Here is a 341,238-nt window from a genome sequence, read left to right on the forward strand (position 1 = left end):
AACCAGGACAACATCAGGGTCGACGGCACCCTCCGCCTGTCCCTCAGGAGCGCCTACACCCTGGGCACCATCAGCGGCTCGGGCCTGATCACACAGCCCAGGTTCCTGTGGGGCACGTGGGACCTGCCGGGCACCCACCCCTTCTCCGGGGTGATCGACAACGGCACGCAGGCGAACGCCGGGCGCCCCGAGTACGCGACCTCGCTGCCACGCGTCCGCAAGATCCTCAACCAGGGCACCTGGACGGTGGACACCCCGCTGGGCCGGACCGTCACGCTGGGCATGGACTTCTACCAGCGCGAGTACGGCAGCGACATCAACGTCCAGTCCCGGCCGGGCGGCGAGGTGGTCCTGACCGGCCAGTACAGCTGGTCGGACCGGGGCGGCGACACCGACCCCTCGCTCAGCGACCCAGCCCTCAACTGGACGCCCGCCCGCAAGAACGTCAACAAGCGCGGCACCAACATCAAGGGCGCCAACGTCCGGTGGGGCGACGGCACGACCGACCGGATCTTCATGCCGGGAACGGCAGAGACCGTTTACATCAACCTGCTGGCGGCCCGCGAGCGTTCCCGGCTGACGTTCGACTACAACGGCCCGGTGACGCTCGGCGCCCCCATCGGCGGCGGCAGATTCCACGACACCCTGTCCGCCCCCGGCGCCGGCGACATCGTCATCGCGGGCACACCCGGCAACGACGTGACCTTCGCCGCCGTCCAGTACTACGACGGCTCCACGACGGTGGAGAAGGGCGCGGTCCTGCGCCTCGGCAGCGGCAAGCGGGGCGGCGACGGCGGCCTGTACTCGGGCGGCAGCCACTACCGGCTCGTCAACGACGGCGCCCTCGTCCTGCGCAACACCGGCAGGCCCGTCACCCTCTCGCGCGTCTCCGGCAGCGGCTCCCTCACCCAGTCGGGCACCGCCACCGCGACCCTGACGGGCGGGGCGGTGACGTACACCGGACCGACCACGGTCTCCACGGGCACGCTGGCGCTGCGCGGCGGAGCCACCCTCACCCACAGCAGGACGATCCGGCTCACTTCGGCCGGCGCGAGACTGGACGCGGGCCGGACGGGGCTGCGGGTGGCGACGACGCTGACCGGCAAGGGCACGGTGAGCGGCGCGGTCACCAACGACGGCACGGTCACGACGGGCCTCACCGTCAACGGCCCCTACACGCAGAGCCCGAAGGGCTCACTGGTCCTGCGGAGCAAGCCGCTGACCGTGACGGGCCGGGTCCGGCTGGCCGGGGACCTCGACGTGTCGTCCGCGCCTCAGGGCACCACCGAGATCACCGTGCTGGACCACAGGGGCAAGGCCCGAACGTCGGGAACCTTCACCGGTCTGAAGGAGGGCGCCCGCCTGAAACTGGCCGGTACCGCCTACCGCCTCACTTACCGGGGCGGCGACGGCAACGACGTCGCCTTGACGGCCGACCGCGCTCCCCGCCCGTCCCCGACCCCCTCCGCGCCCTCCGCCGTGCCCCCCCGCAGCACCGGCGCCGCGCAGCACCTCGACTTCGGCTGGTGGCCCTACGCCCTCGGCTCGGCCTTGGTCATCAGCCTCGCGGTACCGGTGGCGACGCGTCGGGGCCGGGGCAGGCGGCGGGGCGGGCGGCATGCGGGCCGCGCGCGGCGGTGACCCGGCCGGTCCTCACAGCTCGGAGTCGCCCCACAACGTGACCTCCACCTCGTCCCCCACCGCCACCTTGCCGGGCCGGAGTACCGCGTACTTCGTGCCGAAGGCGACGCCGCCCTGGGTGGCGCGGCGGTAGCCGGCGAGGGTGCGCAGGGGCTCCGGGCCCGCCCGGGTGCCGGTGTGCTGGTCGACCAGGGTGACCGCGCAGCGGATGGCGAGCTTGGCGTAGCCCAGTTCCGTGGTGCCGATGCGCAGGCGGTGCGCGCGGTCCTCCGTGTGGGGGTCGTCCCAGCCCTCGACGACGAGGTTGGGGCGGAAGCGGTCGACGGGGATGGGCTGTGCGCCCCGGGCGGTCATCCTGGTGTTGAGGAGGTCGAGGGCGGAGCGGGAGAGGACGTGCAGGGCGCAACTGTCGGCGTAGCCGGATGTGCCGGGTGTCAGGCCGTCGGTCACCCGGTCGTGTTCCGGCGGGGTTCGTACCAGCCGGCTCGGGGCCCCGAGCACGTCCGAGAGCCAGCCCGCCGCGTCGTCCCCCTGGTCGATGCCCTGGTAAGCGGTTCCGAACAGATCCACTTTCCGCCGGGTGCCCGACGTGTCCACCCGAAGGTGGAGGGACTCGGTCCCGGGTGCGGCGAGCGTGAGATGGTCGCCGTCGGGTGTGATACGGGGGCGGACGACGGCCAGCAGCGGGTCCCGGCGCTGCGTGCGGTACACGCCCTCCTCGCTGACGACCATGAAGCTGCGGTCGTGCGCAAACCCGGCCGGCGTCAGCAACGCCTCGCGTACCGGCGTACCGGCGCAGCCCTTGACGGGGTAGTACGACAGCTCGGCGACTCGGGCCATGACCTCTCGTTCCGTTCCGCGGTTCAACGGCCGCTGGGAGCTTCGGGAAAACCGAGCAGGGGAGCCAGCGTTCGCGCCTCGGCCGCCCACTCGGCCAGGAAAGCCAGGGTCAGGCCCCTTTCCCTGTAACGGAGTTCGGCCGGGACCGTACCCTCACCGCCGTAGGCCACCGGCTCCTGGTCCGCCCGCGCCAGCATCAGCGCGGTGAGCCAGTCGTACTTCACCGCGGACGCGCACACGCCGAGCCGGACGAGGCGCTCGTCGCCCCGCCAGCCGCTCTCGCGCAGTCCGTGCAGGTAGGCGTCGTAGGCCGCCTTGGCCAGGCCCGGCAGGTCGGCGGCGGGGACGAACAGGTCGAAGACGCAGTCCGGCAGGAAGTTGCCGAGGTCCTCGCCGAGGGCGCCGTCGCCGGTGAACGCCCAGTCGAGCAGGACGCCGGCGCCCGAGCGGTCGGAGACGACGTTCGCCGGCCACTGGTCGAGGTGGCTGAGCGCGCGGGGCAGCGATTCCATGACCGTGAGGAACCACTCGCGGTCGTGGTGGAGGCGGACCATGCCCTCGCGCAGGCCGGGCGGGAAGTGCCGCCGGACCAGGGGGTGCCGCCACGCCGCGTCGTCGTCGAGCAGGGCCCGGCCCGTCGTCTGTGCCGACGTGTAGTCCCGCAGGAAGCCCTGCGACAGCCACGGGATGTCCTCCCCCGCGCCGACCGCACCCTGCGCGACGCCCAGGCGGTGGGCGTGGTCGACGTGGCGGGCCTGGGGCCAGGCGGTGGCCGGTCCGCCCGGCACGTCCTCCAGCCACAACGCCACGTCCCCGTCCGGGCGTTCGGCGCACTCCAGCAGCCGGGGTGCGCGAATGCCGTGCCGCTGCCAGACCTGGGCGAGGCCGGATTGGTAGACGTACGCCTCGCGGCGCCAGAAGTTCCAGTGGCGCGGATCGTTGGACGCCGACCAGTAGACGGCGGTCTCCTTCGTCCGCGTCAGGACCTTCAGGACGGCCGAGCGGTCGCCGCCGGTGACCCGCCACACCCCGGCCGTGACGCCGTTCCACGGGTTGTGGGTGAGCGGCTCGAACACCGCCCTGTCCGCAGGGACTCCCAGGACCTCACGTACTTCGGCATGCGCTGCAGCGACCTCGGGCATCCCCCGATGCTATGCCTCCGTCTCGGCCCTGTCCTTGCGTCCCCGCAGCCACACGTACACCGGGATCCCGGCGAAGAGGAACAGCACGCCCTGGTAGACGGCCGCGTACCCGGCGCCGGCGATCAGCCAGAACGAGAAGCCGAAGGACAGGACCGCGACGGTCAGGTCGCGGGCGAGGCCGGCGGGGCGGACGCGGTCGCGGGTGCCGCGGGCCAGCCAGTACAGCTGGGCCGCCGCCGACAGCAGGTACGGCACGCAACCGGTGAAGGTGGTGATCAGGACGAGGACGCGGAACGTGGTGTCCGGGCCGGCCGTGTAGTTGAGGGCGATGAGGAGGCTGCCGAGGACCGCGCAGGCCCACACCCCGAAGCCGGGGACGCCGCCCTTGCCGAGGCGGGCGAAGGGCGAGGGGAAGAGGCCGTCGCGGGCGGCGGCGTACGGCATCTGCGCGGCCATGAGGATCCAGCCGTTGAGGCAGCCGGTGATCGAGGCGACGGCGACCAGCGCGATGGCGGTGCCGCCCCAGGAGCTGCCGGTGAGGGTGTTGACGGCGTCGGCGAAGGGGGCGCCCGAGTCGACGAGCCGGTCGTGCGGGACCAGACCGAAGACGGCGATGGTGCCGAGTACGTAGACGAGGGCGGAGGCCAGGGTGCCGAGGACGCTCGCCCGGCCGACCGTGCGCTCGGGGTCGCGGACCTCTCCCGCGCTGACGGCGGCGGACTCGACCCCGAGGAAGCTGTACAGCAGCAGCGCGGCGGAGGCGGCCAGCGCGCCGGAGACACTCTGGCCGGAGGCGTTGAACGGGCCGAAGTTGTCCGCGTCGACGAAGAACAGGCCGATCGTGGCGAGCAGGAGCAGCGGTACGAACTTCAGGATCGTGGAGACGACCTGCACCGCGCCGACCCAGCGCGTGCCCGCGAAGTTCGCCGCGGCCGGCAGCCAGAGGGCGGCCATCGCGACCAGGGCCTGGAGGGCGTGGTTGCCGTGCAGGGGTATGAGGACCTCGACATAGCCGACGACCGCGACGGCCAGGGCGGCGATGCTGACCCAGCACATCGTCCAGTACGACCAGGCCGACAGGAACCCGGCGAACTCGCCGAAGGCGTCCCGGGGGTAGACGTACAGGCCGCCGGTGACGGGGCTGCGCCGTGCGAGCTTGCCGAAGAGCAGGGCGAGCAGTACGGCTCCGACGGAGAGCACGAGGAAGGCGAGCAGGCTGATCGTGCCGTAGGGGGCGACGGTGGCGGGCAGGGCGAAGATGCCGCCGCCGATGATGTTGCCCATGACGAGGGCCGTGGCGGCGGCGAGGCCGAAGGTGCGGCGGGGAGCGGGCGCCGCGTCGGTTCCGGTCGCGGCCCGGTCGGCGGGTTCCGCGGCCTCGGTGGGGCTGGGGACGGTCATGAGGGTTCCTGTACAAGCGGAGGAGGAGGGTCCTGATCGTAACCGCGATCCCACATGCTGGTCGACCTGTTCATCTGATGGACACAAGCGGCTGGGGCCCGCCGCGGAACGTCGACTACCGTCGTCGGCATGACCAGCACCCTCTCCCTCGCAGAAGCCCTCGCCGCCGGGACGGTCGTCCTCGACGGAGGCATGTCCAACCAGCTCGAATCGGCCGGGCACGACCTGAGCGACGAGCTGTGGTCCGCCCGTCTGCTCGCCGAACAGCCTCAGGCGGTGACCGAGGCGCACCTCGCCTACTTCCGGGCGGGGGCGGACGTGGCGATCACGGCCAGCTACCAGGCCACGTTCGAGGGCTTCGCCAAGCGTGGGATCGACCACGACCGGGCGGCCGAACTCATGACGCTGAGCGTGGAGTCGGCCCGGGAGGCGGCCCGGCGGGCGGGGGTCTCCCGGCCCCTGTGGGTGGCGGCCTCGGCCGGTCCGTACGGGGCGATGCTCGCGGACGGCTCGGAGTACCGGGGGCGCTACGGGCTGAGCGTCGACGAGCTGGAGCGTTTCCACCGGCCACGCCTGGAGGTACTGGCCGCGGGCCGGCCCGACGTCCTCGCCCTGGAGACGGTCCCGGACGCCGACGAGGCCGCGGCCCTGCTGCGGGCGGTGCGCGGGCTCGGAGTGCCGGCCTGGCTGACGTACTCCGTCGCCGGTGACCGCACCCGTGCCGGACAGCCGCTGGAGGAGGCCTTCGCCCTGGCCGCCGAGGCGGACGAGGTGATCGCGGTCGGGGTGAACTGCTGCGCGCCGCAGGACGTGGACGCCGCGGTGGCGACGGCGGCGCGGGTCACCGGCAAGCCCGTCGTCGTCTACCCCAACAGCGGCGAGACCTGGGACGCCGAGGCGCGCGCCTGGACCGGCCGCTCCAGCTTCACCGCCGGCCAGGTGAAGGGCTGGCAGCAGGCGGGAGCCCGGCTGATCGGCGGCTGCTGCCGGGTGGGGCCGGACGCCGTCTCGGGCATCGCCGAGACACTGCGGACGGCGTAGCGCCCGGCGGCCCGGGCGCGCCCCCTCCCGGCGAGGCGCCCGCCGACCCGGCGCAGCGCCCCGACTGTCCCGGCGCAGCGCCCCGACTGTCCCGGCATAGCGCCCCGACTGTCCCGGCATAGCGCCCCGTCCCGGCATAGCGCGCCGCTGTCCGGGCCGTGTGCGCACGGCACTCCTCCCCCTCGTCCCGCGCTGCTAGCCTCCGTCGTGGGAACCGGTTGCTACGGCGTTGCCGCAGTTCCCCAGGGGGTGGGCGCCGACCGGCGCCCGGGAGAGACGAGGCGGGGCATGACGAGGAAGAGCGGGGTCGCGAGCCGTAGCACCATCCGGGACGTGGCGGCGCGCGCGGGGGTCTCCGCGTCGACGGTGTCCCGGGTGCTGGGCGGGGTGTATCCGGTGAGCGCGGCGACGCGCGGAAGCGTGATGCGGGCGGTCCGCGAGCTGGACTACGTGGCCGACGCCCGGGCGAAGGCGATCGCCGGCGCCGGCACGCCCACCCTCGCCTTCGTGCTGGAGGACATCACCGGCCCGTCGTTCGCGCACATGGCCCACGGCGTGGAGCGTGAGGCGACCCGGCTCGGCCATCTCTGCCTGGTGTGCAGCACAGAGGGCGATGTCCACAACGAGCTGGAGTTCGTCGAGATGATGCGCTCCCAGCGGGCCGCCGCCGTGATCCTGGTCGGCGGCACGGCCGACACCCCCGCGTACCGCGAACGCACCCACCGCATGGCCGACTCCCTCGCCTCGGTCGGTTCCCGCCTGGTCCTGTGCGGCCGGCCGCCGCTGGACCCGGGCGCCCCGGTGACGGTCATCGAGTACGACAACGAGGGCGGCGCCCACACCCTGGTCGCCCACGTGCTCGCGCAGGGCCACCGCCGGGTGCTGTTCCTCGGCGGCCGGGCGGACCACACGACGGCCCTGGGCCGCGAACGCGGCTACCTCGCGGCGCACCGGGCCCGCGGCCTCACCCCCGATCCGTCCCTCGTCCTGCACGGCGACTTCACGCGGGACGCCGGCCACCGTCTGATGCACCAGGCCCTCGCGGACGGGCTGGAGTTCAGCGCGGTGGTGGCGGCCACGGACATGGTCGCGGCGGGTGCCCTCACCGCACTGCACGAAGCGGGCCTGAAGGTGCCGGACGACGTCTCGCTCGCCGGTTACGACGACATTCCGTTCGCCCGCGATCTGCACCCGGCCCTGACGACGGTCCACGTCCCCTACGAGGAACTGGGCCGTCTCGCCGTCCGGACGGCCCTGGAGCACACCCCGGGTGCCCCGGACGAACATCTGCTGCTGGGCACGCACGTGGTGGTACGGGACTCGGTGGGTCCTGGTGCTGTGACGGCATAGGTTCCGGCGTCCACGGACCCCTCTAACCGACCCGCTGCATCGCCTTCCGGTGCCGTTCCGCCATCGCGGCCCCGGACTCGCGGCGGGCCATCCTGCGCAGGACGGATGGTGCGAGGAGCAGTCCGGCGACGGCCCAGGCACACAGCACTCCCACCGTCTCCAGATGCCGCCAGGATGCGCCGATCTCGGCAGCGACCGCATCGGCCGGCAGCAGCGCCGAGCGGAGACCGAGGCCGAGCCAGTAGACGGGGAAGACCTGCCCGACGGTCCGCAGCCACTCGGGCAGCTCCGACAGCGGAAAGTAGATCCCGGAGATCACGACGAGTCCCATCACCGGAAGCATCAGCAACCCGACGGTGCGGGGACTGCTGACGAGTGAGCCGACGACTGCGCCCATCGGCAGGGTGGCCAGGAGACCCAGCGGCACCACCCACACCAGCGTCAGCAACGCTCCGCCGCCCTGCCGGGCCACGCCGTCCACCAGGAACACGCCCACGGCGAAGGGGAGCGCCATGGAGGCGAGTGCCGTACCCGACACCATGACGATCTTGCCGACCAGGTGGCCGACCATGCCGTGGGGCACCGCCTTGGCCCGCAGCAGGGTGCCGTCCTCGCGCTCGATCGCGAGGAGCTGCGCCGTGGTCGTCATCCCGGTGAACGCGAGCGTCATCCCCAGCATGCTCGGCAGCATGAACGCGCCGGTCGAGATGCCGGCGCCCTCCAGCGGATCGTCCCTGACCAAGTACAGCGGCACGATGAGCAGAACGGTCCACAGCACGTAGCCGAACACGTCCTGGCCGGTGGTGAAGCTCTGCCGAAGTTCCGTCCAGCCGCGCCGTACTCCCAGCAGCGCCGCGTACCACACCGCACTCACGGCGATCCCTCCCCGAAGGCCGGTACGGCCCGCTCATCGGCACCATGGCCCGACTCGAACTCCCGCACCATCGTCAGGTAGGTGTCCTCCAGGCTTGCCCGGCGCACCTCCAGCCCGCCGATCGCCTCGCCGTGTTCCTCGAACAGCCGACGGACGAACCGGGTGGACTCGGCCGTGGCCTCCTCGAACGACCGCCCGTCCCGCGTCCAGCGCACCGTGGCCTCGGCCGATGCCCGCCGCGACAGCTCCTTTGCGGAACCGTCGGCCACGATCCGGCCGCCGGCCAGAATGAGGATCCGGTCGGCGAGCTTCTCCGCCTCGGCCAGGTCGTGCGTGGTCAGCACAACGGTGGTGTTCTCGTCCGCGAGCCCGCGTACCAGGCCGTGGAACTCGTTCCTCGCCTCCGGGTCCAGGCCGGCCGTCGGCTCGTCCAGAAACAGCACCTCGGGCCTGCCCACGATGCCGACGGCCACGTCGAAACGCCGGCGCTGCCCGCCGGACAGGGTCCCGACCCGTTTGTCCGCCTGCTCGGTCAGCCCCACTGCGGCGAGGAGCTCGTCGACGTTCCAGGGGCGCCGCACCAGAGCGGTCGAGTACGGCACGTAGTAGGAGCCGAGATGGGCCAGCAGTTCCCGCACCCGCCACTTGCCGTGGTCGCGCCAGGACTGCAGCACGATGCCCAGGCGCGCACGCCACCGCTCGTCCCCGTCGGCCGGATCGGTACCGAGGACGGTCACGTCCCCGGCCGAGCGCATCCGGAAGCCTTCCAGGACCTCGATCGTGGTCGTCTTGCCCGCGCCGTTCGGGCCGAGCAGCAGGACGACTTCGCCCCGCCGGGCCGTGAAGCCGACACCCTTCAACACGTCCTGGCTGCGGTAGCGCATCCGCAGGTCCCGTACGTCGATGACCGTGTCGCTCTCCGGCGGTGGGCTGCTCCCCACCCCGGACAAGGCGTGAGCCGTCGTCATCGGTGTTCCCCCGTCCCTCTCGTGGTCCGTCCTGGCGGGCAGGGGCCGGAGGCCGTGCCGATGTCCGTGCCGGCGTCCGTGGTCAGGGGACGTGGTGTACGGCTGAGGCTGCCATGGCCTCCTGGCAGCAGCCGTTCGGGCCCTCCCGGGCGAACACATTACCGAACGCTGCAGTTCTCTCATCGCGATCCGGCGATCCGGCGATCCGGCGATCCGGCGATCCGGGGCGAACGTTCCGGTCAGCGCACCGGCCGCGCGGCCGGCCCGGCGGTGCGGCGCCGTCAGCGGCGTCGGAGAGCCCCCGAGCGCCGCAGGCGCCGTACGGCTGACCGCAGTTCCGTGACGCGGCCGTGCGGGTCGTCGACGGGGACCGAGGCCGGTGTGGATTCCGCGGGCCTGAGGGCGTCGGCCTTCCAGAGGGCGAGTTCACGGTCACGGAGGCCGTGGGCCGTGTACGCCAGGCCGTTCCCGGCGTCCGGCGCCCGGTCCCCGAAGACGCGCACCGGGTGGGTCGCGTCCCAGCGCTCCCAGCCGGGGTCGCCGTCGGTGGCGAAGCGGACCCACGCCCCGTGGATCGCGTCGGCCAGTTCCTGCGGGGCGCCCTCGCCGGCGAGTTTCCGCGACTCGGGGACGTCCCCGGTGTCGAAGACGAAGCCCAGCTCCAGCGCGTGGCAGGCGCCGAGGCCGGGCAGGTTCGAGGGCCAGGCGAACTCGTAGACGTACGACGGTTCCGTGCGGGCGTCGGCCAGGTGGTGCAGGGGTATGCGGAGCAGATGGTCGGTGACGAGCTGGCCGACGGTCTCCGCCGTGCCGGCCTCGGGGTGCAGGGTGCGGTAGCCGCGCGGGACCTCGCTGCCGCAGTGGCAGCGGGCCATGGCGCCCGCGAAGGCGACGGCCCCGAGGCGGTCGACGCGGTCCAGGAGGCCGCCCGGCACCAGCCACAGCCTGTGTTCGTCGCGGGTCCAGCCCAGCAGCAGCTCGACCCCGGGGGCCGCGCCACCGTCCGTGAGGGCCTGGAGGGGATCGCGCGGGACGACGTCGCCGTCGACGACGAGACCGAAGGCGGGCCCGCCGACCACCGGGCTGCTCAGCCTGCCCACCTCGGCCTGGGTGCGCAGCAGCAGATCGCGGTCGACGGCGGCGAAGGCCTCGGCGGTGGCGGGGATCTTCAGCCGGGAGGCCATCCGGCGGACCATCCGCCGGACCTTGGCCCGCTCGGACACCTCGGGCGGCCCGCTCTGCAGGACGGCCCGCCGCACCAGCCCCTGGGTCTGCGGGGCGGCGATGAGGGCGCCGATGCTGATCGCCCCGGCGGACTGGCCGAAGAGGGTGATGCGGCCGGGGTCGCCGCCGAAGGCCTCGACGGCCTCGTGCACCCAGGTCAGGGCGGCGATCTGGTCGCGCAGGCCGAGGTTCGGGGGCGTGTCCGGGAACAGTCCGTAGCCCTCGACGCCCAGCCGGTAGTTGATGGACACACAGACCACGCCGTCGCGGGCGAAGGCATGCCCGTCGTAGACGGGTACGGCAGAAGAACCCCTGGTCAGGGCGCCGCCGTGCAGCCAGACGAGGACGGGGAGGCGGGCTTTCGGGTCGGGCTGCGGGGTCCAGACGTTGAGGTTGAGGCAGTCGTCGCCGGGCACGACCGGGTCGGACAGGTAGTGGGCGAAGGCGTCGGAGTACGGCGGTTTCGGCGGGGTGGGGCCGAAGGCACCGGCGTCGCGGACACCGTCCCAGGGCGGCAGCGGCACGGGCGGCCGGAAGCGGCGGGGACCGAAGGGAGGGGCCGCGTACGGGATGCCGCGGAAGACCGCGACACCGCGCTCGTACCGGCCCCGCAGCGCGCCGAAGGGCGTGCTCACCACGGGGTCCGCCTGCGGGGCCGCCTGGTCTGCCGTCATTCGTCCACCAGCCTCCTCACCGCGCTCGTGCACCGTGAAGATCAGAGCACCTCATTGTGGCCCGGTATTCCGGTGCACGAGCGGGTGGGAAGGCTGTTCGGGTTACTTGGCGTACATCAGCGTGCCGAAGCCGAGCTGGTCGAACCCGCCGCTGGTGGTGCCGTAGTCACCTCCCCCGCCCTCGGGGGCGACGGAGGAGCACATCTGGGCGATGTACTTGTCGTCGAGGAGCAGGCGCCGCCCGTAGTGGTAGTGGAGCATCGCCCAGACCGGGCGGACCTGACCGCGGGAGTCCGAGCTGATCACCGTCTGTGACTGCTGGGAGCAGGTCTGGCCGGTGCCCCAGGTGTAGGTGGTGAACGGCACGTCCATGTTCAGGTTGTACTTGGCGACGTACTGGGCGGCCTTCATGAAGCGGCGGCCGTCGTACGAGTAGAGGTCGTCGCCCTGGTTCCAGGCCATCTCGCAGAGCGCGCCCATCTGGCCCATGCCCATCATGGTGTGGCCCTGGTCGCGGCCCGACTCCTGCCACTGGCCGAGGTCGTAGCCCCCGACGTCTGCGTACAGGAACGGGACGGCGTGCTGGAGGGAACCGTTTCCGGCGCCGGACTTGAAGTAACCAACAGCCTGGTCGTACTTGGCGGCGTTGTCGGTGAGGATCCCGATGGCCATGATCGAGGCCATGTTGCACAGGTCCCAGTTGGCCCAGTAGTTGGTGATGCAGGCGTCGTTGTGGCCGGTCAGGAACTGGTTGTTGAGCGGGTGGAAGACCCTGACCATCATCTCCTGGGCGGCGGCGAGGTCGAACGCCGGATAGTCACGCATGAGTTCGCAGGCGTTCGCGAACTGCCAGCCGTAGATGCCGGCGGCGAGGAACCGGTCGGCGTTGCCGGTGACCGTGGTCAGGGTGTGTGACCAGGCGTTGAGGATGGCGGCGGCGCACTGGGCGTTGGCCTCGGTGCCGCCGACCTTCCAGCGCAGCGCGTTCTGGTAGGCGGCCGCGATGTCGTTGTAGAGCTGCGGGTAGTTCTCTCCGGTGCCGCCGCGGATGATCGTCGCCGTGGCCCGGTTCGTCCAGGTGGACTGGGCGTGGGAGTTGGCGGTCAGCCTGTTCCAGCCGGACAGCCAGGGGTCGTCGCCCGCGGCGACTCTGACCTTGGCGCGGTTGATGTCGCCGGCGTTGTGGAGCATGCCGGGGTGGGCGAAGGTGGCGGGTGCGGCGCCGGCCGTGGTGGCCGTGGCCGTGGTGGCCGTGGCCGTGGTGCCGAGGGCGAGGGCCGCGGTGAGGCCGCCGGCGGTCTTGAGCAGACCGCGGCGGCTCACCCGGCCGCCCTCGTGGTGGGTGTGGGGGGAAGTGCGGCTCATGTGGGGCTCTCCGATCCGTGGAGTACTACATGGGGGTGATGCTCACCTCGTCGAACTCGGTGGTGCTGCGGGCCAGGGGGTCGCGGGAGCAGACCACGAGGCCCACGTAGTAGGGGGCGTCACCGAAGCCGGGGATGTCTCCGTCGGCGAGGGGGGTGAAGGTGGCGCCGTCGGTCGAGGCGGATGCGGTGAAGTGCGTCCCGGTGCGCTTCAGCCGCAGCAGGCAGGGGGCGGTGACCGCCGCGTTGCCCGTGAAGGCGGACTTTCCGGCGACGGTCGGGCGCAGCATCAGCTGGGCGCTCGTGCCGCCGGTGACGATCGCCCCGGCCGCCAGGTCGAACGGCGACAGGGACTTGGCCATGAGCAGGCCGACCCGGTCGCCGGTGGCTCCGGCGCGGGAGACCAGGCGGACGGTGACCTCGCAGTCACCGCTGACGGGCCGTCGTACGAACTGGCCCGTCATGCCCTGGTTGTTGACGGCGAGGTCGGTTCCGGCGCCCCGCACCACGAAGGTGCCGGCCTCGTGGGAGGTGCTGCCGGGGGTCTGGACGGCGACCACGCCGAGGGTGCCGTAGGCGCGGTCGTCGAGGATGACGTCGCCCAGGTCGCCATGGGTCCAGGGCCCGGGCGGCGGATCGCCGACCGTGAGGGTGAGCGTGCCGGTGGCCTCTCCGGTCGCATTGCCGGCGGTGGTGGTGACGGTGAACTCGCCGATCCGGGTGGGGGTTCCGGAGATCAGGCCGGTGCGCCGGTCGAGGCGCAGACCGTCGGGCAGTCCCTTCGCGGTGAAGCGGGTGGGCTCGTGCGTGGCTCGCAGGAGGTGCTGGAAGGGGGCGCCCCGGTTCGTGAAGGCCTCGGTGGACGAGGTGAGTCGGGGCGTGGCGGGGGTCGGCATGGTCGCCTGCGCCGGAGCCGACAGCGGGCCGTGTCCGGCGCGGTTCGTCTTCGCCACCGCGTAGTGGTACGTCGTGCCGGGCGTGCCGGTCGCGTCGGCGTGCCGGATGCGGGTGCCGAAGCCCACGGGGCCGAGGTCCCTCGCGACCGTCTCGAACGGGCCCTTCGCGGAGGTCGAGCGCAGCACCGTGTAGCGGGCCGAGAGGTCCGGGTCGGTCCAGGCCAGCTCGACCGCGTCGGCACCCGGTGCGGCCCGCAGGTCGCCCGCGGCCCGGGCGGGGCGTGGCACGGACCAGACCTCACCGCCCGTGCGGGAGGTGACGCTGACGTTGTCGAAGGCGCCGGTGCCGGTCTCGGCGTAGTCCTCGTCGACGCCCAGGCAGGAGGTGAGGGTGAGACCGACGTAGGCCGTTGTGCCCAACTGGACGTCACTGGTGCCGACTTCGGTCCAGTGGACACCGTCCGGGGAGATGGCGCCGGTGCAGCGGCCGCCCCGGCGGATCACCCGGACCCAGTAGGGCATGCGCAGCCGGTAGCCGTCGCCGGCGCCCTCGACGTACGGGGCTTCGAGGGGGGTCGCCGACTCGGGGAGGTCACCGAGGGAGGAGATCGGGAAAGCGGCGCCGGTCGTGATGGCCGGCTGCTGTGAGGGGGGCACGGGTGTGCTTCCCGTGCCTGTGACCACTCCCTGGGCCTTCGCCCGCACGCTCCACACACCGCTCCAGGTGTGCAGCGGCAGGCCCTGGATCAGCATGGCCGCGTGCGCGGCGTCCGTGTCCAGGGCGGCCCGGACGGTGACGCCGATCTTGGAGTACTGGGAGCTGAGCGGCCACACGATCCGGGCCGTGACCGTACCGTCGCCGCGCAGCGGCAGGTACGCCAGGCGGTGGGTGCCGGCGGTGCCGGACGCCTCCAGCACGAACCGCTCCCCGTCGAACAGCGCAGAGCCGGGGATCCTGACGTTTGTGACGTCACGGGTCCGCCAGGGACCGGGGAGCCCGGGGACCGCTGCCGCCCAGGCCGAACGGCCGCTCTCGCCTTGCGAGTTGGCTGCGACGACCTGGTAGTAGGAGGTACGTCCCCGGCGGGCCCGGCGGTCGGTGTACCACGGGTCGGTGATCCCGGTCGCGAGCTTCTCGTACGGCCCGTCGGCGGCGGCTGCGCGCAGGACGGTGTACGACTCGGCCCACGCCGACGGCAGCCAGGCCAGCGTGACGGATCCCTCGCCGCCGACCGCCGTGACACCGGCCGGAGCCGTGGGCGCGGACGGCGAGGGGGCCTTCGTGCCGGCGAAGGTGAGGGTGCCCCAGCTGGGCAGGTCGTCGTTGCTTCCCTCGACGACGCGGGCACCGCCGCCACCGCGGAAGACGGCCGCCTCGGTGAAGGGCGTGTCGAGGCCGCGGACGCCCGCGTAGTGGGCGTACGCCATCTCGTAGATCGGGGGCAGGGTGCCGCGCCCGATCGCCGAGACGGACGTCTTGACGTACTTGCCGGTGCGGTCCAGGTCGGGGACGAAGGGCACGTCGCCGCCGAGGTTGTAGCGGGCGGCGTACTCGACGTTCTTCAGCAGCCGGTTTCCGTCGAAGGCGTACAGGTCGACGCCCTGGTTCCAGGCGACCTGCGCGGCGTCCGCGAGCAGGCCGACGGCGAGTTGTTCGTGCCCCTGGTCCCGTCCGGACTCCTGGCCCTGTCCGGCGTCCGTGACGATGCGGTGCGGGACACTGCCGTTGCCCGCCCCGGCGGCGGCGAACCTGAGCGCGTCCTCGAAGAGGGTGGGCTCCTCGCAGAAGACGCCGATGGCCAGGATCGACTGGATGGACGTCAGGTCCCAGTTGCCGTTGGCGTAGAGCATGTAGCCGGAGATGGCGGGATACCAGACGCGCAGGAACGATTCCTTGCAGCGTTCGACGTCCTCCTCGGCCCAGCCGTCATAACCGGTGTGGCGGAGCAGCTCGGCGGCGTTGACGAACTTGAAGGCCTGGAGCCCCGCGCCGAGGGGCCCGTCCGCGCCGGTGACGGCGGTGAGGGACGCCGACCAGGCGTTGAGGATGTCCCGGGACTTGTCCGCGTAGGCGCGCTCGCCGGTGATGCACCACATCAGCGCGGTCTGGTAGGCGGCGGCGGAGTCGGCGACGGCCTGGTTCTGGAAGTTGGTCGGGCCACGGCCCCAGGTGGTGATCTGGCCGGTGTTCTGGACGGCGTACGTCGACTTCGAGCGCGCGTGGGCGGCGAAGGCGAGGTAACCGTCGTGGACCGGGGACTCCTTGGCGGCGACCGCGGCCTTCATCCGGGCCAGGTCGTCGGCGCTGTGCAGCAGACCGGGGTGGGTGAAGGTGCGCGGTGCGCTGCTGCCCCGGCCTGCGGCCCGGGCCGTGCCGGGGGCGAGCAGTCCGCTCGCGCCCGACGCCAGCAGCAGGGCGGCGGCCGCACCGCCGAGGAAGCCCCGGCGGCTCGGTGCGAGGGGTGCCGGGTGCCTGCCGGTGATAAGGCTGACGCTCACGGGGTCGGTGCTCGTGAGGTCGGTGCTCGTGAGGGCGGTGCTCGTGAGGGCGGTGCTCACGGGGTCGGTGCTCATGGGATCGGTGCTCATGACGCGGCGGCCGCCTCGGCGGTGGTGAGGAACTTCAGGTTCAGGACGTGCTCGTTGGCGTGCATCGGGATGGTGTCGGTGGTGAGGTACCAGGTCGGCTTCTTCATCGAGTCGGCGATGACCGTGCCGTTGACCATGAGGTTCTCGAACGTGACGTCCTTGATGGCGTGCTTGGCGTCGTAACCGAGCAGCAGACAGGTGGCGAGCGGATTGCCCGTGTAGGAAAGGTCCTTGACGTAGACGTCCTGGATGCCGCGGCCGACCGAGGTGTTGTACTTCGTGTTGTACATGACCCGCATGTGGATGAGCTGGCCCCAGCGGAAGTCCTCGACGCGTACGCCGTCGACCTTGACGTTCTTGATGAGGTTGCTGTCGCCCGGGTTGAGGGCGATGCAGCCCTGGTAACCCATCTGGGGTTCGCGGTGGTCCAGGATGTCGAGGTTTTTGAAGGTGAGGTTCTTCAGGACCTCGGGGTTGTCGGAGTTGCCGTGCGTGCCCACGTTGATGGGGTGGGCGACGTCCGCCCACAGGGTGGAGTTGCGGACGGTGACGTTGCTCGTGTCGCCGTAGTACTCCCAGCGGTGGGTGTAGAGGGCGATGCAGTCGTCGGAGTTGCGCATGAAGACGCCGTCGATGACGACGTTGCTGGAGCAGAAGACGTCGATGCCGTCGCCCCAGCCCTTGGAACTGAAGGAGCCCAGGCCCTTGATGGTGACTCCGGTGGCCTCGCCGAGCTGGACGGCGTAGCCGTTCGGGTTGAGGACGGTGACGGCGCCGATGGAGATGTTCCGCGAGTTCTCGACGAGGGCGCCGCCGCCGGCCGTTCCGGCGAGCACGCCCCGGCCGGCGATCCCGGCGTGCTCAACGTTCCGGAAGATCACGGTCGCCTTGAGGACGGCGCCACCGTCGAGGTACACGGTCTTGCCGGAGGGGACGAGCAGCGTGCCGTCGGCGGTGGTGTGGACGCCGGGGCCGTAGTAGAGGACGTTCGGGTCGTCCTGCGCGGGCTTCTTCTCGACCGCGCGGGCGAACAGATGGAGACAGTCGAAGATGTCGTCGTTGATCTGCACGACGACGTTGCGCGGCTGGTCGAGCGTGAAGCGCAGGGTGTCACCCCCCACTTCGGGCTTGATGCCGTAGGAGTCGGGTCTCACGCGCACCTTGGTGGTGCCGCCCTTGAGACAGGTGACCTCCACCTCGACGGATCCCTGGAAGTCGAAGTACGCCAGCGACGAGTTGTAGGTCTTGCTGGACCCGGTGGTCGGGTTGATCTCCCCCAGCTGGGGGCGCCAGATGTCCAGGGTCTGCCACTCGCCGTCGGGGGCGGTGCGCACCCGCACCTTGAAGCTGGTGTTCGTCGGCATGGCGGACGGGCGGGGGTAGGTCACCAGCTTCGGCGCGACGACGGCGGCTTCGTCCGCCCGGGCGGCGGTCGCCGACAGCTGGGTGAACCCGGCGGCGAGAACGGTGGCGCCGGCCGCCTGGAGAGCGCTGCGGCGGGACAGGGACGGGGACATCTGTGACTCCTTGCAAACGAGGAACAGGGCTGCGGGCAGGGTTACTTGAGGCCGGAGGTGGACATTCCGGCGACGAACCCGCGCTGGGCGACCAGAAAGATCAGCAGGATCGGCACGACGTACATCACGGAGCCCGCGGCCTGGAGGTTGGCCACGGGGGTGCCGGCCGAGGTGACGTAGGTGGACATGACCGCCACCGCGAGGGTGGAGCGGTCGGTGGAGAGCAGCAGCTGGGGGGCGATGTAGTCGCCCCAGGACCAGGTGAAGGCGATCACGAAGCTCGCGGAGAGCACCGGCCAGGACTGCGGCAGGAAGATGCGCCAGAAGATCGTGCCGTATCCGCAGCCGTCGACGATCGCCGCCTCCTCCAGCTCGCGGGGCAGTCCGGCGAAGAACTGGCGGAAGAGGAAGACCAGATAGGGGGCGGCGGCCAGGCCCCAGAGCACCCACGGCCAGTACGTGTCGACCATGCCGAGCTTCGCGAAGATCAGATAGGTCGGCAGCAGCGTGATCATCTGCGGCAGCATCATCGAGCCGATGAGGATGCCGAACAGCGTCTTCTTCCCGGGGGCCTCCAGCCGGGCGAAACCGAAGCCCACCCAGGCGGAGCTGAGGGTGACGAGGGTGGCGTAGAGGGTCGCGATGATCAGGGAGTTGCGGGCGTAGCCGAGGAAGTCGATCAGGTTGAAGGCGTCCGCGAAGTTGTGCCACTGGACGTGGGTGGGCAGCCAGTGCACGGGCGAGGCGGCCAGCTCCGCCGGGGTCTTCAGACCGCTGAGGACCAGCCAGCCGAACGGGCCGACGAACAGCCCGGTGGCCACGACGAGGACCGTGTAGAGGACCAGGCGGCCGGCACGTACCCGCACCCGGGGCGCGGAGCCGGGAGGAAGACTGGTGGCGGTCACTTCTTCGCCTCCGGGTCGACGTTGTAGAACACCACGCCGGACGTGAACCTGAAGATGAGTCCGGTGGCGATGAGGATCAGGACGAAGAGCACCCACAGCAGCGCCGAGGCGTAGCCGTAGCGGCCGAGCGCGAAGTACTGCGAGAACACGTGCATCATGTAGAGGTAGTTGGACTGCGGCAGCGCGGTGACGCCCGCCGTCGTGCCGTCCGGGGTGAGCAGCAGCGGCATGATGGTCTGCACGGACGCGATCACACCGGTGACGGTCTGGAAGAGCAGCACCGGCGACAGCAGGGGCACGGTGATGCTGCGGAAGGTGCGCCAGGCGCCGGCTCCGTCGATCCGGGCGGCCTCGTGCAGTTCGCGGGGCACGTCCTGGAGCCCGGCCAGCGAGATGATCATGACGTTTCCGGCGGCCCACAGCACACTCATCAGCAGCACGTAGCGGGCGTAGGGGTCGGCGAGCCAGCCGAGCGCGTCGAACCCGAAGAGGGTGAGGACACCGTTCGCCGCACCGGAGTTCTGGTCGAAGAGCGCCTTGAAGGTGAGACCGGCACCGACCGGTGGCACCACGGCCGGCAGATAGAGCAGGGTGCGGAACAGTCCGCGTGCCCTGATGGGCCGGTTGACCAGGACGGCCAGGCCGAGTCCCGCGACGATCGACAGCGGCACCGACGTGATCGCGAACAGGCCCGTGCGGCCGAGGGAGTTCCAGGTCTGCGGATCGGAGAACAGCTCGGTGTAGTTGCCGAGGCCGACATAGCGCCAGTGCGGCGAGATGCCGTCGTACGTGGTGAAGCTCAGCCACAGCGCGTACGCCATCGGCACGACGGTCAGCAGCAGGAAACCGATGATCCAGGGGGCGGTGAACAGGTAGAAAGCGCGATGCCTGCGGCCGGTCATGGAGATCCGGGGCCGGCCGGCCGGGGCCCTGCGGGCGATGCTGTCGGGCGCGCCGGTCCGCCCGGTGACGGATATCTGGTCGACCGTCATCCCACCTGCTCCTTTCCGCGCTTGAGCTGCTCGTTCATGACGGAGTTCAGGCGGCCCGCGAGGGTGTCGACGGACATGTGGCCGTTCATCGCGGCCGGCGCCTCCTGGTTGAACAGGGCGTAGAGCGAGTCCGCCGAGGCGTAGGGCGTGAAAGCGATCACCGAGAAGTGCCTCAGCTCGGCGTTCTGCACCTTCAGCACCCGCTTCTGGTAGTCCTCCCGGGCGGGCATCAGCGGGCGCAGGGACTTCAGGGTGGGGATGCCCCAGCCGCCGGACGCGCGGGCCCTGGCCGGCCCCTCGCCGAAGAACCACTCGAAGACCCGCCAGGCGGCGTCCTTGTTCTTCGCCTTCTTCGGCATCCAGAATCCGGTCCCGGCCTGGCAGGGGCTGACCCGCCGGCCGCCCGCGAAGAGCGGGGCCGGGGCGAGCCGCGACAGGGGCGCCAGCTTCTTGTCGGTGTTGATCAGACCGCCGAGCCAGTAGCCCGAGTTGGACATGGCCATCCGGCCCGCCTGGTAGGTCGGACCGTCCCAGGCGTTGGGGTCGGGCTGGACGATGCTGGGCCCGACCCGGCTCCGGCCGTACTCGACGTACCAGGCCAGGGCCTTGCGGGCCTCGGGGGTGGTGAAGTCGATCCGGGAGAAGTCGTCGGTGAAGAGGTTGCCTCCGGCGGACGCCGTCAGGCTCGCCAGCAGGTTGGGAGTGAGCACGCCCTGGTAGCTGCCGCCGAAGACGGTCGTCTGGCCGTTCCTGCGCCGGGTGAGCCGCCTGGCGTCCTCCAGCCACTCCTCGTAGGTGACCGGCTCGGTCTCCGGCGGGTGGCCGACCCCCGCCTCGTCGAAGAGGGCGGTGTTGTACCAGAACATGGAGTCCTGCGAGAAGTCCTTCGCCATGCCGTAGCGGGGGCCCTTGCCCTGGGTGCGGCCGTCGTAGCGCCACAGGTCGTTGACCGGGTCGAGGTCGCCCGCCCTGAGGACGTCGCTCCGTGCGAAGTAGGGGTCCAGGTCCTCCATCACGTCGCGTGCCGCGAAGTAGGGCGCGTCCGTGGCGCCGACGCCGCGCACCAGGTCGGGCGGGGCGCCGTTGGTCATCATGCCGATGAGCTTGGTGATGTCGTAGCGCACCGTGACGATCTTGACGCCGAGGTCCTTGCGGGCCTGCCGGATCAGCTCCGGGGAGAAGTCGTCGGCCTTCGCCATCACCGTGACGGTCTCGCCGACACCGCTGACACCGCTGGAGACGCGCATCGCACAGCCGCTCAGCGCTGCCGCGCCGGTCGCGCCACCGGCTGCCGAAAGGGCGAGGAACCGGCGGCGGCTCAGGGATGCACCGGCACGTGGGTGCATGGACGCACCACCTCCTGCTTTTGCTGTTCGACATGCCGGTCGCATGCCGGAACACTCGGGACGCCGACCGGAGGAATCACTATGGCAACCGGTTGCTGCGCGTCGGGCAGAGCTTCTTCCGGGCAGGATGGCGCGTCAAGAGCCTGAGCGATTTTTCGAGAACACCATGGGTGGGGAACCGGTTGCGGTGCAGCCCTTTGCCGCTGCTCAGAGCCTCCGGCGCCCCATTCCGGTCTGACCTTCCGCCACCGAAACCGTAGTAATCGATTTCCGAAAGTGGTCGCACCGAGGAGCTACGGCATGCGTGCCGCCCCGCACCGGCACCTCCCGAGGTCGCCCCCGACAGGCGATTGACCCCCGCTTCCTGACAGATCTACGGTAGAAGCCGCTTTCTGAAACTGTTTCCATCCCCCTGCTCCAGGAGAGTCATGCCCAGCCCTCAGCTGCCGCGGGCCGTGTTCGCGATGGACCCGGTTCACCTCCCGCTGCTCTTCCCTCCGCCGCTGATGGAGCGGCTGAGGCGCACGGCCGACATCGATCCCGGGCTGGTGGTACGGGACTTCGCCGATCCGGCCGGCGCCGCCGCCCTCGCCTCCGCCGAGGTGCTGATCACCGGCTGGGGCTGCCCGCACCTGGACGCCGGCGTCCTCACGGCGGCTCCGCGGCTCGGCGCCGTGCTGCACGCGGCCGGCTCGGTCCGCTCCCTGGTCGGCGAGGCCCTGTGGGAACGCGGGGTCACGGTGTCCAGCGCGGTGACGGGCAACGCCCTGCCGGTCGCGGAGTACACGCTCGCGATGATCCTGCTGCTGGGCAAGGACGCCTTCGACCACCGCGAGCGCTTCCGCCGGACCCACGCCTACCCGGGCCCCGCCGAGACCGCGGCGACCGGCAACCTCGGCCGTCGCGTCGGCGTCATCGGCGCCTCGCGCGTGGGCCGTCGGCTGCTGGAACTGCTGCGGCCGTTCGACCTCACCGTCCTGCTGCACGACCCGTACGTGAGCCCCGCCGAGGCCGCCGCCCTCGGTGCCGAGTCGCTGTCGTTGGAGGATCTGCTCCGGCGCAGCGACATCGTGAGCCTGCACGCCCCCGACATCCCGGCGACCCATCACATGCTCGACCGCGACCGGCTCGCCCTGGTGCGGGACGGTGGTGTGCTCGTCAACACCGCCCGCGGCGCCTTGGTCGACCACGAGGCGCTCACCGACGAGCTCGTGTCCGGCCGGCTGCGCGCCGTGCTGGACGTGACCGACCCGGAGCCGCTGCCCCCCGGATCGCCGCTGTACCACCTGCCCAACGTGTTCCTCACCCCGCACATCGCCGGATCCCTCGGCAACGAGCTGGAGCGGCTCGGACGCATCGTCGTCGAGGAACTGGAGCGCCTGGCGGCGGGCGTACCGCCGGTCCACGAGGTGCGGCACGCGGATCTGGTGCGGGTGGCGTGAGGCGGATCCGGCGCGGGTGCGGGTGGTGCGAGGCGGATCCCGCGCGGGTGCGTGGCAGCGCGGCGGCGGACCGCGGCGCCCGTTGTCCACAGGCCCCCGGAGCGCGGCGGCGGACCGCGGCGCCCATTGTCCACAGGCCCCCCGGGCCTGGAGGAATGATGGGATACGGTTTCCGCACCGATGGCCCCGGGGCAGTCGCAACCGGCTCCGCGGCCCAGCGGGCCAGGCGACAGCGGGCTCGGGGACGGCGGGCTGAAGCACGGCGGCCGGGACACCACGGCCCGGCGCACCGGGACCGGGGACGCCACGGCCCCGACCTGCGGCCGCAGCACAGCAGGCGCACCGCCCCGGTCCGCCACCGCCCGGACCGCGACGACCGGACCACGACGGGCCGGACCACTACCGTGAAGGAGCCGCAAGGGTGAGTCAGCGCAAGGCGACGAGCGACGCCGGCCGGGCGACCATCCGTGATGTCGCGGAGCGCGCGGGCGTCTCCGTGGCCAGCGTCTCGCGGGTGCTCTCCGGCAACTACCCGGTGTCGGAGGAGCTGCGCCGCCGGGTGATGAAGGTGGTCCGGGACCTGGATTACGTCACCAACGCCCATGCCCGTTCACTCGCCGGCGGCGGCACCCCGACGGTGGCGATCCTCATCAACAACATCACCGGCGCCGCCTTCGCCCACGTGGCGAAGGGCGTCGAGGGCGCCGCCACGCTGCGCGGCTGGCTCTCCCTGGTCGGCACCACCGGCGACGACCCCGAGCGGGAGCTCGCGCTGGTGAACCTCATGCGCCAGCAGGGCGTCGCCGCGGTGATCCTGCTCGGCGGCGCCTACGACTACGACGAGTACCAGCTGCGCATGGCCCGCTTCGCCCGTTCCCTGGACGCGGCCGGCTCGCATCTGGTCCTGGTGGGCCGGCCCCCGCTGGAGGGTGACGTCCCTGCGACGACCGTCGACTACGACAACGAGGGCGGCGCCTACGCGATGGCCAGCCACCTGCTCTCGGCGGGGCACCGCCGCGTCCTCGTCCTGCCGGGGCACGCCGAACTGACCACCGCCCAGGGCAGGTTGCGGGGCGCTCAGCGGGCCTTCGAGGCGTACGGGGTGCCGTTCGACCCGGGGCTGGTCCGGCACGGCCCGTACGACTACGACCACGGGTACGAGGCCGTCGAGGCGGCTCTGCACGAGACGCCGGACTTCACCGCGGTGCTCGCCGGTACGGACGTGGTCGCCGCGGGTGCCATGCAGGCCCTGCGCGCGGCCGGGCTGCGGGTACCGGAGGACGTCTCGGTCGTCGGCTACGACGACATCCCACTGGCCTCGCAGCTCACACCCCAACTGACCACCGTGCACGTGCCGTACGAGGAGATGGGCCGGGTCGCGCTGCGGGCGGTGGCCGACCGGCGTGAGGGCGGCGCGGGCCGCCGCAAGGGCGCCGACGGCGACCACCTGATCCTGGGCACCCATGTCGTGGTCCGCAACTCGGTCCAGCCGCCCGGGCGCCGCGGGTAGCGCCCGGGCCCCGGGGCAACCGGCGCGTCCTCCCGGGCGCCCGGGCTCCGGGGCAACTCCCGCGCGCCCTCGCGGGCGCCCGGGACTTGGAGCAACCGGCGCGGGTGCTCGCGGAGAGTGTTACGTAACCGGTTACTCGAATTCCAAGGCTCACCTCGAGTCTCCTCACGGTGCCCGCCGCACGGCGACGCACCCCCTGATCGCACGGCTTTGACCTGCGCATACATCCCATACGGCAGAGGCGCGACCCGTACGGCCGACCGGGGCCACCCCGGGCCGCCCGCCGTAAACAAAACTGCCGCGCACCTCTTGCTATGAGCGGACACATCCGCTTAACGTCCCAGCAACCGCTTACTACAGCTTCCGCTTGGTCGCCCCACCCCCCCCCCGCGAGCCGATGTGTTTCCGGCCGCCGTTCCCGTCGGCACCCCGAGCCGCCGCCGTCCTCTCGTTCCGAGAACGCCCTATTCCGAAGGATCACGGTCAGATGAACTTCACCAGCCCCCGGAGAAGGTTCGCCTCCGCCGCTGTCGCGGGTATCGCGCTGACAGGTCTGCTCTCCGCCTGCGGCGGTTCCGACTCGAGTGACGACGCGGCGTCGAAGTCCGGCCCGGTCACCCTCCCCTTCTGGGGCTGGGCCAACGGCCAGGAGGCGGTCGTCAAGGCGTTCAACGCCTCGCACAAGGACGTCCAGCTGAAGTACACGAAGGTCACCGACCAGCTGACCATGCAGAAGCAGCTGACCAACGCGGTGAAGGCCGGCAACGCCCCCTGTCTGGTGCAGAACACCGCCGAGTACGTGACCAGCTGGGTGTCGCAGGGCGCACTCGCCGACATCACGCAGTACGTCGAGGGCGAGAAGGACAAGTTCAACACCGGCGCCTGGGCGAGCGCGCAGGTGCAGGGCAAGTTCTACGGCGTTCCCACCAGCTCGGCGCCCCAGTTCACGATCTACCGCACGGACATCTTCAAGAAGTACGGGCTCAAGCCCCCGGCGACCTGGGACGACGTCATCGCCGCCGGCAAGGTCCTGAAGAAGCACAACATCAAGATCACCAACTACGCCGGTGAGGACCCCAGCACCCTCGAGGTACTCGCGATGCAGGCCGGGGCGCACTGGTACGCGATCGACGGCAACGCCTGGAAGGTGGACTTCCAGGACGAGGGCACCCTGAAGGCCGCCAAGGTGATCCAGGAGATAATCGACAACGACCTGAACGCCAAGCTGTCCTTCGCCGACTACGCGGCCGTGCAGCGCAGTTACGACAGCGGTGCCACCGCGACCCGGCAGATCTCCACCTGGCAGATGGCCGGCATGGTGCAGAACTTCACCAAGTCCTTCGGCGACTGGGCGCTCGCGCCCTGGCCGGCGTACCAGGGCGAGGCGGCGAAGACACCGGCCGGCACGAACCTGACCGGCAGCGTGACCCTGGTGACCAAGCAGTGCAAGGACCAGGAGCGGGCGGCCCAGGCGGCCCTGTGGATGTCGACGAACCAGGACGCGGTCAAGACGATGGCGAGCCCGGAGACCGGCAACGGCGTGATGCCGGCGCTGAAGGACGGCGGTTCCTACGTCGGTGAGTCGATCTCGCAGAAGCTGCTCGGCAAGAACTACGAGCCGGCGCAGAAGGTCGTGACGGACAGCCTGGGAACCGTCACCACCGACTGGACCTTCGGGCCCAACTGGACGGCGATGTTCACCGAGCTCCAGGCGGGCTGGGCCAAGGTCGTCAACAAGCAGGAGAAGGTCACCGACCTGCTCGCGCACATGCAGGAGTGGACGGTGAAGGACCTGAAGTCCCGCGGTATCAGCGTCAAGGGCTGAGGCACTCGATGATTCGCTCCATGCGCTGGAAAGGCGCCGCCTTCACGGTGCCTTTCCAGCTCGGCTTCCTGTTTCTGTATCTGATCCCGATCGGCTACGCGGTCTACGAGTCGCTGTTCACGGAGAAGCAGTCGGGGCTCGGCCTCGGCGGTGCGACGACGGAGTTCGTCGGGCTCGACAACTACACCCAGGGGCTGACGGACTCGGCGTTCGTGAACTCCATCCTGCGGGTGGTTCTCTTCGCCTGCGTCCAGATCCCGTTGATGCTGCTGATCAGCCTGTTGCTGGCGCTGTTCCTGGACGCGCTGACGTCCCGGGTGGCGAGCAGGTTCCGGATCGTGCTGCTGGTGCCGTACATGATCCCGGGCGTGGTCGCGGCGATCGTGTGGGTCAACCTCTACAGCCCGGACGTCGGCCCGCTCACCGCGATCGGCAGGTCCCTCGGCCTCGACTGGAACTTCTTCGCACCGTCGATGGTGTGGCCGTCCATCGGCAACCTGCTGACCTGGCACGGCATCGGCTACAACATGGTGATCATCTACTCGGCCCTGCAGGGCGTGCCCCGGGAGCTGTTCGAGGCGGCCCGGCTGGACGGCGCCTCCGAGCTGCGGATCGCACGCAGTATCAAGATCCCGTTCGTGCGCGGGGCGCTGGTCCTGACGGGTCTGCTGTCGATCATCCAGATGCTGCAGATCTTCAACGAGCCGGCGCTGTTCCGGAACATCACCCCGCAGACGGTCAGCGACAGCTTCACCCCGATCATGATCATCTACAACCAGGCGTTCAACGCGGGCAACTACAACTACGCGGCCGCCCTGTCGGTGCTCCTGGCCCTGATCCTGGGCATCGCCTCCTTCCTCTTCTACCGGCTCACCTCGAAGGAGGCCGACTGATGACGCTGACCGAGCGGAGATCCGAGCGGCCGCAAGTCCGCGGCGTGCGGCGGCTGTCCGAGCCCGACCCGGCCTCTCGCGGACGGGGCGGCCAGCGCTTCCTCCTCGTCGGGCTGGCCCTGGCCGGTGTCTACAGCCTGTTCCCGGTGTGGTGGCTGATGGTCGCCGCGACCAAGGACCGCACGGCGCTCTACCAGAGCAACGGCCTGTGGTTCTCGGGCTGGCACCTGTGGGACAACCTGCATCAGGTGTTCACCTACCAGGACGGGATCTTCCTGCGGTGGACGGCCAACTCGTTCCTGTACGCGGGCGTCGGCTCGCTCGGCGGCACGCTGATCGCGCTCGCAACCGGTTACGGACTGGCCCGCTTCGACTTCCCCGGGCGCAACGCGATCTTCGCGTGTGTCGTGGGCTCGTTCCTGATCCCGATCGCGCTGCTGACACTGCCGCTGTATCTGCTGTTTTCCGCGATCGGCATGGTGGACACGCCGTGGGCGATGCTGATCCCCTGCCTGATCAACCCGTTCAGCGTGTACCTGGCCAAGGTGTACACCGAGGCGACGATTCCCTACGAGCTGTTGGAGGCGGCCCGGATCGACGGCGCCGGGGAGCTGCGGATCTTCTTCAGCATCGTGCTGCGGATGATGACGACGGGCGGCGCGACGGTGTTCCTGTTGGCCTTCGTCAACACCTGGAACGCCTTCTTCCTGCCGCTGACAGTGCTGCGCGGCAAGGAGAACTGGACACTCAACCTCGGCCTCTACAACTGGTCCGGCACCCGCCTGGAGTCAGGCATCGACCTGACCGGCCTGGTGCTGACCGGCGCGCTGCTGTCCATCGTCCCGATGGCGGTCATGATGGTCGCCATGCGCCGCTACTGGCGGACCGGTGTGACGCTCGGCGCCCTCAAGTGACCCCCTTCGCCGTATCCCCAGACTCCTGGGGGCCGCAGGTGACCCTGACTCCCCGCGGCCTCCAGGGCGACCGACGCTCCGGGAGTTCTCGCGTGACCGTCCTGCACAACCCCGTCCTCCGCGGCTTCGCCCCCGATCCGTCGCTGGTGCGGGTCGGCGACTGGTACTACGTGGCGACCAGTTCCTTCGAGTGGTTCCCGACGATCCCGCTGCACCGTTCCCGGGACCTGGCCCACTGGGAGTACGCGGGCCATGTGCAGGGGGCTGTCCCCGGCGACTCGCTGGCCGGGGTGCCCGACTCGGGCGGCGTCTGGGCCCCGTCGCTGAGCTGGGACGGGGAACGGTTCTGGGTCACGTACACCGTCGTGCGCTCGGTCGGCACCCCCTACTTCGACCTCGACACGTACATCTCGACGGCCTCCCGCATCGACGGCGAGTGGAGCGCACCGCGCCGGGTCGCGAGCCACGGTTTCGACCCGGCGCTGTTCCACGAGGACGGCCGGCTGTGGCTGCTGAACCTGCAGAACGACCACCGGCCCGGGGGTGAGCGGTTCGCGGGGATCGTCGTGACGGAGCTGGACCGGGACACGCTGGAACCCGTCGGCGGCACGCGGCTGCTGCTCCAGCACGACCGGCTGATCGAGGGGCCGAAGCTGCTGCGGCGCGACGGCTGGTACTACCTGGTGCTCGCCGAGGGCGGCACGGGCTGGGAACACGGGGTGCGGGTGGCTCGTGGCAAGGAGCTGACGGGGCCGTACGAGCTGGACGAACTTCCGTTGCTGACCACCCGGGACGATCCGGGGGTGCCGTTGCAGAAGGCCGGGCACGGCGAGCTGGTCGAGACGGCGGACGGGCAGTGGCTGCTCAGCCATCTGACGGCCCGTCCGCTGCACACTCCGCAGGGCCGCCGCTGCACCCTCGGCCGGGAGACCGCGATCCAGGCGGTGACCTGGGACGCGGAGGGCTGGCCCCGGCTGCGGCAGGGCGGGTGGCGCCCGGCGGCCGAGGTCGACGTGCAGACGCGACCGCACCCGCTGCCACCGGCCGCATCACCGGAGGACCTGTCCTGGCCCTGGAGCACCCTGCGCGAGCGGCCGGACCCGTCCTGGGCCGACACGACGGCCCGCCGCGGGTGGATCCGACTGCGCGGCCGGCACGGGCCGGAGTCCCGGTGGGCGGCCTCCCTGCTGGCCCAGCGTGTCACCGAGCACCACGCGGAGGCCGAAGTCACCGTGGAGGCACGGCCGGTGACCTTCACGCAGGCGGCCGGGCTGGTGCTCTGGTACAACCCCGAGGCGTATCTCGCCCTGGACCTGACGTGGGCGGAGCCGGAGGGCGAACCGCAGCGCGGACAGCAGTGGAGCGGGACACCAGGCCGCGGTCGCACGGTGCTCAGTCTCGTCGAGCGTGACGAGGACGGCCTACGGCAGGTCACCGTCGTCGACGTGCCGGTGGACGGCCGGATCGACGGGCCGGTGGGCCGTCGGGTGGACGGACGGGTGGACCGTCGGGTGGACGGACGGGTGGACGGACGGGTGGACCGTCGGGTGGACGGACGGGTGGACCGGCAGCCGGTGACGCTGGGGGTGACGGTCGACGGGGCCGACGCCCGTTTCTGGTACGTCCGCGACGGGGTACGCACGGCGGTCGGGCCGGCGCTGGACTTCGGCCGGCTGTCCGACGACCACGGCTCCCGGCTGCGGTTCACCGGCGCGATGGCGGGGATCCACGCCCGGGACCTCGTGGACGCGGCGTTCACGGCGGACTTCACCGGGTTTCGGCTGACCTGCACACCCGGCTGAGGCGCTGTTCGGGGTTTCGAAAGTTTTGACCGGCGCGAAGCAGTGAATCCGACCGTCTTCCCGCCGTCCTGCGCCCCACCTACGATAGGAAGCGCTTTCTGCCCGGCCGGACCCCGTGACCGCCGTGTGCAGCGCTGGTCGAAACTTTCCACGGCCCTCGGGCGGGCCGGAGAGGTGGGTTCTTGATGGTCCGTACGGCGAGTGCGAGCGTGGCGGCCGGTCCGACGCTGGCGGTCGTGGCACGCGAGGCGGGGGTGTCGGTGCCGACCGCGTCGAAGGTGGTCAACGGCCGCGAGGACGTGGCACCCGAGACCCGTCGCCGCGTGACCGAGGCACTCGACCGGCTCGGGTACGTGCGCAGACCCCGCTTCGACGCCGCGAAGGCACCCCGGCTCGTCGACCTGGTCGTGCACTCACTGGAGAGTTCCTGGTCGGGCGCGGTGCTGCACGGCGTGGAGGAGGCAGCCCACGACGCGGGCCTGGAGGTCGTGGTGTCGACGGCGCTGATCCGCTCCCGGGTCGGCCGCCCGGAACGCGGCTGGCTGGACAAGCTGGTCGCCCGGGGCTCTTCGGGAGTGGTGTTCAACCTGGCCGAGCTGAGCGACCCGCAGTACGCCTGGCTGGAGCAGCACCGCATCCCGTTCGTGATGATCGACCCCGTGCAGGAGCCGCCGGAGGGCGTGGTCTCGGTGGGGGCGGCGAACTGGCAGGGCGGCCTGACCGCCACGGAGCACCTGCTGTCCCTGGGCCACGAGCGGGTCGCCGTCATCGCCGGCCCCCGGCGCACCATGTGCAGCAGTGCCCGGGTCGCCGGATACCGTTCGGCGCTCACGTCGGCAGGAATCCGGCACCGCGCCGAGTACGTCCGGCACGCCGCTTTCGACGAGAGCGTCGCCCACCGTCGCATGCTGGAACTCCTCGACCTGCCCGAGCCGCCGACCGCCGTCTTCGTGTGCTCGGACCGGATGGCTCTGGGCGCCTACGAGGCCTTGGCCGAAAGGGGGTTGAGGGTCCCGGACGACATCAGCGTGGTCGGCTTCGACGACCTGCCCGAGGCGCGCTGGGCCTCCCCCGCCCTGACCACCGTGCGCCAGCCGCTGTCCGAGATGGCCGCCACGGCCCTGCGGTCGCTGCTGCGCATGATGGACGGCCATCGTCCGGAGAGCACGCGCACGGAGTTGTCGACGCGGCTGGTGGAACGGGCGAGCACGGCGGCGCCGCGCGCATAGGTGCGCCGCGCGCATAGGTGCGCCGCGCGCATAGGTGCGACGTGGGCCGCCGGGAGTGCGTCGTGCGCGTAGGTGCGAGGTGAGCCGCCGGGAGTGCGTCGTGCGCGTAGGTGCGAGGTGAGCCGCCGGGAGTGCGTCGTGGGCCTGCGCGACAGGCAGGCGTCGGCCCGGCCGGGCGGGAATGCGCTTGTGTGCGACCGGAGTTGGCGGAAGTGCCAGGTCCGTCGTCGGTGTGGCGGCGGACGTTCTCAGCGAAGGGGCCACCTCCCATGACGCGCGACCCGCGCACCATCACCAACCCCGCCACGCTCCACGACCCCACACCCTTCGGCTACAGCCACGCCGTGTCGGCGTCCGGTGAAACCGTCTTCATCGGCGGCCAGTACGCCTCGGACGCCACCGGCGCCCCGGTGCCGGGCGACTTCGCCGCGCAGGTGGAGCTGGCCTTCGACCGGCTGCGCTCGGCCTTGGAGAAGGTCGGTCTCGGCTACGAGCACGTCGTACGGCTCGGCACGTTCATCGTGGACCACGACCTGGGCAAGCTGGAGACCCTGGGCAAGGCCCTGCACGCCCGCTTCGGGGAGCGGCTCCCTGCGCAGACGCTGAGCGGGGTCGCCTCGCTGGCGCTGCCCGGGATGCTGTTCGAGGTCGACGCGGTCGCGGTACGGCCCGCCGGGTCCGACCAGGCGGCCTGACGGACACGTCCCCGCCATGACGGAAGCGTCGCCGCCCTGACCGATACGTTCCCGTCCTGAGGGAGGCGTCCCTCGCGGGGCACGCCGAGAGGTGTCCCGGCGGGGGCGCAGACCACCGGCCCGTGGTCGTGCGTGGGCCCGCCGCACACCCCTCGTGCGCGTCGCGCGCCCGCCGCCCGGGGGAACTGGCCGGGACAGCCCGGCGTCGAACGATGCGGTGGGCAGGGGCCGGTGTCCGGGGGCGGGGCGGCGGCGAGCAGTGGGGGGACGACCATGACACGCTGGCGGCCGCTTCCGGACGCACTGCCGAGGGAGGCGCGCCACCTGGTCGAGCAGCTGCGGGCCCTGAAGGACCGCACGGGTCTGAGCCTCGCGGAGCTGGCCCGCCGGACCGCTTACAGCAAGTCGTCGTGGCAGCGGTACCTCAGCGGGGCCAAGCAACCGCCGCGGGGAGCGGTGCAGGCGCTGTGCCGGGTGGCGGGGGCGGAGCAGGCGCGGGTGCTGGCGCTGTGGGATCTGGCCGACCGGACGTGGCCGCACGGGGTGGCGGTGGCGGCGGGGGCTGCGGAGCCGGCGGCCGACGCGCCGCCGGCCGGTGCCGAGTACCGGCGCTGGCGGGCGGCGGCCCTGGTGTCGTTCGCGGTCATCGTCGTCCTGCTGGCCGGGCTGTTGTGGGTGCTGCCGGTGGGGAGCGGGTGAGCGTCGCGGCCCTCCGCTCCCCGGCGACGGTGTCGCTCAGCCGAGCGTGCGGTAGTAGGCGTACTTCCACGGGCCGACGTTCTTCAGCTTCACCTGGTACTTGCCACCCACGCGCTTGAAGTTGACGTTCCGCACGAGGCCCTTGTACTGGACGATGTTGCCCGGCAGGCTCTGCAGCCGGGTCTGGGCGAAGTCCCAGCTCTCGCTGTCGACGGTGCCGTCGGTCTCGGGGAGGTTGTGCCGGCTCTGCCACCACTGCGTGGCCGACTCGGTCTCCGGTCCGAACGAGCCGTCGATCCGGCTCTTCCGGAAGGGCTGCCACTCGCCCTCGTCGTCCTCCCACTCGGCGCCGTCGGCCCACAGCACGGTCTCCCACAGGGCGATGGCATTGCCCCTGGCGTAGGCGTCGACGCCGAGGTTCTCCTCGTCCTCCCAGTCGTTGGTGACGGCACCCTTGCCGTCGATGCCGAAGTAGGCGGGCGCGGCGTTCGCCGCCGGTGCCAGGGCGATGCCGGTCCCCCCGGCCCCCAGCATCACGGCCGTCGCCACCATCGCCACGGCCCGATTGCGCATGCTCATGCGGTTGTCCTTTCCGAACCGCCGTCCCCCGACGGGTTTCCCCTGGGGCGGCTCGTCTCGTCTGGCACGGCACAGCGTCACGGTTCCGCGGCGCCCACGGCGAGCCCTGGCGGCGTCCCCGGGCCGCCCAGGGACGGTCCACCCGCGAGGCTGCGGGCTTCCCGCGCCGGGGTCGGGTCGCCGGGGGCCCGCCCGGGTCGGCGGACCGACGGCGGTGGGCGCGGCAGGGGTGTGCGCGTGGCTCAGGGCAGGGGAAGCCGGGCCGCCCAGGCTGTTGCGGCGACCGAAAATTTCGGATCCGGGCTCCGGGGCGGGGGCCCCGGATCGAGGTGTCCGTTTTCTTCAAGACCGGGTCTCCTGTGCCTGCCTACGGTGGCTCCATGACTGCACGATTCGATGCCATCGGCCTGGTCGTCTCCGACATGGCCGCCTCCGTCGCGTTCTACCGCCGGCTCGGGTTCGCCTTCCCGGACGGCGCCGGGGACCGGCCGCACGCCGAGGCCGGACTGCCCGGCGGGCTGCGGCTGATGCTGGACACCGAGGAGACGGTCCGCTCCTTCCTGCCCGGATGGCGGCCGCCCGCGGGCGGGGGCCGGGCCTCGCTCGCCCTGCGCTGCGACGGGCCGGCGGAGGTGGACGCGCTGTACGACGAGCTGGTCGGCTCCGGGTACCACGGCGAGCTCAAGCCGTGGGACGCGTTCTGGGGGCAGCGGTACGCCGTCGTGCACGACCCGGACGGCAACGGGGTGGACCTGTTCGCCCCGCTAGCCGCCGAGTAGCTCACCCAACGGCACGCCCGACAACTCCCGCACGTCCCGGGCCAGATGGGCCTGGTCGGCATAACCGGCCCGGGTGGCCGTCGCCGCGAACGGCACACCGGCCCGGGCCAGTGCGAGGGCGCGGTGCAGCCGCAGGATGCGGGCCAGGGTCTTGGGGCCGTAGCCGAAGGCGGACAGCGAGCGCCGGTGCAACTGGCGTGGCCCGAGCCCGAGTGCGTCGGCGGTCTCGGCGACGGGGCGGCCCGCGTCGAGGGCGGTGACGACCTGCCGGAGCAGCGGGTCAGGGGGTTCGGAACCGGCCGCCTGCCGCAGCGCCAGCTCCTCCAGGCCGCTCGCCGGGTCGGCGGCGGCGTTCACACCGTCGGTCAGACGCCGCACCCGCGCGGCCGGCCACAGGTCGGCGAGGTCGACGCGCCGGTCGCGCAGCTCGTGCGCCGGCACGCCGAGGAGACCCGGTGCCGTGCCCGGGTAGAAGCGGACTCCGGCCCAGGGGCCGGTCCCACCGTCCGGGAGGTGGGCGCGGGTGTCGGGCCCGGCGACCATCAGCCGCCCGTCGTGCCACAGCAGATCCATGCACCCGTCGGGCAGCACCCGTCCCGCCCCCGGCCGGGACGGGCTGTTGGTCCACACGACGGCCCCGGGCAGCCGCGACGCCCGCTCCACGTACATGGAAGCCACGCTACGCCGCGACCCGGCGGCGGACCCGGCCCCGCTGCCGCTACGCCGCCCTCCCCCGGTACTCCACCGGGCTCACTCCGTACACCCGCTTGAACGCCGTCGACAGGGCGAACGCGCTGCCGTATCCCACCTTGCGGGCCACCGCGTCCAGAGTGTCGGCGGAGTCGCGCAGGCGGTCGGCGGCGAGGGCGAGGCGCCAGCCGGTGAGGTAGGTCATCGGCGGTTCGCCCACCAGGGCGGTGAAGCGGCGGGCCAGCGCGGCGCGGGACACCCCGGCCTTCGCGGCGAGCGCGGCGACGGTCCAGGGGTGGGCCGGGTCGTCCTGGAGGAGGCGCAGGACACCGCCGACGACCGGGTCGGCCATGGCCCGGTACCACGCCGGTGCCTCCGCCTCGGGGCGTGCGAACCAGGCCCGTAGCGCGGCGATGACCAGCAGGTCCAGCAGCCGGTCCAGGACGACCTCCTGCCCCGGCTCGTCCCGGACGATTTCCTCGGTGAGGTACGGCGTCAGGGGGCAGTCCCACACGTCGGAGGTGAGGGTGAGCAGCGCGGGCAGGGCGTCCAGCAGCCGCCCGCCGACCTCGCCCCGCATCGGGTACGTGCCGATCAGCATCACGGTGTCCCCGTCGAGCCGGTCGCCCCAGGTGCGGACGCCCAGGTCCATGGAGCCGTTGAGGGGCCGTCCGTCGGGGTAGCGGCACTCCTGGTGCGGAAGGATCACCGCCTGCGGTGCCGTGCCGGGGGCGTCGGCGCAGGTGTAGGGATCCGGGCCGCGGGCGATGGCGAGGTCCCCGGCCCGCAGCCGCGTGCTCTCGCCCCCGTCGGGCACGACCCAGGCCTCGCCGCGGACGACGAGCATCACCGTGAGCGGGGCCCGGTCCTCCACACGCACCGCCCAGGGCGGGTCGAAGCAGGCCCTGATCATGAACGCGCCCCGCGCGCGGGGGCCTTCCAGCAGACCTGCGAGGGCGTCCATGCGGCCAGCGTAGACGCGGTCGTATGGGAATGAGCCGTTCAGCGATGGTTCCGTGCGGCGCACGGCAGTTGACTCGACGGCATGACGAACACGGCGCAGGACGCGGCAGAAAACACGACAGAAAGCACCACAGAAAACGTTGCTCGGGGCACGCGGAGCATGACGGTGGTGGTGACGGGCGCATCGGGGCGTACCGGAAGCCGGGTGGCGCGGGCCGCGGAGGCGGCCGGGCTCACCGTACGGGCGGCGTCGCGGGCGACGGGCTTCGACTGGTGGGACGGCTCGACCTGGGCGGAGACCCTGCGCGGCGCGGACGCGGCCTACCTCGCCCTGCCCTCGGACGTCGGCGCTCCGGGCGCCGCGGAGGCGGTCGGCGCGCTCGGGCGCGAGGCGGCCGGGCTCGGGGTGCGGCGCCTGGTGCTGCTGTCCGCGCGCGGCGAGGACCAGGCCCTGCCGACCGAGGAGGCGCTGCACGCCTCGGGGGCGGACTGGACGGTCGTACGGGCCGCGTGGTTCGCGCAGAACTTCAGTGAGGGGCCGCTGGTGGCGGAGCTGCGGGAGCGCGGGGAGCTGGTGTTCCCGGCCGGCGAGGTGGCCGAGCCGTTCCTCGACGTGCGGGACATCGCCGACGTGGTGGTGACCGCGCTGACGTCCGGCGACCGGTACGCGGGGCGAACCCTCACGCTCTCGGGGACGCGGCTGCTGACCTTCGGGGAGGCCGTCGCGGAGATCGCCGGGGCGACGGGGCGGCCGCTGACGTACCGGGCCGTCTCGACGCGGGACTACCAAGAGGCACTGGCCGGTTTCGGTGTGCCGCCTGAGGAGGTGGCGGGCATGACGGCGATCTTCGACACCCTCCTCGACGGCCGCAACGCGCACGTCTCGGACGGGGTGCGTCAGGTGCTGGGCCGTGCGCCCCGGGACTTCGGCGACTTCGTGCGCGAGGAGGCCGCGGCGGGGACCTGGAAGCCCTGAGGGCCTCGCCCGTCACGTGTCCTCGGGCGGCTGCCTCTCGCCGTTGACCTGGGTGTCCTTCACCTGGGTGCTCTTGGTGTGGGTGTTCTTCACGTGGGTGCTCTTCACATGGGTGCGCAGGCGGGCCGAGACGTCCTCGGGGGGCAGGAAGCGGGACCAGCGTTCCGGGAACTCGGAGGGCATGTCGGGGTCGGCCTCGCCCGTGGCGGTGGCGCGGGCGACGTACTCGGCGACCTGGGCCTGCCGCAGCCGCTCGTTGGCCTCGCGGGCCGCGGCCGTCGCGGCGGCCGGCCAGACCCGGTCGATGGCGGCGTTGACGGCGGCCCCGACGAGCACGGCGAACGCGGACACACCGATCCACAGCAGCACGGCGACGGGCGCGGCGAGGGAGCCGTAGATCGTGGGGCCCTCGACCGTGCTGGTCAGGTAGATCCGCAGCAGGAAGCTGCCGAGCACCCACATGCCGAGGGCGACCAGCGCGCCGGGCACATCCTCGATCCAGGGGGAACGGACCGGGACGGACACGTGGTACAGCGTCGTCAGGAAGGCGATCGACAGGAGTATGACCACCGGCCAGTACAGGACCTGCACGAGCGTCGTCGACCACGGCACGATCCGCACCACCGCGTCCGGCCCGGCCACCATCAGCGGCAGCGCGACCGAGCCGATCAGCAGGGCCACGATGAACAGCAGGAAGGCCATCAGACGGGTCTTGACGATGCCCCGGACACCGTCCAGGCCGTACATCACGGTGATGGTGTCTATGAAGACGTTCACCGCGCGGGAGCCCGACCACAGGGCGAACAGGAAGCCGACGGAGATGACGTCGGGCCGGCCGCCCTTCATCACGTCGTGCAGGATCGGCTGGGCGATCTCGCGGACCCCCTGGTCGGACAGGACCGTGCGGGAGGCCTCCAGGAGGTTGGTCTGGAGGCTCTCGATGGTGTCGGCGCCGGTCCAGGCGTCGACGTAGCCGAGCAGTCCGATCATGCTCAGCAGCAGCGGCGGCACCGACAGGAGTGTGAAGAACGCGGCCTCGGCCGCGAGGCCCAGGATGCGGTACTCGACGCAGGAGTTGACGGTGTCCTTGACCAACAGCCAGGCGGTCCTGCGTTTGGATACGTTCCGGTAGAGGGCCCGCGCCCGGTGGAGGCGCCCGGAGGGCGTGTCGGCGGTTTCACTTGCTGGCTGCACCCCCTAACGGTATCCGCCGTGCCCTGCCCCACTCACCCACAGGCCGGGTCTTCGCGGACCGGTCCGGGCTCACCGGGTGCCAAGGTGCTACCGCGGGGTACGTTCGCACCATGGCAGGCAGCACGCACACCGTGACGAACCAGGTCCCGCCGCTGGTCGGGTACGACGTCTTCTCCGCCGACCGGGCCCTGGCCGAGGCGGTCGACCGGCATGTCGATCCGGACCTGCGCGAGGAGGTCCTCGGCGAGCTGACCGCGCTCGGCCGGGCCTCCGGCTCGGCCCAGGTGCAGGAGTGGGGGCGGCTGGCCAACGAGAACCCGCCGCGGCTGCTCACGCACGACCGGTACGGCAACCGGGTCGACGAGGTCGAGTTCCACCCCTCCTGGCACCGGCTGCTCGGCAAGGGCGTCTCGGCCGGTCTGACGGCCGCCTGGGACCGGCCGGCCGGGCATCTGCGGCGGGCCGCCGCCTTCCAGGTGTGGACGCAGGTCGAGGCGGGCAACGGCTGCCCGCTGTCGATGACGCACGCGGCGGTGCCCGCCCTGCGCGCCGACCCGGACCTGGCGGCCGAGTGGGAGCCGCGGCTGACGTCCATGGTCTACGACCGTGAGCTGCGGCCCGCGCACCTCAAGGCCGGGGCGCTGTTCGGGATGGGCATGACGGAGAAGCAGGGCGGCAGCGACGTCCGGGCGAACACCACGGCGGCACGGCCCCTCGCCGAGGACGGGACCTATGAGCTGACCGGGCACAAGTGGTTCTGCTCGGCGCCCATGTCCGACGGCTTCCTGGTCCTGGCGCAGGCTCCGGGCGGGCTGACCTGCTTCCTGGTGCCGCGGGTGCTCCGGGACGGCTCGCGCAACGTGTTCCGGATCCAGCGGCTCAAGGACAAGCTGGGCAACCGGTCGAACGCCTCCGCCGAGGTCGAGTTCGACGGGACCTGGGCGCGCCGGGTCGGCGAGGAGGGGCGCGGGGTGCGCACCATCATCGAGATGGTCGCGGCGACCCGGCTGGACTGCGTGCTCGGCTCGGCCGGGCTGATGCGCCAGGCCGTGGCGCAGGCGGTGCACCACTGCACCTACCGCGAGGCGTTCGGCGGGAAGCTCGCCGACAAGCCGCTCATGCGCAACGTCCTCGCCGACCTGGCGCTGGAGTCGGAGGCGGCGACGACCCTGGCGCTGCGGCTCGCCGCCGCCTATGACGACGGCGGCGAGCAGGAGCGGGCCCTGCTGCGGATCGCGGTGCCGGCCGCCAAGTACTGGGTGACCAAGCGGTGCCCGCCCGTTGCCGTGGAGGCCGCGGAGTGCCTCGGCGGCAACGGCTACGTCGAGGAGTCCCAGATGCCGCGGCTGGTGCGCGAGTCGCCGCTGAACTCCGTCTGGGAGGGCGCGGGCAACGTCCAGGCGCTGGACGTGCTGCGGGCGTTGCAGCGGGAGCCGGGGGCTCTGGACGCGTATCTGCGGGAGGTCGGGCAGGCACGCGGCGCCGATCATCGTCTCGACGCGGCCATCAAGAACCTGCTGACCGAACTCGCCGATCTGGAGGGCGTGGAGGGGCGGGCGCGGCGACTGACGGAGCGGCTCGCGCTGGTGCTCCAGGGTTCCCTGCTGGTCCGTTTCGCGCCGCCGCAGGTCGCCGACGCGTTCTGCGCGGGGCGGCTCGGCGGTGACGGGGGCGCGGCCTTCGGGACGCTGCCGCACACGCTGGACCTGGCGTCGGTGGTGGAGCGGGCCCGGCCGGTGTCCTGATCCGGTCCGCTGATCCGCGTCATCCGCGTCATCCGCGTCATCCGCGTCATCCGCGTACGCCAAGGCTCCTTGTCCGCGAAGGTTCCTCGTCCGCGAGAGTTCCTCGTCGGCGTAGGTTCCGCGACCGCGAGAGTTCCTCGTCGGCGAAGGTTCCGCGACCGCGAGAGTTCCTCGTCGGCGAAGGTTCCGCGACCGCGAGAGTTCCTCGTCGGCGAAGGTTCCGCGACCGCGAGAGTTCCTCGTCGGCGAAGGTTCCGCGACCGCGAGAGTTCCTCGTCGGCGAAGGTTCCGCGACCGCGAGAGTTCCTCGTCGGCGAAGGTTCCGCGACCGCGAGAGTTCCTCGTCGGCGAAGGTTCCGCGACCGCGAGAGTTCCTCGTCGGCGAAGGTTCCGCGACCGCGAGAGTTCCTCGTCGGCGAAGGTTCCGCGACCGCGAGAGTTCCTCGTCGGCGAAGGTTCCGCGACCGCGAGAGTTCCTCGTCGGCGAAGGTTCCGCGACCGCGAGAGTTCCTCGTCGGCGAAGGTTCCGCGACCGCGAGAGTTCCTCGTCGGCGAAGGTTCCGCGACCGCGAGAGTTCCTCGTCGGCGAAGGTTCCGCGACCGCGAGAGTTCCTCGTCGGCGAAGGTTCCGCGACCGCGAGAGTTCCTCGTCGGCGAAGGTTCCGCGACCGCGAGAGTTCCTCGTCGGCGAAGGTTCCGCGACCGCGAGAGTTCCTCGTCGGCGAAGGTTCCGCGACCGCGAGAGTTCCTCGTCGGCGAAGGTTCCGCGACCGCGAGAGTTCCTCGTCGGCGAAGGTTCCGCGACCGCGAGAGTTCCTCGTCGGCGAAGGTTCCGCGACCGCGAGAGTTCCTCGTCGGCGAAGGTTCCGCGACCGCGAGAGTTCCTCGTCGGCGAAGGTTCCGCGACCGCGAGAGTTCCTCGTCGGCGAAGGTTCCGCGACCGTGAGGGCTCCTCATCGGCGAAGGTTCCGCGACCGCGAAGAGCGAGGGTGGTGCTGCGCCGACACGGCACCACCCCCGCCGTACTGGCCCGTTCGAGCCGCTGAACGCCGCTCGGGACGGCGCGGATCAAGTTTCGGACACGGCCGGGCCCGTCCACCAGGGTTGCAGGGGGTTGCAACTTGCTGCTGACTGTGTGCGGACTGTGCGCGCCCGACCGGGGCAGGCGGCACTATGAGACGGACAGTCAAAAGCGACTCCGGGGGGCGCACGCGCATGGACGTCACGCACTTGGCCGCCGTCGACAGCACACGGGCGGCCCGGGTCCTCAGCGAGGTCCGCGCGGCGCGGCTGGCCGGGCGGCCCGCTCCGGTGGCACCGCGTCCGGTGATCGAGCGGTCCTGGGAGCGGATGCTGCGCGGCGGCATCGACCCGGACCACGACGTGCGGGCGGACCCGCTGTCCCGCGAGGAGGTGCAGCGGCGGCGCGAGACGTCGGTATTGCGCCATGTGCTGCCGGTGCTGCGGGAGGGCCTGCTGGCGGCCGCGGACGTCGCCCACCACATCATGGTGGTGGCCGACGAGGACGGCCGGGTGCTGTGGCGCGAGGGCAGCCCGCCGGTGCTGCGCAAGGCGGACGGGCTCGGCTTCGAGCTGGGTGCGGACTGGCGAGAGGACGTCGTCGGCACGAACGGCGTGGGCACCCCGGCTGTGGTGCGCCGGCCCGTGCAGGTCTTCGCCTCCGAGCACTTCGTGCGCTCCCAGGCCGGCTGGACCTGCGCGGGCGCTCCTCTGACGGATCCGCGGGACGGCCGGCTGCTCGGCGTGGTGGATGTGAGCGGGCCGCTGGAGACGATGCATCCGGCCACGCTCGCCTGGGTCGGTTCGGTGGCCAGACTGGCCGAGGCCCGGCTGCGGGAGATGCACACGGAGTCGCTGGAGCGGCTGCGCGCGGTGGCGGCGCCGGTACTGGCCCGGCTCGGCGGCCGTGCCCTGGTCGTCGACCCGGACGGCTGGACCGCCGCGGTCAGCGGGATGCCGTACGTGCGGCGCGTGGCCCTGCCGAAGTCGCTGTCGGCGGGCCCGATACGGCTGCCGGCGCTCGGGCCGTGCTCGGTGGAGCCGCTGGCCGGAGGCTGGCTGGTGCGGGCGGCAGCCGACCAGCCGGTGCCGCACGGTCCGGCCAGGATCGTGCTGGACCTCAGGCAGGCGCGGCGCTGGTCGGTGGAGGTGCACGGCGGGGCCGGCTCCTGGGTCCGGGAACTGAGTCCCCGGCACGCGGAGTTGCTGTACCTCCTCGCCGTCCACCGCTCCGGCCGCAGCGCCTCGGGCCTGGCCGGGGACGTGTTCGGCGACCCGGCCCGCACGGTGACGGTGCGTGCCGAGATGTCGCGGGTGCGGCGCTACCTGGGGGCGTTCCTGGAGCACCGGCCGTACCGGTTCGCCGAGGAGGCCGAGGTCGAGGTGCTGCTTCCCGCCGATCCCCGGGATCTGCTGCCGCACTCGACCGCACCGGCGGTGAGCAGGCGGCGCGGGGCCGCAGCGGCGCCCTGAGGTTCACTGCGCGTGCCGTACAAGCCGCTCCGGGGGGTGCATCTTTCGCATATTTGCGGGGTCTTCGTCCGCGACACCGCTCACCTGCCGTAGCATCCCTCTACGGACCACCCCACCTGCTCCTCCGTCAACGTGCGGATCACCAGGCGCAGTTGGTCCGTCTGGGAGGACGTTATGAAGCATCGCGGCAGACACCGGCGGCGCAGGCGGGGCAGGGCGCTGCGCGCGACCCTGGCCGGGACGGCTCTCGCGCTCACCGCCGCCGCCACCCTGATCAGCGCCTCGCAGGCCACCGTCGCCGACGCTCCGGGGGCCCTCAAGCCGGTCGCCGCGTCCGACGGGGCCGGGCAGCCGGCCCTGGCCGAGCACCGGGTGCCCGGGCGGTGGCTGGACCGGCTGGCGTCGAAGATGGGCCGCCCGGTCGGAGTCGGCACGGTCCTGGAGAGCGCGGACCTCCCGCTGCGGGACGCGGCCGGCTGCTCCACTGCCGAGAAGCGCAGCCTGCCGGTGGAACCGGCGGCCACCCGCGCGTACTGCTTCGGCGGCTCCGACACCCGTGGATGGCGGGCAGGCGCGGTCACGACCTCGGGCGACGCGGACGACGACGGCCGCTGGGGCGGCAACCGCGTGATCCTCTCCGGCTGGACCCGCGGCGCCGAGGGCGGCTCCATGCAGGGCCCGGCCCCCGGGCAGGGCCTGGCCAAGGTCGCCTTCGTCGACGCGAACGACCCCGGCGCGCCGCGCTACACCTGGGCCCTGCTGGCCGTACCGGTGGACGGCGGGCGGGACTACCGGGGGCTGGTCTCCCCCCTGTCCGGCATGGTCTGGTACCAGGACAAGCTGCTGGTGACGACCCGCGAGGGCAGCCGGGACGCGCTGTACGTGTACGACATGGACCGCATCCAGCGCGCCACCGTCGAGTCCGACGCGGTCGGCCGGGTCCGGGGCGGCTGGGCCGCGCACGGCTACCGGTTCGTGCTGCCGGCCGTCGGCTCGTACACCCTGCCCCGCGGGGACGACTCCTCCCGCCCGGCCACCGTCTCCCTGGACCGCAGCACCTCCCCCGACAGTCTGGTCGCGAGCGAGTGGGTGCCCGCGGACGGCGACCGGCGCACCCGGCTGTGGCGCTACGCGCTGAGCCGGGATCCGGCCCGCTCCGGCCTGCTCACCACCGGCTCCTCGGGGCAGGCGACCCCTACCGAGACGTACGAGACGAAGACGACCGAGGTGCGCGGCGTGCTGGCGTACCGCTCGCGCTGGTATCTCGACCGCGCGGCGGGAAGTGCGGGCGGGCACGGGACGCTGTGGCGCCAGGACACCGAGGGCGCCCGGGCGGCGGGGTGCGGCACGGACGAGACGCGGAACTGCTGGAGCGGCGGTTCGGGCTCCCTGTCCTACTGGCAGGAGACCGGCGAGGTCTGGTCCCAGTCGGGGCGGATGCTGTTCGCGCTGCCGCTGACGTCGGTCGAGCGCGCCCTCGGCTAGGACGCCTTTCCCCCGGTGCCGCAGGCGGCGACGGGCACCTCGGCGAGCGTGGGTGCGGGATGGCCCGGGGTCAGGGTGGCCCGCCAGCAGCCCGTGGTCCCGGCGCGGGCCGTGGAGCTGCCGTAGGACGCGTGGGTGGAGAAGGTCACTACCGTGGACGCGCCGCGCGTCGTGACGGTCGCCGTTCCGATGGCGAGACCGGCCGGGGTCGCCAGGGTGCGCAGTCTTTCCTGGGTGAGGGGGGCGTCACGGCCCGCCACGGCGAGGGCGTCGGCGTAGTGCACCGCGTCCTGCCGCATGTGTGCGCGCGCCTGTGCCCGGGTGGTGGTCCCCGCGGGCGGGGGCTGCGGCCAGGTCGCCATGGCCCAGAAGAGCGCGATGACCGCGACCACGACGAGGAACGTGCCGCCGACGGCCACGGCCCCGTACACGGTTCGCCGGGGCGGCGGGACAGCACCGGAATTCATGAGCGTTTCTCCGTGCCGGGGAGGACTGGAGCGGCCCGGAGGGCCACGGGGGCGGGTGGCCGCCGCGTAGGGCGGCCACCCGTTCAGGGGTCAGTAGTTCGCCGCCGCCATGGCGTTCTGGAAGGCCAGGGCGTATCGGGAGGTGCCGGTGGGAGTGGGATGGTAGCTCTCCATCCCGGGGCAGATGGGATTGCCGGGGCAGGAGAAGTCGGCCGGGTTGTCGGCGGCGGGGCCCGCCACCAGGTCGTTGATGCCGGACGGCGAGTCGCACATGCGGTAGCCGGAGAACTCGCTGTCGGGTGAGTAGAACGTCACGGGGACGCCGGCGGCCTTCGCCTGGTCCGCCGCTGCCTGCTCCTTGTCTCTCATGTCGTCCGCCCACACGTTCAGCTGTGCCTGCGCGCCCGCCGTCATGACGCTGGCGCAGGTGAGGCTGTCGGTGTCGAACAGCTCCGGATAGCCGAGCAGGATGATCTTGGCATGGGGTGCCTTGGCGTGGATGTGCTGCAGCAGCGGGGGGATCTTCCCGGTGGCGTAGGTGAGGTTCTGCTGCACCGTGGAGTCGGAGGGGCACCCCTGGGCGAGGTTCCCGCAGGCGCCCACGGTGCCGCCGAAGTTGGCGTCGTTTCCGCCCACGGTGAGGGCGACGAGCGTGGTGTCGTCGTTGAGGAAGCCCGAGTCCAGCTGGGACACCTCGCCGTACTGGCCGAGCGTTCCCGGGCCTCCGTTGCCGTTGGTGTCGAGGGAGGTGTCGAGGTCGTAGGAGAAGGCCCCGCTGCAGGCCACCGAGTGGAAGTCGAGCGTCTTGTCGAGGGCGTCCGCGCGCGACCCGACCGATGTGCTCGTGCCGGGCAGATCGGCCCTGCGCGCCCAGGAGTTGGAGCTGCGCAGGCAGGCGTTCCAGTTGTGCCCGGGAGAGGACTGGGTGGGGATGGAGGCGTAGGGACCGGTGGCCGTGCCGTAGTCGTACGAGCCCGCGCCGGTGCCGGAGGAGTAGGAGTCGCCCATCTGGACCACGATGTCCTTGGGCTTGGACGGCAGGGGCTGGAAGGCGACGCTGTCCCAGGCGATGTCCTCGTCGGCCGTGCCGTCGGGGGCGAAGTTGCTGAGGGAGACTCCTTGGTAGGCGCCGGATGACGGGGAGAAGGCGAAGACGCCCAGGCTGACCCAGGAGTTGGTCTGCGTGTGCACGTTCAGGATGCGGTTCTGGGCCGACCCTGCTCCCGGGTGCACGGAGTAGACGGCGTCCTGCGTCTGGGAGCCGGTGTCGGGCAGATGGACCAGGACTCGGGTCCAGCCGCTGAGCTGCGAGTTCAGCTTCCAGGTGCCCGTGACGGCCATGACGCCGGAGACGTCGGGCGTCTGTGAGAGGTCGTAGCTGTACTGGTTGTTCGCACCGGTGTCCAGGTTCCTGGTGTGGGCGTACCAGAAGTGGTCGCCGAACCCGCCGCCGATCTGGTGCAGGTCGCCCTTGGCCTCGTAGTGGTTCTGGGCGTCGGCCTGGAAGGGGCTGAAGGTGAACGTGCCGCCGTTGCTCCAGCCGGATTTGGAGCAGCCGTCGGTCATGGCGGGCACCGAGGCCGGTACGTCGTCCACGACGACGGCACCGGACGGCACCGCGTTGTCGCACATGTGGCCCGACCCGTTGTTGCCGTTGCCCAGTTCGGTCTTGAGGGTCTGGTAGGTCAGGTACTCGTGGCCGCAGCTGGTGCCGCAGGCCACCTTCCACGTGGTCTGGGGGGCGTGGTACCAGTGCGGCGGGTCACAGCTGGACCCGAGGTGGTCCACCTCGCAGCGCGGCGGGGCGGACGGATCGCAGTCGTTGACGTCCGGGGAGCAGAAGGTGTCGAGGTCGGGTTTGACGGAGGACCGGTCGCGGTCGTTGTCCCACCAGGCCGGCGAGTAGCCGGCGGTGTTGCTGTTGTTCGCGGTGCCGCTGTCGGCGTAGGCGCGGCCGGTGTCGATGGGCCAGGCGCCCCAGCCGAGCACCTTCTCCTCGTAAGGCCAGTCCTGCGGGTGGCCGGCGTCGGCGTAGGTGTTCTGGTCGAGGAAGGCGTGCCGGTCGGGCGGGTAGAGCGGGTTGGACGGGTTGTTCAGCCAGCCCAGGCCCCAGGGTGCGGTGGGGTTGGCCGGGACGTAGTAGTTGAGGCCGGAGTTGTAGTCCCACAGGGCGGCGAACCAGTTCTCCAGGCCGGCGGGGTCGTCGGTGTTGAGCTTGATGCCGCCGGGCGAGACGGCCGTGTCGTGGAGCTCGTTCCACTTCTTCTCGAGCGTCTGCGCGGCGACCGCGATGTTGGAGGTGTAGTCGAGGGCGATGGCCTTCTGCTGGGCGGCCGGGAGTTCGTCGGCGTCGCCGGTCTTCATGCCGTCGGTCTGCTGGCCGATGCCGTAGCCGCAGTCGGCCTTGGACCAGTCGATCAGCCAGTGGTCCTCGGGGGTCGCCGGGTCGTTCGGGTGGCCGTAGAAGCCGTTGGTGCTCGCCAGGGTGGAGCTGGTCTGGCCGGGCAGGGCGCCGCCCTCGGCCTGCCAGAGGTTGGACTCCTGGGCCAGTACGCCGAGCAGGACCTGGGCGGGGATGCGTCCGCCCGAGGTGCCGGTGAGTCCGGGCAGCGGGAACATGGCCTGGGGGTTGACCGTGCCGAGTCCGTCGGCGGTGCGCCAGCCGCCCTGGCGGACCCAGGAGCTGGTCAGGTCACCGCGTACGGCCATGTCGACGGCCCACTCGACCTGGTTGGGCGTCGGCTGGTAGGCCTGCTGCGCCGGGTCGTTGCGGGGCTGGGAGCAGGCGCGGTCGGTGTCGACGGTGGAGTCGGGATCGCCCGCCGCCGCCGTGGTGACCGTCGCCGCGGACATCGTCGCCGCCGACAGTGTCGCCGGTGTCGCGGTGGTGGGTTTGCCGCCGGTCGCCGTGGCGGGCCTGGCGGCGGTCGCCGTGGCGGGCTTGGCGGCGGTCGCCGTGGCGGGCTTGGCCGTGGTGGGCTTCGCCGCGGCCGTGGTGCGGTCGGCCGTCAGGGCCGGCGAGGCCTTTCTGCCGGCGGCCCCGGGGGTGACGGGGGCCGCGCCCACGGTGAAGGCGACCTTCTTCCCGGTCGCGGGTATCTCCGTCTTGATCTGGAGCGGTGCGGGGGTGTTCCAGGCGGTCGCCGCCAGCGGGTTGCTGACGTGGCTGCGCAGGCTCGCGGACACCGCCTGGTCCACGGCGAGCGCGCCGGTGGAGGACACCGTGGCGTGGGCCGCCGCCTTCAGCCGCCGCACGGGGGCGGGCGGATGGGCGGTGGTGGGCTTGCCGGTGAGGAAGACCCGCCCGGAGGTTCCGGCCGCGAGGCCCAGCGAGCCCGTGGCGCCTTCGGCGAAGGTGGAGGTCGTGCCGCCGGCGGTGCGGCGGGCGCGGGCCTTGCCGCCCGCGCCGTCCAGGAAGTCGATGCCGCCACCGCTGTCGGCCCGCAGGTCGTAGGCGGGGCCCGAGGTGGTGGCGAGCTGGGTGGCGTGGTTCTTGCGGTCGAAGCGGATCAGCCGTCCGGCCGCCGCGCCGACGACGGTGGTGCCGGTGGGGACGGCCGAGGTGACGCGGACCTTCGCCGTCTGCCGATGGGTGACGGCACCGGTGACGGTGTCCACCGTCAGCAGCCGGGTCTGGTCGGTCCGGTCGTCACCGACCTGCGTGAGCACGGCGGTCTCCCCCGTGCCGCAGCCCGGGTCGAAGTACGCCAGGGTCACCGTGTCGGCGAGCTTGGTCACCTTGCCGCTGGTCAGGTCGACGACGGCCGCGAAACCGCCTCGCTCCATCAGGTCCGGCCGGTTGGTGAAGTCCCTGGGCGCGTAGACCACGACCGCTCGCTTGCCGGAGCCGGTCACACATGCGTTGCCGATCCACAGGTCGGTGCCGAAGCCGGGTTCCGAGAGCGTGGCGAGCGTGCGCCACTGGTAGGCGTCGCGGCTCTTGGCGGCGAGCACGTGCAGACCGGACCCGTCGCCGGCCACGGTCACGGCTGTGTCGGCGGAGGACTTCCAGGTCTTCGGCAGCACGGTGCCCGGTGAGAGCACCTTGGAGGACTGGTCCTGCGGTGGCGGTTTCGGATCGCTGTCCGCGGCGCCGGGGGTCGTGGCGGCGGACGTCTTCGGTGCGGCCGGTGGGGCCGCCCAGGCCGGCCCGGTCTGGGTCAGGCCCGTGACCGCGAGTGCGGCGGCCAGCAGCGCGAAGGGTGTACGGGGTCTGCGTCTCGGCCTCAAGGGTTCTCCTAGGTCGGAAGAACATCGGAAGGACAGGGGGTCCGAAGGGGCGGGGCTGCTCGGGAACGGAGTCGGGCGGGGCTGCCAGGGAACGGAGTCGGGTCGAGGGCCGGTGGCTCACCGGCGCAGCGCCGTGAGGGGCTCGGTCCGGGCGGCCCGCAGCGCGGGATACAGCCCCGCGAGCAGTCCGGTGACGGTGCCGACGAGCGGGGCGGGCAGGACGGCTGCGGGCTGGAGCACGGCCGTCCAGTCCCGGGCCAGGGCGGTGCCGAGCACCGTGCCGACGCCGAGGCAGGTGCCGATCAGACCGCCGAGGGTGCCCAGTGCCGTGGACTCGGTCAGGAACTGGGCGGTGATGTGGCGTGGGCGTGCGCCCAGGGCGCGCCGCAGGCCGATCTCGGCTCTCCGTTCCAGGACGGCGACCAGCGTGGTGTTGGCGATGCCGAACGCCCCGACGACCAGGCAGATCACGGCCAGCACCAGGAACAGCCCGGACAGGTCGGTGTTCACCTGGTCCCGCAGACCGTGCGGATCGGGCGGCGGTGTCGCCTTCATCAGGTCCGGCTGGTCCGGGCGCAGCGCCAACGGTGCCTGCCGCGCGACCAGTTGGGCCGCACCGGGGCGGGTTTGGATCAGTGCCTGGGCGGGCGCGTCGGTGGGGGCGCCGTATGCGCGCAGCGCGGTGGTCGTGGGGATGACCACGCCCAGCAGGGTCTGGGGCAGCCGTTCGGTGTCGGCGACGATGCCCACGACGCTGTAGGAGGTTCCGTCGACGAAGACGGCGGGGCTGCCGTCGAGCCGGCTGATGCCCAGCAGCCGGGCCGCCGAGATGCCCAGCAGGCACACCCGCTCGCCCCGGGACTGGTGGAAGGTGCCGTAGAGCGTGCCGGTGGAGAGGGTGGGCCGCATGGCGCGCAGGGCGCCGGGCGAGGCCGCGTACACACCGATGCCGGACCCCTGGGCTTCCGCGTCGGCGGACGTGACGTCCGGCCGTGGCGAGATGATCCGGTCGCGTACCGGCACGGTCCACCAAAGGCCGCCGGACACCACACCGTTGAGCCGCTTCAGCCGGGCGTCGGTGTCGGCCGGGAAGCTGGTGGCCGATGTGCTGCCGGGGCTCGCGTCCGTCACGGTGACCGTGGTCTCCTCCAGGAGGCTGAAGGACTTGGTGATCTGGCCGGTCGCGGTGGAGGTCAGGCCGAGTACCGCCACGAAGGCCCAGACGCCGAGGACGGTGCCCAGCATGGTCAGGGTCGAGCGGCCCGGGCGCTGGACCAGTCCGGTCAGTGCCTCGGCCAGCAGGTCACGGGCGTGCAGCCGGGTCGGGGCGGTGGTGAGGGCACGGGTGCCGGCCCGCCGGGGCAGGAGGGCGCTCACGGGGCACCCACCTTCCCGACAGCGGCACGGGTGCCGGCCCGCCGAGGCAGGAGGGCGCTCACGGGGCACCCACCTTCCCGACAGCGGGGCGGGTGCCGGCCCGCCAGGGCAGGAGGGCGCTCACGGGGCACCGGCCTTCCCGACAGCAGGGCGGGTGCCGGCCCGCCAGGGCAGGAGGGCGCTCACGGGGCACCGGCCTTTCCGGCGGTCGGCGGCCCGGCCGCCCTCACCCCTCGGTGCTCGTCGGGTACCAGGATCCGGCCGTCGAGGATGGTGACGCGGCGGCGGGCGCGGGCGGCCACGGCCGGGTCGTGTGTGATGACGACGACGGTGACTCCCGCCGCGTTGAGGCGCCCGAGCAGGTCCATGACCGTGGTGGCAGTGCCGGAGTCGAGGTTGCCGGTCGGCTCGTCGCACAGCAGCAGGTCCGGCTCGTTGACCAGGGCGCGGGCGATGGCCACCCGTTGCCTCTCGCCGCCGGAGAGGGTGGTGGGCAGGGCGTGCAGACGGTGTCCCAGGCCCACCCGCTCCAGCGCGTCGGTGGCCGCGCGGTCCCGGTCGGCGGCGCGGCCGGTGACGTAGAGCTGGGCCAGCGCCACGTTCTCCCGTGCGGTGCGGTACGGCAGCAGGTGGAACTCCTGGAAGACGAAACCGATGCGGCGTCCGCGCAGGGCGGTGCGCTCGCGTTCCGGCAGGCCCGCCACGTCCACCCCGGCGAGGGTGAAGGTGCCCGCCGTGGGCCGGTCCAGCAGCCCGAGCAGGTTCAGCAGCGTGGACTTCCCCGAGCCGGACGGTCCGACCACCGTCAGGTAGTCACCGGCCCGCACGGTCAGGTCGGCCGAGCGCAGTGCGTGCACGGGTGGCGAACCCGGATAGGTCTTCGAGCAGCCCGCCAGCCGCAGGACCACGGGCGGTTCGGCGCAGGAGGCCGGGTCCGCGGGGGCCGCCGTCATGTCCCGACCACGACCCGTGCGCCCGGTCCCAGTCGCGCGCCGACCGGCGTGATCTGCACCAGGCCGTCCGCGGACACCCCGGTCGTCACCCGCACGGTCCGCCGGACACCGGTGTCCGTGACCACCGTGACCGCCGTACGGGTGTCGGCGCCGGCGGTGATCGCGGCCTCCGGGACCGCGAGGACATCCTTCGCGGTCGCCGCGGCGGTCACCGTGATCCGTACGTCCTGGCCGGCGAAGGCCGCACTCCACGCCTTGTCCGGCTTCACGACCAGCGGCCGGTACGCCCCGCCGCCCACCGCGCCGCCGGAGTCCGGTGAACCCCCGGGAGCGTCCTTGCCGTCGCCGGGGGTGACGAGGGCGCCGACCGACTCGACGGTGCCCCGCGCCTGCGCACCGGTCGCCTCGGCGAGGACGGACACCTTCATGCCCGGGGTGACGAGGCCGGCCTGGGCCGGGTCCAGCTGCCCGGTGAGGGTCAGGCCGCCGCGGGCGAGGGTGATGACCGGCCCTTTGACCGGGTCCCCGACCTGGACCGGGACGGACACCACCCGGGCCGGGAGCGACGGCACGAAGACCACTTCCGACGCCGGCACCATGGCGTGCTCGGCGGGTCGAGCCCGGTCCTGCGCCGTCGCCGCACCGGTTTCGTCCGGCGCGTCCGGCGCGCCGGCGGCCACGTCGCCCCGGCCGCCGCTCTCGTCGTCGCCGGTGGTGCCGTCGTCCCGCGACTCGGGGACGGGGCGGCCGAGATGCCGGTAGAGGGCGCGCACCGCCTGCTCGGTGCCGCGGCCGAAGACGCCCCGGGCGTCGCCGCCGGTGCCGTAGCCGAGCGAGGTCAGCGCCTTCTGCAGTTGACCGACGTCACCGCCCTGCTCGCCGAAGACCAGATCGCGGTAGGCCGGCACCGCTCCGGGCAGCGCGAACACCGGCCGCCCGGAGTACTCCACCAGCGTCCTGGCCGCCTCCACCCGGTGGCCGGCACGGGTGAACACGCCGGTCACGACGAGCTGTGCGGGCCGGGACGGAGCGGCGGTGCCGGCCACGGACGTCGGCTGCGCGGAGACCGTCCGTCCGTTGGCGAAGGTGCCGCGGAGCACCACGGTGGAGCGCAGGACCTGCCGCACCACCGGCGCGGTGATCACGCTCGGCGGCGGCGGGCGGGTGTCGGCCGCCGCCTGCGAGGGCGACCGCACGAGTCCCGACCCGGCCAGCCCGCCGACCGACAGGAGCCCGGCGGCGGTGGCCACGCCCACGACGGTGCGCCGCCGCCGGACTGTTCGCGATCCCATGGAAAAGGGAATTCCTTTCGAGGACACAGCGATTTCGAAAATTTCGAGGTTTGCGGTTCAGGAATTCCGGCCGAGTACCGCCATGGCCGATTTGACTTCTGCCGCGATGCGGTCTTTCAGCTGCTGCAGCTGAAACTGGTTCTGTTCGATCTGTTGTCGCTGGATCGCGGATTCGACGGTGTACCAGGTCTTGACCAGCCCGGTCCGGCGTTTGCAGTCGATGTCGGTCAGGGCCGTGGTGATGTCGGCCTGGTCGGCCTGTCCGTGGTGGGTGTCGGGGGTGAGCTTCGCGGCGTCGAGCGGGCTGTCGACGGTGTAGCCCTTCGCCTTCATGCAGCGCGACCATGCGCCGACGACGGCCAGGACGCGGGGGTCGCTCTGCGACCGGCGCAGGCTCTCGTAGTCGAGCGTGCTGGCCGGCGACTCGTCGATGCGCGGACCGACCCGGCGGATCGACTCCCCCAGACACCCGTCCTCGGGGATGCGCCGGCCGTCGATTCGCGCCGGGGCCCGCTTCGCCCCGGGGGCGACGGCCAGGCGCCCGGTGAGTACGGCCGTCTCGGCGGCCGTGAGCCTCGGCGCCGGCGGTGGTGTGCGGCCCGAGTCGCCGAGGAAGTAGCCGTACCGGGCTGCCTGGTCCCGGTCGGTGATGCCGTAGCGCCGCGGCATGTTGGAGTCGTCGCTGCTGGGCGGTGGGGTCATACCGCGGGCCGGGGCGGTGTAGGCGTAGCCGTACCGCTGCATGCACCGGGTGGTGAGCCGGTCGACCGCCTGCTGGACGGCCACGGTGTCCGCGTACGGCTCCATGTAGGCCTCCAGCGGGAGGACCAGGCCCTTGGCGAGCCCCGACCGGGGCGTCGCCGCGGGCCAGGCGGGGGTGCCGGTCCGCGAGGGACGGGCACCTCCCGCCGCGGGATCGCCGGTTGCGCCGAAGGGGGAACATCCGGCCAGGGCGAGCAGCGCGCCCGCCACCACGGCCACCAGGGGCCGTGCGGCCCTCGACCTGCGCATCATCTCTCCCCTGCCGCGACGGGTCGCCCGGTCACGAACGCCGTCAGGACCAGTGCTCGGAGGCGTCCTCGTTCTTCAGCGTGGAGTCGAAGTTGAAGTCCGCGCCGCAGAACTGGTCGGAGCCGAAGTACTGGGAGTGGCCGGTGTAGCCGGAGTTGTAGTAGATCCGGTAGCTGTTCACGCCGCAGGGGTCGGCGGCGGCGGCGTTGTTCTTGATCTTCTGTCCCGCGCCCGGGAGGCCACCTCCGGTGCTGAAGACGAAGACGTAGATGCCGTTGCCGTCCAGGCCGCCGGAGAAGTCGTAGACGTCCCCGTACATGGAGGCCGCCGCGCCGGGGGCCGGCTTGACCCCGCTCTGGGGCGAGGAGTTGTAGTTGATGAAGAGGTCGGCCTCGCAGTCCGGGTCGTATCCCCTGGAGTCACGGGAGATGCAGGGCGAGGAGGTGTAGATCGGGGTGGTCGCGTGGGCTTGGCCGCCGGTGGCGACCGTGGTGGCACCCGCACAGGAGAGGACGGCGAGGGCGAGGGCCACCGCCCGTCTGTCGATATTTCGAACCACGGTTAGAGCACTGGCCATGACGACACTTCTTCCGATTCATCCGAATGCCCGGAGGCAGGGGTGGAAAGGGCGTGGGGGGAGGCCGTGCAATTTCTTGTCGAGCGGCCCGAGATTCGCATGATCGCGACTCGCCGGTCAACGCTTTTCCGGGACCCCGGTGCAGTCTTGATCCCGTCTTTAGTTTTGCAATTCGAGCTTTGCGATGACGTGACCGACGACCCTCTTCCACCGGCTTCGGCACGCCCGTCCGTCGGACCGGGCGTTCGACAGGTCGTCACCGCTGGTGGTTTGCTGACCCTCATGCCGACCATCGCCGTGACCACCTGGTCCCTGGAGCAGACCGCCCCGACCGACCTGCTGCCGGCCGTCGCGCCGGACGGGGACGTCCGGGTCGTCCGCTCCGAGGTGCCCTCGCCCGAGTTCAGCCGGTACCTGTACGCGTCGGTGGGCGGCGACATCCGCTGGACGGACCGGCTCGGCTGGTCGTACGCGCGGTGGGTGGAGCACCTGGAGCGGCCCGGCGTGGAGACGTGGGTCGCGTACGACCGGGGCACGCCCGCGGGGTACGTGGAGCTGGAGGCGCAGGACGACGCGGTCGTGGAGATCGTCTACTTCGGACTGCTCCCGGCGTTCCGGGGCCGGCGCATCGGCGGGCACCTGCTGTCGTACGGCGTGGCCCGGGCCTGGGACCTCGCGGACCGGTGGGCGGGACTGACGCCGACCAAGCGGGTCTGGCTGCACACCTGCAGCAAGGACGGCGAGCACGCGATGGACAACTACCAGCGGCGCGGCTTCAAGCTGTTCGACACCAAGGTCGAGGAGGAGGCGGAGGTCGCCGCTCCGGGACCGTGGCCTGGGGCGTTCCCTGCCTGACCTGGACGGACACCTCAGGACCGCCCAAGTGTGACCAACACCACCCTTGTCTTGCTCTGCGAGACAAGGGTGTCCGCATCTTGGACAAAGCTGGACTGTGTCCAGATCGCCGTGACACGCTTCCGTCATGTCTGGAACTGGAATTGCCTTGGTGAGTCGGCGGCACGTCGACCTCGGCCGCATGTCCAGCGCCATCTGTCCGGCGCACTGAGCGTACTCAGCCCACGCCCGACATCTTTCGTTCCAGCCTCACTCCTGCGCAATGACGCGCCCTCTGCCCATGCGTCCACGCGCGCAGGTCAGAGCCTCCCTCCCGCCACCCGACCGCCACCCCTCAGCGACGGCGCTACGCGCCGACCCCTGCCCATTGCTGTCCCGAAGGACGTATCAACCATGGCCGCCACCCCGCAGAAGCCTGCCGCCGCGACTCCCCGCCGCAAGGTGAGCCGTCACCGCGGTGAGGGTCAGTGGGCCGTGGGGCACCACACCCCACTGAACGGCAACGAGCAGTTCAAGAAGGACGACGACGGTCTCAATGTGCGGACACGCATTGAGACGATCTACTCCAAGCGGGGCTTCGACTCGATCGACCCCAATGACCTGCGCGGCCGTATGCGCTGGTGGGGTCTGTACACCCAGCGCAGGCCCGGCATCGACGGCGGCAAGACGGCCGTCCTGGAGCCGGAGGAGCTGGACGACGAGTACTTCATGCTCCGCGTCCGGATCGACGGCGGGGCGCTGACCACCCGTCAGCTGAGGGTCATCGGCGAGATCTCGCAGGAGTTCGCGCGCGGCACCGCCGACATCACGGACCGGCAGAACGTCCAGTACCACTGGATCCGGATCGAGGACGTGCCCGAGATCTGGAACCGGCTGGAGGGCGTCGGCCTGTCGACGGTCACCGCCTGCGGTGACACCCCGCGTGTGATGATCGGCTCGCCGGTGGCGGGCATCGCCGAGGACGAGATCATCGACGCCACCCCGGCGCTGGAGGAGATGAAGCGCCGCGTCCTGAACAACCCGGCGTACTCGAACCTCCCCCGCAAGTTCAAGACGGCCATCTCGGGTTCGCCGCTGCTGGACGTGGTGCACGAGATCAACGACGTCGCGTTCGTCGGCGTCGAGCACCCCGAGCACGGCCCGGGCTTCGACGTGTGGGTCGGCGGCGGCCTGTCCACCAACCCCAAGCTGGGCGTGCGCCTCGGCACCTGGGTCTCGATCGACGACGTGCCGGACGTGTACGAAGGCGTCATCTCGATCTTCCGCGACTACGGCTACCGCCGGCTGCGCACCCGCGCCCGCCTGAAGTTCCTCGTCGCCGACTGGGGCGCGGAGAAGTTCCGGCAGGTCCTGGAGGACGAGTACCTGAAGCGCAAGCTGGTGGACGGGCCGGCCCCCGAGCAGCCGTCGCAGCAGTGGCGTGACCACATCGGTGTGCACCGGCAGAAGGACGGCCGGTTCTACGTCGGCTTCGCCCCGCGCGTGGGGCGCGTCGACGGCGCGACGATCACGAAGATCGCCGACCTCGCCGAGGCCCACGGCTCGGGCCGGGTGCGTACCACCGTCGAGCAGAAGATGATCGTCCTCGACGTCGAGGAGAACCAGGTCGCCTCGCTCGTCGAGGCCCTGGAGGCGCTCGACCTGACCGCCCGGCCCTCCACGTTCCGGCGCGGCACCATGGCCTGCACCGGCATCGAGTTCTGCAAGCTGGCCATCGTCGAGACCAAGCAGCGCGGTGCGCAGCTGATCGACGAACTGGAGCGCCGCCTGCCGGACTTCGACGAGCCGCTCACCATCAACCTCAACGGCTGCCCGAACGCCTGCGCCCGTATCCAGGTCGCGGACATCGGTCTCAAGGGCCAGCTCATGCTCAACGACCAGGGCGAGCAGGTCGAGGGCTACCAGGTGCACCTGGGCGGCGCCCTGGGCCTGGAGGCCGGCTTCGGCCGCAAGGTGCGCGGTCTGAAGGTCACCTCCGAGGAACTGCCGGACTACATCGAGCGCGTCCTGAAGCGGTTCCAGGCCGAGCGCGAGGACGGCGAGCGGTTCGCCACCTGGGCGGCGCGGGCCGGCGAGGAGGCCCTGTCGTGAGCGAGCGCGCGGCACCGTTCTACTGCCCTTACTGCGGCGACGAGGACCTGCGTCCGAGCGAGGCCGCGGAGGGCGGGCACGGCGCGTGGGAATGCGCGGCGTGCAGCCGAGCCTTCTCGCTGAAGTTCCTCGGGCTGCTGGCCCAGGGACTGAAGCGATCCGATTCCGGAGGGGCACAGATATGACGACCGCTCAGGAAGAGCGCACCACCGAGGACCTGAAGCAGCTCGCCGAGCAGGCGGGCCGCGACCTTGAAGACGCCTCCGCGCTGGAGATCCTCCAGTGGGCGGCGAAGACGTTCGGCAAGCGTTTTTGCGTGACCTCCTCGATGGAGGACGCGGTGGTCGCCCACCTCGCCTCCCGCGCCATGCCCGGCGTCGACGTGGTCTTCCTCGACACCGGCTACCACTTCGAGGAGACCATCGGCACCCGCGACGCGGTCGAGGCCGTGATGGACGTCAACCTCATCACGCTCACCCCGCGCCAGAGCGTCGCCGAGCAGGACGCGGAGTACGGCCCGAAGCTCCACGACCGCAACCCCGACCTGTGCTGCAAGCTGCGCAAGGTGCAGCCGCTGGAAGAGGGCCTGAAGGACTACCAGGCCTGGGCGACCGGCCTGCGCCGCGACGAGTCCCCGACCCGGGCGAACACTCCGGTGGTCGGCTGGGACGAGAAGCGGCAGAAGGTCAAGATCTCGCCGATCGCCCGCTGGACCCAGGACGACGTGGACGCCTACGTCACCGAGCACGGCGTCCTGACGAACCCGCTGCTGATGGACGGCTACGCGTCCGTCGGCTGCGCCCCCTGCACCCGCCGGGTCCTGGAGGGCGAGGACGCCCGTGCCGGCCGCTGGGCCGGCCGCAGCAAGACCGAGTGCGGACTGCACGGATGACGACGACGATTCAGGAGAGTGACGTGACGACCGGAGCCACCGTCTGGCTCACGGGTCTGCCGAGCGCCGGCAAGACCACGATCGCCTACGAACTGGCCGGCCGCCTGCGCGAGGAGGGCCACCGGGTCGAGGTGCTCGACGGCGACGAGATCCGCGAGTTCATCTCGGCGGGCCTCGGCTTCAGCCGCGAGGACCGGCACACCAACGTGCAGCGCATCGGCTTCGTCGCCGAACTGCTCGCCCGCAACGGCGTGCTCGCCCTCGTCCCGGTCATCGCGCCGTACCAGGACAGCCGCGAGGCGGTGCGTAAGCGCCACCAGGCGAACGGCACCGGGTACGTCGAGGTCCATGTCGCGACGCCCGTCGAGGTGTGCAGCGAGCGGGACGTGAAGGGCCTGTACGCCAAGCAGGCCGCGGGCGAGCTCACGGGGCTCACCGGGGTCGACGACCCGTACGAGGCGCCCGAGTCGCCCGACCTGCGCATCGAGTCGCAGAACCAGACCGTGCAGGAGTCCGCGGCGTCCGTGCACGCCCTGCTCAGCGAAAGGGGACTGGCATGACGACGACCGTCGCCACCGTTTCCGAGGGAACCGAAAGCCCGTACGCGCTCTCCCACCTCGACGCCCTCGAGTCCGAGGCGGTGCACATCTTCCGCGAGGTGGCGGGCGAGTTCGAGCGGCCGGTGATCCTCTTCTCCGGCGGCAAGGACTCCATCGTCATGCTGCACCTGGCGCTGAAGGCGTTCCGGCCGGCGTCGGTGCCGTTCTCGCTGCTGCACGTGGACACCGGGCACAACTTCCCCGAGGTCCTCGACTACCGCGACCGCACGGTCGACAAGCACGGGCTGCGGCTGCACGTCGCCTCCGTGCAGGACTACATCGACCGCGGTGTCCTCAAGGAGCGCCCGGACGGCACCCGCAACCCGCTGCAGACGCTGCCGCTGACCGAGAAGATCCAGGCGGAGAAGTTCGACGCCGTCTTCGGCGGCGGCCGCCGCGACGAGGAGAAGGCCCGGGCCAAGGAGCGGGTGTTCTCCCTGCGCGACGAGTTCTCCCAGTGGGACCCGCGCCGGCAGCGCCCGGAGCTGTGGAACCTGTACAACGGCCGGCACGCGCCCGGCGAGCACGTCCGCGTGTTCCCGCTGTCCAACTGGACCGAGCTGGACGTGTGGCAGTACATCGCCCGCGAGGGCATCGAGCTGCCGCAGATCTACTACGCGCACGAGCGCGAGGTGTTCGCCCGCAGCGGCATGTGGCTGACCGCCGGCGAGTGGGGCGGGCCGAAGGACGGCGAGAGTGTCGAGAAGCGGCTCGTGCGCTACCGGACCGTGGGTGACATGTCCTGCACCGGCGCGGTGGACTCCGACGCCGACACCATCGAGAAGGTGATCGTGGAGATCGCCGCCTCCCGGCTCACCGAGCGCGGCGCCACCCGCGCCGACGACAAGATGTCCGAGGCCGCGATGGAAGACCGCAAGCGCGAGGGGTACTTCTAGAGATGAGCACGATCACCACCGAGGAACTCGCGGAGACCACCCTGCTGCGGTTCGCCACCGCGGGCTCCGTCGACGACGGCAAGTCCACCCTGGTCGGGCGGCTGCTGCACGACTCCAAGTCGGTCCTCACCGACCAGCTGGAGGCCGTGGAGCGCGTCTCCGCGAGCCGCGGCCAGGAGGCCCCGGACCTCGCCCTGCTGACGGACGGACTGCGGGCCGAGCGGGAGCAGGGCATCACGATCGACGTGGCCTACCGCTACTTCGCCACGCCCCGGCGGCGGTTCATCCTCGCCGACACCCCCGGCCATGTGCAGTACACCCGCAACATGGTGACCGGCGCCTCCACCGCCGAGCTGACGGTGATCCTGATCGACGCCCGCAACGGTGTCGTCGAGCAGACCCGCCGGCACGCCGCCCTCGCCGCGCTGCTGCGCGTGCCGCACGTGGTCCTCGCCGTCAACAAGATGGACCTCGTCGGCTACGAGGAGAAGGTGTTCGCCGCCATCGCCGAGGAGTTCACGGCGTACGCGACGGAGCTGGGCGTCCCCGAGGTCACCGCGATCCCGATCTCGGCGCTCGTAGGCGACAACGTGGTGGAGCCCTCCGCCAACATGGACTGGTACGGCGGCCCGACGGTGCTGGAGCACCTGGAGACGGTCCCGGTCGCGCACGACCTGAGCCACTGCCACGCCCGGCTGCCCGTGCAGTACGTGATCCGCCCGCAGAACCCGGACCACCCGGACTACCGGGGCTACGCCGGTCAGATCGCGGCCGGTTCCTTCCACGTCGGCGAGTCCGTCACGGTGCTGCCGTCGGGCCGGGCCTCGAAGATCTCCGGCATCGACCTGCTGGGCGAGCCGGTGGACGTGGCCTGGACGACGCAGTCGGTGACCCTCCTGCTGGAGGACGACATCGACATCTCGCGCGGCGACCTGATCGTGCCGAGCAAGGACGCGCCCGCGACCACGCAGGACATCGAGGCGACCGTCTGCCATGTGGCCGACGCCCCGCTGACGGTCGGGCACCGGGTGCTGCTCAAGCACGGCACCCGCACGGTCAAGGCGATCGTCAAGGACATCCCGTCCCGACTCACGCTCGACGACCTGTCCCTGCACCCGCATCCGGGACAGCTCGTCGCCAACGACATCGGCCGGGTGAAGATCCGCACCGCCGAGCCGCTGCCGGTCGACTCCTACGCCGACTCGCGGCGCACCGGCTCGTTCATCCTGATCGACCCGAACGACGGCCAGACCCTCACCGCCGGCATGGTCGGCGAGTCCTTCGCGGCCCCGGAGCCGGTCAAGGACGAGTCCGACGACGACGGGTGGGACTTCTGACATGAACTCCCCCGACTTCTACTCCACGTTCGCGAAGGAGGGCGGCCGCGTCGGCAGCGGTGCTCTCGGCAGCGGGCAGGGCGGAGTGGCGCGATGTGTGCGCTGACGTACGCGCACTGCCTGCGCGCCCTCACCCCCCACCGCCGTAGACGAAAACCTGCCGACCTCCCGGCCACGACCTGAGAGACCGTGACCGCCGGGCCTCCGAGAGGACCACCTCCCGTGCCTGCTTCATCTGCTCTTCGCCGCGGTTTCGCGGTCATCGCCGCACTTCCCCTGCTCACGCTGGCCGCCTGCGGCTACGGGTCCGAGGCCAAGGACGACGGCGCCGCCAAGGTCGCCGCCGGTGCCAAGAAGATCGACGGTCTCGACACCGTCAAGATCGGCTACTTCGGCAACCTGACCCACGGCACCGCGTTGGTGGGCATGCAGAAGGGCATCTTCCAGAAGGCCCTCGGCGCCACCAAGGTCGAGCCGGCCATCTTCAACGCCGGCCCCTCGGAGATCGAGGCGCTCAACTCCAAGTCCATCGACATCGGCTGGATCGGCCCCTCCCCCGCGATCAACGGCTACACCAAGTCCGCGGGCAAGAACCTGCGCATCATCGGCGGTTCGGCGTCCGGCGGTGTGAAGCTGGTCGTCAACCCGGACAAGCTCAAGTCGCTGAAGGACGTCAAGGGCAAGCGGATCGCCACCCCGCAGCTCGGCAACACGCAGGACGTGGCGTTCCTCAACTGGGCCGCGGAGCAGGGCTGGAAGGTCGACCCGCAGAGCGGCAAGGGTGACGTCACGGTCGTCCGCAGCGACAACAAGGTCACCCCGGACGCCTTCAAGTCCGGTTCCATCGACGGCGCGTGGGTGCCGGAGCCGACCGCGTCGAAGCTGATCGCCGAGGGCGGCAAGGAACTGCTCGACGAGTCGACGCTGTGGCCGGACAAGAAGTTCGTGATCACGAACATCATCGTGCGGCAGGACTTCCTCAAGGAGCACCCGAAGGTCGTCGAGGCCGTGCTCAAGGGCTCGGTCGACACGAACAAGTGGATCAACGCCAACCCGGACGCGGCGAAGGCGGCGGCGAACAAGCTGCTGGAGGCGGAGACCGGCAAGGCGCTGCCGGCCGATGTGCTGGACCCGGCGTGGAAGTCGATCCGGTTCACCGACGACCCGCTGGCCTCCACCCTCAACACCGAGGCGGAGCACGCGGTGAAGGCGGGGCTGCTGGAGAAGCCGGACCTGAAGGGCATCTACGACCTCGCACCGCTGAACAAGGTCCTGAAGGCCGAAGGCGAGCCCGCGGTCGACGACGCCGGTCTCGGCGCGAAGTAAGCCCGATCCGAAGCCGCATTGTGAAGAGTTCCCAGGAGGTGACGACCATGGCCACGACCCTCACCAAGGCCGCCGACGGCACCGAGTCGGCCACGCACGCCGCCCGGATCGAGCACGTGTCGAAGTCGTATCCGGGCCCCGCCGGACAGCAGCTCGTCCTGGACGACATCACCCTCGATGTCGCGCCCGGAGAGTTCGTCACCCTCCTGGGGGCCTCGGGCTGCGGCAAGTCCACCCTGCTCAACCTGGTGGCGGGCCTGGACCGCCCCAGCGCCGGCGAGATCGCCACGGACGGGCGTCCGGCGCTGATGTTCCAGGAGCACGCGCTGTTCCCGTGGCTGACCGCGGGCAAGAACATCGAACTCGCCCTGAAGCTGCGGGGCGTGCCGAAGGCCGAGCGCCGGGAGCGGGCCGAGGAACTGCTCGAGCTCGTCCGGCTGAAGGGCGCGCACGGCAAGCGGGTGCACGAGCTGTCGGGCGGTATGCGCCAGCGTGTCGCGCTGGCGCGTGCGCTCGCGCAGGAGAGCAAGCTGCTGCTGATGGACGAGCCGTTCGCGGCGCTGGACGCCATCACCCGGGACGTGCTGCACGACGAGCTGACCCGCATCTGGCGCGAGACGCAGGTGTCCGTCCTGTTCGTCACGCACAACGTGCGCGAGGCGGTGCGGCTCGCGCAGCGGGTGGTGCTGCTGTCGTCGCGCCCCGGGCGGATCGCGCGGGAGTGGACGGTCGGCATCCCGCATCCGCGCCGCATCGAGGACACCGCCGTGGCGGAGCTGTCCGTCGAGATCACCGAAGAACTGCGTGGGGAGATCCGCCGTCATGGCCAGCACTGATTCGACGGCCGTCGCCAAGGACGGCAACGATCTCGCCGGACTGGAGGCGGGCCTCGACGCGCTGGAGACGCGGCAGACCTCCCGGACCCCGTTCCGGCAGACCTTCACCCAGAAGATCCTGCCGCCCGTCCTCGCCGTGGCACTGGTGCTGGCGGTCTGGCAGGCGCTCGTCTCGTTCAAGGTCGTCGACGACCCGACCAAGCTGCCCGCGCCGTCCGCGGTGTGGGACGTCGTCCAGACTGCGTGGCTCCAGGGCGAGCTGCTCGGCTACATCTGGACCAGCGTCTCGCGCGGTCTGCTCGGCTTCCTCTTCGCGCTGGTGATCGGCACGCCGCTGGGCCTGATCGTGGCCCGGGTGAAGTTCATCCGCGCGGCGATCGGCCCGATCCTGTCGGGTCTGCAGTCCCTGCCGTCCGTCGCCTGGGTGCCGCCGGCAGTGATCTGGCTGGGCCTGAACAACTCGATGATGTACGCGGTGATCCTGCTCGGCGCGGTCCCCTCGATCGCCAACGGCCTGGTCTCCGGCGTCGACCAGGTGCCCCCGCTGTTCCTGCGCGCGGGCCGCACGCTCGGCGCCACGGGCCTGAAGGGCACCTGGCACATCGTCCTGCCCGCCGCCCTGCCCGGTTACGTGGCGGGTCTGAAGCAGGGCTGGGCCTTCTCCTGGCGCTCCCTGATGGCCGCCGAGATCATCGCGTCCTTCCCCGACCTCGGCGTGGGCCTCGGCCAGTTGCTGGAGAACGGCCGCAACGCCAGCGACATGGCCATGGTGTTCGAGGCGATCCTGCTCATCCTGATCGTCGGCATCGCCATCGACCTGCTGATCTTCAGCCCGCTGGAGCGGTGGGTGCTGCGCAGCCGCGGCCTGCTGGTGAAGAACTGAAGTCCCATGACGAACAAGCCCGTCCTCCTCGTCATCGCCCACGGCAGCCGCGACCCGCGGCATGCCGCGACGGTGCACGCCCTGGTACGCCGGGTGCGCGCGACGCGCCCCGACGTACGGGTGGAAACGGGCTTCCTGGACTTCAACGTCCCCTCGGTACAAGGGGTCCTGGAGTCACTGGCGGTACAGGGCGTCCGCGACGTCGTCGCCCTGCCCCTCCTGCTCACCCGCGCGTTCCACGCGAAGGCGGACATCCCCGCGGTCCTCGCGGACGCGCCGCCGCAGCTGCGCATCCACCAGGCGGACGTCCTCGGTCCCTCCCCCCTGCTCCTGGCGGCGCTGGAACGGCGTCTGTACGAGGCGGGCCTGACTCCCGCCGACAAGTCCTCGACCGGGGTCGTCCTGGCCTCGGCGGGGTCCACCGACCCGGAGGCGATCGCAGTGATCGCAGAAATCGCGCGGGAGTGGCGGCACACCGGCTGGTGCGCCGTGCGGCCTGCGTTCGCCTCCGCATCCCTTCCGCGCACCGAGGACGCGGTCCGCGAACTCCGCGCTCTGGGCTGCTCCCGGGTCGCCGTCGCCCCGTACGTGCTGGCCCCCGGCTTCCTCCCGGACCGCATCGCCCGGGGTGCTGCACAGGCGGACGTCCTGGCGGACGTCCTGGGCCCGGCGCCGGAGGTGGCACGGGTCGTGCTGGAGCGGTACGAGGCGGCACGGATGCCGCTGCCCGCGGCTGCGAGCGCCTGACGACCTCCCCGACCGGCCCGCGGACCCCGGTCTTCGGCGCCGCCGTCCCGGGCGTCACGATCGGCCTTGTGCCCGGCGGGTGTTCGGGTAGCGTCGGAGAGCGACGCTGACCACTCGGCCCGGCGCCGTTCCGAACCAGGCGCCCGGGAGGCCAGTTGGAGAGCGAGACTCGGCAGCCCTCAGCTCCCGACGTCACCGTGCTGTCGATCGGTGTGGGGAGCTTCGACGACGGCTCCGACATGGAGGAACTCGGCTTCGTCGCGGCGCGGATGAGCGAGGTCGAGCAGGCCTTCGACCGGCTCGGCGCCAAGGTGGGCACCTCGCTGGATCCGACGGAGATCGAGGTGGAGGCGCTCCTGCGCGGGCAGCTCGTCGACAGTCCCCCGCCCTCCAGTGTCGTGGTCGTCCATCTCATCGGGCACGGCAGGATCGACCGAGGTCACCGGCTGTCCTTCGTCGCCCGGGACAACCGCGAGGTGGACGTCGACCGGTGGATCGAGAAGGCGCAGCAGGAAGTCGAGCGCGGTGGTATGGGGCACCGTGTCGTCTTCCTCGTGGACACCTGCTCGGCCGGCGTCGCGACAGGCAGGCAGCCGTTCACCGAGATCGACGCGGACCGGGGCGTCTGGGCCCTGGGCGCCGCCGTCAGCGACTCCCCCACGGAACGCGGCCAGTTCAGCAGCCGGATCGCTGCGGCACTGCACCGGCTCGCGGACCTGGACCTCCACATCGACGAGCAGTCGATCACGTTCAGCCGGTTCGTCCGCGAACTGATCCGGGTGATCCGGAGCGACCCCGCCGATCAGCGTCTGTCCCTCGGTTTCAGCGTCGAACTGGGAGACGCGGACTGGCCGTTCCTGCCGAATCCCCGCCTGGTCTCCCTCACGCCGGAACAGCTTCAGGCCCGGCGGCGCTCACTGGGCCACGTCCCCGGTGAGGGCGATCCCGGCCGGCGGACCGACGACACCGCCTACTTCGCCGACCGCGCCTCGGGCCGCGGCCTCGTCCCCGTCGACACCGGCATCGGCTTCTTCTCCGGCCGCACGGCGGAACTCACCCGCTACATGGAGTGGCTGTCCGGAACAGGTCCACTGCTGACCGTCACGGGTGCGGCCGGTGCGGGCAAGTCCGGGCTCCTGGGGGTCATCGTCTGTGCCGCGGACCCCGGACTGCGCCGGCGCTTCCGCGAGTTGTGGGAGTCGTCCGGGCTCGACCTGCCCGAGGTACCGGACATCGTCGCGGTGCACGCACGCCAGCGGTCGGCTCGGCAGGTGATCGAAGCCATCTCTTGCGTGGTGGGGGCGCGGCGGCCCAGGCACACGGACGACCAGGAAGCGGGCAGCGGGGAGTGGAGCGCGCCGCCTCAGACGGCCGAGGCGCTGCGCTTCTTGCTGGCTCGGGAACAGAAGGACCGTCTCATCGTGCTCGATGCCGTGGACGAGAGCACCGAGCCACAAGCGGTGCTCCGTCTCGTGGCCGAGCTTCTGGCACCTCGGCCACTGGGTGAGCAGACCCTCCCCGCGCCGTGCAGAATGCTGCTGGGCGGCCGCCGGGAAGTGGTCACCGCGCTGTCGGCTCTGGAAGAGGCGGCCGACATCGACGGCGTCCACATCGACCTCGACTCGGCCGCACCCGACGCGGTCGAACAGGACGTCCGGCGTTACATCCGGCGGCTCCTCGCCACCCGGGAGCCCTACGCCACGGGCGAGTCCTCCCCGTTCACCGCACTGTTGGCCAGGAAGGGCGCGGCCCACATCGTGCGCGGCGCGCGACCGGACGAACCGTGGGGTCCGTTCCTGCTCGCCGGCCTGTACGTCCATTTCCTGCTGACCCTGAAGTACCCGCCCCGCGACGAGGTGGGTGCCGACATGTACGCCAAGGCGGCGTCGCCCCACCTGCCGGCGCTGCTCGAATCGATCCTGAAGACACGGCGCGACGACTATCCCCACATGCGGGCGGTGCTCGCCGTGCTGGCCCGCTCTCGCGGTGACGGCATGCCACGCACGACCCTGAAGCGCTGCTTGCGGGCCATGGGCGTCGACTCCCTCGACGAACGGCACGTCCAGGACACCCTGTGGGAGGCCTCCCCCTTCCTGCGGTACGGGAGCGACCCGCAGAGCGGCGAGACCCTGTACCGGCTCTTCCACCAGGGTCTGGTCGACTACCTGCACGACCATCCGACGAGTGAGGAGCCGCTGGACGAGGCGGCGAGCCTCGATCTCGAAGAAGGGCTGTTGTCGGAGCTCGTCGGGCCGTACGTGCCGGACGAGCCGGGACACGGCGACTCGTGGGAGGCCGCCGAGGGCGAACCGTACGTGCTGCGTCATGCGTTGGGGCATGCCGCGCGGGCACGCTCGGTGGCGCATGCCGAGTCTCTGCTCACCGATCCGTACTTCCTCATCCGGTTCGATCTCCGGGACGACCACCGCGCTCTCGACCTCGTCCGCTCGGAGCAGGCTGCGGACTTTCTGCGGCTGCTCAGTGCTTCGTGGGCCACCCACGCCCGGTTGCGCGGTGCCGCCGAACGCGCGTCGGTGTTCGCTTTCGACGCCGACCGGCTGGGGCTTTCGGACGTCAGAAGGCAGTTCAGCCGTATCGCACAGGAGGCCGCCGTCCGGCCGGAGGCCGCGCGGTACGCGTTCCTGTGGTCGCGCGGCGGCCACATGAACTCCAACAACCGCTCCGTCGCGACCGCGGGCAGCTCGGTGTACGACATCGCGATCTCGCCGGACGGCTCTCTGCTCGCCGCGGCGACCAACCGCGGTGTGCAGGTGCTGGAGACGGAGACCTGGCAGCCGGTCGCACCCCTCTTCGGCAGGACGTCGTTCGTCGGGGTCGACAAGGTGGCCTTCTCCCCCGACGGCCGCCTGCTCGCGTTCTCGCGCAACTCCTTCACGCGGAGCGTACAGCTGTGGGACGTGGAGAACCGCGTCCTGGCCGGACCGCCCTGGGAGTGCAGAACCGGCACGGTGAGGGCACTGGCCTTCTCGTCGGACGGCCGCCTGCTCGCTGTGGCCAGCGAGGAACTCGGCGTCTCCGTCTGGGGCGTCACCGGTGACTGCCCGTCGGAGGAGGCGCGGTGGGATCCAGGGGAGACGGAGGATTTCACCAGAGTCCGTACGGTGGCCTTCAGCCCCGTGGGGCATCTGCTGGCGGTGTCTTCCGCCCAGGGGACGACGCTCTGGGACGTGGCGGGCGGCGACCGGGCACTGCTGGACGGTGGGCCGCACGCCCGGGCGACCTGCTTCTCCCCCGACGGCGGCCTGGTCGCCGTGGCGGCGGAGGGCCGAGTGGCCCTGTACTCGGTGGCCACGCGCACCCGGGTCGGCAGCGTGGACGTGCCGAGCGGGAACGATCTGGCCTTCACCTGCGACGGGAGCCGACTGGTCGTGGGCGGCAGGAGGGAGTTCCATGTCCTCGACACGACGTCGATGCAGGTCGTCAACCGGCTGCCGGTCGCCGGCCTGTCGGCCTCCATCGCCGTGAATCCCGACACGTCGGTCCTGGTCAGTGGTGATGAGGACGGGCATCTTCGGCTGTGGAAAAGCCTCGCCGACGAGGCGCGTCAGCCGCAGCTGCAGCGCTTCGACGAGGGCGGCGTCGTCGGATCACCCGACGGGCGTTTCATCGCCGTCCACGATGCCGACAACGGGCTGCTGAGTCTGCGGAACCCGGTCACCGGTGCAGAGATCACGAGCTTCCCCTGGACATGGCCGCTTTCGGGCCTCAGGAGCTCGCCCGACGGCTCCCTCCTGGCCGCGATGTCGTTCCAGCAGCTGTGCGTCTTCCCGACCGACCCGGCGCTCCCGAGGGACTTCAGAAGCGTCTCCCTGTCGGACAAGCCGTCCTCCTTGATGCCGCTCGTCTTCTCTCCTGACAGCAGGCTCGTCGGCGTGGCCCTCGGGCAGCGAGGGGACATTCAGGTCGTCGAGGTCTGGGAAGCCCGGACGCTGCACCTGTGTGCCCGGATCGCCATCGCCGGACGGTTGTCCTCGTTCGGGTTCGCCGGCGCACAGCTCGTCTACGTCGTCGCCGACGGCGCCTTGGGCACCTACAGCTGCACTCCCCCGGAACCGGAGGCCTCGCTGCCATGACCCGCCTCCTCGGCATCCACGGCGTCCGCAACTACAAAGCCGCCGACACCACCCCCGACCTCGGCTCCAAGCGCCTGCGCGCGGACTGGCTGGAAGCGCTCGGCGACAGGATCCCCGGGCTTGAGCTCGAAACGGCGTACTACGCCGACCTTCTGCGCAGTGACCGGCAGAGTGACGAGCTGGACGACGCCGACGTGGTGCTGGTCGAGCAGTGGGCGCGGGCGTGGGGGGTCGACCCGAGCGGTGTGCAGGGGCGGGCGACCGGCTGGGTCCGGTGGGTGTGCGGGCAGGTCGCTCAGCGATCCGGGCAGCGCCCGGCCGTCGTCGAGAAGACGGTCCGGATGTTCTTTCCCGAGGTGGGACGCTACTTCGCCGGCCGGCGTGCGGCGGTGCGCGAGCGGGTGCGGGAAGTACTGCTCCGGCACCGGCCCGACGTCGTCGTCGCGCACTCGCTGGGCAGCGTCGTCGCCTACGAGTCCCTGCACGAACTGGCGGAGGAACTGGACGTGAGGCTGCTGCTCACCCTCGGCTCGCCGCTGGCGCTCCCCCACGCGGTGTTCCACCGCCTCGACCCGGTCCCGTGCGACGGGAAGGGCACGAAGCCCGCGGCCGTGCGGCGGTGGGTGAACGTCGCCGATGCCGGGGACTTCGTGGCCGTCCCCAAGGGGGGAGTGGCCCGGGTGTTCCCGGGAGTCGAGGAACTGCCGGAGATCAGCATCGCGCCGGCCTGGCCGCACGGCGTGCGCGACTACCTGCGCCACCGCACGGTGACGGAAGCCATCACGGCAGGCCTGCGGACGGAGTGACCGTCACGCGGCCGGTTCCTCGTGTGGTTCCGGCTGGAGGGCGAAGGAGTACGGGGCCCAGGGGCCGCTGATCTCCACGCGGAGGCCGGGGACGCCCTCGGCGGTCGCGAGGATGCCCGTGCGGAAGGCGTGGACGCGGTCGGCCGGGACGAGATAGGCGTCGTTGCCGATGTTGGTGCCGGGGGCCGAGCCCGCGAGGCTGCCGCGTTCGGGGGTGTGGGCGACGCGGTCGACGGCGAGGGTGGCGGCCGTGTCGGTGAGGCGGGCGGCGGCCTGGGTGACCGTGTGCCAGGCCTCGTCGTTCCGGCGTTGTCTGCGGCGGCGGATGACCTGGTAGGCGCGGCCGACCCCGAGGCCCGTGACCGGGTCCGGTGCGGATTCGGCGTCGGTTCCGGGTGGGGTGATGTCCGGGGCGGCGTAGGTCTTGACCCCGAGTTCGACGTGGCCCGTGAGGCGGTCGAGCAGGGAGAGGAAGTAGCCGCGCCGGGTGTCCAGGGCCTGCCGGGCGGCCTCCTCGTCGCGGTAGACGGTGGCGAGGCGCAGGGGCAGTACGGCGGCGCCGGAGGCGACCAGGGCGGCCACCACGGCGTGGTGGGAGCGGACCGTGGCCTCCAGCCAGTCCACGTCGTGGAGGTGGGCCTGGAGCGGGATGTCGTCGTAGTCGGCGGGCGGGACGTGGCCGACGGCGAAGGCGAGCTGGGGGCCGGTGACCGCCGGGGTGATCAGATGGATCGGTTCTCCGGCGACACCGCGCAGACGGGGCGTGGCCGCCGCGGCCTCGGGGGTGCGGCGCAGGACCGCGTAGGCGTAGACGAGGTTCGTGTCGCTCATGACTGCGGGCTCCTGTCGGTGGCCGTGCGATTCCTCTCGCGAGACTCCGTTCTCGTGCCGTCCCTCCCTAGGTACGCAGGGGGTGGCGGCGGTGTTCAGGTGAACGGCTGGCGGGTTGACCGAACATCCACCGGTGTCCTGCGCGACCTGGCCGTGCTGAACGGTGTGGAGCTGCTCCCCTGGGACGGCTGGGAGCCGGGGCACCGCAAGGGCGCGCCTGCCACCCAGGACGATCTGGCGGCGGCCGACGCGGCCCGCTCCGAGGACGACCGGCCTCGGCTCTTCGCGGACCCGCGGCCGGCCGTGCCGCCCGGGATCACCTCGTACGCGCCCTGTCCGGGAGAGCGCGCCGGATCACGTTGGCCGTTCGCTGAACGGGGTCGCCTGGTGGAAGTAGAGCAGCCAGCGGCCCTCCGTGCGCCGCCACAGTGAACTGCGGTGTGCGCGGCTGCCGTCGTACTCCGTGTCGTACGTGAGGTGGACGAGGTCCGGGGCGAGCTGGACCCCGCGCAGGGCGGAGACGGCGACGGGGCGGGCTCCCGGCTCGGTGGTCGCGGCCAGTGAGGCGATGATGGCGGCCCGGCTCCAGTGCCGGCCGGAGGCGCCGAACTCGTGGAAGTCGGGGTGGAGCAGCGCCGCGACCCGCTCGGGGGAGCGGCGGACCTTCGGGGTGAGCAGGGCGAGTTCGCCCTCCATCGCGGACTCGACGGCGGGGTTGTGCTCAGGCACCCGTCATCTCCACCAGCTTGACGACGGTGTTCCAGTTGCGGGTCGTGGCGATCACGCCCCTGTTGATGCGCGGCTTCGACAGGTGCTCGGCCAGCTTGGAGCGGCCCAGGCCGTTCGGGGCGTACAGGTACAGGGCCCGGTCGCCGAGGCGGAACTCCTCGGGGAGGTAGGCGTCCTGGTCGATCTCCGCGAAGCGGTCGGGGGTGACGGGCGCGGAGAAGTAGGTGACGTGCAGCTGCTTGGGCTCCAGGTCGGCGGCCGGGAACGGGCAGGCGTCGGCGATCGCCCGGAGATAGGCGTGGTCGCGCACGATCACGTCGACGCCGAACCCGAAGCGCTTCTCCATGGCCCGCGCGATCTCGGCTGCCAGCGCCTCCTCGCCGCCGTGTCCGCAGGAGAACACGGCCTGGCCGCTCTGCAGGTAGGTGCGGACGTCGTCGTGGCCGAGGTCCGTCAGGAGCGTGCGCAGGTCGGCCATGGGGACCTTCCTGCTGCCGCCCACGTTGATGCCGCGCAGCAGAGCCGCGTATGTCGTCGTCATCCGCTCACGATAAAGCGGCCGTCGTGCCCCGTGGGGGTGGGCACGACGGCCGCGGCGGGCACCTGCCCGGCCCCGTAAATTACTCATCGGTCTTCGCGGGGCACAACCGTCTGCTCAGGATCCACACACCCGAGGAGCCCGATTTGTCTGTCGATAGGTGTAAGGGACCACAGTCTCCGGGAGTCCTCCCCAGTGGGGAGGGAGCTCGCTCCGTGGGGATGAGTTCGGACCCCGCCACTTCACCGGGCAGTACGACGAGATGGCTTTATCCAGCCCATACCTTCGAAGCGAAAGGGGGCGGCAGGGGGCCGCCACCGCATTACGAGGGGGCAAACCGGTCATGGGGAACGGAGACATACGGGTGCGGGGCTTCGCCGCCCGGGCCGGTGGCTGGAGCGCCCGGCACCGATGGGCTGCCGTCGGCATCTGGGTGCTGTTCGTCGTCCTGGCGATGGGGCTCGGTTCGGCGATGGGCACGGTCGACGTCAAGGAGAGCGACCAGCTGTCGGGCGAGACCCACACCGCCGCCAAGATCATCGAGGACGCCGGCATCGAGGAGCCGGCCAATGAGACCGTCCTCGTCCAGGCGAAGGACGGCTCCCTCAAGGCCACCGACACGGAGTTCAGGAACGCCGTCGCCTCGGTCGTCGAGGCCGTCGAGGGGACCGGCAAGGTCACCGACGTGACGTCGCCGTATGACACGAAGACGATCTCGAAGGACGGGCGCAGCGCGCTCGTGCAGTTCGACATGCGCGGGGACTCCGACACGGCGGGCGACCGGGTCGAGCCCGTGCTCGACGCCGTCGCGGGCGTGCAGAAGGAACACTCCTCGCTGCGGATCGAGGAGATCGGCGGCGCCAGCATGATGAAGACGTTCTCCGACGCGTTCGGCGACGACTTCCAGAAGGCCGAGTACTCCGCTGTGCCGGTGGCCCTGGGCATTCTGCTGATCGCGTTCGGCGCGCTGGTCGCCGCGCTGCTCCCGGTGGCGCTCGCGCTCACCGCGATCATGGCGACGATGGGTCTGATGAGCATTGTCAGCCACTGGCAGCCGATGGACGACACCGCGAGCTCCGTGATGCTGCTGGTCGGCCTGGCCGTGGGGGTCGACTACTGCCTGTTCTACCTGCGCCGTGAGCGGGAGGAGCGGGCGGCGGGCCGGGACGCGGAGACCGCGCTGCGGATCGCCGCGGCGACCAGTGGCCGTGCCGTGATCGTCTCCGGTGTCACCGTGTGCGTGGCGATGGCGGGCATGCTGTTCACCGGGCTCGCCACGTTCGAGGCGATGGGCCTGGCCTCCCTGATGGTGGTCGCGGTCGCCATGGTCGGTTCGGTGACCGTGCTGCCCGCGCTGCTCTCGCTGCTCGGCGAGCGCGTGGAGAAGGGCCGGATCCCCTTCCTGCACCCCGACAAGCGCCGCAGGAACGGCACCGGCAGCCGGACCTCCGAGGGGAGCCGGTTCTGGAGCGCCGTCCTGAAGGTCGTGCTCGCCAGGCCCGCCGTCTCGCTGGTCGTCGCGACCGGTGCGCTGCTCGCGGTCGCGGCGCCCGCGCTCGGCATGAAGATGCAGCAGCTCACCCTGGACCAGGAGTTCGGCGACTCCCTGCCCATCGTGCAGACCTACAACCGGCTCAACGACGCCTTCCCCGGCGGCTCCGAGCCGGCCGAGGTGGTCGTCAAGGCGAAGGACATCAACGCACCCGAGGTGAAGTCCGCGCTCGCCGACTTCCGCGCGCGGGCGATCAGTTCGGGCGCCTCGCGGGGTCCGGTCGAGATCAAGCTGCACGACGCGCAGAACCTGGCCTACGTGTACGTCCCGCTGGTCGGCGGCTCCGACCTGGACAAGGCCGGCGAAAGCCTGGACACGCTGCGCGACGAGGTGCGGCCCGCCACGCTCGGCAAGGTCGACGGCGTCGAGGCGCCCATCACCGGGCAGGTCGCCGGGTCGAAGGACTTCAACGACCAGCTGGGCGGAGCGGTCGTCCCGGTGTTCGCGTTCGTCGTGGTCTTCGCCTTCGCGCTGATGCTGCTGTCGTTCCGGTCGCTGACCATCGCGGTCACGTCTATCGTGCTGAACCTGCTGTCGGTGGGCGCCGCGTACGGCATTCTCGTCGCCGTCTTCCAGCACGGCTGGGGCGCGTCGCTGGTGGGCGCGGAGGGCGTCGGCGCGATCATCACCTGGCTGCCGCTGTTCCTCTTCGTGATCCTGTTCGGCCTGTCGATGGACTACCACGTGTTCGTGGTCTCCCGGATCCGTGAGGCGCGGCTGCGGGGTCTGGCGACGAAGGACGCGATCCGGCACGGCGTGGTCACCACGGCCGGGGTGGTCACCAGTGCCGCGGTCATCATGGTCGCCGTGTTCGCGATCTTCGGGACGCTGTCCATGCAGTCCATGAAGCAGATGGGCGTCGGCCTCGCGGCCGCGGTGCTGATCGACGCGACGATCATCCGGGGCGTGCTGCTGCCGGCCGTGATGGCGCTGCTCGGCGAGCGCAACTGGTACCTGCCCAAGTGGCTGCACCGGCTGCCGGACCTCACGCACGACGAGACGCCGCAGGCGGTCGCCGGGCCGGCGGCGCGGGACGGCGAGGGCGAACCCCTCAAGGTCTGATCGCCTTGGTGGCGTGGAAGGGCCCGTCGGTCGCCGGGGTGACCGACGGGCCCTTCCACGCCTGTCGCCGCGCAGGGGTTCCGGAGCACCCGACCGGCGTTGTTCGCGCGGCAGGTGCTCACCACTCGCCGCTGCCCACCAGGTAGGCGATGCCCGCGAGGACGGCCAGGATCAGCGCCGGGATCGCCAGACCCTTCGCGACCGAGGTCAGTGTGTGCGTGCCGCTGGCCGCCCGCCTCGTGTAATGCTCCCGCCGTGCGTCCAGGTCGTGCCGGGCGAACGCGCCGACGACCAGCGCCACCGCGCCGGTGATCAGACACACGATGAGCGGGGTGAGTGCCCCCTGCTCGCGGATGTCGTCCTCGACGTTGCCGTACACCCCTGCGTCGGCCCGCGCCACGACGGCGACCACCCCCCTCTGGATGGTCATGACGAGCATGGCGAGCGCCGTGACGGCGAGGGCGAGGGCGGCACCGGCGAGGGCGGGAGCGCGCCGGGACGGAGTCTTCCGGTCCGTTCGCTCCTGCTCTTCAGTGGTCCTGGGCGGCTCCTTGGGCTTGGACGGGATGCGCGGGGGCTCCATGACCACCGTGCGCCGCTTGTCCTGCGCTCGGGGCTTCGGCGGTGGGGGGTCGTTCGGGACGTCCGGTTCGGGCTTCGTGGGACCGTCCTCGGCCGCCGGGGTCACCTCCGCCTCGACGTGGATCACCGACTCGTCGGCCACGCCCCTCAGCACGAGGTCCCCGAAGAGGGGCCCCGTGGCAGCCGTGTCGACGTGGACCTCCAGACCGCTGCGGGCCGGATCGACCCGCAGCCACGGCTGTCGGGGCTGCACCACGCAGTGACGGGCCAGCGGTGGGCCCTGCAGGGTCACGGACCGCTTGGGAGGGTTCGAGCCCCTCGGTACCCGGCCGAAGTCCAGATGGTCCGGGGACGGTGCCAGGCGGATCCTGCTCAAGGCGTCGGCCGCCAGATCGGCGAGCGGCTGAACTTCGTTGTGGGCGACCTCCGCCAGGTGCTGACGCGCCCCTTCCGCCACGGGCAACTCCGGGCGCTGCAGCCGATTGCACAACTCCGTGACGGCGCCCTGCCGGGTGAGGAAGTCGTCGCTGTTCAGGGCCGCCTGCAAGGAGGTCGGCGAGGGAATGGCGACGATCTTGATGCCGCCGCGCCGGCTGTGTGCCAGATGCAGCTCCCCTTGCAGCTCCGCCGCCTTCTTCGGTGTCTGATGGGGGTTCTGCTCCCGTACGTGCCGGTAGACGTACTCGTACAGGTCGTCGAGGGAGACATGGCCGTCCGCGTCGAGGTCGGCCTCGCCGGTCTCCAGGCCTTCGACCACCGCGTGCGTGAACACCGAAGGCCGCGGAGCGGAGTTCTCGGCGAGTTCGCTGCCCTCGAAGGAGTACTCCATGGAGTCGGACGCGGTGATGACGGCCCAGCCCCGCCCGCTGACCGGCTCGTCCTTCGCGAACGACTCGAGGACGTTGACCTCTCCCGCGGCGCGCACGGAGGCCGAGCCCCGGGAGAAGGCGCCGCCGTAACAGCAGTCGAGGAACAGGACACTGCGGCCCGCCCGGGTGCCGGACATGCAACCGCGGACGAACTGGGAGGCGACGGCGGTCGCGGCCAGCAGCGGGGGCTCGGTATCGCTCGCGGCGAAGTACAGCTCGCCGGACTCGCTCTTGAGGCCGTGGCAGGAGAAGTGCAGCAGGAGCGTGTCGGCGCGGCGGCGGTCGTTGAAGAAGCCCTGGATGCGCCTGCGCATGAGGTCGGCCGAGGCGTTGTGCACGACCTCCACCTCGAAGTCGCCGATCTGCGGGTCGTGCAGCACCCGCTCGAGGGCCGCGGCGTCCTGGGCGGGCGCCCTGAGCTTCTTGAGGCCCTGGTCGGCGTACCGGTCGTTGGCGATGATCAGCGCGTGTCTGGAATCCGTCATGGCTCGGCTCCGGCCCTGGAATGGCGCTCGACGAAGATCTTGAACGCCTCGGCGACCTGATCGTCGGTCGCCTCGGACACCTCCAGCACGTCGTCGCCCATCCGCAGCTGCAGGGACGGGTGGGTGTCATGGCGACGGCCCACCCACGACCGGATCACGGTCATCACCTGGTTCAGGGCGGTCGCCGAGCTGCCCAGGGTCACCAGCAGGGCACCGATCTGGGTGACGTCCACGGCCCGCGCACCGGGCGGGACCTCCCCGCCGGGGAGCGTGGTGACGTCGTCCACGTCGAGGTCGAGCAGCTCCTCGCGCAGATAGCCGGTCAGCTCCGCGACGCGTTCGGCTTCCGCGTCCTGTTCGGTGAGGAGGATGTGCAGTTCGTTCTCCACCGGGTCACCCCTTTGTTCGTGCTCATCGGGGCGGCGCAGAGTCGGAGTGTCGGTGGGCTCCACGTCATCGTTTCCAGTTTCCGCCGCTCTGAGCAGGGTGACAAGTAGTGCAGGATGAAATGCAATTGACGGCTCAACCGTGCGGTTACTCGTTCAACTGCGAGGGACACAGATTCGCGGGCAGGCCCTACGCCAGCCGGCGCACATGCAGCACCTGCTCGTCGCAGCGCACGATCTCCAGCTCCCGGTCCGGGCGGGCGCCCTCGAAGGTGAGCGCGAGGTGACGGTCCGACACGAGCCGCCAGTGGCCGGGTACGGCGCCGGGGGCGTCGCCGCGGCCCAGCGGGTGGTCGACAAGGGTGCCGTCGGAGGCGAATTCCATGCCGCGGCGGCCACGCGCGGGCGGGAAGGGGAAGCCGTCCGGCCGGTAGACCCGCACGTCGTCGTGGTCCTCCTCGTAGGAGTGGAACCACGGGCGGAAAAGGCCCGGCGGGGGCTCTCGCATGACCCGGCCACCTCACTCGTCCGATGTCGTCCGCGTCGTCAGCCTTAAGTCGAAATTGTCACTCTTATGCCAAAGTGACTAGAATTATCAGTGTATGGGTTCGGAGGGAACGGGCAACCGACCGCTCCGCTGGACGTCGCCCGGCCCTCGCGACGCGTTCGATGCGCGCAGTCCCGCAGCCGCGTGCGCGGCACCCCCCTCCCCTCGAAGGGCACGCCATGTCCGATGCGCAGGCATTCCTTCGCGCCACCTCCCCCGACTACAGCCGCTGGTGCGGCGCCATGGAGGTCCACCGCAGACTCCTCACCCTGAACCCGGAGTACGCCGAGAACCGGGCCCTGATCGAGAACACCGCGTTCGCCTACGAGTCGATGGATCAGGTCACCGCCCGGCAGGGCCTGATCGACATCCCGATCGTCGTGCACGTCGTGCACAGCCACCCCGAGCAGAACGTGAGCGACGCCCAGATCCACAGTCAGATCGACGTGCTCAACCAGGATTACCGCGCGAGCAATCCGGACGTGAGCAAGGTGCCCGCGGTCTGGCAGGACCTGGTGGCCGACGCCCGCCTGCAGTTCCACCTCGCCCGGACCGATCCACTGGGACGCCCCACGGACGGCATCACGCGCACCGAGAGCGCGGTCGACGACTGGGACACCGACGACCTGGTCAAGTTCAGCCTGAGCGGGGGCCAGGACGCCTGGCCCGCGGACATCTACCTGAACCTCTGGGTCTGCCAACTGCGCCGCGGGCTGCTGGGCTACGCCCAGTTCCCGGGCGGCGCCGCCTCCACGGACGGCGTGGTCATCACCCACACCGCCCTCGGTACCACCGGCACCGCGACGGCCCCCTTCGACGGCGGCCGCACCGCCGTGCACGAGATCGGGCACTGGCTGAACCTGCGGCACATCTGGGGCGACGACGACGAGGGATGCAGCGGCAGCGACTTCGTGGCGGACACCCCCAACCAGGCCGGAGCGAACGCCGGTTCCCCCACCTTCCCCCATGTGACGTGCGGCAACGGACCGGACGGCGACATGTTCATGAACTACATGGACTACACCGACGACGCCGCGATGTTCATGTTCACCAAGGGCCAGTCGGCACGCATGGACGCCACCCTCGACAACGCCCGGCTGACCCTCAGCCGTCAGGCCGTCGCGGTGTGACGCGCCGCTTGAGGATCGCCGACTGCGGCACCCAGGTGCGCACCTCGACGTTGTCCGGGACGTCCGCGAACCCGGCGGGTCGACGTGCTCGCCGACCGAGAGCACCAGATGCCGGCCCGGCAGGGCCAGGAGAACGGCACGTTCCCGTTGACCGAGAAGGGCGTGCGCGGGGGCTGCGCCGTCCGCCGGTCATACGCCGTCGCGAGTACGCCGCGGGGACACATGACGGTTGTCGATGTGCAGGACCTCGGGCTCGTGCCCGGGCGGTCGTTGCGGCATGCCCGCCTTTCGGTTCCCGGGCAGCAGCGCCGCGGGGACCAGGCCGAGGGCCGTGATCGCGGCCAGGACGAGCAGGGTGGGGCCGGCGGAGGCGGCGGCGCCCACGCTCGTCGTGACGGCGATGCCGAGGGTCGGGCCGATGTTCGTCGCCGTCTGCTTGAGCCCACCGACGGCTCCGGCGTACTCGGGCGGCGCGTCGCCGACGACCGTCCCGGTGGCGGTGACCATGACGGCGGCGAACCCGGCACCGATCAGGGCGAAGAAGGCACCCGTCGGCCCCACCGCGTCGCTCGCGGACAACCGTGCGAGGCCCGCGACACCGAACACGACCAGGAGCGTTCCGGTGACGGCGGTCGGTCGCGGGCCCCAACGGCCCAGGGCGGCGCTCGCCAGGGGCGACCCGAGCACCATCAGCACCGTGAGCGGCAGGACCCGGAGCCCGGTGGCGAGAGGGTCCAGGCCCAGGACACCCTGGAGGAGGAAGGTGGCGGTGAACAGGCTGCCGAACAGACCCGCGGTGGCGAGCAGGAGCAGCACCATCGAGGCCGTCACCGGTACCGACCGTGTCACTGCCGACGGCACGATCGGGTGGGCGGCCCGGCGCTGGCTCACGGCGAGTGCCACCGCCAGGGCCGCCACGGCGGACAATTCGAGCAGTGCGGGCGCGGCGGTCCAGCCGTGCGCCGGGACGCCTGCCAGGGCGTGGACGAGGAGCGCGAGGGTGCCCGCCAGCAGCACCGCACCGGTGAGGTCGAGCGGCTGCGGGGCCGGTCGATCGGGGGCGGGAAGGCGGACCGCGAGAGCGAGCAGCACCGCGGCGAGCACGACCGGGACGTTGAGCCAGAACACGGCCCGCCATCCGAAGTGCGCCACGAGGACTCCCCCGAGCACCGGGCCGCTCCCGGCTGCCACCGCGATCGCTCCGGTCCGCACGGCGACGGCCCGGCGGAGCTCCCGTTCTGGATACGCCGACCGCAGCACCGCGAGTGTCGCCGGCTGGAGCAGGGCGCCGAACAGGCCCTGGACCACGCGCAGGGCGATCACCCAGCCGACCGAGGGCGCGAGGGCGATCCCGGCGGAGGCGGCGCCGAAGCCGAGCAGACCGGTACACAGCAGCCGCAGGTGCCCGTACCGGTCCCCCAGCCGACCCGCGAGGACGAGCAGGGCGGCCACCGCCACGAGGTAGCCGGTGCTGGTCCACTGGACCTGTGCGGGGCCGGCGGCGAGTGCGCGCTGCAGGCTGGGCTGCGCCACCAGCAGGACGGTGCCGTCCAGCGCGACGATCATCGCCCCGGCCGCGCTGACGAGGAGCGGGGCGGAACGCACCAGCCGCCCGGTCATGAGGCGGCCGGGCCGAGGTGGGCGTCCAGCGCCGCCTCGACGATCCGGTCGGGGCCGTCGGCGGGCTCCTTGCCCGGGTCGCCGTCGAGGGCGAGTTGCAGACTGCCCCAGGACCACAGTTCGGCGATGCCGTGCAGATTCGACCACAGGGCGGCCGCGGTGAGGGCCGCCGAGGACTCCGTGGCCTCGCCCCGGCACCGGGCGACGAGCGCGACGAACCGCTCGAACATCGGCAGCGTCGCCTCCCGCAGCCGGGGTCCGGCCGGAACCTCGCTCTGCCCGTCGCTGTCGAGGAGGTCATGACGGAACATCAACTCGAACATGCCACGCCGCTCCCGGGCATAGGCGACGTACACCCGCGCCAGCGCCGCCACTTGGGCACGCGGCGGGGCGGTTTCGGACGTGGCCGCGACGGAGCGCGCGCCCAGTTCCTCGAAGCCCCGGCGGGCGACGGCCGACAGCAGCGCCCGGTGCGTCGGGAAGTACCGCCGGGGCGCGCCGTGCGACACACCCGCCCGGCGGGCGATCTCCCGCAGCCCGACCGAGCCGCTGCCCTCGGTCAGCACCAGTTCCACCCCGACATCGACCAGCCGCTCCCGCAGCGTCCCCTCGGCATCCATGTGACCGTGTCTACCAGGAGGCCGTAGACACTGTCTACGTCCTTGATCGCGGCGGTGACCGGGGGCGGTGCTCAGCGCTGGTAGCGGGCCAGCACCAGGTTGCCGTCCTCCTCCAGGCGAACGCGCAGTTCACGCAGGCCGATCGCTCCGCTGTAGTACTCCTGGAACGCGGGTGTGGCGACCTTGTCCTTCCACTCGGGGTAGCCGCGGACGGACTGGGCCGGTGCGGGTCTCAGGTGCTCGGCGAGGGCGGTGCCGGTGGCCCAGCCGTCCTTCGTCCGGTGCAGGGCGGGATCCTTCAGGGCCTGCCTGCCGGTGGGCAGCATCCAGTCGCCGAGGGCGAGGCGAACCATGTTCCGTGGCCCGAGGAAGAAGTCGAGGAACTCCGCGGCCTCCTCCTTGTGGAGGCAGTCCTCGGCGATGGAGAGCGTCTGCGGGCTGACTCCCTGGGTGAGGCCGCCGGCCCCCGCCGGAGCGGGCAGCACCTGCCAGTCGAAGCCCTTGGGTGCCTGCTGGGCGATCTGCTGGCGATAGGAGAACCCGAGCGGGACCATCGCGTACCGGCCCGCGAAGAAGCCGGGCAGCGTGTCGGAGCCGCCGCTGCCCAGGGTCGTCGGCGAGGCGCTGCGGTCGGTGTTCGCCTGGGCGTGCACCGTGCGCGGCACCACCTGGTCGGCCGTCCCGAACCGCACCGTCATCTTGCCGTCCGGCCTGCGGTGGAAGAGCTGTCCGCCCGCCGACAGGGAGAGGTTGAGCGTGGCGGAGACGGGTTCCTTCAGCGGCCAGGCGACGCCGTACTTCCCCCCGCCGCTGAGCCGTTCGGTGATCCGGCGGAACTCGGCCCAGCTCCAGGGCTTCTCGGGGGTCGGGATCCGTACGCCGGACTCCCGCAGCCACGTCGCGTTGGCGATGAGCACGCGCGGTTCCTGGAGGAACGGCACGCCATAGACGCCGTCGCCGAAGGTCGTGGTCTCCCAACTGCGCTGCGGAATGTCCGACTTCAGCCTCGCGGGCAGCAGGCCGGTCAGATCGGCGAGGTAACCGCCGTAGGCGAAGTCCGCGAGGTCGTCGGAGGCGTCGTGGATGATGTCGGGTGCCTCGCCGCCCTCGAAGGCGGTGAGAAGCTGGTCGTGGACGCTGTCCCAGGTGCCTTGGACGTACTCGACACGGACGTCCGGGTGGGTGGCGTTCCACTCCTTCACCAGCTGCTTGTTGGCCTCGACGGACTCCTCCTGCCAGGCCAGGGACTGCAAGCGCAGGGTGATCCGGGCGTCGTCGTGGGTGCCGCCGGAGGAACAGCCGGCGAGGAGCAGCAGCAGGACCAGGGCCAGCAGGCGTGTGCGCATCAGCTCTTCACCGCCCCGGTGAGCATGCCGCCCGTGATCCGCCGCTGGATGAGGGCGAAGACGACCAGGGAGGGCAGGGTCGCGAGGAACGCGGCGGCCGCGAGCGGGCCGAGATCGGCGACGCCTTCGGCACCGATGAAGTGGGTGAGGACCACGGGGAGGGTCTGTTTCTCCGGAGTCTTGAGGAGTACGAGCGCGAAGAAGAACTCGTTCCACGCGGTGATGAACGCGAACAGTCCGGTCGCCACGATGCCCGGCGCGAGCAGCGGCGCGGTCACCGACACCAGCGTGCGGATCCGGCCCGCCCCGTCGACCGCCGCGGCCTCCTCCAGCTCGGGCGGCACGGCCCGTACGTACCCGGCGAGCATCCACAGCGCGAAGGGCAGCGCCCACACCACGTACACCAGCACCAGCCCCGGCACCGAGTTGATCAGTCGGAGGTTCTTCAGCACCAGGAACAGCGGGATGATCAGCAGGACGAACGGGAACGCCTGGCTGACCACCACCCAGCCCGTCACCGCCTTCGCGAGCCGGGTGCGGCGCCGGGCGACGACGTACGCCATCGGCGTCGCGACGAGCACGGCCACGACGGCCGCCGCGAGCGCGGCGAGCAGGGAGTTGAGGGCGGCGTGCAGCAGCGGCTGTTCGTCGAACGCCTGCCGGAAGTTGTCGAGGGTGGGGTCCTTGGGGATCCATGTGGGGTGCAGACTGCCCAGCTCGCGCGGCGGCTTGAACGCGGTGGAGACCAGCCAGAGGAACGGGAAGGCCAGGAAGACGAGGTAGGCGAGCAGCGCGGCGTACTGGCCGACGCGGGCCGGGCGGCCGGTCTTCACGTGTCGTCACCTCCCCTGAGGCGGCCGGCGAGGAAGACGGCCAGGGCGATCGAGATCACGGCCACCATCACGCAGCCCATCGCCGCCGCGTAGCCGAACTGGCCGTAGCGGAAGGCCTCTTCGTAGGCGAAGAGCATGGGCAGGCGGGTCCTGCCGCCGGGACCGCCGTTGGTCAGCACGTAGACCAGGGCGAAGGAGTTGAAGTTCCAGATCAGGTTGAGCGCGGTGATGGCCAGGGCGATGGGCTTGAGGGCGGGCCAGGTGACCGTGCGGAAGCGGCGCCAGGCGCCCGCGCCGTCGACCGCCGCCGCCTCGTGCAGTTCACGCGGGGTGTTCTGCAGCCCGGCGAGCAGCGCGACCGTCGTCTGGGGCATGCCCGCCCAGACGCCGACGACGATCACGGCGGGCAGCGCGGTCGCCAGTCCGCTGAGCCAGTCCCGGCCGCCGCCGAGCCCGAGGTCGCGCAGGGTCTCGTTGAGGATGCCCGCGTCCGGGTTGTAGACGAGCCGCCACATGATGCCGACGACGACCTCGGGCATGGCCCAGGGGATGATCGCCAGAGCCCTCGCCAGCCAGCGCAGCCGCAGGTTTTGGTCGAGCAGCAGGGCGAGGCCCAGCGCGAGCAGGAACTGAGGCACGGTCACGCCGACCGCCCACACCAGCCCGACCCGGAACGACTCCCAGAACAGCGTGTCGTGCAGCAGGTCCCGGAAGTTGAGGCCGCCGATCCACTGGGTGGGTGCGGTGCGGCCGGATTGGGCGTCGGTGAAGGCCAGCAGGATGCCGTACAGCAGCGGACCGGCGCTGAGGACGAGGATCGGGATCAGGGCGGGCAGTACCAGGAACCAGGCGCCGTGGCCGCCGACGGCGCCCCGTGGCCGGTCCTCGCCGGGTCTGCGGCCGGCCCGCCACCTCGATGACGAAGGCGGCGAGGGCGGCGGAAGGGGCGAGGGGGACGCTGCCTCGGTCACCGGTGTCACGGAATCAGCCCCTTCGCGCGGCTCGGCCGGCCTGGTCATGCTCGTGGAGGCCATATGCCTCGTCAAGGCACCGCGTACGCCGTCCGACCTGTGCCGATGCGACACTGACCGGTGGATGGCCGGAACCCGACGGTCGAGGCGTGGACGACGGAGGCGGACGATGGACGAGGCACGGGCGCGGGACGTACTGGACGCGGCAGGGGTGCTGCCCGGTGCGGCCGGGGCGGCGCGGCTGCTCGCTCTGGGCGAGAACGCGGTGTTCGCCGCCGGTGACCTGGTCGTCAAAGTCGGCCGGGACGCCGAACTCCTCGACCGGGCGCGCCGCGAACTGGACGTCGCGGTATGGCTCGCCGAGGCGGGTGTGCCGGCCGTGCGGGCGGCCGAGCCGAAGGCGCTGCTGGTCGACGGGCACCCGGTGACGGTGTGGCACCGGCTGCCGGACGCGGTGCGGCCCGCCGAGCCGCGGGACTTGGCCGAACTGCTACGGGTCGTGCACGCCGTGCCTCTTCCTCCCTTCGACCTCCCGCCCCGCGATCTGCTGGGCGGTGTGGAGCGGTGGCTGCGGCTCGCCGGGGATGCGATCGATCCCGCGGACGCGGCGTATCTGCGCGAGCGGCGCGACGGGTTCGCCGATCGGGCCGCCGCGCTCACACCGCATCTGCCGCCGGGGCCGATCCACGGGGACGCGCTGCCGCGCAATGTGCACGTCGGACCCGACGGGCCCGTGCTGGTGGACCTGGAGACGGTGTCCGCGGACCTGCGGGAGCACGATCTCGTGGTGATGGCGCTGTCGCACGACCGGTACGGGCTGCCGGACGAGGCGTACGCCTCGTTCACGCGGACCTACGGCTGGGACGTACGCGGCTGGGAGGGCTGTGGTGTGCTGCGCGGCGCCCGGGAGACGGCCAGTTGTGCGTGGGTCGCGCAGCACGCGCCGAGCAACCCCAAGGCGCTGGCCGAGTTCGAGCGGCGGGTGAGGTCCCTCAGGGACGGGGACGAGACGGTGCGGTGGTATCCGTTCTGACCGCTGGTACCCGGCCGCCCGGCGCCTGCCCCCCTTGACCGCCTGCCCGCCGCCTCAGACCGGCTCGTCCGCCCACTCGCGCAGGGGCCATGTCCCGTCGACCGAGGCGGTGGGGTCTCCCTTGCCGCGCAGGAAGCTCTGGAAGTCCGCCGCCCACTCGGCGTACCACTCGATCTGGCGGTGGTGCAGCGCCGCCGGGCCGAGCATGGCGATCTTGGGGTGGCGGTCGGCTATCGCCCCGGCGAGGCGGGCCGCCGCCAAGGCGTCGGCCATGGCGTCGTGGGCGGTGTCGAGGACGACGCCGTACTCGGCGCAGACCGCTTCGAGGTTGCGTTTGCCGCGGCGGTAGCGGTCGACCCAGCGGTCGATGGTGTACGGGTCGATGACCGGGGCCGGGTCCACGCCGCCCAGGCGGTCCCGCAGGGACGGCAGCCCGTGGCGCCGCAACTCCGCGGAGAGCAGGGTGAGGTCGAAGGCCGCGTTGTACGCGACGACCGGTACGCCCGTCCTCCAGTAGGAGGTGAGGACGTCGGCGAGGGCGTCCGCCACCTGGTCGGCCGGTCTGCCCTCGGCCGCCGCCCGCTCGTTGCTGATGCCGTGCACCGCCACCGCGTCCTCGGGGATCGGCACTCCCGGGTCGGCCAGCCACTCGCGGCGCCCGATCGGCTCTGTGCCCCTGACCTCGATCACGGCCCCCGTGACGATGCGCGCCTCGCGCGGATCCGTACCCGTCGTCTCCAGGTCGAAGCCGACCAGCAGCTCCCGGTGCCAGCCCATGGGCGGTCCCCCTTCATGTGGTGCGTTCCCCCAGTGGTCCCCACCTTCGCATGCACCACTGACAATCAGAGGATCGCGTTCCGCTCATGCCCGGCGGCGGGCCGGGGAATCACCCCGCACCCGGGAGCAGTTCATGACACCGGCCGCGAATCCGCCCACATCACCTCGAACTCCTCGCGATACGTGGGGAAGAGGCCACTTTCGTCCATCTCGCCCGACTTGACCACCTTGCTGCCGTTGCGCAGCACGAACACCGGCGCCTCCATGCCCCGGGTGCGGCGCAGATAGTTCTGCACGACCGCGATGCCGTCGGCGCCGTCGCCGTCCACCAGGTACGCCGTGAAGCGGGGCGTCTCGTCGAACACCTGGATCTCGAAGGCCCCGGGGTCGCGCAGCCGGGCACGCACGCGGCGCATGTGCAGGATGTTCATCTCGACGGCCCGGCTGAGTTCGCCCCGCTTGATGCCCAGTTCGCGCTCGCGGCGCTTGACCGCGCTGGAGGCCGGGTTGAGGAACAGCAGCCTGACCCGGCAGCCGGACTCCGCCAGCCGCACCAGACGCCGGCCGGAGAAGTTCTGCACGAGCAGGTTGAGGCCGATGCCGATGGCGTCGAGGCGGCGGGCCCCGCCGAAGATGTCCTCGGCCGGGAACTGCCGCATCAGCCGCACCCGGTCCGGGTGGACGGCGACGACGTCGGCGTACCGGTCACCGACCAGGTCCTCGACCGCGTCGATCGGCAGCCGGCGCGCCGAGGGCACGTCACCGCCCGCGCCGAGCATCTCCAGCAGCCGCGCCGAGGCCCGCTCGGCCTGGTTGAGCACGGCCTCGGACAGGGCCCGGTTGCGGGAGACGACGTTGCGGGTGACCTCCAGCTCGTCCAGGGCGAGTTCGACGTCCCGGCGGTCGTCGAAGTACGGCTCGAAGCAGGGCCAGTGCTGCACCATCAGCTCGCGCAGCTGGGGCAGGGTGAGGAAGGACAGGACGTTGTCGTCGGCCGGGTCGAGCAGATAGCCCTTGCGGCGGCTGACCTCGCGGACCGCCACCGCGCGCTGCACCCACTCCTGGCCGGCCGGTCCGGCGGCGGCCACCACCCAGTCCTCGCCGTGCACGGGTTCGTACACGGGCCGCAGCACGGCGGCGACGACCGCGCGCAGCCGCTGCTCGACGAGGTTCAGCCAGATGTAGGCCCGGCCGGCCCGCTGGGCGCGGGTGCGCACCTCGCGCCAGGCGTCGGCGTCCCAGTCCAGTTCCGGGCCGATCGAGCCCGTGGCGTCCATCGGCCGCGCCAGGGACACGGCACCGGTCGGGACGTCTGTGGAGTTCCCCTCGTGACCCTCGTCACCAGGGGGCAGCTCCAGCCCTCCCGAGCCCACCCACGCACCGCCTTCCGCTCCCCCGCACACTGCCCTTGTCAACGATCAAGGAAGGGTACTCCGGGAGCGGTCGGCGGTGCAGCCGGATGGGCAGGGTAGTTCTCAACCCCGGGGCCTCCAGTGCCCGTTCTGCCAGGCGAGCTCGGCCGGAGTGAGCGGATTCATGGCGGTGACGTCACGCGGGGCGATCGAGAAGCCCTGCCAGTGGACGGGCATCGGCTGCTGGTCCTCGTCCCGGGCTATGTGGTGGAAGCCGACGTTCATCCAGACCACCGGGTGGGTCAGGGCCTGTCCGTTCACCCACTTGTCGACGGACTTCCCGGCCCCGGCCCCGCAGTTGCCGGGGTTGTTGCTGGCGAACAGTTCGCACTTGTTGTACTGCGTGACGTACAGGTCGTGCTTGGTGTAGCTGCGACCCGGGTACTTGGTCGTGACCCCGGGGACGATCTCGTAGGAGCGCGCGTGTCCGTCCTTGTTCTTTCCGGTCGCGCTGACCATGCGCCACCAGCGGTAGGCCTTGCTGTCCCCGGCCAGTTCCTTGGTCACCTTGGTGCGGGTGGTCTTGGTGGTGGGGGCGCGCTGGCCGCGGCCGGGCGCGGTGACGGTGGAGTCGTACTGCTCGACGCGGTTCTTGGTGGAGCCGTCCAGGGCGAAGTCGAGTCGCCAGAAGGCGTTGTGGCTGTGGCTGGTGGCCTTGGCCGCGCTCGCGCCCTTGCCGATGGGCCAGCCGCGGCCGTCACCGGCGTCGTAGTCGTCGAAGGACAGGCTGCCGGTGGCGCCGACGTTCATGGTGATCGTGCCGTCGTCCTGGAAGCGCCACTCGGTCATGTACTCGTACCAGCCGACCTGGTTCACCGTGTAGACGAGGAGGTCCTTGCCCTCGGCCTGGTAGACCTTGTTCGCGGTGTCGCCCTGCATGCGGTAGGCGTGGCCGCGGGAGCGGGTGGTGGTGCACAGACCCTTGACGTTCGGGTCCTCGTTCCAGGAGTCGGGGACCTTGACGGTCTTGATGGCCCCGCCGGGGCACTCGCCCGGCGCCAGGTTCATCAGGCCCTGGGCGAAGTCGAAGCCGGTCAGGTCGTCGTACTCGACCGAGCCGTCGTCGTAGGGGACGTGGATCTGGCCGAGCCGGGCGCTGTTGAGGACTTTGATCGGTTTGGCCTCCCCCTTCGGCTGGTACGAGATGTTCTCCAGGACGAGGCCGGCCTTGCCGTCGTAGCGCCAGCACATCCGCCAGGTGGTGCCGGAGGAGAGCTTCTGCTCGACGCGGTAGGCGGCGCTGCAGTCGGCGGCGGGCGGCGCGGCGGGGGCGGCCTTCGGCTGGGCGGTGGCCGGTCCCGCGCCGGCCGTGGCGCCCGCGGCCAGCGCGGCCACGGTCAGGCCCACGGCCGCGCGGATGCGGGCCTTGGTGTTGCTGTTCACGCGCATGACGAGATGACTCCCTGACGAGGAGGAGCGAGGTGGACGGTGAGTGAAGCGGGCGGGTCAGTGGCCGAGCCGGGCGACCTTGCGGGCGCTCAGGTCGATCACCAGCGACCTGGCGTCGACCCACGGTCCGTTCTTGACCTTCGGGAACAGCCGGACGCAGCGGTGCTCCCCGCACGTGTCGAGCACGGCGGGCTGGGCGCCCGGCGCGGCCCGGTAGACGGCTCCGCTGAGCTGGAGCTGGTCCGGGGAGGTGAGCGCCTTGCCGGTGGCGTCCTTGTAGTCGGCCTTCAGGCCCGAGCCGAGCGGGTCGGCGATCAGGAGGCCGGCCGCCTCGGCCTTCTCGGCGCGGCTGAGCGGCGGCTGGACGCCGTGCTGGGTGTCGGTGTGCACCACCTTGCCGGTGCCGAGATCCACGGTCCGGGTGACGAGTGTGTCGTCCCGGTAGTCGTAGAACGTCACGTCGGCGCGCCGGGGCGCGTCCGGCCTGCCGGCCTCGTCGGCCTCCGGTTCGGCGAGGTCGACGGTGAGGCGCTCGGGACCGCGTTCCCCGTCGACGCTCTCGCTGCTGCGGAACAGTTCCCGGCTGAGGGCGATCTTCTCGACCCGCCGCAGCTCGTCGTCGGTCAGCGGGTCACGGCCCTCGCCCTGCTGTCCTTCGGCAGGGGCCGCCTCGACGACACCCGGCGCCACGGCCCGGCCGCCCGCCCCCGCGGCGCCCGCCCCCGCGGCATCCGTCCCCGCGGCTCCCGCCTCCTGCGGGACGGACCGCCCCGCCCGGGTGCCGTTGTCGTCCGCCCCCGCCGTGCCCGGCAGGGTCACCGCCACCATCACGGCGGTCCCGGCCACCGCGATGGCGGTACCGGCCACCATCTTGCCCAGGTGGCGGTGCACTATGTTGCGCACGTCTTCCCCCTACTCCCCCAAGCCCCGGGAGTATGTGATTGCCCCATCGGTTTGGCATACCGCGTATGCACTGGTCACTCGGTAAGAGGGAGATAAGTCATAGGAGGTTCCCTCACTTTCGGGGAGACTCGGGACCAAGGCGTCCCCACCGGCGCCGCACACCTGAAAGAGTCGTATCCATGCAGGTCTGGCCTGGCGAGGCGTATCCACTCGGTGCCACGTACGACGGCGCCGGTACCAACTTCGCGGTCTTCACGGAGGCCGCGGACCGAGTAGAGCTGTGTCTGCTGCACGACGACGGCTCGGAGACGGCGATCGAGCTCCGGGAGAGCGACGCCTTCGTGCGGCACGCGTACGTGCCCGGCATCATGCCGGGGCAGCGGTACGGGTTCCGGGTGCACGGCCCGTACGCCCCGGAGCGCGGGCTGCGCTGCAACTCCGCGAAACTGCTGCTCGACCCGTACGCGCGTGCGATCAGCGGTTCGATCGACTGGGGCGAGGAGGTCTACGGCTACCACTTCGACGATCCCGACCGGCGCAACGATCTCGACTCGGCTCCGCACACGATGACGTCGGTCGTGGTCAACCCCTACTTCGACTGGGGCGACGACCGGCGCCCGCGCACCGAGTACCACCACACGGTGATCTACGAGGCCCACGTCAAGGGCCTCACCATGCGCCACCCCGGCCTCCCGGAGGAGCTGCGCGGCACCTACGCGGCCCTCGCGCACCCGGCGATCATCGAGCACCTCACCGAGCTCGGGGTCACGGCCCTGGAGCTGATGCCCGTACACCAGTTCGTGAACGATCACCGCCTGGTCGACATGGGCCTGAACAACTACTGGGGCTACAACACCATCGGCTTCTTCGCCCCGCACAACGCCTACGCCTCCTGGGGGGACCGGGGCCAGCAGGTGCTGGAGTTCAAGTCGGCGGTCAAGGCGCTGCACGAGGCCGGGATCGAGGTGATCCTCGACGTGGTCTACAACCACACCGCCGAGGGCAACCACCTGGGCCCGACCCTGTCCTTCAAGGGCCTGGACAACTCGCGTTACTACCGGCTGACCGACGACCCCCGCTACTACATGGACACGACAGGGACGGGAAACTCCCTGCTCATGCGGTCCCCGCACGTGCTCCAGCTGATCATGGACTCCCTGCGGTACTGGGTCACCGACATGCACGTCGACGGGTTCCGCTTCGACCTGGCGGCGACGCTGGCCCGCCAGTTCCACGAGGTGGACCGGCTGTCGTCGTTCTTCGACCTGGTGCAGCAGGACCCGGTGGTCTCGCAGGTGAAGCTGATCGCCGAGCCGTGGGACGTGGGCGAGGGCGGCTACCAGGTGGGGAACTTCCCGCCGCTGTGGACCGAGTGGAACGGCAAGTACCGGGACACCGTGCGCGACCTGTGGCGGGGCGAGCAGCGCACGCTCGCGGAGTTCGCCTCACGGCTGACCGGCTCGTCCGACCTGTACCAGGACGACGGGCGCCGCCCGCTGGCCTCGATCAACTTCGTGACCTGCCACGACGGCTTCCCCCTGCACGACCTGGTGGCCTACAACGACAAGCACAACGAGGCCAACGGCGAGGACAACCGGGACGGCGAGAGCCACAACCGGTCCTGGAACTGCGGGGCCGAGGGCGAGACCGACGACCCGGACGTGCTGCGGCTGCGGGCGCGGCAGATGCGGAACTTCATCGCGACGCTGATGCTGTCCCAGGGCGTGCCCATGATCAGCCACGGCGACGAGTTCGCCCGCACCCAGGGCGGCAACAACAACGCCTACTGCCAGGACAACGAGATCTCCTGGGTCGAATGGCCCCGGAGCGGCGAGGACGGCGAGGGCGGCGAGGACGGCGAGGACGGCGCGAGCACCGAGCTGCTGGCCTTCACCCGCGCGATGGTGTGGCTGCGCCGCAACCACCCGGTCTTGCGCCGCCGGCGCTTCTTCCACGGACGGCCCGTGGAGGGCACGCACGACGACCTGTCCGACATCGCCTGGTTCACCCCGGACGGCCGGGAGATGACCCAGCGGGACTGGGACTCGGCGCAGGCGTCGGCGCTGACGGTGTTCCTGAACGGCAACGCGATCTCCGAGCCCGGGGCGCGCGGGGAGCGCATCACCGACGACTCGTTCCTGCTGATGTTCAACGCCTCGCCGAAGCCGCTGGAGTTCGTGGTTCCGGTCAACCACGGGCGGCAGTGGGAGGTCGTGGTCGACACCGCCCTCACGGCCGGTGTGCCCTCGGACACCGGCGCCAAGGTGCAGGCCGGGGACCGGCTGACCCTGACGGACCGGAGCATGACGGTGCTCCAGCGGCCCGTGTGACCGTCCGGCGCCCGCGTCGTCCGGAAAGCCACTCGTCCGGGCGACGCGCGGCGCACCTGGCGCGGGGGATGACACGAACGGCGGCAGGGCGGGTACGTACGTCTCCATGACACCTGAGCGACTTGACCCGGTGGTGCCCACGGCCACGTACCGGCTGCAGCTGCAGCCCGAGTTCCCCTTCGGAGCAGCCGCGGCCGTCGTGCCGTACCTGGCCTCGCTCGGCGTCTCGCACCTGCACCTGTCCCCCGTCCTGGAGGCGGTGCCGGGCTCGACGCACGGCTACGACGTCGTCGACCACGCGCGCGTGCGCGAGGAACTGGGCGGCGAGGAGGGGCTGCGGGCGCTGGCGCGCACCGCGCGCGAGCACGGGCTCGGCCTGGTGGTGGACATCGTGCCCAACCACATGGCCATGGCCCCGCGTCACAACCGGGCCCTGTGGGAGGTGCTGCGCGAGGGCCCGAAGTCGCCGTACGCGCGCTGGTTCGACATCGACTGGGAGGCGCAGGACGGGCAGGTGCTGCTGCCGGTCCTGGGCGGGCCGCTGGGCGAGGTGCTCGACGAGCTGCGCGTCGACGGTGACGTGCTGCGCTACTACGACCACGTCCTGCCGCTGCGCGAGGGCACCGAGGACCTGCCGCTGCCGCATCTGCTGGACGCGCAGTGGTACCGGCCGGTGTGGTGGCGGCTGGCCCGGACCGAGCTCAACTACCGGCGGTTCTTCAGCATCTCGGAGCTCATCGGGGTGCGGGTGGAGGACCCGGAGGTGTTCGAGGCCACCCACGACAAGATCCTCCGGCTGCTGCACGAGGGCGTGATCGACGGGCTGCGCATCGACCACCCCGACGGGCTCGCCGACCCCGACGGCTACCTCCGGCGGTTGCACGAGGCGACCGGGGGCCGCTGGACGGTCGTGGAGAAGATCCTCGCCGACGGCGAACGGCTGCCGGCGTCCTGGCCCGTCGCGGGGACCACCGGCTACGACGCCCTGCGGCACGTGGACGGGGTGTTCACGGACCCGGCCGGGTTCGGGGACCTGCTGGGGCGGTACCGGCGCTTCGCGGCCCCGCAGACGGACCGGGGCGGGCAGTGGGAGGCGACGGTGCGCCGGGCGGCGTACAAGGTCCTCACGCACGAGCTGGCGACCGAGACCGACCGGCTCACCCGGGTGGCGAGCCGGCTGTGCGCGACCTCCCCGGAGCCGGCGCTGCGCGACCGCGCCCCCTGGGCGCTGCGCACCGCGCTCCAGGAGCTCCTGGTCCGCATGGAGGTCTACCGGCCCTACGAGTCCTCCGACGCGGCGTCCGTGGTCACCGAGGAGGCCGCCGCCGAGGCCCGGCACGCCTTCGCCGTGCCCGAGGAGGCCGGTGCGGTGGACGTGGTGCGGGACCTGGTGCTGGGACGGTACGGCGACGAACCCGCCCACCTGGAGTTCCGGACACGGTTCGCGCAGACCTCCTCGGCGCTGCGGGCCAAGTCCGTGGAGGACACGGCGTTCTACCGGTACGTGCCGCTGCTGTCGGCGACCGAGGTGGGCGGGAACCCGGGCGCCCCCGCCCTGTCGCCGGAGGAGTTCCACGCGTACTGCGCGCGCGTGCAGCGCGACTGGCCCCTCACCGGGACGGTGGCCACGACGCACGACACCAAGCGCAGCGCGGATGTCCGCGCGGCGCTGCACGTGCTCACCGAGTGCCCGGACCGCTTCGCGGACGTGCTCGCGGAGGTGACCCGCACCGGGGAGGGCGTGCCGGACGCGCAGCTGGCGTGGGCCGCCTGGCAGACCGTGTTCGGGCTCGGGCCGGCCTCCGGGGTGCGGGAGCGGGTGCAGGGGGCGCTGCTGAAGCACGTGCGGGAGGCCGGCCTGTACACGAGCTGGACCGAGCAGGAGCCGCCGTACGAGAAGGCGGTGGAGCGGTTCGTGGCGGCCGGGCCCTGCGGGGCGCCGGGCGAGCGGATCGCCGCGTTCCGGGAGTCGCTGGCGCCGTACGTCCGGGCCAACGTGCTGGGCACGGCCCTGGTGCAGCTGACGATGCCGGGTGTCCCGGACGTCTACCAGGGCACGGAGGCCGAGTACCGGGCGCTGGTCGACCCGGACAACCGGCGGGCGGTGGACTTCCCGCCCGCGGAGTCCGGCGGCACCTCCGGGGAGAAGGCGGCGGTGACGAAGGCGGCCCTGGGGCTGCGGGCCCGGCGGCCCGGTGCCTTCGGTGACACGGCGACGTACATGGCGTTGCCGGCGGAGGGACCGGCGGCCGCGCACTGCCTGGCCTTCGTCCGCTCCGGTGAGGTGCTGACGGCCGTGACCCGCCTGTCCCTGCGGCTCGCGGAGGCCGGCGGCTGGCGGGACACACGGCTGCCGCTGCCGCCGGGCCGCTGGGCGGACGTGCTGGAGCCGGGGCGCGAGTTCTCGGGGCACGCGCGCTTGGAGGAGCTGTTCGAGGGGCTGCCGGTGGCGTTGCTGGAGAGGGTGGGCGACTGAGTTCAGGCGAGCGCGGACGACCGGGCCGAGCCGTCCTTCGGGCAGTCCTCGAACGCCGGCAGAGGGGCACGCGGGCGCGGCCAGGACGTCCGCAGCAGGTCGACGAACCTCTCCGCCGCGCCGGTCGGCGGCAGGCGCGAGAAGACCGTCAGGGTGCGCCTCCAGGCGGGGTCGGGGGTGAGGACGACGCAGCCTTCGCCGACCGCCTCGCGGGCGAGGTGGGCGGGCGCGGCGCAGACGCCGACCCCGGCAGCGGCCATCCGCACCGCAGTGGAGGTGTGCTCGGTGAACACGGCGGTGCGCGGGGTGAAGCCCGCGCGGCCGCACGCCCAGTCGAGGAAACGCTCTCCGTGGACGACGGGCTCCATCGCGCAGCGCACCCAGGGACGGTCGGCCAGTTCCGGCAGCGTGACCGTCGTCCGTCCCGCGAAGCGGTCGTCGAAGGGCACCACGAGAACGATCTCCTCCTGGCCGACCGGTACGACGGGGCCCGGCGGGTCGGCCGGCGCCGGGCCGACGGCGAGATCCACGGTGCCGCGCAGGATCTGCTCCTCCAGTGCCCCGGAGGTGGCGTACTCGTGGAGGTGCAGCAGCACGCGGGGGTGAGCGGCGCGCCAGCGGGCGAAGACGTCCGGGAGGACGCCGACGGCCACGGAGTGGACGGCGGCGATGTGGAGCTCGCCGCCCTCGGCACCGGCCGTGGCGCGGGCCGCGCGGCGGGCCTGGGCCGCGCTGCGCACGGCGAGCTCGGCGTGCGGCCGGAAGGCGCGCCCCATCGGTGTCAGGCGCACTCCCCGCGGCAGGCGCTCCAGGAGGGCTCCGCCCACGGACCGTTCGAGAGCTTTGACCTGGTGGGAGAGCGCGGGCTGCGAGACGTGCAGGAGCTCCGCCGCGCGCGTGAAGGACGCCTCCTCGACGACCGTCAGGAAGTACTCCATCTGGCGCAGGCTCACGGCCCCTCCCCCATAAACGCCCTGCATCGGTTCCACAAGAACATTGCCTTGGACGCATGGCAAGGGCCGGGCGGAGGCTGGGGCCATGGACTCACCGGACGTCATCGTCATCGGCGGCGGCACGGGCGGCTACAGCACCGCCCTGCGCGCCGCGGCCCTCGGCCTCGAGGTCGTGCTCGTCGAGCGGGACAAGGTCGGCGGGACGTGCCTGCACCGCGGCTGCATCCCCAGCAAGGCGATGCTGCACGCGGCCGAACTCGTCGACGGCATCGCCGAGGCCCGCGAACGCTGGGGTGTGAAGGCGACCGTGGACGCGGTCGACTGGTCCGCCCTGGTGGCCACCCGCGACGACATCGTGGCCCGCAACCATCGGGGTGTTCAGGCCCACCTGACGCGTGCGGGGGTGCGGGTGCTCGCGGGGAACGCGCGGCTCACAGGGCCGCGCTCGGTGCGGGTGACGGGCCCGGGCGCGGCGGGCGGCCACGCGGGGGTCCGCGGCGAACCCGGCGACCGTGAACTCACCGCGCGCCGCGGGCTGGTTCTGGCCACCGGCTCACGGCCACGCACGCTCCCGGGGCTCGAGCCGGACGGGCGGCGCGTGGTGACGAGCGACGACGCCCTCTTCGCCCCCGGGCTCCCGGCGTCCGTGCTGGTGCTCGGGGGCGGCGCGATCGGCGTGGAGTACGCCTCGCTCCACCGCTCCCTGGGCGCCGAGGTCACCCTGGTCGAGGCGGCCGACAGGATCGTGCCGCTGGAGGACGCGGAGGTGAGCCGGCATCTGACCCGGGGTCTGAAGAAGCGTGGCATCGACGTACGGGCCGGAGCCCGCCTGCTGGATGCCGAGGTCCTCGCCGACGGGGTGCGGGCCCGCGTGCGCACCGCCCGGGGCGAGACCTTCACGGTGGAGGCCGAGCGGCTGCTGGTGGCGGTCGGGCGGGCCCCGGTCACCGACGGTCTGGACGTGGCCGCCGCGGGGCTCGCCACGGACGCGCGCGGGTTCGTCGTACCGGCCGACTGGGACCGGCTGGAGACGGCTGTGCCCGGCATCCACGTGGTGGGCGACCTGTTGCCGCCGCCGTCGCCCGGCCTGGCCCACGCGTCGTTCGCGGAAGGGCTGCTGGCGGCCGAGACGCTGGCGGGCCTGCCGTCCGCGCCCGTGGACTACGCGGCCGTGCCCCGGGTCACGTACTCGTCGCCGCAGACGGCGGCCGTCGGCCTGAGCGAGGCCGAGGCACGCGCGCGGGGCTACGAGGTGGAGGCCAACACCATGCCGCTGACGGCCGTGGCGAAGGGCATGGTGCACGGGCAGGGCGGGATGGTGAAGGTCGTGACCGAGGCCGGCGGGCGGGTGCTCGGCGTGCACCTGGTGGGTCCGCACGTGTCGGAGATGATCGCCGAGAGCCAGCTGGTCGTCGGCTGGGACGCCGAGCCGTCCGACGTGGCCCGGCACGTCCACCCGCACCCGACCCTGTCCGAGGCGGTCGGCGAGGTGTTCCTCACCCTGGCGGGGCGAGGGCTGCACCAGCAGGAGGCGGCGAGCCACGCTTCCGGGCGCCCCCTGGAGACCACCCCGTCGCGCCCTTGACACCGCACCATGGCCGTGGGGTACTGCGATGGCGAACTCGGGCGGATGTGACGGGGGTGAGTGTCCTGCCGGAGCTGCGCTACCCGACGGTGACCGAACAGGTCTCAGCTGCCCGGGCGTTGACCGCTCAGCGCCCCGGTGTGTGCACCCTGCGGCAGGTGGGTGCCTCACGCGCGGGCAGGCCCCTGCACCTGCTGTCCGTGGGCCGTGCCCGCCGTGCCGTACTGGTGGTCGCCGGCGCCCACGCCAACGAGCCGACCGGCTCCTGCACCCTGCTCGCGGTCGCCCGGCGGGTCCTGGAGCAGCGGGAGTTGCGCGACGGCGTCTCCTGGCACTTCCTGTTGTGCGCGGACCCCGACGGGGCGAGCCTGCACGTGACGCCGGCGCCGCGCAGCCTCTTCGACTACCACCTGGGGTTCTTCCGGCCCGCCGGCCCGGAGCAGCCCGAGTGGGCGCCGTCCCTGCTGCCGCCGGACCGGCTGCCACCCGAGACCCGGGCCCTGACGGGTGTGATCGACGAGCTGCGCCCCTACCTTCAGGTCACCCTGCACGGCACGGACCTGGGCGGCAGCTGGGTGCAGTTGACGAGGGACGTGCCCGGCCTGGCGGAGCCGTTCGCGAAGTCGGCGGCCGAGCTGCACATCCCGGTGGAGACCGGCGCCTCCGACGCCGCCGGCTGGCCCGCGTCCGGGCCGGGCGTCCACGTCATGCCGGCGCCGGGGATCGGGCCGGCGTACCCGAGCCTGCCGGACGACGCGCGGCACAGCACCTGGTACCACGCCCACCGGTACGGGGGGCTGACCGCGGTGGTCGAAGTGCCGATGTGGGCGAGCGACCTGGTGGACGACCCGGCTCCGCATCCGGCTCCGGCGGCGGCGATCGCCCTGCTGGCCCGCCGACTGCAGCGGGACGCCCTGGAGGTCACGCGGGTGCTCGACCATGCGCTGCCCCGGCTGGCGGACCTGGACGGCCCGCTGCTGCGGGCCGCCCGGTGGGGTCTCGAACTGGTGCCGGGGCTGGCCTCCGACCTGCTGCACACCCCGCCCGCCGACCTCACCCGGGCGTACGTCGGCAGCGTGGACGCGTTCGCGCGCCGCGTGCCGCTGCGGGCGGCGGCGATGCTGCTGCGCGTGCTGCGCGGGGCCGACGACGAGGCGGCGAAGCAGCTCGAGGGGCTCGTCTCGTCCTGGAGCGACGCCTTCGCGGAACGCTTCCGCGCCCGCTGGGTGCCCTTGGAGCATCAGGTGGAGCACCAGTCCCGCACGGTCGTCGCGGCGGCGCTGCACGCGCGCGCGAGGGCGTCGTAGCGTCGTAGGGGCGGCCGTGCGGGGCGGCGACGTCCCGGTCACTCGGTCACCCGGGCACCGGGCGCCGGGCGCCTGTCATCGGGCACTCGACGCCGGGATCTTGGCGCCCTGGGCACTTGGCCCTCGGCCACGCGGGCACTCGGGCACTCGGGCACTCGGGCACTCGGGCACTCGGGCACTCGGGCACGGTCGAACGGCTACCGGCTCAGTCCTGCTGCACCGGCACCGGCTCGCCCGGGCCCGGGCACGCGCGGGCGTGCCGCCCGGCCAGTTCGAACGTGGCGAGCACCACGCGGGCCTGGTACTCCGCTTGCCGGGCCACCGGTATCCAGCGCGCCCCGCAGCCGTCGCGGTACTCGGCGCACCACTGGTCGATCAGCAGGTCCAGCTCCGGCAGCACCCCGGCCGGGTCACGGTCGGCGGCCCGTACGAGCTGGTGCAGCAGTCCCGCGGTGCGCAGCGCGAGCCGTCGCCCGGAGATGCGCAGGGCGACCAGATGGGCGGTGCTCAGGGGCGGGAGGGGATGGGCCGGACCGTCGCCGGTGTCGGGGTCCCAGGCGTCGGCGAGGCCGGGGCAGACCAGGAGGTAGTCGTCGACCGGGGCGAGCAGGCGGGCCGCGTCGGGCACGGTGGCGAGGTGCGGCCGGATCCGGGCAAGGAGCTGCCGCAGGAGACCCGTGTCGTGGCGCAGGGTGCGGCTGACGGCCCGGAGCACGGCGTCCCGGTCCGTGGCCGGGGAGCCGTCCGCCACGGCCGTCACGCCCCACATGGGCGCCTCGACGACCGCGGTGACGGTGCCGTGCCGGTAGGGGTGGTACCACGTGGACTCGACGGCGGCCTCCGTCATGGCCGCGACCAGATCGGCCCGGCGCGGCGGCGGGATCCGGTAGACGGCGGGCCCGAGGCCGGGCCAGTACAGGGCGTCGTACGCGCCGAGTTCGCGCGGTATGCCGAGCCGGGCGGCGACGTGGGCCTGGCGCCGGTCGAGGCCGGGCAGGTCGTGGGTGAGCTCGACGAAGCCGCCGCCGATGTCGACGCCGTGCAGGGAGCACTGCAGGAAGGGGCGCAGTTCGTCCTGGAGGTCGAGCAGGGCCCGGGTCTCCGGCAGGGCGGCGCCGGCCGCGCCGTCGGGCAGCCACTCGGGCTGCTCAAGGAAGCCGGGCCGGAAGAAGTTCCGGATGTAGTGGCCGAGCGTGTAGGGGCCGGGCAGCCAGCCCTCGTTGCGGCGCGACCCGTCCGGGTCGAGGCACAGCAGCAGGTTCCAGGTGGCGTCGGCGCCCTCGGTGAGCCGCGGGTCGGCCAGGGCCCGCTCGGCCAGTCGCAGCACCGTGGCGCCGCCCACCGGTTCGTTGGCGTGGGGGCCGGCCACGACCAGCGCCTGACGGTTGCCGTGCCCCACGGAGAGCAGCCACAGGGGGGTGCCCGCGCGGGAGGTGCCGACCCGGCGCAGCCGGGCGTCACGGGGGTGGCGGGCGACGAGGGCGGCGGCCCGGCCACCCAGTTCGTCGACGGTCGGGTAGCGCAGCAGGGGCGGCAGGGCACACCTCCCCAATGCGGTGCCGTCGGTTCACCAGGTGTAGATGGTGTACGCACAGTCAGTCACGACTCGAGGGGTACGTCAACACCGTCAACACCGCGGACCGCGATGGGATTTCGGCCACCTTCCCCGGACGCGCTTTCGGTAAGGCCCAGGCCAGAGCTGAGGCGTGGTTCCGTTTCCGGTCAGCCGGCCGACAGCCGGAAGGTCGGTCGACCGACGGCCGGAACATCATCCGGCCCACAGCCGGAAGGTCAGCCGGCCGACAGCCGGAACATCATCCGGCCCACAGCCGGAAGGTCAGCCGGCCGACAGCCGGAAGGTCATCCGCCCGAAGCCCACCTGGTCGCCCTCGCGGACGACGGCCGCGCCGACCACGCGCCTGCCGTTCACCGTCGTGCCGTTGGTGGACCCGAGGTCGCGCAGGACCCACAGGCCGCCCTGGTGACGGAGTTCGGCGTGCACGCGGGAGACCGTCTCGTGGTTGAGGCGCAGTCCGCTGGCCGGGTCGCGCCCTATGCGCAGCGGATGGCCGTGCGAGGGGTGGGGCAGCTGCAGCTTGGGCAGCCGCTCGGCCTGCCAGGCCCTGCGCAGCCGCAGGGAGAAGCCGGAGACGGCCTCGACGGTGCCGAACACCAGGCGCGAGAGGCGGCTCTCGGTGCGCAGGTCGGCGGTGAGCGCGGCGAGTTCGTCCGGGCGGCGGGCGGCGAGCGCCAGTTCCATGCGGTGGACGAACGTGTCGTGGGACAGACGGCCCACGGCGACGCCGTCGCGGAGCACCTTCAGCACCCGGTCGCGCTCCGCGTCGGAGAGCCGCGCGGGGGACGTGTTGAACTCGAAGGACGACGTCACGCTGGTGATTGTCGGACAGTGCGGCCGGGCTGTCCAGAAAACGGGAAATCGGCCGCCACGCGCGCGTACCCGGGTAGACCCGCCGCAAATGGGTGGATGCACCAGCGGATTGATCTCTTTTGACGCACCATGGACGGGCTACATCACGGTGAACAGACGAAGGGGAACCGTCCGTGCAGTTCGAGGTGTGGGCACCACAGGCCCGTCGTGTGACGCTCCGGTGCGACGACGTCACACGCGTGCTGGAGCGCGATCCGGAACGGGCGGGGTGGTGGTGGGGAGAGGCCGACGCGCGCGAGGGGTCCCGCTACGGCTTCGCGCTGGATGACGGGCGCGTGCTGCCCGATCCGCGTTCGCGGCGGCAGCCGGACGGCCCGGACGGGCTGAGCGCGGTCGTCGATCACGAGCGGTACCCGTGGCGCGCGCAGTGGCGGGGGCGCCCCCTGCCCGGCGCGGTGCTGTACGAGCTGCACGTGGGGACGTACACCCCCGAGGGCACCCTGGACGCGGCCGCCGAGCGGCTCGGGCATCTCGTCGAACTGGGCATCACGCATGTGCAGCTGATGCCGCTGTGCCCCTTCCCGGGCACGCACGGCTGGGGCTACGAGGGTGTCTCGCTGTGGGCGGTGCACGAGCCGTACGGCGGACCCGAGGCGCTGAAACGCTTCGTCGACCGGGCTCACGAACTCGGCCTGGGCGTGGTGCTCGACGTGGTGCACAACCACTTCGGGCCCTCCGGCAACTACCTGCCCGTCTTCGGCCCGTACCTCACGGACACCCACCACACGCCCTGGGGCGCCGCGGTCAACCTGGACGCGCCCGGCTCGGACGAGGTGCGCGCGTACCTGATCGGCAGCGCGCTGGCGTGGCTGCGCGACTACCGGATCGACGGTCTGCGCCTGGACGCGGTGCACGCGCTGGTGGACACGCGCGCGTGCCACTTCCTGGAGGAGCTGTCGACGGCCGTGGACGCCCTGGCCGCCGAGACGGACCGGCCGCTGTTCCTGGTCGCCGAGTCGGACCTGAACGACCCGCGGCTCATCACCTCCCGCACCGAGGGCGGCCTCGGGCTGCACGCGCAGTGGAACGACGACTTCCACCACACCCTGCACACCACCCTGACCGGCGAGTCGCAGGGCTACTACGCCGACTTCGCGCGCGCTGGGCTCGGCGGGCTCGCCAAGACCCTGACCGGCGGTTACTTCCACGACGGGTCGTACTCGAGTTTCCGCGAGCGGCACCACGGGCGCCCGCTGGACCGCACGCGGGTGGCCGGGCACCGGCTGCTCGGCTACGGCCAGACCCACGACCAGATCGGCAACCGCGCTCAGGGGGACCGGCTTTCGGCCCTTCTCTCCCCCGGACTGCTGGCGTGCGCGGCCACACTGATCCTGACGGCGCCCTTCACCCCGATGCTCTTCATGGGCGAGGAGTGGGCGGCGGGCACACCCTGGCAGTTCTTCACCGACCACACCGACCCGGAGCTCGCGGACGCCGTACGGCGGGGCAGGCGGCGGGAGTTCGCCGCGCACGGCTGGAAGGAGGAGGACGTGCCCAACCCGCAGGATCCGGCGACCCGGGACCGTTCCTGCCTCGACTGGTCCGAGCCGGAACGCGAGCCCCACGCACGCATGCTGGCCTGGTACCGGCAGCTCCTGGCCCTGCGCCACGAGCAGCCGGACCTGACCGACCCGGACCTCGCCGACACCAAGGTGGCCTACGACGAGGAGCGCCGCTGGATCGCCTTCCGGCGCGGGGACGTCCTCGTGGCCGTGAACCTGGCCTCCGAGGAGGCGGCCTTGCCGCTCGGCGTGCCCCACGCGCGCGTGCTGGCCGCGTGGGAGCCGGTGGACCGGCCCGGGGCGGACGGGGCGGTGCGGCTGCCCGGGGAGGCGGCCGTGGTGCTGCTGCAGGAGTGAACGCGCGGCGCGTCAGGGGAGTTTGGCGTCCTGCGCCTCGACGACGGGCGCGAGGAGCCCCGGCCTCGCGATGCGGGCCCCGCCGACCGCGGTGCAGACGGCGATGACGTCCCCGTGACGTACGACGGTGGTGCGGAGCGGCCGGGGTGTGCCGCCGTCGGGTGTGACGACGCCGCGGTAGGCGAGGGCCTCGTCGCCGACCGCGGGGGTGTCCTCGGGCTCGAACGGGTCGTACAGCTCGCTCCTGCCGTGCGCCTGGACGGTGAAGCCGAGGGAGCAGCCCTGCACGGCGTCGGCGAGGAGGCTGTCCATCGCCGTCACCGCCCCGCCCTTGTCGTAGGTGGCGAGCGTGACGTGGATGCGGGTGCCGGGGGCCTCCCGGGTCGTCACGAGGCGGCTCAGGGCGGCCTGCGGCCTGCCGAGGGGCAACTGGTGCGTCATGGCGGCCAGCGGGGTGCAGGCGTTGCCGGTGATCTCTCGCGCGGACCGGGCGAAGACGGGCTTCTCCTCGACCGGGTCGAAGGGCCGCACGGAGTAGCCGGTGCCGAGGTCGGCCGCCGTGACCACGAGCGCGGTGAGGCGCTGCTGCGGTGTCTGCTGCCGGGCCGGGGACGCCGTGGTGCCCGGCGCGGTGGGCGCAGTGCCGGAGCAGCCGGCCAGGCACGTGAGGGCGGCTGCGGTCAGCAGGGACACGGCCGCGACGCTGGGCTTCATGCGCGGAGGATAGCCGTACGGCATCGCGGCGCCGGGCCCGCTACGGGACGTCGTCGGCGTCCCCCAGGTCCGTCACCCGTTCCAGCAGGATCGGCTCCCAGGCGCGGCGCAGCCGGGTCCGCAGCAGGGTGGCGTCCTCGCCGGTGAGGTCGCCGGCGAGATGGACCACGGCGTCGCAGCGGGCGAGCCACAGGCCGCGCAGGCAGGGGCGGGCGCCGTAGCCGGCGAGGGTGGCGGCGCGTACGGCGGCGGGTGAGCCGACGGCGAGGGCGAGACCCGCGATGTCCTCGGCCGGGTCACCGACGGCCGTGCCCGCCCAGCCGAGCACGCCGCGCACCCTGCCGTCGGCGCTGACCACGAGGTGACCGCCCGTGAGGGCGTGGTGGGTGAGGACCGCCGAGCCGGGCTGCGCGGCGAGCTGGGACGCGGCGGGCGGGGTGAGCTGGTTCAGGCGGGTGGGGTCGAACTCGTCGGCGGCGGCGAGACGTTCGGCGGCGCGTACGGCGGCCCGGCGCAGCGCCTCCAGGGAGCGCGGCGCGGCGCGCGGCACGCCGAGCGTCTCGGCCTGCCGGACCGGCACCTCGCGCAGGCCCGTGAGGAGGCCGGCGAGGTCGGCCTCACCGACGGCGGACACGTCGTGCTCCTCCCCCGAGCCGCCGGGCACCTTGGTGTCCAGCGTGTAGCCGAGGCCGGGTGCCCACTCGCCGTGCGCGACGCTGACCGGCACCGCCACCGGGACGTGCGGGCGGACGAGGTCGCGCAGGCGCAGTTCGCGGCGCTGTTGGAGGGTGGCCTCCCGGTCGGGGGCCAGGCGCAGGACGTGGCGGGTGCCGACCCACCAGGTGACGGGTTCGGCATCCGGGGTGGCGGGCCGGACGTCGGGGCCGGGGCCGCTTCCGCCCTGCCGGTTCTCCTTGCCGCCCCTGCCGCTCCTGCCGCTCGTGGCGTCCTTGGCGTTCTTGCCTTCCTTGGCGTCGTCGAGGAGGGACTGGACCAGCCGGCGGACGGTGTCCGCGGTGGGTGTGGGTGCCTGGGTCATGGTCGCGCCGTTGCCGTTCGGGAGGCGTGCTGGGGACATCGGGGCCTCACTCCACTATGACCAGCTCGCGTGGGGTGGTGTTCAGGCGTCGCCCGCCGTCCTCGGTGACGGTCACGATGTCCTCGATGCGGACCCCGAACCGGCCGGGCAGGTAGATGCCCGGTTCCACGGAGAAGCACATGCCGGGCACGAGGGGCCGCTCCTCGCCCTCGATCATGTAGGGCGGCTCGTGGGTGGTGACGCCGATCCCGTGTCCGGTGCGGTGGATGAAGTACTCGCCGTAGCCGGCGTCGGCGATGACCCGGCGGGCGGCCCGGTCCACGTCCTGGCAGGCCGCTCCGGGCCGCACCGCGCGGAAGCCGGCCTCCTGCGCATCGCGTACGACGGCGTGCACGCGGCGCTCCTCGTCGGTGGGTTCGCCGACGTGGACGGTGCGGGAGGTGTCGGAGCCGTAGCCGTCCCGCAGGCCGCCGAAGTCGAGGACGACCATGTCACCCCGGGCGATGACGCGCTCGCCCGCCTCGTGGTGCGGGTTGGCGCCGTTCGGGCCCGAGGCGACGATGGTGAAGTCGACCTGTTGGTGTCCGTGCCGGCGCAGCAGCCGGTCGAGGTCCGCGGCGACTTCTGCTTCCCGGCGTCCGGTGAAGGGGACGTTGCGGATCTCCTCGAACGTCGCGTCGGCGGCGGCTCCCGCGGCCGTCATGAGGTCCAGCTCCGCCGCGTCCTTGACGGCGCGCAGCATGGGCAGGGCCTCGGTGAGCGAGGCGTAGGAGCTGCCGGGCAGGGCCCGCTGGAGGGCCAGCAGGTGCAGGGCCCAGGCGTTGTCGCTGATGCCGAACCGGCCCGAGGTGTCCAGGAGGGCGGCGGTGGCGGCGTAGGGGTCCTTGCCGTCGATCCAGTCGCGCAGGGTCAGCGCGGCCGCACCGGCCGCCCGGCGCGCGTCCGGGGCCTCCAGGGCGGGGACGACCAGGACGGGTTCCTGCCCCGCGGCGAGGACCAGCAGGGTGAGCCGCTCGGTGACCGCCGGGGGCGTGTAGCCGGTGAGCCACACCAGGTCCGGTCCCGGGGCGACCAGCAGGCCCGCGAGACCGGCCTCGGCGGCCGTGCGCGCGGCTCGCTCCATGCGGGCCCGGTAGTCGTCGGCGGTGAAGGACGCTGCCGTGCTTCCGGTCATCCGGGCCTCCCAGGCGGACGAAGGGGCTACGGGCAGCATCCTGCCCGGCCGAAGGGGGCGGCGCGAGCGGTCTGCGGGCATTCACCCGGCGACCTGCCTAACGGCAGTGGATTGCCCTGGCATTAGACCTAATGCTTAGATGCAGATCTTCCATTAGCGTTCGATCGAGGGGGCGTACGACGGTGCTGGTACTGGCACACATCAGCGATCTGCATCTGGACGGGAGCGCACGGGCCACGGAACGCGCCGAGCGGGTGCGCGACCGTCTGCGGGAGCTGCCGGGCCCCGTGGACGCGCTGCTGGTGACGGGGGACATCGCGGAGCACGGCACGGAACCCGAGTACGAGGAGGCCGCCCGCATCCTGGGGCTGCGCGGCGGTGACGCCCCGTTCCCGGTGCTGACCTGCCCCGGCAACCACGACAGCCGTACGCCCTACCGCAAGGCGCTGCTGGACCGGCCCGGGGGCGAGGGGCCGGTCAACAGCGTGCAGGTCTGCGACGACGGCGCCGTGCTGATGTGCGACTCCAGCATCCCGGGCCGAGACGACGGGGAGCTGGACGAGGAGACGTACGACTGGATCGAGACGACCCTCGACGAACTCGACGACGGGCTTTCGGCCCTGCTCGTCCTCCATCACCCGCCGGTGGCGCTGCACCACCCCCTGCCCGACTCCTACCCGCTGCGGCACCCCGGCCGGCTGGCCGGTCTGCTGGGCCGCCAGCCCGAGATCGCCGGGCTGATCACCGGCCACGCCCACACCCCCGCCGCCACCACGTTCGCCGGGCGGCCGTTGGTCGTCGGGCCCGGCGTGACATGGACGCTGCGGCTGCCCTGGGAGGGCGAGCGGATCGCGGACCGGGAGGCCCCGCCCGGGTTCGCCCTCCACGTCCTGGACGACTCGGGCCGGCTCACGAGCCACTTCCGCGTCGTGCCGTGAGGGCGCGGTTCACGCGGCGACGGCCGGTACGAGTGTCAGCTGCTCGTAGCCGCCGCTGCGGTGGCGGACCGTCAGCCTGACCTCGGAACCCGGGCGGGCGCGGGCGACGGCCCGGGCCAGATCGGCGGCCGTGTCGATCCGGGTCGTGCCGAAGGCGAGGAGGACGTCGCCGCGCACCAGACCGGCGGCCTGGGCCGGTCCGGGGACGTGCAGTCCCACGACCACGGCCCCCGGCTTGCGGGCGTCCATGACCTGCACGCCGAGGGAGGCGGCGGCGGGCGGCGAGGCGGCAAAGACAGGTGAGGGAACGGGAGGTGACGGAGTGTGCCATCCGCGTGGGTCGAGGCGCCCGCCCTTGCCGAGCACCGTGGTCCCCATCGCCCCGAGGCCGATCCCGGACAGCACCAGGACCACGCCGGCGAACCCGGCGAGCAGCACGTTGAGGAGGCGCCTCCCCCGGCGCCGGGCGGCGTGCGGGCGCGTCCGTGACGGGCCGGGCCCCGCCGCCGGCGCGGCGCGGCCGGGGTCCTGCCCCGGCATCGGCTTGGGTCGCAGCGCGGTCTGTTCCATGGCTCGCCTCCGGATGGTGCCGATCGGCTCCGGCGGACAGCGGAGCGATCTCGGCAGGTGCTCTACCCGGCGCACCGGCGGCCGACGAGCCACGAACGAGTGAGACTGACCGAGGGCCGGGACGGCCAGGGGGCGCGCCGAAACGGGGGCACGGCTCGTACCGCCCCCGGGCCGCCGGGTGCGGTACGAGCCGTGGAGCAGGCGGAGCGCCCGGCCGGCGTGGCCCTCCGGCCGGGCGGTCGCCGCCCTCAACGAAGGAGTACGGCCGGCGTGGCAGTCCGGTCGGGCGGTCGCCGCCCTCAGCGAAGAGCGGGGACGGGTAGGGCGGGTGGCCGGTCCGGGAGGAAGCCGTGGGCGCGCCGGGACAGCCACGCGTCCTTGTAGCGGTCCACCTCCCGATGCCAGTGGAGGATGCCGGACAGCCAGTTCCGCAGGTCCGTCACGTACTCCCCCATCGCCGCTCGCGCTTTCGCAGAGAGCCGGAAGTCGTCGTACAGGACGGGCAGTTCGTGTGCGACCACGTGCTCGAACTGGCGCATGCGCTGGCTCATCAGATCGTGCACGATGCCGAGCCCGGTCGGGTAGTCACAGCCGAAGAAGGTCTGCACCACGAGGATCGCGTTGTGGATCTCGCCCTCGTACTCGATCTCCTTCTGGTACGAGAAGACGTCGTTGAGGAGGCACGCGAAGTCCATCGCGGCGTTCTCCAGGGAGCGGACCGGACCGCTGCGGTAGACCTCGGGCGGGACGGCCGGGCCGTGTCCCCTCCGGCACAGGCTCAGGGTGAGCTCGGAGCCGAAGGTCGCCCTGCGCATCTCCAGGTAGTCCACCGGGTCGGGCACGCGGTTGTGGAGTTGGTTGGACAGCTCCCACACCCAGCTCTCGGTCATCGCGTCGACCGCGTCCTTGAACGAGCGCCGCTCCTCGGGCGTCATCTCGGCGGTGGTGCGCGCCCACAGGTCGACCAGCCCGCGTTCCATGGCGTTGGCCGGGGGCGGGGGCTCCTCGCCGTCGACCGGCATGCAGTCGGACAGGCGGGCCGTGGTCAGCCGGGCGGCGGCCAGGTCGCGGCGGTGGCCGTAGACCAGCGGGTAGTAGTCGTCGCCGTAGGTGCCCCAGGCGAGCCACTGCGCGCTCAGGTCGAGGGCCTCGGACGTGGCGTCCGGGTCGAGGCCGGCCGAGCAGAGCGCGAGGTCGTAGGCGCGGAGCTTGTCCTCGTCCCAGACGCCCTCGGCGAGGATGCCCATGCGCTGAACCCAGTCGCGCAGGCTCCGGCGGGCGTTGTCGAGGTGCGGGCTGAGCTCCAGCGGGAACGGCATACGGATGTCGGGGATCCGCGACGGCCCGACCTTCTGGTACGGCACGTGCGTGAAGGAGCGCACCCTCGCCCACTGCCCGGAAGGCGTGGGCGGTGGTCCCATCGCTCCGGCCGTGGCGAGCAGCGTGCGGACATCGGCCGCCGACGTGCCGAAGCCGGTGCACCCGGGCCAGGGACTGCCGCCGCGCACCGCGTTCTCGTTCATGTAGCGGCTGGAGCGCAGATGCCACTCGTGGCCGCCGGACTGCCAGTCCTGCAGGCCTTTCGTGTACGCCGCCACGGCCGCGAGTTCGTCCGGCCGCAGACCCTTCTCCAGGGCCACGGCGGGCACTTCCGTGAACGCCGTGTGCTCGAACTGGTGGAGGCGGGAGGTGAGGATGTCGTTGACGGTGTCGGCGGCCTCCTGGGTCGTGCAGCCGAAGAAGGTCTCCAGGACGAGCACGCCGTTGCTGTTCTCGCCCTCGTCCTCGACCTCGCGCTGGTAGGAGAACAGGTCGTTGCGCAGGTGCACGGCGTCGGAGAACGTCTCCATCAGCACCCTCAGCGGCCTGGTCCCGGCGACCGAGTCGGGTACCTCGGCGGTCGCGTACTCCACGAGCCCCGCCGACCAGGGGGCGCCGCCGACCTTGCGGCGCATCTCGATGTACTCGACGGGGTTGGCGATCCGCCCCTCGTTGATGTTGGACAGCTCCCACATCGACTCGTTGAGCAGGTGCTCGGTGGCCACGGCGAAGCGGCGGCGCCACCCCTCGGACATCCTCGGCACCGTGCGCGCCCACAGGTCGGCGAGGCCCGCCTCGACCGGGTTCTCGGGTGCGGGTACGGGGGCCGACAGGTCCAGCGGCATGAACAGGGGCAGCCGGTCCAGGTGGGCCTTGCCGGCGGCGCGGTCCGGGCTGCGCTTGTACATCTCCAGGAAGTGGTCGTCGAAGAAGAAGACCCACACGTACCAGTCGGTGATGAGGGAGAGGTCGGGGCCGTCGCAGTCGGGGTGGGTGTACGCGCAGAGCAGGCCGTAGTCGTGCGCGTCGAGGTCGGCCTGTTCCCAGACGCCGGATCCCTCCAGCATGCCCATCTCGCGCGCCCACTCGGTCGAATGGGCCCGGGCCTCGTCGACGTGCGGGTTCAGCCGCGCGGGGTGCGGCAGGTAGAAGTGCGGGAGTTCGAACGGCTGCGTCATGGCCGGGCCCTACCCGGGGGCCCGCGGTGGCATCCGCCGGACCGGACATGATCACACTATCGCGTGAATCGGGGCCAACAGGGAGTCAGGGAAGGCACTTGTGGCGTTGTGGCGTTCCTCCCCCGACCGCAGTTTTCCCCTCACCCCTGACCGGGGTCCCGTACCTGGATCAGCGCGTGCGTGCCGCTGGTGCGCCAGCGCCGGCCTTCCGCCGCGACCAGAGCGGCCTCGGTGGGCGCGTCGAGGCCGGTGATCACATCGGACTTCAGGGTGCGCAGGGCGGCCACCGGGCCGGGGAAGTACGCGGTGACGTCGGCGAAGGGAGTCGTCGGGGCCCACAGCCGGTCGCCCACCAGGCGGCGGTAGTTGAGGTCGCCCTTGACGATCGTGAGCGTGGCCGAGGCGAACTCGGCACGCAGGTCGCCGGGCATCTCCTCGTACGGCAGCGGAGCGCTGGAGAAGGGGTGGGCGCGCAGGGTGAGGCGGCCGTCGGCCAGGGCGGACCACAGCCGCCGCCCGTACGCCGCGGCCGCTCCCCCGGCGCCGGTCAGCCGGCGCAGCGCGTCGACGACGTCGGCGGTGGTGGCGTCGGAGACGTAGTAGGGGTAGGGCTTGACGTGCAGGACGGCCTGCCCGATGCGGCCGGCCCCAAGGAGGTGGGCGACGAGGAGGAGGTCGGGGACGAGTTCGCGGCCCGCGTTGTCGGCGACCAGGCACAGCGTGCCCCCGTCGGCGCTGTCCAGCAGCGACCAGAGCCGGTCGCTGTCGTCGGCGACCAGGCCGGGCGCGGCGTCCGCGGCCCGCGCGCCTTCGGCGGAGAGGCGGAAGCCGAGGTCGGCACGGTTGCCCCACAGGGAGCCGTGCAGCAGTGCCTGTGCCTGTTCGGCGGCGGGGCGGTCGGCGAGGTCGTCGAGGGCGGCGAGCTCCTGGTCGGTCTCGGCGGAGTCGAGTTCGGCGAGCTTGAACGGGCGGAAGGGGTCGATGCCCTGCCAGGAGCCGGGGCCGAAAAAGCCGACAGCCTGGAGCAGCCGGCGGTAGAACCAGCTCTCGGACCACAGCCACGGCACGTCGAACCAGGAGTGTCCGGTGTGTTCGCGAAGCCCCCAGGTCTCCCAGTGGTCCCGGTCGTGCGCGTCGGCGGGGAGCGGTTCGATCGCGCCCTCGGTGCAGTTGGCCAGCAGTTCGTCGAGGGCGCGGTGCTGCGCGGGTTCGTACGGGAAGGCCTCACGGACCTGCTGGATGATCGCGGGGTGCCGCTCGGCCAGCACGCTGTGGGGGAAGGAGCCCGGCCGGTTGCCGAGGAGCAGGGGTGCGGAGGGGATGTGGGGCATGGGCATCACCTTGACGTGCTGCCTGGCCTGAGTCCAGAAATTCCGGCCCGGGTCGTCCGAGGTGGAGCTCGTCCGCCCCCCAGCACACACGCCAGTCCCGTTGTCGCGCGAGCCGCCACCGGCGGCCGACCCGACGCTGCGGCTCGCTCACACCGGCGCGATCTCCCGCTCCAGGCGCGCCGCCAGGCTCAGATAGCGGGCTCGGCGGGTGACCGGGACCAGGCCGCGGATCAGTATGTTCCACATCTCGGCCGTCCGGCGGGGCTGGCGCGCGACCGGCTCGCGGGAGCGCCCCACGACGCGGGTGCCGACGAAGAAGCAGACCAACGAGTGGGCCACGACGTCGATATCGATGTCGGGGTGGACGTCGGACTCCTTGACCGCGCCGACGAGCCGGGCCGTGACGATGTCCAGCCATTCGGTGAACGGGTGGCTGAGCGGCGGCCGGGGCCGGATCCCGCCCGTGGCGAGCCGCAGGCCGGCCCGCAGCACCGGGTCCTCGACGGACTGGCGGGTGATGCCGAACGTGAGGCGCATCAGCGCCTCCAGAGAGGTGTGGCCGCGGGTGTCGGTCTCCGTCGCCAGCCGGCGGGCGGTGTGCGACTGAAGTTCGAGGATGGCGTGCGCGAGATCCTCCTTCGCCGCGAAGTGGAAGTACAGGGCGCCCTTGGTGACGTGAGCGTGCTCCACGATGTCGCTGAGACTGGTCGATTCGTAGCCGCGACGGTCGAACAGGTCAGCGGCGGCCGTGATGATCGTCGAGCGGGTCTGCTCGGCTCGCAACTGCCTCACCATCGACTGAACTCTCCCGGGACGGAAATGAACGGGTCATGCCGTTTGTTTTTACCCCCCGTACACGATAACTCACCCTGAGACGGCGCTCATCACACCAGTGTGCCGGAGTGCGGGTGCACATCCGGCAAAACAAGCGCAACTGGTGAAAGAAAACAGCGCGTTCGGTATCTGACTGTGCGGGATGCGGGGCCATACGTAAAGGCGGGCCGGCCGGTGCCCCATCCGCACCGGCCGGCCCGCCCGCTCTGCGGCCCGCCTCGTTCAGAGTTCTGGAAGAAGGATCACAGGGATCAGAAGGTCAGCTTCCAGCCGTTGAGGGTGCCCGTGTCCTGCGCCGCGGTGTCCTGGACGCGCAGCTTCCAGGTGCCGTTGGCCACCTCGCCGGCGGCGTTCACCGTGTAGGTGGTGTTCACGTTGTCGGCGGAGTCCGACGCGGCGGACTTCAGGCGGTACGCCGAACCGTCCGGCGCCACCAGGTCGATGACGAGGTCGCCGCGGTAGGTGTGGGTGATGTCCACGCCGACCTGGAGGGCGGAGGGGGCGTTGCCGCTGCGGCCGGTGACGCTGATCGGCGACTCGATCGCGGCGCCGTTGTCCGGGATGGCGACGGCGGTGGTGCTGGAGAAGGTCGTGCCGGTGGACGTGCCACCCTTCACGGCCTGGACCGTCTTGGCGGCGTCCGCGAGGCCCGCTCCGCAGCCGCCGGAGCAGGTGCCGGGCAGGGGGCGGGCGTTGGCCTTGACGGCCGACTCGATCTGCGCCGGGGTGAGGGCGGAGTTGGCCGACTTCATCAGGGCGACGAGGCCCGCGACGTGCGGGGTGGCCATGCTGGTGCCCTGGTAGGAGGCGTAGTTCTCGCTCGAGGGCGTCTTCGTGCCGGAGTTCAGCGTGGAGAGGATGCCGTTGGCGGTGGAGGTGCGGGTCTCACCGCCGGGGGCGGCGATGTCGACGAGCGAGCCGTAGTTGGAGTACGAGGCCCGGCTGCCGGCGCGGTTGGTCGCGGCCACCGCGATGACGTTGTTGCAGTTCGCCGGGGAGGCGTTCGAGACGTTCTGGTTCTCGTTGCCGGCCGCGACGACGACCGTGGTGCCACGGTTCACGGCTCCGGTGATGGCGCTCTGGGTCGCGGTGGAGCAGGCGCCGCCTCCGCCGAGGCTCATGTTGATGACCTTGGCGACGTTGGTGTTGGCCGGGACGCCCGAGACGGTGCCGCCGGACGCCCAGGTGATGGCGTCGATGATGTCGGAGTCGTAGCCGCCGCACTTGCCGAGGACGCGGACCGGGGAGATCTTCGCGCCGTAGGCGATGCCGGCGACGCCCTTGCCGTTGTTGGTGGCGGCGGCGATGGTGCCGGCCACGTGGGTGCCGTGCCAGGAGGAGGTGGAGGCCGCGATGCCCTGGCCGCACTCGTTGTCGTTGTACCAGTCGCCCGGGTCGGCCGGGTTGCTGTCACGGCCGTCGCCGTCGACGGAGACGGCGGTGTCGGAGATGAAGTCGTAGCCGCCGACGATGTTCGCGGCCAGGTCGGAGTGGGCCACGTAGCCGGTGTCGATGACGGCGACGGTGACGCCGCTGCCGGTGGTGGTGTCCCAGGCGCCGGGGACGTTCATGCCGGCGGTGGACTCGAACAGGTCCCACTGCTTGCCGTACTCGGTGTCGTTCGGCGTGACGGCCGTCGGCTTGTTCAGCCGGTCCGGGACGACGTAGGCGACCTGCGGGTCGGCCTTGTACTGGGCGACGACGTCGGCGACGGAGGCACGGGTGGGGTTGGCGCCCAGCTCGACGAGGGCGGCGCCGGTGCCGAGGCGGCGCTGGAAGTCGACGTCCTCGCCGGTCTTCTCGGCCTTCGCGGCGGCGTCGGCGGCGGCGGCCTTGTTGGACTCGGCCTCGGTGGCGCCGGACTTGTAGCCGACGATGAGGCGCTCGGCCTGGATGCCGGGGGCGGCTTCGGTCTGGGCGGCCGGCACCGCGGCCGGGCGGGGGGCGGCCTCCTGGGCGACGGCGACCGAGGCGGGGACGGTCAGCAGGGCGGCGGAGACTGCGGCGACGGATATCAGCTTCCGTCTGAGCTCTGGGGAGGTACGCACGGTCGTTGCCTTTCGTGGCCGGACTCCGGGCTCGGCGGAGCGGCGGTGGACTCGCTTCGTCCTCGAAGCGCAGGGGGGTGGTTCGAAAAGCGAAGAGCGACGCGATGGCCGGCCAGGCGTGAGGCGAAAGCGGACCCGTCCGGGGTTACCTGTGGGTCAGCTGTGGTCGAACGATAGGCAAAGGGAAGGTCACCGGGATACGGGGGAAACCCTCGATCAGGCCGGAACACCACCCTCTATGGCGGGCAGTTGGGCGCCCGATGGGCCCTTTTCGAGCAGGTCGTGGCGTGATGAACGCGTCGGGTCTTTTTCCCGTACTGCACTACCGAACGTCGCCGCCGGGCCGAGGAGAAGCAGACGGATGCCTCGTACGACCGCACACCGCACCGCACTCGCGGCCGCCCTCGTGACCCCGCTGCTGCTGCCGCTGTGGGCGGCGGGGCCCGCCCGGGCGCACGGTGCTCCGACGGACCCGGTGAGCCGGGTGGTGGCCTGTTCGCCGGAGGGTGGTGCCCGCAAGGGCACGGCGGCGTGCCGTGCGGCCGTCGCGGCCAACGGCGGGCCCTTCACGGCGTGGGACAACCTGCGGGTGGCGAACGTGAACGGCCGGGACCGGGAGGTCGTCCCGGACGGGAAGCTGTGCAGCGGCGGCCTGCCCGCCTACCGGGGCCTCGATCTCGCCCGCGCCGACTGGCCGTCGACCCGGATGACGCCCGGCGCGACCCTGCGGATGCGGTACGTCTCGACGATCCCGCACACCGGCACGTTCCGTATGTATCTGACGAAGCCCGGCTACGACCCGGCCGGTCCGCTGTCCTGGTCCGACCTGCCCGTCAAGCCGTTCGCCCAGGTGACGGACCCGGCGCTGACGGACGGCGCGTACCGCTTCGAGGCGACGCTGCCGTCGGACCGCACCGGGCGCCATGTGCTGTACACGGTCTGGCAGAACAGCAGCACGCCGGACACCTACTACTCGTGCTCGGACGTGGTGTTCCCGGAGACGAAGAAGGAGCCGCGGACGCAGGAGAAGGAGCAGGAGAAGGAGGAGCCGCAGACGGGGGAGGCCGGGAAGAGCGAGCCGGAGAAGGTGAGCGGGAAGCAGAAGCCGTCGGCGAGTCCTGCCGCGCCCTCCTCCGGGCCGGCGCCTCAGGGCGACCACACGCCGCTGGCCACCACCTCCGCCCCGGCCTCCGGCCCGTCCGCGCCCATGCTGGCGGGCGGCGCCGCTGCGGTGCTGTTGCTCACCGGCGGCGCCGCCCTGGCGGTACGACTGCGGCGGCGCTGAATCAGCGCCCGGCAGCCACCTAGTTGACGTTGACGGCGACGCCGCCCTTGGTCACCGGGGCGTACTTGGCGGTGAAGAAGGCGTTGGCGAAGCACAGCGACGAGCCGGACACCTTGGTGAACTGCTGGTTGGTGAAGGAGATGCTGTTGTCGGCGTTGCTCGCCGTACCGGTCAGGCCGGGGGCCTGGTAGACGCAGGTGACACTGCCGAGCAGGGTGCGCAGCTTGACCGTGGACTGGACGGTGGAGCCCGCGGCCGGGGTCACGGAGACGGCGCCGCCGGAGGACACGCTGGTGGTGTAGGGCAGGTTGTCGACGGTGATGCCGTTGACGCCGAGCACCCCGATGACGTTGGTGGTGCAGCCGCTGGTGTCGAAGCTGTGCGAGGTCAGGGACTCGGTGGCGGTGCCGGGGGCGGCCGGGTTGTCGGTGACGGTGGCGGAGAACGCCGACTTGGTGCAGGAGATGCCGCTGGTGCCGGTCGCGCTGGAGTAGAAGGTGGCGGCGGTGCCGCTCGCCAGGGACGCGTCGAGGACGTCGCCGACCGCGACGGCCGAGCCGTCGGTGGTCGTCAGGACGGGGGTGTCGGCCGCGGAGGCGGGAGCGGCGAGGCCCAGGGCGGCGACGGCGGCGGTGAGGGCGAGGAGGGTGCGTGTACGCATGCGGGTGTGCCTCTTTCCATTTTTCATAGCGGGGGGTGAGGGGGTGGCGCCGGGCGTCCGCCGTTGCCGGCCCGTCACGCCTTCTCCGTACGTGACGGGCCGGCAACGGCAGGCCGGACACCGGCCGGAGGCTCACACGGGAGGGGACCTCCGGCCGGGCCGGGCGGGGGGTGGCTGATGGCACGGCGCCAGGGAAGCGGCCATGCCGTGGCGTGGGCTCGGGCGAAGGAAAGCCCGTGCGGACGCGCCGGGCTACGAGATGCCCGTACGGGGACGGGCGGGTCCGGGACACGGGGACGTGCCGCGTGACGGATCCGGCGCCACGGATCCGGTGGGACGAGGAGAGTTGTAGACCTGCGTCTCCATCAACGTCAAGGCTTTGCAGGGGAGTTGTACGTGGGTTGAGTCCTGCGGGGCAGGGGCGGCTCATCCCTGGCGCACAATCGACACCCTTTGTTCACAACTCCCTTGACCCCTCATGTAACCCCCGGTAACTTCCTCGACGGCTACTGCGGCGTAACGAGAAAGCCCTTGCAACCGCCGGGAGTTGCGGGAGACGTGCGCACGCGGTCGATGTCCGCGCCAGGGCAACGTGCCACCGAAGTCCGATCCGCACCGACATGCACCTGGAGCAGACATGACCTCCGCCGAGCACACCCCCGAAAGACCGGACGGCGCCACCGCCCCCGACGCCAAGGACGCTCCCGCACGACGCGGGCGGGTCCGGGCGCGCCGCGCCGCGGTGATGGCGGTCCCGGCCACCCTGGCCGCCGCCGGTCTCGCGATCCTCACCGCCGAGGGAGCACTGGGCGTGCAGTTCGCCATCTCCGGCATGCCGTTCACCGTCACCGCGACCGAGCTGAACGGCACCGGCTTCGCGCAGTTCGGCGGCCTGGACGAGATGGCCGAAGGCAGCCCCAACGCGGGCGACACCGGCGGCCAGGTGCTGGTCGTCACGTCCGTGATCAAGAACGCCACGCTCTCCAAGCTGTGCCAGAGCGTGGACCTGGGCGGCACGAACCTGATCATCAGGGCGGGTGAGGGCGCGCAGAAGGTCTCCGCCAGCGATCTGACGACCGACTCCACAGAGCTGACCGGTGACGCCGCGTTCAACAACATCGAGATCGGCAACGACGCCAGCACCCTGAACAAGGCCGGCCCCAAGGGCCGCGGGCCGAAGGGTGTGTTCAGCCAGCAGTCCGACACGGTGCACATCGGCAACCTGCGGCAGACCAACTACGCCACGACGGCGGGCGTGTTCAAGCTGCCCGGTCTGAAGCTGGGCTTCAGCGGATCGGGTTGCTGATGTCGCGCGGTCCGCGCGAGGGAGTCCGGCCCGCCTTCCGGCAGTGGCGGGCCGGACGCCCGTTCTGGGGTGGGCTGCTGCTCACCCTGGGCGGGGTGGAGGTGCTGCTCACACTGAAGGCGTCTTTGGACGTCATCCTGCACGTCGGCATGCAGGGCCTGGCCGGCTACCTGCTCCCGGTCGTGATGCTGCTGTGCGGCGTGCTGATCCTCTTCAACCCCGCTCAGCGCCTGTTCTACTCGGTCATCGGGGTCCTGGCTTCCCTCGGCACCTGGCTGACCTCCAACCTCGGCGGCTTCTTCGTCGGACTGCTCCTGGGCATGGTGGGCAGCTGCCTCGCCTTCGGCTGGCTCCCGGACCAGGAACCCCGCGTCGGCCGCAGGCAGCGCCGCAGGGAGGCCAGGGCCGCGCAGGCCGTGACACAGCGGCTGGAGCACAAGACCGGCCAGACCGCCTGAATCAGGTCAGTGAGCCTCCGTCCCCTGGCGCCGCCCGGCCGCGGCCACTTGGCTGGACGCATCGCGCGCTCGCCCACCGGCGTGTGTGCACCCCGCGACCAGCCGTCAGCCCAGGGAGAGTCCGATGGAGTTCAACCACCCGATGGTGATCGACCCGACCGGCCGCGACATCCACGGCGAGGCCGCCCGGATCCGTGAGCACGGACCCGTCACACCCGTCGAACTCCCCCATGGTGTCCCGGCCTGGGCGGTCAGCAGCGCGCCGCTTCTGAAGCGGCTGCTCACCGACCCGCGGGTGTCGAAGGACCCACGCCGGCACTGGCAGCGCTGGATCGACGGCGAGGTCTCACCCGACTGGCCGCTGTACACCTGGGTCGCGGTGCGGAACATGTTCACGGCCTACGGCACCGAGCACAAACGGCTGCGCACCCTCGTCTCCAAGGCGTTCACCGCCCGCCGCACCGCCGCGCTGCGGCCGCGGATCGAGGAGATCACCGCGGCGCTCCTCGACCGTGTCGCCAAGGCGGGGGCCGACGGGCTCGCGGTCGACCTGCGGGAGGAGTTCTGCTATCCGCTGCCCATCCAGGTCATCGGCGAACTGCTCGGACTACCCGAGGAGTTGGGTGCCGAACTGCGGGTCGTGGTGGACGGCGTCTTCCACACCTCGGCCGACGCGGCCGAGGTGGCCGACATCTACGCCCGGTTCTACGCCGTCCTCGGTGACCTGGTCGCCGCGAAACGGGCCGCGCCCGGCGACGACCTGACCTCGGCGCTGATCTCGGCCCACGAGGAGGAGAGCGGCACGCGGCTCAGCGAGCAGGAGCTGCTCGACACGCTGATGCTGATGATCAGCGCCGGTCACGAGACGACGGTCAATCTGCTCGACAACGCCGTCCACGCCCTGCTCGGCCACCCCACCCAGCTCGGGCACGTCCGCGAGGGGCGGGCCTCCTGGGACGACGTGATCGAGGAGACGTTGCGGGCCGAGGCGCCGGTGGCCAGCCTGCCGCTGCGGTACGCCGTCGAGGACCTCCCCCTCGGCGAACTGGGCGGCCCGGACGGCGCGGTGATCCGCAAGGGAGAGGCGATCCTCGCCGCGTACGCCGCCGCCGGACGCGATCCGCAGCAGCACGGCCCGGACGCCGCCGTCTTCGACGTCACCCGGGCCTCGAAGGATCATCTGGCCTTCGGGTACGGGGTGCACCACTGCCTGGGCGCCCCGCTGGGCCGGCTGGAGGCGCGCGTGGCCCTGCCGGCGCTGTTCGAGAGGTTCCCCGGCCTCACTCTCGCCGTACCGGCGGACGGGTTGGCGCCGGTGGACTCCTTCATCTCGCACGGCCATCGGTCGCTGCCGGTTCTGACCGGCTGACGGGCGGTGCGGCGGGCGCCGCGTCCGGGGGCGGCTCCGCGGCGCCCTCCTCCTTCAGGGCCTTGGCCTCGCTCTTGAGGATCCGCATCGAGCGGCCCAGCGATCGTGCCGTGTCGGGCAGTTTCTTCGATCCGAACAGGACGATCACGACGATCGCCACGATCAGCAGGTGCCAGGGCTCCAGTCCGTTGCGCAGCACGTCCTGCCCTCCCTCTCGTCGACAGTTGCTACATTGCGCAACTGTACAACCCACGGGCGAGAGGCAAACAGACGCCGATGACGGTCACCAGCAATCGGACGACGGACCCGCCGCGGCACCGGAGCGGGGGCACCGGCCGCGGCAACCGGGGCACGCCCCGGGACCACAAACGCCGGCGCGGCCGCCGCCGCGGAGGGGGCATACGCACCGCCCTCCTGGTCACCCTGGCGCTGCTCGTCCTGGCCGCCGGCGGCGCCGGCTGGCTGTATCTGAAGCTGGACGGCGACATCAGCACGTTCGACTCCGGGGGAGTCTCCGACAACCGCCCCGACGCCGGTTCGTCGAAGGGCCAGAACGTCCTGGTCATCGGTTCCGACAGCCGCACCGGCGGCAACAACGCGCTGGGCGGCGGCGAGAAGGACGACGTGGGCCGCTCCGACACCGCCTTCCTGCTGCACGTCTACGCCGACCACCGGCACGCCATCGCCGTCTCCATCCCCCGTGACACGCTGGTCACGATCCCGCCCTGCAAACTGCCCGACGGCACCTGGACCAAGGCCCGGCCGAACACCATGTTCAACGCCGCGTACTCGGTCGGCCAAACCCCCGAAGGCAACCCGGCCTGCACGCAGAACACGGTGGAACAGCTCACCGGGCTGCGCGTCGACCACACCGTCGTCGTCGACTTCAAGGGCTTCGCGGAGCTGACGGAGGTGGTGGGCGGGGTGCGCGTGTGTCTGCCGCAGAACGTCTACGAGAACGATCTCAACCCGCACCTGACCGCCCCGGGCAAGCTGCTCTTCCCCAAGGGCGAGCAGACCGTGTCGGGGCAGAAGGCGCTCGACTACGTGCGGATCCGGCACGGCATCGGCGACGGCTCCGACATCGGCCGGATCAAACGCCAGCAGGCGTTCGTGGCGAGCCTGCTGAAAGAGGTCAAGAGCAAGGGCCTCACGCCCACGAAGCTGTTGCCGCTGGCCGACGCCGCCACGAAGTCGCTCACCGTCGACCCCGGCCTGGGCTCCGCCGACAAGCTGATCTCCTTCGCGATGTCACTCAAGGACATCGACCTGCACAACACCAAGTTCGTCACCCTGCCCTGGCGTTACGAGGGATCCCGGGTGGCGATCGTGCAGCCGGACGCGGACGCCCTGTGGGCCGCGCTCAGGTCCGATCGCACGATCGACGGCAAGAACGCCGGCGGGAAGAAGAGCGGAGCTTCCGGCTCCGGAGCGTCTTCCGCCTCCCCCGCGCCGGTCTCCGGAGAGGGCGTCGACGTCGCGGTCTACAACGGCACCGCCGTCCCCGGCCTGGCCGCCCGCGCCGCCGCCGCCCTGACCGGGGACGGCTTCACCGTGACGGGCACGGCGACGGCGGCCGAGCAGGACCACACGACCACGCTGGTCGAGTACGGGCCGGGCCTGGAGGACCGGGCCCGGATCGTGGCCCGGGCCTTCCCCGGGGCCGAGCTCCGGTCCACGACCGGCAGCGGGGTCAGCCTCGTCCTCGGGCAGTCCTACGCGGACAACCCGGCGGCGGGCGCCTCCGCCTCCCCGGCGCCGACCGCCGTGCCGTCCGAGGTCGCCGACGGGGCCAGGTCCGCGGACGACAACCCCTGCTCGAACCTCACCTACGGCTGACGCCGCCGGTGCCGGGTGCGGGCCGCCGCCAGGGCCAGGGCGTACAGGCCGAGGACGGCGGCCGGCAGCAGGTAGTACGCGGCGGGCAGGGCCGTCATGCCGAGGGCCGCCCCCAGGGGGCTCGGAGGGAGGAGCAGGCCGACGGCGGCGAGGCCGCCCGCCGCCAGGCCGACCGGGCCCGGCGCGCGGACGGCCGCGTCGCGCCTGCCGGTGCGCAGGAGCAGCATCACCGCGGCCTGGGTGAGCAGGTTCTCGGTGAACCAGGCGGAATGGAACACGGCCTCGTCGTTCACCGCGTCGGGGCCGTTCAGCGCGAGCGCGAGGACGGCGAAGGTCGCGAGGTCGGCGAGCGCGTTGAGCATCCCGAAGCCGAGGGCGAACCGGAGGAAGGCGCGCGGCCTCAGCACCGCCGGGCCACGCAGGGCCGCAGCGCCGGGACGGTCGTGGGCGAAGGCGAGCTGGGCCGCGTCGAAGCACAGGTTCTGGGCGAGCACCTGGGCCGGGAGCATCGGCAGGAAGGGCAGGAGCAGACCGGCGGCGAGCATGGCGACGACGTTGCCCAGGTTCGAGGAGAGCGTGACGCGCAGGTAGGAGGCGATGTTGCCGCTGGCGTGCCGGCCTGCCGTGATCGCGTGGCCGATCGCCGTGAGGTCCTTGTCGGCGAGCACGACGTCGGCGCTCTCCCGTGCCACGCCGACGGCCGAGCGGGGTGCCACGCCGACGTCGGCGGCGCGCAGGGCGGCCACGTCGTTCACGCCGTCGCCGAGGAAGCCCACGGTGTGCCCGGCGGCGCGCAGCGCGGTGACGACGCGGGCCTTGTCCTCGGGGGTGCAGCGGGCGACAACCGCCGAGCCACCGGGGCCGCCGGGGTCGTCGGCGACCTGTGCGGCGGTCCGTACCTCGCCCGGGTCCAGGCCCAGGTCCCGGCAGGCCCGGGCCGCCGTGGCCGGGTGGTCGCCGGTGAGGACCTTCACGGCGACACCGCGGTCGGCCAGGGCGCGCAGCGCCTCGGCGGCGGTGGGGGCGAGGGCGTCCCGGAAGGTCACCAGGCCCCGGAAGGCCAGGCCCCGGGCGTCGGCCGTGCGGGCGCCGGCGGGGCGGTCGGCCGTGGCGACGGCCAGGACCCGCAGCCCGGCGTCCGCCTCCCGGGCGGCGAGGGCGAGCAGCCGCTCGCATTCGCCGGGCGCTGTCGCGCAGCGTTCCAGGACGGCTTCCGCGGCGCCCGCGAGGACGACGGTGTGCTGTCCGAGGCCGCCTCGTACCACCGCCGTCGAGGTGCGCCGCACGGGGTCGAACGGCACGGCCTCCACCCCGTCGTACTCCTCGCCCACCGGCCCGGCCGCCTCCAGCAAGGCCTCGTCGAGGGCGTCGGGGGCCGGCAGTTCGGCGAGCTGGAGGGTCCACCAGGCGCCGACGGCGGCCCAGCGCAGCACCTCGGGGTCGTCCCGCCCGGCCGGGTCGAGGGCGCGCTCGACGACCGGGCGGTCCTGGGTGAGGGTGCCGGTCTTGTCGACGCACAACACGTCGACCGCGCCCAGGTCGTGCAGGGCGGGCAGCCGTTTGACGATCACGGCGTGCGCGCGGGCGAGCTGGGCGGCGCCCCGGGCCAGGCAGGTCGTGACGATCACCGGCAGCATCTCGGGCGTCAGCCCGACGGCGACCGCGACGGCGAAGGGCAGCGTCTCCAGGCCGCGGTCGCGCAGGGTCGCGTTCGCCATCAGCACCAGCGGCGGTGTCAGCAGCATGAACCGGATCAGCACCCAGGAGATGCCGTGCACGGACCGGTCGAAGGCACCGCCCCGCCGGGGCGCGTCCGGCACCCGGTGAGCGGCTGCGAACCGCGTCGCGGCCCCGGTCGCGGTCACGACGGCGGTGGCGCTGCCGGAGGCGATCGTGCTGCCCTGGAAGCACAGCCGGGACTCGTCGGGGTCGGCGTCGTCGGCCGCCCGCTTCGCCACCGGCGCCGACTCCCCGGTCAGCGCCCCCTGTTGCACCATGAGCCCGCGGGCCCGCAGCAGCCGTACGTCCGCCGGGACCAGATCGCCGGGGCCGAGCCGGAGCACGTCGCCGGGGACCAGCTCGGCGACCGGCACCTCCCGGGGGTCCGGCTGCTCGACGGGGTCGGTGCGGCGCAGCACCGTGGCGGTACCCGCGACCAGTTCGCGCAGGGCGGCCAGGGACCGGTCGGCCCGGTGCTCCCCGCTCGCCCGCAGCACACAGCTGACCGCGACCAGGGCGAGGATCACCACGGCGGTGCCCCAGGAGGCGACGGCGGCGGACACCAGGCCCAGGCAGAGGAGGACGGCGGTGAAGGGGTCGCGCAGGGCGCGTGCGCACCGGCGGGGCCAGGAGGGGGTGCGGCGGTCCGGCAGCGTGTTCTCGCCGCACGCGTCCAGCCGGGAGGCGGCCTCCGTGTCGGTCAGCCCGCGGGGCCCCGACTCCAGCCGCCGCAGCACCTCCAGTGTGGTGCCCTCGGCGGGCTCAGAGGCCATGGAGGCGGCGGCGCGCCGGTGCTGCGCGGTCGGTGAGCCGGTCCACCAGGAGCCGTACCACCTCGACGACGTCGGGGTCGTCGACGTAGTACACCTGCCGGCGGCCCTCACGACGGGAGCGGACCAGTCCGGCCAGCTTCAGTTTGGTGAGGTGCTGGCTGACCGCGGGGAGCGCGCCGCCGACCCGCTCGGCGAGCCCGGTCACATCGCTCTCGCCCTGCGCCAGCGCCCAGACGATGTGCAGCCGGGCGGGCGAGGCGAGCAGAGCGAAGGACGCGGCCGCCCGGGCGAGTACGTCCTCGGAAGGGTCCTCGAAGCCACCGCCGGCTGACGCCACCGTCACCGCCCCTTCCGTCGCCTGCCTCGCCCTGTGCGCCGCCCCAGTCTAGGTGGCCCGAGGGACCCATCTCTGCGAGCCTTCCGCACGTCGTCAGGCCGGTCCGCACGGGCGTCCGCACGGGCGTCCGCACGGGCGTCCGCACGGGCGTCCGAACCGCACGGACGGTATGGAAAAGCCGAGGTGGGAGCAGCCGCGACCCCTCCTTGTTCGACCGGCCGGACAGATCATCACGATGCGGCAGCATCAATTCACGGCATGTGGCCGCTCACTTGACGACCGGTGGTCACACACGGTTGGCTCCGGGCCAGCGAGAGTGATCCGGTCGGTGCAACCCTGCGGCCCGGTCTGCACTCTCACCCTGCTCTTGCTCGGCCGCACAGCGAGGTCCGCCCCCCATGAACAGTCCTTGCCCGCCTCACACCTCCGGCAGAGGCATCCGTGTCGCGGCTCTGCTGTCCGCCCTGTGTCTGCTGGTGTCGGGCTGCTCCGTTCTGGGCGCGGCCGACGACGGAGCGGGCGGGGACGCCGCGGGCGGGCCGGGCGGCGCGATGAAGGTCGCCCTGATCACCCACGGCGGCAAGGGGGACGCCTTCTGGGACCTGGTGCGCAAGGGCGCCGAGACGGCTGCGGCCAAGGACGGCGTCGACCTGACGTACGCCGGCGACGCCGACCCGGCCGCGCAGGCCGGGCTGGTGCGGGACGCGGTCCGCGACAAGGTCGACGGCATCGCGGTGACGCTGGCCAAGCCGGCGGCGATGCGGGGCCCGATCGCCCGGGCCAGGGCGGCCGGCATCCCCGTCGTCGGACTCAACTCCGGCATCGACGCCTGGCGGCCCGCGGGCCTGCTGGAGTACTTCGGCCAGGACGAGTCCGTCGCGGGCCGGGCCGTCGGCGACAAGCTCGACGATGTCAGGGCCCGGCACGCCCTGTGCGTGGTGCACGAGCGGGGCAACGTGGCGCTCGAGGCGCGCTGCGCCGGGATGCGGAAGACGTTCCGCGGCGACACCGACAACCTGTACGTGGACGGCAGCGACATGAACGCGGTGACCGCCGCGATCGCCTCGCGGCTGCGGCAGGACACGAGCATCGACGAGGTCGTCACCCTGGGCGCCCAGTACGGGCTCAGCGCCGTCGAGGCCGTAAGGCAGTCCGGCAGCCGGGCGAAGGTCGCCACATTCGACCTGAACAAGGATCTGGTCAAGGCGGTGAAGAGCGGTGAGGTGCAGTTCGCCGTGGACCAGCAGCCCTACCTGCAGGGCTACCTGGCGGTGGACGCCCTGTGGCTGTACCGGACCAACGGCAACGTCAGCGGCGGCGGGACGGCACCCGTTCTCACCGGTCCCGCGTTCGTGACCAGGTCGAACGTGTCCGCCGTGGCGCGGTTCGCGGCCGCCGGGACCCGGTGACCGGACGCTTCCTGTGACGGTGTCGCCAAAGATTCGGTCAGGCCCGGCCCGCAGGTCCACTTGTACGGATAACATCCTGCGCATCCCATGTGCCGTGCCCGGGACGGCACCACCCCCTCGCCCGTCCCCCGCCCGCTCCCCCTCCTCCCCGTTCCTCACCGCCCGCTGATCGCCCTAGGACGACGATGCCTCGACGGACAGGTGCCCGGCGCCGCCTCGGTTCCATACGCCTCTCCCTGGTGCTCCTGGCCCTCGTGCCCAGCGTCACCCTCGCCGCGATGTGGGGCGTGACGACGATCCAGATGTTCTCGGAGGGCCTCAGGCTGCGCGACCAGACGGAGCTCAGCCGGTCGACCGGCGCCATGGGCACCGAAGCGACGCTCGCCCTGCAGCGGGAGCGCAGTCTGTCGGCCGCCTGGCTGGCCTCCGTGAAGGGCTCGCGGGCTGCGCTCGACGCCCAGCGCGCGGAGACCGACAAGGCGGTGGCCAAGCTGGTCGGGCAGGCGGGCGCGATCGAGAAGGCACCCGCGCGCATATCCGACCGGTTGTACTCGGTGCTGGGCTCGGTGGGCAGCCTGGAGTACTACCGGGACCAGGTGGACCATCCGACGGACATCACCGCGCAGCAGGCGCTGGACCAGTACTCGTCGATCATCGACGACCAGATCCACGCCTTCCAGGAGCTGTCCCAGGTCGACGACGGTGACCTCACCTCGCAGGCCGGCCCGCTGATCGGTCTGGAGCACGCGGCGGAGCTGGTCTCCCGGGAGGACGCGCAGCTGACCCTGGCCTGGCCGACCGGGCACCTGGACGACAAGACGTGGACGCAGTTCACGGAGGTGGTGAACACCCGGCGCTGGCTGGTCCAGGACCAGGTCGTGCCGCAGCTGACGGGCGGCGCCAAGACGCAGACCGAGCGGATCCTGGCGAGCCGGGACTGGCAGACGCTGCAGTCCGTCGAGGACCGGGTGCTGGCGTCGCGCAACGCGAGCGGCAGCGCCGACCGGATCGCCCTGCCGGACGCGCAGAAGCAGTGGTCCGCCGCCATGGACAAGCTGTCCGACCAGTACACGACCCTCATCGAGCAGCAGACGGCGAGCCTGCTGCAGCGCAGCGCCGAAAAGGCGGACGCTTTGCTGCTCAAGGCGGCCCTGCTGAGCGCCGGCGGGCTGCTCGCACTGCTGCTGTGCGTCGGCATGTCGTGGCGGATCACCCGCTCGCTGTCCCGGCGGCTGCGCGGCCTGCGCCGGGCCGCCGTCAGCCTCGCGCAGGAGCGGCTGCCCGACGTGGTGGCGCGGCTGGAGCGGGGCGAGACGGTCGACCCGGAGTCGGCGACCACCCCCCTGGACTACGGACACGACGAACTGGGCGAGGTGGCTCGGGCGTTCAACGCCGCCCAGCGCACGGCCGTGCACACCGCCGTCGAACTCGCCGACACCCGGCGCGGCTTCCAGAAGATCATCCTGGGCATCGCCCGGCAGAGCCAGAACCTGGTCAACCTCCAGCTGAGCAAGCTCGACACGCTGGAGCGCGAGCACACCGACCCCGACATCCTCAAAGGCCTGTACGAACTGGACTCCACGGCCAGCCAGTTGCGCCGCTACGAGGAGAACCTGGTCATCGTCAGCGGTGAACGGCCCGGCCGCAGCTGGAGCGAGCCGGTGGCGCTGATGGACATCCTGCGCAGCGCGGTCGGGGAGGTCGCCGAGTACCAGCGGGTGGAGGTGCTCACCGAGGAGGAGGTGTGCCTCGCACCGCCCGCGGTCGCCGACGTCATCCATCTCCTGGCCGAACTCATCGACAACGCGACCGCGTACTCCCCCGCCCCGAGTGCCGTCACCGTACGGGCCCAGATGGTGGCCAAGGGCCTGGCCGTCGAGATCGAGGACCGGGGCCTCGGCATGTCGGAGGAGGACTACGCGTCCTTCAACGAACAGCTCGCGGTGCCCCCGCAGTTCGACGTGGTGGCACTCGCCGACGACCTGCGCCTCGGCATGTTCGTGATCGCCCAGCTGGCGCACCGGCACGGCATCGCCGTCACCCTGCGCGCGTCGCCCTACGGCGGGACCACGGCGATCGTGCTGATCCCGCACGAGATCGTGGTACGGGAGCCGACGGGCGGCGCGGCGCCGCAGCCGCGGGCCGCCGGGGCCAAAACCGGTCCGGACGGACTCGCGTCCCCGGCCGGCCCGCGAGGACCGGGCGGCGGCGCGAAGGACGGCGACGTCCAGGAGGACGGGCTGCCGGCGGTGGACGGACGGGATGCGAAGGACACCCAGCCGAGCGGGGCACCGCAGCGCGCCGGGGCATCGAGGGGAACCGGGGCACCGGGGGGAACCGGGAGCGCCGCCGGGTCCGTTCGCGAGCTCAGAGCCCTCGTCACGGCCCGCACCGCCTCCGCCGTCCCGTCCGCCGACCGCGAGGTCGTCCCCCGCCGGGACGGACTCGCCCCGCTGCCCCGCAGGGTGCCGCAGACCAGCCTGGTGGACGAGCTGCGCGAGGAGGCCGCACCGGCCGTCGACGACGGCTCGCTCGACGACTTCACCGCGGAGGCCGCCGCGTCCTCCCTGGCCGGCTTCCAGCGCGGCACGCTCCGGGCCCGTGACGACGACGCCGAGCCGCCCCACCCCGACGAGACGGCCGTGGTGCCCCGGCAGGCCGCCGCCGATCCCGTCGCCCCGACTCCGCCCGCCGACCGCTGACGAAGGACACCGCAATGACACGCCCCATCCCCGCCACGCACACCCAGCTCGACCAGCTGCTGACCGGACTCGTGGAGCGGGTCGCCGACGTGAACCAGGCCGTGGTGCTCTCCGAGGACGGCCTGGTGGTCAGCAAGTCCACCGGATTCCTGCGCGACGACGCCGAGCGGCTCGCGGCGACCGCGTCGGGGCTGATGAGCCTCAGCAAGGGCGTCAGCATGGACTTCCGGGGCGGTCCGGTGCGCCAGGCGCTCATCGAGATGGCCAACAGCTACCTGATCCTGACCTCCGCCGGCCCCGGCGCGCATCTGGTCGTGCTGACCGGCCCGGGCGCGGACGTCGGGGTGGTGGCGTATCAGATGAACATGCTGGTGAAGAAGATCGGCGAGCACCTCAGCGCGGCACCCCGGGGCATGGCAGGCCCCGTCGTCGATCCCGGCGTGTGAGGTGGACGTAGGTGATCCGGCGGGCCGGCTCGTCAGGCCGTTCGCTCTGACCGGTGGCCGGACCCGCCCCAGCCGGGCCGACTTCACGCTCATCTCGACGGTCACGGCGGTCGATCCGCCGCCCGCCACGGCGGTCCGGTGCCAGCCCGAGCACACCCGGATCCTGCGGCTGTGCGCCGAGCCGGTCGCCGTGGCGGAGCTGGCCGCCCGGCTCGACCTGCCGGTGAGCGTGGTCGCCATCATGCTGTGCGACCTGCTGGAGGCGGGCCGGATCACCGTCCGCCCGCCGCGCCTCGTCTCCCGTACCTCCCCGGACCTGGACCTGCTGCAGAAAGTGAGGGACGGCCTTGGCCGGCTCTGACCTTGCCACTGACGCGTCTTCGGCACCCGACACGGTCAAGATACTCATCGCCGGGGGCTTCGGCGTCGGCAAGACCACCATGGTCGGGTCGGTCAGCGAGATCGTCCCGCTGCGCACCGAGGAACCCCTGACCATGGCCGGTCTGGGCATCGACGACCTCGACGGCATCGAGGAGAAGCGGGCCACCACCGTGGCCCTGGACTTCGGCCGGATCACCATCAGCCGGGAACTGGTGCTGTACCTGTTCGGTACGCCGGGGCAGCAGCGGTTCTGGTTCATGTGGAACGACCTGGCGCTCGGCGCGCTCGGGGCCGTGGTCCTGGTCGACGTGCGCAGACCCCGGTCCAGCTTCGCGGCGATCGACTTCTTCGAGCGCCGGGGCATTCCGTTCGTCGTCGGTGTCAACGGCTTCCACGGCGAACACCCTTATCCGCCGGAGGACATCAGGGAGGCGCTGGCGGTGCCGGACCACGTCCGGGTGCTGCTGTGCGACGCCCGGGACCGGGAGTCGTGCCGGGACGTGCTGATCGCCCTGATCGACCAGTTGATCGCGTCGGCGGTGCAGACGTAGGGCGGCTGCCGTACGGGGCCGGCCCGGGCGGTTGCGGTCGCCCGGGCCGGTCCCCCTCAGGCCCTCAGGCCGTCAGGCCGTCAGGCCGTCAGGCCGTCAGGCCCTCAGGCCCTCAGACCGTCAGCCCCTCAGGCCGTCAGACCCTCAGGCCGTCAGACCCTCAAGCCCTCAAGCCCGGGGCCCTCAGGACGTCAGTTCAGGCCCGCCGACTTCAGCCACGCCGTCGCGACCTCCAGCGGGTCCTTCTTCTCGAGCTGCACCTGCGCGTCCAGTTTCAGGAGCGTCTTGGTGTCCAGCTCGGCGGAGACGGCGTCGAGTGCGTCGACGCCCTTCTGGTTGAGACCGCTCTTGTTGACCAGCGGGGTGACGTTGGCGAACCCGAAGAGGTTCTCCGGGTCCTTCAGGACGACGAACTTCTCCTTCACGATGGTCGGGTCCGTGGTGAAGACGTCCGCGGCCTGGATGGTGTTCTTGGCCAGGGCCGCCTGGGTGAGCGGGCCGCCCGCGTCGAGCGCCTTGAAGGACTTGAACTCCAGGCCGTACACCGACTTCAGGCCCTTCAGGCCCTGCTGCCGGGTCTGGAACTCGGGGGAACCCCCGATCACCAGGTCCGGGGCGGCGTCCTTGAGGTCCGCGAGGGTGGAGGAGGCGGTGAGCTTGTACTTCTCGGCCGTCTCGGCGTTGAGGGTGACCGAGTCCTTGTTCTCGGCGGGCGACGACTGAAGCAGCGTCAGCCTCTTGTCCAGCTTGGTCTTGACGGCCTCGTTCACCGCGTCGGGGGACTTCTGCTCGGCCTTGGGGTCCAGGTAGGCCAGCAGTGAGCCGTTGTACTCCGGCAGCACGGTGACGGAGCCGTTCTTCATCAGCCCGTACGACGTCTCACGGCTGCCGATGTTGTGCTTGTAGGTGACCTCGATGCCCTTGGCCTTGAGGGCCTCGCCGTAGATGTCGGCGAGCAGGGTGCTCTCGGCGAAGTTGTTGGAGCCGACGACCACGGTGCCGGCCTTCGCCTTCTCGCCCGCGAGGGGGTTGTCGGAGGAGTCTTTGGACGAACACCCCGCGAGCAGCGCCGCAGCGGCGGTGAGCGCGACGGCCGCCACGCTGGTGTGCCTCGTTCTGAACCTGCTGCTCTTCGCGGTGAAAGTCATCCACCGATCCAATCCAGCCGCTTTGTGATCAGTCAAGAGCGTCCTGGTCACGGTTTGTTACAGACCCGACCGTCAACGCCGGCGCACGCCCGGGGACACGGCCACCCGGCCCGCCACCCAGAACAGCGCCAGCGTGACGAGGGCCAGGACGGCCACCAGGGTGGCGCCGCCGACGACCTTCTCGTAGTCGCGCTGGTAGAGCCCGTCGACGATGTACCGGCCGAGGCCGCCCAGGCTGACGTAGGCGGCGATGGTGGCCGTCGACACGATCTGGATGGCCGCCGAGCGCAGACCGCTCAGGATCAGCGGCAGCGCGACCGGCAGTTCGACCTGGAACAGGATCCGCGACTCGTGCATGCCCATGCCGCGGGCGGCGTCGACCGGAGAGGGGTCGACGGTGCGCACCGCCTCGTAGGTGGTCACCAGGATCGGCGGCACGGCGAGGACGACCAGGGGGATCATCACGGGCAGCAGGCCGAAGCCCATCACGATGACGATCAGCACCAGCAGGCCGAAACTGGGCAGTGCGCGGGCGGCGGTGGCGATGAAGGCGAGCGCGTTGCCGCCCCGCCCGGTGTGCCCGGTCAGCAGGCCGACGGGCAGGCCGATCGCGGCGGCGAGGGCCAGGGCGAGCAGGGAGTACTGGACGTGTTCGAGCAGGCGTTGCGGGATGCCGTCGTAGCCGTGCCAGTGGGCGCTGTCGCTGAAGAAGGCGTTGACGAAGTTCAGTACGTTCACCGGGTCACGTCCTGGGGAGCGGGCAGGGGCTGCCGCACGCTGGTCTTCGGGCGCCTGCGGGTGCCGTTCGGCATCCACGGGGTGAGCGCGACGCGCAGCAGCACCAGCAGGGCGTCGCACGCGATGGCCAGGACGGCCGTGGTGATCACGGAGTTCACGGCCAGTTCGGGTCGGTCGTACTTCTGCGCGTCGGCGAGGAGGTTGCCGAGCGCGCCCTGGTTGCCGATGAGGGTGCCGACGCTGACCAGGGAGATGCTGGAGACGGTGGCGACCCTGAGCCCGGCGATGATGGCGGGCACGGCGATCGGCAACTGCACCTGCACGTAACGCCGTACGGGTCCGAAGCCCATGGCGGTGGCCGCGGCCAGCGTCTCCTGGGGCACGGACCGCACCCCGTCGACGATGGCCGGGAGCAGCACCACGAGGCTGTACACGGCCAGCGGGATCATCACGGTCAGCTCGGTCTGGCCGGTGTAGTCGATGAGGACGACGAAGAAGGCCAGCGACGGGACGGCGTAGAGGATGGTGGTGGCGCCGAGCACCGGCGGGTACAGCCAGCGGAAGCGGACGCAGAGCTGGGCGAGCGGCAACGCGAGCAGCAGGCCGGCCAGAACGGGCAGCAGGGCCTCGCGCAGATGCAGTCCGATCAGGCCTGCGTAGCTGTGCTGGAGGTCGCTCGGGATGTCGAAGAAGCCGTTCACGACGCGACCTCGGCCACGTCGGCGTGGCCTGCGGCGTGGGCGCTGCGGATCGCCTCGCCGATGGCCGCCTGCGAGACCACGCCGGTCACCCGCCCGGCGTCGTCCACGGCGACGGCCCAGCCGGCCGGGGAGAGCACGGCGCAGTCGAGGGCGGCCCGCAGGGAGTCGGTGCCGGGGACGAACGGCCGTCCGTGCGGCAGGAGGCGGCCGGGGTCGATGTCGCCGGCCGTCAGGTCCGCCGGCTCGGCCCAGCCGAGGGGCTTCCCCTCGGCGTCGGTGACCAGCAGCCAGGGGGCGTCGGCGGCGGCGATCCGCTCGGCGGTGGCGTCGGCCGGGATCACCGGGCCGGTGGTCAGCGGGAGTTCGGCGGAGGGGAAGAACGACAGCCGCCGGATGCCGCGGTCGGCTCCGAGGAAGTCTTCGACGAAGGCGTCGGCGGGGCTGGACAGCAGCTCGGCCGGGGGCGCGTACTGGGCGAGGTGACCGCCCTCGCGCATCACGGCGACCATCGTGCCGAGTTTGATCGCCTCGTCGATGTCGTGGGTGACGAAGACGATGGTCTTGCCCAGCTCGTCCTGGATGCGCAGCAGTTCGTCCTGGAGCCCCTTGCGCACGACCGGGTCGACCGCGGAGAACGGCTCGTCCATGAGCAGCACGGGCGGGTCGGCGGCGAGCGCCCGGGCCACGCCGACGCGCTGCTGCTGGCCGCCGGAGAGCTGGTACGGGTACCGCTTGGCGAGTGCGGCGTCGAGGCCCACGCGTTCCATCAGTTCCGCCGCCCGGGCCCGGGCCTTCTGCTTGCCCCAGCCGAGCACGCGGGGCACGGTGGCGATGTTGTCGAGGATCGTGCGGTGCTGGAAGAGGCCGGCGTTCTGGATGACGTACCCCATGGACCGGCGCAGGGTCGTGACGGGGCGGCGCTGGATGTCCTCGCCGTCGAGGAGGATCGTTCCCTCGCTCGGTTCGACCATCCTGTTGATCATGCGCAGGGTGGTCGTCTTGCCGCAGCCCGAGGGCCCGACGAGGACGGTGATCGAGCGGTCGGGTATCTCCAGGGAGAGCCGGTCGACAGCCACCGTGCCGTCCGGATACCGCTTGGTGACTGATTCGATCCGTATCAAGGCGCCGGAGCCCTTCGGGTTGGCGGAAGCGTTGGCCAGGGTCGTACGGGCTGTTTCCGGACGAGTCTAGAGGGCGCCTGTCACCGGTCCGCAGGGCGTACGTCCCTCACGGGCAGGCGCACGGTGAACACCGTCGCTCCCGGTGCGCTGTTCAGCTCGATGCGGCCGCGGTGGGCGCGGACCAGGGACTGGGCGACCGCAAGGCCCAGGCCGCTGCCGCCGCGGTCGCGGCTGCGGGCCTTGTCGACGCGGTAGAAGCGGTCGAAGACCCGGGCCCGGTCGTCGGGCGGGATGCCCGGACCGGTGTCGGCGACCCGCACCTCGGCCGCGCCGGGCACGAGGGCGACCTCCACCGACACCTTCGTCCCGGCGGGGGTGTGCACGGCGGCGTTGGTCAGCAGGTTGTCGACGACCTGCCGGATGCGCAGCGGGTCCATCGCCAGCGGCACCGGGCCGGGCCCCGCCAGGACGGTCAGCGGATGGTCGGGGCGACCGGCGCGGAAGGCGTCCGCGGCCTGGCCCACCAGCTCCACCAGGTCGGCGTCCTGCAACCGCAGCGGTGTCTCCACCTCCGCCGCGTCCAGCCGGGCGAGCAGCAGCAGGTCGTCCAGGAGGATGCCCATCCGGGCGGCCTCGGCGCGCAGCCGGGCCAGGTGCCGGTCGCGTTCCTCGGGGGCGTTGGCGGCGGCGTACTGGAAGAGGTCGGCGTAACCGCGCACCGACATCAGCGGGGTGCGCAGTTCGTGCGAGGCGTCGGCGACGAAGCGGCGCAACCGCTGCTCGGCCTCGGCGCGCACGGCGAGGGAGTCGTCGATGTGCTCCAGCATCGTGTTGAAGGCGGTGCGCAGTTCGTCCACCTCGGGGCCGCCGTCCCGGCCGTCGGCGCGCAGCGGCAGCCGGGCCGCCGACTCGGTCAGGTCGTGCGAGGCGATGCCGTGCGCGGTGGACGCCATGTCGCTGAGCGGTTTCAGACCGCGGCGCAGCATCCGGCGGCCGAAGACGACCAGCGCGAGCAGGGCGAGGGCGAAGGTGACGACCTGGATCGTGATCAGCTGCCCGACCGTGTCCTCGATGTCCTCCATGGGCGCGGCGCTGACCAGGACCACCCCGGGCTCGACCTGGCAGGCGCGCAGCCGGTAGGAGCCCGCGCCCCTGAGGTGCTCGGTGCGCAGGATCTCCTTGTGCGCGGCGGTCTGGGCCCGGGCGAGGGAGGTGAAGTCGTCGACGTCCTCCGGCAGGTCGGCGGGGTCCTCGGGCCTGCGCAGCGCGGGTGTACCGTCCGACACGTCGTACACGGCGTAGAACCAGCTGTAGTACTTCTTGCCCGAGAGGGTGCCGTAGTCCGCGATGGACTTGGACTGGGCGATCTGGGCCTGTGCGAGCTGGGTGTCGAGCTGGGCCGACAGGTAGTCCCGCATGTACGTGGTCAGGGCGGTGCCGACGACGGCGAACACCACCAGGGACAGGGCGCCGAGACCCAGGGCCAGCCGGGTGCCCAGCCGCATCCTGCGGTAGGTCCGCCGCAGCCGGGCGATCACTCGGCGGCCTGCCGCAGCACGTACCCGAAGCCGCGCACGGTGTGGATGAGCGGCGAGCCGCCCTCGTCGGTCTCGTCGAGCTTGCGGCGCAGCCGGCTGACGACCAGCTCGACGACGTTGGAGCGGCCACCGAAGCCGTACTCCCACACGTGGTCGAGGATCTGCGCCTTGGTCAGCACGGTGGGCGACTTGCGCATGAGGTAGCGCAGCACCTCGTACTCGGTCGGGGTGAGCGACAGCAGCCTCGCGCCGCGCCGGACCTCACGGGTGTCCTCGTCCATCGTCAGGTCGCCGACCCGGAGCACGGACCGCTGGAAGGCGGGTCCGGCGCAGCGCCGCAGCACGGTCCGCAGCCGGGCCATCAGCTCCTCCACGGCGAACGGCTTGACCAGGTAGTCGTCCCCGCCCCGGGTGAGGCCCGCTACCCGGTCGGCGACACCGTCGCGGGCGGTGAGGAAGACCACCGGCACCATCGTGCCAAAGGCGCGCAGCCGGTCCAGGACGCCGAAGCCGTCCACGCCGGGCAGCATCAGGTCGAGCACCACGATGTCCGGGTGGAACTCGGCGGCCCGCCGCAGCGCGTCCTCGCCGGTGTACGCCGTGACCGCCTCCCAGCCCTCGTAGCGGGCGACGGTCGCGACGAGGTCGGCGATGGGCGGGTCGTCGTCGACGACGAGAAGTCGTACTTTCTCCACGCGCTCATAGTGCTGCACGCGTCCCGTGCCGCCATAGCCGCGTGCCCCCTCGCCGCGGGATCGATAACCACTTGAAAGTCCGGCGACAGCTTCCCGACAGCTCCCCCGCGCCAAGCTCGGTGTTCCAGGAGCCGATCAAGGAGCTGCCGATCGTGACGACCCTCCATCAACGTCCTGTGGCGCCCCGCCCGGGGGTGCGCCCCAAAGTGGTGGGCCGCACCGGCCTGACCGCGGTGCTGCTGGCGAACGCGGTCGTGGTGGCCGTGTTCTTCGCGCAGGCCGGTTTCGCGTCGAACGCGCTGATCGTGCTGGGCCGGCTGGCCGGTCTGTACGCGGCGCTGCTCATGGCGTTCCAGTTGCTGCTGGTGGCCCGGCTGCCGTGGTTCGACCGGCGGATCGGCATGGACCGGCTGACGTCCTGGCACCGCTGGACGGGCTTTTCGGTGCTGTGGCTGCTGCTCGCGCACGCCGTGTTCATCGTCTTCGGCTACGCCGCGTCCTCGTCCCTGGACCCGGTGAACCAGCTGGTGGACCTCGCCGAGACGGTCGAGGGCGTGCTGCGGGCGATCGTCGCGCTGGCGATCATCCTGGTGGTGGGTGCGGTCTCGGCCCGGTACGCCCGGCGCCGGCTGGCGTACGAGACCTGGCACTTCATCCATCTGTACACCTACGTGGCGGTGGTGCTGGCGTTCACGCACCAGGTCGCGGCGGGGACGACGTTCGCCTCGTCGCCGGTCGCGACGGCGTACTGGTACGCCCTGTGGGGCGGGGCCCTCGCCGCGGTGTTCGCCGGGCGGCTGGTGCTTCCGTTGTGGCGCAACCTCCGCCACCGGCTCCGGGTGAGCGCCGTCGTCCCGGAGAACGACCACGTGGTCTCGGTCTACGTCACGGGCCGCGACCTGGACCGGCTGCCCGCCCGGGCGGGGCAGTTCTTCCTGTGGCGGTTCCTGACCCGGGACCGCTGGTGGCAGGCGAACCCGTTCTCCCTGTCGGCCGCCCCGGACGGCCGTACGCTGCGCCTGACCGTCAAGCGGGCCGGTGCCGGCAGCGCGGCCCTGCGGCATCTGAAGGTCGGCACGCGCGTGTTCGCCGAGGGCCCCTACGGCGCCTTCACCACCCTGCACCGCACCCGCCCCGACGCCGTGCTCATCGCCGGTGGCGTCGGTGTCACGCCGATCCGGGCCCTGCTGGAGGAACTGCGCGGCCACGCGGTCGTGATCTACCGGGTGGCCACGGACCGGGACGCCGTCCTCTACGACGAACTGCGCGACCTCGCGCTCGCCAGGGGCGCCGAGCTGCACCTGGTCACCGGCCCGCCCGTGCCCGACCGGCTGGCTCCGCCGGAGCTCGCCCGGCTGGTGCCGGACCTCGCGGAGCGGGACGTCTACCTGTGCGGTCCGCCGCCGATGATGAACGCGGTGCTCGGCAGCCTGCGCGAGCTGGGTGTGCCGGGGTCGCAGATCCACTTCGAACGCTTCAGCCTGGCCGGATGACGAGGAGAGATTCGTGAAGCGAGCCCTGCCCGTCCTCGTCCTCAGTGTCGCGGGCCTGATCCCCCTCTGGCGCTACGCGCCCTCTCAGGACACCGGTTCGTCGTCGGCCCCCGCCGAGGCGGCGGCGCCGGCGTCCACCCCCTCGGCCTCCTCGTCGGGCGGCGCCACGACCACCGTCGTGTCGGGGTCCCTCGTCGACACCGAGAAGGGCCCGGTGCGGGTCGAGGTCACCTTCGACGGCGACAGGATCGCCTCGGTGCGGATGCTCCGGCAGCCGGACCACCCGCAGACCACGGCCGCGGTTCCGCGGCTGATCGAGGAGACGCTCCGGGCGCAGAGCGCCGACATCGACACGGTGTCGGGCGCGACGATCACCAGCGACGGCTACAGGGAGTCGCTCCAGGCCGCCATCGACGCGAGGGGCTGAGCGGGATGAGGGGGTTGCGGCGCGTCGAGCACGTCATGGGGTTCCCGGTGTCGGTGCGGATCGACGACGAGGACGTCCCCGAGGCGGCGGTGGACGGCCTGTTCGCCTGGCTGCGCGAGGTCGACGCACGGTTCAGCCCATTCCGCCCGGACAGCGAGGTGTCACGGCTGGACCGGGGCGAGGTGTCCGAGCCCGGCCCGGAGCTGCGTGAGGTCCTGGACCTGTGCGAGGAGTACCGGATCGCCACCCAGGGCGCTTTCGACGTGCGCCTGCCCGGCCGCGGCCTGGACCCCTGCGCCGTGGTGAAGGGCTGGTCGGTGCAGCGGGGAGCGGAACTGCTGTCGGCGGCGGGGGCGCGCCGCTTCTGCCTCAACGCCGGCGGCGACGTGATCGCCTCCGGCGGCCCCTGGCGCGTCGGCGTGCGCCATCCCGAGCACGCCGACCGGCTCTGCACGGTCCTGGACGTCACGGACCGGGCCGTGGCGACCTCCGCCCGTTACGAACGCGGTGACCACATCCTCGACGGCCGCACCGGCCGCCCCGCGACCGGCCTGCTCAGCGTGACCGTGGTGGCCCCGACCCTGACGGAGGCGGACACGGTCGCGACGGCGGCCTTCGCACTCGGCAGGGAGGGCGTCGGATGGGCGGCCGCCCGCGAGAGGTGCGAGGTGTTCGCGGTGGACGCGGACCGGCGGGTGCTGCGCAGTGCCGGATTCCCGGCGGCGGGCGCGGAGGGGGTCGCGGCGGCGTGAGCCGGGTGACCCCGCTCAGCCGCTGCCCGGCAGGTCCTCCAGGAAGCCCGCCGGCGGTAAGAGGAACAGGCTGCCGGCGTGCGGGCGGCCCTGATGTGGAGGAACAGGTCGCCCGAGGTGGACGGCGCGTGGTGCCGGGGTCCGCCCGCTCCCCCTCCGGGACGGCACGGCCCACGCCCCTGACACGATGCCCAGCGGACAGGCGGTCGGAACTCCCCGGGCACGACGGGCGGTTGCCGGGTCTACTCCTCCCGCAGCACCTTGACGTCCCACGGCCCGAGCGGCACCGCGTCGGCGTACCGGGCGTCCGACAGCACCTCCCGCAGGGACGTCGGCACAGGCACGGACATCTCGTCCCACGACCAGCTGTGCAGGAAGCGCACCCGGCGGCCGTCGCGGGCGGTCGCGGAGGTCGCCGTGACGCTCGGGTGGTCGGGGCGCCAGGCGCCGTCCGGGGCGTACCGGTCGAACAGGGCCTGAGCGAAAGCCGGGTCGGGCACGGTGCCGGCGTAGGTGATGCCTCCGGCCCCGCGACGGTGGGTGGTGACGGCGGTCCAGCGGCCGAAGTGCGGTGCTCATAGGCGCCAAGGTCTCGGCGCCCTGCGGCGACAGCCCGTCCGCCCAGTACAGGGCGTGCGCGCCGGGCGGGAGGGGGAGGGCCTGCGTGCAAGGGAAAGGGCTTGCTCGACTACGTAGTCACGCCAGTGTGAGAGCCGCGGCGGCCGACGTCAGCGGCCGGGACAGAACCGGCCTCCCCACGCCCCATTGATTGATCCATTCAGCATCTCTAGCATCACTCGGTGGCTCCATTCACCTCTTCCTCTCCGGCCCGGGACGTGCGCCCGCGGCACCCGAAGGAGCATCCGTGTTCCCAGCCACTCGCGTCAGCCCGCCCGCCGCCTTGCTGCTGGCGCTGAGCCTCCTCCTCGCGACTGCACCGGCCGCCGACGCCACACCATCGCGGCCCCCGACGGGCGCCCCACCCCAAGTCTGGCCGCAGCCCCGCCACATGGATGCCGGGACCGGCCGGTTCCCGGTGCCCGACCGGGTGGTGGCGGTCGTCGGGCGGGGCACCGACCCGTCGGCGCGGCGGGTCGTCGAGACCGTCCTGCGCCACGCCGGGGCCGAGCGGATCGACACCGTCACCGAGCCGCCCCCGCGGGCCCCCTTCACCGTCTTCCTCGGCGGCCCGAAGGAGAACGCCGCCACGGCCCCGGCCCTGCGCCGCCTGCACGCCCCCTCCCCCGCCGGGCTGCCCTCCGGCGGGTACGTCCTCGCCTCGGGTCGCAGCGCCGGCCGCACCGTCCTCGCCCTGTCCGGCGCCGACCCCACGGGCACCTTCTACGCCGCCCAGACGCTGCGCCAACTGGTCACCCGGACGGTGCCGCAGGTGACCGTCCGGGACTGGCCCACCGCCGCCCTGCGCGGAGTGATCGAGGGTTTCTACGGCACCCCCTGGTCGCAGTCCGAGCGGCTCAGCCAGCTCGACTTCTACGGCCGCACCAAGCAGAACGTCTACGTCTACTCGCCCAAGGACGACCCGTATCTGCGCGAGCGCTGGCGGGACGAGTACCCGCCCGCGGAACTGGCCCAGTTGAGGGAGCTGGTCGACCGGGCCGGCGCCAACCACGTCCGCTTCACCTACGCCCTCTCCCCCGGACTGTCCGTCTGCTACTCCTCCGGCGCCGACCTCGCGGCCCTCACCCGCAAGCTGGACTCGCTGTACGCCGTCGGTGTGCGGTCCTTCGCGATCCCGCTGGACGACATCAGCTACACGAAGTGGAACTGCGATGCCGACGAGCGGGAGTTCGGCACGGGAGGCGGCGCCGCCGGGGCGGCGCAGGCGCATCTGCTGAACCGGGCGTGGCAGGACTTCTCCGCCGGGCACCCGGGCCTCGAGCCGCTGGAGATGGTCCCCACCGAGTACTCCGACCTCGCCGACTCCCCCTACAAGAAGGCGCTGCGGGAGAAGCTGGCCCCGTCCGTCGTCGTGGAGTGGACCGGTGTCGGGGTGATCGCCCCGACCGTCACCGCCGAGCAGGTCGCGCAGGCGCGTGAGGTCTACGGCCATCCGATCCTGCTCTGGGACAACTACCCGGTCAACGACTACGTCACCAGCCGCCTGCTGCTCGGCCCCTACACCGGCCGTGAGCCCGGCGTGGCGAAGGCGGTGACCGGGGTGACGGCCAACCCGATGGTGCAGGGCGAGGCGAGCCGGATCGCCCTGTTCACCTCCGCCGCCTACCTGTGGAACCCGGACGCCTACGACCCACGGGCGGCGTTCCTCACCTCCGTGCGCGACTTCGCCGGACCCGGCGCCGCCCCGTGGCTGCGGATCTTCGCCGAGAACAACCACTCGTCCCAGCTCGACGCCACCGAGTCCCCCACCCTGAGCGCCCTGATCGCCAGGTTCCGCACGGCGTACGAGGAGGACTCCGGCCTCGGCCGGGCCGCCGACGCACTCCGCTCGTACTTCGCCCGCATGGCGGCCACGCCCGCCGAACTCCGCTCCCGCCTGCACAATCCGGGCTTCCTGAAGGAGACCGCGGCCTGGCTGGACAAGCTCGGCCGCTACGGCACCGCCGGGCAGACGGCCGTGGACCTGCTGCTGGCGGGCAAGAGGGGCGACACCGAGGCGGTCACCACGTACTGGAACCGGCTCAGGGCCCAGCGCAAGGAACTCGACGCGACACCCCAGCAGGTGGCGCCGGGGGTGATGGATCCGTTCCTCTACTCGGCGATGACCGCGAACGCGCCCGACCCGGGGGTGGACGCCCGGTTCACGCCCGGGTCCGTCAGCCTGGAGCCGGGTGGTTCCGCGAAGGTGACCCTCTCCTTCTCCGACGCCTCGGCGAGGACGGTCGCGTGGAAGCTGAGCGTCCCCGACGGGGTCACCGTCTCGCCCGACTCCGGCACCGCGACCGTCCCGGCCGGGGGCAGCGCCTCGGCGACCGTGACCGTCACGGCCCGGGCGGGCGCCTCCGACGGGGTGCGGTCCGTCGTGGTGACGGGCGAGGGCCTCCTCAGCCGTGCGATTCCGGTGCGGGTCACCGGCGGCACCGGTTCGCCGAGGGCGCTGACCGCCAACTTCAGCGGGGCGTCCGTCAGTTCGATCGACCTGGCCTCCAAGAAGACGACGAACATCCCGGTGGGCGCCAACCCCGGGGAGATCGTGACCAGTTCGGACGGACGCACGGCCTACGCGGCAGCCCAGGGCGCGAACACGGTCAGCGTGATCGACGTGGCGCAGGGGAAGGTCACCGCCACGGTCCCGGTCGGCAAGGTCCCCGCCGGGCTCGCGCTCACCCCGGACGGCCGCACCCTCTGGGTCGCCAACTACGGGGACGGCACGGTCCAGCCCGTCGACACGGCCTCCCTCACCCCGGGCGCTCCCGTGCGGGTCGGAAACGGGCCGGAGAACCTGGCCGTCACGCCCGACGGACGGACGCTCTACGTGCCCGACATCAAGGACAACACCGTCACGCCGGTCGACCTCGCCACCCGCGAGGCCCAGGCCCCCGTCCCCGTGGGCCCGAGCCCCTTCAACGTCGTGGCCGCGCCGGACGGGAAGACGGTGTACGTGTCCAACTCCGGTGGTTCGACGATCACTCCGATCGACACGGCCACGAACGACACCGAACCGACGCTCCTGGTCACCGGCCAGGCCTACGGACTCGCCCTGTCGCCGGACGGCCGAACCCTGTGGGTCAGTCCCAGTACCGGCGACACCGTCACACCCCTCGACACGGTCACCGGCGCCCCGGGGAAGACGGTGAGGCCCGGCAGGTCCGCCTTCGACGTCGCCCTGGACTGGAACGGCGCCACCGCGTACGTCACCACGGCCGACGCGGGCGCCCTGGTCCCGTTCGACCCGGCGTCCGGGGCCGTCGGGACACCGCTGACGACGGGCGCCTATCCGCTGGCCGTGGCGCTGACACCGGTACCGGTGCGGTGACGCGGGACGGCCGGGGCCCGGCTAGGGGCCCCGGCCGTCGGGACCGGAGGGTCGGGCTCAGCTCGCCGTGCGGCGTATGCGGCCCTCGTACTTCTTCTCCAGCTCCAGGTTGCCCTCGAAACCGCCGGGCACGTTGGCGGAGACGTAGACCGGGGGCCGTTCGCCGGCGGCGAGGAGGCGGCCGGCCGCTTCGGCGACCGTCATCTGGACCAGCATCGCGCCGGTGAGCGTGGACAGGGCGCAGACCGCGCCACCGCCGGGCAGTTCGAGCAGGGAATCGCCGGGCGGGGCCGCGTTGTCGAGGACGACGTCGGCGATGTCGGCGAGCTTGCGGCCGCTGGGGTGGGCGGCGGGGACGGCCCGGGTGTGGGCGAGGGAGGTGAGGGCCAGGACGCGGTGGCCGCGCTCCGAGGCCCGCAGGGCCATCTCCACGATCACGTTGTTGACACCGGAGTTGGAGATGACGACGAAGAGGTCCTGGGGGCGCGGGGCAGCGAGGTCGTAGAGCCGCTCGGCCACCCCCGCCCGGCGTTCGAGGAGCGGGTCGTCGAGGACGGACGGGTCCTCGCCGCCGTAGAGGACGAGGTCGGTGATGCTGAGCCGGTTGGTGGGGACCAGTCCGCCGGCGCGGCCCGCGAGTTCCAGGACGAGGGCCTGCGAGTGGCCGGTGCCGAAGGCCTGGACGACTCCGTCCGCGCGCACGCACTCGGCGACCAGGTCCGCCGCGGCGGCCACGGCGGCGCGGGAGGACTCGACGACGCGCTCCAGGACGGTGCGGCTCTCGCGCGCGAACCCCTGGGCGCTCACAGACTCGACGGACATCGCGACACTCCCCACTGAAGAACTCCCAGCCGAAGGCATACCCAGCTGATGGATTGAATCACCCTACACTTCCCCATCGGTGAATCAATGAATCACACCGGGTATCGGCCGGACAATGGGTCCTGGTATTCAATCCGCACGCGGAAAGGTGGCTGGTACCTTCTTGCCCATGCCTCCCACGGACGTCACGACACTGATCCGTACCGAGCTGCCCCGGCTGGCCGGCTCCCTGCGGAAGGTCGGCGAGCTGATCCTGGAGGATCCCGCCGCCGTCACCCACTGCTCGGCCGCCGAACTGGGCCGCCGCACCGGCACCTCCCAGGCCACGGTGACCCGTTTCTGCCGCGCCATCGGGCTCGACTCCTACCAGCACCTGCTGATCGAACTGGCCCAGGAGCGCGGCCGCGGCGAGGTCTCCGACTGGGGCACCGCCGAGATCGGCCCCGACATCTCGCCCGACGACAGCCTGGAGCGGGTCGTGCAGGTCGTGGGCACCGCGGACCTGCGGGCCATCCAGCAGACCATCGACCGGATCGACCTCGACGCCCTGGAGCGCGCCGCCCAGGCCCTGGCCAGGGCCCGCCGTATAGACGTGTACGGCGTCGGCGGCAGCGGGGCGGTGGCGCACGAGACGGAGACCCGGCTGTTCCGCATCGGCTGCGCGGTGCGCGGCTGGACCGAGGTGCATGCCGCCGCCACCTCCGCCGCCCTGCTGACGCCGGCCGACGTGGCCATCGGCATCTCCCACTCCGGGGCGACCCGGGAGACCCTCGAACCGTTCGAGATGGCCAAGGAGCGCGGCGCCACCACCGTCGCCCTGACCACCGATCCGCGCTCACCACTGTCCCGGGCCGCCGACATCCGGCTCATCTCCTCGTCGTCGGAGACCAGCTTCCGCGCCGAGAGCATCAGCAGCCGGCACTCGGTCCTGATGCTCATCGACTGCCTCTACGTCCGGGTGGCCCAGCTCTCCTACCAGCGGGCGAGCGCCTCGCTGGCGCTGACCGACCACATCGCCGGGCAGCACACGGCGAAGTCCCGGCGGGCCAGGTGAGCCTGGCAGTGGCCGCGGCGGACGGTGGTCGGGCTTGGCCAGGTGTGCATGGATGAACCACCAAGTTGACGTGAAGATGGTTGTTTGAATCACTCCTGCCGTGCAGGATGGGGCTCCCCCCAGCGCACCTCGTAGGAGCCCCATGCGCGTCACCTCTGTCGAGTCGACCGAGCTCTTCACCGGGACCACCGAACACCCGCTCCAGGTCGTGGCCGTCGAGCTGAGCCACACCCCGGGCCGGGCCGTCCGGCTCACCGTGGAGGGCCCCGGCCTCAGCGGTACCGCCGAGACCACCGTGGGTGAGGACGGCACCGTACGCGCCGAGATACCCGTCACCGGCGAGGACCTGGTCCCCGGCGACCGCCGCGAGATCACGGTCAGCGCCGCGGACGGGGACGACGTCACCACCCGCACGGGCGAGTTCACCGCGGCCCAGCCCGGCTGGACGATGTTCATGGTCAGCCACTTCCACTACGACCCCGTCTGGTGGAACACCCAGGGCGCCTACACCGAGACCTGGGACGTCGCCGACGACCCGGCGTCGAGCGGCCTGCCCGCCCGCACCTTCGACTCGCGCGGCCAGTCCGGCATGAGCCTGGTGCGGGCCCACTGCGACCTGGCCCGCCGCGACCCGGCGTACACCTTCGTCCTCGCGGAGGTCGACTACCTGAAGCCCTACTGGGACGCCTACCCGGAGGAGCGGGCCTTCCTGCGGCAGCTGATCCGCACCGGCCGCGTGGAGATCATGGGCGGCACCTACAACGAGCCCAACACCAACCTCACCGGCGCCGAGGCGACGATCCGCAACGCCCTGTACGGCGACGGCTTCCAGCGCGGGATCCTCGGGGCCCGCCCCGAAACCGCCTGGCAGCTGGACGCGTTCGGGCACGATCCGCAGTTCCCGGGGCTGATGGCGGACGCGGGACTCGGTTCCAGCTCCTGGGCGCGCGGGCCGTTCCACCAGTGGGGGCCGACCCTGTCGGTGTTCGGCGAGGAGCCGAGGGACCCGGGCCGGATGCAGTTCCCGGCCGAGTTCGACTGGATCGCCCCCTCGGGACGCGGGCTGCTGACGGCGTACATGGTCAACCACTACGGCGCCGGCTGGGCGATCGACAACGCCCCCACCCTGCCCGAGGCGGAAGCCGCCGCGTACACGCTCTTCCGGCGGCTCAAGCAGGTCGCGCTCACCCGCAACGTGCTGCTCCCGGTCGGCGGGGACTACGCGCCGCCGTGCCGCTGGGTGATGGACATCCACCGCGACTGGAACGCCCGCTACGTCTGGCCCCGCTTCATCAGCGCGATCCCCCGGGACTTCTTCGCCGCCGTACGGGCGGAGCTGGAGGCGGAGGGCCGCAAGGCCTCCCCGCAGACCCGCGACATGAACCCGGTGTACACCGGCAAGGACGTCTCCTACATCGACACCAAGCAGGCCCAGCGGTACGGGGAGACCCTCCTCGCCGACGCCGAGGCCTGGGCGACGCTCGCCTCGCTCGTCACCGGCCGGCCGTATCCGGACGCGGCCCTGGACAAGGCCTGGCGGCAACTCGTCTACGGCGCCCACCACGACGCCATCACCGGCTCCGAGTCGGACCAGGTGTACATCGACCTGATGACCGGCTGGCGCGAACTGCACGACCTGGCCGTGCGCGTGCACGCGGACGCCACCCAGGCCCTGGCCGACCAGGTCACTCCCGGCGACGCCTCCGACCTGGTCGTCTTCAACTCCGCGACCTGGCCCCGGCGGGATGTACTGACGGTCGACGACCCGGGCCTCGTGCCGCGGGATCTCCCCGCGGTCCGCGAGGACGGCCGGCTCCACGTCGTCGTCCCGGAGGTGCCCGGCATGGGCCTGAAGGCGCTGCCGCTCGCCGAGGGCACCGTCCCCGGCTGGGAGCCCGCCGACGGCCTCACCATCCGCAACGAGTTCTACGAGGTGACGGTCGACCCGGCGCGCGGCGGCGGGGTGAGCGGTCTGCGCGCCCTGACCGAGGGCGGGCGGGAGCTGCTGCGCCCCGGGGACATCGGCAACGAGATCGTCGTCCAGGAGGAGTATCCGAGGCACCCGCGCTTCGGCGAGGGCCCCTGGCACCTCACCCCGACCGGCACGACCGCCGCCCGCGGCCGGGACGTGACCGCCGAGGTGCGCACCGAGCGCTCCGCGGCCGGCTCCCGCATCACCGTGACCGCCGACCTCGGCCTCTTCCGGTACACCCAGCGGCTGACGCTGTGGCGGGGCGTGGACCGGCTCGACCTCACGACGACCGTCGACGGGTACGACGGCGAGGACCGGCTGATCCGGGTGCGCTGGCCGTCGGACGTGCGGGGCGGGCTGCCGGTGCACGAGGTGGCGGACGCGGTGATCGGGCGCGGCTTCGGGTTCGTGGAGGTGGACAGCGAACGGTTCCCCTGGACGCTGGACAACCCGGCGAACACCTGGTTCGGCCTCGGCTCCACCGCCCGGGTCGCCGTCCACGACGACTCCGGCACCCTCCTCGGCCACCGGTCCATCGGCGTCGCCGAACTCGTCTACCCGGACTGGGACATCGCGGGCGAGCTCGGCGCCCCGCTCGCGGCGGCCCTGGTCCGCGCCGGGGTCACGGCGACCTCGACCATCGCGGGCGGCCCCCGCTACGGCGACCTGGAGGTCGACTCCAACCTCCCCGACATCCGGATCACCGTCGGCGGCCCCGAGCGCAACGCCGTGACCGCCGAGGCGCTCGGCTGGGACCCGGCGGCCGGACGGGAACTCAGGCGGCAACTCGCCGAGCGGGGCGTGGCGGCCGTCTGGGTCGCGCCGCGCGCCTGTCTGCGCGAGGAGTGGATCCCCGGGGCGGACCTGCGCGACCTGGAGCGCCTGCCGCTGCTGGTGGTGGCGGGTGCCCGCGCCGAGGACGACGCCAAGGCGGTCGACGCGCTGATCGCCGACCTGGACGACTTCACGGTGATGGCGACGGCGGCCGGCGGTGGCGAGGCCCTGCCTCCCGGTGACGCCTGGGACGGCCGCAGCTTCGCCGTCCTCAACCGGGGCACACCCGGCTGCGTGATCACCTCCGCCGGCGACCTCTACATGTCCCTGATGCGTTCCTGCACCGGCTGGCCCTCCGGGATCTGGATCGACCCGCCGCGCCGGACCGCCCCCGACGGCTCGGGGTTCCAGCTCCAGCGCTGGTCCCACACGTTCGAGTACGCCGTCGTCGCGGGCACCGGCGACTGGCGGGACCTGCGGCTGCCGCGGGCGGGCCACGCGTACAACCGCCCGCTCACGGCACGGCTGCGGCGGTCCCCCGGCGGCTCCCTGCCCCGCGACTCGGTCCTGCTGGGGCTGGAGCCGGCCGGCGAGGTGCTCCTCGACGCGCTCAAGCCGGCCGGCTCCCCGCTGGCCCGGGGCAGCGAGGCGCGCGTGGATCCGGGGCGGGGCGTCGTCGTCCGCGTGCACGAGGTCGACGGACGCCCGGTGCGGGCACGGGTGACCGGGCCGGTCGCCTGGGCGTCGGGCGCCCGCGCCGATGTCCTGGAGACACCCGGGACACCCCTTGCCCCGGACGGTGAGGGCGTTCTCGAAGCCGACCTGACCGGCTTCGAGGTCGCCACGCTCCTGGCCGCACCGGCGACCGGCACGACACCGTCACCGGGCCCCGGCGTCGATGCCCACGAGCCCGCGCAGCCCGTCGCCACCCGCTACTGGCTGCACAACTCCGGCCCGGCGCCCCGCGGCAACATGCCGGTGGCCGTCTGCCTCTCCCCCGCCACCCTCACCGCCGGCGGGCCCGTCACCGCGACGGTGCGGGTCTCCTCGGAGCTGACCGACGCCTCGGCGTCCGGCACGGTGACCTTCGAGGTACCGCCGGGCTGGACCACCGAACCCGCCGAACTGCCCTACGCCCTCGGCCCGTCCGGCTTCACCCTCACGGACGTCACGGTCACACCGCCCCCGGAGCCCGAGCCCGGCCGCCACTGGCTGGCCGCCCGGCTGTCGTACGGCGGCCAGACGTACGAGGACGTCGTCGCCCTGGACGTCCCGGGCGGGCACACCGGCCCGACCCTGGTGGCGGACCTGGCGGTCGACCGGGTGACCGTCCGCCGGGGCGAACGGGCCAGGGTCCCCGTGACCCTGCGCAATCCCACCCGCGGCCCCGTCAACGGCACGCTCTGGGCTGTCTCCTCGTGGGGCACCTGGCCCGGCGTCACCCCGGGCTGCCAGGGCTTCACGGTGCCGGGCGGGGAGCAGACCGAGTCCGTGATCGAGGTCGACGGCGACGCGGTGCCCCCGGGTTCGTACTGGCTGATGGCGAAGGCGGCCTGGCACGGCTGCGTGGCGTACACGGAGGCGGTGGAGCTGGTGGTGACGCCATGACCGGGGACTACGCGGCCAGCGTTCAGGGCGACCCGATCCCGAAGGACCGCGTGGCGGCCTTCTTGAACGCCGGCCCGACCTCGCCCTTCAGGGACGCGGGGCTGCATCGCTCGGCGACTCCGCCGCGGGGCGCGAGCAGCCCCCACGGCTCCGCACAGGCAAGAAGACACCGCCAGCAACGGCGCTGGGCGACCCAGGTGGTCCTCACGGACGAACTCGCCCGCCGGGCCTGCGCGGAACGCGGCCTCCCCCCACCGGACGGCCTCGAACCGATGCACCTCCTCCCCGTCCCGGAAACCGACGTGGCCGATCTCGGCAGCATCGTCGCCGCAGTCCTCGCCCACTCCCCGGCCGCCCGGGCCCTCCTCGCCGACCTGGAACGGGAACAGCACATCCCCGAACCGGCCGTTCGCGACTACTACGACCGCAACCGGGACCGCTTCCTCACCCCCGACGCCCTGCGCCGCGGCGTCGACCCCTACGACGATCCGGCGCCCACGGACCTTCGGCCGTACCGGCAGGTCCGCGACGGCATCGCGCAGGAGTTGCTCCGGGCAGCGGCCCGGCGCGCGTTCTTCACCTGGCTCGACGAGGCCCGGGCCGGCGTCGCGTACGCCGAGGGCCACGAGCACCCCGGCGACCCCTCGCACCCGGACCACGAACACCGGCACTGATCGCCGCAAGCAACCGAACAGCAACACGGCAAACCATTGACCTCCGATGAATTCTGGTCCACATTTTCATCAACCGAAGTCCAACTTGGTGATTTGAGCCAGCACCGACTGGCCCCAGGAGGGCAGCAATGCGCACAAGAAGACTCACCGGATCCCTGACCTGTCTGGTCGTCCTGACGCTGACGGCGGCCGGCTGCGGCCTGGCCGGCGGTGGTTCCGGCGACGGCGACACCACCGCCGGCGGCTGCAAGGTCGACAAGGGCAACGTCGGTTCCGGCAAGCTCTCCGGCGAGGTCAAGGGAAAGATCACCTTCCAGACCACCAACCTGAAGAAGGACTTCGGGAAGTACTTCAACGGAGTCATCGACGCCTTCGAGCAGGCCCACCCCGGCACGAAGATCAACTGGATCGACGACCCGGGCGACGCCACCTTCACCCAGCGCCTGGTCGCCGACGCGCAGGGCTGCACCCTGCCGGACGTGGTGAACATCAACGTCAACACGGCGGTGGCGCTGACGAAGAACGGTTACCTGCTGAACCTGGACGACAAGGCTCCGGACGCGGGCAAGCCGTTCTCCGCCGCCATGTGGAAGTCGAGCATGTACGCCGACGCGGACGGCAAGAACGTGCACAGCGTGCTGCCCTGGTACTCCGGCGGCATCGTGCAGACCTTCAACACCGCCCTGATGAAGAAGGCGGGCCTGGACCCGGCGAAACCTCCGACGACCGTCCTCGGGCTGTTCGACGACGCGGAGAAGGTCGCCAAGGCGTCCGGCGGCAAGTACTACGCGTTCCTCGCCAACCCGCAGCTGCGCATCCCGGCCGACTGGCAGCAGATGGGCATCGAGGTCCTGTCCGAGGACGGCAAGAAGTTCACCTTCGCCGACGACCCGAAGACGGCGCAGTGGGTCGAGGCCATGACCAAGCTCTACAAGGCCGGCGGCATGCCCCGGGACTCGCTGTCCTCCACCCAGGACCCGGCCAACGTCTACGGCCAGGGCAAGCTGGTCTACGGACCCACCAACCCGAACTTCCTGCGGTTCATCCAGCAGAACAACCCGAGCGTCTACAAGAAGACCGGCGTGGCCCGCTTCATGCTGGACGCCCTCGGCCACACCGTCGGCGCCCCGCAGTACATCGGTGTCGCCTCCACCAGCAAGAACGCCTCCACGGCGCTGGCCTTCGCGCAGTTTTTGACCAACGCGAAGAACCAGCTGGAATGGGCCAAGGACCCGAACGTCGTCATCTTCCCCTCCACCACGGCCTCCCTCGACGACCCGTTCTTCCAGTCGGTCAAGGGCGACGACCCGTTCGCCGAGGCCCGCAAGATCGTCGCCGGTGACCGCAAGACCGCCACGGCCGACGAGATCGCCCTGACACCCGGTGAACTGAACGCCATATCGGCCCAGATCCAGCTGGCCATGCAGGGCAAGAAGAGTGCCGAGGACGCGCTCAAGGAGGCGCAGTCCAAGGCGAACCAGCTGATCGAGCAGGGCAGTTGAGGATGACGCAACCGACCGTGCACCAGGTGCCCGTGACCGCTCCCCCGGGCGCGGGCGCCCGGGGCCCCGGCGCCTCCTCCCCGGCCTCGCCGGGGCCGCTGCGCCGCGCCCTCCGCTCCGTGACGCCCGGCCCGAGCGCGGACGCGGGGGGCGCGGCGCTCTACCGCCGCTGGTGGCTGCCGTGGCTGTGGATGACCCCGGCGATCGTCGGCGCGACCGTGTTCGGGGTCTTCCCGTTCCTCAACACGGTCGTCGTCTCCTTCACCGACGCCAAGCCGCTGGGCGGGGCGTACGACGTCGTCGGCCTGGCCAACTACCGCCGGATGCTGGGCGATCCGGACTTCTGGCTGGCCACCCGCAACAGCCTGCTGTACGCGCTGATCGTCGTCCCGCTGATGGTGCTGCTGCCGCTGCTGCTCGCGATCCTCGTGGAGAAGAACCTGCCGGGCATCGGCTTCTTCCGCTCCGCGTTCTACACGCCCGTCCTCGCCTCCAGCGTGGTCGTGGGCCTGAGCTGGCAGTGGCTGCTGAGCGACCAGGGGCTGGTCAACACCTGGCTGCTCAAGGCCCACATCATCCGCGAGGCCATCCCGTTCCTGTCGGACTCGTGGCTGATCCTGCTGTCCGCGATGGGCCTGACGCTGTGGAAGGGCCTCGGCTGGTACATGATCTTCTACCTGGCGGCCCTCGGGAACGTGCCCCGGGAGCTGCACGAGGCGGCGGCCGTGGACGGGGCGGGTGCCGTGCGCCGGTTCTGGAACGTCACGGTGCCCGGCGTGCGCCAGTCGATGATGCTGGTCGGCACCCTGACCGGCATCGGCTCCCTGCGGGTCTTCACCGAGATCTACATGCTCGGCGGCTCGACCGGCGGCCCCGGCGGCGCCGACCGCACCCTCCCCTTCTACATCCGCGACGTCGGCCTCGATCCGCTCACCGGCAACGCCGGCTACGGCGCGGCCGTCAGCGTCGCCCTGTTCGCCCTGACCCTTGGCCTCACGCTGCTCGCCCAGCGCCTGACGAAGGAGGACGAGTCATGACGACCGCCGTCGACAAGCGCCGACGTCCGATGCCCCGCTGGCGGGACTACGGCCGCCCCCGCGAACTGGTCCTGCGCTACCTGCTGCTGCTGTTCGCCCTGTTCATCACCGTGGGCCCGCTGCTGTGGCAGCTGCTGTCGTCCCTCAAGGGCGCGGGCGAGGACGTCTTCGGCTCGGGTGCGTCCCTGTTCCCGCACCACCCCTCGCTGCGGGCGTACCGCGAGGTCTTCGCCCAGGTGCCGGTGTGGACGTACATCCGCAACAGCGTCATCGTGGCCCTGCTGTCCATCACCAGCCAGCTCGTCTTCTCCACCATGGCCGGCTACATGCTGTCCAAGCCCGGCTGGAAGGGCCGCAAGCTGGTCTGGATCGTGCTGCTGGCGTCCATGATGTTCCCCTTCGAGTCGATCATGGTGTCGCTGTTCCTGAGCATCCGGGACATGGGTCTGGTCGACAACCTGGCCGGCGTCTGGCTGCCCGGCTTCGTGGCCGCGATCAACGTCCTCATCATGCGGGCCGCGTTCCTCGCCGTGCCGCGCGAGATCGAGGACGCGGCCATGCTGGACGGGGCGGGCGAGTGGAAACGCTTCCGCCACCTGTATCTGCCCTCCGCCTACGGCGCGATCCTCGTCGTCACCATCAACACCTTCATCAGCGCCTGGGACGACTTCCTGTGGCCGCTGATCGTGCTGCGCACCGAGGGCCACTTCACGCTGACGCTGGGTCTGGCGAGGCTGCAGTCGTCGTCGTTCGGCTACGACCAGCGGATGGTGATGGCCGGCTCGGTGATCTCCGTGATCCCGGTGCTGGTGCTGTTCGTCATCACCCAGCGGTGGTTCTACAAGGGCGTCTCGTCCGGTGCCGTGAAGCTCTGATCGACCCGGAGCCCGACCGGTACGGCGGTCAGGGCCCGGCACGCCGACTCCGCGACACGGATCTCGACGGTGCCGGGCAGGACCGCCGTCTCCAGGTCCGTCCCGACCTGGGCGAGTTGCTCCGGCCCGAGCACGAAGGCGACGGTGCGGCACTCCCCCGGCTCCAGGTCGACGGCCCTGAAGCCCCTCAGCTCGAGCGTGCGCGGCCAGACGGGGGTGACGAGCCTGCGCAGGTACAGCTGGGCGACGGTGCGCCCGTGCCGCTGCCCGGTGTTGGTGATGTCGACCTCGACCGTGCGCCCCGACAGCCGGGGCGGGCCGTAGGCGAAGCGGGTGTACGACAGTCCGTGGCCGAATCCGAACAGCGGCTCGGCGCTGTCGTCGACGTAGCCGCCGTACTCGGTGTCCTTGTGGTTGTAGTGGACGGGCAGGTGCCCGGCCGAGCGGGGCACGGAGACCGGCAGCCGGCCCACCGGATCGGCCCGGCCGAGCAGCACGTCCGCGATCGCCTCACCGCCCCAGGGGCCCGGGTACCAGGCGGTGAGCAGCGCGGCGGCCCGCTCGGCCGCCTCGGGGACGGCGTGCGGGCGGCCCTGGACCAGGACGACGACCGTCGGTGTGCCCGTCGCGATGACGGCGTCGAGCAGGGTGTGCTGGGCGGCGCCGAGCCGGATGCCCGCGAGGTCGGCTCCCTCGCCGCAGGTCATCTCGGACACGGCGGTGCGCGCGGCCCCGTTGGCGTCGAACTCGGTGTCCGGCGTCCGGGCGCTGCTGCCGCCCAGTACCAGCACGGCCAGGTCGGCCGCGGCTGCCTCGGTGATCGCGGCGGGGATGCCGGACAGGTCTCCGCCGGTCAGGGCGCACCCCCGGGTGTGGCGGATGTCGATGCCGGTGCGTCGCAGGGCGTCGAGGACGCTGGTGCCGGTGCCCGGGCGCTGGGGCGCGGTGTAGTCGCCCAGTTGGTGGGCGACGGTGTCGGCGTGCGGCCCCAGGACCGCGACGCTGGAGGCGGCCGTCAGGGGCAGTACGCCCTGGTCGTCGTGGAGCAGGGTGACGGCGGCACGGGCGAGCGCGGTGCTCAGCTCGCGCCCGGCGGCGGGGTCCGGGAAGGGGCAGGGGCCATAGGGCTGTTCGAACAGCCCGAGGCGGAACTTGAGGCGCAGCACCCGCGCGACGGCCCGGTCCAGGTCCTCCTCGCTCACCAGCCCGCGCGCGACCGCCTCCTCGAGATGCGTGAAGCCCTCGTCCCACAGACTCAGGTCGACCCCGGCCCGCAGCGCGAGGGCGCCCGCGGAGACCGTGTCACCGGTGATGCGGGCCAGCCGGTCCACGGCCAGTCCGTCCGCCATGACGAGTCCCTCGAAGCCCCAGCGTTCGCGCAGCAGCCCGGTGAGCAGGGCGCGGTTGCCGGAGCAGGGCATCCCGTCGACCTCGTTGTAGGCGGCCATGACGGCGGCGGCTCCGGCCCGGACACCGGCGCGGGCGGCGGGGAGATGGATCTCGTGCAGTTCCCGGGGCCCGAGTTCGGACTCGGCGGAGTTGCGGCCGCCGACGGTGGCGCCCTGCCCGGCGAAGTGCTTGAGGACGACGGGTGCCTTGTCGGGGGCGAAGAGCCCGCCCGGCTCCTGCTCCCCCTGCATGCCACGGACGAGCGCCTCGGTGAGCCGGGCGGCCAGGTAGGGGTCCTCGCCGAAACACTCCTCGGTCCGGCCCCAGCGCGGGTCCCGGGCGATGTCGAGGGCGGAGACCAGGGCGACATGCCCGCCGCGGGCGCGGAGTTCGGCCGCGGCATGGGCCGCGGCCCGCTCGTACAGGCCGGGGTCCCAGGTGGCGCCGACGGCCAGGTTGACGGGCAGGACGGTGCCGTCGAGGGCCATGTGGCCGTGCGGCACCTCCTCGACGAACAGGGCCGGGATGCCGAGCCGGCTGCGTTCGACGACATGGCGCTGGACGAGGTGGGCCAGTTCGGCTCCGTCCTCGGCGCCGGAGCCGGTGGTGTGGTCGACGCCGGACCAGGCGTCGGCGCGCAGCAGCCCGTACAGGGCGCCGAGTCCGGCGAAGCGCTCGGTCTCGGCGAGGAGGGCCTCGGTGAGTTCGAAACCGCCAGTGGGGGTGCGGCGGTAGGCGTCCCAGCCGTACATCCGCTGGTTGAGCTGGCCGGCCTTCTCACGCAGGGTCATCCGCGCAAGCAGGTCGCCGACGCGGGCCTCGAGAGGGGCGGTGGGGTCGCGGTAGAGGAGCGTGGTGACGGTCATGTGCGGCCCTCGTGGGCGAGGCGGGCCAGGGCGACGGCGCCCCGGCAGCCGTCGGGCACCCAGTCGAGGGTGAGGCGGAGGGCGTGCAGACGGGCTTCGAGGCGGGTGGTGAGGGGGCCGTCGGGCCCGAGCAGTCCGCCGGTGGCGACGATCCGCTCCCCGGGGCCGGGCTCCAGGGCCCGTACGGTCTCGGTGAGCCGGTCGGCCGCCTCGTCCAGGATGGCCAGGGCGACGGCGTCCCCGGCGGCCCGGGCCCCTTCGGCGACCAGGGGGGCGAGCCGTGCCAGCCGGATGGGCGGCTCGGCCATGACGGCGGGGAGCAGATGCCGGCGGTAGGCCTCGCGGTCCGGGCGGGACCAGGGCGTCTCGTCGTGGGGCGGGAGCGCGTGCCCGGCGGCGCCCGGGGCGTCGGCGGCGTCACCGGCCTCGTACGGGGCGTCCTCCCCGAGCGGCCGGACCACGACACCGCCGGCCGGGGCGAGCGAGGGCCCGCCGGGCAGCACCTCCTCCGGCACGCCCAGCTCCCTGCCCACCGTCCCGGCCAGTACCGTCGGCGCGCCCCTGCCGTCGGCCATCCGCAGCGCGGCCCGTACCGCGGCCCTGCCGATCCAGAAGCCGCTGCCGTCGTCGCCGAGGAGCCAGCCGTCTCCGTCGACGGTGGCGACCCCGCGGCGGCCGGTGATCCGCAGGGCGACCGCGCCCGTGCCGGCCACCAGCGCGAGCCCGTCGGCGGGGGTTCCCGGGGCGGAGGCGAAGGCCGCCTCGATGTCGCTGCCGATGACGGGCGGACCGGCGTCGATGCCCAGCAGGCGCAGGGCGGCGGTGAGGGCGGCCAGGGCGTTGCGCCGCCCCGGCTCGTCCTCGGCGGCGCCGGTCGCGCCGGCGAAGCCGCCGGCCACGACCACGACCCTGCCCCGGTCCGGCTCCGGCACGGCTCGCCCGACGGCTTCGGCGAGATGCTCGGTGAGCTGCGGCACGGGAACGGTCAGGGCGTTGCCCGGCCCGGCGGCGCCCTCGCCGAGCGGACGTCCGTCGGCGGCGTCCGCGAGGACCGCCCGGGTCCGGGTGCCGCCCGCGTCGAGACCGATCACCAGGGTGGAGGCGCTCCGGCATTCCTGGTTCAATTCATTACCCATCGCCGACTATGGTGATTGATGCATTCACCCAGGGCAAGACCCGACCCGAGGAGGATCCCATCCCTACGCTCCGCTTCGGCGTCAACTACACGCCCCGCCGCGGCTGGTTCCACGCCTGGCACGACTTCGACCCGGCGCACGCCCGCGAGGACCTGGAACAGATCGCCGCGCTGGGCCTGGACCACGTCCGGGTCTTCCACCTGTGGCCGCTCCTGCAGCCCAACCGCACCCTCATCCGCCCCGCGGCCGTGGACCAGCTGGCGCGCCTGGTGGACCTCGCGGCCGAGGCCGGTCTCGACGTCCTGGTGGACGGCGTGCAGGGCCATCTGTCCAGTTTCGACTTCTACCCGGAGTGGACCCGCAGCTGGCACCACCGGAACGTGTTCACCGACCCGGAGGCCGTCGCCGCCCAGGCCGAGCTGATGCGGACCCTCGGCCGTGCCCTGGCCGGCCGCCCCAACCTCATCGGTCTCCAGCTGGGCAACGAGCTCAACAACCTGGTCGAGCACAACCCGGTGACCGCGGACGAGGTGGACCACTACCTCGACACGCTGCTGGCCGCGGCCCGCGAGCACCTGCCCCCGGGGCGGCTCGCGACCCACTCCGCCTACGACGCCGCCTGGTACGGCGACGACCACCCCTTCACCCCCGAGGCCTCGGCCCGCAAGGGCGACGTCACCACCGTCCACCCCTGGGTGTTCTCCGGCGACTGCGCCCGCCGCTACGGCCCCCGCTCCCCGCAGGTGCTGCACCTCGCCGAGTACGGCACGGAACTCGCCAAGGCCTACGCCGAGGACCCGGACCGCCCGGTCTGGGTCCAGGAGACGGGGGCCCCGGAGCCGCACATCCCGGCGGCGGACGCCCCGGACTTCGCGCGGGCGACCGTGCGCAACGCGGCCGGGTGCGAGGGGCTGTGGGGTGTCACCTGGTGGTGCTCCCACGACGTGGACCGCGCCCTCGCCGACTACCCGGAACTGGAGTACACGCTGGGTCTGTTCGACTCCCGGGGCCGCGCCAAGCCGATCGCGACCGCCCTGGCCGAGACCGTCGCCGAGGTCCGCGCGGGGCATCACCCGGCCCGCCCCCGCGAGACGGCCCTGGTCCTGGACTGCACGCCGTCCACCCGCTCCGTCTCCGGCCCGGGCGGCGCGTTCTTCGAGGCGTGGACGGACCTGCGGGCGGCGGGCGACCACCCCGCGGTGGTCCTGGCCGGGCGGGCGGACGACGCCGCGTACCTGGCGGCCCGCGGCATCAAGGAGGTCGTACGGGTGCCGTGAGGCGTACAGGTGCCGCGCCGTGAGGTCGCACGGGCGCCGTGAAGCGTACAAGCGCCGCGCCGTGAGGCCGCACGGGCGCCGTGAAGCGTACAAGCGCCGCGCCGTGAAGCAGTCGTACGCGTGCCGTGAGGCGGTACGGGGCCCGTGAGCGCTCAGCCGGCCGCCAGCACCTCGGCGACGGCCCGCAGGTTCACCCGCCCCCGTCCGTAGGAGCAGAGCGCGCCGCCCTCCGGCAGCCCGGTGTCGACCGCCGTGGCATCGGGCCGCCGGGCCAGCAGGGCGGCGCGCAGCCGCTGCTGCCAGGGGTGCAGTCCGGCATCGCAGGTGGCGACGACGAGGGGTGCGTCACCGCAGGCGCGCAGGATCTCCTCCAGGACGGCGGCCGGGTCCGCCGGCTCTCCGGGGACCGCCGTGCCCGTCGCCGTGGGGTCCACGGCGCGCACCTCGGTCAGCAGGTCCTCGCCACCCCAGTTGAGCGCGGGGTGCGGCGGCGGGAACAGGTCGGCGACGTGGGCGCCCCGTACGGCCGGCGGCACCGGCCGGCCGCGGACGGCCCGGCGGGCGGCCTCGAGACCGGCCTCCGCGTCCCAGCCGCCGACCGACCCGGCCGGGGCGGCGTACCGTTCGGCCAGCCGCCGCACCCGCCCGGCGGCTTCGCGTACCCGCTGCTCGGGCAGCACTTCGGAGGCCAGCGCGCCGAGCACCGCGTCCCGGCAGTCCAGGGTGACCTCCAGCTCCGGCACGGCCACGACGACCTGGTCGGCACCGGCCGCCAGGGCGATCCGCGCCCCGGCGGCCTCGCCGTAGCGGTCGGAGATCGCCTTCATCTCCAGCGCGTCGCTGACCAGGACCCCGTCGAAGTCCAGCTCGTGGCGGAGCAGATCACCCAGGATGCGGCGGCTCAGGGTGGCGGGCCGCTCCGGGTCCAGCTCCGGGAAGACGACGTGCGCGCTCATGATCATCGGCACGCCCGCGGCGACGGCCGCGCTGAACGGTTCGAGATCGGCCCGCAGTTCCTCGCGCGACCGCGGGTCGACGGCGATGCCGTGGTGGCTGTCGGTCTCGGTGCCGCCGTGGCCGGGGAAGTGCTTGGCGCAGGAGGCGACGCCGCGCCGCTCGGTGGCGGTGATCCACGCCCGCAGATGCCGCGCGGCGAGCGCGGGCTCAGCACCGAAGGCCCGGGTGCGCACGATCGGGTTGCGGGGGTGGTGCTGGAGGTCGGCGACCGGGGCGTAGGAGGCGGTGATGCCGAGGGCGGCCAGATGCCCGGCGAGCGCGTCGGCGCAGCGGGCGGTGAGGGCCGGATCGTCGACGACACCGAGGGCGTAGGAGCCGGGGACGTCCGGTGCGCCCGCACTCACCAGGTGGCCGATGCCACCGCCCTCGTTGTCGATGCCCACCAGCAGGTCGGGCCGCAGGGACCGCAGCGCGTCGGTGAGCCCGCGGACCTGCTCCGCGTCGCGGACGTTCCGCGTGAAGAGGATGACCCCGCCGAGGCCCCGGTCGATGAGCCGCTTGAGCGGATCGGGCACGGTCGTGGTGCCGGCGAAACCGGCGACGAGACAACGATGGGCGGCCTCGTCGAGGCCGTGGGGCAAGGGCGCGGAGTGGGTCACCCCGGGAATACTCTGGCTCGGTCAACCAAATGTCAACATCTTGATGGATCGTCCATTCAAGGGCCCGCCGTCACGGAGAAGCGGAAACGTTCATGAAGTTCGTTCGTCACCCACTCGCACCCCATCGGCAGCGGTTAATCTCATAGGTCACCGAAGGTTAACGGGGGGTTGCCCATGGTGAAGGACCATCGCACGCCGCCGGACTGCCCTGGGGGCCACGACGGCATGCCGGGGAGCGACGCCGGGCGCCACCTGCAGAACCAGCTCGAGATCCTCATCCAGGACTTCCGCAGGAGCACCGAACCGCCGATGCCGGTGTTCGTGGTGCACGCCCAGGAGGGCCGGGACGACGACGCGGTGGCCGGGCTGGTCCGGCAGCTGCACGCGGGCCAGGAAGCGCACGGCACCCGCTGCGCGCTGACGCAGGACGCCTACGAGGGCGCCACCGAGGTGCGCCGGGCCGCGGCCCTGGTGCGGGCGTTGAGCGACCCGCGGAAGTGGGGCGGCCCGAAGGCGCTCTACCGGCGCTACGCGTTCCCGCGGCTGCGGCTGGTGCACGCCATCGACGACGCGGTCGCGGCACTCGGCGACAGCTGGCCGGCGCCCGCCCCGGGCAGCCCCGAGGCGGGGCAGGACCAGCGGCTGCGGCTGCTGAACGAGCTGGCACAGCAGCGCTGGCGGCCGAAGAACACGGCCCGCTGGCGTTCCGGCCTGCCGCTGTTCGACATGGCCCACATCCTCCCGGCGAGCCTCGTGACCGTCCTGGCCGCGCTCCTCGCCCGCAGCGAGTGGTACGTCGCGGTCGGCGCCGGCCTCGTCTTCCTGCTGCTGCTGACCGTCCTCAACTACGTCCTGCCGGGCCGGGCCCCGATCTTCCTGTGGCTGCGCCGGGAGAGCCGCTGGTTCATGACGACGACGTTCCTGAGGGCGGCGGACCAGGAGGAGTCCACCGAGGTGTCGCTGCTGCGGCCGGTCCGCTCCTGGAAGGCGATCGCGGCCCGGGCCTACGACGTCGCCGAGGCGCTCACGGCGGGCGGCGACTTCCATCTCCAGCTGTGTGTCCTCGCGCTGCGCGAGGACCTGCGGGACAACCACCGCCGCTGGAGCTGGGACCTGCGCGGCTTCAAACGGCCGCGGCCGCCGATGCTCTTCCTGCCCCACGCGGACGACCGCAACGGCGGCATCGAGCTGATCCGGGCCATCAGCGACGTCCGCAGCCGGCGCAGCGAGCTCGACCCGCTGCTCGTGGTGGCCGCGGTGCGCAACGACGACGTGCCGCGCCTGGAGCGCAGTGTCGTCCAAGCCCCGCCCGCCCCGGAAGCGACGCCGCCGACGTTCGGCGTCCGGCTGCGCACCTGGTACCAGGAGTGGGGCCGCAACCTGCGCGCCGAGCAGTCACCCAGCCGGGAGCGGTCCGTCCTGCCGTGGGTGATGAAGATTCCGCTGCCGCACGACCAGCTGGGCCCGCTCGAGGAGGGCCGCCACCATCTGCGGGCCTCCTCCCGGCCGACGCTCGCCCGGCTGGTGTGGGCCCTGCACACGCTGGTCCTGGTCGTCGCCCTGCTCACCGCCGCCACCGTCATGCGGGCCGACGCCCTGCACGACCGGTACTGCTCGGCGTCCGTGCTGACCGCCAATCGGGACACCCGGCGCGAGGCGGCGCCCGACGGCAGCACGGAGTGCATCGGCATAGCGACGCACGACGTCCGCTTCGCCGACTGGCTGCCCGCACCCGAGCCCGGCGACGACGTCAAGGCGCTCGACGCCGACGAAGGGGCGCCCTGGACGGTGGCCGACCTGGAGGACCGCATCGCCCGGCAGAACGCAGGCGTCCTCGCGGACCACCCCGGCAAGTACGTCACCGTCGTCTACGCCGGGCCGCTCAGCGCCGACGCCTCGGCCGGCTCCTCCCTCGTGAAGGGCGCCGAGGAGCTGGCGGGCGTGTATCTGGCGCAGGCCGTCATCAACGAGAACTCCAGTGTGAAGCTGCGGGTCCTGATCGCCAACGGCGGCGTCGACCTGGGCCACCAGGAGGAGATGGCCGAGGCGATCGCCGCGTACGCCGCCCACGACCCGACCGTGGTGGGCGTCGTCGGCACCGGCCGCGACCTGAAGTCGAGCCGGGCGACGATCCGCACCCTGATGCGGGCCGGCCTGCCGGTCGTCTCCGGCACGAACTCCGCGACCTATCTGCCCCGCGAGTTCGCCAACTGGTTCAGCCTGGCCGCCACCGACGAGTGGCAGACCCGGCAACTCGGCCTGATCGCCGCCCAGTTGCGCACGCCCGGCCGGCGGCAGTACGCCCTCGTCCTGGCCCGTGACACGGCGAGGACCGACGACCTCTACACCGACGAACAGGCGCGCTACGGCCAGGAGATGCTGCGACGGCAGGGCTTCACCCCGCTCGATCAGCGCCGCTACACCCTCAGCGGCGGCAAGCCCGAGCTCCGCTCGCACGCCCAGGAGATCTGCCGGGGCGGCCGGGTCCCGTCCGTCATCTACTTCGCGGGCCGGGTGGAGGACATCGACCCCCTGATGACCCAGCTGGGCACCGAGCCGGGCTGCGCCGGCAAGCCGCTGGCCATCCTCACCGGCGACGACCTGTCCAAGGCCGACTTCGCCGGCGGCGGCCAGTCCGTCGCGCCGAAGGTCACGCTGTACCACGCGGCCCTCGCGGAGCTGCGGACGGCCGCCAAGGGGACGGCCTTCTACCTGGACGCCGCCAAGCACCTGCCCGGACTGCGCGGCCACCGCCTGCGCTACGACAGCCCCGCCCTGGCAAGCGGCCAGACCGCCCTCTCCCATGACGCGACCCGCGCCCTGTTCTGGGCGGCCACCCGCGGCGACCGGCCGCAGAGCCGCGCCTCGACCTGGGTGAACCTGCGCAGCGTCAAGATCGAGGGCATGGCCACCGGCACCATCGACTTCACCGGCGCCCCGCTCTACGGCGACCGCACCGGACACAGCATCGTCCTGAAGGAGGTCCGCCGCGACGACGACGGCACCTCCGACACCCACGTGCTGTGCAGTCGCATCGCGGGCGACACGAAGCGCCTCACCCAGAAGGAGTGCCGGATCCGCTGAGCGCCGCCTCAGCCCTCCTCGGGAGCCAGCCGCAGCGCGATCGAGTTGATGCAGTACCGCTGGTCGGTGGGCGTGGGATACCCCTCGCCCTCGAAGACGTGCCCGAGGTGCGAGCCACAGCGTGCGCAGCGCACCTCGGTCCGCACCATGCCGTGCGAACGGTCCTCGATCAGCTCCACCGCGTCGGTGTCCTTCGGGTCGAAGAAGGACGGCCAGCCGCAGTGCGACTCGAACTTGGTGTCCGAGGTGAACAGATCCGCTCCGCAGGCGCGGCAGGAGTAGACGCCCCGGGTCTTGGTGTCGGTGTACTCACCGGTGAAGGCGGGCTCCGTGGCCGCCTGGCGCAGCACCGCGTACTCGCCCGGGCTCAGCTCCACGCGCCACTGCTCGTCCGGCTTCTCGACGTCGTACGGCATGAGCCTCCAGCCCCTCAGTTCGACAGACGGTCCAGGATGTGCGGGCCGAGGTCGGTGACGTCGCCCGCTCCCATGGTGAGAACGAGATCCCCGGGCTTCGCCATTCCCGCGACGACCGACGGGACGTCGGCCTTGTCGTGCACCGGTGTCACGTCGGCGCCCGCGGCCCGGGCCGCCTCGATGATCAGCTCGCTCGTGATACCCGGGATCGGGTCCTCGCGCGCCGGGTAGATGTCCAGCACCACGGAGGCGTCCGCGAGGGCGAGGGACTGGCCCATCTCCTTGCCGAGCTCCTGGGTCCGCGAGAAGAGGTGCGGCTGGAAGACGACCAGGATCCGGGCGTCACCGGCCGCCGCGCGCATGGCCTCCAGGTCGGCGGTCATCTCGGTGGGGTGGTGCGCGTAGGAGTCGATGACCTGCACGCCCGCGGCCTCGCCCTTCAGCTGGAGCCGCCGCTTCACGCCCGTGTACGCGGCGATCGCCGGGGCCAGCTCGGCCGCCGGGACGCCGAGGGCCGCGCCGGCCGCCAGCGCGGCGACCGCGTTGTGCGCGTAGTGCCGGCCGGGGACGGAGACCGTGAAGGTCAGCTCCTCGCCCTCCAGCACCACGGTGACCTCGCTCTTCAGCCCCTGCGGCACGACCGACAGGATGCGCACACCGGCGTCCTCGGACTCGCCGTAGGTCACCACGCGCACGCCGCGCCCGGCGACCCGGCGCGTCAGCTCCCGCGCGCCCTCGTGGTCGGCGGCGATCACCAGCGTGCCGCCCTCGGTGATCCGGTCCACGAACGTCTCGAACGACTCGTAGATCTCGTCCATCGACGCGTAGTTGGCGTGGTGGTCGAGTTCCACGTTGAGGACGATCGCGACCTCGGGAGCGTACTTGTGGAAGCTGCGGTCCGACTCGTCCGCCTCGGCGACGAAGATCTCGCCCTCGCCGTGCAGCGCGTTGGAGCCGGGCGCGTCCAGGTCGCCGCCGATCGCGTACGAGGGCTTCAGGCCCAGCTCGCTCAGCGAGACGGCCAGCATCGACGTCGTGGTCGTCTTGCCGTGCGTACCGGCGACGGCGATCGGCCGCAGCCCGTCCATCAGCGCCGCGAGCGCGTCGGACCGGTGCACGACGGGGATGCCGAGCTCGGCCGCGCGGGCCAGCTCGGGGTTGTCCTGCCGGATCGCCGACGAGACGACCACACAGCTGGCGTCGTCGGCGAGATGCCCCGCGGCGTGGCCGATGTGCACGGTCGCGCCCAGCGCCCGCAGCGCCTGTGCCGTCGCCGACTCCTTGGCGTCACTGCCCGCGACCACGGCCCCGCGCTGCGCGAGGATCTTCGCGATCCCCGACATCCCGGCCCCACCGATCCCGATGAAGTGCGGTCGGTCCATGGCGGGAGGAAGGCCGGCTGCCATGCGTGTCTCCAAGTTCGGCTGACGAGGGTTGGCGGGGCCAAGCCTATTGCGTGCGCAGGGCCGGCCTGCCCATCAGGGGCGTGGGGCGGTATCGATATGCGGCTGCGCCGCGTGGGCGCGAGCAATCCCGCACCACCCGCACCCGGCGGGCATCTGGAAGCACCCCCCTAGCCGTCCCCTAGGCCTTGCTGTGCGAGAACAGCTTCAGCACCGGAACCCCCACCTTGTGCCGGGCCCGCGACGCCCAGTCCCGGTGGAAGAACTCCTCCACGTAGTGGGGGTCGGTCAGCACGATGACCTCGTCCGCCCCGACCTCCTCCACCAGGGACTTCAGCGCGTCCAGCGGATGATCCTCGATCAGCCGCCCCTGGGCCGGACCGCCCGAGGCGCGCAGCGCGGCGAGCGACACCTCCAGCGCCCGCTGCCCCACGCTGAGCGCCTCCTCACCCTCGGGCGTCTCCCCCTCGCGGACGGCCTCGTCCAGTTCGCCGAGCGCCACGTCGTCGATGGCCCGCAGCAGGCGGTCCGCCTGCTCGCCGCGCGGCTGCAACAGCACCTCGAAGGAGACCTGCTCCTCGCCGTGCAAGGTGGTGACGAACTCCACGTCGGCCGACGTCAGCGCCTTCTCGATCATCAATACGCTGGTGAACACCAGGCGCTCCTTCTGCTCCGGGGGCCCAGGGCCCCACTTCGCCGCGGGCCGGCCGGGCCGGGCCCTGCGGAAACCATCCTGCCCGTCTTCACACGGGTACCGCCGGATCCAGTGTGCCCTCCGAAAACCAAACAGAACGGCATATTCCGCCGATGAACGGACCCACGGCGGGTTCACCCCGCTGCCGCGGCGTACCGACCCGATTTCCCGTCCGCCCTTGTACCCCGGGCCCGGCGTTTCAGTACGCGGCTCAGGCGCGTCCGTACCGGGTGAACAGGAAGCCGTCCTCCTCCAGCATCGACACCAGCCCGAAGCGGTGCGGGACGGTCACGGCCGGCCCTCCGGCGATGCGCTGCGCCTCCCCCGCCGTGAGCATCGGGGAGACGGTCAGGCACAGCTCGTCGAGCACGCCGGCGGCGACCATCTGGCCGAGCAGTCGCGGGCCGCCCTCGGTGAGCAGCCGGGTGTGGCCGAGGTCGGCGAGGGCCCGGACGGCGAGGGCCGGGTCCACGCCGATGCCGTCCCCGGCGGTCACGACCCGGGCGCCCGCCTTCTCTGCGGCGGCGACGCGGTCCGGGGCGGCCGCGGCGCCCGTGAGGATCAGGGTGGGGACGAGGGGCGAGGTGAACAGCGGGAGCGAGAAGTCCAGGTCGAGACTGGCGGTGACCACCGCGATCGCGGGTGCGGGCCGCTGCCCGGCCGCCTCCCGCATCGCCGCGAAGTCCTCCCGCGCGCGTGCGGGCCGGTAGCCCTCCTGCCGCACCGTCTCCGCGCCGACGACCACGACGTCGGCCAGGGCCCGCAGGGTGCCGAAGATCCGCATGTCGGTGGCGCTGGAGATGGGCTGCGAACGGCCGTCGTGCTGGGCGGCCCCGTCCAGCGTGGACACCATGTTGGCGCGCAGCCACGGAACCGGTCCCTCCGGCCCGGGCTCCGGATAGGCGTACGCGGCGGCCAGCTCCTGAAGGCTCCACTCCCGCCCGGTGCCCTCACCGGACGCGCCGCCCGGCGCCGGAACTGCTGTTTCATCGGTCACAGGGAACAGACGTCGCATGCCGTGCAGTGTTCCACGCGCCGTAGCATGGTGAACCGTGTCTTCTCCCCTGGCCCCCTCCGGAAGCGGCCCCATAACCGAACCGGCCCCGCTGTCCCTGTGCGCCCGTGAGCCGCACGTACCCGCGGACCGGCTGGTCGCCGAGATGGTGCCGCCACCGCGGTTCGACTCCGTCCGCTTCAGCACGTACATCCCCGACCCGAACCAGCCCAGCCAGACGGAGGCCGTCCGGGTCCTGGAGGGTTTCGCGGCGGGCCTCGACTCGGGAGGGCCCTCGGGATCCGGCAAGCGGCGGCTGTTCGGTTTCGGCAGGGCGCCGAAGAAGGCCCCCGCCGGCCCGCGCGGCGTCTACCTCGACGGCGGCTACGGCGTCGGCAAGACCCACCTGCTGGCGTCCCTGTGGCACGCCACTGCGGCCGAGCCCGCGCTCAAGGCGTTCGGCACCTTCGTGGAGCTGACCAACCTGGTCGGTGCCCTCGGGTTCCAGCAGACCGTCCGGACGCTGTCCGGGCACCGCCTGCTGTGCATCGACGAGTTCGAGCTCGACGACCCGGGCGACACGGTCCTGGTCTCCACTCTGCTCGGCAAGCTCGTCGACGCGGGTGTGGCGCTCGCCGCCACGTCCAACACACTGCCCGGCAAGCTCGGCGAGGGCCGGTTCGCCGCGGCCGACTTCCTGCGTGAGATCCAGGGCCTGTCGGCCCACTTCCGCGCCCTGCGCATCGACGGCGAGGACTATCGCCACCGCGGTCTGCCCGAGGCGCCGCCGCCGTACTCCGACGAACAGGTGACCGGCGCGGCGCACGCCACCGAGGGCGCTTCCCTCGACGCATTCTCGCCCCTCCTGGACCATCTGGCCCGGGTACACCCCAGCCGGTACGGCGCTCTGACCGACGGGATCAAGGCCGTGTGCCTCACCGGTGTGCACCCGGTTCCCGACCAGTCGACGGCCCTCAGGCTGGTCGTTCTCGCGGACCGGCTCTACGACCGCGAGGTGCCGGTGCTCGCCTCGGGCCTGCCCTTCGACCAGCTGTTCAGCGACGAGATGCTGAACGGCGGTTACCGCAAGAAGTACTTCCGGGCCATCTCCCGGCTCACCGCTCTCGCCCGCGACGCGGGTTCACTGGCGGACCCCCGGTAAGCACAGCTCCCATACCGCGCCGACTGCCCGGCGGGAAGGGCCTGTTCAAGCCATCCCACCTGCGGTTTTCAGGCTCTCTTCAGCTTGAAACGTTAAGTTAACCCTGCAAACGACTTTGCAGGGTTAACGTGTTTCTTGACCGGCCGTTGACCAAGTGTTGGTCCGCACTAGACGTGCGAAGCACCGGAAGGGGGGCGCATGTACCGAGGTACGACGGCACGGACCGTGGTTTCGATCCTCGCCGCCGCCCTGCTCGCCCTTCAGTTCTTCGCACCGACCGCGTCCTTCGCATCCGCGCATACGCACAGCCAAGTCGAGGCCAAAGCTCAGCCCGGAACGAAACCCTCCGGCACGTCCTCGCGCCCCGGCCACAAGTCCCTGGGGAAGGCGCTGCGCGACGAGACCGCGACCTGTCGCGCTGGGCACCACGGGGACCCGACCGGTCCCCTGCGGACCCGCGACCGGTCCCACACCGCGGACCTCGCGCCCACGGGCCCCGAGCGGCCGCTGCAACGGCACATCCGGCCGACAGCGCCCGAACCGGTCAGACCCGGCGCCGCGCACGACCACACGTCGAGATCCTCGACATCGCACACTCCGGCGGCACTTCAGGTCTTTCGCTGCTGAGTGGCAGAGCAGTTCCCCCCACCCCTTGTCATGCCCGTCCGACGCGCCCCCACTGCGCGCCAGGAGGATCACCACACTCATGCAACCCCTCATCGACAACGCCCGCATCTTCGGACAGCGCCCTGAGGAGTTCGCCCACCTCGCCGAGGGCCAGTCCCCCGAGGTCCTGTTCATCACCTGCTCCGACTCCAGGGTCGTACCGGCGCTGATCACGGGCGCCCGTCCCGGCGAGCTCTTCGAGCTGCGCACCGCCGGCAACGTCGTTCCCCCGCACTCCATCGCGCACCCCACCTCGGAGGCGGCCACGATCGAGTACGCCGTGGAGGTCCTCGGCGTCAAGGAGATCGTGGTCTGCGGCCACTCGCACTGCGGCGCCGTGGGCGCGGTGGTACGCGGCGACGACCTCTCCGGCGTGCCCGCCGTGCGCGACTGGCTCGCGCACGCCTGTGACGAGCCCAAGTGCGCGGACCCGACCGACAAGACGGTCACCGAAGCCGTGCAGAACCATGTCCTGACCCAGGTGGAGCGGCTGCGCTCCTACCCCTGCGTGGAGAGCCGCCTGACGGACGGCCGGCTCCGGCTGCACGCCTGGTTCTACGAAGTACACACGGGCACCGTGCGCGAACACCGCGCGGACACCGACTCCTTCGAGAAGCTGTGAGGGCGACCATGACCAAGTTCCCTTACCTGAAGCAGGATTTCCTCGCCTCGATCGTCGTCTTCCTGGTCGCGGTCCCGCTGTGCGTCGGCGTGGCGGTCGCCTCCGGCGTTCCCGCGGAGCTGGGCCTCATCACCGGCATCGTGGGCGGGCTCGTCACCGGGCTGATGCGCGGCAGCAGCCTTCAGGTGTCCGGCCCCGCCGCCGGACTCACCGTGCTGGTCTTCGAGGCCGTCAGCGAGTTCGGCGTGGCCACGCTCGGCGTGATCGTGCTGCTCGCCGGCCTGCTCCAGCTCGCCATGGGCTTCCTGGGGATAGGCCGCTGGTTCCGGGCGATATCCGTCTCCGTCGTCGAGGGCATGCTCTGCGGCATCGGACTGGTGATCATCGCCGGGCAGATCTACGCTGCGGCGGGCCTGAAGGCCCCGGAGTCCGGACTCGGCAAGATCGCCGGTCTGCCCGGGATGTTCGCCGACACGCTCGGCAGCACCGAGGCCCTGACCTCCCTCGCGATCGGCGCGGGCACCATCGCCGTCATCGTGTTCTGGAAGAAGCTGCCGAAGGCGGTCCAAACCGTACCCGGCGCCCTCGCAGCAGTCGTCCTGGCCACGGTCGCCACTCTCGCCTTCAGCCTGCCGGTCGCCACCGTCCAGGTGGAGGGCCTGCTGGGCGTCATCCAGCCGCCCGGGGCCGAGGCCTTCGGCGAACTGGCGAACCCGGCGATCTGGGGCACCATCATCGCCTTCGCACTGATCGCCTCCGCCGAGAGCCTGTTCAGCGCCGCCGCCGTGGACCGGCTGCACAACGGTCCGCGCACCGAGTACAACAAGGAGATGATCGCCCAGGGCGCGGGCAACACCCTGTGCGGTCTGCTCGGCGCGCTGCCGATGACCGCCGTCATCGTGCGCAGCTCCGCCAACGTCAACGCGGGCGCCAAGACCAAGGCCTCCCGGGTGCTGCACGGCGTGTGGCTGCTGCTGTTCGCCGCCGCGATGCCGTGGGCCCTGGCGCTGATCCCGATCCCCGCCCTCGCCGGCATCCTCGTGCACGCCGGCTGGAAGCTGATCCCGTTCCACCAGATCACGACTCTGTGGCGGGCCCACAAGGGTGAGGCGCTCATCCTGATCGTCACCGCCGTGTCGATCGTCGCGGTCAACATGTTCGAGGGTGTGCTCATCGGTCTGGCCCTGTCGGTCGTCAAGACCGCCTGGGAGGCCTCGCACGTCAAGATGGAGATCATCGACAAGGGCGCCGGCCCGATCCAGGCGTACCTGTCCGGTAACGCGACCTTCCTGCGGCTGCCGAAGATCCTCGACAGCCTGGAGAGCCTGCCGCAGGACCGCCCGGTCGAGCTGGACCTCTCGGGCCTGCACCACCTCGACCACGCCTGCCGCACGGCCCTGGAGAGCTGGGCCGCACGCCACAGCGCGACGGGCACCGAACCGGTGAAGGTCACGGAGCCCGAGGAGGCCCCGGCGGAGAAGGTCCCCGCCGCCTAGCCGGAGGACCGGATCACCCACCCCTTGGTCCGGGGCGCGCCGGCTGCGCGCCCCGGACCAAGCGCGTCCGCCCCGTTTCGGCCCGATCCCCGGCCATGGCCCCACGCCCCGGTTCGGGCATATCGTTACAGAAACGGACGGATTCGGACCTCTGAACCGGGAGGCCGGCATGGTCGAAGAGCTGGTCGGCGTGGTGGCCGCGGTCGGGGCCGGTGCGCTGGTGTACGTGGCCTCCGCGGCACGGGTCGTCAAGCAGTACGAGCGCGGGGTCGTCTTCCGGCTCGGGCGTCTGCACGGGGACGTGCGGCGGCCCGGGTTCAACCTCGTGATCCCCGCGGTGGACCGGATGCGCAAGGTCAACCTGCAGATCGTGACCATGCCCATCCCGGCCCAGGAGGGCATCACCCGCGACAATGTGACCGTGCGGGTCGACGCCGTCGTCTACTTCAACGTCGTGGACCCGTCGGCCGCGATCGTCAACGTCGAGGACTACCGCTTCGCCGTCTCGCAGATGGCGCAGACGTCACTGCGCTCGATCATCGGCAAGAGCGAGCTGGACGACCTGCTGTCCAACCGCGAGAAGCTCAACCAGGGCCTGGAGCTGATGATCGACAGTCCGGCCGTGGAGTGGGGCGTGAGCATCGACCGCGTGGAGATCAAGGACGTCTCCCTGCCGGACACCATGAAGCGCTCCATGGCCCGCCAGGCGGAGGCCGACCGGGAGCGGCGGGCCCGGCTCATCAACGCCGACGCCGAGTACCAGGCCTCCAAGAAGCTGGCCCAGGCCGCCCGCCAGATGGCCGACACGCCTTCGGCGCTCCAGCTCCGGCTGCTGCAGACCGTCATGGCGGTGGCGGCGGAGAAGAACTCCACGCTCGTCCTGCCCATTCCGGTGGAACTGCTGCGGTTCCTGGAGCGGGGTGCGCAGCCCGCCGCGGAGAGCGCGGGACAGCCGCGGGACGCGGCACAGCCGCAGGACGCGGGAGGAGCGGAGGACGCGAGCCGCGCGCAGCCCACGGACCCCGCGGAGCCCACGGAGCCCACGGATCGCGCGGCGATCGAGGAGCGCGCCGCCGACCTCACGGAGCAGCGCGCCGCCGACCTCACGGAGCAGCGCGCCGCCGACCTCACGGAGCAGCGCGCCGTCGACCTCACGGAGCAGCGCGCCGTCGACCTGACGGAGCAGGCCGGGGAGGCCATGGAACGGCTGCGGCGGGCCGTGGAGCAGTGACGCGCGCTACGCGCGTGGTTCCCGCGGCCCGCACCAGGTGATAGACACAGCGGGATCACAGTTCCTGTCCGCCAGCAGGAAGGTTTCCCCATGACCGAATCCGGTCGCTTCGCCACCCGACGTCGGATGCTCGCCGGAACGGGCGCCCTGGGCGTCGGGATTGCGTTCTCCGGCGCCCTCTCCGAACTCTTCGCCGGCACCGCCGCCGCACAGGGCCTCGGCCACACCGGCTACGGCCCACTCGTCCCCGACCCGAAGGGCGTCCTCGACCTGCCGGAAGGGTTCCGCTACCGGATCCTCTCCCGCGAAGGGGACGAACTGCGCTCCGGCGAGGGCAAGGTCCCCTCCAACCACGACGGCATGTCGGCCTTCGGCGGCAGAGGCGGCCGGGTCCACCTGGTCCGCAACCACGAGAACCGCGTGAGCGGCAAGGTCCCGGTGCCGACCGTCGAGGGCCTCACCTACGACCCGGCAGGCAAGGGCGGCTGTACGGCGCTGACGCTGGACTCCCGGGGCAGGGTCCAGTCGGAGCGAGTCGCGATCGCCGGCACGGCCGTGAACTGCGCCGGCGGCCCCACCCCTTGGGACACCTGGCTGACCTGCGAGGAGACCGAGGACCGGGCCGGCACCAACGGCTACACCAAGGACCACGGCTTCATCTTCGAGGTCGACCCGGTCGATCCGCACCGCACCGGGGCCGTGCCGCTGACCGCGATGGGCCGCTTCGCGCACGAGGCGATCGCCGTGGACCCCCGGCGAGGCGTGGTGTACGAGACCGAGGACGCCTTCGAGAAGCCCTTCGGCCTCTTCTACCGCTTCCTGCCGAACCGGCCGCTGGGCGGCAGGGGTTCGCTGCGCGCGGGCGGCCGGCTCCAGGCCATGCGGGTGCCCGGTGTGCCGGACCTGTCCTCCGTCCAGGACGTCGGCGCCGAGTTCGACCACATCGAGTGGGTGGACGTGCCGGACCCGCAGGCCGCGCAGACGCCGATCCGGTTCCAGGACTTCGGCCGCGGGGGAATCACGCACGCGCAGAAGCTGGAGGGCTGCTACTGGGGCGGCCGTTCGGTGTACTTCGTGTCCTCGTTCGCGCGCCGTTCGGACGGTTCGGCCGCCGACCACTTCGGGCAGGTCTGGCGCTACGACCCCGAGCGCCGCCGGCTCACCCTGGTGATCGTCTTCGGCCCGGACACCGATGTGCAGCTGCCGGGCGAGTCGCCGGACAACATCTGCCTGGCGCCCAGCGGCGGCCTCATGGTCTGTGAGGACGGCAACGGCGCCCAGCACGTCTTCGGCGTGACCCGGCGCGGCGAGGTCTACGCGATGGCCCGCAACCGGCAGAACATCGGCACCGAGCAGGAGCCCGAATGGGGTGAGTTCGCCGGGGTGACGTTCTCCCCGGACGGCGACACGATGTACGTCAACTGCTACACGCCCGGCACCACCTTCGCGGTGACGGGCCCCTGGCGCCGGTGACCGGTGCTCCGCCTCTCCGGGGCGCCGGGTGCGCAGCCCGGCGCCCCGCCGGATCATCGAGGCACAGGACCGCGAAGGGGGCCCGGTGGCACACAAGGACAGCACCTCGCTTCGGCAGCGGTTGCGCCTGCCCGCCGGTGAGCCGGTCGACCTGAGCCGGTACGACGCCGCCGCCACCCCCGCCGGGCCGCACGGCAAGGCGGCGGGCAGGGCGGCCACGGCCCGGATCGGCGAGCGGCTCGCCGTCCTCCAGGAGCGGCTGTGGGCGGCGAGCACCGGGGGCGACCGGCGCCGCGTGCTGCTGGTTCTGCAGGGCATGGACACCAGCGGCAAGGGCGGTACGGTCAAGCACGTCATCGGTCTGCTCAACCCGTCCGGCTGCCGGATCACCGCGTTCAAGGCACCCACCGCCGAGGAGCGCGCGCACCCCTTCCTGTGGCGCGTGGAGCAGGCGCTCCCGATCCGCGGCGAGCTGGGCATCTTCGACCGCTCGCACTACGAGGACGTCCTGGTCGCCCGCGTCCGGGAGCTCGCGCCGGCCCCCGAGATCGCCCGGCGCTACGAGCAGATCAACCGCTTCGAGCGGTCCCTCACCGGCGACGGGGTGACCCTGGTCAAGTGCTTCCTGCACATCTCCTACGAGGAGCAGCGCCGCCGGCTGCTCAAGCGCCTCGACAAGCCGGAGAAGCGCTGGAAGTTCGCCGCTTCCGACATCGACGACCGGGCCCTGTGGCCCGCCTTCCAGGAGGCCTACGAGATCGCCCTGGAGCGTTGCGGCACCTCGAACGCGCCCTGGTACCTGATCCCGGCGGACCACAAGTGGTACCGCAACTGGGCGGTCAGCACCCTGCTCCTGGAGCACTTCGAGGAGCTGGATCCGCGGTATCCGCAGCCGGACTTCGACGTGGCCGCGTGCCGGAAACGGCTGCTGGAGCAGCCCTGACCCGACCGGTTCAGGCGGCCAGCAGGGCGTCGATCTGGCCGACGGCCTCCTTCAGTCCCTCCTCCATGCCCATGGCGACCAGCTGCTCCATCTGCTCGCGGGTGTCGAACAGGGAGCGCAGCTCCATCCGGGTGCCGCCGCCGTGCTCGCTGAGCCGCACCGTCACGGACATGGTCGGCATGTCCTCCTTGGGCTTGCCGTCGTCGTCGGCGAAGCCGTCGGTGAACTGAAGGGCCGTCGGCGCGCTGACCGAGGTGATCCGCCACCAGCCGCGGTGCCGGTCGCCCTCGGGGCCGGTCATGAAGTAGGTGACCTCTCCGCCGGGGGTGAGGTCGTGCTGCTCCACGGTCGCCGGGTAGGTCGGCGGGCCCCACCAGCGCTCCAGCTGCCGGGGGTCGGCCCACAGCCGCCACACCCGCTCGACCGGGGCGGCGAAGTCGGCGATCAGGGTGAGGGTGAGGTGGTCGAGGTCCTTGTCGACACTGGTGACACTCATCGCTCGGGTCCTTCCGTCGTGTCGTTCTCTTCGGTTTCCGGGTTCTCGGCGAGCAGCCGGGCCATCCGGTCCACACGCCCGCGCCACGCCGACTCCAGTTCGTCCAGGGCCTGGTGAGCGCGGCCCACCGCGTCGGGGTCGGTGCGCACGAGCTGCTCCCGTCCGCTGCGCTGCTTGGTGACGAGCCCCGCCCGCTCCAGCACCGCGACGTGCTTCTGCACCGCGGCGAAGCTCATCGGGTAGGCCTCGGCCAGCCGGGAGACCGACAGCTCCGCACGCACGCAACGGCGCAGTATGTCCCGGCGCGTGGTGTCGGCCAGGGCGTGGAACAACCGGTCGACCGTCTCGTCACTCCACTCATCTACAACCATTTGGTTGTACGTTAGCCCCGGTCCGCCCCGGCTGTAAAGCGGAGCCGCCCGACACTGAAGCGGACGGACGGGGGTACTCGGCGGCTCATGAGCGAGAAGCAGCAGGTCAGCAGCTCGTACTGGCTCCAGACGGCACCGGACGGCCACCACCCGGCTCTGACGGAGGACCTGGACGTCGACGTGGCGGTGATCGGCGCCGGGATCGCCGGGCTGAGCACGGCGTGGGAACTGACCCGGGCCGGGCGGCGCGTGGCGGTCCTGGAGGCCGGCCGGGTCGCGGCCGGCGTCACCGGACACACCACCGCCAAGGTCACCGCGTTGCACACGCTCGTCTACGACAAGCTGCGGCGCACCCGCGGCCCCGAGGGAGCACGGCTGTACGCGCGCTCCCAATCGGAGGCGATCGACCACGCGGCCCGGATCGCCGAAGAGCTGGGCGTCGACTGCAAGTGGGAGACGAGGAGCGCCTACACCTACGCCGTCGACGCGAGCCGCGTGGAGGAGCTGCGCGCAGAGGCCCGGGCCGCGGCCGAGGCCGGGCTGCCCGCGTCGTTCGTGACGGAGACCGGGCTGCCCTTCCCCGTGGCGGGGGCGGTCCAGGTCACCGGACAGGCCCAGTTCCACCCGCGCAAGTACCTGCTGGCGCTCGCCGCCGACCTGGTCGAGCGCGGCGGGCGGATCTTCGAGGACACCACCGTCCTCGGCCTGGACGAGGGCGAGCCGTGCAGGCTGTCGACCACGACCGGGGCGACGGTCCGGGCCCGGGACGTCGTCGTCGCGACGCACTACCCGATCTTCGACCGTGCCCTGCTGTTCGCTCGTCTCTCCACCCGCCGCGAACTGGTCGTCGCCGGGACGATCCCCGCGGACCAGGACCCGGACGGCATGTTCATCACGCCCGACGAGGAGACCCGCTCGGTGCGCACCGCGCCCCACGAGGGCGACCGGCGGCTGCTCATCGTCACCGGTGAGCACTTCACGCCGGGCACGGGCGACCCGCGGGCCCGTTTCGAACGCCTCACCGCCTGGGCCACCGGCCACTTCCCGGACCTGGAGGTCACCCACCGGTGGGCCACCCAGGACACCGAACCCACGGACACGGTGCCGATGATCGGCCCCCTGCACCCGGGCGCCCGCCACACGTACGTGGCCACCGGCTTCGGCGGCTGGGGCATGACCGGCGGCATCATGGCGGGCCGGCTGCTGACCGCGCAGATCACCGGTGAGGAGTGCGAGTGGAGCGGGCTGTACGACCCGCGCCGGGTCAAGCCCGCGCTGCGTGAGGCGCCGGCGTTCCTCAAGACGCAGGCCAAGGTCGCCGGGCACTTCGTGGGGGACCGGCTGCGGCCTTCCCCGCCGGTGGAGGCCCTGCCGCCCGGCGAGGGCGCCGTGGTCCGCGCGGACGGTCAACGCCTCGCGGTGTACCGGGGCGACGACGGCGGGCTGCACGCCGTCTCCGCCCGCTGCACCCACCTGGGCTGCCTGGTCGACTTCAACGCGGCCGAGCGCGCCTGGGAGTGCCCCTGCCACGGCTCCCGTTTCGACACGGACGGCAAGGTGATCCAGGGCCCGGCGACCAAGCCGCTGGAGCAGCGGGACCTCTGACGGTTCGCCCCCGGCCTACGCTGGACGTATGAGCGAGGACGACTACTGCCTGATCGACGCGACCAGGCCGCCCCGGGCGGACGGACCGCCCTATGCGATGGGGGTCCCCCCGCTCGAGCGGAGCCGAGAGTGGGGGAGTGTGTTGTGCCGGGAGCCGACGGAATACCCCGAGTCGTACAAGGGCATCACGCTCTGCCCCGCCTGCGAGTGGCAGGAGGCGCAGCGCACGGCCTGTTCAGGGTGATCTGCCTGCTCAGGGTGACCTGCCTGCTCATGGTGACCGCCTGCTCACGGTGACCTGCGGGCGGCCAGAGCACCGGCCAGGGCCAGCGCCCCGGCCGTGACCAGGGCCGCCGCGCCCAGGGGCAGCAGCGGCAGGGGGACGGTGCCCCGCTGCGATCCGGTGACCAGGCCCTGCACGGCCGCCTGGGCGGGTGAGCCGGTGACCACCAGCGACAGCAGCGCCGCGAGCAGCAGGGCGAGGACGGCCCGGCCCGGCGACCGCAGCAAGGGCCGGCTGGTGAGCGCTCCGACGGCGGTGCCGAACAGGGCGCAGGCCAGTGCGGCGAGCAGCCCGGCACCGCCGGCGGCGGCGAGCGGCACCCGGGTGCGGTGGTCGGAGGCGACCGGGTCGCTGAGCAGCGTGACGACGAGGGTCGCGAGCGTGCCCAGCGCCGCGGCACCGGCCAGGGCCACCAGCAGGCAGGCCACATGAGCCCGCGCGGGTCCGGCGACCGCCGCGACACAGCCGCGTGCGGCGTCGGGTTCGCCCGTGACACAGATCCGCGCCAGCCATGCGGCGACGGGCAGCAGGGCTGCGGCCGTGTATCCGAGCGAGTCGAGCACCGGCTGCCCGGCCTGGATGCCGATCGCGAGGAAGGCCGCGTACAGCAGAAACGGCGGCAGCCAGCGCTGCGAGCGCAGCAGCAGGGCGGCGTGGTAGCGCATCAGGGCGGTCATCGGCGGCTCCTGTAGGCGGCCCGCGGGTCGGCCCACCGGGCGGCCCTGACCCTGACGACGGTGGGGAGCGGCTCTCGGAGGCAGTCTCCCGGTGCCGTACCGCGGGCTGTCACCCCTGCCTCCCCGGGCCGGTCTCCTGGGGGGCCACGCTCACCACGTGCCAGGGCGGGCGGGCCGCCAGCAGGGTGCGGAGCAGGACGTCGGAGTGCGGGGCGGGGACGGACAGGCGGTAGGTGCCGGGGCCGGTCTCCTCGGCCGAGGAGACCGTCCGGCGCACGTCCTCGGGCAGCAGACCGTCCGGCGGGCCCTGGGCCTCGACCAGCACCTGCGGACCGGACGCGGACGGAGCCCGCGCGGGCTCCTGCAGGACGACGCCCGCGTCGCGCACGGCGTACGTCGCGTCGGGCAGGCCGGCGAGGCGGCGCGGGTCGTGGTCGACGAAGACCACGGAGCCGCCGGCCGCCGTGCGTTCGGCGACCGCGCGCTCCAACTCGGCGCGCGCAGCGGTGTCCAGGCCGGTCCACGCCTCGTCCAGCACCAGCAGCTCCGGCTCCGCCAGCAGGGCCTGGGCGACCGCGACCTTCTGACTGCTGCCCTTCGACAGCCGCGCCATCGGCGTCTCGGCGTACGCGGCCGCCCCGAGGCGCTCCAGCCACTCCCCGGCCGCCCGAGCGGCCCCCTTCCGGGTCAGGCCGTGCACGGTGCCGAGGTGGGTGAGGTAGCCGGCGGCGGTGAAGGGCAGGGCGGGCGGGAACCGCTCGGGGACGTACGCCGTGCGCGGCCGGCCGGTGATCCGGCCCTCGCTCGGCGCGTCGATGCCGGCGAGCAGCCGCAGCAGCGTGGACTTGCCGCTGCCGTTGGCGCCCTCGACGCGGACGAGCCGGCCCGGGGCCACCGTCAGGTCGATCCCGCGCAGCACCCAGGGGCCTCTCAGACCGTAGCGGCGGCCCGCGTCGCGCAGGCACAGGTCGGGTCGCATGCGGCCATCCTGCACGATCTTCCGGCTGGCACACTGGGGTTCGTGAGCGAAAACCCGACGCCCGTGAGCGAGAGCGACAGTCCCTTCCGGTCCGAGCCCTCGGCGCGCGACGAGGCACCGCAGTTCGTGCTGCCGCTCGTCGTGCGGATCGAGCGGGCGGACCCGCCCGCGCGCACGGACGCACTGGAGACGGCCGCGCGGGCGGTGCTGACGATCCTGGCCGACGAGCGGTCGGCCGGCGAGGGCGAGTGGGCCGAGGCGATGCGGGACTGGCAGGACGCCAGGATCCGCAAGGTCGTGCGGCGGGCACGCGGAGCCGAGTGGCGGCGGGCCGAGGCGCTGCCCGGCATCACGGTCACCGGCAAGGCCGCCGAGGTGCGGGTCTTCCCGCCCGTCCCGCTGGACGGCTGGCCCAAGGACCTGGCCAGGCTCCAGGTCTCCGGCACCGACCTGGACGACCCCCGGCCGCCGGTGGACCCGGACCCGTCCGCCCCCGTGCTCTGGCTGAACCCGGACCTCGGCATGTCGGCCGGCAAGGCCATGGCGCAGGCCGGCCACGCCGCGCAGCTGGCCTGGTGGGAGCTGTCCGACGAGGAGCGGGCCGCCTGGCACGACGCGGGTTTCCCGCTCGCCGTGCGGACGGCCGACCCGGCCCACTGGCCCGGACTCACCGGCAGTGGACTGCCGTTGGTGCGCGACGCGGGGTTCACGGAGATCGCGCCCGGTTCGTGCACGGTGGTAGCGGACCACCCGGCGCTGCGCCGCGAGCCGCACGGGACAGGCCGCGCGGTGTCCACCCGTTCGGAGTAGCCGCGGGCGCGGCGGCCCGGGGCGGGTGCTCCAGTGGGGTTACCAGCCGGCCCGACTCCAGGAGGCAGCCATGTCCAGCGCCGCGCCCCCTCCCCCCGCTCCGCCCGCCTCCGACGACCGGACACCCGGCGGCCCCGGCCCGGGCGACTCCGGTGACCCGTGGGCGGCCGGGGGTCTCGCTCTCGGCGGCATCCTGATGGTCGTCTACGGCCTCTTCGCGGTGCTCCAGGGCATCGCGGCGATCGCCGGGGACGAGGTGTACACGAGCTTCGGCCAGTACTCCTTCGAGTTCGACCTGACCGCGTGGGGCTGGATCCACGTGATCGTCGGGGTGCTCGTGGTCGCCGCCGGGCTCGGCCTGTTCGCCGGGGCCGCCTGGGCCCGGGTCGTGAGCGCGGTCGTGGTCGGCCTGGCGCTCATCGCGAACTTCCTCTGGCTGCCCTACCAGCCGTTCTGGTCGATCATCATGATCGTGACCGGTCTGTTCGTCCTCTGGTCGGTGTTCAACTACCGCTCCTCCCGCCCGGTGTAGGGCCGCCACGTCAGGGCGGCGGTGGGCGCCGCTCGCGCTCCGCGACCACCGCGTGCATCCGGCGCGTCAGCGCGGTGGCCGCCGCCGTGAGGAAGACGAAGGTGTAGACGATCTGTACGACGGTCACCATGCGGGCCTCCTGCCCGCGCGGGGTGATGTCGCCGTAGCCGACGGTCGCGAGCGTGACGACGGTGAAGTACAGCGCGTCGACCCGGGTGCTCAGGCCGGTGAACTGACCCGGCTGCTGCGCGAGGGCGTAGTACCCGGACGAGAAGACCAGCACGGCCAGGCACATCAGCAGCGAGATCATGATGCCCGACCGGGCCTGCGGCTTCTCCAGCACGACGTCGCGCACATGGCGCAGCAGCAGCACGGCGACGAGCGTCAGGCACAGCACGAACAGCGGCCAACCCAGCCAGGGGCGGTCGGCTCCCAGGCCCTCCAGCGGCAGCAGGAAGTAGGCCGTGCCGCCCGCCACGAGCACGGCTCCGGCCCCGATCCGCAGCCGGCGGACGGCGGCCGCCCCGAACTCCTTCTCCCGCTTCCGCACGGGGCGGTGGGGCTGCTCGCGGCCTTCGGGCATAGGTCCGGTCTACGGCGGATCGGGGCGGGACGCGACCCTTGCGCCTCCGTCAGTGGGGACGGCGGCCGGACCCCCGAACCTCAAATTTGGCTCTGAAGCCGGGCCGTGCGGGGTTCGGGGGCGAGCGGCTGGGCCATACCCCCCTCACGTTCGAGGAACGGGCCGGGTGGAGGAGGGGACGATGGAGCGACTGGGGACGGGCATCGGGTGGCGACCGGAGATCGCGGACGCCGTGGAGCGCATGCCGGGCATCGACTGGGTCGAGACGGTGGCCGAGAACGTCTGCCCCGGGCACCTGCCCGACTCCCTGCGGCGGCTGCGTGAGCGCGGCGTCACCGTGGTGCCGCACGGCGTCTCGCTCGGCCTCGGCGGCGCGGACCGGCCCGACGCCGGACGGCTGACCGCACTGGCCGAACGCGCGCAGGCGCTGGGCTCCCCGCTGGTCACCGAGCACATCGCGTTCGTACGGGCGGGCGGGTCGCTGACGGCCTCCCCGCACCTGGAGGCGGGTCATCTGCTGCCCGTGCCCCGGACCCGGGACGCCCTGGACGTCCTGTGCGAGAACGTCCGCATCGCGCAGGACGCGCTTCCGGTGCCGCTGGCCGTCGAGAACATCGCCGCGCTGGTCTGCTGGCCGGGCGAGGAGATGACGGAGGGCCAGTTCCTGTACGAGCTCGCCGACCGCACGGGCGTCCGCCTCCTCATCGACGTGGCCAACCTGCACACCAACCACGTCAACCGCGGCGAGGACCCGTCCAAGGCCCTCGCCGAGCTGCCTCTGGAGGCCATCGCCTACGTCCATGTCGCCGGCGGCTTCGAACGCGACGGCGTCTGGCACGACAGCCACGCCCACCCCGTTCCCCGGCCGGTCCTCGACATCCTCACGGACCTCGCCTCCCGCGTCTCCCCTCCGGGTGTCCTCCTGGAACGGGACGAGAACTTCCCCGAACCGGCGGAGCTGGAAGCCGAGTTGACCACGATCCGCGGGGCGCTGGAGGCGGGGGCGGTCGAACGCGTGAAGACGGAACTCCGCTCGGCCGCCGTCGCCGCTGCGCGGCACAGGGGGACCGGGGCGGTCGACGACGAACTGCTGCTCACGGCAACCGCCGCCGGACGGCGGGAAGCCGCCGGACGGCGGGAAGCCGCCGCGGGCGGAAACAGCGTGGAGCGGCAGGGCCATGAGACCGGGGCGGCCGGGGCGACACGGGGCGCCTCCGGCCTGCCCCATCAAGAAGGGGTCGGCGAGGCCCGGCAGCGGCTCGGGCTGGCGCAGGCCGCGTTGCTGTCGGCGCTGGTCGCGGGCACGCCTGTGCCCGAGGGGTTCGACCGGGTGCGGATCGGTGTCCAGGCGCGGGCGCTCGCCGCGAAGCGGGCGGACGTCGTGGCGAAGGTCGCTCCCGAGTTGCCGGTGATCCTCGGGGGCGGGTACCGCGCGGCGTTCCTCGGCTACGCCCAGACCCGCCCGATGACCGCCGGGTACCGGCGCGACGCCCTCACCTTCGCCGAGCACCTGCTGTCCGCCGGGCTCCCCGGGGACACGCGGGCGCGGCGGGAGCTGCGGGAGTGGTGGCTGGAGCGGTCGGGCCCTGCGCCGCGATCCGGGAGGCCCGTTCACCGGCTCGCCCGCGCCACGCGCCGGGTGCTCTCACGGCGTTGACGGGTGAGGGGCCCGGCTCGTGCCCCTCACCCCTCGTCTCACCCCTGCCCGGGAGGAGTTCCCCCGGACAACGCACCGGCCTTGTCCGGCACGGCGTCGCCCGCAGGGGCGTCGCCACGGCCGTAGTGGTGCGTGGTGAACATGTAGAGCAGGCCCGTCCCCAGCACCACGCCGCCGCACAGCAGGACGATCCAGTTCTCCCACCAGGACTTCTCCGGGGAGCGGGCCCAGCAGATGTTGATGATGGCGAGGATGCCGTAGACCAGCGCCGCGACGTTCACCGTGAGGCCCCAGCGGCCCAGGGTGAACTCCCCCGCCGGACGCCAGCCCTTGAGCCGGGCGCGCAGCGCGGCCAGGACCACCATCTGGAACGAGCCGTAGATGCCGAGGATCGCGAACGAGACGATGTTGGTGAGGGCGTCCTCGGAGAGCAGCGACGCGAAGGCGATGACCAGCGGCACCGCCGCGGACACGAACAGCGCCCAGCTCGGCACCGCACGGGCGTGGACGAACCGCCGCAGCAGCCGGTGCCCGACGATCATCTCGTCCCGGGCGTAGGAGTAGATCAGCCGCCCGGCCGCGGCCTGAAGGCTGATCGTGCAGGACAGGAAGGAGATCAGCACCACGGCCATCACCATCCGCGCCCCGGTCTCGCCCATGGCGTCGTACAGCACGTCGACCACCGGGTCGGCCTGCTCGCCCGAGATGATCGCGTTGAAGTCCGTGACCGACAGCAGCAGCGACATGCAGGTGAACGTGGCCGCCGCGCCGCCGATGTAGATGGTGCGGCGCATCGCGCGGGGGATGACCCGGCCCGGGTGGGCGACCTCCTCCGCGGTGTCGCCGCATGCCTCGAAGCCGTAGTACTGGTAGAGGCCGATGATGCCGGCTGCCAGGAACGCCGGCAGGTAGGAGCCGCCTCCCTCGACTCCGTAGGTGTCGAAGATGACACCGAGGCCGTGGTGCCGGTGGGTGGCCAACAGGTAGATCCCGACGACGAGGGCGCCGATGAGCTCGCCGGTGAAACCGATGAGCGCCGCCGTCGACAGTGCCTTGGTGCCCATGTAGTTGATGAGGATGGCGACGACGATGAGCACGGCGGTGCACAGCACGGTGGTGTGCACGGTGGCCCGGAAGCCGAAGAGAATGGCGATGTAGGGGCCGGCGCCGTAGGCGACGGAGGTGATGGTCACCAGCAGCGCCCACATGTACACCCAGCCGGTCATCCACGCCCAGCGCTTGCCCCACAGCCGCCGGGCCCAGGGGTAGACACCGCCCGCGATCGGGTACTGGGCGACGATCTCGCCGAAGATCAGCGCGACGAGGAACTGGCCGCAGCCGGCTACCAGGAACGCCCAGATCATCGGCGGTCCGCCGTCGCCGATCGCGATGCCGAAGAGGGTGTAGGTGCCCACCACCGGGGAGAGGTAGGTGAAGCCGAGGGCGAAGTTGGCCCAGGGGCTCATGTCCTTGCGGAACTCGGAGCCCGGCTCCCCCGAGGGGACCCCGGACGCCGGTGCGGGAGGTGGTGTGCCGGTCACGGCCGTGTCCTCCGTCCCGCGGTGATCAGGTCGGCGGCCCGTTCGGCGGCGAGCAGCACGGTCACCATCGGGTTGATGGTGGGCATCGTCGGGAACACCGACGCGTCGACGATCCGCACCCCGTCGAAGCCCCGGAGTCTCAACTCGGGGTCGCAGACGGCCAAGGGGTCGTCCGCGGCGCCCATGCGGCAGGTGCCGGCCGGGTGGTAGACGGTGTGGGCCGCGCGGCGGCCGTACTCCGACAGGTCGGCGTCGGAGACGACGTCCGGGCCGGGTGCGACCTCGCGGACGAGCCAGTCCCGCAGCGGATCGGTCGCGGCGACCTCGCGCGCCACCTTCAGACCGTCCACGATGGTGCGCTCGTCGTGGCCCTCTGGGTCGGTGAAGTACCGGAAGTCCAGGGCGGGGTGCTCGGCGGGGTTGTTGCTGCGCAGCCACATGCGGCCGGTGGAGCGGGCCCGCGGCACGTTCGGCGTCATGCAGACCCCGTGCCGCGGTACCGGGTAGCCGAGGCGTTCGGTGTTGACGGTGAACGGCACCTGGTAGAAGTGGAACATCAGGTCGGGGCGCGGCTGGCTCTTGTCGCGGCGCAGGAACAGGCCGGCGTCGGAGTCCATCGCGGAGTTGGGCGGCAACGGTCCCGCGGTCTCCCAGACGATCACGGACTCGGGGTGGTCCAGCAGGTTCTCCCCGACGCCGGGCAGGTCGGCCCGTACCTCGATGCCCAGGGCGCGCAGGTCGTCGGCCGGTCCGATGCCGGAGAGCATCAGCAGGCGCGGGGTGTCGATGGCGCCCGCGCACAGCAGGAGTTCGCGCTCGGCGCGCACGGTGGCGGGTTCGCCGTCGGCGCCCCGGACGGCGACCCGGGTGAGCCGGCCCGACGCGTCGGGGATCAGCCGGTGGGCCCAGGTCTGGAGTCTCAGCGTGAGGTTGGGCCGGCCCAGCACCGGGTGGAGGTACGCGACGGACGCGGAGGAGCGCAGGTTGCCCTCCGGCTGGTAGGCCAGCGAGAAGAAGCCGGTGCCGTCGGCGAAGGGTTCGGCGTTGAAGTCGTCGACGACGGGCACGCCGAGGGCACGGGAGGCCGCGGTGACGAAGTCCGCGGCGATGGGATTGCGGTCGGCCTCGGCCACCGGGACGATCTGCGTGAGCAGCCGGTCGCGGTAGGGCAGGATCGTCGCCGGGTCCCAGCCGGAGCAGCCGTGGCTCACCCAGTCGTCGAGGTCCTGCGGCAGCGGCAGGAAGCTGATCAGGGTGTTGTGCGAGGAGCAGCCGCCGAGCACGCGCGCCCGGGAGTGCAGGATGTGCGAGTTGCCGCGCGGCTGCTCGACGGTGGTGTAGCCGTAGTCGAACTCCGAGTCGAGCAGGTTGATCCAGTTGCGCAGGCGCAGGATGCGCTCGTCGCCGACGTCACTGGGGCCGCCCTCGATGACGCAGACGCGGCAGTCGGGGTCCTCGCTCAGCCGGGCGGCGAGCACGCAGCCGGCGGTGCCGCCGCCGACGATGACGTAGTCGTAGGCGGACTCGTCGCCGTGCGCGGGAGTGGTGGCCATGCGGTGCCTTTCTTCGGTGGCCGGTGCGCCGCGGGCGGACGGCCCTGCTTCGATGGCCGGTGGGCCGCGGGCGTTCGGCCCTTCTGCGGTGGCTTGTGCGCCGCGGGACGACTTCGCGGGCGGAAGGGCCCCTCTTCGGTGCACGTCGTGGATCGGTCCGGCCGTGGCGGTGGTGCTGGTGGGCCGGCGCTGGTCAGCCCTTGAACCAGCCGGAGGGGGCGGGGGCGAGGTTCTGGTAGATGTGCTTGGCCTCCTGGTACTCGCGCAGTCCCGTGGGGCCGAGCTCGCGTCCGACGCCCGAGCGGCCGAAGCCGCCCCACTCGGCCTGCGGCACGTAGGGGTGGAAGTCGTTGATCCACACGGTTCCGTGCCGCAGCCGCTGGGCGACGCGCTGGGCGCGGCTCGCATCCGAGGTCCACACGCCGCCGGCCAGGCCGTATCGGGTGTCGTTGGCCAGTTCCACCGCCTCGTCCTCGCCGCGGAAGCGCTCGACGGTGACCACCGGGCCGAAGACCTCCTCCTGCACGATGCGCATGGACCGGTCGCAGTCGGCGAAGATCGTCGGCAGCAGGAAGAACCCGCGGGCGAGGGCCGGGTCGTCGGGGCGGGTGCCGCCGGTGACGAGCCGGGCACCCTCCTCCTTGGCGACGGCGATGTAACCCTCGACCTTCTCGCGGTGCTCGGCGGAGCTGAGCGGGCCGCTCTCGGTGCCCTCCTCCAGGCCGTTGCCGAGCCGGATCGCCCGGGCGCGTTCGGCGTACGCCTCGACGAACCGGTCGTGCAGCGCGTCCTCGACGAGCAGGCGTGATCCGGCCGAGCAGACCTGCCCGGAGTGCAGGAAGGCGGCGTCGAGGGCGTAGTCGACGGCGGCGTCGAAGTCGGCGTCGGCGAAGACGATGTTGGGGTTCTTGCCGCCCAGTTCGAGGGCGATGTTCCGGGGCCCCTCGGCGGCGGCGGCCATGATGGCCCGGCCGGTGTGCAGGCCGCCGGTGAAGGAGACCAGATCGACGTCGGGGTGGCTGGTCAGGGCCGCACCGACGGTCGCCCCGGAGCCCAGCACGAGGTTGGCGACGCCGGGCGGGGCGCCGGCCTCCTCGATGAGCCGGATCATGGCGATCGTGGTGAGGGGTGTGGTCTCGCTGGGCTTCAGGACGAAGGTGTTGCCGGCGGCCAGGGCCGGGGCGACCTTCCAGGAGGCCTGCAAGAGCGGGTAGTTCCAGGGGGCGATGAGCGCACACACGCCGACCGGCTGGTAGACGACGCGGCTGAGGACGTCCGGGCCGACGTCGACGACCCGGCCGCCGTCCTTGCCCGCGAGTTCGGCGAAGTAACGGAAGGCGTTCGCCACGTCCTCCACGTCGATGCGGGCCTCGGTGAGGGTCTTGCCGGTGTCAAGCGTCTCGGTGCGGGCGATGTCCTCCCGGTCGCGCAGCAGGAGGTCGTGGACGCGCAGCAGGAGGTCGGCCCGGCGGCGGGAGGGGGCGTTCGCCCAGTCCTCCTCGGCGAAGGCGCGCCGGGCGGCGCGCACGGCGCGGTCGACGTCGGTTGCGTCGGCCTCGTCGACGGTGGTGACGACCGAGGCGTCGTAGGGGTTGACCACCTCACGCCGGCCACCGGCCGCCGCCCGCGTCCACTCGCCGTCGATGTACAGCTCACCCACCGCGGGGCCTCCTTCGCGTCCGGCCGGAGCCCGATCGGCTCGACGATCAGCAACATGGCCCATCGGGCGGGCGGCGGCCACGGGGCACACCGCCGCGACGGCGTCCGGGCGGCCCAGAGGACCCGGGTGGGCTAGTCACCCGGCTCCGGGTCTGCGCGCCCGAGTGTGCCGGGGCCAACACCCGGATCGCACGCACGGAACACGCTGGATGCTTCATGCCCATACATCCCGGTATGCCACCCCCTTCATGTCCCACATTTGTCCCTGACCACCCCCGAAACAACCATTCATCCACGTACGGCAGTTGACGTAGACCCAGAAGTAACATGTCAACTCCGCACCCGAAGCGCACTGGCGTGCGGTGCCGTATCAGGAGGCACCACCATGCGACCGCGACCCCCCGTCAAGGGCCGAGGCATCTTCAGCGGCACGGGACTCATCGTCACGTGCCTGGCGGCGACGCTCGCCGCGCTGGTCTTCCCGATCTGGACCTACACGGACCGGCCGGGACCGGCACCGAACGTGCTGAGCGCCCAGACCCTGCGGACCGACTACGGCCCGCTGTCCGCACTCGACCAGGACTTCCTCACGAAGGTCCGGCTGGCCGGGCTGTGGGAGCTGCCCGCGGGGCGGCAGGCGCGGTCGAAGGGGACCACGCCGGCCGTGCGGACGGCGGGCCGGCACCTCGTCGAGGGGCACCGGTTCCTGGACGAGCGGGTCCGCGACGTCGCCGCGCGCCTGAACCTCGCACTGCCGGACGAGCCCGGCGAGCAGCAGAAGCAGTGGCTGGACCGGCTCGACCGGGCGCGAGGAGTCGACTACGACCGCGAGTTCGCCACGCTCCTGCGACTGGCGCACGGCAAGGTGTTCCCGGTCGTCGCCCAGGTCCGAGCGAGTACCCGCAACTCCCTGGTGCGCGAGCTCGCCGACGACGCCAACACGACCGTCCTCGACCACATCAAGGTCCTGGAGGCGACGGGCTACGTCGACTTCGACGCCGTGGCCCGCGACCTGGCCGACGCCGGCACTCCCCCGGCCACCGGCCCGGGACCGGCCATCCCGCCACCCACGCTGCCCTCGTCGCCCTCGTCACCCTCGCCGGAATACACACTTCCGCCGCCCGCCTACAGCCCGCCACCGAGCTGAAGCGGAACGTCACATACTGACAACACTCCGTCCGGATTGTGAACGAGGCATGGTGTTCTCGGGACCGTGTCACATACAAACAACATATGCTTTGGGTTCTTTTCCTGCTGGCGGCCTGGGCCGTGGCCGGCACGGCGTGTACGCGTCTGTGCCTGGCCGCCATGCGCGCCGCAGCCGTGGACGCGGACACCGGCCCGGGTCGTGAACTCACGCTGTACGAGGCAGCGTTCCTCTCCGGCGGGCCCCGCCGGGTCGCCGACGTCACGCTGGTCGCGATGGCCCGTCAGCGCCGGCTGCTCCTGGCGCACACCGGCTGGGCGACAGTCGTCGACCCGCGCGGGCGGGACGAGATGGAGCGGTCGGTGATAGGGGCCATCGGTCCCGAGGGGCAGTCCCGGATCGCGCCGGTGCGGTCCACGGCCGCCGCGGCCGACGCGGTGCGCGGGATCGCCGAGGGGCTGGTACGCGCGGGGCTCGCGGTGCCGGACAGTGCCCGTACGACGGTCGCGACGGCCGTCCGGCAGGTCCGCGTGGCCGCCGTCGCCGTCCTCGGACTGGGCGTGGCCGCGCTGCTGACGCCCGCTCCGCCGGACATGCCGCGGCACCTGGTCGCCCTGTGGTTCGCGCTGCCGCTCGCCCTGACCCTGAGCTGCCTGGCCGTCGCGCGGGTCGAGATCCACCCCTACTCGCGCTGGGCCTCGCCGGCCGGGCGGCAGTTGCTCGGCACCCTGACCCGGACCGCGGACGGCACCGCCGACGACCGTACGTACCTCACCTCGGTGGCCGTGCGCGGCGTCAGCGCGATCGGCGAACCGGACCTGCGCGCGGCGTTCACGCACCGCGGGTCGCACGACTGACCGACCGGGGCGGGCGCACAAGGGGCATGCAGCCCGACACCGGCGGACGGTGCTTGCCTTCCCCCCTCGCCGAACGAAACATCCCTTTGGTCGCCACCGTGCACCGAAGGGATACGCATGAGAGCCGCCCTCCTCTACTCGGCCGCCGGGTCCTTGCTGCTGAGCACCCTCACCGCTGCCCCCGGCACCGAGGACCCGACCGGGGCGGCGGAGCGGCGCGGCACCGCCGTGGCGGCCGCGCGGGCCGAAGCGGCCGGTGTCGACTTCGGCCCCTGCCCCGACGCGCAGGACCTGCCCGGCAGCATGCGGTGCGCAACGGTGCGCGTCCCACTGGACTACGCCCGCCCGGACGGCGAGCAGATCGAACTCTCCGTCAGCAGGGCCCGGGCCACGCGGAAGGACCCGCACCACGGGGAGCAGACGGTCGGGCGGCAGGGCGCCCTCGTCTACAACCCGGGCGGGCCGGGCGCCACCGGCCTGTACTTCCCGCTCATCGGCCTGCTCCCCGAGTGGAAGCGGATCGCGGCCGCGTACGACCTCGTCGGCTACGCCCCGCGCGGGGTCGGCCGTTCGGGACCGCTGTCGTGCACGGACCCGAAGCAGTTCTTCGAGGGGCCCTCGCAGGCACCGGCCCACCCCTCGGAGTCATTCAAGAAGGAACGCATCGCGCGGGCGAAGGCGTACGCGCGCGGCTGCGCCGAGCGCGTGGGCGGCGCCCTGCGCCACTACCACTCCCTCAACAACGCCCGCGACCTGGACGTGTTGCGCGCCGCGCTCGGCGAGGAGCGGCTGACCTTCATGGGCTCGTCGTACGGAACGTACTTCGGTGCCCTGTACGCGACGATGTTCCCCGCGCACGTGCGGCGGATGGTGTTCGACTCGGTGGTCCACCCCGGCCCCCACCGGATCTGGTACCGCAACAACCTCGCCCAGTCGGCGGCGTTCGAGCGCCGCTGGGCGGACTTCCGGGCCTGGGCCGCCCGGCACCACGACGTGTACGGGCTGGGCGCGACCGCGCGAGAGGTGCTGCGCAGCTACGAGCGCGCGAGCGCGCGGCTGGCCGCCGAGCCGGCGGGCGGGAAGGTCGGACCGGGCGAGTTGCAGGGGGCGTTCCTGCAGGCCGGGTACTACGACGACCAGTGGCCGCACCGCGCGCACGCGCTGTCGGCGTACCTCAAGGGTGACCCGAAGCCCCTGATCGAGCAGGCGGAACAGCAACCGGAGGCGGCAGCCGAGGCGGAGAACTCACGGGCGGTGTACCTGGCCGTCGAGTGCAACGACGCCCCCTGGCCCACGGACTGGACGGTGTGGGACCGGGACAACACCCGGCTCGCGCGGCTGGCGCCCTTCGAGACCTGGGACAACGTGTGGACGAACCTGCCGTGCGCCTACTGGCGGGCGCCCCGGCAGCGGCCGCTCGACGTCGGTGCCGGGCCGGGCGAGCTGCCGCCGACGCTGATTCTGGCCGCCGAGCGGGACGCCGCCACTCCGTACGACGGCGCCCTCGACCTCCACGACCGTCTCGCGGGCTCGGTTCTGGTGACGGAGCGGGACGCAGGCGCCCACGGGCTGGCGGGCGGCCCCAGCGCCTGCGTCAACGGCCACATGGAGGCGTACCTGCTGGAGGGGCGGCTGCCGGGACGACGCACGGACTGCGCCCCGCACGCCGAGCCGAAACCGGCGGCTACGCACGCCGAGCCGAAACCGACGGCCCCGGACAAGGTGAGGGCCGGGGCTCGCAGAGGCGTCCGCTGAGTCAGGCCAGCGAGGCGACCAGCTCGGCGATGTCCTTGCGGCGGCCCGTGTAGAACGGCACCTCCTCGCGGACGTGCATACGGGCCTCCGAGGCGCGCAGGTGACGCATGAGGTCGACGATGCGGTACAGCTCGTCGGCCTCGAAGGCGAGGATCCACTCGTAGTCGCCGAGGGAGAACGAGGCGACGGTGTTGGCGCGCACGTCCGGGTAGCCGCGGGCCATCTTGCCGTGGTCGGCGAGCATGCGGCGGCGGTCCTCGTCGGGCAGCAGGTACCAGTCGTAGGAGCGCACGAAGGGGTAGACGCTGACGTAGTTGCGGGGCGTCTCGTCGGCGAGGAACGCCGGGATGTGCGCGCGGTTGAACTCGGCGGGGCGGTGCAGCGCCATGTTCGACCAGACGGGCTCCAGGGCGCGGCCCAGCTTGGTCCGGCGGAAGAGGTTGTACGCCTCCTGCAGCGCGTCGCTGGTCTCCGCGTGCCACCAGATCATGAGGTCGGCGTCGGCGCGCAGGCCCGAGACGTCGTAGGTGCCGCGGATCGTCACGTCCTTGGCGGCGAGCTGGTCGAACAGCTCCTGGACCTCGTCGGCGTACCCGGCGCGGTCCTCGGGCAGGACGTCCTTCAGCTTGAAGACGGACCAGAGCGTGTAGCGGATGACCTCGTTGAGGTCCTTGGCCAGCTTGCCCTTGTTCGGGATCCTGCCGGACTCGGGGGTAGGGGCGTCGTTGCTCATGGCCTCATTCTCCCGCTCCGCCGTGCAGGCTCTGCACCGGGTGGGCGGTGAGCTCCTGCACAGCGACCGGGTCACCGTGGATCCGGTCGACGGCGGCGTACGCGCTCGCGATGCAGGCGGGGATGCCGACGCCGTCGTACGCGGCGCCGCAGACGGCGAGGCCGGGGAGGCGGGCGATGTGCTCGCGGATGCGGGCCACGCGCGCGTGGTGGCCGACGGGGTACTGGGGCAGGCCGTCGTCCCAGCGGGTGACGTGGGTGGCGACGGGTGTGGCGTCGAGGCCGGTCGCGGCCTTCAGGTCCTGCCGGGAGACGTCGGCCAGCTCGCTGTCGTCGCGCTCGAGGATCTCCGTCTCGCCGTACCGCCCGACGGAGGTGCGCAGGACGACCAGGTCGGGGTTCTCGTCGGCGATCCAGCCCCATTTCTGCGAGGCGAAGGTGGACGCCTTGATGGTCCGTCCGTCGACCGGCGGCACGAGGAAGCCGCTGCCGTCGGGCAGGGCCGTCTCCGCACGGCGGTAGGCGAGGGTGACCAGGGCCATGGAGGCGTATTCGACGGCGTCGAGCTCGGCGGCGGCCCCGGGGGTCTCGGCGCGCAGCAGCCGGGCGGCGACGGGGGCGGGGGCGGCGACGACCACGGCGTCCGCGAGCCACTCGCGCTCACCGGAGACGACGTGCCAGCCGCCCTCGGGGGTGCGGCGCAGCCCGGTCACCGGCGTGCCCGTGAGGATCTCGCCCCCGCGGGTGCGGACGGAGTCCGCCACCGCGAGGGGCAGGGTGCCGATGCCGCCCTTGATTCCCATGAACACCGGGCCGGTCTGCCGGGCCGCGGCCGCCTTGGCCTGGAGCTCGCGGACCCCTTCCGTCAGGGAGGTGTGGGTCCGGGCCACCTGGAAGAGCTGCGGAACGGCCGAACGCATGGAGATGCGGTACGCGTCGCCCGCGTACACCCCGCCCAGCATGGGCTCCAGCAGGCGGTCTACGACCTCGCGGCCGAGGCGCTGCGTCACGTACTCCCCGACCGCCACGTCGTCGCCGACCTCGGTACGGGGCAGCTCGGCGTCCTGCTCGATGCGGGCGAGGCCCTCCTCGGACAGCACGCCGGCCAGGGCGGACGCGGTGCCGGGCACGCCCATCACATGCCCCTTGGGGAAGGGGCGCAGGGCGCCGCGGGTCCACAGCGAGGCCGTCGCCGTGGCCGGGGGCCGGAGGCGGTCGGCGAGGCCCACCTCGCGGGCGAGCGCCACGGCCTCGGGGCGGCGGGCCAGCAGCGACTCGGCGCCGAGGTCCACCCGCGCGCCCGCGACCTCTCCGGGCAGCAGCTTGCCGCCGACCCGGCCGGAGGCCTCCAGCACGGTCACCCGCGCCCCGCGGTCCAGCAGCCGGTGCGCGGCCGCCAGGCCCGCGATACCCGCCCCGATGACGACGACCCGCCCTTGCACTTCGCGCATGCCCCCAGCTTCTCAGACCCCTCTGACAGCGCCGCGGCGCCCCGGTGTCCTGTACGAGTCCCGACCGTGACCGCATCGGAACCGTCCCGGGCCAAACGATCGGCCCCGCCCCGGCGTCGAAGAAGCGTCAGCAGAATCGACCCCCGGGGGATGCCCGCATGCGCACACGACGATCCGTACGACACCCCGTCCCGGCCCTGGCCGCGCTCCTGCTCGCGGCCGCCCTGGCCCTCACGGGGTGCAGCGCCGGGGACGACGCCTCGGGCGGCAGCAGCTCCGCCGACCGCGGGGCGGACGGCAAGGGCGTCTCGGGCGAGGCCGCCCCCGGCGGGACCGGAAGCGGCGCCAAGGCCACGGCGCCGCCGAAGCTCGCCACGAGCCACATCATCCGCACGGCCTCCCTGACCGTGCGGGTCAAGGACGTCCCCAAGGCCCTGGACCAGGCCCGCACCGGCGTGGAGAACGCGGGCGGCTACGTCGGCAACGAGACGACCACCCGGGACGCCGGGGGCCACGAGCGCACCCGGGTCGTGCTGCGCGTGCCCGTCGAGAAGTACGAGGAGGTCCTCGCCGACCTGGAGGGCTCCGGCAAGCTCCTCGACCGCAGCGCGAAGGCCGAGGACGTCACCGACCAGGTCGTGGACGTGGAGAGCCGGATCAAGACGCAGCGCGCCAGCGTGGCCCGGATCCGCGAGCTGATGGACCAGGCCACCAAGCTCAGTGACGTGGTGACCCTGGAGGGCGAGCTGAGCACCCGCCAGGCCGACCTGGAGGCGCTGCTCGCCCGGCAGACGTCGCTGAAGGACCGCACCAGCCTGGCCACCATCACCCTGTCGCTGTCCGAGACCCCGGTGAAGAAGGAGGCGAAGGACGACGATCCCGGGTTCGTGGACGCGCTCGCGGGCGGCTGGAGCGCCTTCGTGACGATGCTGCGCTGGCTCGCCGTGGCGTTCGGGGCGGTCCTGCCGTTCGCGGCGGTGGCCGCGCTGGTCGTCTGGCTGTGGCTGCGCGTCGTACGTCCCCGTCTGCCGCGCCGCCCCGCGCCCGCGGCGACCGCGCTGGGCCCGCTGCCGACGGCCCGGCCGGCGCCGGAGTCCGCGCAGCCGGGAACGCCGGGTGAGCGGGACTGAAATGCCCTGCTCCCGTAGCGTGTTCGCATGAACCTGAGCCGTGCACGGGAGCGACTGGTCGTCATCGGCGGTGACGCCGCGGGCATGTCCGCGGCGTCACAGGCGCGCCGCCTGAAGGGCCCCGGCGAGCTGGAGATCGTGGCGTTCGAACGGGGCCACTTCACGTCGTACTCGGCGTGCGGCATCCCCTACTGGGTGGGTGGCGACGTCACCGAACGGGACGAGCTCGTCGCCCGCACCCCCGAGGAGCACCGCGCCCGGGACATCGACCTGCGCCTGCGTACCGAGGTGACGGAGCTCGACCTCGACCGGCAGCGGGTACGCGCGCGTGACGTCGACTCCGGCGAGGAGGCCTGGACGTCTTACGACAAGCTGGTGCTCGCGACCGGGGCCCGGCCGATCCGGCCGGACATGCCCGGGGCGGACGCCGCCGGGGTGCACGGTGTGCAGACGCTGGACGACGGCCAGGCGCTCCTCGACACGCTGGAGCACACGCGTGGCCGTCGCGCGGTGGTGGTCGGGGCCGGCTACATCGGCGTGGAGATGGCCGAGGCGCTCATCAAGCGCGGCTACGAGGTGACGGTCGTCAACCGCGGCAGCGAGCCCATGTCGACCCTCGACCCCGACATGGGCTGCCTGGTGCACGAGGCCATGGAGGGCCTGGGCATCACGATGGTGAACGACGCCGAGGTCACGAAGATCCTGACCGGCGAGGGGGGCACCTCCCCGCTCGAGCGAAGCCGAGAGCTCGGGGGAGGCCGGGTGCGGGCGGTGGTCACCCAGGACCGCGAGTTCCTGGCGGACGTCGTCGTGCTCGGTATCGGCGTCCGCCCCGAGACGACCCTCGCGCGCGCCGCCGGCCTCCCCCTCGGCCCGCACGGCGGTCTGCTCACGGACCGCTCGATGCGGGTGCGCGGCCAGGAGAACATCTGGGCCGGCGGCGACTGCGTCGAGGTCCTCGACCTGGTCTCGGGCCAGGAGCGGCACATCCCGCTCGGCACGCACGCCAACAAACACGGCCAGGTCATCGGCACCAACGCCGGCGGCGGCTACGCCACCTTCCCGGGTGTGGTCGGCACGGCGGTCAGCAAGGTCTGCGACCTGGAGATCGCCCGCACGGGCCTGCGCGAGAAGGACGCCCACCGCGTCGGGCTGCGCTTCGAGTCGGTCACCATCGAGTCGACCAGCCGCGCGGGTTACTACCCGAACGCCTCCCCCATGACGGTCAAGATGCTCGCCGAGCACCGCACGGGCCGTCTCCTCGGCGTCCAGATCGTCGGCCGGGAGGGCGCGGGCAAGCGGGTCGACATCGCGGCCGTCGCCCTCACGGCAGGCATGACGGTGGAACAGATGACCGCCCTGGACCTCGGCTACGCGCCCCCGTTCTCCCCGGTCTGGGACCCGATCCTGGTGGCGGCCCGCAAGGCGTCGGCGAAGATCCGCGGCACCTCGTAACGGGGCGGGGTCTTCAGGGGCGCGGGGAACCGCGCGACAAGCCACAGAGGTCGCGCACCCGGCGACGACCCCGCACCCCCACGGCGAAGCCCTTACGCAGTCCCCGCCGTACCGTTGATCCGGTCGATCGCCTGCCTCGCCTGCTCCGCCGGCGGCCGCGACGGCAACGAGGACACCGACGCCGAAGCGGCCGTCACCGCCGGCGGCTGCTCCCCCGCCGGCTTCGCGTGCGACGCCACGCGGGTCGACCGCAACCGGTGGCTCACCGCCTCCTCCAGCGTCACGGGCCGCCGCAACTGGGTCGCCAGCCGCCCCGCCTCCTGGCCCAGGCGGGCCACGTCCTCCCAGGGCAGCCGCACCACCAGCGTCAGCTCCGCCTCGCCGTCGGGCAGTGCGTGCATCGCGGGAGTACCTCGGTCGTTCATCGCCTGTTCCTCACGTCGGCCCCGCGACCCGCCTTCCCCGCGCCGCGGGCGGTTGCCGACACATACGCACCCCCCGGCGGCTGCGTTCAGCACCGCACCCTTTTGTCCACCGGCACCACAGTGCGGGCTCATGGGCCCTGCGGGGAGCCGTCCGTGGGCAGCAGCAGGACGTAACGGAGTTCCTGCCGGTAGGCGGGGAGCATGACCTGCGAGGTGACGGTGATCGTCCACGCGCCGATCTTTCCCACGGGGCTGCCGTGGCTGTCCCGGGCGGTGCCGCGGGCGCGACGGGCCGGAGCCTATGTGATCGCCGCCTCGATGATCGGCGGGGTGGCCGCCGGGCCGGTGCTGGGCAAGGGCATCGAACTGGCCGGTGTCGACGCCGTACCGATGCTGCTGGCCCTGCCCGCGGCCGGCTGTCTCGCGGCCACCTGGTGGCTGATCCGGGCCACCGGGGACCGCCCGCCGTCCTGAACCGCGAACGCGCTCACGCGAGGGGCTGTCCTCTGTACGAGAACGCCGGGCGGGCCCGGGCCGCCTCAGCGCGCGGTCAGCGTGTGCACGTGCTCCACGAGCCGCGTCAGCGCGTCCGGGTCCGTGGACGGCATGACGCCGTGGCCGAGGTTGAAGACGTGGCCGTCCAGGTCCTTCGCCGAGTCCAGGACCTCGCGGGTCTTGGCCTCGACGGCCTCCGTCGGGGCGAACAGCACCGTCGGGTCGAGGTTGCCCTGGAGTGCCTTGCCGGGACCGACCCGGCGGGCGGCCTCGTCCATCGGGACACGCCAGTCGACGCCCACGACGTCCGCGCCGGCCTCGCCCATGAGGCCCAGCAGCTCGCCGGTGCCGACACCGAAGTGGATGCGCGGCACGCCGTAGCCGGCCACGGCCTCGAAGACCTTCGCCGAGGCCGGCAGCACCGAGCGGCGGTAGTCGACGGGGGCGAGCGCACCGGCCCAGGAGTCGAACAGCTGGACCGCCGAGGCACCCGCCTCGATCTGCACCTTGAGGAACGCGGCGGTGATGTCCGCGAGGCGGTCGAGCAGGTCGGTCCACAGCTCGGGGTCGCCGTACATCATCGCCTTGGCGTTCTCGTACGTGCGGGACGGGCCGCCCTCGACGAGGTAGCTGGCGAGGGTGAAGGGCGCGCCGGCGAAGCCGATGAGGGGCGTGGCGCCGAGCTCGCGGGTGAGCAGACCGATGGCCTCGGTGACGTAGGAGACGTCCTCGGGGGTCAGGTCGCGCAGCTGCGCGAGGTCCTCCCGGGTGCGGATCGGGCGCTCGACGACCGGGCCGACGCCGGGCTTGATGTCGAGGTCGATGCCGATGGCCTTGAGCGGGACGACGATGTCGCTGAAGTAGATCGCCGCATCCACGCCGTGCCGGCGCACCGGCTGGAGCGTGATCTCGGTGACCAGGTCGGGCCGCATGCAGGACTCGAGCATCGGGATGCCCTCGCGCACCTTGCGGTACTCCGGCAGTGAGCGCCCGGCCTGCCGCATGAACCACACCGGCGTGTGCGGCACGGGCTCGCGCCGGCAGGCCTTGAGGAAGGCGGAGTCGTATGCGGCGGACGGCTGCTGGGCCCGAGGGGCGTCGTTGGCACTCACGGGCCCAAGTTTCGCACGCCGCAGAACGGCGTGATTCAGCCCCTGGGCAGGCGCGGGGTGTCTAGCCCCACACCCGGGCTCCGGTCCCCGTAATCTTCCCGCATGGCTGCGGCTCAGGGACGACTGTCGGACGGCGCTGGCGGAATGGACGAAGCGAAGGACACCGAGAACGACCGGCGGGAGGCGGACTCCGCCCCGCTGCCCTTCCGGGCCGCCGTCGACGCGCTCAAGGCGGCGCGGCTGCGGCCTCAGATCGAGGTCGAGCCGACGCCCCCGCCGAGGCGGCTCGCTCCTCACAGCTACGCGCTGGAGGCGGCGGTCGTCGACGGCGACCAGGACCTGGCCGACGGCCGGCTGGTGCTGCTGCACGACCCGGCCGGGCACGACGCCTGGCGGGGCACCTTCCGGCTGGTGACGCTGGTGCGTGCGGAGCTGGAGCCGGAGATGGCGGCGGACCCGCTGCTGCCGGAGGTGTGCTGGTCCTGGCTGACCGGCGCGCTCCAGGCACGCGGGCTGACCTACGGGGAGCCGAGCGGCACGGTCACGCGCGCGAGCTCCCACTACTTCGGTGGGCTCTCGGCGCGCCCGGCGGCCTCGCAGATCGAGATCCGCGCGTCGTGGACGCCGCGCGAGGGCCTGGGCGGGGTCCCGGACACGGCCGCGCACCTGGCCGCCTGGTGCGATCTGCTCGCCCAGATCGCGGGGCTGCCCCCGGCCGTTCCCGGAGACGCGTCGGTGGTGACGCTGCCCCAGCGGCGAGGACCGCAGTCCCGCTGACCGGCCCCTGACCTCCCCGAACGCCCCCTGACCGCCCCGCACTGATCGACCTTGTGCGGGGCGGTCAACCATGTCCGGTCGACGATCACACCTGAGTACCCCTCTTGGCCGAATCACTTTGTCGATACGGCCACTTTCGACCGCGTATCGACGCAGACCGAAACCGTTCGACCTTCGAATGATCGACCGCGTGTCCGAATTGCACGGATTGTTATCACCGATTCGTGATCATTCTCTAAAGGCGGACGGGTTCGGTGCCGAAGACGACTGTGACCTTGAAAGCACGGTTCGTCCCGGCTTCACCCCCACGAGCCGGCCCCGTCCCGCACCCCAGGAGGCCTGGTGTCCGTTCTCCTCGAGCAGCCCGCAAGCCTGGTCGCCTACCGCCCGAACAAGCCCACCGCCATGGTGGTCGTGGCCGACCCGCGCGTCCGCTCCACCGTCACCCGCCACCTGTGGGCGCTCGGTGTGCGCGACGTCATCGAGGCCTCGTCCATCGCGGAGGCTCGTCCCCGCATCGGCAACCCCCGCGACATCTGTGTCGCAGACGTCCACCTGCCGGATGGCTCCGGCCTCACGCTGCTGTCGGAGACCCGCGCGGCGGGCTGGCCCAACGGGCTCGCCCTCTCCGCCGCCGACGACATCGGTGCCGTGCGCAACGCACTCGCCGGCGGCGTGAAGGGTTACGTCGTCACCGGCACCCGTACCAACGTCGGGCTCCCCACCCGGCCGGGCGCCGCCCCCATCGGCGCCGCCGCCGCGCGACTGCACCGCCGCCCCCCGGGTGCCCCGAGCCACCCGGGCGGCTACCGCGAACTGTCCGGCCGCGAGGTCGAGGTGCTGCGGCTGGTCGCGGAGGGCCAGTCGAACAAGGCGATCGGCGTCTCGATGGGCCTGTCCGCCCTGACCGTCAAGAGCCACCTCGCCCGCATCGCCCGCAAGCTCGGCACGGGCGACCGCGCCGGCATGGTCGCGGTGGCACTGCGGACCGGGATCATCCACTGACCCGCTCCGCCGTGACCCCTCGTGATCATCCCCTCACGTGAGGCGGGACCGGCCGCCGGCCCCGTGCACGTCACTCACGGTTCGTGAACCCGCCGCTTCCCCGACATGACTGGTTTGCGACCCTCGAGCGCCCGCCGACGGAACGTTCCGTCGGCGGGCGCTGTCCATACATGGATACCCTTGACAGGTGACCGACGCCCACGACACCGCAGCAGACAGCTCACTGCGAACCACCGGAGGCGCCCCTCCGGACGACGGCGGATCTTCTGCTACGGAGGCGCCGATCCCTCTGCTCGAGCCGCGTGAGGGCATTCCGCCCGTCATCGCGGACGAGACCGCCCTGGCCCGGGTGATCGCCGCCTTCGAGGCGGGGTCCGGCCCCGTCGCCGTCGACGCCGAGCGCGCGTCCGGCTACCGCTACGGGCAGCGCGCCTACCTCGTGCAGCTGCGCCGCGAGGGCGCCGGAACGGCCCTGATCGACCCCGTGGCCTGCCCCGACCTGTCCGCCCTCGGCGACGCCCTGTCCGGCGTCGAGTGGGTGCTGCACGCCGCCACCCAGGACCTGCCCTGCCTGCGCGAGATAGGCATGGTGCCGACGCGGCTGTTCGACACGGAGCTGGCCGGGCGGCTCGCCGGGTTCCCCCGGGTCGGCCTCGGCGCGATGGTCGAGAGCGTCCTGGGCTTCGTCCTGGAGAAGGGACACTCCGCCGTCGACTGGTCGACCCGGCCCCTGCCCGAGCCCTGGCTGCGCTACGCGGCGCTGGACGTGGAACTGCTCGTCGACCTGCGCGACGCGCTGGAGAAGGAGCTGGACCGGCAGGGCAAGCTGGAGTGGGCCCGCCAGGAGTTCGACGCGATCGCCTCGGCTCCGCCGCCCGAGCCCCGCAAGGACCCGTGGCGGCGTACGTCCGGCATGCACAAGGTGCGCCGGCGGCGGCAGCTGGCCGTCGTACGGGAGCTGTGGCAGACCCGGGACCGGATCGCGCAGCGGCGGGACGTGTCGCCGGGCAAGGTGCTCGGGGACGCGGCGATCGTCGAGGCGGCGCTGGCGGTTCCGGCCAATGTGCACGCGCTGGCCGCGTTGAACGGTTTCGGCCACCGCGTGGGCAAGCGGCAGCTGGAGCAGTGGCAGGCGGCCGTCGACCGGGCGAAGGCGCTGAGCGAGGCGCAGCTGCCGCAGCCGGGGCAGTCGGTGACCGGCCCTCCGCCGCCGCGCGCCTGGGCCGACAAGGACCCCGCGGCCGCGGCGCGGTTGTCCGCGGCCCGGGCCGGGGTGTCGGCGCTGGCCGAGCAGCTGAGCATGCCGCAGGAGAACCTGATCACACCGGACACGGTGCGGCGGGTGTGCTGGGAGCCTCCGGCGGTGGTGGATGCGGAGTCCGTCGCGGCGGCGCTGGCCGGGCACGGGGCGCGGCCGTGGCAGGTGGAGCAGGTGACGCCCGTGCTTGTGGAGGCGCTGTCCGTCAAGGAGGCGTAGCCGCCGTCGGCTTCCTCGTCGCACGGCGGCTGCGGGTGGTCTTCGGCTTGTCGCGCCCACGCGGCGGAGCCGCACATCGGCATGGTCCCGCGCCCCTAGGAAGGGCGCCTACTTCGTGGCCCCTTGCGTGAAACCGTTGTAGATGAACCTCTGCAGGAACAGGAAGACGGCCAGCGTGGGGACGATCACCAGGATCGCGCCTGCCGAGATCGTCTCCCAGTGGGCGCCGAAGGGGCCCTTGAAGCGGAACAGCGACGTCGAGATCACGCCAAGATCCTCGGATGGCATGTAGAGGAAGGGGATGTAGAAGTCGTTGTAGACGGTGATCCCCTTCACGATCACGACCGTCGCGATCGCCGGTTTCAGCAGCGGGAAGATGATCTTGCGATAGACCGTGAAGGCGTTGGCGCCGTCCAGGCGGGCGGACTCGTCCAGTGAGACCGGGATGGACCGGACGAACTGCAGGAAGATGTAGATCGAGACGATGTCCGTGCCCGTATAGAGGGCGATCGGGGCCCACAGGCTGTCGAACATGCCGAAGCTGTTGACGATCTGGAAGGTGGCCACCTGAGTGGTCACACCCGGTACCAGCGCCGCGACCAGGAACAGGGCCAGGACCGCCTTGCGGAAGCGGAAACGGAAGCGGTCGATGGCGTAGGCCGTCATCGAGCCGATGAGGACCGTGCCGCCGATGGCGACGACCAGGATGATCGCCGTGTTGCCGAAGGCCGAGAGCATCCGGCCGTCCTGGAACGCCGTCACGTAGTTGTGGAAGTTGAACGGGTCCTCGGGCAGCGCGAGCGCTCCGCTGCCGTCGGCCATCTCCCGCTCGGACTTCAGGGAGGTCAGGAACACCGCGGCGAGCGGGAGCAGGACCACCGCGGTCGCGGCGATCAGCGACAGGTACACGAGGACGCGGGTCACCGCGCGGCGGGTCATACGAGGTCCACCTTGTCGTCGGGGGCGAGGCGCCGCTGCACCCAGGTCACCGCGAGGACGATCAGCAGCAGCACGAGCGCGGCCGCCGAGGCGAGGCCCGTCTTGTTGAACTGGAAGGCCAGCTTCACGGTCTGGATCACGAACGTCTCGGTGCCGGTCGCGCCGCCCGTCATGATGTACGGGATCTCGAAGACCGACAGGGAGCCCGATATCGAGAGGATCACGGTGAGGGACAGCACCGGCTTGATGCCCGGCGCGATGATGTACCGGAACTGGTGCCAGCGGTTCGCGCCGTCCAGTTCGGCCGCCTCGTACAGCTCCCCCGGGATCGACTGGATCGCGCCGAGGAACAGTACGAAGTTCAGGCCCAGGTAGCGCCAGACGGAGACGCCGGCCAGGGAGGTGTTCGCGGACTCCGGGGTGCCGAGCCAGGCCCGGTCCGTCTCCACGCCGAGCAGGCTCAGGACCGAGTCGAGGGTGCCGCCGTCCTGGAAGAAGTAGAGGAAGACGAACCCGATCGCCACGCCGTTGATCAGGTACGGGAAGAACAGCACGCCCTTGAAGAGGTTCCGGAAGCGGACGTCGAAGCTGAGGATCGTGGCGAAGTAGAGCGCGGCGACGATCTGGACGACGGAGGCCGCCAGGTAGTAGCCGCTGACCCAGAAGACCTCGAACAGCTCGGGGCGGGTGAAGAGTTCGCTGTAGTTCTCGGCGCCCGTGAAGTTCAGTTCGGGGCTTACTCCGTCCCAGTCGGTGAAGCTGTACGCGACCATGTTGGCGATCGGCGCGTAGGTGAAGACGATCAGGAGAGTGAGCGGGGCGAGCAGGAAGAGCCAGGGGGTGGCCCCGCGCCACAGGCGTGCCGGGCGCGGGGCGGGGGCCGGGGCGGGGACGGCCGCCCCCGCGGCGGCCTTGACGGCCGCCGTCTCGGTCGTGCCCGTCATCAGGACCCCAGCGATTTCTGGGTCTCGGTCCACTTCTCACCGAGGCCGTCCAGGTAGTCGTCCGGGTCGCCCTTCCTGGCGCCGCGAGCCATGTCGACGAGTTCCTTGCGGTAGTCGGGCTTGTTGATGCCCACCTCGGACTGGTTCTCGATGGTCTTCAGCTCGGCGCCCTTGCTGTCGTCGAGGTCGAGGAGCTTGACGCCCGCCTCCTCGTACGGCTTCAGGATGTCGGGCAGGGGGGCGTCCTTGAGCGGGGACAGCGCGAGGTTGTCCTCGGCGTAGCCCGACTTGTCGGTGAACCAGTCGATCCAGGCGCGGGCGGCGCCCTTGTGCGAGGAGTGGACGTTGACGGCCTGGTTGTAGTCGGGCGACGTCACCGCGCAGAACGTGCCGTCCTTCTGGGCGGGGAAGGGCATGAACCCGATGTCGTCCGGGTCGGCGCCGGCCTGCTTCGCCGCGCCCTGCATCTGGATGACCGCCCAGGAGCCGAGCCACATGGTGGCGATCTCGCCCTTGGCCAGCTTGGGCTTGGACGCCTCCCAGTTGGTGGTGGTCGGGTCCTTCTCGACGAGCCCCTCGTGCACGATGTCGTACAGCAGGCTGTCCGCCACCCGCAGTTCGCCGCCCTCGGCCCAGGGGTTGCCCTCGGCCCACCTGGTGGTGGCCTGCTCGTCGCAGCTGACCGAGCCCCTGACGCCCGTCCACTGGCTGAGCGGCCATCCGTCCTTGAAGTTGGTGTAGTAGGGGACCGCGTCGGTCTTCGACTTGATCGCCTTGAGGCCGGCGAGGAACTCGGCCGGTGTCGTGGGCCATTGGGTGACCCCGGCCTCTCTCCACACCTTCTTGTTGTAGATGAACCCCGGAAGGGCGCCGAGCGGGCTCTGGCCGTAGACCTTGCCGCCGACGGCCGTGTAGTCGGTGAAGCGGTACTTCTTGCTCCGCTCCGCCTGGCCGCCCAGCGAGGCGAAGAACTTGGGGTAGTCCTTCTTCTCGATCACCGCCGGGATCATGAGGACGTCCCCGTAGTTCTCCGTGTTCATACGGATCTTGACTTCGCCCTCGTAGTCGGTGATGCCGTCGAACTCGACCTTCACCTTCGGATACGTCTTGTTGAACTCGGCGGCGTACTTCTTCATCGTCCCGTCCTGCACGAGGTCGGTCCGGTGGGTGAGGACGGTGATGGTCCCGTCGACCTTGGCAGGGTCGTCGGGCGCCTCGGCGTCGGCGCCCTTGGCGGAGCCTTTGGAGCCGGTGCAGCCGGAGGCCAGCAGGGCTGCGCCCACGGCGAGGGCGAGGAGGGTACGGCGGTTCATGTGCGTCAGCTCCGTTCGCTGAGGGGAACTCGGGACGGACGAGCACGTGCGGTATGGCTGGTTCGGCACTCTGACAGCGCTTTCTCAACCGGTAAAGTCCCATTCCCGCCAAGGATGCGAAAAACAGGACCCCGCCTCTTACTGGACCGGTTAAGGGAGTGCGCATGCTGGAGGCCACACCGCTTTGCGACGGATGGATCCTGCGGCACGACTCGGGCGGACTGCCGGCCACCGTGCCGGGGTGCGTGCACACCGACCTGATGGCCGCCGGGGTGATCCCGGACCCGTTCCTCGGGCGCAACGAGACCGAGGTGGCCTGGGTCGGGCGCCGCGACTGGACCTACGAGCGGGAGCTCGGGGGCTCGTCCGCGCAGGAGCAGACCGACCTGGTCTTCGACGGGCTCGACACCGTCGCCGAGATCTCCCTGGACGGGCGGCTACTGGGGAAGGTCCGCAACATGCACCGCTCGTACCGGTTCGACGTGACGGGCCTGTCCGGGCGGCTGTCCGTACGGTTCGTCTCGGCGTACGCGGAGGCGGAGGCGGTGCGGGGCCGGGTCGGCGAGCGCCCCGCCGCCTACGCCGAGCCCTACCAGTACCTGCGCAAGATGGCCTGCTCCTTCGGCTGGGACTGGGGACCCACCCTGGTGACGGCCGGGATCTGGCGGCCGGTGCGCCTGGAGCACTGGTCGACGGCACGGATCGCCCGGGTGCGTCCGCTGGTCACCGTCGAGGAGGGCACGGGCGTCGTCGAGCTGGTCGTGGACGTCGAACGGACCCGGGTCGAGGCACCGCTCGCCGTGGAGGCGACCGTCGCGGGAGTGCGGGCGCGGGTCGAGATCGAGGGGGCGGGCGGGGTCGTACGGCTGCGGGTGCCGGACGCTCGGCTGTGGTGGCCGCGCGGGTACGGCGAACAGCCGCTCTACGACGTGGAGCTGACGCTGCTGCACGGCGAGGAGGCGCTGGACGTGTGGCGGCGGCGGGTGGGCTTCCGGACCGTCGAGCTGGACCGGCGGCCCGACGCGCACGGCACCGGCTTCACCCTCGTCGTCAACGGCGAGCGGCTCTTCGCGCGGGGCGTCAACTGGATCCCCGACGACGTCTTCCCGTCCCGGATCACCCGCGAGCGCTACCGGGAACGCCTTGAGCAGGCGGCCGGCGCGGGCGTGGATCTCGTACGGATCTGGGGCGGCGGCATCTACGAGAGCGAGGACTTCTACGACGCCTGCGACGACCTCGGGCTGCTGGTCTGGCAGGACTTCCCGTTCGCCTGCGCGGCCTACCCGGAGGAGCAGCCGCTGCGCGGCGAGGTGGAGGCCGAGGCGCGGGAGAACGTCGTACGGCTGATGCCGCATCCGTCGCTCGTGCTGTGGAACGGCAACAACGAGAACCTGTGGGGCTTCAGGGACTGGGAGTGGGAGCCGCGGCTGGCCGGGGACTCCTGGGGCGAGGGGTACTACCTGGGCGTGCTGCCGCGCGTGGTGGCCGAGCTGGACCCGACCCGGCCGTACGCGGCGGGCAGCCCCTGGTCCGGGTCGTGGGAGCACCACCCGAACGACCCGGCGCACGGCACCCACCACTCGTGGGAGGTGTGGAACCGGGAGGACTACGCGGACTACCGGCTGAGCGTGCCGCGCTTCGTCGCCGAGTTCGGCTGGCAGGCACCGCCCGCGTACACCACGCTGCGCCGGGCCCTGCCCGGGGAGGAGCTCGCGCCGGACTCCCCCGGCATGCTGCACCACCAGAAGGCCGACGACGGCAACGGCAAGCTGGAGCGGGGGCTCCAGCGGCATTTCGCCGTGCCGGAGGGCGACTTCGACCGGTGGCACTACCTGATGCAGCTCAACCAGGCACGGGCGATCGCTGCCGGGATCGAGCACTGGCGGGCGCACTGGCCGATGTGCGCGGGCACGATCGTCTGGCAGCTCAACGACTGCTGGCCGGTGACGTCCTGGGCGGCGATCGACGGGGACGGCCGGGAGAAACCGCTGTACCACGAGCTGAGGCGGCTGTACTCGGACCGGCTGCTGACGATCCTGGCGGGGGACGGCGGCTTGCAGCTGGCCGCCGTGAACCAGGCGGCCGGGGACTGGGCGGGGGCCCTCATCCTGCGCCGGATGTCCGTGGCGGGCGGGACTCTGGGGCAGACGGGTGTGAAGTTCACGGCCGGGGCACGGGCCGTGGCCCGGGTCGAGGTGCCGCCCGAGCTGACGCCCGTCGGGCCGGAGGAGTTCCTGGTCGCCGACGTGGACGGGCTGCGGGCGGTGCACTTCCCGCTGCCGGACCGTGAAGTCGCCTACCCGCAGCCCGGGTTCGATGTCGCGCTCGCCCCGGGCGGCATCACCGTGACCGCCCGCACCCTGGTCCGGGACCTGCTGCTCCAGGCCGACCGGCTGGAGCCGGGGGCAAGGGCCGACCGGGGGCTGGTCACCCTGCTGCCGGGCGAAGAGGTGACCATCGGGGTGCGCGGCTGGAAGACTCCGGACGCGGAGACCGCCCGTTCGGCCCTGTACTGCGTGGAGCCCACCCGATGACGGCAACGCCGACCCCTCGCGTCACCATCAAGGACGTCGCCGCGCGCGCCGGCGTCTCGAAGGGTGCCGTGTCCCTCGCCTTCAACCACAAGCCCGGGCTCTCGGATGCCACCCGGGACCGGATCTTCCGGGCGGCGCACGAACTGGGCTGGGCGCCGAGTCTCACGGCGCGGACCCTGGCCGGATCGCGGGTGGACGTGGTGGGCCTGGCGGTGTGCCGGCCGGCGCGGGTCCTGGGGCTCGAACCCTGGTACATGGAGTTCGTCTCCGGCGTGCAGAGCGTCCTGGCCGAACACTCCAGCTCGCTGCTGCTGAGGCTGGTGCGGAACATGGACGAGGAGGTGGGCGTCCAGGAGGCGTGGTGGCGGGCGCGGCAGATCGGCGGGTCGATCCTCGTCGACTTCCGCGCGGACGATCCGCGGGCGGCCATGACCCAGCGCCTCGGGATGCCGGCGGTCGCCGTCGGGCATCCCTCGCTGACCGGGGGGCTCACGTCGGTGTGGACGGACGACGCCACGGCCGTGACGGAGGCGGTGCGGTATCTGGCCGCCCTCGGGCACCGTCGGATCGCCCGGGTGGGCGGGGCGGCGGACCTCGGGCACACGGCGATCCGGACGGCGGCGTTCGACCAGGCGGCGGGGACGCTGGCGCTGGCCGGGGCGTGGCAGGTCGGGACGGACTTCTCGGGGGACGCGGGGGCGCGGGCGACGCGCTCGCTGCTGACCGCGGCGCGGGCCGACCGGCCGACCGCGATCCTCTACGACAACGACATCATGGCGGTGGCGGGCCTGTCGGTGGCGGCGGAGATGGGTCTGCGGGTGCCGGAGGACGTGTCGCTGCTGGCCTGGGACGACTCGCAGCTGTGCCGGCTGACGCATCCGACGCTTTCGGCCATGAGCCATGACGTGCATGGTTTTGGAGCAGACGTGGCTCGGACGTTGTTCTCGGTGATCGCCGGGGGTGAGGGTGGGTCGCATCCTGTGCCGACTCCTGTGCTGATGCCTCGGGGGTCCACAGCGCCGCCTCGGTGAGCGCCGTACCGGAGTGCGGGTGCGTTGTGGCTGGTCGCGCCCACGCGGCGGAGCCGCATATCGGAACGGTCCCGCGCCCCCGAAGGCACCGCACGACCCGGAGACGAGATGTGACCTTCACCGCTCCGCCTGCCAGGACTGTGCAGCTACGTTACTCATAAGTAGCATGGGGCCTGAGCGCGCGCTCAGCGCATCGCAGCAGCAATGCAGATCCTGACCCTGGAGGAGAGCCATCGTGCCTCGTACCGTCAGGGACGTCGTCTTCGTCGACGGCGTCCGCACCCCGTTCGGCAAGGCGGGCCCGAAGGGCATCTACCACGAGACCCGTGCCGACGACCTCGTCGTGAAGGCGATCCGGGAGCTGCTGCGCCGCAACCCCGGACTCGACCCGAAGAAGATCGACGAGGTCGCCATCGCCGCGACCACGCAGATCGGTGACCAGGGCCTGACCATCGGCCGCACCGCCGGGATCCTCGCCGGTCTCCCGCAGTCCGTGCCGGGCTACTCCATCGACCGCATGTGCGCCGGCGCCCTGACCGCCGTCACCTCGGTCGCCGGTTCCGTCGCCTTCGGCGCCTACGACATCGCCATCGCGGGCGGCGTCGAGCACATGGGCCGCCACCCCATGGGCGAGGGCGTGGACCCGAACCCGCGGTTCGTCTCCGAGAAGCTGGTCGACGAGTCGGCCCTTTTCATGGGCATGACCGCGGAGAACCTCCACGACCGCTACCCGCAGATCACCAAGCAGCGCGCCGACGAGTACGCCGTGCGCTCCCAGGAGAAGGCCGCCAAGGCGTACGCCAACGGCAAGATCCAGGCCGACCTGGTGCCGGTCTCGGTACGCCGCACCTCCCCCGAGGCCGGTGAGACGGGCTGGGGCCTGGTCACGGCCGACGAGCCGATGCGCCCGGGCACCACCCTGGAGAACCTCTCCGGCCTGAAGACCCCGTTCCGTGTGCACGGCCGGGTCACCGCCGGTAACGCGGCCGGTCTGAACGACGGCGCCACCGCCTCGCTCATCGCCTCCGAGGACTTCGCGCGGGAGCACGACCTCCCCGTGAAGATGCGCCTGGTCTCCTACTCCTTCGCGGGCGTGGAGCCGGAGGTCATGGGCTACGGCCCGATCCCGGCGACGGAGAAGGCGCTGGCCCAGGCCGGCCTGTCGATCTCCGACATCGGCCTGTTCGAGATCAACGAGGCCTTCGCCGTCCAGGTCCTGGCCTTCCTGGACCACTACGGCATCGCCGACGACGACGAGCGCGTCAACCAGTACGGCGGCGCCATCGCGTTCGGCCACCCGCTGGCCTCCTCCGGCGTCCGTCTGATGACGCAGCTGGCCCGCCAGTTCGAGGAGCAGCCGCACGTCCGCTACGGCCTGACCACCATGTGCGTCGGCTTCGGCATGGGCGCGACGGTCATCTGGGAGAACCCGCACTTCGAGGGGGACAAGTGAGCACCACCGCCGAGCTTCTCAAGCAGGCTTCCGAGCTGTTCCCGGACGAGGTCGTCACGAGTGCGCACGTACGCCACTTCGACCTCCCCCTGGGTGCCGGGCGCTTCGCCCTGATCACCCTGGACAACGGCCACGACCACACCAAGCCGACCACCTTCGGCCCGGCCTCGCTGGCGAACCTGAACACCGCCATCGACCAGGTCGAGAAGGAGGCGGCGGACGGCGAGATCATCGGCGTCGGTATCACCGGCAAGCCGTTCATCTTCGCGGTCGGCGCCGACCTCAAGGGCGTGGAGATCCTCAAGGAGTACGAGCACGCGCTCGCCATCGGCAAGGGCGGCCACGAGGTCTTCAAGCGGCTGTCCCAGCTGGCCGTGCCGACCTTCGCGTACTACAACGGCGCCGCGATGGGCGGCGGTGTCGAGGTGGGTCTGCACTGCACCTACCGCACCGTCTCCGCGGCCCTGCCGGCGTTCTCGCTCCCCGAGGTCTTCCTCGGCCTGGTGCCCGGCTGGGGCGGCTGCACGCTGCTGCCGAACCTGATCGGCCCCGAGAAGGCCGTCTCGGTGATCATCGAGAACAGCCTCAACCAGAACAAGCAGCTGGGGGGCAAGCAGGTCTACGAGCTCGGGATCGCCGACGCGATCTTCGAGGGCGCGGACTTCCTGGAGCAGTCGCTGATCTGGACCGCGGCCGTCCTCAAGGGCGAGCTGGAGATCGAGCGCCCGGTGATCGACCGCGGCGAGGGCTGGGACCAGGCCGTCGCCAAGGGCCGTTTCGTCGCGGACTCCAAGGTGCACGGCGCGGCCCCGGCCGCCTACCGCGCCCTGGACATCATCGCCGCAGCCAAGAACGGCGACCTCCAGCAGGGCTACGACGCCGAGGACAAGGCCCTCGCCGACCTGATCATGGGCGGTGAACTGCGCTCCGGCATCTACGCCTTCAACCTGGTGCAGAAGCGCGGCAAGCGCCCGGCCGGTGCCCCGGACAAGTCCCTGGCCCGCCCGGTCACCAAGGTCGGTGTCGTCGGCGCCGGTCTGATGGCCAGCCAGCTCGCGCTGCTGTTCCTGCGCCGCCTGGAGGTGCCGGTCGTGCTGACCGACATCGACCAGGAGCGCGTCGACAAGGGTGTGGGCTACGTCCACGCCGAGATCGACAAGCTGCTCGGCAAGGGCCGCATCAACCAGGACAAGGCCAACCGCCTCAAGGCGCTGGTGTCCGGTGTGCTGGACAAGGCCGAGGGCTTCTCGGACGCCGACTTCATCATCGAGGCGGTCTTCGAGGAGATCGGCGTCAAGCAGCAGGTGTTCGCGGAGGTCGAGGCGGTCGCCCCGGCGCACGCGATCCTCGCCACCAACACCTCCTCGCTGTCGGTGTCGGAGATGGCCTCGAAGCTGAAGCACCCCGAGCGCGTCGTGGGCTTCCACTTCTTCAACCCGGTCGCGGTCCTGCCGCTGCTGGAGATCGTCCGCGGTGAGAAGACCGACGACGCCTCCCTCGCCACGGCGTTCGGTGTCGCCAAGAAGCTGAAGAAGACCGCGGTCCTCACCAAGGACGCCCCGGCGTTCGTCGTGAACCGCATCCTGACCCGCTTCATGGGCGAGATCCAGAACATCATCGACGAGGGCACCCCCGTCGAGGTCGCCGAGAAGGGCGTCGAGCCGCTCGGTCTGCCGATGTCGCCGCTGGTCCTGCTGGAGCTGGTCGGCCCGGCGATCGGTCTGCACGTCTCGGAGACCCTCAACCGGGCCTTCCCGGACCGCTTCACGGTCTCCCCGAACCTCGCGGCCGTCGTCAAGGCGGGCAAGCGCGGCTTCTACGTCTACGACTCCGGCAAGCCGGAGCTGGACCCGGAGGTCGCCGCGCTGCTGAAGCAGGGCGACAGCGTCCTGACGGAGGAGCAGGTCCGCGACCGCGTGCTCGACGCGGTGGCGCAGGAGATCGGCATCATGCTCGACGAGGGCGTCGTCGCCGAGGCGCAGGACATCGACCTGTGCCTCATCACGGGCGCCGGCTGGCCCTTCCACCTGGGCGGCATCACGCCGTACCTGGACCGCGAGGGTGTCTCCGAGCGCGTGAACGGCAAGCCGTTCCTGGCGCAGGGCGTCGCGAGCGTCCCGGCGTAACGCGTAACCCCTGAGGGGGGTGGGGCGTACGGTAACAATCCGTGCACCCGCCCCCCTTTCTGCATGCCGCCACAGATAGGATCCTCACACAATCCGACCATTGTTTACCCAACTCTGACGGTCTCCACCCCGGACCGCCGGGTGTCCTCGAAGGAGTCGTGCGTGGCGTCCCCTCGTCGCCGAACACCCCGACGCCGGGTCTGGCCCAAGATCAGGCTCCTGCTCCTCGTGGCGGTGGTCGCCGCCGGCGGCACGGCGCTGTATCCCGTGTGGAAGGCGGCGAACCCGGATCCGCCCGAGCTGAAGGTCCGCTACCGGACCGACACCCCCGCGACGGCCGCGGCGGCCAAGCCGTCGTTCGAGGTCTTCAACGACACGGACAAGGCAGTGCCGTTGAGCGATGTGACGCTCCGGTACTGGTTCACCGCCGACAACGGCGCTTCGTACGCCTTCAACTGCGTCAACGCCGTCTTCGGCTGCTCGAACGTGGCCGGCCGGATCGTGGCGATGGGCAAGGCCGCCGACGCCGCCGACCACTACCTCGAGGTCCGGTTCACGGCCGCCGCGGGCAGCCTGAAGCCCGGCGCCAACAGCAAGGGCATCGACCTCCAGCTCTTCCGCACCGACCACAAGAAGCTCAAGCAGTCGGACGACCGCTCCTTCGACGCGGAGATGACCAGCTACAAGGCGGCGGAGAAGGTCACCGCCTACAAGCGCGGTGTCCTCGTCTGGGGTGAGGAGCCGGACGGCACCGAGGCGAGCGACGACAAGAAGGCGGCGGCGAAGGCTTCTGCACCCGCCCCCGTTCCGGCCCCTCCGGCCGGCGTGCTGTTCGACGACTTCACCTACCAGGGCCCCAAGGACCCCGCCCTGTTCAAGCACGGCTGGCTCGTCCGCACCAGCAAGGGCGGCCCGGGCGTCGAGAACACCTGGTCGGCGAGCGGCGTCAGCTTCCCCACCGCCGAGGGCTCACACGCCGACGGCCAGGTGCTCAACCTGCGGGCGAGCACGGACGGCACCGAAGCCGGGACGAAACAGGCGAGCCTCGGCACCGCCGCGAGCAAGTTCCGCGACGGCACCTACGCGGCCCGGATCCACTTCAGCGACGAGCCGTCCACCGGGGATTCCGGCGACCACGTCAACCAGACTTTCTACACCATCGGCGGCAAGGGCTCGAAGTACAGCGAGCTGGACAACGAGTACATGCCGAACGGCGGCTGGGGCCGGCCCGGCCCCAAGCTCGACACCGTGACCTGGTTCGACCACAAGACGAACGACCGGGTCTACAAGACCACCAACAAGAGCCTCGACACCTGGCACACCGTGCTGATCCGGGTGAAGGACGGCGTCGTCGCCTACTGGCTCGACGGCAAGAAGCTCTTCCTCAGCAACGGCAAGTACGCCCCGCGTGCGGACATGTCCGTGAACTTCAACCACTGGTTCATCGATCTGCCGTTCAAGGGCGAGCGCGCCTGGGACATGAAGGTGGACTGGCTCTACTACAACGCGAACGAAACCCTGTCGGCGAAGCAGGTGCAGTCCGCTGTCGACGGCTTCACCGACGAGGGCATGAACTACTTCGACACGGTTCGGGAGTCCCGGTGAGGAAAAGGCGGTCCGGCGCCCACAGGCACGCTGCCGAGGCAATGGAGGACAAGCCGGTGGTGAGCAGGCGCTCCGCGCTGCTGATGGGCGGTACGGGAGGCGTCGCCATGGCCGGTGGCGGCGCGTGGCTGGGCAAGGTGGTGGCGCAGCCCGCCGCGGCCCCGGTCGCCGCGGGAGGCATCGGAGGCCTCACCACGCCTCCCCTCTACGCCCCCTCCGGCCGCCGCCCCAAGTACCGCCGGGCCACGTGGTCCCAGCAGTTCCAGTCCGGCCACGGCTGGACGCCGGGAGGTGCGGGCACCGCGTCGGCCGAGGCGAACGACACGTCCGTCTTCGTGCGCGGCACCCAGTCGGTGCGGGTGACCACGGGCGGCACCGGCAAGCAGAGTTACGTCCGCAGGACGGGCCTGCCGGCGATGAGCCTGACGGGCAAGATGATCCGGCTGGTCTTCCGCGTCGACGACGTGACGAACCTGGCCAAGCTCGTCTTCTACGTGGGCAGCGGCTCCCTCGCGAACCACTTCGCCTGGACGCACCACGTCCACTCCAAGACGTCCGCCAACTACGTGCAGTCCGGGGAGTGGGTGACCGTCCACCTCCAGTGGGCGGACGTGGGCGCGGCGGCCGGCACGTACTCGATCGGCGCCGACGGCAAGCCGTCCACGAAGACCGGCTTCACCGACATGTCGTTCGCCGTGTACGACGACGCGGGCGGTCCGGTGACCTACCGGCTGCAGGCCGTGGAGCTGATACCGGACACCGTCTCGGTCTTCCCCAAGGGCGTCGTCTCCGTCACCTTCGACGACTCCCACAAGTCGATCCACGACCTGGCCCGGCCGGTCATGGACCGCTTCGGCTTCCCGGGCACGGTCTACAACATCGCCGACGCCATCGGAACGGGCAGCTTCCTGACGCTGAACCAGATGCGGTCGATGCAGGACTTCTCCGGCTGGGAGATGGGCGGCCACTCGTACGCCAACGCCGTCCACACGGCCAGCTACCCCAAGCTCACCGCCGAACAGGCCGACGACGACTTCCGCAAGCTGCGCGAGTGGCTGGTGTCCAACGGCTTCACCAGCGAGCACTTCGCCTATCCGCACGGCGCGTTCCAGAAGACGTCCGACGGGGTCCCGGTCGACCAGATCGCGAGCCGGCACTTCACCACGGCCCGGTCGATCATCTCGGAGACGATCGAGTCGTTCGCGCCGGCGATGCCGTATCGCCTCAAGGCGCTGACGGGCATCAACGACGGCACGGGGATCGGTGGTACGGCCCTGTCCAAGCTGACGGGCGCGGGCGGGCGGCTCGACCGGTGCGTGAACAGCGGCGACTGGCTGATCCTGTGCCTGCACAAGGTCGTCGACGGTGCCCCGGCCACGAGCACCGAGATCGGCAAGGCGGGCCTGGAGTCGCTGATGAAGGCGATCGACGACCGGGACATCCCGGTGCTGACGGTCGAAGAGGCCATGGCCTCCTACACCTGAGGCCCGAGGCCCGCACGCACAACGCCCGTACGCACAAGAGAGGGGCGGCCCCCCGGCCGCCCCTCTCCTCGTTCTCCTACGGCTCTACCAGCCGCCCTGCCCGTAGCCCTGGCCGTGGCCCTGCTGCCACGACGGGTCCTGGTGCGGATAGCCGCCCTGCTGCGGGACGTGGCCGCCCTGGCCGGGGTACTGCTGCTGGTACGGGTCGTGGTGCCCGGGGTGGCCGCCCTGCCACTGCTGTTGGCCGGACGGCTCCGGTGCCCCCCAGCTCACGCGCTGCTGCGGGACGGCCGCGTGCTGCTCCTCGTCGTACCCGGGGATCGGCTGCGGCTGGGAGGGGATGCCGCCCGTCGGACGGGGCCGGGTGCGCACTGCCACGCCCTCCAGACGCATCAGCTGGAGCGTCTCGGTGACCTTCTTGTCGGAGTACGGGTCCTCTTCCTCGAAGATCTCCGTCACATCGCTCTCGTGGTCCCCGGCCACGGACACCTCGACACCGCCCTGGCGGGTGCCCCAACTGCCCTTGTGGAGCGTGAACAGGGCGTAGAAGCGCAGCGGGGTCAGCAGCGTCAGCTGGATCACGCCGTAGATCGGCGCGAGCAGGAACATGCCGAAGCGCTTGATGAAGCCCATGCCGCGCCGCGGGAAGTCGAGGTAGCGCACATTGCGCAGGTAGCCCATCAGCACCATGAAGACGAGGTAGTCGCCGATGTGGTCGACGAACTGGGCGGGCTTCATGATGGGCAGGATGACCATCGAGTAGAACATCGCCGAGCCGAAGACCAGCCACAGGGCGAGTTCCATGCAGGTCAGCCAGAAGGCCGGCCGGTACTTCTTCTGGTGGCGGAAGGCCCACAGCGACTCGCGGAAGAAGGACTTGTTCCAGCGCACCTGCTGGCGCAGGAAGTGCGGCAGCTTCTCGGGGACGGCCGTGTAGCCGACGGCGGTCTCCTGGAAGACGACCTGGCCCTCCATCAGGCAGTAGTTGGTCATGCGGCGGTCGTCACCGAAGACGGCCGGCTTGCCCAGGAACTGCTGGTTGAGGAAGTCCGGCAGGTACTTGCGCACGAGCGTGCCGCGGTAGGCGGAGAGCGCGCCGCAGCAGCACAGCACCGACTTCAGCCGGGAGTAGGCGGCCCGTTCGAACAGGAACGAGTTGCCGTAGCGCAGGTCCTGGAGGCGGGTGAAGATGTTGCTGTCGTGGTTGAGCGCCAGCACCATGCCGGTGGAGGCCATGATCTTCTCGTCGGCCAGCGGCAGCAGCAGCTCACGCACGGTGTCGCGGGACAGCACGGTGTCCGAGTCGACGCACAGGAAGATGTCGGAGTACGGCGCGGCCTCGAAGCCCAGGGCCAGCGCCTCGCGCTTGCCCTTGTTCTCGGGCTGGACGCTGACGGTGTACTTGACGCCCTTGGCCTCGAACTCACGGCGCATCTTCTTCGCGGCCCTGATGCCGGAGTCGTTGGCACTGGCGTCGTCGATGATGTGGATCTCGTTCGGCAGGCGGCTCTGCGCGAGAAGGCTGCGCATGCCCTGCTCGAACATCACCGGGTCCTCGTTGTAGATCGGGATGACCGCGGTGACCCAGGCGTTCTCCAGGTACTCCAGCTCCTCCCGCCCGGCCTTGGCAGGACGGTAGAAGAGGGCGCCGAACATCTTCAGGGCGAGCAGGCCCATGGCACCCATGGAGTACAGGTGCAGGGAACCGGCGTCGAGCCGGGTGGCGATCAGCGCGGCCAGCCCCAGGAAGACGAAGTACGAGACCTTCAGGTGCCGCCGCTTGCGGTGCGCTCGACGCCCACCGGAGTCGACGGCCCCGGGTATGTACGTATCGTCGGCAGTCACAGCTTGACCACCCGCGGGTGGTCGGCGGACTTGCCCCGGGTGTCGAACAGCGCCCGGGCGCGGTCGGCGAGCTCGTCGAGGTCGATCTCGCGGTGCGGCTGGAGCAGGACGGTGAGGTCCGCGGTCTCGGCGGCGGCGAGGTAGTCCTCGGCCCGCTCGACGGGCGCTCCGGCAACCCGCCAGTTTTCGACCCGCGGGTCGAAGTAGACGAGCTCGGCACCGCGCGCGAGGAGGTTCTCGGCGACGGCCAGGGCCGGGCTCTCCCGCTGGTCGGAGATGTCCGGCTTGTAGGTCACGCCGAGCAGCAGGACCCGGGAGCCGCGCACGGCCTTGCCCTGGTCGTTGAGCAGATCCGCCGCCCGGTTCACGACGTGCACGGGCATCCGCTGGTTGATCTCCTGCGCCAGCTCCACGAACCGGAACGGGATGCCCAGCGAACGCACCTTGTACGACAGGTAGTTGGGGTCGATCGGGATGCAGTGCCCGCCGACGCCGGGTCCGGGGAAGAAAGGCGCGAACCCGAACGGCTTGGTGGAGGCGCACCGGATGGCGTCCCAGAGGTCGACGCCGATCTCCCGGCAGAACATCGACATCTCGTTGACGAGCGCGATGTTGACGTGCCGGTACGTGTTCTCCAGCAGCTTGGCCATCTCGGCCTCGCGGGTGCCCTTGGCCTCGACGACCCGGTGCACGAACCGCTCGTAGAGGGCGCGGGCGGCCTTGGTGCAGTCGGCCGTGATGCCGCCGACGACCTTGGGCGTGTTCTCCAGGCCGAAGGAGGCGTTGCCCGGGTCGATGCGCTCCGGGGAGAAGGCGAGGTGGAAGTCGATGCCGACGCGCAGGCCACCGGCCTCCAGACGCGGCCGGACGACCTCGTCGGTCGTCCCCGGGTACGTCGTGGACTCCAGCACCACGAGCGTGCCGGCCGTGAGATGCGCGGCGATGTCGTCGACGGCGGCGTGCACCGCGCCGAGGTCCGGGGCGCCGTGATCGGTGAGCGGCGTGGGAACGCACACCACGACGGCGGCGGCGCCGGCGATCACGTCGGCCCGGTCGACGGCCTCGAAGCCCTGCTCCAGCATGGCGCGCACTTCGGTGTCGGTGATGTCGTCGACGTGTGAACGGCCGGCGTTCAGTCCGTCGACCACGCGTCTGCTGCGGTCGAGACCGACCACCTTCAGGCCCGCGGCTGCGGCGGACCGCGCCAACGGCAGCCCCACGTAACCGAGTCCGACAACGACAAGATCCACCGTGGAGGATCTGCTCACGACATCATCCCAACCCCGTTGCCACGGCGTCAGCCAGACGCAGCAGCAACCGGCCCCCCCGAGCAAAAATCGAACAAGTCCGAGGAGGTTAACAACACCTTCACTTTTTGACCATGTTCTCCCAAGGTGCGCCTTGTCACGCACACATCTGTACAACCCTTAACACGCTTCAGGTGTCTGGTGCGACAAGAGCCTCAAGAGGAAGGGGCTGGTTCCACTTCTTGCACGTGGTCAGATCTCCCGCCAGGCCTCCAGCGCCAGCCCCGGTTCGTCCTTGCGGCGGGTGAGCAGCACGGTCCCCGTCGAGGGCGACAGGGAGGCCGCGACGACCTCCTCGTGCTCGTCGAGCGCCACCGACACGACGGCGTCGGCGGGCAGCCGGGGGCCGGACTCGGTCCACCAGGCACCGGCCGACTCCTGCTCGGTCGGATACGCGGCGAAGGCGACCCGGCCGCTCGCCGACCGCTGGGCGAGCACGGTGCAGTCGTACCCCTCTATGACACACCGGACGGCTGAGACGGGCCCCGGGCCGGCGACGGCCAGCAGGGTCACCGGCTTCTCACCGGGTCGCCAGGCGCACAGATCGCCGGAGCCGTCGGTGAAGAAGACAGTGGTGTGCTCGGCGGACGTGGCGAGCGCGCACAGGGTGCCAGGACGCACGGGAGCCTCGACGCCCTCGGTCCGCACCGGCTTCTTGCCGTCCGACTCCTGCCGCCAGCGCAGAATCCCGCCGGGTACGGAGGCGTACAGCTCGACCAGGCCCGACTCACCGGTGACGGCTGCCAACTGCCCCTCGACGTCATGCCCTTCGAGGTCCAGCCAGCCTCCCCAGCCGCCCTTCACCTTCTGGTTGCGCAGGCTGACTCCGCCGTTCCCGTTACGGACGAAGACATAACCGCGCCCCGCCCCGTCCACGGTCACGGCCGGCGGCCCCGTGCGGTCGCCCTTCTTGTCCGGGTGGCCGATGGGGGTCCAGTCCAGGGGCGCGAGGTGGGGGCGGAAGTGCGTGGAGTGCACGAGCCCGGACTCGCCCGGGGCGGTGGGCCGCCAGGCCGCCAGATGTGCGTAGCCGTCGGTGCCCTGTCCGACCGCCGCCTCCGGGTGCAGCTTCTGGGCACCGCCGACGGTTCGCGGGTCGTCCTCCCAAGGACCTCCGGGGCCGAGCTCCGCCCGGCACAGGACGGCGTCGCCGGAGGGCAGATACACGGTGAGGCGGCCGTCGCGGCCGCGGATGAGCCAGTCGCCGTTCACGTGTTCACTTTATGCGGCCGCCCGGGCCCGGCGCGCCCGCCCGCCCCCGCCCCGGCCCATCTCCCGTGCGACCCTGGCCACATGAACGCCAACGTGCCTGTTTTGGTTGTCGTCGACGCCGCGAACGTCGTCGGTTCGGTGCCGGACGGTTGGTGGCGGGACCGCCGGGGCGCGGCGGAACGGCTGCGGGACCGCTTGGCATCGGAAGGGGTTCCTGCCATCGCCGGCCCGGCGGACATCGTCCTGGTCGTGGAGGGGGCGGCGCGCGGGGTCGAATCCGTGCCCGGGGTACGGGTGTCGTCCGCCCCGGGCAGCGGAGACGACCACATCGTCGAGGTCGTGGCCTCGGCCGGTGAGCGTCCCGTCCTGGTGATCACAGCGGACAGAGAGCTGCGCAGGAGGGTCGGGGAGCTGGGGGCGGAGGTGGCGGGACCGCGCACGGTCCGCCCCTGACAGCTCAGCGGATCCCCGCGGCGCGGGCCCCGGCCCACCCCCGAGCAGTCGCCTACGGCGTTCCCCCACCCACGCTCGGCTGTTCCTCCCCCGCCTCCCGGCGGGCGAGGCGGCTGTGGGTGCGGCCGTACAGGAAGTAGACGAGGAAGCCGACGGCCATCCAGATGGCGAAGCGGACCCACGTCTCGGCCGGCAGGTTGATCATCAGCCACAGCGAGGCGCACACCGACAGGATCGGAAGGACCGGCACCCACGGGGTGCGGAACGCCCGGGGCAGGTCGGGGCGGGACTTGCGGAGGATGATCACACCGATCGCGACGACGACGAAGGCGAACAGCGTGCCGATGTTCACCAGCGCGGCGAGCTCCGTCAGCGGCGTGAACCCGGCGAGGACCGCGATGAGCACGCCGAGCAGGATCGTCGGCCGGTGCGGCGTCTTGAACCGCGGGTGGACGTGCGAGAAGAACCGCGGCAGCAGCCCGTCCCGGCTCATCGCGAAGAACACCCGGGTCTGCCCGAGCAGCAGGATCATGCACACCGTCGTCAGGCCGACCGCGGCGCCGAAGCTGATGAAGCCCGCGAACCACGGATGCCCGGTGGCCTTGAAGGCTTCGGCGAGCGGCGCGTCCACGTCCAGTTTCGTGTAGTGCTGCATACCGGTGACGACGATCGACACGAGGACGTACAGCGTCGTGCAGATGATGAGGGAGCCGATGATGCCGCGCGGCATGTCCCGCTGCGGGTTCTTCGTCTCCTCGGCCGCCGTGGCCACGACGTCGAATCCGATGAAGGCGAAGAACACGACCGAGGCCGCGGTGAAGATGCCCATCACGCCGAAGTTGGAGGGCGCCCAGCCGAACATCAGCTGGATCAGCGGCGAGTCCAGACTGGAACCGGCCTCCACGGGCTTCGCCTTCGGGATGAACGGGTCGTAGTTCTTCCCCTCGATGAGGAACGCACCCGCGACGATCACCACGAGCACGACCGTCACCTTGATGGCGACGACGATCGACGTGATCCGCGCGGACAGCTTCATGCCGACCACGAGGATTGCGGTGAGGACGAGGACCAGCGCGGCGGCGAGGATGTCGAAGCCGAAGACGTCGGAGCCCTCCCGGCTGCCCAGGGCCGCGGGCATCGTCCAGCCCGCGTTCTCCAGGAGCGACTGGATGTAGCCCGACCAGCCGACGGCCACCACCGCCGTCCCCAGCGCGAACTCCAGGACCAGGTCCCAGCCGATGATCCAGGCGGGCAGCTCTCCGAGGGAGGCGTACGAGAACGTGTAGGCGGACCCGGCGACCGGGACCGTGGACGCGAACTCGGCGTAGCAGAGTGCGGCCAGGGCGCACGCGACGCCGGCCGCGACGAACGCCAGGGCCGTCGCGGGCCCGGCGTTGTCCTTGGCGACAGTGCCGGTGAGTACGAAGATGCCGGTGCCGATGATCACACCGACGCCGAAGACGGTCAGATCCAGCGCGGACAAGGACTTCTTGAGCGCGTGTTCTGGTTCCTCGGTGTCGAGGAGGGACTGCTCGACCTTCTTCGTCCGGAAGAGGGTACTGCTCACGGGGTACCTCCCACGCTTGTCGTCCTCGACATGATCGAGAGGTGGCACCATCCGTATGCCCCGGCACGGGCCAATTCACGCCAATGGGCCGGTTCCGCCACCCTCACGGTGGGAAACCGGCCCATCTCGAACCCGTTCGGCCGTGTCAGCCGAGTCGGCCGCGTCAGCCGTCTCGGCGTCTCGGCCGTGTCAGCCGAGTCGGCCGCGTCAGCCGTCTCGGCCGCGTCAGTCGCGCGCGGCGTCCACGGCGTCCGCCTCGCTGCGCTCGGTGGGGGTCCCCCCGCTCGAGCGGAGCCGAGAGTGGGGGAGCCCGTCCAGCTTGGCGACCAGACCTGTCACCTGACGGGCGATATCCGGCGCGGTGAGCCCGATCTCGGCGAGGACCTCGGCCCGCGAGGCGTGGTCGAGGAAGCGCGGCGGGATGCCGAAGTCCCGCAGCGGCACGTCGACCCCCGCGTCGCGCAGGGCCTGCGCGACAGCCGAGCCGACCCCGCCGACGCGGCTGTTGTCCTCCACGGTGACCACCACGCGGTGCTGCTCGGCGAGCGGGGCCATGGCCTCGTCGACGGGCTTGACCCAGCGCGGGTCGACGACGGTCGTGGAGATGCCCTGCTTGTCGAGCAGGCCGGCGATCTCCAAGCACATCGGCGCGAGGGCGCCGACGGAGACCAGCAGGACATCCGGCCGGTCGGTGCCGGGCTCGCGCAGGACGTCCATGCCGCCGACGCGCCGCACGGCGGGCACGGCGGGGCCGACTGCGCCCTTGGAGAAGCGGACCACGGTCGGCGCGTCGTCGACGGCGACCGCCTCGCGCAGCTGGGCGCGCACCTGGTCGGCGTCACGCGGTGCGGCCAGCCGCAGTCCGGGCACGACCTGGAGGATCGACATGTCCCACATGCCGTTGTGGGAGGCACCGTCGGTGCCGGTGACCCCGGCCCGGTCGAGCACGAAGGTGACGCCGCACTTGTGCAGGGCCACGTCCATCAGCACCTGGTCGAAGGCGCGGTTGAGGAAGGTGGCGTAGACGGCGAACACCGGGTGCACGCCGCCCGTGGCCAGTCCGGCCGCGGAGACGGCTCCGTGCTGCTCGGCGATGCCGACGTCGTAGACCCGCTTGGGGAAGCGCTTGGCGAACTTGTCCAGGCCGACCGGCTGGAGCATCGCGGCCGTGATGGCGACGATGTCCTCGCGCTCCTCGCCGAGCTTGACCATCTCCTCGCCGAAGACGGAGGTCCAGTCGGCGCCGGAGCTGGCGATCGGCAGGCCCGTGTCGGGGTGGATCTTGCCGACGGCGTGGAAGCGGTCCGCCTCGTCCTGGAGGGCGGGCTGGTAGCCGCGGCCCTTCTCGGTGAGGCAGTGCACGATGACCGGCCCGCCGAACCGCTTGGCCTTGGCGAGCGCGGACTCCAGCGCCTCCAGGTCGTGCCCGTCGATCGGGCCGACGTACTTCAGGCCGAGGTCCTCGAACATGCCCTGCGGGGCGATGAAGTCCTTCAGGCCCTTCTTGGCGCCGTGCAGGGTGTCGTAGAGCGGCCGTCCGACGACGGGCGTGCGCTCCAGGACCTCCTTGGTGCGGGCGAGGAAGCGCTCGTAGCCGTCGGTGGTGCGCAGGGTCGCCAGGTGGTTGGCGAGACCGCCGATGGTCGGCGCGTAGGAGCGCTCGTTGTCGTTGACGACGATGACGAGCGGGCGGTCCTTGGCGTCGGCGATGTTGTTGAGCGCCTCCCAGGCCATGCCGCCGGTCAGGGCGCCGTCACCGATCACGGCCACGACGTGGTCGTCGCGCTCCATGATCTGGTTGGCCTTGGCGATGCCGTCGGCCCAGCCGAGGACGGTCGAGGCGTGCGAGTTCTCGATGACGTCGTGCTCGGACTCTCCTTGCGAGGGGTAGCCGGACAGGCCGCCCTTCATCTTCAGCTTCGAGAAGTCCTGGCGGCCGGTGAGCAGCTTGTGGACGTAGGACTGGTGGCCGGTGTCCCAGAGCACCTTGTCCCGGGGCGAGTCGAAGACCCGGTGCAGGGCGATGGTGAGCTCCACCACGCCGAGGTTGGGGCCGAGGTGACCGCCGGTCTTGGAGACCGCTTCGACGAGGAAGCTCCGGATCTCCTCCGCCAGCTGGTTCAGCTCCTCCGGGTTGAGCCGGTCCAGATCGCGCGGTCCCCTGATACGGGTCAGCAGCGGCACCCGTGCCTCCTTGCAGTAGAGCTGTTGCCGGGCTTGTCGAGTCTAATGTTCCGCCTGTGCGGGCGGCGCCGAGGCTGTGCGTCGTGCGTCACGCGTTCGGCTCTACCCATGGTGCGCCACCTCTACGACACAGCTGTGCCCGGTACCTGGGAGGTACCGGGCACAGGGGGGTCCTCAGCGCTATGCGCGCCCTGCGGTCTTCTGCGTCTTACGGGTGACGGCGTCGATCACGACCGTGGCCAACAGCACACCACCGGTGATCATGTACTGCACCGGGGAGGCGATGCCCTCCAGGGCGAGGCCGTACTGGATCGACACGATCACCAGGACACCGAGCAGCGCGTTCCAGGTGCGGCCACGGCCGCCGAAGAGTGACGTGCCGCCGATGACCGCCGCGGCGATCGCGTTCATCAGCAGGTCACCGCCGCCGGCGCCCTGGTTGGCCGCGGCGATCTTGGAGGCGATGAACAGGCCGCCCACCGCGGCGAAGGTGCCGGAGATCGCGAACACCGAGATCCGGACCATCTCCACGTTGATGCCGGCGCGGCGGGACGCCTCGACGCTGCCGCCGAGCGCGAACACCTTGCGGCCGTAGGCCGTGCGGCGCAGCACGAAGTCCGTGACCAGCAGCACCACGATGAAGATCACCACGGCGAGCGGCAGGCCCTTGTACTGGTTGAACACGATCGCGACGGCGAAGGCGAGCACCGCCAGCAGCGCGGTCCGCACGATGGTCTCGCTCAGGGGCCGCGACGGCACGCCCGCGGCCTCGCGGCGCCGGTTGCCGAGGAAGGAACTCAGGAAGAACCCGACGGTCACCACCGCGGCCAGGCTGTACGCGGCGGCCACATCGGAGAAGTAGTAGCTGGTCAGCTGGGCCACGACCCCGTCCGGGTCGAGGTTGATCGTGCCGTTGGAGCCGAGGATCTGGAGCATGAGGCCGTTCCAGAACAGCAGACCGGCCAGGGTGACGGCGAAGGCGGGGACGCCGATCTTCGCGAAGAAGAAGCCGTGCAGCACACCGGCGACGGTGCCGGTGAGGATGGCCAGCACGAAGGCGAGCCACTCGTTCATTCCGTTGGTGACGTTCAGCACCGCGAACGACGCACCCGCCACACCGGACACCGAGCCGACCGACAGGTCGATCTCGCCGAGCAGCAGCACGAACACGATGCCTACGGCGATCATGCCGGTGCCGACCATGGCGACGGACATGTCGGACAGGTTGCCCGCGGTGAGGAAGTTGGAGTTCAGGCTCGTGAAGATGAGCCAGATGATGACCAGGCCGATGACGACCGGGATGGAGCCCAGGTCACCGGACTTCATCTTCCGCTTGAACTCGGTGACGTAGCCCTTGAGGCCCTGCTCGCGCACGAGCAGCCGGGGGTCGACCACCGTGACGGCGGCCTTGGCCGCCTCGGGGTTCGCCACGACGTGCTCGTCCTGTGCCGCGGAGGTCTTGTCGATGCTCACTTGGAAACCTCCCCGTTCGTGCGCGCCGCACGGCGGGTCACGGCGTTGTCGGTGGCGCCGGTGATGGCGGAGATGATCTCTTCCTGCGAGGTCGACTTGACCTCGAAGACGCCGTTGTTGCGGCCGAGGCGCAGCACGGCGACCTTGTCCGCGACGGCCTTCACATCGGCCATGTTGTGGCTGATGAGGATCACGGCGTGGCCGCGCTCGCGCAGCCGCTCGACCAGGTCGAGGACCTGTGCGGTCTGCTCGACGCCGAGGGCGGCGGTGGGCTCGTCGAGGATGACCAGCTTGGGCTCGCCGAGCATGGAACGGGCGATGGCCACGGTCTGGCGCTGACCGCCGGAGAGCGAGGCGATCGGAATGCGCACGCTGGGGATGCGGATCGACAGCGTGTCGAGCAGCTCGCGGGAGCGGCGCTCCATCTCCACCTCGTCCAGGACACCGCGCTTGCGGATCTCCCGGCCCAGGTAGAGGTTGCCGACGACGTCGATGTTGTCGCAGAGCGCGAGGTCCTGGTAGACGGTCGCGATGCCCAGGTTCTGGGCGTCGTGCGGCTTGTTGATCTGGACGGACCTGCCGTCCCATTCGATGACGCCCTCATCGATGGGGTGCACGCCGGCGATCGTCTTGACCAGCGTGGACTTTCCGGCGCCGTTGTCGCCCACCAGGGCGACCACTTCACCGGCGTGGACCTCAAGCTCTACGTCGGTGAGCGCCTGAACGGCACCGAACCGCTTGGAGACCCCGCGCAACGCCAGCACGGGCGTAGCGGACACGTGAACCATCTCCTTCGCCGCCTGACCCGGCGGGAGGTTGTGCAGAAGGGTGGGAGGAGTGATCACTCCGGCGCCCCGCATAGCTTGCGGGGCTGATGTGGCGGGGCGCCGGAGGAACTCGGGGGGGCGAACCGATCCCCACATGGAGTCACGGGAGTCCGGCTCGGACTCCCGTGCTCCGCGGGGGACTTGGCGGTTGCCTACTTGAGGCCGATCTTGTCGCAGGCGGCCTTGTACTTGCCCGCGCAGATCTCGTTCACGGTGTAGATGCCGTCCTTGATGACGGTGTCGTTGATGTTGTCCTTCGTCAGCGAGACGACCGGGACGAGGACGGAGGGGACGGCCTTGGTGGTCGGGCTGTCGACCTTGTCCTTGGCGATCGAGTCGAGCGACTTGCCCTGGGCGAGGGCGACGGCCATCTCGGCAGCGACGTCCGCCTCCTGCGGGTAGGGCTTGTAGACACTCATGTACTGCTCACCGGTGACGATGCGCTGCACACCCGCGAGCTCGGCGTCCTGGCCGGTGACGGGGATGTCGGCGATGCCGGCGGCCTTCAGGGCGGTGATGATGCCGCCCGCCATGCCGTCGTTGGCGGAGTAGACGCCGACGATCTTGTCCTTGCCGAGGGCGGAGATGGCGCCCTCCATGTTGGAGTTGGCGTTCTCCGGCTTCCACTCCTTGGTGTCGTACTCGCGGCCGATCTTCACCTTGCCGTCGAGCACGGAGTGCGCGCCCTGCTTGAACTGGGCGGCGTTCGGGTCGGTGGACGACCCGTTCATCATGACGATCTGGCCGTCCTTGGCCTTGCCGCCGAGGGCCTTCAGCAGGGCCTCGCCCTGCGTCTTGCCGACGGTGACGTTGTCGAACGAGGTGTAGGCGTCGATCGGGCCCTCGGCCAGGCGGTCGTAGGCGACGACGGGGATGCCGGCGTCCTTGGCCTTCTTCACCGAACCGGCGATGGCCTTGGAGTCCACGGCGTCCACGATCAGCACGTCGACCTTGTTCGACACCATCGCGTCGACCTGCTGGTTCTGCGTGCTGGCGTCCTGCTTGGCGTTGGCGTAGACGACCTCGCCCTTGTTGTCGGTGAGCTCCTTGACCTTTTTCTCGATGAGAACCCGGTCGAACTTCTCGTAACGGGCGGTCGCGTTCTCGGGAAGGAGCAGGCCGACCTTGATGTCGTCGCCCTTCTTGGCGGACCCGGAGGACTCGGCCTTGTCGCCCGACTCCTTGGCGCTGCCACAGGCAGCAAGCGAAACGGCCATCGCACCGGCGGCAACAGCAACAGCAGCGCGACGCATACGCGTGTTCACTTCAGAAACCTCCCTGACGAGGCCGCGACATTGCGGCCGAGGTGGCTGGAAGTCAACTCGGCCACGCGTGCGACGTCAAGAAGTAAATCCTTAACGAGATGGCAACGGTGCCATCCGTTCTCTAAGTGAAGGCAGGGGTGGCCGCCTTCAGGGTGCCGGGGGCAGTTCCGTCCAGAAGGGTCGAATCACCCATCTCGCTGAGAGCGAGAGCGAGCGCTCCGAGCACCTCCGCACGGCCGCCGAGGGCACCGGGGAGAACGGACAACTGGCGTGCCGCACTGGGGATCGCGTAGCGGCCGACGGACTCCCGGATCGGCCCGAGCACCAGCTCACCGGCCTCGGCGAGATCACCGCCGAGGACCACACGGCTCGGGTTCAGCAGGTTGCAGAGATTGGCCACTCCACTGCCGATGTGGCGGCCGACGTCGGCGATCACCCGACGGCAGCCCGGGTCTCCGTCCCGCGCGAGCCGTACGACGCCTTCCATGGTCAGGTCGGTGCCGTGACTGGACTGGAGGAGCGGGAGCACGTAGCGCGCGGCCGCGAAGGTCTCCAGGCAGCCGCGGTTTCCGCAACGGCAGACCGGGCCGGATTCATCGAGTGTAATATGTCCGATTTCTCCGGCGGTGCCACCGGGGCCCCGGTAGATCCTGCCGTCGATCACCAGGCCGGCGCCGACACCGCTGGCGACCTTGATGTAGGCCAGGTCGCGGACGCCTCGGCCGCTGCCCCAGACCATCTCGCCGAGGGCGCCGAGGTTGGCGTCGTTGTCCACGTGCACGGGGACGCCGAGGCGGCCGCGGAGCTCCTCGGCGGGCTTGGTGCCGGTCCAGCCGGGGAGGATGGCGGTCGAGCCGAGGGTGCCGGACTCGACGTCGATGGGGCCCGGGACGCCGAGACCGACGCCGGCGACCTTGGAGCGGTCGACGCCGGTGGCTTCGATCAGGCGGGTGACCAGTTGTTCCGCGCGGTCGAAGCCCTGGGTGGACGAGGCGTCCACGTCCAGGGGCTCGGACTCCTCGGCCAGGACCTGGTGGGCGAGGTTGCCGATGGCGACGCGGAGATGGGTGTGGCCGAAGTCGACGCCGATGACGATGCCGGCGTCGCCGCTCAGCGACACGCTGCGGGCGCGGCGGCCGCCGGCGGAGGTCGGTGTGACCTCGACGGTGCCGCCGTCCTTCAACTCCCGGACGATGTTGGAGACCGTCGCCGCGGACAGGCCTGTCGTCCGCGCGATCTCGGCCTGGGTGAGGGAGCCCGCGAGACGCACGGCTCTTACGACCCGCTCGAGGTTGGCTCGGTGCAGCGATGACTGCGACCCCGGAGTCTCCACGACGACCTCCTGCGCGCGGGGCCGCTTCGATGAGACCCCGTCCATGTCCAACTAGTGAACTCTAAGCTGAGCCGTTCGGGTCGCCTCCCGTCAAGAGGTTGAACTGATTCCGGGGTGTGCGCGGACCGTCGCGGAGCGCTATGTGGGGGTACGCGCTTTCTGCCTCCGGCGGGCCGGTGCGGCTGGTCGGGGGTGCGCGACTCGGCCCAGCCCCCACCGGCCCGGGCTACTTCAGGGCCCCCGCCGTAAGCCCCTGCACCACCTGCCGCTGGAAGATGATGTACGCGGCCAGCACCGGCAGCATCGCCATCACCAGGCCCGCGAACAGGCCCGACCAGTCGCCCTTGTAGCCCTGGCTGACCGCCAGCTGGACCAGGCCCTGGGTGAGGACGCGTTTGTCGGGGTCGGTGTTGAGGACCGTGGGGAGCATGTACTGATTCCACTGGCCCAGGAAGTTGAAGATGCCGACGCTGATCAGGCCCGGCTTGGCCATGGGCAGCATGATCTGGAAGAACGTGCGGCTGTGGGACGCGCCGTCCACGAAGGCCGCTTCGGCGATCGACGTCGGCAGGGTACGGAAGAACGCCGTGAGGAAGAACACCGTGAACGGCAGCGAGTAGGCGATGTAGACCAGGATCAGGCCGTGGATGGTGTTCAGCAGGCCCATGTTGTTCACGACGTAGAACAGCGGGACCAGCGCGAGCATGATCGGGAAGCTCATGCCGCCGATGAACAGGAAGTAGATGAAGCGGTTGCCCGGGAAGTCGAAGCGGGCCAGGACGTAGGCCGCCATGGAGCCCAGCACCAGCGTGCCGACGAGCGAACCGCCCACCACCAGGACCGTGTTGAGGAAGTAGTCGCTCATGTTGGCCTGGGTCCACGCCCGCGACCAGTTGTCGAAGTGCAGGGAGTCCGGGAGCGACCAGGGCGAGCTGAAGATGGAGCGGTCGTCCTTGAAGGACGTCATGACCGCCCAGAGCAGCGGCAGGACCACCATGAACGCCCAGATGACCAGGACGCCGTGGGAGAAGACGTTGAGGACCGTGCCCTCCTTCTTCTCCTTCCCGGGAGGGGGCGGCCCGATGTCGGTCTTGGTGATCGGGGCTCCGGACTCGGCCGGGAGCGGCGCGGGGGTTTCGGTCGTCTTCATCGGTCAGTACTCCAGCCGCTCGCGACGGCCCAGCCGCATCACCACGGCGGCGAAGGCCAGCGTGACGACGAGCAGGGCGACACCGATGGTGGTGGCGTAGGCGGCCTGCCCGTCACGGAACGCCTTCTGGTACACGTACAGGACCATGACGGTGGTCGAGTAGTCGGGACCGCCCGGCCCGGTCGTCATGATCTGCACGACCGCGAACGACTCGGCGCCCAGGGCGAGGATGCCCATGTAGACCCAGCCGGACTGCACCGTGTCCCAGAGGAGGGGCAGGGTGATCCGGAAGAACGTGGTGACGCGGTTCGCGCCGTCCAGCAGGGCAGCCTCGTACATGTCCGAGGGGATGGAGGCCATGCCGGCGGAGAAGAGGACCACGAAGAAGCCGACCGTGGACCAGACCAGGACCCCCATCACCGCCCACAGGGCCAGATCGGGGTCGCCCAGCCACAGGGGCTGGACGTCGTCCAGGCCGATACCGCGCAGGAGCGAGTTGATCGCACCGCTGTCCGGGTTGTACGCGAACGCGAACATCAGCGCGACGATGGCGATCGAGAGGACCTGCGGGAAGAAATAGACGATTTTGTAGAACGAGGAGCCCCGGACACCGGTGACCACCGGGCCGTTCTTCCTCTTTCTGCCGCCCACGTTGATCATGAAGGCGAAGAACAGCGCGAGGCCGATCGTCACCACCGGCAGCAGGAGGGCGAACAGCAGGCTGTGCTGCAACGACTTCCAGAAGATCTCGTCGTCGAGCATGCGGCTGTAGTTGTCGAAACCGACCATCTTGAATTCGGGGCTCAGGCCGGTCCAGTCCGTGAACGAGTAATAGATGGACTGGATGAACGGCCAGACCACGAAGAGCGCGTACAGTCCCAGGGGCAACGCGAGGAAGCCCACGATGAACCGGTACTTGCCGTGCTGCATCGCCACTCCGGTGCCGTGTGCGGAATTTGGGTTTTCCGGTGCCGTTACTGGTGCTTGTAGTGCTTGATGGAGTCGTCCTTGGCGGTCTCGTCGGCGAAGGCCTGGATCTTCTTGATGGCCTCGGCGGGAGTCAGGCGGCCGGCCATCATCTCGCCCAGGCCCGAGACGCCGATCTTCTCCTTCTGCAACTGCACGTACCAGTCCTGCATACGGGGATTCACCACGTTCTCGCCGGCCTTGTCCAGGGCCGCGACACCGGATTTCAGACCGGGGGTGAGGGCGATGCCGTCGGTGCCGCCGTTGTACGCGGTCAGCGACTTCACCTTGCCGGTGAAGTTCTTCGAGGAGGCCTCGCTGAGCATGATGCGCAGTTGCTCCATGCCGCCGGCGGCGTTCTTCGCCTTGGCCGGGACGATGAAGGGCTCGCCGCCGGAGGCCCAGATCGTTCCGAACGGCATCTTGTCGGAGGAGTCGATGCCGGTGGGCGCGGAGACGGCCAGGTCGAAGTCCTTCGGGATGACGTTCGCCGACTCGTTCTCCACCCAGGAGCCGTTCGGGATGAACAGTGCCTTGCCCTCGGCCCAGGCCGTCTGCGACTGGATGTGGTCCAGGCCCGGGGTGCCCTTGAGGACGTAGCCCTTCTTGTAGAGCTCGTAGTACGCCTCGAAGCAGGCCTTGACGGCCGGGTGCTTCCAGGCGTTCGGCTCCAGGTTGTCGATCGCGTCGAGGACCTCGCGGCCGCCGACCTTGCCGATCATCGGGTAGAGCGCGAAGGGGAGGTAGTACGGGTATTTGCCCGCATACGTCCAGCCGGCCATGCCCTTCTTCTTGGCCTTCGCGCAGACCGCGAGCATCTGGTCCCAGGTCTCGGGGTACTGCTCGTCGAGCGAGTCCAGGGCCTTCTGCGAGTACCAGACGCCGTACACCGTGTAGGCGTAGTACAGGATCCAGACCTTCTCGCCGTCGAACTGGCCCATCTCCACGATGCCGGGGCGCAGCGTGTCACGGACCTTCTTGTCCGGGTCGTCGTAGGAGGGCGCGTCCAGCAGCGGGGTGAGGTCGGTGAGCTGGTCCTTGCCGACCAGGACGCCCATGTCCATCTGCTCGGCGCCGGAGTTGTCGATGAGGTCCGGCGGGGTGCCCTGGTTGAAGCGGGGCTGGAGCGTGGACTGGATCTTCTGGGTGGCGGAGAACTTCACCTTCACCTTGGGGAAGTTCTTCTCGTAGATCTTCACGGCGTCCTCGGCGTACTCCTTGCCGAAACCGCCGTCGAACAGGACGAATTCCATACCGGCCGTGTCGTTGACGGCGAGCGGGTTCTTCGCGGTCTTCTTGCCGGCCTTCGCCTTGTCACCGCTGTCGTCGCCGCCGCTGCTCGCGCAGGCGGACAGGAAGCTCATGGTGGGGACGGAGATCAGCCCGAGTGCGGCAGACCTCTTGATCAGATCACGGCGGCCGACACCCTCGGTGCCGTGGTTCTCGGCGGAAGTGGATCCCATGCTCAAGTCCTCGCCTTCTCCAGGACTCAGGCGGTGAACCGGATCCTCCCCGGCACCGCGATCGGGTCAAGCTGGGTCGTGCAGGAACGTGCGGGTGGTGATGTGCAGATCGGGTGAAGCGTGCGACAGGTATAGTCCACTTCCCGCCAGCGGATCAACATCGAACACAGAGTTGGCCGTGGGTCTTATCCGAGTTGAGACCTCGCGGAAGCATGGGCGGCCTGCGGGTGCTCCGCCGGAAATATCCCGGTCGTCGCGCCCGAATGCCACAGGCAACACCCTTGACACTCCCCGTCACTTGGGCGACTACTGGTCCTTGCGCATCGAAGGTGACAACGTTGTCCACTGCGCAGGGAGGGTACCCGTTGATGCAGCGGAAAGCTCGGCACAGATGGGGTTCGGCGGTCGTGTCGGCGACCGCCTTCGCTTTGGCCCTGGGTTCGCAGGGCGTTGCGGTCGCACTGTCGCAGGCCCCCGGAAAACCGGATCGGAAATTCGCGTCCTCCTTCGAGGCGGACAACCCGGTTCCGGACTGGGTGAACACCGTCGACACCGGCCCCGACGGCGCCGAGCGGGCCTCAGGAGTCGACGGCGGCTACAGCAGCGGCATACCGGGCAATGTGACCGACCAGGTCACCGACGTCCGGGCGAGTGCCGAGAACGCGGGCGGCGGCGAGGTGAAGGAGAACCTCGTCGACGGTGAACCGAGTACCAAGTGGCTCACCTTCGAGCCTTCCGGCTGGGCCGAGTTCGACCTGGACAAGCCGGTCAAACTGGCGCAATACGCACTGACGTCGGCCAACGACCACGACGAGCGCGACCCGAAGGACTGGGCTCTGAAGGGGTCCGCCGACGGCAAGGACTGGAAAACCCTGGACACCCGCTCCGGCGAGACCTTCTCCGAGCGGTTCCGGACGAAGACGTACGACCTCGCCGAACCGGGTGAGTACCGGCACTTCCGGCTGGACGTCACCGGGAACAACGGTGGCGACATCCTCCAGCTCGCCGACCTCCAGCTGTCCACGGGCGGCACCGACGGGCCCGTCCCGCAGGACATGCTCTCCCTGGTCGACCGCGGCCCCAGCGGCTCCCCCACCGCCAAGGCGGGCGCCGGGTTCACCGGAAAGCGGGCTCTGCGGTACGCCGGCCGGCACACCACCGGGGGGCGGGCGTACTCGTACAACAAGATCTTCGACGTGAACGTGGCCGTCGGCCGGAACACGCGGCTGGCCTACCGCGTCTTCCCGTCGATGGCGGACGGCGACCTCGACTACGACGCCACGAACGTCTCCGTCGACCTCGCCTTCACCGACGGCACCCACCTGAGCGAGCTGCGCGCCACCGACCAGCACGGCTTCCCGCTGACCCCGCAGGGGCAGGGCGCGGCGAAGATCCTCTACGTCAACCAGTGGAACGACGTGGCCTCGCGGATCGGGTCGGTCGCGGCCGGGAAGACCGTGGACCGGATCCTGGTGGCGTACGACTCCGCCAAGGGCCCGGCGAGGTTCCGGGGCTGGCTGGACGACATCAGCATCGAGTCCGTCGCGCCCGAGCGGCCGAAGGCACATCGGTCGGACTACGCGGTGACCACCCGCGGGACGAACTCCAGCGGCGGGTTCTCGCGGGGCAACAACTTTCCGGCGACGGCGGTGCCGCACGGCTTCAACTTCTGGACGCCGGTGACCAACGCGGGTTCGCTCAGCTGGCTGTACGACTACGCGCGGGCGAACAACGCGGACAACCTGCCGACGATCCAGGCGTTCAGCGCCAGCCACGAGCCGAGCCCTTGGATGGGTGACCGGCAGACGTTCCAGGTGATGCCGTCCGTGGCCACCGGGACCCCGGAGTACGGGCGGGAGGCCCGGGAGCTGGCCTTCCGGCACGAGAACGAGACGGCGCGGCCGTACTACTACGGGGTGCGGTTCGAGAACGGGCTGAAGGCCGAGATGGCACCGACCGACCACGCGGCGGTGCTGCGCTTCACCTACCCGGGCGACGACGCGAGCGTTCTCTTCGACAACGTGACGGACCAGGCAGGGCTGACGCTCGACAAGGACAACGGCATCGTCACCGGCTACTCGGACGTCAAGTCCGGGCTGTCGGCGGGCGCGACCCGGCTGTTCGTCCACGGCGAGTTCGACCAGCCGGTGACCGGGGGCGACTCCAGCGGCGTCAAGGGCCACCTGCGCTTCAAGGCCGACGACCGGACCGTCACCCTGCGCCTGGCGACCTCGCTCATCAGTCTCGACCAGGCCGAGGACAACCTCCGCCGGGAGATCCCGGAGGGCCGGTCCTTCGAGGCGGTGAAGAAGAGCGCCCAGCGGCAGTGGGACCGGCTGCTGGGCAGGGTCGAGGTGGAGGGCGCGACCCCCGACCAGCTGACGACCCTCTACTCCAGCCTGTACCGGCTCTACCTGTACCCGAACTCCGGGTTCGAGAAGGTCGGCGGCAGGCACAAGTACGCCTCGCCCTTCTCCCCCATGCCGACCCCGGACACCCCGACGCACACCGGCGCGAAGATCGTCGACGGCGAGGTGTACGTCAACAACGGCTTCTGGGACACCTACCGGACGACCTGGCCCGCGTACTCGCTCCTGACCCCGTCCCGGGCGAGCGAGCTGGTCGACGGATTCGTGCAGCAGTACAAGGACGGCGGCTGGACCTCACGCTGGTCCTCCCCCGGCTACGCGGACCTCATGACGGGCACGTCCTCGGACGTGGCGTTCGCGGACGCGTACGTCAAGGGCGTCGACTTCGACGCCGAGGCGGCGTACGACGCGGCGGTGAAGAACGCCACGGTCGTACCGCCGAACCCGGGCGTCGGCCGCAAGGGCATGGCCACCTCCCCCTTCCTCGGCTACACGAGCACCGAGACACACGAGGGCCTGTCCTGGGCGCTGGAGGGCTACCTCAACGACTACGGCATCTCCCGCATGGGCCGCAGGCTCTACGAGGAGACCGGCGAGCGGCGCTACCAGGAGGAGTCGGAGTACTTCCTGAACCGCGCCCGGGGCTATGTGAACCTCTTCGACTCGAAGGCCGGGTTCTTCCAGGGCCGGGACGCGAAGGGCGACTGGCGGGTGGAGTCCTCGAAGTACGACCCGCGCGTCTGGGGCCACGACTACACCGAGACCAACGGGTACGGCTACGCCTTCACCGCCCCGCAGGACAGCCGGGGTCTGGCGAACCTGTACGGCGGCCGGAAGGGTCTGGCGGACAAGCTCGACGACTACTTCTCCACCCCGGAGACGGCCTCCCCCGAGTTCGTCGGCTCCTACGGCGGTGTCATCCACGAGATGACCGAGGCGCGGGACGTCCGGATGGGCATGTACGGGCACTCCAACCAGGTGGCCCACCACGCGATCTACATGTACGACGCGGCCGGGCAGCCCTGGAAGGCGCAGGAGAAGGTCCGCGAGGTGCTGTCCCGGCTGTACACGGGCAGCGCGATCGGGCAGGGCTACCACGGTGACGAGGACAACGGCGAGCAGTCGGCCTGGTTCCTGTTCTCCGCGCTCGGCTTCTACCCGCTGGTGATGGGCAGCGGCGAGTACGCGATCGGATCGCCCCTGTTCACCAAGGCGACCGTGCGTCTGGACAGCGGGCGCGAGCTGGTGGTGAAGGCGCCGCGCAACAGCGCGAGGAACGTGTACGTGCAGGGGCTGAAGGTCAACGGCCGCGCGTGGACGAAGACGTCGCTGCCGCACGCGCTGGTCGCCGAGGGCGGTGTCCTGGAGTTCGACATGGGCGCGCGGCCGTCGTCCTGGGGCACGGGCGAGCACGCGGCGCCCGTGTCGATCACCCGGGACGACGAGGTGCCGGCGCCGCGCCGGGACGTGCTGGAAGGTGACGGCGCCCTGTTCGACGACACGTCGGCGACGGACGCGACGACGACCTCCGTGGATCTGCCGGTCCCCGCGGGCGCCGAGGCGGTCCAGTACACGCTGACCTCGTCGGCCGACCGGGCGAAGGCACCGGCCGGATGGACGCTCCAGGGCTCCTCCGACGGCACCACGTGGCGGACGCTGGACCGGCGCTCCGCGGAGTCCTTCGCCTGGGACAGGCAGACCCGCGCGTTCTCCGTGAGGTCGCCGGGTACGTACGAGAAGTACCGCCTGGTCCTCGACGGCGAGGCCACCCTGGCGGAGGTGGAACTGCTCTCCTGAGCAACCGAGTTGGGGGTCCGATGCCGCTTCCCGTGCCCGTCCTGCCCGAGGGCGTCGACCCGGCCTGGCTGCCGCCCGCCGCCTTCCGGTCGGTCGGAGGCCGGCGGACGCTGATCCGTGGATCGGGTCCGCTGGTGGAGACGGTGCACGGGGAGGTGGCGGACGCCTGCCGACGGTTCGGGGGCCGGGTCGTGCGCGGTGCCGAGCCGGGGGACGGCGCGTACGACCTGGTCCTCGACCTCGGCGTCCATGACCTCGGTGACGAGGACTACACGGTCGCCCGGGAGGGCGGCACCACGACCGTCACCGCCTTCGGCGGACGCGGGCTGCTGTACGGCCTGTTCCATCTCGTACGGCTCGGTGAAGCGGCGTTCTCCGGCGCGTGGACGCCAAAGACCCATCGCCCCGCTCTCACGCTGCGCATGCTCGACCACTGGGACAACGTCGCCGTGCACCCGGTGATGGGCCAGGTGGAGCGCGGGTACGCGGGCGGCTCGCTGTTCTGGGAGGACGGCAGGGCACGGGACGAACTCGACCGGGTGCGGGCGTACGGCAGGCTGCTCGCCGCGTGCGGGATCAACGCGCTGTCGGTGAACAACGTCAACGTGCACGCGACCGAGGCGCGTCTGCTGACCGATCGCCTCGATGAGGTGGCCGCCATCGCGGGGGCGTTGCGTCCCTACGGCGTCCGCACCCATCTGTCGGTCTCCTTCGCGTCCCCGGTCATGCTGGGCGGGCTGCCCACGGCCGATCCGCTGGACGAGGCCGTGCGCGGCTGGTGGGCCGAGGCGACGCGGCGGGTGTACGAGGCGATACCAGACTTCGGCGGGTACGTGGTGAAGGCCGACTCGGAGGGGCAGCCGGGTCCGTTCGCGTACGGCCGCAGTCACGCCGAGGGCGCGAACCTGCTGGCGGCGGCGCTGGAGCCGTTCGGCGGCACGGTGCACTGGCGGGCGTTCGTCTACGACCACCGCCAGGACTGGCGGGACCGCACGACGGACCGGGCGCGGGCGGCGTACGACCATTTCGTGCCGCTGGACGGGGAGTTCGCGGACCATGCCGTGCTGCAGGTGAAGCACGGGCCGATGGACTTCCAGGTGCGGGAGCCGGTCTCGCCGCTGATCGGGGCCATGCCGCGGACCCGGCTGGCGGTGGAGCTGCAGGTCACCCAGGAGTACACCGGGCAGCAGCGGCACACGTGCTGGCTGGGCCCGATGTGGAGCGAAGTGCTGCGGTTCCGGATCCAACAGGGTTCGACCGTGGGCGAGTCGGCGCGGGGCGGGCTCGTCGCGGTGTCGAACGTCGGTGACGACCCGTTCTGGACGGGGCATCCGCTGGCGCAGGCCAATCTGTACACGTTCGGCCGGCTGGCCTGGCAGCCGGACGCCGAGCCGGGCGCGGTGCTCGACGAGTGGATCGCGCTCACCTTCCCGGACGCCCCGGCACGGCTGGCCGACGGGCTGCACGCCGTGCTCGACGGCTCGTGGCGGACGTACGAGAAGTACACCGCTCCCCTGGGCGTCGGGTTCATGGTGCAGCCGGGGCACCACTACGGGCCGAGTGTGGAGGGGTACGAGTACAGCCCCTGGGGGACCTATCACTTCGCCGACCGGGACGGCATCGGGGTCGAGCGCGGTGTGACGGGCGGTACGGGGTTCGCCGGGCAGTACGGCACACCGTGGGCCGAGCTGTACGAGTCGCCGAAGACCTGCCCGGACGAGCTGCTGCTGTTCTTCCACCATGTGCCGTACGGGCATGTGCTCAAGAGCGGGAAGACGGTGGTCCAGCACATCTACGACACCCACTTCGAGGGGGTCGAGGAGGTCGAGGAGGCCCGGGCGGTGTGGGCCTCGCTGGCCGGGCTGGTGGACCCGGCGCGCCATGCCCGGGTGACGGAGCGCTACGAGGAGCAGCTGCGCAGTGCCCGTGAATGGCGGGACCAGGTCAACAGTTACTTCTTCCGCGCATCCGGGGTGCCGGACGAGCGAGGGCGGCGGATCCACTGAAGGATCGCCACGCCCAGCGGGTCGAGTATCAGGGGTTCGCCCTCGTCCACCCGCTTGCCGGTGAGGAGGTCGGTGGCCGTGCCGAGCGCTGTCAGGTGGGCCGGTTCGGTGGCGTGGTTGAGGAGGAAGAGCAGGCGGGTCCCGTCGGGGGCGACCCGGCTCGCGGCCTCCACCGCCGGCTGGTCGGCATAGGGGCCGAGCAGGTCGTGGCGGGTCAGGATCCGCCGGACGACCTGGGCGGTGCCCGGCTGGTCGAGGGCGGTGGCGACGTACCAGGCCTCGCCGTCGCCGAAGGGGTGGCGGGTGACGGCGGGGGTGCCCGCGTAGAAGTCGGTGCCGTAGCCGGCGACGGGTTCGGCGCCGCGCGGGAGCACGATCTCGAAGACCAGCCGGGCCCGGGCCCCCAGCTCGGGGACGGTCTGGGTGAACTCCGGCGGGCGGGCGTCCCATTCGTCGACGCGGATGCCCATGAGGGGCGCGAGCGGGCCGGGCACGTCGGTGAGGAAGGCGCGGTCGTGCTCGTCGACGCGGCCGGAGAGGAACGTGGTCAGGACCGTGCCGCCGCGGGCGGCCACGGCTTCGAGGCGCCGGGCGAGGTCCCCCTTGACCATGTGCAGGACGGGGGCGAGGACCACGTCGTAGGGCGTGAGGTCGGCGGTCTGCGGGATCACGTCCACGTCGGCGCCGGCCTCGCGGGCCGCCCGGTAATACGCGTGGACCACGTCCGGGTACTTCACCAGCCGGGACGGGCCGTCGGAGATCTCCAGGGCCCACCAGCTGTCCCAGTCGAACAGGAGCGCGGTGCGGGCGGGGGTCCGCGCACCGAGGGTCCGCTCCCCCAGGGCCTCCAGCTCCCTGCCCAGGGAGGCGACTTCCCGGAAGACCCGGGTGTCGTCGCGGCCCGAGTGGCCGATGACGGCCCCGTGGTACTTCTCGCAGGCGCCTCGTGAGGCGCGCAGCTGGAAGTACAGGGTGGCGTCGGCGCCGTGGGCGATGGCCTGGAAGGTGGCGAGGCGGAGCTCGCCGGGGCGCCGCAGCGGGTTGACGTCACGGCAGGCCGTCGTCGACGGGGTCTGCTCCATCAGCCAGAACGGGGCGCCGTCCTTGAGGCCGCGCATCAGGTCGTGGGCGAGGGCGGGCCGGGTCGGCGGGGCGTCCAGGGCCGGGTAGTTGTCCCAGGACGCGAAGTCGAGGTGGGGCGCCCAGCGGTGGTAGTCGAGGGGGCGAAAGAGGCCCATGAAGTTGGTGGTGACAGGGGTGTCGGGGTCGTGGGCGCGGATCACCTCCTTCTCGGCCAGGAAGCAGCCGAGGAGGGCGTCGGTGGTGAAGCGGAGGTAGTCCAGGGTGATGCCCTGGAAAGCGGTGTGGTCGGGGCCGCGCCAGTGCTCGGTGAGGGCGTTCGGCGGTTCTGCCTGGTCCCAGGAGGTGTAGCGGTGGGACCAGAAGGTGGTGCACCAGGCGTCGTTGAGGGCGTCGAGGGTGCCGTGCCGGTCCCGGAGCCACTCCCGGAAAGCCCCGGCGCACAGCTCGCAGTAACAGGAGCCGCCGTACTCGTTGTTGATGTGCCAGGCGAGCAGGGCCGGGTGGTGCGCGTACCGTTCGGCCAGACGGGAGGCCATGGCGGTGGCGTGCTCGCGGTACGCCGGTGAGGTGGGGCAGAAGGCGTGGCGCTGGCCGTGGCGGTGGCGGCGGCCCTCGAAGTCGGTGCGGTTGACCTCGGGGTGCCGTTGGGCGAGCCAGGGCGGGACGGCGGCGGTGCCGGTGGCCAGGCACACCCGGCGTCCCTCGTCGGCGGCCAGGTCCAGGATGCGGTCCAGGGTCGTGAAGTCGTAGGTGCCCGGGGCGGGTTGGGTGAGGGACCAGGTGAAGACGCCGACGGTGAGGGTGTCGATGCCGGCCCGTGTGAACAGGCGGTGGTCCTCGTCCCAGACCTCCCGCGGCCACTGCTCGGGGTTGTAGTCGCCGCCGTAGCGGATCTTGTGCGTCATGCGGTGAAGTCCTTCCGCGTCTCGGCGATCACCGAGCGGCTGCCGTGCAGCAGGGACAGCAGCAGCGGAGCGGCCAGCAGAGCGGGCAGGGCCTCGGTCAGCAGGGTCGCCGACGCGGCCGTCAGGATCAGCAGGGAGGCGGCGGCGAGGGTGGCGCGGCCGTGCCGGAACAGGAAGTACGCGGCGAGGCGGGCGGTGTCGCGGGCGCGGAAGGCGAACAGGGACGTGAGGACGAGGGCGTGCGCGCCCCAGAGGAGGGAGCCGGTGCCGATCACCGCGAGCAGCAGCGCCCACCAGCCGGGCAGACCGGTGGCGGAGAAGTGCGTGAGGGTGAAGGCGATGACCGTCAGCCATGTCAGCAGGGGTGTCCACAGCTTCAGCGCCGGTACGGCGTTGAGCCGCCAGCCGCGCAGGTAGGCCCGGGCCGGGTGCAGCTCGGTGAGGTCGCGGCTGCGGTGGTGGAGGGCGTAGAGCGCGGCGGTCAGGGCCGGTCCGAGGGGCAGCAGGCACAGGGCGGCGAGGGGGAGGTTGGCGGGGTCGGGTCGGAGCAGGAGCAGTGCGGCCAGGCCCGGGGAGGCGGTGAGGAGGAGCAGCGCCTCGACGGTCAGGAGGGTGTGGATCAGGGCGCAGGCGCGGGAGAGGGTGCCGGTGCCGAAGTCGGAGGTGCGCGCGGTGCTCATGCGGCGGCTGCCCGGCCGGGCAGCCGCCGCACGTGCCGGACGCCCCGCCACGCCCGGGGCCGCACCGCCGTGCCACAGGTGAGCCGGCCGCGGGGCGGGTCGGCGACGCGGATCACCCGTTCTCCTTCTTGAACCGCTCGTAGGCCTTGTTGTGCAGGTCGACGAGCTGCTGCATGTTCTTCGACTTCAGCTCGGCGAGGTAGGAGTTCCACTGGGACAGCGGGCGCTTGCCGAGGACGAACTGGAGGGTGTTCTGGATGACGTGGTCCTTGAGCGGGGTCTCCCAGAGGGTGGCCTGCTCCTGCTCGAAGGACTGCAGGGGGTGGGCCGGGTCGATGGGCAGTTGCCGGCGCTTGGCCATGGCGTCCTGGAACTTCTTCTCGTCCGGGCTGAACATCGAGGAGACGAGCTCCCAGCTGCCGCCGTAGGCGAAGACGCCGTTGTAGAAGCCGAAGTCCTTCTGCATGTCCTTCGGGGCGTCCGGGTCGGAGCCCATGAGGCTGATGCCGGGCTTCGGCCGGTACCGGCCGACGGAGCGCGTGTGGGTGACGCCCTCGACGCCCCAGCGGGCCAGCCGCTGGCCCTCGTCGGAGTACCAGAGCCAGTCCACGAACTGCATCATGGCGACGAAGTCGTCGCTCTTCAGCGCCTTGCTGGAGATCATGACACCGTTCTCCAGCCGGCTGCCGCCCAGCACGACGGGACCGGCGGGCCCGAGCGGCACCGGCACCATCTCGATCCTCGCGCCCTTGACCTGCTTCTCCAGGTTGTACCGGTAGTCCTGCACCAGCACCTGCGGGTTGGCGCTCATCGCGTAGGACTTCTCGGCGAGCAGCTTCTGCAGCGCCTGGTCGTCGGTCTGGCTGAAGCTCTCGGGGTCCATGAGCTTCTCGGCGACGAGTCGGCGCAGGTACTCGATCATCTGGCGGTAGGCGTCCTGTGCGCCGGTGAAGACGTACTTCTGCGCCTTGTGGTCGAAGCTGATGTTGTCGTACGACCAGCCCGCCTTCACCCCGTACGCCTGGCCGAGGTACATGAACAACGCCCCGCACGGGAACGGGGTGTTGGTGCTCCAGCGGTCGGTGAAGGGGTACTTTCCGGGGTGCTCCTCCTTGAGCGCCTTGAGGACGTCGTACACCTCGTCCCAGGTGGTGGGCAGGCTCAGGCCGTGCTGGTCGAGGACGTCCGTGCGCAAGGACAGCGAGTAGCCGGCCTTGGGCTTCTCGTGCAGTCCGGGCAGCAGGTAGTAGCTGCCGTCGGACTGGCGGATCGAGTCGAGCTCGGGCTCCAGCTTCCACTTGCGCACCTTCTCGCGGAAGTTGGGCATCAGCTTCACGTAGTCGCTGACCGGGAGGATCGCGCCCGAGGAGACGAAGGCGACCTCGGAGGGGTGGTACGTCTTCGGGATCAGCAAGGGTGCGTCGCCCGCGCCGATGAGGACGCTGCGCTTCTTCTCGTAGTCGGCCAGCGGGACGTCGACCGGCTTGAGGGTCACGCCGGTGCGCTTGGTGACCTCCTTCCAGAACAGCCAGTTGTTCTTCATCGGGTAGACCGGGTTGTTGTTGTGCAGCACCGAGAAGGACAGCGGCCGGGACGCCTTGAACTGCTGCCCGGCCCGGTAGCTCTTCATGGCCCCGTTCTGTTTCTTCGACAAGTCCTTGCCGTCACCGCCGTCGTCCCCGCCGCCGCAGCCGGTGACCGTGGCGAGGCCGATGAAGCCGGCCGCGGCGAGTATCCGGCGCCGCGACAGCTGTCCTTCGTTGTTCACGGGAACCCCCTTGTTCCGTATGTCAGTCGAGGAGAGGTGCGGCGGTCAGCCCTTGACCGCGCCGAGCATCACGCCCGAGACGAAGTAGCGCTGGACGAACGGGTACACGCAGAGGATCGGCAGGGCGGTGAGGACGATGGTCACCGACTGGATGTTCGCGCCGACCTGGCTGAGCTGCTCGGTTCCGGCACCGGCGTTGCCGCCGCCGGTGGCGCCCTGGATGAGGTTGCGCAGATAGACCGTGACCGGCATCAGCTCGGTCCGGTCCATGTAGAGGAACGCGCTGAACCAGGAGTTCCAGAAGGACACCGAGTAGAAGAGCACCATGGTCGCCACGACCGCCTTGGACAGCGGCAGCACGATCCTCAGCAGGGTGCCGTAGGTGCTCAGGCCGTCGATCTGCGCGGCCTCCTCCAGTTCCGTCGGCAGGTTCTCGAAGAAGGCCTTCATCACCAGCAGGTTGAAGACGCTGATCGCGTTCGGCAGGGCGATCGCCCACACGCTGTTCTTCAGGCCGAGGCTGGTGACCAGGATGTAGTTCGGGATCAGGCCGCCGGTGAAGAACATGGTGAACACGGCGATGCCGACGAGCACGCCCCGGCCCCTGAGGTGCTTCTTCGACAGGACGTAGGCGTAACAGGTCGTCAGCACCATGGCGACCGCCGTCGCCACCACCGTGTAGAGCACGGTGTTGCCGTAGTTCCGCCAGAACATCGAGTCCTGGAACACGATCTCGTACGTGGTGAGGTTGAACCCCTTGGGCAGCAGGGTCACCTCACCGGCACGGATCTGCCGCTCCCCGCTGAAGGACCGCGCGATGATGTTGACGAACGGGTAGAGGGTCACCAGCACGACGAGCGTGAGGATCACCCCGTTGACGCCCTGGAAGGCCCGCTGGGAGCGGCTCGGCCTCACCACAGGCTCGTCCCCACCGTGCGGCGCGAGAGCGTGTTGGCGGACGTGATCAGGACCAGGCCGATGATCGCCTCGAACAGGCCGATGGCGGCGGCGTAGCTGAAGCTGTTGGACTCCACGCCGGCGCGGTAGACGTACGTCGAGATCACATCCGCGGTGGGATAGGTCAGCGGGTTGTACAGCAGCAGCACCTTCTCGAAGCCGACCGCCATGAACGTGCCGACGTTGAGGATCAGCAGCGTGATCATGGTGGGGCGGATGCCGGGCAGGGTGACGTGCCAGATCTGCTGCCAGCGGCCCGCGCCGTCGATGCGGGCGGCTTCGTACAGGTCCTCGTCGATCGTGGTGAGCGCGGCGAGGTAGAGGATCGTGCCCCAGCCGGCGGTCTGCCAGATCTCGGAACCGACGTAGACGGTGCGGAACCATCCGGGTTCCTGGATGAAGCGGACCGGGTCGTGGCCGAGCAGGCCGAGGACGTGGTTGACGGGGCCGTCGCTCGCCAGCATCTGCATCGTGATGCCCGCGACGATCACGATCGACAGGAAGTGCGGGAGGTACGACACCGACTGCACGAACCGCTTCAGGGAGCGCCGGCGCACCTCGTTCAGCAGCAGCGCGAGCACGATCGGGATCGGGAAACAGAAGACGAGCGTGAGCCCGCCCAGCCACAGGGTGTTGCGGAACACCTGCCAGAAGGTGGGGTCGCTGAGGAACATCCGCACATAGCGCAGCCCCACCCAGTCCTCGCCGAAGATCGAACCGCCGGGCTCGAAGCGCCGGAAGGCGATCACGTTGCCGATCATCGGCAGATAGCGGAAGACCAGGAAGAACAGCAGCGGCAGGATCGCCAGCGAGTACAACTGCCAGTCGCGGCGCAGTGCCCGCCGCCGACCGGTCCGGGCGGGCGCCCGCTTGCCGCGCCGGGGAGCGGCCCGGGCCGACGGCTGGTCCTGGGCCCCCGGCGGGGCCGATGTGGTGGACGTGCTCATTGCTCGGGCCTCCCGTGGACATGGGACGCGGAACCGAAACTTTCGAGCTCCTACCGGTAACTTGCGGCAACTTATGGGGCTTAGAAAGCGCTGTCAATGGGTGCTGCGACACTCGGACGGGGCGCCTGTGGCGCGTTGGAATCCCACCGTCGCTGGGTAGGACCCCGGAGTCAACCGCCCTTGCCCGGCCGCAAGTTTCTGGATGACCACCGACTCCTGCGAGGTGCCGCCGTGCCCGCGTTCGACCTGCCGCTGTCCCAACTGGAGCGCCACCGCCCGGACATCGAGGAGCCCGCCGACTTCGACGCCTTCTGGCAGGACACCCTGAAGGCGGCCGGGGAGGCGGACCCGGTGGTGTCGGTGCGGCCGGTGGAGACGGGCCTTCGGCTGACGCGGACCTGGGACGTGACGTTCCGCGGTTTCGCGGGTGACCCGGTGCGGGCGTGGTTCAGCCGGCCGGCCGGGGTGGGCGAACCGCTGCCCGCCGTGGTCGAGTTCGCCGGCTACGGGCGCGGACGCGGCCTTCCGCACGAGCGCCTGACGTGGGTCAACGCCGGGTACGCGCATCTGCTCATGGACAACCGCGGCCAGGGCGACCAGTACGGGTGCGGCGGCGACACACCCGATCCGCACGCCGTCGCGCCGGGCGGGCCCGGGCCGGCGGTGCGCGGGCTGCTCGCCGCCGAGGACTACCACTACCGGCGCCTGATCACGGACGCGGTACGCGCCGTCGCGGCCGTAGGGGAGCTGCCGGGTGTCGATCCCGGGCGGATCGCCGCCGTGGGCAACAGCCAGGGGGGCGGGGTGGCCCTGGCGGTCGCGGGGCTCGTGCCCGGCCTGGCGGCACTGCTGACCACGGCGCCGCTGCTGTGCGGGATCCGGCGCGCCCTGGACCTCACGGACGCCGGGCCCTACGGCGAGATCGCCGCCTACCTCTCCGTCCACCGGGGCACCGAGTACGCCGCCTTTCGCACCCTCTCCTATGTCGAGGGCGTCTCCTTCGCCCGCCGCGCACAGGCCCCGGCCCACTTCGGGGTGGGACTGCGGGACACGGTGTGCCCGCCGAGCGGGGCGTACGCCGCCTTCAACCGCTACGCCGAACTGACCGGCACGGACCCCCGCAGGGAGATCCACGCCTATCCGTTCAACGGGCACGAGGGCGGCGAAGCGGTGCAGGTGCGGCGCCAACTGGCCTGGCTGCGAGAGGTGCTGGACTGACAGCGGGGCGGCGCGAGGCCGACGGGCCTGCCGATGGCGCGGCCCGGAGGCTGCGCCATCCTGCCGTCCCCTCCCAAGGTCACCCCGCGACCGGGGACTCCGCGGTGCAGCCGCCGGCGCTCACCAGGCCCTTCGCGCTCTGCTCCTCGATCACCTTGCCCTTGTGGATGATCTTGCAGGTGATCTGGGAGCCCTCGGGGTCCGCGGCCACGGGCATGACCGCCGCGGGCATGATGCCGCGCAGCGTGACCGTCTTCTTCCAGGGCAGTTCGGGCTTCGACACCGACTCGATCTTCGGCTCCATGGCCTTGCCCCCGCCGCCGTGGAATTCGATCGAGTCGATGTTCTTCCCTGTCACCTCGTAGGTGACCTCGTACGTCTCGTCCACCGCCTTGTCGACCTGGTCGACCGCCTCGGAGCATGCGGTGAGGCCGAGCGCGAGGCCGGCGACGGCGACGGAACAGACGGCTGCGCGAAGGGTGCGCTTCAAAGGGATCCCCCCCGGATCATGATGGTCGAGCCCCGCAGCCAACCGCAAAGGGAAAGTAAAGTCAACTCCCGCCGTGCGCAGGCCTGTCGGGCCCTCGCGGGTGACGGCCGCCCGTCACTCGCCCCGCCTCCGGCGGAGGTGTTCGGCACATCAGCAGGGGTCCGGGCCCGGACCTTGCCCCCTTAGCCGTTTACATCTGTGCCGCCGGGCGCTAACTTCCGCAAGAGGCGGGGTGGGAGCGCTCCCATCACGGTGGACCGGAACCCGCCATCGAGTCGCTCCCATCCCGCGCATCCGTGCACACGCATCCGCAGGCCCGTACCCCCACGAACGGATGATGCTGTCATGATCCTGACAAGAAGGCCCGGAGGATCCACGACGCCCGGCCCGGCGCTCCCCTCCCGGGCCAAAGCCCTCTTCCTCGTGCTGCTCTCCCTCCTCGTCACCGTCCCGGCCATCGGCCTGGTCATGACGACCGGTGGCGAGGCGGAGGCGCACGGCACCCCCATGAAGCCCGGCAGCCGTACCTTCCTGTGCTGGCAGGACGGTCTGACGGACACCGGCGAGATCAAGCCCGTCAATCCCGCCTGCCGGGGCGCGCAGCAGGTCAGCGGCACCACGCCGTTCTACAACTGGTTCTCGGTGCTGCGCTCGGACGGCGCCGGCCGCACCCGGGGCTTCGTGCCGGACGGGGAGCTGTGCAGCGGCGGCAACCCCAACTTCACCGGGTTCAACACGCCCAGCAAGGACTGGCCGCTGACCCACCTCACCTCGGGCGCGACGGTCGACTTCTCGTACAACGCCTGGGCGGCGCACCCGGGTTGGTTCTACGTCTACATCACCAAGGACGGCTTCGACCCGACCAGGACGCTCACCTGGAACGACATGGAGGCCCAGCCGTTCCTGAGCGTCGACCACCCGCCGCTGAAGGGCTCCCCGGGCACGGTCGAGGCCAACTACTCCTGGACGGGCAAGCTGCCCGCCGGCAAGTCGGGCCGCCACATCATCTACATGGTCTGGCAGCGCTCCGACAGCCAGGAGACCTTCTACTCCTGCTCCGATGTCGTCTTCGACGGCGGCAACGGCGAGGTGACCGGCATCAAGGAGCCGGGCAACCCGTCCGAGCCGGTCCCCGGCACCTGCACGGCCACCCGCAGGACGACCGGCACCTGGAACGGCGGCTACCAGTCCGAGGTGACCGTCACCAACACCGGCACGGTCCCGATGCTCGGCTGGATGGTCGACTGGACCCTCCCGGCGGGCCAGAAGGTCGACAGCCTGTGGAGCGGCAGCGCGACCTACAACGGCCAGGCGGTGATGGTTCACAACGCCAACTGGAACGGCTCCCTCGCACCAGGCAAGAGCACGACGTTCGGATACGTCGTCTCGGGGTCGGGGGGTGACGGTACGAGCAGTCTGCCCTGCCGGGTGGGCTGAACCACCGCACGAGGCGGGCCCGGTGACCGGGGCGACGGTGACCGGGCCCGTCGGCACGAGGACGCGGGCCGGGGGGCGGGCGGAGCGCGCCCACCGGTTGGCTCCTCGGATTCCGGGCCGCGTAGGTTGGCGCCATGGCGGAGGGGGCGAGGGCCGCGACCGAGTCGGCGGCCACGAACGAACAGACCGGTACACACCGGCCGGCGCGGAGCGGCAAGAGGAACCAGGGCGGGCCGGGCCGCTCGTCCCTCTGGATGGCACTGGGCACGATGGTGTCCCGGGCGACGGGGCTGATCCGGCAGGTGCTCCAGGCGGCGGCGCTGGGCACGGGGCTGCTGGCGAGCACGTACAACACCGCGAACACCGTGCCGACGAGTCTGTACACCCTGGTGATCGGCGGTGCGCTCAACGCCGTGCTGGTGCCGCAGCTGGTCCGGGCGCGGGCCACCGAGGCCGACGGTGGAAGGGCCTACGAGCAGCGGCTGGTGACGCTCGTCCTGTGCGTCCTGGCCGCCGGGACGGCGCTGGCCGTGTGGGCCGCGCCGCAGATCGTGGGCCTGTACATGCGCGACACCGCCGGCAGCCACGAGGCCTTCGAACTGACCGTGGTCTTCGCCCGGTTCCTGCTGCCGCAGATCTTCTTCTACGGCCTGTTCGGCATCCTGGGACAGGTGCTGAACGCCCGGGAGAAGTTCGGCGCGATGATGTGGACGCCGGTGCTGAACAACGTCGTGCTGATCGGCATGTTCGCCGCGTACCTGGGGCTGATGACGGTCCCGGACCGGGTGGAGGACATCACCGCGACGCAGGTGCGGCTGCTGGGGCTGGGCACGACGGCCGGCATCGCCGCGCAGGCCCTCGCGCTGATCCCCTTCCTGCGCTCCGCGGGCTTCCGCTTCCGGCCCCGCTTCGACTGGCGGGGCACCGGCCTGGGCAAGAGCGTCCATGCCGCCAAGTGGACGTTGCTGTTCGTCCTGGTCAACCAGGTCGCGCTGACCGTGGTGACGAACTTCGCCAACGCGGCGGACCAGGCACTGCCGGATGCCGGTGCCGGCTACACGGCCTACATGTACGCGCAGACCATCTGGATGCTGCCGCAGTCGATCGTGACCGTCTCCCTGGTGACCGCGCTGTTGCCGCGGATGAGCGGGGCCGCCGCCGAGGGCCGGGTCGCCGAGCTGCGTGCCGATCTCTCGTGGGCGCTGCGGGTCAGCGGAGTCGTCATCGTGCCGGCCGGGTTCCTCTTCGTGGCGCTGGGCCCTCAGATCTCTGCGGTGCTGTTCGCCCACGGGGCGGCCGACGCGGCATCCGCCCAGCCGCTCGGGCAGATGCTCCAGGCGTTCGGGCCGGGGCTGATCCCGTTCTCGGCGCAGTACCTCCTCCTGCGTGGCTTCTACGCCTTCGGGGACACCCGCACGCCGTTCTTCATGGCGACGTGGATCGCCGCGGTGAACATCGCGCTGGTCACCCTCTGCCACCTGCTGCTGCCCGCGCGCTGGGCGGTGACCGGCATGGCCGGTGCCTACACCGTGTCGTACCTGGCCGGGCTGGCCGTCACGGCATGGCGGTTGCGCGGCAGGCTCGGCGGCCGGCTCGACGAAGGGGAGCTGCGCCGCACGTACACGAAACTGGTGGGCGCCGCCGCCCTCGCCGCGGGGCTGGGCTGGGGAGCCGCCCGGGCCTGTGCCGCGTCACTGGGCACCGGCACCTGGTCCACCGCGCTGAGCCTCGCCGCCGGAACGGTCGTGATGGCGTCGGGCTACCTCGCCCTGACCCGCCTGATGAGGGTCCGCGAACTGCGCGGCTTCACCGGCCGGCGGTGACGGCGCCCTGTCGGCTCGCCCGGGCGGCGTCCGGCTCGAGGAACAGGGGCAGATGGCCCCATATGTCGTGGTTGTCCAGGTGTGCGATTCTGTTGTGTGGGTGCCCTGCCGCTCGTGTGCGGCGTGGATCCGCCATGGGAGGCGCGACCCCGCGCCGCCGCTCCCGTGCCCGCGTCGTCGTCGCCTGAGTTCCGGGGACTCCCACCTGCCGGTGGCTGCGGCATGGACGGGAGGTGGATGCGGACATGCCCCACTACGGCGATGCCCGGGCCGCGATCCCCGGTCTTCGGGCGCCGGGGGACGGGGGCACCGGTCCGCCTCGCCCCGCTCCGGAACCGGCCGCGCGAGCGCGACTCCTGGCATTCGCGGGGGTGACGCTGGCCGCGGTGTACGTACGCGGCGAGGACGGGGCCGAGCTGCGGCTGGTGGAATCGGCCGGGGCCGAGTCGGAGCAGCGGTACCGGTTGCCGGGGCGGGTGACGGTCCCGGTTCCGGGGGGCTCTGCCGGCGCGGGATCGAGCGGTCACCCCGAGCCGACGCCGGAGGTCGACACCCCCGGCGCCCCCACCCCCTCCCCCGGTGCCGGTTCCGGCGGTGCATATTCCGGCCCGGAGACGGGAGGCGGCGGCCCGGCCGTCGCCGAGGCGTATCTGCGGGGGCGAGCCGTGTGGCTCGCGGGTGTGGTGCTCTCCGGAGGGGAGGACGGCGTGGCCGCCTCCACCCCGCTCGGGGCCCTGCCGCTGGGGGCGCCGGGCGGCTGGCTGGGGTGTCTCGTCGTGGTGGGAGAGGCCGGGGAAGGGTTCGGGTCCGAGCAGCGGGAGTTCCTGGAGCAGTACGCCGAGGCCGTCGCCGGGCGGCTGAGGGGCGAGGCCGACCGGTCGGCGCCCTCGCCACTGCTGGATTCGGCCCTGCGCGCCATGGGAGTCGGCTCCTTCGCCCTGTCGCCCGGGACCGGGCTGGTCGAGACGGACCCCGCGTTGCTCGAACTCGTCGGCATCCCCGAGGGCGGTTTCGACGGCAAGACCGACACCCTGCTCTCGGTCAGCGTGCCGGAGGACGTCCCCGCGCTGATGTCGGTCATCGAGCCGTCCGCGCAGGCCCCGGGCCGCCGTGAGCTGGAGTTCCGTATCCGCAGGCCCACCGGTGAACTGTGCTGGCTGCGGCTGAACTGCCGGGTGCTGAAAGGCCCGGGCGGCGCTCCCGAGCGGGTGCTGGGCGTGGTGAGCGCGGCGCCCGTGCTGCGCCGCAGCGCCAGCGACGTCGCCCGGATCCAGTGGCTCACGGCCGCGCTCGACGACGCCACCACCGTCCGGGACGTCAGCCGTGTCGTCGTCGCCGCGTTGCGCGAGCCGCTGGGAGCGGACCGGGTGGCGCTCGCCGAGCTGCTGGAGGACCGGCTGGCGGTCACCGTGCTCGATCCGCCGGGTGCCGGGGCCTGGCCGGAGTTGTGGCGGCGTGAGTGGCGCTCGGAGTGGCCCGACGCGCCGGTCTCCGCCCTGCCCACGCTCCAGGCGGCACTGCGGGACGGGCGGATGAGCCTGTGGCCGGCGGGCTCCGTCCTGGAACCGGGGCTCGCGGGGATCGGGCCCGGCGGGCTCGCCGTGCTGCCGTTGCCGGCCAGGAGCGGGGTGGCCGGGGTGTGCCTGGTCGGCTGGGACACCCGGCACGAGTTCGCGCCCGAGGAGCGGGCCCTGCTGACCGCGACCGCGGGCCTGGTCGGGCAGGCCCTCAAGCGCGCGCACGCCTACGACGCCGAGCAGGAGCTCGCGACGATGCTCCAGCGCAGCCTGCTGCCGCGCCGGCTCCCCAAGCTGCCCGGGGGCACGGCCGTGGCCCGCTATCTGCCGGCCCGGCGCGGGCTCCAGGTGGGCGGCGACTGGTACGACGTGATCGCGCTGTCGGAGAGCAAGGTGGCCCTGGTCATCGGGGATGTGCAGGGACACAGCGCCGGGGCCGCGACGATCATGGGCCAGATGCGTACGGCGGTCCGCGCCTACGCCGTGGAGGGGCATCCGCCGGACGTGGTCGTCGCGCACGCCAACCGGCTGCTTGTCGGCATGGAGACCGACCTCTTCGCCACCTGCTGCTACGTCGAGTTGGACATGGAGGAGGGCAACGCGCTGTTCGTGCGGGCCGGGCACCTGGCACCGCTGGCACGGCATCCCGACGGCGGCACCGAGGAGATCGCGGTCGAGGGCGGACTCCCGCTGGGCGTCCTCGCGGACGCGGAGTTCCCGCTGACGGCCCGAGCGCTCGCCCCGGGATCGGTGCTCGCGCTGGTGACGGACGGTCTGGTCGAGTCGGCGGACCTCCAGGTGGACGAGGGGATGCGGCTCGTGCGCCAGGCGCTCGCGGCGGCGGATCCCGCCGACCCGGGACGGATGGCCGACGAGCTGCTCGGCGAGGCCGGGCGGCGTGAGGACGACGTGGCGGTGCTGCTGCTGCGCTACGACGGGATGCGGGTACGGCCGGTGCGGGCGGGCTGGGTGGTGTGGCGGCTGCCGGACGCGGTGATGCACGCCCGCCGGTTCAGCGCGCGCACCCTGCGTTCGTGGGGCATCGCCGCCGAGGCCGACACCGTCCTGCTGGTGGTGTCGGAGCTGGTCACCAACGCGCTGGTGCACACGCAGGGCGCGGTTCGGGTGGAGCTGACCCTGGCGGCGGACCGGCTGCGGGTGACCGTGAACGACTCCTCACCGCGGGCACCGGCCAAGCCCGTGGTCGTGGACTGGGAGTCGACGGGCGGGCGTGGGCTCTTCCTGGTCGAGGCCATGTCGGCGGCCTGGGGTTCGGTGCCGGTGGGCGGCGGCAAGCAGGTGTGGAGCGAGATCGTCGTCACCCGTCGGGAGACGGAGCCCGGCGAGGAGCCGGACGAGGAACCGGAGACCGAGCCGGAGGAGGAGCGCAGGCCGGGCCGTGCCTGGGGCCTGGGCCGCGACCGGACCTGGGGCCTGGGCCGCAATCGGGACCGCCGCAGGTCCCGCGACCAGGGCCCGCGCCGCGACGGCGAGCAGGCCGCGAACCGTACCGGCGCCCCGGCCGTGCGCGACCCCAAAACCCCCGAGGGAGGTCCCTGATGCGTGGCCTCGGTCTGCGTGGCGCGGCCGGGCTGCTGGCGGTCCTGCTGGCCGTGTCCCTCGCCGGGTGTACGGACGGCGAGGAGGGCGAGGGCCGGCTGACCATCGGGCTGCTGCTGCCCAGCCGGGCCGTGCCCCGCTGGGAGAAGTCGGACAGGCCCCTGATCGAGAAGCGGGTCAAGGAGCTGTGCTCCGAGTGCAGGGTCGTGTACGCCAACGCCGAGAACGACGCGGCGAGCCAGCGGCAGCAGATGACCTCCATGATCACCCGGGGGGTGTCGGCGCTGCTCCTGGACGTCGTCGACCCCAAGGCCCTGCGTTCCTCGGTGCACGCGGCGCAGCGCGAGGGCATCCCGGTCGTCGCCTACGACCGCCTCGCCGAAGGACCGATCTCGGGCTTCGTCAGTTTCGACGGCGACCAGGTCGGCAGGCTCCAGGGCCAGACGCTCCTGAAGGGCATGGGCGCCCGGGCCGACGGTGGCGGTGTCGTCATGGTGAACGGCGACCCGTCCAGCCCCAACGCCGCCTGGTACGAGGACGGGGCGCGGGCCGTCCTCCGGGACGAGGTGCGGATCCTGAAGTCGTACGACACCCTCGGCTGGCGTACGGAGAACGCGCACGACCACATGTCCGCCGCGATCAGTGACCTCGGCCCGAGCGCGATCGACGGGGTGCTCGCGGCCAACGACTCCATCGCCGCCGGTGTCATCTCGGCCCTCAAGAGCGCCCGTGTCACGCCGCTGCCCCCGGTCACCGGGCAGGACGCGGATCCCGACGCCGTGCAGCGCATCATCGAGGGCGAGCAGTACATGACCGTCTACAAGCCGTTCCGGCTGGAGACCGAGTCGGCCGCCGCGATGGCCGTGGCCCTGGCGCGCGGCAACGACGTCGACTCCCTGGTCACGACGACGGTGGACAGCCCCACGACCGAGGACGTCCCGGCGATCCTGCTCACGCCGACCGCCGTGACGCGCGAGACGATCGGCCGGACCCTCATCCGGGACGGTGTCTACACGGTCGACCAGATCTGCACCCCGAAGCTCCGCCCGGCCTGTGCCCGGGTCGGACTCACCCGGTGAGCGAGGTGGTCCCCGTGGCCCATCCCCCCGTACTGGCGTTGCGTGGCATCACCAAGCGGTTCGGCGGCGTCCAGGCGCTGGTGGACGTCGACCTGCGGGTCCGGGCCGGTGAGGTCGTGGCCCTGGCGGGCGACAACGGGGCGGGCAAGTCCACGCTGGTCAAGGTGATCTCCGGGGTCAGCCCCGCCGACCGGGGCGTCATCGAGTGGGAGGGACGCCTCGTGCAGATCAAACGCCCGCACGACGCGCACGCCCTGGGCATCGCGACCGTCTACCAGGACCTCGCCATGTGCGACAACCTGGACGTCGTCGGGAATCTCTTCCTCGGCCGTGAGATCGACCGGGTGGGCGTCCTCGACGAGGTGGAGATGGAGCGCCGGGCCCGTGACCTGATGCGCGCGCTGTCGATCCGCATCCCCGACGTGCGGGTGCCGGTCGCCGCGCTGTCGGCCGGGCAGCGGCAGGCCGTCGCGATCTCCCGCTCGCTGATGGGTGCCCCCAAGGTGCTACTGCTCGACGAGCCCACCGCCGCCCTCGGCGTGGAGCAGACCAGTCATCTGCTCGACCTGATCGAGGAGGTCCGCGACCGCGGTATGGCGATCATCCTCATCAGTCACAACATGGGCGACATCAAGGCCGTCGCGGACCGGGTCGCGGTGCTCCGGCTGGGCCGCAACAACGGTCTGTTCGACGTGAGCACCGTGACCCAGGAGCAGATCATCTCCTCCGTCACGGGGGCGGCGGACAACGCCGTGGCCCATCGTTCGAAGGGCGACGAGGAGGCGTGGCCGTGAGCCGCGGCGGGCCGCACCGGGACGGCGGACCGGCGGGGCCGGGCAGCCCCGGGCCGATCACCACCGATCGTGAGCGGCGCGCCGCCCGCGGCTGGCGGGACAGTGTGCGCCAGTACGCGCTGGAGGTCCGCGGGAGTGTGCGGGGCGGAGAGCGGGGACCGCTCCTGGTTCTCGCCGGGCTGCTCGTGATCTGGATCGTCTTCCAGGGGCTGGACGACAAGTTCCTCTCGCCGCGCAACCTGTCCAACCTCAGCGTGGACATCGTCGGGACCGGGCTGGTCGCCGTCGGGATCGTGTTCGTGCTGCTGATCCGGGAGATCGATCTGTCGGTCGGCTCGGTCAGCGGCCTGGCGGGTGCGGCGTTCGCCGTGCTGAACGTGAACCACGGGGTGCCGGAGTGGCTGGCGGTGATCGTGGCGGTGGCCACGGGGACGGCGGTGGGCGCCTTTCACGGGTTCTTCCACGCCTGGCTGGGCGTGCCCGCGTTCGTGGTGACGCTGGCCGGGCTGCTGATATGGAACGGCCTGACGCTCTACCTGCTCGGGGCCAGCGGCACGATCAACATCGACGAGGAGGGCCTGGTCGCCTCCCTGACCAGCCGGCACTTCGGCAACGACCTGGTGGCGTACGCCGTCGCCGCGCTCGGCACGGCCGGGTACTTCCTGGCCGCCCACCGCCGGCGGAGCCGCCACCGGGCGGCCGGGATGCCCTACCGGACGGAGGGCGACATCGGGATGCGCACCGGTCTCCTGGCGGTGGTGGCCTTCGCCGGTGCCCACACCCTCAACCGGTTCCAGGGGCTGCCGCTGGCGCTGCTGATCTTCCTGGTGGTCCTGGTCGTCTCGGACTACCTGTTGCGCCGTACCCGCTACGGGCGGCGGGTGTACGCGGTCGGCGGCGGGGTCGAGGCGGCGCGGCGGGCCGGTATCGGGGTGGAGCGGGTCCGGGTCGCGATGTTCATGGTGTCGGGGACGCTGGCCGCGTTCGGCGGGCTGTTCGTGGCGTCGGGACTGACCTCGGCGAGCCCCACCACGGCCCGGGCCGCCGGTTCGGGGATGCTGCTGATCAACGCCATCGCGGCGGCCGTCATCGGCGGGACGAGCCTGTTCGGCGGGCGGGGCTCGCCCTGGTCGGTGCTGCTCGGTGTGGTGGTGATCCAGTCGATCGCCTCGGGGATGGGGCTGCTGGGGGTCCAGGACGCCGTGCAGTTCATGATCACCGGCGGGGTGCTGCTGGCCGCCGTGGCGGCCGACGCGCTGTCCAGACGCGCTCAGGCCCGACGTGGCCGACCGTGAATCACGGCCTGCCCGAAATAGGCTGATTATTACGTTTCTCATGAAATGCCTAACGGGGAGCAAAGGTGGGTAGGGGCGGAGGTGTCATGAAACGCAGCCGCCTCACCCAGGCGGCCGTGGCCGTCACGGTCGCGGCCGGCCTGGTCCTCGCCGGGTGCGGTGACGCCGATCTGGCCGGTGGCGAGAAGCAGACGCGGCTCAGCGTCCTCGCGACGGACGTGCCGCAGATCCAGACCCTGAAGAAGCTCACCAAGAGGCATTTCACGGCGGAGACCGGCATCACCGTCGACTACACGCTGCTGCCGGAGAACGAGGCGCGGGAGAAGATGAACCGCGAGTTCGCGACCCAGGCCGGCACCTACGACGTGGCGAGCGTCAGCGCGTACGAGGTGCCGATCTACGCGGACAACGGCTGGCTCGCCCCGCTGGACGCCTATGTGAAGGCCGACGAGGACTTCGACCAGGACGACGTCTTCGCGAACCTTGAGTCCTCGCTGACCGGCGACGACGGCAAGCTGTACGCCGAGCCGTTCTACGGCGAGGGCTCCTTCCTCATGTACCGCAAGGACCTGTTCCGCAAGGACGGGCTGACCATGCCGGCGAACCCGACCTGGAAGCAGGTCGCCGACCTCGCCGCCCAGGTCGACGGCTCCGAGGGCGCCAGCGGCATCTGCCTGCGCGGCCTGCCCGGCTGGGGCCAGAACCTCGCCCCGATCAACACGGTCGTCAACACCTTCGGCGGCGCCTGGTACGACATGGACTGGAACGCCCGGCTGACCTCACCGGAGTTCAGGAAGGCCGTCGGGTTCTACGTCGACCTGGTCCGCTCCCACGGCCAGCCCGGCCCCGAGCGGATGGGCGTGCTGGAGATCCTGGACAGTTTCGTCGAGGGCAAGTGCGCCATGATGTACGACGCCACGTCGCTGGCCTCGTCGATCGAGGCCGACAGTTCCCCGGTCAAGGGCAAGGTGGGGTACGTCCCGGCCCCGCACGAGAAGACCGACAAGGCGGGCTGGCTGTGGACCTGGGCCTGGGGCATCCAGCAGGCGTCCGAGCACAAGGACGCCGCCTGGGAGTTCATCTCCTGGGCCTCCTCCAAGGAGTTCCAGGAGCTGGTCGGCCGGGAGGTGGGCTGGACCTCGGCGCCCGCCGGGAACCGCAAGTCGCTCTACGACAAGCCCGAGTACCAGCAGGCGGCCGGTGCCTGGTACCGGCAGGAGTACACGGCGGCGACGGACTCCGCCGACCCGAAGGACCCGGGCGTCGGCACCCGCCCCTACACCGGCATCGGCTTCCTCGGCATCCCGGAGTTCGCCGCGCTGGGGACGGCGGTCTCCGAGCAGATCGCCGCGGCCATCGCCGGCCGGCAGTCCGTGGACGCGGCCCTCGACAAGGCGCAGGACCTCGCCCAGGCCGCGGCGGCGAAGTACCGCGGCGGGTGAAGCGGCTTCCGCGCCCTAGTCGGCGAACGGCGCGGGCCGCGCCCCCGGTCACCCGGGAACGCGGCCCTCGAACTGCCTTGGCGGTCCGCTTACTTGCGGATCAGGCTGCGCAGCACGTACTGCATGATGCCGCCGTTGCGGTAGTAGTCCGCCTCGCCGGGGGTGTCGATGCGGACGACCGCGTCGAACTCGACGCCGGTGTCGGTGGTGACCTTCACCGTGCGGGGGGTGGTGCCGTTGTTGAGCTCCTCGACGCCGGTGAAGTCGAAGGTCTCCTCACCGGTGAGGCCGAGGGACGCGGCGGTCTGGCCCTCCGGGAACTGCAGCGGCAGGACGCCCATGCCGATGAGGTTCGAGCGGTGGATGCGCTCGTACGACTCGGCGATGACGGCCTTGACGCCCAGGAGCGCGGTGCCCTTGGCGGCCCAGTCGCGGGACGAGCCGGAGCCGTACTCCTTGCCGGCCAGGACGACCAGCGGGATGCCGGCGGCCTGGTAGTTCTGCGAGGCGTCGTAGATGAACGACACCGGCGCGTCCGCCTGCGTGAAGTCGCGGGTGTAGCCGCCCTCGGTGCCCGGCGCGATCTGGTTGCGCAGGCGGATGTTGGCGAACGTGCCGCGGATCATGACCTCGTGGTTGCCTCGGCGCGAGCCGTAGGAGTTGAAGTCACGACGCTCCACACCGTGCTCGGTGAGGTACTTGCCGGCCGGGGTGTCGGCCTTGATGGCACCGGCCGGGGAGATGTGGTCGGTGGTGACCGAGTCGCCCAGCTTGGCGAGCACGCGGGCGCCGGAGATGTTCTCGACCGGGGCCGGCTCGTGGGCCATGCCCTCGAAGTACGGGGGCTTGCGCACGTAGGTGGACTCGGCGTCCCACTCGAAGGTGTTGCCGGTCGGGATCGGCAGCGCCTGCCACTGGGCGTCGCCCGCGAAGACGTCGCTGTAGGACTTGGCGAACATGTCCTCGCCGATGGCGTTGGCGACGACGTCGTTCACCTCGGCCTCGGAGGGCCAGATGTCCTTCAGGAAGACCGGGTTGCCGTCCTGGTCGGTGCCCAGGGCGTCCCGGGTGATGTCGACCTTCATGGAGCCGGCGAGCGCGTAGGCCACGACCAGCGGCGGGGACGCCAGGTAGTTCATCTTGACGTCGGGGTTGATACGGCCCTCGAAGTTCCGGTTGCCGGAGAGGACCGAGGTGACCGCGAGGTCGTGGTCGTTGACGGCCTTGGAGACCTCCTCCGGCAGCGGGCCGGAGTTGCCGATGCAGGTGGTGCAGCCGTAGCCGACGAGGTTGAAGCCGACCTTGTCGAGGTAGGGGGTCAGGCCCGCCTTCTCGAAGTAGTCGGTGACGACCTTGGAGCCCGGGGCGAGGGTGGTCTTGACCCACGGCTTGCGGGTCAGGCCCTTCTCCACCGCCTTCTTGGCCACCAGCGCGGCGGCGACCATGACGTACGGGTTGGAGGTGTTGGTGCAGGAGGTGATGGCCGCGACCGTCACCGCGCCGTGGTCGATCTCGTACGAGGTGCCGTCGGGGGCGGTCACGGTGACCGGGTTGGACGGGGTGCCGTTCGGGATCGTCGAGGGCGCGTCGGAGCCCGGGAAGGACTCCTTGCTGGCCTCGTACTCGTCGTTGACGTAGGTGCGCACGTCCTGCGCGAACTGCTCGGCGGCGTTCGCGAGGACGATGCGGTCCTGCGGGCGCTTCGGGCCGGCGATGGACGGCACGACGGTCGACAGGTCGAGCTCGAGCTTCTCGGAGAAGTCCGGCTCGGCGGCCGGGTCGAGCCAGAGGCCCTGCTCCTTGGCGTACGCCTCGACCAGCGCGAGCTGCTGCTCGCTGCGGCCGGTGAGCCGCATGTAGCTGATCGTCTCGTCGTCGATCGGGAAGATCGCGGCGGTGGAGCCGAACTCCGGCGACATGTTGCCGATGGTGGCGCGGTTCGCCAGGGAGGTGGCGGCGACGCCCTCGCCGTAGAACTCGACGAACTTGCCGACGACGCCGTGCTTGCGCAGCATCTCGGTGATCGTGAGGACGAGGTCGGTGGCGGTGGTGCCGGCCTGGAGCTCACCGGTGAGCTTGAAGCCGACGACGCGCGGGATGAGCATGGAGACCGGCTGGCCGAGCATGGCGGCCTCGGCCTCGATGCCGCCGACGCCCCAGCCGAGGACGCCGAGGCCGTTGACCATGGTGGTGTGCGAGTCGGTGCCGACCAGGGTGTCCGGGTAGGCCTTGCCCTCGCGGACCATGACGACACGGGCCAGGTGCTCGATGTTCACCTGGTGGACGATGCCGGTGCCGGGCGGGACGACCTTGAACTCGTCGAAGGCGGTCTGGCCCCAGCGCAGGAACTGGTAGCGCTCCTTGTTGCGGCCGTACTCCAGGTCGACGTTCTGCTTGAAGGCGTCGTTGGTACCGAACTTGTCCGCGATGACGGAGTGGTCGATGACCAGCTCGGCCGGCGCCAGCGGGTTGATCTTCGCCGGGTCGCCGCCCAGCTCCTTGACGGCCTCACGCATGGTCGCGAGGTCCACGACGCAGGGAACGCCGGTGAAGTCCTGCATGATCACGCGGGCCGGCGTGAACTGGATCTCCTGGCTGGGCTGGGCCTGCGAGTCCCATCCGCCGAGGGCACGGATGTGGTCGGCGGTGATGTTCGCGCCGTCCTCGGTGCGGAGCAGGTTCTCCAGCAGGACCTTGAGGCTGTAGGGAAGGCGGGCCGAGCCCTCCACCTTGTCCAGCCGGAAGATCTCGTACGACTCGTCGCCCACCTGCAGCGTGCTGCGGGCGTCGAAGCTGTTCGCCGACACGACAGTCTCCTTCATTGATGTGCGCGTACCACCACGATCCTGCCGCCACGGCATCTTGGCCGGTCCGCTAAGGTAAGGCTAAGTTAGGCTACCCTTACCGCCGGACTCGATGGCGGCGTGCGGCTGCGGTGCTCTCTCGGCAGATATCTCGATGTCGAGATAACTCTAGTACACGAGCGCCGAATGGTCATGCCCCGGCGCCCGCCGTGCGGTCATGCGCGCCCTTTTCCCGGGTATCCGAACCGGGTACCCACGCGCGACATCCACGCAAGACGGAGGGGAGACAGGCATGCCGCTCACGTTCCGCAAGAGTTTCCGGATCCTTCCGGGGGTGCGACTGAACATCAACAAGCGCTCCTGGTCCATCACCACCGGCGGCGGAAAGAACGGCCCGCGCCACACCCGCAGCAGCACAGGACGTCGTACGACATCGATGGATCTGCCGGGACCTTTCGGGTGGCGGCGCACCACGAAGGCGCGTCGACACTGAACACGCCGGGCGGGACTGACGCCCTGTCACCCGTTCGGACCCCTTGTCGGGCGACATCTCATATCTGAGATAACCTCAGTCCCATGGCAGACGACTACCTCGTACGCATCGGCAAGCTCATCCGTGACGCCCGGCAGCACCGTGGCTGGACGCAGTCGCAGCTGGCCGAGGCGCTCGGAACCAGCCAGAGCGCCGTCAACCGGATCGAGCGCGGCAACCAGAACATCAGCCTTGAGATGATCGCGCGCATCGGGGAGGCCCTCGACAGCGAGATCGTGTCGCTCGGCTACGCCGGCCCGATGCATCTGCGGGTGGTCGGCGGGCGCCGGCTGTCCGGTGCCATCGACGTGAAGACGAGCAAGAACGCGTGCGTGGCGCTGCTGTGCGCCTCACTGCTCAACGAGGGGCGCACGGTGCTGCGCCGCGTCGCCCGCATCGAGGAGGTGTACCGCCTCCTCGAGGTGCTGGGCTCCATCGGCGTGCGCACCCGGTGGATCAATGACGGCGTCGACCTGGAGATCGTGCCGTCGGCCGAGCTGAACCTGGCGGCGATCGACGCGGACGCGGCCCGCCGCACCCGCTCCATCATCATGTTCCTCGGCCCGCTGCTGCACCGCATGGACCACTTCAAACTGCCCTACGCCGGCGGCTGCGACCTCGGCACGCGCACGATCGAGCCGCACATGATCGCGCTGCGCCGTTTCGGACTGGACATCGCCGCCACCGAGGGCCAGTACCACGCCCGGGTGGACCGCGCGGTCAGCCCGGACCGCCCGATCGTCCTGACCGAACGCGGCGACACGGTCACCGAGAACGCCCTGCTCGCGGCCGCCCGGCACGACGGCATCACCGTCATCCGCAACGCCTCGTCCAACTACATGGTCCAGGACCTCTGCTTCTTCCTGGAGGCCCTCGGCGTCAAGGTCGACGGCATCGGCACGACCACCCTCACCGTGCACGGCGTGCCCACCATCGACGTCGACGTCGACTACTCCCCCTCCGAGGACCCGGTCGAGGCGATGAGCCTGGTGGCCGCCGCGGTGGTGACCGAGTCGCAGCTGACGGTCCGCCGCGTCCCCATCGAGTTCCTGGAGATCGAGCTGGCCGTACTGGAGGAGATGGGCCTCGACCACGACCGCACGCCCGAGTACTTCGCCGACAACGGCCGCACCCGGCTGGTGGACCTCACCGTCCGGCCCTCCAAGCTGGAGGCGCCCATCGACAAGATCCACCCCATGCCGTTCCCCGGCCTGAACATCGACAACGTCCCGTTCTTCGCGGCCATCGCCGCGGTCGCCCAGGGCAAGACCCTCATCCACGACTGGGTCTACGACAACCGCGCCATCTATCTGACCGACCTGAACCGCCTCGGCGGCCGGCTCCAGCTCCTGGACCCCCACCGCGTCCTGGTCGAGGGCCCGACCCGCTGGCGCGCCGCAGAGATGATGTGCCCGCCTGCCCTGCGCCCCGCGGTGGTCGTCCTGCTGGCGATGATGGCCGCGGAGGGCACCTCGGTGCTGCGCAACGTGTACGTCATCAACCGCGGTTACGAGGACCTGGCGGAGCGGCTGAACTCGGTCGGGGCGCAGATCGAGACGTTCCGGGACATCTGACGCCGCCCCGGGGCGCGCCTCCGTCGGGCCGGGCGCACCCGGGCTCTGCCCGGACGCTGCGGTGACACGCAGGCCCGTTGCTCGTTGTGCCTGTTCGGCACGGAGCCGAAAGCGATGGTGTCGGCTGGACGAGTGGGTCAAGTTCCGGCAGCTTGGGACCTGGTCTGTGGGTTGGGAGAGGGGATTCATCGTGCGGGACCTGGCGTCGACGCTCGACCACGTCCGGACGGCGGACGGGAGGCGACTGCGGGTCGAGTGCTCCGGGGACCCGCGGGGGCGACCCGTGTTCCTGCTCCACGGCACGCCCGGCAGCCGGGTCGGCCCGAGGCCGCGCCCCATGTACCTGTACCAGCGCGGAGTACTGCTGATCAGCTACGACCGTCCCGGATACGGAGGATCGGACCGCCAGCCCGGCCGCCGTGTCGTGGACGTCGTGCAGGACGTGACCGCCGTGGCCGACGCCCTGGGCATGGACCGCTTCGCGGTCGTCGGCCGCTCCGGCGGCGCCCCGCACGCCCTGGCGTGCGCGGCCCGGCTGCCGCACCGGGTGACCCGTGCGGCAGCCCTCGTCACCCTCGCGCCCCGGGACGCGGAGGGCCTCGACTGGTTCGCCGGGATGGCGCCCTCCAACATCGACGAGTACAGCACGGCGCTCGCCGATCCCGAGGAGTTCGAGGCCCGGCTCATCCCTCGCACCGACTCCATTCGCTCCGACCCCGCGCGGCTGCTGGAGGAACTGCGCGAGGAGATGACCGAGGACGACCGGAAGATCATCTCGGACAACGGCGTCCGCTCGATGTTGCTGCGCAACTACTGTGAGGCGCTGCGCAGTTCGCCGTACGGCTGGATCGACGACGCGTTCGCCCTGACCGAGCCCTGGGGATTCGACCCGACCTGTATCCAGGTGCCCGTCCTGCTGTGGCACGGCGCCCGCGACGCCTTCTCACCGGCGGCCCACTCCTCATGGCTCGCGGAGCGCATCCCACGGGCCACGTCCGTGATCGAGCCGTCCGCCGCCCACTTCGGAGCCCTGCGGGTGCTGCCGGACGTGCTGAGATGGTCGCTCATCGACGCCTCGCCGAGCGAGGCGCTCCCGTTCCAGGAGGAACAGCCCACCGAGTCGCGCTACACGGCCAGCGGTTCCAGGTCGCGATAGAGGCGTCGTTCGTTCCGCGCGGACCGCATGGTCATGATCTCGTCGCCGAGCACTCGCCCCAACTCGCCGAGGCTCTCCTCCCGCAGGCGGTCCGCCTCGGGGCTGCCGAGGGAGCGCAGCGTCAGTGCCGAGTTGGCGACCGCGGTCAGGGCGTCCGGGTGGTGCCGCCCCAGCACCGCGCCCAGGCCGGCGGCGGCCTTGCTCTCCAGGTCGTACGCCTCTTCGAAACGGCCCTGGTCGGCGAGGACGTTGGCGAAGTTGAGGCCGGAGATCAGCGTGTGCGGGTGGTCCTTGCCCAGCATGTCCCTCAAGCGCGGCAGAACCTGCTGGAACACCTCCTCGGCCTCGTCCAGGTCCCCGCAGCCCCAGTGGAAGATGCCGAGGTTGTTGAGGGCGCCCTGGGTGTAGGGATGGGCCTCGCCCGGGACCTTCATGTACCCGGCCAGCGCTTGGCGGGCGACCTCCCGGGCCTGCTCCGTCTCGTCGGCGGCGTACAGGTCCGAGGCGAGGTTCAGGTCGCAGGCCAGCCAGTCCGGATTCGGCGACGAGTACTGCTCGCGGTACCTCGCCAGGGTCGCGGTCGTCAGCCGCAGCGCGTCCTCCACCCGCCCCACTCTGCGCAGCGAGACGGCGAGCGACTTGGCGCAGCTGAGGGTGGGTGGGAAGCGCTCCCCCAGGATGCGCTTGTGGTCCTCGTACACGCGGGAGAGGATCTCCACGGACTCCCCGTAACGGCCGATCTCCCTCAGGTCGCGGCCGAGGCTGGAGGCCGAGCCGAGGGTGTAGGGGTGCGTGGGGCCGAGCACGACCAGGCGGCGGTCGTAGACGTCCTGGTCCACGGCGCGGGCGTCTTCGTAGCGGCCGACCATGCGCAGCGCGAGCGCGAGGTTGTTGGCGGCGCTGAGGGTGCGCTGGTGCGACTCGTGGAAGATGTCGCGGAATCCCCGGTGCGCGTCCTCGGCCAGCTCCACCGCCGACCGGTACTCGCCGAGGGCGGCCAGGTCGCTCGCGAGGCTGGACGCGGTGATGTAGGTGTGCGGATGGCTGGAGCCCAGGACCTCGCGCTGCCGTTCCAGCAGTTCCTCGTCGATCTCCCGGGCTTCCTGGTAGCGCCCCTGTGAGCGGAGCACGTTGGCGAGCTGGCAGCGCAGGTAGAGGCACTGCATGTCGTTCTCGCCGAGACGCTCGATCCAGCGCTCCAGGACGTCCTGTGCGAGTTGGCGGGCGCTCGGCAGGTCACCCCGCTTCCACAGGTACCGCACCCGGTCGATGAGCAGTCGCCGGGGTTCGGGTTCCGAGCAGTCCTGGATGCCCGAGGCCAGCAGGTGCGACCAGATGGAGTCGAAGAGCGGCCAGGTCGACGGATCGTCGGTGGGCTCGTCACCGTCGGGCCGGGCGCTGGCGAGAACGGTGTGCACGACGTGCCGCGCCTCTTCCCGTTCCGCCTCCGAGAGCTGTGAGCGGATCACGGCCTGGACCAGCCGGTGCACCTGGATGCTGCCGCTGCTCTGATCGACCTTGGCCAGGGCGAAACGCCCGATCTCGCGGATCACCCGGCCCAGGAGCAGACTCTCCTGGAGCGAGGGGTCCCACTCCCGCAGGGCGTCCAGCATCTCCTTGTTGTAGAGCACGCGCACGGAGATCGGTTCCGGTGCCATGAAGGCGCACAGCTGGAGGAGCCGTACCGAGGCCGGTGACCGTTCGTTGAGGCGGGCGATGGAGATGTTCCAGGTGGCGGCCACCGGCTGCGGGTAGTCCTTGGGGTGGTTGAGGCCCAGCACAGCGGTGGTCTGTTCGGTCAGTTCCCGCAGGTACTCGTCGGTGGGCGTGGCCGTCTCCGCGAGCCAGGCGGCGGCCTGTTCGACGGCCAACGGCAGGTCGCCCACGGCGTCCGCCACGCGGTCCGCCTCGTCGGCGGTCAGGCCGGGGGCCTGTCGCGTGAGGTGCTCGATGCTCTCCTCACGTGGGAACACGTCGACGGACAGGGACGTGCCCTTCTGTGCCCACGCCTGGTTCCGGGAAGTGACCAGGATGTGCCCGCCGCCGGCCGGGAAGAACGGTTTGAGCGTCTCGGGGTCGTCCGCGTTGTCGAAGACGAGCAGCCAGCGGGTGGTCGGCACACCGGACGCCAGCATCTGTACCACCTCGGCGCTGGCCCGAGCCATGTCGTCGCCACCGGAGGCACCGATCCTCGAACCGAGTTCGGCGAGGGAGGCGATGATGGCGTCCTTGTGCTCCGCGGAGATCCACCACACCAGGTCGTAGTCGGCGACGAAACGGTGCACGTACTCCAGCACGATCTGGGTCTTGCCCACGCCGCCGAGTCCGAAGAGCGTCTGGGGCTGGGGCAGCACGACGGAGATGCCTTCGCCGAGCTGCGAGCGCAACTGTTCGAGCACTGCGGCCCGGCCCGTGAAGAGAGTGTTGCGGCTCGGAGCGTCGAAGATCCTCGGCCAGTTGCCCGGGAACCGAGGGCTCGCCGTACCGGCGGGCACCAGATCGGCCGTCAGCTTCAGCGCCTTGAAGACCCGCTGGACGCACTCGGCCTCGTCGACCCGGTGGAGGTCCACCGAGGTGTGCTCCACGTCGGAGCCGGGCATCTGCGCACGGTCCAGCCGCAGACGTGTCACCTGGAGGGGCGGCAGGCCGGGAGCGGAGTCGGTGAGAGCCCGCCACGCGGCCCGTCCGTGTCTGGCCTGCAGGAAGGCGTCCGACGTCAGGATCAGCGCGCGCGTGGCCGGGTCCGGGCGGTCCGGAACGCGAATGGCCACGTCGTGCAGCGTCACCCGCGAGCAGTACGGCTTGAGGGTCCCCTCCAGCCACTCCGCCCACATGCGGTCCTCGCCCGCGTACGCCACGAAGACGTCCGCGGCCAGGGTCGTGGGCCTGCGCCGCGTGTAGGCGGCCAGACAGAGCTGCCGCACCGGCTCCGGGATCGGCGGCAGCCGGGTCACCTCTCCGTCGGAGATGACCTCCGTGAGGCGCTCGAAGGCGGACAGCAGCGAGCTCGACACTCCGCTCTGGTCACCGATGGCCGCGAGCAGCTCCTCGTAGGCGTAGTACGGGCGGTACGGGATCTCGACCGCGCCCCAGTACTCGTTCAGCTGCGCCGGGTCCAGCGGTTCGCCGTCCTTCCCCTTGGGCAGTCCGTCGAATTTCAACCGGGCCAGTGCCCGTCCGGCGTCGGCCTTCTCCTTCTCGCCCTCGTCGACCCGCATCGGCACGGGGAGCACCCGGATGCGCCGGTCGCGGTATTCCGCCTCGACGGTCCGGGCTACGGCGGCACCGCCGTCCAGCGCCTGGTCGCTGAGCGTGAAGCAGTCGACGAGGACGTCGGGCATCTGGATGGTGCAGATGTCCGCGCTGTCCGACAGACCGGTGCGGCTGTCGATGAGGACGTAGTCGTAGGACGCCTTCATGTCTTCGCGCAGGGCGTCCAGGAAGATGCCGCCGCCGAGGCGGTCGTAGAAGTTGTCCCATTCGAAGGAGGAGACGGTGGCCGAGTACGCGCGGTTCTGCTGACCGGCGGAGAGGAAGTCGAGCGAGCCTCCGTCGGAGAAGAACAGTCCGAGGGCTTCCGGATTGAGGGAGACCGCGTGCCGGCCGACGCGCGCGTACTGCCGGTGCCAGGTGCCGGAACGATGGCTTGCACTGGTCGCCGCCCAGGAGTACTCGCTGATCATGTCGATCACGCCAGGGGTGGCCTCGAGTGTGCTGGGGTCGAGGAACGGATGGAAGAAGCGGTGCAGTCCGGGGGCTTCGAGGTCCCAGTCGACGGCCAGCACCCGCGCGCCGTTGGCGGCGAGGATCCACGCCGTGTTCGCCAGGGCCATCGTGCGGCCCGTACCGCCCTTGTAAGAGTAGAACGTGATGATACGTCCACTCCGGCGCGCCATCATGCTTTTCCTCCGTTGTCGACCCCTGGCACGTAGGCAGGGAGTTGGCGGGCTCGCTGGGACGAGGCCGGGGTGGGGGCACCCGTCCGCGCCTGGGGGGGACTGCGGAAGCGTGCGCACGTCGGTCGCGGGGAGAACGCCCACCCGAGTATTCCCCACGACGGACCGGCTTCGGAGACGGCGACCGCGGCCCGTCGCCGCGGGTTGACGCGGCCCGAGCGGGGACAGGGGCGGTGAGCACTGATCCGATGTCGCATCTCCACACGTCCCCCTGCCGGTTGAAGCCCCGGGAAGTCACCCGACGGCGTCATGTGGCCGGAATCAACACTGTGCCCCACCCCCCTGTCCGACGGGTGGTTCGTTTTACGCCGTTCTCCACCTGTATCCGGACATCTGACGCTGAGCGGCGTCCACAGTGTCCCGCATCTCCACGAGGGTGGCCGCCTTTCCGGCGAATTCGCCTCTGGTCAGGAGTTCGTGCGGGATCAGGGCTCCGATCGCGGCGAAGTCGCTGTCGTCGAGCACGATGTCCTCGTAGGAGATCCACGCTCCGCCGCCCTCCACACAGCGGTATCTGCGCGTCTGCGGCCGCGGTGTCATGCGGTACTCGGCGAGGTGGAGTGCGCTGCACGCCTCGAACCCCACGCGGAACAGCAGGATCTGCGCATGGAGCTGGTACAGCCGCGCCAACGGGGACCGTTCTCCCAGATGGCAGTCCAGGTCGTGGCCGGTGAGCAGGTCGCGGGCCCGGGGGCCGATCGCGGCGAACGAGGTCTGCGGATGCGCGCTGCGCACCGCGCCGGGGGTGGCCCGCACACAGTCGGCCAGTGCGCCGACCGCCGGGCACGGGGTGACGTCCGGATCGAACGCCGGCATGCCCGCCCGGTAGACCTTCTTCTGCTGTTCGGTCAGCCCTGCGGTGAGCGCACGGTGGCGGTCGGAGGTGTCGGAGTTCTCAGGGGTGAAGGCCGGTGTGACGAGCGTGCCCGCCGGGCCGAGGGCGGCCAGAAGGGCGTCTCGCACCACGGCGGGAGGCAGGCCGGTGCCGCTCAGGGAAGCGTGCACCAGCAGAATGCCGCCGCGCCGGACACCGAACTCACGCAGGAACCGGACCAGTCGGGTGCCGTCAGTCATGGAGAGCCGTCCATTCCGCTCTCAGCTCGTCGGCCACGTAGGCGCCGTTCTCCGTGAGTTCACGCGGTGGAAGGCCGGCCAAGTCGCGCAGGACCCGGTCTGCCAGGATGCGCGCCGGACCGGCTTCCGGCGACGGACGGGCGGCTCTGCCGACGTACTCGCTGGCCAGATCGAGGAGTGGTCCTGCCGGGCTGCCCGGCAGGTGCAGGTCGACGACCTCGCGCAGCGCGGCGAGCCTCCCCCTCCGGCCGAGGCGGGGCAGCTCGCGGACGAACTCCTCCGGCTCGATGTCGACCGCCACCCCCAGCGCGCCGCTGCCACAGGCGCCCAGGCGCAGTCCGGCGCCGGCGGCGAGCGGGGTGATCGTCGTCGCGGCGGGAGCGTTGACGCTCTGCCACCAACCGGGCTCGCGCTGGTCCAGAAGGCCGTACGCGTTCCGCAGCCGGCTGCGGAAGGCGTCCAGGGTGCCGGGATCGAGCAGGGGGGCGACGACCGCGGAGAAGCAGTCCCGGCCCGGGTCGGCGTCGTCGATCAGCAGCCGCGGGCCGTGGCCGAGAGACAGCGATGTCAGCGGCCGCCAGCTGTGCAGGGCGGGCGGGGAGTCGTCGGTCCCCGCCGAGGGTTCCCCGCCGCGTACGCGGAAGTCACCCTTGCCGACGCGGAATTCCACCTGCCCGGGGCGGGACAGCCGAACGGTGCCCAGGGTCGGGAGGTGGATCAAGGGGCTCGGCTGCTCCCAGCGCAAGGTCGCTTCGACGCCCGCACGCAGCGCCGCGGCCGCCGCGACCGCCATGAAGCGCGGCAGATCCGCCGTGCCGCCCCGGGAGCGGATCAGGGAGGGCCTGAGATACGGATGGGAGAGCACCGCGTCGAGGTGCGGGGCCGTGGTCTCGTCGGTGTCCAGCCGGACCAGGAGGCTCCAGGCCTCGTCCCAGCCGGCACGGCCGGCGAGCTTGGCGTTCACGCCTGCGAGCAGCGCGCGGTCCAGCCGTAACCGCGCCCGTTCGAGTTCGCCGGCGCTGGTCACCGCCGGAGCCAACGAGCGATCCGTGATCCGTTCGGCGATTCCCTCGATCAGGGCACGCAGGTCCGTGCAGTACACCGACGGGTTGTCGAAGCCCCGTCCGGTGCTGTAGCGATGGGCGACCAGTCCCCCGCCGCAGGTGGCGAGGACGGGGCACCGCCGGCAGGTCTCGCTGATCCCGTCGCGGCGGACGGGGGCCTCCGCGCGTTCGGTGAACTCCCGGAAGCCGTGCCGGAAGACGTCGTATCCGGTGGCGGGTGCGCCGTCATAAGCGATCTTGAGTGAGTCGGACCGTGTGAGGGTGCCGTCCGTGTCGACGACCGCGATGCCGTCGTCGGTGGCTCCCAGCGCCTCCGTGAGTGGGGGGCCACCACGCAGCGTGCTGAGGATCGAGTCGAAGGTCCGCACGGGCACCGGGCGCCCCTGCTCCTCCCACCGGTCGAAGACTTCGAGAAGCCAGTCGGCGTAGGGCGTGGACGCTCCCGGGCGTCCCGGAGGCGGTGGTGCGTCCCAGGTGGCGTGGGGCAGGAGGTAGTCGATCCGTGGGGGGTCCAGGCCGATCAGCGCGTCGTGCACGAGGACCGGATCGCCGGCCACGTCGACCGTGCACAACAGCCCCTGGAAGAGGTGCCGGTACTCGGGCAGTCGCAGCAACTCCAACCCGCGCAGCACCCGTTCGTAACTGCTGCGGCCCCGGTGGTCGAGCCGATGCCGGTCGTTCGCGGCCCGGTCGCCGTCCAGGGAGAGGCCCACCTTGACGTCGAACTCCCTGAAGACCTCCAGGTGCGCGCGGTTCAAGCGGACACCGTTGGTGTGGATGTGCAGGTCGAGGTCGGTCGTCGGAGCCAGCGCACGGGTGAGTTCCGCGCAGGTCGACCGCAAGCGGGCCGGGCCCGCCAGCAGTGGCTCACCGCCGTGCAGGATGACCGCGAGCTGCGGGAGCCGCTCCTCACGGACGTACTCGCAGAGCCGACGAACCACCTGGCGGAGCGTCACCTCGGAGATCAACGGCGGCATCCTCCGCCAGCTCTGGTCCGCGTGCCGATAGACATAGCAGTGGTCGCACGCCAGGTCGCACCTGCTGTGGACCTTCAGGACGAGCTCGCGTATGGCCACGTCCGTCACACCTCGCCGACTGTGCCGCGCGTCCGCATAGGGCGCCCGGCTAGACGGCGGAGTTGAAAGTGGAGTTCGTCCTGGTCCCGTCCTCTCCCGGAGCCGGAGTCACGCGCCTCACGACCGTGGTGAACTCGATCCCCTCGGTGCTGATCTCCGCGAGCGGGGTTCTCTCGGAGGTCGGGCCGCCCGTAGGGGGCTTGTCTGCGGGTTTCGTGACCGGAATCTTCATCTGCGTCGGCTTCACCTTGGTTCGGGGCCGCCTCCCACACACCGGGGACGGCGAGAGTCCGGGGCTGGAGTGGACACGGTGCGCGTAGACGTTCCGCCAAGCATGCCTCTGCCATCTTCGCAGCCCCTGCGTGAGGTGGGCAATGCGTACCGCAATGCACCGTGCGGCAGCGGTGATTTCTCGTCACCGATGCCCCGGGCGTTCACCGGGGCGCGAAACGGCGGGCCCGAGCGGCGCACTTCACGCGGGCAACAGGAATTCCAGATCACGGTCGACGCGCTGCCAGCCGCGGCCCGCGGCCGTCCAGGGATGTCCGGAGCCGAGTCTCTTGTCGAACGCGCTGACCGCCCGGTCCCGCAACCGGCCGGCCTCCGCCGTGTGGCCCATCGAGCGCAGGGTGACCGCCAGGGACAGGTCGGCGATCAGGGTGTCAGGGTGCCCCTTCCCGAGGCAGACGCGCAGGGCCTGAGCGCAAGCCCGCGCCATGCTCTCCGCCGGGGCGAACCGCTCCATGTCGCCCAGGACGTTGGCCATCGTCAGCCTCCCGAACAAGGTGTACGGGTGGGCGTCGCCGAGCAGCCTGCCGAAGGACCGGACGGTCCGCGTGGCCGCGGCCAGTGCCTCGTCGGTCTCTCCCGCAGTGCGCAGCCACGCCGCCAGGTTGTGGTCGCAGACCGCGTTGTCCGGGTGTTCCGGGCCGCGCAGCTGGGCGACACCGTGCTGGAGACGGCTGATCACGGTGCGCGCGGTGGCCAGGTCGCCCGCGCCGGCGGTCAGGGCCGCCAGATTGACGCCGCAGACCAGCCAGTCGGGATCGCCCCGGTCCCGTTCCGTGGTGTAGCCCTCCTCGGCGTGCGCGGCGAGCTCGTCGGCCTCGTGTCTCTGCCCGATGCGGCGCAGGGAGACCGACAGGCTGACGGCCGCGCGCAGCGCGCCATGGGCGTTCTGGCGGCGAAGGCTCTCCAGGGCGGGGCGCAGCACGCGCACGGAGCCGGCGTAGTCGCCCAGTTCGCGCAGGTCCCGGGCGAGACCCAGGGCCGACGCCAACGCCGCGGGGTGACCGTCTCCGAGCACGCGGCACTGTTGTTGCCAGGTGGCCAGGCTCCGCTCCCGCGCGGCCGAGTAGTTTCCCACCAGGCGGAACGACCGGGCGAGCGCCTCGGCCGCGGTCAGCGTCTGCGGGTGCTCCTCGCCGAACAGGTCGTGGAATCCGCAGTACACCTCACGCGCCAGCTCCAGCGCCTCGCCGAACCGGCCGAGCGCTCTCAGGTCCTCCGCCAGGCCGGCGGCGGTGATCAGGATGTGGGCGTGGCCGGGCGGCAGGAGCTCGCGTTGCCGGGCCAGGGTACGGGAATCCAGGCCGTACGCCTGGCCATGGGCTCCCAGGCTCCGCAACGCGGTCGCCTGATGGGTGCGCAGCTGCAGCACGTGCTGGTCGTCGTCTCCCCCGTCGACGGCGGTCCAGCTCCGGTCCAGCCGACGGCCCAGTTCGAGGGCCCGGGCAGGCATGCCGTGCTGCGCCGTGCGGCGCACCCGCTCCAGCAGCGCGACGCGGGTGTCGCTGTCGGGGCACGTGTCCGCGCCGGCGTGGTCGAAGTGGGGCCACAGCCTCTCGAACGCCAGGTCGTCCGCCTCGGCGGCGGAGTCGTCGCGCCGGGGCGCGGCGGCCGTGAGGAGCCGGTGTGCCTCGTGGCGGACCTCGTCCAGCTCGTCGGCGGGCAGGGAAGCCGTCACCAGGCGCTGCACGACCCGGTGCACCTTCAGCGTGTGCCCGGCCTGGTCGACCTCGGCCAGGCCCAGCCTGCTGAGTTCCCGTACCTCTCGGTCGACCAACATCGGCTCGTGCAGGGCGTCGTCGTGCGGGCGCAGCAGGCGCAGCGCGGTGTCGGTGTAGACCAGGGTCAGCGGCAGCGGCTGCGGTGCGAGCACACTGCACAGGGCGAGCAGGCGCAGCGCTGCGGGAGCGCGCTCGGCAAGTGCGTCGAGGGCCACCGCGGTGCCGGCGGCGATCGCCGGGGCGGTCGCCTCGTCCGCGCCCTCCGCGGCCCGGGCGGCGCTTCGGACGGCCAGCCGGTGCAGGTAGTCCTCAGCCGACGGGAACTGCGCGAGCCACGATCCGGCCTGGGCGACGGCCAGCGGAAGGTCGCTCGCGGTGGCCGCGATCCGGTCCGCGTCCACGGCGGAGAGCGACGGAGCCCTCCGCCGCAGCAGTTCGATGCTCTGCTCCCGGGTGAACGCGTCGACCCACACGGGGTGCATGCTCTCGCTCCACGTGCGGTCCCGGGAGGTCACCAGCACATGCCCTTGGAGGCCGGCGGGCAACAGCTCCGACAGGGCCGGCCGGCCTGCCGCGTTGTCGTACACCAGGAGCCACCGGCAGCTGGGTGATCCCGAGTCCAGCGCGTCGAGGGCCCGGCGCGCGGCCGTGGGGACGTCGTCCCCGGTGCGCAGGCCCATGCGCTCCGCCAGCTGTGCCAGCGACAGCAGGACCGCTTCCCGGCTGTGCGCACGGATCCACCACACCAGGTCGTACGCGGCCTGGAAGCGGTGGGTGTACTCCACGGCCAGTTGGGTGCGCCCGGTGGCGGCGAGGCCGTCGTGAGGGAGTATCACGGCCTGTTGCCGGCTGACCTTCAGCGTGGCGGCGAGCTGGTCCAGCAGCCGGTCCCGGCCCACGAAGAACGGGTTGCGCGCCGGTGCCTCCCACAGGTCCGGCGTCCGGCGCGGGAACCGCGGACGGGCCGGTCCCAGGACCCGTTCGGCCGCCTCGCCGGACAGTCCTACGCCGCGCAGCAGGGCCTCGGCGGTCCCTGGCTCGTCGAGGGAGGTCAGGTCGACCGCTTCGTAGTCGCTGAACGGGGGTGTGAGCGCGACGGGTTCGATCCGCAACGGGATCAGCTTCCCGGACGGGCCGGAACCGGTCTCGCCCATGCTCTCCCACAGGGTCCGGGACTGCGGCGAGCGCAGGAAGGACGACGACAGCAGGGCCAGGGTGCGAGGGGCGCCGCCCCAGGGGCCCGGTTCGCTGCCGCCGCCGGAGGTGAGCACCTCGAAGCCGGCGCCGGCGAGGAGCCAGCCGACCCAGTCGGCCCACATCCGGTCCTGGGGCGCGTACCACAGTCGCAGCGGGGTCGCGATGGGCGACAACGGCCGCACGTAGGAGGCGAGATGACGTCGGCGCAGTTCGTCGTCCAGGGGTGGCAGACCTCGCACGCGGCCCTCGGTGATCAGCTCCGTCAGCAGCTCGAAGGCGGCGAGCAGACTGTCCGGTTCGCCCGGTGGGTCACCGAACGCGGCCAGCGTCTCTTCGTAGGCGTAGTCCGACCGGTGCGGGACTTCCACGCCGGTGCGGGAGGCGGCCGGCAGCTGCTGGAAGCTCATGCGGACGAGCTCGCGGGCGGCCGCCAGACGGTTGTCCCTGTCGTCGGCGACCCGCATCGCGACGGGCAGTATGCGCAGGGGGCGTGGATGGACGTCCCGGAGTATGGACCGGGCCATGCGTGCCGCGCCCTCGATGCTCTGCGAGCTCAGCGTGAAGCAGTTGACCAGGATGTCCGGCAGGTCGATGGTGCACAGTCCGACCAGGTCGCTCACGCCGCAGCGGCTGTCGATGAGGGTGAAGTCGTAGTGGCTCTTCATGTCGTGGCGCAGCGCCTCGAGGAACCGCGTGCCACCGAACCGTTCGGCGAACTCCCGCCAGCTGAAGTCCATGAGGTGCGTCAGGTACTCGCCGTCCTGCCGCCCCGCGGGCATGTAGTCCAGGCTCCCGCCCTCGGGGAACGTCCAGTCGACGGAGACCGCGTGCGGCAGGACCCGGGCGAGACGCCGTCTCAGGTCCGCCGCGGACTCGGTGAGCGGTTTCGTGCGCCACTCCGTGACGTAACCCGAGAACAGGTTGAGCACGCCGGTGGTGGCGGCCGAGGTCGCAGTATCGAGGAACGGGTGAAAGTAGCGGTGCAGCCCCGGCGCCTCGACGTCCCAGTCGGCGGCCAGCACGTGGTAGCCGTTGGAAGCGAGGATCCATGCGACGTTGGCCACGGCCATCGTCCGCCCGGTGCCGCCCTTCTGGGAGTAGAAGGTGACGATCTGCCCGTCAGATCCGGGGGTCATCAGGGGTCTCCTGGGCGGATCCCGGCTCCGGGACGGGGCCGAGCAGCCTGGGCCGGGGGACGGGGGGACCGGCGGGCGGGTACACCGGCGACACGTAGCGGAGGAACTGGGCGGCCGCCCACTGGATCACGGTCGGGAGGACGTCGGCGAACGCGGACAGCGAGGGCACTCCGCCCGTCGCGGCCCGGGAGACGCTGCGTCCTCGCTGCAACGTGCGGGGCAGGGTCTTCTCCAGGGCCGACTGCAGCTCCGCCCCTGAGGACTGGTTGTCCGGGTCCGAACGGTCCCACGGCACGATGACCACGACCCACGGCTGAGCTGCCGCGTCCACCCTGGTGAGCAGCTCCCGTTGTTCAGGGTCGGCGACCGCCCACCGGTCGAGCAGCATCACCGTCGGTGCCGATGGATGCGCCTCGGCCAGCAGACTGCCGGCCGCCTCGTCCAGAGGTTCGACCGTGGTGAGGTAGTCGAGCCCTCGCACCTGCTCCGCGGCGAAGTCCGCGAGCGGCCGGCCGGCATCGACGTCGCTCTCCCGGTAGGGGTTCCAGTCGACCGGGGAGGGGCCGTAGCAGCGCTCCGATCGCCCCGGCGGCAGTTCGCGGCTGCTGGGCGCGGCCACCACGATGCGCACCCGGCGCAGCACGGGGGGCGGCCCGAAGGCGTTGGGCAGGTCCGCCAGGTCCAGCGGTTCGCCTCTGGGCACCGGATTCTCGTGGGCCGTGGTGACGATCGACTGGGCCAGCAGCCGGACGGCGTGCTCGTACTCGGCCCGGTACCTGCGCAGCTTCATGAGGGCATACAGGCCATAGGACGCGTAGTGCGGGCCGAACCGCTCGTGGTCGTGCCGCAGGCTCTTCGCGGCCGAGGGGAGACGCTCGGCGTGTACGGGCGTCCACAGTGCCGGCACGATCGCCGGTGGGGCGCTGTCCTGTGACGTCCGGCTCCGCGTCTGGCGCAGGGCGAAGGCCCGCCACTCGCGGCCGCAGTGGTCGCTCACGAAGTAGCGCGGTGAGTACAACGGTACGAACACCCGGCAGGCGGCAAGGGCGGCGGACAGGCGCGAACTCCAGTCCTCACCGATCCGCATGGCGCGGTCCATGAACCCGGCCGACTCGCCCTCCGGCAGGTCCGTCAGCATCAGGATGTGCTCGCAGAGGTCCTGGTAGAGGCGGCGCACCCACATGTCCGGATCCGGGCCGTCGGTCGCGCGCGGCGGTGTGTGGGCATAGCTGAGGAAGAAGTACGGAACGTGTGGGTCCGTCCGCTCCGGTTCCCGGTTCACACCAAGGCCTCCCCCCACACGTCCGGCGGTCACAGGGTCCGCAGGAACGTGGCCAACTCGAGCATGTCGACCCGCACATAGTCCTCCGGAAGGACCACGATCGTCAGCTCTTTGCAGATGACCGACCGCCGCGACCTCGTGACGAAGGACAGCAGGATCAGCTTGATGAGACTCGCGTGATCCATGCTGTCGATACGGGCCAGGCCCGATCCGATCACCGGCATGGCCACCGCCTCACGGCGTGCGTGCAGATGCATCACATGCCAGAGCTCTTCCAGGCTCTTCCACATCTGGTCGGGCCCGGAGGTGACCGTCAGGTCGTTGCGCATCGTGCCGTACGCGCTGAGGAAGAAGCGCTTGCGCGGCGAACCGAGGACGGCGACCGTGCCCAGCGGGTAGCGCGCGAGTTTCCCCGCCCGCTTCACGGCCCGGTCCTCCACCCGCACCGGCGCTACTCCGTCGAGCGCGGTGTCGATGTCGCCGTCGAGCCGGGTGGTCTCGTTGGCGTAGAGACGATGCAGGAACTGGCCCTGCACGCTGCGGTGGACGATCAGCAGATCATCTCGGGTGTCGGTGTCGAACACGTCGTTGCTGCCGATGACCAGGTGGCCCGGTTGCTCGAAGAGGTCGCCGACCTTGATGGTCACCTCGAATCCCGGGTGCTGGAACTCGTGGCTCACCCGAGTCCGCGGCCAGGAACGCAGGATGCCACCCACCAGTGAGATGCCGACGACCCCGAGGAACGCCGGGCCGCGCGGCAGCGAGCTGTCGGGCCAGAAGGCCAGGTACAACTGGACGAGCCCGGACAGCAGCGTGAACTGAACGGCGCAGGCGCGGCCCGCGGTGGACAGGCCGAGACGGGTGCCGAAGATCGTCCGTGCCTGATGCCTGACCGTCCGGCTCATGCCGGCCCCTCGGTGTTCGTACCCAGCGGCGGGGCGGACAGGGTGTGGGGCGTGGGCGCTTCCTCGTAGACACCGGCGAACCTGGATCTTTTCCTGGGCAGGTTGGTCTGCTCGTAGCGCAGCGCCTCCACGGTCTGTTCCAGATCGGTGATCCTGCTGATCTGCTCCCGCATGAGCGAGGTGAGGTCCTCCAGGATCTCCTCCGCGGAGCGGCGCGGCAGTGCCTGCTCGGCGGTGTCCGCCGTGAGGTCGATCGCGCCGAGGGCATCGCGCAACTCGGGCCACACCTTGCGGAAGAGGCCGTCGACCCGGGTGTTGTCGGGGTGTCGGTTGGCCGACTCGCGCAGGACGGAGTTGATGGTCCTGACCATGTTCAGCACGTCTTCCTCGTCGTGCGCCCGGGTCGACTGGAACTGGCGCAGTGGGCTGCTCGCCGCCTCCAGGTCGTCGTGACTGCCCTCCAGCAGAAAAGGCACGAGCTGGCCCTTGCGCTCGTCGACCTCTTTGGACAGGGCTCCCGACTCGAAGGTGATCCACGGGGCGCCGAGGTTCGCCCGGGTGACGCAGGCGATCCCGAAGGAACTCTCGTCGAGCTGCTTCTTTATCTCGTCCAGGCCGCGTGCGCCCTTCCTGATGCTCTCCGAAGAGACGAACGGCTCGATCTCGTCGCTGAAATAGCGCAGCCACGAGGCGAGCCGTTCGGCACAGGTCCGTGACGGCAGTCCGGACCAGCTCAAAAAGATCTTCATATGACGCCCCCGCATCACACCCCGCCCGTACGAACGCCCCGACACCGGTCGACTGCCCCCATGGCGGGGCGAGCAGTTCGGGAGGTCACCCCCAGAAACCATACTGGCACTGTCGGCTACATCAACAGGCATGAGCACATCCCACCGAACGCGCGTGGTCAGGTGTGGCCCCGCCGAAACGGGAAAGTCCGGCCCTGTGGACACGCCCCTGCTGACCTTCGGGCACAGCACCGCCGGCCGGGACCGGATCGCCGAGCTGCTGCGCGATGCCGGTGTGACGGCCGTCGTGGACGTGCGGACCGCTCCCGGGAGCCGCCGGAATCCCGATCTGCTGCGGGAGCGGCTCGCCGAGTGGCTGCCGGCGGCCGGCATCGCCTACCGCTGGGAACCCGCCCTCGGCGGGTTCCGCCCGCTGCCCGCGGACAGTCCCGACGTCGTGTGGCGCAACGCGTCCTTCCGCGGGTACGCCGCCCACACCCGATCCCCCGAGTTCGTCGCGGCCATGGACCGGGTGCTGCGGGAGGCGGTGGACGCGCGTACCGCCGTGATGTGCAGCGAGGCGGTCTGGTGGCGCTGCCACCGCCGGCTGATCGCCGACTTCGCGGTGCTGGCCCGCGCTGTACCCGCCCAGCACCTCATGCACGACGGGCGGCTGAGCACCCACACCCCGACCCCCGGAGTACGGCTGCTGGACGACGGACTGCTGGTGTACGACGGGAGCCCGGCACCCGGCGGCTAGAGTTCTGGGCACTCCGTCACCGACCGCGGTCAGGGCAGTCGCTTGAGCACCCGGAAGCCGACGTCCCACTCACGATCGGCCTCACGGATCGTCACGTCGGTCCGGGTCTTCACGGAACACCAGTAGTGAGCGAACGACCCGCCCTTAATCGGGAGGTAGTCGTCCGGGGTCTGCTGTCCGCGCAGTCCACGAAGCCACGGCCCACGCCCCGCGTCCCGCTCGGGAGCGCACAGTTCCCAGACGTTTCCCCCGCAGTCGAAGAGTCCGAAGTGGCTCATCCCGGAGGCGAAGACCCCCACCGCGGTCGTGGTTCTGATGCCGGCCTGCCTGCTGTTGCTGCGGCCGGGTGAGAAGTCGTCCCCCCACGGGTATCCCTCGACGCCGTCTCCCGATCTGGCAGCCGCCATCCACTGCGCGACCGTGGGCAGCGTCAGTCGCTCTCCCCTGAGCGCGCCGAGCCAGTGGCAGAAGGCCAGTGCCTCGTGGTAACTGATACCGACGATGGGATGGTTGGGCAGGTCGAACGGTGGCCCGTACGCTTCGGGCGCACACCATCCGTGCCGGTCACGCAGCGCGATTCCGCGTCTCGTCCAGTGACGGTCCTTCCCGTAGCCGCCGTCACGGAGGAAGACCTCGTACTGCGCGTTGGTGACCGGGTACTTGGCGATGTGGACCGCCGGGACGGTGACGGGGCGGGATTCCGACACGACGACCTGTTGTTCCGGTATGAACGCCCACTCGATGGCGGGCGCGCTGCTCGTCAGCACGTGACCGACACCGACGCCCGGACGGTCGTCGCCGACCATGCCGAGGGCACGGCCCAGAGCTGCGAGTTCCGCCGGAGCACGCCCGGTGCTCTCGGCCAGCCGCTGCCTGACCACATCGCGGATGGTCTGTCGAGCGGACTCACCGGGCAGCCCCGCGTTCTCCCTGATGCACTGTGCGGCCGCCTCCGGCTGCGCCCGCCCGAGCCAGTCGACCAGGGGCTCCAGGCTGCCGTGGAACCTGGGTACGAACCCCAGGGCGGCCCGCCAGGGCGTCTCCACCCACCACTGCGTCGGGTCCACGTAGTCGTCGACGGGCAGCCGGTCCGGGATGCGGGCGGACAGAGCCGAGGCCGCGAAGTAGTCCCGTATCACGCGGTGCCGGAAGGTGACGTGCGAGCCGTCCTGATCGACGATTCCGGCCAGCACCGCTGCTTCGAAGAGACGAGGGGCGACGACCCGCTCCGCTTCGGCCGGCAGGTCGGCCGAGGAGGCCAGGTCGTAGGACTCCTGACGGTCGCGGATGAGCTGGACCGCGAAGGGCGCGAGTCCGCGAAAGAGCTGGTCGAGTGAGATGTCGCGGTACCCCACTTCCGCGTGCAGTCGGCTCCACAGCGCTGTCACGAGGTGGTGCAGGATGTCGGGCTTCGAGAGGTCGAGGTACTCGCCTTCCCGCCGGATGGTCACCATGGCCCGCAGCAGGAAGGGCGTCCGGGCCAGTTGCAGCGCGGCGGGCGGGTCACGCAGCAGCTTGAGGCGAAGTGCCGCCAGGTCGCCGGGCAGCTCCCTCGGCACGGTGGCGGGGAGGGACCAGAGCTGCTCGCGGGCTCCCCCGGCCGCCCGCCAGGCGTCCTGGATCACCTCGTAGTCGCGGCCGGCGAGCCGGCGGAAGACCTCCTCCGCGACACTCGTACCGAGTTCGCATTCCAGATGACGCAGGACCTCGGGCGGGTCAAGGGGCAGCAACTCCACCTCCACGCAGTTCGGTACCGACCAGTCGATCCCGCGAGTGGTGCGGGTCGACAGGATGACCGACGCGTTCGGATGGCCGCGCATGAAGTCCAGGACGGCGGACTGCTGCGGGGGCGTCATCTCGTCGAACGCGTCGCAGTAGAAGACACATCGGTGCAGTAGTTCGTCCTGCGCCGCGTGGTGCAGGAAGGGCACCGCATGCCGCAGCATGTCCTCGGCCCGGACGAACTCTCGGGCCGCATCACCGTGGCCGGTCACTTGAACCGGTATCGCCGACCCGTCGACCTGGCACGCGCGGCACTGTGCCAGGGCCAGGAGGTCCAGCAGCACGCTCTTGCCCATCCCGGGGGCCCCGCTGACGATCATCCGGCGCACCGCGGTGCGCCGCACATAGTCGACGACGTCCGGAACCAGACTGTGCTCGGCGCTGATGGACGTCGACCTGACCTGCGCCCTGGTCACCACGGACGACCGCTCCAGCGAGTCGAACGACGGCCCCATGCCGCTGAGCCGCACCTCACCGACGAGCCGGCTCTCCAGCCTGCGCGCCAGCCGCTGCACGTACTGCTGTGCGTCGGCCACCGGACTGGCCTCGGCGGGCGTCGTCCAGGCAACCAGCTGGTCCGAGCGGACGCTGCCGTCATAGCCACGTGAGGAGTAGAACACCGGTATCTGTGTGGTCTCGCCGGCCGTCCGCAGCCTTTCGAACTCGCCCCGGACCTGACGGGCGACGGCCTCCATGTCGGGCAGTCTTCCCGGCGTGGTCGGCAACTTCGCGAGCAGCACCGACGACAGTCGTCCCGTTCCCGCGCCGGTGAGGTTCGCCGCCAGGTCGCCCTCCCGGGTCGCACACAGCGTGAACTGGTCCGTGCGGCCGAGTTCGCCTCGGGGCAGGGACACGGTGGGCAGCCCCCGGCGCAACTCGCGGTGGGGGACGAAACGCCGGCAGGCGTCGACGATCAGGATCTGACGTCCCACCTCGGCGAAGGTCGATGAGCGCAGGGCCAGCATGAGGTCGTCCAGGTCGACGTTGTGCAGCACTTCCTCATGCGCGTCGCAGGTGAACAGCCGCAGCCGCCCTTCGGGGTCGGTGATGCCGTGACCGCCCCAGAAGAGGAAGAGGACGTCGCACGGATGCTTTCTGACCACGTCGAGGAGCGCGGTGTGTATGGCATCGCACGCGGGTTCGGCGACGCTCACGCCCGTCCGCTGCCGCCACTCGGCGAGGGCGGACGGTGCTGTGCTGTTGGCGAAGAGACTGATGTGGGCGGCGGGCATGCCCATGTATAGAAGCCAGTCCGTGAACCGGAGTGCGTCGGCGGCGGGGCCCACCAGCTCCCATTCCTCGCCCGCGGAGTAGGTCTCCACGCCCACCACCAGCGCACGGGCGTGCAGGAAGTCGTTCACGTACACGCGCCGAGCAGGGTGTCCCGGCATCGGGTGTTGAACCAGTAGGCGCTGTGGCAACGGGGGAAGGGCAGACCGTTGTCGACCCGGACATCGCGTACCCGGTCGCCGAACACCGGAGCTGCCACGTAGGCGAGGAAGTCCCGTCGGTCGTAGATGTTCGTCCACTCCGGGAATCCGGGGGGCAGCGGAGCACCCGCGCGCAGGCCCCGCAGCGCGTCGAGCTCCCAGAACAGCGGTGCGGCGGTCCCCACGGTGACGAGACGGACGCCGGGCAGGCTCGTCGTGGCGAGGAGATCGAGACACATGATGCCGCCGAGGCTGTGTGCGACGACGGTCACCGGGGGCTCCAGTGCGCTGATGTGATCGGCGACAGACCTCCGCATCGCGTCGCCGTCGCGTTGGTACAGCAGGATGTCGCCGGCGACGAGGGACGCGGAGTCGGTGAACGCCCCTCGCCGGCGTGACACGTAGGTGGTGGCTCTGCTCGCGAAGAAGCTCCCCGCCCGTTGCTTGGCCCAGCCGCCGATCACGCCGCGATGGTCGTCGGCCGTGGCCCGGATCAGCGAGCTGACGAACGTGTCCCTGAACTGTCGGTCGTAGACCACCGGCAGGTACGGCGCGTCTTCCCGCTCCGCACGCCGTATCGCCTCCGCGGCCGTGGCGCGGACGACTGCCGGCCACACGTCGGCGGCGGCCGCGCCGCCGGCCTCCAGTTCCCCGAACACCTCCGACGAGGCGATCATGTGGCAGGCACCGGCGAACTGCCCTGCGAGTCCCGCGCCGTCGAAGAGCTCCCTTGTCTCGCCGGAAGCGGCGAACCGGCGGTATGCGTGGCGCAGCGCCTCGCCCGTTGGCTCCCTGCGCGGGTGGAAGCCCGTGTCCCGGCGGGCTGACGCCTCTCCCAGCGTCAACAGCCGGAGCTCGAAGAGGGCATCGTCCTGCAGCCGGTCCCACACCAGGACGTCGAGTTCGTCCGGAACTGCGGGGGAGCCGATACCGCGCGTCCCATCGGCGACAGGCACCGACGCCCCCCGGGCGTACAGGGTGCTGCCGTGCCGACCGCCCCAGAAACAGCCGTGCACCGTGAGGCCCGGGCGTCGATCGCGCAGCGACCGGGAGATGGTGCCGAGCGTGGTGTCGAAGGACGTCTTCCGCACGCCTGTGCCGTGCACGAACAGGACTGCCGTCACTCGGGTCCCCCTGGTGGTGTGTGCCCTGGCGTGAGCGGCAATGTGCTCATGGCTTCGTCAAGCGCTGTTCGATGGTCCAGCTGATGACCCGCCGGTGCCATGCGTGGGCGGTCTGCAGGGCCAGCGCGGTGGTGAACGTCAGGGCTTCGCCGGTCCCCACGTACGGGACGGCTTTGAGGTAGCGGCCCTGCCGCGCGTTTCCCATGACGGGGAACTCCCAGCCGTCGGTTCGGCGGCTGGTGCGCAGGAAGTGGAGCGGTTGCAGGATCATCTTGTGGAACGGGTCCACGTCTATTTGCAGCAGGGCCAGGGGGATGGCGGGGGTGTAGCCCTGCAGGGCGATCGCCTCGCGCGAGTCCGGGAGCGTCCCTGCCGCGATCTCCAGGCTGGCGGCACAACGCCCGTTGCCGACGGTTTTGGACAGCGCACGGACACCGCTGCGGACGAGTTCGCCGTCGTCCGCGCTGCCGCACCGGCGCAGGGCCCACAGCGCCATGGCGCTGCTGGTCGGTTCCGTCTCGCCGGAGTCCGTCTGCCACAGTCCGCTCCGTCTGCGCCGGGCCCTCTTCAGGTAGCCGACAGCGGCGTCGACGGCGGACTGCACGGAGGCCTTGTGGATCTCGTGCGTGTCATCGTCGAGACGTGCCGCCGTCATGCGCAGCGTGTAGGCGCACACCGAGGTGAGGAAGACGGACGGCGGGTTCTGGGCGTCCCGGCTGAAGCCCCAGGCACCGTCCTCGTCCTGGGCGTCGACCAGCCACCGCACCGCGGGGGCGTAGCGTCCCTCGTGTCTGCCGCGGTAGCCGGTGGCGATGAGCGCCCACAGTGAGGTGGCCGTCGCCCAGACGTTGCGGGAGACCGAGCTCCAGCATTCGGCGTCGGGGTACTTGTCCTCCTCGTCGATGCCCGCTGCGAGCGCGTAGTGAGTGGACCACAGGTAGGACTGTATGCGCTGCCGCATGGAGGCGTTGAGCAGACCCATGCGGTGCAGGGCCAGGAGCACCGTGGCCGTGGTCTCCGGAAGGGACTCCGACGGTGTGCCGATCTGTTTGGGAACGCCGAAGTCGCAGTTGAACGAGCCCAGCAGCGGCTCGACCAGGTCGTAGAGCGGCCCGCCCCAGAAGCGCTCCGAGTTGTGCAGATCCCAGCGCCGCGCGCGGTCCCGCACGAAGGTCAGGTCCGCCTCGCTCCAGACACTCATCGGCGTTCAATGGTCATCGATGACCATCCCTCGGCTCAGGCGGGTCTTCTCCAGCACACACGACATCTCCAGTCCCGCCTCGGCCACGGCGGTGTGCAGGTGCGGGTTCACGTGACGAAGGGCGGGGCAGTGCACCGAGCTCGTCGCCGAGCACAGCCCCGTCTCGGTCCTGCTGCCCGGCCGGCCCGCGAGGCTGCTTCCCGACCAGGTGTAGGAGTGGGCGTCAGGAACGTCGATGAACATGGGGCACTGGAACACCCTGCCGTCGGGAAGGAACAGCAGGTTGTCGTGGCTGCGCACCGCGCAGGACCGCCGGTGGCCCTGAGGTGGGACGAAGGTGCGTTCCAAGCGGATGTCGATCGCCAGGGCGGCCGACCGTTCTTCGATGTCTTCGGTCAGCCTCTGCCACTCGGATATGGACAGCACCATGTCGGGTGTGGCGAAGCCGCGGTTGGAGACGTAGTGGACGTTGACCCAACCGAGTCCCAGGCGCTCACAGAGTCTCAGGATGTCCACGGCGTCGTGTGCGTTGGCCCTGCTCAGGGATGTGATGCCGAACAACTGATAGCCACGCTGCCGTGCGTGTGCGATGTTGGCGATCAGGCGCTCGAAGGCCCGCCTGCCCCGGACGGCGTCGTGGGTCTCGGCGTTCGAACCATCGATGCTCACGCCCACCACGGGCGGGTGCGGGCCGTCGAACCCGTCGACGAAGGCCCGGAATCCGTGCAGTCCGTTGGTGACGAGACGCGCCCTCAGTCCCTGACGCTGGACCAGGCGGACCGCGTCGGCGATCCGGGGATACAGGGTCGGCTCCCCGCCGAGAAACGTGATCTCCTCGGTGCGCCAGCACCGTTGAGCTTCCGTGACCAGCTGCGTCAGTGACTCGTAGGAAAAGCTCTGCGCCGTCGACAGGTTGTCGCCCACGAAGCAGTGCGTGCAGCGCAGATTGCACCGATAGGTTACGTAGACATCCACAGATCGCACTCGCACGGAAGCCCCCCTGCCTCCCGGTTCGCTATTCCACTGTGCGGTACATCGCCGTCCCACGGAAGCCCGCGAGGAAGCCCATCGCGTCCAGGCCGTCGATTTCGTCCTTCGTGGCCCAGAGGTACTGCTCGTGGTCGGCGGGATCGAGCTGCACGTCGCCGCCCACATAGCGGCAGAGGAATACCGTCTGGAATGTCTGGCGCTCCGGCAGAGTGGCCAGGTTGGTGTAGGCGTACAGCAGGCGTTCGATATCGACCTTGATCTTTGTTTCCTCGAACACCTCGCGGACGAGTGCGTCTTCCAGGGTCTCCCCCGGGTCGACGGTCCCGCCGGGCAGGTCCCACTTCAGCGGCATGTAGTCGTCGACTGCGGACCTCCGGGTCACCAGAAATCGCCCGTTTCGCTCAATGAGGGCGTGCGCTGCCCCGTAGAACAAGGTCAACTCGAATTCACCTTTCGTGCGCGGTCGACTCCGGCTTCGGTTGCCCTCGATGGGACAGGAGTGACCGGAGAAACGGAGCTGGCGACGAGTTCGCGCCACAGCGGGAAACGGTCGCTCAGCCCGGCAAGAGTAGCGTCAACTCGACCTGCGGCGAAGCCACTTGACCGAGACCGAATAAGGATCATCCTATTCATGATCCGGCCCTGTCGATGAATGCTCGAATGGCTTTCCTTTTCCGAGGTGACCGGGCATGACAAGGGCGAGCCGATGATCGGCTCGCCCTGTCTGTTTCGCCGGTGCGGTCCGCGCCGCCGGCCGACCGCGTCAGTACAGCTTGTTCACCGCCGTCACCGTCGTGGCCTTGAAGTCCGCCACCTGGGCGTGCTGGAAGGTGCCCATCTGGCTCCAGCGGACGATCGTCACGGTCGCGCCGTCGCGGCCGACCGAGAAGAGGCCGATGTCGGAGGAGCCCCAGGCGGAGGCGGTGTGGATGCCGTAGACGTCGGCGCCCTCCTCGACGTTCAGCTTGCCGTAGTACTTCTGCGTCGCCGTGATGTCGGGGTCCTGCTGCATGAGCTTCTTCGCGCAGCCGGCGAGGTCCTTGCGCAGCAGCGCCGCGAACTCCTTCGCCCACTGCTCGCTGCGCCCCTCGACCGTGAGCTGCTGGGCGTTGGTGTCGTACTCCGTCCAGTACTCCCGGTGCGTGGTGATGGACGGCAGCGCGTCGCCCACGCACATCGGCAGCGGGTCGGGCTGGCCGGCCGCGACCGGACCGGCGTACCAGGGCGAGGTCGGGTGCGGCGGCAGCTCGGTCGGCTCCAGAAACCGGGGCGTGTCGGAGGCCGGTGCCGCGACGGCCGGCACGGCGGCTGCGGCGACACCGGCGACGGCCGCCAGCGCGGCCACGGTCGTACGGATGCCTCGGTTACGGATCTTCATGGTCTCCCCCATTGTTTCCCCCCGGCTTTCCCGGTCGGGTGCGCGGGCTTTTGCCCTTGCCCCCCGTATGACCCGCCACCGGCCGCATCCGTTGCCCTGGGAGCCTGCTACGGATCCGTCCCGATTGTCACCGGCCTGTTACCGCGGGCCGAGCCCCTCACCGAGGGCGGCGACGGCGGCCGCTCCGTGGCGCCGGCGGTGACGGTGACGGGGGCGTCCGCGTTGGTGAGGATCCGCACGGTGGAGAAGCGGTAGGACCAGGGCGCCGCCGTGCCGGCACACCAGCGTTCGAGGGCGAAGTGCGGGCCGGCGCAGAGCACGGTCCGTACGACACCGTCGCCCTGGCGGACGCTCAGGCCGGGGTGGGACTCCGGTCGATGGCCGGGGCGCCACTCGTCGAGGAGACGGTCGAGGCCCGCGTGCCACTCGTGGTCCGGTACGGGTGAGCCGTCCTCCATGCGACGGCGCATGGCGTGCTGCTGGATGTCGGACGTCTGCTCGATCTCGTACACGAGGGTGTCCGGGCCGAAGCTGTGCAGGGTGCCGCCGGGGACGTGGACCGTCTGCCCCGCGCGGACCGGCAGGCGGCGCATGACCGCGTCGAAGTCCTGTGCCGGCAGCGCCCGGTGCAGGATCTCGCGGTCCACGCCGGGACGTACACCGACCAAAGCCGTGGCTCCCGGAGCGGCGTCCAGGACGTGCCAGGCCTCGGTCTTGCCGTGGGGTTCGCCCTCCAGGCGCCGGGCGGTGGCGTCGTCGGCGTGCAGATGCACGGGCAGTGCCCCACGGCCGTCGATGAACTTGGTGAGCAGCGGGAAACGGGGGCCGGGCGGGAGGCGGGGGCCGAGCAGTTCGACCGGGTGCTCGGCGGTGATCTGCCGCAGGGTGCGCCCGGCGAGGGGACCGTCCAAGACGGTCGAGGCATCGCCCTCGACGTCGCTGACCTCCCATGTCTCGGCGACCGGCCCGTCGGGCAGCCCGGTGCGGCCCAGCCGTTCGGCGATGGCCCGGCCGCCGAAGACGTGCTGCTTGACAGGGGTGGTGAGCCGCAGCGGATGCCAGTCCACGTCTCGCCTCGGACGGGTCGGTTGCCGGTCTCGCCCGGAGTACCCCCGGGTCGAGAGGCACATGCGTGCGGCACCCGGCGGGACCGTGACGCGCCGCGGGCCGCGGATGCCGCCGCCTCGCGCCCGGCGCGCGCCGCTCCCCCGCCCGTGATCCGCTTCACGCCGACCGAGGCCCCGGGCCCTGGCCTTACAGGGCGTAAAGCGACCGAAGAATGGATAGGGGTCATACGGCGATACGCGAGGAGTGTCCGACGTGCCCGGATGCCGGGTGCGGCGACTGCTTCAGGGGGAGGGAGCGCGCATGGACGGCCGGCCCTTGCACGTCGGACCGCAGCCGGAACCCTTGTACCTCCGACCGCGGCTGGAGCCCCGGCTGAACTCGCTCATGGCGGCGCACGGGACACTGCACTCGCTCGTCGACGCGCTCGGCTCACCCGTGCACGTCGTGGTGCCGGACCAGATCGCGGAGAACCTGGAGCGGTTCCGGTCGGTGTACCGCTCCCACCATCTGTCGGGGCAGATCTTCTACGCCCACAAGGCCAACCGGTCCAGTGCGCTGCTGCGGCGGCTGGCCGCGACGGACGCGGGCGTGGACGTGGCGTCGCTGGGCGAGTTGCAGCACGCGCTGGGGGCCGGGTTCGACGCCGGCCGGATCACGGCCACAGGCCCGAAGAACCCCGAGTTCCTGTGGCTGGCGGCCCGGGCTGGGGTCACGGTCAGCGTCGACGCCGCCGCCGAACTGGACCAGCTCGCCGCCCTGGTGCGCAGCCACGCGCTCGCGCCCGTGCGGGTGCTGCTGCGGCTGTCGGGCTTCGAGACGTCGGGGGTGAAGGTGCTGAGCCGGCGCAGCCGCTTCGGCACGCCCGTACGGGAGTTGGAGCTGCTGCTGGGGGCGGTCGAGCGGCATGCCGACGCCGTCGATCCGGCGGGGGTGGCCTTCCATCTGGACACGACGAGCGTCGCGGAGAAGGCGACCGCCCTCGAAGGGTGCCTGGCCGCGCTGGAGTTGTGCCGGAGCCGGGGGTTGCGGCCGCGGGCCGTGGATGTCGGCGGCGGGTTCGGCGTCAGCTACCTCGCCGAGCGGGAGCAGTGGGAGGCGTACACGAGCGGGCTCACCGCGGCCGTGCTCGGCCGGCGTCCGCCGCTGACGTGGGGCGGGCACGGCTACGGGCTGCGCGACGAGGCGGGCACCCTGCGCGGCACGCTCGGCCTCTACCCGGCCCACCGGCCCGTCGCCGGTGCCGCCTACCTGGACGAGTTGCTGGCCCAGCCCGCCGCCTCGCTCGGCGGACGCCCGCTGGCCGCGCTGCTGCTGGAGCACCTGTACGACCTGCACACCGAGCCCGGCCGGGCGTTGCTCGACCAGTGCGGACTCTCGCTGGCGCGGGTCCTGGAGGTCCGTGACCAGGAGGCCGGTGGGCCCCTGCTCGTACGGCTGGCCGCGAAGGCGGACGACATCGCCCTGGAGGACCACGGCGTGCTGATGGACCCGGTCGTCCTCCCCCGCGGCGGAGCCGGGCCGGGCGAAGGGCCCGTCGCCGTGCACCTCTTCGGCAGTCTCTGCCTGGAGAGCGACCTGATCACCCGGCGCACGGTGTTCCTGCCCCGCCGCCCCGAACCCGGCGACCTGCTGGCCTTCGCCAACACCGCGGGCTACGCCATGGACTTCCACGCCACGCGCGCCCAGCACCAGCCCGCCGCCCGCAAGGTCGCGGCCTGGCAGGACGGCGACGCCTGGCGCTGGTGCCTGGACGACCAGTTCTGGCCGATCACGCCCTCGAGGGGAGCTCAGTGAGGTACGACAGCATCACCGAGGCGATAGGCAACACCCCTCTGGTGCGGATAGACCCGGCCGTGCACGGCCTTCGGAACATCGACCTGTACGCCAAGCTGGAGATGCTCAACCCGTTCGGCTCGGTGAAGGACCGGGCCGCCTGGAGCATGGCGAGGCCCCTGCTGGCCGAGGCGGTCGAACACGGCAGCCAGGTGGTCGAGTTGTCCAGCGGCAACACGGCCAAGGCCCTCGCGGTCATCGCGGGCATGCACGGCCTGGGCTTCAAAAGCGTCACCAACCGGATGCGGGTGCCGGAGATCAAGGACCTCCTGCTGCTGCTCGGCGCTGAGATCGAGGAGCTGCCGGGGCAGAGCGAGTGCCTCGACCCGACCGCCACGGACGATCCGCTGACCCTGTTCCACCGGACGCTGTCCGCCTCCGGCAGCGCCTGTCTGCACACCGACCAGTACTTCAATCCGCGCAACACCGAGGCCCACCTCACCGGCACCGGGCCGGAGATCGTCAAGGACCTGGACGGCCGGGTCCCGGACTGGTTCGTCGCCTGTGTGGGCACCGCCGGTTCCTCCACGGGCGTCACCCGTGCCCTGCGCGAGGAGGACCCGTCGGTGCGGGTGGTCGGGCTGGTGGCGGCCAAGTCCGACTTCATCCCGGGGATCCGCACCATCGACGAGGTGCAGGAGGTCGGCCTGTTCGACCCGGACACGTACGACACGATGGAGTCGGTCCGCGCCGACGAGGCGATCGAGGGGATGCTGACCCTGAACCGCCGCTGCGGCATCCTGGGCGGGCCCACCGCAGGGGCGGCCTACTTCGGTGCGGTCCGTCATCTGCGGGCGCTGGACGAGGAGTCGGAGGAACGGCGGACCGCCGTGTTCATCGTCTGCGACCGGGTGGAGAGCTATTTGAGCTATGTCCGCCAGCGGCGCCCCGATCTGCTGGGCCGGCCGCCCCGGAAGAACTCGCCCGCCGACCTGTCCGACGCGGAGGTCGGCCGGGCGCCGTCGATCGGCGTGGCCGACGCCCGGCGCTGGATCGACACCGACCGGCCGCTCGTGGTCGACCTGCGCAGCCCGTACGCGTACGCGGCGCTGCACATCGACGGGTCGGTCAACATCGTCGACGAGCTGTTCGCCGAACTCGTCCGGGGCGGCCTGCCGTTCAGCAAGCGCCAGTCGGTGCTGCTGGCCTGCCCGGTCGGTGAGCAGTCCGCGCGCTACGCGGCGCTGCTGACCCGGATGGGCCACCCCGACGTGCGCAGCCTGGCCGGCGGCATCATCGCCTGGCGGGACGCGGGCGCGCCCCTGGTGCGGGACTGACCGGCATGACCGCACCGACCTCCCCCGAGGATCCGCACGCGTGGCAGCGGGCACTGCGCGCCCAGTTCCCCATCGTCACCGGGCACCCCGAGCTGGCGTACCTCGACAGCGCGGCCACGGCGCAGAAGCCGCAGGCCGTGCTGGACGCCGTGCAGACCTACCTGACGACGTCCAACGCCAACTCCGCGCGCGGCACCTACACCTGGGCCAACCGGACCACGGAGCTGGTGGAGCGGACCCGTGAGCGCGTCGCCCGGTTCCTCGGGGACGCGCGGCCGGAGCGCTCCGCCGTCCACTTCACCGGCGGGACCACCGAGGGGCTGCGGACCGTCGCCCGCGACTGGCTGCCGGGCTTCCTGCGCGACGGCGACGAGATCGTCGTCCCGGACGCCGACCACCAGGCCAACATCGTGCCGTGGCTGGAGGCCCAGCGGCTGCTCGCTCGCGAGGGCGTGCGGGTCCGGGTGGTGCCGATGCCGTACCAGAGCGGCTCCGGAGACTACGACCACCGGGCGCTGGCCGAACGGGCAGGCCCACGCACCCGGTTCGTCGCCACCACCCATGTGCACCATGTGTACGGCGGCGACATGAACGTGCAGCGCATCCGCGAGGCCGTCGGCCCGGACGCGGTCATCTGTCTGGACGCCGCGCAGAGTGTCGGCCATCTGCCCGTGTCCGTGGCCGAGTCGGACGTGGACTTCGTCGTGTTCTCGGGCCACAAGGCACTGGCCCTGCCCGGCTCCGGGGCGGTGTGGGCCCGGCAGGCGCGCGGGCCGCAGTTCGTGCCCGGGGGCTGGAGCGGCACCCCCAACACCGTGGGCATCGCCTCTCTCGAAGCGGCCCTGGACTGGCTGGAGGCGGCCGGTCTCGACCGGATCGAGCGCTGGACGGCCGATCTCGCGACCCGCCTGACGGAGGGGCTGCGCCGGCTGGACGCCTACGAGATCCTCGGCTGCCCGCTCAGCCTGGCCGCCGGCACCACCGTGCAGCGCCGCCGGGGCATCGTGACCCTGCGGCACCGCGCCATCGACTCGGGCGACCTGGGGTTCATCCTGTTCAGCCACGGATTCATGGTCCGCTCCGACCATCACTGCCAGGGCGACGCGGGCGAGAAGACCGGTTCGGTGCGAGTGAGTCTGCACGTGTACAACACCGTTGAGGAGATCGACCGGCTGCTGTCGGTTCTGGCCTCACTCTCGTGACACCGCCGACTATACGTAATGGGAACCGTTTCCACCTGTAGGCTCGGACCGGCAGGAGTCAGGTGCGATACGACGAGGTGGCGCGACCGGATGGGGCTGAGTCTGGCGACGGCGGAGCGATGGGTGGAGCGCTGGGAGCTCCAGCAGCAGCGGTACGCCGTCGACCGCGAGGAGCGGTTCACGGTGATCGCCGATGTCGTCGAGCACTCCACGGCCGGATGCGCAACGCCACCCCTCGTCGTGGACCTCGGCTGCGGGCCCGGCTCCCTCGCGGCCCGGCTGATCCGGCGGCTGCCGGACGCGGAGATCGTGGCCGTGGACCGGGACCCCCTCCTGCTGGAGCTGGGCCGCACCCACCACCCGGACGCGGCCCGCTACGTCGACGCCGAGATCGGCGCGCCCGGCTGGACGTGGGCCCTGGATCTGGACCGGCCCCTGGACGCGGCGGTCTCCACCACGGCCCTGCACTACCTCGACCGCGACACCCTGCTCGCGACCTACCGGCAGCTCGCCGTGCTGCTGCGCCCCGGGGGCGTCCTCGTCAACGGCGACCACCTCCCCCAGGGCGAGACGGGCCCGGCCGGGATCGCCGCTCACGTCGGGCGGTGCCGGGCCGGCCGGCAGCGCGTGTTCGCCCATGAGGACTGGGACTCCTGGTGGGCGGCGGCCGGCGACGACCCGGAGCTGACCGACCTGCTCGCGGAGCGGCGTCGCCGCGCGGCCCCCGGCACCGGCCGCCCCGCCGAACTCCCCCTCGCCACCCACCTGGAGCTGCTCCGGCAGGCCGGCTTCGACAAGGCCGGACCGGTGTGGCAGTACGGCGACAGCTGCGTGGTCGTGGCGGTGCGCTAGGTGTGCTGTCCCGGAACGTCGGTGACACGCGTGCTTGGTCCTTGAACAGGTGAGGGCCTGTCGATCGGATCAGGCCACAGGAAACTCACGGGACCGGCCGATGCAGAAGCGACAGGCCCCAGCCGCGTGGTTCACCCGCACGCCCCACACCGGGTGCGGCTGCGGGCGGGCACTCCGACACTTCACGCGGAGACCGCTATATGTTGACATCGCCATGCTGGTCCCGGCGGAAGCGCCGCGAGCGGCCACGCGCACACGCGAGGAGCCCCCCATGACCACCGCCGAGCACCCCACCCACGACAACCACGCGCACACCCACGGCGACGACTGCGGCCATCTCGCCTTCACCCACGGCGACCACACCGACTACGCCCACGACGGCCACATCCACCGGATGCACGAGGGCCACGCCGACGAGTGCGCCAACGCCGACCACACGGTGCACCGCAACCACGACCACGAGCACGGCGACGCCTGCGGCCATCAGGCCGTACGGCACGGCGACCACACGGACTACGTGCACGACGGCCACCGCCACGCCGCCCACGAGGGCCACTGGGACGACCACTGACCGGGGCGGCCGGGCCCCTGGACGGCAGGTCTCAGGCCAGGCCGTCCCAGTGGACCGTGCGGTCGCACCAGCGCTCCAGCAGGGTGCGGTCGTGGCCGACGGCCAGCAGGGCGGCGCCGGTCGCGGCCCGGTAGTCCTCGACGGCCGCGACCAGAGCGGCGGCGGTGGAGGCGTCGAGCATCGCCGTCATCTCGTCGCACACCAGCAGCCGCGGGCGCAGCACCAGGGCGCGGGCGAGGCAGGCGCGTTGCAGCTGGCCGTCGCTGACCTCGTGCGGCCGCCTGGTGAGCAGGTCGGGGGTGAGACCGACGGCGGGGGCCAACTCGGCGACTCGCGCGGGGACTTCGCCGCCCCGGCCGGTGGCCCGCAGAGGCTCGGCGATCAGGTCGGTGAGCGGCAGCCGGGGGTCGGCGGAGAGCCTGGCCTGCTGGAAGACGACCCCGATGGCGGTGCGCCGGGCGCGTGGGGCGCGGTGGCGCCAGTGCCGTACGGGCTCGCCGTCGAGGAGGAGGGTGCCCGAGTCGGGCCGGTGCAGCAGGGCCGCGACCCGCGCGAGGGTGGACTTGCCGCAGCCGCTGGGGCCCAGCAGGCCGACGGACTCGCCAGGGGCGACACTCAGGCTCACGTCCCGGACCACCGGAGCGTTGCGGGCGTATCCGGCGGTGATGGAGCGCAGTTCAAGCACGGACGTCCTCCGGCACGTGCGGGTGGTGGCAGGCGAGGGTGCCGGGGGGCGGCGGGCCGGCGCAGATGTCGGTGGCCCGGTCGCAGCGGGCGGCGAAGGCGCAGCCGGCCGGGAGGTCGCCGAGTTCGGGCGGCATGCCGGGGATGGCGGTGAAGGCGCGGTCGGGCAGGGCCCGGAGCAGGCCGCGGCTGTAGGGGTGGCGGGGCCCGGCCGGGCCGAAGAAGACGGTGGCGTCGGCGAGTTCGACGATGCGCCCCGCGTACATGACCGCGACCCGGTCGGCGATGCGCTCGGCGGCCGCCAGGTCGTGGGTGATCATCAGCAGGGCTCGTCGGCGGCCGTCGCGCGGGTCGTCGACGTGCCGGCGCAGTTCGTCGACCGTGCGGTCCACCAGGTCACGGTCGAGTCCGGTGGTGGGTTCGTCGGCGAGCAGCAGGGGCGCGTCACCGACCAGGGCGAGGGCGGTGGCGGCGCGTTGTGCGAGGCCGCCGGAGAGCTGGTGGGGGTGGCGGTCGAGGTGGTCGGCGGGGAACGCGGCCCGTTCGGCGGCGGCCTCGGCGGCGGCCCGCAGGGCGGCGCGCCCCCGGGTCGCGGTCAACGTGGCGACCGTCTCCTCCAGTTGGGAGCGGACGGTGCGGACCGGGGTGAGGTGGGCGGCCGGGCTCTGGGGCACGAGGCCGATGAGCCGTCCTCGTACCGTGCGGGCGAGGGTCCGCTCGTCGGCGGTGAGGAGGTCCAGGTCGCCGAGCAGGGCCGAGCCGGCGGTCTGCGCGTTGCCGGGGAGCAGTCCGAGCAGGGCGGAGGCCAGCACGGACTTGCCGCAGCCGCTCTCGCCGATCAGGGCCAGGCACTCGCCGGGCGCCACGTCGAACCGGGCGTCGGTGACGGCGGCCACGCGGCGCCCCCTGGGCAGGAGGAACCGCACGGACAGGCCTCGGACGGACAGCACGGGGGCCATGGGGTCCATGCCGACGCTCACAGCATCAGCTCCGATCGGTGCCGGGGGTTGATCCGCTCGCGCCAGGCCCCGGCGAGACCGGCGAGGGCGAGGGTCGGGACGATGAGGAAGAGGCCCGGGAAGAGGGTCGGCCACCACTGGCCGGCGAGGAGGGAGCCGCGGGCACTCTGGATGAGGGTGCCGAGGCTCGCCGTGTGGGTGGGCAGCCCGAGGCCGAGGAAGGACAGGGCCGATTCGTGCCACATGGCGTGCGGCACCATCAGCACGGCGGCGAGCGCGGCCTGGGGAAGGACGGCGGGCAGCAGGTGCCGTACGGCCACCCGCCACCGCGACGCCCCGCCGGAGACGGCCGCGTCGACGTACGGCCGCGACCGCAGCGACAGCACCTCGGCGCGCACGATCCGGGCCGTGGACAGCCAGTGGGTCAGCGCCACCGAGATGACCACCGGCCACACCCCGGGCCGGGACATGGCGACGATGAAGATGCCGAGCAGCAGATGCGGCACGGACGAGAACGTGTCGACCACGCGCATCAGGGCCCGGTCGGCCCAACCGCCCAGCGCACCGGCAGCGGCGCCCACTGCCGTGCCGACCACCGTCGCGGTCAGTGCCGCCGCCACTCCGACGAGCAGCGAGACGCGCAGGCCGTAGACGCAGCGCAGCAGCAGGTCGCGGCCGACGTCGTCGGTGCCGAACGGGTGTGACCAGGAGGGCGGTTGCAGCTTGGCGGCGAGGTCGACGGCCTGCTGGTCGAGCTGGACCAGCGGCGGCACGAGCAGCACGGCGAGGACGGTCGCGGCCACCAGCACGGCCGCGGTGCGCACGCGCAGGGCGCGCGTGGAGCGGCGCCTCGGGCCGTGCGAGCGCCACTCGGGCTCGGCCGGGGCGCCTGCGGGCGCCGGTGCGTCACATGTCATGGAGCTTCACCCTCGGGTCGAACAGTCCGTAGAGCATGTCGGCGAGCAGGTTCCCGGCGAGCACGGCGGCGGTGGCCAGCGTGGTCAGGGCGGCGAGCAGCGGGAAGTCGACGGCGGTGGCCGCCTCGACGGTGGCGGCGGCGATGCCCGGCCAGCTGAAGACGCTCTCCACCAGCAGGGCCCCGGTGATGAGTTCGGGGACGCGGGAGCCGACGAGCGTGAGCACCGGCAGCAGCCCGGAGCGCAGGGCGTGGCCGAGCAGGACGGTGCGTTCGCTCAGGCCGCGCGCCCGGGCGCCGCGCACCGGGTCCTCCGCCAGGGCGTCGCCGACGCCCTGGCGGACGTAGAGGGTGAACCACGGCAGCTGGGACACGGCGAGGACACCGGCGGGCAGGACGAGGTGGGTCGTGACCTGGCCGGGTGTGACCTGTTCGCTGCCTGTGTCGGTCAGGCCGCCCGCCGGCAGGACGTCCCACTGGAGGGCGAAGAGCCAGACGGCGAGCAGCGCGATCCAGAAGACCGGGGCCGCCTCCAGGGTGTAGGCGAGGGAGGTGACGGCCCGGTCGACGAGTGAGCCGGGGCGGCGGGCGGCGAGCACGCCGAGGAACGTGCCCAGCAGCACGGCGGCGGCGAAGGCGACCGCGCAGAGCAGCGCGGACCACACGAGCCGTTCGCCGATGACCTGGGCGACCGGCTGCCGCATGACGCTGGAGTGGCCGAGGTCGCCGGTGAGCGCGGAGGTCAGCCAGTGCCACCAGCGGGCGGCGAAGGTCTGGTCCACGCCGAGGTTCTCGCGCAGCCGGTCCAGGGTCTGTCGGTCGGCGCCGAGCGCGGCGGTGCCGGCGTAGGCCTTGACGGGGTCGAACGGGGAGGCGGCGGCGATCGCGAACACACCGAAGGTGACGACGAGCAGGACGGGGACGGCGAACAGGGCCCGCCGGCCCGCCAGGCGCGCCATCGCTCCCCAGGGGAGGCGGGTCACTTCTTCGGCTGCCAGTCCTCGATGTTCCACCAGGGGCCGCTGGCGAAGCCGTGCTCGTGCGGCTCCAGTTGGGTCTTCAGGCCGTCCCAGCGGTCGGCCAGCACATAGAGGTGGTCGATGTGGGTGAGGAAGGTGTAGCCGGGGTCCTGCACCAGGGCCCGCTGGAGCTTGTCGTAGGCGGCTCGGCGGGTCTGCGGGTCCTGGCTGCGGCGACCGTCGTCGAGGGCGCGGTCCACGGCCGGGTTGTCGTAGCGGGCCATGTTGTTGAAGCCGTCGCCGGCGAGGGAGGAGTGCAGCAGGGTGTAGAGGCCGAAGTCGGGGTCGCCGGTGCTGCCGAAGCCCGCGAGGACGGCCGTGTCCTTCATGCGCGGTTCGATGACCTCCCAGGTGGCGCTCTCGACCTTCACGTCGATGCCGGCCTTCTTGGCGTCGGAGGCGTAGGCGAGGGCGTGGTCCTGGCGGACCTTGTCGCCGGAGGGGTAGAGCAGGTCGAAGGACGCCCGCTGTCCGTCCCTGCTGCGGATGCCGTCCTCGCCGGGCTTCCAGCCGGCCTCGTCAAGGATCTTCCCGGCCTTGCCGAGGTCCTTGGTGCGCTCGATGTCCTTGATGAAGGCGGGATCGTCGACGGGCAGCGGCCCGTACGCCGGGCGGCCCGCACCGTCGAGGATCTTGTCGACCATGGCTTCGCGGTCCACGGCCGCGTCGAGGGCCCGCCGGATCGCGCGGTCGCCGGTGACCTCGTTCGCGGTAGGGAGCGTGACGGCCCGGAAGTCGTAGGACCGGGCCTCGTAGGTGCGCCGGCCGGCTTCGTCCTCGAACGTGGCGGCGAGGTTGGGCGGGAGGACCGCGCCGTCGAGGTCCCCGGAGCGCAGGCGGGTGGCGCGCACGTTGTCGTCGCCGATGATCGCCATGGTGAAGGTCTTCACCTTCGGCTTGCCGCCCCAGTAGCGGGGGTTGGCCTTGAAAATGAGCTTCTCGCCCTTGCTCCAGCGGCTGAGGACGTAGGGCCCGGTGCCGACCGGCTTCGTGTTGAAGGAGCCGGTGTTGGGGTCCTGCTTCCCCGCCACGTGCTCGGGGACGATGGGCAGGACCGTGCGCGCGGCGAACGGGGCGTAGGGGTACTTCAGCGTGAAGACGACCTTGTCGTCGCCGCTCGCCTCGACCTCCTTGACGGCGTCCAGCTCGCTCTTGAAGGTGTTGTTGGTCTTCGCGTCGAGAACGGTCCGGTACGTGTAGACGACGTCGGCGGCGGTCAGCGGCTCGCCGTCACTGAACTCGACCCCGTCGCGCAGGGCGTAGGTGTACGTGCGGCCACCATCGGTGATCTTCGGCAGTTCGGCCGCCAGAGCGGGCTTCAGCCTCAGGTCGGCGTCGCGGGCGAGGAGCCCGTCGAAGATCTTGGAGTTGCCGTCCTTGCCGTAGCCGAGCAGCGGGCTGAGGGTGTCGGGTTCAGAGGCCACACCGAGCACGACCGGCCCTGTGGCCTTGCCGTCGCCCGAGCCGCCGCCACCGGGGGCCGAGCAGGCGGTGATCGCCGCGGTCAGCGCCGCCGTGACGGCGGCCCCTCGTATCCGACGGGTCGACATGTGACCTCACACCCCTTGTTGCCCTGATCCTGTTGTTGCAAAGACTTCGCAATTAAACAGGACGGGCGGGCGTCCCGGAATCGGACGCCCGCCGAACGGTTCACCGCCGCGCCGGGGCCTGCTGCAGGGTGACGTCCTGGTTCTTGACCGCGTGAAAGACGGGCAGCGGAAGGCCGCCGAAGCTGCGCAGCTCCATCACGGTGGCCTCGACGTGGGCAACCCCGGCCACCAGCGCGCCGGACCTGGTCCGGCCCGTGTTCACCCAGCGGTGCTCGGCGCCGTCGCAGACGGCCCGGGTGCCGCCGATGCCGTAACGGGTCGTGGAGGTGCCCTGGCTCACGGAGGAGCTGACGAAGACCGGGCCGCTGGAGCCGGCGCAGCGGTAGGTGCCGGACAGGGTGACGGTGCCGTCGGCGGCGATCCGGCCCACGGCGTCGACCGTCACGGAGCCGGTGGGGGCGAGGGCGGAGGCGGTGGCGGGCGTCGCGCCCGCGCCGGCCAGCAGGATCACTGCGGCACCGGCAGCCACGCCGAGAAGGGGACGTACACGCATGAGGGAAACCTCCCGAAAAGAGTTGAATTGCGGCTTCCACTCGTACCCGCCCCGCGGGCCCGGCGCCCGTCAGCCTCACCCCTTCGGCGGCGCGTCCGCCCCCGCCTTCGTGGAACCGTCCCGGGAATGTCCGGGGCGTGTCACGCTTCGCGCCGGGCCGTTCCGGTGAGTCCGGGTCGGGAGGATGGTCTGTCTGTACGAGTCATACGAACCCTTCGGATGGCCCTACCGACGTGGAGGTGCGCCATGTGTGCCCACCAGCCCCAGTGCCCCGCGACCGACTCCCCCTCCCCCGCCGCGCACATCGTGGCGGCCCGTCCCGAGCAGGGCTGGAGCCTGCTGTGCGACGGGACGGTCGTCTTCGACGACACCGGCGAACTGCTCCCGGACGGGCGCGTCGTGCAGCCCCGCCGGGTCACGTCGGAGGGACTGGCCGTCGCGGCCTGACCCGAGGCCGCTTCACGGTGGCACGGCGGTCCCGCTACGGCAGGACCGCGAAGCCGTCCAGCTCCACCATCGCCTCCGCGTCCCACAGCCGGACGACCTGGACGACCGCCATGGCGGGGTAGTCGCGTCCGGCCACCTCACGCCACAGGCGGCCGAGCTCGGGGGCGTGCGCGCGGTACGCCTCGACATCCGTGGCGTAGACGGTGACACGGGCCAGGTCGGACGGTGTGCCGCCGGCCGCGGTGAGGGCGGTCAGCAGGTTGGCGAGGGCCCTTTCGAACTGCTCGGGCAGGGTGCGGCCGACCACCTTGCCGTCGGCGTCGAGGGCGGTCTGGCCGGCCAGGAACACCACCCGTGCCCCGCAGGCCACCACGGCGTGGGAGAAACCGGTCGGCCGGGACAGCTCGGGCGGGTTGACGCGCTCGGTGCTCACGGGGCCTCCTGACGGGCGTACAGCTCCTTGGCGATGATGCCGCGTTGCACCTCGCTGGCCCCTTCATAGATGCGTGGGGCGCGCACCTCGCGGTAGAGGTGCTCGAGCAGATGGCCGCGTTGCAGGGCCCGGGCCCCGTGCAGCTGGACGGCCGCGTCGACGACGTACTGCGCGGTTTCGGTGGCGAGCAGTTTCGCCATGGCGGAGCGCCGGGGCACGTCCGGGTCGTCCGCGTCGTACGCCGATGCCGCCGCGTGGACCATCAGCCGGGCCGCCTCGGTGCGCAGGGCCATCTCGGCGACCTGGTGGGCGACGGCTTGCAGGTCCTTCAGCCGGCCCCCGAATGCCTCCCGTCCGGCGGTGTGGGCGAGGGTCGCGTCGAGGGCCGCCTGCGCCATGCCGACGGCGAGCGCGCCGACGCTGGGGCGGAACAGGTTGAGCGTTCCCATGGCGACGCGGAAGCCGCGGTCGGGCTCGCCGAGGACGTCGTCGGCCGTCACCGGCACGGCGTCGAAGTCGAGTGCGCCGATGGGGTGCGGCGAGAGCATGTCGAGACCGCGGCCGGTCAGGCCCGGGCGGTCGCCGGGCACGAGGAAGGCCGTGACGCCCCGGGCCCCGGCATCCGGCGTGGTACGGGCGAAGACGGTGTAGAAGTCGGCCTCGGGGGCGTTGGAGATCCAGCACTTCTCGCCGGTGAGACGCCAGCGGGCGGGGCCGTCGGGGGCGGCGGCGAGAGCGGCGCCCGGCGAGGTCCGGCCCTCGCGCGAGGCGGCGTCCACCTCCGCCCGCAGCGCCCGCGCCGCCGCGTCCGGCGCCCGGTCACCCTGCGGACCGGTGAACGTCCCCTCCGCCCGCAGCGCCCGCGCCACCGCGTCCGGCGACCGGCCACCCTGCGGACCGGTGAACGTCTCCTCCGCCCGCAGCGCCTGCGCCGCCGCGTCCGACGCCCGGCCACCTTGCAGGTCGGTGCCCGGCTCCGCCCGCAGCGCCCGCGCCGCCGCGTCCGACGCCCGGCCACCCTGCGGACCGGTGGACGTCCCCTCCGCCCGCAGTGCCCGCGCCGCCGCGTCCGACGCCCGGTCATCGCGCAGGTCGGTGTCCGGCTCCGCCCGGAGTTGCAGCGACGCCGCGTCCGATCCGGCGCCGGGCTCGCTCAGCGCGAAGGCCGCGATCGCCGTGCCGGCGGTCACCCGGGGGAGCCAGTGGGCGCGTTGGGCCTGCGTGCCGTACGCGTGGACCGGATGGGCGCCGAGGCCCTGGAGGGCCAGGGCCGTCTCGGCCTCCGTGCAGGCGTAGGCCAGGGACTCGCGCATCAGGCACAGGTCGAGCGCGCCCGAGGTGAACAGGCGTCCGAGCAGTCCGAGGCTGCCCAGTTCGGCCACCAGGGCGCGGTTCACCCGCCCCGGTTCGCCCTTGTCGGCCAGCGGGCGGAGCCGCTCCGCGGCCAGGGCGCGCAGTTCGGCGCACCAGGCGAGTTGTGCCGGTTCGAGCGAGAATGCGGTCATCGCCGGTCCCTTCTCCGCCACCCTGCGTTCCGGCTGGGCCACTCCGAGGCTATCGCGGACCGTTGACTGTCGTCACCAACACGATACGCTCCAGGAGCGAGCCCACCACGCCAAGGGGGCGAACCGTATGAACCCACGGGGCACGGCCCACGTCGACACCTTCGCCCGGGACCATCTGCCACCCCCGGACCAATGGCCCGAGCTCCGCTTCGACTTGCCGGAGCTGCACTACCCCGAACGGCTCAACTGCGCCGCCGAACTGCTGAACGGCCCGCCCGACGACCGCCCGGCGTTCCTCACCGACACCGGCGAGCGGTGGACGTACGGCGATCTGCGCGCCCGCGTCGACCGCGTCGCCCATCTGCTCACCGGCGAACTCGGCGTCGTCCCCGGCAACCGGGTGCTGCTGCGCGGCCCCACCACCCCGTGGCTCGCGGCCTGCTGGCTGGCGGTGCTGAAGGCGGGGGCCGTGGCGGTGACGGTGCTCGCCCAACAGCGCCCGCACGAGCTGAGCACGATGTGCGAGATCGCCCGCGTGCGGCACGCCCTGTGCGACATCCGGGCCGTCGACGACCTCGCCAAGGCCGAGATCCCGGGCCTGCGGATCACGACCTACGGCGGTGACGCGCCGGACGACCTCCTGCACCGCCCCGCGCCCGGCACCCCGTACGCGGCCGTCGCGACGGCGGCCGACGACGTGGCGCTGATCGCCTTCACCTCCGGCACCACCGGCCGCCCCAAGGGGTGCATGCACGTCCACCGGGACGTCCTGGCGATCGCCGACACCTTCTCGCGGCACGTCCTGAAGCCCGGCCCCGGCGACGTGTTCACGGGCAGCCCCCCACTGGGCTTCACCTTCGGCCTCGGCGGGCTGGTGGTCTTCCCGCTGCGGGCCGGGGCGAGCGCGCTGCTCCTCGAACAGGCCGGGCCCCGGCAGCTGCTGCCCGCCATCGCCCGGCACCGGGTCTCCGTGCTGTTCACCGCCCCGACGGCGTACCGCGCGATGCTCGACGAACTCGACGGACACGACGTCTCCTCCCTGCGCCGCTGTGTCTCGGCCGGCGAGAACCTCCCCGCGGCGACCTGGCAGGTCTGGCACGAGCGCACGGGCCTGCGCGTCATCAACGGCATCGGCGCCACCGAGCTGCTGCACATCTTCATCTCCGCGGCCGACGACCGGATCCGGCCCGGGACCACGGGCGTGCCCGTGCCGGGCTGGCACGCGCGCGTGCAGGACGCGGACGGTGAACCCGTGCCCGACGGGCAGCCGGGCCTGCTCGCCGTGCGCGGCCCGGTCGGCTGCCGCTACCTCGCCGACCCGCGGCAGCGGGACTACGTGCGCGGCGGCTGGAACGTCACCGGCGACACCTACGTCCGCGATCCCGACGGCTACTTCCGCTACGTCGCCCGCGCCGACGACATGATCATCTCGGCCGGGTACAACATCGCCGGCCCCGAGGTGGAGGACGCGCTGCTGCGGCACCCGGACGTGGTCGAGGCGGCGGTCGTGGGACGGCCCGACGAGGCCCGCGGACAGGTCGTGCTGGCCTTCGCCGTCCTCAAGGAGGGCGCGGAACGCGACGCCGAGGCGCTGCGCGCCTTCGTGAAGAGCGAACTGGCGCCCTACAAGTGCCCGCGGGAGATCGTCTTCCTGGACGCGCTGCCACGCACGGCCACCGGCAAGCTCCAGCGGTTCAGACTGCGCGCCCCGGGGGTACCGGAACGCGACCGGGAATGATCCGTACGACCTAAGATGATCAACGTGTCCGACCAGCATGCACCACGGTCTCTCATCGTCACGCTCTACGGCGCGTACGGCCGCTTCGTGCCGGGCCCCGTGCCGGTAGCCGAACTGATCCGGCTGCTGGCCGCGGCCGGCGTGGACGCTCCGTCCGTACGCTCCTCGGTGTCGCGGCTGAAGAGACGCGGACTGCTCGTTCCGGCCCGCACCGCCCAGGGCGCGGCCGGTTACGAACTGTCCCCGGACGCCCGTCAGTTGCTCGACGACGGCGACCGCCGCATCTACGCCTCGGCCCCGCCGGAGGACGAGGGCTGGGTGCTCGCGGTGTTCTCCGTGCCGGAGTCGGAGCGGCAGAAGCGGCACGTGCTGCGCTCCCGGCTGGCCGGGCTCGGTTTCGGCACGGCCGCTCCGGGGGTGTGGATCGCGCCGGCGCGGCTGTACGAGGAGACCCGGCACACGCTCCAGCGGCTGCGGCTCGACGGGTACGTCGACTTGTTCCGCGGTGACCACCTCGGGTTCGCCCCGACCGCCGAGGCCGTCGCCCGGTGGTGGGACCTGGCGGCCATCGCCAAGGAGCACGAGGCGTTCCTCGACCGCCACGCGCGCGTGCTGCGCGACTGGGAGAAGCGCGAGGACACCCCGGCAGAAGAGGCCTACCGGGACTACCTCCTCGCACTGGACTCCTGGCGCCATCTCCCCTACACCGACCCGGGCCTGCCGTCCGAGCTGCTCCCCGCCGACTGGCCGGGAGTCCGCTCGTCGGCCGTGTTCCGGGGGCTGCACGAGCGGCTGCGGGACGCGGGGGCGGGGTTCGTGGGGCTCTGACACCCGCGGGCGCCGCCCGGATTGCCGCGTCCGCTCCGCTGTGGAACGGTCGACGATGTCCGTGAGTGGACGGAGCACGCGGCGGGAGGCGGACCGAGGGATGACCGTCACCACACCACCGAGGACGGCCTGCGCCCGCGCGGACCGGCTCCCGAGAGCGGCAGACGTCGGCGCGGACCGGCTCCCGTGAGGCGGCTGGGCCGCTCGGTGCACGGCGGGTGGGAGCGGGCCGGCGCCCACACCCTCGTGCAACAGGGCCGCGACGTGGAGTTGATGCACCGGGCCACGGGGTTCGCCACGCTCGCTCTGGTCACGCTGGCTCCGCTGCTCATCGTGGTCGCCGCCGCCGACCCTCTGGGGCGGGGCGGTTTCGCCTCGTGGCTGGCCGACGGCATGGGGCTGTCCGGGCGGTCCGCGCGGGTGCTCACGGACATCATCAGCCCGCCGCGCAAGGTCATCGGCACCACGAGCGCGCTCGGCGGGGTGGCGCTGGCCGTCTTCGGTGTCGCCTTCGGCGGGAGTGTGCAGAACGGCTACGAGCGGATCTGGGGCCTGCCCTCGGGACCGTGGCACCGCGTCTGGCGGCAGGCGGTGTGGATGATCGCGATGACCGCGTACCTGTACCAGGAGGTGCAGACGCGCAGCGTCGTCTCGGGGCCGGAGCGGATCGCGCTGAGCTCGGCGTCCGGGGTGCTGTTCTTCTGGTGGGGGCAGCGCTTCCTGCTGGGCGGGCAGGTCCGCTGGCGCGAGCTGCTCCCGGGGGCGCTGGCCACCATGCTGGGGCTGGGCGGCCTGCGCATGTTCTCCTACTTCGTCTTCACCCCCCTCATCGTCACCAACGCGATCAGCTACGGAGCGATGGGCGTCGTCCTGGTCGTGGAGTCCTGGCTCATCGGCGTGGGCTACGTCGTCTACGGCGGGGCGCTCCTCGGCCGCTGGGCCCTGGAGCACCACGGGCACCGGAGCCGTACCGGGTAGACCCGGCTCCGGCCGACCCCGACCGTAGGAACGCACATGCCACCCCCAGGGATCTCCGGCCCTGCTCATGCGAATCCACAGGTGGGTTTCTCCTCGCATCTGCGGCATTATCATCGGCGCATAGTCACCCGAGGGAGCAGACCCGTGATGACCCGTACCGTGCGCCGGACCCGCCGCCCGTTGCCGTGGGCCGCGGGGGGAGCCGCCGCCCTGCTGGCCCTGAGTGCCTGCTCGTCGTCCGGCTCGGACTCCTCGGCGAAGCCGGACTCCTCCGGGTCGGGCGAGCCCTCCGGCGAGGTGACCGTGTTCGCCGCGGCCTCGCTGAAGGAGAGCTTCACGACGCTGGGCGAGCAGTTCGAGAAGGAGCACCCGGGCACGAAGGTCACCTTCAGCTTCGGCGGCAGCGACTCCCTCGCCGCGAGCATCACGGGCGGCGCTCCGGCCGACGTCTTCGCCGCGGCCAGCCCCAAGACGATGAAGATCGTCACGGACGCCCAGGACGCCTCGGGCGCTCCCGCGACCTTCGTCCGCAACGAGCTGGAGATCGCCACCCTGCCCGGCAACCCCGGCAAGATCTCCTCGCTCAAGGACCTGACCAAGGCGGGCCTGAAGGTCGTGCTCTGCGACGAGGAGGTGCCGTGCGGCGCCGCCGCGCAGAAGGCCCTCGACGCGAGCAGGCTGAAGCTGACGCCGGTCTCGTACGAGCAGGACGTGAAGGCCGCGCTGACGAAGGTCGAGCTGAAGGAGGCCGACGCCGCCGTCGTCTACAGGACGGACGTGCACGCGGCGGGTGACAAGGTGGCGGGTGTGGAGTTCCCCGAGTCCGCCGACGCCGTCAACGACTACCCGATCGCCCTGCTCAAGGACGCGAAGAACGCCGAGGCCGCCAAGGCGTTCATCGCGCTGGTGCGGTCCGCCGAGGGCCAGAAGGTCCTGAGCGGGGCCGGGTTCCTCAAGCCGTGACGCTCCCGACCGACAAGCCTCGCACCGCGGCCGGCACCCTCCGGCCCGGTTCCCCGCGGCGTCGGCGCGTCCGCACGGGAGTCCCGCTGCCCCTGCTGATCCCCGCGCTGCTCGGCCTGGCGTTCCTGATCGTGCCGCTGGCCGCCCTGCTCGTGCGGACCCCGTGGCAGAGCCTGCCCGCCCAGCTGACCAGCCCGGAAGTGTGGCAGGCGCTCAAGCTCTCGCTGATCTGCGCGACCCTTGCCACCGGCGTCAGCCTGGTCATCGGCGTGCCGCTGGCCTGGCTGCTGGCCAGGGTCGACTTCCCGGGCCGCGGCCTCGTGCGCGCCCTCGTCACCCTGCCCCTCGTCCTGCCTCCGGTCGTCGGCGGTGTGGCGCTGCTGATGGCGCTCGGCCGCAACGGCATCGTCGGGCAGTGGCTGGACTCGTGGTTCGGCATCACGCTGCCCTTCACCACCGCCGGGGTCGTGATCGCGGAGGCGTTCGTGGCGATGCCCTTCCTCGTGATCAGCGTCGAGGGCACCCTGCGGGCCGCCGACCCGCGCTACGAGGAGGCGGCCGCCACCCTGGGCGCCTCCCGCTTCACCGCGTTCCGCCGCGTCACACTGCCCCTCATCGCACCCGGCATCGCGGCGGGCGCGGTCCTCGCCTGGGCCCGGGCGCTCGGCGAGTTCGGCGCGACGATCACCTTCGCCGGCAACTTCCCCGGCCGCACCCAGACCATGCCCCTGGCCGTCTACCTGGCCCTGCAGAGCGACCCGGAGGCCGCGACAGCCCTCAGCCTGGTGCTGCTGGCGGTGTCGATCGTGGTGCTCGCCGGGTTGCGCGACCGATGGATGAGCGCCGGATGAACCGGACCCGCACCGCCACCGGCCCCTCCGTGGACGGACTCGACGCCCGCCTCGTCGTGGACCGGGGCACCTTCCGCCTCGACGTGGCACTCGCGGTCGCGCCCGGCGAGGTCGTCGCCCTGCTCGGGCCGAACGGCGCCGGCAAGACCACCGCGCTGCGGGTCCTGGCCGGCCTGACCCCGCTCACCGACGGCCATCTGCGACTGGACGGCACGGAGCTGGACCGCATGCCCCCGGAGTCCCGGCCCGTCGGGGTCGTCTTCCAGGACTATCTGCTCTTCCCCCACCTCACGGCCCTCGACAACGTCGCCTTCGGCCCTCGCTGTCAGGGCGCCACCAAGGCCGAGGCCCGTGCACAGGCCGCGGAGTGGCTCGACCGGCTGGGCCTCGCGGCGCACACCGGCGCCAAGCCGCGCAGGCTCTCGGGCGGCCAGGCCCAGCGCGTCGCCCTCGCCCGGGCCCTGGCGACCCGGCCCCGACTGCTGCTGCTCGACGAGCCGCTGGCGGCCCTGGACGCCCGCACCCGGCTGGAGGTCCGCGCCCGGCTGCGGCGCCACCTGGCCGACTTCGAGGCGGTGGCCGTGCTGGTCACCCACGATCCGCTCGACGCGATGGTGCTGGCCGACCGGCTGGTGGTCGTGGAGCACGGCCGGGTCGTGCAGGAGGGCACCCCGGCCGACATCGCCCGCCACCCCCGCACGGACTACATCGCGCGGCTGGTCGGTCTGAACCTCTACCGGGGCGAGGCGGACGGCCACGGCGTCCGGCTCGCCGACGGTCCGTCCCTCACCACCACCGAGGTGCTGTCCGGCCCGGTCTTCGTGGCGTTCCCGCCGAGCGCGGTCACCCTCCACCGCGAGCGGCCCACCGGCTCCAGCGCCCGCAACGTGTGGCGCTGCGAGGTGGCCGGGATGGAGACCCACGGCGACCAGATCCGGGCCGACCTCACCGGTGAACTGCCCCTCGTGGCCGACCTCACGACCGTCGCCGCGGCCGAACTCGGCCTCCATCCGGGGGCGGAGGTCTGGGCGACGGTGAAGGCCGCACAGACCCACGCCTACCCGGTCTGAGGCGCTCGGCGTCCCCACGGGTCAGGCCGCCGTCCTGACCGGCGAGCCCTCCGGGACGACGACGGTCTCCTGCACGACGCGGCGGCGCCGGACCGGCAGGAGGGTCGGGTGGGCGACTCCCCAGGCCGCGCCCTTGCAGATGATCTCCTTGTAGAGCGCGGCGAGCCGGCCTGTCAGGGCCGCCGACACCGCACGGTCGTCGGCGGTGACGTACTGGATCAACCCGTCCTTGCGGCCCAGCGAGATGCACTGGTTGAAGTAGCGCACCGGCACGTTCGGGACCTTCCCGCCGGTCAGGCGGGCCGCGATGGCGTCGGCGGCCTGCCAGGCGGTGGGGACGCCCGAGGCGCAGGACATCCGCAGCGGCTTGTCTGCGGGGCCCATCGCCAGGGCCGCGTCGCCGACGGCGTACGCATCCGGGTGCGACACCGACCGCATGGTCCCGTCGACCACGATCTGGCCGGTGCCGGAGACCTCCAGGGCGGTGGCCTGTGCGATCGGGTGGACGGCGAAGCCCGTGGTCCACACGGTGACCGCGGCAGGGATCGTCCCGCCGTCGGCGGTGGTGACGCGGTCGGCCTCGACGGCCGTGACGGCGGTGTTCTCGTGGACGGTGATGCCGAGGCGGCCGAAGGTCTTCCGCAGGTGCCCGCCGCCCTTGGGCGAGAGCCAGTCGCCGAATCCGCCGCGGACGGCGAGGGCGACGTCGAGGTCCGGGCGGGCCTCGGCGATCTCGGTCGCCGCCTCCACCCCGGTGAGGCCGCCGCCGACCACGACCACGGACTCCCCGGCGGCCAGGCCGGCCAGGCGCTCGCGCAGCCGGAGAGCGCCGGGGCGGCTGGCGATCTCGTGGGCGTGCTCGGCGGTACCGGGCACGCCCTGGTCGTTCCAGCCGCTGCCGAGGGCGTACACGAGGGTGTCGTACTCCAGCTCCTCGTCCTTCGCCTCTCCGGTCGCGTCGAGGGCGGCGACGGTGACGGTCTTGAGGTCCACGTCGAGGGCGGTGACCTTCCCCTGCTTCAGCGCGACGCCGGTGCCCTCGAACATCTCACCGAGCGGCCGGGGCGCGAGGTCCTGGCCGGCTGCGAGCTGGTGCATCCGGACGCGCTCGACGAAGTCGGGCTCGGCGTTGACGACGGTGATGGCGACGTCCTCGCGGTGCAGTCGCTTGGCGAGGCGCCCGGCGGCGGTGGCTCCGGTGTAGCCGGCTCCGAGGACGACGATGCGGTGCTGCATGGCGTAGCTCCTGTCATGACGGCTGTCTTCAGCGGGTTCGCCTCTTGAACCGGGCGGCCCGCCGCTTCCTGACAGGAATGTGGTGTGATGCGCGTCACACTGCGGCCGGTGGGGTCAGAACACCCTGAGCAGGGGCTCTCCGTGGTCACGGGCGGCCCACAGCCGGGTCGCGCGTTCGAGCTTGTCGGGGTTGACCTGGTTGCGGAACGCGGCGATGCCGTCCGGGGTGACCTCCAGGCACATGACGCCGATGACCCGGCCGTCGACGACCACCACGAGGGCGGGGTCGCCGTTGGCGCTCCAGGCGTAGACGTCGGGCGAGCCGCCGACCAGGGCGCGCTTGGCCGCGCTGGGCTTGAACAGGCCCCGCATGAACTTGGCGACCGCGAGGGCACCCTCGAACGCCCTGGCGCGGGCCGGGACCTTCCCCCCGCCGTCGCCGACCGCGACGGCGTCCCCGGTGAGCAACTGCACGAGCGGCTCGGTCTCTCCACTGGCGGCGGCCGCGAGGAACTCGTCGATGATCCGCCGGGCGGCGGTCTCGTCGACCTCGGTGCGGGCGCGGGCCCTGCCGTCCGCGACGCGCTTCTTCGCGCGGTGGAAGATCTGCTGGCTGGATGCCTCGGTGATGTCGAGGATCTCGGCGATCTCCCGGTGCGGATAGTCGAAGGCCTCCCGCAGGACGTACACCGCCCGCTCGTTCGGGGAGAGGCGCTCCAGCAGGACGAGCACCGCGTACGAGACCGATTCCCGCTGCTCGGCGGTGTCGGCGGGCCCGAGCATCCGGTCCCCGGCGAGCAGCGGCTCGGGCAGCCACTGCCCCACGTAGGTCTCACGCCGGGCACGGGCCGAGGTGAGCTGGTTGAGGCACAGGTTGGTGAGCACCTTCGTCAGCCAGGCCTCGGGGACCTCGATGAGGTCGGGGTCGGCGCCCTGCCAGCGCAGAAACGTCTCCTGCACGGCGTCCTCGGCCTCGCTCGCCGACCCGAGCATCCGATAGGCCACGGCCTCCAGGCGCGGCCTGGAGGCTTCGAACCGGTCCACGTCGTCCAGGGTCAGGGGCATGCCACGGATCCTAACGTCCGCGGGCGTCACCGCCTCCGAGATCCAGTCGCGGTTTGGGGGCGTCCAGGCGACCCGTCTGGGGGCGGCGGCTGCCCGCCAGGTACGGGGCCGGCCAGGGCGCGCCCGGGCCCGTGTAGCCCTGCTCGGCCGCCGCGTGCAGGGTCCAGTGGGGGTCGTAGAGGTGGGGGCGGGCGAGGGCGCAGAGATCGGTGCGGCCCGCGAGGATCAGGGAGTTCACGTCGTCCCAGCTGGAGATCGCGCCGACCGCGATCACGGGGATGCCGGTCGCGTGGCGGATCCGGTCCGCGAACGGCGTCTGGTACGACCGCCCGTACTCCGGCCGCTCCTCCGCGACGACCTGGCCCGTCGACACGTCGATCGCGTCGGCGCCGTGCGCGGCGAAGGCCCGGGCGATCTCGACGGCGTCCTCGGCACTCGTCCCTCCCTCGGCCCAGTCGGTGGCGGAGACCCGGACGGTCATGGGCCGCTCCCCGGGCCACACGTTCCGTACGGCGTCGAAGACCTCCAGCGGGAAACGCAGCCGCTTCTCCAGGGAGCCGCCGTAGGCGTCGGTGCGCCGGTTGGTCAGCGGGGAGAGGAAGCCGGACAGCAGGTAGCCGTGCGCGCAGTGCAGTTCGAGCAGGTCGAAACCGGCCCGGGCGGCCCGGACCGCCGATGCCGTGAACTGCTCCCTGATGTCGGTGAGTTGCGCGCGGGACAGCTCGCGCGGCGTCTGGCTGAACGGCTTGTACGGGAGCGCCGAGGGGGCCACGAGCGGCCAGTTGCCCTCCTCCAGCGGTTCGTCCATGCCCTCCCACATCAGTTTGGTGGAGCCCTTGCGGCCGCTGTGGCCGAGCTGCACGCCGATGGCGGTGCCGGGCGCCTGGGTGTGCACGAAGTTCGTGATCCGCTTCCAGGCCTCGGCCTGCCGTCCGGTGTAGAGGCCGGCGCAGCCGGGCGTGATCCGGCCCTCCTCGCTGACGCACACCATCTCGGTCATCACCAGCCCGGCCCCGCCCAGCGCCCGGGCGCCCAGGTGGACGAGGTGGAAGTCGCCGGGGACGCCGTCGACGGCCGAGTACATGTCCATGGGCGAGACGACGACCCGGTTGCGCAGGGTCAGTCCGCGCAGCCGGAACGGCGTGAACATCGGGGGCGTGCCGGGCGGGCAGCCGAACTCGCGCTCCACCTTCTGTGTGAAGCGGGCGTCGCGCAGCCGCAGGTTGTCGTGCGTGACGCGGCGGCTGCGGGTGAGAAGGTTGAAGGCGAACTGGCGGGGCGGCTGGTCCAGGTACAGGGGAAGGTTCTCGAACCACTCCAGGCTGGCCCGGGCCGCACGTTGCGTGGAGGCGACGACCGGTCGCCGCTCCGCCTCGTAGGCGGCCAGCGCCTCGGGCAGCGAGCCCTGCTCCTCCAGGCAGGCGGCCAGGGCGAGCGCGTCCTCGACGGCGAGTTTGGTGCCGGAGCCGATGGAGAAGTGGGCGGTGTGGGCGGCGTCCCCGAGGAGGACGACGTTGCCGTGCGACCAACGGTCGTTGACCACTGTGCGGAACGTCGTCCAGGTGGAGTTGTTCGACTTCAGGGGGCGGCCGCGGAGCGCCTCAGCGAAGATCTTGGCGCAGCGCTCGATCGACTCCGCTTCGCCGAGCTCGTCGAAACCGGCCGCATGCCAGACCTCTTCGCGCATCTCGATGATCACCGTCGAGGCGTCGGGGGCGTAGGGGTAGCCGTGGAGCTGCATGACGCCGTGTTCGGTCTCGGCGATCTCGAAGCGGAAGGAGTCGAAGGGGAAGTCGGCGGCGAGCCAGATGTAGCGGCAGCGGTGGGTCCTCACCCGGGGGCGGAAGACGTCCGCGTGGGTCTCGCGGGTGGTGCTGTGGACGCCGTCGGCGGCGATGACCAAGTCGTGGGTGTGCGGCAGGTCTTCCGGGGCCTCGGTGTGGAAGCGGAGGTCGACACCGAGGTCGCGGCAGCGGGTGTGGAGGATTTCGAGCAGCCGTTTGCGGCCCAGGGCCGCGAAACCGTGCCCTGTGGAGGTGTGGCGGTTGCCGCGGTGGACGATGTCGATGTCGTCCCAGCGCACGAAGTCCCTCTGTAGGGCCTCGAAGACCTCCGGGTCGGCGTGTTCTATGCCGCCGAGGGTCTCGTCGGAGAGGACGACGCCGAAGCCGAAGGTGTCGTCGGGGGCGTTGCGTTCCCAGACGGTGATGTCCCGGTTCGGATCGAGGCGTTTGAGGAGTGCGGCGGCGTAGAGGCCGCCGGGGCCGCCGCCGATGATGGCCACGCGCAGGGGGTGGTTCGTGTCGTGGTGCGGGTGCGGGTGCGGTGTGACTTGTCGCGCCCGCGCGGCGGTAGCCGCAACATCAGCACAGCCCCGCGTTCCTTCAGGGACGTCCACTATCGTCCGCTCCATTTCGGAGGGCGCTTTTGAGTGAAAGCGGCGTGGAACTCGGCGTAGTCCTCTCCCGTCATCAGGAGGGCCTGGGTCGAGGCGTCGAGTTCGATGGACGCCGCCAGGGGCATGTCCAGTTCGGACGTGAGCAGCGCCTTGGTCTGGGCGTACGCCAGGGCCGGGCCCTGCGCCAGGCGGTGGGCCAGTTGCCGGGCCGTCTCGTCCGCTCGACCCTCCTCCGTCAGTTCGCTGATCAGGCCGATGCGCTCGGCCTCCAGGGCCCGGACCGGGTCGCCCAGCATCAGCAGGCGCGTCGCGTGGCCCAGGCCGACGACCCGGGGCAGCAGGTAGGCCGCGCCCATGTCGCCGCCGGAGAGGCCGACGCGGGTGAAGAGGAAGGCGAAGCGGGTGGTCGGATCGGCGATCCGGAAGTCCGCGGCCAGGGCGAGGACCGCTCCGGCGCCCGCCGCCACGCCGTGCAGGGCGGCGATCACCGGGAACGGGCACTCCCGGATCGCGCGGACCACCTGGCCGGTCATCCGGTTGAAGTCCAGCAGCTGTGCGGTGTCCATGCCGAGCGTCGCGCCGATGATCTCGTCGACGTCGCCGCCGGAGCAGAAGCCGCGGCCCTCGCCGGCCAGCACCAGGGCTCGTACGGACCGCTCCCGGGACAGCTCCGCGAGCAGGTCACGCAGGTCGGCGTAGGCGCCGAAAGTGAGCGCGTTGAGCTTCTCGGGGCGGGCGAGGGTGACGGTCGCGACGCCGTCGGCGACGTCGACGCGCAGATGCTCCCAGCCTGGGGTGCGGGCGGCGGAGCCGGTGAAGGGACTCATGACGTGCGGCCTCCTCGGGCGGGCACTGCCTCACTGAGCTCTACCCCTCGAAGCTATCACTCATCCGTGACTGTCGTCATGAGTACGCGATAGACCGTTCGGGTAGGACTTCGGCGAGGGCCGGGCGTGACCTGGCCCGGTTACATCCGTCACAGATCGTCCACACCGGCGTAACGGCGGGAGCAGCTGTGCGCGGCGGCGCGTTCACCTGGGTAAGCCGTCCGGCAAGGGGGCAAGGACGCCTCCGACGGTGCCCCTCGGACGCCTCCGAAGAGCGGCGCCGTACCATTCATCAGGTTGAAAGCAGGATGTCCTGCTCCATGAACGGACCCGCCGTGTACGAACTCCCCTCAGCCCCCGCCTCCTGGCGCATCGCGCTGCCGCACACCGCAGCGGCGGTGCCCGTGGCCCGTGCCCTGGTCCGTACGGCGCTGACCGAGCTGGACCACGGGGCGGACTGCGACACCGCGGAGCTGCTGACCGCGGAGCTGGTGGCCAACGCCGTGGAGCACACCACGGGCGAGACGCCGATAGAGCTGGTCGTGGAGCTGATGCCGTCGGGCTGCCAGGTGGAGGTGCACGACACCGACCCGGCTCCGCCCGGTGACCTCACCTGTCCGGCCGGCGGACCGCCCGACCCCTGGCAGGAGCACGGGCGCGGGCTGCTGTTGATCCGCGCCCTGAGCTCCTCCTGCGGGCACCGGCCGACCGAGTCGGGCAAGGCGGTCTGGTTCAGGCTGTCCGCGGTGCCGGCTCAGCGGCGCCGGTCGGTGTGACCGGGGCGAGCCGGGAGATGCGGCGGCCCTGAAGGACACAACGGGCCGGCCGCAGCACGGCCCGTTCAGGCCAGGGTCGCCACCATGACCGCCTTGATGGTGTGCATCCGGTTCTCCGCCTCGTCGAAGACGACCGAGTGGGCCGACTCGAAGACCTCGTCGGAGACCTCCAGGTACTCCAGGCCGTAGGCCGCGTGGATCTCCTGGCCGACCCTGGTGCCGAGGTCGTGGAAGGCCGGCAGGCAGTGCAGGAACTTCACGTCCGGGTTGCCGGTGGCGCGCAGGACGTCCATGGTCACGGCGTACGGGGCGAGGGCGGTGATCCGCTCGGCCCAGACCTCCTTCGGCTCACCCATGGAGACCCAGACGTCCGTGGCGACGAAGTCGGCGCCGCGGACGCCCTCGTCCACGGTCTCGGTGAGCGTGATGCGGGCGCCACTGGTCACCGCGAGCGCGTGGGCCCGCTCGACGATCTCCTCGGCCGGCCAGTACGCCTTCGGCGCGACGAGCCGTACGTCCATGCCGAGCAGGGCACCGGTGACCAGGTAGGAGTTGCCCATGTTGAAACGGGCGTCGCCGAGGTAGGCGAAGGAGATCTCGCTGAGCGGCTTGGCGCAGTGCTCGGTCATGGTCAGTACGTCGGCGAGCATCTGGGTGGGGTGCCAGTCGTCGGTGAGCCCGTTGTAGACGGGAACACCGGCGTACGCCGCCAGCTCCTCCACCTTCTGCTGGCTGTCGCCCCGGTACTCGATCGCGTCGTACATCCGGCCCAGCACCCGCGCGGTGTCCTTGACCGACTCCTTGTGCCCGATCTGGGAGCCGAAGGGGTCGAGGTACGTGGTCGAGGCGCCCTGGTCGGCGGCCGCGACCTCGAACGCGCAGCGGGTGCGGGTGGAGGTCTTCTCGAAGATCAGCGCGATGTTCCGGCCCTGGAGGTAGCGCGGTTCGATCCCGCCCTTCTTGGCGGCCTTCAGGTCGGCGGCCAGCTCGACCAGACCGCGGAACTCCTCCTCGGTGAAGTCCAGCTCTTTGAGGAGATGGCGGCCGGCGAGGGCGGTCGGAACAGTCGCCATGAGGGCGCTCCAGGGATACGGGGACACAGACTACTGGAATACTATACGAACCTCAGCATGTATATACGAGCCTGTCGGACAAGGGTCGCGGGGGGGCAGGGTCCCAGAGGCGGGGGTCGCGGGGGCAGGGGCCCGGCCCCAGGGGCCTGCTACACCGGATCACGTTCGACCGGGCAGCTCATGCACCGCGGCCCGCCCCGGCCCCGGCCCAGCTCGCTCCCCGGGATCTCTATCACCTCGATGCCCTGTTTGCGCAGGTGGGTGTTGGTGGTGGAGTTCCGCTCGTAGGCGACCACGACCCCGGGTTCGACGGCGAGGACGTTGCAGCCGTCGTCCCACTGCTCGCGTTCGGCCGCGTGCACGTCCTGGGTGGCGGTCAGCACCCGGATCTCGTTCAGGCCGAGGGCGGCGGCGATCGCGCGGTGCATGTGCTCCGGCGGGTGGTCGGTGACCTTCAGCTCCTTCTCGCCGACGCCCGGCTCGATGGTGTACGAGCGGAGCATGCCGAGGCCCGCGTACTGGGTGAAGGTGTCGCCGTCGACCATCGTCATCACGGTGTCGAGGTGCATGAAGGCACGCCGCTTGGGCATGTCGAGGGCCACGATCGTCTCGGCGGACCCGGCGGCGAACAGCTTGTGCGCGAGCATCTCCACGGCCTGCGGGGTGGTGCGCTCGCTCATGCCGATGAGCACGGCACCGTTACCGATGACCAGCACGTCCCCGCCCTCGATCGTCGACGGGTAGTCGGCCTGCCCCTTCGACCACTCGTGGAACGTCTCGTCGCGGAACAGCGGGTGGTGCCGGTAGATCGCCTCGAAGTGCACGGTCTCGCGCTGCCGGGCGGGCCAGCGCATCGCGTTGATGGACACCCCGTCGTAGATCCAGGCGGAGGTGTCGCGGGTGAAGAGGTGGTTGGGCAGCGGGCCCAGCAGGAAGTCGTCCAGCTCCATGACGTGGAAGCGCACGGAGGTCGGCTCCGGGTTCACGTCCAGGAACTCGCGTTTCGTCATGCCGCCGATCAGGACCTCGGCCAGGTCGGGCGCGGGCATGTTCTCGAAGGCGGCTCTGAGCGGATCGGTGGCCAGCGGGCCGTATTCCTTCTCGTCGAAGACCCGATCCAGGACGAGGGATCTGGCCTCCGGCACCTCCAGCGTCTCGGCCAGCAGGTCACCGAAGAGGTGGACGGCGACTCCGCGGTCGCGCAGCACATCGGCGAACCCGTCGTGCTCGGCGCGGGCCCTGCGCACCCACAGCACGTCGTCGAAGAGCAGCGAGGTCTTGTTGCTGGGGGTGAGCCTTTTGAGCTCGAGATCGGGCCGGTGCAGGATGACGCGGCGCAGCCGCCCGGCCTCGGAGTGGACGTGGTATGCCATGCCTCCATCCTGACCGCCCGGGCACAGGTTGACGCGCACCCTGCATGTTTCGGCGCACTTCTGTTCGCGTCCGAATGACGACAACGGGCGGGGTGGGGCGGGTGGGCGACGGCGAAACCGTCGCCCACCCGTTCACAGCCTCGGGTCCACCGGCTCCGACTCCAGTGCCAGCACCCCGAACACCGCCTCGTGCACCCGCCACAGCGGCTCGCCCTCGGCCAGCCGGTCCAGGGCCTCCAGGCCCAGGGCGTACTCGCGGATCGCCAGGGACCGCTTGTGGTTGAGGAACCGCGAGCGCAGCCGGGCGAGGTTCTCCGGGCGCGTGTACTCCGGGCCGTAGATGATCCGCAGGTACTCGCGGCCGCGGCACTTGATGCCGGGCTGCACCAGGCGGCCCTGGCCGTCGCGGACCACCGCGCCGACGGGCTTGACGACCATGCCCTCGCCGCCGCGGCCGGTCATCTCCAGCCACCAGTCGATGCCGGCCCGGACCGACTCCGGGTCGGCGGTGTCGACGTAGAGCCGACGGGTGGTCTGCAGGAGCCCGCTGCCGTCGTGCTCGACGAGCCGGTCGAGCAGGGCGAGCTGCTCGTCGTGCGGCAGGCCGGCGAGGTTGCGTCCCTGCACCGCGAGGATCTGGAACGGTGCCAGGCGCACGCCCTCCAGGCCGTCGGTGGTCCAGCAGTAGCGGCGGTACGCCTCGGTGAACGCGGCGGCGTCCGTGGCGCGTTCACCGGTGCGCGACAGCAGACCGGCCACGTCCACGCCGCGTGCCGCCGCGCCCTGGAGCGCGGCCAGCGCCCGCGGGAGCACCGCGCCGGACGCGGCGCCCACGGCGGCGTACTGCGACCGCAGCAGCCCGGACGCCTTCAGCGACCAGGGCATCAGCTCGGCGTCCAGCAACAGCCAGTCCGTCTCCAGTTCGTCCCAGAGGCCGGCCTCGCCGATCGCCGTGCGCACCCGGTCCAGGATCTCCTCGGTGAGGGCCTCGTCGTCCAGGAAGGGGCGACCGGTGCGCGTGTAGAGGGACCCCGTGGGGCCTCCCCCACCCTCGGCTGCGCCCGAGCGGGAGGTGCCCCCGACACCGAACCGCTTGCGTGCCGCATCCGTGTCGCGGCACACCAGGGCCACCGCCCGCGAACCCATGTGCTTCTCCTCGCACACGACCCGCGCGACACCGTCGTCCTTGTACTGGGCGAAGGCCTCCGCGGGGTGCTCCAGGTAGCCCTCGACGTGGCTCGTGGCCGTCGGCGCCATGGTCGGCGGGAGGTACGGCAGCAGACGCGGGTCCACCGCGAAGCGGCTCATCACCTCCAGGGCCGCCGCCGCGTTCTCCTCGCGGATCGCAACGCGGCCCTGGTGCCGGGTCTCCACGACCCTGCGGCCCCGCACGTCCGCCAGGTCCAGCGGGCGGCCGTCCTGCCCCCCGGGCGCCTCGGAACGCAGCGGCTTGGCCGGCTCGTACCAGACCTGCTCCGCCGGGACGTCGGCCAGCTCACGCTCCGGCCAGCGCAGCGCGGTGAGCTTGCCGCCGAAGACCGCGCCGGTGTCCAGGCAGATGGTGTTGTTGAGCCAGGTCGCCTCCGGCACCGGAGTGTGGCCGTAGACGACGGCGGCCCGGCCCCGGTAGTCCTCCGCCCAGGGGTAGCGCACCGGCAGGCCGAACTCGTCGGTCTCCCCGGTGGTGTCGCCGTACAGGGCGTGGCTGCGGACCCGGCCGGAGGTGCGGCCGTGGTACTTCTCGGGCAGACCGGCGTGGCAGACGACCAGCCGGCCACCGTCGAGGACGTAGTGGCTGACGAGACCATCGAGGAACTCCCGTACCTCGGCGACGAACTCCTCGCTCTCGCCCGCCATCTGCTCGATGGTCTCGGCGAGGCCGTGGGTGTGCTGGACCTTGCGGCCGCGCAGGTAACGGCCGTACTTGTTCTCGTGGTTGCCGGGCACGCACAGGGCGTTGCCGGACTTCACCATCGCCATCACGCGGCGCAGCACGCCGGGGCTGTCCGGACCGCGGTCGACCAGGTCGCCGACGAAGACGGCCGTACGGCCCTCCGGGTGGACGCCGTCGACGTAGCCCAGCTTGGCCAGCAGCGCCTCCAGTTCGGCGGCGCAGCCGTGGATGTCGCCGATGATGTCGAACGGGCCGGTCAGGTGGGTCAGGTCGTTGAAGCGCTTCTCGGTGACGACCGTGGCGTGCTCGACCTCGTCCACGCCCCGCAGGATGTGCACCTTGCGGAAGCCCTCGCGCTCCAGGTGCCGCAGGGAGCGGCGCAGTTCGCGGGTGTGGCGGTGGATGACCCGGCGGGGCATGTCGGCGCGGTCGGTGCGGGCCGCGTTGCGTTCGGCGCACACCTCCTCGGGCACGTCGAGCACGATCGCGATCGGCAGCACGTCGTACCGCTTGGCCAGGTCGATCAGCTGGCGGCGGGCGTCGGACTGCACGCTGGTCGCGTCCACGACCGTGCGGCGGCCGGCGGCCAGGCGCTTGCCCGCGATGTAGTGCAGGACGTCGAAGGCGTCCTTGGTGGCGCCCTGGTCGTTCTCGTCGTCCGAGACGAGGCCGCGGCAGAAGTCGGACGAGATGACCTCGGTGGGCTTGAAGTGCCTGCGGGCGAAGGTGGACTTGCCGGAGCCGGTGGCCCCGACCAGTACCACCAGGGACAGGTCGGTGACGGGCAGCACGCGCCCCTGCGTCTCGTCGGTCATGCCGCCTTCGCCTCCTTCGGGGTGGTCATCGTGAACACGGCCATCTGGGTGGGCGGCCCCACCTCGGGGTCGTCGGGGCCCACGGCGACGAACTCGACTGCGTAGCCGTGCCGTTCGGCCACCGCCTCCGCCCAGGCGCGGAACTCCTCGCGGGTCCACTCGAAGCGGTGGTCGCCGTGCCGGACATGGCCGGCCGGGAGGGACTCCCAGCGCACGTTGTACTCGACGTTCGGGGTGGTGACGAGGACCGTCCTCGGGCGCGCGGAGCCGAACACCGCGTACTCCAGGGCGGGCAGCCGGGGCAGATCGAGGTGCTCGATCACCTCGCTGAGCACGGCGGCGTCGTAGCCCTTGAGCCTGACGTCGGTGTACGCGAGCGAGCCCTGGAAGAGCTGGACGCGGGAGGCCTGCCGCTCGCCCATGCGGTCCAGCTTGAGGCGCCGGGAGGCGATGGTGAGCGCCCGCATCGACACGTCCACGCCCACGATCTCCGTGAACGCCGGGTCCTTGAGCAGCGTCTGCACCAACTGTCCCTGGCCGCAGCCGAGATCGAGGACCCGGGCGGCTCCGGACTGCCTCAGCGCCGTGACGATCGCCTCGCGGCGCTGCACGGCCAGCGGGGTCGGCTTCTCCTCGGCCTCGGTCTCCGCCTCGACGGCGTTGTCGATCTCCTCGACCTCGCTGTCGTCGGCCTCGGCGAGGCGCACCAGCTCCAGACGCTCGGTGGCCTGCCGGGTCAGCGACCAGCGGCGCGAGAGGTAGCGGCTGGTGATCAGCCGCTGCTCCGGGTGGCCGGGCAGCCAGCCCTCACCGACGCGCAGCAGCTTGTCGACCTCGTCGGGGGCGACCCAGTAGTGCTTGGCGTCGTCGAGGACGGGGAGCAGGACGTAGAGATGGCGCAGGGCCTCGGCGAGGGTGAACGTGTCCGATTCCAGCACGAGGCTCACGTACCGCGAATCGCCCCACTCGGGGAACTCGGTGTCCAGTGCCACCGGCTCGACGGTGACGGCCCAGCCGAGCGGCTCGAAGAGCTTGCGCACGAGGTCGGGGCCGCCCCGGGCGGGCACCGCGGGCACCTCGACGCGCAGCGGCCTGGCCTGGCCGGGCAGCTCCGGCCGGGCATTGCAGACGCCCTTCATCGCACTGGAGAAGACGCTGCTCAGCGCCACGGCGAGCAGGGAGGAGGCCGCGTAGGGGCGGTCGTTGACGTACTGCGCGAGGGCCGCGTCCGGGGCACCGCCGCGCCCCTTGCCCTTGCCGCGCCTGACCAGTGCCACCGCGTCCACTTCCAGCAGCAGCGCCGCCGTGCAGCGCCCGGCCTCGGCCTCGGGGTAGAGGACGTGGGCCGTGCCGTAGGAGGTGGAGAACGCCTGCGCCTTGTCGGGATGCTTGTGCAGCAGGTAGCCGAGGTCGGTGGCGGGGCGTTCCGGCGTGCCGGTGGTCGTGATCGTCAGGAACATGCGGAGGGCCTCTCCGGCTGGGTGGACGGTGTCGGTGCCGTGCGCGCGAGAGCCCCCAGGAAGGGTGATCCTGGGGGCTCGGCAGGACGACGTCCACAGCTTCGCACACCTGTGCCCACCAGCGCCTTCGTTTAACGAGGGCGGCCAGGCGGGGCCTGTTACGCCAGCTGCGACTGCACCTGTGCGGAGATCAGCTCCAGGTGGTCGAGGTCGTCGAGGTCGAGGACCTGGAGGTAGATGCGGCGGGAGCCGACCGCGGCGTAGCGGCCGATCTTGTCGACGACCTCGGCCGGGGAGCCGGCCAGGCCGTTGAGCTTCAGCTCGTCGACCTCACGGCCGATCGCGGCGGCCCGGCGGGCCACCTCCGCGTCGTCCCGGCCGACGCAGACCACGAGGGCGTTGGAGTACGTCAGCTCGTCGCCGCGGCCCGCTTCCTCAGCGGCGGCGCGGACCCGGCCGAACTGGCGCTCGCTGTCCTCGACGGAGCCGAAGGGCATGTTGAACTCGTCGGCGTACTTGGCGGCCAGCCGCGGGGTGCGGGACGGGCCGTGGCCGCCGACGAGCACGGGGATCTTCTGCTGGGCCGGCTTGGGCAGGGCGGGAGAGTCCGAGAGGTCGTAGTAGGTGCCGTGGAAGTCGAAGGTCTTGCCGGGGGCCGTCCCCCACAGACCGGTGACGACCTCCAGCTGCTCCTCGAGGCGGGCGAACTTCTCCTTCGGGAAGGGGATGCCGTAGGCCTTGTGCTCCTCCTCGAACCAGCCGGCGCCGAGGCCGAGTTCGACGCGGCCGCCGGACATCTGGTCGACCTGCGCGACCTGGATGGCGAGCACACCGGGCAGCCGGAAGGTGCCGGCGGTCATCAGGGTGCCGAGCCGGATGCGCTTGGTCTCGCGGGCGAGTCCGGCCAGGGTGATCCAGGCGTCGGTGGGGCCGGGCAGGCCGTCCACGTTGCCCATGCGCAGATAGTGGTCGGAGCGGAAGAAGGCGTCGAAGCCGAGGTCCTCGGTGGCCTTGGCGACGGTGAGCAGAGTGTCGTAGGTGGCCCCCTGCTGGGGCTCGGTGAAGATGCGCAGATCCATGCTTCCATCCTGCACGCCGGGGTGTGCGATCACGCGGTCGGTCCCCCGTACCGTCCGGTCCCCGGTCGGGTGAAATTACGTCAATACCGCAGGGCCCGGGCGACCGGGCCAGTGACCGGCCCCGATGGTGATCGTTGGCTCGGGCGGAGCCGGAGCCCCCGGCTTCCGCACCGGGGGGTGGACCGCCGGGGCGTCACCCGCGTCGGCCTCCCCGGGGGCCGGGGGCCGAGGAGGCCGTCATGTCCGAAGAGACCGTGCCGCAGCAGGGCGGGACCGGGCAGCCGAAAGGGCTGTTGCAGCAGATGGAGGAGCTGATGGCGGCGTTGAACGCGGACTTGTCGGCGTTCAACGCGGACCTTCAGGCGGCGGGGGATGTCGAACGGGGGGTCATCGAGGAGGGGCAGGCGGGCTAGGGGCCAGGGACCCCCCAGCCGGCCGAGCGGGTCCCGCCTCCCCCACCCAGCTCAGGAAAGTCCTGCGGATCCCCGCGCTCGGCTCAGGACGAGTCCCGCGGCTCCCCGCGCTCGGCCCGGGAGAGTCCCACGGCTCCCCGCGCTCGACTCAGGAGAGTCCCACGGATCCTCCCGCTCGGCTCAGGAGAGTCCCCACTCCCTGCCCCGTCCGCCTACCCCGCTTCTCTTTCCGGCAGCGCCTGTTCCCGGTCCGCGAGTCTGCGGAGCATCTCCAGGACGCGGTCGCGGGACTCGTCCGCCGCGTCGATGGCCTCCATGCACTGCCAGTACGTGCCCTCGTCGTCGGCGGCGCTGGCCAGGGCGACCAGGGCGATGCCGACCTCGCCGAGGAGGCCGCCGAGGTACATCAGGGTGTGGCGGGCGTCGCCCAGCTCGGTGAGCTGGCCCGCCAGCAGCTCACCGGGGGCCAGCACCGGCGGGTCGAGGACACCGCAGCCCCGGCCCGCCAGCTCCGTCAACCCCAATGCCTCGCCGCGCAGTTCGGGTGGTCCGGCGACCGCGAGGCGGCTGCCGATGGCCTGCGCGAGGGCCTGCGCCTGCCACACCTCGGCCAGGGTCTCCCGCGCGTCGCCGCCCGCCGCCAGGGACCGCCTGCTCGTCACGATGAGCCGCACCGCGTCCATGCGCTGCCCCCGTCTTGTCCGACGCGCTGTGCGCGTCCCGTCTGCCCGCACTCCCCTGTTCACTACCCAGCGTGAGGGCGCGTGAGACGAAAAGCCAGAGGAAGGCGGAAATCTGCGGACAACAATTCGGATTCGGTCCGTGATTCGATTACTGAGCGTACAAGTGGAGTCCTCTACTCCAGGCAGCCGGGGGCATCAGGTCCGGGTCCCGCTAGATCGGAAACCTCCGCTCGTTCCGGTCGATCTTCGCGTCCAGCGCCGCCAGCGGGTCGACGCCGAGCACCTCGCACAGCTGGAGCAGATACGCGAGCACGTCGGCGACCTCGTCGGTGACGCGGTGCGCGGTGTCCGGGTCGGCCATGACCCGGTCCGACTCCTCGGGCGTCAACCACTGGAAGATCTCGACCAGTTCGGACGCCTCGACGCTGAGGGCCGTGGCCAGGTTCTTGGGGGTGTGGTACGGCTGCCAGTTCCGCGCGGCGGCGAACTCGGCCAGCCGGCGTTGCAGTGTCGCCACGTCGAGGGGTTCGCCGTGGGGGCCGGGCTGCGATGCGTCCAGTGGATCAGTCACGGTCCAGGTGTACCACCGTGACCCCCTCCGTCCCGGCGGCCCACGAACCGTCGCTGACCGCGCCGACGAGCCGGATGTGCCCCCGCTCGCACATCCGGGCCGCGAGGCCCAGCAGTTCCCGCCGTTGCCGCGGGTCCAGGCCCCGGTCGAAGCCGTCGGCGAGAACAGTGAGCGACTGCAGGGCGGCGGGCACCTCGCCGGCCGGGTCGACCTCCAGCACACCCGGTCCGGTCAGGAGGACCAGCGCGAAGGCGAGGTAGCGGAGTTCGCCGTGGCCGAGCCGGCCCAGGGCCGTGTGGAAGCCGTCGCCCCGGTCGACGGCGGCGGCGACCGTTCCGTCACCGTCCAGCCGGGCGAGCACGTCCTCCACCGGCCCGCCGCACCCGGCCCGCACCGCCGCCACGAGCTGTGCGTGCCGCCGCCCGCACTCGGCCCGGGTGCGCCACAGCACGTCCGCGAGGTTGCCGCAGCCGCTCCGGAGGTGGCCGGAGCCGGCCGCCACGGGGTCGCGCATGCGGGAGGGTTCGGGGTCGCAGGCGAAGGCGGAGCGCAGGGCGACGACCATCTGCTCGGCCGCCGCCAGCACCCTGCGCTGCCCCGGTGTCTTGCCGGCGACGCGCAGGGGCAGCAGGGGGGTGCCGAGCCGGTCGTCCGGGAGCGGGCCGCGGGTCACGGACGTCGGCCCGGCCGTGTGCCAGGCGGCCTGCACGGCACGCTTGCCCGGATCGCGCAGGGCGGTCTCCAGGAGGACCAGCCCGTCGGACGTCAACCGCTCGCCCACGACACGCAGTTCCGGCTCGGCCTGTACGGCCACGTCGAGACGGACCGGGCCGGCGGGGCCGTCGGCCGTGCAGCCGATGCGGAAGCCGCGGCGGCGCTGCGCGTCGGGCCGGGCCCGCTCCGGCACACAGGCGACCGGGTCGGGGAACGCCTCACCGAGCTCGGCACCGCCCCCGAGCCGGGCGAGGGCCTCGTACGCCCGCAGCGCGCTGGTCTTGCCGCAGCCGCTTCGGCCGGCGAGCAGGGTGAGGGGCCCGAGCGGGAACGCGGCGCGGCGGTGGCTGGTGAAGGCGGCCAGACGCAGTTCGGTGACGCGGGGGCGGTCGGGGTGGACGGGGAGGGCGGGTGGGACGGATGCGGCGGGCCGGTCGCGGAGAGCCGGCCGGTCAAGGGGCACGGGCCGGCCGGGGAGAGTGTGCTGGGGCATGTCCCGACGAGCGGGCTGGGGCATGTCCGGACGAGCAGGTTGGGGCATGTCCGGACGAGCGGGCTGGGTCATGTCCGGACGGTATGGGTCCGCCGGTGGGACGAACCGTTCCGTCTTCGAGGGCTTCCTACGAACGAGCTACGGTCACGCCCCGGGGAGCCCCGCCCCTTCCATCAACCCGGTCACCTCGGTCCCCGCCGGTGTCAGCAGGAACACGTTGCGGTCCACCCGGTGCATCCCGCTGGCCAGGCCGAAGACCACGCCCGTGCTGAAGTCGAGGACCCGCTTGGCGACCTCCGTCTCCGCGCCGGTCAGGTCGAGGAGGACGGGGACGCCCGCCATCAGCCGCTCGGCGACGTCCCGGGCGTCCGCGAAGACGTTGACGCGCAGGACGACGAAACGGCGGCGGGTCTCCGTCTCGGCCTCCGGTATGGACCGGTGGCCCACGGCGGACGGCCAGGCGTCCCGGCCCCGCAGCGGCACGACCTGAGCGAGCCCCTCCCACTGTTCGTCGGTGACATCGTGGCTGTTCACCGGCATGCTCCGTCCTGGCTCGCGCTCGCTGTCTGCATCGGGCAATTCTTGCGCAGAGTCACCCGTTCGGCCCAATGCGACACGCTCCGCGACCTCATTGCACCTCACAACGGCCGGAAGGCGGCTGTGTGACGGGCGTAACTCCCGATGATCAAGCCGTGTGACAGAGGCGTAACGGGCGATTCGTACCGTCGAGGCATGACCACGACCCCCGGAGACCGGCCGGACACGCGGCAGGTGCGCACCGTCTGCTCGTACTGCGGTGTCGGCTGCGGTCTCGTGCTCGATGTGCGGGCGGGCCCCGACGGGCGGCGCACGGTGCTGAAGGCGTCCGGTGACAAGGCGCACCCGGCGAACGTGGGGCGGCTGTGCACCAAGGGCGCGACCACGGCCGACCTGCTCGCCGCGCCCGGGCGGCTGACCGGCGCGCTGGTGCGGGACGTCCGGGGCGAGGAGGCGGTGCCCGCACCCGTCGCGGACGCGATCACTCAGACGGCGGCGCGGCTGCGGGCGATCGTCGACGAGCACGGGCCGGACGCGGTCGCCTTCTACGTGTCCGGGCAGATGAGCCTGGAGGCGCAGTATCTGGCGAACAAGCTGGCCAAGGGGTTCGTGGGCACGAACCGGATCGAGTCGAACTCGCGGCTGTGCATGGCGAGCGCGGGCACCGGCTACAAGCTGTCGCTGGGCGCGGACGGGCCGCCCGGGTCGTACGACGACTTCGACCGTGCGGATGCCTTTCTGGTCATCGGGTCGAACATGGCCGACTGCCATCCGATCCTGTTCCTGCGGATGATGGAGCGGGTCAAGGCGGGCGCCAAGCTGATCGTCGTCGACCCCCGGCGGACTGCGACCGCTGCCAAGGCGGATCTGTTCCTGCAGGTCAGGCCGGGGACCGACCTCGCGTTGCTGAACGGCCTGCTGCATCTGCTGCACGAGGGAGGACACACCGACCCGGACTTCGTGGCGGCCCACACCGAGGGCTGGGAGGCCCTGCCCGAATTCCTCGCCGACTACCACCCCGCCGCCGTCGCCGACATCACCGGCGTCGACGAGGACGGCCTGCGCGAGGCGGCCCGGATCATCGGTGCGGCGGGCGGGCGGTGGGTGAGCTGCTGGACCATGGGGCTGAACCAGTCCACGCACGGCACCTGGAACACCAACGCCCTGGTCAACCTGCATCTGGCGACGGGGGCGATCTGCCGTCCGGGCGCCGGGCCGTTCTCCCTGACCGGGCAGCCCAACGCCATGGGCGGGCGCGAGATGGGCTACATGGGGCCGGGGCTGCCGGGGCAGCGGTCGGTGCTCGTGGACGAGGAGCGGGCGTTCACCGAGGAGGTGTGGGAGTTGCCGCCGGGCACGCTGCGCGCCGACGGGGCCGGGCAGGGCACCGTCGACATGTTCCGGCGGATGGCCGACCGGGAGATCAAGGCCTGCTGGATCATCTGCACCAACCCGGTCGCCTCGGTCGCCAACCGCCGTACGGTGATCGAGGGTCTGGAAGCCGCCGAGTTCGTCGTCACGCAGGACGTGTTCGCGGACACCGAGACGAACGCGTACGCCGATGTCGTCCTGCCCGGCGCGATGTGGACCGAGGCCGAGGGGGTGTTCGTCAACAGCGAGCGCAACCTCACGCTGACCCGGCAGGCGGCGGACCCGCCCGGGGAGGCGATGGCCGACTGGCGGATCATCGCCGAGGTGGCGTGCGCGATGGGCTACGAGAAGGGGTTCTCGTACGACAGCGCCGAGCAGGTCTTCGAGGAGATCCGGCGGTTCTGGAACCCGAAGACCGGCTGGGACCTGCGGGGGGTCTCCTACGAGCGGCTGCGGGAGACGCCCGTGCAGTGGCCGGCCGCGCGGGAGGACGGGCCGGAGCGCAATCCGATCCGGTACGTGGGTGACGAGGGGCTGCGCTTCCCCACGGCTTCCGGACGGGCCGTGTTCTTCGCCCGGCCGCATCTGCCCGCCGCCGAACTGCCGGACGACGACTATCCGTTCGTGCTCAACACCGGGCGGGTGCAGCACCAGTGGCACACCCTCACCAAGACCGGGAAGGTCGCCAAGCTCAACAAGCTGAATCCCGGGCCGTTCGTGGAGCTGCATCCCGAGGACGCCGCGGCGCTCGGGGTCGGCGAGGACGACCTCGTCGAGGTGGCCTCCCGGCGCGGGCGGGCCGTACTGCCGGCCGTGGTGACGGACCGGGTGCGGCCGGGGTGCTGCTTCGCGCCGTTCCACTGGAACGACCTGTTCGGCGAGTACCTGAGCGTCAACGCGGTGACGAGCGACGCGGTGGATCCGCTGTCGTTCCAGCCGGAGTTCAAGGCGTGCGCGGTGTCGCTGGCGAAGGTGGCTGCGCCCGCACCCCAGGCACCGGCCCTGACGCCCACGGCCGTGACGCCGGGCGCCGCGAACCCCTTCGGCCTGGACCCCTCCCCTCCGCCGGTGCTCTCCGCACAGGAGCGGCAGTACCTCACCGGTTTTCTCGCGGGCCTCGGCTCGGGCGCCCCCGGCGTTCCGGTGCTGCCGCCCGACGCGCCCTTCTCGCCCGAGCACGCGCTGTGGGTCAACGGGGTCCTGGCCGGGATGTACTCACGGACGTCGGCGGCCGAGTCGCAGGAGCGGTCCGGCCGTGAGGTCGTCGTGCTGTGGGCCTCGCAGACCGGGAACGCGGAGGAGTTCGCCACCGCCGCCGCCGAGCGGCTGACCTCGACGGGGCACCGTGCGACCCTCGTCGGCATGGACGACGCCGACGTCGGCACGCTCGCCCGCACGGCGGACCTGCTGTTCATCACCAGCACCTTCGGGGACGGCGACGCGCCCGACAACGGTTCCGGTTTCTGGGACGACCTGTCCGGCGAGCTGGCCCCGCGGCTGGACGGGGTGCGGTACGCGGTGCTGGCTTTCGGAGACTCCTCGTACGACGACTTCTGCGGCCACGGGCGGCGGCTGGACGCGCGCCTCGACGAACTGGGCGGGGTGCGGCTGGCCCCGCGCACGGACTGCGAGCCGGACTTCGAGCCGTCCGCAGGGCAGTGGCTCGACCAGGTGCTCTCGGCGCTGGGTGAGAGGTCCGCGGCTCCGGTCGCGAAGCCCAGGGCCACGTCCAAGCCGGTCACCACGGCCCGGCTGGTCGGCAACCGGCTGCTCAGCCGGGCCGGGGCCGGCAAGGAGGTCCGGCGGTTCACCTTCGACACGAGCGGGACGGACCTGGCGTACGAGGCCGGGGACGCGCTCGGTGTGCGGCCGGTCAACGCGCCCTCGCTGGTGGAGGAGTGGCTGGCGGTGACCGGGGTGGACGCCGGGGCGGCCGTGACGGTCGACGGTGTCGGCGAGGTGCCGTTCGGTGAGGCGCTGCACCGGCATCTCGACATCACCCGGATCACGCCCGATCTGCTCCGCTTCGTCGCCGAACGCGCCCGGGACAGGCACGAGTTGCGCAGGCTGCTGCGGCCGGACAACAAGGACGGGCTGGCGCAGTGGAGCTGGGGGCGGCAGGCCGTGGACGTGCTCGCCGAGTACGCGGTGCGGGCGAGCGCCGAGGAGTGGGCCGGGGTGTTGCGCAGGCTGCAGCCGCGGCTGTACTCCATATCGTCCAGCCCGCTGGCCGATCCCCAGCGGGTGTCTCTGACGGTGTCCGTGGTGCGGTACGAGAACCTGCACGGCCGGGCGCGTGGCGGGGTCTGCTCGCCGTACCTCGCCGACGCCGAACCGGACACGGAGGTACCGGTGTTCGTGCAGCGCTCACCGCACTTCCGGCCCCCGGCGGACGCGTCGACGCCGATGATCATGGTCGGTCCCGGCACCGGCGTGGCTCCCTTCGTGGGCTTTCTGGAGGAGCGGCGGGCGCTCGGCCACCGCGCCCCTTCCTGGCTGTTCTTCGGGGAGCAGCACCGGGCGACGGACTTCTACTACGAGGAGGAGCTGACGGCGCTGCTCGACGAGGGCAGCCTCACGCGGCTGGACACCGCCTTCTCCCGGGACCAGCGCAACAAGGTGTACGTGCAGGACCGGATGCGCGAGCACGGGCCGGAGCTGTGGCACTGGCTGCGCGACGGGGCCCGCTTCTACGTCTGCGGTGACGCCTCCCGGATGGCCAAGGACGTGGACCGGGCGCTGCGGGACATCGCGGTGGCGCACGGCGGGCTGGGCGAGGCCGAGGCCGCCGCGTACGTGAAGCAGCTCGCGGCGGACAAGCGGTACGTGCGGGACGTGTACTGAGCCGTGTGCTGAATCGTGCTGTGCATCGCGCTGCGTTCTGAACTGAGCTGTGTACTCGACTGAGTCGTGTACTGACTGAGTCGGCTACTGAACTGAGTCGTGTACCGGCCGAACAGGCCCCTTACCCGGAGCACACCGGAATCTTCACCTCCCTCCGGGTCGCGCTCACCGGCGGCGATTAGCGTCCTGCGGCGTGTACTCGGCAGAAACGACGCTGGTGGTGTCCGGCCCGCGCACCCGGCCGGCGGTCTCCGCGCCGCCGGCTCCCCCGGCCCAGTGGCACCGCGTCCTGACCCTGCTCGCCGACATCGGTCTGCTGATCGGTACGCGGGCGGTGTGGACGTCGGCGGCCGGTCATCGTCCGGCCGTGGCCGCCGTGATCTCGCTGTGCTACGCCTCGATCCTGACGTGCGGGGTGCTGGCCCTGGTCGTCCGCCGGGTCCGGTCGCTGGCCAGGGTGGACCTGTGCGTGCTGGTGACGGGCGTGACACTCACCCTGTGTGCGTGGATCATGCTCCACAACGGCTCCGACGAGGCGCTGCTCACCACCCAGGCGGCGCGGGAACTGGCTGCGGGACACCCGGTGTACGGGCAGCCGTGGCCCTGGCTCTTCGGCCATGGCGTGGCCCTCACCCCGACGGTGACCGGCGGCTACGACTTCACCTACGGCTATCCGCCGCTCGCCCCGCTGCTGACGGTGCCGCTGCTGTGGCTGGGCCACGGCGGCACCCCGGCGACGGCGGTGAGCACGGGCGCGCTGATCGCCGGGACGGTCGTACTGTGGCGGATGCTGCCGGTGCCGTGGCGGTCGGCGGTGACCCTGGTGTGTCTGGGCTTCGGGATGCTGCCGTCGTACGGGCGGCTCGGCTACCCGGCGGTCGTGGCGCTGGCGCTGCTGGTGCCGGTGGTGGTGCGCTGGCCCCGTACCGGTGAGGGCGGGCGGCTCGGGGCCGCGGGTCTGGGACGGGCGGTGTGTCTCGGGGTGGCGTGCGCGGCGCAGCAACTCCCGTGGTTCCTGGCGCCGTTCCTGCTGGCCGGGATCTACACGGTGCGGCGCGGTGAGCTGGGCGGCCGGGTGGCGGCGCTGGTGGTGGCGCGGTTCGCCGGGGCCGCGGCCGGCGGGTGGCTGCTGATCAACGCCTACTTCGTCGTGAGCGAGCCGGGGCGCTGGCTCACGGGGATCGCCCTGCCGCTCACCCAGGGGGCGGTGCTGCACGGCCAGGGTGTGGTGGGCATCTCGCTGTACCTCACGGACGGCAGCGACCGGATCGGCTGGTACTCCCACGCGAGCCTGCTGCTCCTCGCGGGGCTGCTCGCCCTGTTCGCGCTGTTCGTACGGCGGCTGGGGCCGGCGGCGACCGTGCTGCCGTGGTGCGTCTTCTACCTGGCGACCCGGTCGCAGGACGGCTACTACCTGCTGATGACGCCACTGTGGCTGGCGGCGGCAGTGACCGCTCCGGCGTCGGCGTTCGCCCGGGCGTGGCAGCCTCGCGCGGGCCTGCCGACCGGGGTGCGCGGCCGCCCGGCGCGAGTCGCCGCGACGGTGCTGCTGCTGGCGCCGGCGGCGGCCTGTGCGGCCGTGGCGGCGACGGGCACACCGCCGCTGCGGATGCGGGTCACGGCGGTCCGGCACCCCACCGCGGCTACCGTCTCCCGCCTCGCCCTCCAGGTCACCAACACCGGCGACACCGCGCTTTCCCCGCACTTCATGCTGACCACCGGCCAGGGCATGGGCCCGTACTGGCGGGTCGTCCGGGGCCCGCGCACCCTGTCCGCGCACGGCACCGCGTTCTACACACTCCACGCGCCCGCCGGCCGTTTCCCGCTGCCCCGCCCTGGATCCCGGGTCCGTCTGCGCGCGTTCACGGCGTCGCCGCAGACGCTGTCGAGCACGGATGTGCAGCAGGCCCTGCGCCCGGACTGACGCGGGTGTCAGGCGGTGGCCCGGGTGAAGCGGAGGGTGGCGGTGACGGTCGTCCGGCCGCGGATCATGCCGAGTTGGTTCCAGCCCATGCCGAACTGCTCGCGGTCCACGCCGAACTCGGTGTCCAGGGTGAGCCCCGTGGCGTCCCGGTCCGTCACGCGCGCGGTCAGGGACAGCGGCCTGCTGATGCCGCGCACGGTCAGCTGTCCGACCACGTGCACCTGGTCCCCGTCGCGGAGCTCCGCGCTGCGGGCCTCGAAGGTGATCTCGGGGTGGTGGTCGGCGTCGAAGAAGTGCTCGGACCGCAGGTGGGTGTCGCGCTTGGCGTTCTTGGTGTCGAGGGAGGTGACGTCGAGGGTGAGGGTGCCGACGGCGGATCCGTCGGTCCGGATCTCGCCCCGACCGCCGAGAGCGCCGAAGGCGCCCTTCACGGTGACCAGGCCCCACATGGTCTTGTGCCGGATGCCGACGCTCGAGGCGGTCGCGTCGAGCTGCCACTGTCCGGTTTCCACGGTGACGGTCATGAGCGTTCTCCCTGCCAAGTAGTGCAAATTTGGATGACTGCGAGGCACGCTAGCCGCTAATCCAAAACTGAACAACCCTTCTTCTTCAAATTTGGACGACAGGTAGACTCGGGGGCATGTCCGACCCCGAGGAGCACCCCGCCGACCTGCCCGAATGCCCGTCCCTCGGCGGTGGCGGGCTGCTGCCCGCGGAGCTGCGCGCCTGGATGCTGCTGCTGGCCGCGACGGGGGCGGTGGAGCAACGGCTGCGCGCGGTCGTGAAGGACAGGCTGGACGTCTCGCACGACGAGTTCCTCGTCCTGTGCCTGCTCGCGGAGCAGCCCGAGGGCGGTCTGCGCATGACCCGGGTCGCGGAGCTCCTGGGCCGCCCGAAGACCCGCCTCACCTATCAGATCGCCTGCCTCCAGCACGCCGGCCTCGTCACCCGCCGATCGGTGTGCGGCGACAAGCGGGGCGTGGAGGTCGCCCTCACGGACAAGGCCCGCCACCTGCTGAGCGAAGCCTCGGCCCCGCTCGCCGAGACGGTCACCGAGGCCCTGGCCCGCTTCATGGGGCCGGACCAGTGCGCGGCGATGCGGGGGCTGGTGCCGGATCTCGCGAGGGACTCCGGCGAGGAGTGAGGCGGGATCACCCCTTCACCCGGGCCCCTTCACTTCGGGCCCCGCGTCCCCTGATCGCTTCATCTACACGTGCGTAGAATCCGGGAACACCGGCGCGACGAGGAGCGTTGTACCGGATGACACACCACACGTCTAAGGAGCACGTTCTTGTCCGCCAGATCGACGGACCCTCCGGGGCACAGTCCCCGACCATCCCGCCATGACATGAGTGATCGCGGCACCCGGCGGGGTGGTGTTCGATGAGTGCCGCCGAGGCCCTGCTGGGCCTGCTCGCCGTGTTCGTGCTGACCGCCGGCACCGGCTACTTCGTCGCCCAGGAGTTCGCCTACGTCTCCGCCGACCGGCTCACCCTCGCGCGTGAGGCCGAGGCCGGGGACCACCGGGCCGCCCGTGCCCTCAAGGTGCTGGAGCGGCTGTCGTTCATGCTGTCCGGCGCGCAGCTCGGCATCACCGTCACCGGCCTGGTGGTCGGCTTCATCGCCGAGCCGTCGGTGTCCGCGCTGCTCAGGCCGGCCCTGTCGGGCCTCGGCCTGCCCGACGCGGCCGTCAGCACCGTCGCCGTCGTGCTCGCTTTCGTCCTGGCCACGGTCGTGCAGATGGTCCTCGGCGAACTCGCCCCGAAGAACCTCGCGATCGCCGTGCCCGAGCGGCTGGCCAAGGCACTGGCCCCGTCCACCCTGGCGTATCTGAGGTTCGTCGGCCCCGTCGTGCGGATCTTCGACGGCGCGGCCGACCGGCTGCTGCGCAAGGCCGGGATCGAGCCCGTCGAGGAACTGCACCACGGCGCCACGCTGGAGGAGCTCGGACATCTGATCGGCGAGTCCCACGAGCAGGGGGAGCTGCCGCAGGACACCGCCGCGCTGCTGGACCACGCGCTGGAGTTCTCCGAGCGCGCCCTCGACGAGGTGATGGTGCCGCGCGCCGACGCCGTGTTCGTCCGCAAGGACGCCGGAGCAGAGGAGGCGATCGGCCTGATCGCCCGGCACGGCCACTCCAACTACCCGGTGCTCGGCGACCACCCGGACGACATCGTGGGTGTGCTGGGCGTGCGCGAGCTGATGGCGCTGCCCGCCGCCCGCCTGGCCGGGGCGCGTGCCGGCGAGGTGGCCCGGCGGCCGCTGCTGCTGCCGGACACGCTCGCGCTGCCCGACGCGGTGACGCGGATGCGGGAACAGGACGACGAGTTCGCGGTCGTCCTGGACGAGCACGGCGGCGTGGCGGGCGTCGTCACGTACGAGGACATCGCCGAGGAGCTGGTCGGTGACATCGCCGACGAGTCCGACAAGGTCACCCTGCTCGCCGTCGCGGACGGCGACGGCTGGCTGGTGGACGCCGGCCGCCGGGTGGACGAGGTGGCCGAGGCGACCGGTGTCCGGCTGCCGGAGGACGACGACTACGACACCGTGGCCGGCCTGGTCGTGGACCGGCTCGGCCGCTTCCCGACGGTCGGCGACCGGGTCACGGTCGAGCTGCCAGGCGGCGGCCGGGCCGTGATCGACGTCCGCACGCTGGACCGGCACGTGGCCGACCGCGTCCGGATCGGCCTGCTGGTGGAGGCCGGGGAAGCCGAGGAGATGGCGTGAGTTTCCCGATGGCGGTCTTCGTGACCGTGCTGCTGCTGATCGGCAGTGGCTTCTTCGTGGCGGCCGAGTTCGCCCTCGTCGCCGCCAAACGGCACCGCATGGAGAAGGCGGCCGCCGAGGGGCGGCGCGGCGCCGGGGCGGCCCTGGCCGGGATGCGCGAGCTGTCGCTGATGCTGGCCGGTGCCCAACTGGGCATCACCGTGTGCACCCTGGGTCTGGGCTCGGTGTCCAAGCCGGCCATCTCGCACGAACTCGACCCGCTGCTGCGCACCCTGGGCCTGCCCAGTGCCGTGAGCTACGGCGTGGCCTTCGCGGTGGCGATGGTCGCGGTGGTGTTCCTGCACATGGTGGTGGGCGAGATGGCGCCCAAGTCCTGGGCGATCGCCCACCCCGAGCGTTCGGCGATGCTGCTGTCGCCGCCCTTCCGGGCGGTGGTGCGGGCCGTGCGTCCGCTGATCCGGCTGCTCAACCGGGTGAGCAACGCCCTGGTACGGCTGTGCCGGGTGGCCCCGCGCGACGAGCTGGCCTCGGTGCACAACCGGGAGCAGCTGACCCACCTCGTGGAGGAGTCGGAGCGACTGGGTCTGATCAGCGCGACCGACTCGGAACTGCTGACCCGCTCGCTGACCGAGCCGGAGACTCCGGTCGCCGCGCTGCGGATCCCGGCCGCCGAGATCACCTGGGTCGAGGGCGAGGCGGACCTCGACGCGCTGCTGCGCTTCGCCGCCGAGCACGACCGCACCCGGCTGCTGGTCCGGGAGAACGGCACGGTCCTCGGCTCGGTGCACGCCCGGGACGCCTTGGTGGCCCGGGCCCGGGGCCGGGCCACGACCGCGCGGGACCTCGCCCGGCCGGTCCCCGAGCTGGCGGAGACCGCCACGGTCGCCGACGCCATCGAGGTGCTGCGCCGCCGCCGGTCGTCCCTGGCGGTGGTCCGCGACGGCTCCGGCCGCCTCTCGGGCCTGGTCACCCTGGACGACCTGCTGGCCCGGCTGCTGCAGCCGGCCGGGGTGGCCTGAGCCTGACAGGGGCGAAGACCTGCGCCTGAGGCGGGCGGGAACCTGCGCCCGACGGGGGCGAAGGCCTGCGCCTGACGGGGGCGGGGCCCGAACATCCAGCACATCTGCACACCGTGTGCCGGGATGTCGCGCGGTGCCCGGGTCGCCGCCGCGTCCCGGTCGCGGCCTGGGGACTTGGCGGTGATGTGCCCGCTTCGGGAATCGGGGCGCAAGAGTCCCGCGCCCGGCCGGGCGACGGGCTGTGTGAAGAAGTGGGCGCATCCCGTGACCCGGAGGTCACAGCGGTGAAGGCGGTGGCCACGAGGAGGCGTGCGGCGCCGGCGGGCGGTTGGATCTCTTCTCCGGGGAGTGCTTTGATCCTGCGCACGGCGGGAGCGGCCGGGGCGGAATCCCGGTCTCCGGATTTCCGCGAGCACCCTCGCTCACCGCCACTGCGAGACATTCACGCGAAGGGAAACACCCCCATGAACCTCACCTCTCGGGTCGACACCGCCGAGCTCACCGACGCCGACCTGGACGCCGTCGCCGGCGGCAACGCGGGCGGCGTCGATGTCTCCGCGGGCCTCGTGGGCGGCCTCTCCGCCGGCCTGGTCGGCCCCCTGACCGGCGAGGCCTGCGCCGCCGTGCAGGCGGTCGTCTCGCCGGAGGGCGCGGCCGCGGGCGCGAACGCGGGCCTCCACACGACGTCGCTCTGACGCACTCCGCACAGAGGGCTCCGGGAAGCGATTCCCGGGGCCCTTTCGCATGCGGGCCTCGCAGGGGCCACGGCGGACATCGGCCTCGGACGCAGCCGGCAAACGTGAGGAATTTGCGAAACACGTGACGGAAATCTGGACACCCCGGGGGTGGGTAACACGGTGGGAGGGCGTGACGCAGACTTACTCGGACCCCTCAGATCCCGTCTGCAAAGCGATAGGAACAGCACTGTGAAACCTGACTCGATGTCGACCGGAGAACTGCCGATCTACGAGAGCCTCATACGCGAACGCGGTGACGTCGTGGAGGAGGCCCGTGTGGTGGCCGAAGAGACCCAGCACCAGATGAGCCAGGCGCTGAACGGGGTCGCAGTGGCCCCTCAGGAGACCGGCGCGGCGTGACCCCGGGGGGCGTCGCGCCTCCCGGGGCTTCGTGCAGCTGCTCTCCCGCAGGCCCGTCACCCGCCGAGCGGGTCGTGGCCCCAGTTCATCAGGGAGTACCGCCACCGTGAGTCCCGCACGTCCCCGGAGGGCCGCTGGGCCAGGTGACGGCGGACATAGCCGACGACCTTGCGCATGTGCCGGTAGTCGTCGTCCGTGAGGTCGCCCTTCTCGGCCCGCAGGATCGCCACGATCCGACGGCCGGAGGCGTGTCCGGTGGACTCGCCCCCGCCCTGGTGCTGTCCGGCGTTTCGCGAGTCGTCGGACTCCAGCCACTTCTCCAGACCGGCCGGTGTCATGTTCACCAGCTCACGGAAGTCGTTCCAGGTCTCCTCGCGTTCGCCGCCGTCCACGCCGCCTCACTTCTTCTTCTTGAGCGCGGACGGCTTGTGCACCGCGGTCCTGCCGGACTTGTCGCTGCGCACCTCGTACTGGGGGTCGTCCGGCGAGGCGTCGACCGTGCGGCCGGACGCCTCGGTCCGTTCGGTGATCTTCCGCTCCACCTCGCCCTCGGTGCGGCTGCCGTGACTGCTCCAGGTGACCTTGTCGCCCTTCTTCGGTTTCCCGCCCTCGCCGTGGCCCTTCGCCATGCCGGTACTCCCTCACCGAGACGCGTGATGTCCTTCCAGCGTGCGGGCTGAGCGGTCAGGGCGCAGCTCGGCGGGCGCCGGCCCGTTCGGTGCCGTGTCGTCGAAGGCCCACTCCATCCGGGGCTCCGTCACGCAGCGCAAGGCCCGCCGTACGGCCGGTGTGCACAGCGCGGTGACGACCACGGCCGCGACCAGGGTGGCGGCGATCACGCCGGCCGGCCCGCGGACCCAGGCCGGCTCGTACCAGCCCCAGTGCTTCGCGGCCTGCGCGACGAAACCGTGCAGCAGGTAGCCGGACAGGGTGCCGGCGCCCAGCATCGTGAACCAGGTCCGCCGCCCGGGCACCCAGGCGAGAAAGCAGCCGACCAGCACGAGGGAGCAGCCGAAGGTGGCCAGGGTCATCAGGGGCCCGTACCAGAGGGGGACGCCCAGTTCCGGGGCGCTGTCCGCGTGGAAGAACCAGGCGTAGTCCATCCGCGGAACCGCCCAGTACGCCAGGCCCAGGGCGCAGACGGCCACCGGCGCGGCGAGGATCCGCGCCGCGCGCCGTCGCACCAGCCGGAAGTGCTCCGGCCGCAGCAGCAGCCCGAACACGAAGTACGGCAGGAACTGCAACACGCGCTGCAGATCGAAGTCGGGGCCGATGGACGGCGCGGTCGTCGCCACCATCGCGACGACCAGGGCGAGCGGGAGCGGCCACCGCACCAGCCGCCAGAGCGGTGTGGTCAGCCGCCAGACGAACAGTGCCGCGAGGAACCAGGTGAGGTACAGGGGGTCCAGCAGGCTGACCGGGCGGTCGGGGTCCTGGCTGGACCAGCGGGTGAACAGGGTGTACGCCGTCTCGAACACCAGGTACGGGACGACGACGCCGGTGACCAGGCGCTTGAGCCGGGCCGGGCTGCCGTCGAAGGTGCGCGAGAAGTAGCCGGAGACGATGATGAACGCCGGCATGTGGAAGGCGTAGACGACGGTGTAGAGGGCGGTGACGGCCCTGCTGCCCTGGCGCAGTGGCTCCCAGGCGTGCCCCACGGCCACGAGCACGATCGCGAGGTACTTGGCATTGTCGAAGAACGCGTCCCGCTGCCGGGCCGGGCGGGTTGCGGCGTCCTGCTCTTCCGTGCGCGTCACCGGAGTCGTTTCCGCGCCCGGGCGGACCCCGGTCATCGTGTCACTCACAAGCCCTCCCGAAGCGACTCGAGGCGTGGGCGCCTCTTCCGGCCGGGAGTGAAGGAAGGGAGTGTGCGCAGAACATCGCCCGCACCCTAATCACAGGGCCGTGCATCCGTTCAACTCGTAACGGACATGGCTCGCTTCGGTTCATGCCCGGGTATACGGACCGGGAGGGGCGATCGTCTCCCGCAGGGCGCGGGTCCTGCCACTGCCGGAGCGGCCGGCGACGGTGAGGGAGGTGCGGGGGTGCAGGGCGAATCACGGACGCGCGGGACGGTGGTTCCTAGGGCGTGCGCGGCGGTCAGGTCTCCGTCCACACCAGCACGGTCAGTACGGCGCTCACGACGGTGACCGGTACGGCGGCCTGGTTCAGCAGCCGCACCCGCATGCTTCGGCCCGACGGGACCCGCTTCGTCACGGGCAGCACCACGAAGGTGCCGCCGCCCGTCCCGACGAGTTCGTGGATCGGGTGGTCCACGCGCTGCTGGTCGTCCTCGTACTCCGTCATGCGTGCCTGGACGACAGCGCCCGCGGGCAGTCCGTCGACGTGCAAACTGAGGGTTCCGCTGAAGCGGGCCGGACCGCGGGCGAAGACGCTTCCGCCGGTGGCGTGGTCGCCGGTCTCGTCGGTCCACTCCTCGGTGAACTCGATCGAGTTCCAGGCGCCGGGCGTGAGGTCGTACTGCTCGGCGACACCGAGGTTGACGTATTGGGGCATGGGGTCCTCTCCTTCCCATCGGCCCGCCGGGAGGGCCAGGGCATCGGCGACGTCACGGCGGAAGCCGGCCATGTCGAATCCGCGCGGGTCGACTTTCCAGTCGCTCCATTCCAGGTGGCCGATGGCGCTCTTGGGGCCCCAGCCGTGCGCGCGGCAGACCGCGGCGGTGGCCTTGACCATCGCGAGGTACTGGGCAGGCGGCCACGGGTCCCTGCCGTCGCCCTTGTTCTCGCACTCCCAGCCGTAGAACCGGGCGTTGCCGTCGACCGCGCCGGCCGAGCCGTCGTGCTCGTGCGTCGGGGGCGGATACGTGCCGTACGACTCGCCGATGACAGCGTCGAGGACGTCGCCGTCCCCGCCGCCGGCGTGGTTGGCCCGGCCGTTGCCGGTGAGGTGGACGACGCCGTCCTTGGTGATGCACCCGGTGGCGAGCGGGCCGGGCAGGGCACTGTGGCCGTGGAAGATCAGCCCGACGACGTCCGTGCCGGGGCCGGTGACGGTGTGGTGGATCACCACACCGTGCACGGGGCCCCAAGGTCCCTTGTGGTTACGGTTGTTGGTGCGCCAGCCGGCGACTTCGCGGACGGCGCAGCCCTCGGCTTTCAACGCGGTGACGAGCCGGGCGGCGGTGAGCGGGGTGGCCATGAGTCAGTCCTCCGTTCCGGCGCGTGCGTGCCGGTCTGAAGACGGTCCGATCACATGTGGGGAGCGGCCTGATCCAGGAGCGTGCCTGAGCTCGGGGCGTGCTGAATCTCGCAGCGCGTCTGATCCCGCAGTGCCGTTGTCAGGTCCTCACCATTCTCGCGCCGCTCGACCCGTCGCTCACCTCGCCGTACGCCACGTACCGAAAACGGCGCGATTGCGACGCCCGGGCACCGGGGAGAGAGGCGTCATCCGTCCCCGCCTCGACCCCGCACGGGTGCGCCCGGCACGCCGCGTCCGAGGCCACCTGGGTTGCGGCGTTCCGGTTCGACCAGCTGTTCGCAGCCGGGCCGTTGGGCTCGTCCGGAGGTCGCCGGCAGCCGGATTTCGACCGTCCGTGAGCCGGGACGGGCCTGTCAGACCGGGTCCGTGGTGGGTTCGGCGCGATGGCGGTCCAGGGCTGCGGCGCGTTCGTGGTAGGGGATGCGGGAGAGCCGGGACACCATCGTCCACATGTCGCGTTCCGCGGCGAGGGTCTGCGGGAGGGCGAGGCCGAGCGAGGCCGCGAGGGGTTTGCGGCCGGTGTTGACCAGGGCGCGAACCGCCGCCGCCCACTCGTCGGTGGCGGTGACCGCCGACCGGTACCAGACCGGCACGAGCACCGTGAGGACGACGAGGGTGCTCACCAGGGCGAGGCGGTCCGGCCGGCTTCCGGCCGTCAGGGCGAGAGCCGCCGCCAGGGCGACGGCGACGTGGCCCGACAGCAGGGCCACGAAGAAGTCGACGCTGGCGCGGGCGAGTTCGCTCTGGCGGCGGATCTGGTCCGGGACGCAGCCGGTGAGTTCGTTCCACAGCAGTTGGGTGTCGAGGCGGTAGCGGTCCCAGCCGTACTCCTCGAAGCGGCGGATGGCGTTCCCGAGCCGGGTCGGGGCGATCTGGTCCTCGGCGATCGGGAACCGGGCGAACCGCTCGCGCAGCAGCCCGCGTTGGACGGCGGTGCGACGCCGGTCCCGCCGGGCGGCCCGGGCGAGCCGCGCCTCGGCCAGCAGCCCGGCGAGCTCCTGCGCGTCCGCGGGCCGCAGCGGCCCCTGCTCGGCCGCCCGGCGCTCCAGACGGAGCACGGTCAGCCGGTCCGCGAGGAACGCCCTGGTCCGGCGGCTGCGGCGGCAGCCCGCTTCGAAGGCCCGGGCCGGCCACAGCAGGTACCCCTCCAGGAGCCTGTAGAGCGCGTTCTGGCAGGCGTTGGCGACGAGGCCGAGCAGCAGCGCCCCGGTCAGCAGGGTGAGGCCGGTGCCGGGTCCGCTCGGTCCGCGCAGCCGTTCGAGCGGGCCGAGGCCGCGCAGGCTCGGGGCGACGGCGAGCAGGAAGACGGCCAGGTTCAGCGCGGTGGGCAGGATCCAGCCCACGAGCAGCGTCCAGGCCCCGCCCAGCACGCCCTTGGCGATGTCACCCATCGGCGGGGTCGGGCCATTCGTCGTCGTCGGAGCCGGTGCTGGGTCCGGGCGGGGTGTGACCGACCGGGGTTCCGTACCCGCCGGGGTGTGTGTGACCCGCGGGCCTGGCCCGCCTCTTCGGCTCCTCGGCGGGGCGGGGCGTGCGAAGGCGGTCCTCCGCCCGGTCGAGGGACAGGGCGAGAGCGGCGCCGGAGGCCAGGACCGACCGGACCGGTTCTGCCGCCGCGAGACGGGCCCGGAGCCGGGCGACGAGGTCGAGCGTGACGCGACCGGTCCCGGAGATCTCGTCCACGGCCGCCTCGCACTGGTCCCTCAAGGCGGTGATCTCATCCGAGTCCCGCAGGCGTGGGAGGTCGGACCGCAACTCTGTGAGCACGGCGAGGAGTGCGCCGGCGTCCTCGTCCGTGGGCGGAGCGGGCATGGGGCCCCACGCGTCGCCGCCGGTCGTGAAGTGCGCGGCCGGTTCACCGGTGTGGCCCGCGGACGTGCTCTCCGGCCGCTCCCCCTCTGCTGCCATCAACTCTCCCTGGATCGCTGCCTCGTTCAGCCGGTCCGGTGATCCAACCGCATGCCGGGAGGGCGGGGCAACGCGTGGGCCGCGTCATCGGGAGCGGCCGCCCGGCCGGCGGGCTTCGGCGCGGGGCCTGCGGGTGTCAGGGGTTCGGCGGGGAGTCGGCCGCCCAGATGCGGCTGCTCAGGTCCGAGCCGCGCAGGACCTGGACGCGCCAGGGGTCGATGCGCAGCAGGTGGTAGTCGGGGCTGTCGGGGCCGGCGCTCCAGTAGAGGTGGGGGTCGTAGCCGACGCCCGGGGGGCTGTTGCGGCGGTACAGCTCCCAGGCGCGCAGCTTGGTGTCCCGGTCGGGCGCCCAGGCCGAGACGGCGTCGACGAACACCGCGTCCTGGCGGGGGTGCCAGTAGGCGTACGTCGTATGGGGGTTGTGCGCCAGGTGGGCGGCCTTCACGGGGGTGCGGAAGACCGCCAGCCACCCGACGGGGCGCCCGTCGACGGTTTCCCAGACGGGCTGGACGACGCGGGCCCGGGGGCGGTTGTGCCGGTCGACGGTGACCATCGTGCAGTAGACGGTCCGCTGGACGTACTCGACGAAGGCGGCCTCGATCTCGGAGAAAGAACGCACCCGTGCGGTGCCCATGGCGATACCTCGGATTCATGTACGAGGGGGCGGAAAAGGGGAAAAGGGGCGGGCCGCCCGGCCGCTCGACGGGGAGCGGCCGGGCGGCCTGTGGTGTCCGGCCGGCGGACCTCACGGGTCAGGCGGCGGGCGGGAAGTGCCCTTCCTGGACGAAGAACTCCACGTATTTGGCGAAGAGTTCACGCGTCAGCGGCGGGCAGGCGATGTCCGTGCCGGCCAGTGCCGCCTCCGTCTCGGCGGTGTCGATGGGCGGATAGAAGCCGTCGGTGTCGGACGTCATCATCTCGAAGGCGTGCAGCAGCGGCAGCAGGGCGTTGTCCCGGTCGGAGCGCACCGCGGCGCTCCACCGCTCCCGGTCGGTCTCGTCGAGCCGGTACCCGAGTTCACGCAGGTACGACACACAGTCCGCGAGGCTCAGCGAGGTGCGGTTGAACAGGTGGAAGGTGCCGCCGGCGGGCTCGCGGCGGGAGATACCGACGATGGCGGCGCTGACGTAGTCGACGGGCAGCAGGTGGAAGCGGCCTGCGACGCCGGCCGGCGCGGCCTGCGCCTGGAGGAGGCCCTTGAGGCTGAGCCAGACGAAGTCGCGGGTCTGGCAGGCCCCGTTGCGGGTGTCGCCGGAGATGACGTCGACGCGGTGCACCGACACCGGCAGTCCGCGGTCCCGGGCCAGGCCGACGAGTTGCTCGGCGACCCACTTGGACTGGAGGTAGCCGCTGGGCAGGGCCTCTGCGGGGCCGGTCGGGTCGGTCACCTTCAGGGGGACGCCGGGCGTGACCGGGCCGTTGAAGACGCCGACGGTGGAGATGTAGTGCACCGGGACCGTGCGGTGGCGGGCCGCCAGGCGCAGGACCTCCCGGGTGCCGTGGACGTTGGCCGCGCGCAGTGCCTCGTAGGGGTGGAGCCAGTGCACGGTGGCGCCCGCGTGGTAGACGGCGTCCACGGTGCGGGCGAGGCCGTCGAACTCCTCCTCGGTCAGGCCCAGTCGCTCCTCGGCCAGGTCTCCGGCGCGGACCAGCAGCCGGCTCTCGTCGATCTCGTCCCAGACGCGGTACCAGGTGAGGCTGGAGCGCAGCCGCTCGTAGGCCGCCGCGTCGTCCGCGCCGCGCACCAGGCAGTGCAGGCGGGCGGTCGTGGTGCGCATCAGGTCGCGCACCAGGAACGCGCCGAGGAATCCGCTCGCGCCGGTGACGAGGAGGTCCGACGGATCGGTGACGGTGCGGACGACCTCGTCGGCGGGGCGGATGTCGGCGGGCAGGTCGAGGTCGGCGGCGTAGTCGACGGCCGGGCCCGGCTCAATGTTGTCCTGGGGTGCGAGGAGTTCGCCGCGCAGGTGTGCCGCCAGGGCCCTGGGTGTCGGGTGGTCGAAGACCAGGGTGGCGGGCAGGCGCAGGCCGGTGACCGTGGCGAGTCGGTTGCGCAGCTCGACGGAGGTGAGCGAGTCGAAACCGCTGCTCTGCAGGGGGCGTTCGGGGTCGACGGTGCCGGAGCGGCCGAGGACCCGGGCGATCTCGGCCGACACGGCGTCGAGGACGGCTGTGTGCTGGGCGGCCTCGTCGAGTCCGGCGAGCCGTTCGGCGAGCCCGGGCCCAGCGTCGGCCGCGCCGCGCGCCGTGGCGCGGACCGGCACCCGCACCAGCGCCCTGAGCAGCGCCGGGACCTGCGGCTGGCGGCGCAGCACCGGGATGTCGAGCGGGGTGGCCACCAGGTACGGGCGGCCGGTGTCCAGAGCCAGGTCGAACAGGGCGGTGCCGAGCTCCTGTGGGACGGTGCGCAAGCCGCTGCGGGCGATCCGCTTCAGGTCCGTCTCGGTCAGGCCGCCCGTCAGTCCGGTCGCCTGCTCCCACAGGCCCCAGGCGATGGACGTGGCCGGCAGGCCCGAGGCGGCTCGGTGCTGGGCGAGCGCGTCAAGGTGGGCGTTGGCCGCGGCGTAGGTGGACTGGCCGGGGCCTCCGACGGCCGCGGCGACGGACGAGAAGAGCACGAACGCCGTCAGGTCGGCGTCGCGGGTCAGGTCGTGCAGGTTCCACGCCGCGTCGGCCTTGGGCCGCAGCACGGCGTCGAGCCGCTGCTGGGTCTGTGCGTCGATGACGCCGTCGTCGAGGACGCCCGCGGTGTGGACGACACCGCGCAGCGGATGCGCTTCCGGCACGGAGGCGAGGACACCCGCGAGGGCGGCGCGGTCGGCGACGTCCGCGGCGGCCACGGTCACGGACGCGCCCAGCGCCCCCAGTTCGGAGCACAGCTCGCTGGCGCCCGGGGCGTCCGGGCCGCGCCGGCTGACCAGCAGCAGGTGGCGGACGCCGTGGTCGGTGACCAGGTGACGGGCGAAGTGCGCGCCGAGCGATCCCGTGCCACCGGTGACCATGACGGTGCCGTCGGGGTCCCAGACCGTGCGGGGGACGTCGGCGGCGGGCGGCGGCACGGGGGTGCGCAGCAGGCGCGGTACGTGGATGCGGGGTGCGGTGCCGGAGACAGTTCGGGCGGGTGCAGCGCCGGAAGCGGTGCCCGAGACAATGCCGGCAGAGGCAGCCCCAGAAGCAGTGCCCGAGGCAGTTCCGGCGGAGGCAGCCCCGGAAGTGGTGTCGGAGGCCGTGCCGGGGGTGGTGCCGCGGATCGCGGCCTGGGGTTCGCCGGAGGCGACCACGGCGGACAGTGCGTCCGGGCCGGGTTCGCCGTCCGCGTCCACCAGGACGATCCGCCCGGGCGTCTCCGACTGCGCCGAGCGCAGCAGGCCCCAGGCGGCAGCGGCGGCGGGGTCGACGACGTCCTCGTCACCGGTGACGGCCGTGGCGCCACGGGTCACGACCACCAGCGGCGTGCCGGCCAGGGTCTCCTCGGCGAGCCACTGCCGCGCCCAGGACAGGGCCCGGCCGACGGTGTCCCGGACGGCGTCGCCCGCGGTGGCTCCCTCAGGGGTGGTCAGATCCAGGCGTACGGCCCCGACCCGTCCGCCGGCCACGGCGGCCGTGACGGCGGGTACGTCCGGGTCCGTGGCGGCGTCGAGCGTGAGCCAGTCGAGGGAAGCGGCGGGCAGGGGCCGGGCGATCCACTCCACGTGGTGGAGGGCGTCGCGGTGCCGGGTGCGGGCGGCCCGCAGCGCTTCGGCGCGGACGGGAGCGACGGTCACGGCGTCGGCCTCCGCGACCACCTGCCCGGCCGGGTCGGTCAGCCGCAGCGCGTAGGTGTCGGTGGCGGGGCTCGGGGCGAGGTGGACGCGCAGGGTGTCCGCGCCGACGGCGTGCAGCCGCAGACCGCGCCACCGGGTGACGGCCGCCGGCCGGCCGGGCAGGCCTGCGGCGTACAGCGGCTGCAGGGCGGCCTCCAGCAGGGCCGGGTGGAGCCCGAACCCCTCGGCGCGCGGGTCGGTCTCGGAGGCCAGGGCCACCTCGGCGAACAGCTCGCCGGCGCGTCGCCACATCCGGGTGAGCCCTCGGTACGCGGGCCCGTAGTGCACACCGGCCGCGGCGAAGCGCTCGTACAACTCGTGTACTGCTTCCAGCGGTTCGGTCCCGTCCGCGGCGGCCGTGAACGGCTCGGCGCCGGGCGGCGGCCAGGGCGCGGGCTCGGTGTCCGCCGGTGGGACGAGCGGAGCGTCGACGAGCACGCCGTGGGCGTGGCGTGTCCAGGACGCGTCGGCCGCCTCGGGCCGGGCGTGGACGGTGAGGGCGCGCCGGCCGGCCGGGTCCGGTTCACCGACGCGGACCTGGAGGTGCAGGGCCCCCTCGCGGGGCAGCACCAGCGGCTCGTCGACGACGAGTTCGTCCACGGCCGTGCAGCCCGTCTCGTCTCCGGCCCGGACGCGGGGCAGCACCAGCGGCTCGTCGACGACGAGTTCGTCCACGGCCGTGCAGCCCGTCTCGTCTCCGGCCCGGACGGCGAGTTCGGCGAGGACCGTGCCGGGCACGACGGTCTCCCCGGCGACGGTGTGGGCGGCGAGGAACCGGTCCGCGCGGGACGACAGGCGGGCCGTGAACAGGGCCTCGTCGCGGTCCCCCGGGAACAGCGCGGCGCCGATGAGGGGGTGCTCGGTGCTGTCCAGTCCGAATCCGCCCGCGTCCCGGCGGCCGGCCGTGAGTGCGTCGGCCCAGTACCGCTGGTGCCGGAAGGCGTAGGTGGGCAGCGGGACCCGGCGGGCTCCGGAGCCGGTGAAGAACGCCTCCCAGTCG

General features: G+C 71.8%; 270 protein-coding genes and 1 pseudogene (1 of these 271 only partly in view). 124 read left to right on the top strand and 147 right to left on the bottom strand.

Going from position 1 to position 341,238, the window contains the following annotated elements:
* Positions 1 to 1,641, top strand: the 3' portion of a protein-coding gene (locus tag FDO69_RS03505; protein ID WP_104778106.1) for an autotransporter. Its footprint begins 450 nt before the window's first position; 1,641 of the gene's 2,091 nt are visible here — the last part of the coding sequence; its start codon lies beyond the left edge, outside the window; it ends in the stop codon at positions 1,639 to 1,641.
* 12 nt (positions 1,642 to 1,653) lie between these two features.
* On the opposite strand, the gene FDO69_RS03510 is transcribed toward FDO69_RS03505, so the two are convergent.
* Genes FDO69_RS03510 through FDO69_RS03520 form a run of 3 tightly spaced genes read right to left on the bottom strand, consistent with a single transcriptional unit; the run spans position 1,654 to position 5,024 of the window.
* Positions 1,654 to 2,481 carry an MOSC domain-containing protein gene (locus FDO69_RS03510; protein WP_104778107.1) on the bottom strand — a complete coding sequence of 276 codons (828 nt, stop codon included), beginning with the start codon at positions 2,479 to 2,481 and terminating at the stop codon, positions 1,654 to 1,656.
* A gap of 23 nt (positions 2,482 to 2,504) precedes the next feature.
* Positions 2,505 to 3,623 carry an aminoglycoside phosphotransferase gene (locus tag FDO69_RS03515; RefSeq protein ID WP_104778108.1) on the bottom strand — a complete coding sequence of 373 codons (1,119 nt, stop codon included), beginning with the start codon at positions 3,621 to 3,623 and terminating at the stop codon, positions 2,505 to 2,507.
* A gap of 9 nt (positions 3,624 to 3,632) precedes the next feature.
* A complete protein-coding gene (locus FDO69_RS03520) occupies positions 3,633 to 5,024 on the bottom strand; it encodes an amino acid permease (protein ID WP_104778109.1) in 1,392 nt (463 codons plus the stop codon).
* A gap of 129 nt (positions 5,025 to 5,153) precedes the next feature.
* Here FDO69_RS03520 and mmuM point away from each other — a divergent pair, with 129 nt between their 5' ends.
* Positions 5,154 to 6,065, top strand: a complete 912-nt coding sequence (gene mmuM / locus FDO69_RS03525) for a homocysteine S-methyltransferase (RefSeq protein ID WP_104778110.1) — start codon at positions 5,154 to 5,156, stop codon at positions 6,063 to 6,065.
* Between the two features lie 288 nt (positions 6,066 to 6,353).
* Entirely contained in the window at positions 6,354 to 7,415 is a 1,062-nt protein-coding gene (locus tag FDO69_RS03530; RefSeq protein WP_104778111.1) for a LacI family DNA-binding transcriptional regulator, read from the top strand.
* A gap of 22 nt (positions 7,416 to 7,437) precedes the next feature.
* On the opposite strand, the gene FDO69_RS03535 is transcribed toward FDO69_RS03530, so the two are convergent.
* The 9 genes from FDO69_RS03535 to FDO69_RS03575 all read right to left on the bottom strand — a co-directional run bounded on the left by FDO69_RS03535 (position 7,438) and on the right by FDO69_RS03575 (position 20,764).
* On the bottom strand, positions 7,438 to 8,289 hold the full coding sequence (locus tag FDO69_RS03535) for an ABC transporter permease (protein ID WP_167526513.1): 852 nt from the start codon (positions 8,287 to 8,289) through the stop codon (positions 7,438 to 7,440).
* The gene (locus tag FDO69_RS03540) at positions 8,286 to 9,257 is read right to left on the bottom strand and encodes an ABC transporter ATP-binding protein (protein ID WP_104778112.1); all 972 of its coding nucleotides are present in this window, start codon (positions 9,255 to 9,257) and stop codon (positions 8,286 to 8,288) included. Before FDO69_RS03540 ends, FDO69_RS03535 begins: the two co-directional genes overlap by 4 nt.
* 281 nt (positions 9,258 to 9,538) lie before the next feature.
* Positions 9,539 to 11,155: a carboxylesterase/lipase family protein gene (locus tag FDO69_RS03545; protein ID WP_104778113.1), complete on the bottom strand. Its 1,617-nt coding sequence runs from the start codon at positions 11,153 to 11,155 to the stop codon at positions 9,539 to 9,541.
* Positions 11,156 to 11,257: 102 nt separating this feature from the next.
* Positions 11,258 to 12,520, bottom strand: coding sequence for an alginate lyase family protein (locus FDO69_RS03550; RefSeq protein ID WP_104778114.1), 1,263 nt, complete (start codon positions 12,518 to 12,520; stop codon positions 11,258 to 11,260).
* A 25-nt stretch (positions 12,521 to 12,545) separates the two neighbouring features.
* The gene (locus FDO69_RS03555; protein WP_234387832.1) at positions 12,546 to 16,004 is read right to left on the bottom strand and encodes an alginate lyase family protein; all 3,459 of its coding nucleotides are present in this window, start codon (positions 16,002 to 16,004) and stop codon (positions 12,546 to 12,548) included.
* Positions 16,001 to 17,521 carry a glycosyl hydrolase family 28 protein gene (locus tag FDO69_RS03560; protein WP_104778116.1) on the bottom strand — a complete coding sequence of 507 codons (1,521 nt, stop codon included), beginning with the start codon at positions 17,519 to 17,521 and terminating at the stop codon, positions 16,001 to 16,003. The genes FDO69_RS03555 and FDO69_RS03560 overlap by 4 nt, the downstream gene beginning before the upstream one ends.
* 41 nt (positions 17,522 to 17,562) lie before the next feature.
* Positions 17,563 to 18,426, bottom strand: a complete 864-nt coding sequence (locus FDO69_RS03565; RefSeq protein ID WP_104778117.1) for a carbohydrate ABC transporter permease — start codon at positions 18,424 to 18,426, stop codon at positions 17,563 to 17,565.
* Positions 18,423 to 19,418 carry a carbohydrate ABC transporter permease gene (locus FDO69_RS03570; RefSeq protein WP_104778118.1) on the bottom strand — a complete coding sequence of 332 codons (996 nt, stop codon included), beginning with the start codon at positions 19,416 to 19,418 and terminating at the stop codon, positions 18,423 to 18,425. Before FDO69_RS03570 ends, FDO69_RS03565 begins: the two co-directional genes overlap by 4 nt.
* Positions 19,415 to 20,764 carry an extracellular solute-binding protein gene (locus FDO69_RS03575; RefSeq protein WP_104778119.1) on the bottom strand — a complete coding sequence of 450 codons (1,350 nt, stop codon included), beginning with the start codon at positions 20,762 to 20,764 and terminating at the stop codon, positions 19,415 to 19,417. Before FDO69_RS03575 ends, FDO69_RS03570 begins: the two co-directional genes overlap by 4 nt.
* A gap of 428 nt (positions 20,765 to 21,192) precedes the next feature.
* On the opposite strand from FDO69_RS03575, the gene FDO69_RS03580 reads away from it, so the two are divergent.
* The 9 genes from FDO69_RS03580 (at position 21,193) to FDO69_RS03620 (ending at position 31,773) form a co-directional block, all read left to right on the top strand.
* Entirely contained in the window at positions 21,193 to 22,206 is a 1,014-nt protein-coding gene (locus FDO69_RS03580) for a hydroxyacid dehydrogenase (protein ID WP_170320832.1), read from the top strand.
* Between the two features lie 421 nt (positions 22,207 to 22,627).
* Complete coding sequence (locus FDO69_RS03585; protein WP_104778120.1) at positions 22,628 to 23,716, top strand: LacI family DNA-binding transcriptional regulator; 1,089 nt, start codon at positions 22,628 to 22,630, stop codon at positions 23,714 to 23,716.
* Between the two features lie 487 nt (positions 23,717 to 24,203).
* Positions 24,204 to 25,541: an ABC transporter substrate-binding protein gene (locus FDO69_RS03590; protein WP_104778121.1), complete on the top strand. Its 1,338-nt coding sequence runs from the start codon at positions 24,204 to 24,206 to the stop codon at positions 25,539 to 25,541.
* An 8-nt stretch (positions 25,542 to 25,549) separates the two neighbouring features.
* Positions 25,550 to 26,434, top strand: a complete 885-nt coding sequence (locus FDO69_RS03595) for a carbohydrate ABC transporter permease (RefSeq protein WP_104778122.1) — start codon at positions 25,550 to 25,552, stop codon at positions 26,432 to 26,434.
* Positions 26,434 to 27,348 carry a carbohydrate ABC transporter permease gene (locus FDO69_RS03600; RefSeq protein ID WP_104778123.1) on the top strand — a complete coding sequence of 305 codons (915 nt, stop codon included), beginning with the start codon at positions 26,434 to 26,436 and terminating at the stop codon, positions 27,346 to 27,348. Before FDO69_RS03595 ends, FDO69_RS03600 begins: the two co-directional genes overlap by 1 nt.
* A 92-nt stretch (positions 27,349 to 27,440) precedes the next feature.
* Positions 27,441 to 29,150: a glycoside hydrolase family 43 protein gene (locus FDO69_RS03605; protein WP_104778124.1), complete on the top strand. Its 1,710-nt coding sequence runs from the start codon at positions 27,441 to 27,443 to the stop codon at positions 29,148 to 29,150.
* Positions 29,151 to 29,335: 185 nt separating this feature from the next.
* Entirely contained in the window at positions 29,336 to 30,379 is a 1,044-nt protein-coding gene (locus FDO69_RS03610) for a LacI family DNA-binding transcriptional regulator (RefSeq protein WP_104778125.1), read from the top strand.
* A gap of 269 nt (positions 30,380 to 30,648) precedes the next feature.
* Positions 30,649 to 31,074 carry a RidA family protein gene (locus tag FDO69_RS03615; RefSeq protein ID WP_104778126.1) on the top strand — a complete coding sequence of 142 codons (426 nt, stop codon included), beginning with the start codon at positions 30,649 to 30,651 and terminating at the stop codon, positions 31,072 to 31,074.
* 273 nt (positions 31,075 to 31,347) lie between these two features.
* Complete coding sequence (locus FDO69_RS03620; protein ID WP_104778127.1) at positions 31,348 to 31,773, top strand: helix-turn-helix domain-containing protein; 426 nt, start codon at positions 31,348 to 31,350, stop codon at positions 31,771 to 31,773.
* A 36-nt stretch (positions 31,774 to 31,809) separates the two neighbouring features.
* Here FDO69_RS03620 and FDO69_RS03625 read toward each other — a convergent pair whose 3' ends face one another.
* The gene (locus FDO69_RS03625) at positions 31,810 to 32,352 is read right to left on the bottom strand and encodes a peptidoglycan-binding domain-containing protein (protein WP_104778128.1); all 543 of its coding nucleotides are present in this window, start codon (positions 32,350 to 32,352) and stop codon (positions 31,810 to 31,812) included.
* A gap of 380 nt (positions 32,353 to 32,732) precedes the next feature.
* Between FDO69_RS03625 and FDO69_RS03630 the strand changes: the two genes are divergently transcribed.
* A complete protein-coding gene (locus FDO69_RS03630; protein WP_104778129.1) occupies positions 32,733 to 33,131 on the top strand; it encodes a VOC family protein in 399 nt (132 codons plus the stop codon).
* On the opposite strand, the gene FDO69_RS03635 is transcribed toward FDO69_RS03630, so the two are convergent.
* Together FDO69_RS03635 and FDO69_RS03640 are read right to left on the bottom strand one after the other, a co-directional pair.
* On the bottom strand, positions 33,117 to 33,800 hold the full coding sequence (locus FDO69_RS03635) for a helix-turn-helix transcriptional regulator (RefSeq protein ID WP_104778130.1): 684 nt from the start codon (positions 33,798 to 33,800) through the stop codon (positions 33,117 to 33,119). The genes FDO69_RS03630 and FDO69_RS03635 overlap by 15 nt on opposite strands.
* A gap of 49 nt (positions 33,801 to 33,849) precedes the next feature.
* Positions 33,850 to 34,785, bottom strand: coding sequence for an AraC family transcriptional regulator (locus tag FDO69_RS03640; RefSeq protein WP_104778131.1), 936 nt, complete (start codon positions 34,783 to 34,785; stop codon positions 33,850 to 33,852).
* Positions 34,786 to 34,944: 159 nt separating this feature from the next.
* Here FDO69_RS03640 and FDO69_RS03645 point away from each other — a divergent pair, with 159 nt between their 5' ends.
* Entirely contained in the window at positions 34,945 to 35,760 is an 816-nt protein-coding gene (locus tag FDO69_RS03645) for a Rossmann-fold NAD(P)-binding domain-containing protein (RefSeq protein ID WP_104778132.1), read from the top strand.
* Between the two features lie 12 nt (positions 35,761 to 35,772).
* Here the strand turns inward: FDO69_RS03645 and FDO69_RS03650 are convergent, their stop codons facing one another.
* Positions 35,773 to 36,954, bottom strand: coding sequence for a YihY/virulence factor BrkB family protein (locus tag FDO69_RS03650; protein ID WP_104778133.1), 1,182 nt, complete (start codon positions 36,952 to 36,954; stop codon positions 35,773 to 35,775).
* 110 nt (positions 36,955 to 37,064) lie between these two features.
* Between FDO69_RS03650 and FDO69_RS03655 the strand changes: the two genes are divergently transcribed.
* From FDO69_RS03655 to FDO69_RS03665, 3 genes are all read left to right on the top strand, one after another.
* Positions 37,065 to 38,699: an acyl-CoA dehydrogenase family protein gene (locus FDO69_RS03655; protein ID WP_104778134.1), complete on the top strand. Its 1,635-nt coding sequence runs from the start codon at positions 37,065 to 37,067 to the stop codon at positions 38,697 to 38,699.
* 1,215 nt (positions 38,700 to 39,914) lie between these two features.
* Entirely contained in the window at positions 39,915 to 41,192 is a 1,278-nt protein-coding gene (locus tag FDO69_RS03660; protein WP_167526514.1) for a GAF domain-containing protein, read from the top strand.
* Between the two features lie 174 nt (positions 41,193 to 41,366).
* Positions 41,367 to 42,677: a hypothetical protein gene (locus FDO69_RS03665; protein WP_104778137.1), complete on the top strand. Its 1,311-nt coding sequence runs from the start codon at positions 41,367 to 41,369 to the stop codon at positions 42,675 to 42,677.
* Here the strand turns inward: FDO69_RS03665 and FDO69_RS03670 are convergent.
* From FDO69_RS03670 to FDO69_RS03700, 7 genes are all read right to left on the bottom strand, one after another.
* Entirely contained in the window at positions 42,674 to 43,144 is a 471-nt protein-coding gene (locus FDO69_RS03670; RefSeq protein WP_138430043.1) for a hypothetical protein, read from the bottom strand. The genes FDO69_RS03665 and FDO69_RS03670 overlap by 4 nt on opposite strands.
* Before the next feature lie 90 nt (positions 43,145 to 43,234).
* Entirely contained in the window at positions 43,235 to 47,374 is a 4,140-nt protein-coding gene (locus FDO69_RS03675; protein ID WP_104778141.1) for an SGNH/GDSL hydrolase family protein, read from the bottom strand.
* A 117-nt stretch (positions 47,375 to 47,491) separates the two neighbouring features.
* Positions 47,492 to 48,751 carry an ABC transporter permease gene (locus tag FDO69_RS03680; protein WP_234387833.1) on the bottom strand — a complete coding sequence of 420 codons (1,260 nt, stop codon included), beginning with the start codon at positions 48,749 to 48,751 and terminating at the stop codon, positions 47,492 to 47,494.
* 182 nt (positions 48,752 to 48,933) lie between these two features.
* Positions 48,934 to 49,704, bottom strand: coding sequence for an ABC transporter ATP-binding protein (locus FDO69_RS03685; protein ID WP_104778142.1), 771 nt, complete (start codon positions 49,702 to 49,704; stop codon positions 48,934 to 48,936).
* On the bottom strand, positions 49,701 to 50,996 hold the full coding sequence (locus FDO69_RS03690; protein WP_104778144.1) for a peptidoglycan-binding protein: 1,296 nt from the start codon (positions 50,994 to 50,996) through the stop codon (positions 49,701 to 49,703). Before FDO69_RS03690 ends, FDO69_RS03685 begins: the two co-directional genes overlap by 4 nt.
* Positions 50,997 to 51,053: 57 nt before the next feature.
* Entirely contained in the window at positions 51,054 to 52,007 is a 954-nt protein-coding gene (locus FDO69_RS03695) for a hypothetical protein (RefSeq protein WP_138430045.1), read from the bottom strand.
* 43 nt (positions 52,008 to 52,050) lie between these two features.
* Positions 52,051 to 52,584 (bottom strand): hypothetical protein, encoded by a 534-nt coding sequence (locus FDO69_RS03700; RefSeq protein ID WP_138430047.1) that lies wholly within the window; start codon positions 52,582 to 52,584, stop codon positions 52,051 to 52,053.
* A gap of 282 nt (positions 52,585 to 52,866) precedes the next feature.
* Here FDO69_RS03700 and FDO69_RS03705 point away from each other — a divergent pair, with 282 nt between their 5' ends.
* The 14 genes from FDO69_RS03705 to FDO69_RS03770 all read left to right on the top strand — a co-directional run bounded on the left by FDO69_RS03705 (position 52,867) and on the right by FDO69_RS03770 (position 67,946).
* Positions 52,867 to 53,439 (top strand): GNAT family N-acetyltransferase, encoded by a 573-nt coding sequence (locus tag FDO69_RS03705; RefSeq protein WP_104778485.1) that lies wholly within the window; start codon positions 52,867 to 52,869, stop codon positions 53,437 to 53,439.
* A gap of 127 nt (positions 53,440 to 53,566) precedes the next feature.
* A complete protein-coding gene (locus tag FDO69_RS42855; RefSeq protein ID WP_311241247.1) occupies positions 53,567 to 53,650 on the top strand; it encodes a putative leader peptide in 84 nt (27 codons plus the stop codon).
* 182 nt (positions 53,651 to 53,832) lie between these two features.
* Entirely contained in the window at positions 53,833 to 55,530 is a 1,698-nt protein-coding gene (locus FDO69_RS03710) for a nitrite/sulfite reductase (protein ID WP_104778149.1), read from the top strand.
* Positions 55,527 to 55,715 (top strand): hypothetical protein, encoded by a 189-nt coding sequence (locus tag FDO69_RS03715; RefSeq protein WP_104778151.1) that lies wholly within the window; start codon positions 55,527 to 55,529, stop codon positions 55,713 to 55,715. Before FDO69_RS03710 ends, FDO69_RS03715 begins: the two co-directional genes overlap by 4 nt.
* Positions 55,712 to 56,422: a phosphoadenylyl-sulfate reductase gene (locus FDO69_RS03720; RefSeq protein ID WP_104778153.1), complete on the top strand. Its 711-nt coding sequence runs from the start codon at positions 55,712 to 55,714 to the stop codon at positions 56,420 to 56,422. Before FDO69_RS03715 ends, FDO69_RS03720 begins: the two co-directional genes overlap by 4 nt.
* A gap of 23 nt (positions 56,423 to 56,445) precedes the next feature.
* The gene (gene cysC, locus FDO69_RS03725) at positions 56,446 to 56,982 is read left to right on the top strand and encodes an adenylyl-sulfate kinase (protein ID WP_104778154.1); all 537 of its coding nucleotides are present in this window, start codon (positions 56,446 to 56,448) and stop codon (positions 56,980 to 56,982) included.
* The gene (cysD, locus tag FDO69_RS03730; protein WP_104778155.1) at positions 56,979 to 57,917 is read left to right on the top strand and encodes a sulfate adenylyltransferase subunit CysD; all 939 of its coding nucleotides are present in this window, start codon (positions 56,979 to 56,981) and stop codon (positions 57,915 to 57,917) included. The genes cysC and cysD overlap by 4 nt, the downstream gene beginning before the upstream one ends.
* Positions 57,918 to 57,919: 2 nt before the next feature.
* The gene (locus FDO69_RS03735) at positions 57,920 to 59,254 is read left to right on the top strand and encodes a sulfate adenylyltransferase subunit 1 (protein WP_104778157.1); all 1,335 of its coding nucleotides are present in this window, start codon (positions 57,920 to 57,922) and stop codon (positions 59,252 to 59,254) included.
* Positions 59,255 to 59,476: 222 nt separating this feature from the next.
* Complete coding sequence (locus FDO69_RS03745; RefSeq protein ID WP_104778161.1) at positions 59,477 to 60,580, top strand: ABC transporter substrate-binding protein; 1,104 nt, start codon at positions 59,477 to 59,479, stop codon at positions 60,578 to 60,580.
* Between the two features lie 47 nt (positions 60,581 to 60,627).
* Positions 60,628 to 61,416 (top strand): ABC transporter ATP-binding protein, encoded by a 789-nt coding sequence (locus FDO69_RS03750; protein ID WP_104778163.1) that lies wholly within the window; start codon positions 60,628 to 60,630, stop codon positions 61,414 to 61,416.
* On the top strand, positions 61,403 to 62,299 hold the full coding sequence (locus tag FDO69_RS03755; protein WP_104778165.1) for an ABC transporter permease: 897 nt from the start codon (positions 61,403 to 61,405) through the stop codon (positions 62,297 to 62,299). The genes FDO69_RS03750 and FDO69_RS03755 overlap by 14 nt, the downstream gene beginning before the upstream one ends.
* Positions 62,300 to 62,305: 6 nt before the next feature.
* Entirely contained in the window at positions 62,306 to 63,046 is a 741-nt protein-coding gene (locus FDO69_RS03760) for a sirohydrochlorin chelatase (RefSeq protein WP_104778167.1), read from the top strand.
* Between the two features lie 155 nt (positions 63,047 to 63,201).
* Entirely contained in the window at positions 63,202 to 67,140 is a 3,939-nt protein-coding gene (locus FDO69_RS03765; protein ID WP_104778168.1) for a caspase family protein, read from the top strand.
* Entirely contained in the window at positions 67,137 to 67,946 is an 810-nt protein-coding gene (locus FDO69_RS03770; protein WP_104778170.1) for a hypothetical protein, read from the top strand. The genes FDO69_RS03765 and FDO69_RS03770 overlap by 4 nt, the downstream gene beginning before the upstream one ends.
* A gap of 3 nt (positions 67,947 to 67,949) precedes the next feature.
* On the opposite strand, the gene FDO69_RS03775 is transcribed toward FDO69_RS03770, so the two are convergent.
* The 3 genes from FDO69_RS03775 to FDO69_RS03785 form a co-directional block, all read right to left on the bottom strand.
* Positions 67,950 to 68,777, bottom strand: coding sequence for a GvpL/GvpF family gas vesicle protein (locus FDO69_RS03775; RefSeq protein ID WP_104778172.1), 828 nt, complete (start codon positions 68,775 to 68,777; stop codon positions 67,950 to 67,952).
* A gap of 354 nt (positions 68,778 to 69,131) precedes the next feature.
* On the bottom strand, positions 69,132 to 69,506 hold the full coding sequence (locus FDO69_RS03780; protein WP_104778174.1) for a nuclear transport factor 2 family protein: 375 nt from the start codon (positions 69,504 to 69,506) through the stop codon (positions 69,132 to 69,134).
* Positions 69,499 to 70,047, bottom strand: coding sequence for a DUF1697 domain-containing protein (locus FDO69_RS03785; protein WP_104778176.1), 549 nt, complete (start codon positions 70,045 to 70,047; stop codon positions 69,499 to 69,501). Before FDO69_RS03785 ends, FDO69_RS03780 begins: the two co-directional genes overlap by 8 nt.
* A 340-nt stretch (positions 70,048 to 70,387) precedes the next feature.
* On the opposite strand from FDO69_RS03785, the gene FDO69_RS03790 reads away from it, so the two are divergent.
* The gene (locus FDO69_RS03790) at positions 70,388 to 72,658 is read left to right on the top strand and encodes an MMPL family transporter (RefSeq protein ID WP_104778178.1); all 2,271 of its coding nucleotides are present in this window, start codon (positions 70,388 to 70,390) and stop codon (positions 72,656 to 72,658) included.
* A gap of 118 nt (positions 72,659 to 72,776) precedes the next feature.
* On the opposite strand, the gene FDO69_RS03795 is transcribed toward FDO69_RS03790, so the two are convergent.
* The 3 genes from FDO69_RS03795 to FDO69_RS03805 all read right to left on the bottom strand — a co-directional run bounded on the left by FDO69_RS03795 (position 72,777) and on the right by FDO69_RS03805 (position 75,488).
* Positions 72,777 to 74,594: a caspase family protein gene (locus tag FDO69_RS03795; RefSeq protein WP_104778180.1), complete on the bottom strand. Its 1,818-nt coding sequence runs from the start codon at positions 74,592 to 74,594 to the stop codon at positions 72,777 to 72,779.
* Positions 74,591 to 74,983: a hypothetical protein gene (locus FDO69_RS03800; RefSeq protein ID WP_104778182.1), complete on the bottom strand. Its 393-nt coding sequence runs from the start codon at positions 74,981 to 74,983 to the stop codon at positions 74,591 to 74,593. The genes FDO69_RS03795 and FDO69_RS03800 overlap by 4 nt, the downstream gene beginning before the upstream one ends.
* A gap of 187 nt (positions 74,984 to 75,170) precedes the next feature.
* Positions 75,171 to 75,488: a hypothetical protein gene (locus FDO69_RS03805; RefSeq protein ID WP_104778184.1), complete on the bottom strand. Its 318-nt coding sequence runs from the start codon at positions 75,486 to 75,488 to the stop codon at positions 75,171 to 75,173.
* Between the two features lie 218 nt (positions 75,489 to 75,706).
* On the opposite strand from FDO69_RS03805, the gene FDO69_RS03810 reads away from it, so the two are divergent.
* Entirely contained in the window at positions 75,707 to 76,657 is a 951-nt protein-coding gene (locus FDO69_RS03810; protein WP_104778186.1) for a zinc metalloprotease, read from the top strand.
* Positions 76,658 to 76,661: 4 nt separating this feature from the next.
* On the opposite strand, the pseudogene FDO69_RS03815 reads toward FDO69_RS03810, so the two are convergent.
* From FDO69_RS03815 to FDO69_RS03840, 6 genes and pseudogenes are all read right to left on the bottom strand, one after another.
* Positions 76,662 to 76,780: pseudogene (locus FDO69_RS03815) on the bottom strand (glycosyl transferase); the annotation flags it as partial.
* A gap of 66 nt (positions 76,781 to 76,846) precedes the next feature.
* Positions 76,847 to 78,277, bottom strand: a complete 1,431-nt coding sequence (locus FDO69_RS03820) for an MFS transporter (protein ID WP_104778188.1) — start codon at positions 78,275 to 78,277, stop codon at positions 76,847 to 76,849.
* A complete protein-coding gene (locus tag FDO69_RS03825; RefSeq protein ID WP_104778190.1) occupies positions 78,274 to 78,897 on the bottom strand; it encodes a TetR/AcrR family transcriptional regulator in 624 nt (207 codons plus the stop codon). The genes FDO69_RS03820 and FDO69_RS03825 overlap by 4 nt, the downstream gene beginning before the upstream one ends.
* 71 nt (positions 78,898 to 78,968) lie before the next feature.
* Positions 78,969 to 80,243, bottom strand: a complete 1,275-nt coding sequence (locus FDO69_RS03830; protein WP_104778192.1) for an ABC transporter substrate-binding protein — start codon at positions 80,241 to 80,243, stop codon at positions 78,969 to 78,971.
* Positions 80,243 to 81,076, bottom strand: a complete 834-nt coding sequence (locus tag FDO69_RS03835; protein ID WP_104778194.1) for a carbohydrate ABC transporter permease — start codon at positions 81,074 to 81,076, stop codon at positions 80,243 to 80,245. Before FDO69_RS03835 ends, FDO69_RS03830 begins: the two co-directional genes overlap by 1 nt.
* Positions 81,073 to 82,056: a carbohydrate ABC transporter permease gene (locus FDO69_RS03840; protein WP_420878486.1), complete on the bottom strand. Its 984-nt coding sequence runs from the start codon at positions 82,054 to 82,056 to the stop codon at positions 81,073 to 81,075. The genes FDO69_RS03835 and FDO69_RS03840 overlap by 4 nt, the downstream gene beginning before the upstream one ends.
* 160 nt (positions 82,057 to 82,216) lie before the next feature.
* Between FDO69_RS03840 and FDO69_RS03845 the strand changes: the two genes are divergently transcribed.
* A complete protein-coding gene (locus tag FDO69_RS03845) occupies positions 82,217 to 83,080 on the top strand; it encodes a phosphotransferase enzyme family protein (RefSeq protein WP_104778195.1) in 864 nt (287 codons plus the stop codon).
* A 54-nt stretch (positions 83,081 to 83,134) separates the two neighbouring features.
* Here the strand turns inward: FDO69_RS03845 and FDO69_RS03850 are convergent, their stop codons facing one another.
* The 4 genes from FDO69_RS03850 to FDO69_RS03865 form a co-directional block, all read right to left on the bottom strand.
* A complete protein-coding gene (locus FDO69_RS03850; protein ID WP_104778196.1) occupies positions 83,135 to 83,857 on the bottom strand; it encodes a 3'-5' exonuclease in 723 nt (240 codons plus the stop codon).
* A 131-nt stretch (positions 83,858 to 83,988) separates the two neighbouring features.
* Complete coding sequence (locus FDO69_RS03855; RefSeq protein WP_037832048.1) at positions 83,989 to 85,230, bottom strand: SAV2148 family HEPN domain-containing protein; 1,242 nt, start codon at positions 85,228 to 85,230, stop codon at positions 83,989 to 83,991.
* A 102-nt stretch (positions 85,231 to 85,332) separates the two neighbouring features.
* Positions 85,333 to 86,658 (bottom strand): copper amine oxidase, encoded by a 1,326-nt coding sequence (locus FDO69_RS03860; RefSeq protein ID WP_104778197.1) that lies wholly within the window; start codon positions 86,656 to 86,658, stop codon positions 85,333 to 85,335.
* Between the two features lie 57 nt (positions 86,659 to 86,715).
* The gene (locus tag FDO69_RS03865; protein ID WP_104778199.1) at positions 86,716 to 87,561 is read right to left on the bottom strand and encodes a Tat pathway signal sequence domain protein; all 846 of its coding nucleotides are present in this window, start codon (positions 87,559 to 87,561) and stop codon (positions 86,716 to 86,718) included.
* A gap of 179 nt (positions 87,562 to 87,740) precedes the next feature.
* Between FDO69_RS03865 and glgX the strand changes: the two genes are divergently transcribed.
* Both glgX and treY read left to right on the top strand, forming a co-directional pair.
* Positions 87,741 to 89,891 (top strand): glycogen debranching protein GlgX, encoded by a 2,151-nt coding sequence (gene glgX, locus FDO69_RS03870; protein ID WP_104778201.1) that lies wholly within the window; start codon positions 87,741 to 87,743, stop codon positions 89,889 to 89,891.
* Positions 89,892 to 89,997: 106 nt separating this feature from the next.
* Positions 89,998 to 92,367 (top strand): malto-oligosyltrehalose synthase, encoded by a 2,370-nt coding sequence (treY, locus tag FDO69_RS03875; RefSeq protein WP_104778203.1) that lies wholly within the window; start codon positions 89,998 to 90,000, stop codon positions 92,365 to 92,367.
* A 2-nt stretch (positions 92,368 to 92,369) separates the two neighbouring features.
* On the opposite strand, the gene FDO69_RS03880 is transcribed toward treY, so the two are convergent.
* Positions 92,370 to 93,320 (bottom strand): LysR family transcriptional regulator, encoded by a 951-nt coding sequence (locus tag FDO69_RS03880; RefSeq protein ID WP_104778205.1) that lies wholly within the window; start codon positions 93,318 to 93,320, stop codon positions 92,370 to 92,372.
* An 85-nt stretch (positions 93,321 to 93,405) separates the two neighbouring features.
* On the opposite strand from FDO69_RS03880, the gene lpdA reads away from it, so the two are divergent.
* Complete coding sequence (gene lpdA, locus FDO69_RS03885) at positions 93,406 to 94,905, top strand: dihydrolipoyl dehydrogenase (protein WP_104778207.1); 1,500 nt, start codon at positions 93,406 to 93,408, stop codon at positions 94,903 to 94,905.
* Positions 94,906 to 94,961: 56 nt separating this feature from the next.
* Positions 94,962 to 96,212: a M14 family zinc carboxypeptidase gene (locus tag FDO69_RS03890; RefSeq protein ID WP_104778208.1), complete on the top strand. Its 1,251-nt coding sequence runs from the start codon at positions 94,962 to 94,964 to the stop codon at positions 96,210 to 96,212.
* Between the two features lie 205 nt (positions 96,213 to 96,417).
* Here the strand turns inward: FDO69_RS03890 and FDO69_RS03895 are convergent, their stop codons facing one another.
* The gene (locus tag FDO69_RS03895) at positions 96,418 to 97,764 is read right to left on the bottom strand and encodes a M14 family zinc carboxypeptidase (protein ID WP_104778210.1); all 1,347 of its coding nucleotides are present in this window, start codon (positions 97,762 to 97,764) and stop codon (positions 96,418 to 96,420) included.
* A gap of 285 nt (positions 97,765 to 98,049) precedes the next feature.
* The gene (locus FDO69_RS03900; RefSeq protein ID WP_104778212.1) at positions 98,050 to 98,601 is read right to left on the bottom strand and encodes a DUF1707 and FHA domain-containing protein; all 552 of its coding nucleotides are present in this window, start codon (positions 98,599 to 98,601) and stop codon (positions 98,050 to 98,052) included.
* A gap of 173 nt (positions 98,602 to 98,774) precedes the next feature.
* On the opposite strand from FDO69_RS03900, the gene treZ reads away from it, so the two are divergent.
* The gene (treZ, locus tag FDO69_RS03905) at positions 98,775 to 100,520 is read left to right on the top strand and encodes a malto-oligosyltrehalose trehalohydrolase (protein WP_104778214.1); all 1,746 of its coding nucleotides are present in this window, start codon (positions 98,775 to 98,777) and stop codon (positions 100,518 to 100,520) included.
* 12 nt (positions 100,521 to 100,532) lie between these two features.
* Here treZ and FDO69_RS03910 read toward each other — a convergent pair whose 3' ends face one another.
* Genes FDO69_RS03910 through FDO69_RS03920 form a run of 3 tightly spaced genes read right to left on the bottom strand, consistent with a single transcriptional unit; the run spans position 100,533 to position 103,447 of the window.
* Positions 100,533 to 101,234, bottom strand: a complete 702-nt coding sequence (locus FDO69_RS03910; protein ID WP_138430050.1) for a hypothetical protein — start codon at positions 101,232 to 101,234, stop codon at positions 100,533 to 100,535.
* Positions 101,235 to 101,274: 40 nt separating this feature from the next.
* Entirely contained in the window at positions 101,275 to 102,273 is a 999-nt protein-coding gene (locus tag FDO69_RS03915) for an aminoglycoside phosphotransferase family protein (RefSeq protein ID WP_104778487.1), read from the bottom strand.
* 46 nt (positions 102,274 to 102,319) lie between these two features.
* On the bottom strand, positions 102,320 to 103,447 hold the full coding sequence (locus FDO69_RS03920) for a M24 family metallopeptidase (protein ID WP_104778218.1): 1,128 nt from the start codon (positions 103,445 to 103,447) through the stop codon (positions 102,320 to 102,322).
* Between the two features lie 182 nt (positions 103,448 to 103,629).
* On the opposite strand from FDO69_RS03920, the gene FDO69_RS03925 reads away from it, so the two are divergent.
* A complete protein-coding gene (locus FDO69_RS03925) occupies positions 103,630 to 104,385 on the top strand; it encodes a metallophosphoesterase (protein ID WP_170320833.1) in 756 nt (251 codons plus the stop codon).
* A 9-nt stretch (positions 104,386 to 104,394) separates the two neighbouring features.
* Here the strand turns inward: FDO69_RS03925 and FDO69_RS03930 are convergent, their stop codons facing one another.
* From FDO69_RS03930 to FDO69_RS03950, 5 genes are all read right to left on the bottom strand, one after another.
* Complete coding sequence (locus FDO69_RS03930; RefSeq protein WP_104778222.1) at positions 104,395 to 104,955, bottom strand: PDZ domain-containing protein; 561 nt, start codon at positions 104,953 to 104,955, stop codon at positions 104,395 to 104,397.
* 299 nt (positions 104,956 to 105,254) lie between these two features.
* Positions 105,255 to 107,453: a germacradienol/geosmin synthase Cyc2 gene (gene cyc2 / locus FDO69_RS03935; RefSeq protein ID WP_104778224.1), complete on the bottom strand. Its 2,199-nt coding sequence runs from the start codon at positions 107,451 to 107,453 to the stop codon at positions 105,255 to 105,257.
* 140 nt (positions 107,454 to 107,593) lie between these two features.
* The gene (locus FDO69_RS03940; RefSeq protein WP_104778226.1) at positions 107,594 to 108,784 is read right to left on the bottom strand and encodes a damage-control phosphatase ARMT1 family protein; all 1,191 of its coding nucleotides are present in this window, start codon (positions 108,782 to 108,784) and stop codon (positions 107,594 to 107,596) included.
* 147 nt (positions 108,785 to 108,931) lie between these two features.
* The gene (locus FDO69_RS03945; RefSeq protein ID WP_104778228.1) at positions 108,932 to 109,579 is read right to left on the bottom strand and encodes a ScbR family autoregulator-binding transcription factor; all 648 of its coding nucleotides are present in this window, start codon (positions 109,577 to 109,579) and stop codon (positions 108,932 to 108,934) included.
* Between the two features lie 290 nt (positions 109,580 to 109,869).
* A complete protein-coding gene (locus FDO69_RS03950) occupies positions 109,870 to 111,666 on the bottom strand; it encodes a S8 family peptidase (protein ID WP_104778230.1) in 1,797 nt (598 codons plus the stop codon).
* Between the two features lie 361 nt (positions 111,667 to 112,027).
* Here FDO69_RS03950 and FDO69_RS03955 point away from each other — a divergent pair, with 361 nt between their 5' ends.
* Entirely contained in the window at positions 112,028 to 112,951 is a 924-nt protein-coding gene (locus FDO69_RS03955; protein WP_104778232.1) for a lytic polysaccharide monooxygenase auxiliary activity family 9 protein, read from the top strand.
* A gap of 19 nt (positions 112,952 to 112,970) precedes the next feature.
* On the opposite strand, the gene FDO69_RS03960 is transcribed toward FDO69_RS03955, so the two are convergent.
* A complete protein-coding gene (locus tag FDO69_RS03960; protein WP_104778233.1) occupies positions 112,971 to 113,612 on the bottom strand; it encodes a Tat pathway signal sequence domain protein in 642 nt (213 codons plus the stop codon).
* A gap of 637 nt (positions 113,613 to 114,249) precedes the next feature.
* Here FDO69_RS03960 and FDO69_RS03965 point away from each other — a divergent pair.
* The 3 genes from FDO69_RS03965 to FDO69_RS03975 all read left to right on the top strand — a co-directional run bounded on the left by FDO69_RS03965 (position 114,250) and on the right by FDO69_RS03975 (position 116,745).
* Positions 114,250 to 114,918, top strand: coding sequence for a DUF6230 family protein (locus FDO69_RS03965; RefSeq protein ID WP_104778234.1), 669 nt, complete (start codon positions 114,250 to 114,252; stop codon positions 114,916 to 114,918).
* Positions 114,918 to 115,376 carry a DUF6114 domain-containing protein gene (locus FDO69_RS03970; protein WP_104778236.1) on the top strand — a complete coding sequence of 153 codons (459 nt, stop codon included), beginning with the start codon at positions 114,918 to 114,920 and terminating at the stop codon, positions 115,374 to 115,376. Before FDO69_RS03965 ends, FDO69_RS03970 begins: the two co-directional genes overlap by 1 nt.
* A 124-nt stretch (positions 115,377 to 115,500) precedes the next feature.
* On the top strand, positions 115,501 to 116,745 hold the full coding sequence (locus tag FDO69_RS03975) for a cytochrome P450 family protein (protein WP_104778238.1): 1,245 nt from the start codon (positions 115,501 to 115,503) through the stop codon (positions 116,743 to 116,745).
* Here FDO69_RS03975 and tatA read toward each other — a convergent pair.
* A complete protein-coding gene (gene tatA / locus FDO69_RS03980; RefSeq protein ID WP_104778241.1) occupies positions 116,702 to 116,944 on the bottom strand; it encodes a Sec-independent protein translocase subunit TatA in 243 nt (80 codons plus the stop codon). The genes FDO69_RS03975 and tatA overlap by 44 nt on opposite strands.
* Before the next feature lie 77 nt (positions 116,945 to 117,021).
* Between tatA and FDO69_RS03985 the strand changes: the two genes are divergently transcribed.
* On the top strand, positions 117,022 to 118,584 hold the full coding sequence (locus FDO69_RS03985; RefSeq protein WP_167526515.1) for an LCP family protein: 1,563 nt from the start codon (positions 117,022 to 117,024) through the stop codon (positions 118,582 to 118,584).
* On the opposite strand, the gene mgtA is transcribed toward FDO69_RS03985, so the two are convergent.
* Positions 118,575 to 121,076, bottom strand: coding sequence for a magnesium-translocating P-type ATPase (gene mgtA, locus FDO69_RS03990; RefSeq protein ID WP_104778242.1), 2,502 nt, complete (start codon positions 121,074 to 121,076; stop codon positions 118,575 to 118,577). The genes FDO69_RS03985 and mgtA overlap by 10 nt on opposite strands.
* Entirely contained in the window at positions 121,066 to 121,413 is a 348-nt protein-coding gene (locus FDO69_RS03995) for an ArsR/SmtB family transcription factor (RefSeq protein WP_104778489.1), read from the bottom strand. Before FDO69_RS03995 ends, mgtA begins: the two co-directional genes overlap by 11 nt.
* Positions 121,414 to 121,811: 398 nt before the next feature.
* Between FDO69_RS03995 and FDO69_RS04000 the strand changes: the two genes are divergently transcribed.
* The 5 genes from FDO69_RS04000 (at position 121,812) to FDO69_RS04020 (ending at position 126,902) form a co-directional block, all read left to right on the top strand.
* Positions 121,812 to 122,822 (top strand): substrate-binding domain-containing protein, encoded by a 1,011-nt coding sequence (locus FDO69_RS04000; RefSeq protein ID WP_104778244.1) that lies wholly within the window; start codon positions 121,812 to 121,814, stop codon positions 122,820 to 122,822.
* Between the two features lie 185 nt (positions 122,823 to 123,007).
* A complete protein-coding gene (locus FDO69_RS04005) occupies positions 123,008 to 125,524 on the top strand; it encodes a sensor histidine kinase (RefSeq protein ID WP_104778246.1) in 2,517 nt (838 codons plus the stop codon).
* A gap of 14 nt (positions 125,525 to 125,538) precedes the next feature.
* Positions 125,539 to 125,970, top strand: a complete 432-nt coding sequence (locus tag FDO69_RS04010) for a roadblock/LC7 domain-containing protein (protein ID WP_020271575.1) — start codon at positions 125,539 to 125,541, stop codon at positions 125,968 to 125,970.
* Between the two features lies 1 nt (position 125,971).
* On the top strand, positions 125,972 to 126,331 hold the full coding sequence (locus FDO69_RS04015; protein WP_104778248.1) for a DUF742 domain-containing protein: 360 nt from the start codon (positions 125,972 to 125,974) through the stop codon (positions 126,329 to 126,331).
* Positions 126,318 to 126,902: a GTP-binding protein gene (locus tag FDO69_RS04020; RefSeq protein WP_104778250.1), complete on the top strand. Its 585-nt coding sequence runs from the start codon at positions 126,318 to 126,320 to the stop codon at positions 126,900 to 126,902. The genes FDO69_RS04015 and FDO69_RS04020 overlap by 14 nt, the downstream gene beginning before the upstream one ends.
* Positions 126,903 to 127,093: 191 nt before the next feature.
* Here the strand turns inward: FDO69_RS04020 and FDO69_RS04025 are convergent, their stop codons facing one another.
* The 6 genes from FDO69_RS04025 to FDO69_RS04050 all read right to left on the bottom strand — a co-directional run bounded on the left by FDO69_RS04025 (position 127,094) and on the right by FDO69_RS04050 (position 132,843).
* Positions 127,094 to 128,050: an ABC transporter substrate-binding protein gene (locus FDO69_RS04025; protein ID WP_104778252.1), complete on the bottom strand. Its 957-nt coding sequence runs from the start codon at positions 128,048 to 128,050 to the stop codon at positions 127,094 to 127,096.
* Between the two features lie 72 nt (positions 128,051 to 128,122).
* Positions 128,123 to 128,788, bottom strand: coding sequence for an ABC transporter permease (locus tag FDO69_RS04030; RefSeq protein ID WP_104778254.1), 666 nt, complete (start codon positions 128,786 to 128,788; stop codon positions 128,123 to 128,125).
* Positions 128,785 to 129,489 (bottom strand): ABC transporter permease, encoded by a 705-nt coding sequence (locus tag FDO69_RS04035; protein WP_104778256.1) that lies wholly within the window; start codon positions 129,487 to 129,489, stop codon positions 128,785 to 128,787. The genes FDO69_RS04030 and FDO69_RS04035 overlap by 4 nt, the downstream gene beginning before the upstream one ends.
* The gene (locus tag FDO69_RS04040; RefSeq protein ID WP_167526516.1) at positions 129,486 to 130,610 is read right to left on the bottom strand and encodes an ABC transporter ATP-binding protein; all 1,125 of its coding nucleotides are present in this window, start codon (positions 130,608 to 130,610) and stop codon (positions 129,486 to 129,488) included. Before FDO69_RS04040 ends, FDO69_RS04035 begins: the two co-directional genes overlap by 4 nt.
* Positions 130,611 to 130,690: 80 nt before the next feature.
* Complete coding sequence (locus FDO69_RS04045; RefSeq protein WP_104778257.1) at positions 130,691 to 132,148, bottom strand: sensor histidine kinase; 1,458 nt, start codon at positions 132,146 to 132,148, stop codon at positions 130,691 to 130,693.
* Complete coding sequence (locus FDO69_RS04050) at positions 132,145 to 132,843, bottom strand: response regulator transcription factor (RefSeq protein ID WP_104778259.1); 699 nt, start codon at positions 132,841 to 132,843, stop codon at positions 132,145 to 132,147. Before FDO69_RS04050 ends, FDO69_RS04045 begins: the two co-directional genes overlap by 4 nt.
* Positions 132,844 to 133,049: 206 nt before the next feature.
* On the opposite strand from FDO69_RS04050, the gene FDO69_RS04055 reads away from it, so the two are divergent.
* From FDO69_RS04055 to FDO69_RS04065, 3 genes are read left to right on the top strand one after another with little or no spacing between them, the layout of a single operon-like run.
* Positions 133,050 to 134,336, top strand: coding sequence for a ferredoxin reductase family protein (locus FDO69_RS04055; protein WP_104778491.1), 1,287 nt, complete (start codon positions 133,050 to 133,052; stop codon positions 134,334 to 134,336).
* 13 nt (positions 134,337 to 134,349) lie between these two features.
* Positions 134,350 to 134,763, top strand: a complete 414-nt coding sequence (locus FDO69_RS04060) for an FMN-binding protein (RefSeq protein ID WP_104778261.1) — start codon at positions 134,350 to 134,352, stop codon at positions 134,761 to 134,763.
* A 14-nt stretch (positions 134,764 to 134,777) separates the two neighbouring features.
* Positions 134,778 to 135,515, top strand: a complete 738-nt coding sequence (locus FDO69_RS04065; protein ID WP_104778263.1) for an FAD:protein FMN transferase — start codon at positions 134,778 to 134,780, stop codon at positions 135,513 to 135,515.
* Positions 135,516 to 135,757: 242 nt separating this feature from the next.
* Here FDO69_RS04065 and FDO69_RS41560 read toward each other — a convergent pair whose 3' ends face one another.
* A complete protein-coding gene (locus FDO69_RS41560; protein WP_199838277.1) occupies positions 135,758 to 136,015 on the bottom strand; it encodes a hypothetical protein in 258 nt (85 codons plus the stop codon).
* A gap of 365 nt (positions 136,016 to 136,380) precedes the next feature.
* Here FDO69_RS41560 and FDO69_RS04075 point away from each other — a divergent pair, with 365 nt between their 5' ends.
* The gene (locus tag FDO69_RS04075) at positions 136,381 to 139,470 is read left to right on the top strand and encodes a beta-N-acetylglucosaminidase domain-containing protein (RefSeq protein WP_234387834.1); all 3,090 of its coding nucleotides are present in this window, start codon (positions 136,381 to 136,383) and stop codon (positions 139,468 to 139,470) included.
* A 57-nt stretch (positions 139,471 to 139,527) separates the two neighbouring features.
* Here the strand turns inward: FDO69_RS04075 and FDO69_RS04080 are convergent, their stop codons facing one another.
* Positions 139,528 to 140,292, bottom strand: coding sequence for a sugar isomerase domain-containing protein (locus FDO69_RS04080; RefSeq protein ID WP_104778265.1), 765 nt, complete (start codon positions 140,290 to 140,292; stop codon positions 139,528 to 139,530).
* Positions 140,293 to 140,461: 169 nt separating this feature from the next.
* Here FDO69_RS04080 and FDO69_RS04085 point away from each other — a divergent pair, with 169 nt between their 5' ends.
* From FDO69_RS04085 to FDO69_RS04110, 6 genes are all read left to right on the top strand, one after another.
* A complete protein-coding gene (locus FDO69_RS04085; protein ID WP_104778267.1) occupies positions 140,462 to 141,346 on the top strand; it encodes a MurR/RpiR family transcriptional regulator in 885 nt (294 codons plus the stop codon).
* 142 nt (positions 141,347 to 141,488) lie between these two features.
* On the top strand, positions 141,489 to 145,700 hold the full coding sequence (locus FDO69_RS04090; protein ID WP_104778269.1) for a glycoside hydrolase family 38 N-terminal domain-containing protein: 4,212 nt from the start codon (positions 141,489 to 141,491) through the stop codon (positions 145,698 to 145,700).
* Complete coding sequence (locus FDO69_RS04095; RefSeq protein ID WP_104778271.1) at positions 145,697 to 146,374, top strand: malonyl CoA-ACP transacylase; 678 nt, start codon at positions 145,697 to 145,699, stop codon at positions 146,372 to 146,374. The genes FDO69_RS04090 and FDO69_RS04095 overlap by 4 nt, the downstream gene beginning before the upstream one ends.
* 128 nt (positions 146,375 to 146,502) lie before the next feature.
* Positions 146,503 to 147,876, top strand: coding sequence for an extracellular solute-binding protein (locus FDO69_RS04100; RefSeq protein ID WP_170320834.1), 1,374 nt, complete (start codon positions 146,503 to 146,505; stop codon positions 147,874 to 147,876).
* A gap of 2 nt (positions 147,877 to 147,878) precedes the next feature.
* Entirely contained in the window at positions 147,879 to 148,913 is a 1,035-nt protein-coding gene (locus tag FDO69_RS04105) for a carbohydrate ABC transporter permease (protein WP_234387835.1), read from the top strand.
* Complete coding sequence (locus FDO69_RS04110) at positions 148,910 to 149,788, top strand: carbohydrate ABC transporter permease (protein WP_104778273.1); 879 nt, start codon at positions 148,910 to 148,912, stop codon at positions 149,786 to 149,788. The genes FDO69_RS04105 and FDO69_RS04110 overlap by 4 nt, the downstream gene beginning before the upstream one ends.
* Here the strand turns inward: FDO69_RS04110 and FDO69_RS04115 are convergent.
* Positions 149,752 to 152,043 (bottom strand): glycoside hydrolase family 3 N-terminal domain-containing protein, encoded by a 2,292-nt coding sequence (locus FDO69_RS04115; protein ID WP_104778275.1) that lies wholly within the window; start codon positions 152,041 to 152,043, stop codon positions 149,752 to 149,754. The two genes, FDO69_RS04110 and FDO69_RS04115, sit on opposite strands and share 37 nt — an antisense overlap.
* A complete protein-coding gene (locus FDO69_RS04120; RefSeq protein ID WP_104778277.1) occupies positions 152,040 to 153,179 on the bottom strand; it encodes an N-acetylglucosamine kinase in 1,140 nt (379 codons plus the stop codon). Before FDO69_RS04120 ends, FDO69_RS04115 begins: the two co-directional genes overlap by 4 nt.
* An 8-nt stretch (positions 153,180 to 153,187) precedes the next feature.
* On the opposite strand from FDO69_RS04120, the gene FDO69_RS04125 reads away from it, so the two are divergent.
* Positions 153,188 to 154,456 (top strand): glycoside hydrolase 5 family protein, encoded by a 1,269-nt coding sequence (locus FDO69_RS04125; protein WP_104778279.1) that lies wholly within the window; start codon positions 153,188 to 153,190, stop codon positions 154,454 to 154,456.
* A gap of 152 nt (positions 154,457 to 154,608) precedes the next feature.
* On the opposite strand, the gene FDO69_RS04130 is transcribed toward FDO69_RS04125, so the two are convergent.
* A complete protein-coding gene (locus FDO69_RS04130) occupies positions 154,609 to 156,072 on the bottom strand; it encodes a glycoside hydrolase family 3 N-terminal domain-containing protein (RefSeq protein WP_234387836.1) in 1,464 nt (487 codons plus the stop codon).
* 174 nt (positions 156,073 to 156,246) lie between these two features.
* On the opposite strand from FDO69_RS04130, the gene FDO69_RS04135 reads away from it, so the two are divergent.
* Complete coding sequence (locus tag FDO69_RS04135; RefSeq protein ID WP_104778282.1) at positions 156,247 to 159,156, top strand: ABC transporter substrate-binding protein; 2,910 nt, start codon at positions 156,247 to 156,249, stop codon at positions 159,154 to 159,156.
* Between the two features lie 8 nt (positions 159,157 to 159,164).
* On the opposite strand, the gene msrB is transcribed toward FDO69_RS04135, so the two are convergent.
* The 4 genes from msrB to FDO69_RS04155 form a co-directional block, all read right to left on the bottom strand.
* The gene (gene msrB, locus FDO69_RS04140; protein ID WP_104778284.1) at positions 159,165 to 159,572 is read right to left on the bottom strand and encodes a peptide-methionine (R)-S-oxide reductase MsrB; all 408 of its coding nucleotides are present in this window, start codon (positions 159,570 to 159,572) and stop codon (positions 159,165 to 159,167) included.
* Positions 159,573 to 159,586: 14 nt separating this feature from the next.
* Positions 159,587 to 160,978: a UDP-N-acetylmuramate--L-alanine ligase gene (gene murC / locus FDO69_RS04145; RefSeq protein ID WP_104778286.1), complete on the bottom strand. Its 1,392-nt coding sequence runs from the start codon at positions 160,976 to 160,978 to the stop codon at positions 159,587 to 159,589.
* A 178-nt stretch (positions 160,979 to 161,156) separates the two neighbouring features.
* Positions 161,157 to 161,630: a beta/alpha barrel domain-containing protein gene (locus FDO69_RS04150; RefSeq protein WP_170320835.1), complete on the bottom strand. Its 474-nt coding sequence runs from the start codon at positions 161,628 to 161,630 to the stop codon at positions 161,157 to 161,159.
* Positions 161,631 to 161,880: 250 nt separating this feature from the next.
* Positions 161,881 to 162,684: a pyrimidine reductase family protein gene (locus FDO69_RS04155; RefSeq protein WP_104778290.1), complete on the bottom strand. Its 804-nt coding sequence runs from the start codon at positions 162,682 to 162,684 to the stop codon at positions 161,881 to 161,883.
* A 37-nt stretch (positions 162,685 to 162,721) separates the two neighbouring features.
* On the opposite strand from FDO69_RS04155, the gene zapE reads away from it, so the two are divergent.
* The 6 genes from zapE to FDO69_RS04190 all read left to right on the top strand — a co-directional run bounded on the left by zapE (position 162,722) and on the right by FDO69_RS04190 (position 170,256).
* Positions 162,722 to 163,825: a cell division protein ZapE gene (gene zapE / locus FDO69_RS04160; RefSeq protein WP_104778292.1), complete on the top strand. Its 1,104-nt coding sequence runs from the start codon at positions 162,722 to 162,724 to the stop codon at positions 163,823 to 163,825.
* Between the two features lie 706 nt (positions 163,826 to 164,531).
* Positions 164,532 to 165,113: a carbonic anhydrase gene (locus FDO69_RS04170; RefSeq protein WP_104778296.1), complete on the top strand. Its 582-nt coding sequence runs from the start codon at positions 164,532 to 164,534 to the stop codon at positions 165,111 to 165,113.
* An 8-nt stretch (positions 165,114 to 165,121) separates the two neighbouring features.
* Positions 165,122 to 166,609, top strand: a complete 1,488-nt coding sequence (locus tag FDO69_RS04175) for a SulP family inorganic anion transporter (protein ID WP_104778297.1) — start codon at positions 165,122 to 165,124, stop codon at positions 166,607 to 166,609.
* A 169-nt stretch (positions 166,610 to 166,778) separates the two neighbouring features.
* Positions 166,779 to 167,840: a slipin family protein gene (locus FDO69_RS04180; protein ID WP_234387837.1), complete on the top strand. Its 1,062-nt coding sequence runs from the start codon at positions 166,779 to 166,781 to the stop codon at positions 167,838 to 167,840.
* 90 nt (positions 167,841 to 167,930) lie between these two features.
* On the top strand, positions 167,931 to 169,313 hold the full coding sequence (locus FDO69_RS04185; protein WP_104778299.1) for a PhoX family protein: 1,383 nt from the start codon (positions 167,931 to 167,933) through the stop codon (positions 169,311 to 169,313).
* 85 nt (positions 169,314 to 169,398) lie between these two features.
* Complete coding sequence (locus FDO69_RS04190; RefSeq protein ID WP_104778495.1) at positions 169,399 to 170,256, top strand: PPK2 family polyphosphate kinase; 858 nt, start codon at positions 169,399 to 169,401, stop codon at positions 170,254 to 170,256.
* Positions 170,257 to 170,266: 10 nt separating this feature from the next.
* On the opposite strand, the gene FDO69_RS04195 is transcribed toward FDO69_RS04190, so the two are convergent.
* Together FDO69_RS04195 and FDO69_RS04200 are read right to left on the bottom strand one after the other, a co-directional pair.
* Positions 170,267 to 170,752, bottom strand: a complete 486-nt coding sequence (locus tag FDO69_RS04195) for an SRPBCC family protein (RefSeq protein ID WP_104778301.1) — start codon at positions 170,750 to 170,752, stop codon at positions 170,267 to 170,269.
* Positions 170,749 to 171,123: an ArsR/SmtB family transcription factor gene (locus FDO69_RS04200; RefSeq protein WP_104778302.1), complete on the bottom strand. Its 375-nt coding sequence runs from the start codon at positions 171,121 to 171,123 to the stop codon at positions 170,749 to 170,751. Before FDO69_RS04200 ends, FDO69_RS04195 begins: the two co-directional genes overlap by 4 nt.
* Before the next feature lie 87 nt (positions 171,124 to 171,210).
* On the opposite strand from FDO69_RS04200, the gene FDO69_RS04205 reads away from it, so the two are divergent.
* Together FDO69_RS04205 and FDO69_RS04210 are read left to right on the top strand one after the other, a co-directional pair.
* Complete coding sequence (locus FDO69_RS04205) at positions 171,211 to 172,728, top strand: FAD-dependent oxidoreductase (RefSeq protein WP_104778304.1); 1,518 nt, start codon at positions 171,211 to 171,213, stop codon at positions 172,726 to 172,728.
* Positions 172,729 to 172,756: 28 nt separating this feature from the next.
* Entirely contained in the window at positions 172,757 to 172,972 is a 216-nt protein-coding gene (locus FDO69_RS04210) for a hypothetical protein (protein WP_104778306.1), read from the top strand.
* Between the two features lie 44 nt (positions 172,973 to 173,016).
* Here the strand turns inward: FDO69_RS04210 and FDO69_RS04215 are convergent, their stop codons facing one another.
* Together FDO69_RS04215 and FDO69_RS04220 are read right to left on the bottom strand one after the other, a co-directional pair.
* Complete coding sequence (locus FDO69_RS04215; protein ID WP_104778308.1) at positions 173,017 to 173,688, bottom strand: ABC transporter; 672 nt, start codon at positions 173,686 to 173,688, stop codon at positions 173,017 to 173,019.
* Positions 173,689 to 173,797: 109 nt separating this feature from the next.
* Positions 173,798 to 174,667 (bottom strand): ABC transporter ATP-binding protein, encoded by an 870-nt coding sequence (locus FDO69_RS04220; RefSeq protein ID WP_104778310.1) that lies wholly within the window; start codon positions 174,665 to 174,667, stop codon positions 173,798 to 173,800.
* A 42-nt stretch (positions 174,668 to 174,709) separates the two neighbouring features.
* Between FDO69_RS04220 and FDO69_RS04225 the strand changes: the two genes are divergently transcribed.
* The gene (locus tag FDO69_RS04225; RefSeq protein WP_167526517.1) at positions 174,710 to 175,477 is read left to right on the top strand and encodes an aminoacyl-tRNA hydrolase; all 768 of its coding nucleotides are present in this window, start codon (positions 174,710 to 174,712) and stop codon (positions 175,475 to 175,477) included.
* Positions 175,478 to 175,547: 70 nt separating this feature from the next.
* Positions 175,548 to 176,009, top strand: coding sequence for a DUF7144 family membrane protein (locus FDO69_RS04230; RefSeq protein ID WP_104778312.1), 462 nt, complete (start codon positions 175,548 to 175,550; stop codon positions 176,007 to 176,009).
* Positions 176,010 to 176,019: 10 nt separating this feature from the next.
* Here FDO69_RS04230 and FDO69_RS04235 read toward each other — a convergent pair whose 3' ends face one another.
* Positions 176,020 to 176,592: a potassium channel family protein gene (locus FDO69_RS04235; protein ID WP_104778314.1), complete on the bottom strand. Its 573-nt coding sequence runs from the start codon at positions 176,590 to 176,592 to the stop codon at positions 176,020 to 176,022.
* Between the two features lie 181 nt (positions 176,593 to 176,773).
* Here FDO69_RS04235 and FDO69_RS04240 point away from each other — a divergent pair, with 181 nt between their 5' ends.
* Positions 176,774 to 178,249, top strand: coding sequence for an MbnB/TglH/ChrH family RiPP precursor modification enzyme (locus tag FDO69_RS04240; RefSeq protein ID WP_104778497.1), 1,476 nt, complete (start codon positions 176,774 to 176,776; stop codon positions 178,247 to 178,249).
* A gap of 38 nt (positions 178,250 to 178,287) precedes the next feature.
* On the opposite strand, the gene FDO69_RS04245 is transcribed toward FDO69_RS04240, so the two are convergent.
* The 3 genes from FDO69_RS04245 to FDO69_RS04255 form a co-directional block, all read right to left on the bottom strand.
* Positions 178,288 to 179,790, bottom strand: coding sequence for an APC family permease (locus tag FDO69_RS04245; RefSeq protein ID WP_234387838.1), 1,503 nt, complete (start codon positions 179,788 to 179,790; stop codon positions 178,288 to 178,290).
* Positions 179,787 to 181,343, bottom strand: coding sequence for a GMC family oxidoreductase (locus tag FDO69_RS04250; protein ID WP_104778315.1), 1,557 nt, complete (start codon positions 181,341 to 181,343; stop codon positions 179,787 to 179,789). Before FDO69_RS04250 ends, FDO69_RS04245 begins: the two co-directional genes overlap by 4 nt.
* 193 nt (positions 181,344 to 181,536) lie before the next feature.
* The gene (locus tag FDO69_RS04255; RefSeq protein ID WP_104778317.1) at positions 181,537 to 183,003 is read right to left on the bottom strand and encodes an aldehyde dehydrogenase family protein; all 1,467 of its coding nucleotides are present in this window, start codon (positions 183,001 to 183,003) and stop codon (positions 181,537 to 181,539) included.
* A 384-nt stretch (positions 183,004 to 183,387) separates the two neighbouring features.
* Between FDO69_RS04255 and FDO69_RS04260 the strand changes: the two genes are divergently transcribed.
* From FDO69_RS04260 to FDO69_RS04270, 3 genes are all read left to right on the top strand, one after another.
* Entirely contained in the window at positions 183,388 to 184,149 is a 762-nt protein-coding gene (locus FDO69_RS04260) for a DUF4142 domain-containing protein (RefSeq protein WP_104778319.1), read from the top strand.
* An 86-nt stretch (positions 184,150 to 184,235) separates the two neighbouring features.
* Positions 184,236 to 185,006 carry a TIGR04222 domain-containing membrane protein gene (locus FDO69_RS04265; RefSeq protein WP_104778321.1) on the top strand — a complete coding sequence of 257 codons (771 nt, stop codon included), beginning with the start codon at positions 184,236 to 184,238 and terminating at the stop codon, positions 185,004 to 185,006.
* A 117-nt stretch (positions 185,007 to 185,123) separates the two neighbouring features.
* Entirely contained in the window at positions 185,124 to 186,761 is a 1,638-nt protein-coding gene (locus FDO69_RS04270) for an alpha/beta hydrolase (protein WP_104778324.1), read from the top strand.
* A 1-nt stretch (position 186,762) separates the two neighbouring features.
* On the opposite strand, the gene hemQ is transcribed toward FDO69_RS04270, so the two are convergent.
* Together hemQ and hemG are read right to left on the bottom strand one after the other, a co-directional pair.
* On the bottom strand, positions 186,763 to 187,494 hold the full coding sequence (gene hemQ / locus FDO69_RS04275; RefSeq protein ID WP_104778326.1) for a hydrogen peroxide-dependent heme synthase: 732 nt from the start codon (positions 187,492 to 187,494) through the stop codon (positions 186,763 to 186,765).
* A 4-nt stretch (positions 187,495 to 187,498) separates the two neighbouring features.
* A complete protein-coding gene (hemG, locus tag FDO69_RS04280; RefSeq protein WP_104778327.1) occupies positions 187,499 to 188,944 on the bottom strand; it encodes a protoporphyrinogen oxidase in 1,446 nt (481 codons plus the stop codon).
* Between the two features lie 158 nt (positions 188,945 to 189,102).
* On the opposite strand from hemG, the gene FDO69_RS04285 reads away from it, so the two are divergent.
* Together FDO69_RS04285 and FDO69_RS04290 are read left to right on the top strand one after the other, a co-directional pair.
* Positions 189,103 to 190,074, top strand: coding sequence for a DUF4349 domain-containing protein (locus FDO69_RS04285; protein ID WP_104778329.1), 972 nt, complete (start codon positions 189,103 to 189,105; stop codon positions 190,072 to 190,074).
* Between the two features lie 27 nt (positions 190,075 to 190,101).
* Positions 190,102 to 191,529: an FAD-dependent oxidoreductase gene (locus tag FDO69_RS04290; RefSeq protein ID WP_104778331.1), complete on the top strand. Its 1,428-nt coding sequence runs from the start codon at positions 190,102 to 190,104 to the stop codon at positions 191,527 to 191,529.
* A gap of 92 nt (positions 191,530 to 191,621) precedes the next feature.
* Here the strand turns inward: FDO69_RS04290 and FDO69_RS04295 are convergent, their stop codons facing one another.
* Positions 191,622 to 191,954, bottom strand: coding sequence for a hypothetical protein (locus tag FDO69_RS04295; protein ID WP_104778332.1), 333 nt, complete (start codon positions 191,952 to 191,954; stop codon positions 191,622 to 191,624).
* 201 nt (positions 191,955 to 192,155) lie between these two features.
* On the opposite strand from FDO69_RS04295, the gene FDO69_RS04300 reads away from it, so the two are divergent.
* Positions 192,156 to 192,428, top strand: a complete 273-nt coding sequence (locus FDO69_RS04300) for a hypothetical protein (protein WP_324826343.1) — start codon at positions 192,156 to 192,158, stop codon at positions 192,426 to 192,428.
* A 65-nt stretch (positions 192,429 to 192,493) separates the two neighbouring features.
* Here FDO69_RS04300 and hemE read toward each other — a convergent pair whose 3' ends face one another.
* The gene (gene hemE / locus FDO69_RS04305; protein WP_104778334.1) at positions 192,494 to 193,561 is read right to left on the bottom strand and encodes a uroporphyrinogen decarboxylase; all 1,068 of its coding nucleotides are present in this window, start codon (positions 193,559 to 193,561) and stop codon (positions 192,494 to 192,496) included.
* Positions 193,562 to 193,663: 102 nt separating this feature from the next.
* Between hemE and FDO69_RS04310 the strand changes: the two genes are divergently transcribed.
* The 3 genes from FDO69_RS04310 (at position 193,664) to FDO69_RS04320 (ending at position 196,820) form a co-directional block, all read left to right on the top strand.
* Positions 193,664 to 194,338 carry a DUF3000 domain-containing protein gene (locus FDO69_RS04310; protein ID WP_104778336.1) on the top strand — a complete coding sequence of 225 codons (675 nt, stop codon included), beginning with the start codon at positions 193,664 to 193,666 and terminating at the stop codon, positions 194,336 to 194,338.
* Positions 194,339 to 194,680: 342 nt separating this feature from the next.
* Positions 194,681 to 195,343, top strand: coding sequence for a response regulator transcription factor (locus FDO69_RS04315; RefSeq protein WP_003993737.1), 663 nt, complete (start codon positions 194,681 to 194,683; stop codon positions 195,341 to 195,343).
* Between the two features lie 187 nt (positions 195,344 to 195,530).
* A complete protein-coding gene (locus FDO69_RS04320; protein WP_104778337.1) occupies positions 195,531 to 196,820 on the top strand; it encodes a ribonuclease D in 1,290 nt (429 codons plus the stop codon).
* Between the two features lie 108 nt (positions 196,821 to 196,928).
* Here the strand turns inward: FDO69_RS04320 and FDO69_RS04325 are convergent, their stop codons facing one another.
* Genes FDO69_RS04325 through FDO69_RS04335 form a run of 3 tightly spaced genes read right to left on the bottom strand, consistent with a single transcriptional unit; the run spans position 196,929 to position 200,016 of the window.
* A complete protein-coding gene (locus FDO69_RS04325; protein ID WP_104778340.1) occupies positions 196,929 to 197,759 on the bottom strand; it encodes a carbohydrate ABC transporter permease in 831 nt (276 codons plus the stop codon).
* Entirely contained in the window at positions 197,756 to 198,703 is a 948-nt protein-coding gene (locus FDO69_RS04330; protein ID WP_104778342.1) for a carbohydrate ABC transporter permease, read from the bottom strand. The genes FDO69_RS04325 and FDO69_RS04330 overlap by 4 nt, the downstream gene beginning before the upstream one ends.
* A complete protein-coding gene (locus FDO69_RS04335; protein ID WP_104778344.1) occupies positions 198,703 to 200,016 on the bottom strand; it encodes an ABC transporter substrate-binding protein in 1,314 nt (437 codons plus the stop codon). The genes FDO69_RS04330 and FDO69_RS04335 overlap by 1 nt, the downstream gene beginning before the upstream one ends.
* 164 nt (positions 200,017 to 200,180) lie before the next feature.
* Between FDO69_RS04335 and FDO69_RS04340 the strand changes: the two genes are divergently transcribed.
* The 6 genes from FDO69_RS04340 to FDO69_RS04365 all read left to right on the top strand — a co-directional run bounded on the left by FDO69_RS04340 (position 200,181) and on the right by FDO69_RS04365 (position 210,249).
* On the top strand, positions 200,181 to 202,550 hold the full coding sequence (locus FDO69_RS04340) for a glycoside hydrolase family 2 protein (RefSeq protein ID WP_104778346.1): 2,370 nt from the start codon (positions 200,181 to 200,183) through the stop codon (positions 202,548 to 202,550).
* Positions 202,547 to 203,581 carry a LacI family DNA-binding transcriptional regulator gene (locus FDO69_RS04345; protein WP_104778348.1) on the top strand — a complete coding sequence of 345 codons (1,035 nt, stop codon included), beginning with the start codon at positions 202,547 to 202,549 and terminating at the stop codon, positions 203,579 to 203,581. Before FDO69_RS04340 ends, FDO69_RS04345 begins: the two co-directional genes overlap by 4 nt.
* A gap of 235 nt (positions 203,582 to 203,816) precedes the next feature.
* Positions 203,817 to 205,034, top strand: coding sequence for a thiolase family protein (locus FDO69_RS04350; RefSeq protein ID WP_030838745.1), 1,218 nt, complete (start codon positions 203,817 to 203,819; stop codon positions 205,032 to 205,034).
* Positions 205,031 to 207,160 carry a 3-hydroxyacyl-CoA dehydrogenase NAD-binding domain-containing protein gene (locus FDO69_RS04355; protein ID WP_104778350.1) on the top strand — a complete coding sequence of 710 codons (2,130 nt, stop codon included), beginning with the start codon at positions 205,031 to 205,033 and terminating at the stop codon, positions 207,158 to 207,160. Before FDO69_RS04350 ends, FDO69_RS04355 begins: the two co-directional genes overlap by 4 nt.
* 162 nt (positions 207,161 to 207,322) lie before the next feature.
* A complete protein-coding gene (locus FDO69_RS04360; protein WP_104778351.1) occupies positions 207,323 to 208,765 on the top strand; it encodes a cellulose binding domain-containing protein in 1,443 nt (480 codons plus the stop codon).
* Positions 208,766 to 208,806: 41 nt separating this feature from the next.
* Entirely contained in the window at positions 208,807 to 210,249 is a 1,443-nt protein-coding gene (locus FDO69_RS04365; protein WP_234387839.1) for a polysaccharide deacetylase family protein, read from the top strand.
* Positions 210,250 to 210,333: 84 nt separating this feature from the next.
* On the opposite strand, the gene FDO69_RS04370 is transcribed toward FDO69_RS04365, so the two are convergent.
* From FDO69_RS04370 to FDO69_RS04380, 3 genes are all read right to left on the bottom strand, one after another.
* Positions 210,334 to 212,094, bottom strand: coding sequence for a glycosyltransferase (locus FDO69_RS04370; protein WP_104778353.1), 1,761 nt, complete (start codon positions 212,092 to 212,094; stop codon positions 210,334 to 210,336).
* A complete protein-coding gene (locus tag FDO69_RS04375) occupies positions 212,091 to 213,362 on the bottom strand; it encodes a nucleotide sugar dehydrogenase (RefSeq protein ID WP_104778355.1) in 1,272 nt (423 codons plus the stop codon). The genes FDO69_RS04370 and FDO69_RS04375 overlap by 4 nt, the downstream gene beginning before the upstream one ends.
* Before the next feature lie 231 nt (positions 213,363 to 213,593).
* Positions 213,594 to 214,613 carry a PLL family lectin gene (locus FDO69_RS04380; RefSeq protein ID WP_104778357.1) on the bottom strand — a complete coding sequence of 340 codons (1,020 nt, stop codon included), beginning with the start codon at positions 214,611 to 214,613 and terminating at the stop codon, positions 213,594 to 213,596.
* Between the two features lie 81 nt (positions 214,614 to 214,694).
* Between FDO69_RS04380 and FDO69_RS04385 the strand changes: the two genes are divergently transcribed.
* Entirely contained in the window at positions 214,695 to 215,066 is a 372-nt protein-coding gene (locus FDO69_RS04385; protein WP_104778359.1) for a PIN domain-containing protein, read from the top strand.
* A 52-nt stretch (positions 215,067 to 215,118) separates the two neighbouring features.
* On the opposite strand, the gene FDO69_RS04390 is transcribed toward FDO69_RS04385, so the two are convergent.
* The 9 genes from FDO69_RS04390 to ngcE form a co-directional block, all read right to left on the bottom strand.
* Positions 215,119 to 216,633, bottom strand: coding sequence for an amino acid permease (locus FDO69_RS04390; RefSeq protein ID WP_104778361.1), 1,515 nt, complete (start codon positions 216,631 to 216,633; stop codon positions 215,119 to 215,121).
* A gap of 225 nt (positions 216,634 to 216,858) precedes the next feature.
* A complete protein-coding gene (dxs, locus tag FDO69_RS04395) occupies positions 216,859 to 218,817 on the bottom strand; it encodes a 1-deoxy-D-xylulose-5-phosphate synthase (protein ID WP_104778364.1) in 1,959 nt (652 codons plus the stop codon).
* Positions 218,818 to 218,997: 180 nt separating this feature from the next.
* The gene (locus tag FDO69_RS04400; RefSeq protein ID WP_104778366.1) at positions 218,998 to 220,290 is read right to left on the bottom strand and encodes a sugar ABC transporter permease; all 1,293 of its coding nucleotides are present in this window, start codon (positions 220,288 to 220,290) and stop codon (positions 218,998 to 219,000) included.
* Positions 220,287 to 221,078, bottom strand: coding sequence for an ATP-binding cassette domain-containing protein (locus tag FDO69_RS04405; RefSeq protein ID WP_010033972.1), 792 nt, complete (start codon positions 221,076 to 221,078; stop codon positions 220,287 to 220,289). The genes FDO69_RS04400 and FDO69_RS04405 overlap by 4 nt, the downstream gene beginning before the upstream one ends.
* A 191-nt stretch (positions 221,079 to 221,269) precedes the next feature.
* Positions 221,270 to 222,370, bottom strand: coding sequence for an ABC transporter substrate-binding protein (locus tag FDO69_RS04410; RefSeq protein ID WP_167526524.1), 1,101 nt, complete (start codon positions 222,368 to 222,370; stop codon positions 221,270 to 221,272).
* Positions 222,371 to 222,503: 133 nt separating this feature from the next.
* Positions 222,504 to 223,715, bottom strand: a complete 1,212-nt coding sequence (locus FDO69_RS04415) for an ROK family transcriptional regulator (protein WP_104778500.1) — start codon at positions 223,713 to 223,715, stop codon at positions 222,504 to 222,506.
* 226 nt (positions 223,716 to 223,941) lie between these two features.
* Positions 223,942 to 224,865: a carbohydrate ABC transporter permease gene (locus FDO69_RS04420; RefSeq protein ID WP_104778370.1), complete on the bottom strand. Its 924-nt coding sequence runs from the start codon at positions 224,863 to 224,865 to the stop codon at positions 223,942 to 223,944.
* 3 nt (positions 224,866 to 224,868) lie between these two features.
* A complete protein-coding gene (locus tag FDO69_RS04425; RefSeq protein ID WP_104778372.1) occupies positions 224,869 to 225,795 on the bottom strand; it encodes a carbohydrate ABC transporter permease in 927 nt (308 codons plus the stop codon).
* 44 nt (positions 225,796 to 225,839) lie between these two features.
* Positions 225,840 to 227,294: an N-acetylglucosamine/diacetylchitobiose ABC transporter substrate-binding protein gene (ngcE, locus tag FDO69_RS04430; protein ID WP_104778373.1), complete on the bottom strand. Its 1,455-nt coding sequence runs from the start codon at positions 227,292 to 227,294 to the stop codon at positions 225,840 to 225,842.
* Positions 227,295 to 227,662: 368 nt separating this feature from the next.
* On the opposite strand from ngcE, the gene FDO69_RS04435 reads away from it, so the two are divergent.
* Complete coding sequence (locus FDO69_RS04435; protein ID WP_170320836.1) at positions 227,663 to 231,460, top strand: GH92 family glycosyl hydrolase; 3,798 nt, start codon at positions 227,663 to 227,665, stop codon at positions 231,458 to 231,460.
* 20 nt (positions 231,461 to 231,480) lie between these two features.
* Positions 231,481 to 233,466, top strand: a complete 1,986-nt coding sequence (locus tag FDO69_RS04440) for an alpha-glucuronidase (protein ID WP_104778375.1) — start codon at positions 231,481 to 231,483, stop codon at positions 233,464 to 233,466.
* Here the strand turns inward: FDO69_RS04440 and FDO69_RS04445 are convergent.
* From FDO69_RS04445 to FDO69_RS04465, 5 genes are all read right to left on the bottom strand, one after another.
* On the bottom strand, positions 233,412 to 235,454 hold the full coding sequence (locus FDO69_RS04445) for a beta-galactosidase (RefSeq protein WP_104778377.1): 2,043 nt from the start codon (positions 235,452 to 235,454) through the stop codon (positions 233,412 to 233,414). The two genes, FDO69_RS04440 and FDO69_RS04445, sit on opposite strands and share 55 nt — an antisense overlap.
* Complete coding sequence (locus tag FDO69_RS04450) at positions 235,451 to 236,134, bottom strand: hypothetical protein (RefSeq protein ID WP_104778379.1); 684 nt, start codon at positions 236,132 to 236,134, stop codon at positions 235,451 to 235,453. Before FDO69_RS04450 ends, FDO69_RS04445 begins: the two co-directional genes overlap by 4 nt.
* Positions 236,135 to 236,246: 112 nt before the next feature.
* Positions 236,247 to 237,902, bottom strand: a complete 1,656-nt coding sequence (locus FDO69_RS04455; RefSeq protein WP_104778382.1) for an ABC transporter substrate-binding protein — start codon at positions 237,900 to 237,902, stop codon at positions 236,247 to 236,249.
* Positions 237,903 to 237,947: 45 nt separating this feature from the next.
* Positions 237,948 to 238,820: a carbohydrate ABC transporter permease gene (locus tag FDO69_RS04460; protein ID WP_104778383.1), complete on the bottom strand. Its 873-nt coding sequence runs from the start codon at positions 238,818 to 238,820 to the stop codon at positions 237,948 to 237,950.
* Positions 238,814 to 239,806 carry an ABC transporter permease gene (locus FDO69_RS04465; RefSeq protein ID WP_104778384.1) on the bottom strand — a complete coding sequence of 331 codons (993 nt, stop codon included), beginning with the start codon at positions 239,804 to 239,806 and terminating at the stop codon, positions 238,814 to 238,816. Before FDO69_RS04465 ends, FDO69_RS04460 begins: the two co-directional genes overlap by 7 nt.
* 231 nt (positions 239,807 to 240,037) lie before the next feature.
* Between FDO69_RS04465 and FDO69_RS04470 the strand changes: the two genes are divergently transcribed.
* Positions 240,038 to 241,024, top strand: coding sequence for an acetylxylan esterase (locus FDO69_RS04470; protein ID WP_104778502.1), 987 nt, complete (start codon positions 240,038 to 240,040; stop codon positions 241,022 to 241,024).
* Between the two features lie 79 nt (positions 241,025 to 241,103).
* Here FDO69_RS04470 and FDO69_RS04475 read toward each other — a convergent pair whose 3' ends face one another.
* A complete protein-coding gene (locus FDO69_RS04475; protein ID WP_104778386.1) occupies positions 241,104 to 241,514 on the bottom strand; it encodes an MmpS family transport accessory protein in 411 nt (136 codons plus the stop codon).
* 345 nt (positions 241,515 to 241,859) lie between these two features.
* Here FDO69_RS04475 and FDO69_RS04480 point away from each other — a divergent pair, with 345 nt between their 5' ends.
* The 7 genes from FDO69_RS04480 (at position 241,860) to FDO69_RS04510 (ending at position 252,461) form a co-directional block, all read left to right on the top strand.
* On the top strand, positions 241,860 to 242,951 hold the full coding sequence (locus tag FDO69_RS04480) for a lytic polysaccharide monooxygenase auxiliary activity family 9 protein (RefSeq protein ID WP_104778388.1): 1,092 nt from the start codon (positions 241,860 to 241,862) through the stop codon (positions 242,949 to 242,951).
* Between the two features lie 134 nt (positions 242,952 to 243,085).
* Positions 243,086 to 244,774, top strand: a complete 1,689-nt coding sequence (gene murJ, locus FDO69_RS04485) for a murein biosynthesis integral membrane protein MurJ (RefSeq protein WP_104778390.1) — start codon at positions 243,086 to 243,088, stop codon at positions 244,772 to 244,774.
* 245 nt (positions 244,775 to 245,019) lie between these two features.
* Positions 245,020 to 247,851, top strand: coding sequence for a SpoIIE family protein phosphatase (locus FDO69_RS04490; protein ID WP_167526518.1), 2,832 nt, complete (start codon positions 245,020 to 245,022; stop codon positions 247,849 to 247,851).
* A complete protein-coding gene (locus tag FDO69_RS04495; protein WP_104778391.1) occupies positions 247,851 to 248,930 on the top strand; it encodes a substrate-binding domain-containing protein in 1,080 nt (359 codons plus the stop codon). Before FDO69_RS04490 ends, FDO69_RS04495 begins: the two co-directional genes overlap by 1 nt.
* A gap of 14 nt (positions 248,931 to 248,944) precedes the next feature.
* A complete protein-coding gene (locus FDO69_RS04500; protein WP_104778504.1) occupies positions 248,945 to 249,724 on the top strand; it encodes an ATP-binding cassette domain-containing protein in 780 nt (259 codons plus the stop codon).
* Positions 249,721 to 251,019 carry a sugar ABC transporter permease gene (locus tag FDO69_RS04505; RefSeq protein WP_104778505.1) on the top strand — a complete coding sequence of 433 codons (1,299 nt, stop codon included), beginning with the start codon at positions 249,721 to 249,723 and terminating at the stop codon, positions 251,017 to 251,019. The genes FDO69_RS04500 and FDO69_RS04505 overlap by 4 nt, the downstream gene beginning before the upstream one ends.
* A gap of 86 nt (positions 251,020 to 251,105) precedes the next feature.
* The gene (locus tag FDO69_RS04510; RefSeq protein ID WP_104778393.1) at positions 251,106 to 252,461 is read left to right on the top strand and encodes an ABC transporter substrate-binding protein; all 1,356 of its coding nucleotides are present in this window, start codon (positions 251,106 to 251,108) and stop codon (positions 252,459 to 252,461) included.
* Between the two features lie 89 nt (positions 252,462 to 252,550).
* Here the strand turns inward: FDO69_RS04510 and acnA are convergent, their stop codons facing one another.
* Positions 252,551 to 255,268 (bottom strand): aconitate hydratase AcnA, encoded by a 2,718-nt coding sequence (gene acnA, locus FDO69_RS04515; RefSeq protein ID WP_104778506.1) that lies wholly within the window; start codon positions 255,266 to 255,268, stop codon positions 252,551 to 252,553.
* A 289-nt stretch (positions 255,269 to 255,557) separates the two neighbouring features.
* Between acnA and FDO69_RS04520 the strand changes: the two genes are divergently transcribed.
* The 3 genes from FDO69_RS04520 (at position 255,558) to FDO69_RS04530 (ending at position 258,527) form a co-directional block, all read left to right on the top strand.
* Complete coding sequence (locus FDO69_RS04520; protein ID WP_030838640.1) at positions 255,558 to 255,758, top strand: DUF4236 domain-containing protein; 201 nt, start codon at positions 255,558 to 255,560, stop codon at positions 255,756 to 255,758.
* 83 nt (positions 255,759 to 255,841) lie between these two features.
* The gene (locus FDO69_RS04525; RefSeq protein WP_104778395.1) at positions 255,842 to 257,371 is read left to right on the top strand and encodes a helix-turn-helix domain-containing protein; all 1,530 of its coding nucleotides are present in this window, start codon (positions 255,842 to 255,844) and stop codon (positions 257,369 to 257,371) included.
* A 190-nt stretch (positions 257,372 to 257,561) separates the two neighbouring features.
* Positions 257,562 to 258,527 carry an alpha/beta fold hydrolase gene (locus tag FDO69_RS04530; RefSeq protein WP_104778397.1) on the top strand — a complete coding sequence of 322 codons (966 nt, stop codon included), beginning with the start codon at positions 257,562 to 257,564 and terminating at the stop codon, positions 258,525 to 258,527.
* Here the strand turns inward: FDO69_RS04530 and fxsT (FDO69_RS04535) are convergent.
* From fxsT (FDO69_RS04535) to FDO69_RS04565, 7 genes are all read right to left on the bottom strand, one after another.
* Positions 258,497 to 262,426, bottom strand: a complete 3,930-nt coding sequence (gene fxsT, locus FDO69_RS04535; RefSeq protein WP_104778399.1) for an FxSxx-COOH system tetratricopeptide repeat protein — start codon at positions 262,424 to 262,426, stop codon at positions 258,497 to 258,499. The two genes, FDO69_RS04530 and fxsT (FDO69_RS04535), sit on opposite strands and share 31 nt — an antisense overlap.
* A gap of 360 nt (positions 262,427 to 262,786) precedes the next feature.
* Entirely contained in the window at positions 262,787 to 263,557 is a 771-nt protein-coding gene (locus FDO69_RS04540; RefSeq protein ID WP_104778402.1) for an AAC(3) family N-acetyltransferase, read from the bottom strand.
* The gene (fxsBH, locus tag FDO69_RS04545) at positions 263,550 to 265,697 is read right to left on the bottom strand and encodes a radical SAM/SPASM protein FxsBH, inactivated beta-hydroxylase extension form (RefSeq protein ID WP_324826344.1); all 2,148 of its coding nucleotides are present in this window, start codon (positions 265,695 to 265,697) and stop codon (positions 263,550 to 263,552) included. The genes FDO69_RS04540 and fxsBH overlap by 8 nt, the downstream gene beginning before the upstream one ends.
* Positions 265,698 to 266,169: 472 nt before the next feature.
* The gene (gene fxsT, locus FDO69_RS04550) at positions 266,170 to 270,039 is read right to left on the bottom strand and encodes an FxSxx-COOH system tetratricopeptide repeat protein (RefSeq protein ID WP_104778409.1); all 3,870 of its coding nucleotides are present in this window, start codon (positions 270,037 to 270,039) and stop codon (positions 266,170 to 266,172) included.
* Positions 270,023 to 271,321 carry a TIR-like protein FxsC gene (locus FDO69_RS04555; protein WP_104778411.1) on the bottom strand — a complete coding sequence of 433 codons (1,299 nt, stop codon included), beginning with the start codon at positions 271,319 to 271,321 and terminating at the stop codon, positions 270,023 to 270,025. Before FDO69_RS04555 ends, fxsT (FDO69_RS04550) begins: the two co-directional genes overlap by 17 nt.
* A 29-nt stretch (positions 271,322 to 271,350) precedes the next feature.
* Complete coding sequence (locus tag FDO69_RS04560; protein ID WP_104778412.1) at positions 271,351 to 272,226, bottom strand: macro domain-containing protein; 876 nt, start codon at positions 272,224 to 272,226, stop codon at positions 271,351 to 271,353.
* Positions 272,223 to 272,975 (bottom strand): toll/interleukin-1 receptor domain-containing protein, encoded by a 753-nt coding sequence (locus FDO69_RS04565; protein WP_159030589.1) that lies wholly within the window; start codon positions 272,973 to 272,975, stop codon positions 272,223 to 272,225. The genes FDO69_RS04560 and FDO69_RS04565 overlap by 4 nt, the downstream gene beginning before the upstream one ends.
* A 196-nt stretch (positions 272,976 to 273,171) precedes the next feature.
* Here FDO69_RS04565 and FDO69_RS04570 point away from each other — a divergent pair, with 196 nt between their 5' ends.
* Positions 273,172 to 273,714: a DUF488 domain-containing protein gene (locus tag FDO69_RS04570; RefSeq protein ID WP_234387841.1), complete on the top strand. Its 543-nt coding sequence runs from the start codon at positions 273,172 to 273,174 to the stop codon at positions 273,712 to 273,714.
* A gap of 29 nt (positions 273,715 to 273,743) precedes the next feature.
* Here the strand turns inward: FDO69_RS04570 and FDO69_RS04575 are convergent, their stop codons facing one another.
* The 7 genes from FDO69_RS04575 to FDO69_RS04605 all read right to left on the bottom strand — a co-directional run bounded on the left by FDO69_RS04575 (position 273,744) and on the right by FDO69_RS04605 (position 282,686).
* Positions 273,744 to 276,863 (bottom strand): SUMF1/EgtB/PvdO family nonheme iron enzyme, encoded by a 3,120-nt coding sequence (locus tag FDO69_RS04575; protein WP_159030590.1) that lies wholly within the window; start codon positions 276,861 to 276,863, stop codon positions 273,744 to 273,746.
* Positions 276,854 to 278,050 carry a hypothetical protein gene (locus tag FDO69_RS04580; RefSeq protein WP_104778416.1) on the bottom strand — a complete coding sequence of 399 codons (1,197 nt, stop codon included), beginning with the start codon at positions 278,048 to 278,050 and terminating at the stop codon, positions 276,854 to 276,856. The genes FDO69_RS04575 and FDO69_RS04580 overlap by 10 nt, the downstream gene beginning before the upstream one ends.
* A gap of 46 nt (positions 278,051 to 278,096) precedes the next feature.
* On the bottom strand, positions 278,097 to 279,251 hold the full coding sequence (locus FDO69_RS04585; RefSeq protein ID WP_104778417.1) for a prenyltransferase/squalene oxidase repeat-containing protein: 1,155 nt from the start codon (positions 279,249 to 279,251) through the stop codon (positions 278,097 to 278,099).
* Between the two features lie 6 nt (positions 279,252 to 279,257).
* A complete protein-coding gene (locus FDO69_RS04590; protein WP_159030591.1) occupies positions 279,258 to 280,226 on the bottom strand; it encodes a radical SAM protein in 969 nt (322 codons plus the stop codon).
* Between the two features lie 40 nt (positions 280,227 to 280,266).
* A complete protein-coding gene (locus tag FDO69_RS04595; RefSeq protein WP_159030592.1) occupies positions 280,267 to 280,680 on the bottom strand; it encodes an NUDIX domain-containing protein in 414 nt (137 codons plus the stop codon).
* 324 nt (positions 280,681 to 281,004) lie between these two features.
* Positions 281,005 to 281,631: a hypothetical protein gene (locus FDO69_RS04600; RefSeq protein WP_170320837.1), complete on the bottom strand. Its 627-nt coding sequence runs from the start codon at positions 281,629 to 281,631 to the stop codon at positions 281,005 to 281,007.
* Positions 281,632 to 281,726: 95 nt separating this feature from the next.
* Positions 281,727 to 282,686: a type I phosphomannose isomerase catalytic subunit gene (locus FDO69_RS04605; RefSeq protein ID WP_234387842.1), complete on the bottom strand. Its 960-nt coding sequence runs from the start codon at positions 282,684 to 282,686 to the stop codon at positions 281,727 to 281,729.
* A gap of 301 nt (positions 282,687 to 282,987) precedes the next feature.
* Here FDO69_RS04605 and FDO69_RS04610 point away from each other — a divergent pair, with 301 nt between their 5' ends.
* From FDO69_RS04610 to FDO69_RS04630, 5 genes are all read left to right on the top strand, one after another.
* Positions 282,988 to 284,481 (top strand): Y4yA family PLP-dependent enzyme, encoded by a 1,494-nt coding sequence (locus FDO69_RS04610; RefSeq protein ID WP_104778420.1) that lies wholly within the window; start codon positions 282,988 to 282,990, stop codon positions 284,479 to 284,481.
* The gene (locus tag FDO69_RS04615) at positions 284,478 to 285,797 is read left to right on the top strand and encodes a pyridoxal-phosphate dependent enzyme (protein ID WP_104778421.1); all 1,320 of its coding nucleotides are present in this window, start codon (positions 284,478 to 284,480) and stop codon (positions 285,795 to 285,797) included. Before FDO69_RS04610 ends, FDO69_RS04615 begins: the two co-directional genes overlap by 4 nt.
* A 5-nt stretch (positions 285,798 to 285,802) precedes the next feature.
* A complete protein-coding gene (locus FDO69_RS04620) occupies positions 285,803 to 286,999 on the top strand; it encodes an aminotransferase class V-fold PLP-dependent enzyme (RefSeq protein WP_104778422.1) in 1,197 nt (398 codons plus the stop codon).
* Positions 287,000 to 287,089: 90 nt separating this feature from the next.
* On the top strand, positions 287,090 to 287,851 hold the full coding sequence (locus FDO69_RS04625) for a class I SAM-dependent methyltransferase (RefSeq protein WP_104778423.1): 762 nt from the start codon (positions 287,090 to 287,092) through the stop codon (positions 287,849 to 287,851).
* Between the two features lie 271 nt (positions 287,852 to 288,122).
* Positions 288,123 to 288,422: a hypothetical protein gene (locus FDO69_RS04630; protein WP_104778424.1), complete on the top strand. Its 300-nt coding sequence runs from the start codon at positions 288,123 to 288,125 to the stop codon at positions 288,420 to 288,422.
* Between the two features lie 31 nt (positions 288,423 to 288,453).
* On the opposite strand, the gene FDO69_RS04635 is transcribed toward FDO69_RS04630, so the two are convergent.
* The 6 genes from FDO69_RS04635 to FDO69_RS04660 form a co-directional block, all read right to left on the bottom strand.
* Positions 288,454 to 289,107, bottom strand: a complete 654-nt coding sequence (locus tag FDO69_RS04635; RefSeq protein ID WP_104778425.1) for an ABC transporter ATP-binding protein — start codon at positions 289,105 to 289,107, stop codon at positions 288,454 to 288,456.
* Positions 289,100 to 290,074, bottom strand: coding sequence for an ABC transporter ATP-binding protein (locus tag FDO69_RS04640; RefSeq protein WP_104778508.1), 975 nt, complete (start codon positions 290,072 to 290,074; stop codon positions 289,100 to 289,102). Before FDO69_RS04640 ends, FDO69_RS04635 begins: the two co-directional genes overlap by 8 nt.
* Positions 290,075 to 290,082: 8 nt before the next feature.
* Complete coding sequence (locus FDO69_RS04645; RefSeq protein ID WP_104778426.1) at positions 290,083 to 290,982, bottom strand: ABC transporter permease; 900 nt, start codon at positions 290,980 to 290,982, stop codon at positions 290,083 to 290,085.
* On the bottom strand, positions 290,972 to 291,940 hold the full coding sequence (locus FDO69_RS04650) for an ABC transporter permease (protein ID WP_104778427.1): 969 nt from the start codon (positions 291,938 to 291,940) through the stop codon (positions 290,972 to 290,974). Before FDO69_RS04650 ends, FDO69_RS04645 begins: the two co-directional genes overlap by 11 nt.
* Positions 291,941 to 291,960: 20 nt before the next feature.
* On the bottom strand, positions 291,961 to 293,550 hold the full coding sequence (locus FDO69_RS04655) for an ABC transporter substrate-binding protein (protein WP_104778428.1): 1,590 nt from the start codon (positions 293,548 to 293,550) through the stop codon (positions 291,961 to 291,963).
* Between the two features lie 100 nt (positions 293,551 to 293,650).
* Positions 293,651 to 294,103 (bottom strand): DUF6299 family protein, encoded by a 453-nt coding sequence (locus FDO69_RS04660; protein WP_104778429.1) that lies wholly within the window; start codon positions 294,101 to 294,103, stop codon positions 293,651 to 293,653.
* 246 nt (positions 294,104 to 294,349) lie between these two features.
* Here FDO69_RS04660 and FDO69_RS04665 point away from each other — a divergent pair, with 246 nt between their 5' ends.
* Complete coding sequence (locus FDO69_RS04665) at positions 294,350 to 294,550, top strand: DUF5999 family protein (RefSeq protein ID WP_104778430.1); 201 nt, start codon at positions 294,350 to 294,352, stop codon at positions 294,548 to 294,550.
* A 34-nt stretch (positions 294,551 to 294,584) separates the two neighbouring features.
* On the opposite strand, the gene FDO69_RS04670 is transcribed toward FDO69_RS04665, so the two are convergent.
* Positions 294,585 to 294,983, bottom strand: coding sequence for a RidA family protein (locus FDO69_RS04670; RefSeq protein ID WP_104778431.1), 399 nt, complete (start codon positions 294,981 to 294,983; stop codon positions 294,585 to 294,587).
* Complete coding sequence (locus tag FDO69_RS41770) at positions 294,980 to 296,488, bottom strand: acyl-CoA dehydrogenase family protein (protein ID WP_234387843.1); 1,509 nt, start codon at positions 296,486 to 296,488, stop codon at positions 294,980 to 294,982. The genes FDO69_RS04670 and FDO69_RS41770 overlap by 4 nt, the downstream gene beginning before the upstream one ends.
* Before the next feature lie 127 nt (positions 296,489 to 296,615).
* On the opposite strand from FDO69_RS41770, the gene FDO69_RS04685 reads away from it, so the two are divergent.
* The 6 genes from FDO69_RS04685 (at position 296,616) to FDO69_RS04710 (ending at position 302,916) form a co-directional block, all read left to right on the top strand.
* Entirely contained in the window at positions 296,616 to 298,226 is a 1,611-nt protein-coding gene (locus tag FDO69_RS04685) for an AMP-binding protein (RefSeq protein ID WP_104778432.1), read from the top strand.
* A gap of 15 nt (positions 298,227 to 298,241) precedes the next feature.
* Positions 298,242 to 299,054: a PaaX family transcriptional regulator gene (locus tag FDO69_RS04690; protein WP_104778433.1), complete on the top strand. Its 813-nt coding sequence runs from the start codon at positions 298,242 to 298,244 to the stop codon at positions 299,052 to 299,054.
* Positions 299,055 to 299,240: 186 nt separating this feature from the next.
* Positions 299,241 to 300,032 (top strand): ribonuclease BN, encoded by a 792-nt coding sequence (locus tag FDO69_RS04695; protein ID WP_104778434.1) that lies wholly within the window; start codon positions 299,241 to 299,243, stop codon positions 300,030 to 300,032.
* 147 nt (positions 300,033 to 300,179) lie between these two features.
* The gene (modA, locus tag FDO69_RS04700; protein WP_104778435.1) at positions 300,180 to 300,995 is read left to right on the top strand and encodes a molybdate ABC transporter substrate-binding protein; all 816 of its coding nucleotides are present in this window, start codon (positions 300,180 to 300,182) and stop codon (positions 300,993 to 300,995) included.
* Positions 300,992 to 301,846, top strand: a complete 855-nt coding sequence (gene modB / locus FDO69_RS04705; RefSeq protein WP_104778436.1) for a molybdate ABC transporter permease subunit — start codon at positions 300,992 to 300,994, stop codon at positions 301,844 to 301,846. The genes modA and modB overlap by 4 nt, the downstream gene beginning before the upstream one ends.
* A complete protein-coding gene (locus FDO69_RS04710) occupies positions 301,843 to 302,916 on the top strand; it encodes an ABC transporter ATP-binding protein (protein WP_104778437.1) in 1,074 nt (357 codons plus the stop codon). Before modB ends, FDO69_RS04710 begins: the two co-directional genes overlap by 4 nt.
* A 21-nt stretch (positions 302,917 to 302,937) precedes the next feature.
* On the opposite strand, the gene FDO69_RS04715 is transcribed toward FDO69_RS04710, so the two are convergent.
* From FDO69_RS04715 to FDO69_RS04730, 4 genes are all read right to left on the bottom strand, one after another.
* Positions 302,938 to 304,152, bottom strand: coding sequence for an NAD(P)/FAD-dependent oxidoreductase (locus tag FDO69_RS04715; protein ID WP_104778438.1), 1,215 nt, complete (start codon positions 304,150 to 304,152; stop codon positions 302,938 to 302,940).
* 114 nt (positions 304,153 to 304,266) lie between these two features.
* Complete coding sequence (gene sigJ, locus FDO69_RS04720) at positions 304,267 to 305,217, bottom strand: RNA polymerase sigma factor SigJ (protein WP_104778439.1); 951 nt, start codon at positions 305,215 to 305,217, stop codon at positions 304,267 to 304,269.
* 10 nt (positions 305,218 to 305,227) lie between these two features.
* Entirely contained in the window at positions 305,228 to 307,630 is a 2,403-nt protein-coding gene (locus tag FDO69_RS04725; protein WP_420878487.1) for a bifunctional salicylyl-CoA 5-hydroxylase/oxidoreductase, read from the bottom strand.
* Positions 307,615 to 308,442 carry an enoyl-CoA hydratase family protein gene (locus FDO69_RS04730; RefSeq protein WP_104778440.1) on the bottom strand — a complete coding sequence of 276 codons (828 nt, stop codon included), beginning with the start codon at positions 308,440 to 308,442 and terminating at the stop codon, positions 307,615 to 307,617. The genes FDO69_RS04725 and FDO69_RS04730 overlap by 16 nt, the downstream gene beginning before the upstream one ends.
* A 308-nt stretch (positions 308,443 to 308,750) precedes the next feature.
* Between FDO69_RS04730 and FDO69_RS04735 the strand changes: the two genes are divergently transcribed.
* Positions 308,751 to 309,218 carry an ATP-binding protein gene (locus FDO69_RS04735; protein ID WP_104778441.1) on the top strand — a complete coding sequence of 156 codons (468 nt, stop codon included), beginning with the start codon at positions 308,751 to 308,753 and terminating at the stop codon, positions 309,216 to 309,218.
* Between the two features lie 65 nt (positions 309,219 to 309,283).
* Here the strand turns inward: FDO69_RS04735 and argF are convergent, their stop codons facing one another.
* From argF to FDO69_RS04760, 5 genes are all read right to left on the bottom strand, one after another.
* Complete coding sequence (gene argF / locus FDO69_RS04740) at positions 309,284 to 310,291, bottom strand: ornithine carbamoyltransferase (protein ID WP_104778442.1); 1,008 nt, start codon at positions 310,289 to 310,291, stop codon at positions 309,284 to 309,286.
* Between the two features lie 149 nt (positions 310,292 to 310,440).
* Positions 310,441 to 311,664: an arginine deiminase gene (locus FDO69_RS04745; protein ID WP_104778443.1), complete on the bottom strand. Its 1,224-nt coding sequence runs from the start codon at positions 311,662 to 311,664 to the stop codon at positions 310,441 to 310,443.
* 132 nt (positions 311,665 to 311,796) lie between these two features.
* Positions 311,797 to 314,373: a polynucleotide kinase-phosphatase gene (locus FDO69_RS04750; protein WP_104778444.1), complete on the bottom strand. Its 2,577-nt coding sequence runs from the start codon at positions 314,371 to 314,373 to the stop codon at positions 311,797 to 311,799.
* Positions 314,370 to 315,833, bottom strand: coding sequence for a 3' terminal RNA ribose 2'-O-methyltransferase Hen1 (locus FDO69_RS04755; protein ID WP_104778445.1), 1,464 nt, complete (start codon positions 315,831 to 315,833; stop codon positions 314,370 to 314,372). Before FDO69_RS04755 ends, FDO69_RS04750 begins: the two co-directional genes overlap by 4 nt.
* Before the next feature lie 158 nt (positions 315,834 to 315,991).
* Positions 315,992 to 316,912, bottom strand: coding sequence for an LLM class F420-dependent oxidoreductase (locus FDO69_RS04760; RefSeq protein ID WP_104778446.1), 921 nt, complete (start codon positions 316,910 to 316,912; stop codon positions 315,992 to 315,994).
* Positions 316,913 to 317,151: 239 nt separating this feature from the next.
* Between FDO69_RS04760 and FDO69_RS41065 the strand changes: the two genes are divergently transcribed.
* Positions 317,152 to 317,325, top strand: a complete 174-nt coding sequence (locus tag FDO69_RS41065; RefSeq protein WP_167526519.1) for a hypothetical protein — start codon at positions 317,152 to 317,154, stop codon at positions 317,323 to 317,325.
* Positions 317,326 to 317,537: 212 nt separating this feature from the next.
* On the opposite strand, the gene FDO69_RS04765 is transcribed toward FDO69_RS41065, so the two are convergent.
* The 4 genes from FDO69_RS04765 to FDO69_RS04780 all read right to left on the bottom strand — a co-directional run bounded on the left by FDO69_RS04765 (position 317,538) and on the right by FDO69_RS04780 (position 320,326).
* Positions 317,538 to 318,008, bottom strand: a complete 471-nt coding sequence (locus FDO69_RS04765) for a DUF6099 family protein (protein ID WP_104778447.1) — start codon at positions 318,006 to 318,008, stop codon at positions 317,538 to 317,540.
* 211 nt (positions 318,009 to 318,219) lie between these two features.
* Entirely contained in the window at positions 318,220 to 318,579 is a 360-nt protein-coding gene (locus tag FDO69_RS04770; RefSeq protein WP_170320838.1) for a nucleotide pyrophosphohydrolase, read from the bottom strand.
* Entirely contained in the window at positions 318,572 to 319,786 is a 1,215-nt protein-coding gene (locus FDO69_RS04775; protein ID WP_104778448.1) for an AAA family ATPase, read from the bottom strand. Before FDO69_RS04775 ends, FDO69_RS04770 begins: the two co-directional genes overlap by 8 nt.
* Positions 319,787 to 319,930: 144 nt before the next feature.
* Complete coding sequence (locus FDO69_RS04780) at positions 319,931 to 320,326, bottom strand: cell division protein SepF (protein WP_104778449.1); 396 nt, start codon at positions 320,324 to 320,326, stop codon at positions 319,931 to 319,933.
* Between the two features lie 192 nt (positions 320,327 to 320,518).
* Here FDO69_RS04780 and FDO69_RS04785 point away from each other — a divergent pair, with 192 nt between their 5' ends.
* Positions 320,519 to 324,538, top strand: a complete 4,020-nt coding sequence (locus tag FDO69_RS04785; RefSeq protein ID WP_104778450.1) for a bifunctional nitrate reductase/sulfite reductase flavoprotein subunit alpha — start codon at positions 320,519 to 320,521, stop codon at positions 324,536 to 324,538.
* 217 nt (positions 324,539 to 324,755) lie between these two features.
* A complete protein-coding gene (locus FDO69_RS04790; protein ID WP_104778451.1) occupies positions 324,756 to 326,462 on the top strand; it encodes a hypothetical protein in 1,707 nt (568 codons plus the stop codon).
* Positions 326,463 to 326,470: 8 nt separating this feature from the next.
* Here FDO69_RS04790 and FDO69_RS04795 read toward each other — a convergent pair whose 3' ends face one another.
* Positions 326,471 to 326,986, bottom strand: coding sequence for a YceI family protein (locus FDO69_RS04795; protein ID WP_104778452.1), 516 nt, complete (start codon positions 326,984 to 326,986; stop codon positions 326,471 to 326,473).
* Positions 326,987 to 327,102: 116 nt separating this feature from the next.
* Here FDO69_RS04795 and FDO69_RS04800 point away from each other — a divergent pair, with 116 nt between their 5' ends.
* The 5 genes from FDO69_RS04800 (at position 327,103) to FDO69_RS41070 (ending at position 331,305) form a co-directional block, all read left to right on the top strand.
* Positions 327,103 to 327,606 carry a MarR family winged helix-turn-helix transcriptional regulator gene (locus FDO69_RS04800; RefSeq protein ID WP_104778453.1) on the top strand — a complete coding sequence of 168 codons (504 nt, stop codon included), beginning with the start codon at positions 327,103 to 327,105 and terminating at the stop codon, positions 327,604 to 327,606.
* 239 nt (positions 327,607 to 327,845) lie between these two features.
* Positions 327,846 to 329,189: a hemolysin family protein gene (locus tag FDO69_RS04805; RefSeq protein ID WP_104778454.1), complete on the top strand. Its 1,344-nt coding sequence runs from the start codon at positions 327,846 to 327,848 to the stop codon at positions 329,187 to 329,189.
* Positions 329,186 to 330,208: a hemolysin family protein gene (locus FDO69_RS04810; protein ID WP_104778455.1), complete on the top strand. Its 1,023-nt coding sequence runs from the start codon at positions 329,186 to 329,188 to the stop codon at positions 330,206 to 330,208. Before FDO69_RS04805 ends, FDO69_RS04810 begins: the two co-directional genes overlap by 4 nt.
* A gap of 464 nt (positions 330,209 to 330,672) precedes the next feature.
* Positions 330,673 to 330,903 carry a hypothetical protein gene (locus FDO69_RS04815; protein WP_138430052.1) on the top strand — a complete coding sequence of 77 codons (231 nt, stop codon included), beginning with the start codon at positions 330,673 to 330,675 and terminating at the stop codon, positions 330,901 to 330,903.
* Positions 330,904 to 331,149: 246 nt separating this feature from the next.
* The gene (locus tag FDO69_RS41070) at positions 331,150 to 331,305 is read left to right on the top strand and encodes a hypothetical protein (RefSeq protein ID WP_167526520.1); all 156 of its coding nucleotides are present in this window, start codon (positions 331,150 to 331,152) and stop codon (positions 331,303 to 331,305) included.
* A gap of 56 nt (positions 331,306 to 331,361) precedes the next feature.
* On the opposite strand, the gene FDO69_RS04820 is transcribed toward FDO69_RS41070, so the two are convergent.
* The 8 genes from FDO69_RS04820 to FDO69_RS04855 all read right to left on the bottom strand — a co-directional run.
* Positions 331,362 to 331,697 (bottom strand): DUF3140 domain-containing protein, encoded by a 336-nt coding sequence (locus FDO69_RS04820; RefSeq protein WP_104778457.1) that lies wholly within the window; start codon positions 331,695 to 331,697, stop codon positions 331,362 to 331,364.
* A gap of 6 nt (positions 331,698 to 331,703) precedes the next feature.
* The gene (locus FDO69_RS04825) at positions 331,704 to 331,934 is read right to left on the bottom strand and encodes a hypervirulence associated TUDOR domain-containing protein (RefSeq protein ID WP_104778458.1); all 231 of its coding nucleotides are present in this window, start codon (positions 331,932 to 331,934) and stop codon (positions 331,704 to 331,706) included.
* Between the two features lie 12 nt (positions 331,935 to 331,946).
* Entirely contained in the window at positions 331,947 to 333,110 is a 1,164-nt protein-coding gene (locus tag FDO69_RS04830; RefSeq protein ID WP_234387845.1) for an acyltransferase family protein, read from the bottom strand.
* Between the two features lie 295 nt (positions 333,111 to 333,405).
* Positions 333,406 to 334,467, bottom strand: coding sequence for a peptidoglycan recognition protein family protein (locus tag FDO69_RS04835; protein ID WP_104778459.1), 1,062 nt, complete (start codon positions 334,465 to 334,467; stop codon positions 333,406 to 333,408).
* 413 nt (positions 334,468 to 334,880) lie between these two features.
* Positions 334,881 to 335,918 (bottom strand): hypothetical protein, encoded by a 1,038-nt coding sequence (locus FDO69_RS04840; protein ID WP_104778460.1) that lies wholly within the window; start codon positions 335,916 to 335,918, stop codon positions 334,881 to 334,883.
* Positions 335,911 to 336,435 carry a hypothetical protein gene (locus tag FDO69_RS04845; RefSeq protein ID WP_104778461.1) on the bottom strand — a complete coding sequence of 175 codons (525 nt, stop codon included), beginning with the start codon at positions 336,433 to 336,435 and terminating at the stop codon, positions 335,911 to 335,913. The genes FDO69_RS04840 and FDO69_RS04845 overlap by 8 nt, the downstream gene beginning before the upstream one ends.
* A gap of 136 nt (positions 336,436 to 336,571) precedes the next feature.
* Complete coding sequence (locus tag FDO69_RS04850) at positions 336,572 to 337,069, bottom strand: pyridoxamine 5'-phosphate oxidase family protein (protein ID WP_104778462.1); 498 nt, start codon at positions 337,067 to 337,069, stop codon at positions 336,572 to 336,574.
* Positions 337,070 to 337,187: 118 nt separating this feature from the next.
* The coding region (locus FDO69_RS04855; RefSeq protein WP_138430054.1) for a thioester reductase domain-containing protein at positions 337,188 to 341,238 on the bottom strand (4,051 nt) is incomplete at its 5' end.

This window comes from Streptomyces tibetensis (assembly GCF_007655005.1).
In the GTDB taxonomy this organism is placed as follows: domain Bacteria; phylum Actinomycetota; class Actinomycetes; order Streptomycetales; family Streptomycetaceae; genus Streptomyces; species Streptomyces tibetensis.

Coding starts and splice junctions, on each gene's coding strand:
- FDO69_RS03630 (WP_104778129.1), top strand. CDS start 32,733: ATGACTGCACGATTCGATGCCATCGGCCTGGTCGTCTCCGACATGGCC.
- FDO69_RS04185 (WP_104778299.1), top strand. CDS start 167,931: ATGACCGAATCCGGTCGCTTCGCCACCCGACGTCGGATGCTCGCCGGA.
- FDO69_RS04295 (WP_104778332.1), bottom strand. CDS start 191,954: ATGAACGACCGAGGTACTCCCGCGATGCACGCACTGCCCGACGGCGAG.
- FDO69_RS04450 (WP_104778379.1), bottom strand. CDS start 236,134: ATGAGCACCGCGCGCACCTCCGACTTCGGCACCGGCACCCTCTCCCGC.
- FDO69_RS04665 (WP_104778430.1), top strand. CDS start 294,350: ATGTGTGCCCACCAGCCCCAGTGCCCCGCGACCGACTCCCCCTCCCCC.
- FDO69_RS03795 (WP_104778180.1), bottom strand. CDS start 74,594: ATGACGGATTCCAGACACGCGCTGATCATCGCCAACGACCGGTACGCC.
- FDO69_RS03510 (WP_104778107.1), bottom strand. CDS start 2,481: ATGGCCCGAGTCGCCGAGCTGTCGTACTACCCCGTCAAGGGCTGCGCC.
- FDO69_RS04345 (WP_104778348.1), top strand. CDS start 202,547: ATGACGGCAACGCCGACCCCTCGCGTCACCATCAAGGACGTCGCCGCG.
- FDO69_RS04290 (WP_104778331.1), top strand. CDS start 190,102: ATGAACCTGAGCCGTGCACGGGAGCGACTGGTCGTCATCGGCGGTGAC.
- FDO69_RS03515 (WP_104778108.1), bottom strand. CDS start 3,623: ATGCCCGAGGTCGCTGCAGCGCATGCCGAAGTACGTGAGGTCCTGGGA.
- FDO69_RS04825 (WP_104778458.1), bottom strand. CDS start 331,934: ATGGCGAAGGGCCACGGCGAGGGCGGGAAACCGAAGAAGGGCGACAAG.
- FDO69_RS03930 (WP_104778222.1), bottom strand. CDS start 104,955: ATGGAACAGACCGCGCTGCGACCCAAGCCGATGCCGGGGCAGGACCCC.
- FDO69_RS04170 (WP_104778296.1), top strand. CDS start 164,532: ATGCAACCCCTCATCGACAACGCCCGCATCTTCGGACAGCGCCCTGAG.
- FDO69_RS04270 (WP_104778324.1), top strand. CDS start 185,124: ATGAGAGCCGCCCTCCTCTACTCGGCCGCCGGGTCCTTGCTGCTGAGC.
- cysD (WP_104778155.1), top strand. CDS start 56,979: ATGACGACGACCGTCGCCACCGTTTCCGAGGGAACCGAAAGCCCGTAC.
- FDO69_RS41770 (WP_234387843.1), bottom strand. CDS start 296,488: ATGACCGCATTCTCGCTCGAACCGGCACAACTCGCCTGGTGCGCCGAA.
- FDO69_RS04745 (WP_104778443.1), bottom strand. CDS start 311,664: ATGGCATACCACGTCCACTCCGAGGCCGGGCGGCTGCGCCGCGTCATC.
- FDO69_RS03805 (WP_104778184.1), bottom strand. CDS start 75,488: ATGCGAGAGCCCCCGCCGGGCCTTTTCCGCCCGTGGTTCCACTCCTAC.
- FDO69_RS04235 (WP_104778314.1), bottom strand. CDS start 176,592: ATGCCCGAAGGCCGCGAGCAGCCCCACCGCCCCGTGCGGAAGCGGGAG.
- FDO69_RS04640 (WP_104778508.1), bottom strand. CDS start 290,074: ATGGACCCCATGGCCCCCGTGCTGTCCGTCCGAGGCCTGTCCGTGCGG.
- FDO69_RS03920 (WP_104778218.1), bottom strand. CDS start 103,447: ATGACCGGAAGCACGGCAGCGTCCTTCACCGCCGACGACTACCGGGCC.
- FDO69_RS03665 (WP_104778137.1), top strand. CDS start 41,367: ATGAAGCATCGCGGCAGACACCGGCGGCGCAGGCGGGGCAGGGCGCTG.
- FDO69_RS03700 (WP_138430047.1), bottom strand. CDS start 52,584: ATGGCCAGTGCTCTAACCGTGGTTCGAAATATCGACAGACGGGCGGTG.
- FDO69_RS04845 (WP_104778461.1), bottom strand. CDS start 336,435: ATGGCAGCAGAGGGGGAGCGGCCGGAGAGCACGTCCGCGGGCCACACC.
- FDO69_RS04650 (WP_104778427.1), bottom strand. CDS start 291,940: ATGGCGCGCCTGGCGGGCCGGCGGGCCCTGTTCGCCGTCCCCGTCCTG.
- FDO69_RS04780 (WP_104778449.1), bottom strand. CDS start 320,326: ATGCCGGTGAACAGCCACGATGTCACCGACGAACAGTGGGAGGGGCTC.
- FDO69_RS04205 (WP_104778304.1), top strand. CDS start 171,211: ATGAGCGAGAAGCAGCAGGTCAGCAGCTCGTACTGGCTCCAGACGGCA.
- FDO69_RS04585 (WP_104778417.1), bottom strand. CDS start 279,251: ATGAGTGTCTGGAGCGAGGCGGACCTGACCTTCGTGCGGGACCGCGCG.
- FDO69_RS04200 (WP_104778302.1), bottom strand. CDS start 171,123: ATGGTTGTAGATGAGTGGAGTGACGAGACGGTCGACCGGTTGTTCCAC.
- FDO69_RS03830 (WP_104778192.1), bottom strand. CDS start 80,243: ATGCGCACACGCCTGCTGGCCCTGGTCCTGCTGCTGCTCCTCGCCGGC.
- sigJ (WP_104778439.1), bottom strand. CDS start 305,217: ATGCCCCTGACCCTGGACGACGTGGACCGGTTCGAAGCCTCCAGGCCG.
- FDO69_RS04800 (WP_104778453.1), top strand. CDS start 327,103: ATGTCCGACCCCGAGGAGCACCCCGCCGACCTGCCCGAATGCCCGTCC.
- modA (WP_104778435.1), top strand. CDS start 300,180: ATGACCCGTACCGTGCGCCGGACCCGCCGCCCGTTGCCGTGGGCCGCG.
- FDO69_RS04840 (WP_104778460.1), bottom strand. CDS start 335,918: ATGGGTGACATCGCCAAGGGCGTGCTGGGCGGGGCCTGGACGCTGCTC.
- FDO69_RS03530 (WP_104778111.1), top strand. CDS start 6,354: ATGACGAGGAAGAGCGGGGTCGCGAGCCGTAGCACCATCCGGGACGTG.
- hemQ (WP_104778326.1), bottom strand. CDS start 187,494: ATGAGCAACGACGCCCCTACCCCCGAGTCCGGCAGGATCCCGAACAAG.
- FDO69_RS04425 (WP_104778372.1), bottom strand. CDS start 225,795: ATGCAGCACGGCAAGTACCGGTTCATCGTGGGCTTCCTCGCGTTGCCC.
- fxsT (WP_104778409.1), bottom strand. CDS start 270,039: ATGACCCCCGGATCTGACGGGCAGATCGTCACCTTCTACTCCCAGAAG.
- FDO69_RS03560 (WP_104778116.1), bottom strand. CDS start 17,521: ATGTCCCCGTCCCTGTCCCGCCGCAGCGCTCTCCAGGCGGCCGGCGCC.
- FDO69_RS04620 (WP_104778422.1), top strand. CDS start 285,803: ATGACCGCACCGACCTCCCCCGAGGATCCGCACGCGTGGCAGCGGGCA.
- FDO69_RS03760 (WP_104778167.1), top strand. CDS start 62,306: ATGACGAACAAGCCCGTCCTCCTCGTCATCGCCCACGGCAGCCGCGAC.
- FDO69_RS03720 (WP_104778153.1), top strand. CDS start 55,712: ATGACGACCGCTCAGGAAGAGCGCACCACCGAGGACCTGAAGCAGCTC.
- FDO69_RS03785 (WP_104778176.1), bottom strand. CDS start 70,047: ATGACGACGACATACGCGGCTCTGCTGCGCGGCATCAACGTGGGCGGC.
- FDO69_RS04210 (WP_104778306.1), top strand. CDS start 172,757: ATGAGCGAGGACGACTACTGCCTGATCGACGCGACCAGGCCGCCCCGG.
- FDO69_RS04565 (WP_159030589.1), bottom strand. CDS start 272,975: ATGAAGATCTTTTTGAGCTGGTCCGGACTGCCGTCACGGACCTGTGCC.
- FDO69_RS04525 (WP_104778395.1), top strand. CDS start 255,842: ATGGCAGACGACTACCTCGTACGCATCGGCAAGCTCATCCGTGACGCC.
- FDO69_RS04300 (WP_324826343.1), top strand. CDS start 192,156: ATGACCTGCGAGGTGACGGTGATCGTCCACGCGCCGATCTTTCCCACG.
- FDO69_RS41065 (WP_167526519.1), top strand. CDS start 317,152: ATGTCCGAAGAGACCGTGCCGCAGCAGGGCGGGACCGGGCAGCCGAAA.
- FDO69_RS04760 (WP_104778446.1), bottom strand. CDS start 316,912: ATGGATCTGCGCATCTTCACCGAGCCCCAGCAGGGGGCCACCTACGAC.
- FDO69_RS04725 (WP_420878487.1), bottom strand. CDS start 307,630: ATGGAGCGGACGATAGTGGACGTCCCTGAAGGAACGCGGGGCTGTGCT.
- FDO69_RS03755 (WP_104778165.1), top strand. CDS start 61,403: ATGGCCAGCACTGATTCGACGGCCGTCGCCAAGGACGGCAACGATCTC.
- FDO69_RS04600 (WP_170320837.1), bottom strand. CDS start 281,631: ATGGGGGAGACCATGAAGATCCGTAACCGAGGCATCCGTACGACCGTG.
- FDO69_RS04435 (WP_170320836.1), top strand. CDS start 227,663: ATGCAGCGGAAAGCTCGGCACAGATGGGGTTCGGCGGTCGTGTCGGCG.
- FDO69_RS03940 (WP_104778226.1), bottom strand. CDS start 108,784: ATGCCCCACATCCCCTCCGCACCCCTGCTCCTCGGCAACCGGCCGGGC.
- FDO69_RS04240 (WP_104778497.1), top strand. CDS start 176,774: ATGGAGCGACTGGGGACGGGCATCGGGTGGCGACCGGAGATCGCGGAC.
- FDO69_RS04110 (WP_104778273.1), top strand. CDS start 148,910: ATGACGACCGCCGTCGACAAGCGCCGACGTCCGATGCCCCGCTGGCGG.
- FDO69_RS04340 (WP_104778346.1), top strand. CDS start 200,181: ATGCTGGAGGCCACACCGCTTTGCGACGGATGGATCCTGCGGCACGAC.
- FDO69_RS04005 (WP_104778246.1), top strand. CDS start 123,008: ATGCCTCGACGGACAGGTGCCCGGCGCCGCCTCGGTTCCATACGCCTC.
- FDO69_RS03595 (WP_104778122.1), top strand. CDS start 25,550: ATGATTCGCTCCATGCGCTGGAAAGGCGCCGCCTTCACGGTGCCTTTC.
- FDO69_RS04010 (WP_020271575.1), top strand. CDS start 125,539: ATGACACGCCCCATCCCCGCCACGCACACCCAGCTCGACCAGCTGCTG.
- FDO69_RS03955 (WP_104778232.1), top strand. CDS start 112,028: ATGCCTCGTACGACCGCACACCGCACCGCACTCGCGGCCGCCCTCGTG.
- FDO69_RS04135 (WP_104778282.1), top strand. CDS start 156,247: ATGGTGAAGGACCATCGCACGCCGCCGGACTGCCCTGGGGGCCACGAC.
- FDO69_RS04250 (WP_104778315.1), bottom strand. CDS start 181,343: ATGGCCACCACTCCCGCGCACGGCGACGAGTCCGCCTACGACTACGTC.
- FDO69_RS03540 (WP_104778112.1), bottom strand. CDS start 9,257: ATGACGACGGCTCACGCCTTGTCCGGGGTGGGGAGCAGCCCACCGCCG.
- glgX (WP_104778201.1), top strand. CDS start 87,741: ATGCAGGTCTGGCCTGGCGAGGCGTATCCACTCGGTGCCACGTACGAC.
- FDO69_RS04775 (WP_104778448.1), bottom strand. CDS start 319,786: ATGCCCCAGCACACTCTCCCCGGCCGGCCCGTGCCCCTTGACCGGCCG.
- FDO69_RS04120 (WP_104778277.1), bottom strand. CDS start 153,179: ATGGGTAATGAATTGAACCAGGAATGCCGGAGCGCCTCCACCCTGGTG.
- FDO69_RS04440 (WP_104778375.1), top strand. CDS start 231,481: ATGCCGCTTCCCGTGCCCGTCCTGCCCGAGGGCGTCGACCCGGCCTGG.
- FDO69_RS03660 (WP_167526514.1), top strand. CDS start 39,915: ATGGACGTCACGCACTTGGCCGCCGTCGACAGCACACGGGCGGCCCGG.
- FDO69_RS04625 (WP_104778423.1), top strand. CDS start 287,090: ATGGGGCTGAGTCTGGCGACGGCGGAGCGATGGGTGGAGCGCTGGGAG.
- FDO69_RS03575 (WP_104778119.1), bottom strand. CDS start 20,764: ATGCACCCACGTGCCGGTGCATCCCTGAGCCGCCGCCGGTTCCTCGCC.
- FDO69_RS03685 (WP_104778142.1), bottom strand. CDS start 49,704: ATGACGGCGGCCCCCGCGGACCCGGCCTCCTGCGCCGAACCGCCCGTG.
- FDO69_RS04155 (WP_104778290.1), bottom strand. CDS start 162,684: ATGCGACGTCTGTTCCCTGTGACCGATGAAACAGCAGTTCCGGCGCCG.
- FDO69_RS04510 (WP_104778393.1), top strand. CDS start 251,106: ATGAAACGCAGCCGCCTCACCCAGGCGGCCGTGGCCGTCACGGTCGCG.
- FDO69_RS03975 (WP_104778238.1), top strand. CDS start 115,501: ATGGAGTTCAACCACCCGATGGTGATCGACCCGACCGGCCGCGACATC.
- FDO69_RS03770 (WP_104778170.1), top strand. CDS start 67,137: ATGACCCGCCTCCTCGGCATCCACGGCGTCCGCAACTACAAAGCCGCC.
- FDO69_RS03910 (WP_138430050.1), bottom strand. CDS start 101,234: ATGAAGCCCAGCGTCGCGGCCGTGTCCCTGCTGACCGCAGCCGCCCTC.
- FDO69_RS03820 (WP_104778188.1), bottom strand. CDS start 78,277: ATGACCGGGCGGCTGGTGCGTTCCGCCCCGCTCCTCGTCAGCGCGGCC.
- FDO69_RS04230 (WP_104778312.1), top strand. CDS start 175,548: ATGTCCAGCGCCGCGCCCCCTCCCCCCGCTCCGCCCGCCTCCGACGAC.
- FDO69_RS03965 (WP_104778234.1), top strand. CDS start 114,250: ATGACCTCCGCCGAGCACACCCCCGAAAGACCGGACGGCGCCACCGCC.
- FDO69_RS04685 (WP_104778432.1), top strand. CDS start 296,616: ATGAACCCACGGGGCACGGCCCACGTCGACACCTTCGCCCGGGACCAT.
- FDO69_RS03550 (WP_104778114.1), bottom strand. CDS start 12,520: ATGAGCCGCACTTCCCCCCACACCCACCACGAGGGCGGCCGGGTGAGC.
- FDO69_RS04850 (WP_104778462.1), bottom strand. CDS start 337,069: ATGGGCACCGCACGGGTGCGTTCTTTCTCCGAGATCGAGGCCGCCTTC.
- FDO69_RS04330 (WP_104778342.1), bottom strand. CDS start 198,703: ATGACGGGCACGACCGAGACGGCGGCCGTCAAGGCCGCCGCGGGGGCG.
- FDO69_RS04710 (WP_104778437.1), top strand. CDS start 301,843: ATGAACCGGACCCGCACCGCCACCGGCCCCTCCGTGGACGGACTCGAC.
- FDO69_RS04610 (WP_104778420.1), top strand. CDS start 282,988: ATGGACGGCCGGCCCTTGCACGTCGGACCGCAGCCGGAACCCTTGTAC.
- FDO69_RS04835 (WP_104778459.1), bottom strand. CDS start 334,467: ATGGCCACCCCGCTCACCGCCGCCCGGCTCGTCACCGCGTTGAAAGCC.
- FDO69_RS03625 (WP_104778128.1), bottom strand. CDS start 32,352: ATGAGCATGCGCAATCGGGCCGTGGCGATGGTGGCGACGGCCGTGATG.
- FDO69_RS03640 (WP_104778131.1), bottom strand. CDS start 34,785: ATGGACGCCCTCGCAGGTCTGCTGGAAGGCCCCCGCGCGCGGGGCGCG.
- FDO69_RS03555 (WP_234387832.1), bottom strand. CDS start 16,004: ATGAGCACCGATCCCATGAGCACCGACCCCGTGAGCACCGCCCTCACG.
- FDO69_RS03655 (WP_104778134.1), top strand. CDS start 37,065: ATGGCAGGCAGCACGCACACCGTGACGAACCAGGTCCCGCCGCTGGTC.
- FDO69_RS04115 (WP_104778275.1), bottom strand. CDS start 152,043: ATGACCGTCACCACGCTCCTCTACCGCGACCCCACCGCCCCTCTCGAG.
- hemG (WP_104778327.1), bottom strand. CDS start 188,944: ATGCGCGAAGTGCAAGGGCGGGTCGTCGTCATCGGGGCGGGTATCGCG.
- FDO69_RS04175 (WP_104778297.1), top strand. CDS start 165,122: ATGACCAAGTTCCCTTACCTGAAGCAGGATTTCCTCGCCTCGATCGTC.
- FDO69_RS04310 (WP_104778336.1), top strand. CDS start 193,664: ATGGCTGCGGCTCAGGGACGACTGTCGGACGGCGCTGGCGGAATGGAC.
- FDO69_RS04730 (WP_104778440.1), bottom strand. CDS start 308,442: ATGAGTCCCTTCACCGGCTCCGCCGCCCGCACCCCAGGCTGGGAGCAT.
- fxsT (WP_104778399.1), bottom strand. CDS start 262,426: ATGATGGCGCGCCGGAGTGGACGTATCATCACGTTCTACTCTTACAAG.
- FDO69_RS03690 (WP_104778144.1), bottom strand. CDS start 50,996: ATGGGATCGCGAACAGTCCGGCGGCGGCGCACCGTCGTGGGCGTGGCC.
- FDO69_RS04765 (WP_104778447.1), bottom strand. CDS start 318,008: ATGGACGCGGTGCGGCTCATCGTGACGAGCAGGCGGTCCCTGGCGGCG.
- FDO69_RS04090 (WP_104778269.1), top strand. CDS start 141,489: ATGCGCGTCACCTCTGTCGAGTCGACCGAGCTCTTCACCGGGACCACC.
- ngcE (WP_104778373.1), bottom strand. CDS start 227,294: ATGGGATCCACTTCCGCCGAGAACCACGGCACCGAGGGTGTCGGCCGC.
- FDO69_RS03790 (WP_104778178.1), top strand. CDS start 70,388: ATGGGGAACGGAGACATACGGGTGCGGGGCTTCGCCGCCCGGGCCGGT.
- FDO69_RS04180 (WP_234387837.1), top strand. CDS start 166,779: ATGGTCGAAGAGCTGGTCGGCGTGGTGGCCGCGGTCGGGGCCGGTGCG.
- FDO69_RS42855 (WP_311241247.1), top strand. CDS start 53,567: ATGTCTGGAACTGGAATTGCCTTGGTGAGTCGGCGGCACGTCGACCTC.
- cyc2 (WP_104778224.1), bottom strand. CDS start 107,453: ATGACGCAGCCGTTCGAACTCCCGCACTTCTACCTGCCGCACCCCGCG.
- argF (WP_104778442.1), bottom strand. CDS start 310,291: ATGGCGACTGTTCCGACCGCCCTCGCCGGCCGCCATCTCCTCAAAGAG.
- FDO69_RS04025 (WP_104778252.1), bottom strand. CDS start 128,050: ATGACTTTCACCGCGAAGAGCAGCAGGTTCAGAACGAGGCACACCAGC.
- FDO69_RS04495 (WP_104778391.1), top strand. CDS start 247,851: ATGCGTGGCCTCGGTCTGCGTGGCGCGGCCGGGCTGCTGGCGGTCCTG.
- FDO69_RS04000 (WP_104778244.1), top strand. CDS start 121,812: ATGAACAGTCCTTGCCCGCCTCACACCTCCGGCAGAGGCATCCGTGTC.
- mmuM (WP_104778110.1), top strand. CDS start 5,154: ATGACCAGCACCCTCTCCCTCGCAGAAGCCCTCGCCGCCGGGACGGTC.
- FDO69_RS03520 (WP_104778109.1), bottom strand. CDS start 5,024: ATGACCGTCCCCAGCCCCACCGAGGCCGCGGAACCCGCCGACCGGGCC.
- FDO69_RS03615 (WP_104778126.1), top strand. CDS start 30,649: ATGACGCGCGACCCGCGCACCATCACCAACCCCGCCACGCTCCACGAC.
- FDO69_RS03620 (WP_104778127.1), top strand. CDS start 31,348: ATGACACGCTGGCGGCCGCTTCCGGACGCACTGCCGAGGGAGGCGCGC.
- FDO69_RS03600 (WP_104778123.1), top strand. CDS start 26,434: ATGACGCTGACCGAGCGGAGATCCGAGCGGCCGCAAGTCCGCGGCGTG.
- FDO69_RS04715 (WP_104778438.1), bottom strand. CDS start 304,152: ATGCAGCACCGCATCGTCGTCCTCGGAGCCGGCTACACCGGAGCCACC.
- FDO69_RS04220 (WP_104778310.1), bottom strand. CDS start 174,667: ATGCGACCCGACCTGTGCCTGCGCGACGCGGGCCGCCGCTACGGTCTG.
- FDO69_RS04805 (WP_104778454.1), top strand. CDS start 327,846: ATGAGTGCCGCCGAGGCCCTGCTGGGCCTGCTCGCCGTGTTCGTGCTG.
- FDO69_RS03825 (WP_104778190.1), bottom strand. CDS start 78,897: ATGGATGCCGAGGGGACGCTGCGGGAGCGGCTGGTCGATGTCGGGGTG.
- FDO69_RS03845 (WP_104778195.1), top strand. CDS start 82,217: ATGGACGAGGCACGGGCGCGGGACGTACTGGACGCGGCAGGGGTGCTG.
- FDO69_RS04660 (WP_104778429.1), bottom strand. CDS start 294,103: ATGCGTGTACGTCCCCTTCTCGGCGTGGCTGCCGGTGCCGCAGTGATC.
- FDO69_RS04285 (WP_104778329.1), top strand. CDS start 189,103: ATGCGCACACGACGATCCGTACGACACCCCGTCCCGGCCCTGGCCGCG.
- FDO69_RS04465 (WP_104778384.1), bottom strand. CDS start 239,806: ATGAGCACGTCCACCACATCGGCCCCGCCGGGGGCCCAGGACCAGCCG.
- lpdA (WP_104778207.1), top strand. CDS start 93,406: ATGGACTCACCGGACGTCATCGTCATCGGCGGCGGCACGGGCGGCTAC.
- FDO69_RS03570 (WP_104778118.1), bottom strand. CDS start 19,418: ATGACGGTCGACCAGATATCCGTCACCGGGCGGACCGGCGCGCCCGAC.
- FDO69_RS04560 (WP_104778412.1), bottom strand. CDS start 272,226: ATGAGCCGGACGGTCAGGCATCAGGCACGGACGATCTTCGGCACCCGT.
- FDO69_RS03670 (WP_138430043.1), bottom strand. CDS start 43,144: ATGAATTCCGGTGCTGTCCCGCCGCCCCGGCGAACCGTGTACGGGGCC.
- FDO69_RS03945 (WP_104778228.1), bottom strand. CDS start 109,579: ATGGTGAGGCAGTTGCGAGCCGAGCAGACCCGCTCGACGATCATCACG.
- FDO69_RS03545 (WP_104778113.1), bottom strand. CDS start 11,155: ATGACGGCAGACCAGGCGGCCCCGCAGGCGGACCCCGTGGTGAGCACG.
- FDO69_RS04385 (WP_104778359.1), top strand. CDS start 214,695: ATGAACGCCAACGTGCCTGTTTTGGTTGTCGTCGACGCCGCGAACGTC.
- FDO69_RS03750 (WP_104778163.1), top strand. CDS start 60,628: ATGGCCACGACCCTCACCAAGGCCGCCGACGGCACCGAGTCGGCCACG.
- FDO69_RS04445 (WP_104778377.1), bottom strand. CDS start 235,454: ATGACGCACAAGATCCGCTACGGCGGCGACTACAACCCCGAGCAGTGG.
- FDO69_RS04095 (WP_104778271.1), top strand. CDS start 145,697: ATGACCGGGGACTACGCGGCCAGCGTTCAGGGCGACCCGATCCCGAAG.
- FDO69_RS03850 (WP_104778196.1), bottom strand. CDS start 83,857: ATGGGCTGGCACCGGGAGCTGCTGGTCGGCTTCGACCTGGAGACGACG.
- FDO69_RS04125 (WP_104778279.1), top strand. CDS start 153,188: ATGGTGATTGATGCATTCACCCAGGGCAAGACCCGACCCGAGGAGGAT.
- FDO69_RS04755 (WP_104778445.1), bottom strand. CDS start 315,833: ATGTTCCTGACGATCACGACCACCGGCACGCCGGAACGCCCCGCCACC.
- FDO69_RS04420 (WP_104778370.1), bottom strand. CDS start 224,865: ATGAAGACGACCGAAACCCCCGCGCCGCTCCCGGCCGAGTCCGGAGCC.
- FDO69_RS03970 (WP_104778236.1), top strand. CDS start 114,918: ATGTCGCGCGGTCCGCGCGAGGGAGTCCGGCCCGCCTTCCGGCAGTGG.
- FDO69_RS04480 (WP_104778388.1), top strand. CDS start 241,860: ATGATCCTGACAAGAAGGCCCGGAGGATCCACGACGCCCGGCCCGGCG.
- murJ (WP_104778390.1), top strand. CDS start 243,086: ATGGCGGAGGGGGCGAGGGCCGCGACCGAGTCGGCGGCCACGAACGAA.
- FDO69_RS04785 (WP_104778450.1), top strand. CDS start 320,519: ATGACCACGACCCCCGGAGACCGGCCGGACACGCGGCAGGTGCGCACC.
- FDO69_RS03860 (WP_104778197.1), bottom strand. CDS start 86,658: ATGCGCGTGAACAGCAACACCAAGGCCCGCATCCGCGCGGCCGTGGGC.
- FDO69_RS03915 (WP_104778487.1), bottom strand. CDS start 102,273: ATGACCCAGGCACCCACACCCACCGCGGACACCGTCCGCCGGCTGGTC.
- FDO69_RS03695 (WP_138430045.1), bottom strand. CDS start 52,007: ATGCGCAGGTCGAGGGCCGCACGGCCCCTGGTGGCCGTGGTGGCGGGC.
- FDO69_RS04815 (WP_138430052.1), top strand. CDS start 330,673: ATGAACCTCACCTCTCGGGTCGACACCGCCGAGCTCACCGACGCCGAC.
- FDO69_RS04645 (WP_104778426.1), bottom strand. CDS start 290,982: ATGACATGTGACGCACCGGCGCCCGCAGGCGCCCCGGCCGAGCCCGAG.
- FDO69_RS03645 (WP_104778132.1), top strand. CDS start 34,945: ATGACGGTGGTGGTGACGGGCGCATCGGGGCGTACCGGAAGCCGGGTG.
- FDO69_RS03705 (WP_104778485.1), top strand. CDS start 52,867: ATGCCGACCATCGCCGTGACCACCTGGTCCCTGGAGCAGACCGCCCCG.
- FDO69_RS04265 (WP_104778321.1), top strand. CDS start 184,236: ATGCTTTGGGTTCTTTTCCTGCTGGCGGCCTGGGCCGTGGCCGGCACG.
- mgtA (WP_104778242.1), bottom strand. CDS start 121,076: ATGGCCTCTGAGCCCGCCGAGGGCACCACACTGGAGGTGCTGCGGCGG.
- FDO69_RS03735 (WP_104778157.1), top strand. CDS start 57,920: ATGAGCACGATCACCACCGAGGAACTCGCGGAGACCACCCTGCTGCGG.
- FDO69_RS04690 (WP_104778433.1), top strand. CDS start 298,242: ATGATCAACGTGTCCGACCAGCATGCACCACGGTCTCTCATCGTCACG.
- msrB (WP_104778284.1), bottom strand. CDS start 159,572: ATGCCGTACGACGTCGAGAAGCCGGACGAGCAGTGGCGCGTGGAGCTG.
- FDO69_RS03775 (WP_104778172.1), bottom strand. CDS start 68,777: ATGAGCGACACGAACCTCGTCTACGCCTACGCGGTCCTGCGCCGCACC.
- FDO69_RS04100 (WP_170320834.1), top strand. CDS start 146,503: ATGCGCACAAGAAGACTCACCGGATCCCTGACCTGTCTGGTCGTCCTG.
- FDO69_RS04520 (WP_030838640.1), top strand. CDS start 255,558: ATGCCGCTCACGTTCCGCAAGAGTTTCCGGATCCTTCCGGGGGTGCGA.
- FDO69_RS04750 (WP_104778444.1), bottom strand. CDS start 314,373: ATGACCGACGAGACGCAGGGGCGCGTGCTGCCCGTCACCGACCTGTCC.
- FDO69_RS03580 (WP_170320832.1), top strand. CDS start 21,193: ATGCCCAGCCCTCAGCTGCCGCGGGCCGTGTTCGCGATGGACCCGGTT.
- murC (WP_104778286.1), bottom strand. CDS start 160,978: ATGGCAGCCGGCCTTCCTCCCGCCATGGACCGACCGCACTTCATCGGG.
- FDO69_RS03985 (WP_167526515.1), top strand. CDS start 117,022: ATGACGGTCACCAGCAATCGGACGACGGACCCGCCGCGGCACCGGAGC.
- FDO69_RS04655 (WP_104778428.1), bottom strand. CDS start 293,550: ATGTCGACCCGTCGGATACGAGGGGCCGCCGTCACGGCGGCGCTGACC.
- FDO69_RS04085 (WP_104778267.1), top strand. CDS start 140,462: ATGCCTCCCACGGACGTCACGACACTGATCCGTACCGAGCTGCCCCGG.
- FDO69_RS03810 (WP_104778186.1), top strand. CDS start 75,707: ATGTCCGATGCGCAGGCATTCCTTCGCGCCACCTCCCCCGACTACAGC.
- FDO69_RS41070 (WP_167526520.1), top strand. CDS start 331,150: ATGTCGACCGGAGAACTGCCGATCTACGAGAGCCTCATACGCGAACGC.
- FDO69_RS04365 (WP_234387839.1), top strand. CDS start 208,807: ATGGAGGACAAGCCGGTGGTGAGCAGGCGCTCCGCGCTGCTGATGGGC.
- FDO69_RS03960 (WP_104778233.1), bottom strand. CDS start 113,612: ATGCGTACACGCACCCTCCTCGCCCTCACCGCCGCCGTCGCCGCCCTG.
- FDO69_RS04215 (WP_104778308.1), bottom strand. CDS start 173,688: ATGACCGCCCTGATGCGCTACCACGCCGCCCTGCTGCTGCGCTCGCAG.
- FDO69_RS04195 (WP_104778301.1), bottom strand. CDS start 170,752: ATGAGTGTCACCAGTGTCGACAAGGACCTCGACCACCTCACCCTCACC.
- FDO69_RS04260 (WP_104778319.1), top strand. CDS start 183,388: ATGCGACCGCGACCCCCCGTCAAGGGCCGAGGCATCTTCAGCGGCACG.
- FDO69_RS03610 (WP_104778125.1), top strand. CDS start 29,336: ATGGTCCGTACGGCGAGTGCGAGCGTGGCGGCCGGTCCGACGCTGGCG.
- treY (WP_104778203.1), top strand. CDS start 89,998: ATGACACCTGAGCGACTTGACCCGGTGGTGCCCACGGCCACGTACCGG.
- FDO69_RS04335 (WP_104778344.1), bottom strand. CDS start 200,016: ATGAACCGCCGTACCCTCCTCGCCCTCGCCGTGGGCGCAGCCCTGCTG.
- FDO69_RS03590 (WP_104778121.1), top strand. CDS start 24,204: ATGAACTTCACCAGCCCCCGGAGAAGGTTCGCCTCCGCCGCTGTCGCG.
- FDO69_RS04105 (WP_234387835.1), top strand. CDS start 147,879: ATGACGCAACCGACCGTGCACCAGGTGCCCGTGACCGCTCCCCCGGGC.
- FDO69_RS03635 (WP_104778130.1), bottom strand. CDS start 33,800: ATGTACGTGGAGCGGGCGTCGCGGCTGCCCGGGGCCGTCGTGTGGACC.
- FDO69_RS04405 (WP_010033972.1), bottom strand. CDS start 221,078: ATGGTTCACGTGTCCGCTACGCCCGTGCTGGCGTTGCGCGGGGTCTCC.
- FDO69_RS04325 (WP_104778340.1), bottom strand. CDS start 197,759: ATGACCCGCCGCGCGGTGACCCGCGTCCTCGTGTACCTGTCGCTGATC.
- FDO69_RS04410 (WP_167526524.1), bottom strand. CDS start 222,370: ATGCGTCGCGCTGCTGTTGCTGTTGCCGCCGGTGCGATGGCCGTTTCG.
- FDO69_RS04490 (WP_167526518.1), top strand. CDS start 245,020: ATGCCCCACTACGGCGATGCCCGGGCCGCGATCCCCGGTCTTCGGGCG.
- FDO69_RS04540 (WP_104778402.1), bottom strand. CDS start 263,557: ATGACTGACGGCACCCGACTGGTCCGGTTCCTGCGTGAGTTCGGTGTC.
- FDO69_RS04735 (WP_104778441.1), top strand. CDS start 308,751: ATGTCCTGCTCCATGAACGGACCCGCCGTGTACGAACTCCCCTCAGCC.
- FDO69_RS03710 (WP_104778149.1), top strand. CDS start 53,833: ATGGCCGCCACCCCGCAGAAGCCTGCCGCCGCGACTCCCCGCCGCAAG.
- FDO69_RS04630 (WP_104778424.1), top strand. CDS start 288,123: ATGACCACCGCCGAGCACCCCACCCACGACAACCACGCGCACACCCAC.
- FDO69_RS04080 (WP_104778265.1), bottom strand. CDS start 140,292: ATGTCCGTCGAGTCTGTGAGCGCCCAGGGGTTCGCGCGCGAGAGCCGC.
- FDO69_RS04795 (WP_104778452.1), bottom strand. CDS start 326,986: ATGACCGTCACCGTGGAAACCGGACAGTGGCAGCTCGACGCGACCGCC.